Below are 447,354 nucleotides of genomic sequence, written 5' to 3'. Positions count from 1 at the left end.
CGGCTGCGGCGGTGTCGGGGACGCCGCGATCGCCGGCGCGAAGCTGGCCGGCGCGACCACGATCATCGCCGTGGACATCGACGACCGGAAGCTGGAGTGGGCGCGGACGTTCGGCGCCACCCACACCGTCAACAGCAAGGGCACCGACGCGGTCGAGGCGATCAAGGCCGCCACCGGCGGCTTCGGGGTGGACGTCGCGATCGACGCGGTCGGCCACCCGGCGGTGTTCGAGCAGGCCTTCTACGCCCGCGACCTGGCCGGCCGCGTCGTCCTGGTCGGCGTCCCGACCCCGGACATGACCATCACCCTGCCGCTGATCGAGGTCTTCGGCCGCGGCGGGGCGGTCAAGTCGAGCTGGTACGGCGACTGCCTGCCCAGCCGCGACTTCCCGATGCTGGTCGACCTCTACCGGCAGGGCCGCTTCCCGCTGGAGGACTTCGTCACCGAGACCATCGGCCTGGACGACGTCGAGGAGGCCTTCGACAACCTGCGCCGCGGCGAGGTGCTGCGCTCGGTCGTGGTGCTGGACAAGTGAGCGGCCTCGTGGGCTCACCGGTGGGAATGACGGGGCCACCACCCCCCGCCGACGGGCCGCCGACGCGGCGCGGCGCCCGGACCGCGCTCGAGCGGGCGCTGCGAGCGGCCAGCTACGAGGTCCTGCCGCTGCGGGGCGCCGAGGAGTCGGTCGTCGAACACGTCCCCCGGACCGTGCCGCTCACCGTGACGGTGACCGAGGCCAAGGGTCTGGTCCCCACCCTCGAGCTGGCGGAGCGGCTGGCCGGTCACGGGTTCACCGCGACGCCCCACCTGGCCGCCCGGCTGGTCCGGGACGCGGCCCAGCTGGCCGACGTCGTAGCCCGCCTGCGCGCCGCCGGGGTGTCCGGCGTCTTCGTCGTCGGGGGCGACGCCACCGAGCCCACCGGGACGTTCCCCGACGCGCTGAGCCTGCTCGAGGCACTGGAGACCACGGGCCACCACTTCGAGACCGTGGGGATCGGCGGCTATCCCGAGGGGCACGGGCACATCGACCCGGAGCTCATCGAACGCGCACTCGAGCGGAAGGCCCCGCACGCGACGCACGTGATCACGCAGCTGTGCTTCTCCGCCGCGACGACGGCGGCCTGGGCACGACAGGTCAGGCAGCGGGGCGTCGACCTGCCGATCCGGGTGGGTCTCCCCGGGGCGGTGACGCGGCAGAAGCTCGTGCGGCTCTCGGCAGGGCTCGGGCTCGGCCAGTCGGCCCGGTTCCTGGCGAAGCAGCAGAGCGTGTTCTGGCGCTTCTTCCTGCCCCACGGCTACCGGCCCGACTGTCTCGTCGAGGGCCTCGCGCCCACCCTCGGCCGGCCGGAGCCCGACCTCCAGGGCTTCCACTTCTTCACGTTCAACGAGGTGGCGCGGACGGAGGCGTGGCGGCAGGAGTGGCTGGCCCGGCTGTCCGACGCGGGCACCGGGTAGCGGGGGTGCAGCGAGCGGCGGAAGGACGGCCGGACGACCGGGGGGACGGCATGGGCGGGGCCGATCTGCAGTACGGGGGCGTCACGCTCCTCACCTCGGCGGAGGGCGGGCGCTACCCGGCCGCCAACTCGTTGCTCGTCAGCGGGACGGAGGGCACCGTCCTGGTCGACCCGTCCATCGAGGTCGGCCGGCGCGGTGGACTGCCCGCCGACGTCGGGCTGGTCGCCGTCACCCATGCCCACGAGGACCACGTCGCGGGGCTGCACGTGTCCCCGGAGGTGCCGGTCGTCGCCCACCCGGCGGAGGTCGCCGCCGTCCGCGACCCCGGGAGGCTCCTCGCGGGGTTCGGCATGACGGCTGCCGAAGCGGACCTCTTCCGCCGGCAGCTGCACGAGACCTTCGGCCTGACCGGTCACGAGCGGGTGGGCACCGTCGACGACGGCGCGGTGCTCGACCTCGGGCGGCGGTCCGTGACGGTGGTCCACCTGCCCGGACACACCGCCGGCCACTGCGGCCTGCTGGTCGAGCCCGACGGGTTCCTGTTCGTCGGGGACATCGACCTGACGTCCTTCGGCCCCTACTACGGCGACCTCTCCAGCAGCCTCGACGACCTCCTCACGTCGATGGGACGACTCCGCGACGTGGAGGCCCGCTGGTACGGCACCTCGCACCAGGTCGGCGTGCTCGACGACCGGCAGGCGTTCCTCGCTGCCCTGGACCGCTTCGCCGCGGTCGTCGACCGCCGGGACGAGACGCTGCTGGAGCTGCTGCGACAGCCACGGACGCTCGCCGACGTCGTCGCCCACCGGCTGGTGTACCGGCCGCACGTCCGGTTGCCGTTCGTCGAGGCCGTCGAACGCAGGACCGCTCTGCTGCACCTCGAACGACTCGCGCGCCACGGCCTGGTCGTCCCCGCCGACGGCGGTTACGTCGCCGTGTGACCGGCCCTGCCCGGATCACGCCCGCACGGCCACGGGGCAGGGAGGACGTCATCCTCCCTGCCCCGTCCCGGATCGGCCCCTGCGGTGTCCCGCCGCGAGCCTGCGAGCGGGCGGGGGAAGGGTGCCCCCTTCAGTCCGACAGGCGCTGGGTCAGCCAGTGGTGGAACTCGCCGATGTGGTGCTCGGACGGGACGAGGACACCGCCGTTCGCGTAGGCCCGGGACGACATGGCCGGCTGGGTCCGCTCGCAGGCCTCGAAGTCCTGCTCGTTGACCCGGTGGAACAGCTCCACCGACCGGGACACGTCCTTGCCGGACTCCACCACCTCGCGGGTGTACAGCCAGTCGCACTCCACGATCGTCCGGTCGACCGACACCGGGAACATGCGGTGGAAGATGACGTGGTCGGGCACCAGGTTGACGAACACCGTCGGCCGGACGGTGATGGCGTAGTAGCGGCGGTCGTGGTCCTCGTCGACGCCGGGGAGCTTGTCGAAGCCCTCGCTGCCGTCGACGGTGAAACCCTGGACGTCCTCACCGAACTCCGCGCCGTGCCCGACGAAGAACTGCGCGGCGTAGCCGTCGGCGAACTCCGGGAGCACCTCGGTCAGCTCGGGGTGGATCGTCGCGCAGTGGTAGCACTCCATGAAGTTCTCGATGATGAGCTTCCAGTTGGCCTTCACGTCGTAGGTGATGCGGCGGCCCACCGTGAGCGAGTCCAGCTCGTAGTGGTCGATGGAGTCCAGGCTCCCGAGGCGGTCGGCGATGGCGCCCATGACGTCGTCCTCGAAGGACGGGGGCTGATCGGCCAGGGAGACCCAGGCGTACCCGAGCCACTCCCGCAGGTGCACCGGCACCAGGCCGTACTGCACGCGGTCGATGTCGGGCATCTTGGTCAGGTTCGGCGCCGCGACCAGCTTGCCCGAGAGGTCGTAGGTCCAGGCGTGGTACGGGCACTGGAAGGCCCGCTTAACCTCACCGGAGTCCTCGGTGCAGATCTGCGCGCCGCGGTGCCGGCAGATGTTGAGGAAGGCCCGCAGCTGCCCGTCGCGGCCGCGGACGACCAGCACGCTCTCCCGGCCGACCTGGACCTTCCGGAACTTCCCGGGCGTCGGCAGGTCCGCCGACCGCACCGCGCAGAACCACATGGTCTCGAAGACCCGGGTCTGCTCGAGGGCGAAGATGGCCGGGTCTGTGTAGTACTGGCCCGGCAGCGTGGAGATGAGGCTCGCGGGCAGGTCGGTGGTGGTCATACGGCACCTCGGGGGTTCCATCCGGCGCTGGGGAGGGACACGCCAGGAGTCGGGCAACGCGGCTCTGTGTCGACCACGGTCGTCGTCCGCCAACCGGCTCAGGACGACCGAGGTGTTGCACATTACACAGCGCGTCGCGTCCTGCGCAACAGTCCGCCGACACAGCAGTACCTCTGAAGCGCGAGGTCGCGGACCGACGCGGGGACCGGTGCAGCCGCAGGGGCACCTGGGAGCCCGAGGTGCGGACCCGTGGGACACGGCGAGGCCAGCGCCGGGCGCGATCACCGGCAGGACGCCCGCCGGGTCGGCGAGCCAGCAGGGTCAGCCGAAGAAGCCCAACCGCCGGCTCATCTCCTCGGCGGCCGCCACCACCTGCCGGGCGAGCCTCGGGAAGTCCTCCGCCCCCATGCGGAACGACGGCCCCGAGACGCTGAGCGCCGCCACCACGTCCCCGTCGGCGCCACGGACGGGCGCGGCGACGGCGCTGAGCCCCACCTCGTACTCCTCGGCGGTGGCACCCCAACCCTGCTCGAGGATCAGGTCGAGGTGCTGCTGCAGCACCTCGGGATCGGTGATCGTCGCGGCGGTGAAGCGCGGCAGGTCGTGGGAGAGCACGCCCTTGCGGACGGCGTCGGGCGCGTGCGCCAGGAGCACCTTGCCGCTCGAGGTGGCGTGCAGGGGGGTGCTCTGCCCCACCCAGTTGTGCGTGCTGAGCGCCGCCGGTCCGCGGGCCTGGCTCACGTTCACCGCACGGTCGCTGTCGAGGATGGCGATGTTCACCGTCTCCTCGAGATCGGCGGCCAGCGCCTCGCAGACCCGGCGCCCCTCCCGGGCGATGTCCAGCTGCGCGGCGGCGGCACCGGCCAGGCGCACGACGCCGAAGCCCAGCCGGTACTTGCCCCGTTCGGCCAGCTGCTCGACGAAGCCCCGGCTCTCCAGCACGGCGACCAGCCGGAAGGCCGTGGACTTGTGCACCCCCAGCTCGGCGGCCACCTCCGTGACGCCGGCCTCCCCGTGCGCCGCGAGGATTTCGAGGACGCTCAGCGCCCGGTCCACGGACTGGACCGCAGCGACCGAGCTCCGCTCCCCGTTCCCACCCTGCGGCCCACTCATGACCTCAGCGTAGGTGGCCGACCGCGCGGGCCGGGCCGTCGCTCTTGACGCCACCACGGCACCCCGTCATGCTTGTTGCGCCATCGGCACATCGTTGCGGAGGACGCAACGCCAGTCAGCCAGGAGCGCCCATGATCCCGGTCTGCCCCACGACCGCGCTGCCGCCCGGCGAGGCGACCCGAGTCGAGGCCGACGAGCCCATCGCGGTCTTCAACGTCGACGGTGAGTTCTACGCGATCGACGACACGTGCACCCACCAGGACGCCTCGCTGGCCGACGGCTGGCTCGACGGGTGCGCGGTGGAGTGCCCCCTGCACGCCTCGTGCTTCGACCTGCGGACCGGCAAGGTCTCCGGCCCGCCGGCCAAGACGCCGGTCCGCACGCACCGGGTCGTCGTCCAGGACGGCATGGTCTACGTGCAGCCGGGGACCACCGCGGACGGCGTCGCGTGAGCTCCACGATCGCCGTGGTCGGGGCCTCCCTGGCCGGCCTCTCCGCTGCGCGCGCGCTCCGCGACCAGTCCTACGACGGCCGCATCGTCGTCATCGGCGACGAGGTGCACGCCCCCTACGACCGCCCGCCGCTGTCCAAGGACTTCCTGGCCGGCACGGCCTCGCTGGAGGACATCGCCCTGGGCGCGCCCGACGACGAGGACCTCGGCCTCGAGTGGCGGTTGCAGACCACCGCGGTCGGGCTGGACCACCTCAGCCGCTCGGTGCAGCTGGACGACGGCAGCGAGGTCCGGGCCGACGGCGTCGTCCTGGCCACGGGCGCCCGGGCCCGGCGCCTCCCCGGCAGCGAGGGGCTCGGCGGCGTGCACGTGCTGCGGTCCCTGGACGACGCGATCGCGCTGCGGGAGGACCTGGCCGCCGCCGGACGCCTCGTGGTGGTCGGCGCCGGCTTCATCGGGGCGGAGGTCGCCGCCACGGCCCGCAAGCTGGGGCTGGAGGTCACCGTCGTGGAGACGCAGCCCATCCCGCTCGCCGGCCCGCTGGGTGCCGACATGGGCGCGGTCTGCGCGGGGTTGCACGGCGACCACGGCACCCGGTTGCTGACCGGGACCGGGGTCGCCCGGCTCGTCGGCACCGGCAGGGTCGAGGCCGTCGAGCTCACCGACGGCACGCGGCTGCCCGCCGACGTGGTGGTCGTGGGCATCGGCGCCACGCCCAACATCGAGTGGCTGGCCCACTCCGGCGTGGCCCTCGGCAACGGCGTCCTCACCGACGCGCGCGGCGCCACCAACATCCCCGGCGTGGTCGCGGTCGGCGACTGCGCCGCGGCGTGGTCGGCCGCTGCCGAGCGGCACGTCCGCATCGAGCACTGGACCAACGCGCTCGAGCAGCCGGCCACCGCGGTCGCCACCCTCCTGGGCGCCGGGGGTCCGGCGCCGACGCCCGTGCCCTACTTCTGGTCCGACCAGTACGGGGCCCGCATCCAGTTCGCGGGGTCGCGCCGCGAGGGCGACGTCGCCCGCGTGGTCGAGGGCAGCTGCGCCGACCGCAGCTTCCTGGTGGTCTACGAGCGCGACGAACGGCCCGTCGCCGTCCTCGGCATGAACCAGCCCCGGCTGTTCACCCGCTGGCGCCGCCAGCTGCGCGCGGCCGTGCCGACCGCGTCCTGACCGCCGACCGGCCCCGACCGCCGCGACAGGACCGCCCGGCGGTCGGGTCGCCCGTCCTCGGACCGCCGTCGCACCGCTGACTGCGGTCCACGCATCCGCCCGCCCGGCCCACCGGGTCAGCGAGCCCTGCCCGCCGCAGCCGGACGTGCGCGGCCAGGGCTCGCGGCGGTGGTCCACCGACACCGGTCGCCCCCGCGCAGTGGGCCGCTCCCCCGCCCCCCGGCCACGGGCGCGCAGCCCGGCCCCCGGCCTCGGTGGCCCCAGCGCGAGCGCCCGCGGCCGGGCCGTCCGGCGTCCGGGGGTGCGGCCGGCGCACCTGGGTGCACGGGCCGGTCTGGCGGCACACCCCTCGGGGCGGCCGACCGCACCGACCCCCGATGTCGCCCACCGCGCGGCGCCGCGACCGGGCAGCGCCGGCCGCACCGGGCCCGGTGGGCGCACCGCCCACACGGCGGAGCCTCCCGGCGCCGGAGCGGCAGGCCGAAGCTCCGGTGCCGGGAGGCTCTTCCCCGCCGGCCGGCCCCCTGCACGTCCCGCCGGGAGCCTCGCGAGCGGGGGTCCGCTCAGTCGCGCGGGTCCAGCGGGCGGCCGATGACCTCCGCCCTCGGCTGGGTCTGCGGAGGGCGGCCGGCGGTCCCCTCCGGCACCACGAAGTTGCCGTTGGGGCTGACCGACGGCTGGACACCCGCCTCCGGGGCCGGCCGCTCCGGCGCGGCCGCGGAGTCCCGTGCCGCCGGGCTCGGCGTCTTCTCCACGACGAGGACGAAGTCGTCGCCGTGGCGGCTGATGCCGTCGACGACGGCCTGCTCGATCGCCAGGTTGGCGTAGTTGCCGCGCAGGACGATCGGGTCGCGGCGCAGGTCCTTGACGAGGCTGACGGCCATCGCCGCCATGACCAGCGCGAACGGCAGCGCCGCGATGATCGTCAGGTTCTGCAGCCCCGTGAGGGCGGCGCCGTCCTCGCCGAGGAGCAGCATGATCGCGGCGACGGAGCCCATCACCACACCCCAGAAGACGACGACCGAGCGGCTCGGCTCCAGGGTGCCGCGCTGCGAGAGCGAGCCCATGACGATCGAGGCCGCGTCCGCACCGGACACGAAGAAGATCGCCACGAGGACCATGACGAGCACGGTCGCGGCGGTGGCCAGGGGGTACTGCCCCAGGACGGCGAACAGCTGCCCCTCCGTGGTGCCCTGGCCGGCGACGTCGACGCCGTCGCGCTGGGCGGCGATCCCGGCGCCGCCGAAGATGGCGAACCACAGCAGACTGACCAGGCTGGGCACCAGAAGCACGCCCGTGACGAACTGGCGGATGGTGCGGCCGCGGCTGATCCGGGCGATGAACAGACCGACGAACGGCGTCCAGCTGATCCACCAGGCCCAGTAGAAGACCGTCCAGCCGCGCAGCCAGGTGGCCATCGGGTCACCGCCGGTGGCCTCCGTGCGCGCGGCCATGTCGCCGAGGTCGGAGAAGTAGCTGCCGAGCGCGTCGGGGATCAGGTTGAGGATGAAGATCGTCGGGCCGACGAGGAAGACGAACACCGCGAGGACCAGGGCCAGGACCATGTTGGTGTTGGACAGCCACTGGATCCCGCGCTCGATGCCGGAGACGGCCGAGGCGACGAAGGCCGCGGTGAGCACCGCGATGATCCCGACCAGCAAGCCGTTGCCCAGGTCCCCGGCCCAGCCGAGGATCTCCACCCCGCTGCCGATCTGCAGGGCGCCGAGGCCGAGGGAGGCCGCCGACCCGAACAGCGTCGCGAAGATGGCCAGGACGTCGATGACCCGGCCGATCGGGCCCTCAGCCCGCCGCCGGCCGAGCAGCGGGACGAAGGCGGAGCTGATCAGCTGGCGGCGTCCCCGGCGGAAGGTGCCGTAGGCGATCGCCAGCCCGACGACGGCGTACATCGCCCACGGGTGCAGCGTCCAGTGGAACAGCGTGGTCGCCATCGCCGTCTCGATCGCCTGCGACGTCTCGGGCTCGGCCGTGAGCGGCGGCGGCGCGACGTAGTGCGAGAGCGGCTCGGCGACCCCGAAGAACATCAGCCCGATGCCCATGCCGGCACTGAACATCATCGCGATCCAGGAGATGGTGCGGAACTCCGGCCGCTCGTCGTCCCGTCCCAGCGGGATCCGGCCGTACTTGCCGGCCGCCAGCCAGATCACGAAGATCACGAACGCCGACGCCAGCAGCACGAACAGCCAGCCCAGGTTCCCGGTGACCCAGCCGAGGACCGAACCGCTCACGGTTCCCAGACCCGTGGGGGTGGCGAAGCCCCAGACCACGAAGCCCAGTGCCATGACGGCGGCGACGGCGAACAGGACCCGGTCCACGGCCCAGTGCCGGTCCGCGACGCAGGGTGGCGGCTCGGCGATGGCGGGGTGGGTCCCCGTTGCGCACACGTCCGCGGCATCGACGGTGGAGCGCTCCTCCCCCGCTCCGACGGCGCCACCGGAAGGCGGGGGAGCAGCTCCACCCACCTCTGACTGGCTCAGGTGGCCCGAGGGCGAGGTTGGCCGACTACGCGGTTGCTCCATGACACTCCCTAATAGTGTTGCGTCATCCGAGACCGACTTCGCATGAGGGAACCAGAGGGCCTGTCGCGGGACAAGAGTCCAACGGGATTCTCTGCACGGTCCCACGACGACACGACTCCGTGTCACAGAGGTGACGACGTAGCCGGCCGGTCACGACCAGCGCCGAGCACCTCAGGGCCGACGACTTCCGGGGGACCGTGGTCGTCACCGCCGGCACGGACGCCGAGGCGCTGGTCGCCGCCACCACCCCAGGCTGCAGCCCTTCCTCCTGCGGGAGGCCAGCCGGCCTGGCCGCCACGGTCCTGCGCGGCAGCCGGGGAGGACCGGCAGAGGGTCCAGGACGGCGACCGGGTCCCCTCGCGGCGTTCACGCCGCAGGAGCGTGCGACTCCCCGCCCACCGACCACAGCGAGAGCACGCACCGCGGCCGGCCGACCGGGCGCGTGGAGGGAGGAGGATCTGCCCGCCCCAGTCGGGGGGACGCTGACTTCACCGAGGAGCCCGGGGTCGCGGTGCGCCGGCCCCCGCTCGATCTCGCTCCACGCGCTGCCGCGCGTCCGGCGCCGGGCGGCCATCGATGGAGGAGTCCACGGGGACACGCGCCGGTGGTGGAGTCGGCTGCATCGCAGAGCGGTCACTGCGCCCGTTCGGCGCAGAGCCGCGGGACACGTTGCCGACCGGCCCCGTCAGGACCCGCAGCAGCTCGCCAGCAGCAGCGCTCGACCCGTCCTCGGACAGCAGCGGCCGGACCCTCGTGAGGGCAGTCACCGCTGACCTCAGCTCGGACACCGACCCGAGCGGCCCGATGTGCGCGACGTTCGTGGCGACCATCCTGAGGACCGGGGTCAGCGCCTCCAGTTCTCCAGGAGTGCAACCCACGAGCACGGTGTCGGGGATGCCACCGGAGAGGCCCGTGAACCACGCCTCCACGGTCCTGAGGCCCAGCACAGCCAGTCGCTCGGCGGCCGAGAGGATGAACGTGGCGTCGGTGGCAGAGGCAGAGACGACGAAGCCGCCGTCGCGCAGGGTCTCACCGACTCCACCGAGGTCGAACAGCACCTCCTCCAGGGCGGTCTCGTCGGGCACGTGCACGAAGACCACATCGGCCAGCTCGGCCGCGTCCGCCGGGATCCGCGCTGGTGTCGCTCCCGTCAGGGCCATCGTCGCGACCGTCCCGCGATCAGGGTCGTGCGCAGTGACCTCGAGTCCCTGATCGAGCAACCGGCGGGCGACGGTACCGCCCACAGGGTCCAGACCGATGACGCCAACACTGCTGACGAGCACCATGCCCCCTCTTCCGTCCGCGGCGGGAGGCTTCGGGGTCCGTGCCGCTGGCCTCCAACGCTGTCACAGTGCTGAGCGGATCCGCGGCGGCCTGATACGGGCGGCGGGAGACGTTGAGCTCGACCAGAACGCGCGGATCGACCGCCCGTCGATCACCGCCTCGGCGCACCGACTCGGTACGGCCGGACACGGTTGGGCGGCGGGCGTGGGCGTGGGATACGAGACCTCGGGGCCATCCGTGGGGTGTCAGCACGCACGCCCTCGTCCGGGGTCGCCTGCTCACATCAGACGGCAGGCAGGGCGCGGTGCTCGGGTGTCATGGGTGGCCTGACCGCGCGGCGAGGACCGACAGCCGCCACCGTGTCGTGGTAGCGGCCTCCGGTGTCTTGCTGACGTCGGTATCACCCGGCCGTTCCCGGACCTCGTCCGCGGGCACAGCGCGAGGGTGTGGCCCACGACGCGGGAGATAAGGCAAAAACAACGCAAAAGGTCGGTGAAACCGCGTCCGGAGGGAGCCGGCACAGGGAGGATGCGGCGATCCGGAGATGGACGGAACGGAGACCGCGGCATCTGTCCCACGTCTTGCCGCGACTGGAGCACTTGTCACCGGTCCGGTCGAGCACAGACCGAGGGACTGCGTCGCCCCCCACCCGACAGGCGGTCCTGATGGCGCACGCGCACACGGAGTCCACCGGCACGGCCTCGGCCACGACCGCTTCGGCGCCCGTGAGGAACCGGTTCCTCGGCGTCGACGTCACTCGTGGGATCGCCCTGCTCGCGATGCTCGCGACGAACGTGTGGGAGGTGATCGGAGACGACGGCAGGCTGACGTTGACCGGTATGACGGTGACCGGTCGAGCCGCGACGCTGTTCGTGATGGTGGCGGGTATCAGCCTGGCCTTCATCTCGGGGGGCCGCCGCCCCGTGCAGGGAACGGCCCGGCGAGCCGCCCGGGCGAACATCGCCGTCCGCGCGGTCCTGATCGGTGTCCTCGGCCTCGCCCTCGGCTACGTCTCCCCTGAGATGGTCGGGATGATCCTGACCTTCTACGGCATGTTCTTCCTGCTGGCCATCCCGCTGATCGGCCTGCGGCCGCGGATGCTGGTCGGCATCGCTGCTGCCCTGGTCGTGGCGAGCCCGCTGGTCCTGATGGCAGCCCACAACCTGGGCCTGGAGGACGAGTTCGACCCGCTGCCGACGCTGACCTCGCCGTTCACCGACCCGGTCGACCTGCTTCTCCTGGTGCTCGTCACCGGCGTCTTCCCGGCGGTCACCTACATGGCCTACATCTGCGTGGGGCTGGCCATCGGGCGGCTGGACCTCTCCTCGACCAGGATCGCCGTCCGGCTGCTCGTCGGCGGACTCGCGTTGGCGGTCGCCGCGTGGTTCCTCTCCTGGCTACTCGTCTTCCGCCTCGGGGGCCTGCCGGCCCTGCTGGCCGCCTCGGAGCCGGGGACGACTGCGACCGAGGTCGTCTGGGACGGGGACCTGGTGCACTCGTGGTGGTGGCTGGCGCAGCGGGTACACCACTCCGGCACGCCGCTGGACATGCTCGGCACCCTCGGCTCGGCGGTCGCCGTGCTCGGCGCCGTGCTCCTGCTGTGCAGGCTGCGGATTGCTCAGCGCCTGCTGCGGCCGGTGGCCCTGGCCGGCTCCATGACCCTCACCGTCTACGCCACCCACGCGGTCGTCCTGGCCTTCGTCTCGACCGACGACCTCCTCGCGCTCTGGCTGGGGCTCGTGATCGGCGCACTGCTCTTCGCCGTCCTGTGGAACCGGTGGATGGGTCAGGGACCGCTGGAGCGGCTGGTGGCCATCCCGGCCGACCGCGCGCGCCGCGCCGTGCTGGCCCGCGATCCGGCGCGGCGCGAACCCCGCCGTGACCCGCAGCCGTCTGAGCCAGGGACGTGACACCGCCCGCATCCGGCCCACGCCGGTGGAACCGGACCGCCGCCGCGCACGTGCTTCCGGACGACGACCGGAGGCCTGGCAGCGGCGGTGGCAGCCACGTCGAGGCTCGTTGGCCCGGCTCGCAGGGCGGTTGACGATGGACGCCCCGGCCAGACGGGCTCGTTCCGGGACTCGAACCAATAGACCTGCGGTTTGATCTTGGCGTGGTTGGTCGTTGTTGATCCGCGTTGCACGTGCAGGCCAAGCAGCCAGCGCGACATTGCCATCATGACTAAAGCGGGCCGTCCTCGAGAGGCCGCGGCACCGCCAGCCCCAACCCCCGCGGTCATCCGCCGAGCTCCGCAGTGCCGTACGCCCGAGCCCTTCCCTGTGACTCCTCACTGCCGGGCATCTACGCGACGGAAGTCACTCACTGACCGGCGTCCCGGCAGCGCTCGTGAGGCTAACCAGGCCCGTGTCCACAGCCCATCCGAGGTCTCACCCAGCGCCGCCGCGCACCCGAGATCACGGGTTCCTTGCGACTCGGGCGAATATTGGTTCCGGCCTGGAAGCGTCCACGAGCCGCTGAGCTGGAGCTTTGCTCCCCCGATTGGACTCGAACCAATAACCCTGCGATTAACAGTCGCATGCTCTGCCAATTGAGCTACGGGGGATCGGCGGGCGTGCCCGCGCGCAGGGACGAGGCTACCCCACGCCGTCGAGGGCGCTGCAGGCGGCTCGCCGCGTCGCGCGGCACACGCTCCCACGGTTACCGTGCTCACTCCTGCTCCTGCGTCTCACCTGGAGGTTCGCCATGGCGAAGCTGTCCTTCCTCGTCGGCTTCGGTGCCGGCTACGTCCTCGGCGCGAAGGCGGGTACGGAGCGTTACGAGCAGATCCGCCGCGCCTGGGAGCAGGCCAAGGACAACCCGCAGCTGCAGGGCCTGGCCGGCATGGCGCAGGCCCGCGCCGACGGCGTGCTCAACTCGGCCAAGGCCCGGGTCGGTCTCGGCAGCTCCGGGGACCGCTCGACGACGTCCGGTGCGGGCTCCGTCCCTCGTGCCCGATCCGCCTCCGGCACCACCACCCCGGCGTCGAACACCCCGCTGCCGCCGCCGGACACCTCCGGCGGGGTCTGAACCCCGCGGCGGTCGCAGCAGGCCCCCTGCAGGGCCCCACCGCGAGCCTGCGAGTGGTGGGGGGCAGGGGGTCCTTCTTCAGCTCGGCTGGTCGGCCGCGACCGCCTCGGCCAGCTTCTGCCGCGCGGCCTCCCGTGCGGCGGGGTCGGCGCGGTCGGCATCGTCGTCGAAGACGACGGTCCACTCGCGTCCGGACTGACCGGGCAGCCGCCGGGCGACCAGGAGCGCTCCTCCCCCACCGGGCAGCGGCGCGCGCCGGCTGGCGACGACGGTCTGGTCCACCCGCCGGCGGACGACGGGCGGCAGGCCTCCCGCGTCGGCCAGCGCGTGCCGCTCCACCGGCAACCGCGCCTGCACCCCGGGTTCCACCTCGGTCAGCGGGGTCACCTCGAACCGGCCCCCACCGTCCCCGGTCGCCGTCCACCGCGCGGTGCCGACCTCGTGCCAGGACAGCACGCCGACCTCACCCGCCTGCGGCAGCGGCAGGTCCGCAGGCACCCGGCGCAGTCCGCGGGAGGTCGCGACCAGCCAGCCCTCGTCGCGCACGAGGGTGCCCCAGGCCAGCACCCGCTCGTCGGGGTCGGCCGAGGCGAGCACCACGGCGCGCACGAGCTCCGGCGGCCGGGTGAACCGCCGCCGCACCCGGTCGACCAGGGTCACTCGCCCAGCCCGCCCATCGCCCGCTTGCGCAGCGAGATCGCCTGCTGCTCGAGCGCCATCAGGTGGCCGAACGCCTTCATGTACTCGTCGCCGGCCTCGACGGGGTTCATCCGCTGCAGCCGCCCCTTGAGCGCGGCCACCTGGCGGACGGTGTGCATTTCCTCCAGCCGGGCCAGCACCGCGTTGACGTACCCGGCGTCGGCCTCGCCGACCGAGCGCACCGGCTCGACGGCCAGCGCGGTCAGCAGCGCCGTCGCGCTCGCCCGGGTGCAGTGCGCGGCCACCTCGTCGAGCCAGGCCGGGCCGGTGACCCGGGTGGCGGCCGCCCCCCCGGCCGCGGCGACGGCGGCGGCCACGGCCGCGTAGTCGGGGTCGGTGTAGGCCTCGACCGGGATCGCGTCGAACGACGGCCCGGCGAGCTCCGGGCTCTGCAGCGCCGCCTTGAGCGCCTCCCGCTCGACCTCGACGGCGACGTCGTCCGGGCTCTTCTGCGGCGTCCGCGGCCGGCCGCGCTGCGGCGGCCCACCGGTGTCCCCGGTGGTGCGGCGGACCCGCTCGAGCACCTCGGACTCGTCGGTGTTGCCGATCATCCCGGCCAGCTGGCGGGCGTAGGCGGGGCGGAGCGCGTGATCCTTGATCTGCGCAACCAGCGGCGCGGTCTTCTCAAGCGCGGCCACCCGGCCCTCGACGGTGTCCAGGTCGTAGCCGGCCAGCGTGGTCTTGAGGACGAACGCGATCAGCGGCGTCCGGCGGCCCACCAGGTCGCGGACGGCGGCGTCGCCGTGCGCCTGCCGCAGCTCGCAGGGGTCGCGTCCGTCGGGCTCGACGGCGACGAAGGTCTGCCCGACGAAGCGCTGGTCCTCGGCGAAGGTCTTCATCGCCGCGGCCTGCCCCGCGGCGTCGCCGTCGAAGGTGTAGATGACCTCGCCGCGGAACTCGTCCTGGTCCATGAGCAGCCGGCGCAGCACGCCGATGTGCTCCGGGCCGAACGCGGTGCCGCAGGAGGCCACGGCGGTGGTGACCCCCGCCAGGTGGCAGGCCATGACGTCGGTGTAGCCCTCGACGACGACGGCCTGGTGACGGCGGGCGATGTCCCGCTTGGCCCGGTCGATGCCGTAGAGCACGCTGCTCTTCTTGTAGAGCGGCGTCTCCGGGGTGTTGAGGTACTTCGGGCCGGGGTCGTCGTCCATCAGCTTGCGCGCGCCGAAGCCGATGACGTCCCCGGTGATGTCGCGGATCGGCCAGACCAGCCGGCGGTGGAAGCGGTCGATGAGCGTGCCGCGGCTGGACTCCTTGGCCAGGCCCGCGGTCACCAGCTCCTGCTGGGTGAAGCCGTTGCCGCGCAGGTGGCGGGTCAGCCCGTCCCAGCCGCCGGGGGCGAAGCCGCAGCCGAAGTCCAGCGCCACCTGCCGGTCGAAGCCGCGGTCGGCCAGGAACTGCCGGGCCGGTGCGGCCTCCGGGCTGCCCAGCTGCTCGGCGTAGAAGGCCGCCGCCGCGGTGTTGGCCGCGACCAGCCGGGCCCGCTGCCCGGCCTGCGAGCGGTCCGGGGCGCCGGTGGGGCGGCCGCCGTCGTCCTCGTAGTGCAGCTCGACGTTGGCGCGCCCGGCCAGCAGCTCGACCGCCTCGGTGAACGACAGGTGGTCGATCTGCTGGATGAAGGAGATGACGTCTCCGCCGACCCCGCAGCCGAAACAGTGGAAGAGGTTCCTCGACGGGGTGACGTGGAAGGACGGCGACTTCTCGTCGTGGAAGGGGCACAGCCCCTTGAGGCTGCCGCCACCCGCCCGCTTCAGCTGCAGGTGGTCCCCGACGATCTCGTCGATCTTCGACCGCTCGCGGACCAGTGCGATGTCGGCGGCGCGGATGCGTCCCTTCCCGGCCATCAGCTGCCTCCCGCCGCGGCTGCGCCGCCGGCGACCGCGGCCATCGTCGCCGCCTCGTCGCGGCGGCTCATGACCAGCGCCAGCCAGAGCAGGTAGACCTGGTGGTCCAACGGCAGCGACTCGTCCGCGGTCAGGGTGGGCCGGGGCGACCAGCCGCCGGTCGTCCCGGTCTCGGCGACCACCCGCTCGCCGGACCGGTAGCGGTGGCCGCCCTTCCACCGCGAGACCACCTCGGCCTGCACGGGCGTCCCCTCCAGGTCGGCCTCCCAGGTACCCCTCCAGAAGGAGGTCTGGCGGGCGCGCAGCCGCGCCGTCCCCTCGGGGTCGGCCGCCCACCGGCCGGTGAGCTCGCGCTTGGCCTTGGCGAGTACCCACTCGCGGTTCCCGACGACGGCCGTGGCCGCCTCCTTCCAGCTCGACGCCTGCAGCGTGGCGACGACGACGTCGTCGCGCAGCACGGGCAGGACGCGCTTCTCGGTGCCGGCCGTGCCGGCCTTGCCCAGTACGAGCACGGGCTCCTCCGTTCAGCCGATCCCGGGCGCGCCGGCCACGCTCTCGCCGGTCGCCCGGTAGAGCAGGTAGGCGGCCGTCTCGCGGAGGATGTAGCGGAACTGCGTGGCGCGCGTCTGCACCGCCGGGCCCTGCCGGGTCGGCGAGCTGTCGGCGGTGATGCCGGCGTCCTCGGCCATCCGCTCGGCGCGCATCGCGTGCCACGGGTCGGTGACCAGCACGGCCGAGGACCAGCCACGCTCGTCGAACGCGGCCCCCACGGCCCGCATGCTCTCCAGCGTGTCCACGCCCTCCTCGACCGCCAGCAGCGCGTCCTCGGACATCCCGGCCTCGGCCAGGTAGGCACGGCCGGACTCCGCCTCGGTGAACTGGTCGCCGTCGGCCTTGCCGCCGACGGTCACGACCACCGGCGCGACGCCCTGCTCGTACAGCGCGAGGGCGTGCTCCAGGCGCGCCTCGAAGATCGACGACGGGACGCCGTTGTACTGCGCCGACCCGAGCACCACGATCGCGTCGGAGGCCGGCTGCGCGTCCTGCCGCGCCGTCCACCAGATCGCCGTCGCGGTGGAGACGACGAGCAGGACGACGGCGAGCACCAGGGCGCCGACCACCCGGCCCACCAGGCTCCCCGCGCGCACGCCCACGCGTCATGGGTACCACGCGGGGCCCTCGGTTCCGAGCCGGTGCGACGGGTGTGCCGGGCCACCCCCGCGAGCCGGCCCCGGTGCAGGGGCCCTCCGCCTGAGCCTGCGGGAGAAAGGGCCTCCCCGCCCCCCACCGCTCGCGGGCTCGCGGCGGGCCCCTGCGGGGAGGCCGGAGCTGGGGCCCTCTCTCAGGAGGCCGAGCGGTCCGCTCCCAGCGCGGCACGGCCGGCCTCGAGCCGGGCCACCGGCACGCGGAACGGCGAGCAGGACACGTAGTCCAGCCCCACCTCGTGGAAGAAGTGCACCGAGTCCGGGTCGCCGCCGTGCTCGCCGCAGACGCCGAGCTTGAGCTCCGGCCGCGCCGAGCGGCCCTCCTGGACCGCGACCTCCACCAGCCGCCCGACGCCGGGCCGGTCCAGCGACTCGAACGGCGAGACGCCGAAGATGCCCTTGTCCAGGTAGGCGTGGAAGAACGCGGCCTCGACGTCGTCCCGGGAGAAGCCCCAGGTCATCTGGGTGAGGTCGTTGGTGCCGAAGGAGAAGAACTCGGCCGACGAGGCGATCTCGGCGGCGGTGAGCGCGGCGCGGGGCACCTCGATCATCGTGCCGATGAGCACGTCGAGCTCGACGCCGCACTCCTGGAACACCGCCGCGAGCACCTGCTCGGACTCCTCGCGGATGGCCTCCAGCTCCTGCACCGCCCCGACCAGCGGGATCATGATCTCCGGCCGCGGGTCGCCGCCGGCCCGCTTGCGCTCGCAGGCTGCCTCGGCGATGGCCCGTACCTGCATCGCGAACAGGCCCTGGACCACCAGCCCGAGCCGCACACCGCGCAGCCCGAGCATCGGGTTCTGCTCGTGCAGCCGGCGGACGGCCGCCAGCAGCCGCAGGTTGGCCTCGTCCGGGTGCCCCTGCGCCTCGGCCACGGCCACCCGCACCGAGAGGTCGGTGAGGTCGGGCAGGAACTCGTGCAGCGGCGGGTCGAGCAGCCGCACGGTGACCGGCAGCCCGTCCATCGCCTCGAAGATCTCCAGGAAGTCCTGCCTCTGCAGCGGGGCGAGGGCGTCGAGGGCGGCCTGCTTGCCCTCGTCGTCCTCGGCCAGGATCAGCTTCTCGACCAGCTGCCGCCGGTCGCCGAGGAACATGTGCTCGGTGCGGCACAGCCCGATCCCCCGGGCGCCGAAGCGCCGGGCGCGGGCGGTGTCCTCGGGGGTGTCGGCGTTGGTGCGCACGTCCAGCCGCCGCACCTCGTCGGCGTGGGTGAGGATGCGGTGCACGCTGCGCACCAGGTCGTCGGCCTCCGCGGAGTCCGGGTCGATCTCGCCCTCGAAGTAGCGGACGACGGCCGGCGCCTCGACCGGCACCTCGCCCAGCCACACCGCGCCGGTGGAGCCGTCGATGGAGATGACGTCGCCCTCCTCGACGACCGTCCCGCCGGGGGCGGTGAAGCGGCGGTTCTTCGTGTCCACCTGCAGCTCCTCGGCGCCGCAGACGCAGGTCTTGCCCATCCCCCGGGCGACGACGGCCGCGTGCGAGGTCTTGCCGCCGCGGCTGGTCAGGACGCCCTCGGCGGCGATCATCCCGGAGAGGTCGTCGGGGTTGGTCTCCCGCCGCACCAGGACCACCTCCTCGCCCCGGTCGGCCCATTGGACGGCGGTCTCCGAGGAGAACACCGCCTTGCCGACGGCGGCGCCGGGCGAGGCGTTCATCCCCTGGGTCAGCTGGGTGGCGTCCCCGCCGGAGACGAACCGCGGGAACATCAGCTGGGCCAGCTGGTCGCCGGTGACCCGCCGGACGGCCTCGTCCATGTCGATGAGGCCCTCGTCGACCAGCTGGGTGGCGATCCGGAAGGCCGCGCCCGCCGTCCGCTTGCCGACCCGGGTCTGCAGCATCCAGAGCTTGTTGCGCTCGACGGTGAACTCGATGTCGCACAGGTCGCGGTAGTGCGACTCGAGGGTGCTCATGATCGACAGCAGCTCGCGGTAGGCGCCCTCGTCGATCCGCTCCAGCTCGGGCAGCGGCACGGTGTTGCGGATGCCGGCGACGACGTCCTCGCCCTGGGCGTTCTGCAGGTAGTCGCCGTACACGCCCTGCTCGCCGCTGCCCGGGTCGCGGGTGAAGGCGACGCCGGTGCCGGAGTCCATGCCGAGGTTGCCGAAGACCATGGCGACGACGTTGACCGCGGTGCCGGCGTCACAGGGGATGCGCTCGCGGCGGCGGTAGAGGATCGCCCGACCGGAGTTCCACGAGTCGAAGACGGCGTTGATGGCCAGGTCCAGCTGCTCGCGCGGGTCCTGCGGGAAGTCGCGGCCGCACTGCTCGCGGACGATCGCCTTGAACCGGCCGACGACGTCCTCGAGGTGCCCGGCGTCGAGGTCCAGGTCGGACTCGGTGCCCTGCTCCTGCTTGGCCTCGTCGAGGGCGTGCTCGAACAGCTCGCCGTCGAGGTCGAGGACGGTCTTGCCGAACATCTGGATCAACCGGCGGTAGGAGTCCCACGCGAAGCGCTCGCTGCCGGACTGGGTGGCCAGCCCGCGGACCGACTCGTCGTTGAGGCCCACGTTGAGGACCGTCTCCATCATCCCGGGCATCGACGCGGCGGCGCCGGAGCGCACGGACACCAGCAGCGGGTCCGAGGGGTCGCCGAGCGTCTTGCCCATCGCCTTCTCCAGCGCCGTCAGGTGCTCGGTCACCTGGTCGCCGAGGTCCGGCGGGGTGCTGCCGTGCTCGAGGTAGTACCGGCACGCGTCGGTGGTGATGGTGAACCCCGGCGGCACCGGCAGCCCCAGGTTGGTCATCTCGGCCAGGTTGGCGCCCTTGCCGCCCAGCAGGTCCTTCTGGTCCTTGTTGCCCTCGCTGAAGTCGTAGACCCAGGTGGCCGTCCCGGTACCACTGCCCACCGTGCACCTCCGCGCTCGTCCGCCGGCTGCCCTCACCTGCCGGGGACGGCGCCCCGGGGTCCCCCGTCCGCCGCCCCGGCGAGCACGGCCCCGGAGTGCGGTCGCAGGTAGACGTCTCATACGTCCGCCCGGGGCCAGACAGTGATCGTGGCCCACGGGGCGAGGACGCGCCAGCCTCCGGACGGCGACCTCCGCAACGGCCCGGGTGCCACCCCGAGCTCGCAGGAGGGAGGAGGACGGGGTCCTGTCTCAGCCGGCCGACGTGCCGCAGACGCGGGCGCCCTGCTCGCTGACGACGGTGAGGGTGGAGGTGCTGCCGTCGCTCCAGGCCACCTCGACGCGCTGCACCGGTGCGCCGTCCGCCTCGTCGGCGATGGTGCTCCTGATCTCCCCGGTGCCGCCGGGGGTGTACTCGGTGGACAGCGCCCCGGGCACCACCCGGGCCCGCTCCTCGGCGCAGAGCAGGCCGTGGGCGGTCTCGACGTCGTCCTGGGCCAGCGCGGCGAGGAAGACGCCGGTGACCTCGCGGGCCTGCTCCTCCGGGCTGCCCTTCACCAGCGGCAGGCCGACGGCCATGCCGATGGCGACGGCGACGGTCCCGCCGATGACCGCGAGGATCAGGGCGCGCGCCGGGCGCGGGGTGCCGGTGTGCAGCGGAGCCGGGTCGTCGTCGTAGAGGTAGGGGCCGTCCGTCATGGCGCTCACCCGCCGCTCACGAGCAGTTCGGCCCCGGCCGGCGGCCGGGGGTCGTCGCGGTCGGCCAGCCAGCCCTCGGGCAGCGCCACGGGCCGCGGCGGGCTGGTCCGCCCGCGCGGCCCGCCGAGCACCGCTTCCGGGTAGGGCTGGTCGGGGATGCCGGCCAGCAGCTCGGCCAGCTCGTCGAGGGCGCTCACCATCGCCAGCGCGCGGCGGACGTCGGAGCCCACGGAGAACCCCTTGAGGTACCAGGCGACGTGCTTGCGGAAGTCGGTGCAGCCGTGCCGCTCGCCCTGCCCCTCGCTCAGCAGCGCGGCGTGCCGGTGCATGACCGCGGCCACCTCCCGCAGCGTCGGCAGGGCGCGGCGGGTCTCGCCGGCGAAGGCGGCGGCGAGGTCGCCGAACAGCCACGGCCGGCCCAGGCAGCCCCGCCCGATCACGACACCGGCGCAACCGGTCTCGGCGACCATCCGCAGCGCGTCGTCGGCCTCCCAGACGTCGCCGTTGCCCAGCACCGGGATGTCGACGGCCTCGACCAGCCGGGCGATGGGCGCCCAGTCGGCGGTGCCGCTGTAGAGCTGGTCGGCGGTGCGCCCGTGCAGGGTGATCGCCGCGGCGCCCTCGTCCTGCGCGATCCGGCCGGCGTCGAGGTACGTGACGTGGTCGGCGTCGATGCCGATGCGGGTCTTCACGGTGACCGGGACGTCCCTGGCCGCGCGCACCGCGGCCCGCACGATGTCGCGGAACAGCACCCGCCGCCACGGCAGCGCCGAGCCGCCGCCCTTGCGGGTCACCTTGGGCACCGGGCAGCCGAAGTTCAGGTCGACGTGCGCGGGGCGGGTGCCGGCGACGCCCTCGTCGACGAGCATCTCCACCGCCCGGCCGACCGTGGCCGGGTCGACGCCGTAGAGCTGGACCGAGAAGGCGTCCTCCTCGTCGGGCGTCGCGCGGACCATCTGCAGCGTCTTCTCGTTGCGCTCGACCAGCGCCCGCGTGGTGATCATCTCGCAGACGTAGAGGCCGGCCCCGAACTCGCGGCACAGCGTGCGGAAGGCCGGGTTGGTGATGCCGGCCATCGGCGCGAGCACCACGGCGGGCTCGACGGTCAGCGCGCCCAGGCGCAGCGGAGCGGGGCCGGTCACGGGGGACGACGGCCGCTCGAGGACGCTGCTGCTCACGGTCCCAGGGTAGGTGGCGAGGTGGGTCACCCGGCCGTGAGAGGGGAGGCGCCCGGTGCGGTGGACCGACTGGGACCACAACGCCTGGTACCACCGGCTGCTCCTCGCCCAGGTCCCGCGGGACGCCACCCGGGTGCTGGACGTCGGTTGTGGCGCCGGGGCGCTGGCCCGCCGGCTCGCCTCCCGGGCCGGCTCGGTCGACGCGGTCGACCGCTCCCCCGCGATGATCGCCGCGGCCGGGGAGGCGGCTCCGCCGAACGTGGTGCTGCGCCGCGCCGACCTGCGGACCGTGGACCTGCCCGCCGGGCAGTACGACGCGGTGGTGAGCTCCGCGGTGCTCCACCACCTGCCGCTGTCCGACGTCCTGCCCCGGATGGCCCGCTGGGTGCGGCCGGGAGGTGTCCTGGCCGCGGTCGCCCTCCCCCGCGTCGACCTGCCGCGCGAGCTGGGGGTGGAGCTGGCGGCCGCGGCGGCGCACTCGACGCTGGGCGTGGCCCTCGCGGCACTGCGGCCGCCCACCGGGGCGGAGCTGTTCCGGCCGGAGGCCACGCACGCCGCGATGCCGGTGGCCGAGCCCGACCGCACCGTCCGGGAGGTCTGCGCCGAGGCCGGCCGCCTGCTACCCGGCGCCCACGTGCGGCGGCTGCTGTTCTGGCGGTACCTGCTCGTCTGGCGCCGACCCGCCGCCGGGTGAGCGGTTGCCGCCGTCCCGGTCGGCGTGTCCGGCCGTGTCGACGACCGCGACCGCCCGGTCGACGCCGAGCCCACGGCGGCCGTGGCGACGTCAGGCCGCCGGCTCCACCAGCCGCAGGTCCGTGTGCTGTGCCAGCACCGTGAAGTCCCGGTCCCGGTGGAGCACGGGCACGTCGTGCCGCAGTGCGACCGCGGCGATGAGGCAGTCGTTGAGCGACCGGGGTGTCTCACCTGCTCGCCGGCACGCCCGGTGGAGGGCGGCCGCCTGCTCGGCGTCCACGGGCGACTCCTGGTGGAGCAGTTCCGCGCCTGCGAGGAAGCGACGCAGGCGTGCTGCGCGCTCCTCGTCGGTGGTACCGGCGAGCACCTCGAGCAGCACGACGTCCGTGGTTGCCGCTCGCCGTTCGTCGATGAGCTGTTCCAGCAGGTCGACCTCGGGGCCACCGGTGTCCCGGAGGAAGGCGGTCCACACGCAGGAGTCGATGAGGACGGTCACCCCTCGCCCCACCGAGCGGCGACCTCAGCGCCCTCACGGCTCCGGATGCCCTCCAGGTCCGCGCCCCAGCCACTGCCCCGCATGGAGTGCATCTCGCGCGGCGTCATCGGTACGACGGACACCTGGTGGAGAGCGGAGTCGACGGCGTCCTTCTTCGTCGCCGACCCGTAGCGGCGCATGACACCGGCGATGAGGTCGTCGATGTCGATGTTCGGGTTCAGCAGACGGGCAGGCGGGTCTTGAGGTAGGTCTCGACCTGGTCCAGCCCGACGCGCTCCTGGCTCATCGAGTCGCGCTCGCGGACGGTGACCGCATGGTCCTCGAGGGTGTCGAAGTCGACGGTGAGGCAGAACGGCGTCCCGATCTCGTCCTGCCGCCGGTACCGGCGGCCGATCGCGCCGGCGTCGTCGAAGTCGACGTTCCAGTTCTGCCGGAGCTGCGCCGCCAGGTCCCGCGCCCTGGGCGACAGGTCGGCGTTGCGCGACAGCGGCAGGACGGCGGCCTTGACCGGCGCCAGCCGCGGGTCCAGCCGCAGCACGGTGCGGGTGTCGACGCCGCCCTTGGCGTTGGGCGCCTCGTCCTCGGTGTAGGCCTCGATGAGGAAGGCCATCAGCGAGCGGGTGAGGCCGGCGGCCGGCTCGATGACGTACGGCGTCCAGCGGGTGTTGCTGGCCTGGTCGAAGTAGGTGAGGTCGGCGCCGGAGTGCTCCGAGTGGGTCTTCAGGTCGAAGTCGGTGCGGTTGGCGATGCCCTCGAGCTCCCCCCACTCCGAGCCCTGGAAGCCGAAGCGGTACTCGATGTCGACGGTGCGCGTCGAGTAGTGGGAGAGCTTCTCCTTCGGGTGCTCGTAGTGCCGCAGGTTCGCCGGGTCGATGCCGAGGTCGGTGTACCAGCGGGTGCGCTCGTCGATCCAGTACTGGTGCCACTGCTCGTCGGTGCCGGGCTCGACGAAGAACTCCATCTCCATCTGCTCGAACTCGCGCGTGCGGAAGACGAAGTTGCCGGGAGTGATCTCGTTGCGGAAGGACTTGCCGATCTGGCCGATGCCGAACGGCGGCTTCTTCCGCGCCGCGCCCATGACGTTGGCGAAGTTGACGAAGATGCCCTGCGCGGTCTCCGGGCGCAGGTAGTGCAGGCCGGACTCGTCCTCGACCGGGCCGAGGTGCGTCTTCAGCATCATGTTGAAGTCGCGCGGCTCGGTCCACGCACCCTTCGTGCCGCAGTTGGGGCAGCTGATGTCGGCCAGCCCGTTCTCCGGGGCCCGGCCCTTCCTGGCCTCGAACTCCTCCTCCAGGTGGTCGGCCCGGAAGCGCTTGTGGCAGTTCTGGCACTCGGTCAGCGGGTCGGTGAAGACGCCGACGTGGCCCGAGGCGACCCACACCTGGCGCGGCAGGATCACCGAGGAGTCCAGGCCGACGATGTCGTCACGGCCCTGGACGACGGTGCGCCACCACTGCCGCTTGATGTTCTCCTTGAGCTCGGTGCCCAGGGGCCCGTAGTCCCAGGCGGAGCGGGTGCCGCCGTAGATCTCGCCGGACGGGAAGACGAACCCCCGTCGCTTGCAGAGGTTCACCACCTTGTCCAGGCGTGCGGGGTCGTGCTTGGCGGTGCTGTCGCTCACGGCGAGGGGCTCCATCCGGCTGGCGGTCGGTGGGTTGACCCGTCCACGGTAGTTGCCGCTGCCGGTCCGTTCCCCCGCCGCCCGGCCGGAGGTCCCGGCGCGAGCTGCCCGCGCCGTCCTGCGGTGGGCACCTCTGCCACGGTGCGGGGCGGCGGGGGAGGTCAGCGGGGGACCGTGCCGCCGACCCACCCGACGAGGTCGCCGTCCACCCGCAGCTGCGCGTCGAGGAAGCGGACGCCCTCGATCGTCGCGCCGCGCCAGAGCATGACCAGCAGGACCGCGCCGAGCACGACGAGCGCGAGCACGACGGCGAGGATCCACGGCCAGGTGCGCCAGCGCCGTCGGGGTCTCGGCCCGACGGTGGTCCCGGCCGGCGGCGGACCGCCGAGTTCCAGCGTGCGGTCCGGATCTCCCCGCGACGGGCGGTCGAGGTGCACGGTGGGGTCGTCCTGGCGGACCGGGGGCGTCGTCAGCTCGCCCCGCGCCAGCTGGTCCCGCACGGCCCGACCGGGCACCGGAGGGGGGCCGACCTGCACGGTGGGGTCGGCCGACATCGGGGGTGTCGCATCGTCCCGCCTGGGCTCGCTCATCGCGCGTCCTCCGTGCTCGACACCTGCTGTCCCAGCCCAGGGGATGCCCACAGGGGGCGTGATCACCCCTGGAGGGCCTGCTCCCCCGGCACGTAGGCGCCCGGCTCGTCGAGGGCGTACAGCCACACCGGCGCGCCGGCGAGCTTCACCTCCGCGGCCGACAGCGCCCGGCGGTAGGCGCCGACGCCGTCCCACCGGGTGACCAGCGCCCACAGGCCTGCGTCGTCGGTGCAGCGGCCGAGCTCGCCGTCCCGGTAGCCGGGGCGGGCGGCGAGCGCGCCGAGCAGGACGTCGGCGGCGGCGGCGAAGCCGGCCGCGTCGGTCTCGGGCACCCGCAGCCGGGTCACCACGAACACGATCGTCCTCCTCTCGGTGCGGGCCTTCCCGGGTCGTACCCCGAGCCTGCGACGGATCTCCTCAGGCGCTGCCGAAGCGGCGCTGCCGCGAGGCGTACTCCTCGCACGCGGCCCACAGGTGCCGGCGGTCGAAGTCCGGCCAGAGCGTGTCGAGGAAGACGAGCTCGGCGTACGCCGACTGCCACAGCAGGAAGTTGCTGGTGCGGTTCTCCCCGGAACTGCGCACGAACAGGTCGACGTCGGGCATGTCGGGCTCGTCGAGGAAGCGGGCGACGGTGCCCTCGTCGACCTTGGCCGGGTCGAGCCGGCCCGCCGCGACCTCGCGGGCGATGGCCGCGGCGGCGTCGGCGATCTCGGCCCGGCCGCCGTAGTTGACGCACATGGTCAGCGTCAGGACGTCGTTGTCCTTCGTGAGCTCCTCGGCGACCTCGAGCTCCTTGATGACGCTGCGCCACAGCCGCGGACGACGGCCGGCCCAGCGCACCCGCACCCCCAGGTCGTGCATCTCGTCACGGCGGCGGCGGATGACGTCGCGGTTGAACCCCATGAGGAAGCGGACCTCGTCGGGGCTGCGCCGCCAGTTCTCGGTGGAGAACGCGTAGGCGCTGATCGCCGTGACCCCCAGCTCGATCGCGCCCTCGACGCAGTCGAACAGCGAGGACTCCCCCGCTTCGTGCCCGGCGGTGCGCGGCAGTCCGCGCTGCTCGGCCCAGCGGCCGTTGCCGTCCATCACGATCGCGACGTGGCCGGGCACCTTGTCCGGCGGCAGCTGCGGTGGGCGGGCCCCCGACGGGTGCGGGTTCGGGGCCTTCACCTCACGCCTCACTCAGCAGACCTGCCTGCCGGCGTGGCGCCGTCGGTTCGGACCGGTCGACCAGCGGCAGCGAGCGCAGCCCGCGCTCCAGGTGCCACTGCAGCAGCGCGGCGACCAGCCCGCTGCCCTCGCGGCGGTTGGTGCCCTGGCTGGCCTCGGCTGCGGCCCAGTCACCGGTGAGCAGCGCGTCGAGCAGCTCGATGGTGGCCGGGTTCGGCATCGCCGAGCCGGTCGGGCGGCAGGGCGGGCAGACCATGCCGCCGGCGGGCACCGAGAAGTGCCGGTGCGGCCCCTCCTCGCCGCATCGGGCGCAGCCGCCGAGCGCCGGCTCCCACCCGGCGACCGACATCGCGCGCAGCAGGAAGGCGTCGAGCACCAGGCCGGCCGGGTGGGTGCGCTCGGACAGCGCCCGCAGCGCCCCGACGACGAGGAGGAACAGCCGCAGCGAGGGCTCCTTCTCCTCGGCGGTGAGCCGGTCGGCGGTCTCCAGCACCGCGGTGCCGGCGGTGTAGGCCGGGTAGTCGGCCACGATCGACTGGCCGTAGGCGCGGATCGACTCCGCCTGGCTCACGATGTCGAGGTTGCGGCCGGTGTAGAACTGCAGGTCGACGTGGCTGAAGGGCTCCAGCCGGGCGCCGAACTTGCTCTTGGTGCGGCGGACGCCCTTGGCCACCGCGCGCACCTTGCCGTGCCGGCGGGTGAGCACCGTGACGATGCGGTCGGCCTCGCCCAGCTTCTGGGTGCGCAGGACGATGCCCTCGTCCCGGTAGAGGGACTTCGGTGTGGTGCTCATCAGTAGCCGAGCCTGTTCAGCTTCTTCGGGTCGTCCTGCCACTCGCCGAGGACCGTGACGTGCAGGTCCAGGTGCACCCGGGCGCCGAGCAGCGCCTCGATGCCCGGCCGGGCCTCGCTGCCGATCGCCTTGATGACCTGCCCGCCCTTGCCCAGCAGCATCGGCTTCTGGCTGGGGCGCTCGCAGTGCAGCAGGGCGTGGACCTCGACCAGCTCGCCGCCGTCCCGCTTGGGGTCGGGACGCCGGGTCATCTCCTCGATCGTGACGGCCAGGGAGTGGGGCACCTCCTGGAACACCTTCTCCAGGGCGGCCTCGCGGACCAGCTCGGCGATCTGCCGCTCGACGTCCTCGTCGGTGGTCTGCTCCTCGGGGTAGAGCGGCGGGCCCTCCGGCAGCAGGCCGACCAGCAGGTCCTCCAGCAGCTCGACCTGGTCGCCCCGGACCGCGCTGACCGGCACGACCTCGGCGGCCTCGACCAGCTGGCTGGCGGCCAGCAGCTGCTCGGCGACCTGCTTCTTCGACGCGGCGTCGGTCTTGGTCACCACGACGACGACGGGCGCCTTCACCTCGCGCAGCTGGCGGGCGATGAACCGGTCCCCGGTGCCGACGGGCTGGTCGGCCGGCACGCAGAGGACGACGACGTCGACCTCGGACAGGGTGTCGCGGACGACGTCGTTGAGCCGGCGGCCGAGCAGGCTCCGGGGCTTGTGCAGACCGGGGGTGTCGACGAGCACGAGCTGACCGCCCGGCCGGTGGACGACGCCCCGGATGGCGTGCCGCGTGGTCTGCGGGCGGTTGCTGACGATGCCGACCTTCTCGCCGACCAGCGCGTTGGTCAGCGTGGTCTTGCCGGCGTTGGGGCGGCCCACCAGACAGGCGAAACCGCTGCGGTACGGCGGCTGGTCCGGTGGGGTCACGCCGCCCATCCTCCCACCCGGGGACGACACCTCCGCGCCGCCCGTGCCGTGTGGGACGGCTGCGAGGATCGGTCCCGTGGCGGGACGGAGACGGCGTGAGGCGGACCGGTCGACGGCCGTGCGGGCGGAGCACGAACGCCGGCGGCACCTGGTGCAGGTCGGGGCGTACCGCTTCTCCCCGGCCCGTGGGGCACGGCGCTCGGCCACGGTGACACCCGCGCCGCTGCGCTACTGGCAGTACGACCCGGCGCGGCCGTGGCTGGTGGTCACGGTGCTGGCGGTCGTCGCGGCCTGGCTCGGCACCGCCGCCTGGATCGGTGGACCGTCGACCGTCGCCGGGGAGGCCCCGGTCGCCGTCCTCGCCGGGCTGGCGGTCCTCGCCCTGTCGACGACCCGGCTGACCGTCTCGGACGCCGGGGTCTCCTCCGACGCGGCCGGCCTGCTCGGGGCGTCGTCCCGGCACGTGCTCGGCACCAGCCAGGTGCTGGCGGTGCGCCGCGGCACCCCGCCGGCGGACTGGCCGGAGGTTGCTCGGCACGGGGGCTGGTGGCCGGGGCGGGCGCCGGTCGCCGTCCGGCACCTGTCGGACGACGGCGCGACGGAGCGGGCGTTCACCACGCGCGTCCGGAACCCGGAGGCGTTCGCCGCGGCCCTCGGGCGGCCGCTGGACTGAGCCCGCTCCCCGGCGGGATCGCCGATCCCGCCGCCGGCCGCTGCAGGATCCCGCCGCGAGCCGGCCAGTGGCGGGGGCAGGGGGTCCTTCTTCAGACGGTGGTGCGGACGGCCCCGTCCGGGCCGGCGAGGACCACCGGCGCGGACGGCGTCAGGTCGTGGACGGCGGCCAGCCCGGCCTCCTCGACGGCATCGGCGGCCGAGACGACGGCCGCGGCCTCCAGGCCCTCGACCCCACTGGAGACGGCGGCGGCGACGGCCGCCTGCAGCGCGGAGAGCTGCAGCGAGGGCAGGGTCACCGTGGCGGCGAGGTAGGTGCGGCCGTCGGTGTCGCGGACCGCCGCACCCTCCGGAGCGCCGGTGCGGCCACGCGCGGAGCGGGCCAGGGTGACGAGCTTGGCGTCCTCGGGCTGCAGGTCACTCACGGGCGGTCACCCTTCCACGGCGCCGGCGGGCTCCTCGACACGGGTGGCGCCGGAGGCCGTGGCCCCCGAGGCGGTCGCGCCCTGCGCCTGCGGCTCCTCACCGTCGGCGGGCTCGGGCTCCTCGGGCACCCGGCAGACCAGGAGGGTGTCGATCCGGTTCCGCCGTCCGCCGGTGCTCTCGGCGACCAGCCGCAGCCCGGCGACCTCGGCCTGCGAGCCCTCGATCGGCACCACGCCGAGCTCGCGGGCCAGCAGGCCGCCGACGGTCTCGACGTCGTCGTCCTCCGGCAGCTCCACGTCGAAGAGCTCGGCGAGGTCCTCGACCGGCAGCCGGGCGGTGATCCGCACCGAGCCGTCGGACAGCTCCTCGACCGGCGGCCGCTGGAAGCGGTCGTGCTCGTCGGCGATCTCGCCGACGATCTCCTCGAGGATGTCCTCGATCGTCACCAGCCCCGCGAAGCCGCCGTACTCGTCGACGACGATCGCGATGTGGATGCGCTGGGCCTGCATGTCCCGCAGCAGCTCGTCGACCGGCTTGGACTCCGGCACGAACGTCGGCGGGCGCATCAGCTCCTCGACCCGCACGTCGTTGCGGACGTCCTGGCCGCCCTGGGTCCGGCGGATGAGGTCCTTGAGGTAGATGACCCCGACGACGTCGTCGACGTTCTCGCCGATGACGGGGATGCGGCTGAAGCCGCTGCGCAGCGCGAGCGCCAGCGCCTGCCGGAGGGACTTGTTCCGCTCGATCCAGACCACGTCGGTGCGCGGCACCATGACCTCGCGGGCGATGGTGTCGCCCAGCTCGAACACCGAGTGGATCATGTTGCGCTCACCGGACTCGACGACGCCGCGCTCCTCGGCCATGTCCACCAGCTCGCGCAGCTCGACCTCGGAGGAGAACGGCCCGTCGCGGAAGCCGCGCCCGGGGGTGATCGCGTTGCCGACCAGGATCAGCAGCGTCGCGATCGGCCCCAGCACCCGACCCAGCAGGCGGACGACGCCGGCGCCGGCCAGCGCGGTGCCGTAGGCGTGCTGGCGGCCCAGCGTGCGCGGCCCGACGCCGACCAGCACGTAGCTGACGACGGTCATCACCCCGGCCGCGACCAGCACCGCCTGCCAGCCCCCGCCCCAGATCCGGTAGAGGATGACCGCGACCAGGGTGGCGGCGACCATCTCGCAGGCGATCCGCAGCAGGAGCAGCAGCGCCACGTGCCGGGCCCGCTCGGCGACGACGTCGGAGAGCACGCCGGCCCGCTTGACGCCGTCCCGCCGCATCTCGTCGACGCGCGCCTTGGACACCCGCTGCAGCGCGGCGTCCATCGCGCCGAACAGGCCGGCGAGCGGGATCAGGCAGACGGCGATCACCAGCAGGGTGATCTCGCCGGAGGTCATCGGGGGACCGGCCCCCGGTCGACGGCCTCACCGGTCATCGGCGCCCGCGGGGCGGCGCGCCAGCCGTCGAGCAGCTTGGACTGCAGGCCGAACATCTCCTTCTCCTCGTCGGGCTCCATGTGGTCGTAGCCCAGGAGGTGCAGCACGCCGTGCGTGGCCAGCAGGATCAGCTCGTCGTCCATCGTGTGCCCGGCCGCGCGGGCCTGGCGGATGGCGACCGAGGGGCACAGGACGACGTCCCCGAGCAGGGCCGGGCCCGGGTCGGGCTCGTCGGGACGGCCGGTGTCCAGCTCGTCCATCGGGAAGGCGAGGACGTCGGTCGGCCCCTTCTCGCCCATCCAGCGCTCGTGCAGCGTGCTCATGTAGTCCGCGTCGACGCAGAGCACCGACAGCTCGGCCATCGGGTTGACGCCCATCTCGGCCAGCACGTACGTGCAGATGGCGGCGAGGGAGGACTCGTCGACGGCGATCTCGGACTCGTTGGCGACCTCGACGGGCACGGCGCTCAGCTCCCCTGGCGGCGCGGCCGGGAGGGCCGGGCCGGCGGCGGGGCGGCCGCCGGCCGGCCCTGGTTGTGCGCGGAGTCCCAGCGCTCGTAGGCGTCGACGATGTCCCCGACCAGCCGGTGGCGGACGACGTCGGCGCTGGTCAGGTTGGAGAAGTGCACGTCCTCGATGCCGTCGAGGATCTCCCGCACGATCCGCAGCCCGCTCTGCGCGCCACCGGGCAGGTCGACCTGGGTGACGTCGCCGGTGACCACGATCTTGGAGCCGAAGCCGAGCCGGGTCAGGAACATCTTCATCTGCTCGGCGGTGGTGTTCTGCGCCTCGTCGAGGATGACGAACGCGTCGTTGAGCGTGCGCCCGCGCATGTAGGCCAGCGGCGCCACCTCGATGGTCCCCGACTGCATCAGTCGGGGGATGGACTCCGGGTCGACCATGTCGTGCAGCGCGTCGTACAGCGGGCGCAGGTACGGGTCGATCTTCTCGCTCAGCGTGCCGGGCAGGTAGCCGAGCCGCTCGCCGGCCTCGACGGCCGGGCGGGTGAGGATGATCCGGTTGACCTGCTTGGTCTGCAGCGCCTGCACGGCCTTGGCCATCGCCAGGTAGGTCTTGCCGGTGCCGGCCGGGCCGATGCCGAAGACGATGGTGTGCGTGTCGATGGCGTCGACGTAGCGCTTCTGGTTCAGCGTCTTGGGCCGGATCGTGCGCCCGCGGCGACTGATGATGTCCAGGCTCAGGACGTCGGCCGGCCGCTCCGAGCCGCCGGCGCGCAGCATCCCGATGACGCGGCGCACCGAGTCCGGGCGCAGCGCCTGGCCGGTGCCCAGCAGTGCGATCAGCTCGTCGAACACCGCGACGGCGAAGGCGTTGTCGGCCGGCTGGCCGGTCACCGCGATCTCGTTGCCGCGCACGTGGACGTCGGTGTCGACCTCGTTCTCCACGAGGCGCAACAGCTCGTCGCCGGAGCCGAGCAGGGCGACCATCGACACGGAGTCGGGGACGGTGATCGTGGTCCGGACGGCGGTGGGGGCGGAGTCCCCCAGACCGGTCCCGGACTGGGCGGGCGTGCCGAGGTGGCCGTCCGCCGCTGCAGCCTGTGCCGAGGCCTCACGCGAGGTGGGCGCTCCGGGCACGGGGACGTTCGAGGAGGAGTCGGGCAAGAACCCTCGACCCTGCCTTCCTGCGAGAGGAGGTGCGGACCCGTCGAGTCTACCCGCGCCCGGGGACGCGGAACCGCCGCCGCGACCGTCGCTCACCGACCCGAGTAGGAGGCCTTGCCGGGTCCGTCGGCGAGGAAGGACGCCACCGCGCCGCGCAGGTCCGCGGTGGCGAACAGCGGGCCGGAGACGTCGGGCACCAGGTCGTCGGCGGCCCGCGCGCCCTGCCGGACGGCGGTGGTGACCAGCTGCTTGGTGGCCGCGTGCGCCACTGTCGGGCCGGCCGCGACCCGGTGGGCGTAGGCGCGGGCGGCCTCGGCGAAGCCGTCGTCGGGGAGGACCCGGTTGACCACGTTCCACCGCTCCAGCACGGCGGCCGGGTAGCGCTCGCCGGTGAAGACGAGCTCCTTGGCCCGCGCGGGACCGGCCCGCTCGGCCAGCCGCTGCGGCCCGCCCATCGAGGGGGTCAGCCCGACGACGATCTCGACCAGCCCGAACGACGCCTTCTCGGCTGCCAGCAGGACGTCGCAGGCCAGCGCCAGCTCGAACGCCGCCGTGAGGGTCAGCCCGTGGGCGGCGAAGACGGTGGGCACCGGGAGGTCCTCGAACGTCTGCGCCACCCGCAGCAGCCGCCGCCACAGCTCGGCGCCCCGCTCGGCGGGCTCGGGACCCTCGGCGACGTCGCGGAACACCGTGACGTCGACGCCGCCGGAGACGACCCGGCCCCGCGCCTCGACCAGCACCGCCCGCGCCCGCTCGGGGTCGGCCGGGTCGGTGAGCCGGACGAGCTCGTCGGCGACCGCCTCGACCGCGTCGAACACCGGGACGTCGAAGAGGTTCAGCGGCGGGGAGTCCAGGACGACGACGGCGACGTCGTCGTCCCGTTCGATGCGCACGGGCGCCGGATCGCCGGTCGGGGTGTCGGTCATGCCCGGCAGCCTGGCAGACGACGGGTGCGGGTACGCGGAGCCGCATGACCGACCGCTCCCCCTACACCCTCACGTCGGCCGCCGTGACCACGACCGCGGTCGTCGGCGGCATCGGCACGGCTGCCGGCACCCGCTGGTACCGCGAGCTGGACAAGCCGCCGTGGCAGCCGCCGGGGTGGGCGTTCGGCCCGGCGTGGACGGTGCTCTACGTCCTGCTCGCCGTCGCGGGCGGCCGGGCGCTCACCGCCGGCGGCGAGGGGGCGCGGCGCCGTTACCTGCGGGCCTACCTCGCCAACCTGACGCTCAACGCCGGCTGGACCTGGCTGTTCTTCCGCGCCCGGCGGCCGGCGCTCGCGACTGCCGAGGCGGTGCTGCTGGCGGCGTCGACCGCCGACCTCGCGCGCCGGTCCTGGGTGCTGGACCGCCGGGCCGGGGCCGCGCTGGTGCCCTACCTGGCGTGGACGGCGTTCGCGGCCTCCCTGACCGCGGCGATCGCCCGCCGCAACCCGCGCTGACCGTGCGGTCGGTCAGCCGGGCGGCCAGCGCAGGTCGCGCCCGCCGAGGACGTGCAGGTGCAGGTGGTGCACGGTCTGCCCGGCCGCGGGTCCGGTGTTGGTGACGACGCGGTAGCCCGGCTCGACGCCGTCCTCGGTGGCCAGACCCTCCTGGACGGCCACCTCACCGGCCGCTCGGACGACCGCGCCCAGCAGCCCGGGGTCGGCCTGCGCCAGCGCGACCACCGTCGGGTGGTGCTCCTTGGGCACGACCAGGACGTGGGTGGGGGCCTGCGGGTTGATGTCCCGGAACGCCAGCGTCCGGTCGGTCTCGTGCACGACGTCGGCCGGGATCTCGCCCGCGACCATGCGGCAGAACAGGCAGTCCGTCACGGAACGACCCTATAAGGGCCTCCTCGCCCCCCACGGCTCGCACGCTCGCCACGGGCCCCTGCCAGGGGGCCGACGGCACTCCGGCGGAACGCATGTCGTCGGAGTGGGTCAGGATGGCGGGCACCCGTCGCTCACCTCCCGGAGGTCTCCCGTGACCGTCCCCTCCCCCCGCGCCCGGACGTAGTGGGCGCCCGCCGCGTCGCCCGGTCGGGTGGCCCCGAAGCCCAGTCCCTGCTCCCCCCGCTCTCCCGCCGCGCCCTGCTGGCCGGTGCCGGTGTCGCCCTCGCGGCCGCGGTGACCGGCTGCGGCGGCCCCGCCGCCCCGACCTCCCCCGGCCCGCTGCGCGTCGGCGCCATCCCCGACCAGGACCCCGAGGTCCTGCAGCGCCTCTACGGGGCCGTCGCCGACGCCCTCTCCGGAGCGCTCGACGTCGAGGTCGAGTACACGCCGGTCACCGACTACGCCGCGGCCGTCTCCCTCTTCCGCACCGGCGACCTCGACCTCGTCTGGTTCGGCGGGCTCACCGGCGTCCAGGCCCGGCTGCAGACCCCGGGCGCCGAGCCGGTCGCCCAGCGCGACATCGACCAGGCGTTCACCTCGGTGTTCGTGGTCAACGCGGCCACCGGGCTCGCGCCGTCCGACGACCTGACCGCGCTCGCCCTACTGCGCTTCACCTACGGCAGCGAGACCTCGACGTCGGGCCGGCTGATGCCCGCGTGGTTCCTGCGCGAGGCCGGCGTCGACCCGCAGGGCTTCCCCGGCGGGCCCGGCTTCTCCGGCTCGCACGACGCCACGCTGGCGCTGGTCGCCTCCGGCAGCTACCAGGCCGGGGTGCTCAACGCCCAGGTCTGGCGGTCGCGCACCGAGGGGGGCGCGGTCGACCCGGCGGTCGTGCGCTACGCCGAGACCCCGCCGTACTCCGACTACCACTGGCTGCTCGGCCCGCGGGCCGCCGAGCGGACCGGCGTCCCCGACCTCCGCGACCGGCTGCTGGACTTCTTCTCCGGCCTGCCCGCCGGGTCCCCGGTGCTGGAGCTCTTCGGTGCGGGGGCCTTCGTCCCCGTGCAGGCCTCCGACCACGACCGGATCGAGGAGATCGGCCGCGACCTGGGGCTGGTCAGCTGACCGCCGTCCTGCGGCTGGACGGCGTCACGGTCCGGTACGGCGGGACGACGGCGCTGGCCGGGGTCGACCTGGCGGTCGGCCCCGGCGAGCGGGTCGCCCTCGTCGGCGCCTCCGGAGCCGGCAAGTCCACGCTGCTCGCAGTGGCGAACGGATCGGTGCCGCCCACCGCCGGGACGGTGCGGGTGCTCGGCGCCGACCCGGCCGCGCTGTCCGGGCGGGAGCGCCGCCGGCTGCGGGCGCGGGTCGGCACCGTGCACCAGGCGCTGGAGCTGGTCGGCCGGCTGCGCGTGGTGCACGACGTCAACGCCGGGCGGCTGGCGCAGTGGTCGGCGGCCCGGGCGGCCTGGTCGCTGGTGCGCCCGCAGGGCCTGCCCGAGGTGCTCGCGGCGCTGGAGCGGGTGGGCCTGGCCGACCGCGCGTTCGAGCGCACCGAGCGGCTCTCGGGCGGTCAGCGGCAGCGGGTGGCGATCGCCCGCCTGCTGGTGCAGGAGCCGGACCTCGTGCTGGCCGACGAGCCGGCGTCCGCGCTGGACCCGGTGCTCGCCGACCGGGTGCTGGCGCTGCTCGGCGAGCCGGCCCTGGCCCGCGGCGGCGCGCTGGTGACGGCGCTGCACGACCCCGGGCTGGTGCGGCGGCACTGCGGCCGGGTGGTGGGGCTGGCCGAGGGCCGGGTCGTGCTCGACCGCCCCGTGGCCGCGCTGTCGGCGTCCGACCTGGCGGAGTTCTACGGAGCGGCGATGTGACCGAGGCCGCGAGGTCACGCGATGGCAGGGCACCGGGCGGCACGGCGCTGGCGAGCGCCGGCGAGGCGGCGTCGTGACGGCGGTGCTCGACCGCGCGGCGGCCCCGCCGGTGCTGCGGCGGGACCGGCGCCGCTGGGCCTGGGGCGTGGGCGCGGCGGCGGTGCTGCTCTGGTCGCTGGCCGGCGCGGGTCTGTTCAGCGGTGACGTGGTGAACCCGGGCGGGACGGCGCAGTTCGGCCGCTTCGCCTCCGCCGCCCTCTCACCGGCGCTGGACGCGCAGTTCCTCGGCGTCCTGGCGCGGTCGGCGCTGGTCACCGTCGCCTACGCCGCGGCCGGCACCGCGCTGGCGCTCCTGCTCGGCGCCGCCGGCGCCGCGCTCGTCTCGCGCACCACCTGGGGACGACGCCGGGCCGGCTGGCTGGCCGCCCGGGGTGTGCTCGCCGTCCCGCGGGGGCTGCACGAGGCGGTGTGGGGGCTGCTGCTGGTCAACGTGCTCGGCCTGGACCCGTGGGTGGGCGTGCTGGCCATCGGACTGCCCTACGGTGCCGTGACCGCCAAGGTCTTCGCCGACCTGGTCGACGAGGTGCCCCGCGGGGCGTACCGGGCACTGCGGGCGGCGGGAGCCGGGCGCCCGGCCGCGGCGCTCTACGGGCTGCTGCCCCCGGCCGCGGGCGGGCTGCTGTCCTACGCGCTCTACCGGCTGGAGTGCGCGGTCCGCTCGGCCGTCGTCCTCGGGATGGTCGGCGCCGGCGGGCTGGGCTACCAGCTGGCGCTGTCGTTCGCGTCGCTGCGCTGGGAGCAGGTGTGGAGCGCGGTCTACGCCCTGTCGCTGCTCTGCCTGGTCGCCGACGTGGCGGGGCGGGCGGTGCGCCGGCGACTGGCCGCGCCTCCGCCGTCCTCCCGCCGCGACCCGGTGCTGACCGCGACCGTTGCCGGCACCGTCGTCCTGGTCGGGTGGTCGTGCTGGTACCTCGCGCTGTCGCCGGCGTCGCTGGTCTCGGAGCGCACCGCCGCGCAGCTGGCGCACGTGTGGGGTGCGGCCTGGCCGCCGGCGACCGACGGCGACCTGCTGCGCACGATCGGCGTGCTGGCCGTGGACACGGTGCAGATGTCGGTGGTCGCGATCGCCGTCGCGCTGCTGGGCGCGGTGCTGCTGGCCGGTCCGGCGGCACGGCCGGCCGGGCGGTCGTCCTCCGGACGGCGGGTCGTGGGGGCGCTGGTGCGCGGCGGGCTGCTCCTGCTGCGCGCCGTACCGCCCCCGGTGTGGGCCCTGGTGCTGCTCTTCGTGCTGATGCCCGGGGTGCTGCCGGGCGCGCTGGCGCTGGGCGTCTACACGCTGGGGGTGCTGGGCCGGCTGGCCGCGGAGGCCACCGAGGAGCTCGACCCGCGGCCGCGGGCGGCGCTCACCGCGCTGGGCGCCCGGCCGGTGGGCGCATGGCTGTACGGGGTGCTGCCGTTGGCGGCCGGGCCGGTGCTGGCCTACGCGCTGTACCGGTGGGAGGTCGCGATCCGCGACACCGTGCTGGTCGGGCTGCTGGGCGCCGGCGGTCTCGGTGCGCTGCTGGCCTCGGAGCTGGCGACCTTCGACTGGGCCGCGGCGACGACGGTGCTCGCAGCGGTCGTCGTCCTGACCTGGCTGGTCGACCTGGTCAGCGACCGCGCCCGCGCCGCCCTGCGCTGAGCACCGTCACGCCGGGGGCCGGACGGGGTCCAGGAGTGCGTCCAGGTGCCGGGCGACCAGCGCCTCCGCCCGTTCCGGCGGCACCCGGCCGGGCTCGACGGCGGCCGCGCCGGCCAGCCCGTCGAGCAGTGCCAGCAGCACCGTCGCCTCGTCCCGGACCGACTGCTCCGCCAGGTCGGGACGCGCGGCGGCGACCAGCTGCGCGAGCAGGTCCTCGACCTGCTGCCACTCCCGCCGGTGCACCTCGGCGGTCGGCTCGTGGACGGCGGCGCGCGCCATGCGCACCAGCCAGATGACGCTCGCCGGCCGGCGCTCCTCCCCGGTGCTCACCAGCTCGTCGGCGACCGCGCGCAGCCACTCGGCGGGCCCGGCTCCGGGCGCGATGCGCCGCTCCAGTCGCTGCTGGAACTGCTGGGAGACCCGGTCCATCGCCGCGGTCAGCAGGGCGTCCTTGGTCGCGAAGTGGTGCTGCACCGCCCCGATCGACACGCCGGCCGCCGTGGCGACCCGCCGGATGCTGATGCCCTCGTACCCCTCGGCCACCAGCAGGTCGAGCACGCAGTCGAGGAGGCGGTCGGAGGGCCCGGTCACGCCCGGCATGCTCGCATCCTGGACGACCATACGGTCGTATGGCTACCCTCCTCCACCATGTCCCTGAGTGCGGCACGGCGCACGACCCCCCAGCCCGCTGCGGCGCCGTCCGAGCGCATCGCGTCGCTCGACGTGCTGCGCGGTGTGGCCATCCTCGGCACGCTCGCCACCAACATCTGGATCTTCACCGACCCGGGTGGGTTCCTCGGGTACCTCGCCGAGGACACCGCGTCGACCACCCCGGCCGGGTGGGCCGGGGTGGAGGCGGTGCTGCAGCAGCTGTCCCAGGGCAAGTTCCTGGGGCTGCTCTCGCTGGTGTTCGGCATCGGGCTGGAGATCCAGCGGCGGTCGGCCCTGCGGGCGGGACGGCGGTGGCCCGGGCGGTACCCGGTCCGGGCGGCCCTGCTGTTCCTCGACGGCGTCGTGCACTACCTGCTGGTCGTGGAGTTCGACGTCCTCATGGGGTACGCCGTCACCGGAGCGGTGGTGGCCTACGTCCTCGCCACGAGCGAGCGCGCCCAGCGCACCTGGATGGTCGCGGCCGCGGCCGTGCACGTGCTGCTGCTCGGCCTGGTCACGGCCGCGCTGACCGCCGTCCCGGCGCAGCCGGCTCCCGGGGTGGTCGAGCCGAACCCCTACGCCGACGGGTCGTGGTGGGACCTCGTGCTGCTGCGGGTGGACGACGCCCTGCTGTTCCGCTTCGAGCCGGTGTTCATCCAGGCCTCGTCGGTGGCCCTGTTCCTCCTGGGCGCCTGGCTGCTGCGGGCCGGCGTGCTCGGTCCGGACGGGGTCGGGCTGCGCCGCCGGCTGCTCGTCGTCGGTGCCCTGGCGCTGCCGGTGGACCTCGCGCTCGGCGTGTTCGGCGGCACGGCCGGGCTCGTCCTCGCCCGGTACGGCACCGCCCCGCTGGTCGCCCTCGGCCTGCTGGCCCTCGTGGTCGAGGTGGTCGGCCGCCGCGAGCGGCTCGGCGCGGGAGGACGGCGACTGGCCGAGGTGGGGCGGACGGCGCTGAGCAGCTACGTGCTGCAGAACGTCGTGGCGTCGGCACTCTGCTACGGCTGGGGTCTCGGCCTGGCCGCGCGGCTGGACCCGGCCGTCCGGGTGCCGGCGACCGTCGCGCTGTACGCGCTGGTCGCCGCGGTGGTCGTGGTCTCCGCGCACCTGTGGCTGCGCCGTTCCAGCCGCGGTCCGGTGGAGTGGCTCTGGCACGCCTCGTACCGGGCGCTGACGCGCGACCGCTGATCGCCGTCCCCACCCGCGGCCGCCGTCCGCACCGCGGGACGGCGAGCGCGGGGTGAGGACGGCGTCGTCCCGCAGGGTGAGGTCGGCGGCGTCCTGGCTCACCGTCGCGGGTCCTGGCTCAGCACCAGGGGTGGGCCAGGCCCCCGGTGATCAGTTCAGCTGGTCACCGCCGGAGCGGTGTCACGCCCAGCGGGTGCGGACCGAGAGCGCGGCGAGGGCGGCGGCGCCGGCGGTCGAGGTGCGCAGCACCTCCGGGCCGAGCCGCACCGGGCGGGCGCCGGCGGCGTTCAGCGCGACCACCTCGCCGTCGCTGAGCCCGCCCTCCGGGCCCACGACCACCGCGACCGAGCCGGACGTCGGCAGCTCGACGCGGGTCAGCGGGTGCCGGGCCTGCTCGTGCAGGACCAGGGCCACGTCGACGTCGGCGAGTGCGCCGCACACCTGGCGGGTGGTCAGCACGTCGGTGACCTCGGGCACGCGGGGACGGCGGGACTGCTTGCTGGCCGCCCGGGCCGCGGCGCGCCACTTCGCGACGCCCTTGGCCGCACGGTCCTCCCGCCAGCGGGTCACGCAGCGCGAGGCCGCCCACGGCACGATCCGGTCGACGCCGAGCTCCGTGGCGAGCTCCACCGCCAGCGGACCGCGCTCGCCCTTGGGCAGCGCCTGCACCAGCACCAGCTCCAGCGCCGGCGGCGGCACCTCGTGCCGGGCGGAGACCTGCACCCGCAGACCCTGCGGCCCGGCGGCGGTGACCTCGCCCTCGGCGACGGTGCCGCGGCCGTCGCCGACGCGCACCCGCTCGCCGGGGGTCAGCCGGAGCACGTCGACGGCGTGCCGGCCCTCGGCACCGTCGACCAGCAGGTCGGCGGTGTCGGGCAGCTCGTCGAGCAGGAACAGCGGTGCGCCGTCGAGCTCGGGCAGCCGGTCGTCGGTGGGGACGGCGCTCATGCGCCCTCCTCGCCGGCGCTGGTCGGCCGTGCTGCCCCGCGCGTCGGTGAGCTCACTTGAACAGCCGGGAGAAGAGCCCGCCGTGACCGTCGGCACCGGCGGCGGCCGGACGGTCCTCGCCGCGCAGCGCGGCCAGCTCGCGCAGCAGCTTCTCCTGCTCGGCGTCCAGGCGGGTCGGCGTCTCGACCTCGACGTGCACCATGAGGTTGCCGCGGCCGGTGGCGCGCAGCCGCGGGGCGCCCTTGGCGCGCAGGGTGAGCACGCTGCCGGACTGGGTGCCCGGCCGGATGTCGACCTCCTCCTGCCCGTCGAGGGTGTCGAGGGTCAGGGTGGTGCCCAGCGCGGCGGCGGTCATCGGCAGGGTGACCCGGCAGTGCAGGTCCTCGCCGTCCCGGGTGAAGACGTCGTGCGGCCGCTCGGCGATCTCCACGTACAGGTCGCCGGCGGGCCCGCCGCCGGGACCGACCTCGCCGTGACCGGTCAGCCGGATCCGCATGCCGTCCTCGACGCCGGCCGGCACCTTGACCGGGATGGTGCGCCGGGCCCGCACCCGCCCGTCGCCGCCGCACTTCGGGCACGGCTCGGGGATGACCTGGCCGGTGCCGGCGCAGGTCGGGCAGGGGCGGGTGGCCACGACCTGACCGAGGAAGGAGCGCTGCACGCTCTGCACCTCACCGCGGCCCGAGCAGGTGACGCAGGTGGTCGGGTGGGTGCCGGGCGCGGTGCCCGCACCGGTGCACGCGTCGCACAGCACGGCGGTGTCGACGGTGATGTCCTTGGTCGTGCCGAACACCGTCTCGTCGAGGTCGAGGTCGAGCCGGATGAGGGCGTCACCGCCGGCGCGGACCCGGCTGCGCGGGCCGCGCGTGGTGGCGCCACCGCCGAAGAAGGCGTCCATGATGTCGCCGAGCCCGCCGAAGCCGGCCCCGCCGCCGAACCCGCCGGCGCCGGCGGCCGAGCCGCTGTCGAACGGGTCGCCGCCGAGGTCGACGATGCGCCGCTTCTCCGGGTCGGTCAGCGCCTGGTACGCGCGGCTGACCTCCTGGAAGCGCTCCTTGGCCCCGGGGTCGGGGTTGACGTCCGGGTGCAGGTCCCGGGCCAGCCGGCGGTAGGCCTTCTTGATCTCGTTGTCGGAGGCTCCGCGGGCCAGGCCCAGCACGCCGTAGTAGTCGGTTGCCATCGAGAAGTCTCTTACCTCAGCTCTCGGCCAGGATCTGGCCGACGTAGCGGGCCACGGCACGCACCGCGGCCATGTTGGTCGGGTAGTCCATGCGGGTCGGGCCGACGATGCCCAGCCCACCGAGGGCGTGGTCCCCCGAGCCGTACCCCACGGAGACGACCGACGCACCGGAGAGCGCCTCGTGGGCGTTCTCCTCGCCGATCCGCACGAGGACGGTGCCCCCGGTGTCCACCTCGCTGATCAACCGCAGGACGACGACCTGTTCTTCCAGCGCCTCCAGCAGCGGGCGCAGGCTGCCGGGGAAGTCGACGGCGACCCGCGCGAGGTTCGCCGTCCCCCCGATGACCAGGCGGTCCTCGCCCGGCTCCACCAGCGTCTCCACGAGGGCGGCGCTCACGGCGGCGACCAGCCGGCGCAGGTGCGGCGGCGCGGTCTCTAGGAGGTCGGGCACCAGGCCCGCGGCGTCGGCGAGCTTGGCACCGGCGAAGGTCTGGTTGAGCAGCGCGCGCAGGTCGGCGACGTCGTCGTGGTCGACGTCGACCGGGCAGTCCACCAGCCGCTGCTCGACCCGCCCGGTGTCGGTGATGAGCACCAGCAGCAGCCGGGCGGTGGCCACCTGCACCAGCTCGAGGTGGCGGACGGCGCTGCGCGAGAGGGTCGGGTACTGGACGACGGCGACCTGGTGGGTCAGCTGGGCCAGCAGCCGCACGGTCCGGCTGAGGATGTCGTGCAGGTCGAGCGCACCGTCGAGGAACCGCTCGATCGCCCGCTTCTCCGCCACCGACAGCGGCTTGACCGCCGAGAGCCGGTCGACGAAGAGCCGGTAGCCCTTGTCGGTGGGCACCCGGCCGGCGCTGGTGTGCGGCTGGGTGATGTAGCCCTGCTCCTCGAGCACGGCCATGTCGTTGCGGATGGTGGCCGGCGAGACGCCGAGGTCGTGCCGCTCGGCGAGGGCCTTGCTGCCCACCGGGTCGTTGGTCGAGACGTAGTCCTGGACGATGGCCCGCAGGACCTGCAGGCGGCGCTCGTCGTGCGCCACGGTGACACCTCCCCGTACCGGTCGACGCGTCGGGCGGCACCCCTCCCGGAGCCCCGGCGCCCGGACGGCGAGGTCGCGGACGCTGGCACTCGCGCGGACAGAGTGCCAGTGCAGCATACGTCGGTCCGGCGGTGCCGTCGCGGCTCTCACGGGGGCGTACGGCATCGTCCGGAGGGGGCGGCCGATAGGCTGGACGGCGGTCCAGTGCCCACCGGGCGGCGCAGAGCGGAGGTCGGTCCCCTGATCTTCAAGGCGGTCCGGAACGGCCGGCCCTATCCCGACCACGGGCTGGCGACGCGGGACTGGGCGATGATCCCGCCGCGCCAGATCCGGCTGGACACCCTCACCACCACCAAGCGCGAACTGGCCCTGGACACCCTGCTCGCCGACGACTCCACCTTCTACGGCGACCTGTTCCCGCACGCCGTCCAGTGGAAGGGCGAGCTCTACCTCGAGGACGGCCTGCACCGCGCGCTGCGGGCCGCGCTGCAGCAGCGCACCGTGATCCACGTGCGGGTGCTCGACCTCGACGCGCTGATCCCCGCCGAACAGGCGGGCCCCACGACCGCGGCGATCGCCGTGCAGCGACCGGTACCACACCCGCAGCAGTAGAAGGACCCCGTCCTCCTCACCGCTCGCAGGCTCGCGGCGAGCCTCTGGACGGGGCCGTCGAGAACGGGGGTCCTCCTGCTACAGCCAGCCCTTGTCGGCCGCCACCCGGGCGGCCTCGACGCGGGTGCGCGCGCCGGTCTTGCCGATCGCCGAGGACAGGTAGTTGCGCACCGTCCCCTCGGAGAGGAACAGCCGGCGGGCGATGTCGGCGACGGTCGCCCCGTCGGCGGCCTCCCGCAGCACGTCGGCCTCGCGGGTCGACAGCGGTGTGGCGCCGATGGCCAGCGCCGCGGCCGCGAGGTCCCGGTCGATGACCCGCTCGCCGGCGACGACGGCGCGGATGGCCTTCGCGAGCTCGGCGACGGGGGCGTCCTTCACCAGGAACCCCGCCGCGCCGACCTCCATGGCGCGGCGCAGGAAGCCCGGCCGGCCGAACGTGGTCAGGACGACGGCGCGCACGCCCGGCAGCTCGGCGGCCAGCTCCCGCGCCGCGTCGATGCCGTCCTGACCGGGCATCTCGATGTCGAGCAGCGCGACGTCGGGCGTGTGCTCCCGGGCGGCGGCGAGCACCTCGTCCCCGCGGCCGACCTCGGCGACGACGGTGATGTCCGCCTCCAGCTCCAGCAGCGCCCGCAGCGCGCCGCGCACCATCGACTGGTCCTCGGCGACGAGCACGCGGATCACCGGGCCGCCCCGGCGGGCACCGGCGCCAGGGGCAGGACGGCGCGCAGCTCGTAGCCGCCGTCCCGGCCGGCGCCGCCGGTGAGCGCCCCGCCCAGCGCCCCCACCCGCTCGGCCAGACCGGTCAGGCCGGAGCCGGGCTCGGTGTCGTCGGCCGGGCCGCGACCGTCGTCGGCGACGGTGAGCACCGCCTCGGTGCCGTCCTCGGTGAGCGTGACGGTCACCGAGCGCGCGCCGCTGTGCCGCAGCACGTTCGTCGTCGCCTCGCGGACCACCCAGCCCAGCGCCGCGTCGACCGGGCCGGGCAGCGCCGGGACCCGGGTGGGCAGCCGGACGGCGATCCCGGCGCCGGACAGCGCCGAGCGTGCCTCGGCCAGCGCCTGGGCGCAGCTGACCTGGCGGTAGCCGCTGACCGCGTCGCGGACCTCGGCCAGCGCGCGACGGGCGGCGGCCTCGACGTCGGCCATCTCGGCCCGCGCCCGCGCCGGGTCGGCCTCGGCCAGCCGGCCGGCCAGCTCGCTCTTCAGCGCGATGAGCGACAGGCTGTGCCCGAGCAGGTCGTGCAGGTCGCGGGCGAACCGCAGCCGCTCCTCGGCGACGGCGTTGCGGGCGAGCTCCTCGCGGGCCTCGGCGAGCTCCGCGTTGACCGAGACCAGGTGCCGGGTGCCGCGCAGCGCGAACGCGGTGAGCAGGCACAGCACCGGCAGGATCAGCAGGCTGCGTTCGCCGTCGAGGACGAGCACCGCCGCGCACACGGCCGCCGCCGCGACGACGGCCGGCCACACCCACCGGGTCGGCAGCGCCGCCGCCAACGCGGCCGACACGTAGATCAGCAGCCCGGCCCACGACGGCCCCAGCCAGACGGCCAGCGCCACGCCGAGCGCGGCCACGACGGCCAGCCGGCCCAGCAGGGACCCGGTCCGGCAGCTGCCGCCGAAGGCCCGCCGGAAGACGTCGAGGTAGACGACGGTGAAGACCAGCAGGCCGGCGCCGGCGACCAGCCGGACCGCGACCGGCCGGTCGGTGCTGACCAGGTCGGCCACCGGGAAGAACTGGAACAGCAGCCAGGGCAGCGCCCAGCCGACGCGGTACCAGCGGGGGCGGGGGTCCACGGCGCCCGACCGTAGCCCGCTCAACCCGCGACGGCGGTCAACGGACGACGCCGCGCCACGAGGACCGCCAGTGCGGCGAACACCGCGGTGAACCCGACCAGCGCCCCGACGGCGAGCACCGGCGGCAGCTCCCCGGCGGCAGCGGCGCGCCCGGTCTCGGCGTACCAGTACGACGGCAGGCCGTGCGCCATCGCGCGCAGACCGCCGGGGAAGAGTTCGACCGGCACCCACAGTCCGCCGAGCGCGGCCAGGACGGTCCCGACGATGCCGATCGCGCCGCCGGCGGCCTTCTCCTCCAGCGCCCAGCCGAGCAGCAGGCCGAGCGCGACGAACACCGCCGACCCGAGCCACAGGACGCCGATCAGGCCGGCCCACTGGCCGGGCGCGAGGTGCACGCCGTTGAGGAACCGGCCGGTGAGCGCGACGACCACCAGCGGCGGCAGGGTCAGCAGCATCCCGACGGCGACGTCGACGGCCACCACCGACGTCTGCGGGACCGGGGTGACCCGCAGCTGGCGCAGCCAGCCCGACGCCCGGTCGAAGGAGAGCCGGACGGTCGCGCCGAGGGCCGCCCCGACCGCGCCGTAGGCCATCATCGAGACCATCGTGGCCGCGGCCCGCTCGGGGCCGGCACCGCCCGCCGTCCCGGCGAAGACCCGGGTGAAGAAGACGGTGAACAGCGCCGGCAGCAGCACGGTGAAGAACAGGAACTGCCGGTTGCGGGCCACCCGGCGCAGCTGGAAGACGAACAGCGGGCTCACCGCCCGCCTCCGACCAGTGCCAGGACGGCGTCCTCGAGGCTGGCGCCGCGGACCTCGAGGTCGTCGAGTGGGACGCCGTCGGCGAGCAGGCCGCGCAGGGTGGCCTCGACGTCGGCGGTGGCGAGCGCGACCGTGCCGCCCAGCCGGCTGGCGCCGGTGACGCCGGGCACGCGGTCGAAGGTCACCCCGTCGGGGGCGGAGAAGCGGACGGTGCGCCCCGCGACGGCCGACCGGAGCCCTGCGGACGGCCCGTCGGCGACGACCCGGCCGCCGGCCATCACCACGACCCGGTCGGCGACGGCGTCGGCCTCCTCGAGGTGGTGGGTGGCGAAGACGACGGTGGTGCCGCGGGCGGCCAGGTCGCGCATCGTGGTCCAGAAGGCGCGGCGGCCCTCGACGTCCATGGCCGAGGTCGGCTCGTCGAGCAGCAGCAACGGCGGCTGACCGGCCAGCGCCAGGGCCAGCAGGACCCGCTGCCGCTGCCCGCCCGACAGGGCGTCGACGTCACGGCCGAGCAGCCCGCCGATGCCGGCGGTGGCGACCAGGTCGCCCAGCGGCCAGGGGTCGGCGTAGCTGCGCCGGACCAGGTGCAGCACCTCGCCGACGCGTGCCTCACCGGGCAGGCCGCCGTGCTGCAGCATCGCGCCGACGCAACCGGCGCGGACGGCGTCGGCCGGGGCCCGGCCCAGCACGCGGACGCTGCCGGCCGCCGGGCGGAGCAGGCCGAGGACCGCGCTGACGGTGGTGGACTTGCCCGCTCCGTTGGGGCCGAGCAGCGCGACGGTCTCACCCCTGCCGATGCGCAGGTCGAGGTCGTCGACGGCGAGCACGTCGCCGTGCCGGACGGTCAGGCCGGTGGTGTCGAGGGCGTCGAGGGGCACGCCACGAGCCTGCTGCCCGACGCGGTGTCCGCAGTAGTGCGGGACGTCGCGATCTCCGTCTGACATCCGTCATCGTCGCGGACGGGGTCCTCCGTCAATCGGTCAGGTCCCGGACCAGTGCGTCGGCGAGCAGCCGCCCGCGGTCGGTGAGGACGGCGCGGCCGGCGGCGTGCGCCCCCGGCTCGAGCAGCCCCCGGCCGACGGCGTCGGCGGCGCGGGTGCGGCCGGCCTCGGACAGCGCGGTCAGCGGCAGCCCCTCGCGCAGCCGCAGGCCGAGCATCACGGTCTCCAGCGCCCGGTCGTCGTCGTCCAGCAGCTCGGTGTCCTGCACCGGGCTCTCCCCCCGCAGCAGCCGGCCGGCGTACGCGGCGGGGTGCTTGACGTTCCACCAGCGCAGCCCGCCGACGTGGCTGTGCGCGCCCGGCCCGACGCCCCACCAGTTGGCGTTGGCCCAGTACAGCTCGTTGTGCCGGCAGCGGGCCGCCTCTCCGCGGGCCCAGTTGGAGACCTCGTACCAGTCGAAGCCGGCGGCGCGCAGGGTGGCGTCGGCCTGCTCGTAGCGGTCGGCGAGGACGTCGTCATCGGGCACGGGCAGCTCGCCGCGGTCGATGCGGCGGGCCAGCCGGGTGCCCTCCTCGACGATGAGGGCGTAGGCGCTGACGTGGTCGACCGGAGCGGCGAGGACGGCGTCGAGCGAGGCGGCCCAGTCGGCGTCGGTCTCCCCCGGCGTCCCGTAGATCAGGTCGAGGTTGACGTGCTCGAAGCCGGCCGCGCGGGCCTCGTGCGCCGCCTCGACGGCGCGGCCGGGGGTGTGCCGCCGGTCGAGGACGGCGAGCACGTGCTCGGCGGCGGACTGCATGCCCAGGCTGATCCGGGTGAAGCCGGCGGCGCGCAGCCGGGCGAGGCTCTCCGGCGTCACCGTCTCGGGGTTGGCCTCGGTGGTGACCTCGACGTCGGAGGCGACGGGGAACAGCCGGCGCACCTCCGCGAGGACGGCGGCCAGGTCGTCGGCCGCCAGCAGCGTGGGCGTGCCGCCACCCACGAAGACGGTGGAGACCGTCGGCAGGTCCGAGCCCAGGGTCTGGGCGGCCTGCCGGAGCTCGGCGATCGCGGTGCCGGCGTACTCGGCGCGGCTGGCGCCGGGCCCCAGCTCGTCGGCGGTGTAGGTGTTGAAGTCGCAGTAGCCGCAGCGGGTCGCGCAGAAGGGCACGTGCACGTAGAGCCCGAAGGGCGTGCGGGCCAGTCCCTCGCGGGCGCTGTCGGAGAGCTGCAGGGTCCGTGGCGGGGCCTCGAGCAGCGGCAGGACGGTGTTCATCTGATCCCAGTGTGCCGCTCTCGGCAGATCGCCGGGCGTGAGCGACGACACCGTGCTGCAGCTCTCGGCGTCCCGAGGGTGGCGACCTCCCGCGGCGCGGCCGGTGAACTGCTGGAGCTCCCGGCCCTCCTCGCCGGCGAGGAGGGCCGGGAGGGGACTGCGGCCCGGAGACACACCGGACCCACCAGGTCCTCGCGGCGGATCGGCGTCCCCGGACGCTCGTGCTCTGCCCACCGTGGTGGGCAGAGCACGAGCACCCCGGACCTCAGAGCACGTAGCCCGCGATCATCTGCCCGAGACCGCGGATGTCGGCGTTGCCCCTGAACTCCAGCCGCACCTTGCCCAGCCCGCTGAACCACAGGTCGAGCTCGGCGTCGACGTCGAACGTGCCGGCGGTCTCGATCGAGAAGGCCTGCACCTTGCTGTAGGGCAGCGAGGTGAAGTCCTTCTTCCGCCCGGTCATGCCCTGGACGTTGACGGCGATCAGCCGCTTGTCGGTGAAGACGACGAAGTCGCGCACCGCCTTGAAGCAGGCGACGACCTGCTCGCCCGGGACGAGCAGCGGCGCGACCTCGGGGCCGAGCTCCTGCGGGGAGGCGGGGTTGAGCTTGAAGACGGAACCGTTGCTGAAGTCGATCACCGCATCACCGTAGGTCGCCGAGCGAACACTCTCGGCGTTCGCCGGGTGTGTCCTTGCCCCGGCCCACCGGCAGGAGGACCCTCCGGGCATGACCGAGCCCGACGAGCGCGAGCGGTTCCGCCACCTCCCCGAGCCCGTGCGGCTCGAGGACACGGTCGAGGGCGTCGACACCTCCCCTGTCCCCGCTGCGGACGCCAGCGACGAGCGCGAGGTGCTCCTGCGCCAGGCCGGCGGCTGACGCGGCTCTAGACCTCAGACCAGACGCCGAGTTCGTTGCCGCTCGTGTCCCGGAAGTGGAACCGCCGTCCACCGGGGAAGTCGTAGGGACCGTTGACCAGCCTGCCACCGGCGGACGTCACCGAGGCGAGGGTCTGGTCGAGATCGGCGGAGTAGAGCAGGACCAGGGGTCCGCCCGGGCGCACCTCCGTGCCGAGCGCGAGGCCCCCGACCTCCGGTCCGGACCCGTCGCGGATCCCGGCGTACTGCGCCCCGTAGTCGTTGAACTCCCAGCCGAAGGCGTCGGCGTAGAACCGCTTCGCCTCCGCGAGGTCGGTGACGGTGAGCTCGACGTGGTCGATGGCGTGGTGACGGTGCTCAGGAGGTTCGGCCATGCCCGTCATCGTGCCCGGGGTGACGGCGGCGACGGGCTGGTTCGGTGCAGAGTCCGAGGGCCCCCGCAGGAGGCGGGTTCAGCGCAGCCGGCGGGTGTTGTCGGGCAGCCGCTCGGTGACACCGCGGGCGTCCAGCCACTCCATCAGCGGAACGGCGACCCGCCGGCTGGTCCCCCACGCCGCGCGGGCCTGGCTCAGCGTGAACGGCGTGGGGACGCCGGTCAGCCGGGCCCGCGCCTGCTCGGCCACCCCGGGCGCGAGGTAGACGCCGTCGGCGATCTTCACCAGCTGCCCGTCGCGGGCGGCGGCGGCCAGCTCCCGCGGCCCCAGCCCGGCCGCGCGCAGCTCCTCGGCGTCCGGCGCGGCGAACGGGTCGGCGGCCAGCCGGGCACGGATGCCGTCGACGGCCTGCTGCACCTGCGCGGGCAGGCCCGCCGTCGCGACGACCACGCGCCCGTCCCGCAGGGCCAGCGGCGGGCGGACGACGGCCGGCACCAGCTCGTCGTCGGGCAGCTCCAGGGCCCGCCGGGCGACGGCCACCGGCGGGCCGGCCTCCAGCGGGCGCAGCGTCCGGTAGCGGGCGACGATCCCCGGCAGGGCCGCGGCCAGCTCCTCGACCAGGCCCGGCGCCAGCAGCCAGGGCCCGACGGCCGTCGCGTGCTCGGGCACCGGCCAGCCCATCGCGGCGAAGTCCGCGGCCCGGACGAACCGGCGACGGGCCAGCTCGGCGGCGGCCCCGGCCGGGCCGGCGGGCTGGGCGGCCAGCTCCTCGGCGCGACGGCGGGCCGCACCGCGGCGGCGCAGCTCCGGCGGGTCGACGTCCCGCACATCGGCGCCCAGCACCCGGCGGGCGCCGGGGTCGCGCAGCAGCAGCCGGTCGCCGACCCGCAGCGGCAGCGGCGTGGTCAGCCGCAGCCGCACCGCCGCCCCCTCCAGCGGGCGCAGCCGCGCGCCGACCGCGGCCGAGCCGACGTGCACGACCACCTCGGCGGGCAGCCGGTCCTCCGGCGCGCGGACCAGGGTGGCGTCGAGCTCGGTGGTCGAGCGGAACGCCCCCGGCGTGAGCAGCGCGTCGCCGCGGGACAGCTCCTCGACGGAGGTGCCGCGCAGGTTCAGCGCCACCCGCGCGGTGGCCTCGGCCCGCTCGACCGGCCGCCCCAGGGAGTGCACGCCGCGGACGCCGACCTCGCGGTCGCCGAGCTGCAGCCGGTCCCCGGTGGCGACGCGGCCGGCGGCGAGGGTGCCGGTGACCACCGTGCCGGCGCCCTTGACCGGGAAGGCGCGGTCGATCCACAGCCGCACCGGCGCCTCGCGATCCGGTGCCGGCAGCCCGGCGAGCAGCGACTCCAGCGCGGCGACGACGTCCGGCACGCCCGCGCCGGTGGCGGCGCTGACCGCCACCCCGGGCACCTCGCCCATCGACGTCGCGGCCAGCCGCTCGCGCACGTCGGCGAGCACCGGGCCGGGGTCGGCGAGGTCGGCCTTGGAGACGGCGAGCAGCGCGTGCCGCACCCCGAGCGCGTCGAGGACGGCGACGTGCTCGGCGGTCTGCGCCGACCAGCCGTCGTCCGCCGCGACCACGACCAGCGCGGCGGGCACCGAGCCGACGCCGGCGAGCATGTTGCCGACGAAGCGCTCGTGGCCGGGCACGTCGACGACCGCGAGCCGGCGCCCGGAGGGCAGCGTCGTCCAGGCGAAGCCGAGGTCGATGGTCAGGCCGCGGCGGCGCTCCTCCTCCCACCGGTCGGGCTCCATGCCGGTGAGCGCGCGGACCAGCGTGGACTTGCCGTGGTCGACGTGGCCGGCCGTCGCGATGACGTCCATGCCGGGAGCGGTCACGTCCACCGGCGGGCCACCTCCAGCACCGCGGCGGCCAGCGCCTCGTCGTCCGCCGGCGGCAGGCTGCGCAGGTCGAGCAGGGTCCGGTCGCCGGCCAGGTACCCCACGACGGGTGGCGAGCCGGCGCGCAGCGGCACCGCGAACCCCGCGGGCAGCGAGACGGCGGCGCTGGGCAGCGGCTGCTCCGGCGCCCCTCCCCCGCCGACGCGGGCCTGCGAGTCGACCGCGACCGCATCGAGCCCGGAGGCGGCGAGCCGGGCGGCCAGCGCGGCGGCGCGGCGGCGCAGGCCGTCGAGGTCGGCGGCGAGCATCCGCTGCACCGGCGGCTGCGGACCGCGCAGCGTGGCCTCGAGAGCGGCGAGCGTCGTCTTGTCCACGCGGAACGCGCGGTACAGCGGGTGCCGCCGCAGCCGCTGCACCAGGTCGGCGCGGCCGAGCACCAGCCCGGCCTGCGGTCCGCCCAGCAGCTTGTCGCCGCTGGCCAGCACCAGGTCCGCGCCGTCGGCGAGGGTGGTCTGCAGGTCCGGCTCGTCGGGCAGCACCGGGTGCGGGCGCAGCAGCCCGGAGCCGACGTCGGCCACCAGCGGGACGCCGCTGCCGGCCAGCCCCGCGGCGAGCTCGGCCACCGGCACCGCCCGGGTGAATCCGCGGACGACGAAGTTCGACGGGTGCACCTTGAGCACCGCGCCCGTGCCGGGACCCAGCACCCGCCGGTAGTCCTCGAGCGCGACGCGGTTGGTCGTCCCCACCTCGCGCAGTCGCGCGCCGGTGGCCTCCAGCAGCTCGGGGATGCGGAAGCCGTCGCCGATCTCGACCAGTTCGCCGCGCGCGATGACCAGCTCCCCGCCGAGTGCGGTGGCCACCAGCGCCAGCGCCGCCGCGCAGTTGTTGACCACGAGCGCGGCCTCCGCGGCCGGGACCGCGTCGACCAGCGCGGCCAGCGCCGCCTCCCCCCGCGGACCGCGCCGGCCGGTGGTCAGGTCGAGCTCGACGTCGGTGGTGCCGCTGGCGGCGACGACCGCCTCCACCGCGGCCGGCGACAGCGGCGCGCGGCCCAGGTTGGTGTGCACGAGGACCCCGGTCGCGTTGAGCACCGGGCGCAGGCTGCCCGCCGTGGTCGGCAGCGCGGTCAGGACGGCGGGCACGGCGTCGGCGGGGGCGAGCGCACCGGTGCGGACCCGCTGTTGGACGTCCTGGACCGCGGCCTTGACCAGGTCGCGGCCCAGCCGGTCGGCGGCGGCGGCCAGCTGCGGGTCGGCCAGCAGCGTGTCGGTGCGCGGCACCTGCCGCCGCGGGTCGTCGCTCATCGCTGTCGCAGCGTAAGCGCCGACCCGCGGACGGGTGGGGTCGGCGGAGGCGGACGGGAATCGAACCCGCCTGACCGAGATGCTCGGCCACGTCGGCTTTAGAGGCCGCGGGGGCCACCAGACACCCTGACGCCTCCGCCGGGGAGCCTACGGTGACCTGGTGGCAATTGCTCAGGAGGCGCCGCCCGCCCGCACCCGGCTCACCCAGTACGCGCACGGCGGTGGCTGCGCCTGCAAGATCCCGCCCGGCGAGCTGGAGTCCGTGGTGGCCGGCCTGACCGCCGCCGGTCCGGTCGACCCGGCCGCGGAACTGGTCATCGGCCTGGACGACGGCGACGACGCGGCCGTCGTCCGGATCGCGGGTGGGCAGAGCATCGTGCTCACCACCGACTTCTTCACCCCCGTCGTCGACGACGCCCGCACCTTCGGCCGGATCGCGGCGACCAACGCGCTCTCCGACGTCTACGCGATGGGCGGCACGCCCGTCGTCGCGGTGAACCTGCTCGGCTGGCCGCGCGACGTGCTGCCCGCCGAGCTCGCCGCCGAGGTGCTGCGGGGCGGCCTGGAGGCCGCGCAGGAGGCCGGCTGCCACGTCGGCGGCGGGCACTCCATCGACGACCCCGAGCCCAAGTACGGGATGGCGGTGACCGGCGTCGTCGACATCGACCGGGTGATCACCAATGCCGCGGCGGTCGCCGGGACGCCGCTGTCGCTGACCAAGCCGCTGGGCATCGGCGTGCTGAACAACCGGATGAAGGCCACCGGCGAGGTGTCGGAGGAGGCGGTGGCCGCGATGACGACGCTGAACCGCGCCGCCGGCCGGGCCGCGGTGGCCGCCGGGATCCGCGCCGGCACCGACGTCACCGGCTTCGGCCTGCTCGGCCACCTCTACAAGATGGCCCGGGCCAGCGGGGTCACCGCGGTGGTCGACGCCGCCGCCGTCCCCTACCTGACCGGGGCGCGGGAGGCGCTGGCCGCGGGCTTCGTCTCCGGCGGCACCCGGCGCAACCTCGACTGGGTGCGTCCGCACAGCGACCTGTCCGCCGTCGCCGAGGACGAGGCGCTGCTGCTGGCCGACGCGCAGACCTCCGGCGGGCTGCTGCTCGGCGGCGAGGTGCCGGGCGCCCCGGTGATCGGCGAGTTCGTCCCGCGCGGGGAGCACGTCGTCGTCGTCCGCTGACGGCCTCGGGCGCACCGCAGCGAGCGCCAGCGAGCGAGGAGCGGATCGAGGCGCGGAGGCGGACACGTGCCGTCGTCCGCTGACAGCCTCGGGAGCACCGCGACCGCCCACCCGGCCGACGCAGCCCTCCGAGCCGACCGCTCACTCCCGGTGGGCAGTGGTCAGCCAGGCGGCGGCGCCCAGCAGTACGCCGTCCGGTGTCGCGTGCTCGGTCAGGGCGGCCCGCAGCTCGTCGAGCGCGGCCCGCCGGACGTCGTCGTCGAGCCCGCCGAGGAGCCCCCGGGTCATGCCCAGCCCGGAGACGAAGTCGAACGCGTCCTCGGCGTCGGCTCCCAGCCGGACCACCCCCGGCACGTCGGCGACGGAGACCGACCCGAACCCCGCGGCGGCCAGGACCCGGCGGACGTGGTCGGGGTCGGCCAGGCCGAACGGCCCGGGGGCGTCGTCCGGCGGGTCGGGCAGCGGGCGGCCGGCCGCGAGGGTCCGGCGGAGCACGAGCAGCCACTCGTTGCGGGCCAGCGGCTGCCACGACAGCACCGCCAGCCGCCCGCCGGGACGCAGGGCCCGCGCCACGTTGCCGAAGGCCACCACCGGGTCGCCGAAGAACATGGCCCCGAACCGGCTGACGGCGACGTCGAACGCCGCCGGCTCGAAGGGGTGCACCTGGGCGTCACCCTGGACGAACGTCGTGTTGGCCAGCCCGGCGGCCGCGCTGCGCCGGCGGGCCTCGGCCAGCAGCGGTCCCGACACGTCGATCCCGGTCACGTGCCCGTCGGGTGCCGCGCGCGCGGCCGCGCGGGTCGAGACGCCCGCGCCGCAGCCGACGTCGAGCACCCGGTCGGCCGCGCCGATCCCAGCGGCCCCCAGCAGCGCCGGGTCGAACGCCGCCGAGGCCGCGTCGAAGCGGTCGGCCCGCGCCGCCCAGTCCTCCCCCTCCGCGCCGTTCCAGGCGCCGGCCATCTCGGCGTTGCGGGCGTCGACGAGCGGGGGCTGCGGTGGCATCGGCACGGTCATCGCCGTCTCCCGTCGGCGGGGCCTGGACCTCGGATGGTCCCGGACGGCGACGGGTCTGCCCACCCCTGCGGACGCGGGCTGACGTCGCCCCTCATGGGGTCCTCCGTTAGCGTCCGACCATGCTCGCTGCCTTCGTCTCGACGCCCGCCCCGAAGGACCCGCTCTCCGTCCTGGAGGTCGGTGAGCGCCCGGAGCCGGAGGCGCCCGACGGCTGGACGACGGTGCAGGTCAAGGCCGTCTCGCTGAACCACCACGACCTGTTCAGCCTGCGCGGGGTCGGGCTGCCGCAGGAGCGGATGCCGATGATCCTGGGCACCGACGCCGCCGGGCTCGACGAGGACGGCAACGAGGTCGTCGTCCACGGCGTCGTCGCGACCCCCGACTGGGTCGGGGACGAGACGCTCGACCCCAAGCGCACGCTGTTCTCGGAGCTCCACCAGGGCACGATGGCCGAGCGGGTCGCCGTCCCCCGGCGCAACGTGCTGCCCAAGCCGGCCGAGCTCTCCTTCGCCGAGGCCGCGTGCCTGCCCACCGCCTGGCTGACCGCCTACCGGATGCTCTTCGTGAAGTCCGGGCTGCGGCCGGGCCAGACGGTGCTCGTGCAGGGCGCCAGCGGCGGCGTCGCCACCGCGGTGATCGCGCTCGGCAAGGCCGCCGGCTTCCGCGTGTGGGTGACCGGCCGCAGCGAGGAGAAGCGGCAGGCCGCCCTGGACCTCGGTGCGGACCAGGCGTTCGAGACCGGTGCCCGGCTGCCCGAGCGGGTGGACGGCGTGATGGAGACCGTGGGCGAGGCGACCTGGAGCCACAGCGTCAAGTCGCTCAAGCCCGGCGGCGTCATCGTCATCTCCGGCGCGACCACCGGCCCCAACCCCGGCGCCGAGCTGAACCGGGTCTTCTTCACCCAGCTGTCGGTCATCGGCTCGACGATGGGCACCCGCGAGGAGCTCGAGGCGCTCATGCGGATGTGCACCGCCACCGGCGTCCGCCCGGTCATCGACGTCGAGCTGCCGCTGCAGCAGGCGCGGGAGGGCTTCGAGCGCATGCTCGAGGGCCGGACGGCGGGGAAGATCGTCTTCACGCTGCCGTGAGCCCGGTCGACCGGGTGGTCGCCGCGCTCCGCGAGGCCGGGGTGGACGCCGAGGTGCGCCGCTTCGACCAGCCGGTGCCGACGGCGGCGGCCGCCGCGGAGGCGCTCGGCTGCGCGGTGGGCGCGATCGCCAACAGCCTGGTCTTCGACGCCGACGGCGCACCGCTGCTGGTGCTGGCCAGTGGCGCCCACCGGGTGGACACGCGCAAGGTGGCGGCGCTGGTCGGCGCGCAGCGGGTGCGACGGGCCACGCCGGACCTCGTCCTCGCCGCGACCGGCCAGGAGGTGGGCGGGGTGGCGCCCACCGGCCACCCCGCTCCGCTGCGCGCGCTGGTCGACGTCGACCTCGCCCGGCACCCGCTCCTCTGGGCGGGCGGCGGCGACCACCACACGATGGTCGCGCTCACCTACGCCGACCTGCTGCGGCTGACCGGCGGCGACGAGGCGGCCGTGGCCTGAACCCCCGAGGAGGGGTGGACGATGATCGCCCGCACCTGGCGCGGCTGGGTCCGCACCGAGGACCGCGACGCCTACGTTGGCTACGTCCGCGACACCGGCATCGCGCAGTACCGCGCCACCCCCGGCAACCTCGAGGCCCACCTGCTCACCCGGGACCTCGACGACGGCCGCACCGAGGTCGTCACGCTCAGCTTCTGGACCTCGCTCGACGCCGTCCGCGCCTTCGCCGGGGACGACGTCTCGACGGCCGTCTTCTACCCCGAGGACGACCGCTGGCTGGTCGACCGCGAGCGCACGGTCACTCACCACCTCGTGCACTGACGTGACGGGTCGGCCGGCGGCGGACGCCTGACAGGTGGCGGCCGGTCGAGTGGGCAGTTGCGGTCGCCCATGACGGCGCGTCGGCACGTGTCGGCGACTGCTGCTGCCCACCCGGCGCTCACGTCAACGACGGTTGACACCACGGGCTGCGTCAACCACAGTTGACGTCATGGCCGACACAGCACAGGTGGCCTCCGCCGCCAGCAGCCGCGACCCTGCGGTCGGGCTGAGGGCGGTCCGCGCACTGCGGACCCTGGTCGAGCGGCTGGAGGCCCTGCAGGTGGAGAACGCCCGGGACCAGGGTTGGACCTGGGAGCAGATCGCCCACCTGCTGGGCGTCACCCGGCAGGCGGTGCACAAGAAGCACGCAGGCGGCCGCGGGCCGCTCCGGCGGAGGGACTGACCGTGTTCGAACGCTTCACGACCGGTGCTCGCGATGTCGTCGTCCTGGCGCAGGAGGAGGCCCGCGCCCTCCGGCACGGCCACATCGGCACCGAGCACCTGCTGCTCGCGCAGCTGCGGCTGGACACCCCGACGACGGCCGTCCTGCGCCGGCACGGACTGGACCACGACGAGGTGGCCGAGGCGGTCGCCGCCCACCTCGGGGGTGCGGACCTGGACGCCGAGGCGCTGCGGACCCTGGGGATCGACCTGGACGCCGTCCGGGACGTCGCCGAGGCCACCTTCGGACCGGGCGCGCTCGACGCCCCGCGCCGCGGCCGGCAGCCGAGGAGCCCCGCGCACCTCCCCTTCAGCTCCCGCGCGAAGAAGGTGCTCGAGCTGTCGCTGCGCGAGGCGCTGGCCATGCGCGCGAGGACCATCGCCGACGGGCACATCGTGCTCGGCCTGCTCCGCGAGGGGCAGGGACTGGCGGCCAAGGTGCTGCACGACCGCGGGGTCGACCTAACCGCTCTGCGCCAGGACCTCGAGCTCCTGCTGGACTCCTGAGTGCGCGGCCGCCCGGCTCCGCGGTCAGCCGGCCGACGGGGCCGGGTACCCCCGGCGCAGAGACCGGACGGCGACGACGAGGACCACGTCGCCGACCGCGAGCCCCGCGCCGGCGGGCGCGAGCATCGCCCAGCCGGTCCCCCTGCCCGAGACCACGCCCCACAGCACCTTGCCGGCGGCCATCGCGTTCAGCACGACCAGCCCCCACCCCGGGGACCGGCGCCAGAAGGCGAGGCAGAACGCGGCCAGGCTCAGCGGCGAGAGGACCGTCAGCAGCACCTTGCGGCCGGTCCACTCCCCGGTCAGCCACTCCTGCTCGAACCGGAGGAACTTGGCCACGCGGGGGTCCACGCGGGCGGGGGCCGGGAACCAGGCCATGCTCGTCGCCAGGCCGACCAGGGTGACCGCGATGCCCGCGGGACTGCGCTCGTGGGCCGACCACGCCAGCGGCAGGGGGAACAGCGGGCGCACGTACCAGCTCAGGACGTTGTGGTGCCGGGCCCAGGCCCAGGCGGCCAGCGCCTGCAGCCGGATCGCCGCGCTCACCGCGAGCGCCCCGTCGGCGAGGCGGACCCCGGATGCGGGACGTCGGCACCCACGCCGGCGAGGACCCGCCTCAGGTACCGGAGGAGGACCTCCTCCGAGGCCGGCTGGGCGCGCAGGCCGACGTAGCCGTCCGGGCGGACCAGGTACAGCGCCTCGGCGGTCGCGCCGTAGCGCCGGTGCGTCCCGCCCTCCGGGTCGAGCAGCACCCGCCGCCCGACCAGCTCCGCAGGCAGCCGACGTCCCCACACCACCACCCACGGGCGGACGTCGGCGCCGGACAGCCGCTCGACGCCGTCGGCGATCGTGGCGAGCGAGGCGTAGCCGTCGTCGGTACGGGCCTCGCCGTCGAAGAGCAGGAGGGTGGCGTGCGGACCGCGGAAGGCGTCGGACAACCGCGTGGACCGCCCGGTGGCCGCGTCCTCGAGGACGCCGTCGGGAGCCCGGTCACCCGCCCGGACACCCCGGGCGAAGCGGAGACGGTCCACCGCGTCGGCGCGCTCGTCGTCGTGGCCGGGGCTCCACCGGGTGGCGGTCAGCGGAGTGCCGTGCTCCTCCACCAGTGAGCTCTCCCGGTAGTGCAGGTCCAGCTCGCTGACGCCCCCGAGGATGGCCCGCTGCACGGCCGGGAGCCGCAGCGCGGGGGTCAGGACGTGCTCGCGCAGGAAGGTGGTCACCGGGTCGGCGCCGAAGACCGCGCGGTACCCGAGGTCGCTGCCGCTGAGGACGGCCGCCGCGATCGGCCGGCGCTCCTCCTCGTAGGTGTCGAGGAGGCGGTCCGGTGCGCGGCCGCGGACCACCAGCGCCAGCTTCCAGCCGAGGTTGTACGCGTCCTGGATGCCGGTGTTCATCCCCTGGCCGCCGACCGGGCTGTGCAGGTGCGCGGCGTCGCCGGCCACGAACACCCGGCCCACCCGGTAGCGGTCGACCAGCCGCACGTTGCTGTGCCAGGTGGACAGCCAGGTCGGGGCGGACAGGCGGACGTCGGGCAGTCCGCTGCGCTCGGTGAACAGCCGCTGCAGCAGCTCCAGCGACCCGGGCTCCTGGGTCCCGGCGGGCAGGCTGGCCTGCACCTGCCACGCGCGCAGACCGCGGAACGGGCTGGCCGCGAGGTACTCACCTCCGTCGAACCACACGTACCCGCTGTCGGCCGGCTCCAGCCCGTCGACCTCCACGTCGCCGAACAGGAAGCGCTCCTCGCGCGACTCCCCCTGCAGCGCCAGCCCCAGCAGGTCCCGCACCCGGCTGTGGCCGCCGTCGCAGCCCACCACCCAGCCGGCGCGGATCGTCGCCACGGCGCCGTCCGGGGACGTCGCGACGGAGGCGAGGACGCCGTCCCCGTCCTGCTCCAGCCCCACCAGCTCGCGGCCCCACTCGACCGCCCCGCCCAGTTCCACCAGCCGCTCGCGCAGCACCTGCTCGGTGCGCCACTGCGGGATGAGCACGAGGTTCGGGTGCGGGGTGTCGGGCAGCGGGTCGCGCCCGGGCAGGCGCAGGTCGAGGAGCAGCTCCCGCTGGACGTACCAGCGCACCCGCAGGTCGCGGGACCAGCCGGCCTCGAGCACCCGGTCGACGACGCCCAGGTCGTCGAGGACCTCGAGGGTGCGGGGCTGCACGCCCTTGCCGCGCGACTTGAGCTCCGGCTGCGGCAGCCGCTCGACCACCCGGACGGTCAGGCCGCGGCGGCGCAGGTCGCAGGCGAGGGTGAGACCGGTCGGGCCGGCGCCCACGACGAGGACGTCGACGTCCGGGGACCCGCGCCGCTGCACCGGGACGCCGTGCGGGGACCCTGCTCGTGTCATCGGTACCTCCGGGAGTCAGCCGTCCGCTGCCCCCGATGGTGGAACGGAGCACGCGGCATCGGGAAGGACCGCCGGACCGCTTCCCGCGCCGATCCGTGCCGGTACCGGACACCCGGACGGCGCACGCGGTGGACCGGTCGCGGGAGGCGCCGCGGCCCGCTCCCGCGCCTCCCGGTGGCACGGTTGCGGCCCATGGAGATCCTGTTCGTCGCCAGCGTCAGCGTCATCGCACGCGACCCGGAGCGGAGCCGACGGCTGTACGTGGACGTCCTCGGGTTGCCGCTCGAGCGCCTCGCCGGTGAGTACTTCGCCAGCGAGCGGATCGACGGCAGCAGGCACTTCGGGGTCTGGCCGCTCGCCGAGGCCGCGGAGGCCTGCTTCGGTGCGCCCGACTGGCCGGCCGACCGTCCGGTGCCGCAGGTCAGCATCGAGTTCGAGCTCGCCGACGCTGCTGCGGTCGCTGACGGCGCGGCGGAACTGGAGGCGGCCGGCCACCGGCTCCTGCACGGGGCGCGGACCGAGCCGTGGGGCCAGACGGTGGCCCGGCTGCAGACGGTGGAGGGTCTGGTCGTCGGCTTGTCCTACGCCCCCTGGCTCCACTGAGTCCGGGCCGCCGGGCCGGTCAGGCCGGAGCGGCGAGCCGCTCGATCCGGGCCGCGACCTTCGACCGGTCCTTGAGCGGGAGGTGCTGGAGGGCGGGGGTAATCTCCGGCAGCCGGCGCCGCTGGGTCGTCGTCGCGCGGAACAGCAGACCCACGGTGACCCCGTGGCCGGGTCGGGAGACCACCTCGACGGCGTCACCCGCGCCGACGTCCCCGGTCTCGAGCACCCGCAGGTAGGCGCCGCTGGCACCGCGGGCGGTGAACCGCTTGACCAGCTGCGGCACGTCCCAGAAGCGCTCGAAGTTGGCGCACGGGATCCGGCAGGCGGTCACCTCGAACAGCGTCGTCCCGATCCGCCAGCGCTCGCCCAGCACCGCGCCGGTGAGGTCCAGGCCCGTCGTCCGCAGGTTCTCGCCGAACCGGCCGGGTGGCAGCTCCCGGCCCAGCTCGGCGGCCCACCAGTCGGCGTCCTCCTGGGCGTAGGCGTAGACCGCCTGGCCCTCGCCGCCGTGGTACTTCCGGTTGACCTGGACGTCGCCGTCCAGGCCGAGCTCGGAGACGGCGACGCGCCCGGCGACCGGCCGCTTGTCGATGCCGCTGCGGTTCGGACGACGGCCGGGCAGCGGGAGCAGGTCGGAGCCGGAGACGCACACCGCGTCGAGGCGGCCGCGGATCACTTCTTGGAGGCGGTGGACTCGTTGGTGGACAGCGCGGCCACGAAGGCCTCCTGGGGGACCTCGACGCGGCCGACCATCTTCATCCGCTTCTTGCCCTCCTTCTGCTTCTCCAGCAGCTTCCGCTTGCGGGTGATGTCACCGCCGTAGCACTTGGCGAGGACGTCCTTGCGGATGGCGCGGACCGTCTCCCGGGCGATGACCCGGGAGCCGACGGCGGCCTGGATCGGCACCTCGAACTGCTGCCGCGGGATGAGCTCGCGCAGCTTGCCGGCCATCATCACGCCGTAGCTGTAGGCCTTGTCCTTGTGCACGATCGCGCTGAACGCGTCGACGGCCTCGCCCTGCAGCAGGATGTCCACCTTCACCAGCGACGACTCCTGCTCGCCGGCCTCCGAGTAGTCGAGGGAGGCGTAGCCGCGGGTCCGCGACTTCAGCGCGTCGAAGAAGTCGAAGATGATCTCACCGAGGGGCAGCGTGTAGCGCAGCTCGACCCGGGACTCGCTCAGGTAGTCCATCCCGCCGAGCTGCCCCCGCCGGCCCTGGCAGAGCTCCATTATCGCGCCGGTGTAGTCGCTGGGTGCGATGACGGTGGCGTTGACGACCGGCTCGAAGACCTTGTCGATCTTGCCTTCGGGCCAGTCGCTGGGGTTGGTCACGGTGATCTCGCTGCCGTCCTCCATGACCACCCGGTAGACGACGTTCGGCGCGGTGGAGATGAGGCTGATGCCGGCCTCGCGCTCCAGCCGCTCGCGGACGATCTCCAGGTGCAGCAGGCCGAGGAAGCCGACGCGGAACCCGAAGCCCAGCGCGGCCGAGGTCTCCGGCTCGTAGGTCAGCGCGGCGTCGTTGAGCAGCAGCTTGTCCAGCGCCTCGCGCAGCAGCGGGTACTCGCTGCCGTCGATCGGGTACAGGCCGGAGTAGACCATCGGCTTGGGGTCGCTGTAGCCGCCGATCGGCTCGGCGGCCGGCTTGTGCTGCAGCGTGACGGTGTCGCCGACGCGGGACTGGCGGACGTCCTTCACGCCGGTGATGAAGTAGCCGACCTCGCCGACGCCGAGGCCGTCGACCGGCTTGGGCTCGGGTGAGATGACGCCGATCTCGAGCAGCTCGTGGACGGCGCCGGTCGACATCATCTTGATGCGCTCGCGGCTGGAGATGCGACCGTCGACGACCCGCACGTAGGTGATGACGCCGCGGTAGATGTCGTAGACGCTGTCGAAGATCATCGCCCGGGCCGGGGCCTCGGCGTCGCCGACCGGCGCCGGGATCTGCGCGACGATCTGGTCGAGCAGCTCCGGCACGCCCTCCCCGGTCTTGCCGCTGACCCGCAGGACGTCGGAGGGGTCGCAACCGATGATGTGCGCGATCTCGGCGGCGTACTTCTCCGGCTGCGCGGCCGGCAGGTCGATCTTGTTGAGGACCGGGATGATCGTGAGGTCGTTCTCCAGCGCCAGGTAGAGGTTGGCCAGCGTCTGGGCCTCGATCCCCTGGGCGGCGTCGACGAGCAGCACCGCGCCCTCGCAGGCGGCCAGCGACCGGGACACCTCGTAGGTGAAGTCGACGTGCCCCGGGGTGTCGATCATGTCGAGGACGTACTCGGTGTCCCCGACCTTCCACGGCAGGCGCACGTTCTGCGCCTTGATGGTGATGCCGCGCTCGCGCTCGATGTCCATGCGGTCGAGGTACTGGGCACGCATCTGCCGCGCCTCGATGATCCCGGTGACCTCGAGCATCCGGTCGGCCAGCGTCGACTTGCCGTGGTCGATGTGGGCGATGATGCAGAAGTTCCGGATGCGGGCCGGGTCGGTGGAGGCGGGAGTCGTCACAGTGCTCCCATCGTCCCACGGCACCCGGGCCGGTGAGGCGATTGCCTGGGAAGCGGTGCTCGCCGACAGTGCTGCCATGACCCCTGCGGGCAGCCCCCCGCCTGCCGTACCCGGAACTGCCCGCACCGCTGCGCACGGACGTCGAGGCGGCGCTCGGCTCGCCCGTCGCCACCGTGACCGGCTGCACCGGGGGCTTCTCCCCCGGGACGGCGGCCGTGCTGACCTGCGCCGACGGGACGCGGGCCGACGTCTGCGGCGCGGGTCGTGCCGGTCCTCACCGACCTACCCGGGTCGGCACCCCGTGCCCGGTCCCGGGCCGGCCGACCCTCCCCGATCGGCTCGCCGACGGGCCGGCCGCGTGGCGGGCGCTGGCCGACCAGCCGCCGGCGGACCTCGACCCCTGGGAGCGCCGGCACCTGGACCGGCTGGCCGACGTGCCCGACCGGTTGACGGCTCGGGCGGGCTGTCCGGGGAGACGCTGGTGCACGTGGACGTGCGCGCCGACGACCTGCTGGTCACCGCGGACGGCGCCGTGTCCGTCATCGACTGGCCCGGGGCGGCCCGCGGCGCGGCCTGGGTGGACACCGTGCTGTTCGCCGTCGACCCCGCCGTGCACGGAGGCGTCGACCCGGAGCTGCTGGTGGCGGACTCCCCGGTCGTGTCAGGAGCCGATCCCGCGGACGTGACCGACCTGCTGCTCGCGCTGACCGGGACGGAGGCGCAGGCGGTGCGGCTGCCACCGCCGCCCGGGCTGCCGACCGTGCGGGACCTCCAGCGCCGGTTCCACGATGCCGCGCTGGCCTGGGCGCGGCGGCGGGTGGACGGCGGCCTCGCCCGGCCGCTGTGACCTGCGCGGCCGGACCGACCGCGGGTTGGAGCCGCGCTGTCGACGCTGGTATCTTGGCAGACCGGTCCGCTGACGCACGCCGTCCGGACGCACTGTCCAGAAGTACTCCCTCCCGAGAGACACCCGAGGCTCACGCGTGGCGAACATCAAGTCCCAGCTCAAGCGGATCAAGACCAACGAGAAGGCGCGTCAGCGCAACGTTGCCGTCAAGTCCGCCCTGAAGACGGCCGTCCGCCGCTTCCGCACCGCTGCCGACTCCGGGGACGCCGCCGCCGCGACGACCGCGCTGCAGACCGCCAGCAAGGCGCTGGACAAGGCCGCCAGCAAGGGCGTCATCCACAAGAACCAGGCCGCGAACCGCAAGTCGGGCATGGCCAAGCGGCTGGCCGACCTCTCCAGCTGACCCCCGGCCGCGTTCCCGCGGCCGTTCGACGAGCCCCTCCCCCCGCGGGACGGGGGCTCGTCGCGTTCCGGGGGTCGCCCGCGTCCGCCGCGGTCAGCTGCGCACGCCGCGTCCGGTCTCCCGCCGGATGGCGACGATCCGGCGGATGGCGCTCTCGAGTGCGTAGTCGGCGCTGGCCGCGGCGCCCTTGACGTCGGCGTTGAGCTCGGCGGCCACGCCGATGGCCTGCTGCAGCCCCTCGATGCTCCAGCCCCGCGCCTGCGACTGCGCCCGCTTGACCTTCCACGGCGGCATCTTCAGCGTGCGGGCCAGGTCGCCGGGGTTGGAGCTGCGGACCGAGGAGATGCGGGCCGCGGTCCGCACCCCGTCGGCGATCGCGTCGGCGATGAGCACGTGCGCGACGCCGCGCTGCAACGCCCAGCGCAGCATCTCCAACGAGCCCTGCCGGTCGCCGACGAGCACCCGCTCGGCGACGGTGAAGCCGGTGACCTCGGCCTGCCCGCGGTGGAACCGGGCGACGGCATCGGCGTCGACGGCGCCGCCGAAGTCCGAGACCAGCTGCGTGGCCGCCGAGGACAGCTGCCGCAGGTCCGCCCCGATCGCCTCGACCAGGGCCGACGCCGCGTCGGGGGTGATCCGGCCACCCGCCGAGCGGACCTCGTTGCGCACGAAGGCGATCCGGTCGCCCACCGAGCTGACCTTCGGGCAGTCGTCGACGGCCGCCCCGGCGGCGGTGAAGGCCTTGACCAGCGCCTCGTTGCGCTTTCCGCCGGAGTGGACGACCACGAGGGTCAGGTCGGGGTCTGGGTCCTTGGCGTAGCCGGCGAGCGCGTCGGCGAGCGCGCCGGCGGCCTCGTGCACCCCGGTGACGACGACCAGCCGGTGTGTGCCGAACAGCGAGGGGGCGAGGACGTCGGCGAGCTGGCCGACGGGCAGCCCCTGCGCCGGCAGCTCGTGCAGCTCGGCGTCGGGGTGGCGCTCGAGCACGGCGGCGCGTACGGCGGACACGGCGCGGGAGCGCAGCAGCTCCTCCTCGCCGACCACGGCGCGCAGGCGGGAGGTCGGTGCGGGGGGTGCTGCGGACACCTCGGCATGGTGTCACGCGGGGCCGACGCTCCCGCCGTCCCGCGCGGACGACCGCCGGCCCGCCGACCGCCCCCCCCCCCCCCCCCCCCCCCCCCCCCCCCCCCCCCCCCGGTGTGCCGGACCGGCCGGCCGCGGACACGGCCTCCTCACGACCGCGGGCGGCGACGCCCCAGGCCCCGGCGTCCCCGGCCACCGCCAGGTCGCCCTCCCGGTCGGTGCGGTGCACCCGCACCCCCTCCTGCGCCAGCCAGGACAGCACCCGTGCCGTCGGGTGCCCGTAGGTGTTGTCCGCGCCGACGGACACCAGCGCCACCCGCGCCCCGGTGGCGGCGAAGAAGCCCCGGTCGGCGTCGGCGCTGCCGTGGTGCGGCACCTTGAGCACGTCGGCCCGCAGGTCGACCCCACGGGCGACGATGCGCGCCTCCGCCGTGCCGCTCAGGTCGCCGGTGAGCAGGACGCGGACCCCGTGCTGGGTCACGCGGACCACCAGGGACAGGTCGTTGGCCGGCACCACGGCCGTGGCGACCTCCGGCGGCGGGGCGAGCACCTCGATCGTCGCCGTCCCCACCGTGCGGCGGTCCCCCGGGACGAGGACCTCCCGCTCGGCGCCCGCACGGCCCACCGCGGCGTCCAGGCGGCCGGCCCGGTCCTCGGCGGGCGAGAGCGTGCCGGTGGCGACCACGCCGACCTCCCTGCCGGACAGCGCCCCGGCCAGGCCGCCGACGTGGTCGGCGTCGAGGTGGGTGAGCAACACCAGCGGCAGCGCGTCGATCCCGAGCCGGTCCAGGCAGCGGTCGACCGGACCGACGTCGGGCCCGGCGTCCACGAGCAGCCCCTCCCCCGGCGCGGTCGGCACCACCAGGGCGTCGCCCTGGCCCACGTCGCAGGCGACGAGGACGGTCCGCTCGGGCGGCCAGCCGCGGGTCACCTGTCGCAGCGGACAGCCCAGCACCACGACGCCGACGAGCGCCGCGAGCGCCAGCGGCCGCGCGCGGGGGAAGCGCCACAGCAGCCAGCCGACCGCCAGGATCAGCACGGTCAGCAGCACCGCGCCCCGGATGCCGGCCGGCCAGCCGGTGGCGCCGTCGGGCAGCGCCGCCGCGCGCTGCGCGACGAGGACCAGCCACCGCACCGGCCACCCCGCCAGCCAGACCAGCGCCTCGCCGACCGGGGGTACGACCGGGTGCGCGAGCGCGGCCAGCAGCCCCAGCACGGTGGCCGGGGCGACGGCCGGCGCGGCGAGCAGGTTCGCCGGCAGCGACACCGGGCTCACCAGACCGGACAGCCCGGCCACCAGCGGCGCGGTGGCCAGCCCGGCGGCCGCGGCGACCGCGACCGCGTCGGCCAGCGGCAGCGGCCAGCCGCGGTCGCGCAGACGCCGGGACCAGCCCGGTGCCAGCAGCACGATGGCCGCCGTGGCCGCGACGGACAGCGCGAAGCCGGCGTCCCGCGCGAGGCCGGGGTCCAGGAGCAGCAGCACGACGACGGCCGCACCCAGTGCCGGCAGGGCCGCGCGGGACCGGCCGGTCGCCAGCGCCAGCAGCGTCACCGCGCCCATGGCCGCCGCGCGGACCACGCTCGCGCTGGGCCGGGCGAGCACCACGAACACGGCCAGCGCGGCCACCGCGACCAGCGCCTGCACCCGCCGGTCGACCGCCCGCCGGCGCAGCGGTGCGAGCACCCCGGCCAGCACGATCGCCACGTTCGCCCCGGACACGGCCGTCAGGTGGGCGAGCCCCGCCCGCCGGAAGTCCTCGACGAGCACCGGGTCCATCGACCGCGTGTCCCCCACCACCAGGCCGGGCAGCAGCCCACCTGCCTGCGGCCCCAGCACGTCGACGGCGGACTCGCGCAGTTGCTCCCGCAGACCCCCGGCGAGCTGCTGCGCCCACGGCGGCTCACCCACCGGCGTCGGGGGCGCCCGCGCCGACAGCCGGGCCACCAGCCCCTCGTCCGCGGCGGCCGGGGAGACCGCGGCCCGGACGCGCACGGCCTGGCCCGGCAGCAGGCCGAGCCACTCGTCGGCCGAGCCGAACAGGACCACGGCGTCGTCCAGCCGGGTGCGCGTCTCCCCATCGTGCAGCGCGGTGACCGTGGCCTCGACGACGACGCGCGGCGGGCCTACTCCGCGGACCGCCGCCGGGTCGCCGTCCAGCTCCAGGTCGAGGTCGACGGTCCGTCGTCCCTCGGCGGCCCCGGCCAGGGGCGAGGCCTGGCGCGCGGCCTCCCGGACCGCCGCCGTGGTGGCGGTGACCGCCAGGGCCGCGAGCACACCCAGCAGCACGACCGCGGCCGGTGACCGGCTGCGCCGGGACACCCAGAGCGCGGCGAGGACGGCGGCCGGTACCGCGCCGGACAGCACCGGGACCGGCAGCAGCGGCGCCAGCAGGGTGGCGCCCCAGACCGTCGCCGCCACGGGCGCGAGCCGCAGATCCACCCACGACCAGCGCTCCGGCGCCGCCCTCACACGGTCACCAGCTCGGCGAGCTCGGCGTAGGTGGTCGGGCCGATCCCGGGGACGTCGTCGAGCTGCTCCACGCTGCGGAAGGGCCCGCTGCGCTCGCGGTGCTCCACGATCCGCTGGGCGAGGACCGGCCCGATCCCCGGCAGCGCGTCGAGGTCGGCAGCCGTGGCCGCGTTGAGGTCCACCCGGCCAGCACCCGACGGAGCGTCCGTTCCGCCGACGGTTCCGCCGGCCGCCGCCGCGCCGGGCACCCCGACCGCCACCTGCTGGCCGTCGGAGACGACGGCGGCGAGGTTGACCGAGGCGGAGTCGGCGTCGGGCAGCAGCCCGCCGGCGGCCGTCACCGCGTCGGCGACCCGGGCCCCCTCGGGCAGCGTGACCAGCCCGGGCCGGGCCACCGACCCCACGACCGAGACGACGACCGTGGCCGCGGGGTCCGCCGTGACCCCCGCCGGCGGCGTCGCGGCGGTGCTCTCCGCGGCCGGGAACGCGGCGGGGGCCGGTTCGACCGGCGCGGGCTCCACCTGCGGGCGGCCGGACCACGTGCTCGCGACCACCAGGAGCGCCGCGAGCAGCCCGACGACCCACAGCGACCACGCGGCGCGGCGCCCGGGGGCCACCCGGACGGCACTGCCGGCAACACGGTGCCGCCCGATGCCGGCGGGCAGCCCGTCGTCGGCCGCCGCGGCGGCGACCTCCTCCGCTCCGGCGTCGGGCGCCTCGTCGTCGGCGTCGAACGCCTCGTAGTCGGGGACCCAGCCCGGTGGACGGCGCTCGTCCAGCAGGACCCGCAGCCGTTGCCGGATCAGGTCGGCGTCGTCGCTGCGACGGGAGGAGAGGCGCACCGGCGCGACGCTAGGGAGCCGCGACCCCCGCCGGGCGGGCCGCCGCAGGACTGTGGACAGCCCCCGCCGCTGTGGACACCGAGGACATCGAGCGGCCGAGCGGCGGTGGGTTCCACAGCAGCCGACTACGCGAAGACGTCGCCCAGCGGTGGTACGCCCGGCATCGCCAGCCCGGCCAGCAGGCCCAGCACGGTGGCCGGGGCAGGTGGCCCGCGGTGTATCAGCGGTGCGGCAGCGTGCCTCCTCAAGACACGTCCTCCGTGGCGATCGGAGCCCTGTGGCTCCGGGATCGGACCACGAGAGCCGTTGACAGAGAGATCGCGCCCGGACAGTTCGTCACAGCGGAGGGCCGGATGAGCAGGGTCTTCAACCCGCCCCCGAACTGGCCGACACCGCCCGAGGGTTGGCTGCCGCCACATGGCTGGATCCCGGACCCGAGCTGGGGACCAGCGCCTGAGGGGTGGAGGCTCTACGTCGACGGAGCAAGTCGCACGGAACCAGACGAGGGTGCGACGGACCGGCCCACAGGCGCTTCGACCGGTCGGCGCAGGAGGTGGGAAGTCGCCACGAACTGGATCTCGGCGTCGACGGCGGTGGCGGCCCTCGTCCTGTCGGTGGCGAACTACGCACAGTTGAACAGCGAAGCCGATGTGCACCTGACCATGCCGAAGGTGCTGCGGATATCGGCTCCCGGCGGCGACGGCGTCCAGGATGTGTATCTACAACCAACATTCACCGCGACGAAGCGAACGGAACGCCCCGCCGTCCTCCTGGACATGACCGTACTGGTCGAACCCCAGGAAGGCGGCGAGGACATGCCACATCTCCCGTGGCACGAGGTCGTCGACCTGACCCAACCCGAGGCCGAGTTCTCGACGGCCTTCATCACGCGAGTCTCGGACCCTGTGCCGATCCTGGTGTTCGGGTCCGAGCCGGTCACACCGATGGCCTGGTTCCTCCCGACCGAACCCATTCCGGCACTGACGGTGGGGAAGTTGCAGGTGACCCTCCTGGTGGAATGGCAGAACAAGCCTGACATGGTTCGAGACTTCTGCATCGACATCTCGCAGGAGGCGGTGGACGAGTTTGCGGACCCGGAGCAGCCCAACGTCCATCGCTTCATCAAGTACCCGACGTCTGAATGCTATTTCTTCTTCGCCTAGTTATGGCGATGGCTGACCCCAGCTGACCGAGCTGCTGAGCCCGTCCCGGCGAACCCACTCAGGGGCCGCTTGGAGCCTGCATGCGTCGCCTTCGGGGCGCAGGTGTTGCCGGTCGGCGGTACTAGCTGCGCCGGTTCGGGTCGATCCGCAGGCCGCTGAGGCGCTCCCACAGCGTGCTCTGCGCGATCGCCTCGGCCCGCTCCTCGGCCGTCATGACCCGTAGCGGCGCGTACGTGCGCACCAGCTCATCGAGGACCCGGCGCTCCTCGGCCGCGTTGCGCATGTCCTGCCGGTCGGCGTCGGTGAACCATCGGACAGCCACGCCGGAGAGGCTCCCCGGGCCGGGAGCTGCGTGCAACACACGGGCAGCCGACGCCGGGTGGCCTCCGGCCACGACCGACCGTCCGCCGTCGGGGGCTGCGGACCGACGGCGGACGGTGAGGCATCTCCTCCACCGGACGCAGTCCCTCACCGCCCATGGCTGCCGGGGGCTGGACCGAGAGGCGCTACCGGTCCTCCGCCTGCTGCGGGCGGTCCTGCGCAGGCGCCGTCGCGGCGGGGGCCACGACGAGACCCACGGCGCCCGGGCCGACGTGGGCGCCGATCGCCGCACCGAGCTCGCTGACGTAGAGCTCCCGCAGACCCGGCACCCGCTCCTGGAGGTCGGCGGCCAGCCGTTCGGCCCGCTCCGGTGCGGCCAGGTGGTGCACGGCCACCATGACCGGCTGCCCGGCCGCGGCCTCCACCCCGCGCTGGACCAGGCGGACGAGGGCCCGGGCCGTCGTGCGCACCTTCTCCAGCGGCACCACCCGGCCGTCGGCGACGTGCAGGACCGGCTTGACCGACAGTGCGGTGCCGATCATCGAGGCGGCGTGCCCGATGCGGCCGCCCCGGCGCAGGTGCTCGAGGGTGTCCACGACGAACAGCGTCCGGGTGGCGGCAGCGGTGTCCCGGGCGGCCGCGGCCACGGTCGTCGTGCTCTCCCCGCGCGCTGCCGCCCGCGCCGCGGCGAGCACGGCGAACCCGTTGCCCATCGCCGCGGAGCGCGAGTCGACGACCGTCACGATGTGCTCGCCGACCTGGGCGGCGGCCAGGCGGGCGGCGTCCACCGTGCCGGACAGCTCCGCGGACAGGTGCACCGAGACGATGCGGTCGGCCCCGGCGTCCAGCCGCCGGCGGTAGGCGGCGACGAAGTCGCCGGGGGTCGGCCGGGAGGTCGAGACCCGCTGCCCGCGGGTGCCGAGCGCCCGGGCGACGTCCGCCGGTCCGATGTCGTCTCCCTCGCGGCCGGAGTGCCCGGCCAGGACAACGTAGAGCGGGACGACCTCGACCCCGTACTGCTCCAGCAGGCGGGCGGGCAGGTACGCCGAGGAGTCGGTGACCACGGCGACGGGCATCCGGCGAGGCTAACCCGCGCCCTCCCGTGGCCGAGCGGCCACGGCGGGGATCACAGTGCGTCGGCGTCCTGCGTGGGGCCCGGTGCGCCCTCCTCGGGGCTGGCGCCGGCGTCCGGGCGACCCGTGCCCGGCTGTGGCGGGGGGACCGGGCCGTCGGGCAGCTCGGGTGCGGAGGTGTTGTGCCGCAGCAGCCGCCACCGGCCGCTCTGCTCGACCAGCTCGCTCCACGCGCAGTTCGCCAGCGGGCCGAAGACGCGGCGGTGCTCGGGGCCCAGTCCGAGCAGGGCCTCGATCAGGCGTGCGGAGGTCCCGCCGTGGGTCACGACCACGGCCGCCGGCGCCTCGGGGAGGTCGCGCAGCGCGGCCAGCGCGCGCGCGGGCACGTCGGCGGAGTCCTCCCCACCGCGCCCGGTGATGGGCCGGCCGGCCAGCCAGTCGGCGTACTGCTCGGGATGGCGCTCGGCGACCTCCTGCCGGGTGAGCCCCTCCCACGAGCCCATGTGGACCTCGCGCAGGCGGGGGTCCAGCCGCAGCGGCACAGCGAGCACGTCGGTGAGCGCGACGGCGGTCTCGGCGGCCCGCCCGAGGTCGCTGGAGACGACGAGGGTGCCCTCGGGCAGCGGCGCGGCCAGGTGCGGGGCGGCCCGCCGCGCCTGGCGGCGGCCCACTTCGTCCAGCGGCGGGTCCAGCTGGCCCTGGAAGCGCCCCGCGGCGTTCCACTCGGTGCGCCCGTGCCGCCAGAGGACCAGCCGCGGGATCGGCAGTGCCGGGACGTCGCTCACCTGCCCGTCGCCTCCGGGGCGGCCGGGTCCTCCTCCGGCGGTCCGCCGTCCGCCGAGGTCTCGCCCACCGGGGCGTCGTCCGCGGGCTCGGGCCGCAGGGGCGTCGGGTCGGCGCTGGCCGGGTCGACGTCGTCGGCCGACAGCGTCGCGGTGCTCGCGGGAGCCGTCCCGTCGGACCGGCCCCCCTCGGGCTGCGTGCCGTCGGACGGTGCCGCGCTGTCGACGAAGGGGATCGTCGGGCAGTCCTTCCACAGCCGCTCCAGCGCGTAGTACGCGCGCTCCTCGGCGTGCTGCACGTGGACGACGACGTCGACGAAGTCGAGCAGCACCCAGCGCGCCTCGGCCACGCCCTCCCGGCGCACCGGCTTGACGCCGTGCCGGCGGAGGCGCTCTTCGACCTCGTCGACGATGGCCTGCACCTGGCGCTCGTTGGGCGCCGAGGCGAGCACGAAGGCGTCGGTGATGGCCAGCCGCTCGCTGACGTCGACGATCGCGACGTTGGTCGCCAGCTTGTCCGCGGCGGCCTGGGCGGCCAGCAGTGCGGTCTCCCGCGCCTCGGTCGAGGCGGTCATCGGGGTACCTCCTGGAGCTCGGTGGTCGGTGGTTCGGGAGGCGGGCCCTCGGTCCGGGGAGTCGTCGCCGGCGGGCGGTCGCAGGTCGGGCGGTCCCCGGAGGGCCCGGCACCGGTTCCACCCTCGCGGGCGGGGCTGCGGGCCGCGTCGGGCGTGCGGTACAGCCCGCGCTTCTCGATGTACTGCACGACGCCGTCGGGCACGAGGTACCAGACCGGCATCCCCCGGCCCACGCGGGCGCGGCAGTCGCTGGAGCTGATCGCCAGCGCCGGCACCTCGACCAGGCTCACCGTCCCCTCCGGCAGGTGGGAGGCCCCCAGGTCGAAGCCGGGGCGGGTGACGCCGATGAAGTGCGCCAGGGCGAAGCAGGCGTCGCTGTCCCTCCAGCTGAGGATCTGCGAGAGCGCGTCCGCGCCGGTGATGAAGAACAGCTGGTCGTCGGGCCGCTGCCGCTGCAGGTCGCTGAGCGTGTCGATCGTGTACGTGGGGCCGCCACGGTCGACGTCCACTCGGCTCACGGAGAACCGCGGGTTGGAGGCGGTGGCGATGACGGTCATGAGGTAGCGGTCCTCCGCCGGTGCCACCTCGCGGTCGCTCTTCTGCCACGGCTGGCCGGTGGGCACGAAGACCACCTCGTCCAGGCCGAACAGGACCGCCACCTCGCTCGCGGCCACGAGGTGCCCGTGGTGGACGGGGTCGAACGTCCCGCCCATCACCCCGACCCGCCGACCTGCCACCGAACGAGACTATCCGGAGCTCGCCGAGCCCCGTGGCCCTCCTGCAGGAGCCCGCCGCGAGCCTGCGAGTGGTGGGGAGCAGGAGGGTCCTCCTTCAGAGCGTGGTGATGAAGTCCGCGAGCTGGGCGGCGTTGCGGCACTCCACCATGTCGACGACCTCGCCGTAGCGGTCGGCGGCGGAGTCCCCGCTGCCCCACAGCCGGCGGGGCTCGGGGTTGAGCCAGTGCGCCGTGCGGGAGCGGCGGACGAGGTCGGCCAGCACCGGCAGCCCCGGCGGGCGGTAGTTGGTGCGCCCGTCGCCGAGCACGAGCAGCGACGTCTTCGGCCCCACCGCCGAGGCCCAGCGGTCGGCGAAGACCTCGAACGCCGTCCCGTAGTCGCTGTGCCCGTCGAACCCGACGACGTCGGCTTCCCGGCCGATCCGGGCGACCGCGTCGGCGACGTCGGCGCCGGGACGGAAGAAGCGGGTCACCTCGTCGGTGGAGTCCACGAAGGCGAAGGCCCGCACGCCGGAGAAGTGCTCGCGCAGCGCCTGGGTCAGCATCAGCGTGAAGTGGCTGAACCCGGCCACCGAGCCGCTGACGTCGCAGAGCACCACCAGCTCCGGCTTGTGCACCTTGCGCGGCCGGTGGTGGGTCACCACCGGCACGCCGCCGGTGCCCAGCGACGCCCGGACGGTCCTGCGGAAGTCCAGCCGGCCCTCCCGGCCCAGCCTCCGCCGCGCCGAGAGCCGGACGGCCAGCCGCCGGGCCAGCGGGGCCACGGTCCGGCGCAGTTCGGCGAGGTCGGCGGCCTGGGCGCGCAGGAAGTCGACCTGGTCGGCCAGCGGGCGGACGGCGTTCTTCGCGACCCTGTCCCGGCCGCGCTCGGCCGCCGTCCGCCGCCGGACCTCGGCCTCCACCGCGGCCCGGAAGGCGGCCAGCCGCTCGCGCACCGTCTGCCGGGCCACCTGCTCGGCCAGCCCGCCGCGCCCGGCATCCCCGAGCAGGCCGGCCAGCAGCTGGGCGACCAGGGTGTCCGGCGAGAGCGCCCGCATCACCCGGTAGCTGAAGAAGGACTGGCCCGACGGCGACGGCGCCGTCCGGCCCAGCAGGTCGACCGCCTCGCGCGCGAAGCGGCGCAGCGCCTCCTCGTCGCCGTCGAGCAGCAGCCGGCGCAGCTCCTCGCGCATGAGCTGCGCCAGGTCGGTGCCGTCCGGCAGGTCGAGGGTCGGCTCGCCGGGCTCCCCCGGCTCGCCGTCGTCCGGGTCACCGGCCGAGGCGAGCGCCGGCCGGTCGGACAGCGGCCACCACAGGTCGAACAGCACGTCGTAGGCCGGCCGCTGCGCCGCCCGCTGGAGCAGCACCGCCGCCAGCCCGTGCCGCAGCTGCTCGCGGTCGAGCAGGTCGACCACGGTGAGGATCTCGGCGGCGTCGACGGCCTGGCTGATGCCGACCGGGATGCCGGCGTCCCGCACCGCGCGGACGAAGCCGTCGAGGTGCTCGGCGAGCCCGCCGGACCTGGCAGCCGGAGCCGCCATCAGTTCAGCCGCAGCTCGGCCGCGGCCCGGTCCTGGTCGCTGGCGTGCTTGAGCACCACTCCCAGGGTCGAGCGCACGGCGTCCTCGTCGAGGGTGTCCAGGCCCAGCTCGAGCAGCGTCTGCGCCCAGTCGAGGGTCTCGGAGATCGACGGCGACTTCTTCAGCTCCAGCGCGCGCAGCGCCCGCACGGTGCGCACCAGCTGCTCGGCCAGGCCGGGCGCGAGGTCGGGCACGCGGGAGAGCACGATCTCGCGCTCCCGCTCGGCCGACGGGTAGTCCAGCGCCAGGTACAGGCAGCGCCGCTTCAGCGCCTCGGACAGCTCGCGGGTGGCGTTGGAGGTCAGCACCACCATCGGCCGGCGCACCGCGGTGACCGTGCCCAGCTCGGGGATCGTCACCTGGAAGTCGGACAGGACCTCCAGCAGTAGACCCTCGACCTCGACGTCGGCCTTGTCCGTCTCGTCGATCAGCAGCACGGTCGGCTCGCTGCGCCGGATCGCGGTCAGCAGCGGCCGGGAGAGCAGGAACTCCTCGCCGAAGATGTCGTCGTGGACGATGCCCCAGTCGGCGCCGTCGGTGCCCTGCGCCGCCTGGATGCGCAGCAGCTGCTTCTTGTAGTTCCACTCGTACAGCGCCCGCGCCTCGTCGAGGCCCTCGTAGCACTGCAGCCGGATCAGCTCCGAGCCGGTGGCCGCCGCCAGCGCCTTGGCCAGCTCGGTCTTGCCCGTGCCCGCCGGTCCCTCGACCAGCAGCGGCTTGCCCAGCCGGTCGGCGAGGAACACCGTGGTGGAGATCCGGGCGTCGGGCAGGTAGCCGACCGCCGCCAGCCGCTTGCCGACGTCGGAGACCGAGGAGAACTGCGGGGACTGCGACGGCGGGCGGGGCATGCGGCTCCTCGGTCGGGTGGCGGGGTGGGCCGGATGTGGAGCTCAGCGGGTGTGGCCGCTGCCGGTGACGACGTAGGTGGTGGAGGTCAGCTCCGGCAGCCCCAGCGGACCGCGGGCGTGCAGCTTCTGCGTGGAGATGCCGATCTCGGCGCCGAACCCGAACTCCCCGCCGTCGGTGAACCGGGTCGAGGCGTTGACCAGGACGGCGGCGGCGTCCACGCCGGCGGTGAAGTCGGCGACGGCGCGCGCGGAGTCGGCGACGATCGCCTCGGAGTGCCCGCTCCCCCACCGCTCGATGTGGTCCAGCGCCTGCGGCAGGTCGTCGACCACGCGCACCGCCATGTCCATCGACAGGTACTCGGTGGCCCAGTCCTCGTCGGTCGCGGGGACGACGGCGTCGTGGGCCGCCCGGGCTGCGTCGTCCCCGTGCAACGTCACGCCGGCGTCGGCCAGCGCGGTCAGCAGGCGGGGCAGGAAGGCCACGTCGCGGTGCACCAGCAGCGTCTCGGCGGCGTTGCAGACGCTGACCCGGTGGGTCTTGGCGTTGAGCACGATGGCCTCGGCGGTCGCGGGGTCGGCCGAGGCGTCGACGTAGACGTGGCAGTTGCCCTCGCCGGTCTCGATGACCGGCACGCGCGCCTCGCGCACCACGCGCTGGATCAGCGAGGCCCCGCCGCGCGGGATCACCACGTCGACCAGGCCGCGGGCGTTCAGCAGCTCGCCCACGGACGCGCGGTCGGCCGGCAGCAGCTCGACCGAGCCGGCCGGCAGCCCGGTTTTCTGCGCCGCCTCGGTGAGGACGGCGACCAGCGCCGTGTTGGTCCGGAACGCCGACGCCGAGCCGCGCAGCAGTGCCGCGTTGCCGCTCTTGAGGCACAGGCCCGCGGCGTCGACGGTCACGTTGGGCCGGGCCTCGTAGACGATGCCGACCACGCCGAGGGGCACCCGGACCTGGCGCAGCTGCAGCCCGTTGGGCAGCGTCGACCCGCGGACGACGTCGCCGACCGGGTCGGGCAGCGCGACCAGCTGGCGCAGTGCGTCGGCCACCCCGGCGATCCGGCCGGGATCCAGCCGCAGCCGGTCGAGGACCGAGGCCGGGGTGCCGTCGGCCGCGGCCGCCTCGACGTCGGCGGCGTTGGCGGCGAGCACCTCGTCGGCCCGCTCGACCAGCGCATCGGCCATGGCGCGGAGCGCGGCGTCCTTGGTGTCGGTGGGCAGGGTGCGCAGCACCCGGGCAGCGGCGCGGGCGCGCAGCGCCGCGGCCCCGATCAGCGGCAGGCCGGAGACGTCGGACACGCCCGAGAGCGTACGCGGGCGCCCGCGGTCCTCCGGCTCCCTCGGCTCGGGACCGCCGTGCGAGAATGATTCTCATGAACACCTGGACGACGCGTGCCGTGACCGCCGCGACCGCCTCGGCCGCCGCCCTCGCGCTGGCCGGGTGCGGCGGCTCCGACGACGCCGCCGCGGGCGGCTCCGGTGACGGGCTGACCGTCGTCGCGGGCTTCTACCCGCTGGAGTGGGCGGCGCAGCGCGTCGGTGGCGACCGGGTGGACGTCTCCTCGCTCACCCCGCCCGGCGCCGAGGCCCACGACCTGGAGCTCGCCCCGCAGGACGTCGCGGCGGTCGCCGGGGCCGACCTGCTCGTGTACCTGCAGGGCTTCCAGCCGGCCCTCGACGAGGTCGCCGCGACCGAGGCCGCCGACACCGCCTGGGACGCCGGCCCGGCCGCCGACCTCATCCCGACCGCCAAGGGGCACGGCCACGAGGGCGAGTCCGCCGAGGAGCACGCCGCGCACGCGGAGGAGGGCGCCGAGGACGGCGAGGCGCTCGACCCGCACTTCTGGCTGGACCCGGTGCGCCTGGCATCCGTCGGGGACGCGCTGGCCGAGCGGCTGGCCGAGGCCGACCCCGACGGCGCGGCCGGCTACGAGCAGGACGCCGCCGCGCTGCGCGCGGACCTCGAGGCGCTGGACGCCGAGATCCAGGCCGGCCTGGCCGGCTGCGCGGTGGACACCCTGGTCACCGGCCACGAGGCGTTCGGCTACCTCGCCGACCGCTACGGTCTCGAGGTGGTCGGCATCAGCGGGCTCAGCCCCTCCCAGGAGCCGGACCCCGCGCAGCTCGCGGAGATCACCGCCCTCGTCCGGGAGCGCGGGGTGACCACCGTCTACACCGAGACCCTCGTCGACCCCGCCGTCGCCGAGACCGTCGCGACCGAGGCCGGGGTGCGGACCGCCGTCCTCGACCCGATCGAGGGGCTGACCGACGAGTCGGCCGGCAGCGACTACCTCGAGGTCATGCGGGCCAACCTGGCCACGCTGCAGGAGGGCCAGTCCTGCCCATGAGCGCCATCCGGCTGCGGGACGCCCGCATCGGCTACGGCGACGTCACCGTCGTCCAGGGCGTTGACCTGACCGTGGCCGACGGCGAGGCGGTCGCCGTCCTGGGCTCCAACGGCTCGGGCAAGACCACGCTGGCCCGCGGCCTGCTCGGCCTGGCCACGGTGCTGGGCGGTGAGGTGGAGGTCCTCGGCGCCCCGGTCGGGCGCCCGCGCGAGCGCGGCCGGATCGGCTACGTGCCGCAGCGGCACACGGTGAGCGGCGCGGTCCCGGCGACCGTGCGCGAGGTGGTCGGGGTCGGCCGGCTGGCCCGGCTGGGCCCGTTCGGCCGGCTGCGCCCGGCCGACCGCGCCGCGGTGCGGAGCGCCGTCGCCGCCGTCGGGCTGGCCGACCGGCTCGGCGACCCGGTCGCCTCGCTGTCCGGAGGACAGCAGCGCCGGGTGCTGGTGGCCCGCGCACTGGCCGCCGAGCCGGAGCTGCTGGTCATGGACGAGCCGACCGCCGGGGTGGACGCCGCCAGCCAGGACGCGCTCGCCGCCGTCCTGGCCGACGTGTCGGCCACCGGGACCACGCTGCTCGTCGTCACGCACGAGACGGCCGCGCTGGCCGGCGTCCTCACCCGAGCGGTCGTCGTCGACCACGGCCGGATCGCCTACGACGGGCCACTGGCCGAGGCCGGGGTCGAGGCCACGACCGACGGGCACCACCACCCCGAGGGCACCGGGCTGGCGCCCTCGCGCGGGTACCGCCTGGACCAGCCCCGGGTGACCACGGACGGAGGGCGCTGACGTGGAGGTCCTCGAGTACGGGTTCATGCAGCGGGCGCTGCTGGCCTCGCTCATGGTCGGCCTGGTGGCCCCGGCGGTCGGCGTCTTCCTCGTGCAGCGCCGGCTCTCGCTCCTCGGTGACGGCCTCGGGCACGTGGCCCTCACCGGTGTCGCGATCGGCGTCCTCACCTCCACCGCCCCGGTCGGGACGGCGCTGGTGGCCGCCGTGCTCGGCGCGGTGCTCATCGAGCTGGTCCGCGCCCGCGGCCGCACCAGTGGCGACGTCGCCCTCGCCGTCCTCTTCTACGGCGGCATCGCCGGCGGCGTGGTGCTGCTGAGCCTCGCCCCGCAGGGGCAGGCCACCAACCTCGAGGCGTACCTGTTCGGCGCGATCACCACCACGACCACCGCGGACGTCGCGGTCTTCGGCGTCATCACCGTCGTGGTGCTCGGTGTCGTGTGGCTGCTCGGGCAGCGGTTGTACGCGGTGAGCGACGACGAGGAGTACGCCCGCGCGGTGGGCCTGCCGGTCCTGGCGCTGAACACGGTGCTCGCGGCCCTGGTGGCGGCGACCGTCGTCCTCTCCATGCGGGTCGTCGGCCTGCTCCTGATCAGCGCGCTGATGATCGTGCCCAGCGCGGTGGCCCAGCAGCTGGCCCGCAGCTTCCGCCAGACGCTGTACCTGGCCTGCGGGATCGGGCTGGTGACCAGCGTCGCCGGCACGACCGCGTCCTACTACACCGGCACGCCGTCCGGCGGCACCATCGTGCTGCTGGCCATCGCCCTGTTCCTGCTGGCCACGGGGTCGGTCGCGGTGCGCGAGGCGACCGCCCGCCGCCGGCACCGGCGCCGCGCCGAGGTGCACGCCGCCCACCCGCACGAGCACGGTGCGGGCTGCGGGCACCCCGCGGTCCTGCACGGCGACCACGTCGACTACGACCACGACGGGCACCTGCACGCCCCGCACCGCACCGGCGCGGGCGTGCACTACGACGAGCACGGCCAGCACGCGGCGCCGCCCGCGGGGACGGGAGGGCGGGCATGACGGAGGCTCCCCGCCGCCAGACCCGGCAGCGCAGCGCCGTCCTGGCCCTGCTTGACGACCAGGACGGCTTCCGCACCGCCCAGGACCTGCACGCGCTGCTGCGCGAGCGCGGGGACGCCGTCGGCCTCGCGACGGTCTACCGGGCGCTGCAGGCCCTGGTGGACGACGGCCTGGTCGACGTGCTGCGGACCGAGGGCGAGGCCGCCTACCGGCGCTGCTCGCCGGTGCACCACCACCACCTGGTGTGCCGCTCCTGCGGGCGCACCGTCGAGGTCGCCGACCCACCCGTCGAGAGGTGGGCCGCCCGCGTAGCCGCCCAGCACGGCTTCGCCGACGTGCAGCACCAGCTCGAGGTCTTCGGCACCTGCGCGGCCTGCGCCACCCACTGAGCGGTCCGGTCACCACACGGTGTGGATGGCGGGAACTCGACGAGCGCGGCGTCGCTCGTGACGACGGGGAGGACTCCAGCACCGCCTGCGCGACGATCACCCGGTCGTGGGTGTCGCGCGGGAGCGCGATCACTCCCACCGAGCCAGTTTGTCGTCCGGCAGGGCTCGGAGAAGGCCTCGGGGACGGAGCCCGCCACGAAGCCGACGGGGCGGGGTGCGGGCTCGTCGACCGGTACGAGGCGCACCACCGGCCGGCCGCCCCGCGCGATGACGACCTCCTCGCCGCGCTCGGCGGCCGCGAGCAGCGGCGCGGCTCAGCGGTAGGGGTCGGTGATCTCCCGCAGCCGCTCGAGGGCGGCGCGCAGCTGCGCGGTGACCTCCTCGCCGAGGTGCGCCGTCCACTCGGCCTCCACCTCCGCCTCGACCCGGCGGGCCAGCGCCACGACGGCCTGGCCACGCCCGGCGATCTGCACCAGCCGCGCCCGCCCGTCGGTCGGGTCGGGGACCCGCCGCACGTAGCCGGCCCGCTCCAGCTGGTCGACGAGGTGGTTCGCGGTCTGCTTGGTCACCAGGGCCTGCGCGGCCAGGTCGGTGAGCCGGGTGCCGCCTGGGCCGATCCGTGCGGCGATGCGCCCCTGCGCGATGGTGAGGTCGTCGAAGCCCTCGGCCGCCAGCGTCGCGAGCAGCCGGGCCTCCATCGCCCGGTGCGGGTAGAAGCACAGGAGGGCCAGGTTCTGGCGGCCCTGACCTCCGTGGTCCCGGGGGTCCCCGTCCTGCCGGACCTCGTCACAAACGCTCACGGTCCCCCTTGACGATGGTCAGACCACCTGACTAAATGGTACGAACATCGTACCAACCCGGTGGAGGGGTCGTGGACCTCGACGACGTGTGGCGCAGCATCGACTCCGAGCGGCTGAGCCTGGCCGACCTGCTCGACGACCTCTCTCCCGGCGAGTGGGAGACCCCATCCCTCTGCTCCGGCTGGCTGGTGCGGGACGTCGCGGCCCACCTGACCCAGGCGCACATGGGGTACCGGGACGCGCTCGTCGGCGCCGTCCGGGCGCGCGGCAGCTTCGACCGGATGATCCGGGACGCGGCGCTGCGCAGCGGCCCCCTGCCCCCGCAGGAGTGCAGCCGGCGGATCCGGGCGATGGCCGGCTCCCGGCGGCGGGCGCCCATGGTCAGCCCGCTCGAGCCGCTCATCGACGTCCTCGTGCACGGTCAGGACATCGCCGTCCCGCTGGGCAGACAGCGGCCGGTTCCCCCGGTCCCCGCGGCCGTGGCAGCGCAGCGGGTCTGGGACATGGGTTTCCCGTTCCGGGCGCGGAAGCGGCTGGCCGGCCTGCGGCTGCGGGCCACCGACGGCGACCTCGTGCTGGGCGAGGGCGCGCCGGTCGAGGGCGCGACCGGTGACCTCCTCCTCCTGGTCACCGGCCGCACCGCCACGGTGCACCGGCTCTCCGGCGAGGGCGTGCAACGGCTGCCGGCGGCGCACGGCCACCGGCGGGACGCGAGGAGGACGACATGACCCTGGGCGTGGTGACCGACGTGTCCGCACCCCTGGAGACCTACGACGCCGTCCACGCGGCGGTGCTGGAGCGGAGCGGCACGGCCGTCGACGGCCTGCTGCTGCACCTCGCCCGATCCACCACAGACGGGTTCCAGGTGATCGAGGTATGGGAGTCGCGCGAGGACTACGAGCGCGGCAACCAGGAGGTGGTCGGACCGGTGTTCGCCGAGGTGCTGCGGGGACGGGCAGCGCCCTCCGTGGTGATCACCGAGTTCGAGGTCCGCGGCCTGGTGGCCCCGGCGGGCGCGGTGGTGACGTGAGGGAACGGCCGCCCGCCAGCGGCCCGCGCGGAGCCGGCGGCGGGCGAAGGAGCCCCTCGTTCAGTTGAGGGCGCGGGTGCCGGCCGGCAGCGTGCCGCCGCGCACCACCCCGACCGTGGCGTCCTGCAGCGCGGTCAGCGCGACCCGCTGCGTGAACGGCCCGGTGGAGACGCGGGCCACGCCGAGCTCCTGCATCTCGCGGGCGGGCAGCGAGGCGCCGGGCACGCTGATCAGCGTCAGCCGGTTGCGGCCCAGGCCCTCGACGACCGCGGCGATCTCGTCGCGGTCGACCAGGCGTGGCACGAAGACGACCGGCGCACCGGCCTCCAGGTAGGCGCGGCCGCGGCGGATCGCCTCGGCGACGAGCTCTCCGCGGTCGGCGCCCTCGGGAGCGCGGACGAAGGTGTCGGTGCGGGCGTTGAGCACGAAGTCGATCCCGGCGTCCCGGCCGGCGCGCAGCACCGCCTCGACGGCGGCGACGGCCTCGTCGAGCGGCCGCATCTGGTCCTCGAGGTTGCCGCCGACGACGCCGAGCCCGATGGCGCGGCGCGCGGTCTCCCCGGGGTCCCCGTAGCCGGCCTCCATGTCCATGCTCACCGGCAGGTCCACGGCGGCGGCGATCCGGCCGACCATGTCCAGGTGCAGGTCGAGCGGGATGTTCTCGCCGTCCTCGTAGCCGAAGGTCGCGGCGATCCCGTGACTGGCGGTGGCCAGGGCGCGGACCCCCTCGGTGCCCGCCACCACCCGGGCGGAGACGACGTCCCACACGTTGGCGAGGACCAGGATCTCCGGGGCGGTGTGCAGGTCGAGCAGGGTGCGGGCGCGGCTGGCGAGGTCGGTCACGCCGGCCACGCTACGGCCGGGTCAGCCGGCGTGTCGCGCGAGCCGGTGCCGCAGCCCGCCGCGGACGGCCGGCCACTCGGCGTCGGTGGTGGAGAAGACGACGGTGTCCCGCAGTGACCCGCCCGGCATCCGCCCGTGGTTGCGCAGCACACCGTCCTGCTTGGCGCCCAGCCGGGCGATCGCCGCCCGGGACTGCCGGTTGTGCCAGTGCGTGCGGAACTCCACCGCCAGGCAGCCGACGGTCTCGAACGCGTGGGTGAGCAGCAGCAGCTTGCTCTCGGCGTTGACCCCGGTGCGCTGCGCGGAGGCGGCCGTCCAGGTGTAGCCGACCTCCAGCCGCGGGACGGCGAGGTCGGCGTGGCAGTAGGTCGTCGCCCCGACCACCGCGCCGTCGGCGTTCCGGCGGACGACGAACGGCAGCATCTCCCCCGCCTCCTGCCGGGTCAGCCGCGCCTCGACGCCCGCCGCCATCCCCGCCGGCGTGGGCACCGACGTGTACCAGAGCTCCCACAGCCGGCCGTCGGACACGGCGACCGCGAGCTCGTCGGTGTGCCCGCGGTCCAGCGGCTCGAGGGTCACCACGTCGCCGGTCAGGGTCACCGGCGCGAAGTCCGCCACGTCAGCCCCGGTCCCGGAGCGCCCGCAGCGCGGCCTTGCGCGCCTCCCCGGTGAGCCGGTCGAGGAAGACCTTGCCGTCGAGGTGGTCGACCTCGTGCTGCAGCGCCCGGGCCATCAGGCCGGTGCCCTCCAGCCGCAGCGGCTCGCCGTGCACGTCGAAGCCCTCCACCACGGCGTGCACCGCCCGGACCGTGGGCGCCCACAGGCCGGGGATGGACAGGCAGCCCTCGTCGCCGTCCTGGGTCTCCTCGGAGAGCTCCACGAGCCGCGGGTTGACCACGGAACCGATGCGCCCGTCGACGTTGTAGGAGAAGGCGCGCAGTCCCACGCCGATCTGCGGTGCGGCGACGCCGGCCCGGCCGGGGTCGGCGACGGTGTCCTCGAGGTCGCGGACCAGCGCGGCCAGCCCCCTGTCGAAGCTGCGCACCTCGTCGGCGGGGGTGCGGAGGACCGGGTCACCGAGCTCGCGGATGGGACGGATCGTCACGGTCGGCAGTCTCCCAGTGCGGGTACCGGCAGGCCGACGGCGGGAGGTCGCCATGACACCACGCGCGGAGCCGCTCCGGCTCCCCACCGGGTACGGCACCCCCAGCACCACCCTCGACTGGGCCGCGGTCCGCTCGCGGCTCGCGGCGGCGCGGCAGTACTGGGTGGTCACCTGCCGGGCCGACGGCCGGCCGCACGTCGTCCCCGTGGACGGGCTGTGGCTCGACGACGTCTGGTACTACGGCGGCGGGGACGACGCGGTGCACGTCCGCACCGCACGCGACCGCCCCCAGGTGGCCGTGCACCTGCCGGACCCCCAGCAGGCCGTCGTCGTCGAGGGCCGCGTGCGACCGGCCCGCCCGGACCCGGCACTGGCCCGCCGGCTGGCCGAGGAGTCCCGCGCGAAGTACCCCGAGTACGGCTCCGGCGCCGAAGCGGCCACCTTCGCGGGGGCGCTGGCACTGGACCCCGTCCGCGTGCTGGCGTGGACGTCCTACCCCGCGGACGCGACCAGGTTCGTCTTCGCGACCTGAGGGAGGATCCCCTGCCCCCCGCCGCTCGCAGGCTCGCGGCGGGGCCAGGCAGGGGGCCGGTCACCCCGGTGGCGGGCGTCGGTCGCGGTCCGCAGACCAGCCGGCCAGCACCGAGGCCCGGCACCGGGCGGGCTCGTCCCCCGCTGCGAGGAACGCCGCGACCGCCAACTCGGGGCCGTGCAGCGCCAGCGCCTCCGCGGGCAGCACGCCGGTCACGACGAGCATCGCCAACCCGTGCCCCGCGGCCCAGCACCGCGTGGCCACCGCGAGCGGGTCGGACGTCCCGGCGAAGCGGCCGGCCTGGCAGGCCCGGTCCGCGGCCTCGACGAGCAGGGCGAAGGCGTCGTCGGCGACCGCCGGGTCCTCGAGGTCGGCCGCCGCGTCGAACATCGCCCGGTACAGGAACGGGTCGGCCCGGGCGCTGTCGAGGTAGGCGGCGCCCAGCGCGGCGAGGTCCCGCACCGGGTCGTCGGTGCGGGGCACCGTGGCGAGGCGCCGGCCGAGCCGGACGAAGCCCTCGGAGCGCACGGCCCGCCACAGCCCGGGCATGCCCCCGAAGTGCGTGTAGAGCGCCGTCGTCGACGTCCCTACCCGGTCGGCGAGCGACCGGGCGGTCACCGGTTCGCGACGGGCGAGCAGTTCGGCGGCCGTCTCGAGGAGTGCGAGGCGGACGGCGGGATCCGCGGCGCGAGGCATGTTGCCAAGCATAGCGGAACGGTGTTACATAACACTGTCACGTCATCGACCCCGGAGGAGTCCCCGTGCCGATCCAGCTGTCCAACCCGCCCGGCATCCCCGCCCCGGAGTTCTACCGCCAGGTGGCCGTGGCCACGGGCTCGCGCACCGTCTACCTGGCCGGCCAGGTCGCCCGGACGGCGGACGGGGAGCCGGTGGGTGCCGGCGACCTCGCCGCACAGGTGGAGCAGGCCTACCTCAACGTGGCCACCGCCCTCGCCGCGGTGGGTGGGGGCTTCGACGACGTCGCCAAGCTCACCCTGTACGTCGTGGACTGGTCACCGGAGAAGCTGGCCGCCCTGGGCGCAGGGGTGGGCCGCGCCGCCGAGCGTCTCGGCCTCGACCTCACCAAGCCGGTGACGCTGCTGCCGGTGACCGCGCTCGGCGAGCCGGACCTGCTCGTCGAGGTGGACGCCGTCGCCGTCCTCCCCTGACAGAGGACCCCCGCCTCCCGACCTCGGCCCCGGCCCCGGCCCCGGCCCCGGCCGGAGGCTCGCCCCGAGCCCTGACGGCCCGCTTGCAGGGCCCCGCCGCGAGCCTGCGAGCGGCGGGGGCAAGGGGGTCCTTCGAGAGGAGGCCGGGGTCCTCCGTCAGCCCAGGGACGGGCGGCGGACGAGCACCATCTCGTCGCGGTGCACGATCTCGCGCTGGTACTCCGGGTCCAGCTCGCTGGTCTTGCGGCCCAGCAGCGGTGGCAGCTCCCGGGCGTCGTAGGCGACCAGGCCGCGGGCCACCACGACGCCGTCGGGGCCGACCAGCTCCACCGGGTCGTCGGCGAGGAACTCCCCCGCCACGTCGGTGATGCCGGCCGGCAGCAGCGAGGCGCCACGCTCGCGCAGCGCCCGGACCGCGCCCTCGTCGAGGTGCAGCCGGCCGCGCGGCCGGGTGGCGAAGCGCAACCAGAACTGGCGGGCACGGGGCCGGGGACCCATGACGGCGAAGCGGGTGCCCACCTGCTCCCCGGCCAGCGCGGCCGCGGCCTGCGCGGTCGAGGTCACGACGACGGGGACGCCGGCGTGCGCGGCGATCAGCGCGGCCTCGACCTTGGTGGCCATCCCCCCGGTGCCCACGCCGTTGCGGCGGGCGGTGCCGAGGGTGACCTGACCGAGGTCCCCGGGGTCGCGCACGGTGTCGATCAGCTGCGCCGGGCCCTGCCGCGGGTCGCCGTCGTAGACGCCGTCGACGTCGCTGAGGAGCAGCAGCGCGTCCGCCCGGGCGACGTGCGCCACCAGCGCGGCCAGCCGGTCGTTGTCGCCGAACCGGATCTCCTCGGTGGCCACCGTGTCGTTCTCGTTGACGATCGGCAGCACACCGAGGGTCAGCAGCCGCTCTAGGGTGCGCTGGGCGTTGCGGTAGTGGCTGCGCCGGGTCAGGTCGTCGGCGGTCAGCAGCACCTGGCCGACGGTGACGTCGTGCCGGGCGAAGGCGTCGGCGTAGGTCTGCACCAGCCGCAGCTGCCCCACGCTGGCCGCGGCCTGGGCGGTGGCGAGGTCCCGCGGCCGGCCCACGACCCCCAGCGGGGCCAGGCCGGCGGCGATCGCCCCGGAGGAGACGAGGACGACCTCGCGGCCCTGCCCGTGCACCGCGCCGAGGACGTCGACCAGGGCGGTCAGCCGCTGCTCGTCCAGCCCGCCGGGCAGGCTGGTCAGCGACGACGAGCCGACCTTCACCACGACCCGGCGCGCCCCGGCGACCTCCGCGCGCAGGTTCACGCGTCGTCCTCGGGCAGGTCGTCGTCGGTCCAGGTCTCGGTGAGCTCGTAGGGCACCCGGCGGGCCCGCTTGGCGGCCAGCCGCTCCTCGGCGCGCACCCGGTGCGGCGCGTCGATGCGGGAGTCGGTGCCCCGACCGCCGAGGCCGGCGGTCTCCTCGACGCTCAGCGTGCCGGCCGGCAGCGTCGGCACGAAGTCGAAGGCGACGTCGCCGATGACGATGGTGTCGCCCTCCTGCGCGCCGGCCTCCTGCAGGGCGTCCTCGACGCCGAGCCGGTTGAGCCGGTCGGCGAGGAAGCCCACGGCCTCGTCGTTGGTGAAGTCGGTCTGGCGCACCCAGCGCTCGGGCTTGGTCCCGCGCACGAGGAAGGTGCCCGCGTCCTCCGGGTCGCGCTCGACGGCGAAGCCGCTGTCGTCGACCGCGCGCGGGGTGAGGGTGACCCGTACCGGCTCGGGCTCGGGCAGCGCGGCGCGGTACTCCTCCACCGCCTGTGCCAGCGCGAAGCCGAGCTCGCGCAGCCCCTCGCCGGTCGCGGCGCTGACCGGGAACACCTGCAGGCCGCGCTGCTCCAGCGGCTCGCGGACCAGGTCGACCAGCTCGCGCCCGTCGGGCACGTCGATCTTGTTGAGGACGGCGACCCGCAGCCGGTCGACGAGGTCCTCCCGGTACTGCGCCAGCTCGTGCTGCAGCGCCTCGATGTCGCTCTCCGGGTCGCGGCCGGGCTCCATCGTGGCCATGTCGACGACGTGCACCAGGACGGCGCAGCGCTCGATGTGGCGGAGGAACTCCAGCCCCAGTCCGCGGCCCTCGGATGCGCCGGGGATGAGCCCGGGGACGTCGGCCATCGTGAAGACGGTGTCGCCGGCGCGGACGACGCCGAGGTTCGGCACCAGCGTGGTGAACGGGTAGTCGGCGATCTTCGGCCGCGCCGCGGACATGGCCGCGATCAGCGAGGACTTGCCCGCCGACGGGAAGCCGACCAGGCCGACGTCGGCGATGCTCTTGAGCTCGATGACGGCGTCGAAGGCCTCGCCGGGCTCCCCGAGCAGCGCGAAGCCCGGCGCCTTGCGGCGAGCGTTGGCCAGCGCGGCGTTGCCCAGGCCGCCCTTGCCGCCGTGCGCCAGGACGACCCGGGTGCCGGTGCCGACGAGGTCGGCGATCACCCGGCCGTCGGGGGTGCTGACCACGGTGCCGGCGGGGACGCGCAGCACGCGGTCCTCGCCGCGGGCGCCGTGGCGGTTGCTGCCCTCGCCGGGGCGGCCGTTGCCGGCCTTCTGGTGCGGGCGGTGGTGGAAGTCCAGCAGCGTGTGCACGCTGGGGTCCACCTCGAGGACGACGTCCCCGCCGTTGCCGCCGTTGCCCCCGTCGGGGCCGCCGAGCGGCTTGAACTTCTCGCGGTGGATCGAGGCGACGCCGTGCCCGCCGTTGCCGGCGGCGACGTGGACGACCACGCGGTCGACGAAAGCGGCCATGTGTCAGCTATCCCGAGACGCCACGAGCGCACGGGCCGAGGCCCGTGCGCTCGTGAAGCGGATCGTTCGAGTGCTCAGGCTTCGACCGCGGAGATGGAGACGGTCTTGCGTCCCCGCCGCGTACCGAAGGTGACCGCGCCGGGCTGCAGCGCGAACAGCGTGTCGTCGCCGCCGCGGCCGACGCCCAGGCCCGGGTGGAAGTGGGTCCCGCGCTGGCGGACGATGATCTCGCCGGCCTTCACGACCTGGCCCCCGAAGCGCTTGACGCCGAGGCGCTGCGCGTTCGAGTCGCGGCCGTTGCGGGAGGACGAGGCGCCCTTCTTGTGTGCCATGTCGTCGTCAGCCCTTCGTGATGTCGCGGACCACGACGTCGGTGAGGGGCTGACGGTGCCCCTGCCGCTTGTGGTAACCGGTCTTGTTCTTGAACTTGTGGATGCGGATCTTCGGGCCCTTGCCGTGGCCGACGATCTCGCCGGTCACGGTCACGCCCGCCAGCGTCTCCGCGTCGCTGGTGACGGTGTCGCCGTCGACCAGGAGCAGGGCCGGGAGGGTGACGGTGTCGCCCGCCTCACCCACGAGACGGTTGACCGTGAACCGGTCGCCCACGGCCACCTTGTGCTGCCGGCCACCGGCCTTCACGACTGCGTACACCACTGAACTCCTCGATCGCGTCTGTCATGTCCTGCGTGCGCCCGGACGTCGGGCGCCGGGTGCTGGACGGGTTGCCCGCCTCCCAGGCGGCACCGTGCGGTGCGCGGCACCGGGGCGGTGCAACCCGACCAGCGTACCCGAGCGGCGGACAGCCGGTCGAACCGGGGAAGGCCCCCCTGCCCTCCCCCGGCGCGGCCCCGTCCCTCAGGACGCCGGCGGTCCGGCCGGGCGGCTGGCGGCCCGGCGGCGGCGCGGGCGGGTGACCGGCGCGGCGGTCCCGCTGCCGTCGTCGGCCACCGGCGGCTGGGTCTCCCCCGCCGCCCCCTCGACCGACGGCGTGCCGACGGGCGCCGGCTCCGTGGGGGGCTCGGCGTCCACGGGGCCGGGGTCGTCCGGGCCGGCGCCGGCGGGCACGGCCTCGTCGTCGGGCCCCGCGGCGCCCACGGCCCGGTCCACCGGCTCGGCGAGAGACGGCTCGGCGAGCGCCTGCACCGCGGGGGCCGGTCCCGGAGCGGGCGCCGCGGGAGCCGGCTCCTGAGCGGGCTCGGCAACGGGCTCGGGCGCCTGCTCCGGGGTCACCGCGTCGGGCTGGTCGGGCTCGACGTCCGCGACCTCGGGGCCGGACGCGTCGGCGTCCTCGGCGGCCGCGGCGAGCACCGCGGCGTCCTCGGCCGCGCGCTCCTCCCCGGACTGGCTGCGGTTGCGGCGGCCGCGGTTGCGCCGGCTCCCGCCGGAGCGCTGGTTGTCGCCCTCGCCGTCCGCACCGTCCGGGACCGGTGCCTCAGCACCGACCGCGGCGGCCTCGGCCGGCTCGGCGTCCTTGCCGCCGGCGTCCCTCGCGCCGTTGTCCTTCGCGCCGTTGTCCTTGCCGCGCTGCTGGTCGCGACGGCCGGTGCCGCCGTTGCCGCCCCCGGCGTTCCCGCCGCCGCGGCGCTTCTCGTCGACCGGGTCGACGTGCACGACCACGCCCCGGCCGCGGCAGTGCTCGCACGGCTCGGAGAAGACCTCGAGCAGCCCCTGGCCGACCCGCTTGCGGGTCATCTGCACCAGGCCCAGCGAGGTGACCTCGGCGACCTGGTGCTTGGTGCGGTCGCGACCCAGGCACTCGGTCAGCCGCCGCAGCACCAGGTCGCGGTTGCTCTCGAGCACCATGTCGATGAAGTCGATGACGATGATGCCGCCGATGTCGCGCAACCGGAGCTGGCGGACGATCTCCTCGGCCGCCTCCATGTTGTTGCGCGTGACCGTCTGCTCGAGGTTGCCGCCGGAACCGGTGAACTTGCCGGTGTTGACGTCGACCACGGTCATCGCCTCGGTGCGGTCGATGACCAGCGAGCCGCCCGAGGGCAGCCACACCTTGCGGTCCAGCGCCTTGGCCAGCTGCTCGTCGATGCGCAGGTCGCGGAAGACGTCACCCTCGCCGGTGTGCCGGGCCAGCCGGCCGACCAGCTCCGGGGAGACGTGCGCGACGTAGGCCTCCACGGTGTCCCAGGCGTCGTCGCCCTGGACGACGAGCTCCTTGAAGTCCTCGTTGAAGACGTCGCGGATGACCCGGATGGCCAGGTCCGGCTCCCCGTAGAGCAGCGACGGCGCGTTGGAGGAGGACTCCGCCTTCTTCTGGATGACGTCCCACTGCGCCTGCAGCCGGTTGACGTCGCGGGTCAGCTCCTCCTCCGAGGCGCCCTCGGCGGCGGTGCGGATGATGACGCCGGCGTCCTCGGGGACGATCTTCTTGAGGACGTCCTTGAGCCGCTGGCGCTCGGTGTCGGGCAGCTTGCGGCTGATGCCGGTCATCGAGCCGCCGGGCACGTAGACCAGGAACCGGCCGGGCAGGTTGACCTGCTGGGTGAGCCGGGCGCCCTTGTGGCCGATGGGGTCCTTGGTGACCTGCACCAGCACCTTGTCGCCGGACTTCAGCGCCTGCTCGATGGAGCGCTGCTTGCCGGACAGCCCGGCGGCGTCCCAGTTGACCTCACCGGCGTACAGGACGGCGTTGCGCCCCTTGCCGATGTCGATGAACGCCGCCTCCATGCTGGGCAGCACGTTCTGCACCCGGCCGAGGTAGACGTTGCCGGCGAAGGACGTCGCCTGCGCCTGGGTGACGTAGTGCTCGACGAGGACGTCGTCCTCGAGGACGGCGATCTGCGTCCGCTCGCCCCGCTGGCGGATGACCATCTTGCGGTCCACCGCCTCGCGGCGTGCGAGGAACTCGGCCTCGGTGAGGATCGGCGCCCGGCGGCGGCCGTTGTCCCGGCCGTCGCGGCGGCGCTGGCGCTTGGCCTCCAGCCGCGTGGAGCCGGCGACGCCCTTGACGTCCTCGTCGCTGGTGGTGCGCCCGTTGCGGCCGGCCCGCTCGGGGCGGTCGTCGTCGCTCTCGACGACGGCCTCGCCGCCCTCCCCGCTGCTTCCGCGGCGCCGCCGACGGCGCCGGCGGCGGGTGCTGGAGCCGGCCTCGCCCTCGTCGTCCCCGGCGGTGTCCTCACCGCTGTCGGCGTCGGTGTCGCCCTCGGTGTCCTCGTCGGCGCCCTGCTCGTCGCCGGGGTCCTCGTCGGAGTCGTCGTCGGTGTCGGCGGCGTCCTCGCCGCTGCGCCCACGCCCGCGGCCGCGCCGGCCCCGGCGGCGCCGCCGGCTGGCCGAGGACCCGTTGTCGTCGGTGTCGTCGGCGCCGGCGTCGTCCTCGGCCTCGGCGGCCTGGTCCTCGTCGGCGTCGGTGTCGTCGTCCTCGGCCACCGCGGGCGTCTCGTCGGCGCCGCCGGAGCGCCGCCGCGAGCGGCTGCGCCGCGAGCGCGGCGCCGGGGTCTCCTCCTCGGCGTCCTCGGCCGGCTCCGCCTCGGCCTCCTCGACCGGAGGCGACTCGGCGAGCGGACGGCGGCTGCGCCGGCGCGGCAGGGGCGGGACGTCGGTCTCGGCGGGCGCCACGAAGCTCACGAACGCCGGGATGGTCGGGGCCGCGGGCGGCACCGGCGGGTGGTCGCCGGGATCGGCCGCGCCGGCCGGGCGGGTGGCCCGCCGGCGGGGACGGGCGATGACCGCGGTCGGCTCCGGGGAGCTGAACTGGGCGCCGAAGCGGGAGACCGGGGGCTCCTCGGGGTCGGCCGCGGGCTCGGGAGCGGGCTCGGGAGCCGCCTCCGCGGCCGCGGTGTCCTCCGCGGCGGCCTGCTCGCCGGCGTCGTCGTCCTCGCCGGCCTCGGCGGCCTGCAGCTCGGCCTCCGCCGCGGGGGTCTCGCCCCCCTGCGGCAGCAGAGCCGGGTCGAGGCCCTCGTCGGCCGTGTGGGTGCTGTCCTGTGTCTGGTCGGCCACGGGTGGCTCGCCTCCTGTGTGGTGCTCCCGGGCGCCGATCGCAGGGACTGGCGGCCGCGCAGGAGCACGGGGTTGGGCGGGTCGGGCCCCCGCGCCGGGTGCGGCGGCAGGCTCGGCTCGCGAAGTCTGTGGGCCGGTGTCCGGGCGAGGAGTTGCCGCGGCCGGGCGCCGGTGGTGCAGGTCTCAGGTGGTGCTCGGTGCGTCACGTCTGGCAGCCGTGCCGCGCGACGGCGTGGAGCCCCCGGGCCCACCGGTCAGACCGCCGCGGGCTCCCCCTGGCAGCGGGTGCCTGCGACGCGGTCCGGGCCGAGCGGGTCGGCCACGGTCCCGGTGTCGTCGAGCCGGCCCTGCGCCTCACGCACGGCCCGTGGGGGCGACGGCGGGCGCAGGTCGGCGACGGCAGCCAGGGCGGCCAACACGTCGTCGGGTCGAACGGCGGGCGTCACCTGCCGGACGACCATGTGCAGTATGGCACAACCCGCCTCCTCGGCCGCCGACGCACCGGCCACGGCCGCCCGCGCGTCGACGTCCCGGAGGCCGTTCTTGGTGCGCTTCTCGACCGTGACCACGTCGGCGGCCAGGAACGCCTCGACGGCCGGCGCCAGCTCGGCCAGCGGCACACCCGGCAGCTCCACCCGCCAGGTCGCGGCGTCGATCCGGTCGGCCAGCGACCCGCTGCCCTCGGCGGCCTCCACGCACTCGAGGACGTCGATGCCCGGGGGCAGCGAGGCGTCCAGCGCGGCCCGCACCTGCTCGGGGTCGCACCGCTGCGCCAGGCCGATCTCCAGGTACTCGGCCTCGCTGGCCGCCCCGGTGGGTGCCGCCCCGACGTAGGAGATCTTCGGGTGCGGCGTGAAGCCGGCGGAGAAGGCCATGGGCACCCGCGCGCGGCGCAGCGCCCGCTCCAGGGCGCGGGCGAGGTCCCGGTGCGAGGCGAAGCGCAGCGGGCCGCGCTTGGCGTAGCGCAGCCGCAGCTTCTGCACGGTGGGCGGCGGGGGCGGTCCCTCGGGCTGGCGGGCCACTAGCGGCCGACGACCGTGAGCGGGAGCAGGGTGCGCCCGGTCGGCCCGATCTGGATCTCGGTGCCGTTGGTCGGGCAGACGCCGCAGTCGTAGCAGGGGGTCCACCGGCAGTCGGCGACCTCCTCCTCGCTGAGCGCGTCCTGCCAGTCGTCCCAGAGCCACTCCTTGTCGAGCCCGGAGTCCAGGTGGTCCCAGGGCAGGACCTCGTCCTGGCCGCGCTCGCGGGTGGTGTACCAGTCGAGGTCGACGCCGAGGGGCGCCAGCTCCTCGGCGGCCGCGGCGGTCCAGCGCTCGTAGGAGAAGTGCTCGCTCCAGCCGTCGAACCGGCCGCCCTCGCGCCACACCCGCTCGATCACCCGGCCGACCCGGCGGTCGCCCCGGGAGAGCAGGCCCTCGACCACCCCGGGCTCGCCGTCGTGGTAGCGCAGGCCGATCGAGCGGCCGATGCGGCGGTCGGCGTTGATGGCCTGCCGCAGGAGCCGCAGCCGGGAGTCGATCGTCTCGGCACTGGCCTGCCCGGCCCACTGGAAGGGGGTGTGCGGCTTGGGCACGAAGCCACCGATGGAGACGGTGCAGCGGATGTCCTTGCGGCCGCTGGCCTCCCGGCCGGCGCGGATGACCTCGACCGCGAGCTCGGCGATCTCCAGCACGTCCTCGTCGGTCTCGGTCGGCAGACCGCACATGAAGTACAGCTTCACCTGCTGCCAGCCGTTGGCGTACGCCGTGGTGACCGTGCGGACGAGGTCCTCCTTGGACACCGTCTTGTTGATCACCCGGCGGATCCGCTCGCTGCCCCCCTCCGGCGCGAAGGTCAGGCCGGATCGGCGCCCGTTGCGGGACAGCTCGTTGGCCAGGGTGACGTTGAAGGCGTCCACCCGGGTGCTCGGCAGGGAGAGCCCGGTGTTGGTGCCCTCGTAGCGGTCGGCGAGCTGCTTGGCGACCTGGCCGATCTCGGAGTGGTCGGCGCTGGACAGCGACAGCAGCCCGACCTCCTCGTAGCCGGTCGCCCGCAGCCCCTGGTCGACCATCGAGCCGATGCCGGTGATGGTCCGCTCCCGCACCGGCCGGGTGATCATCCCGGCCTGGCAGAACCGGCAGCCGCGGGTGCAGCCGCGGAAGATCTCCACGCTCATCCGCTCGTGCACGCTCTCGGCCAGCGGGACCAGCGGCGTCTTGGGGTAGGGCCACTCGTCGAGGTCCATGACCGTGCGCTTGCCGACCCGCGCGGGGACGTCGTCCCGGGTGCGCGTGACGGCCGCGATGGCGCCGTCGGAGCCGTAGGAGACCGAGTAGAACCGCGGCACGTAGACGCCGTCGACGCGGGCCAGGCGGGCCAGCAGCTCGACCCGGCCGCCGGGGCGGCCCTGCTGCTTCCACGCCGCCACCACGTCGGTGACGTCGCCGACGGCCTGCTCGCCGTCGCCGAGGACGGCGCAGTCGACGAAGTCGGCGATCGGCTCGGGGTTGAACGCGGCGTGCCCGCCGGCCACCACGACCGGGTGCGTCTCGTCGCGGTCGGCCGCGTGCAGCGGCACGCCGGCGAGGTCGAGGGCCTCGAGCAGGTTGGTGTACCCGAGCTCGGTGGCGAAACTGACGCCGAGCAGGTCGAAGTCGGCGACCGCGCGGTGCGAGTCGACGGTGAACTGGCCGACGCCGTGCTCGCGCATCAGGGCGGCGAGGTCCGGCCAGACGGCGTAGGTGCGCTCGGCGAGGGCGTCGGGCCGCTCGTTGAGCACCTCGTACAGGATCATCAGGCCCTGGTTGGGCAGCCCGACCTCGTAGGCGTCGGGGTACATCAGCGCCCAGTGGACGGCGACGTCGTCCCACGGCTTGACCTGCGCGTTCAGCTCGCCGCCGACGTACTGGATCGGCTTCTGCACCTGCGCGAGGAGCGGTTCGAGACGGGGGTACAGCGATTCACCGTTCATGACCCGTCCAGGGTAGACGGCGCCCGCAGCCGCGAGATCGGCACGGGCGCCCCTTCACCGGGTCCCGCCGCGAGCGTGCGTGGGGGCGAGGAGTCATTCCTCAGGCGACCCGTACGTAGGACAGGTCGAAGTCGGTCTGCCAGTCCTGGCCGGGAGGTTTGATCTCCCAGCGGCCGCGGATCGTCCCACCGTCGTCGGCGAACTCGCCGGTGTACCGCTGCGCGAACTCCAGCGGGCTGAAGTCGGCCTCCTCCCGGCGCAGGGTCCAGAGCCGCCCGTCGAAGGTCATCGCGTACAGCCGCACGACCCCGCGGGAGTCGAAGTAGTGCTGGAGGTACCCCTCGGCCGCGGCCGCGACGACGCACAGGCCGTCCGGCGCCTCCGGGACGTCGACCTCCGAGCGCTCCACGAGGAAGCGGCCGCCGAGCGCCCACTCGAACACCGCCCGGGCCCGCACCCCGTCCGGTGGGGCCAGCGACGTCTCGAGCCGCCACTCCCCCACGAACGGCTCGAGCAGGGCCATGCGGTCACCATCGTCGGTCATGCCGTGCAGACCGGGCGGGCGCGGCCGACTCATCGGCCGCACCGCGGGCGCAGGGCGGCCCCGTTGCAGGATCCCGCCACGAGCGTGCGAGTGGCGGCGGCGACGGGGTCCTCCTACAGCTTCGGGAAGAACAGCGCGATCTCCCGGGCGGCGGACTCGTCGGAGTCCGAGCCGTGGACGATGTTGTTCTGCACCTCGAGGCCGAAGTCGCCGCGGATGGTGCCGGGGGCGGCCTTGACCGGGTCGGTGGCGCCGGCCAGGGCGCGGAACGCCTCGACCGCCCGCGGGCCCTCGACGACGAGCACGAGCAGCGGGCCGCCGGTGATGAACTCGACCAGCGGACCGAAGAACGGCTTCTCGCGGTGCTCGCCGTAGTGCTCCTCGGCGACCTCGCGGGTCAGGGTGCGCAGCTCGGCGGCGACCAGGCGCAGACCCTTGGCCTCCAGGCGGGAGATCACCTCGCCGACCAGGCCACGGGCGACGCCGTCGGGCTTGACGAGGACCAGGGTGCGTTCTGCGGTGGCTTCGGACACGAGCGCGGAGCCTACGCGGCGCCCGCGCCGGCGTCGTCGTCCGAACGGGGGCCCGGCTCCCCGAACGGCGAGCCCAGCAGCTCCTTGCGGACCTGCAGCAGGTACAGCCAGATCAGCACGAACACCCCGCCGACGAACCACATCACGCTGTTGATCAGACCGGTCAGCAGCAGCGGCACCTGCAGCGCGGTGGCCAGCACCAGGCCCTGGGGACGGCGCTGCACCCCGCTGGCCAGCACGAGGACGACGGCCAGCGCCAGCAGCAGCGCCAGCCGGACACCGCCAAGGCCCTCCTCGGTCTGCGCGATGCCGCGCGGCACGAACAGGACGGCGATGCCCTCGAGCACCAGCACGCCGGCCGCGGCCCCGCGCAGCGCCCGGGCCGCCCGCACCGGGTCCGGCGCCGTCACGGCGTGGTCCCGCCCATCAGCGTGCGGGCCTCCCCCGCGGTGACCACGCTGCCGGTGACCAGCACGCCGGAGCCGCCCAGCGCGTCGTCCGGCCCGGCCTCGGCCAGCTCGATCGCCTCCGTGAGCGCCTCGGGCAGCCGCGGGGAGACGCTGACCCGGTCGGCACCGAAGACGTCGACGGCCAGCGCGCCGAGCTCGTCGGCCGGCATCGCGCGCGGCGAGCCGTTCTGGGTGACCACCAGCTCGGCGCAGACCTCCTCGAGCGCGGTGAGCATCCCGGCGACGTCCTTGCCGTGGACCACGCCCACCACGCCGACCAGCCGGGTGAAGTCGAAGGACTCCCGGATCGCGTCGACGGTCGCGGCCATGCCCGCGGGGTTGTGCGCGGCGTCGACCAGCACCGTCGGGCTGGTGCGCACCCGCTCGAGCCGGCCGGGCGAGCGGACGGCGGCGAACGCGGCGCGCACGGTCTCCTGGTCGATCGTCCCGGTGGCCGCCCCGGCGCCGAGGAAGGCCTCGACGGCGGCCAGCGCCGTCGCGGCGTTCTGCGCCTGGTGCGCGCCGAAGAGCGGGAGGAAGACGTCCTCGTACTCCCCACCGAGGCCCTGCAGGCGCAGCTGCTGCCCGCCGACGGCGACCCGCCGGTCCAGGACTCCGAACTCGGTGCCCTCGCGGGCGACCACGGCCTCCACCTCGACCGCGCGGCGGACCAGCGCGTCCAGCGCCGCGGGCTGCTGGCGGGCCAGCACGGCCACCGCGTCGGGCTTGATGACCCCGGCCTTCTCCCCGGCGATCGTGCCGACGTCGGGCCCCAGGTACTCGGCGTGGTCCAGCGCGACGGGGGTGACGACGGCGACGCGAGCGTCGACGACGTTGGTGGCGTCCCAGGTGCCGCCCATGCCGACCTCGACGACCGCGACGTCGACCGGCGCCTCGGCGAAGGTCGCATAGGCCATGCCGACCATCACCTCGAAGAAGCTCATCGGGTGCTCGCCGGCGGCGTCGACCATCTGCACGTAGGGCGCGATGTCGTCGTAGGTCTCGACGAACCGCTCGGCGCTCACCGGCTCGCCGTCCAGCACGATGCGCTCGCGCACCGACTGCAGGTGCGGGCTGGTGAAGCGGCCCACCCGCAGGCCGAAGCCCCGCAGCAGCTCGTCGACCATCCGCGCCGTCGTCGTCTTGCCGTTGGTGCCGGCCACGTGGACGACGGGGTAGGCGCGGTGCGGGGAACCGAGCAGGTCGACCAGGGCGGAGATGCGGGCCAGCGAGGGCTGCAGCCGGGTCTCCGGCCAGCGGGCCAGCAGCGCCTCCTCGACGCGGGCGAGATCGGCGTGCCGGGTGCTGCTCATCCTCTCCAGGATGCCAGCCGCGCGGTTCCTAGACTCAGGGACATGGTCACCGACACCCGCACCCCGGACACCGCCGCGCCGGGAGCGTCGGTCGGCGTACCGGACAAGCCGTCGCTCGACGGGCTCGAGGACAAGTGGACCGGCCGCTGGGCCGAGGACGACACCTACGCCTTCGACCGCGCGGCCGCTCTCGCGGCGCCCCGGGAGCAGACCTGGTCGATCGACACCCCGCCGCCGACGGCCAGCGGCTCGCTGCACGTCGGGCACGTGTTCAGCTACACGCACACCGACATCGTCGCCCGCTACCAGCGGATGCGCGGCAAGCACGTCTACTACCCGATGGGCTGGGACGACAACGGCCTGCCCACCGAGCGCCGCGTGCAGAACTACTACGGCGTGCGCTGCGACCCCTCGCTCCCCTACGACGAGGGCTTCGCGCCCCCGGCCAAGCCGGGCAAGGACCAGCAGCCGGTCTCGCGGCGCAACTTCGTCGAGCTGTGCATGCGGCTGACCGAGGAGGACGAGCGGGCCTTCGAGCAGCTGTGGCGCCGGGTCGGGCTGTCGGTGGACTGGAACAACGTCTACCGGACGATCTCGGAGGCCTCCCGCGCCACCGCGCAGCGCGCGTTCCTGCACAACCTCGCACGCGGCGAGGCCTACGCGCAGGAGGCGCCGACCCTCTGGGACGTCACCTTCCGGACGGCGGTCGCCCAGGCCGAGCTCGAGGACCGCGAGCGCCCCGGCGCCTACCACCGGATCTCCTTCTCCGGTCCCGCCGGCCCGGTGTTCATCGAGACCACCCGGCCCGAGCTGCTGCCCGCCTGCGTCGCGCTGGTCGCCCACCCCGACGACGAGCGCTACCGGCCGCTGTTCGGCCAGACCGTGCGGACGCCGGTCTTCGACGTCGAGGTGCCCGTGGTGGCGCACCGCCTGGCGGAGCCGGACAAGGGCTCGGGCATCGCGATGATCTGCACCTTCGGCGACCTCAACGACGTCACCTGGTGGCGCGAGCTGCAGCTGCCGACCCGCGCGATCGTCGGCTGGGACGGCCGGCTGCTGCCCGAGGCGCCGCCCGGGGTGCCCGCCGGGACGTACGCCGAGCTGGCCGGCAAGACGGTGTTCAGCGCGCAGCAGCGGATGGTGGAGCTGCTGCAGGAGTCCGGCGACCTGGACGGCGAGCCGCGGACGATCACCCACCCGGTGAAGTTCTACGAGAAGGGCGAGCGCCCGCTGGAGATCGTCACCACGCGGCAGTGGTACATCCGCAACGGTGGCCGGGACGCCGCCCTGCGCGAGGCGCTGGTCGCGCGGGGCCGGGAGATCCAGTGGGTGCCCGAGCACATGCGGTACCGCTACGAGAACTGGGTCGAGGGCCTCAACGGCGACTGGCTGATCAGCCGGCAGCGGTTCTTCGGTGTCCCGTTCCCGGTCTGGTACCGGCTCGACTCCTCCGGTGACCCGGACTACTCCTCGCCGATCCTCGCGCCCGAGGAGGCGCTGCCGGTCGACCCGTCGTCCGACGTCCCGCCGGGCTTCTCCGAGGACCAGCGCGGCGTGCCCGGCGGCTTCATCGCCGACCCCGACGTCATGGACACCTGGGCGACGTCGTCGCTGTCGCCGCAGGTGGCGTCGGGCTGGGACACCGACCCGGAGCTGTTCGCGCACGTCTTCCCGATGGACCAGCGCCCGCAGGCCCACGACATCATCCGGACCTGGCTGTTCTCCACCGTCGTCCGCTCGCACTTCGAGCACGGCACCGTGCCGTGGACGCACGCGACGATCTCCGGCTTCGTCGTCGACCCCGACCGCAAGAAGATGTCGAAGTCGAAGGGCAACGTCGTCACGCCGATCGACGTGCTGGAGCGCTACGGCACCGACGCGGTGCGCTGGCGGGCCGCCGGCGCCCGGCCGGGGGCGGACTCCCCCTTCGACGAGGCGCAGATGAAGGTGGGCCGCCGACTCGCCATCAAGATCCTCAACGTCGGCAAGTTCGTGCTCGGCCTGGGCGCCTCGGCGGCGGCGTCCCCGGACCAGGTGACCGAGCCGGTCGACCGGGGCCTGCTGGCCGGGCTGGCGGGTGTCGTCGACGAGGCGACCGCGGCGATGGAGGCCCACAACTACACCCGGGCGCTCGAGGTGTCCGAGGCGTTCTTCTGGTCGTTCTGCGACGACTACGTGGAGCTGGTGAAGTCCCGCGCCTACGGGTCGGGGCCGGCCGCCGAGTCCGCCCGGGCCGCGCTGGCGCTGGCGCTGTCGGTGCAGCTGCGGCTGTTCGCGCCGGTGCTGCCGTTCGTCACCGAGGAGGTCTGGTCCTGGTGGCAGTCCGGCTCGGTGCACCGCGCGCCGTGGCCGGCCGCCTCCGAGCTGCCCGACGGCGGGGACCCCGCGGTGGTCTCGGTGGTGGCGGCCGCGCTGGCCGGGGTCCGCAAGGCCAAGTCCGACGCCAAGGTGTCGATGCGGGCCGACGTCGAGTCCGCGACGGTGACTGCGCCGGCCGAGCAGGTGGCGCTGGTGGAGGCCGCACGCAGCGACCTGGCCGAGGCCGGCCGGATCGCCGCGCTGACCGTGGTCCCCGGCGAGGGTCCGCTCGCCGTGGACGTCGTCCTCGCGCCACCCGCGGAGGCCTGACCCCTCCCCCCGGCGTCGGCGTGCGCTGATCGGCAGGTCTGGGCCTGAGACCTGCCGATCAGCGCACACGGCTGCCCGCGAAGAGCCGCATCCGGGCCTCCCGCACAGCGAGGATCTCGCGACGGCAGGCATCCGGAGACCGCGTCATGCGGGCGTAGCCGAATCGGAGTGTCTGCCACCCGACCGTCGCGAGCAGGGCGTCCCGGGCGATGTCCGCCTCCCGTTGAGTGCGCGACCCGTGCCAGGCAGCGCCGTCCATCCCCACGGCCAGCAGGACGTCGTCGTACGCGGCATCCAGGACGAAGGTCCGGCCGGCGACCGCCACCCGGCGCTGCTGGACGAACGGCGGCATCCCCGGGGCGCGCAGGACCTGCAGGCAGCCCCAGATCTCCAGCTCGCTGCGACAGCCGTCGGCCAGCAGCCTCCCCAGCCGGGTCAGCTCCGCCCGGCCGGCGAGTCGCGGTCGACGCTGCAGCTCGAACAGGAGGTCCCACGGTGCGCAGAGCCGCTCCCACACCGCGGTGATGGCAGCCGCCCGGACCAGCGTGCGGTCGAGCCCCGCCGGCCGCGGCCACGCGTCGACGACGGACCGCTCGGCGGACGTGACCGCCAGCCCGTCGACCCGTCGCCGCTCGCCGTGGACACCGGGCGCGCGGTGCACCACCACGCCGGTCGAGCCACGGGCACTCATCGAGGTGTCGACCGAGACGTGCACGGGCCCGGCGGGGTGCGTCACGAGGCCCCAGAGCGCCAACGCGGTGACGTGGCTGGCGACCGCCGCGCGTCCCTCCAGTGCGGCGGCGAGGCGGGTGCGCCACTGCTGCGCCGCGGACGGCAGGGCCAGGACGCCGGGCCGCAACCGGACCAGCTTGCCGGCGGCGACCCAGGAGCCCACCGTGCGCGGACTCACCCGGGCGGAGAGCTCCTCGCTGGTCACCCAGCCCTGCGGGCCCACAACCGCCGACACGTCGAACGCCATGCCCGGAGGCTGGGGCGCCATGGGTCCGCCCGGGACGGCGCCGGGAGATCTGTGGACATCAGCAGCCGACGGTGTGCGCTGACCGGCAGGTGTTCGGCCCCCACCTGCCGATCCGCGCACGCGACCCCGGGAACGGCGACGGCCCGCCTCCCCGGTGGGAGACGGGCCGTCGGGCGGCCCCGTTCAGGGCACCGCCCCGAGCTTGCGAGGGGTGGGGAGGACGGGGTCCTCTTTCAGGCCGACTTCTCGCGCGGGGCACGGCTCGGCTTGCGCGGCACGATCGTCGGGTTGACGTGCTCGAGCACGACCTCCTTGGTGATCACCACGGAGGCGACGTCGTCCCGGCTGGGGACGTCGTACATCACCGACTGCAGGACCTCCTCCATGATCGCGCGGAGCCCACGGGCGCCGGTGCCGCGGAGGATGGCCTGGTCCGCGATCGCCTCGAGGGCGTCGTCGGTGAGCTCGAGCTCCACCCCGTCGAGCTCGAACAGCCGCCGGTACTGGCGCACCAGGGCGTTCTTCGGCTCGGTCAGGATGTTCATCAGCGCGTCGCGGTCCAGCTTCTCCACGCTGGTGATGACCGGGAGCCGGCCGATGAACTCGGGGATCATCCCGAACTTCAGCAGGTCCTCGGGCATGACCTCGGCGAAGGCGTTGGCCTCCTCGATCTCCTTCTTGCCGCGGACCTCGGCGCCGAAACCGATCCCCTGCTTGCCGGCCCGCTGCTCGATGATCTTCTCCAGCCCGGCGAAGGCGCCGCCCACGATGAACAGCACGTTCGTCGTGTCGATCTGGATGAACTCCTGGTGCGGGTGCTTGCGGCCACCCTGCGGGGGCACCGACGCCGTCGTCCCCTCGAGGATCTTCAGCAGCGCCTGCTGCACGCCCTCGCCGGAGACGTCGCGGGTGATCGACGGGTTCTCGCTCTTGCGGGCGATCTTGTCGACCTCGTCGATGTAGATGATGCCCGTCTCGGCCCGCTTGACGTCGTAGTCGGCGGCCTGGATCAGCTTGAGCAGGATGTTCTCGACGTCCTCACCGACGTAGCCGGCCTCGGTGAGGGCGGTGGCGTCGGCGATGGCGAACGGGACGTTGAGCATCCGGGCCAGCGTCTGGGCGAGGTGGGTCTTGCCGCAGCCGGTCGGGCCCATCAGCAGGATGTTGGACTTGGCCAGCTCGACCGAGTCGTCGCGGCTGCCGGCACCGCCGGCCTGCACCCGCTTGTAGTGGTTGTAGACCGCGACCGAGAGCGCACGCTTGGCCTTGTCCTGGCCGATGACGTACTGCTCGAGGAAGTCGTGGATCTCCTTGGGCTTCGGCAGCTCGTCGAACTTCAGGTCCGACGACTCCGAGAGCTCTTCCTCGATGATCTCGTTGCAGAGGTCGATGCACTCGTCGCAGATGTAGACCCCGGGGCCAGCGATGAGCTTCTTGACCTGCTTCTGGCTCTTCCCGCAGAACGAGCACTTGAGCAGGTCACCGCTCTCACCGATTCGTGCCACCTGCTGACCTCCACCTCGGGGGGAATTCCAGGCTCCTGGTGTCTCAGGGGCCCGCCTGTTGATGGTGCTGATGTCCCGTGCTCGGCCCCGCTCCGGCGAGGCTCTCCTCCCGGCACGTCAGTCCGGGGATCGGGTGCTCGCCGACCGTACCTGCTGGCCCCGACCCCGGAGGGCGATGACTCGCCCGGCCGGGGCGGCGCCGTGACCACATGCGTCCCGCGTCCCCCGACGGTACGGGTCGAGCGCCCGACACGCGCGCACTCGACCCGTCCCGGTTGCGGAGATCAGGCCGGGAGGGCGTTGAGCTTCCGGCTCTGGATCACCGCGTCGACGATCCCGTACTCCTTGGCCTCCTCGGCCGTGAGGATCTTGTCGCGGTCGATGTCGGCCCGGACCTGCTCGGCGGTGCGACCGGTGTGCCGCGCGAGGATCTGCTCCATCTGGCTGCGCACCCGCTCGATCTCCGCGGCGTGGATCTCCAGGTCCGAGACCTGACCGCCGGCCTCACCGGAGGGCTGGTGGATCAGCACGCGCGAGTACGGCAGCGCGAGGCGCTTGCCGGGGGTGCCGGCCGCGAGCAGGACGGCGGCGGCCGAGGCGGCCTGGCCCATGCAGACGGTCTGGATGTCGGGCCGGACGAACATCATCGTGTCGTAGATGGCCATCAGCGAGGTGAAGGAGCCACCGGGCGAGTTGATGTAGATCGTGATGTCGCGGTCGGGGTCGCTGGACTCCAGCGTGATCAGCTGGGCCATCACGTCGTTGGCCGACGCGTCGTCGATCTGCACCCCGAGGAAGATGATCCGCTCCTCGAAGAGCTTGTTGTACGGGTTGGACTCCTTCATGCCATAGCTCGTGCGCTCCACGAAGGAGGGCAGGATGTAACGGCTGGAGGGCATCTCGAAGCTCATGTCAGTTCCTCCGAACCGTCAGTTGTCGGTGACCGGGTTGGCCTGGTCGGTCATGGCGGCACGGCTGACGACGTGGTCGACGAAGCCGTACTCCAGGGCCTCCTGCGCGGTGAACCACCGGTCGCGGTCGGAGTCCCGCTCGATCTGCTCGATCGGCTGGCCGGTGTGGAAGGACTGCAGCTCGTTGAGCTCGCGCTTCGTGCGCCGGAACAGGTCGGCCTGGATCGCGATGTCGGCCGCGGTGCCGCCGACGCCGGCCGAGGGCTGGTGCATCATGATCCGCGCGTGCGGCAGGGCGTAGCGCTTGCCCTTGGAGCCGGCGGTCAGCAGGAACTGGCCCATCGAGGCGGCCAGGCCCATGCCGTAGGTGGCCACGTCGCAGTCGATGAACTGCATCGTGTCGTAGATGGCCATGCCGGCGCTGACCGAGCCGCCGGGCGAGTTGATGTACAGGTGGATGTCGCGCTTGGGGTCCTCGGCCGACAGCAGCAGCATCTGCGCGGCCAGCTGGTTGGCGATGACGTCGTCGACCTGGGTGCCCAGGAAGATGATGCGCTCGCGCAGCAGGCGCTCGTAGACGGAGTCGCCGAGGTTCATCCCCCCGGCGGCGCCACGCAGGAGCGGCGCGCTCGCCTGGTTCGGGTTGGTGCTCACGGGTGCGGTGACCTCCGTTGGACTGTCGTGCAGTCGGTCTCGCTGGGCGGGGCTGGTGGTGCGGGCCGGGCACCGCCGCGGTGCGGTGTGCCCGGTGCGGATCTGGGTCTGCGTCGACCCTAACGCGCGTGCAGGAGGGGGCAGTCCCGACTCGGGGGGTGTTCGCCGTCGGCGCAGCGGCCGGCCGCTCCGTACCCTGCCGGGACGAGCGACACCCTCCCGGGACGAGCGACGCCGCCCCTCCCCGGAGCCCGGGGTGGGACGGCGTCGGTCGTGCGCGGCCCACCCCGAGCGTGCCGGGAGTGGGAGGACGGGCCCCTGCAGGGGCCCGCCCCGCGAGCCTGCGGGTGGCGGGGGCAGGGGGTCCTTGCTCAGCCCTTGGTGACGTCCTCGGCGTCCTCGGTCGCGCCCTCGGTCGCCTCGACGGCCACCGCGGTCGCGACCTCCGCGTCGGGGGCCTCCTCGGCGTCGGCGTCCTCGGCACCGGTGTCGGCATCCTCAGCATCGGCGTCCTCGGCGTCGGTCCCGGCGGACGGGGCCTGCACCGTCCTCGGCCGCAGCGCCTCGAGGTCGACCACGTTGCCCGAGGCGTCGGTGATCGTCGTCTGCTCCAGGAGCTGGGCGAGGGTCTTGGTGCGGCGGACGTCGGCGACGAACTCGGCGATGTTGCCGCCCTGCTGCAGCTGCTGGGCGTACTGCTCCGGGCTCATCCGGTTGCGCTGCGCCTGCGCCATGATCTGCGCCGAGAGGTCCTCGTTGTCGACGGTGACCTCGCGGGCGTCGGCGACGGCGTCCAGGATGAACTGGGTGCGCACGGCCTCCTCGATGTTCTTGCGCTGGTCGGCGTCGTAGGCCTCCTGGCTCTCGACACCGGTCATCTGCAGGAAGCTGTCCCAGTCCATGCCGGCCTGCTGCAGCTCGTTCTGCATCGCCTGGTTGCGGAACTCGATCTCGCGCTCGACGAGGTTCTCGGGGATCGGCACCTCGACGGTCTCGAGCAGGTGCTCGACCAGCTTGTCGCGGGCCTGCGCGCCCTGCTGCAGCACCTTGGTGCGGGCCAGCCGGGTGCGGACGTCCTCGCGCAGCTCCTCCAGGGTGTCGAACTCGCTGGCGGTGGAGGCGAACTCGTCGTCCAGCTCCGGCAGCTCCTTGGTCTTCACCGAGCGGACGGTGACGGTGACGTCGGCCGTCTCGCCGGCGTTCGGCCCCTGCAGCAGCGCGGTCCGGAAGGTGGTCGACTCGTCGGCGGACAGCCCGCGGACGGCGTCGTCGAGGCCCTCCATGAGGTTGCCGGAGCCGACCTCGTAGGACATGCCGGTGGTCGAGCCGTCCTCGAGGACCTCGTCGCCGAGCTTGGCCTCCAGGTCGATGGAGACGAAGTCGCCGTCCTGGGCGGCGCGGTCGACGCCGGTGAGCATGCCGAAGCGCTCGCGCATGACCGAGATCTGCTGGTCGATCTCCTCGTCGGTGACCTCGACGTCGTCGACGGTGACCGCGAGCTCGTCCAGCGTCGGCAGCTCGACCTTGGGGGCGACGTCGACCTCGGCGGTGAAGGCGAGGGTGTCGTTGTCGTCGAGGCGGGTCACCTCGATGTCCGGCTGGCCCAGGACGCGCACCTGGTTCTCCCGGACGACCTCGGAGTAGACCTCCGGGATGGCGTGCTGGACGACCTGCTCGAGGACGAGCGGCCGGCCGACGCGCTGGTCGAGCACGCGGTTGGGCACCTTGCCGGGGCGGAAGCCGGGCACGCGCACCTGCTTACCGAGCTCCTTGTAGACCTCACCGAAGGCGTGGTCCAGGTCCCCCCAGGGCACCTCGATCGCCATCCGGACCCGCGTGGGGCCCAGTTCCTCGATGGTGCTCTTCACAGCAGCAGTGCCTCTCGATCGACAGACGGGGACGGGCGCCGGACGACGCCGGGTCGACCCCCGAGTCTAGAGACGCCGCGGAGGTGCCGGTCCGGCGGACCGGGAGGACGGAGACGGTCGGGGTGACAGGATTTGAACCTGCGGCCCCCCGCTCCCAAAGCGGGTGCGCTACCAAGCTGCGCCACACCCCGTGGCGGGTCGAGTCTAGGTCGGCTGCTGCCAGGCCCAGCAGGGGCACGGCCGGCCACCCGCTCCGACGGATACGCCGGCGCGCTCGACCCCGCCGCACTACCGACCGGGGCTCCCCGATCCGTCGGACGCTCCCCAGGACTCGACCGGCACGTCTATGGGGCCGGGCTGGAACAGGACGGTGAGCCGCCCTCGTTCGTCGGCGCGCACCTGTGCCCGGACGCCGTACACCCTGGCGATGAGCTCGGCGGTGAGCACCTCACCCGGCGGCCCACCGGCCACCGCCCTCCCCCGCGTCAGGACGATGACCTCGTCGCAGAACATGGCGGCGAGGTTCAGGTCGTGCAGCGCGACGACGCTGGTGACGGGGAGCCGCGACACCAGGGACAGCAGTTCCAGCTGGTGGCGGATGTCGAGGTGGTTGGTCGGCTCGTCCAGCAGGAGTTCGCGGGGCTCCTGCGCGAGCGCCCGGGCGATGTGGGCTCGCTGGCGTTCACCACCGGACAGGGTGTGCCAGAGCCGGTCGGCCTTGTCGGTCAACCCGGTGTGCTCCAGGGCTGCGGCGACGGCCACCTCGTCGCGGAGCGCGGCCGCGCCGAGGAACCCGCGGTGCGGGATCCGGCCCAGCCGCACGACGTCCCGGACGCGGATGTCGGTGTCGGTGTGGGCGTGCTGGCTGACCACCGCGACGGCGCGCGCGACGTCGCGGCGGGAGAGGCTGCCGAGCTCGGCGCCGTCGAGGGTGACCACACCGGAGCTGGGCCTGGCGGCGCCGTTGAGCAACCGCAGCAGGGAGGACTTGCCCGAGCCGTTGGGTCCCAGCAGGCCGATCGTCGTGCCGGGGGTGGGGCGCAGCGTCACCCCGTCCACGACGAGCGCCTCCCCGCGCCGCCACGCGACGTCTCGCGCCTCGAGGGTCACGGCACCCGCTTCCTGCGGAGCAGGATCAGCACGAAGGCCGGCACCCCGACGAGCGCCGTCCCCACGCCGACGGGCAGCGGCGTGGGCTGGAAGGCCACCCGCGAGACGGCGTCGACCCACACCATGAAGACCGCACCGATGAGGGCCGTGGCCGGGACCAGGCGGGCGTGCCGGGGGCCGAAGAGGAACCGCGCGGCGTGCGGGAGCACCAACCCGACGAAGCCGACGGCGCCGGCGACGCTCACCAGCGTCGCGGTGATGACGGCGGTCAGCACGAGCAGGACCGTCCGCAACCGGGCCACGGCGATCCCGAGGGAGGCGGCGACCTCGTCGCCGAAGGAGAAGGCGTCGAGCGCGTGGGCGTAGCCCAGGCACAGCGCGGTGCCGCCCAGCACGACGACGGCGCACAGCGCGACGTCGTCCCAGCGGACGCCCTCCAGCGAGCCGAGCAGCCAGAACATCACGCCGCGCGTCTCGTCGGAGTCGGCGAAGGCGAAGATCGCGAAGGAGGTCAGCGCGGAGAACAGCTGCGTGCCGGCCACGCCGGCGAGGATGACCCGGTCGGTGCCTCCCCCGGACAGGCGGGCCAGCAGGATCACCAGACCGAACGCGAGGACCGCCCCGACGAAGGCACCCCCGGACAGGCCGAGCGCGGTCCCGCCGAGACCGAAGACGCCGATCACCACGGCGCCGGTCGACGCACCCGAGGAGATCCCCAGCACGAAGGGGTCGGCCAGCGGGTTGAGCAGGAGGGACTGCAGCACCGCACCGCAGATCCCCAGACCGGCGCCGACCGCGGCCGCGGTGAGTGCCCGGGGCAGCCGCTCCTCCCACACGATGGCGTCCTCCACCGCGCGGACCGGGATGTCGGCGAGCCCGACGTGGTTGAGCAGCACGTCCCGCACGTTCACCAGCGAGACGTCCGCCGGCCCGAGGGTGATCGCGGCCGCGACCGAGAACGCGACCGCGGCGACCCCTGCGGTGGCGAGCAGCAGACCCAGCAGCCCGCGACGGCGCGCGGCCGAGGACACCGACCCGGCCCCGCCCGGCAGGGCGACGGCGGGTCCTGCGCTCAGGACGTCCCCCCGAGCTGCGCCAGACCGGCCGCGATCTTCTCCAGCCCGTCGACGAAGCGGATCGACGGGTTCATCTCCGCCCCGTGCAGCGCGATGTAGCTCTCGTCGCGGACGGCCTGCAGGGTGCTGGTCAGTGGATCCGACGCCAGGAACGCCTCCTTGTCCTCCAGCAGGTCACCGGGGAACCTGTTGCGCTGCAGGTCGCCGAGGACGAGGACCTCGGGGTCGCGTTCCACGACGGTCTCCCAGCCGACGGCCGACCAGTCCTCGTCGAGGTCCGCGAACACGTTGCGCGCGCCCACCGTGGTGGCGAGCAGGTCGGCCGAGCCGAGGCCGCCCGCCACGTACGGGCTCTTGGTGTCGGCGAACCAGAACGCCATCGTGACGTCGCTCTGCTCGATCCGGGCGGTCGCGGCGTCGGCGCGCTCCTGCAGCTCCGTGATGAGCGCCTCGCCCCGCGAGGGGACGTCGAAGATGGAGGCGAGCTCCCGGATCTCCCGGTAGAGCGAGTCGACCTCCAGGGGGACGGTGCGCGTGCCGCCGCCGTTGATGCTCACGCCGTCCTCGCAGTCGGTCGGCGACAGGTAGGAGGCGATCCCCGTCTCGTCGAAGCGGGCGCGCTCGGCCACGCCGCCCTGGTCGAAGTGCCGCCCGAAGGAGGCGGTGACGAGGTCGGGGTCGGCACCGAGCACCCCCTCGTAGCTCGGGGCGTTGTCCGCCAGCCGCGGCACGGCCTCGTTGGCCTCGGCGAGCTCCGGCAGGACGGGGTCGGTCCAGGAGGCGGAGCCGACGACCCGGTCGCCGAGGTCGAGGGAGAGGAGGATCTCCGTCGACCCCTGGTCGAGCGAGACGACCCGCTCCGGGACGGCATCGAAGGTCAGCTCCTGGCCGCAGTTGTCGACCACGAGGGGGTACTCGGTGACGCCCTCACCCCCGCCGGTCGCGCTGTCCTCCGCCACCGGTTCGGAGGCGCCGCACGCGGTCAGGGCGCACGCGGCGACGACGGCGGTGGCACCCCGGCGAGCGCGGCGGATGGACGTTCTCATGCTGGTCGGTTCCCCTGTCAGTGGTCCGGCCGCGCGGCGCCGACCGGGCGGACCGCCCGCCGGGAGGACACGCCGGGCACCGGAGGTCCATGATGAGCTTTGGCTAACCTAACCGACGGGCGCACGATGACGTGCACCGGTTCCGCGCCCGGTGCCGACGTCTCCGATCCAGAGCCCCGCCGCCCAGCCTCAGCTGCCGGTGGAGCCGGGTGCCCGCTCGGCGGCCAGTGCCCGCGGCCCGCCGCCGGGAGCGTCCCCGGCGCCGGCCGGGACAGCGGGGACGAGCCCGGTCCGATCCGTTCCCCGGTGCCGGTCGACGCGCCGGGCGAGGAACCACAGCCCCGCCGCCGACACTGCCGGGAACACGGCGAGGACGACCCAGGGCACTGCAGCTCCGGGCTGCGCCGTGCCTGCGCGGTCGAGCAGTGCGCCGACGCCGGTGCTGCCCACGAGGACGGCCAGCCCGCCGGCTGAGGCCAGGAAGCCGAAGTGGGCACCCAGCCGGCGCTCCCCGGCCAACCGGGGCACGAGGTCCTGCGCCACGGGGACGGCGACCATCTGGCCGGTGTGCAGCAGCACCACCATGCCGACGGCCGGCGCCAGTGCCCACGGCCCGGGGGGCGGCTGGAGCGGCGCGCTGACGGCGACGAGCAGGAAGGACGCCGCCATGAGCAGGAAGCCGACCGGCAGTGCCCGTCGCGCTCCGGCGCGGCGGGCACGGTGGGTCACCCGCATCTGGGAGAGGAGGACCACCACCGCCGCGAGCACGAACAGCCAGCCCAGCGCCTGCTGGCTCCCGGTGGCCCGGGTCAGCTCGACGGGAAGGGCGAGGTAGAGCTGGTTGTAGCTGAGCAGGCTGGTGCTGTAGCAGGCGGTGAAGGCCAGGAAGGTGCGGTTGCGCAGCACCTGTCCCCAGCCGGCCAGCACCGGTTCGTCGCCGCTCCCCTCGGTGCGCAGGTCCCGCGGCAGGTACCGGGCGTGCGCCGCGAGGACGACGGCGAAGACGCCGGCGGCGACCACGCACGTCAGGGCGAAGGGCACGGCCAGCAGCACCGCACCCAGGACGGGGCCGGTCACCGAGCCGAGCTTGCTGGCGATGGCGTCGAGCCCGAAGACCTCCGCACGGGTGGCCACCCCGGCTGCCTCCAGCTGCCGCCCCTGATCGGCGAGCGCCGACTCCACCGCAGGTGAGAAGAGGGCGGCGGCGAACCCGACGAGCACCGCGCCGAGCAGGACACCGGGCAGGGAGGACGCCGCGGCCAGCACGAGGAAGCCGGTGATCCGGATGGTGCAGCCCAGCAGCACCACCGGCTTGACGCCGAAGCGGTCGGCGAGCCCGCCGCCGAGGAAGAACAGCCCCTGCTGGCTGAAGGTCCGCACACCGAGCACCAGGCCGACGACACCGCCGGCGAGGGCGAGGTCCTCGGTGAGGTGGACGGCGAGGAAGGGGACCACCAGGTAGAAGCCGACGTTGAAGGCCAGCTGGGAGAGCAGCAGCAGCCGGGGGACGGCCGGCAGCCGGCGGAACAGCACCAGCGGTGCCCAGCTCACGACAGCACCAGCCACAGGACGGCGACGACCAGGGCCGAGGCCGGCTCGGCGCGCACAGCGCCCAACCGCCGGGCGGCGGTGCGGATGGCCACGCGGGCGTCCTCTCGATCGGCGTCGCACGTCGGTGCCCCACGCGGCCCGTTCAACGGGGGTGCAACCAGGGAGTCAGCGCTGCACCCAACCGGCACTATCGCAAACTGCTCGCAAGAGGTCGCAGCGGGCTGGACGGCGCGCGGTCGCCGGACGGGGCAGCAGGGCCGTCTCCTGCGTGTGCTCGACCGCGCAGGCCGGAACTGCCCCCGGTCAAGACCGGTCACCCGGCTCGCGCTGGGCTCGCAGCGGTCGGGAACGTGGCCCCCAGGCGGCCCGCTACCCGGGTTCCTCGGAGGGCTCGCCGTCACACCTGCGGACCGCCGTCGCGCTCCCGCGCGACCCGGCGATCACGGTCGCTGTACCCTCATCTCGGACCAAGAGGCCCGGCCGATCTCGGTCTGCCGGGTCACTGGCGGGGAGGAAAGAAATCTTCCCCACCGTCCTGCGGGTGTAGCTCAATGGTAGAGCCCCAGCCTTCCAAGCTGGCCATGCCGGTTCGATCCCGGTCACCCGCTCCACGTACTGACCAGCTCATATGCCCGTCTGCACAGGTCAACGACGCTTTGACGTCGCTTTCGTGCCTCAACGGTGCTGACCCCTGTTGACCGCTGACCACCGGCTTTGGCCGGTGCTTAAGGCACGGATAAGGCACGAAGCTGCCGCCTGCGCCGCTGTGCCCTCGGGCCGACGGCTGTCTCTCGCCCGTCTCACGGAGATGGGCCCGGCCCCGACGGGCGGGCCCTGCAGCCGTGCGAGTGCAAGTGCGTGCTGCTGGGTTGCTGCTGGGCAGCGTCTCGGGGTTGATGCCCAGCTGCTTGCCGATCCGGGCCAGCGCGCCGGCGCGGGTGGCCGGATCACGCCGGCCGTCGACCGCCATCCGGGTGGCCCGGTCCCGCACACAGCTCGTCGGGGTACTTCTTCCGTGCCGCCATGACTCTCATCCCCAGTGGATTGAGCGCCTCCATCAGACCCGGGACGGTTCAGACACCGGCAGCTAGGCGTCCCAGCTTTCGGCGGCAAGCGGTGCAGCGTTGAGCTCGTCTCGACGCGCCCGCCAATCGGGCATGAAGCCGTCCATGAGGCTCGTGAAGCGCTCGCCGTGGTTGCGCTCGATGAGGTGCGTCATCTCGTGCACCACGATGTACTCCAACGCCCGCGGGTGCTTCTTGGCGAGCTCGACGTTGAACCAGAGGTAACCACTTTCCCGGTTGCACGAGCCCCACTTGGTCTTCATGCGGCGCACGCTCCAGCGGCCGACCTGCCGCCCCACGACGGGCTCCCACCGCGAGATGAGCTCGGGGATGCGCTGTCGCAGCTCGTGCCGCTGCCAGCTCTCGAGCAGCTTGCGACGCACCTCCGTCTCCGTGCCGGGCGGAACATACAGCAGCAGGCGGTCCCGGCCGTCCAGCTCGACGTGCCCGCGCCCGGGGCGCTCGATGACCCGCAGCCGGCGGCGCAAGCCCCAGACGTAGTGGGACTCCCCCGAATCCATCTCGCGCACGGACTGCCGGTCGGCCGACGCCAACTGCTCGCGCTGCCGCTTGATCCACGGGAGGCGCTGCACCACCGCCAGGCGGACGTCGGCCTCGCCGAGCCGGCTCGGCGCCGCCACGCGCACTCGACCGAGGGGCGGGTACACGCCGATGTGCAGATGCTTAATGTCCTTATAGATGACGTCGACGTCGATGCCGCGGACGGTGAGGTAGGCCTTAGCGGTACTCATGCCGGGCCTTCACCAGGTCGAACAGCTCATCGAGCCGGTCGAAGTCGGCAGGCAGCACGCCCCGCAGGGCGGTCTTGACCTTGCGCTCCTTGATCGAGCTGCCGACCCACGAGTCCGGCTTTGTGTTGCGTACGACAGTGTCAACCTCGACGGCGAAGGTGTCGTTCGGGTGGAAGAAGTCGACGAGCGCCTTCTGGGCGCCGTCGGTAGCCCAGGCTGGGTACGCGGTGTCCGACGCCTGCGTGCCGACTTGCTTGGCGGTCTCGAGCAGCTTCTTGAGGTACGCCTCGTAGTCGAGGGCGCCCTGCCGCCGCTCCTCGATGATGGCGTTGAGCAGCGCTGACATCGTGTCGTAGTACTTCGGGTTCAGCGCCCGCTCGTCGATGATCACCTTGCGGATGTTGTTGGCGATCGTCTCGGCGACAGCGGCCGGGTCCTTCTTGATGCCGGCGGGCAGCTTGTCGACAGCGCCGGCGCCGAGCTTGACGATGAGCTGGATGAGGCCGGTGTCCTCGAAGTCGGCGACGGTCTGCGAGGCGCCAGCCTGGATGTAGGTGTCCAGCAGGAAGCGCATGCCGGCCTCGTACTGCTTGAAGTCGACGTCCTCGCCGGCACCGAGCTTGACCTCGTCGCGCACCGCCGCGTAGTGGGCGATCTCCGCCTTGATGGCGGCCGTCTCTGCCAGCGTGTAGCCGGCGGCCTCCATCTCGTTGGCCAGGTTGGCGAAAGCCCGGGTAACGCCGGAGACGGCCTTGTACAACTCGACGCGCTTCGGCTCGTTGGCCCTGAGCTGCTCGGCGTTGCCAGGCTCGGTGGCGCAGAAGTAGCGCTGGTACTCGAGCGTGTTCTTGGGCGGCGCCACCGGCTCGCAGAGGGCGCGGATGCGCTCGAGGGCCTCGTCGAGCTCCTCGCGGCCCTTGGCGACGCGGTCGGTCAGCAGGCCCTCGATGTCCTCCTTCTCGTAGCCGTCGAGCGCACCGCTCGTGTAGTCCGTGATGGCCGCCTCGAGCGAGTTGAAGAGGTCCTGGTAGTCGACGACGTAGCCGTAGTCCTTGTCGTCACCGTCGAGCCGGTTGACGCGGCAGATGGCCTGGAACAGGCCGTGGTCGCGCATCTTTTTGTCGATGTACAAGTAGGTGGCGCTCGGCGCGTCGAAGCCGGTCAGCAGCTTGTCGACGACGATGAGCAGCCGCATCTGGCCCGGGTGCTTTATGAAGCGCGCCTTGACCTCCTGCTCGAACTGCTCGACCTTCGTCATGGCGAGGTTTTCAGGCTCCCCGAAATGGTCGGCCAGCATCCGGCGGTACGTCTCGTACTGGCGGATCTTCTCGGTCTTGCCCTCGCCCGAGTCTTCCTGGGCGATGTCTGAAGCGTTCGGCTGGTAGCTCGTGACGATGGCGCACTTGCCCCTAAAGCCGGCGCTGCTGAACAGCTCGTAGAACTTGCAGGCCTGGTAGATGCTGGCGCCGACCAGGATGGCGTTGCCCCGCCGGTCCATCAGCCGGGGCTTGGTCTCCATGTCGAGCAGGATGTCGTTGACGATCTGCTTGGCGCGGGGCTCAGACGAGACGACCCGCTGCATGGTGCCCCAGCGCCGCTTGAGCTCGGCTTTCGATAGGTCGGTCATGCCCTTGGTCTTGACGTCGAACCACTTGTCGACCGCCGCGGGCGACGTCAGGAACTGGTCGATGTTGCGGGCCTCGTAGCGCAAGTCGAGCACGACGCCGTCGTCGACGGCCTCGTCGAACTTGTAGGTATGGATGAAGGACCCGAACGTCTCGATGCTCGTGGCCTTGTCCTGCTTGAGCAGGGGCGTGCCGGTGAAGCCGATGAACATGGCGCCTGGCAGCAGCTGCTTCATGGCGGCGTGCATCTTGCCGGACTGTGTGCGGTGCGCCTCGTCGACGAAGACGAACAGGTTGCCCTTGGCGCGGAAGTCCTTCGGAAGCTTGGCGTTGAGCTCGGCGATGAAGTCACGCTGTGCCTCGCCGCGGGCCGCCTCGTCGTCCGAGCCGCGGAACTTGTGCACGAGCGAGCAGATGAGCCACTCGCTCGACTTGTTGAGGGTGTCGATCAAGTCAGCGCCACTACTCGTGCGGTAGATCTCTTCGTTGACACCGCCAAAGACGCCCTCGATCTGCTCGTCGAGTTCGGTGCGGTCTGTGATGAGCAAGACCCGGGCGTCCGACTGGTGCTCGCGGATCCACCGCGCCAGCCACACCATGGTCAGCGACTTCCCGGAGCCCTGCGTGTGCCAAATCATGCCGCCCTCGCGCTTGGCAATGCGGGCCTGCGCGGCCTTGACCCCGAAGTACTGATTCGGACGACAGGTCTTCTTGACGCCAGCGTCGAAGACAATGAAGTCGTGGATGACCTCGAGCAGCCGGTTCTTGGTGCACAGCTGCACGAGCGCCTCGTCGAGCCGGCCCTCGACGCCGGCACATTCCGTCTCAAGCTCTGCTCGCATCGCTGGGTTGATGTCGGCGATGAGCCGCCAGTTCAGCCAGTACTTCTCTGGCGTATCGATGACGGCGTAGGCCAGGCCCTCGACGTCGTTGCCAGCGAGGGCCAGCTGGACGGTCGAGAAGAACGGCTGGATGAACTCGGGCTTCTGGTTGCCGAGCGTCTGACGGATTCCTTCCGCGACGGTCACCCGTGACCGCTTCAGCTCGAGCGTGACGAGCGCCAGGCCGTTGACGTACAGCACGACGTCCGGCCGCTTGGTGTGCTGGCCCAGGACCGTCACCTCCTCAACGACGACGAAGTGGTTGGCCTGCGGGTTAGCCCATTCGATGAGCCAGACGGTCTCGTACTGCTCCCCCGCTCCCCGCTTGACCTTGACGCCGTAGCGCATGAGGTCGTAGACGGCGCGGTTGGCCTCGTAGAGGTCGCGGCCTCCGCCAATGGCAGCCGCCTTCTTGAGGTCGTCGACCGCCTTAGTGATGAGCGTGTCGTCGTAGCCGCGGGCCCGCAGATTCTGCTTTAGCAGTCCGACCTCAATGTTCGAGGTGCCCGTGCGGCTTTCCCAGTTGCCGAGGTAGTCGTAGCCGAGCTGGTCGTTGAAAAGCTGGATGACGCGATCCTGCGTCTTGCGCTCGATCTGACCGACATCACTCATCGCCAACCTCCTGCTGCATCGCCTCCTCAACTCCCTCCGTTTCCCACTGCCCATAGGTTCGGCGCATACCTTGCACGAGCCACTCACTCCGGCCGTTGGCGCTGCGCCCCGCGACGATCGCAGCTGCGGCGCTCGGGCTGGCGAACACGTGGTTGCGGGTGAAGCGCATCCCCGAGCCATCGGGCAGCGGCACGAGCGTGCCGTCTTGCTCCAGCTTGCCCCGCAGGCCCGTGTAGCTGTGTCCGACGACGCCGGTCCACCTGAGCCGCGCGCCCGACCCTTCGAGCACGGTGAACTCGCCATCGACTTCTTGCGCGGTCGCAATAATGCCCGACCTCTTCAGTGTCATCTCGAATACCGGCGACTTCGTCCGACTGGTTGTCGGCTCCGGGGTCGGTGCGACCGACGTCGTCCTCGGCGATCGGAAGATGTTCACCCCGAGCACCGGCAGCACGATCTTGGCCTGCTCGATGAAATACTCCATGTCCGATACGTCAGCTTCGGGCAGGACGATCGGCGGCGGGCTCGTGGCGTTGGTGAGCCGCGCACGGCTGGCCTGCAGGGCGATCGTGATGAACCGGCTCTCCAGGTAGCGGGCGTGTGCTTTCGTCAGGTTGGCGTCCTTGCTCGTCAGGACGATGGCTCGATCCCAGAAGTCCTTGCCGTTCTGGTCCTCCGAGCGAGCGTGCTGGTACAGGCGCTTACCCACGTCGTCGCCCTCGCCGATGTACGCCACCTGCCCGCCGAGGCTGTCTGGGTCCTCGCCGAGCAGGAGGTAGATGCCGGTCCGGATGGCCTCGGGGCGCTTCAAAAGCGCCGCGAGGTCTGACCGCGGCGCCGCCACGACGTGCCCGGTCCAGTTCATGATCTCCGCCGTCAGCAACCCGCCGGGCGTGCCGTCAGCCTGGAACAGGCGCACAGACTTGCCGTCACTCACCCGCAGCCTCCACAGGCAGCCGCGTGCGGCCGGTTAGGAGCTGCTGCATCATGCCGGTCTTGATCTCGCGGGCCTTGATTAGGCGGTCTGCCAGCATGTCGAGTTCGAGGTCCGCATCTCGGATGACTGCGCCGATGGCGGCCTGTTCATCGAGACCTGGCCGCAGCAGCGGAATAGCTGCGACCTTACTTGCACTGATCTCGAGGAAGGTGCTGCCGGCCGCGCGCAACTCAAGCTCTGATCTATTTTGCTGCGTCCAATAATAAAGGAACCAGGTTGAGCGCTGGTCTTTCGGGGCCATCGAGGTGAAGCCCTGATTTGTCGTCACCGGTACGGCGGCGACAGCACAGTTGCCGATGCTTGCGCGTGAAGTCACCAGGACTGTCCCAACGGGCAACAAAGACGCAGCAGAATGCGCAAGACCATCAGGCGTGATCGTTCGCTCCGAGAGAGACACAAGCCCCGAACCGCCTGCACGGATTTCCGCAGGAGTGAACCATGGGATCTCACCTCCCCAGAACGAGCTGACACGGGTTGACGGAGTTCCGCCACCCATGACACGTGCTAGCGATCCGACTGAGGAATCAACCCACTCCTCCGAGAAGCCCGGAAGCCGCGTGCGGCCGGTCAGGAGTTGCTGCATCATGCCCTGCTTGATCTTTTGCTTTTTTGCGATGAGACGTCGAAGGGTCGAAGTTAGGTCGTCGGCATCGGCGAGCGCTTCGGCAACGCGGCGCTGCTCGTCGAGATCCTTGGGCACCCAGAGCGGTATCGCGCGCAGTTGACCGCCATTGAGCGACGGGAGAGCCGTGGTGGCTACAAGGCTCGACATCTTGAACGCGCTAAGCAGGTAGTGCGCAAATCGCACATCCAGCCTGCTGCGATCGACGACAAACGCTGCCATGTTATTGTCGATGCAACTCGCCTGAGGCAGTATTCGCTTACGCTCCAAGAATACCGCCGCGCCCACTTTTGCAAATACGATCGCATGCTTTGGGACGAGAACTGCCCCAATTACTTTGCGCTGCGACTCGCTGATGTAGTTATTCGCTCGTGCAATGAAGAGCTCATTACCCGGACTGTTCATGTCGGAGACCTTGAAGAAGGGTAGTTTCCCTGATTTGCCGCCCTGGAAGCGTGTCGGGAAACCGCTCCCACCCCTAAAAATGCCTACATCGCCAGCCGTGACGAATTCATCACGGATCGTCATGAGTTAACCCCCATCGCGGCGAGATGGGCTGCTACCTTGCCTTCGAGCGTTTCGAGTTCTTCGTTGAGGTCCTCGACGGTTGCCGCATATCGTTCGCCGAGTTCTTGAATCCGTGCGACCAGATCGAGCGTCAGGGCATCGACTTCACCAGCGACGCGGCGCACAACGACAGCCCCCCACTTGTCGTCTAGCACGAGCGTTTTGATGTGGTCCTCGGTAAGGTCGCCGTACTTCTTCAGCGTGGCGAGGTCGAGCTGGGCCTGCGCCTCCTTGACGGCCTTCTTCGCGGCAGCTTCCGCGTCGTAAAGCCCAAGAACATGCTCAAGTGCATCAATCTCGTCCGGGTCGGATTTCTCGCGCTTAGCGATACGGAGGCGTGCCGCGGCGAGTGCCCTGGAGACTCTGTCCTCGTCCATGGCGTCAGCCAGCAGCCCGTCCTCGACGGCGTGCTCCTCGATGTACTCCTCGAGCGCGCGGCTCTTCTCCTCGGCTATCGCAGTGAGCTCGTCAAGCTGGACCTGCTCCTCAGCGAAATAGCGCGTCGCGATCAGGGCGGGCGGGATGAGGTCCATCTTGTACTTGGTGGCGCTGCGGCCTGACCCGACCACCAGATCAGGCGTCTCCGAAAGCTTGCGCTCCTTGTCCTCGATGGTCTTGCGCGGCTTCGCCGCATCGACCCAGCCGTCGTTCATGATCAGGTAGACGTCGTCGTGCATGGTGTCGTGCCAGTAGGACATGAGCTGCTCATAGATGTCGTACTCGTCGAGCAGCGGCAATGGCTTGAAGCGCGCGAGTAGGTCGTCGCCGATGGCGGCGATTAGGTCACCGGGTTTCGTGTCGGCAGTGATGCCGGCCAGCCGCTCGCGGTGGGCGGCCAACCACTCGGCGCCAAGGTGGCGGGCTTCGTCCGCAAATCTTTGGAACGCTGGTGTATCCAGGACGACCTGCTGGACTTTTTCGACGTCAATCGTCAGGTCGCTGTAGCCAGGCCGGTTGGGAGCGAAGAGCTGCCCGCGCAGCAGCGGGAATGCCTCCCAGTAGCCACCAAGGAGTTCGAGGTCCCGGTTCGGGATGCCGCCGTGTAGGTGGGCGTGGAGGTCCTGGAGGTCCTCGGGCTTTGATGAGTCGATATAACGCGGAATGTTGAGGTTGTAGTCGTTCTTGGGATCGGCGATCTCCGCCAGCGGCACCATGCGTGCGTAGCGCTCGACTTCGACCTGGCGCGTGAAGACGTCGACGATCTTGTGAATGTCCTGGGAGCGCAGCCGATTCTTTGGCCCGTCCTTCACAAAGCCCTTGGAGGCGTCGATCATGAACACACCAGCCCGGCCAGTGGCGTTCTCCTTATCGAGCACGACGATGCAGGCCGGGATGCCCGTGCCGTAAAACAGATTGGCCGGCAGTCCGATGACGCCCTGGATGAAGCCGCGCGTCAGCAGATTACGGCGGATCGTGGCCTCGGCGCCTCCGCGGAACAGGACGCCGTGCGGCAGGATAATGGCCGCCTTGCCTGCGCTCTTCAGTGACGTCAGCACGTGGAGCAGGAAGGCGTAGTCGCCGTTCTTGGCGGGCGGGCGGCCGTACTCGAAGCGGTTGTAGGTCTGCTCGAGCCCGTTCATCCAGGCCTTGTCAGAGAACGGCGGGTTGGCCACGGCGAAGTTGAAGGTGCGCAGCCGGTCGTTAGTCGTAAATTGCGGGTCGGCGATGGTGTTGCCCTTGCGGATATCTGCGTCAGCGTTGCCGTGCAGCACCATATTCATGACGGCCAGGGCCCACGTGCCGTTGTCCTTTTCCTGACCATAGATGGTGATGCCGCGCGGCGACTCGGCCGCGACCTTCAGTAGCAGCGATCCCGAGCCGCAAGTCGGGTCGTAGACCGTCTGGTCCTGCCTGGTGCCCGGTCCGATGCCGACCACCTTGGCGAGCACCCGCGACACCTCGGCCGGCGTGTAGAACTGGCCCTTGCTCTTGCCGGACTCCGTGGCGAAGTGCCGCATGAGGTACTCGTAGGCGTCACCGAGCAGGTCATCGCCCTCGGCGCGCGAACCACGGAAGTCTAAGTCGTTGAAGATGGTGACCAGCTTGCTGAGCCGGTCCTGCATGTCCTTGCCCTTGCCGAGCTTCTCCTCGTCGTTGAAGTCAGCCAGGTCAATGACGTTGCGCAGGGTCTCGTTGGCCTCGGCGAGCTTGGTGATCACCTTGTTGAGGCGCTCACCAATGTCCTTCTGACCCTTGGCGGCCAGCATCGCGTCGAAGGAAGCCTCCGGCGGCACGTCTACAAGGGTGTTCGGGTCAACCTTCGCCTTGTCCGAGACGTACTTCACGAACAACAGCGTCAGGATGTAATCCTTGTACTGCGAGGCGTCCATACCGCCGCGCAGTTCGTCGCAGCTCTTCCAGAGCGATCTGTACAGGTCGGACTTCTTTAGGACCACAGGAACTCCCCGGAGCGATGGTGCCATTGTTCGTGACAGTTGGTGCGCTTTCCTAATATTAGCCCAATAGTCCGACAGTATCCGGGTAGCGCTCCGGATCGGCGCGCCTCCGCAGCGGCGCCAGCTCGACCGGCCACCAGCGTCAGGCGACTCCCGCCGAGGCGGCGGGCGACGCCGTGAGTCAGCCCCATCGCCGCAGCGTGGGGACAGTGGCACGTCATCGCGCAGCCAGGAGCGGCTGCATACGCAGCAGCGCGGTCCACCCTTCAGCCGCTTCTACAGACAGCATGAGCTGGGGCGAGCTCCTCGAGCGCTGCTTCACGTGCCGAGCGATGGTGCGGCCACCCGGGCCGGTGGCCACCCAAGTGAACGAGCATCTCGGCTCGAGCTCGGTCTCCACGTGCTCGGTCGGGGTATCCGGGGCTACTCCACCCGGACCCGAGACCAGGCGGGCGAGCGGCCCGTCGTCCAGGCGTCGCTCTGACATCACCGTCCGCGACCTCTCCGGCCACCGCTCGGCCTCGCGCACCACCTTCCAGACCCGCTCCGCCGAGGTCTCGACGTCAATCGTGGTGGGCCGCTCCACCGGGCCATCCTGCACCTCATCGCTCCTGGGAGCATGAGCAAGATCAAGTGCCACACAGACCCGTGAATAGGTGAGCTGCAGGCGCGCGTCAGCGCGGGGCGGGCGGAGCCCGTCCCCAGTTCTCCTTCAGGCGGTCAGGCGGCCGGGTCGAGGACCACGGTGTGGCCGAGCCGCTCAAGTTGGGCGACCAGCCGGCGGGCGTGGGCCTCGTCGTTGCGGCGGGCCAGCCAGTCCGCTCCAAGGTCGGTCGACGAGTTCATCGAGGCTGGACGTGTCGCAAGCGAGGGATAGCCCAGCTCGCGGTGCGCGGACAGGGTCCTGAGAGCAGGCCCCGTCGAGGCCGGGGCCCGCCTCTCTACTTCCGTCGCACACACGTCCCCCTGAGGAAGTCAAGCCCTCCGCCGAGATCGGTGGACGGCGACGAGTCGATCAACGCTGCCGCCATCGACCCTGCCGGCAGCGGCGCAACCTCAGGTCCACAGGAGGACACGGGAGGTCTTCATGGGTCGGCGGGGCTGGGGCACGGTCCGCAGGCTGCCATCTGGGCGCTACCAAGCCCGCTACTAGGACGGCTCAGGCCGGCAGGTCTCGGCACCGCACACGTTCGCGACCAAGGCCGACGGCGATCGATGGCTCGCCAAGGCGCAGACCGAGATGGACTCGGGCCGCTGGATCGACCCGAAGGCGGGCAAGGAGACGCTCCGGGTCTACGCCGAGCGCTGGGTGGAGACCCGCCTCGTCGGAGGCCGGCCGCTGGCCCCCCGCACGGCGGAGCTCTACCGGGCACAGCTCAAGAACCACATCCTCCCAGCCTTGGGCTCAACCCCACTGCGCCAGCTCGAGGCGTCCGCCGTCCGGGCCTGGTATGGCAAGCTCAGCGGCCCGAGCGGGCCGGGCCAGGTCACGGCGGCCAAGTGCTACCGGCTGCTGCGTGCCATCTGCACCACGGCCGTGGACGACAACCTCATCGCCCGGAATCCGTGCTCCATCCGTGGGGCGGGGCAGGAACGTCCCAGCGAGCGACCGATGTTCACGCTCGCCCAGGTCCAGGCGCTGGTCGATGCCGTCGAGGATCGCTGGCGAGCACTGATCCTCCTGGCCGCCTGGACGGGCCTCCGCCTCGGTGAGCTGTCGGCGCTGCGCCGGGAGCACCTCGACCTGGAGACAGGCATCGTGAACGTGAGGAGCGCCGTCGTCGACGTGATCGGACAGAAGCGTTCCTACGGTCCGCCGAAGTCGGCCGCCGGCCGCCGGACCGTGGCGATCCCACCGCACATCATCGGCGACCTGGAGCACCACCTCGCGGTGTACGCCCAGTCCGGTCCGCAGGGACTGGTCTTCGTGGGGCCGAAGGGCGGACCGATCCGGCGCAACAACTTCTCCTCACGCGTGTGGGCTCCAGCAGCGGAGGCGGCCGGACTCCCGGCCGGCTCTCACCTGCACGACCTCCGCGGCTGGGGCGCCACCATCGCCGCCCGGCATGGAGCCACCACGAAGGAGCTGATGCACCGGCTCGGGCACGCCTCCCCCGCCGCGGCGCTGCGCTACCAGCGCGCCGAGCAAGATCGAGATGCCGCTCTGGCTGCTGCCATGAGTGCTGCCCTGGGGCAGCCCAATCACACGGAGTCGACCTGACCCGAGGCGAGGCCGGGCAATTCAAGTCGCGGTTCAACTGACTGCCAAGTCCTGTCCCGATGACCGTCGCGCACACCGCGCCGTGAACCCGGCGACCGCTCCGACTTCACACCTGGCGGAAGGTCGGCAGCGCCCATCAAGCCACACCGCGCTTCTGTCCGGCCTCAGCGCTTGCGGTCCTGACAACGCGATACAACATCTCGCACCCGCCGTCTTGATGGACCTCGCCCTGAAGGAGTAGCTACGGCCACCAACGGCGAGCCCGGACTACTTCGTCGGCCAGAGCAAGAGCAAGATTAGCCCCGCCCACCGATGCGAGCACCTCGACAGCCGCGCCTAGGTCACCAAGGCGTTCACCGCGGTTGGACTCGCCGAGCAGATCAACAAGCCTTCTCCACTGCTCGCCCGGCTCCACGCGAGCTAGGTGCGGTGATAATGCCCTCAACATCTCCCGTCGAGCGTTAGAATCGTTGGTGGCCAATACAACGGTGAAGGCCTCGCCAAGAAGTGAACGCGCAGATTCGTTGCTGAATACATCGGAGTTGGTCAAGCAGGCGAGTAAGGCGGGCCGCCTCATAGTGTCCGTAGTCTTGCCGCACTCATCGAGCACTGCGGCGGCCACGGCTTTCGACCCACTAGCGAACCTCGAGAGGGCCATGAAGGACATAAACCGAGAGTGGCCAGAAAGCGACGTTGCGGCCCTAAGCGCGACTCGAGCCGCTCGGCAGCTCTGGTCGCTCTCAAGAAAGGGACATAACTCAGCCAGGATGGAGACCCGTCGCATCGGGTGCGGAACTACCATTATTGAATCAAGCAGGTCTTCGCATATCTTCGTGACGCCCTGCGCCTGGTCGCTTACGAGAAGGGCTACCTTCATCTGCAAGGCCAGGGACACATCCGCCTCGGCCTCCAGGACTCGCCTGGCCTCCTCCATTAGGGCGGGGAAGTTTGCCAGAACGGGCACCGCTGCGATCAAGGCTTCTGACCGAAGATTACTGCCAGCCGGAGTGTGAGTTGGCAACTCAAGCACAGCCCTAAAAGCCAGCTCCACCAGTGAAGGAGAGTGCGCTATGGACCCTAATGTGCGAATGAGCGCCGTTCCGCGCTGACGAGCGCCTCGAAAGCCCACCGCCAGCTCCAGCGTGCGTTGTGCAAGATCTGGGGTATCGGCGAGATATGGGGCCACCGCGGAAATCAGCTCCAGGCGTCCATGGTGGCGGAACGGAGACGTCTCCTCATAGCGCGGTGCGAAATTGAGAATGAACTCTATTACCTGCTTTCGGACTTGATTAGGGACGTGGGGGACAAAGCCGCAGAGGGCAAACGGTCGGGGGTCCGGACCTGTTCTCACCCCACTAGGGAGCGCGCACAGGAAGGCCAGCGCCTCGGTGAGGGTCTTTTCATCACACCGCGCGATTGCTGGCGCGAGAGCCATCGCCGCGTCAACAAAGCCGAAGCCTATGTCATAACCATCTTGGGTTGCATGTAGAGCTTCAAGCAACTCCGGTGCAAGCTTTCCCGGTGTGCTGACTTCTGCGATTTTAGCCATCCCGTATGCGTATCCAAATATCGCCTGTTCCCGACGAGCCTCCGCCACTGCCTTCGTCAAAGCATCGTCTTTGTGCGGCTCAGGTAAATGCTGTCCCAGCGCCGTTAGGACGTCGGCGCGGAGCCCCCCGGAGGGCAAAGAGGTACACCAGTACTCCACCCTCGAGACGTTCGATGGATCGGCTGCGACAACCGCAAGCCCTGCAAATGCTCTTGAGGCGGCGTGATCGTCACCGATTTGTGACAGGTCGCTCAGTGCCATTCGAAGCAAAGCGGCACGACGAGGTGCCGGGATGTGTCTACTGACTCCTGAGATGGCATCGGCTCGGTCTGTTGGGTCCGGAATTGACTGGGCCGTCTCTATACATCGCTCGATGAAGCCTGACTGAGCCGACATTGAACCTGCCAAGGCCGTCACCGCACTCGCACACGAGGATCCACCTAGTGGGTCTTGGGGCTCAAGCAGCGCCAATGCACACTCGAGCAGGGATGCTTCCTCGCCGATGTGAGGAGCGAGCTCCTTCAGAGCCAGGTGATGGTTCATCCGTTGCCCGCGCAATTGCGCTACCAAGTCGAGAGCCTCGCGGAGCACCGCGAGGCGCCGCTCGGGTGCCAGAATTGGAGCAACTTTGGCGATCACTTTGAGTCGGTCGAATGCGGACGGACCATCGCCTCCCAGATCCTTTGCGATGACAAGTGCCCGATTTACGGCGCTTTCCCGTGCACTGCCGACTAGTAGGGGAGCTACCGAGCCAAGCGCCGCACATTTCGTAGTCGGGTCACTGATTGATTCCACAAGCACGAGCAACTTGTGGAGGAGAGTGCCTTGGTTCGAGAGACGTGTGCATATGTGGTCAATCGCGGTTCTCAGGTAGAATCCCTCGTCCATCTCCGCGGCTAGAGCTATCGAGGCTGAGAGGAGATGGCGTTCGCGGGCGGGCGCGGCGATACAAAATGCGAGTCGATTTTGGATCTCCTCCAGGCGGGCCTCGTCGAGTCGACTCTCATCTCGCTGACGTACTAGTTCCGCTTCCTCATCAGGATCATGCCAGTACCCCTCCAGCATCAAGGGAGGTGGCTCCGTAGGCAGAGCCCGCAGTTTGTTTTCAGCAGTGGACACGAGGTCGGGAAACGGACACAGGAAGGGTGCCAGTTTTTGCAGTGTCTCGCTGCGCACCCGGCTGCCTGCCGAGAGGGTTAGGTGCTCGAGGAGTTCCTCAATCAGCGGGCGTTTAGACGCATGAGGGAGTAGTGGGAGAAGACCAAGGATTGCCGTGGCTAGGGTTCTCTCATCGGCCGTTGAACGGGCAAGATCAAGAGCCTCTTGAGCAGAGCTTGCTTGTCCCTCTTTGTCGTCATAGCCCGCTACGATGCAGAGCGCCCTTACGCGGTCTTGTGGGTTCGTGATGCCGTGTACGTGTCCGTAAGCTGTTTGCAGATTCCAGACGCGGGCGTCCAAGAGAGAATCAAGCAATGCGGGCTTGATTCGGGCGATCGCGGCGCGGACGCTGGCTTGGATTAGGGCATAGCGCAGGTCAAGCGTGCGCCCACAATCTGAATGAGGCTCGGTATTACGAACTCGCTTGCGGGCCCGAAGAATGTCGAGCCGATATCCGTTTAGCTCGCTGGCTGCCGCCCTGGCCTCGAACCAAGCATTGCGACCACCATAGTCAAAGATCAACAAGCGGTGCAGGTCGTCGTCCTGGCTCGATTCGAGCATGTGGGTGACAAGATGACGGCGTTCGTAAGCAGAAATCGTCGCGAGCGGTGAAAATTGGATAGTAGGAAGAGTCCCTTCGTCCATCTCACTCTCCATTCGAGCCCACGACAACGGCTGCCACACGAACCCTCGTGACAGATGCGCAGCCCGCCTCCCGAGCCTTGGTCCGTCGAATCAAGAAGCAGTAGCGCTTGGTAAGGTGACCGAGCAAGTTTACGGTAAGGGCCCGTACATAATTTATGTGCTTCTCCGCTACGGACGAGGCGCCGTAGATGAGTTCTCGGCTCAACATGGCCTGCCTCGTTAGATCCGCGGCCGACAGATCGGTCTGGTCTAAAAAGCCGGCCGACTGCGCGACGGCCGGCGGGTGCGGGACGGCGGCGGAACCACCGGCGAGCCAGAACAGGAGCTCGCCGCTCGTCGCTTGGCTCTTGGACTTCTCGGGCTGGAAATCCTGCAGCTGCCGGCCAGCCGCGAGGTGGCTGGCCAAGTGATGACGTTCATGGCCGGACAGCCGCGCCATCGGGTTGTACTCGTCGGCGTCGCGGCGGGTGTCGGTGGCGAGCAGGGTCCCGTCCGCAGTCGTCACCGGGCCAGGCTATTCCGGATACGGGACTGCCGGTCGCCATCGTCCGCCGGAAAGCCGACCCGCCACACGCCGCCGGGGGCATTGCCGAGTCGCTGGCGGGACGGGAACACTAGGTGGGTGGCGGGGAAGCCGTTGTACGACATGGTGGTACTTCTTCCTGGCATCACAGGCAGCGTTCTGCGCAAGGACGGCAACGACGTCTGGGCGATCTCGGGGCAGGCCGCGTGGCGGTGGCTGCGCACCCTGGGCGGCTCGTTGCAGCAGCTGCGCGTGCAGGACGGCGATCCGGGTGGCTTCGTCGCGACCAGTCTGATGCCGGACGCTCACATCGTGCCCGGTCTCGTCAAGATCGACGGCTACACGGCGACCGCCCGGATGATCACCGACACGTTCGACGTCGTCCGAGGTTCGATCGACGAGCCCGCGCCGGCGAACCTGCTCGAGGTGCCCTACGACTGGCGGCTGGACAACCGAGTCAACGGCCGGCGGCTCGCCGCCCTGGTCACCGACCGGCTGCGCCGCTGGCGCGAGCACAGCCACAACCCAGACGCCCAAGTGATCTTCGTGGCGCACAGCATGGGCGGCCTGGTCGCGCGGTACTACCTCGAGGTGCTCGAGGGCTGGAGGGACTGCCGGGCGCTGATCACCTTTGGCACCCCCTACCGCGGCTCCCTGAACGCGCTTGGCTTCCTCGCCAACGGCTACAAGCGCGGACCAGCCGACCTCACCGAGGTGATGCGCTCGTTCCCCTCGGTCCACCAACTGCTGCCGATCTACCCGGCGCTGCGCGTCGGCGACGAATACCTGCGGGTGGCCGAGACCACCGTGCCCGGGGTCGACCCGGTGCTGGCCCGCGACGCCCTGGCCTTTCATCGCGAGATCGAGGCCAAGGTCACCGAGCACCGGCAAGACCCCGACTACCGCGACCACGGCTACGTGCTCCTGCCGGTAGTCGGCACCCGCCAGCCGACGATGCAATCGGCTGTGCTGGCCGCTGGCCGCGTGACCGTCGGCCCGGAGGTCCCGGCCCAGGTCGATCCGCTGCTCGCAGACGGGGACGGAACCGTGCCCCGCGCCTCTGCCATTCCGATCGAGTTGTCGGACGCCTACCGCGACAGTTTCGCGCCGGAGCGGCACGGCTCGCTGCAGCGCAACCGAGCCATCCTCGACGACATCCGCGGACGGCTGGAGCAGATGCAGGTCCGTGGCCTGCGCGCACTCCGCGGGCCAGGGGAGAGTCCGGCCGCCGCCGAGCGGCCAGCGATCGGGCTCGATCTCGAGGACATGTACCTGGCCGACGAACCGGTGACGGTGCGCGCCCGCCCGGTCAACGTCGACCGGTCGCCGGGACCCCTGCGAGCGCGCATCGAGCCGGTCGACGCGCCGGTGGCCGGCCCGCTGCCGGCCACCGAGTTCACCGAGACCGACGACGGCTGGGCGGTCACCCTGGGGAGCCTGCCACCGGGGCTGTACCGCGTCGAGGTGCGTACCGCAAAGGCCGGCCCCCTGGCGCCGCCGCCGGTGCACGACCTGTTCGAAGTCGCTGAGGAGGACTGATGGGGCTCACCTGGCCGCAATGGTCCCGAGTGGACCACCCCGGACTGGCCCGGTTCGTCACCCCGCAGGCGAGCCACTGGCTGGAGTCACCGATCAGCCGCTTCGACGTGGCCGACCGGCCGGACCGGCCGCGGATTATCGCCGAGGCCATCTACGCGCTGCTGGCACGGCATCACATCCGCTATGCCCTCGAGCAGTACCACCCGGCGCAGGCGCTGCAGACGATCCGTACCCCGGCGGAGATCCTCAACGCGCCCCGCGAGGGCACCTGCCTGGACCTGGCCGGGCTGTTTTGCGGGCTGTCTCTGGCCAACGAACTGTTGCCGATCCTCATCGTGATCGACGGCCACGCGCTCGCCGCGGTCTCGCTCACCCACGGCCTACGCGACTGGAACGGCTACCGCCCCGGCCGCGAGCTGTTCACCACCGGCCCGCTCACCGACGGCCAAGCGCTGCGTGACCTGATCGACGAGGAGTCCTTCCTGGCGGTGGAGTGCACTGGCTTCGCCCACAGCGAGCGGCTGGCGGAGATGCCCGGCGACCTACCGGAGGCCCAGCACCGCGCCGGCGGCCTGCTCACCTTCGACCGGGCCGTGCAGGCCGGCCGGGAGCAACTCGACCGCGCCGACCGGCCGTTCCAATTCGCCATCGACGTGGCCCTCGCCCACTACGGCTGGCGGGTCGAGCCGTACGCCCTGGAGCCGCTGCCCGGCGCCTGGATGACCGACATCTTCCGGCTACTCACCGAGGCACCCGCACCGCTGGCCTCGCACCTGAAGGTGCTCGACTTCGAGCGGCTGGTGGCGGAGCGGACCCGCAACTTCGTCGGCCGTGACTTCATCTTTCGCGCCATCGACGAACGGCTGACCGACGCCGAGTTCCCGTCGGGCTACATCCTGATCCGCGGTGAACCCGGCATCGGCAAGACGGCGCTGCTGAGCCAACTGGTGCGCACCCGCGGCTACGTGCACCACTTCAACATCGCGCCGCAGAACATCCGCTCCACCCGCACATTCCTGGAGAACATCTGCGCCCAGCTGATCGTCCGCTACCAGCTGGATCACCCGACCCTGCCGCCGGAGGCAGCCGAGGACAGCGCCTTCCTAAGCCAGCTGCTGTCCGAAGCCGCCCAGAAGAGCGGCGACGAGCCGGTGGTCGTCGTGGTGGACGCGCTCGACGAGGCCGAGGACGCGGGCCTGTCCGCGGACGCGAACCGGCTCTTCCTGCCCCCCGTCCTGCCGCCGGGTGTGATCGTCGTGGCGACCTCGCGGGAACAGATGGACTACCGCCTCAACGTCGACCGCCGACACGACATTTACCTGCGCGACGACGACCCGCAGAACCTCGACGACGTCGGCAGCTACATTCGCGCCTACCTTCAGGCGCATCCGGACCAGATGACCACACGCGTCGCCGCGTGGAAGCTCGACCTCGACCGGTTTGTCGACCTGCTCACCGACAGGAGCCAGGGCAACTTCATGTACCTGGTGCACGTCCTCGACGACATCCGCACCGGCCGGCTGTCACCGGACACCATCGACAGCATCCAGGACCTGCCCCGCGGGCTACGCGCCTACTACGAAAGGCACTGGAGAGCCATGCGCGCCCAGGATCCGGAGCGGTTCGAACGCTTCTACGAGCCGGTCCTGCGCATCCTGGCTACAGTGCGCGAGCCGGTCACTGTCTCCGCGGTCGAGGAATGGACGCAGCTCGAGCCTGCCCGGATACGGGAGGTGATCCGGGAATGGCGTCCCTACCTCAACGAGCAACGCGCCGCGGAAAACGAATTGCGCTATCGCGTGTACCACGCGAGCTTCCAGGACTTCCTCGCCGAGGAGGGAGTCGGGCTCAAGCCATACCACCAGCGGATCGCGATGGCCGCACTCGCCAAGATCCCTGGATTTCTCGACAGCTAGAGCCGTCGCATGACGATGTACGGCGCGCTGTCCAACTACGAGGTCACGCATCTCCTCCATCACCTTCCTCAAACCGGGGACACTAAGCTCCTCGGGCGCATCCTGACCGACCTCTCCTTCTTCGCCGAGACGCTGCGGCGCAACGCCCTGCGGGCCGCCCTGGCAGACGCCACGAAAAGCGCCGACACGGTCGCCGACCCGGCGACCGCTCAGGCCCTGCTTCGCTTCCTGCGATCCGAGTCGGACCTGCTGTCGATCTATCCCGAGCTGCTTTGGCAACAGGCCGCCAACCGGCCGTCCGGATCGGTGGTCGAGCGGCTTGCCGGCCGGCCTCACGGTCCGTGGCTGCAGTGGCTGAATAAACCTCGTGCCGAGAACGCTCGGGCCTTGGTGATCCGGCCGCCACAGGACGGCGGAGAGCGGCTGCCATGGATACGGGACTGTGCCTGGCTCGGTAGCGACCGGGTGATGGCGGTGTCCGACCGCGGGCGCACGACGGTGTGGGATGTGGTGACCGGGCAACTGGCCGGGGAGTTGCCCGCCCGTACGCCCCCGGAGGAACGGATCGCCCGGTCACCCGACGGCACCCGCGTGGTCGAACTCGGCAGGGTGCCGGAGATCCGCGACGCGGCAACCGGCGCGGTCCTGGGCCAGCTCGGGGTCGCCTCGATGGTGAGGGAAGGTGTGGTAAGCCGATGGGTGGTCGAGGTCGGACACCGCCAAGCTGTGCGAGCGGCCGCGTGGTCCCCGAACGGACGCTGGATCGCCACCGGCTCGGGCAGCCACTACATCGGCCTACGCGACGACGACTTCTCGGTGCGGATCTGGGACGCCGACGACCAGCACCAGATGCACGTCCTGGAGGCACACGGCGACGCCATCACCGCCCTGGCGTTCTCACCGGACAGCACGCTACTTGCCTCCTGCTCGGGCAGCGTCAACGTGCACGGCCCGGACAACACGATCCGCATCTGGGAGGTGGCCTCCGGCGAACTGCGCAGCACGCTGCGCGGGCACGTGAGCGAGGTGGTTCACTGCGCCTGGTCGCCCGACGGCAACGCCCTCGCCTCCTGCGGCAAGGACGGCGCGCTCATCGTGTGGCGCACACCCGGCCAGGAGGAGCTGCCCGACGGGACTCTGAGTGCGGTGTCGCCGGACGGTCGCTTTGCCGCCCTGCTCGACGACACCACCGTCACCGTCGTCGACGTGGCGACCTCGGCTCGGGTCCATGAATTGTCCGGGCACAGCGACCGCGTCACCTGCGCGGCCTTCTCCCCGGACGGGAGCAGGTTGGCGACCGGGGCGGCAGACCGCACCGTACGGCTCTGGCATGCCTCCGGTGCATCGCTGGGCGAACTGGGCCGCCACGAGGATCACGGCGAATCGCACAACTACGTCGGGCAACGTCAGGTGTGGGGCGCGGTCACCGGCGTGGCCTGGTCACCCGACGGCACCCTGCTGGCCTCGAGCGGCAGCGATCGACTGGTGCTGGTGTGGGATCCGGTGTCCGGGCAGCAGGTACGGCGCCTGCAAGGACACATTGGGCCGGTGGGCGCCTGCGCCTGGTATGGAAACGATCACCTCCTCTCGGCCGGTAGCTCCTACGAGCACATCCAGGACCACTCGATCCGGCTGTGGAGCGTCCCGCTGGGCGCGGAACTCGGCTTCGTGCAACCGGACGACCCGATCGCTGCCCCACTGGGCCCGGCGCTGACGGCGTCGCACGATCATCCGATCCCGCTGGGGTCACCGGACGGCGCCCGTACCGCCTTGCCGATCGGCAGGTCCCTCGCGGAGCGCACCATTCGGATCACCCGGGCACAGGTCACGCAGGAGATCACGGTCGAGGGCAACGCCGGATCGGCCGTACTGGCCTGGCTGCCCGACGGCCGCCACTTGGCTGCGGCCACCAACATGATCACCGTGATCGACACGGATGCGATGCGATGCGTTCTGATGATCCCCGCGCCCGCCGCAGTGACCAGTCTGACCGCCACTCGCGACGGTCGGTTGATCACCGTCGATGCCACCCGACGCTGGTCGGTGTTCGCTGTTAAAGGCCTACCAGACGCCGTCGTCCCGCCGACCTCCGCCGTCGCTCAACCGGCCCTGCCCGCCGACCAGCCACTCGATCCGACGAGCGCTACGGCCTGGCTGCGCATCGTCCTGGGCCTGGCCATCAACGACCTGCCATGGGCGCTGCAGGAATCGGCCGCCGCGCGGGTGGTCGCACTAGACACCGGCTCGGGGCCGACGTTCGGCGCCCGGCTTGACGACCCGTACGAGGAGGACGCGGGCAGGCTGAACGCGGCAATATGGGAACACATGGCGCTGCTCACCGCCTCCGACCCGCAGACCTCGGCACGCTGCCGGCGCACCGCCCGCACCCGTCCTGATCGCCTGCCACGCCGACGGTGATCCACGGGACAGGTCGACAGCGTCATGGAGGCCAACCGCGATCCTCGATCACTTGGCGAGGTTTGCGTCGAGCTGCTGCTTGGCGCGACCCTCTTGGCGAACTCGATACCGAACCTCTGCGCGCTCCGAATCGTCAACGCTGACGGTCGCGGTGCGGTCACCGGTAGCCGGAACGGCGCAACGGCTGGATTCGGGCAGGCCTCGTCGGTCAAAGGGATTGGCGGTGACGCCGGAGATAACACCAGGTCCGCCAACGACCGCGCCCCCGAGGCTCCTCATCGTCGGTCATACGTCGCTCTGCGTACGCTCAGCAGCCCTGGCCCATCGTTCCCGTGACGGATCAGCCCGTGAACCTTACGCGCCTCACCGACTACGAGCTGCGACACCTGGTCACCCACCTGGTCACGCTCGGGCGGCAACCGCTCGCCGCCACCGTCCTCACGCGCCTCGACGTGCTCGTCGATCATGTGGTGCGGATCGGGATCGACCCGCTGCTGGCCGACTTCGCCGCCGTCGACGGAGTCGACGGCCGACTGTCGCGGACGGCCGACGCCCTGCGCGACGCCGCTCATGTCCTCCGCGACGATCCTGGACAACTGCCCGCCCAGCTCGTGGCCCGTCTCCACGCCGCCGAAGTGCATCCCGATCTGGCCGACCAGCTGTCAGCGTTCGACGCCTTGGCGTGGCTTTGTCCGCTGGAGGCCGGCGCACTGGCTGCACCTCCGGCGCTGGTGCAGACGATCGCCACTCGGGGACTGTTCGTCGACGCAGTGGGGCTTAGCCCGGACGGTCGCGTGCTTTCGGGCGACCGCGCCGGGACTGTCACCGCTTGGGATGCGGCATCAGGAGTCGTCGTCGGCTCGGCCCTGACCCTTCCGGCATCGATCACCGGTGTCGGCTCGCTCGGCGACGGCACCGCGGTCGCGAGTGCGGACGACGGCACCGTCATACGGTGGGACGAACGCCGCGGTCTCATCCTGGGACGCACCAGAGTTCCGCCGGCGTCCGCGTTCCTGCAGCCGACCGGTCACGACACGGCCTTCGTCGGTCACGTCGACGGCCGCGTCACTGCCCTCAACGCAATCACGCTCTCTATCCGGTGGGTGGCTGCGGTGTCCGACGACGCGATCCACGCCCTCGCCCTCGCGCCCGACGGATCCCTGCTCTGCGGCTCCCGGTCCGGAGCGGTGCGGATCGTCGACGCCGCGAACGGCGTCCGGCGCCAGGAACTCGTCCCGATACCAACGCGACTCCACGCCGTGGCAGCCCTGCCCGACGGAACAGTCGTCGCCGGCGGCAAGGACGGGATGCTGTACCTCTTCCCCGAGGAACACGGCCGTGGTGCGAAGCCGCTGCGCGGGCATCACAACCAGATCCGGGCCATCGCGGTGACGGGGCGCCCGCACGAGGTCGTCACCGCGTCCTATGACGGGACCGTGCTCGTGTGGGATCTCCGCGATCGTGTTCCGAGACTGCTCGGTCGTCACCCCAACTGGGTGCTCGCGCTGGCCACCGCGCCATGGAGCAGTACCTGCGCCGCGGGCTCGGCCGACGGGACCATCCGGCTCTGGCGGACCGACCGGGCAGCGGGCGAGCCGAAGCCGACCGCGCGCGGGGTACGCGCCGTCGCGGCAGCGGGCGACGGTGCACGGGTCGCTGCAGTGGGTCCGGACCGCACGCTACGCCTATTCGACCCCGTAGCCGGACGGACGTCGGCCCGACGACGTCTGCCCGGACGGGACCTCGTCCAGGTCGCGATCACGCCGGACGGCCGCGCAGTGATCGCCACCTCGTACGACGGGTCTGTCTGGCGACTTTCCACCAACGATGCCGCTTCGCCGCTCCGCCTTGGCCGACATACCCGCGGCGCCGATACGCTCGCTCTCACCCCGGACGGCCGGTTCGCCGTCACCGCCGGCCGCGACGCCACACTGCGGATCTGGGGTCTCGAAGGCGGGGACGGGACGGCCGTAATCGAGGACGAGGAGCCGTTCGTCAAGGTCGCCGTCTCCGGGGACGGCACACTTCTCGCCGCGGCCGACTGGAGCGACCGGATCTCGCTGTACGCCCGGCGCAGCGGGCGGCTGCTGCGCCGGCTCGGTGAGCACCGACAGACGGTGTCCGCGTTAACCTTTACTCCGCGAGGGCAGCGAATTCTCTCCGGTTCGTGGGACGGCGCGGTGACCCTGTGGGAGCCGGCCGGGACGAAGTGGTCGATCGAGCACGACAAGTGGGTCACCCACGTTAGCGTCCTGCCGACCGGGCGGACGGCGGTCGCCGGATATGCCGACGGAACGTTGCGCCTGCTCGAGCTGCGCCGCGGCCGGGTCGTTGCCGAGCTCCTCGGACACACGGGTTTCGTCACCGCCATCGCTGTCACGGGCGGTGATCTGATCGCCTCGGCGGCGAGCGACCGCACCATTCGCATGTGGTCGGTTCTGCGGCGGCAGCAGCTCTGCGCCTTCGCGGTAGCCGACGGTGTTGAATGCCTAACCTTCGCCCTCGACGGCCGCACGATCGTGGCCGGCGACCGGGTCGGCCATCTCGCCGCCTACCGTCTTGTGGCACGCCGGTGACCGCCGGCGGCGACGGGGCGTCGGCCGCTTGACGCCGACTCCGGCCACGCCTTGAGATTTCCGGTTGAGCACCTCACGGGCGCCGGGCGCCCGGACGACATCTACCGGATGCTCGCGTGGGGGACGTCCGACGGCCTCAACGCATGACTGGAGGCCAAGAATCACCCATGCGGTGATCTGTCCGCCTTCGGCCTCCGACTCCGCCGCTTGACTGGAAATCCGCTGTTCGTGTCGAAGTCGACGCCGTAACACGACCCGGCGCTGGGTCCGGTGCTCAGGACCGTGTCCGTCCGGCGTCGAGGCGCAGCGCTGCCGTCCCCTGGTTCATCTGAACGAGCCCGTAGTGTTCCCCCGACGCATGGCCGCGCCCAACGTCACGGTGAACGTTCGCTTCAAGGCCACGACGCTCTCCCGGCTCCACTGAAGCCTTCAAGATCTGAGCCATCAGACACCCCCGAGGCCTCGCCCAAATCGTGCACGCGGAGCGCGACCGGGTGATCTACAGCATCGTCCGCCTGCGCGAGGCGTTGTCCTGCACCCGGCCCTTCGACGTCCCCGGCGGCCTGGCCGACTCGCGGGTCCCCAACTTCCCGGCTCTTCGATGTTGGCCGGGCGGATGATCCGCGTGCCTGAACGGGGGCGGCCCGTGACTCCTTGATCTCTGTCGTGCCTTGAGCATCGAGAGAAGAGCCACGGGCCTGCATACATCAACCACGAGGGCAGACGCCGTTCACTCATCTGGAGCGACCCACCGGGGGTGGCCGCGCCGGGTCAGGGCCACCACCGCACCACGTCGAGGATCGCGGCCGCCAGGGCGGCGGCGAACCCCTCGCCGCCCAGTGTCGCCAGCACCGGCGCGGTCGCGGCCAGGTCGCCGAGCACTTCCGCGCGGCGACGGTCGGGGCTCCGCGTGCGGACCGCCTCCCACACCGGCTCGGCCAGCGCCGTGGCGTGGCGGGCCAGTGCCGGCGCGCAGGCGGCCAGCGCGGGATGGCGGTGGCTGGGGTCGCCGATCGACTGTGCGACCGCCGCCAGGCCGAGTGCCACGTCGCCGTCGAGCGTGGCGGGGTCCGCGTCGACGCACCGAGTGACGGCGAACTCGCGGTCGTGGTCGGCGGCCACGGCCCGGGCCGCGTCGAGCATGATGTGCCGAGCCGGGCCGCGCCGGTCGGGTGGAAGGTAGGGGTCGACCGTACTGAGCACCCAGCCCCGCATTGAGAGATCCAGGTCGCCGACGTCGCGCCACAGACCGTCGAGGACGGCCCGGCGCTCGGAATCCGGCAGAACCGTGGCGAGCCGGGCGACAGCCAGGAAGCGCTTCAGCGGGTTGCCGATGGTGGCCGCCGCCGCGACGCCGTCGCGGTGCAGGTCGGGCGGGACGACCGCGAGCAGGGTCGACAGGATCTCGTCGCGGTTCCAGTCCGCGGGCAGGGCGGTCGTGGCCTCAAAGGCCCGTTGGTACCACGAGGTGAGGTCCGGCTCGCTGAGGCCCGGCACGAGAGCGACCATCGCCTCCGCCCTCCAGGCCGGCGGGGCGGTCGCCGCGGCCCGCGTCAGCGCCCGCCGGCGCACGTCCCCGGCCAGTCGCGGGGCGAGGTCACGCAGGCCGCGGCGGGCGTCCTCCCGGGCGTCCTCCGGCGCGTCGATCAGCACCTCGACCGCCGGCCCGAGGAGCCGCGCCGGCAGCCGGGCGGCGAGCGCCGCCGTCACCCCGACCAGATGCGCCTCGTCACCAGATGCCGCCGCGTCGCGGTAGGTGCGCTCGAGCACCGCGTCGCTCATCCCCACCGCCAGGTGTTGCACGACGAACATCGCCGACCGCGGGTCGGGCAGCGCCAGCGCGCGCGCGACCGCCTCGCGCATCAACGGATCAGGCAGGCGCGGGGCGAGAGCCTCGAGCGCCGACGGCTGCCTGATGTCGCCGTGGATGTCCCACAGGTGGCGGCTCGTCTCGGCGAGCGTGTCGTCGCTCAGCGGCAGCCCGGACCGGGCGTGGGCATAGGCCCGCCAGCCGCGGTCGGGCAACGACCCGATCTCCGCGGCGATTTTCGCCCGTGTCGCCTCGTCGACGTGCGGCGCCAGGTCGGCCAGGGCTGTCGCGCGCAGCGACGCGTCCCGGATCCGGACGACCTCGGCCAGCACGTCGACGGCCGACACCCGCTGACCGTCCTTCACCAACGACGGCAGCAGGTACGCGCGGGCGTGCTCATCCTCACCGGCGCCGACCAACCGCAGGACGTCGTTGTCGAGCGAGCTGGCGCTGTCAGGCGGAAGCAGCGCGCTCAGCGCGGTCAGCGCAACGGCCTGCGGGTACACGTCGCCGACGTACTCGGCCGCGGTGATCAGGCGGGCGAGCCCGATGACGGGGCACCGGTCGGCCAGCGCCGCCAGGACGGCCGCCCGTTCACCCCACGACGGTGACAGGGTCGTGGCGAACTGCCCGGGTCCGGCTATGTGGTCGGGCATCCAGCGGCTGCGGTCGGCATCGGTGGGAAGGCGACGCGTGGTCGCGGCCAACGCCTCGCAGACGTCGCCCGGTGCCGCGGCCGCCACGGTCACCAACACCCGGCGCCGCGTCCCCTCGTCCTCGTCAGGATTCGCCGAACCGGCGACCGTCCCGGCGTCGGCGACCGCCATCGTCCACAATGGACGGTTCAGGGACTCGGGTAGCCAGCGGGCAAGCCGCCCCAGCGTGATGGCACGTCGGCCGGGGTCGGTGATGGTCAGCGCGTATCGGATCACGTCCTCGACCAGCGCGGCGGGAGGCGACACGTTCGCGGCGACGGCGTGCGGCAGCAGCGCGGTCAATGCGGCGACGCGCTCGTCGGGATCCTCGAAGCTCGCGGTCGATCCCAACAGGTCCACGACGACTGGTGCGGGCAGCACGGGTGTGAGCATCGCGGCACGGAGGATGTCGACGCTGGCCGGCGAAGGACCGGCCGATGCCTGGTCGGCGAAGGAGTCGACGAAGTCCCGACCCCGCGTCCCGCGCGGAAGGTGTGGCCAGAGCGCCGTCTGCACCCTGTACCTCAGCAGGTCCGTGTTGAAGTGGTGCGCGGCGGCCTCGGCCTCCACCGTCAACTCGGGCGGCAGGAACGGCGCCAGCGCCTCCAGTTCCTCGGCGCGACGGTTCTCGTCGGTGATCGCGTACGCCGCGGCCAGCGCGGCACGGAGCAGATCGTCGCGCTCGTCGGCGGCCGCGAGCGGGACGACCGCGCGGAGCCCACGGGCCGACGCGGCCGGCGCCCGCAATCGCCGCGCCGCCCCGATCAGCAGGGCCCCATACGGCGCAGGGACGTACGGGGCCACCTCGTCGAGCACCGCGGCGGCGAAGTCCTCGTCGTCGGCTCCCTCGACGATGATGCGGGTCAGGTCGGTAAACACCTGCTCCCGCATCGGTTCATGGATGCGGGCGGCCAGGATCGCTCGGGTCCGAAGGCCGACCAGCGACGTTGCCGCCCCGGCGGCGGTGACGAACGCCCGGTTGCGCTCGTCCGTCGACAGGTGCGCCTCGATCCCGGCGACAGCGGCGACGACCTCGGGATCGTCGGGGCGCTCCTCGGCGAGCGCGAGCAGCGCCGCCACCTGCTCCCGCTGAGCGTCGCCGCTTAGGTGCGGCACCAGCGACGACAGCGTCCAGGACCGCGTCACCGGATCCTCGATCGCATGCACAACCGGCAGTGCACACTGCAGCAGCGACGGGCTGATCGGAGCGGCCAGACGTGCCAACACCCTGATGCGCCAGCCGTCCACACCGCACCACAGGGCGTCGAGCAGTTCGCGGCCGTCCAGTGACGCGGCCACCGGCCGAGAGGCGAACGCCCGCGCTTGTTCGTCGATATCCGGCGTCTGGGCCAGCACCGCTGCCACGAACGGGTCGGGCATCCGGTCGATGAGCGCGGCCAGCACCGGCGCGACCGTGTCCGGGGAGGCGATGCCTTCGGCCAGCGCCCAGGCCTCCGGCACCTCGTCGGGCGACAGCGCCGGCGCGAGCGCAATGAGGTCGGTCGCCCGCCAGTGCTCGTCAGTGACCGCGCCCACGAGGTCGAGCGTTTCCGCCAGCAGAGCCGCCCGCCGGTCGTCGTCGAGCGCCCGGAGCACGGCCGCGGCCGCACGGGTCCGGTGGAGGTGGTGCGCTACCGCCCGCACGGTGGCGACCGCCTCCTCGGCGAGCGCGTCGAAGCCCGGCACGCCGGCTCGTAGCACCGCGGCGAGCGCCTCCGCGCGGGACGGGGCCTCCGGCACTCGCCGCGCGTACGCCAGTGCCTGTGCGGACGGCCAGACTCCGCCGTCGACTGCGGCCGACAGCAACCCAGGCGCGATGTTGTCGGCGGAACTGTTGACCGTCGCCGTGACGAGCGTGTACCGGTGGAACGTGACTAGAGCGGTTGCCGGCGCCCCGGCCGCGAGTTGGCGGTGGATTTCCCGCTCGGCCACGGCACTGGCGAGCCGGATGTCGTCGAGGTACGCGGCCAACTCTCCGGTGGACTCCCGCGCCACATACCAGGCGTTGACCGGCGTGCCGTCGGGCGTCTGGTCGCTGAGCCACAGCAAGCGGTGCAGCTCCTCGACCAGGCCGGAGCCGACGAGGTGCGACACGAGGTGGTTCCGCTCGTACCCGTTGAGCGCCACCAGGCTGGTGCCGGCATGAGCCACCGAGCCAGTATCGGGGCATGCCGCAGCTACATGGGGCCCTTGCCGCGTGAGCACCTGCTGCCATCCGGATGACCTGGACGGCTTGCCGCGCGTACGCCAGCGGACCGGAGCGACCTGGTGGAAGTCGACAGGTGGGAACGCGAAGGCAGCTACACCCCGAACATCGATTTGACACGCAACGAGGTGTCCACCTGACGGGGTCACTCCAACACCTCGAACCACGCGTTGGTGGGGGTCCCGCCCGCTTCGGTGGCGAGCACGCGAGGCAGAAACCCGGTCCGCTGGGTCGAGATGAGGTGACCGCACGGTCTCCAGCCTCGGAGTGGGTGCGCCACGCGAGCGGATTGCGCACTCGGATCCGGGTCCGGGAGTCCACGGAGCGTTCCACCGTCACGGCCACCACTTCGTGGAGTCACGTACCGCGACGACCAGACCAGCCGCGACCGAAGGGGAAAACGACGACGCGAGCCCCTCGATCGTGCCGAGCAGGATCCCCCGGCTGAGTAGCTTCCGTCGCGCATAAGAGGACGAGAAGGCCAGGTCCTCAAGGTCGGCATCCAGCGCTGCCTGTTGAATGCCCATCCGCGCTGGCGCCGGTAGCGAAGCGAACTGCCGGGCGACGGGGAGCAGGTGCTCGGCACTTCCGCCGAGCGACTGCACCGCTTCCCGCAGCAGTGGAGCCGCGTCGTCGTCGGAGAGCTGGGTGGCAATTGCGGCGAGGGCGCGACCACGGCTGCGCGGCATCTCGATCCTGAACGCGACCTGCGTCGCCTCGTGCGCGAGCGCCCCGGCCAGTCGCGGAGCCAGCGCCTCCATGGCCCTAGCGTCGAACTCACCCCCGATGCCGACCAGACGCTGATCGATGAAGGCCAAGGCTCCGGGCACGAGATCGGCCGGCAGGTGTGCGGCGAGCGCGCACAATGACCGGACAGCGTGATCGGTGTGCGTGAGCGCCCGGGGAAGATCGCCGAAGACCCGTCGTACGAGTTCCTCGGGCAGGATCGGCGCGAAGCCGGCGAGTTCGAGGCTGAGCTCCCACGGCTCCGGCCGTGCTCGTCGGTACCCGGGGCTCCGGTAGTGCTCGACGGCGTCGAGCGCTTCCGCCAGGAGCAGGTCCCGCTCCTCCGGCAGGGCGTACGGAACGACACGTTGCAGGGCGTGCACCCGAGTGTCCGGCTCCGAGGCGCGAAGCGCCTCGAACCGCTCCAGCACCAGCCGGCGGCGTTCGGGGACGGGCAACCGCTGGGTACACGCGGCCACGGCGAACGCCGCCGCGTACTCATTGGGCGAACGCCGAGCCATGGTCGCCACGCGCCGGGCCAGATCCGGGGTGATGTCCGAGCCGAGCCCGATCACCACTTCGGCGGCCTCGAGCCCGCTGGTGATTTGTGTACACGCGGCGACGGCGTCCCGCTGAATGCGCGGGCGAAGGGCGGCGGGACCACATCGGGCGAGCGCGACCAAGGCCCTCGCCCGGTAGGCGTGTTCATTGACCGTCGACACTCGTCGGAGTGCCTCGGCGTGCCGGTGGTGGGGCAGATAGGGCGCTACGCCCTCGGCGACCACGGCGGCCGCCCATTCGTAGCGTGAGGCCGGGTCAAACAAGTGGACAAGCTCGTCGAACGGCAGGTCTGGCATGGCCGGCGCGAGGGCGGCAATCAGCCAGGGGTGCACGAGGTCGTACTGGTGCATGTTGCGAGTGATCTCGACAACCGTCATCGCCGCCGCATCCCTCGCGTCCCCGTCCATGGTGCGGGCGAGTGCGGCGAGAGTTCTGGCTTGCGCCTTTGCGTCGTCGATCCGGGTGAGGAGGTCAGCCGCGTCTGACAACGCGCCCGGGGGGAGCACCTCCGCCGCGCGTTGCGCAGTCTTGGGATCCCACAGGTCCCGCCCGGTGGAGACCGCCTCGGCGGTCAGTGCGTGTTCGCCGCGGCGGTAGCCCGCGATGGCGAGTATCAGTGGCAGTTCGTCTTCGCCGTGCTCGCGCGCCGCGTCAACCACTGCGTCGAGCAGGTCGACGACGACGACTTCGGCTAGCGAACGCAGGCAGCCGGGAAGCCGGCTCCGGGCGTCCGCCCGCATCGAGGTGAGGGTCAGCACCGCATCCAAAACTTGTTGCTGAAGCTCTGTGCTCGCGGCCGGCGCCGCGACGAGCTTCGTAAGCTTCTGCAGAGCGAACGCTCTGGGCTCACCGCCACGGTGCAGCGCCGCGTCGAGCGCGCGACGCAGGATCGCCCCGCGCTCCGGTACGGGAATCAGCGGGGCCAGAGTGAGCAACGGCGTCGTCCGCCAGCCCGGCATGGACATGTGGTCGAGGTCGGCGAGCGCGTCTGCGATCACCCTGTCCCGCTTGTCGCCGGTCAGCCGGCCGGCCAACGCGGCGAGCGGCTCCGCCCGCCGACCCGCGTCCAGGCACTCCGCGATCGCCACCGCCTCGGCGACCACCCCCGGTCGCAAGGTCCGGGCCATCCCTGCCAACCGCTCGCCGGGCCGGAGCGGAGGATTGTCGCGGGTCGCCTCGCGCAGCTCTGCACGCTGCACATCGGTGACCCGCTTCTCGGCGGCGGGGCCGAGATCGTCGTGGTATGCGGCAAGGCACATGAGTGGGGCCGGATCAGCCGCGCCGGTCGCGGCCGCGATCGCCTCGGCCAGCAGGTCATCCGTCAGGTACGCGGCCATGCGTTCGATCGCCTTGGGTCGCTCCGCTTCCTGATGTTTCAACGTCACCCAGGCCTCCCGGAGGAGGTCACCCAACTCGTCCATCACGACGCTTCGCGCGATGTTCAGACGTTCGAGCGTCGCCAGTGATGAGACGAACGCCGACGCATCGCCCGCGGAGATCAGCGCCAGCAACTCCTTCAGAAGCCCGGGCCTCCCCCCGCCATCTGCGTACGGGACGAGGGCGGCGATGGCCTCTGGGGTCGCCGCCTGGCGGGCGTCGGCGAGCGCGCGTGCGAACGTCCAGATGCCCTCCCGTACCAGGGCGGCCCGAAGCGCCGACGGCATACTGTCCGCGAGGCCGCGGATCGACGCGGCAACGAGCGCATAGCGGCCGCTCCGAACGAGGCCGACCTCGGTTCCGTCGGGCCGGACGGACGCGACGACAAGCTGTATATCCGCGGCGAACCCACCCACGTCCCCCTGCCGCATCCGCGCCTCGTGCCAGGCGTTCTTGTCCTTCACCTCAAGACGCAACAGGCCGTCCACCTCGTCACGTCGGCCGGCCTGGAGCAGGTGAAAGATCAGGTTCCGCAGGTCGTAGCCGTGCAATCCACCCAACGGGTCGTGGACGTCGTGCATGGCGTGACCTCCCGCGAGGGTGAAGCGTCATGCTGTCCAGGTCCAGACCTGAACTACAACCAGTGGCGGCCCTTGATCGGCATGACCGCAACGGCGCAGCGAACGGGGCTTGATCACCGCGATGTGGCCGGCGGCCACCAGCGCCTCGCCGATGCCGTAGGCCGAATCGCCGGGGGCTCCACCGGTCCGTCCGCCATGGGATCGTCGGCTAGCAACCCGATTCCGATGCTGGCGTCGCTGTTGGCCGGCCCGCGGCGGCGGTGAGCCGGGTTCGGTGATCAGCCAGGTGTCCGGTTCGCCAACCACGTGCGCGCTGAACCCGTCATCGCCGCGCCGACGGTTCTGTGCGCGCGCCGCGCCTCGGAATCGAACCCCGTGCTGACCCGGTCGGGGTGACCGTGCGGGCTATCTTCCACCGGCCGTCGCTGCCGGCGGCCGGCTCCACATCCTGCCCGGCGACCAGGGCCAGCAGCGCCACCACCTCGGCCGCCGGCGGCCCCAGCTGCTGCTCGAGCAGGTGCCCAAGCACCCGAAAGGCGTCGCCGACCAGCGCGGCCACCACCGCCGCGCGGGCGGCCGGGTCGTCCCAGGCGATCGCCGGCTTGCCCGGATCGTCGTAGTCGTGCCCGCTGCAGTGCGCCGCGATCGCCTCGGCGGCGCCGGAGTATGCCGGCGGGGAAGCTTCGACAGATTCGGGGAGGAAGGCGCTAATGCGCTCATCCAATCACTGGAATCATGCACGTTCGGGCCGCACCCCACACCCATCACGGTCGATGCCCCTGCCTTTGCGCGCCGCGGTGTTGTCCTGTGCAGGACCAATGGGCGGGGCACCAGATGTCGACGAGCAGGGGGTGCTGCGGCCTGCCATGTCGTCGGATCAACGTGAACGAAGCGCGTAGGTCAGGGCCACCAGAGGCGGACGTCCAGAACGGCGTCGGCGACGGCCCGGACCGCCGCGGAGCCACCGAGCCGCGCGACGAACCGACACGGCCATTCCAGGTTGTTAAGCAGGACGCCGCGGGACCGCGCGCCGAGTCCCGGCACCGCGTCCGACCACACCGCGTGCAGCTGCTTGGCGGGGGCCGTCGCGACGAACTCGGCGACCTGACTGCTCATGCTGCTGGATCCCTGGCCGTTGATCGCGGTGCGTGCCGCCGCCTGCAGCACGACCACTCGCTGATCCGGAGGCAGCTGGTCGACGACAGGCAACAGGTCCGTGTTCGGACCGAGCTCGATAAGCGCTGCTAGAGCCGTCGCACGGTCCGCCGACGACAGCGGCCTGTGCAGCAGCGGGATCAGGGCGCGGGCTCGCCAGAGCGGCGTCTGAATGGCCACGGCCGCCGCCACCGCCTCGGACGGAGGGAGGTGCTGCACGAGAGAGCTGAGCGCGCGATCACGGAAAAACCCGTCAGCGATCTTTGTCGCAACCGTGATCACGGCATCCAGCCGGGCCCTGTCGAGGTGACCCGCGAGCCCGGTCAAGAAGTCGATGTCGTGGCCGCCCGCCCGGTCCACCGGGAACGACGAGACCTGCGCGAACAGGAAGTCGACGATCCGCCTCCGCAGGTCGTCGTCGCGCGTGAACTGGATGCCCGCGAAGTGTGCAGACGCCCAGTCTCGCAACGTCCGGAGCCCAGCGGCGACGCCGAAGTATCCGGTCTCAAGGCTGACGACGTCCGGTGCGTTCCTCGCGAATTCGCTCAATGCCGACGATCGCTCGTACATGTCCCGGATCCCGCCGATGATCTCCAGGGTCAGCGGCCACTGGTCCGGGCCGAGATGTGCGTAGACCGCGCGCAGGGCAGTTCCAGGGTGGTACTCGTCCCGGATGTACTGCAGGGGGCGGAGCAGCGGGGCGAGTCGCTCGATCATGGGGCGTTGCTCGTCCTGGATGGCCTTGATCCGGCCGAGCACATCGGCGGCGGCGGCCACTCGCTCGCCCTCCGGCAGGAAGCCCACCAGTGACGCGATGCCGTCCGCCTTGGCCGCGGGTGTCCAGTCGCTCGCCCGCACCGCCGCCACCAGCGCATGTGCTGCGTCCGGGTCCCGCCTGCCCGAGGTGAACACCGCCACCGCGGCACGGAGGCGCTCCTGGAGGTCGTCCAGGGTGAGCGCGATCGCCACGGCGTGGCGCAGGAGTGCGTCCCGCCGGCCTGGGTCGGGGTGGGCCGCGGCGCGGCTTCGCAGCGCGGTGACGTGCACGGCAATGTCACCGACTGCGGCAACGGCGGCGAGACGAGCGTCGTCAGTGGCCTGCTCGGCCAGCGCGCGCAGCGCGGACGACCGGCGGTCGCCGTGCGTCATCCGGCCTGCGGCCGTCACGGCCGAGGCGAACTCCCCCAGCGAGAGCTGTCCCGCCATCGTCGTCCAGTAGCTCGACGAGATTGCATCGGACTGGGCCGGCATCAGGTCGAGCAGTCGCTGCACAAGCGAGGTCCGGGCCTCCGGCTCGAGCTGTGCGGCCAGTTTCAGCAGCGCACTGATGACCGCTTTGTCATCGTCGATGCGCTGCACGCGGCCGAGCAGGTGCAGCAGGGCGGAGGGAGCCAGCCGTGGCGCCAGTGCACTGACCACGCGGCCCCACTCCGGGCCATCGCCCAGCCGGTCCGTGTCCGTGACCAGCTCGGCCGCCGCCTCGTCGGGGAGCAGGGGCAGCAGCAGCCGGAACAGGTACGACCGTGCGCTGCCGTCGTCCACAAGCCGGCACGCCGCGAGCGTCTCGGCGAGCAACGCACTCTGCTGCGGCTCGGGTACCGCCGGAGCCAGCGCCAGCAGCATCCTGGCCCGGGTGGGAGGGTACGACTCGGCGCGCCCCCGCTGCACCGCGTCATCGAGCAGCTCTCGACGCGACGCCGGGTCGAGGTGGGTGGCGACCGCGACGTCCAGCTCGGCCCGGACGTCGGCCTGCCAGATCGGGTCGGCGGCCTGGCGAGCCTCGGCCAGCAGCGCAGGTTGCCGGTCGGCGCACGCCGCCAGTAGCAGCCCGCGCAGCACCGGTTCGGCCTCGGCGCGGGCCGCCTCGACGACGGAGCGGAACAGCGGCTCGCCGAACCGGGTGATAAGCGGGCAGAAGCTACGCACCCCGAAGGTCCACGGGTCGGGCCGGCCGCCGGTCAGGGATTCGCCCGGCCGGACCGGCCCAGTGAGGGTGAGCGGCAGCACGGTCAGCTGGAATTCGACCTCAGGCCACAGCTCGTCGGGGACGGCCTGCAGGAAGGTGGCCGTGTTCTCGTCGATCTCGACCTGGCCGATGTCGCGCAGCACGGCCAGGCCCTCGCGCACCACGTCGGCCCGCAGCGGTGACGGGGCCCGGAACGCGATTTGACCCAGGGCGCGCAGCCGCCAGTCCGGTCGCGCTCGAATCGCCCGGGCAGCGTTCAGCGCGGCGTGCAGGCATCTGAGCCGCTGCTGGTCGGTGGTGTGCTCGGCGAGCCTGGCGAACGCCTCGGCGCGCAGCGGGGCGAAAGGTTGCTGGTCGGCGTAGCGCATGGCCTGCGTGATCGGCCAGTGCCCGACACGGACGAGGGCAGCCAGCAGGGTCGGCGGGAGCACACGCGAGATGCTGTTGATGGAGGACACCACGAGCGCGTAACGCAGCTCGTCGGCCATGGCGGTGGCGGGCATGTTCCGTTGCAGGGCGGTGGTCGTCGCGGTCGCGGCGACGTCGCGCGCGATGGCCACGTCGTCGAGGTAGCCGCCGATGCCCTCGCGCCCCTCCTTCTCGGCGTACCAGCCGTTCGCGCCGTCGGCAGTGCTCATCCGGAGGAGGCGGTGCAGGGCCCGGTCGTCGCCGACCGCGCGTAGGTGCTCGACGAGGTGAGCGAGCTCGTAGTCGTCGAGGGCGGCGAACGGGTTTGTGGTCGTCATCGGGCTACAGGACCCCGGGGATCTTGGCCGACGCCGTCCGGGCGACCTGCTCGTGGCAATGGCGCAGGCTCTCCTGCGCGTCGAGGAACTCCGCGGAGCTCCGGTGAGAGATGCGGTAGCGATGGTTGCGCTCGTCCAACAACTCGCGCCATTCCCTGACGACGGCCAGGACCGCCTCGAGATTCAGCCAGGTCCAGGTCGCGAGCTGGTCGCCCGACACCGGCTCGCGGCTGATGGCGAGGAAACACGCAGCAGGTCGCTGGACGGTCGCAAAGTGCTCCGAGTCGGCGTTTCTCATGTCGCGCCGGTGGCACTGGTAGTAGCTGGTCAGCCAGCGGGGAGGCGTGTCGATCTTCCCCGGGGTCCGGCGCCAGCCGTCCCCGCGCGATGTCGGGGAAGACGTGCACCAGGTACAGGATGTTGCCCTCGGACAGCTCAACGATGTTGTCCACGAACGACTCCCGGTCCACCCGCCACTCCGCAAGACGCGACGTCATGGCGTCGGCGTTCCGGTCGACGAAGTCGCCGACGTAGCGGGCGACGTCCGCCCGGTTGGCCGGGCCGTCCTCGCGGATCCAGGTCGGCTCCTGGTCGTCAACGTCGAGCCAGTAGTCGGCCTGCTCCCGGGTGATGAGGACGAAGAACACGCCGGGCGGCAGTGCCTGCGGGAGATAGAGGCGGTTGGCGGCGGCGTTCGCCAGGAGGGATCACCGTTCGTCGAAGTTCTCGTCACCGTCACGCGGTCGCCCACGACCGCACCTTTGCCTCCGGTGATCGTCACGTTGTACTTACCGACCCGCGCGCCCTCGGGGTTGACGCGCTCGAACGGCTCACGGGCCACGCGCAAGAGTTCTTGGTCGGCCTCAGCGTCCGTGGCCGCGAGGCGCTCCTTCAACGCGGTCGTGTCGGCCTCCGGCGCCCACTCGACCTCCTCGAGCACGGCCTCACCCGCCGGACCACCCGTCAACCGCCGCCGCGGGAGCGCCTTGGGCGCCTTGTAGCCGTCCTTGATCGCACCACCCGCCGTCTCCTGGAGTGCGGCCGTCGCACCGGCAGTCAACACGGCCACGATTAACGAGACCGGTTCCATGGGTCCTTGTAGCCAGCGCGGGCAGCGTCGTCAAGGCCGGCTTCGCGCCTCGACACTGTTGACAGTAGATCTCACTGCAGCCGAACAGCGATCGATCCGCGGCGGTATCTCGGCGCCCGTCCCGGAGCTCTACCCTGCGGAGAGCAGAACCGAGAAGCGGTGACGGACATGGAACTCATCGTGATCCTGCTGGTCCTCATCATGTTTGTGGGCGCCGTCGCGGCCATCGCCGGACTCAAGACGTCCCCGCCGGCTTCGCGCTCGCAGCCGCCGCTGTCTGTTCCGAGCGCCTCCGACGAGGCGCGTCGCGAGGAGTCGGCGCGCCATGCGGAAGAGTCCCGACGAGCGGATGAAGCCCGTCGGGCGGAGGAGGCCCGCCGCGCCCGACGCGAAGCCGAGGCCGTATACGCCGAGGTCGTGGCCCTGGAGGCCGCGGCCCACGCACTGCCCGGCGGGTCGCCCGCAGCGCCAGTGCTCACCGCCGGCCTGCGGCTGCTGACCCAGGACGAGGCCACCCGGCGGGCGGAGGTGTGCCTCGACGACCCGATCCCCGAGGTCGCCCGGGACGGTGCGGCGCCGGGTGGCGACGTGGAGCCGGTGAAGTCCTTCGTCGAGACCCTTCAGCGACGATCCGTGGCGGTGGCCGGCATCGAGCAGCTGGCACTTCGCGGCTTCGCCGTTGCCGCGGGCTCGACCACCGACGATGTGGCGAGCCTGGCGGTGATGGCCGCGCTGCCGGCCTCGCTGGACGCGGTGCAGGACGCCGTGCTAGCCCGACTAGGCGATCCCGCGTTCGCGGTCGACGTCGCCGGCGCGCTCGACGCGACGGTCGAGCACGCGCTGGGCAACATCGTCCCCGGCATCGGTGCTGCGGGGCTCCCCCACCTCGGGCTGCTCGGGGAGGTCGGGAAGGCGCTGACGACGACCGGGCTGCGCGGCATGCCCGTCGCCGTCGCCAAGTGGGGCGGGAAGGAGATCCTGCACGGGCTGAAGGAGCTCGGCGAGCAGGTGGGCCACTCCGAGCAGGTCGCCGAGCAACTGGGCCTGCTCGTCCAGCACGGTAGCGCCGTCGCCGAGGCGATCCCTGACCTGCCGGGCCTCGACGGTCCGCTCGGCCCCCTTCCGGTCATCACCGTCGCCCTCTCCGGGATGAGAGAGGTGCGGCTGCTCAACAAGAAGAAGACCACGGCCGCCAGCGCGGCGCGCAATTTCTCGCTGGACGTTGGCGGCGTCGGAGGCGGCGGAGCGATTGGCGCCGCCACCGGTGCCGTCATCGGCAGCGCCGTGCCCGTCGTCGGCACCGCCGTCGGAGCCCTCATCGGTGGCATCGGAGGCGCCATGGGCGGACGGAAGGCCAGCAATGCCGTGAAGACGGGGCCGTTGCGGCGGGCCGAAGCCGCCCTCGCGCAAGTTCAGGACGCCCACCCGGGGCGGATGCGCGACGCCGCGGACCGACTGGTGGGCGCGGTCACGGTGGACGCAGCGACCGCCCGGAACGCAGGCACCGTTGCGCCGGCGCCACGGCTCGCCGGGCACCGGCGGGCGCTCGACGGGGCCACCGCCGAGTTCCGTGCGGCCACCGACGCTCACGTCCGCGAGATAGACGCCATCCTCGCCCGGGCACAGCGCGCGGTCTCCGCCGGGCTCATCGCGGCACCGTCGTCGACCCGCACCGTGGCAGCCCTGGCCGCCACCCGCGCCGCCCTTGCGCGAACGGCGGGTGCCGCACCGCTGCCTGCTTTGTGCGCCCTCGCCCACGCCGCCCCGCCGGTCTGCCCCCAGGGACGGCTCGGAGCGGAGTACCGTGCCGCCGCGTCCCGGACCACCGAGCACCTCGACCGGATCGGCGCGGCCCACGCGGCCGCCGTCCGCGGGTGGAGCACCCAGGCGATCTCCCGATTCACCACGACGTTCGAGCGCCTGGCCACTGCGGTCCAGAAGGATGTGGCCGTCTATCGGGACGAGGCGACGACGGCGCTTACCGAGCTCGACGCGGCGACCGCGACGGTGCGCACCGAGGCCGGCAAGCTCGGGATTACTACCGGAGCCGTGTAGTCGATGGGCATTCACGGACTCCTTAAGAACACTGCACAATGCTCGGATCAAGGATGAAGACGGGTCCTTCGGAGTTGGGTCGGATGGGTCGAGCTGACGGTCGGGCCGGTGCCGGCGGCCCGATGTGATCGTGGTCCAGGGCGACACCACGACCGCCATGTGCGCGGCGCTATCTGCATTCTATGCACGCGTGCCGGTTGCTTATGTGGAGGCGGGCCTGCGGTCTGGTCGGCCCGACGACCCGTTCCCCGAGGAGCTGAACCGGCGTATCATTTCCCAGATCGCATTCTGGCACTTTTCACCGACTCCGGTCGCGGCGGCCAATCTGCACACCGAGGGAATTCCCGCGACCCGTATCGAGGTGACCGGCAATACAGTAGTCGACAGCCTGCACTGGATCCTGAATCAGCGACGGGGAACGGATCGGTTCCGCTCCACCGTCGAAAAGTGCTCGTCACCCTCCACCGCCGCGAGAACCAGGGCGACCCGATGCGCTGCCTAGCGAGGGCTGCAGCCCAACTTGCCCAGCGAGGGGATATCGAGATCATCCTGCCGGTACATCAGAATCCAGCAGTTGCTGAGGCGTTGGTTCCTGAGCTCTGCAGAGTGGACGGTGTCCAGCTCACCGGGCCGCTGGACTACGCCGATTTTGTTGCCACCCTGTCTGCTTCGGATCTGGTCCTGACCGATTCCGGCGGCGTGCAGGAGGAGGCCGCGGTGCTGGAAAAGCCGGTGTTGGCGCTTCGCCGCACGACGGAGCGACCAGTAGCGATCGAGCGTGGTGCCGCCGAGCTGGTCGGTACCGACGCTCGTCAGGTCTACGACCGTGGCCGTGGACCTGCTCACCGGACGAAAGTATCCACTCTCAAGCGCGCCGCCCGATTTGTTCGGCCGAGGAGATGCCGCGGTGCGAATCGTCAGGCGGCTCACTCATGAGCTCGAATCTGGGTACAGTAGGCGCGCATCGACGCCGGCAACGCGCCGGGTCTGGCCCCCGACGAACGGCCCGGCTGGTCGCCGGAGCGGAAGAACCGCGAGCTGCGCCGGGCCAACGAGATCCTCCGGAGCGCGTCGGCCTTCTTTACGTCGCGGAGCTCGACGAGGCGCTGCGCGCGCTGGTGGCGCGCTATCGGTCGGCCGAAGTCGAGGCGAGCTACACGGCCTACGCCGAACACCCCCTCAACGAACCGGACGAGTGGGGTGCCTTGGCGTCGCTCAGTGAAGCCGCCGGACGGTCGCGACTACGCCGCCCGCGCGCGGTGAGGTCTCGGCAGATCTGCGGAGACCTCGCCGTCGCGGTCGACTGCACAGACTGACGCTGTCTCGGTAGAGGAACCCCCGGAGATATCGCTGGACAGTGCCATCCAGTCAGCCACCGTCCCGCATGACCGGTCCGATGAGCCGTCCCGGACGGAGAGGACAAGAGGAACTCGGTCCTCCGGGCCGGAGTGGCAGCAATGGCGCCGCGAACTGCAGTACTCGACTGGCCGCTGGCCGCTGGCCGCTGGCCGCTGGCCGGCGACAGCGAGAGGCCGCTCCTCCGGCCGGCCATTCGGCGCTGAGGCATACGAAAGGCACGGCAGCCACCTGACTTGCCGTTGACCAGCGAGTATGGCGCTCGGAGTCCCAAGCCTTCCAAGCTGGCCATGCCGGTTCGATCCCGGTCACCCGCTCCACGCATAACCGCAGGTCGATAGGCTTGTCAGCCCTTCTCGAGTAGGTCTGGAGAGCCCTCCAATGGGCCGGTTCCAGGCCCCTGGAGACCTCTCTTTTCCGCCCCATCAGTCATGGATCGGTCACGCCGGACAGGCCCATACGGCCAGGTCGCAGCCTCGTTCGCCCGCCTCGGGGCCTGCCCGTGACCACAACTGGTCACGCGGTGAGCTCGAGCCCGTGCCGAGCGGCGATCCGCCAGGCGATCTCCTCTACCGGACCGTGAGGCGCTCGGCTGTGGAACGGCTGTCGATGACGATGGCGAGGACTTCCACGCGGCCCGCCAGGCCCCGCTGCGAGTGTCCAGGCCCTCACGCCGACCGAGTCCTGGCCGTCGACCACGCTGGGCACTCCACGGTGTCGGCGTCAACCAGGTGATTGCCTACAGCTCGTAGCGCCGCCAGCTGCCGTCCGCGTCGCGGAAGAACCGCACCTGCCGGTAGCGGTGCTCGTCGACCCCGAGTCGGCGCACGAGCACGTCGTCGGGTTGCCGATCAGGCCGGCGGCGGCGCTGACCAGGGCCTGGACCAGCCACCACGACGTCCGACACGGCGATCACCTTCGTCGTCAAGGATGGGCGAATCACCCGCATGTACGCGGTCCGCAACCCCCACACGAGCTCGACCGGCTCGACGAGGTGGCGGAGCTCCAGCGGTGACCGACCCGCGCGGCGTGGATGCGCTACAGCCCCCGGCGGTGCAGCAGGTACCCGAGGGCCGCAACGGCCGGCACGAGGGTCGCGGGAACCAGGTTGAGCGGCACGCCGGCCACCCGCGGCAGGTGCCCGGGCTGGTCCTCGACCGCGGTGCCGGGCGTGGCCAGCGCGCCGAAGAACGGCGCCCACGCGACCGCCGGCAGCAGCGCAGCGGTCTTGGCCGCCAGCTCCTGCTCGGCGGTGGAGGACGCCGGTCGCCACAGCAGCCACAGCGCGAGCAGTTGGGCGCCGGCGACCGTGCCCCAGCCGGCGGCGCCGTGGAATCGGGCGTGCGGGGGCCAGTTCGGGTTGAACACATGGGTGGCGTTCAGGTCCGCGCGCGCCGTGCCCAGGATCGTGCCGACTGCGGCGCCGGTCAGCACCAGCCGACTCGTTCTCATCGCTCCTCCTCGCTCCGCGTCGCCACCGCCGGGCGGGGGCGGCGGGCGCGGCCTTCGGTGTTGCCGTCATCGTGGCCCGCCCGGGCGGGTGACGACGCGGGCCGGCTGCTGATGCCGCGCCCCGCCGAAGCGCGACGGCCTGCTGCACCAGCGTCGGCTCGGCCGGACCGGGACACCAGGGGGGCCGACCCGCACGGAGATGCGGACAGGTGGAACGCTCACACCTCCTCGAGGAGACGGTGAGCCGGCGTCGGCGCGCCGGTGGACGTGGCGGCGTGACCAGTCAGCGTCAACTGGTTCATTCGACGGCTCCTTCTGCATCGACTGGGCACTCGGCGGCTCTACCAGAGGTCACGGCTCTTGCATGGTGACCGCGGCACGCCACGCCATGCTGGTAACCGGGTCCTCGGCGCATCGCCTCCGCCAGGCGCTCCCTCGTCCCACATGCGCGGGGGCGGACGTAGAGCCGGACCCTTCAGTCGCTGGGCACCCTGAAGTTCCTCAACGTCGCCGCGCCCGGCCCGACGGCGGCGAAGGACACGGCGACGTCGAACACCGCCACACCCCCGGCCGGGAACCCGGACTCGACGCCACGTCGCGCCACCGGATCGCTCCGACCGTCGTCGAGGACGCCCGCCAGCTCACCGATCGAGGGGTTGTGCCCGACGACGGCCACCGACCGCACGTCCTCCGGGGTCTCCCGGATCGCCGCGAGCAGCGCATCGACGGTGTTGTCACCGATCCGCGCGTCGCTGATCGGCTGCACTCTTGGTGACACGGCGGCGCCGGCCTGTTCCCAGGTCTGTACCGCGCGGCGGGCAGGGGACACGAGCACCCGGTCAGGCACCAGACCGGCGTGCTCCAGCCAGGCGCCGAGCGCCGCGGCCTGCTGCGCGCCTTCGGCAGTCAGTGGCCGCTCCAGGTCGACCGGGCCGCCGGCGGCCCTGGCATGGCGAATCAGCAGGAGTTGACGCGGCCGCACCGGTCGAGTCTGGCACCCATCCGCGCGTTGCTCAGCCGGTGCATGGGGCCGCCCGTTCAGAGCCTCGGCCCCAGTGCGCGGTCGCCGCTGCCGCCTCCGGAGCTCGAAGCACCTTCCAAGCTGGCCATGCGGGTTCGATCCCGTCAGCCGCTCCGAGGGTGCTGCAGGTCAAGCAGCCCGTCATGCCTTCGGAGACGGGCTGGAGGACCCTTGGCACTGCGAGCCGGCGACGTCGTCGGCTACAAGATCACGGACTCCTCGCTCGTCTTCATCGAGGGGTACACGGAGTGCCGGAGCCCCCGGTGCAGCCCGCCCGCCTCATACATGCCAAGGAGACCCGAGGTGGGCATGGGCACCGCTAGGACGAACCACCGGACATATTGCTCCCGCTGTCGTCTCCCGGCGACCGCTCGCGGACTTCCTTGAGCGCGTTGAGCGCAGAGACCACCGCTGCAGCTGCCATGGAGATGACAACCAAGAAGGCGCCGATGAGCACCCACCGTTCCACGTCCAACTCGAAGCCAGACGCCGACAAACTGACGGCCGTAACGACCAGCACGAGTGCGACGACAGCACCGACGACCAGGGGCCAGAGGATGGTCGACTTCATGGTGCATCTTACAACATCGTCAAAAACATCCGCGAGAACGGCAATCCGCAGCAGAGGCCAACCGATGTGTAGAAATATGACCTGCCTTCGGACCTTGCGGGGCAAGGCCGGCATGACGACCAATGCGAACTACCCACTGTTTGACCGCTTCACCTGGTGCATCCTCCCCGGGAACGGCCACCGAACCTGACGCGAGCAGGCGCACAACTTCGATTACCGAGACCGGCCCAGACCTGGAGCTCGTCGGGCTGCACTCGCGCCCACGCGCTTCCTGCAGCACGGTCTCAGGTGGTGCAACTACGAGCGTCACCGGGAGAACGCCAAGGACTGGAAGCGAAGACCGCGGCAGCCGAGCGACTTCGCATGGACTCCGATGCACAGCGCATGGTGCACATGAGCAGTCATTCAGTGAATCACCAGCGGTTGCAGCAACACACTGAGCTTCCTCACCAGTATCCGCCGTTCACGGACGGACAGGAGAGGCATCTCCGCAGTTCGGCGCCGCGAGTCCGCCGAGCGCCTCTGGCGGGAGCCTGTTTCCGGAGGCCGCACTGGAAGTCCCCGACAACTGGCTGCAGGCTTGGTAAGCGGCGTCGATCGCAGCCCTCGACGGTCACGGATTCCTGGAGAGGAACCTCAGCGACGCCAACCGCGCCCTTCAAGTGGGTGTGGACTCCTGATGAGAAGGCTCATCGGGCGCTGCCGGCGCCGGGCAACACCGCCGGCCACGGTGGACGGCCGGAGGAGCACCCGCGCCGCCGCATGCTGGATGCCATCTTCCCCTGGTCCGCGGCGGGCTGGCCTGGCGGCAGCTACCCGCGGAGCTCCCACCCACCAGGACCGTCGATGGGCTGTCCTGCCGTTGGGCGGCTGCCGGCGCGTGCGCCCGCGTCCATGACGTGCTGCGCGACCGGGCCCGCATCCGGGCCGGACGGCACTCGACGGGGACACCTCGTGACGGGTCCGCGGACAGTCGTCCAGATGCTCGGCGTGTCACCACCGGCTGATCCCCGGAGCGCGTGAACGATGGCCCCGCGACCGCTTCGTCCACGAGCAGCCGGCCGCGCTGATGCTGGCGGTCGCGGCCGACGTGCGGATGCCGTTCGAGCCCGGTCGGACTCGACATCCGCACACGATGCCAAGCGGAAGGGCTCGGCCACATGAGCGGGTTGTCTCGGCGGGAGTTCCTGGAGTATGCGTCGGTAGCAGTGCTGGGGATCGGGCTGGGTCGTGGCTTGACCGAGTACGACTCTGCTGCTGGGAGCGGTGACCGGACCGGGCGGCTCATCGGCGACGGGTCGACCGCCGACACCGGTCCCCAGCCGCACCAGCCAGTGCCCCAGCGGCTCGAGCCAGGACAGACGCCGCCGCAGTTCGTCGTCTTCTCCTGGGACGGAGCCGCCAACCTGGAGACCGGGCTGTTCCCGCGGTTCCGCTCGCTGGCGGCCGAGTACGGCGCGGCGATGACCTTCTTCCTCAGCGGCATCTACGCCCTGCCGGACGAGCAACGGATGCAGTACGCCCCGCCACGGCATCCGGTGGGCGCCTCGGACATCACCTTCCTGTCCACCGCCGAGGTCGTCGCCACCATGAGCGAGGTCCGCGCCGCCTGGCTGGACGGCCACGAGATCGGCACCCACTTCAACGGGCACTTCTGCGGGGACAACGGGGTCTCGCTGTGGACGCCGGCCGACTGGGCCGACGAGATCGCCCAGGCCAAGCGGTTCGTGCAGACCTGGAAGACCACCACCGGGCTGACCGGCCGACCCGACGTGGCGCCGCTCCCCTTCGACTACGAGCGCGAGCTCATCGGCGGCCGCACCCCCTGCCTGCAGGGCCAGGAGCAGCTCCTGCCCACCGCCGCTGCGCTGGGCTGGAAGTACGATGCCAGCTCACCCGGTGGAGTGCAGATCTGGCCCGACCGGCGATTGGGCCTGTGGGACTTCCCGCTGCAGGCTGTGCCGTTCCCCGACGCCCCCGCCGGTAAGGCCCGCCACGCCCTGGCCATGGACTACAACATCATGTACAAGCAGACCAACGGCGATACGGACGACGACCCGGGCATGTACCCGACCTGGCGAGCCCAGGCCCGCGACGCCTTCCTCGCGGGCTTCGAACGCGCCTACACCACCAACCGGGCGCCGCTGTTCATCGGCAACCACTTCGAGCAGTGGAACGGCGGCATCTACATGGACGCCGTCGAGGAGGCCCTGCGCCAGATGGCCGAACAGCCTGACGTGCGGCTGGTGTCCTTCCGCCAACTCGTCGCCTGGCTGGAGGTCCAGGACCCGACCACGCTCGCCCGGCTGAGGACGCTCTCCCCGGGGCAACCACCTCCCGACGGATGGCCCATCTTCCTGGCGTCCTGATCATGGCCGTGGTGTCCGTCAGGGCCCACCATGCCGCGTGGAGGTCCTTGCGGGCGGGGCCACGGAAGGGTCCGGTTCCGGGCCTGGTACCGGGGGGCACAGACGTCGACGTTCTACCTCGATCGGGGCGACAGCGCGGACCGGCCGTGGCTCATCGACGGCCTCACCGCTCAGTGGGAGACCGGCAGCACCACCCCGGACACTGCAGCGGGCTGACCTGACCCCACGGCGAACCGGCTGTACGGCACGCGCAACCCCGGGGCGAGGTGGGCAGGAGTCGGCGCCGAGCGTGTACGGACTCCCGCTCCTGACACGCCCGGGGTGCGCGTTGCAGCAACGACCAGCGCCTGCTCCCCTCCCCTGATCCCGGGCCGCTGGCCGGTGCGCGGCCCGGTCCACCGAGCATCACTCCCGAGCGGGCGGGCGCCGGGCGTCGGCCGCCAGTGCCTCGGCGAGCCCGACGGCCTGCGCCAGCACCTGCTTGACCGGCCGGCCTAGCTCGGCGGCGGCCCGGGCGACGTCCTCCCACTCGGGCATGGCGTTGAGCACCGAGCCGTCGCCCGCCCACCCGAGCTTGACGGCGACCGGGTGCCCGTCGACGTCGACGGTGCCGAACGTGCGCCGGACGGCGTGCCGGACGACCGACGTCTCGCGGACGCCGAGGGTCGTGGTCTCGCGCAGCAGGACGTCCCGGACCCGGGCCACCTCGGCCGGACCGGCGAGCGCCGCCACGACGTGCGCCGGTCGGCCCTTCTTCATCAGCACGGGGGTCAGCCAGGCGTCGAGGGCGCCCGCGTCGAGCAGGGCGGTGAGGACCAGCGGCCAGGCGCGCGGGTCCAGGTCGTCGACGTTGGCCTCGAGCACCACCGCCGTCGTCGTGTCCAGCCCCCCGGGAAAGGCGTCGTCGGCCTCGCCCACGACCAGGCGCACCACGTTGGGCCGGCCGGCGGGGTCCCGGGTGCCGGCGCCGGTGCCGGTGGCCGTCGGGCGCAGCGCCGGCAGCGGACCGAACCCGTCCGCCAGCGTGGTGGCGAGCGCGACCCCGGTCGGCGTGGCCAGTTCGACCTCGTCCGGGCCGCCTCGCCCGGGCGCCGCCGCCGCCTCCAGCAGGGCCAGCACGGCCGGTCCGGGGACCGGGATCGTCCCGTGCGCCGTCCGCGCCGTCCCGCCGCCGAGGGCGATGGGCGACGCCACCACCCGGTCCAGGTGCAGCGCGGCCATCCCGGCGCAGACCCCGACGACGTCGGCCACCGCGTCCAGCGCGCCCACCTCGTGGAAGTGCACGTCCTCCTCGGCCACGCCGTGCACCGCCGCCTCCGCCCGCGCGAGCGCGCCGAACACCTCGACCGCCGAGGAGCGCAGCGGCTCGGGGAGCCGCGCGAGCAGCCGGCGGACGTCGGACCAGCGGCGCGCGGGCTGGCCTTCCTCCGGGGCCTCCACCACCACCCGGACCGCCCGCAGCCCGCCGCGCCGCACGTCCTCGGCGCGCAGCGTGATGGGCAGCTGCAGGGGCTCCAGCGCGGCGGCGATGTCGGTGAGCGGCACGCCTGCGTCCACCACGGCGCCCAGCAGCATGTCGCCCGCCACGCCGTTGCCGAGGTCCAGCCACCCGACCGGGGTCACCGCGGCTCTCCGACGCCGGAGCCGCCGGCGTGGATGCTGCGCGCGACCCGCGCGGCGAACACCCCGGCACCGAACCCGTTGTCGATGTTGCAGACGACCACGCCCGCGGCGCAGGAGTTCAGCATCCCCAGCAGCGCGGACAGACCGCCGAAGCTGGCCCCGTAGCCGACGCTGGTCGGCACCGCGACCACCGGTGTGCCGACCAGCCCGCCGATCACGCTGGGCAGCGCGCCCTCCATCCCGGCCACCACGACCACGATGTCGGCGTCCTGGAGCACCGGCCGGGCGTCGAGCACGCGGTGCAGTCCGGCGACCCCCACGTCGACCACCCGGACGACGTCGGCGCCGAACACCCGCACCGTCGTCGCGGCCTCGGTCGCCACCGCCGCGTCCGACGTCCCGGCCGAGACGACCGCGACCAGTCCCCGGGCCGGCGGCAGGTCCCCGACGACCACCGTCGTCGCCTCCACCCGGGCGTCGGGCCACCGCGACCGCACCGCCGCCACTGTCGCCGGGTCCGCCCGCGTGACGAGCGCGGGCCGGTGCGGAGCCGCCGCGCGGAGCGTCCCGACGATGGCGACGACCTCCTCCGGCGTCTTCCCGGCGGCGTAGACGACCTCCGGGTCCCCGGTCCGGGACAGCCGGTCGGTGTCCACCCGCGCGAACCCGAGGTCGACGTACCCCGGGTCGCGTTCCTCGCCGTCCACAGCGGCATCCTGCACGGCAGCGGCCGGCTGCCCGCAGCGGGGCCACGCGGGCGGTCCGCTGCCGGTACGGCACGCGACGGCGCCGGGACCCGCGGTCCCGGTTAGGGTCCGAGCACGCGCCAGCGACCGGACGGGTGATCCACATGAGGGTGCAACTGGCCTACGGCGAGCAGGGCCTGACCGTCGACCTGCCGGACGACCGGACGACGGTCGTCGAGCCCCGCTACGTGCCCGGCGCGGAGGACCCGGCCGCGGTCCTGCGGTCGGCCCTGCGTCAACCGGTGGCCGGGCCGCCGCTGCGCGAGATCGTGCGACCGGGGCAGAAGGTGGCCATCTCGGTCTGCGACGGCACCCGCGCCCAGCCGCGGGACCTCATGGTCCCCGCCGTGCTCGAGGAGCTCGACGGGATCGTCTCCCTGGACGACGTGGTGATCCTCGTGGCCACGGGCACGCACCGCGGCAACACCGAGGCCGAGCTGCGCAGCATGCTCGGCGACGACGTCGTCGACCGGGTCCACGTCCTCAACCACGACGCGCGCGACCAGGACTCCCTGGTCTGGATGGGCACCCACGGCAACGGCGTGCCGGTCTGGCTCGACCGCCACTGGGTCGACGCCGACGTGCGGATCACCACGGGGTTCGTCGAGCCGCATTTCTTCGCAGGCTTCAGCGGGGGCCCCAAGCTCGCCGTCCCGGGGCTGGCCGGCCTGGAGACCGTGCTGACCCTGCACGACGCCGAGCGCATCGGCTCACCGCAGGCCGTGTGGGGCGTCTGCGAGGGCAACCCCGTCCACGACGACATCCGCGCGGTCGTCGCGGCGGTCGGTGGGGTGCACTTCGGCTTCGACGTCACCCTCAACCGGGACCAACAGGTGGTGGGCGCGTTCGCCGGGGAGCTCTTCGCCATGCACGCCGCCGCCCGCGAGGCCGCGCGGGAGCTGGCGATGGCCCCGGTGCCGGAGCCCTTCGACGTGGTGGTCACGACCAACTCCGGCTTCCCCCTCGACCAGAACCTCTACCAGGCCGTGAAGGGCATCTCCGCGGCGGCCACGGTGGTCAAGGACGGCGGCGCGATCGTCTGCGCGGCCGAGTGCCGGGACGGGTTCCCCAACCACGGCTCCTACCGCGAGGTGCTCGAGTCCGCGCAGTCCCCCCAGGCCTTGCTCGACCTGATCGAGAACCGGCCGAAGACCGTGCCCGACCAGTGGCAGGTGCAGGTGCAGGCCAAGATCCAGAGCCGGGTGCGGGTCATCATGCACACCTCCTACCTCTCCGACCACGCCCTCGAGGCGGCCCACCTGGAGCAGACCCACGACATCGGGGCCACGGTCCGGGAGCTGCTCGACGCGGCCGGGCCCGACGCCCGGGTGTGCGTCCTGCCCGAGGGGCCGCAGACCATCCCGTACGTGAGCTCCGAGCTCCTCGCCGACATCAGCTGAGGCGCAGCACGTGTCCCTGACGTCACTGCAGCCGGAGGACCGCCGGGCGGTCGACGGCCTCCGGGAGGGGCTGACCGGCACGGCGCGGCTGGGCGTCGCGTTCTCCGGCGGTGTCGACTCCTCGGTGCTGCTCGCCCTCGCCGCCGAGGCCCTCGGCCCCGACCGGGTGCTCGCCCTCCTCGGCGTCTCCCCCAGCCTCGCGTCCGACGAGCGGGAGGCCGCGCACCGGGTCGCCGCGCACGTCGGGGTGCCCGTGGTGGAGGTGCCCACCTTCGAGGGCGACCGGCCCGACTACCGGCGCAACGGCCCGGACCGTTGCTTCCACTGCAAGGACGAGCTGTTCGAGCGGATCTCCCAGGACGTCGTGTCCCGGTACGGCCTGACCGCGGTCGCCTACGGGGAGAACGCCGACGACGCCCGGCGACCGGATCGCCCCGGGTCCCGCGCGGCCACGGCGCACGCCGTGCTGCGCCCGCTGGCCGACGCCGGCCTGGACAAGGCCGCGGTGCGCCGGATCGCCCGCGCGCTCGACCTGCCCTGCGCGGACAAGCCCGCGGCACCCTGCCTGGCCTCGCGGATCCCGCACCACAGCGAGGTCTCACCCGAGAAGCTCGCCCAGGTGGAGCAGGCCGAGGCCGGGCTGCGGCGGCTCGGCCTCCGGGACCTGCGGGTCCGCCACCACGGGGACGTCGCCCGCCTCGAGGTCGCGGTCGAGGACCTGCCGGCGCTCGTCGCGGACCCGCTGCGCGAGCAGGCGATCCGGGTGGTGCGCGCGGCCGGCTTCCGGTTCCTCGCCGTGGACCTGGCCGGCATCCAGTCCGGCGCCTTCACCCTGCCGCTGGTGGGCGTCCGCGAGGGGTGACCCGGCGCTGGTGGCCCTACCGGTCCCGCCGCGGCCCCGCCCGGGCCGGCCCCGTCCAGAGGCTCGCCGCGAGCCTGCGAGCGGTGAGGGGGACGGGGTCCTCCCAGGGGTCCTCTCTCAGGCCGGCGGCTCGACGGGCAGGCCGAGCCGGCGGAACAGGTCGTTGTCGAGGTCGAGGAAGCTGGAGATGTGCGCGACGCGGCCGGCGCGCACCTCGAGCACGTGCAGCGCCCACGGCTCGTGCCCGCCGCCGGCGCGGGGGCGGTACTGCGCCAACGCCGGCGCCCCGTTGGCGGTCGTCGGCAGCACCCGGGAGCCGCGGCACTTCGCGCCGGGGCCGAGCATCCAGGTGCCGATGTCGGCCCGGCCGCGCAGCCACATCTCGAGCGGCGGCATGTGCTGGGTCGCGTCCTCGTGCAGCAGCGACACCAGACCCTCGACGTCGTAGCGCTCGAACGCGTCGACGTAGCGCTCGAGCAGGGCCCGGTGGACGTCGTCCAGCGGCTCGGTCTCGGCCTCGCCGCCGACCGCGGCCATCGTGGCGCGGGCCCGCTGCAGGGCGCTGTTGACCGAGGCGACGGTGGTGTCGAGCAGCCCCGCCACCTCCTCGGCCCGCCAGCGCAGCACCTCGCGCAGCAGCAGCACGGCCCGCTGGCGCGGCGGCAGGTGCTGCAGCGCGGAGACGAAGGCCAGCCGGATCGACTCCCGCTGCACGGCCTGCTCGGCGGGGTCGGCGTCCTCGGCGACGACCATCCGGTCGAGCACCGGCTCCACCCACGCCGTCGCCGGGCGGCGGGCGGCCAGCGAGGCCTCGACCGGCTGCCACGGCGAGCCGGAGAGGTCCATGGGCAGCGCCCGCCGCTGCCGGCCGGAGAGCTGGTCGAGGCAGACGTTCGTCGCGATCCGGTACAGCCACGACCGCAGCGCCGACCGACCCTCGAAGTCCCCCAGGCCCCGCCAGGCGCGGACCATCGTCTCCTGCACGGCGTCGTCGGCGTCGAACGCCGACCCCAGCATCCGGTAGCAGTAGCCGGTCAGCTCCCGCCGGTGCTCGAGCAGCCGCGGGTCCAGTTCGTCGGTCAGCACGGTCGTCATGGGTCCTCCTCCGGCGTGGGCCGCGACAGCTCACCACAGGACACCGACGGAACGGCAGGTCCCGTCACCCGGCCGGCTACTGGTAGCTGATGAGGTCCGGGCGCGGCTCGACGGCGACGGTCTGCTCCGGCGTGAGCATCGGGACGTCCTCGTCGTAGAAGTTCTTCCAGCCCCAGGCGACCTCGTCCGGCTCGGTCTGCCGCAGCGTCCGCCACGTGTCCTGCTTGGCCGGCTGCGACCCCTGACCGTCGACGTGCACCATGAGCGCCAGCTCGTCGCGGGAGGTGTCCAGCTGCTCGCGGCCCGGGACCATCCGCACCTGGAACTGGTGCAGGATCATCAGCTTCTGCGGCAGGTCGTTCTCGCGGGTCAGGTCGGCCAGCCAGGTCACCACCCGGTTGACCTCGTCGATGCCGACCTGGCCGATCTGCTGCAGGTGGACCTGGTCCGGGCGCAGCCGCCACTCCGGGTCCAGCGCCAGCCCGACGTGCGGGAGCTCCAGCAGCGAGCGGTACTGCTCGGCCTGGGTCAGGAAGTCGGTCCGCCCCGGCTGCAGGTCCAGGACGACGTAGAGCCCCGCCTCCCCGGCCGCCTCGACCCACGGGCGCACGTCCTCGACGGGCAGCTCGGTGGAGTAGTTGCCGTCCGGGCCGGCCACCGACGAGGCCACGGTCACGATGATCTCGAAGGCGGGGACGACGGTCGCGTCCTGCACCAGCGGCTCGTAGTCGGCAGCGTGGGCCTGCGCCCGCTCGACGGAGGCCGGCAGGTCCTGCTCGCCGAGGACGCCGAGTGCCCCACCGCCCGGGCTGCCGTAGAGGGCGACGAGGAAGTGCCCCGGGAAGAGCAGCTGACCCCCGCCGGGCAGCTGCTCCCCGGCGGCCGCCGTCTCGAGCTTCCAGTCCAGCCCCTCCTCCGCGGCGAACCCGGAGCCCAGCGCCACGACCGTCTCCGGCTGCTGCTCGGCCATGAGCTCGACCAGCTCCGCCGACCCGCGCGGGTCGGTGCCGCCGCCGGTCAGCTGCACCCGTGCCCCGGCCGCCCGGGCGGTGGCCACGCCGGCCAGCGCCTCCGGGGCGCCGGTGGTCACGACGACGGTGCCGTCGAGCGGCTCGGCGCGCTCGACCGCGGGCAGCTCGCCGTCCCCGGCCTCGCCGCCGGCCGGCGCGGCGCCGGCGGGCTGCAGGGCTGCCGGCTGCTCGGGGTCGAGCTCGGCGACCGCGCCGGCCGCCCCGTCGGCCTCCACCTGCTGCGCCTCGCCCAGCTCCAGCCCGGTGACCTCGGCGACGGCCTCGGGGGTGGCCGGCACCGCGACCACCTCGGGGCCGCCCTCGCCGTCGGCGCCGCCCTCGGCCGCTCCGACGGCGAGCACCGTCGTCGTCCCCAGGCGCTCCAGCTCGGTGGTGAGCGCGTCGGCCGGTCCGCCCCCGGCCGGCTCGAGCAGCAGCGGGACGCCGAGGCCGGTGGCGGCCGAGGCGCCGAGCAGCGTGCCGGCGGCGTCGCCGTCGCGGGCCACGACGACGACGTCCGCGCCGTCGAACAGGGCCCGGCTGGCGGAGGCGGCGGAGGCGACCGGGTCCTCGTCGGCGACGAGGGTGAGGCGGGCGTCGGGCGCGGAGGTCGTGACGCCGGCGTCCTCGGCCTCCTCGCCGGAGGCCGCCCCGCAGCCGCTGACGAGCAGCGCCGCGGTCAGGGCGATCGGCACCGTCGGAGAGCGCACTGCTCCCTCCCCCCGCCGGGCGCACGGTCGCGCAGGAGCACGACGGCATCGGCCGCGCCCGGCTCCCGGCGACCCTAGCGACGCAACGGCCCTGGACAGCGGCCCACCCGGCTCGGGAGCATCGCAGACCGCGACGCCGGACGCGCGCTGCCCGGCCGGCCGGACCCTGGAGGACAGCCAAAGTGCGACCGGACGCTGCCGGCGACCCCGAGGTCCGCATCCTCGTCAACACCAACGTGTCCATGTCCCGGCACAAGGCCGCTGCGCAGGCCGTTCACGCCGCACTGGCCGCCTTCGGCATCCCGCACGGACGGGTCGTCGTGCTCGGCGGGCGGCCGGACGAGGTCGCCGCGATGGACGTCGTCGTCCGGGACGCCGGGCGCACCGAGGTGGCGCCCGGGACCCTGACCGCAGGAGCCGCGCTGGTCCGCCGCGCTGGTCCGCCGCCCCGGGACGACGGCTCCGGGACCGATGACGGGTCGCACGAGGTCAGCAGCTCCCGGTAGACAGCTCCGGTGACCGACTTCGCCGACCGGCTGCGCCCCGCCACGCCCGAGGAGTGGCCGGTGTTCAGCCGGGCCCTGTTCACCGCGTTCGCCGAGGAGCCGCCGGCGTCCTTCGTCGACGCCGTCCCCGCGCACGCCGAGCTGGACCGCTCGCTGGGGCTGTGGGAAGGCGACCGGGTCGTCGCGACGGCCGGCGTCTACAGCCGGGAGCTCACCGTGCCCGGCGGCGTCGTCCCCTGTGCGGCCGTGACCTGGGTGAGCGTCGCACCCAGCCACCGCCGCCGCGGCGTGCTGACCGCCCTGATGCGCCGGCAGCTCACCGAGCTGCACGAGCAGGGGCGCGAGCCGGTGGCGGCGCTGTGGGCCTCGGAGTCCTCGATCTACGGCCGCTTCGGCTACGCGCCGGCCACCTGGCGGGGCAACCTCTCCGGCGACGTCGCCCGGCTGGCGCTGCGACCGGACGTCGACCTCGGCGAAGGGCGGGTGGAGCAGGTCGGCGTCGAGGAGTACCGGTCGGCCGCCGTGGGCCTGCACGACCGGGTGCGCCGGGTCGTGCCCGGCAACCTCGACCGTGACTCCCGGTGGTGGGACCGCGGCCTGCGCGACGAGCCCGCGGAGCGTCAGGGCGCCTCCGAGCGGCGGTTCCTGCGGCACGTCGAGCCCGACGGGACGGCGACCGGCTACGCCGCCTACCGGGTCCGCTCGGCGTGGACCGACGACGGCCAGCCCGACGGCACGGTCGTCGTCGAGGAGGTGCGCAGCCTGACCACGCCGGCCTACGCGGCACTGTGGCGGTTCCTGCTGTCGCTGGACCTCGTCCGCACGGTGCGGGCCCCGACCGCCTCGCCGGACGACCCGCTGCGGCACCTGCTGGCCGAACCGCGGGCGCTGCGCTCGCAGCCGTACGACGCGCTGTGGGTGCGGCTGGTCGACGTCGGCCGCGCGCTGGCCGCCCGCCGCTACCCGGCGCCGGTCAACCTCGTCCTCGAGGTGCGCGACCGGTTCTGCCCGTGGAACGACGGCCGCTGGTCGCTGGTCGGCCACCCGGCCGGCGCCTTCTGCTCGCAGACCGACGCCGACCCCGACCTGGTGCTGGACGTCGAGGCCCTGGCGGCGGCCCACCTCGGCGGGGTGTCGCTGGCGACGCTGCAGGCGGCCGGCCGGGTCACCGAGGTGAGCCCGGGCGCGGTCACCCAGGCCGGGACGGCGTTCCGCTGGCCGGTCACGCCCTGGTGCCCGGACGAGTTCTGACCCGCGCACCCGGCGGCCGACGGACCGGGCTCAGGGCCCTGCGCGAGCGCGACGGTCGAGCAGGAGGCCCAGGTGGGGCAGGAGGGCCCGCCGGACCACCGGGTCGCGGCCCCACCGGAGCAGCTCGCCCGCGAGTAGGCCCCGGCCCGGCCCGGGTCAGGGGTCAGCGGCTCGGCTACCGGGGGTCGTCGCGGGTGGGCAGTCCGCCGGCCGGGCGGTGCCGGTCGCGCTCGTAGTCGCTGACCAGCCCGATCCGGCGGACGTGCCGCTCCTCGCCGCTGAACGGCGTCGCGAGGAAGTGCAGCACCAGCTCGGTGGCCTCCTCGACGCTGTGCTGCCGGGCGCCGATCGAGACGACGTTGGCGTCGTTGTGCTGGCGGGCGAGTTCCGCCGTCTCCCGGTTCCAGACGAGTGCGGCGCGCACCCCGGGCACCTTGTTGGCCGCGATCTGCTCCCCGTTGCCCGAGCCGCCGATGACCACGCCGAGGCTGCCGGGCGCGGTGACCGTCCGCTCGCCGACCTCGAAGCAGAACGGCGGGTAGTCGTCCTCGGCGTCGTACTCGAACGCCCCGCAGTCGACCGGCTCGTGGCCGGCGTCGGTCAGCGCCTGCTTGAGGTGGTCCTTGAACTCCAGGCCCGCGTGGTCGGTCCCGACGAAGACGCGCATGGCGGGGAGTCTGTCAGGCTGCCCGGGTGGCGGTGCTGGGTGTCGACGGCTGGCGCGGCCGGTGGGTCGGGGCCCTGCTCGCGGGGCGTTCGGTCCGCCTGCTGGACCTGGCCGACGTCCCGGCCGTCCTCGCCGTCCCGGACGTCGACGTGGTCGGCATCGACATGCCGATCGGGCTGTCGGACGACGGCGTGCGGGCGTGCGACGTGGAGGCGCGGCGGCGGCTGGGCCGGGCGGGCAGCTCGGTCTTCCCCACCCCGGTCCGGGCGGTGCTCGCCACCGACGACTACGCCGAGGCCCGGGCGCTCTCCCGGGCGGCGACCGATCCCCCGCGTGCGCCGTCCGCGCAGTCGTTCCAGCTGGTGAAGGCCATCCGGTCGCTGGACGACGCCCTCGGGGACCCACCGGCCGACCACGTCGTGGAGGTGCACCCCGAGCTGGCCTTCCGGGCACTCGACCCCGGGCTCGGGGACGCCAAGGTCACCGCGCGCGGGATGGCGCGTCGGCTGGCCGCCCTCCGCACGGTCATGGACGTCGACGCGGCCCTGCTCGACGCCCCGCCGCGGGTGGCGGCCGTGGACTCGCTCGACGCCTGCGCCGCCGCCTGGTCGGCCCGACGGGTCGCCGACGGGACCGCCGAGTGCGTCGGGGACGGCACGACCGACGCCCGCGGCCGGCCGATGCGCATCTGCTGGTAGAGGCTCACCGAGGTCACCGCCCGGGTGCAGGTGCGACGGCAGGCGCCGCTCGACCCGACTGCGGGGCGGTCCTGACCCCCCGTCGTGATCATCGGCGAGTGGTGGTGCGACACGCCGACGTGGGGGGCCACCCGCCGATGGTCACGGCCCGGGGTGGACGGTGGCGGGTCCTTCCTCAGGTGAGCCGGCGGACCACCGGCAGCGGCAGCACCCGGAGCAGCCCGGCGATCGGGCGCCACGGCCACTCGGGCACGTAGGCGCGCACCGGCTCCCGCTCGATCGCGGCGGTGAGCGCGTCCACGCCGGTGTCGACGTCGACGGTGAACGGCCCGCGGCGGCCCACGTTGATGTCCGTGGCGATGTAGCCGGGAAGCACCGTGGTGACGCGGACGGGGGTGCCGAGCAGGTCGGAGCGGATCCCCTCGGCGAGAGCGTTCAGCGCTGCCTTGCTGGCGCCGTACGCCGTCCGGCTGCCGCGCATGCCCCGGACGGAGGCGACCGACGAGACCAGCACGAGGTGCCCGGAGCCCTGGGCCCTGAAGAGCTCGACCGCCGCCTCGCACTGCGCGTGGGTGCCGAGCACGTTGGTGGCCAGGACGGCCCGGTTGGTGGCCGCCGCACCGGTGCCGATGGAGCCCCCGTTGCCGATGCCGGCGTTGGCGATCACGCGGTCCAGGCCGCCGAGCCGTTCGGCCAGCGCCGGCACGACCGTGGCGACCGAGTCGGCGTCGTCGGCGTCCATCGCCGCCACCTCGACCCGGATGCCGGGGTGGGCGGCGAGCAGTTCGCGCTGCAGCGCCTCGAGGCGGTCGAACCGGCGGGCGACGAGCGCCAGGTCGCGGCCCATCGCGGCGAAGCGGCGGGCCATGCCCTCGCCGAGGCCGGAGCTGGCACCGGAGATCAGGATGCGCTGGCGGACGGGGTGCGGCACCCGTCGAGGATGGCGCACCCCGGCCCCGCCGCTGAGGCCGGGCCGCCATCGCGGCCGGCGTCGCCGTGCAACCGAGCGCCGGCCGTCACGCGGGGACGCCGGGGCCCGGAGTGCCGTTCAGCGGAGGTCCTCGACCAGCCCGATGACGATGCCGTCGGGGCCGCGGACGTAGCAGTACCGGTAGACGTCCCCGTACTGCGCCACCCCACCCACGAGTTCGGCGCCGAGGGGGCGCAGGCGGCCGAGGACGTGGTCGACGGCGTCGACGGAGAACGTGAGGCGAGGGATGCCCGGGGTGTTCATCGGCGCCCTCGGCGCAGTGCCGGTGGCGACCGGCGTGTGGAACGTCGACAGCTCGACCCGGCCGTGGCCGTCCGGGGTCCGCACGACGGCGAGGTCCGCGCGGACCCCGTCCAGCCCGAGGAGCCGGTCCACCCACTCCCCCTCGACCGCTGCCTCGCCCTCCACTTCCAGGCCCAGTTCGACGAAGAACGCGACCGCAGCCGCGAGGTCCTCGACCACGACGCCGACGTGATCCATCCGGTGGACCGCCATGCCGCGACCGTAGGGGACCGAGGGTCCGACCGGGGTCAGGACGTCGCTGACCGGTCGGGGGACGTCCTCGACCGGAGCGAGGACGTCCCCCGACCGTCGACCGTGCTCCACGGTCGGCCGCCGGCACCACCGGCCGGCCCGGGGACGGCGTCCGGGTGCCCCACTGCAGGGCCCGCCGTTGGCCCCGTCCCGAGGCTCGCGCCGAGCTTGCGAGGCGTGAGGAGGACGGGGTCCTCCTTCAGCGGCGGGTGATCTCCAGCGCGTCGGCCGGGACGGAGTCCATGTCGGGGCCGGAGAGCCGGGTCCGCTTGAGCTCCCAGAAGTCGGGGAGGTTGGCCAGCAGGACGGCGCCGTCGAAGGCCTTCCCGGCGTCCTCACCGGTGGGCACCTTGCTGATGACCGGGCCGAAGAAGGCCACGCCGTCGATGTGCATGACGGGCGTGCCGACGTCGTCCCCGACCGGGTCCATGCCCGCGTGGTGGCTCTTCTCCAGGGCCTCGTCGTACTCGGTGGAGGTGGCGGCCTCGGCCAGCGACGCCGGCAGACCGACCCGCTCCAGCGCGGGGGCGATCAGCTCGTCGAGCTCGACGCCCTCGTGGTGGCGCAGCGTGCCCATGGCCGTGTAGAGGTCGCCGAGGACCTCGTCGCCGTGCTGCTGCGCCGCGGCGATCGCCACCCGCACCGGGCCGATCGCCTTCACCATCATCTCCTGGTAGTCCTCCGGCAGGTCGCGCCCGCGGTTGAGCACCGCCAGGGACATGACGTGCCAGTGCAGGTCGATGTCGCGGACCTTCGCCGCCTCCAGGACCCAGCGGCTGGTCAGCCACGCCCACGGGCACAGCGGGTCGAACCAGAAGTCCACGCGGGCATGCGTGGGGGCGCTCTGCACTGCCTCGGTCATGCGTTCCGCTCCTCGTGTCGTCACTGCCCGGCGACACCGCACCGGGGACGTCTCTGCCGGGTGCCAAGCCGGCCCGCACGGCGGTTGTTCCGACGCTCCCCCTGGTGGGGAGGGCGTCCGGTCCGGGCCGTCGGCGTGTCGGGGTGCCGTGGGAAGCTCCCCTGCGTGGCCGTACCCAACCTGACCCGCGATGACGCCGCCGCCCGCGCCCGACTGCTCGCGGTGGACAGCTACGACGTCTCCTTCGACCTCACCGACGGCGCCGGGCACGCCGGCGAGCACACCTTCGGGTCGACGACCACGGTGCGGTTCACCTGCCGTGAGCCCGGCGCGGACACCTTCATCGACCTGGTCGCCGAGACCGTCCGCTCGGCCACGCTCAACGGCAAGCCGCTCGACGTCGCGGCCTACACCGAGGAGGGCGGCCTGCCGCTGCCCGACCTGGCCGCCGACAACACCCTGGTCGTCGAGGCCGACTGCCGGTACTCCAACTCCGGCGAGGGGCTGCACCGCTTCGTCGACCCCGAGGACGGGCAGGTCTACCTCTACACGCACTTCGAGCCGGCCGAGGCCAAGCGGGTGTTCGCCTGCTTCGACCAGCCCGACCTCAAGGCCACCTACACGGTGCACGTCACCGCGCCGTTCGACTGGCAGGTCGTCTCCAACACCGGCGAGCGCACCATCGACGCCGGCCCGGGGGGCTCGCAGCTGGTGCACTTCGCGCCGACGAAGCGGCTGTCGACCTACCTGCTCGCCCTGGTCGCCGGCCCCTACGCCCGGGTGACCGACTCCCACGAGGGCATCCCGCTGGGGCTGTACTGCCGCGCCTCGCTGGCCCAGCACCTCGACCCCGAGGAGCTGTTCCGGGTCACCAAGCAGGGCTTCGACTTCTACCACCGGGTCTTCGACTACCCCTACCCGTTCGACAAGTACGACCAGCTCTTCGTGCCGGAGTTCAACGCCGGGGCGATGGAGAACGCCGGCGCGGTGACCTTCCTGGAGGACTACGTCTTCCGCTCCAAGGCCACCCGGGCCCGCTACGAGCGGCGCGCCGAGACGATCCTGCACGAGCTGGCGCACATGTGGTTCGGCGACCTGGTGACCATGCGCTGGTGGGACGACCTGTGGCTCAACGAGTCCTTCGCCACCTACATCTCCACGCTGTGCCAGGCCAAGGCCACCGAGTACACGACCGCCTGGACGACGTTCGCCAACACCGAGAAGGCCTGGGCCTACGCGCAGGACCAGCTGCCCTCGACCCACCCGATCGCCGCCGACATGGTCGACGTCGCCGCGGTCGAGGTGAACTTCGACGGCATCACCTACGCCAAGGGCGCCTCGGTGCTCAAGCAGCTGGTGGCCTACGTCGGCCGCGACGAGTTCCTGGCCGGCATCCGCCAGTACTTCCGCACGCACGCCTACGGCAACACCACGCTGGCCGACCTGCTCGACCCGCTGTCGGAGGCCACCGGCCGCGACCTGTCGGAGTGGTCGCGCCAGTGGCTGCAGACCAGCCAGGTCAACACACTGCGGCCGGTCCTCGAGGTCTCCGACGACGGCCGCTACCGCAGCCTCGCCATCGCGCAGAGCGCCGTCCCCGAGCACCCGGTGCTGCGCCGGCACCGGCTGGCGGTCGGGCTCTACGACAAGGGCCCCGACGGGCTGACCCGGCGCACCCGGGTCGAGCTGGACGTCGAGGGCGAGCTGACCGAGGTCGCCGAGCTGGCCGGGCACCCCGCGGCCGACCTGGTGCTGGTCAACGACGACGACCTGACCTACGCCAAGCTGCGCCTGGACGAGCGGTCGCTGGCCACGCTGCAGGAGGCCATCGGCACCATCCCCGACCCGCTGCCGCGCGCGCTGTGCTGGTCGGCGGCGTGGGACATGACCCGGGACGCCGAGCTGCCGGCCCGCGACTGGGTGGCGCTGGTGCTGGCCGGGGTGGACGCCGAGACCGAGATCAGCGTCGTCCAGTCGCTGCTGGCCCGGGTGCAGTCGGCGCTGGCCAACTACGCCGACCCGCGCTGGGCCGACACCGGCTGGCGGGCGCTGGCCGACAAGGCGCTGGCGGCGCTGGAGTCCGCCGAGCCGGGTAGCGACACCCAGCTGCAGTGGTCGCGGACCTTCGCCGGCGCTGCCCGCACCCAGGAGCACGCCGCCGTGCTGCGCGGCCTGCTCGACGGCTCGCGCGTGGTCGAGGGGCTGCCGGTCGACGCCGACGCCCGCTGGGCCTTCCTGCACGGGCTGGTCGCCATCGGCGCGGCCGGGGACGAGGAGATCGCCGCCGAGGAGGCGCGCGACGCCACCGCCACCGGCGTCCGGCGGGCCGCGACCGCGCGGGCCCTGCGGCCCACGGTGGAGGCGAAGGAGGAGACCTGGACCCGGGCCTTCACCGACGACACCATCCCCAACGCGGTGCACGAGGCGATGCTGCAGGGCTTCTGGCACCCCGCCCAGCGGGCGCTCACGGCCGGCTACGTCGAGCGGTACTTCGCCGACATCCGCCCGCTGTGGGACCGCCGTCCCGGTGAGATCGCGAAGAACGCGGTGCAGTACCTGTTCCCGCCGGTGGTCGAGCTGCGCACGGTCCAGGCCGCCGACGCCTGGCTGACCGGGGACGACCACCCCGCGCCGCTGCGCCGCCTGATCGCCGAGGGCCGGGACGGGATCGCGCGGTCGCTGCGGGCCCGGGAGCGCGACGCCGCCGAGAGCGACGGCTGAGGGCAGCCCCGGCGGTGGCCCGCCGCTGAACGGGAGAGGCCCAGGACCCGGTGGGTCCTGGGCCTCTCCCCGCCGGCCGCTCAGCGGCGCCCTGCAGGGTCCCGCCGCGAGCTCGCGAGTGGCGGGGGCAGGGGGTCTAGTGGGTGCGCAGCCCCCGCGGGTGACCCGCCTGGTCCGACAGCTGGCGCAGGCCGTTGACGATGCCGCCCACCAGGTCGCCGGATGCGAAGGCGTTGGTCATCGACAGCACGGCCAGCGCGCAGGCGCGGTCGGGCAGCCGGCGCGCCGCCGCGGCGCCGGTGACGACCTCGACGACGCGCTGCCCGGGCGAGACGGCGAGCAGCACCGACTCGGGCAGGTCGCGCCCGGAGCGCTCGAAGAGCTCCTCGGCCCGGGCGCGGGTCTGGGAGCCGAGGTCACCGATGTACAGCGTGAAGCGCAGCCCGGTCTCCCGGGAGGACATGGTCAGCGCCTCGTCGAGGCGGAGCAGCTCCTGGTAGCTGAAGATCGTGTCGGGGGCCTCGGCCTCGTCGGCGCGCGTCGGCATGGTGCCAGCGGACGTCGCCGTGTCGTGCGACGTGGTCTGCAGGACGCGGGTCACTTCCGGCCTCCGTGGGGGTTCTCGGGGGTGCTGGGGTGGACGGTCACGGCGTCACCAGGTGCCGCGGGCGCCGCCGAAGGGGCGGGCGGCCGCCGCGGCCGACGGCCCGGCCGCGAGGGCGCGCGCGCTGGTGGCGCCGTGCGAGTCGCCCCCGCCGTGCGCGCCGGACTGACCGGGAGCACCCGGGCCGTGCTGCTCCGGGTACATGGACGAGCCCAACGCGGTGGTCCCGTCGCCGGGGACGCCGGCGGGGCCGTGCGCCTCGGTGGGGCCGTGGCCGCCACCACCGACCGGGTGCGGCTCGTACCAGACCGGCTCGTGCTCCCAGGGCTGCCCGGGCTTGTAGCGCATCTTCTTCGGCCGCCCGGGCACGAGGGTGAGCAGGGCCAGGACGGCCACCAGGGCCAGCGGGGCCACCGCGTAGACGAGGATGGTCTCGACGACGGTCACGCCCTCCAACCTACCGGCAGGACCCGCCGCTCTCCTGGTCAGTCCCAGGCCGGCGGGTGCCGGTGTCGCCAGGGGCGGGCGGTCTCCAGCTGGGCGGCCAGCGCGACCAGCGTGACCTCGTCGGCCGGGCGCCCGACGAGCATCGTCCCGACCGGCAGCCCGCCGGGCGTCCAGTACAGCGGCACGCTCACCGCCGGGTGGCCCGTCACGTTGAAGACCGCGGTGAAGGCGGCGTACCGCTCCTGCCGCTCGAAGTCCGCCGCGCCGTCCCCGTCGGCGTCGAACCAGCCCAGCGGCCGCGGCGTCATCGTGGTGACCGGCGCGAGCAGCACGTCGTAGCCGGCGGTGGCGGTGGTGAAGCGGCGGGCGAACAGCCGCAGCGCGGTGAGCGCCTCCATCGCCTCCCGTGCCGACAGCGCCAGGCCGCGCGCCCGCAGCTCCCGGGTGAGCGGCCGCAGCTCGCCCTCGCGCTCCGGCGGCACCGGCAGCAGCGTCCCCGACAGGCTCCACACCTGCTCGAAGGCGGCCAAGACGTCGGCGCCGAGCAGCCCGGGCGGCACGTCCTCGACCTCGTGACCGAGCTCCTCGAGCAGCCGGGCGGCGTCGTCGAACGCCGTCTGCACCTCCGGCTCCAGGCCGGCGTCGGCCATGGGCGACTCCAGGTACCGGCCGATCCGCAGCCGGCCCGGCGGGCGGTCGGCCGCGCCGAGGAAGGTCTCCCCCGGCGGCAGCGGCGGCGCCCAGGCCGGGTCGCCGATCACCGGCCCCGCCATCGCGTCGAGCAGTGCCGCCGCGTCGCGGACGGTGCGCGCGAGCGGACCGTTGGTGCCCAGCCCCGTGACGTCGCTGCCGAAGGGCGCGTTGCTCACCCGGCCGCGGGTGGGCTTGAGGCCCACCAGCCCGTTGACGCTGGCCGGGATGCGGATCGACCCGCCGCCGTCGCTGCCCTGGGCGATCGGCAGCATCCCGGCGGCGACCGCGACCGCTGCTCCCCCGCTGGAGCCGCCGGCCAGCCGGGTCGGGTCCCACGGGCAGCGGGCCGGGCCGACCAGCTCGTTGTCGGTGTAGCAGGGGAAGCCGAACTCAGGTGTGTTCGTCTTCCCGACGCTGATCGTCCCCGCGTCGGCCAGCCGGGTGACCACCGCGTCGTCGACGGTCGGCACGTTGTCGGCGAGGACGGTGCTGCCGAACGTCGTCCGGACGCCGGCGGTGTTGTTGAGGTCCTTGATCGCCGTCGGCACGCCGTGCAGCGGGGGCAGCTCACCGCCCGAGCGGACCCGGCGCTCGGCGCGGCGGGCCGCGGCCAGGGCCCGCTCGGGGGTCACGGTGAGGAAGGCGCCGAGCCCCGGGTCGAGGCTCTCGACCCGGCGCAGCGCGTGCTCGACCAGCTCGACCGGGCTGACCTCCCCCGCCCGGACGGCGGCGGCCTGCTCCAGCGCGGTCAGGTCGTGCAGCTGCGTCCCCGGGGTCACGGCTGGCGACCGTAACCGGGTAGACAGCTCGGTGTGGACCTGACCCGGGCCGCCGCCGAGGCCCTCGACGCCGCCGACCCGCTGGCCGCCTTCCGCGCGCGGTTCGCCGGCGCGGGGGACGACGGGCTGCTCTACCTGGACGGCAACTCGTTGGGCCGGATGCCGGTGGAGACGCCGGCCGCGCTCGCGCGGGTGGTCGAGGAGGAGTGGGCGCGGGGCCTGGTGCGCTCCTGGTCGTCGTGGATCGGCGCGGCCACCCGGGTCGGCGACCTGCTCGCCGAGGGCGTGCTCGGCGCCCGGCCCGGCGAGGTCCTGGTGGCCGACTCGACGACGGTCGACCTCTACAAGCTGCTGGTGGCCGCCGCCGACGCCCGTCCCGGCCGCGACGTGCTGGTCTGCTCCGCCGATGACTTCCCCACCGACCGCTACGTCGTCGCCGGGGTCGCGCAGGCCCGCGGGATGACGGTGCGCGAGGTGCCGGCCGACGTCGACGAGGGGCTGGACCCGGCGGTGCTGGCCACGGCGCTGGACGAGCGGGTCGCCGTCGTCGTCCTGTCGGCGGTCGCCTACCGGTCCGGCGCGCTCGCCGACGTCGCCGCCGTCACGGCGACGGCGCGGGAGGCCGGGGCGCTGGTGCTGTGGGACCTCTCGCACGCCGCCGGCGCGGTGCCGGTCGACCTCGCGGCGAACGGCGCGGACCTCGCCGTCGGGTGCACCTACAAGTACCTGAACGGCGGGCCGGGAGCGCCGGCCTTCCTCTACGTGCGCCGCGAGCTGCAGGCGCAGCTGCGGCAGCCGATCTGGGGCTGGTTCGGCCAGCGCGACCAGTTCGCCATGGGCCCGGCCTACGACCCGGCGCCGGGGATCGAGCGCTTCGCCGTCGGGACGCCGCCGGTGCTCGCCACGGTGGCGGTGGAGGTCGGCGCCCGGCTGGTGGCCGAGGCCGGGGTGGACCGGCTGGCGGTCAAGGGCCGGGCACTCGGCGAGCTCGTCGTCGCCCTCGCCGATGCGTGGCTGGCACCGCACGGCGTGGTGGTGGCCTCGCCCCGCGACCCGGCGCGCCGCGGCGCGCACGTGACCCTCGCCCACCCCGACGCCTGGCGGCTCACCCAGGCGCTGGTCGACCGCGGCGTGGTCCCCGACTTCCGGACCCCCGACCGGGTGCGCCTCGGCCCCGCGCCGCTCTACACCCGCTTCGTCGACGTCTGGGACGCGATGGACTGCTTCCGCGAGGTGCTGGCGAGCGGGGCGCACGAGGGGTACCCGACCGAGCGAGCCCGCGTCACCTGACGAACGGCCCTCGTGCAGGGACCCCCGTGGCCCCGTCCAGAGGCTGGCTGCAGGCCCCGTCCAGGGGCTCGTCCCGAGCCTGCGAGGGATGACGAGGACGGGGTCCTTCCACGGCGAGGAGGACGGGGTCCTCCTTCAGCCCGGGTCGGGGACGCCGATCGGGTTGTGGTCCGGCCAGGTCCCCGCGGCGACGACGGCCCGGCGGACCGGCGCCAGGAGGTCGGCCAGCCGGTCGCAGCGCACGTCGCCGAGCGCCCGCCACGGGCCCAGCGCCAGCCGGTCGGTGTCGGCCTCGACCGCGGCGACGATCGCGGCGCCCTCCGCGGTGAGCTCCTCGCCGGCCAGCCAGCCGCGGGCGGCCAGCTCGTCGGCTGCGGCGTCCCACGCGACGTCGTCCCACCCGCGGGCGCGCACCAGCCACTCCCGGGCCGTCCGGCCGGCCGCGGCGGCCAGCAGGTGCGCGCCGACCCCGGAGATGCCCCGCTGGAGCAGGGCGGCGTTGTGCCCGTCGCCGCGGTGCTCGCGCAGCGTGGTGAGCGACTGCCAGGCCGCCAGGTGCGGCTCCGGGGGCACCGGCAGCCCGGCGTTGGCCGCGGCCAGCGGGCGACCGGGGGCGTCCACGGCCGCGGCGGCGACCGCGAGGAGCGCGGCGGTCTCCGCCGCGGCGGCCGAGCCGGGCCACTCCTCCCCCAGCACGCGGCGCACGGCGGCATCCACCCCGGCCAGCCGCGCGTCGAGCGCCGCGGCCGGGGTGGCCAGGTCCCACACCGCGGGCACGCGGCGGGCCACGAACGCCGGCGCGAAGTTGTAGAAGGTCGCCGTCACGACCTCGGCCCCGACCGGGCCCAGCGGCGCGGCGCGCAGCGCGAAGTAGGTGCTCCAGAACCCGCGCAGCCCGGTCGCCTCGGCCGCCGACCGGCACTCCTCGGCGAAGTAGGTCAGCGCGTGGTACGGCTCCCCCAGCGCCCACAGCCGCCGGGCCGTCGCGGGGGAGGTCATGGGCCGACCCGCACTCCTGCGCCGTCACTCCCGCTCGTGCGCTGGTGCACGACCGCAGGAGCGGGCGAATCCGCGCAGGAGTGGGCCGGGGGCCGTCGCGCCGTCGCGGGGGAGGTCACGCCGACACGCTCTCCGGCATGCCCAGCCACTCGCGCCAGCGCGGGTCGACGGTGCGCGCGCCGAGCAGCCGCCAGGCCGCGCCGCTGGGGGTCCGCGGCGGGTGCGGCAGCTTCCAGCCGAGCTCGGCCAGCGACCGGTCGGCCTTGGTGTGGTTGCACCGCCGGCAGGCCGCGACGACGTTGTCCCAGGTGTGCGTGCCCCCGCGGCTGCGCGGGACGACGTGGTCGATGCTCGTGGCCGAGCTCCCGCAGTAGACGCAGGTCGAGGCGTCGCGGTGGAACACCGCCCGCCGGGAGAGCGGCACCTGCGCCGGGTAGGGCACGCGGACGTAGCGGGTCAGGCGCACCACCACCGGAACGGGCAGGACCACCGTCTCGGCGTGCACCTCCTCCGGCGCGCTGTGCACCGAGACCGCCTTGTCGGCGAGCACGAGCACGATGGCGCGGCGGCTGGAGACGACGCACAGCGGCTCGTAGGTGGCGTTGAGCAGCAGCGTCGCGGCGGCGGTGGACCGCGCCGGGACGGGTGTCATCGGAAGGGAGTGGTGGTCGCGCCGCGGACCTGGATGGCCTGCGGACGACCCGGACGCGGTACGCGGCACGGGGCACCTCCGGCGCCCGGGGCCGCGCGCCGGGTGCAGTGCGACCCGTGGGCGCCCCCATTCTGACCTGCGAACCCGCTCCTTCGCTCCCGGGATGCCTCCGGCGGGCTCCGGGAGCCCCTCCGGCCGTCACTACCGTGGGCCGGGTGCGCTACCCCGAGGCCCCCCGGCTCGACCTGGTCGAGCACCTGCACGGACACGCCGTCGCCGACCCCTACCGCTGGCTGGAGGACCCCGCCGACCCGCGGACGGCGTCCTGGACCACGGCTCAGGACGAGCTGACCGCGGAGGCGGTGGCCGCCCTGCCGCTGCGCGACCGCTTCGCCGCGCGGCTGGCCGAGCTGGTCCACGCCGGCGCCGTCGGCGTCCCGGTGTGGCGCGCCGGCCGGGCCTTCTCCACCCGGCGCGACCCCGGCCAGGAGCACGCCGTGCTGCGGGTGCGCGAGGCCGACGGCACCGAGCGGGTGCTCGTCGACCCGATGGCGGTCGACCCCGCGGGCACCACCACGCTGGACGCCTGGTCGCCGTCCTGGGAGGGCGACCGGCTGGCCTACCAGCTCTCCACCGGCGGGGACGAGGAGTCGCGGCTGTACGTGCTCGACGTGGCCACCGGCGAGCAGCTGGACGGGCCGATCGACCGCTGCCGCTACTCCCCCGTGGCCTGGCTGCCCGGCGGCGAGGAGCTCTTCTACGTCCGCCGCCTGGCGCCGGAGCTGGTGCCGGACGGCGAGGAGCAGTTCCACCGGCGGGTCTGGCGCCACCGGGTGGGGGCCGACCCCGACGGCGACGTGCTCGTGCACGGCGAGGGCAGCGACCCGGCGACCTACTTCGGGGCCCGCACCAGCCGCGACGGCCGCTGGCTCGTCGTCTCCGCCTCGGTGGGCACCGCGCCGCGCGACGACGTCTGGCTGGCCGACCTCGCCGTGGCACCTGGAGGCGGGCCGGCGCCCCTGCGGGAGCTGCAGGTCGGCGTCGACGCGCAGACCGCGGCGTGGGTCGCCCGCGACGGCCGGCTGTGGCTGATGAGCGACCGCGGCACCCCGCGCTGGCGGCTCGCCGTCGCCGACCCGGCCGACCCGGCCACCTGGGCGCCGGAGGCCTGGCGCGACGTCGTCCCGCAGTCCGACGACGGCGTGCTCACCGACGTGGCCCTCGTCGACGGCCCGGACGGCGGCCTGCAGGTGCTCGCCGTCCACTCGGTGGACGCCACCGACCGCCTGTCGGTCTGGGCCGCCGACGGTTCCGGCCGGCAGGCCGAGGTGACCGCCCTGCGCGCCGGCAGCGTGTCCGGGGTCAGCGCGCCACCGGAGGGCGGGAGCACCGCGTGGGTCGGCTTCACCGACCACTCGACCCCGCCGTCGGTGCTGCGCTGGGACGCCGCCGAGCCCGCGCGGCTGGAGACCTGGGAGCAGGCGCCGGTCGCCGGGGACGTGCCGGCGGTCCGGGTCGTCGAGACGCACGCCACCTCCGCCGACGGGACGCCGGTGCACCTCTTCGTGGTCTCGCAGGCGGGGGCACCGGACCGGCCGCGCCCGACCGTGCTGTACGGGTACGGCGGCTTCAACGTCGCCCTGACCCCGGGGTACTCGGCGCAGGCGCTGGCCTGGGTCGAGGCCGGCGGCGTGTGGGCGGTGGCCAACCTGCGCGGCGGTTCGGAGCACGGCGAGGAGTGGCACCGCGCCGGCATGCGGGAGCACAAGCGGAACGTCTTCGACGACTTCGCCGCCGCCGGGGAGCACCTGGTCGCCGAGGGGTGGACGACGCACCCGCAGCTGGCGGTGATGGGCGGCTCCAACGGCGGCCTGCTGGTCGGCGCGACGCTCACCCAGCGCCCCGGCCTCGCCGCCGCCGTCGTCTGCAGCGCGCCGCTGCTGGACATGGTCCGCTACGAGCGCTTCGGCCTGGGCCGCACCTGGAACGACGAGTACGGCACCGCAGAGGACCCCACCGAGCTGGGCTGGCTGCTGGGCTACTCGCCGTACCACCGGGTGGTGGAGGGCACGGCCTACCCGGCGGTGCTGTTCACCACCTTCGAGTCCGACACCCGGGTCGACCCGCTGCACGCGCGCAAGCTGGCCGCGGCGCTGCAGCACGCCACCTCGTCCGACGCCCCGGTGCTGCTGCGGCGGGAGACCTCGGTGGGCCACGGCGCCCGGGCGGTCAGCCGGACCGTCGGCCTGGCCGCCGACCAGCTGGCCTTCCTCGCCGCGCACACCGGCCTGAGCGGCTGACCCCGGGTCCGTGTGCCGCGCCACGCGGCATGCACCTGGGGTTGCCTTCCCGCACCTGAGAGTATCGGCGTGATGACTGCTTCACCGTCCGTGATCGCCGCCGCAGACGGCGGCACCGGCTCCATGCCCGACTGCGCCGACTACTGGCTCTGCCAGCAGGTCTACGACTGGTCGGGGACCGACTGGCTGGCGGAGAACGCCGAGACGCTGATCGCCACGCCGGCGCGGATCCTGCTGATCGTCGTCGTCGCCGTCCTGGTGCGGTACCTGGCGCACCGGGCGATCCGCCGGCTGACCGACCACACCACCGGCAGCCCGGTGCCCTCGATCCTGCGGGCCCGCCGGCTGCGCGCCGCCGCCGTGGGGGACGGCGCGGAGCAGGTCGCCGCCCGGCGCACCCAGCGGGCCGAGGCCATCGGGTCGGTGCTGCGCAGCTGCGCCTCGATCGTGGTGCTGGGCATCGCGGTGGTGCTGGTGCTCGGCGAGCTCGGCATCAACCTGGCGCCGATCCTGGCCAGCGCCGGGGTGGTCGGCGTCGCCCTGGGCTTCGGCGCGCAGAACCTGGTCAAGGACTTCATCGCCGGGATCGGGATCATCCTCGAGGACCAGTACGGCGTCGGTGACGTCGTCGACCTCGGCGAGGCCAGCGGCACGGTGGAGGCGGTCGGCCTGCGGATCACCCGGGTGCGCGACGTCAACGGCGTGGTCTGGTACGCCCGCAACGGCGAGATCCTGCGGGTCGGCAACAAGAGCCAGGGCTACGCCCAGGTGGTCATCGACATGCCGGTCGCCCACGACACCGACCTCGAGCGCTGCCGGGCAGTGATGCAGGAGGTGGCCGACGCGCTGTACGCCGAGGACGAGTGGGTCGGGGTGCTGCTGTCCGAGCCGGAGTCCCTCGGCGTCGAGCAGATCACCTCCGAGGGCGTGTTCATGCGCCTGCAGGTCCGCACCACCAACGCCGACCAGTGGCGGGTCGGCCGCGAGCTGCGCATGCGGCTCAAGGAGCGGTTCGTCGCCGAGGGCATCCGCACGCCGCTGCCGCTGCTGTCCGCGGCCGGCGCTCCTGCGGGGGCCCGCTGAGCGGCAGCGCGCCGGCCGGCGGGGACCCGGCCGGCGCAGCCCCGCGCCCGGCGACCTTCCGCGGGCTGTTCGCCGTGCGCGAGTTCCAGCCGCTCCTCGGCACCTACCTGCTGTCGACGATCGGTGACGAGCTGGCCCGCGTCGCGCTGACCGTGCTGGTCTACCAGCGCACCGACTCGCCGCTGCTGTCGGCGGTGACCTTCGCGATCAGCTACCTGCCGTGGCTGCTGGGCGGGCCGCTGCTGTCCACCCTCGCCGACCGGTTCCCGCGGCACCGGGTGCTCATCGCCAGCGACACCGCTCGCGCCCTGCTGGTGGCCCTCATGGCGGTCCCCGGGACGCCGCTGCCGGTGCTGCTGGGCCTGCTGTTCGTCGTAGCAGTGTGTGGGCCGCCGTTCGAGTCCGCCCGGTCGGCGCTCATGGCCGACGTCCTCGACGGCGACCGGTACGCACTGGCGACGTCCCTGACCAACGTCGGCTCCCAGGTGGCCCAGGTCCTCGGGTTCGTGCTGGGCGGCACGCTGGTCGCCGTGCTCGACCCGTCGGCGGCGCTGCTGCTCGACGCGGCCACCTTCGCCGTCTCCGCCGTCTGGCTGTGGGCCCGGCTGCAGCGCCGCCCGGCCCCGGACGACGGCGGCGAGGCCGAGGGCCCCCGCTCGATGTGGCGGGACGCCGCCGAGGGGCTGCGGCTGATCGGCCGGACGCCCAGGCTGCGCGCGATCATCGCCGTCACCTGGGTGGGCACCCTCTTCGCCAACGCCCCGGAGGGCATCGCCGCACCGCTGGTCGAGCAGCTCGGCCAGGGCGCGACGCAGATCGGCGTCCTGCTCGCGGCCAACCCCGCCGGGGTCACCGTGGGCGGGCTGCTCGTCGCCCGCGCGCTCACCCAGCAGCGCCGTGAGCAGCTGGTGCCGCACCTCGTCGTCCTGTCGCTGGTCCCGATCCTGCTGGCCGGGCTGGTCACCGCGTGGGGGGCTCCGGGCCAGGGCGCCTACGCGGCCGTCGTCGCGTTGATGTTCGTCGCCGGGCTGGGAGCGGCCTGGACGATCCCGCTCAACGTCGCCTTCGTGCAGGCCGTGCCGCCGGCCTACCGGGGCCGCGCCTTCGGGGTCGCGGTCAGCGGGCTGTACGGCGTGCAGGGCATCGGCGTGCTCGCCGCCGGCGCCGCGGCCGAGGGGGTCGCGCCCGGCGGCGTGGTGGCCCTGGCCGGTGGGGTGGGGCTGCTGGCCGTCCTCCCGCCGCTCGTGGGCTACGTGCGTACCCAGGGTCACGTGGCAGCCGCCCCGCACGCTGCGGGACCATCGAGGACATGAGCCGATCCCTGCCGTCGGCACGGACCTTCTACGAGGAGGTCGGCGGCGCGCCCACCTTCTCCCGGCTCGTGGCCCGCTTCTACGCCGGAGTACGCGCCGACCCGGTGCTCGCCCCGCTGTACCCGCAGGACGACTGGGAGGGCGCCGAGACCAGGCTGCGCACCTTCTTGGAGCAGTACTGGGGCGGCCCGACCACCTACTCCGACGCGCGCGGTCACCCCCGGCTGCGCATGCGCCACGCGCCCTTCGCCATCGGCCCCGCCGAGCGCGACGCGTGGTTGCGCCACATGCGCGACGCCGTCGACTCCCTGGAGCTGACCCCCGAGCAGGACGCGACCCTGTGGGGGTACATGGAGATGGCCGCGTACAGCATGCAGAACCGCTGACGGACCCCGTCCTCCCTCCTCGTCGCGGGCTCGGGACGTCGGGTCCCTGCGGGGCTCCCACACCCTGCGGGGTGCGGCCCCGACAGGCGCCGTCCCCCGCGGTGGGTAGCATCCAGGTGGTGACACAGCGTCGCGGGGGACGCTGACGGCTCGGTCCCCGACCCCGGGGTCGAGATCCTGCTCGGGGGAGGCCGGCCCGCCCATGGCGCTGCTGCAGGTCGAGGGCCTGAGGAAGTCCTTCGGAGCCCGGCGCGTCCTGCGGGACGTCTCCTTCAGCGTCGCCGAGGGGGAGATCGTCGGGCTCGCCGGCAGCAACGGCGCGGGCAAGTCGACCCTCGGGGACGTCCTGGCCGGCATCACCGCGGCCGACGCCGGCCGGATGACGCTGCAGGGCCACCCCTACGCGCCGCTGTCGGCGGACGACGCCCGGCACCTCGGCGTCGGCGTGGTCGAGCAGCTCGTCGAGATCGACCCCGGGCTCACCATCGCGCAGGCGGTCTTCCGCGGCACACCGCAGGCCGGGCGCCCGCAGGCGGAGCTGCGCGAGCGGGCGCGGGCGCTGCTCGCCGAGGTCACCCTCGACGTCGACCCCGACACCCTCGTCGGGGAGCTGCCGCACTTCGTGCACGGCCTGGTGGAGATCGCACGGGTGCTCGCCGAGGACACCCGGCTCGTCGTGCTCGACGAGGTGTCGGCCGCGCTGCTGCCCGTGGAGGTCACCCGGCTGCACGGCGTCGCCGGCCGGTTGAGCCGGCAGGGCCGCGGCGTCCTCTACATCAGCCACCGGCTGCCCGAGATGCTCGCGCTGGTCGACCGCGTGCTCGTGCTGCGCGACGGCGTGATCGCCCTGGACAGCCCGGCGGAGGACCTGGACCCGGTCCGGCTGGCCGCGGAGACCGTGGGTGAGCCGATATCGCTGCCCGCACCGCGGGTGGCCTCAGCCCCCGCGCGCTCCGGGCGGGACGACGTCCCGGCGCGCGCCCCGACCCGGCCGGCCCCCGCCCAGGGGGACGTGGCCCTGCGGGTCCGCAACCTGCGGGTGCCCGGCCGGGTGCAGGGGGTCGACCTGCTGCTGCGCCAGGGCGAGGTGGTCGGGCTGACCGGGCACCGCTCCTCCGGCGTCCAGGAGATCGCCGGCGCCCTGACCGGGGAGCTGCCGGCGCTCAGCGACGAGCTCGTGCTGCACGGCGAGCGGCGGTCGCTGGACTCGTCGGCGGACGGGGCGGCGCTGCGGCTGCCCGCCTACCGCCCCGACGAGGACGCCTACGGGGTCGACCCCGGCGAGACCATCGCCCGGACGCTGACCCGGGAGCCGTGGGGCGCGCTCACCGACGTCCGCAGCGAGATCGCCTCCCTGCGCGGTGTGATCAAGACCGTGCACCGGCTCGACGTCAAGACGCTGAGCATCCGCACCGTCGTGGGCGCCCTGTCCGGCGGCGACCGGCACAAGCTCGCGCTGGCCCGCTGGATGGCCTCGGCACAGGACGTCGTCGTGCTCCACGAGCCCACCCGCGGCCTGGACGTCCGGGCCCGCCAGCAGGTGCGCCAGCTGCTCGACGAGGCCACGGCGGACGGGACGTCGGTCGTCGTGGTGTCGGTGGACCCCGAGGAGCTGGCCGAGTGCTGCGACCGCGTCGGCATCGTGGCCGGCGGCCGCGTCGCCCGGTGGATCGACACCCGCGAGCTCGCCGTCGACGCCGTGCGGGCGCGGATCGTCGAGGCCGCCACCGCGGCCTGACGAGGACCCTCCTGCCCCCCACCTGGTGACGTACTGGAACGGCCCCCTTGCAGGGGCCCGCGCCGAGCGTCAGCGAGGAGTGGGGGGCAAGGGGGTCCTCGTTCAGACGCTCACGGTGGCCGCGACGGCCCGGAGCTTATGGCGGGCCAGCGCCAGGTTCGCGGTGACGCGGTTGAGCACGAGGTAGATGAACAGGCCCGCGTTGCCCTGGCCCTTGAGCACGTTGATCAGGTGGTACTGGTTCTGCAGCGTGATGAGGACGTCCTCGATCTCGTCCTTCAGCTCGAGGTCCTGGATGGTGCGCAGCTTCGCGCGGATGACGTTCGAGTTCCCGGCGGCCGCGACGTTGAGGTCGAACCCGGGGGTGCCGCCGGCCGCGAGGGCCATGCCGCTGTCGATGTCGACGATCGCGGCGCCGTTGGCGCCCTCGATCGCAAGCAGGTCGGCGATGACGTTGTCGAGCTGTGCCACGGATGGGACTCCTGTCCTCTCGAGGGGAAGACGCAGCGGGGTGCTGCGGTCCGGGTCGGGAGGTGACCCGGACCGACCGGACGGACCGGACGCCTGGCGGTGCGTGGTGTCCCCGGGCGGCGGCGGTGCCGCCCCGGCGCGCGTCGCACCGGCCGGAGCGCGGTGCGCAGCCGTCCCGTCGACGGCGGGAGGCACAGGTGGCGGCATCGTCCGCGCGGGCCGGTCACCCGTGTCGGGCTCCCGGTCCGGGTGCTGCGGACGCTCCGCGGGGAGCTCGTGGGCCGCGGGGCGTCCCCACGACCACAGCGACGCCCACCACCCGGTTGCCATGCCTCTGGTTCCGCCTTCGCCGAGGGGCTCAGGAACCCCAGACAACACGTCCCCGGCAGGCCCGGCAAACCGGCGGGCGTCTCTGCAGGTGAGCGGGCAGACACCGACCGCAAGCAATTCCCCGGTGGCCGGTGACCGCTCACCCACCCGGGCCGCTCGGCCGCTCGCCGTCCTCCGGTACCTTCCGCCGGGAGCCGCGCGGGCGTTCCGCGCACCCCGGGAGGAGCGCGTCGTGAAGACCAGGGACCTCGCCTACATCGCGCTGTTCGCCGCGATCGTGGCCGTGCTCGGCCAGCTCCCGGCGGTCCCGGTACCGGGCATCCCGGTGCCGATCACCGCGCAGACGCTCGGCGTGATGCTGGCCGGGTCGGTGCTGGGCGCCAAGCGCGGCGGGCTGGCACTGCTGCTCTTCCTGGCCGTGGTGGCGATGGGCGCCCCCCTGCTGGCCAGCGGCAGTGGTGGTCTGGGCGTCTTCGTCGGTCCGACCGCCGGGTACCTGTACAGCTGGCCGGTCGCCGCCTTCGTCATCGGCTGGCTCACCGAGCGGTTCTGGCGACGGTTGAACCTGGCCTGGGCGCTGGTGGCCAACCTGCTCGGGGGGATCGTGGTCATCTACGCCATCGGCATCCCGTTCACCAGCCTCTACGCCGACGTCCCGCTGTCGGTCTCGGCCACGGGCTCGCTGGCCTTCATCCCCGGTGACGTGGTCAAGGCGGTCGCCGCCTCCGTGGTCGCCGTGGCGGTGCGCCGGGCCTACCCGGTCATCGAGCTGCCGGGCCGGCGCGCGACCGCGGGCTGAGACCGGGTGGTCGCTGCCATGCACTGGGGACGGCGCGGCGCCGCCGCAGCGGACGCGCCGCCCCTCCCCCGGACCGCCGTCGAGCTGCGCGACGTGACCCACGCCTACGGCGAGCGGACCGTGCTCTCCGACGTCACGCTGACCCTGACCGAGTCGCGGATCGGGGTCATCGGGGCCAACGGGTCGGGTAAGAGCACCTTCGCCCGGCTGCTCAACGGGCTGGTGGTGCCCACCGCCGGCACCGTGCTCGTCGACGGGCTGGACACCCGCACGCAGGTGCGCGAGGTCCGTCGGCAGGTCGGGTTCGTCTTCCAGGACCCGGACGCGCAGATCGTGCACCCCACCGTGGCCGAGGACGTCGCCTTCGGGCCGACCAACCAGGGCCGCCCGGCCGACGAGATCGCCCGCCGGGTCGACGAGGTGCTGGACCGGTACGGCCTCGACGGGCACCGGGACCACCCCGCCCACCTGCTCTCCGGCGGGCAGAAGCAGCTGCTCGCGATCGCCGGCGTGCTGGTCATGGAGCCGCAGCGGGTGGTCTTCGACGAGCCGACGACGCTGCTGGACCTGGTGAACACGCGCCGCGTCGCGGAGGTCATCGAGGGGCTGCGGCAGGACGTCGTCGTGGTGACCCACCACCTGGACCTGCTGGCCCGTTTCGACCGGGTGCTGGTGTTCGAGGACGGGCGGCTGGCCGCCGACGGGTCGCCCGCCGAGGCGGTGCCCTGGTACGTGGCCCGGAACGCCTGATGCTGTCGCTGTACGCACCGGGCACCAGCCCCGTGCACCGCACGCGGGCCGGGCTCAAGCTGGCCGCTCTGGCGGCGCTCGGCACGGGCCTGTTCGCCCTCCCCCGGATCGAGGTGGTCGCGGCCGCACTGGTGGGCGTGCTCGTCGCCGGCCTGGTGGTCGCCCGACTGCCCGCGAGGGCGCTGTGGGCGCAGGTGCGGCCGGTGTGGCTGCTGCTGGCGGCGCTGTTCGGCGTCCACCTGCTGGTGACCGACGCGCTCACCGGCACGGTGACGGTGCTGCGACTGCTCACCCTGGTGCTGGCCGCCGCCGTGGTCACCGCGACCACCCGGGTGACCGCGCTGGTGGCCGTGGTCGAGTGGCTGCTGCGGCCGCTCGAGGTGGTCGGCGTGCGGCCGGCCCGGGTGGGGCTGATGGTCGCGATGACGCTGCGGTTCATCCCGGTGGTGGCCGAGCGGGCCGCGCGGATCCGCGAGGCGCAGGCGGCCCGCGGAGCGTCGGGGATGCGGCTGGGTCTGCTGGTGCCGTTGCTGATCCAGGTCCTGCAGCTGGCGTCCACGCTCGGCGAGGCGCTGGACGCGCGGGGCGCGGACGACGTGCCGGCGCGCCGGCCGAGGAGGGCGTGATGGACGGCGGCGTGCTGACCGAGATCTGGCTGACGTCCGAGGCGGCCGCGCCGATGCGGCGGGTGCCCGCGGCGCAGCTGCTGGCCGGGCGGGGGCTGGAGGGCGACCGCTACGCGCTGGGCGGCGGGACGTGGGCGCAGTACCCCGACCTGGAGAAGCAGCTGACGCTGGTCGACGTCGCGGACGTCGCCGCCGTCGCCGCGGACGCCGGCGTGCCGCTGACCCCGGGGGACACCCGCCGGAACCTGGTGACCGCCGGCATCGACCTGCCGTCGCTGGTCGGCCGCTGGTTCGCCGTCGGGGACGCGCTGCTGTTCGGGGCCAAGCGCTGTCCGCCGTGCACGCACCTGGAGCGGCTGACCGGCGCCCGGCTGGTGAAGGCGATGGTGCACCGCGGCGGCATCAACGCGGCGGTCTTCGCCCCGGCCCGGATCGCGGAGGGTGCGGTGGTGCGGCCGGTGTCCGAGGAGGAGGCGGCGCGGCGGGGCGCCCCCACCGGTGCCGACCGCCCGGTGCCGCGGATCGTCAACGGCTGACGGACGCCGGGGAACCGGGCGGTTCCCAGGTCCGTGGAACAGGTGTGGACGCTCTCCGCACGCTGCTGAACCTGGTGTGGCTGGTCCTGCAGGGCTGGCTGCTCGCGCTCGCCTACGTCCTGGCCGGGGTGATCGCCTGCCTGCTGGTCGTCACCATCCCCTTCGGGATCGTCGCCTTCCGCCTGGCCGGCTTCGTCGTCTGGCCCTTCGGCCGGACGACGGTGCGCGCCCCCGGTGCCGGGGTCGCCTCGGCCGTGGGCAACCTCGTGTGGTTCCTCGTGGCCGGGTGGTGGCTGGCGCTCATCCACGTCGTGGCGGGCATCGGCTTCTGCCTGACGGTCATCGGCATCCCGTTCGGCATCGCCTCCTTCAAGCTGGCCGCGGTGGGCCTGTTCCCGCTGGGCAAGCGGGTGGTGGAGACCGCTCCGCCGCGGAACTGGGTGCACGCCGGCAGCGGCGTGGTGCACGGCGCGCCGGTCCGCTGAGCCGACCGGGCGCGATGGTCCTGGCCCGGTGCGCCCGAGGAGGAGGACACTGTGCCGCCCAGGACCCCCCTCGAGGAGGTCTCCATGGAGACCCAGCTGACCGAGATCGCCCCTGACGTCTACCGGCTGTCGACCTACGTCAGCGACGCGGACATCCTGTTCAACCAGTTCCTCGTCACGGCCGACGAGCCCCTGCTGTTCCACACCGGTCCCCGGGCCCTGTTCCCCCTGGTGTCAGCGGCGGTCGAGCGCGTCGTCCCCGTGTCGAGCCTGCGTTGGATCACGTTCGGCCACGTCGAGGCTGACGAGTGCGGCGCGATGAACCTGTGGCTGGCGGCCGCACCGCGGGCCGAGGTGGCGCACGGAGCCCTGGGGTGCGCGGTGTCCGTCGCCGACCTGGCGGACCGGCCGCCCCGTCCGCTCCAGGACGGCGAGGTGATCGACCTCGGCGGGCGCCGGATCCGGCGCATCGAGACGCCGCACGTCCCGCACGGTTGGGACGCCGGGCTCGTCTACGAGGAGACGACGGGCACGCTCCTGTGCGGTGACCTGTTCACCGCCGTGGGCGCCGGCCCGGCGATCACCGAACAGGAGATCACCGGCCCGGCGCTGGCGGCCGAGGACCTGTTCGGGGCGACCTGTCTGACCCCGGCGACGGGGCCGACCATCCGGGCGCTGGCCGAGCTGCAGCCGACGACCCTGGGACTGATGCACGGCCCCGCGTTCACGGGGGACTGCGCGCAGGCGTTGGCCGATCTCGGCGACGCCTACGACCAGCGGTTGGCCGTCGAGGGGGCGCGCCTGCACGGTCCGGTTGCTCCGCGCGGCTCGTGAGGCGCGGGCTCAGTCCGCGCGCTGGTCGTCGGCGTAGCGGGCGAGGAAGGACTTCTCGGCCGGGGTGAGCCGCCGGGGCCGGTCGATGGCGAAGTCGAAGGGCACCAGCAGGGTGCTGCCGGTGACCGCCCGCCGTCCGTGGTCGAACAGCTCGTAGTGGCAGGTGAAGGCGGCGGCCCGGATGCCGGAGACCCAGATCTGCACGTCGAGCGGGTCCCGGGAGTAGACCACCGGCAGCCTGTACTGGACGTCGTGGGCCGCCACGACGGTCCCCCGCCGCAGGCCGGTCTGCTCCTCCAACGAGGCCCGGTCGAAGAAGAGGTCGACGCGGGCCATCTCGAAGTACGTCAGGAAGACGACGTTGTTCACGTGGCCGTAGGCGTCCATGTCCGACCAGCGCATGGGGACCTGCACGGTGTGCCTCACGGCCGACACCCTGCCGCATGCGTCCGGCCGGCCCCGGGACCACCCCGCGGACCACGACAGCCGGCCGGAGCGGGTGCTCCGATCGGCCGTCGTGACGCTCTGGGACGGCCCCGCTGCAGGGACCCGCGCCGAGCCTGCGAGGCGTGGGTGGCAGCGGGGCCCTTGCTCAGTCGCGGGCGAGCTTCCGGTAGGTCGCCCGGTGCGGCCGGGCCGCCTCGGGGCCGAGCCGCTCGACCTTGTTCTTCTCGTAGTCGGCGAAGTTGCCCTCGAACCAGAACCACCGGGACTCGCCCTCGTAGGCGAGGATGTGCGTCGCCACGCGGTCGAGGAACCAGCGGTCGTGGCTGACCACGACGGCGCAGCCCGGGAACTCCAGCAGCGCGGACTCCAGGCTGGTCAGCGTCTCGACGTCCAGGTCGTTGGTCGGCTCGTCGAGCAGCAGCAGGTTGCCGCCCTGCTTGAGGGTCAGGGCGAGGTTGAGGCGGTTGCGCTCACCGCCGGACAGCACGCCGGCCGGCTTCTGCTGGTCCGGGCCCTTGAAGCCGAACGCGGCGACGTAGGCCCGCGAGGGCATCTCGACGTTGCCGACCTTGATGTGGTCGAGGCCGTCGGAGACGACGTCCCACAGCGTCTTCTTGGGGTCGATGCCGGCGCGGTTCTGCTCGACGTAGGAGACCTTGACCGTCTCACCGACCTTGATCTCGCCGTCGTCCGGCTTCTCCTCGCCGACCAGCATCTTGAACAGCGTGGTCTTGCCGGCACCGTTGGGGCCGACGACGCCGACGATGCCGTTGCGGGGCAGCGTGAAGGACAGGTCGTCGATCAGCACGCGGTCGCCGAAGCCCTTGGTGAGGTCGCTGGTCTCGACGACCACGTTGCCCAGCCGCGGGCCGGGCGGGATCTGGATCTCCTCGAAGTCCAGCTTGCGGTACTTCTCGGCCTCGGCAGCCATCTCCTCGTAGCGCTGCAGACGGGCCTTGCTCTTGGCCTGGCGGGCCTTGGCGCCCGACCGCACCCACTCGAGCTCCTCGGCCAGCCGCTTCTGCCGCTTGGCGTCCTTGGCGCCCTCGACCTTGAGGCGGGCGGCCTTGGTCTCCAGGTAGGTGGAGTAGTTGCCCTCGTAGGGGTAGGCCCGGCCGCGGTCGAGCTCGAGGATCCACTGGGCGACGTTGTCGAGGAAGTAGCGGTCGTGGGTGACGGCCACGACGGTGCCGGCGTACTTCTCCAGGTGCTGCTCCAGCCAGGCGACGCTCTCCGCGTCGAGGTGGTTGGTGGGCTCGTCGAGCAGCAGCAGGTCCGGCGCCTCGAGCAGCAGCTTGCACAGCGCGACGCGGCGGCGCTCACCACCGGACAGCACCGTGACGTCGGCGTCGCCGGGCGGGCAGCGCAGCGCGTCCATGGCCTGCTCGATGCGCGCGTCGAGCTCCCAGCCGTCGGCGTTCTCGATGACCTCCATGAGCTCGCCCTGCTCGGCCAGCAGCGTGTCGAAGTCGGCGTCGGGCTCCCCCATCGCAGCGCTGACCTCCTCGAAGCGGGTCAGCGCGTCGCGAAGCGGCTTGACGGCCTCCTCCACGTTGCCGCGGACGTCGAGCTCCTCGTTGAGCGGCGGCTCCTGCAGCAGGATGCCCACCGAGGCACCCGGCGCCAGCATGACGTCGCCGTTGGAGGGCTGCTGCATGCCGGCCATGATCTGGAGGACGGTCGACTTGCCGGCGCCGTTCGGGCCGACGACGCCGATCTTGGCGCCAGGCAGGAACGACAGGGTGACGTCGTCCAGGATCACCTTGTCGCCGTGCGCCTTGCGCGCACGCACCATCGTGTAGATGTACTGAGCCACTGGGCTTCGAGGCCTTCCGTCGGTTCGCGAGTGGCGGGCGGGCCGGCAGACTGCCGGCCCGCCCCCGTGCGTTCTCCCCTCCGATCCTCCCAGCCCGGGCGCTCAGCCGTGCGCGGGCTCCGTGGCGAGGTCGGCGGTGTCCACCGAGTGCAACGTCCCGGGACCGTCCTCGTAGTCCCGGCCGCGGACCAGTTCCTCGTTCCCCGGGTGCGACGGCACGGGCTCGGCGGGGCGGGCCGACCGGCTCCGCTTGAACACCGCGATGCCGCGGGCCAGGTTGTGGCCGACGGCGGCGGCGCGGATGCGCGGCGTGCTGCGCCTCCCGTTCTCGCCCTCCCAGCTGTGCGTGGTCAGGGTGCCCTGGACGATGACCGGATCGCCCTTGCTGACGCTGCCGGAGACGTTGCCGGACAGGTCGTTCCAGCACTCGACGTCGACCCAGAAGGTGCCGGCGTCGACGAACTCCTGGGACTGGGGGTCGAACCGGCGCGCGGTGGAGGCCAGGCGGAAGTTGGTGACCGCGCCGTTCTGCAGGCTGACGCGGCGGGGCGAGTCGACGACGTTGCCGACGACGGTGACGTGGGTGTCGTTCACGGTGCTCCTCAGGGGCTGCCCGCCTGGTCCGGCGGGACCGGCGCGGTGCCGGTGCACCGAGGACCCTGGGACCCGGCCGCACCGGGTGGGACCACCCGGCACGATCTGTGGACGGGGTCGGCGGCTGTGGACGGGCAGACGGTGATCGTCCGCACCTGTCGCTCGACTGCCGCGCATGACGACGCCCGTCCCCGCATGCCGCCCCACCCCCTCCAACCGGGGTGCGATGATCGGAGCCCGAGCGCCCGTAGCTCAGCGGATAGAGCAGGTGCCTTCTAAGCACTTGGTCGCAGGTTCGATCCCTGCCGGGCGCGCCCACCCGACGCCGGTCGTCGGTCGAGCAACCGGCCGACCGTTGCCCACCGATCGCGATGGCGGCCGCTGGACGCGGCGACCGGCGGGTCGAGGGCCGGGCACCCTCGGTCCTGCCCCGGGCCATCCGGGCCGCCCCACCGGTCGCGGCGTCCCGTGACCGGTGTCACCGGTCGGAACGCCGACCGCCGTCGCCTCGTTGACCTGAGGGGAGCGCCTGCCGCCCCGACCACCTCCGGCGAAGAGAGACATGAGCAGCTGTCACAGACCCCAGGCCGCGTACCCCCAGCTCGGTGAGGGGGTGCGTGGCCGGTGACCGAAGTGCTCTCACTCCTGCTCGGTGTGCTGGTCGTCCTGGCGATCACCGCGGTCACCGGGTACTTCGTGGCCCAGGAGTTCGCCTACATGGCGGTCGACCGCTCGAGCCTGAACGCCCGCGCCGAGGCCGGTGACGCCGCGGCCCAGCGCGCCCTGGGCGTCACCCGCCGGACCTCCTTCATGCTCTCGGGCGCGCAACTGGGCATCACCGTGACCGGTCTGCTGGTCGGCTACGTCGCCGAGCCGCTGATCGGTGAGTCCCTGGGCGCGCTGCTCGGTGGCGTCGGCATCCCCACCGCGGTCGGCGTCGGCATCGGCGCGGTGCTGGCGCTGCTGTTCTCCACCGTCGTGCAGATGCTGTTCGGCGAGCTGTTCCCCAAGAACCTCGCCATCGCCCGCCCGGAGCCGGTCGCCCGCTGGCTGGCCGCCTCCACCATCGTCTACCTCACGGTGTTCGGCTGGCTGATCCGGGTGTTCGACCAGGCGTCGAACCTGCTGCTGCGAGCACTGAGGATCGAGCCGGTGCACGACCTCGAGCACGCCGCGACCGCCCGCGACCTCGAGCACATCGTCGAGGAGTCCCGGGAGAGCGGCGACCTGCCGGCGGAGCTGTCGATGCTCGTCGACCGGATCCTGGACTTCCCCGACCGCGACGTCGGGCACGCGATGATCCCCCGTCCCCGGGTCGGCACCGTCGGCGACACCGACACCCTCGGCCACCTGCGCGAGCTGATGGCGTCCGGGCACTCCCGCTACCCGGTGCTCGACACCGAGGCCGGCGACGTCGTCGGCGTGGTGCACCTGGCCGACCTGCTGACCACTCCGGAGCCCGACACCGCCCCGGTGACCGCCATCGCCCGCGAGTGCCTGGCCGTCACCACGTTCACCCCGCTGCCCGACGCGCTGCGCCAGCTCGCCGACACCCACAACCAGATGGCCTGCGTCATCGACGAGTACGGCGGGTTCGCCGGCGTCATCACGCTGGAGGACCTCGCCGAGGAGCTGGTCGGCGAGATCACCGACGAGCACGACGCCGAGCACCCGGAGTACGTGCCGATCGAGGGCGACGGCGTGTGGGAGATGCCCGGCGACGTGCACGTCGACGAGGTCGAGCGCGCCCTGGGTGTCGACCTGCCGCGCGGGCACTACGAGACGATCGCCGGCCTGGTCATCGCCGCCGCCGGCACCCTGCCCGGACCCAGCACGCGCCTGACCGTGGAGCTGCCACCGGACCCCGGCGACCTGGTGCACGCCGACGACCCCGCCCCGCGGCACCTGCACGTCGCGGTGCTCGCTGTCGAGCGCCACGTCCCCTCCCGGGTGCGCCTGGAGCTCCCCGACCGCGTGCGGACCGGGGTCACCGCCGACGGCACCGCCGGTGCCGGCCGCGCGGCCGTCGCCGCCGAGGAGGACTCCCGATGAGCGACGACCCGTGGGTGGTCATCACCGCGACCGTGGTCATCGTCGCCCTGTCTGCGTTCTTCGTCGCGGTGGAGTTCGCCGCGCTGGCCGCCAAGCGGCACCGGCTGGAGGAGGTCGCGTCCACCAGCCGTTCGGCCCGGGCCGCGCTGCGCAACTCCTCGGAGCTCACGCTGCTGCTGGCCGGCTCGCAGCTGGGGATCACCGCGGCGACCCTGGCCCTGGGGGCGATCAGCAAGCCGGCGGTGCACCACTGGCTCACCCCGTTGTTCGAGACCTGGGGCCTGCCGCTGGTCGCTGCCGACGTCGCCGGCTTCGTCCTCGCTCTGCTGATCGTGACCTTCCTCCACCTCGTGGTCGGCGAGATGGCGCCGAAGTCGTGGGCGATCGCCCACCCGGAGCGCTCGGCCACGCTGCTGGCAGCACCGATGCGGGTCTTCATGGCGCTGTTCCGGCCGCTGCTGCGGGTCCTGAACGCCGCGGCCAACCGCCTCGTCCGCACGGTCGGCGTCCAGCCCTCCGACGAGCTCGCCGTCGGCCACAGCCCCGACACGCTCCGCCACCTGGTGGAGCACTCGGCCAACGTCGGCGCGCTGGACGCAGGCTTCTCGGCGCAGATCTCCGGCGCCCTCGAACTGGAGCGTCTCACCGTCCGGGAACTGGTCGGGCCCACCTCCCGGCCGACCGGCGTGCGCTCGGGCGCGACGGTCGGCGAGGTCCGGGAGGTCACCCGGGCCTCGGGGCACCTGCGGATCCTGCTGGGCGTGTCCGCCGGGGAGGAGATCACCGGCGTGGTCCACGTCCGCGACACCCTCACCGCGCCCGAGTCGGCGCCGGCGGCGCCGTTCGCCCGGCCGGTGTTCACGCTCGAGGCCGACAGCACCGTGCACGCCGCGCTCAAGGCGATGCGGGAGACCCGCAACCACCTCGCCGTCGTCACCGACGCCGGCGCGGTCATCGGCGTCATCACGCTCTCGGACGTGCTGCGCCGGCTGTTCCCGCAGCCGGCCACCACGCCCGCCGGCTCGGCGGCCTGAACGGTGGGGCGGCCGGGTCCCACCCGGGCCCGGCCGCCCTGCCGTCACGTGCGGCGTCCAGGCGTCAGCGCACCGAGCCGGGTGTCCGCAGCGGCTGCGGCATGCCGGCAGGAGCCGCCGGGTAGCAGCGCCGGCATGAGCGCCGAGGACAAGATCAGCAACAAGATCGACGAGCTGGCGGGCAAGGGCAAGGAGGTCGCCGGTCGGGCCACCGGCAACCCCGACCTGGAGGCCGAGGGCAAGGCCGAGCAGGCCAAGAGCAACCTCAAGCAGGCCGGCGAGAAGGTCAAGGACGTCTTCAAGTAGTCGGGGCGCCCACCTCGCCACCGTCGGGTGGCGTCAACCCGGCGGTGTCGCCGATGAGGGGTGTGCCACCTAGCGGTTGCCGCCGATCCGGCGGGCGCAGGGTGCGGGTCAGCGGCCGCGCTGCTCCGGGTGCACCCAGCCGATGGCCGGGGCGACGTGGCGGGCGATCGTCTGCAGCAGCCGGGCGTTGTACTCGACGCCGAGCATGTTGGGCACGGTGAGCAGCAGGGTGTCGGCCTCGCGGACGGCGGCGTCCTTGGCCAGCTCCTCGGCGAGCTGGTCGGGCGCGCCGACGTAGTTCTTGCCGAAACGGGCCCGCACGCCCTCGAGCAGGCCGACCTGGTCCTCGCCCGAGCGCTCGCCGAAGTACTGCCGGTCCAGATCGCTGGTGACGGGCAGGACGCTGCGGCTCACCGACACCCGCGGCGTCCGCTGCCAGCCGGCCTCGGCCCAGGCGGCGCGGTAGCGCGCGATCTGGTCGGCCTGCAGCTCGTCGAAGGGCACGCCGGTGTCCTCGCTGAGCAGGGTGGAGCTCATCAGGTTCAGTCCCTGGCGGGCGGCCCACTCCCCCGTCGCCCGGGTGCCGGCCCCCCACCAGATGCGCTCGGCCAGGCCCGGCGACTGCGGCTGGACCGCCAGCTTGCCCGGCATGCCGCCGGTCATCCGCGGATCGGCGTCCACCAGGCGCTCGCCCCGGATCGCGGCCAGGAACAGCGCGGTCTTCTGCCGGGCGAGGTCGGCGTCCGTCGAGCCCTCCGGCGGCACGTACCCGAAGGCCTCCGAGCCGCGCAGCGCCGTCTCGGGGGACCCCCGGCTCACCCCGAGCTGCAGCCGCCCGTCGCCGAGCAGGTCGGTCGCCGCGGCCTCCTCGGCCATGTACAGCGGGTTCTCGTAGCGCATGTCGATGACGCCGGTGCCCACCTCGATGCGGCGGGTCCGCGCGACCACGGCGGCCAGCAGCGGAAACGGCGAGGCCAACTGCCGGGCGAAGTGGTGCACCCGCACGTAGGCACCGTCGAGCCCGACCTCCTCGGCCGCCACGGCCAGCTCCACGCTCTGCACGAGCGCGTCCCGCCCGGTCCGCACCTGCGAGCCCGGGATCGGCTGCCAGTGCCCGAAGGACAGGAACCCGATCCGCTTCTCCATCACCCTCACCTCTCGTCGCTCTGCTGCGGTCGAGCACCGGGAGCCCCGCTCGTGTTCCCGACGCCGGCCGGCACCACCCCGGGCGGGCCCGGTCGCACCCCACCCGTCACTCACGCCCCACCGTGCTCAAGGTGTCACGATCTGTGACGAGTCGACCACGACTCTCCGTCCACGAGGTCCCGGGCTGGACGGGTCCGGTCCCGCAGGCTGTCCGGGTGAACCTGAGCGCCCACGACGTGTCGCGTCCCCCGGAGGGGACCGCCGGCGCCGCCGCCGGCTCGAGGCTCCGCGCGATCGACACCCTGCTGGCCGACCGAGGACAGCTCTTCCGCGCCCTGTTCGTCGCCGCGCCGATCCCCAAGGCCCTCGTCGACCTCGACGGCCACCTGCTCGTCGTCAACGACGCCCTGTGCACCATGACCGGCCGCACGCCCGAGGACATGGTCGGCCGGCACGTCGACCTGCTCGCCCACCCCGACGAGGCCCCGGTGCCCGACCGCGGCGACGGCCCGCTGGACCCGTGGCTGCGGGTGGACGGCGAACGGCGACTGCGCCGGGCCGACGGCAGCGAGCTGTGGGCCACCCAGTCGCACGAGGTCGTCCACACCAACACGGGGACGCCGCAGTTCGTCGTCCTCTCGCTGGTCGACGTGACCGACCGCCGCCGCGCGGAGGAGGACCTGGTCCGGCGGGCCTTCACCGACCCGCTGACCGGGCTGCCCAACCGGCGGGCCCTCAACGACCGGCTCAACCACGCCCTCGCGCTGTCCCGCCGCCGCGGGTTGCAGGTCGGGCTGGTGCACCTCAACCTCGACCGGTTCCAGGCGGTCAACGACGTCCTCGGCAACGAGGCCGGCGACCAGCTGCTCATCCAGGTCGCCGACCGGCTGCGCTGGAGCACGCGGGTGGAGGACACCGCCGTGCGACTGGGCGGCGACGAGTTCCTCATCCTCGCCGAGGACGTGGAGGACCTCGACGGCCTGCGCACCATGGCCGACCGGCTGCTCGGCGTGCTCGACGACCCGTTCCTCATCGGCAAGCGCGAGATCGTGCTGTCGGCCAGCGTGGGCCTGACCCTGGGGTCCGACGTTGCCCCCGACGACCTGCTGCGCCAGGCGCACGCCGCGCTCACCCGGGCCAAGGCCGACGGCAGCCGCGCCCGCATCGAGGTGCACGACGGCGGGTTGTCCGACAGCGAGGTCGACCAGCTGCAGCTGGAGGCCGACCTGCGCAACGCCCTGGAGTCCGACGAGCTGCGGCTCTTCTACCAGCCGATCGTGTCGCTGCACGACGAGACGCTGCTCGGCTACGAGGCGCTCATCCGCTGGCAGCACCCCACCCGAGGGCTGCTGCCGCCGGGGGCCTTCCTCACCGCCGCGGAGGACAACCGGCTCACCTCCCGGCTGGGCGTCTGGGTGCTCCGCCAGGCCTGCTTCGACGCCGCCGGCTGGCCGGCCGGCCTGCGGGTGCACGTCAACATCTCCGCGCGCCACCTCGCCGAGCCCGGCTTCGCCGAGCTGGTCACCGACGCGCTGGCCGAGTCCGGCCTGCCGCCGGAGCGGCTGGAGCTGGAGATCACCGAGTCGACCGCGCTGTTCGCCGCCGACGCCACGCTGCAGGCGGTCTCGGAGGTGACGGACGCCGGTGTCACCCTCGCCCTCGACGACTTCGGCACCGGCTACTCGGCGATCACCGCGCTGCACCGGCTGCCCATCCACACGGTGAAGATCGACCGCTCGTTCGTCGCCGACGTGGTCACCGAGCCCTCGACCGCGGCGCTCGTGCAGGGCCTGGTGCAGCTGGGCCTGGGCATGGGCCTGCAGGTCATCGCCGAGGGCATCGAGGACCTCGACCAGGCCGACTGGCTGCGCGAGCACGGCTGCGAGATGGCCCAGGGCTACGCCTTCGGCCGGCCGGCCCCGCTGCCCACGACCATCCCGAGCACCGGGGACGTCGACCTGACCGGCACCCTGCCGCCCGGCGAGGTCACCGTGCAGGACGTGCTCGACGGCGAGGCCGTGGTCGCCTCCGGGCTGCCGCCGGTGCCCCCGCCCCAGCCGCCGGCGACCCGGGCGATGACGGTCGACGAGCTGATCTCGGAGGGCCTGCCCACCGAGGACCGCCGGCTGGAGCAGGAGTAGCTCAGGCGCGCGGCAGCGCCAGCGGCACCGGCCGCTTGGCTGCGCGGCCGTCCCCCGAGGACCGGCCGCGCAGCCGCCGGCCGATCCACGGCGCGACGAACCCGCGCACCCACGCCGCCTCCTCGGCCAGCGCCGCCCGCAGTGCGCGGGGCGGCTGCGGGGGCAGCGGGGTGCGCCAGTCGTCGTCCACCCGCAGGCCCAGCGCGGTCGCCGCGGCCAGCGCCGTCCGCCGGTGGCCCTCGGCGGTGAGGTGGATGCGGTCGCCGTCCCACATCCGCCAGTCCTGCACCCACCGGGCGCCCCACTGGTCGAGGACGACGGCGCCGTGCCGGGCCGCGATCGACCACAGCGAGGCGTTGAACACCGCGACCCGGCCGCGGGTGCGCCGCAGGATCGGCGTCTGCCGCGGGTCGACGCCGGTCGCCAGCAGCACGTCGGCGCCGGCGGACCGGAAGCGGACGACGGCGTCCTCCAGGTCGGCGGCGAGCCGGTCGGGGTCGGCGCCCGGGCGGAGCAGGTCGTTGCCGGCGGCGACCAGGCTGACCAGGTCTGGCCCGGCGGCCAGCGCGACCGGCACCTGCTCGTCGAGCACCTGGGCGAGCAGCCGGCCGCGGATGGCCAGGTTGGCGTACTCCACGTCGCCGTCGGCCGCGGCCGCCAGGTGCTCGGCCAGCCGGTCGGCCCAGCCGCGGTACTCCCCCGGCCGCTGCGGATCGGCGTCGGCCAGCCCCTCGGTGAACGAGTCGCCGAGGGCGACGTAGCGGCGCCAGGTGGTGCGGGAGGGTCCGAGCTGCACGCCCCCACTCCAGCACGGTGACCGGGCACACAGCCGCCGGCCCCGTCCCGGGCACCGCCCTCAGCCGGTGAGGGGGTGGGAGGACGGGGTCCTGCTGCAGGATGGCCGCGTGCGGACGACGGGCAGCAGGGAGGTCTACCGCAACCCGTGGATCCGGGTGCGGGAGGACGCGGTGGAGCGCGCCGACGGCAGCGTCGGGGTCTACGGCGTGGTGGAGAAGCCGCACTTCGCGCTCGTGCTGCCGTACGAGCGCGAGGGCTTCTGGCTGGTCGAGCAGTTCCGCCACCCGGTCGGCCGGCGGGCCTGGGAGTTCCCCCAGGGCACCTGGACGACGGGCTCGGACGGCTCCGCCGAGGAGCTGGCCCGCGCGGAGCTCGCCGAGGAGACCGGCCTGCGCGCCGGCTCGCTGCGCCACCTCGGGCACCTGGACCTCGCGCCCGGGCTGTCCACGCAGGAGTTCGACGTCTGGCTGGCCACCGACCTGGCGCAGGGGCCGACCGCGCGGGAGGCTACCGAGGCCGACATGCGCTCGGCGTTCGTGAGCGAGGCCGAGCTGCGGTCCATGGTCCGCGACGGCCGGTTCACCGACGGGCCGAGCCTCGCCGCCTACGGCCTGCTGCTGCTCGACCGCGAGTGAGGGAGGACCCCCTGCTCCCCGCGACTCGTGAGCTCGTGGCAGGACCCCGCAGAGCACGGCCGGGTAGGACGGCCGCGACGTCGACCTCCCGAGGTGTCGATGCGACGGCGGACGTCGTCGGGCAGCAGCTCGACCAGCTCGTGCCGGAGCACCGGCAGGTCGACCAGCGAGAGCTCGACCCGGCTGCGGGCGGCGGCGCGGGCGTCGGTCAGGGCTGCAGCACCGGTCCGGTGCGGGCCGTCGACCTCGGGCGGGTCGAGTCCACGGCGTCCGTGCTCTCGGGTCACCGGGATGTGGTCGACTGGCCGCCATGCCGGTCGACCCCGCCACGTTCGCCGAGGCGCTCCGCCAGTACGCCGCCGGGGTGTGCCTGCTGACCGTCCGCGACGACATGGACGACGTCGGCACCACCGTCACCTCGGTGATGAGCGTGTCCGCGCAGCCGCCGCTGGTCGCCGTGGGGCTGACGGCGGGCGGCTACCCGGCCGAGGTGCTGGAGGAGGTGGGCCGGTGCGCGCTGACCGTCCTCGCTGCCGAGCACGCCATCGTGGCCAGCCGGTTCTCCTCGGCCGGGCGGCCCAGCGCCCGTCACCTGCTCGAGTCGGTGCCGTGGCGGCGGGCGGAGGACAGCGCGGCGATCGTGCTCGCGGGAGGGCTGGCGGCGCTGGACTGCAGGCTGGAGCGGCTGGTCGGGGCCGGCGACCACGTGCTGGCGCTGCTGGAGGTCACCGGCGTCCCGGTGCTGGCGCGCGGCGGCGCCCCGCTCGTGCGGCTGCGCGGCCGCTACGTGGACGAGACCGGCTCGCTGGCCGGTCGCGCCTGAGAGACCCCCGCCGTGGAAGGACCCTGCAGGGGCCACGGGCAGGCATCCTCGGCGGGTGTCACATTCCCCGTCCGGGCGGTGCTGTAGGGACATGGACCTCGTTCGACGGGCGCGACCCGAGGCCGTCCTGGCCCTCCCGGGCGCGGTGCAGCGGAGCGCGGGCGTGCGGATCGGGGGGACGGACGGCGTGGCGGTCCCCCGGTCCGCGGCCTCCGGGGCCGTGCGTGCCGACCTCGACGAGGTGTTCCGTCGGGAGTACCCCCGGGTCGTCGGCGTGGCCGCCCGGGTGCTCGGGTCCCGGGACTCCGCCGAGGACGTCGCGCAGGACGTGTTCCTGTCCTTCGGCCGTTCCTCGGTGCCGGCCGGCGAGGCCCGCGGGTGGCTCTCGGTCGCCGCGGCCCACACCGCGCTGAACCTGCTCCGCTCGGGTCGCCGTCGCGCCTCCCGCGAGAAGAGCGCCGCCGCGGCGGACGACGTCGTCGCGCCCGACGTGGCCGACGCGGTCGTGACCCTCGAGGAACGCCGCCGGGTCCGGGCCGCGCTGGCCCGGCTGCCCCGGAGGCAGGCCGTGGCCCTCGTGCTCCGGCACAGCGGCCTGAGCTACGCCGACGTCGCGGCGGCGCTCGATCTGTCCCCCGGCAGCGTCGGCACCACGGTGCGGCGCGCCGAATCCGCCCTGCGCGAGGAGCTGAACCGTCATGCGTCATCCGACTGAGGGCGTGCTGCGCCGACTCGTCGACGAGCCGGCCGGGGTCTCCGACGCCGACCGGCAGCACGTCGCCGACTGCCCTGTCTGCCTCACCGGCCTGGCCGCCGCGCGCGAGGACGCCATGGTGGTCGGGGCCGCGCTGCACACCGACGGCGCCGCGGACGTCGACCCGGCGGCCGCCTGGCAGCGGCTGTCCACGGCGCTGCCCGCCCGGGCCGCGGCACCCACGGCACCCCGGCGGCGGAGCGGGCTGCTGCGCCGTCCGGCCGCCGCGGCGCTCGCCTTCGCCGTCGTCCTGAGTGGCGCCGGTGTCGCGGCGGCGAACGACTGGCTGCCGATCTTCCGCACCGAGCAGGTCGCCCCGCTCGAGGTGAGCCCCGACGACCTCGTGGCGCTGCCCGACCTGACCGCCTACGGCGACGTCGAGCTCACCGGGGACGGCGGTCCGCACTCCGTGCCCGACGCTGCGGCCGCCCGCGACGAGACCGGCCTGGAGGTCCCCGAGGTGGCCGACCTGCCCCGGGGCGTGGACGGCGAGCCGGTGTACCAAGTGGTCGGCGAGCTGAGCGGCGTCTTCACCTTCTCCGCCGAGAAGGCCGCGGCGGCGTCCGGGGAGCCCCTGCCGCCCCTGCCCGCGGGCCTCGACGGCAGCCAGGTGCGGCTCACCGCGGGTCCGGGCGTCGCGGCGGTCTGGTCGCAGACGTCCGGGATGCCCACGCTGGTCGTCGGCCGCGCGGTGGCGCCCTCGGCGTCCTCGTCCGGCGTCCCGTTCGAGACCGTGCGGGACTTCCTGCTCTCGCTGCCGGGCCTGCCCGAGGACGTGGCGGCCCAGCTGCGCACCTACACCGCCGACGGCTCCACCCTGCCCGTCCCCGTGCCGGCCGACCTGGTGGAGACCTCGCAGGCGGAGGTCGACGACCTGCCCGCCACCGTGCTGGAGTCACGCGACCAGGCGCTGGCCGCCGTGGTCTGGGTCGACGACGGCGTGGTCACCCTGGTCGGCGGCGCGCTGGGCACCGACGAGGTGCTCGGCATCGCCGAGGACCTGGGGTGAACACGGCCGACGCACCCGCGGTCGCGGCTCCAGGCGACGCCGCCGTCCGGGCCGCGGCGCAGCTGGTCCGCGACCTGCCCCCGACCCCGGCCCTGTGGTGCGACGGCCTGCGGAAGCGCTACGGACGGCGCACGGCCGTGGACGGCGTCTCGCTGTCCGTGGGCTGCGGGGAGGTGGTGGGCCTGCTCGGGCCGAACGGGGCCGGCAAGACCACCGTCATCAAGATGCTGCTGGGGCTGGTCCGTCCCGACGCGGGTGAGGTGATGGTGCTCGGCCGGCCCGGCGCCGACCCGTCGGCCCGCGCCCGGGTGGGCTACCTGCCCGAGCTGTTCCGCTACCAGCCCTGGCTGACCGCGGCCGAGGTGCTGCGGCTGCACGTCCGGCTGGCCGGCGCCGACGTCCCGCCGGACGAGCAGCACGGCTGCCTGGAGCTGGTCGGGCTGGGTGCCCGCGCCGCGGACCGCGTCGGGGGCTTCTCCAAGGGCATGCAGCAGCGGCTCGGGCTGGCCGTGGCGCTGGTGGCCCGCCCCGAGCTCGTGGTGCTCGACGAGCCGACCAGCGCCCTGGACCCGCTCGGCCGGGCCGACGTGCGCGACGTGGTGCTGTCGCTCCGGGAGCGCGGCGTGGCGGTCGTGCTGAACTCCCACCTCATCGGCGAGGTGGAGCGGGTGTGCGACCGGGTGGTCGTGCTGGACCGCGGTCGGGTCGCCGCCTCCGGCACACTCGCCGAGCTGCTCGGTCAGCGCGAGGTCCGGCTCCACCTGACCGGCGTGGGCCCCGCGGCCGAGGCGCGGCTGGCCGCCGCCGGGCCGGTCGAGCGCGAGGGCGAGTGGTCCACCGTCGCGCTGCCGGCCGACGACGACGGGACTGCGGTCCCCTGCCTGGTGCGCGACCTGGTGGGGCTCGGCGTGCTGGTCCACGCGGTGGAGCCGGCGCGGATCAGCCTGGAGGAGCGGTTGCTCGGCATCCTGCGGGCCGGGTCCGGGGACGGCCGGCCGTGACCGCCCGCACGGTGCTCACGATCGCCGCGCTCACCCTGCGCGAGGCCTCGCGGCGGCGGGTGCTGTGGGCGCTGGTCGCCCTCACGGCCGCGCTGCTGGTGCTCAGCGGCTGGGGCTTCGCCCGGCTGGCCTCCGTCGAGACCGAGTTCGGGGCGATGACCAGCGGCCAGGCGCGGCTCGTGGCGTCCCAGCTGCTCAACCTGGTCATGTTCGGGATGAGCCTGATCGCGGCCCTGGGGACAGCGTTCCTGGCGGGGCCGACGCTGTCCGGCGAGGTGGAGAGCGGCATCTCCCTCGCCATGCTGGCCCGGCCGGTCCGGCGCTCGACCGTGCTGCTCGGCAAGTGGCTGGGGCTGGTGGTCTTCGGCAGCGGGTTCGTCGTCCTCGCCGGTCTGGCCCAGTGCCTCGTCGTCGAGCTGACCGTCGGCTACTGGCCTCCCGACATCGTCGGCGCACTGGTGCTGCTGGCCGGGCAGACCACCGTCCTGCTGACGCTGGGCCTGCTGCTGTCGACCGTCGTGTCCCCGATGGCCTCCGGCGTGGTCGCCGTCGGGCTGTTCGGCGCGACCTGGATCGCCGGCGTGGTCGGCGGCATCGGGCAGGCGCTGGGCAACGACGACGTGGCCCGGGTCGGCACGGTGTCGCGGGTGCTGCTGCCCACCGACGGGCTCTGGCGCGGGGCCATGCACTCCCTGCAGGACCCCTCCGCGCTCGCCCAGTTCGGCGTGGAGCTCGAGGGGTTCCCCTTCCTCAGCGAGGCCCCGCTCACCCTGGCGTACCTGGCGTGGACGGTGGTCTGGGTGGCGATGGTGTGGGGACTGGCCGCACTGGCCTTCTCCCGCCGCGACCTGTGAGGGGCCTCCGTCCCGGATCCCCTCGCGGGCTCGGGGCGGGCGCGGCGCACCCCTGACCCCGGTTCGCGTCCCGCCCGCCCGCCTGCCTGCCTGCCCGCCTGCCCGCCTGCCCGCCTGCCCGCCTGCCCGGCGATGATCATGGAGTTGCGGTGGCGACACACCGGGTGGACTGGACGTGTCGCCACCGCGGCTCCGTGATCGCCGGGAGGCGCGGCCGCGGCTGGGGGGCGAGGGGGTCCGTCAACTAGCGTCGGGGCCGATGAGCGAGCCGCTGAACCCGTCGGAGTCCGCCGTCCGCCGTGCCCTCACCCGCGCCGAGCGGGGGGTGACCCTGGACGCCGTCGAGGCCGAGACGCTGCTGCACGCCCGGGGGCTGGGCGAGGGCGAGCCGCTGGACCGGCTGCTGACCGCGGCCGGGCGGGTCCGCGATGCGGGCCTCGCCTCCGCCGGGCGGCCGGGAGTGGTGACCTACAGCCGCAAGGTGTTCATCCCGCTCACCCACCTGTGCCGCGACCGCTGCCACTACTGCACGTTCGTCACCACGCCCGGGGAGCTGCGCGCACAGGGCAAGGCACCGTTCCTCTCCCCCGACGAGGTGCTCGAGGTGGCCCGGGCCGGCGCCGCGCTGGGCTGCAAGGAGGCGCTGTTCACCCTCGGCGACCGCCCGGAGGACCGCTGGCCGGTCGCCGCCGAGTGGCTGGAGGCCCACGGCTTCGACTCCACGCCGGCCTACCTGCGCGCCATGGCGATCCGGGTGCTGGAGGAGACCGGGCTGCTCCCCCACCTCAACCCCGGCGTCCTGTCGTGGGAGGAGATCCAGCGGCTCAAGCCCGTCTCGGCCTCGATGGGGATGATGCTCGAGACGACCGCCACCCGGCTCTGGTCGGAGAAGGGCGGCCCGCACTTCGGCAGCCCCGACAAGGAGCCCGCCGTCCGGCTGCGGGTGCTGGAGGACGCCGGCCGCTCCGCCGTCCCCTTCACCACCGGCGTGCTGCTCGGCATCGGCGAGGACTACGCCGAGCGGGTGGACGCCGTCCTGCAGATCCGGGGCGCCGCACAGCGGCACGGGCACGTGCAGGAGGTCATCGTCCAGAACTTCCGCGCCAAGCCGCGGACCGCGATGGCCGCGCACGACGACCTCGGGCTGCAGGAGTACGTCGCCGCGGTCGCCGTCACCCGGCTGCTGCTCGGCCCCAGGGCGCGGGTGCAGGCGCCGCCGAACCTGTCCGACTCCACCGAGCTCGGCCTGCTGCTGCGGGCCGGCGTCGACGACTGGGGCGGCGTCTCGCCGCTCACCCCCGACCACGTCAACCCCGAGCGGCCGTGGCCCAACAGCGACAAGCTGGCCGCGCTCAGCGCCGAGGCCGGGTTCGAGCTGCGCGAGCGGCTGGCCGCCCAGCCGCCCTACGTGCTCTCCCCCGAGCCGTGGCTGGACCCGCGGGTGCGCCCGCACGTCGCCGCCCTGGCCGGCCCCGACGGGCTGGCCGTGGAGGGGCGCCTGCCGGTCGGGCTGCCGTGGCAGGAGCCCGACGAGGCGTGGACGTCGTCCGGGCGGACCGACCTGCACGTCGAGGTCGACACCACCGGGCGCACCGGCGACCGGCGCGGCGACTTCGACGCCGTCTACGGCGACTGGGCCGAGCTGCGCTCCCGCACCGAGAGCGCCCGCGACGGGCGCTCGACCGCGCTCGCCGCCGGCGCCCCGGCGGTGCACGCCGCCCTGCGGCACGCCGAGACCGACCCCGCGGGGCTGTCGGACGCCGGGTACCTGGCGCTGCTCGGCGCGGACGGCCCGGACCTCGACGCGCTGTGCGCGCTGGCCGACGCCGTCCGCCGGGACGTCAACGGCGACGACGTCACCTACGTCGTCAACCGGAACATCAACTTCACCAACGTCTGCTACACCGGCTGCCGCTTCTGCGCCTTCGCCCAGCGGCGCACCGACGCCGACGCCTACACGCTGTCCCTCGAGGAGGTCGGGACGCGCGTGGACCGGGCGTGGGCCGCGGGGGCCACCGAGATCTGCATGCAGGGCGGCATCCACCCCGACCTGCCCGGCACCGCCTACCTCGACCTCGCCCGCGAGGTGAAGCGCCGGCAGCCCGGCATCCACCTGCACGCCTTCTCGCCCATGGAGATCGTCAACGGCGCGGCGCGCACCGGGCTGTCGTTCCAGGAGTTCCTCCTCGCCGCGAAGGAGGCGGGCCTCGACTCCGTCCCCGGCACGGCGGCGGAGATCCTCGACGACGACGTCCGCTGGGTGCTCACCAAGGGCAAGCTGCCGACCGCCACCTGGCTGGAGATCATCACCACCGCGCACCGGGTGGGGCTCCCGACGACGTCGACGATGATGTACGGCCACGTCGACACCCCCGCCCACTGGGTGGCGCACCTGCGCACGCTGGCGCGGGTGCAGGACGGGACCGGCGGCTTCACCGAGTTCGTGCTGCTGCCCTTCGTGCACCACAGCTCGCCGATCTACCTGGCCGGTGTGGCCCGCCCCGGGCCGACGGTGCGGGAGAACCGGGCCGTGCACGCCGTCGCCCGGCTGCTGCTGCACGGGCGGATCCCGAACATCCAGACGTCGTGGGTGAAGCTCGGTGACGTCGGCACGCAGGCGGTGCTGCAGGGCGGGGCCAACGACCTCGGCGGCACGTTGATGGAGGAGACGATCAGCCGGATGGCCGGCAGCGAGAACGGCTCGCTGAAGACCATCGCCGAGCTGGAGTCGACGGCCGCCGCGATCGGCCGCCCGGCCCGGCAGCGGACGACGGAGTACGGCACCCCCTCGGCGGAGCGCATCGCCACCGCCCGCTCCGAGGAGGGCCGCCGCGCCCTCGACCTCAAGCTGCTCTGAGGTCCCGCCGAACGCCCGGCGCGGCAGCCCCCGGGGTCCGGCGGACCGGACGGCGCGAGGGGCGCAGCCGGGCCCGCCGCCGGCGGCCGGCACCACGGGGCGTCCACCCCCGGGACGGCGACACCGGGTGCCTCATCCGGCAAACACCCTGGGCAGAGCTATCTTCATGCGCGGCCGGTCCACGGCTCCGTCGTCCAGCAGGACTGCACGCGGCCACACACCCGGTGCGCAAGTCGAGCACGAGCCAACGGAGGAGCAGACGATGAGGTCCATCTCTCGGGCGCGGACGACGTCCACCGCCGCCCTGGTCATCCTGGGCGCGGTGGCACTGACCGGGTGCAGCGACGGTGACACCACCGCGGGCAGCGGTGGCGGTGGCGGCGGAGGTGGCGGCGGCGAGGTCGAGCGGGTCGGGCTGATGCTCCAGGACATCTCCAACCCGTTCTTCGCCTCGATGCAGGACAGCATGGAGCAGGCTGCCGAGGAGCAGGGCTTCACCCTCAACGTGCAGGACGGGCGCCAGGACCTCGCGGCGCAGAACGACCAGATCGACGCCTTCATCCAGCAGGGGATGGACCTCATCCTGCTCAACGCCGTCGACAGCTCCGGGATCGCCTCCGCGGTCGTCCGGGCCCAGGCCGCGGGCATCCCGGTCGTCGCCGTGGACGTGGACGCGGAGGGCGCGGACGCCGCGGTCACCACCGACAACGTGGAGGCCGGCCGGCAGTCCTGCCAGGCGCTGGTGGACGCCCTCGGGGGCCAGGGGAACATCTTCATGGTCGAGGGCACCCCGACGACGGCTCCGCAGGACCGGGTGAAGGGCTGCGAGGAGGTCCTCGCCGCCAACCCCGGTGTCACGGTGGTGGCTCGGCAGGCCGGCGAGAACGACCGGGCCAGCGGACTGGCCCTGACCACCGACATGCTCACGGCGAACCAGGACGTCCAGGGGATCTTCGCCATCAACGACCCGGAGGCGCTCGGCGCCGACCTGGCCGTCGCGCAGGCCGGGCGCAGCGGCATCACCATCGTCGGGGTCGACGGTTCGCCCGAGGCCGTGAAGGCCCTGCAGGACCCGAACTCGAACTTCGTCGCCAGCGCCGCGCAGGACCCGGGCGGCATGGCGCTCGAGGCCCTCGAGGTCGGCAAGGGGATCGTCGCCGGCAACCCCCCGGCCGAGCGCGTGACCCTGCTGGAGCCGACGCTCGTCACCAAGGACAACGTGAGCTCGTACGAAGGCTGGTGACGGCCGGACCGGCTGGTGGGAGGAACCGTCGTGAGTGGGACACCAGCTCCGCTGCTCGAGGTGGAGGGGATCAGCAAGCGCTTCGGCGCGACCCTCGCTCTGTCGAACGTGAGCTTCGACGTCCGGGCGGGCGAGGTGCACGCCCTCATGGGCGAGAACGGCGCCGGGAAGTCGACGCTGATGAAGATCATCTCGGGCAACTACCAGCCGGACACCGGCTCCGTCAGGATCGACAGCTCCCCGGTGGCCCTGGCCTCGCCTCGCGACGCCATGGCCGCCGGGGTGGCGATCATCCACCAGGAGCTGAACACCATCCCGGAGATGACGGTGGCCGAGAACCTGGCCACCGGCAACGAGCCGGTCCGGTTCGGGATGCTGGACCGGCGGAAGATGGTCGAGCAGGCCCGGGAGAAGCTGGCCCGGGTCGGCGCGGACATCGATCCGAACCGCCCGATCGGCCGGCTCAGCGTCGGGATGCAGCAGATGGTCGAGATCGCCCGCGCCGTGGCGGAGAACGCCAAGCTGCTGGTGCTGGACGAGCCGACGGCCGCACTGTCCCGCACCGAGAGCGAGCAGCTGTTCGCCCTCATCCGGGCGATGCGCTCGCGCGGCATGGGGCTGGTCTACATCAGCCACCGGATGGAGGAGGTCTGGGAGCTCGCCGACCGGGTCACCGTGTTCCGGGACGGCCAGCTGATCGGCACCCGCGACATGCGGGCGACCGGTCCGGACCGCGTCCAGCCCGGGGACATCGTGCGGATGATGGTGGGCCGCGACATCGACGACCTCTACGTGCGCACCCCGCACCCGGCCGGGGACGTCCGGCTGTCGGTGCGCGAGCTGACCGGCCCCGGCGGGATCGGCCCGGTCTCGTTCGACGTCCGCAGCGGCCAGGTGGTCGGGATGGTGGGCCTGATCGGCGCCGGGCGCACCGAGGTGGCGCGCCTAATCTACGGCGCCGACCGCCGGACGGGCGGCACGGTCACCCTGGACGGCCGGCCGTTGCAGGTCCGCAACCCCATCGACGGCATCCGGGCCGGGGTGGGCCTGCTCCCCGAGAGCCGGAAGGACCAGGCGCTGTTCCTCGACCTGACGGTCAAGGACAACGTCGGCATCTCCACGCTGGCGGACTACAGCAGCGTCGGTGTGGTCCGCGGCGGACCGTTGGTCAAGGCGGTCCGCACCGTGATGGACCAACTCAAGGTGCGCTCCAACGCGCTGGGGCTCGAGTCGCGCGCACTGTCCGGCGGGAACCAGCAGAAGCTCGTCCTGGGGCGGCTGCTGCTCCAGCGACCCAAGTTGATGATCTTGGACGAACCCACGCGGGGCGTCGACATCGGGGCGAAGAGCGAGATCTACCGCCTGGTCAACGAGATCGCCCGGACCGGCACCGCGGTGCTGGTGATCTCCTCGGACCTGCCGGAGGCCCTGGGGATCAGCGACCAGCTGCTGGTCATGCGCGGCGGGCGGATCGCGGCGTCGCTCGATGCCCGCGAGGCGACCGAGGAGGCAGTCATGCAACACGCCACCGGCGTCTACTCCGACGACGCCACTCCGAACGAGGACGCTGGGATCCCCCGATGAACCCGAACACCGTCACGACGCCGGACAACCCCATCCCGGACACCCGGGTCGAGCCCGGGACGGCCGGCCGCGGGGCGGCCATCGCCTACTGGTGGGACCGGGTCGGCATCTTCGCCGTCCTGCTGCTCCTCATCGCCCTCATGGCGGTGCTGGCCCCGAACTTCCTCTCGGTGGACAACGCCATCAACGTGGCCCGGTCGGTCTCGATCAACGCCATCCTGGCCGCCGGGCTCACCGTGGTGATCCTGACGGCCGGCATCGACCTGTCGGTCGGATCGATCCTCGCCGTGGCCGGCGTGGGCAGCGTGCTGCTCGCGGTCGACGGGGTGCCCACACCCCTGGCCCTGCTCGGCGGCATCCTCATCGGTGCGCTGTGCGGAGCCCTCAACGGCGTGTTCGTCGCCTGGCTGGCCCTGCCTGCCTTCATCGTGACCCTCGGCTCCATGACCTACCTGCGGGGCCTGGCCTACTCGTTGCTCGACGGCCAGCCGCTGGTGGCCAGCGACCTCGGGTTCCGCGGGATCGGCAACGGCAGCGTCGCCGGCATCCCGCAGCCGGTGGTCGTGATGATCGTCGTCTACGCCATCTTCTGGTTCCTGCTGGAGCGCACGCGGTTCGGCCGCCACGTCTACGCGGTGGGCGGGAACATGGAGGCGGCGCGTCTGGCGGGCATCAACGTCAAGCGGGTGCTCCTGTACACCTACATGCTCGCCGGTGCCGCAGCCGGGGTGGCCGGCCTCATCTTCTCCGCCCGGGTGCTGTCCGCCCAACCGACCGCCGGTGAGGGCTACGAACTCGACGCGATCGCGGCGGTGGTGCTCGGCGGCACCTCGCTGGCCGGTGGCCGTGGCCGGATCTTCGGCACCCTGGTCGGCGCGGTCATCATCGGGGTGCTGTCCAACGGGCTGATCCTGCTCGACGTGCCGTTCTTCTACCAGCTCGTCATCAAGGGCGTCGTGATCATCATCGCGATCGCGCTCGACAGCCTCAAGCGGTTCTCCCGCGCCAGCGGTTGACGTCCGGCCGGCGGGCGTCCTCGCCCGCCGGCCGGACGAACCGACGACGCCCGTCCCGATCCGCCGATCGGGGCGGGCGTCCTCGGTCGTGGGCGGGTGGCGAGGTCGCACACCTGCGCACGCCGGCGCGGGTACAGGACGAGACGGCCGCTCGACCGACTCCGTGCTGCTCCCCGTGGTGCACGGTCCGAGCTGTCACCCCCGGCGAGATCGGCGGTCTCGCACGCCCCGGGCGGTGCAGCCGTGCGAGATCGCCGATCTCGCCGGGTCAGCCTCGGGTGCGCCACCACGGTGGCAGCGTCCAGGCCGCACCCAGCCACGCGTCCAGGTCGGGCTCCAGCGGCGAGAGCCCGGCGCCGGGGTACGGGGTGAGCTCGCCGAACCACAGCTCGCCGTCCACCTCGTAGCAGTCGACGCGGAGCATGTCGAAACCGTCGGCGAGGGCCGTGGCGGCCTTGAGCAGGTCCTCCAGGCGCTCGGGCGGGTCGGCGTCCGGACCGGGCCGGTAGCCGATCGTCCAGGGCAGCGGCTCCCACTCCGGGGAGTAGAGCCGGGTGCCGTGGTCGTCGTCCCGGCCGGTGTGCAGCTCGACCAGCCGGGGCTCGCCATCGACGACCACCACCTTGAGGTCGGCCGGCACCACGCCCGGGACGCCGATGAACTCCTCCACCAGCAGGCACGGCCGCGCCCGCCGGTAGGCCCACTCCTCGCTCTTGCGCCAGTACCGCTCCGCCACCCAGCCGGCCGTGCGCCGGCGCAGGTCGGCGACGTCGGCGGGCCCGCGGCCGAACAGCCGCCGGATGCACGAGTGGTTGGGCTTGAGCACCCAGTGGTCCGGCAGGTCGACGTCCGCCAGCTCGTCGACGCCGCTGCCGGCCCAGAGGGTCTGGGGGACGCGCACCAGGCCCGGCGCCAACCGCCGGGCGTGGTCCTTCATCGCCAGCTTGTCGCAGGTGGGCGCGAGCAGGTCCCGCCGGTCGAGGGTGATCCGCCAGTTCAGCTTCTCGGTGAAGGTCCGTGGCCGCAGGAGCGGCGGGAGGTGCCCGGTGGCCTGTCGGTAGAGCAGGGTCCGGCGCACCGGCGCGGGCAGGACGCCGGGCAGCGGGGAGCGCACCGCCCGACCCCATCAGCGATCCGGCGACCCGGCAACGCGGGACGCCGGCCGCCTGCCCCGCTCGCCGGCGGGTACCGCCTGCCGGAGGGGTGGGTACCGCCTGCCGGAGGAGGACGGCGATGCGGACGGCGGCGGGAGGGTGGACCGTGGCTGCGGTCGTCGGCGGGCTGACCGCCTGCACCTCGACCGTGGCGGGCACCGCCTCCCCCGGCGGGCCGCCCGACCTCGAGGCCGCCCTGTCGGTGCAGCTCCCCGGTCCCCGGCCGGTCGACCCGCCCCCGCCACCCGCGCAGCTCTGCACGACCGCACCGGGTACGCGGCCACCGCGCCTGGACCCCGCGCTCGGGGACCCGGTGACCAGCGGCCACGCCTCCGAGGGGATGACCCTGCACGCCTACGCCTGGGCCACGTCGGCGCCGATGGTGGCGGAGGCGATCCTCGACCAGGCGGAGATGGAGGCACCGGACTGCGCATCGGCGCCGCCGTCGGTGGCCGCCGGCCCGGGAGCCGGGAGCACCCGGTCGGTGGACAGCTGGTCGGGGTCGGGGTGGAACGGCGTGACCATCCGCACCGTGGTCTCCGGACCCGACCCGGCCGTGGCCGAGACCCGCCTGGTGCGCGCCGAGGAGGTGGTCGTGCTCGTCGTCGCAGCAGGGGACGAGCCGGACCTCCGGCGGGTCGACGACTTCCTGGCCGCGGTCGCCGACCGCCTGGGCTGAGTCCTCCTGTCAGCGGCTCCCTCTACGGTGACCGCCATGCCGCAGCAGGTGATCCCCTTCCTCATGTTCCAGGGCGACGCGGGGCCGGCGCTCGACCTCTACACGTCGCTGTTCGACGACGCGCGCGTCCACGACCTCACCCGGTGGGGGGCCGGCGGTCCCGGCGCGGAGGGCACGGTGCAGAGCGCCACCTTCTCCATCGCAGGCCAGGAGTTCCGCTGCTTCGACAGCCCCCCGGTCCACGACTTCACCTTCACGCCGTCCTTCTCGATCTGGGTCGAGACGGCGTCGGAGGAGGAGCTCGAGCGGCTGTTCGGGGGCCTGTCCGAGGGCGGCACCGTCCTGATGGAGCCCGGCGACCACGGCTTCAGCCGCCGGTTCGGCTGGGTCAACGACCGCTTCGGCGTCTCCTGGCAGCTCAACCTGACCTAGTGCTGCAAGGGACCGGCCCCGCCTGCACGCCCGGTAGCGCACTGCGGACCTCCTCGCGATGGCCGCGCGCGAGCCGGCCCGCGGAGCGGGAACGGCGGCGACCGACCGTGGCCGACCGCCGCCCGACGCGGGCAGAGTACGAGGCGCGGGCGCCGGACCACTCGGTCACCCGAGGGCGCCCTGACGAGGGCACGCGCAGGGAACCCGGTCCCCGACGAGATGGAGGAGGTGCCTCGTGTCGGACCACGCCCCCGGTCGGCCGAACGAGCTCGAGGTCGACCCGCAGGTGGCCCTCGGAGCCGATGAGGGGGGTCCCGAACCCGTCTCTGCACCCATCGACGACCCGGAGCACCCGGACTACGTCGAGCCGGCGTCGCATACGGTACCCGCACCCGAAGACGCCGGCCGGTGACCATCCAGATCGGCGGCTACCAGGGCGCACGCAGCTGCACCGGCGGTCCCACGCCGGGCGCACGGAACCTGATGTCCTGGTGGCTCGGCGCCTACGGGAACCGGGGCGCGACGAACCTCGGCATCTACAACTGTCGTCCGGTGAGCGGCGGAGCCGTCCTCAGCCTCCATGCCGAGGGGCGTGCCGCCGACCTGGGGACCCCCGTCGGGAACCCCTGGTCCTGGGGGGTGATGGACACCTTCCGGCTCAACTCCCAGGAGCTCGGTCTCCAGTGCGTCATCCACGACCGGCGCATCTGGTCGTCGATCGCGCCGGACTGGCGCCCGTACTCCGGGTCCTCGCCGCACACCGACCACGGCCACGTCGAGCTGATGTGGTGGGCCGCGAACGGCGGGCTGACCGTGGACCGGCTCAACGAGGTCATGCGGGGCGGCACGCCTCCGCCCCCACCCCCGCCCGCGCTGCCGGTGCTGCGGCTGGGCAGCACCGGGGATGCGGTGCGCAGGCTCCAGGAGACGCTGAACCGCTGGTACCCGAGCCTCCCGCCCCTGGCCGTCGACGGCGACTTCGGCCCGATGACGGACGCCCGGGTGCGGTACTTCCAGGGGCGCGCCGGACTGGTCGCCGACGGGGTCGTCGGGCCTGCCACCTGGCGGGCCCTGGGGTTCTAGCAGCGCCACGACACGTGCTCGTGTCGCACTACCAGGCCGTTGCAGCACCAAACCGTCCGCGCATGCAGCGGCGGCACCGGGTAGGACGGGACGGTGCGAGCCATCGTCTACACCGAGAACGGCGACCCCGACGTCCTGCAGCTCATCGAGCGCCCCACCCCGGAGCCCGGCCCGGGTGAGGTGCGGGTGCGGCTGGCCTTCTCCGGCGTCAACCCGACCGACTGGAAGTCCCGGCGCAACAACCCGCCCGGCTCCGACGGCCAGGTACCCGACCAGGACGGTTCCGGCACCGTCGACGCCGTCGGCGAGGGGGTGGACCCCGTGCTGGTCGGCGAGCGGGTGTGGGTCTGGGAGGCGGCCTGGCAGCGCCCGCACGGGACGGCGGCCGAGTACACCGTCGTCCCGGCGCGGCAGGTCGTCCTGCTCGGCGCCGGACCGTCCTTCGAGCTCGGCGCGGCGCTGGGCATCCCGTTCCTCACCGCGCACCGCTGCCTGACGGTCGCCGAGTCGCTGCCCGACCGGCTCGGGCCCGGGGCGCTGACCGGCTCCACCGTCCTCGTGCAGGGCGGGGCCGGCGCGGTCGGCAACGCCGCCATCCAGCTGGCCCGGTGGGCCGACGCCACCGTCATCGCCACGGTCAGCAGCCCGCAGAAGGCGCAGCTGGCCGCGGCGGCCGGGGCCTCGCACGTCGTCCACTACCGGGAGCAGGACGTCGTCGCCGAGGTCCGTAAGGTCGCCCCGAAGGGCGTGGACGCGATCGTCGAGGTCTCCGCCGCCACCAACGCCGCCGTCGACGCGCAGCTGATCGGCCTGCACGGGGCGGTGGCGATGTACGCCGACGACGGCGGCGCGGAGGTCACCGTGCCGGTCCGCGCGCAGATGGGCCCCAACGCGCGCTGGCAGTTCGTCCTCGTCTACACCGAGCCGGAGCGGGCCAAGGCGATCGGCGTGGAGGACGTCAACGCCGCCGTGCTGGACGGCGCGGTGCGGGTCGGTGCGGACGCCGGCCTGCCGCTGCACGTCTTCCCGCTGGCCGAGACCGCGCAGGCGCACCGTGCGGTGGAGGACGGCGCCGTCGGCAAGGTGCTGGTCGACGTGACGGCCTGAGGGAGGAGCTTCCTGCAGGGCCGCCGGGGACGGAGCCTGCTGGCAGGATTGTTCGGTGCCCCGCGTCTTCGTCGCCCCGGACAAGTTCAAGGGATCGCTGACCGCCACGGAGGTGGCCGCGGCAGTGGCACGCGGCTTCACCGCCGGGCGCCCGGACGTGGAGGTGAGCTGCCTGCCCGTCGCCGACGGCGGTGACGGCACCCTCGCCGCCGCCCTGGCCGCCGGGTTCGAGGCGGTCCCGGTGACCGCGACCGGGCCGACCGGTGAGCCGGTGGAGACCGCGTTCGCCCGGCTCGGGGACGTCGCCGTCGTGGAGATGGCCGACGTCTCGGGCCTGGCCCGGCTGCCCGGTGGCCGGCGCGCTGCCCGCACCGCCACCAGCCGCGGCACCGGCGAGGTGGTCGCCGCGGCGCTGGCCGCCGGCGCCCGCCGGGTCGTCCTGGGCATCGGCGGCAGCGCCACCACCGACGGCGGCGCAGGGCTGCTGCAGGCCCTCGGCGCCGAGCTCCTCGACGCGGACGGCGCACCCATCGGGCCCGGCGGCGCGGGGCTGGAGCAGTTGGCCCGGGTCGACGTCAGCGGGGTGGCCGCTGCCCTGGGCGGCGCCGAGGTCGTCGTCGCCTCCGACGTGGACAACCCGCTGACCGGCCCCTCGGGCGCCGCCGCGGTCTACGGCCCGCAGAAGGGAGCCGACCCGGACGACGTCGCGTACCTCGACCGCTGCCTGACCCGGCTGGCCGACGCCGTCGCCGACGCCACCGGGCGGGACCTGCGCGACGAACCAGGGGCGGGCGCCGCCGGTGGGGTCGGGTTCGCCGCCCTCGCCGTCCTCGGGGCGCAGCTGCGGCCGGGCATCGACCTGCTGCTGGACCTGCTCGGCTTCGAGCGGCTGGTGGCCGGCGCCGACCTCGTCGTGGTGGGCGAGGGGTCGCTGGACGAGCAGAGCCTGCGCGGCAAGGCCCCGGTCGGCGTGGCCCGGCGGGCCCGCGCGGCCGGCGTCCCCGAGGTGATCGCCGTCTGCGGGCGCCGCGACCTGGACGACGCGGCGCTGCGGGAGGCCGGCATCGACGCCGCCGCCGCGCTCACCGACATCGAGCCGGACCCCGACCGCTGCATGACCGAGGCCGGCCCGCTGCTGGAGCGGCTGGCCCGCCGGATCGCCGCCGAGCACCTGCCGACCCCGACCTGAGGAGGCGTGTGGGCGGGCCGCGGGTTCACCAGGAGGCGAAGACGCGCGCGGGACCGCCCGACCCCTCCTCGAACGGGATGAGGCCGACCACGATCGTCGCGCCCGTGGCCGGGATGCGGTCGAGGTGGGCGAGGTTCTCCAGCCCGTAGCGGTCGGCGCCGGTGAGCAGGAGATGGGTGTCGAAGGTCGTGGACACGCCCGGGTCGATGCTGAGCGTGTCGACGCCGAGGCTGCGGATGCGCCGGCGCTCCAGCAACCACTCGCAGGTGTCCGCACCGAAGCCGGGGAAGTGCAGCGCCCCCGCCGCGTCCGCGCCGCGGTAGGCCTCCGGATCGCCGATCCTGGCGCCCCAGCCGGAGTCCATGAGGACGGCGGCGCCGTCCGGGATCCGGCCGTGGCGCTGCTCGTGCGCGCGGACGTCGTCGATCGTCACGACGGTGTCGGGCTCGTCCGCCGCGCGCGTGCTGATGTCGATGACGACGGCGGGGGTGACGAGCTCGTCGATCCGCAGCTCGGGCGCGAGGCGACCACCCGCCGTGAAGTGTCCCGGCGCGTCGACGTGCGTGCCGGTGTGCTCGAAGACGCGCCACTCCTGCAGGTAGTAGCCGTTCTGCTCGATCGTCACGGCGGTGCGGCGCGACGGCGCCTCGCTGGGCACGAACATCGGCAGGCTCGTGGTCAGCGGGTGCGTGAGGTCGGCGAGGCCACGTCGGCCCCAGCTCGGGGCCGGCGGGGTCCGGTCCTCGGCCCGAGCGGTACCGGTCAGCGCAGCGGTCACGGCTGCGGCCGCCCCGCCCACCAGCGCTGCCCGCCGGGAGAAGCCGGCCCCGGTCCCGTCGCGGTGCTGCTGCGCCACCCTGCCGGTGTGCTCCGTGCACATGTGCGCTCCGTCGTCCCCGTGGAATCGGGCCGCCCTGGGCTCGGGCGCCCGCGCACCATAGCCCTGGGACCGGCCGCCGGACCGCACGTCGCCGCGCGGTGCCGCCCGCCGAGCGCTCCCCGCCCGACCCGGCGGGATCGCCGAGCCCGGCCCCCTGCAGGTGGGAGAACCCCGTCCTCCTACGAGGCGTGGGGGAGGGTGGTCCTCCCTCAGCCGACGCCGAGGTCGCGGGCGATGAGCATCCGCTGCACCTCGCTGGTGCCCTCGCCGATCTCCAGGATCTTCGCGTCGCGGTAGAAGCGGCCCACCGGGAACTCGTTCATGAAGCCGTAGCCGCCGTGCACCTGGGTGGCGTAGCGGGCGTTGTCCATCGCCACCTCCGAGCTGTACAGCTTGGCGATCGAGGCCTCCCGCCCGTACGGCTCGCCGCGCAGCATCTTCTCGGCGGCCCGGTAGTAGGCCAGCCGCGCGGTGGAGGCGCGGACCTCCATGTCGGCGATCATGAACTGGATCGCCTGGTTGCGGCCGATCGGCTGACCGAACGCCTCCCGCTGCGCCGCGTACTTCACCGACTCGTCGACGCAGCCCTGGGCCAGCCCGACGGCGAGCGCGGAGATCGCGATCCGGCCCTCGCCGAGGATGGAGAGGAACTGCGCGTAGCCGCGGCCGCGCTCCCCCACCAGGTTCTCCGCGGGCACCCGGCAGTCGCTGAAGGACAGCTCGCGGGTGTCCGAGGCGTTCCAGCCGACCTTCGAGTACCGCTTGCCGACGCTGAAGCCCGGCGTCCCGGACGGGATCGCGATCGCCGAGATCTCCTTGCCGCCGTCGGGACGGGTGCCGGTGACCGCGGTGACGGTGACCAGCTCGGTCAGGTCGGTCCCGGAGTTGGTGATGAACGCCTTGGACCCGTTGACCACCCAGGAGCCGTCCTCCAGGCGCGCGGTGGTGCGGGTGGCCCCGGCGTCCGAGCCGCCGCCGGGCTCGGTCAGCCCGAACGCAGCCAGCGCCTCGCCGCTGCACAGCCGCGGCAGCCACTGCTGCTTCTGCTCCTCGGTGCCGAACCGGTAGATCGGCATGGCGCCCAGCGAGACGCCGGCCTCCAGGGTGATCGCCACCGACGAGTCGACCCGCGCCAGCTCCTCGAGCGCCACGCACAGGGTGAAGTAGGTGCCACCCGAGCCGCCGTACTCCTCGGGGAAGGGCAGGCCGAACAGGCCGAGCTCGCCCATCTGCCGCACGATCGCGGTGGGGAACTCGTCGGCCTCGTAGAACGCGCCGATCTGCGGGGCGATCACGTCCTGCGCGAACTCGCGCACGACCTTGCGCAGGGCCTCGGTCTCCTCGTCGAGCCGGTAGTCCAGCATCACGTCTCCTGCTCAGGGGAGGTGGCCGGTGGGGTCACCACGGCCACCCGCTCGTCGAGCCGGACCTGTTGGCCGGCCGTCACGCCGAGCTCGGTGACCGTCCCCGCGAGGGGTGCGGTCAGCACGTGCTCCATCTTCATCGCCTCGACCACCAGCAGCGGTGCGCCGGCCTCGACCCGGTCGCCGACCGCCGCCTGGACCAGCGTCACCGTCCCCGGCATGGGTGCGGTGACCGCGCCGTCGCCGGCCGCGCCCTCGACCGTCGAGTGCAGCCGCTCGTGCTCGCGCAGCGCGACGACCCGGCCGTCGGCGGCCAGCCACACCTGCCCACCGGAGTGGACGACGGCGTAGCGGGAGGTCACCCCGTCGAGGGTCACCGCCAGCTGGTCGCCGTCCCTCGTCGCCGCGGCGGCCACCGGGTCGGTGTACCCGATCTGCACCTCGGCGGCGGACGCGCGGCCGCGCACCCGCACGGTGACCTGCTCGCCGCCGGCGGCCTGCAGCCGGCGCACCGTCCAGGCCGGCTCGCCCAGCCGCCAGCCGTCGGGGACGTCCCAGCGGTCGACCACCGGCCCGGCCGGCTCGGCCTCCAGCTGCAGGGCCAGCGCGGCGGCCGCGTACACCGCCGGGGGCACCGGCTCGGCAGCGGTGAGCGCCTCGCCGCGGCGCTCGATGAGGCCGGTGTCCAGCCGCCCGGCGACGACGTCGGGGTCGGTGAGCAGCGCCCGCAGGAACGCGGTGTTGGTCGGCACCCCGAGGACGGCGGTGTGCCCGAGCGCGCCGACCAGCCGGGCCCGGGCGGTGTCCCGGTCGGGGCCCCAGGCGACGACCTTGGCCAGCATCGGGTCGTAGTCGGTGCCGACGACCGAGCCCACGGCCAGCGAGCTGTCGAGGCGCACGCCCGGTCCGGCCGGCTCGCGCAGGCCCAGCACGGTGCCGGTCTGCGGCAGGAAGCCGCGGGCCGGGTCCTCGGCGTAGAGGCGGGCCTCGATGGCGTGCCCGTCGAGCACGACGTCGTCCTGGGCCAGCGGCAGCCGCTCCCCGGCGGCGACCCGCACCTGGAGCTCGACCAGGTCCAGCCCGGTGACCATCTCGGTGACCGGGTGCTCCACCTGCAGCCGGGTGTTCATCTCCAGGAAGAAGAAGTCGGTCGGCCGCTCGGCGTCGACGATGAACTCCACCGTGCCCGCGCCGGTGTAGCCCACCGCGCGGGCGGCCTCGACGGCGGCGGTGCCCATCGCGGTGCGGGTGGCGGGGTCCAGCAGCGGGGACGGCGCCTCCTCGACCACCTTCTGGTGCCGGCGCTGCAGGCTGCACTCCCGCTCGCCGAGGTGCACGACTGTGCCGTGGGCGTCGCCGAGCACCTGCACCTCGACGTGCCGCGCCGACCCGACGTAGCGCTCGACCAGCAGGGTGTCGTCGCCGAAGGAGCCGCGGGCCTCCCGCCGGGCGGCCGCGATGGCGTCGCGCAACTCCGCCTCCGCGCGCACCACCCGCATGCCCTTGCCGCCGCCACCGGCGCTGGGCTTGAGCAGCACCGGGAAGCCCACCTCGACCGCGGCCGCCGCGACCTCGTCGTCCGACATGCCCGGCTCGGTCCGCCCGGGGACGACGGGGACGCCGGCGGCCACCACGGTCTGCTTGGCGCGGATCTTGTCGCCCATCGCCTCGATCGCGGCGACCGGCGGGCCGATGAAGACGATCCCGGCCTTCTCGCACGCCCGGGCGAACTCGACGTTCTCGGACAGGAAGCCGTAGCCGGGGTGGACCGCCTGCGCCCCGGTGCGGGCGGCGGCGTCGAGCACCCGCTCGACGGACAGGTAGCTGTCGACGGCGGGCGCGGGGCCGATCGGGACGGCGACGTCGGCCTCGCGGACGTGCCGCGCCCCGGTGTCGGCCGCGCTGTACACGGCGACCGAGCGGATGCCCATCGCGCGCAGCGTGCGGATGACCCGGACGGCGATCTCGCCGCGGTTGGCGACCAGGACGGTGTCGAACACGGCTCAGCACCCCCCGCGGGAGGTGCGGTCAGGCAGCCTTCCGGGTGCTCTTCGCGAGCACCTTCTCCGCCTTGTCGAGCTTGACCAGGCGGCGCTTCTTGACCGTGTAGCCCGGTGGCAGCGTCCCCTCGGCGAGGGCCCGCAGGGGGCACCGCTTGCAGCGCGGCTTGTCCTGGCAGCACTTCTTCTTGGGCATGCGCCCGGACTTCCCCACGGGGCGAGGTTAGCCTCGCCTTCCTGACCGGTCCACCGGCACCGAGCTGCCACCGGATAGCGTGCGGCAACCGCCACCGCACACGTCCGGGAGTCCCGATGGCCGCCCCTGCCTTCGTCGAGCTGCTCAACGCGCAGATCGGCAACGAGTTCGCCGCGCACCAGCAGTACGTGGCGTGCGCCGTCTACTTCGACGAGCTGACCATGCCCCGGACCGCCCAGCTGTTCTTCGACCAGGCGCTCGAGGAGCGCGAGCACGCCATGATGATGGTCCAGTACCTGCTGGACTCCAACGCGCCGGTCCGCATCCCGGGCGTCCCCGCCCCGGTCAACGAGTTCACCGACGTCGTCGCCCCCGTGGAGCTCGCTCTGGAGCAGGAGAAGCGGGTCACCGAGCAGATCAACGCGCTCATCGGTGTCGCCCGGCGGGAGAACGACTTCGCCTCCGACCAGTTCATGCAGTGGTTCATCAAGGAGCAGATCGAGGAGGTCAGCAAGATGAGCGACCTGCTCACCATCGTGAAGCGCTCCACCCACGACCTCGAGACGATCGAGGACTACGTGCTCCGGGAGGTCACCGCCGAGGCTGCCGACCCGACCGCGCCACCGGTCGCGGGGGCCTGAACCGGCGGCGGTCCGCCGCTCACATCCGGAAGACGCCATAGCCGACCTCCTCGAGGGGCGCGTTCGCGCAGGCGGACAGGGCCAGGCCGAGCACGGTGCGGGTCCGGGCGGGGTCGATGACGCCGTCGTCCCAGAGCCGGGCGGTGGCGTAGTAGGGGTGGCCCTGGGTCTCGTACTGGTCGCGGATCGGCTTCTTGAACGCCTCCTCCTCCTCGGTCGGCCACTCCTCCCCGCGGGCCTCCAGGCCGTCGCGGCGGACCTGGGCCAGCACCGACGCCGCCTGCTCGCCGCCCATGACCGAGATGCGCGCGTTGGGCCAGGTGAAGAGGAACCGGGGCGAGTAGGCCCGGCCGCACATCGAGTAGTTGCCGGCGCCGAACGAACCGCCGATCACGACGGTCAACTTGGGCACCCGGGCGCAGGCCACGGCGGTGACCATCTTCGCGCCGTGCTTGGCGATCCCCCCGGCCTCGTAGTCGCGGCCGACCATGAACCCGGAGATGTTCTGCAGGAACAGCAGCGGGATCGACCGGCGGTCGCACAGCTCGATGAAGTGCGCGCCCTTGAGCGCGGACTCGGCGAACAGCACGCCGTTGTTGGCGACGATGCCGACCGGGTGGCCGTGCAGCCGGGCGAAGCCGGTGACCAGCGTCTGGCCGTAGAGCGGCTTGAACTCGGCGAACCGGCTGCCGTCGACCAGCCGGGCGATGACCTCGCGGACGTCGTAGGGCGTGCGCGGGTCGGGCGGCACCACGTCGTAGAGCGACTCCGCCGGGTGCAGCGGTTCCTCGACCGGTTCGACGTCCCACGGCCGGGGCGCACGGGGGCCGAGGGTGCCGACGACCTGGCGGACCAGCTGCAGCGCGTGCGCGTCGTCCTCGGCCAGGTGGTCGGTGACCCCGCTGACCCGGCTGTGCAGGTCGCCGCCGCCGAGCTCCTCGGCGGTGACCACCTCGCCGGTCGCGGCCTTCACCAGCGGCGGACCGCCGAGGAAGATCGTGCCCTGCTCGCGGACGATGACCGCCTCGTCGCTCATCGCCGGGACGTAGGCGCCCCCGGCGGTGCACGAGCCGAGGACGGCGGCGACCTGCGCGATCCCCGCCCGCGACATCGTGGCCTGGTTGTAGAAGATGCGGCCGAAGTGCTCGCGGTCGGGGAAGACCTCGTCCTGCATCGGCAGGAAGGCGCCGCCGGAGTCGACCAGGTAGACGCAGGGCAGCCGGTTGTGCAGCGCCACCTCCTGGGCGCGCAGGTGCTTCTTGACCGTCATCGGGTAGTAGGTGCCGCCCTTGACGGTGGCGTCGTTGGCGACGACGACCACCTCGCGGCCGGCCACCCGCCCGATGCCGGTGATGATCCCCGCGGCCGGCGCCTCGCCGCCGTACATGCCGTGCGCGGCCAGCGGCGAGAGCTCCAGGAACGGGCTGCCCGGGTCGAGCAGCGCGTCGACCCGCTCGCGCGGCAGCAGCTTGCCCCGCGCGGTGTGCCGCTCGCGCGCCCGCTCCCCGCCGCCGAGCGCCACCCGGCGCAGCTGCTCGGTCAGGTCGGCGACGAGCCCGGCGTGCGCCTCGGCGTTGCGCGCGGCGGCCGCGCCGTCGGTCGTCGGCCTGCCGGCAAGCACGGGGGCGTCCACGGGCGGGATGTTAACGAGGGTTCACGCACCGGGTCAACGAGCGTTAACATCCCCGCCGTGACGGACGCCAACACCGCGCTGCACGCGGACGCGTCCCGCCCGTCGCGCCGCGAGCAGATCCTGCAGGCCGCCGCGCAGCTGTTCGCCGAGCGCGGCTCGCGCGCGGTGGGGGTGGACGACGTCGGGGCGGCCGTCGGGGTGACCGGGCCGGCGATCTACCGGCACTTCGCCAGCAAGGACGCGATGCTCGCCGAGATGCTGCTGCGCATCAGCGAGCGGCTGCTCGAGGGCGGCACCGCACGGGTGGCCGCCGCCGGCGACGACCCGATGGCGCAGCTGCGCACGCTGATCGCCTTCCAGGTCGACTTCGCGCTGGACAACCCCGCGCTGATCACCGTGCACGACCGCGACCTCGGCTCGCTGGCCGACGAGGACGCCGCGCAGGTGCGCCGGCTGCAGCGCCGCTACGTCGAGGTGTGGGTCGACGTCCTGGGGCGGGTGCACCCGGCCTCGGACGCCGCGACCAGCAGGGCCCGGGCGCACGCCGTCTTCGGGCTGGTCAACTCCACCCCGCACAGCGCCGGCCGGCTGCCCCGCCGGCGGACGGCGGCGCTGCTGGCCGCGATGGCCGAGGCCGCTGCGACCGCTTGAGGCCCCCGGGCAGGGCCTCAGCCGGCGGCGGGCTCCGGCACGGGCAGCACCAGCGCGGTCGAGGCGACGGCGTCGAGGTCGGCGGTCGAACCGGTCGAACCGGGCCCGGCCCAGGCGGTCTCGACGATCGTCACGGTGCTGCCGGAGACGACGCTTGCGTACTCCGCGCCGGACAGCTTCGCGGGACCGCCGGGGTAGCGGACGCCCTCGCGCAGCAGGTCGCTGACGTTGCCGCTGCCGTTCCGGTCGGCCAGAGCACGCAGCGCCAGGGCGCCGCTCTGCTCACCCATGTCGGCCGCCGACACCGAGACGACGACCGGCCGGCCGCCGACGTCGGTCGAGTACAACGCGCGCGCCAGGCCCGAGCAGTCGGTGGCGGTGAAGAAGTCGGCCACCGCGCCGTAGGCGTTGCCGACGCAGGTGGGGTCGCTCTGCACCCGCTGCGCGACGAAGGTGCGGCCGTCCACCGTCTCGATCTGCCCGGGCTGCGGTCCGCCGGGGGCCTCGGCGGGCGCTCCGGCCTGCCCGGCGGCGGACGGGGACGCATCGGCACTCGCCTCGTCGTCCCCACCGAACAGCGCGGTCACGCCCACCCCGAGGAGGACGACGAGCAGCAGGGCGGCCGCGACGAGCACCGCGGTGCGCCGCGGCGAGCGCTGCCGCCGGCGCGGCCCGACCAGGGGGACGCCGGCGGCCCGGGCACCGGCCGCGGGCGGCGCGGCCGGGGCCTCGACGCGGGTCGGCGGCACAGCGGGCTGGGCGGCGATCGGCTCGGCGGCGATCGGCTCGGCGGCGATCGGCTCGGCGGCGATCGGCTCGGCGGCGGCGAACAGCCCGCCGATGCCACCGCTCTCGTCCTCGCGCACGCCGGCGGTGGGCCCGACCAGGGTATCCAGCGGCCGGGCCGGCGCGGCGAAGGCGAGGTCCTGGGCGCGCGTGTGGGCCGGGGCCGCCGCGCGGGCGGCCTCCTCGTCGGCGCGGATCGCGGCGGCGGCCACGGCCGCGGCTGCCGCCGGGTCGGCCAGCGGACGCAGCGGTTCGGGGACGGCGGCGTGCGGCGCCGGGTGGTGCGCCGCCGGCACCGGGGACGCTCCCCCGGCCTCGGTCTCCGCCACCGCCGCGGCCATCGCGGCCGGGGCGAGCAGCTCGGGTGTGCGCAGCACGTAGGGCGAGTAGGGGAAGCCCTCGCCGTTGAGCTCCTGGGTGGTCGGCACCCGGCCGTCGAGCTCGAGGGCCTCCAGGGCGGCACGCACGTCGGCCGTCGTCCACAGGCGCGGGTTGGCGACACCGGTGTAGCGGGCCGAGCGGGCGATGCCCAGCAGCAGCGAGCGCGGCTCGAGCAGGGCGACCTGGTCACCCTCACCCAGGTCGCCGTCGGTGGGGACCAGGCCGGAGAGGTCGCCGACCAGCACGGTGAGCCGGGCGATCCGGCCGGGCTCCAGGCCGGCGCGGCGCAGCCGCACGGCGGTGTCCATGCCGGCGCGCATCAGCCCGTCCAGCGGCGTGGACCCACCGCCGGAGAGCTGCAGCACCTCGCCCGGGCGGCCGGCCTCGGGGCCGACGGTCCACGACCCCTCGGGCAGCGCGGTGACCACGCCACGCTGCCGGGGCACCTCGGCGATGCGGACGACGGCGAGCCCCTCGGGCACGAAGAGCACCGCGTCGGAGATCCGGCGGCCCACCGGTCCGTCGAGGACGGGCAGAGAGGCGACGACCGCACCCCGGACCGCGCCGCCGGTGTCCCAGCGGGCCAGCTCGGCGAAGAGCGCACGCTCCCCCGCCGTCTGCAGCGGCCGGGGGGTCAGGGCCAGCACGTCGGTCCTCCGGAGCGGGGAGCAGGGGCGGTGGGAACGGCACGGAGGGCGTGGCGTGCCGGGTCGGAGCGGTCAGCGGGAGAGGCTGGCGCCGACGCTACGGCATGTGACGGGCCGGTCCGGGACGCTCAGCGGGTCGGCGCGCCGCCCGCCACCGGGACGGGGGGCCGCTCCCCGTGCTCCTCGAGGGGCGCGCACCAGGTGGTCAGCGAGCGGCTGCGGGCGACGACGTCGAGGCCCGCCCAGAGCAGCGTGAACCCCGCACCGGTGAGCAGCACCACCTCCGGTTCCCAGTTCCACGGGGGCAGGGCACCGACCGCGGCGAGCAGCGCGCCGGCCAGGTAGGTGACCGCGGCCACCAGGGGTCCGGCCAGCCAGCCGGGCAACCGGCGGGAGACGGCCAGGTCGACGGCGACCGCGCCCGCGAGCAGCGCCAGCGGCAGCACCGACGGCGGGAAGCCGATCGCGACCAGTCCCAGCCACACGGCGGCGCGGTAGGCCAGGTAGACGGCGGCGACGGTGGTGGCGGCCCAGCGCAGGCCGGTGACCCGCCGGGCGACGAGGAGGGAGAGCAGCCCGGCGCACAGCAGCCAGGCCGGGTGCACCCAGGACGGCACCGGGAGCATGAACGTCGTCGGCGTCTGGCCCTGGGCGGCGGCGAAGTCCAGCAGCTGCTGCTCGGCCGTCGTCCGCCCGGCCTCGTAGGCGCGCAGCGAGAGGACGCCGTACTCCTGGTGCTGGTTCGGGAAGACGGCGTTCTCGACGAGAAACAGCCACAGCCCCAGGGCGACGGCGTCCCGCACGCGGCCCGGCGCGGCGTACAGCCACCAGCCGCGGATCACCCCGGCCAGCATGACCGCCGTCCCGAGGTACAGCAGCGCGTGACTGGGGCTCCAGCTGGTGATGTCCAGCCCGTTGATGCGGTGGTTGACGATGTCGACCGGGACGGCGACGAGGAAGACCGCGGTGCCTCCCTGCACGAGCCGCAGCGCACGGCGATCGACGCCGTAGCCGGTGTAGCTGGAGAAGAGGACCAGCGCGACGACCAGGACGGTGCCGGCGGAGTTGAGCAGGTGCGGCGGGGCGAGGTCGTCGCGCAGCCACATGAAGTGCCAGGAGACGTCCCACGACGAGCCGAGCATCTTCAGCAGGAAGGCGCCCAGCCAGGCCGTGTAGATCCAGCGCAGCTCCTGCTGGGTCGTCGGGCGGCCGGGGCGGCCCGGCGTGACGTAGGCGGGCCACAACCACCGGAGGGTCGTGACCGGATGACGGAACGCGGTCCTCACCGAGCCGGGAGCCGGCGGGGCCGCTCGGTCGGCGACGGGAGCGGCGTGGGGCACGGCGGTACTCCTGGACTCGAGGCGGTGCGGCGGAGCCTAGCGGCGCGCAGGGCACGATCCCGGCTCCCCGAGGGGTACGGGAGTGGCGGGTTCCGTATCACCCGCCGTGCGGGCGGCCGCCCGGGGCGCGACGTAGGGTCGGCACCCGTGGCGGACAGTGCGGGACACCTGGTCTGGATCGACTGCGAGATGACCGGGCTGGACCTCACCCGGGACCAGCTCATCGAGGTCGCGGTGCTGGTCACCGACTCCGACCTCAACGTCCTCGACCCCGGCCTGGACCTGGTCATCTCCGCCGACGACGCCGCGCTCGAGGGCATGGTCGAGGTCGTCACCGAGATGCACGCCAAGTCCGGTCTCACCGAGGCGGTGCGGGCCTCGACGCTCACCGTCGCCGAGGCCGAGCAGCAGCTGCTGGCCTACGTGAAGCGGTTCGTGCCCGAGCGGCGGACGGCGCCGCTGTGCGGCAACTCGATCGGCACCGACCGCGGCTTCCTCGCCCGCGACATGCCCGAGCTCGACGACCACCTGCACTACCGGATGATCGACGTCTCCTCGATCAAGGAGCTGGCCCGCCGCTGGTTCCCCCGGGTGTACTTCGCCCAGCCGCAGAAGGGGCTGGCCCACCGCGCGCTGGCCGACATCATCGAGTCGGTGCGCGAGCTCGCCTACTACCGGCAGACGCTGTTCGTCGACGGCCCCGGGCCCTCGACCTCCCAGGCGCAGGCTGCCGCGTCGCGGGTCGCGGCGTCCTTCGCGGGGCTGTTCGCGGCCGAGGACAGCGGCACCCCCGGACAGGTACCCCCGGCCGCGTCGGACGCCTGAGGGTCTCCGGTATCGTGGTGCCGGTTCACCGGACGACCCGCTGCCGAGCGGCCGTCCGGGAGACGTGGTGGGTGTAGCTCAGCTGGTAGAGCACCAGGTTGTGATCCTGGGTGTCGCGGGTTCGAGCCCCGTCACTCACCCCACGCGGTGGAGGCCCTGGTCAGTTCCCTGACCAGGGCCTCCCTGCGTTCGGGCACCGCCGACGGTCACGAGGACCCAGCGACCGCTGGAGCTGGGGACCGGCCCGACGGTCGCCTCTCGGCGAGTGGTCGCACGCAGCGACAGGCGGGTGGAGCCCGGGGGCACGTCCCGGACCGGCACCGGGTCTCGACGCCGCGCGGCGCGGCGCATCCCCATCCGGCGGCCGCCTCGAGGACGCAGCCATCGAGCACATCGCGGGCGAGGTGGCCGAGCAGCGGGCGCCGCGGGGCGAACCGCAGCACGGTGGTGCCGTGGGCGGCGGCGAAGTCCTCCGGGTCCGTAGGGTGCTCCTGGACGGTGACCTGGTCCGCGCCAGGTGACTCCTCCCAGCGGCCCACCGCCGCTCCCCCGACCCGACCTCCGGGCGGCGGGGTCGCCGAGCAGGTCAGTCGTCGCCCCAGTCGTGGCCTCGGTCGTCGTCCCAGTGGGGATGCCGGTGCTCGTACCAGCCGCCGTCACCGCCCCCGCCGCCACCGCTGTCGGACAGCGCCACCCCGCTGAGGGCGCCGACGAGAACGAGGAAGAGGGCGGTGACGAGGAGCACGACCACCATCCGCGCCGCCCTCAGACGGCCGGTGGCGGCGCTGGTCAGGGAGGTCCGCAGCTGCTCGACCGCGAGCGTCCCGAGCGACCGCCAGCCCGGCGCCGTGTGCTCGGGCGGCGCCGGCGGGAGGTCCGCGGTCAGCGGGTCGAGGTCGGTCAGGTGGACGGCGGCGAACGCGTCGGCCATCCGCTCGCTGCCCTCGTCCGGCGTGAGCAGGCCGCGGGCCACCGCGTCCTGCAGGTGCTCGACGGTGGCCAGCCGGTCGGCGTCTGACGCGCGCATCCGCGGTGCGGACGTGGCCGTGCTGTCCAGGTCGATCAGGGGTGGCATGGTCGTCCTCCCGGGGTGCGACGGCGGAGAGGGCCACAGCCTGCACCCGCGCCCAGGCCACCGGGCGGGTTCCGGCGCGTGCGGGGCCGCAACGACACCAGGCCCGCGCGATGGGTGCCCCGTGTAGGGGCCTCGTGTCGTTCCGTGCCCACTGGTGCCTGGAGGGGTTGCGGAGTGGACACCGGCGGCGCCTGTCCCGGGAACAGCGCGGTGGGCCCGTCGAGCCGGTCCACGACGTGGACCGACCCGCGCCCCGCAGGTGGGCCCGCCCGGCTCACGCCGAGTCGACCACCGGCCGGATGTCGCCGTCGTCCAGCGTGCCGGTCACCACGGCCTCCGCGACGGTCATCAGCTGTGCACCGCTGCGCCTTGCGTGGGTGCGCATGCGGGTGAACGCCTCCCCCACGCCGATCCCGGCCTGGGCCGACAGCACGCCCTTGGCCTGCTCGATCACGATCCGGCTGTGCAGCGCGGTCTGCAGCTGTTCGGCCAGGACGACCTGGTCACGCAGAGCACGCTCGTGCAGCAAGCCGATGGTGGCGATGTCAGCCATGCCCCGGGCGACGGCCAGGTGCTCGTCGGTGAGCGCTCGTCCTTCGACGGAGAACAGGTTCAGCGCGCCCAGCACCTGCCGGCGCAGGCGCAGCGGCAGGGCGTGGCTGTAGGCGTATCCGGATCCCAGCGCCGCCTCGGTGAACACCGGCCACCGGCTCCTGGAGGCGGTCAGGTCGATGTTCGCGATGGCCTCGCCGGTGGCGAAGCAGTCCAGGCAGGGTCCCTCCGCCCTCTGCAGCTCGAACAGTTCGAGCAGTCGGGCGGACTCGTCGGTGTAGGCGACCACCTGGAGGTGGCCGCGCTGGTCGTCGAGCATCAGCCCGGCGGCGTCGGTGTCGACCAGTTCGACACAGCGCTCGGTGAGGGTCTGCAGGAAGTCGATGACGTCGAACTCCTCGACCAGGGTGTCGGCGAGCTCGACGAAGACCTCCGCGAGGCGTTGTTCCCGCACCCTCACTCCCTCCCACCCCGGTCGACCGGGTCCCATCCTGCGTCCGCCACCACGCTCTCGTGTCAGCCGGTCCCGTCATCTTTCCGGAACGACACCGTCCCCGTGAGGACGTCGCGCGCCAGGTTGCCGAGGGCCCGCTGGTCGGCGAACGCCCGCGCACGGAGCAGGACGAGGGCCTCGGCCAGTCCCACCGCAGCCTGCACGGAGACCACGCCGGTCGCCTGGTGCACCTCGGCCCGGTCGTCGAGGACCGGGACCGGCGACAGCACCGGGTACCCGGCTTGCGCGTTCAGCAGGACCGGCGTCGCTGCGTCGGCGAACGACAGGGCCTCGGTGAGGTCGTCGGCCGACAGCGGGCCGGCCCGGTCCCGGTAGAGGTCGAGCACGCCGACCCGGAGCGGGAAGGCGAAGAGGGCGCGGACGCCGGCCTCCAGTGCTCCTCCGGCGAAGGCGGGCCAGCGCAGCGGCGCGGTCAGGGCGAGGTCCGGCTGCAGCACGGGGCGGCCGGTCTGCGAGGCGTCCACGCACGGGCCTTCCCCCAAGGTGAACTGGAGCTCCTCCAGCTCCATCGCCGCGCCGTCGGTCGCGGCGATGATCCCCGCCGGCCCCTCGTCGGTCATCAGCGCCATGCCCACCCCGCTCACCGGCAGGGAACGGACGCACGCGGCGGTCAGGCTGGCCGGCAGACCGCTGCTGTCGGGCGACTCGGCCCAGGCTGCGCGCAGGATCTCGGCCACCCGTCTCGACGCCACGCCCACCCCTCTGCCTGCACCGGTGCTCGGCCGGCCTGGCGATCAGCATCTCCCTCTCGGGGGCGGCCGGTGAGGTCCGGGCACCCCCCGCCCGGGCTGCCCGCCGACGTCGGAGCCCTCCGGTCAGTCGGTCCCCCTCCGACGGTTGCGCAGGACCACTGTCGTGCCCCGTGACCCGACGGTGAGCGTGGCGTCGGCCAGGACGCCCATCACCTGCAGGCCGCGGCCGCGGTCGCCCGGGGCGGTGGGTGCCCGCCAGCGACCGCGGTCCTGGATGACGATGCGCGCCCGGTGCTCACCGACCTCCGTGAGGACGTCGAAGAAGGGTGGGGTGGGGAGGCGGGCGTGCTCGACGGCGTTGGCGGCGGCCTCGGATGCGGCCAGGAGCAGGTCGTCGAGCTCGTCCTCGGGCAGTCCGGTCATGTCGAGGAGGGGCTGCAGCTCCAGCCGCATCCCCCTGATCGACGTGGGGACCGATGGCCAGCGCCACTGTCGGCGGTGCCACCACGGCGGTTCGGGGGAGGACATCGACACCGGTGGCCAGGGCCCGGAGGGGGTCACCGGGTAGGCGGGGAGGCTGTACTCCTCGGGGTGGACGTCGAGCCCCGGACGGACGGGGAGGACGTCGACCCCGGAGCGACCGAGGAACGAGCCCGGTGACGCGGCGCCCGTCCGCCGGTGGCCGTTGGTGGCCACCACAGGCGTGCCAGGACCGGCAGGCGCCGGCGACCAGGCCGCGGCGGTGGCCCGGTCGGTGTGGCGGGGTGGCACCACCGGGGCGCCGTCGTCCAGGTGGGCGTAGTACCGGAGGAGTTCCTCCCCCGGCTGCCGGTCGAGGCGGTCGGCTGACCCGTCGGTGCGCGGAGCGCCGCAGACGTCGGCCGCTGCGTAGGGCACCTGGAGGCAGTCGCCCAGCTGGTGCGCCCGGGCGAGCGGGACGGAGACCTGGATCCCGTCGCACAGCTGACACTCGACGGTCACCCACGTCGGCTGACTCGTCTGCGCACCCAGGAGCACGTGCACGATGCGGCCCACCGGGTGGCCCGCGGGATCGACGACCTGTCCTCCGTGGCGCAGGAGGGCGCGGATCTGCTGCCGGGTGATCACGGCGTCCTCACGCCGGGCGCTGCTCCGCCGCGACCGTCGGCGTGGCGGACGTCGGGCAGCCGCGGGGCGTCCGGGTGCCCGCGCGGTGGCCGCCGGCTGCCACCCTCCCGTGGCGGCGACGAACGGCCCCGGTACCCGGGGACCGCAGGACCCGACTCGCCGCTGGCAGGCGTGACGTCGAGTGAGGCGCGCACGGAGTTCTCCCCAGGAAACCGGTGAGGTCGCCGGGTCCGGGGCCACCCATGAGCGGCTGAGCCGCTCCCAGCCACCGACCCTACGCGCCGGGGCCCCCTCCCGACGGCCGAAGTCACGGTGGGTGGGCCCGGAGGCCCGAACCGCCGTCGCCCAGTACCGCGCCCCCGACCCCGGGTGCATCGGGAGGGACGTGGACACCGACGTCCGCGCCCGGACCGGCCCGATGCCGGTCGTCCGCGCCGTCCTGCCCACGACGTCGGAACAGGACAGGGCTAGCGTGCCCCCATGCCGTTGATCTTCCACTGGGGTGGCCCGCGGCACGGCGAGATCGACGAGGTGGCCGCCGAGATGCTGACGTCCTCGGTGCTGGTCTACGACGGGCCCCGCTGGTTCGGGGTCTACCAGCGTTTCGAGCCCGTGGAGGTGCGGAGCACGCCACAGGGACCGGCCGAGGTGTGGGTCGTCCGCGAGTAGCCGCCGACGGACCCCGCCGGTTCCAGGCAGGGGTGCGCACCGGCAGTGGCTGACCGGGTCCGCCGACGCCGTCGGGCCCCGCCGCGTGCGGTCACGAACGCGCTCCGGTCCCCGGACGGCGACAGTCGAGTCCGATCCGGTCCCGCCCCCGGTGGTGCGCCCCTGTGACGGCAGCGACGGCTGGGGCGGGTGCAGCCGACACGCGCCCCGCGGGTGCTGGCCCGGCCCGGCTCGTCGTGGCGACCCTGGGGCCATGACTCTCGCCTACTCCTACGGGACCGCTCACGCCGTCGTGATGGTCGGCTCGGTGGGCACCGCGGAGGGCCTCGTCCCGCGGCAGATCGGCCCGGCGCACGCGACCATCGGCAAGGTGAACGGCCGCAGCCGCAAGGCGCTGTGCGGGGCCTACGTCGCGGTGGACGAGCAGACCGTGTGGCCGCCGGAGGACTACGACAGCTCGCAGCTGTGCGCGGAGTGCACCACCCTGGCCGCGCTCTGACTCACCCGCCGGCCACCGACGGCAGCACCTGGACGACGGCGCCGTCGGGCACCGGCGTGCCCAGCCCGCCGGCGTACCGGACGTCCTCGCCGTCCACGTATACGTTGACGAAGCGTCGCACCGCGCCGGCCTCGTCGCGGATCCGGCGGGCCAGCCGCGGGTGGACGACGGCAAGCGTGTCGAGCAGGTCGGCGAGCGCGCCCCCGCCCGGGGCGACCTCCAGGTGCCGGGTGCCGCCGGCCAGGTCGGCGAGGACACCGGGCAGCACCACCTCGACCCTCATCCCGGGATCCGGGCGGCGCGGACGACGAGCACGTCAGGCAGGTGGTCGGCGACGAGGCTGAAGGTGTCGCCCTCGTCGGCGCTGGCGTAGACGCAGCCGTCGCGGGTGCCGACGTAGAGCCCGGTCGGGTCGCCTTCGTCGGCGCAGAACCCGTCCCGCATGACCGCCGCCCAGAACCGGTCGGGCAGACCTGACCCCAGTCCGGTCCAACTCCCGCCCGCGTCGCGGGTGCGGTGCACGCGCAGCCGGCCCTCCGGCGGCACGCGCTGCATGTCCGCCACCAGCGGGACCACCCACGCCGTCCCGGGGGCGGACGGCGAGGCGACGACCGGGAAGCCGAAGTCGGCGGGCAGGCCCTCGGCGATCGACGTCCACGACCCGCCGGCGTCGTCGGTGCGGAAGACGCCGAAGTGGTTCTGCGCGTACATCCGGTCCGGGCCGGCCGCGTCGACGGCGACCTTGTGCACGCACTGGCCGTACTCGGGCGCGGGCTCGGGCAGGAAGACGGCGCTGATGCCGGCGTTGCGCGGCTCCCACGTCGAGGCGCCGTCCTCGCTGACGTAGACGCCGCCGGTGCTCATCGCGACGGTCACCCGGTCCGAGGCGGGGTCGGGCAGCACCGTGTGCACCGCCCCTCCCCCGCCGCCGGGCTCCCAGGTCGGCCGGTGCGGGTGGTCCCACAGGCCGCGGACGAGCTCGAAGCTGCAGCCGCCGTCAGTGCTGCGCCACAGCGAGTGCGGCTCGCAGCCGGCCCACACGACGCCGGGCCGGTCGGCGCTGTCGGGGCGCAGCTGCCAGACCCGGGCGAGGGCCGCGCCGGTGTCCTCGGGGAAGCGGATGGCGCCGGCCTCGGTCTCCTGCCAGCTCGCGCCGAGGTCGTCGGACCGCATGACCGTCGGACCCCAGTGCCCGTACTGGACGCCGGCCAGCACGCGCGGGCCGGGGCCGCGGGTGTCGATCGAGACAGCCGCGACCTCCTGGGCGAGCAGGTGCGGTTCACCCAGGGTCCAGGTGCGGCGGTCGTCGTCGCTGCGGGCCAGCCACAGGCCCTTGCGCGTGCCGATGGCGAGCAGGTCGGTCATGGCGCCCCTCCGGTCGTTCGGCGGGGCGCGGCACGCCCCTCGGGGGTCAGACCCCCGAGGGGCATAGAACTCAGCGGCGGGTGGCGCCACCGGTCGGCTGGTCCGGGTCGGTGGCCTGCTGGTACGTCTGCGTCCGGTCGTCGGCGCCTTGCGGCGCGCGGCCGTCGGAGTGCCGGCCGTGCTGGTCGGCCAGACCCGGCGCCAGCTTCTCGGCCTTGGCGCGCAGCTGCTCGGCCGCCGAGGCGTGCTCACCCGCCCGGGCCGCGCGCTCCTGCGCCTCCTGCTCGGCCAGCCGGGTGCGCTCCTCGACCTCGGCACGCTCCCGCCGGGCGCGGGCCGCCTGCTCCTCGGCGGCGGCCTGCTCCTTCTCGGCCTGCGCCCTGCGCAACTCGGCCTCGCGCAGGTGGTCGCGGGCCTGCTCCCGCTTGCGGGCCCCGTTGATGCGGTTGCGCTTGGCCATCGTCAGGGCGAGCACGGCCAGCAACGCCACCACGACCACGACGATCAGCACGATCACCCAGGTGTCCACGGCACTCTCCTCGACTCGGGGACCGGGTGATCGTTCCCCGGGCGTGGCGCGGGGAAACGCTCAGGTGAGCGCGCTACCGGCCTGCCACTCCTCCCAGGGGACGGTCCAGTCGTAGACGTCCGACCGCAGCGTCCCGGCGTCGGAGCCGCGGATCTCCACGACGTCGCCGGGCTGCGAGAACTGGAAGAACCAGCGGGCGTTCTCGGTCGAGAGGTTGATGCAGCCGTGGGAGACGTTCTCCCGGCCCTGCTGTGCCACCGACCACGGCGCGGCGTGCACGAACTCGCCGCTGTCGGAGATGCGGACGGCGTACTCGACCGGCGTGCGGTAGCCGTCGGGGCTGTCGACCGGGACGCCGTACGTGCTGGAGTCCATCACGCGGTGGCGGTTCATCTCGGTGACCACGTGGGCGCCGTTGTAGCTGGGGTTGTCCGGGCTGCCGGCGCTGATCGGGAAGGTCTGCACCAGCTGGTCGCCGTCGTAGACCTCCATCTGGTGGGTGTCCGCGTCGGCGATGGACACGTGCCGCTCACCGATGGAGAAGGAGACCGTGCGGTCGGTCTTGCCCCAGACGCCGTTGCCCAGGTCCACGCCGTAGAGGTCGGCGTCGAGGGTCACGTCGGTGTTCTCCGGCCAGTACTCCGACGGGCGGAAGTGCACCTCGGTGTCGCTGAACCAGTTCCAGACGCCGTCGGTCGGGGTCGAGCTGGTCACCTCCAGCTGCCGCTCGACGGCGGCCCTGTCGGTGACCGGCCGCTCGAAGTAGACGCGGATGGGCATGCCGACGCCGACGGTCTGTCCGTCGAGCGGGCCGATGGACGGTGTCAGCTGCCTCTGCGGGGTGACCGTGGTGAAGGTCGTCGCGGCCTCGGCGGGCCCGGTGCCCTCGCCCTCGGCGGTCGCGGTCAGCGTGTAGCTGGTGCCGTACGCGAGCGGGGTCTCCGGCGTCCAGACGTCGACGGCCGGGTCCTCGGCGGAGTCGGCCACCGAGCCGGGCACCTCGGCACCGGCGCCGTCGACGACGCTCACGTCGGCGAGCTCGCCGTCGGTGACGGAGATCTCGAGCGGGACGGTGGGTGAGACATCGGTCGCACCGTCGGCCGGCGACACCTCGACCGCGACCGGGGACGGGGGCGGGGGCGGGGCCGCGGTCGTCGTCGGCGCCGCCGCCGTCCCGCCGCCGCCACTGCCCTGGCAGCCGGCCAGCAGGGCCAACGCCGTCGCCGTGACCAGCGCAGACGTCCTTCTCATCGCGTTTCCCTCCGCGTCCCACGCAGCCGTCACCCCGGACGACTCGTTGCACCAGCCCGCCAGTGTCCACGTCGGAGCCCGACGAGGGACACGGCCGCTGGGCACCGGACCACCTCGCCGGCGGGCAGGAGGGCGCTGGTATCGTTCTCCCCTGTCGCCCGGCGCAGCCGGACGACACGCGCCATTAGCTCAATTGGCAGAGCAGCTGACTCTTAATCAGCGGGTTCGGGGTTCGAGTCCCTGATGGCGCACCTCCCTCACTTCCATCCCCGTTCTGACCTGCGATTACAGGCTCGATGGGGGCCGCCACCGGGTAACGAGCGCCGCGCCAGGCCATGGAAAACCCATGGAAAACTCCGCTCACGCAGCAGCGCACCTCGAGACCGTGCGGACGCGCGACCCGTGCGGACCCGCGCTCCTGCAACCGCTTCACGAGCTGGACAGTGGCCACCCTCTGCCGCTCCCCGCCCGCACCAGGGTGCCGGCTGCCTTGGTCGCCGGAAGGGCGCTTCGCGTCCCTGCGGGATGGGCCTTCGGCCCACCCTTCCCCCGACCTGCTGCAGCCGGCGTTGCAGCGGTTGTGGAGAGCAGGCGGGGAGTCTGGGCGAGCACACAACCATCGAGATCTCGACGCCTGGTGGGCGTGACGCCTACCCGACGAGGGCGCCGCCCACCACACATTCGGGCACGCCCATCGGCCCGGATGCCTTCGCCGGTGCCGCCGCAGGCGTGCCCCGAGTGGGCCACCTCAGGCTGACTGGGTGGAGTCACCAGATGGTCTGGACCAGGCCGAGCTCGGTGATCATCCGGTCGCGGGTGACCAGAGGCAGATCTAGCGCCATCGCGGTTGCGCCGATGAAGCGGTCCCACGGATCGCCGAGCGCGCCGCGAGGGATCCGCTGGAACGCGGCTGCGACCTCCAGGGTCACCGGCGCGGCCTCCAGTGGAGAGCTGGGGTCGTAGAGTAGTCGGACAAACTCGTCCAGTTGATCATCGGTGAAGTCTGGCGCGTGCGGATGACGTAGCAGATATCGACCACCGAGGCGACGGAGACGACGACGCCTTCGGTTGCCGCTGCCTCCTCGAGGGCGTCGAGCGCCGCGGACGAGAGTCGTCGGTCCGGGTCGTCGAGGAGATACCAGATCAGCGCGTGAGTGTCGGCGACGACCCTCACCGGGGCGGCAGGTCCCAGGCGCCGCCGTCACTGAAGCGCGCAGCCGACTCCTGGGCGGCGGCGGAGCTGGCTGCCTCGAAGTCCTCCCAGCTCGGCGCTGATCCGGAAGCGTTCGCGAGAGCGCCGCGGAGAGAGCGCCGGCGCACCGTCGACGCCGCGGTCGTCACGGGCACGACGTCGAGGTGCGTCCCCGGCTTGACTCCCCAGCGAGCCAGCTGCGCTGCGTCGATGACACCCGAGCCGTCAGCGCCGACGACGAGGTCCAGCGCCTCGAGATGCTGTTCAGCCGACAACATGATCACAGGCAACTGCTGCAGGCCCTCATGCAGTCGTCGCCGATGCGGCTGTTCCAGGCACTGGAGGAGGAGTGGAAATCTTCGGCAGGTCGTGGAGTGAGCGAGCGCGGTCGAAGAGCAACTCGGGAAGGCGAGACCTCGCGTCGGACCCGCGTCAACAGGCTCACGCGTGGACCTCGTGAACGTCGTCGATGGGGTTGATCTCCCCGCTGTCAGCTGCCGGGGAAGGGCGGCCTGCCTGGCGTCGGTCGCCCCAACTGGCCGTCAGGCGCAGGGCATCGGCCGACGGGGAGCCGGGCTCGGCGGAGTAGACGACGACGGAGAGCTCGTGGTCCTCGGGCGCGGGGAAGATCTCGAAGGAGAGGGCCAACTCGCCGACGAGCGGATGCCGGAAGCGCTTGTGGCCGTGCGGCTCGTGCCGGACGTCGTGCGAGGCCCACAGCCGGCGGAAGTCCTCGCTCTTCACCGACAGCTCACCGACCACCGCCGAGAGGCGCGGGTCGTCGAGGTGGCGGCCAGCGTTCATCCGCAGCCAGGCAACGACCTCGGCGGCCATCCGCTCCAGTCGGCAAACAGCTCACGGTGCGTGGCGAGACGGGTGGGGGGAAGCAGCCGACGTGGAAACCGGCACACGCCCATAGCGGCCCAGTATGGGGCGCCACCTCGCCTTCGGTCCCCGGGGCGTAGATCCGGATCCATCGAGTCGAACCTCTAGGGCACATTCGGTCAGACCCGGATCGAGGCCGGCCCGACGTCCCCGACGATCGGTTACGCCTCGCTCTCCCGGTGGCAACGGACGGCGAGGAGGGCGATGTCGTCGTCGGCGCGGCCGAGGACGATGCGCTCGAGCAGCCGGTCACACAGTTCGTTGACGCCGACCCCGGCCAGCTCGCCGAGCACGTCGGTGAGCCGGGCGAGCCCGGTGTCGATGTCCAGCCGGCCATGTTCGACCAGCCCGTCGGTGATCAAGAGCACCGTGTCGCCGGGCTGCAGGATCACCTCGTGGTCGCTGCGGACGACCGGCTCACCGGCGCCGAGGAGGCGCTCCGGTCGACTGTCGAGCAACTCGACGGCGCCGTTGGGGTGCAGCAGCAGCGGCGGCAGGTGCCCGGCCGAGGACCAGCGCAGCGTGCGCAGCCCGGCGCGGGCCTGCTGCACCGGTTGCTCGATGCGGGCGACCAGGGCGGTGGCCAGTGTGCCGAAGCACAGACCGGTGAGCACCCGGTCGACCCGGGTCAGGGTCTGCGCGGGGCTGTCGGGACGGTCGTAGGCGAGCGTGCGGACCGTGCTGCGCAGCTGACTCATCGCGGCTGCCGCCTCGACCGAGTGGCCGGCGACGTCCCCGACGACGAGCAGGGTCGCGCCGTCGGGCTGGGCGAATGCGTCGTAGAAGTCCCCCCCGACCAGCGCGTGCGCGCTGGCCGGGCGGTAGCGCACGGCGATCTGGAGGTGGTCCGGCTGCGGCGGCGGGGTGAGCAGGCTGCGTTGCAGGGTCTCGGCAACCTTTTGCTGCCGGCCGTAGAGCCGGGCGTTGTCCAGCGCCAGCGCGCCGCGGCGGGCCACCTCGACGGCGGTGGCGATCTCCATCTCGGTGTGCGGCGGCCGCGCGCCCGCGTTCATCAGCGCCAGCACGCCGAAGGTCTCCCCGCGGGCCCGCAGCGGCACGATCAGGCAGCTGGTCGCGTCCAGCCGCCGCCAGGCCGCCCGCAGCTCCTCGGTCGGCAGCGACGGTGCGACCCGCTCCTGGTCGATGGTGGTGATCTGCACCGGCTCACCGGTGAGCAGCGCATCGACCATGGCAGCGTCGTCGCCGGTGCCGCGCAGGCGCCCGGTGATGTAGGTGTCCACGTCGGCGCGGCGGGCCGGATCCCTGTGCGCCCAAGCCTCCTCGCCGGGTCCCCCGTCCTCGCCGAGGAGCGCGACGATCGCCCAGTCGGCCAGCCGCCGCACCGCCAGCTCGGCCAGCTGGCCGGCCGACTCGCCTCGGTCCAGGGTGGTGATCAGGGCCTCGGACACCTCGGCGAGGAAGCGCAGCCGGTCGTGGTCGGCGTCCTCGCTGACCGGCCCGTCGGCCGCTTCACCGGGGCCCTCCGTGGGCAGGTTGGCGGCCTCGCGGAAGCAGACCTGCAGCAGGTCGTCGACGATCTCGGCGGTCGCCGACAGCCACCGCCCGGCGGGGGCGTAGAAGCCGCGCCAGGTCACCGGCGTGCCCACGGTCCGGGCGTGCAGCAGGAAGCTGTGGAACACACTGCCGGCGACCTCGGGCAGCGCGATCCACAGGCTGCCGCCGGCCAGCTCGGCGGTGCGGGCGCCCAGCAGCCGCGCGGCGGCCGGATTGGTGTAGCGGATGGTCCAGTCACCGTCGAAGACGGCCACGCCCTCGGGGAGCCGGCCCACAGCCGCCGCGAGCCACGCCTGCGGCAGCCGGTCTGCGGTGGGCTGACTCACCACTGCTCCATCTCGATGCTGGGCGGGGCCCCACGGCAGAGGACGAACCCGGAGAGTACGCCCGTGAGCCGCGGCCACGGGCGATCCTGCAGTCCAGCACGCACACGTGGTCTCCCGCTCCCGGGGTCGGGACGCCGGCGTGCGCCGGTGCAGCACTGTGCGTCGGCGAGCGCTACCGGCACCGTTCCGAGACGATGGCGGTCCCGGCGGACGCCGATGACAGACGGGGAGGGCCCGATGCGCTGGGCCGTGGTGGAGGATCCGGGAGGCGCACGGTGAGCGAGGCGCTGTGGGCGCAGCGACCCCGGCCGACGCCGGGCCCGGACGCGACCGCCGTGGGGCGGTGGGAGCCCACGACCCCCGCCGAACTGACGGCCCACCGGCGACAGCTGTCCGCCGCGCTGCAGGACGCCACCGGGGCCACCGGCGCCGACGAGGTCGCGGTGGCGCGGTTGCTGCTGGCCTTCGAAGAGCTGGCGTCCAACGCGCTCCGGCACGGGCGCGGCCCGGTGTGGGTGGCCGTGACCGCCGGTCGCTACGCGTGGCTGCTCGAGGTCAGCGACGCCGCGGCCGACCGGCCGCCGACACCCGCGGTGGGCCGCGACGCCGCGGAGGGTGGCCTCGGCCTGTACCTAGTCGCCCGCATGGCCGCCGCGCACGGCTGGGACGCCCATGGTGAGCAGAAGATTGTGTGGTGCCGCATTGACTACAGCCCCGACCAGCCCGCGCCAGAGGCGCCGGTGCCGCGCGCCCGCGGGGAAGGCGCTGCCCACCGGCACGCTCGCTGACCGCCGCTTCCCGGCACACCTCCTCGCCCTCGGTGCGGATGAACCGGTCGTGGAGGCGTAGACCGCGGGCTCCGTGCAGCGTCCGGACGGAACACCTCAGCTGCCGGTCGCGCCCCGGCGACAGGCGTGTGACGTCGGGCCGAGTGGAACAGTGATGCGAGTCGCGCGGCATGCGAGTGCCGGGCCCCCACTGGTGGGCGCGAAAGGGTTACCGGTGTGGGGAGGGGGCAGACGTGTGGGCACGGTCGTCGTCGCTGCTGGCAGCACTGACGGCCCAGGTCCGGCGGTCAAGCAGTGGCCGCCGGACCGCCTCGTCAGACATCGTCGGACTGCGGCCGGTGAAGCCTCACGCCGGACCCGCGCTGGGCGGCTCGGATCCGGCCGGGGGCGCCCGCCCCTGGTCGCCGATGAGGCCGTCGATGAGTCGGCTGAGCCGCTCGTCGTCGGCGTGGTCGGGCGGGGGCCGCGACAGCGGGATGTGGTAGGCGCGGTAGCTGTCCTCGAGGGCCTCGTTGAGGGTCTGGGCGAGGACGTCCTGCTGGAAGGTCTCCAACGGCACCAGTCCCTGCAGGTAGCCGTCGAGGTCGAAGGCGTCGCAGGTGCCACCGAGGGCCACGTAGCGCAGCCACAGGTCCTGCACGGTCAGCTCTGCGCGGACCCGGGCGGCGTCCATGCGTCGCTGGCGCTCGTCGCTGGTCATGGTCGAGGTCGGTCAGGCGCCAGCGGCGCGGGTGTTGCGGGCGGTCACTTCGGCCACGAGGGCACGGGCCACGTCCTGCACGGGGCGGTCGGCCTGCCGCGCGGCGGCCGCGAGGGTGGCAAACGCCTCCTGCTCGCTTGCCGCGCCCTGGGCCAGCAGCACACCGGTGGCCCGGGCGACGGCGTCCCGGCTGGCCAGCGCCTCGGTCAGCTGCCGGCCGAGCCGACGGGCCTCCTGCAGGCTCTGCGAGTTAGCCAACAGGATCGCGGCCTGCCCGGCGAGCAGCCGCATGACGTGCTCATCCTGGGCCCCGTAGTTCTGCGGCCGCTCGCAGTAGACCTTCATCGCGCCGATCGACTCCTCACCCACCAGCAGCGGTGCGCTCACCACCGAGCGCACGCCCAGCCGACCGGCCGCCTCGTTCCACCGCGGCCAGCGGCCGTCGGTGGCGGTGTCGTCGATCCGCACCACCTCCCGGGTGCGCCAGGCGGTCAGGCAGGGCCCCTCGTCGAGCTCGTACTGCAGAGCGTCGGCCTCCTCGGTGGCGGCGTTGGACGCGGCGCGGGAGCGTTTGCCGTGCTCGTCGACGACGGTGACCGCAGCGCCCAGCGTGCCGGCGGTGGCGGTCGCAGCCAGCGCGGTGACCAGCTCCAGGGCGGTGTCGACGGTCTCTCGGGACAGCACCAACCCAGCCATCTGGCTCAGTGCCATGCCCAGGTCCACCGACGGGGTCGGAGTCAGGCGCTCGGTGGGCCCGGGTGTCGGGGTGTCGGCGGTGGGGTCGGTCATCCGTGGTCCCCTCCAGCGGGGGTCGCGCTCGTCGGGGCGGCCGGTGGCGCTAGTCGCCGTCGGCCGGTGGTGTGCCGGCAGCCTGGCCTCAGCTGCCGCGGGGCGGCGTTGGTCGGCGGGTCGGGGGTGTAATGGTCAGCTCGCCGGTGAGCACCAGGTCCTCGGCGACGTCGCGCACCTTGCGGTTGGTGTGCATCGAGGCCTCGGTCAGCAGCCGGAAGGCCTGGTCGGCGGTCAACTTGTGCCGCTCGATCAGGATGCCCTTGGCCTGTTCGATGACCGACCGGAACTCCATCGCCTTCTGCAGGTTCTCCGCGAGGTCACGCGCGTCCTGCAGGGCGTCCATGTTGGTCAGTGCAGCCCCGGCGTAGGCGGCGAACTGGACCAGCGCGGACCGGTCGTCGTCGGTGAACGCCCGCGCCGTGCGCGCGTAGACGTTCAGCGCCGCGGTCAGCTGCGCCGCGGGCACCGGCGCGGCGAGCGCGCTGAACGCGCCGCCGTCGAGGAAGAGCGGTACGTACTCCGGCCACCGGTTCTCGGTACGCGCGTCGGTGATCTCGGTGAACAGGCCACCGACCGCGGCCTCCAGGCAGGGGCCATAGCCCCGCTCGTACTGGGTCTCGTCGAGCTCCTCGGCCAGCTGGCCGGTGAAGGCCGCGGTGGTCGGCTGCTCGCCGCGTACCAAGGTGATCGACACCTCCACACCTGCCGGCATCGCCTGCGCGACCAGGTCGACGATGCGCTGCAGCACGGACGGCGAGGTGAGCTCGGCCAGCAGCAGTCGGCCGAGTTCGTCCAACGCCGCCCGCGCGCGCGGGCTCGAGCGGTCAACGGGGCCGGTCACGCACCTGGTCCCCTCACCTCGTCCTGGGCCAGGCCGCGGGGGCCCGCGCCGCCCGGCACCGACGGAGAGCGCGCCCGTAGTTGGGGTGGCAGGCCGTCGCCGTGCGCCGCCGGTCACTCCGTTGTCACGCACGCCCAGTGGGCGATGTGCACGGTACCCGACATTGAGGGTGAGAACGAGAGACGTGCTCCCCTGGCGGCCGGTGCTCGGCTGCGTCACGATGGTCCTGCCCCTTCTGTGCAAGAGGCAGCCTCCGCCCGAGCGTGTCGACCGTGGACGAGGGATCACCATCCCCGCTGACCGGTCACGGCGCACCGCTCGCACGTCACCGGAGGACTTCATCGTGGCAATCGACCCCGGCCTGGCACGCCGCAACGCCGTCCTCGGCGGTCTGGACGAGGACGCTCTGGCGCCCCTACTGCCCGACCTGTCGGAGACTCCGCTGCCCGCCGGGCAGGTGCTGCACGAGCCCGGGCAAGCCGTCAACAACGTTTACTTGCCGCTGCTCGGGGTGGTGTCCGTCCTCGCCGACCTGGGCGAGGACCAGGTGGTAGAGACCGCCACCATCGGTCGGGAGGGCATGGTGGGCATCTCCGTCTACCTCGGCGCCGACGCCCCCACCGAACGCTCCCTGGTGCAGGTCCCCGGCCGGGCGCTGAGCATGACCGCCGAAGACTTCCGCGAGCACATCGCCGACGTCGACGGCCCCCTTGCGACCATGCTCCGCCGCTCCGCGCAGGCGCTGTTCACTCACGTCTCCCGCAACGCCGCCTGCAACCGCGTCCACACCGCCCGCCAGCGCGCCGCCCGATGGCTGCTCACGACCGCCGACCGGATGGACAGCCCCCGCTTCGAGCTCACCCAGCACTTCCTCGCCCAGATGCTGGCCGTGCGCCGCACCTCGGTCAGCGAGGTCGCCCAGTCGCTGGCCGAGGACGGCTGCATCACCTACACCCGCGGCCTGATCACCATCATCGACCGGCCGCGCCTGCAGTCCCACGCCTGCACCTGCTACGAGGCGATCCGTCGGGCCACAGACGCCGCGCTCGCGGCACGTTAGCCCCCGACCGCGGGGCTGCACTCGCCCCGGGCCGCGGGGGCAGGGGCGGGGACCAAACGCGGCCGTGCGACCGCTGCCGGGATCACGTGCGCCCGCTGTAACAGCAGCCCGACCCCTGGCGTGATCGTCCGGGCCGGTGTCTGCTCATGGTCGTGAAGGCGGCGGCGAGCGAGGAGCAGCTGCACGCCGGCTTCACCGATCGGGACGAGGGCCGGCCCGCAGCCGAGAGCGTGGGCGAACGGCTGCTGGGGGCCCTGCTCGACCGGGTGCACCTGATCGCACCCCGGCTGGTCGGCCAGCTCATTGGCCAGGAGGCGCGGATCGCCGGGGCCACCGACGTCAGCATCCACCTGCAGGACCTCGCGCAGCTGACACTGCGGCCGCTGACCGGGCCTGGGCTGGTCGGCGATCCACTTCCCATCGCCGGCAGCCTGGCCGGGCAGGCGTTCAGCGCCGAGGAGTCGGTCGAGGAGCCGCTCCCCGACGGTTCGGTCCGGCTGCACCTGCCGCTGCTGGACGGGTCCAACCGGGTCGGGGTGCTCGGCCTGACGCTCCCCCGGTTGACCGACTACGACCGGCAGCTCGCCCAGCGGCTGGCCGGCCTGGTGGCGGACATGATCGTGACCAACGACGAGTACACCGACGCGTTCACCCGGGTGCGCACCGCCCGGCCGCTGAACCTGTCGGCGCACATGCAGTGGCGAACCCTGCCGCCGCTGTCGATGAGCACCCCCGTCGTCGACCTGGCGGGGGTCCTGGAGCCGGCCTACGAGGTCGGGGGCGACAGCTTCGACTACGCCTTCAACGAGCACGTGCTGCACGTGGCGGTGTTCGACGCGATGGGCCACGGCCTGGAGGCCGCGACGATGGCCACGGTCATCATCGCCGCCTACCGGCACGGGCGGCTGGCCGAGCTCCCGTTGACCGAGCTGTACCCGGCGATGGACCAGGCGGTCGCCACGTCGTTCCCGGGCCGGTTCGCGACCGCCCAGCTGGGTCGGCTGGACACCGAGACCGGCGTGCTCAGCTGGGTCAACGCCGGGCACCCGCCCGCGCTGTGGGTGCGCGGCAGCCGGGTGATCGGTGAGCTCACCGGTCCGATCAGCCGACCGATCGGCTTCGGCGCCGGCACCCCAGTCGTCCAGACCGCGCAGCTGGAGCCCGGGGACCGGGTGCTGTTCTTCACCGACGGGGTCGTCGAGGAGCGGCTGCTCGGCGGCGAACAGTTCGGCGAGGACCGGCTGCGCGACCTGATCGAGCAGACGACCGCGGCCGACCTGACCTGTGCCGAATCCGTGCGGCGGCTCTCGCACGCACTGATGGCCGCGCGCTTCGACCGGACCAGTGACGACGCCTCGCTGCTGCTCCTGGAGTGGAAGCGCCCGCCACGGGAGGACGAACTCGACCGCGACATCCCCGAGGCAACCCCCACCGGCTGATGCTCAGCAGGCGGGGGCGCAACCCCTCGTCCTCGAGGTCGCCCCCGGACGCGCCCGGCGCCATCGCCGCCACCACGCCCTGCGGGCCTCCGCCGGCCTGCGCAGCAAGCGCCGGCTGCCCGCCGTCGCCGGCGGCTACCCCCCGCCCTCGTCCTCCTCACCCTGACGTGTGTCCACCGGCATGGGCATCGGCGTCGCCTACGGCATCTGGGCCGCCAGCGGCATCGCGCTCACCGCCGTCCTTGCTCGGCTCATGTGGCGCGATCCGCTCCCCAGTACCACGACCGCCGGCATCATCATCGTCGCCACCGGCGTCCTGCTCATCGAACTCGGCGCACACTGAGCCCACCGACCACGTGGCAAGGAACGACTGAGAACCTGACATCTGGCACCGGTCGGCGAGGTGTCCCAAAGGCAGTTTCAGGGACACCGCGAGGGGCGGCGTGGGGCGCTCATCCACCCGGCCGAATGCGCCCCTTGCTCTCCTCCACCACGGCACGCGGCTTCACACTCCCGGGGACTCCAGACGGCGTCGGAGACAGCAGTGCTTCATCGACCTGGCGGGCAACGCCAGCGTCATGGAGATCATCCATTTCCAGGTGGGACGCTGCGCGACGACTCGGTTCATGTCACCAACGCCGCCCGTGCCGACACGGACAACGTTTGGGGTCCAGCCCATCGAAGCCGGCTGCATCGTCCGCCTCATGTTCGAGGTGGACCTTTCCGCCGGACGAGGTCTTCGGCCCGACGGTGAGACAGGATGGCGGCACTGGGCGGCTAACTACTTGGAACGACTCCGACGGATCCTGGATGACGAGGCCGAAAGCCCGTCGTTCCGCGCCTGACAGTGACGTCGCGCGTCCGCTCGACGAACGGCTGGTGACAACGTCCGCGCGGTCTCATAGCCGCTACGCCGGCGTTCCGCACGGGATGCCTGTTCGGTGACGTCGGCCGCGCCTCCGTCCTGTCCCTGAGGGCGGCTTCAGGGATACGGCCCCAGGATGGGGCTCGGTGGTTCAGATGCGCGGGATCTCGCCGGTCTCGACGAGGTTCCGGGCCACGTCCCGCAGCTTGACGTTGCTCTGCTGAGACAGCCGGCTCAGCACCCCGAACGCCTGATCCGCAGTGATCTTCAGGCGCTCCATCAGAATGCCCTCGGCCTGGCCGATGACGGTGCGGGTGACCAGCCCGCTGCGCAGATTCGCCTCGGTCTGCGCGCTCTCCAGCGCGATGGCGGCGTGGGCGGCGAGCGCCACGGCCTCGGCCCGAGTGTCGGGGTCGAAGGAGCGCGGCCGCGGTGAGTACAGGTTCAGCGACCCCAGGCTGACGACGGCTTCGGGGTCGGTGAACAGCTGCAGCGACAGGCTGCTGCGGATGCCGGTCTCGGCGACGACCCGGCGGCCCCAGTCCCCGTAGCGCGGCTCGGTGGTCAGGTCGTCGATGTAGAAGGTGTCCTGGTCCCAGACCGCGTCCAGGCACGGCCCCTGCCCGAGTTCGTACTGCAGCTGGTCGGTCCACAGGGCCCGGTCGTCGGTGTACACCGGGGTCTCCACCTGCCGGCGATGGAGCACCAGCGAGACGCTGGCGTACAGCTCGCCGTCCAGGGTGGCCGCGGCGTCGGCGACGGTCCGCTTCAGGGTGGCCTGCACGTCCGGCTCGTGGAGCAGCGCGCGGGCGATCGCGGCGAGCCGCTCGTTGAAGCTGTCCTCGGTCACGGCACTCCCTCTCATGCCGGGATTTTCAGCCGCCCCAGCGCCAGCCGCACTTGCAACCGTCCAGCCGCGCAGGGACGGCTTAAGCGATATGGCAGAGGCGGCCCCGCCGCCCACGCTCTTGGAACGGCAGGGCCTAACCGCAAACAGCCCCGCGGATGCCGCTGCGGCTGCGAGTCAGTTTCCGGGGCCCCCGGACCTGCGGCGACTCGGCGGCAACCGCAGGCCCCGAAGGTGTCCCGTAGTCGGCCGCTATGGGCGACTCGCAACACGGCTAGACCACCGACGACCAGCAGCCCTGTCCCGTGAGACGAAGGAACCCCGGTGGTGACCCCCGCGCGGCCAAGCAGGTGCCTCGCCGGCGTCCCGCAAGGGATCGGCCACTGGGACACCTTCGCGGGCGTGAGCCTGGACGCTGGGGCGGCAGTCAGTGGAGTGCCCCCGCAATTTCCCAAGCGACGGCCGCGAAGCCGGGCGTCTGATGCTCGTGCCCCCACAGTGCGTCATCGACAGCGCGCACCAAGCACCACTGCCCAGCCCGTTCCCGGTCCAGGTCTGCTTGGTCGGCGATCGCGTGCAGGCGCCGGCGGCATGCCTGTGCCGCATCACCGGTGGCGGCGAGCTCGTCCCAGCGGTTTCGCAGCAGCGGAATCAGGTCGAACTCCCCATCGCCGACCAGCGGCTTGGGGTCAATCGCCGCCCACTCCTTCCGTTCAGCAGCTGCGCCGGATGTCGGGTGGACGAATGGGCGGGCCAACACGTTGCCGTAGTGGTAGTCCCCGTGCAGCAGACGCGCTGTGCCTGGCCCGGAGGCCAGCTCGGCGCAGGCGGCGACCGCGTGCCCGACCAGCTCTCGGCGCCCGGGGCGGCCCAACGTCTCCCACTCTCGAGGCAGTGCTGTCTGCCAGCGGCGGGCGATGTCCGCGACTTTGACCAGACCGACGGGAGGCGGGACGTGTAGCTGACGCAGCAAAGTCGCGGCCAGCCGGACGGCGTTGTCCTCATCGACGTGCTCCAAAGACCGATAGGGGTTCAAGCGCTCTAGCAGGAGCGCGCCGTCCTCGGGTGCGGATTTCAGCAGGGTCACCGCTGCGGCGCCGCCCCACTGGGTCAGAGCGGAGGCTTCTCCCCTGGTGTCCTCATCGACCCAGGACACTTTCAGCACCGCCGCCTGCCCGTCGGCGCGGCGCACTGGCACCACCAGTGCCACGTACCCATGCAACAACGAACCGTCGACCTTCAGCTCCCACCTGGTGAGCAACCGATCAACCAAGGCGGGCAACCCCGAAACCCACTGCGCCCCGGCCGCTCCCTCCCGCGCGCGTGTGGCTGCGGCAAACATCTCGGGCACGGTCAGCACAGGAGCAGTCTCACCGACCGAGGCGCCGCTTCCGGCGCACGCATGCCTCTGCCACCAACCTCCTCGGCGTCATCCCCCAGGGATCGGAGACCAGTACGGCATCAGCGCGCGACGCAGCCGGTGGCGATGCCTGCAAGCGGATCCCTGGGTGGGCACGGATTCCCATCGACAAGATGCAGGATGGGTGGAGCCCGGCCTCCGGTGCGCGACCGCCCGCAGGCGCGCGGTGCGCCTCGAACTGCTCGGCCAGCGGCTGCGCTCCTGCCGCTCCCTCGTCCATCGATCACATCCTCTCGTCGACGCCCGTCACTGCAGTGACGGCGCCGACCACGGCGAGGTTCGCGCCGTCCAGCAATCGGGCACCGGTGTCCCGCAGGGATCCCTTGGGAGGGGGCACGTCGGTCGGGGACCGGCTGGCTGCACCCGATCAGGGCGACGGTCGGTTTGTGGGAGCGGCGGAGGAACTGGGGCTACGTCGCCGAGTGGGCGTGACAGGACTCACTGCCAGCAATGCGCTTGCAACAGTTAGCACTCGGGGTTCTGGGGGCACAGTGAAGACATGGCCAACAACAACAAGATTGTTAACCAGCTTCGCGCCCTTGTGCTGCTCACCAAGACCGAGGAGCAGGTTGCGCGCACCCGCATCTCGCAGGCCCGGACCGACGCCGTCCGCCGCGAGCTCACGCAGAACGCCGACAACGCCGCGGCGCGCACCATCGAGATCACCGAGGCGCTCCGTTCTCTCGGCGGTGTCCCGGACGTCGTCACCCCGGCCCTCGGCCGGCTCTCCGCGACGCTGAAGGCCACCTTCGAGCAGGCGGCTCCCGTCGAGGAGGCGCTGCTGAGCGACCTGTCGCTGGAGCACCAGCTGCTCGACCGGGCCACCTACGTCAAGGTCCTCGCCGAGCAGGCCGAGGAGACCCAGGTGCGCCGGCTGGCCGCGAAGCTCATCGGCGCCCACCAGGCGACCGTCGAGTGGCTGACCGTCGTGCTCGCCGAGGAGGCCCTCGGTGGCCCCGCCGCGCTCGTTGCGACCCCCGTCCAGAAGGTCGCCGGCGGTGTGGCCCGCGCGGTCAACGCCCCGGTCCGCTTTTGGACAAGCACGGTCAACAACGCCGTGGACACCGTCAAGCATGCCGGTGAGGAGACCTCCGACCGGGTCTCCGCCGTCACCGACCGCGCCGCGCAGCTCACCGACGCCGTCCGCGAGACGCTCACCGCCGGCCGCAGCGCCTCGCTGCGTCGCGCCGAGCAGATCGCCCGCCGTGAGGGCAACAAGGACGCCGCCAAGGCCGCCCGGTCCGCCCGCGAGGAGCTCGGTGATGTCTCCGCTGACGAGCTGCCGATCAAGAACTTCGACCAGCTCTCGGTCGGCGACGCCGTGGAGGCCATCAAGGGCCTCAAGGAGTCGCACGACATCCGCGTGATCACTCGCTACGAGGAGACCCACAAGAGCCGGGCGAACGTGGTCAGCGCCGCGCAGACCCAGCTCGCCTCGCTCGCCAAGGAGGCCGTGGGCGTCGACGCCTGATCCCGCAGGACACTCGGAGGGTCCACGCCCCGCTCGTCGGGGTGTGGACCCTCCGTGCGTCGCGGGCCCGTTCGGTAGGGCCGTGCCCGGTTACGGCCTCGTTGCAGACGTCACCGGTGCGGGGCCGAGGCCCTGGAAGCGGAGGTCTCGCTTCCCACTGCCACCACCCGCTTGACTTGCTCAGTCGCCGCGACAACGGCAACACCGCCCCCAACACGATCAGTGACGACGACGAGAACGGCTGCGCATCGTTCCGCGACACCTCGCTTAACACCTACGAGGCGCTCGAGCTACTCGCCCTGGGCGACAGGTGGTCGTCCGGAAGGCGCACGAAAGCTAGTTGATCGGCATCCGCGCGGCCCTGCGCGGCGGCGAGAGCTGGGAGCAGATCGCCGAGGCCCTCGGCGTCCCCGCGGACTTCGCGAGGAAATGCTCCAACGAGGCCATTGCTGAGCGACTGGACGCCGACGCCGCAGCCGCAGCCTGCGACTTGGCCGGCGTGCCCGTCCGCTGACCGTCCCTGCCGTCCCGACTCGCGGGCCCGGAGCACCGCCTCGACGCGGTCCCGGGCCTGCAGCTTGAACCGGCGCTTGGTATCGCAAGAGGAACCCGCTACGGCGACATTCGGACGAGCCGGCATTAGTCGCCGGGTCCCGTAGGGCATCCCTTGAGGTGTCGACTCGTCCACCTGCTCGGGTGGTCGGCGTCTTGACGGCACGCCGGGAACGTTCGTGGTGATCACCGTCCCCGGGTAGCGGCCGCGGCCGTCGCCGGTGACCGACGCACCGGAGCGCCGGCATCGGCCTGCCTGTGGAGGTGCGCCATGCCGGCGCTGCTGATCGGCTACGCCCGGGTGTCCACCGACGCCCAAGACCTCACCGCCCAACGCGACGGGCTGCTTGCCCTCGGCGTCGGGCCAAGTCGGATCTACGTCGACCACGGGCTGACCGGTACCAACCGCGAGCGCCCCGGGCTGCGCGAGGCGCTGGCCGCCTGCCGGGAGGGGCGACACCCTGGTGGTGACCAAGCTGGACCGGCTGGCGCGCTCCCTGCCCGACGCCCGTGCCATCGCCGAGGAGCTCACCCGCCGTCAGGTCCGGCTGAGCCTGGGCGGGTCGGTGTACGACCCGCACGACCCGGTCGGCCGGCTGCTGTTCAACGTGCTTGCCATGGTCGCCGAGTTCGAGGCCGACCTGATTCGGCTGCGCACCCGAGAAGGTATGCGCGTGGCGAAGGCCAAGGGCAAGCTGCGCGGCAAGCAGCCCAAGCTCAACCCCCGCCAAGAGGCCCACCTCGTCAACCTCTTCCGGCAGGGCGAGCACAGCACCGCCGAGCTGGCCGACCTGTTCGGCGTCGCACGCTCCACGGTCTACCGCGCCCTGGAACGCGACCGCGACCGCGGCCACCCGAGCGGTCACACCGTTCCGGTCCTCAGCGCGAACACAACCGGTTGAGCTCTGCAGCTGGCGAGAGTCGGGTTGTCCCGCAAGCAGGACCGCTGCGGGACAAGCCGACATCCCATCGCGAGCCTGACCGCCGGTTGCCGGAAGGGGCTCCCCTGACGGGACAACCTTCTCGCCCTGCCGCCCAGGGTTCCTCGGTAGCCGCCGGAGTCCTCGACGACCGCGTAAGGCGGGCGCAGAACTGCTCGGCCTGCCACCCACATACCGCCGTCGCGCGGTGGGGTCTGCAGTCGGGCGACGAGTGGCGCCCGAGGAGGCAGGCTGGCGGAGAGCAACCGAGCGATGACCCGCTCATGCCGCGGCGCCTGCGGATCGAGGGACGACAGTCGCCGCGTGACCCGGGTGAGCACGTCCTCGATCCGCTCGCCAACGGCTTCGGGCCGCCCGAACCGAGGACTGATGTGGGCCTCGAGGGGACGCAGCAACCGGTCGGGTCGGCGATCACCTGTCCGCCGCGGAAGCTCGACGCGAAGAAGTAGGTACGGGCCACGACGTCGACCTCGGACGGAACGTCGCGCGGCATGGCGGTCACCGCCAGCAGCACTCCTGCATGCTGGAGCTTGCCCCGCTTGGCGACAGGCCTGCGGGCGTCAGTGACCACGGTGACTTCGACGTCTGAGGTGTCGGGCGAGTCCGCATCCTCAGCCGACGACGTCACCGACCCGGCGAAGAAGGCCCCGAGAAGGGGACTCACCAACGCGGACGTCCGCCAACTCTTGTCGGTAAGTGCCCACGCCAGCACACTGGTAAGTGTACCAACCAGGAGGGCGAGCGTGTCGGAGAAGCGGGAGGCGATCGTGGCGGCAGCGCTCGACGTCATCCAGGAAGAAGGTCTCAGTGGCTTCACCCAGCCGCGGGTCGCCCACCGCGCCGGGCTGCGGCAGAGCCACCTCACCTACTACTTCCCCACGCGGGCGGACTTGCTGCTCGCCGTCGCCGAGGAGGCTGTGCGCCGGCGCATCGAGGTTCTCCGCGCGGCGGTGTCGGCCGAGGACCCTGCTGCGAAGGTCGCCGGGCTCGTCGAGGTGCTTGTCGACCCCCGCCAGACGCGGATCCTGACGGCTCTCACGCAGAGCGCCGACGCCGACCCGGCCGTGCGCCGCGCCTTCGTCGCGTTGGGCGCCGGTATCGCCCCGCTCGGCGCCGGGCTGCTCGAGTCCTTCGGCTTGGAACCCACCGAGGCCTCACTCGCCCTGTTGCAGGCGACCTCCACCGGCATCGCCGTGCTCGCCCTGGCCACCGGCGGCGAGGCGTTCCGCGACCGCGCTGAGCAGGTCCTCACCCAGCTGCTCACCGAGCCGCTCAACGAGCAGCAGCGCACCAGAACCGGCATCACCCACCGCAGCACCGACGCACGGGAGGCACCGGCATGACCCCGCACATCCCCTTGGAAGGTTCGACCGCCGGCCGGCAGTATGCCGGCTGGCAGCCGCGCGCCGTCGCGATGGACGGGCTCGGCGACCGTGTGCTGGCCGACCAGCGCATCCCGGTCGCCGGTGGCGCCGAGTTGCACGCCGACGTCTATACCCCGCGCGCGCCGGGCCGTTACCCGGCCGTCGTGTCCTTCGGCGGCTACGCCACGGAGACGCACACGGCGGGCATCCCGACGGGGTCGAACGAGATCGGCTCGCCGCCGGTGTTCACCGACCGCGGCTACTGCCCCGTCGTCGTCGAGCGCCGAGGAATGGGCCGCTCCACCGGCGAGCAGGTGATGTTTTTCGACCCGCAGGACATCGACGACCACGAGGCGGTCATCGCCTGGGCGGGTGAGCAGCCGTGGTGCAACGGGGAGGTCGTGCTCTTCGGCACCTCCTACTACGCCGTGTCCCAGCTCAGCGTCGCCGCGCGCAAGCCACCGGCGCTCAAGGCGTTGTTCTGCAACGAGGTCTCGACCGACCTGTGGCGGCACATGATGCACTTTGCCGGCGTGCCCGCCTGGTTCTTCGCCGCCATTTGGATGGGCGCGAACTACACCCAGCAGAACTACGACCAGCGCCTGTCACCAGGCCGTCGTGCACTCCTCAGCCAGGTCACCAACGGGCCGCTGCACCCGCTCCTGGAGCGGCTGGTCCACCACCGGGTGTCCGGGATGTTCGAGTCCTTCGAGTCCGCCACGCCCGTGGAGTTCATGCGCCGCATCTACGCGCGCTGGATGTTCGACGAGAAGACGCGCGCGCAAGCGACGATCCCCGAGGGCCCGACCGCCACGCTCGGCGACGTCGAGGTGCCCTTCACGGTCGTGCAGAACCTTGGGTACTTCAACCTCCACCAGTTCGGCTGCTACGACCTGGTCGCTAACGCGGCGACGCCCGCCGACTCCCGGTGGCTCATCCTCGCCCCGCCGGCATACGACCTGCCGGTCTACTCGTGGCAGGGCGAGGCGCTGGCTTTCTTCGACCATCTTCTGCGCGGCACCGACAACGGCTATGCCGAGCAACCGCGCGTGCGCTACTGGATCGAGGGCGCCGAGCGCTTCGAGACCGCCGACGCCTTCCCACCCGCCGGCGGCGACGTCCGGCGTCTGCACCTCGGGTCCCCCGACGAGGACGCCACGACCCACCGGCTGAGCCGGGAGGCGACGGCTGAGGGCTCCGGGTCCTGGGTCGCCGTCCCCCTGGGGCTCCCGCTGCTCGGGGGCATGGACGACGTGGCCGACCAGACACTCGCCTTCGACCTGCCGGTCGAGCAGGACACCCAGCTCGCGGGCCCGGTCACCGCACGGCTCACCTACAGCTGCAACGAGATCGACTCGTACGTCGTCGCCCGACTGTCCCGGCTCGATGCAGCGGGGGAGCGTCACCAGCTCTCGCTCGGCGCGATCCGTCCGGTGTCCCGCACGGAGGAAGAGGAACGCAGCACGCCGCTCGAGATCGCCATCGACGCCGGGCGCCGGGAGCCACTCGTCCCAGACAAACCGGTCGTCCTCCGCTTCAGCCTGACCCCGGGGCCGACGCTGCTGCGCCGCGGTGACACCCTGCGGCTCGAGCTCGCCAGCCGGATCGACCTGCTCCGCATGGACCCGAGCGAGGGCTATGCGCAGTTCGACATGCCGGTGCCGCCGTACCCGTGCCGCAACACCGTGCACTTCGGGGGGAGCAGCTGGATCGAGGTCACGGAGGTGCCCGTCCCGACCACTTGACCAGGTGACCGGCGGACGGCCGCGCCTCTGCACCAGCCTAAGGTTCAGTAGCTGAGAGTGGTGCCGACTCGACCGGGCGCCCCCAGGTGGCACTGGAAGAGTCCGTGCCACTCGTTCGCCGCTCCACCGCCGTCACGGACCATGGCCGAGCTGCCCTACTCGCAGATATGCACCATCCACAACGACACGGTCGATCCCGTAACCGTGTCCACGAAGGGACGGTTGCTGCGGTCGTTTCGACCGCGCGGCGGCCACCGCCCGTCTAGCCGCCGCTAATCCGGGGTCTCCTTCCCGTTGTTACTGGTGAAGCTGGGGCGTATGGCGGGGCGCTGGCGCGGCCGGCCGCACCGCCAAACGCGGTGGGTGGGCGGACTCGGCGATGGGGTTGTGGGTGATCGGCGCGACCGTCCCGGCCGCGACACCGGCCGCTCGCCGGGACGGCCAGGCCGGTGCGGACGGTGCTGGACGCGCTGCGCCCCTAGAGCAGCCGCGGGACGCAGGCGAACTTCTTCAGCTTGGGCACCACCTGACGAGTACGAGCGCAGCTGGCCCGCCGTCGTGGGCACGCGACTGGCGGCCCTGCTCCGATCGACGATCGGTAACCGGACACAGCGGACTCTCCGGTCGCGCGGGGTGCCCGTACGACCTCCCGACACGCGCAGGGACCGGCTCCGGATGGCCGAGCGTGCGCCTCCCGGACCCGCACCGGCCGTCGGTCCCCTACTCTCCGCACGACCGCCGTGACACGGCTCACGGTCGCGCGGCGGACCCACCAGTCCCTGGAGGTCCCGTGCGACCCTCCCTCCCCCGGCCGCTCGGCCGGGCACTCCTCTCCCTCGGTCTCGGTGCCGCCCTCGTGGCCGGCGGCGGGTCGGCCCTCGCCGCACCGGGAACCCCTGCCGGCGGTGAGCCCCCGCTCGTCGTGGACACCGAGGACGGCGCCGTGCGGGGCGCCCTGGCGGAGGGCTCCCGCCTCTTCCAGGGCATCCCGTACGCCGCTCCGCCGGTCGGTGACCTCCGGTTCCGGCCGCCGGCGCCGGTCGAGCCGTGGGACGGCGTCCGCGACGCGACCGAGCCGGGCAGCGCCTGCCCCCAGCTGCAGGACGAGTTCAACCCGATCGCGTCGACGGACGAGGACTGCCTGTCCCTGAACGTCACGACACCGGCCGGCCTGGAGGGCCGGCGCGGGGAGCTGCCCGTCATGGTGTGGATCCACGGTGGCGCGTGGCTCACCGGCGCCGGCTCGCTGTACGACGCGGGCACGCTCGCCGAGGACGGCGACGTGGTCGTCGTGACCGTCAACTACCGGCTCGGTCCACTGGGCTTCCTGGCGCAGCGGGACCTGTCCGCGCAGAACGGCGACGTCGCCTCCGGCAGCGCCGCACTGCTCGACCAGCAGACCGCCCTGCGCTGGGTGGAGCGCAACATCGCCGCCTTCGGCGGTGATTCGGACACCGTGACGGTGTTCGGCGAGTCCGCCGGCGGCTCCTCCGTCTGCGTCCAGCTCGCCTCACCGAGCGCGCGGGGGCTGTTCGACCGCGCGATCGCGCAGAGCTACAGCTGCACCGAGCGCTACGACGACCTGGCCACCGCCGAGGCCACGGGCGACCGGGTCGCCGCCGCGGTCGGCTGCGCCGGGGGGATCGACGTGGCCGCCTGCCTGCGGGACGCCGACGTCGAGGCGCTGCTCCGCGCCTGGCCCGGCGGCGCCTTCGTCGTCGGCGGTTCGGCCCTGCCGGTCCAGCCGGCGGACGCCATCGCCGCGGGCGAGCACGCGCGGGTGCCGGTGGTGCACGGCAACACCCGCGACGAGACCACGCTGTTCACCCCGCTTGAGCCCCTCGTCTCGACCGGCGCCCCGCCGTCCGCGACCCTCACCGCGGAGGAGTACCAGGCGGAGCTGGCCGCGCGCCACGGCGACCGGTCGGGTGAGGTCCTCGCCCGCTACCCGGCCGACGCCTACCCCTCGCCGCTGCGGGCCCTGGCCGCGGTGGACAGCGATGCCGGGAACGCCCTAGCGACCTGCGCGCACGTCGACGCCCACGAGGCCCTGTCGTCGGCCCGGGGGCCGACGCGGGTGTACGCCTACCAGTTCCGCGACCGGACGGCGCCTCCGCTGGTCGACTTCCCGTTCCCGGGCTACCCGGAGGACGCCCAGCACGGCACCGAGCTGCCGTACCTGTTCCCGGGCCTGTTCGGCGCGCCGCTGACGGCGGAGCAGCAGGAGCTGTCGGCGACGATGCTCCGCTACTGGACCACCTTCGCCGCGACCGGCGACCCCAACGGGCCCGACGTCCCCCGGTGGCACCGCTACCGCGACAGCGGGGACGTGCAGGGCCTCGATCTCGCCTCCGCCGGCGGTGTCGGACCGGTGGACGTCGCCGCCGAGTCGCACTGCGCCTTCTGGACCTCGCTGGCGCAGACCTGACCCGGGTCGGGCCCGGCGCCCGCACGCCCCCCTGGGCCCGACCCCTCCCCGCTGCCTAGCTACTTCGCCCTGAAGAACTCGCCGGGCCGATGAGGTAATCGATCTTGCTCGGCCCGGAAGGTGTCCGGTCTGGGATGGGCCTGCGGCCCACCCTTCCCCCGGCCCGCTGCAGCCGGATGGAGGTTGCGAGGAGCGGCCAGGATCGTGTGGATGGGCGTTGGAGGGCCTACGTCTGCGCGGGACGGGGTGTGTTGGGCTCCCGCTCATCGGCCGACCACGGCGGCTGTGTCGTTGGGCGGTGGAGGGCTACGCCAGCGATTATCACGCGCCACCGAGGACCTCCAGCGCCGCGGGTCTCTGGGTCAAGACCATGATGCCGATGACGGTCTCCGTGGCAGGGAGCTAGGAGGTGGTGGTTCGGCGCCTTGAAGTCTGCCCCATCTACCGACTCATCAAAAGCTGCGGATCGCGATCGCGATTTAGATCGAACGGACCTACCACCGGCGGCGCCGGCAAGACGCCTCCTAGGAGAACTTAGCGAGCACTGCCCTCTTGGCCTCAGCAAACTCGGCATCGTCCAGCAGACCCTGCTGCTTGAGCTCTGCGAGCTTGCCCAACTCGCTGGCCAGATTACCGCCGCCGTCGGAAGGCGTCGGTGATTCGACCATGACCTGAACCTGTTTCGAGGCGCTGACCAGACGGCGAAGTTCGTTGATGTGTCCCTGAGCGTTCTTGTAGCCGTCCTTGGCCAGCGGTAGCGTGTTCGACAGCGCTTCCGCCTGGTTGGCGTCCTTGTTCCGACTGGCGCTGATGCCGCGCCAGCGGTCCTTGTTGGCCGTTCCGTTGTAGCTGGCGGTGAGGATCTCGAGGACGCCCAACAGCAGGCCGGCGTTGTACTCGATGCCGGTGATCTGCGAGTAGTGGAAGGTCGCTTGGCGTGAGCCGCCGAAGGAACCGGCAAGGGCGCTCGTCATCAAGCCAGCCTTGATGATCATGCAACGGTCGGTGAAAGCAGCCAGCACTCCCGTGCCGTCGTCCCCGGTGATGAGGAAGAGCGGGACCTCGTCCTCGTAGGCCGCCGCCCGGAGAACTCTCCACGTGGCTCTGTTGACCCGGTTTCTGGTGGCGGACCCGGCTATGGGGACGGCATCCCAGGCTGCCTCATTGGCATCGCTCGCTGCTCGAGCGGCGTCGAGACCTGCGTCGACCCTGGCGTCAGGGGCGCCGGAGGCGAGCCGGCTGATGGCATCGACTGCGCGCGAGGCCTCGGCCTTGCCGACCGAGAAGGAGATCGCTTCGCCCTCGCGCGTCCTGATTGCGACCTTGCGTCCATCGGCCTCGGCCGACTCAATCTGCCCGGCTCTGGCCTCGAATTTTGCGCCGTCCGCCCACTTGAGGCTGGAGAAGGCGACAACGCGAGCATTGGTGACGACAAGCACGTCAGTCATCGGGCGCATCGACGCCCCCTTCATGACCAGGACCGGATCCTCGCCTGTCACCAGATGGGCGCCTATCTGAGGCAGGAGCCTAGTCAGCTCCTTGTCCTTGGTGTTTGTGTCAACCACGGTCATGCCTCCAGTTCACCGGGTCGGCGAGCCCCGACCCTCAAGAGGCCTGCACCGTAACCAGGCGAGCGGCGCAGGTGCTGACACCACCCGGATGCTCACCCGATCCGGTGTCCCATCGCTCAGCGTCGCACCGGCGGGGTCAGTCAACATGCGCGATCGGTCTTGCGCCTCTTCGAGGCCCTACATGGTCGGGACGCCGCCGACACGCCGCCGCTCGCGTAGCTCCTCCAGTTGCCCCGAGAACCCCGCGGCATGTCCCTGCACGGCAGGCTTGGACCGCGTTCCTAGCCCCTCCAAGGTGGTGAACAGCAGATCGACGGCCCTGGCCGCCTCAACTGCGGTGAACTCAGCGTCCTCGACCGCGATGTTCATCCCGTCGTAGGGGACGGAGGGCCGCTGCTCCGCGACGAAGTGCACTACTCCGTTGCGGCGATTGATCAGCGGCTTCCACTGGTCGCCCAACTGTTGCCCCTCACCGCCACGGATGCACCGCTTGAGGACCTCGCGGGTGCGCCACGCCGCGTCCTTCTTCTGCTTGGCCCACCTGGCACGGGCCTGCGGGTCAACGATCTTGTCGACCTGGGTGAGCTGTCGAGTGATCGCTTCCATGGCGAAGACCGACCCGGTTACGGCAACTAGCCCGTCTTCCATCTCGTAGCGCCAGTGCGGGTACCAGCTCCCGCCTGCCAGACGCACCTGCCGAGCTGCCTCGGACCGGCGCAATGCCTCGACCGCCACCCCTGCCCACACGATCCACCAGGTGGTGCTACGGGCAATCACCATCGACAGCCCAGTGGTACTGGGATTCCTCTGCACCCCGAACCCCCCTGGCGGCCCATCTACCATGCGTCATCCTCGCCGACGCTGCACGGGCACAGCTGTGGCGGCAGCCAAGCGGGAAGAGCTCACTGTTCCGGTAGCCGAACCCGCTACGGCGACCGTTCAAGAGGGACGGGGAAGCCAGCCGACGGGGTCTCGCAGGGGATCGATGACCAGCACAGGATCAAGCAACACCGAGTGGGACAAGTCTCGGGTCGACATTCCGGCGCCGGCGACACTCGGCCGGCTGCGTTCGCGATCGGTGGCGGGCGGTCGCTCACTGGCCGGTGGAAGGCGTCACCGCGACGCCCGCCTGCTGCGCATCCGCCGTGTCGGCAGCGGCGGGCAGCAGCAGCGTGAACACCGGTGGTGCCGCGCAGGAGAGGGTCAGCCGACCCTGTTCGGCCTCGGCCAGGCGGCGGGCCAGGGCCAGGCCGATGCCGTGCCCGTCGCGCCGGTCGGCCCGCCGGGTGAACAGCGTGCCGTCGGGGTCCTGCACGCCCGGTCCCTGGTCGGCAACGTCCACCGCCACCGCGCCGGAGGCCTCCCGCACGGCGAGGGTGACGGTGCCCCGGCCATGCGTGGTGGCATTGTCGACCAGTACCCGGAGCACCTGGCGGACCGCCGCGGTCGACGCCCGGGCCTCCGGAGCGCCCGGATCGATCTGCACCCGCAGGTCGCGGCCGTGCAGCGCCAGCCGCGCGCCCCACTCCGTCGACAGCTCGCCGATCAGCGCGCCCAGGTCCACCGGGCCGGCCGAGGCGGCCTGCCCGGCGCGGGCCAGGGCCAGCAGCTCGTCGATGATTGCCTCCAGGCGGTCGGCGTCGAGCAGGCTCGTGGCGATCGCCGCTCCGGTCTCGGGGTCGGTCCGCTCGGCCGCCGCCTCCAGCCGCAGCCGCAGCCCCGCCAGCGGGGTCCGCAGCTGGTGGGAGACATCGGCGGAGAACGCCCGCTCGCCGGCGAGCAGGTCGTCCAGGCGCGCGGCGGTGGCGTCGAGCGCGGCGCCGACCGCGTCGATCTCCTCGATCCCACCCCGGCGGGTGCGGACGGTGAAGTCGCCGTCCCCCAGCCGGCGGGCGCTCTCCTCCAGGTCCTCAAGCGGGCGGGCCAGCCGGCGCGCCTGCCGCCGCCCCACCAGCCAGGCGACGGTCACCGCCGCCGCGGCCAGCCCGGCCATCGCGGCCCAGATGACGGTGACGTCGCGCAGGACGGTGCTGGGCGTGGTGACGGCCACGGCACCGATCACCTCGTCGGAGTGGGCGATGGGGACGGCGGCCACTAGGAGGTCGCCGACGGTGCCGGTCTCCGCGTCGCCGTCGAGGGCGTCGGATATCACGTCGGCGGGGGCGTCCGGTCCGGATCCGGCGATCCGGTCGCCGCCCCCGCCGTAGACGATCACGCGGTGCTCTTCCCCGACGACGTCCTCGACGTCCTCAAGGTCGATGGGGGCGCCGTCGCGCACGTCGCCGGCCACGCTGAGCGCGACGTCCCGGGCGTGGCCCACCAGGTGCACCCGCTCGTGCTGCATTAGGTACTCGAACGCCCCCACGCCCAGCGGCACGGCGAACAGGACCGTGGCGACGACGGCCGCCAGCACGGCCACGCCGATGATGCGAGTGCGCATGAGGCCTCGCCTCCGTTCCGCAGCCGCCGACCGGCGCGGTTCCCGGCGGCGGCCAGGATGCCGGGCCGCGACGGCGCTGTCACCGCCCCCAGACGTGACGTCACATCCCGGGAACACCCTCGCAGGCCGTGCTGACCAGGCGAATGCCCGCGAATGGTTAGCCAGCAAAGCGTCTGGAGTGGCTCAGTCTCTCAAGAGTTCAGCCTGACAGGGGGAGTGTCCGGTAGGGGATCGTCTATCGAGGCACTCCGAAGCAACCGAAGGGTCTCACCACGTGACCCCGCAGATCGAGAAGGTGCCACCTCAACCCCGCAATCTGGGAAGGACTAGTTGGCATGCCTGAAGAAGAAGGTGACCGCGAAGCGGTGGATCAGGTCCGCGGTGCCGTCCGGGGTCCGGCGGCGGACGGGGCCCTTCCGCTCCCGCCCGCGGCAGTCACCAGCGATTTGCTCGCCGTGGGCGAGGCCACCCACGGCAGCAGCGAATTCTTCCGGACCCGCGCGGCCTTCGTTCGCCAGATGGTCGAAGACCACGGCACCCGCCTGGTCGCGCTCGAGGCGAGCGCTGCGGCGACCGTGGCCCTGGATCGGGTGGTCGGTCGCGGATCGACCGAGGCCCAGATTGTGGACGTCCTCGGTGGCCTGGGCTACTGGACCTGGAACGTGCGGGAGATGCTGGAGCTCCTGGCCTGGATCGCGTCGTGGAACGCACGCCACCGGGGACCCGACACGGTCAGGGTCGTCGGCGTCGACCCCAACGGGGCCGGCTCGGCGCTGGTGCGTCTGCGTAGCGCGCCCTTCGGCGACCGGGACGCCGTTGCAGCGCTCGACCGCCTCGACCCGCTCGCCGAACGCGACGGAAGGCTCTTAGTAGAAGACCGAGACCTGCTCGGGGTGGTCGAGGCCGCGACCGGCTTCCAGCAGGCGCTGCTCGCCCACGAGCACGGCGCCGGCAGCGCAGGCGCCGCCTCCCGTGACGAACCCGTGCGGGCGGCCCTCCTCGACTGCTGCATCCTCCTCGCCGGGCTGGAGCAGGAGGCGGACGCGCGGCGGCGCGGGCTTCACCCCGGAGCTCGGGAAGGCCTTCGGGACCAGCGCATGGCTGACCTGCTCACCCTCCACCGGGCCGCGGACGGGCGAGGCTCGGGCCCGGTGCTGCTGCTCGCCCACAACGTGCACATCTCGCGAGAGCTCCCGGGTGACGCCCGGTACCGTCCGCTCGGCGCTGTTCTCGCGGACGAGCTCGGCGATCGCTACTACGCGCTGGCGCAGTTCTTCGGACGAGGGGAGTTCCTCGCCAAGAGCGCCATCGCCTCGTCCCTGCAACGCCGCCCGCGCCGGCGCCGCGTGACGCTGATGGCGGGCCTGCCGCTGGTCGAGCACGTGCTCGACCAGATCGACGGCACCGCGTACGTCCTGGACCTCCGTGGGGACGCGGGCCCAGCCGCGCAGGTGCTGTCCGAGCACAGCGCCATGCGGGCGTTCGGCGCCCAGGTCGTCCCCGTCGTCTACCGGACGTCGATGACCCACATCGACCCGGGACGCGCCTACGACGGCATCGTCTACCACCGGGAGATCGGGTCGTCGACGCTGCTTCCGCGGCCTCCTCGTGGTGCGGCATGGTGCCGACGGGAGCGAGCGACTTCCTGGAAGGAATGCGCGCGATGAAGTACTCCAACTCGATCGAGGTGGCCCTGCCGCGGGAGAAGGTGGCCCAGCTGCTCGCCGACCCGGCACACATACCGAAGTGGCTGCGGGGCCTGGTGCTGCACGAGCCGGTGAACGGGATACACGGGCAGCTCGGTACCAAGTCGCGGGTCGTGATGCAGTCGGGGCAGCGGAAGATCGAGTTGACAGAAACAATCACGCGCCGGGATCCGGCAGACCTGCACGGGATCCCGAAAGAGAGCGTCGTTTACTTCGACCGCGAGATTGTCGGCGCGGGCATGTGGAGCGTTCAGCGCGATCGGCTGACCGAAGCCAGCCCGGACACGACGCTTTGGGAGAGCGAGAGCGAATACCGGTTCAGCAGCCTGCTGATGCGGCTGGTGGGGCTTCTGATGCCCGGCTCCTTCTACAAGCAGTCGCAACAGCACATGCAGGATTTCAAGGCTTTCGCCGAACAGGGGAAGGATGTCCGCGAAGGGAGGAACTGATCTGCCGCAGATAGCAACGAGAATCTCCGACGGCGATCGGCCGCTGCTTGGAGCGCCCGGTCACGGGAACTTGCGGCGTGATCATCATCGGACACTTGCGTTCCCACATTCGGGTTCCTGGTGAGCGATTCCTCTACGGTGGCGCCCGCGTAGTCCGGAGACGGTGACGCCCGCAAGCGTTCACTGCAGGAGGGCGACTGAGTCCGCGGGTGGCTCTCGGCTGCTTCCCCCAAGCCGTCTCGTTAGTTGCGAGCAGCGCTGGCTGGCTCGGCGCCCGCAGCGAAGCGAATGCCTGCCGACGCCTTCAAAATCAGCTCCAAGCACCCGTGAGCGGCCACAGGGACTGCTGCAGCGCCGCCGACACTTGCCGGGTCAGTCCGCCGCTACACGAAGCGTCGGCGTGGACCCAACCGACGGAAGCTCCGCCGGGCCGCTGTTTGACCTCGACGGAACTCGTTCGACACATGCCCAGCACTCCGTGCGCCGTAACCGGACGCGCAACTTGAGCGCGCACAACCGAGTATTCGAAGCCTGGAAGGACGTCTGCAATTGCTGCGCTGCCGCTCACGGAGGCGTCCCGCAGGAGGAACCTCAACCGGGAACATCGCCGGACGAAGCACGTGCCCCCGGTCGCCGTCCCGCAAGACCCGCCCGGTGAGCCGTCTCGCACGGGGAGGACAACCGGGACACCTTCTTGGCCGACAGAGCCGAGTCGCCCGCTGGCCGCTCGACGCCTACGCCACCGTGTCGCAGGAGGCCGCTGCGTGACCGCAAACCGGTGCACCGCGAAGCCCAACGTCATCAGCATGGGTAGGCGGGAAACCCGGCTTACTGCATGCAATCGGCAACCACCATGAGCGACCAACGAAATGACACCCACGACAACTCTCACCCTATAACGCCCAACCGCTACCGCTAACCCTCAAGCCTTTACTGAAGAACGGCACGCATGCTACCAATAGCGGTAGTACGGGCCCCGCTTCGCGGGACCCATCGCCGTTTCTGGGGTGACCTGTTGGCCATTGTTGGGTGGCGTTGAGAATGCACGGTGGAATGAAGGTGTACGCCGGGGCGCCAGCGGCGGCACGCCACTACGTGGAAGCTGGCTGGGGCCGGGCCGATGACTACTACCTGACCGAGGGCACCGGGCTCGCCCGCCGCTACACCGCCGACGGTCGGGTGCAGGAGCTGGCGCCGCTGGCCGGGGACGGCTACGAGGCGTGGGTGGCCGGTCTCGACCCGGACGACGGGATGGCGCGGGGGCGGCTGCGCACCGACGACCGGGCGGTGCGGTTCGTCGAGGTGGTGGTCAACGGGCCGAAGTCTTGGTCGCTGGCCGCCGCCCTGCACCCGGACATCGCGACGGCCTACGACGCCGCCCAGGACCGCGCCGCGACCCAGGTCATCGGCTGGCTCTCGCAGCACGCCACCACCCGGGTCGGGCCCCGGGGCGGGCAGCTGCAGGTGCTGGTCGAGCGCCTGGAGGCGGTGACGGTGCGGCACTACACCTCCCGGGCCGGGGATCCGCACCGGCATCTGCACCTGCAGATCAATGCTCGGGTGTTCGCCGCCGGCCGGTGGCGGGGGCTGCACACCCTCGGGGTGCGGGACTTCCTCGCCGCGGTCAACGGCATCGGGCACGCCGCGGTCGCCTGCGACCCGCAGTTCCGGGCCGCGTTGGCCGCGCACGGCTACACCGTGGACGGAACCGGCGACGTACCGGAGCTCGCTGCCTACGCTGCCGCGTTCAGCGCCCGGGCGGCGCAGATCGGCCGCAATGTGGACCGCTACGAGCGGGAGTGGACGGCCACGCATCCTGGCCAGATCCCGGGGCCGGGACTACGGCGGGCCTGGGACGCCCGGGCTTGGGCCGAGGGCCGCCCGGACAAGGTCACCCCACAACCGGGCACCGACCTCACCGCCCGGTGGGTGGCCGAGCTGGCCACCCTGGGCTACCGCGACCCCGGGCACTCGGTCGACCTGGCCCCCACCCCGATCGGGACGCTGGACCGTGACGTGGCCGTGGAGCGCGTGCTGTCCCGGCTGGCGGCCGCCCGGTCGGCGTGGAACGCCGCCGATGTCCGCGGGGAGGTCGAGCAGCTGCTCGCCGCCGCGCGCATCGTCGTCAACGCCGGCGTGCGGACCGAGCTGGCCGAGGACCTCAGCGCCCGTGCCATGGCCCGGTGCGTGCCGCTGCTGGACCAGGACCGGGCCGGCGTTCCGGAGCACATCCGGGCGTGGACCTCCCAGACGGTGCTCGATGTCGAGGCCGACCTGAGCGACCGGTTGGCCGCCCGCAGTGCCCCGGCACGAGCCGACCAGCGGCGAGAGCACGAGCCGGAGCTGCCCGCTGCCGTGCGCGGGCAGTTGGATGCCGGGCAGGCGGCGGCGGTCACCGCGCTGACCGGCGACCGGCCCCTGATCGTCGTCGAGGGCGCGGCGGGTGCGGGCAAGACCACCACACTGGCCGCCACCCGCGCGCTGCTGCACGCGCGCGGGAGCGGGTTGGTGGTCGTCACCCCGACGTTGAAGGCGGCCAAGGTCGCCGCCGCCGAGGTCGGCACCGCCACCGGGTCCGCGGCGTGGCTGACCTTCCAGCACGGCTGGCGCTGGACGGACGACGGCGTCTGGACCCGGCTGGCCGCCGGCGACACCGACCCGCGCACCGGAGCCGTCTACACCGGCCCGGAGCCAGGGGCGGGCCTCAGCTCCGGGGATCTGCTCGTGGTCGACGAGGCCGGCATGCTCGACCAGGACACCGCCCGCGCCCTGCTGACCCTCGCCGATGAACACCGCGTGCACGTGGCGCTGCTCGGCGACCGGCACCAGCTGACCGCGGTCGGCCGCGGCGGCGTGCTGGACCTGGCCGCCGGGCAAGTCGACCCGGCAGCCCACCTGGTGCTCGACAGGGTCCACCGCTTCACCTCCACCGACCAAGACGGCCGCGTGAGCCCGGACACCGTGTACGCCGAGCTGACCTTGACCATGCGAACCGGCGCCGATCCGGGCGCGGTGTTCGACGCCCTCATGGCCCGCGGCCGGATCCGCCTGCACCCTGACCCGGCAGCACTGCACGAGGCGCTGGCCATGCTCGTCGTCGCACATAACCGCGACGGCGAGCGGGTGGCCGTGGTGGTCGATACCCGCGAGCAGGCCGCCCAACTGGGTGCGGCCATCCGCGAGCGGCTGGTCGCCGACGGACGCGTCGACGACACCCGGGTCGCGGTCACCGCCAGCGGACAGCGGATCGGCGCCGGGGACCGGATCGCCACCCGCCGCAACGACAGCGACCTCGGGGTGGCCAACCGTGACACCTGGACCGTCACCGCCGTGCATAGCGAAGGAAGGCTGGCCGTCCTCCCGGCCGATGTCACCCCACGAGAGGCTGTCCCTGCCGGTGTCACGCCGGCGAGGGCGGGGAAGCGGGTACTGCCCGCCGGCTACGTCACCTCGAACGTGGAGCTGGCCTACGCCTCCACCGCGCATGGCGCGCAGGGTGACACCGTTCCCGCCGCGCACCTCGTGGTGGGTGAGCACACCGGGGCGGCGTCGGCCTATGTCGGGATGACCCGCGGCCGCACCGCCAACACCGCCCACCTGATCGCCACTGACTTCGCCGACGCACGCGAGCAGTGGATCGCCGCCTTCGGCCGGGACCGCGCCGACCTCGGGCCCGGCCATGCCGCGCAGCTCGCCGCCGCCGAGGCCGCCCGCTACGCCGCACCTCGCCCGGTGGAGCAGATGCTGGCCGAGCTGCAGCAGGCGTGGACGGTCGAGCAGCGCTGCCTCGAGCGGCTGGCCGTCCTGGAACCGTGGTGCGACGTGCTGCGCCGGGCCGTGGCGCTGGAGACTTCTCACGCTGGCGAGCTGGCCCGACTGGACGCCGAGCATCGGCAGGCGAGTCTGGCCGCCCAGCACGCGGTCCAGCGGGTCGAGGCCGCCGGTGCTGCCCTCGCGGAGGACGCCGACCGGATCCGGGAAGGCCTGCTCGCTACCTGGGACGACCAGCGCAGCAACGCCCGCACCGCAGCCAAGGTGGTGCTCGACGGGCCCGGCTGGTGGGGGCTCAAGCGCGCCCCCGTCGCCCGGGCCGGTGCGCAGCTGTCCGGCTGGGCCGACCGGTGGCGCCCGCAGCTGCCCGGACTGCCCACCGACTCGGAGCAGCTCGCGCGGGTGGCCGACCGGGGCGACGACCGGCCGGCGCTGTGGCGGGCGTTCAACGCCATCGCCCGCGGGGCTGCCGAACAGCAGCATCCCGAGCACGCCGGGCTGCATGCCGCCGCCGAGGCCGCCCGCCGGGCCGGCGAGCAGGCCCAGGCCGCCCTTGCCGAGGCGCAGCGCCGGCGCGCGGAACGGCTCGATCCGCTCGGGCCGCTGGCCTGGGCACCCGATCTCGCAGGGCGGCTGACCGCCCTCGAGCGCTCCGTCGCCACCACCCGGCATGAGCTGGCCGGTGCCCGGGCCCGCATCGCCGACCTGCAGGCCGAGCCGGCCCTGCTGGGCCAGCCGCGCGACCGGCTCACCGCAGCCCGCGACGCCTGGCGCGCGCACTACGACGCCGACCGTCACCAGCGCCGAGCCGCCACGCCAGGGCAGGGCGCCTTCCCGGCGGGTGTCCCGCGGCCCGAGTCCGAGCGCTACGGGCCACGGACGGCACGGGATGTCACCCCGAGCCTCGGGCGGTGAGCCGGACTCGTCATCACCAGGGCCGCTGTCGACCACATGAGCGGGACTGCAGGAGAACTGGAGGACAACTGAAGAACCCTCCGACCTCCGGCGGGTCACCGTCGCAGCCAGCCTTCCCGACGCCGTAATCCGGCGCCGATCCCGGGCGCAAGGCGAAGACCCCAGGCGCTCCCACCCCCGGGACCGGACGCTGCGGGGAGGGACAGGAGAAGAACAGGAGGTCGACAGAAGAAGTTGGTTGTGGGCTGTCAGCAACGGCCACGAAACGGCGCCTTCTAGGGGTGGACAGCCGCCCCGACCCGTCGAGCCTCGGAGACGACCATGACCGACCACACCCCCGGCCCCGCTCACACCGCCGAGCCCACGCCCCAGCTGCTCACCATCGCCGAAGCCGCCCTACGGCTGCGCACCCCCGTCGCCACGCTGCGGTACTGGCGGCACTCGGGCACCGGCCCGCACAGCTTCCGGCTCGGCCGCCGCGTCGTCTACCGCCGCGACGACCTCCAATCCTGGATCGACGCCTGCCGCCACCATGGCGCATCTACCGGGACGTGATGCCCGGCGTGCAATCGCCCATGTACGAGCGACCCGTTCAGCCCAATTGCTCGAGGACCTGCGCTGCTCCGGTGGCCCGCCTCCTGCGGCCGTAGTAGACGTCCTGCGTGACGGACGGCTTGGCATGCCCGAGCTGGTCGGCCGCGCTCCTGGCCGACAGCCCTGCCTCGTCCATGAGCGTGGCGACGGTCTTGCGGAAGGCGTGGGAGGTGACGTCCGGCATCCCCATCGCGTGAAAGGCCTCGCGAAGAGCCCGGCGGGTGTTGTTCGGGTCGCGCAGCTTGCGGCTGCGCGGCGCGGGGAAGACCGGTCCTCGCGACGGCCCGCGCCGCCGCAGGAGCGCGACACACCAGCTCGGGAGCTCCAGCACCCGCTCCCCCGCCATCGACTTCGGCCGGCTGACGACCAGGCCCTGACCCTTGACCCGCAGCACCGTCCCCGTGACCGTGACGGTGCCGGCATCGAGGTCCATGTCCGGCCAGCTGACTGCACAGGCCTCGCCGATGCGGAGACCGGTGGCGACCATGAACGCCACGAGGTCCGGCAGGTCCCGCTCGCGAGCCGTCGCGTCCTCGCTCAGCCATGCCCGCACCGACCTGACCTCGTCCGCGGTCAGCGCCCGCGGCGCCCGCCGGGTCTGGCTGGGGATGCGCGCCACATCCCGGCAGGGGTTGGCCTTCAGGGCGTCATGGCGGCAGGCCAGGCCGCACATGCCGCTGATCACCGACTTGGTCATCTTCGCAAGCGCCGGACCGTGCGACGCCCGCACGGCCGCCAGGTGACGATCGAGCAAGCCGACGCTGAGCTCACGCACCCGCACGCTGCCCAGTGCCGGGAGAACCTGCCGATCGAGCCGGTCACGGTAGGCCTGCATCGTCGACGGGCTCTTGCCCTCGAGCTGGCTGAACCACTTCGCCGCGAGGTCGGCGACCTTGGTGTCGGGGGTGATCTCGTAGCCCGTTCCCGGACGTCCCCGATCTCGCAGCGCCACGGCGAGGGCCCGCTCCGCCGCCCCCTTGGTCTTGGCCTGCCGCTGCACCTGGCGGGTGGCCCCGTCCCAGTCCCGGTACAGACACACCGCCCGGTACCCGGCCGGATCCGGGTAGACGCGGACCCGGCCGTGGGTGCCGAGCTCCAGATGGGGTCTGGCCACGATGCCCCCGCTCGGAGTCGTGATCGCGCCGGGGCGGCACCGTCCGGCGAGGCCACACTTTACTCGCCGGGGCCATGCTTTACTCATCGTTTACTCGCCAGGATCGGCCAGCTCCGACCAACAAGCCCCAACCCTAAGAACCGACGAACATGGCTTCTGAGCTGCAGGTCTTCGGTGACTGTCATCAATAGCCATCAGTGATCAACTTACACGACCCTTAATCAGCGGGTTCGGGGTTCGAGTCCCTGATGGCGCACCCACTCCCCCTCCTGACCTGCGACGTCAGGCTCGATGGACACGCCCGCCCCCGGTCCGGACCTCACCACCGGGTCCGGTCCGACGGGACAGGTCGAGGCAGGAGCACGGAGACCCGACGCGCCACCGCAGCCGCAGCACTGCTCCGACTCGGGCGCGGCAGCCGCTCGCTCCTCAGTCGTCCGCGGCACGACCATCGCCGGGAAGCGGCACGGCGTCGTGCGGCGGGGAGGCAGGCACGGCGCCGAGCCCCAGGTGGTCGGCGTCGTTGAACGAGACCAGCGTCCACTCCGGCTCGCCGGTGGGGGTGACCCGGTGCCGCCAGTGGGTCAGGCTGGTGTTCAGCGGCGCGCAGTCCACTCGGTTCCCGCTCGCCCCCAGGCCGAACGCCAGCGCGAACGACGCCTCCACGACCCCCGCGTGGCACACCGCGACCACCGTCTCGTCCCGGTGCCGTGCCACGAGACGGGACAGCGCGCCGCACGCGCGGGCCAGGAACGTCGCCCAGCTCTCGCCGCCCGGGGAGAACACCCGGTAGGGGTCCCACGTCCCCGGCGTCTCCTCGCCGGCGCGGTACCTCGCCCGCCACTGCTCCACGGTCAGCCCGTCCGCCTCCCCAGGACGCAGCTCGTGCAGCCCGTCGTCCCGCAGCACCGGCAGGCCGAGCCCGCGCGCGACGTACTCGGCGGTCTGCAGCGCCCGCGGAAGGGTGCTGGAGACGAGTCGGTCGGCGTCCACCCGTCGGTCCGACAGCCGCTCCTGCAGCAGGCGGGCCTGCTCCCTCCCCCGCGGCGTCAGGCCCGCGTCCCCACGCATGCCGCCGATCACCGGCTCGACGTTGGCCACGGCCTCGCCGTGCCGCACCAGGAACAGCTCCGTCGCCACCAGGTCCTCCCTCACGAACTGCCGCGGCCGCCGCGACAGCGTGTCGCACGGTCCGGTGCACCCCTGCGGCGGGTGGCGCAGAACGCGGCTCGGGGCCTCGCACGAGGGTCGCGGCTGCCACCTCCGTGCCCGGAGCGGTCGATCGGCCGTCCGACGCCCTCGTGCGCCGACGTGCTCGAGGGACTGTCCATGCCCTACGGTGCAGCGCCAGCCTGTTCGCCGAGCGGCCCGGGAGTGTGGGATGCCCGCTGACCTGGAGGAACGGGGGCCGTCCCCCGTCGGCTTCCCCGCGTGCCCGGCGTGCGTGTACCGGACGTCGGGCACCCCGGCGATCTGCTTCCCGTGTGCCACCGCCGGTAGCCCGGTGGTCAGCGCACCGACGTGCGCTCTGTGCGGTCAGCCACTGGAGGGGGCATCCCCCTGCCCGAACACGGTGTGCACCCTCGACGACCCGTTCTTCACCCGCGTCCACACCGTCTGCGACAGACCGGAGGAGATGTGGGACGCGATCATGAGCTACAAGTACGGCGAGGACCGCTCGTGGGCTGACGTCCTCGGGCGGATCCTCGTCGGGTTCCTCGACGACCATCGAGAGGACTTCGAGCGCTACGACGTCATCACGACCGGCGCCATCTACGTCGGGCCACGCGCACAGCGGCTGTGGGACTACCTCTCGCTGGTCCTCGACGCGGCCGCGCACGAGGGGCCCCACTGGCCCTTCGCCCCCGGGCTCATCGCCAAGTCCGGACCGACGGGCCGGTTCCTCGGCATCAGCCCGCAAGCGCGTCAGCAGATCGCCGAGGGCGAACTGCGGGCCGCCCTGTCCGTCCCGGCGCCGGCCCGCATCGCCGGCCGGCGGGTCCTGGTCTTCGACGACGTCTACTCCGAGGGCTTCTCCCTGAGGGAGATGGCCCGCGTCCTCCTGGCGGCCGGCGCCACCGAGGTGGCCGGCCTCGTGCTGACCCGCCGCAAGGGCGGCTGACACCGCGCTGCGGCCGAGCGCCGGTGCTCGTCCCGCTGGGGTGGCGCCTGTCCGGCGTCGAGGTCCGCAACGGCTCCGGCGCGTTCTGGCTGGACTCCGACCGGGACGGCGTCCGGGCCATCGAGGCGGTCGCTGCTGTCGGTCGCCCTCGTCGTCGCCGTCCTCGCGTGGTTCCTGCCGCAGTCCACCAGCCTGTCCGACGTCTGGGCCTCGGTCCGGGGCATGACGGTCGTGGAGGTCGTCGTCCTCCTGCTGTCCTCGGCCTGCTGGTGGCCCTGCCCGGGTCGAGGCGGCCCACGACCGGGCCCGCCCGCCCGGCAGCCCGATCGAGACCTCGGCCGCGGCGTTCCCGTCGGACACGCCGTCGCCGGTGCCGTGACCGCCGTCGGTCTGGTGCTGGTCCTCGCCCGGCCGGGACCGAGCCGATGGCGGTGGGAGGTGCGGGCGGTGGTGTTCGCCGGCCTGATGGCGCTCGCGCGGGTCCACCTGCGGGCGCACTGGGCAGCGACACCGTCACCGGGGCCCTGCTCGGCGCAGGCCTGGCACTGGGGTGGCCGGCCCTGCTCATGGCGCTCCGCAGCCGGGTCGGCTCTCCGACGCCCCCGGCCCCGTGAGCGCCGGGACCGTCTCCGCGCTGCCCGAGCGGCTCCCGGCCGGCCCGCGCGGACGGCAGGATGGCGCCGTCCGCCGGCCGGCGAGCGGGAGGAGGCCCGACCCGTGTCCCTCGTGGGCCACGCCGTCCCGGCCCCGCTGCGCCCGTTCGTCGCGGCGGCGCACGGCTACCGCGCGCCGGCCCTGCCGACGGGCCTGCACCGCGGGCTGCCGTCCCGCCACCTCACGCTGGTCGTGGAACTGGCGGCACCACTGCGGGTCAGCGGACCGGGTTCCGCGGTCGCGGCGCACGCGGTGGTCGGCGGCCTGCACACCCGGGCGGCGCTGATCGACGCCACCCGTCCCCAGGACGGCGTCCAGTACGCCCTCACCCCGCTGGCCGCGAGCGCCCTCCTCGGGCTGCCCGCCGCCGAGCTCGCCGAGCGCACCGTCGACCTGGTCGACGTCCTCGGCCGGGCGGCGGACCGGGTCGTCGACGACCTGGCGGCCGCCGACGGCTGGGCGGAGCGGTTCGCCCGGCTCGACGCCGCACTGCTCGACCGGCTCTGCGGCGACCTCGCGCCCGTACCGCCCGAGGTCCGCGAGGCCTGGCGGCTGGTGCACGGCAGCGCCGGCCGCTGCCGGGTCGAGGACCTGGCCGCGCACGTCGGGTGGAGCCGGCGGCACCTGAGCGAGCGGTTCCGGCTGGCCACCGGGCTGACACCCAAGCAGGCAGCCCGGATCGCCCGGTTCGAGGCGACCCGCCGGCTGCTGCTCGACCCGCGTCGTCCGCCGCTGGCCGAGGTCGCCGCCCGGTGCGGCTACGCCGACCAGCCGCACCTGGCCCGGGAGTGGCGGGCCCTCGCCGGGTGCAGCGTGGGGACCTGGCTGCGCGAGGAGCTCCCGTTCGTCCAAGACAGCGCCCCGGCCGAGGCGGCACCCTCTCCGGCATGACTTCTCAGACCACCACCCCCGCGCCCACCGTCTGGCCGAGCGTCGGCTTCACCGACGTCGACGCCGGGATCCGCTTCCTCACCGAGGGGCTCGGCTTCACCGTCACCGCCTGTCACCGCGACGAGGACGGCACCGTCGTGCACGCCGAGGCCCGCTGGCCGGACGGCGGCGGCGTCATGTTCGGCAGCCGCGGCAAGCCCGGCGACTGGGGCGCCCTCGGACCGCAGGGCGTCTACGTCGTCGCGGCGGAGCCGGCCACCGTCGACGCCGCCTGGGAGCGCGTCCGGGGCACCGCCGAGGTCGAGGTCCTGCAGGAACTGCACGACACCGACTACGGCTCCCACGAGTTCGGCGTCCGCGACCCCGACGGCAACCTCTGGACGATGGGCACCTACCGCGGCGCCTGACCCGGCGGCGGCGAGGCCCGGACCACCAGCCAGACCAGAGCGGCCTGCCACAGGACGAAGCCGGCGAGCGCGGCGAGCCAGCCGGCCGGGGCGATGCCGACGAGCACCGGGCGCGGGACCACCGCCACCGAGCACAGCGCCAGGACGCCGCTCAGCCACACGACCAGGGCGGTCCAGCGGTACCGCGGCGCCGTGCTGGGGCGGACGGTGATGCCCAGGGCCGACAGGTCCTCGGGCGGGTGCCGGCGCAGCATCCGCCGCCGCGACCGGTAGACCAGCACGCCGGGGTACCGCTCGGCCAGCACCCGCTCGCACCGGCGACGACGGCGCGGGGAGATACTGGCCCGGCGGGGCAGGGTGACGGCCTGGACGCGCGCCGCGGCGGCGCGGAAGCCGGACTCGCCGAGGACGATCCGGCCGCGGGCGGCGACCACCGCGGTCACGTCCCCCCAGCCGGTCCCCAGGCCGGTGGAGCTGGGGTGGTACCAGCCGTAGAGGCCGCAGCCGCACCCGCGCGCGGGCGGCGAGTGCCCGTCGTCGACCGCGCAGCGGGCCTGCTCGACCGGCCAGCTCCAGGGGCCCGCGGCGACGTGCACCGGCGGGCGCAGGCCGTCCTCGGCCAGGCGGAAGCGGCGGTAGCCCCGCAGCTCCCCCGCGACCAGGGCGGGCGGGTCCGCGGCGGGGTCGACCGGCAGGGTCACGCCGGTGCGGGCACCGGTGCAGGCGGTGCCGGTTCGGGCGCCGGGCTCGGCGCGGCCGGCGCCGGGTCGGCGACGGGCTCGAACTCGATCTCCCGGCGCTCGGGGCCGATGTCGCCGGCCACGCAGGGCCGGGCTGCCGGGACGGTCCGGGGTGTCGGCGGTGCGCTCGGCGTGTGCATCTGCGGCTCCTCGCCCGTGCCACGGGGCCCCGGGCCGGTCGCCGGCGCGGCGCCCGGGACGCGCTCGCCGAGCCGGCCCGCTGACACTGCAGTGAAGCACCCGCCGGCCCGCCGGGTAAGGCCTCCCTCGCCGGGTGGGGGCGGGCGTCCGGCAGCTCCGGACCGAGCGCGTCGTGGCCCGGCCCGCCACGGGACGTCGGGACACGCGGGGCGGACCGTGCCCACCGCAGGGCCTCCTTGACCGCCCGTGAGGGTCTGCCCCAGGGTCGCCGCCAGTCGAGCCACGAGGGTGGAGGCCGTCATGGTCGCAGCAACCGGTCCCGCTCCTCGCCCGCGGTGGCGCCGCGCGCTCACGGCGGGGCTCGCCGCCGGCGTCCTGGTCCTCGCTTCCCTGGGCGGCACGGCCTGGGCGGAGCCGGCGGTGGACGTGGGCGCCGGCGTCCGCTGCGACAGCGGCGTCGTCGCGCGGCTCGACGAGGTGGTCACCGCGACGCTGGAGCGGACGGGCGTCCCGGGGGTGATCGTCGGGGTGTCGGGGCCGGACTGCCGGTACGAGGCGGCCTTCGGGGTCGCCGACAAGGCCACCGGGGAGCCCATGCGCACGGACTTCCACAGCCGCATCGGCAGCGAGACCAAGACCTTCACGGTCACCGCACTGCTCCAGCTCGTCGACGACGGCGCGGTGGGCCTGGACGACCCGATCGGCGAGTACGTGGCGGGGGTGCCGGAGGGCGACCGGATCACGCTGCGCCAGCTCGCGCGGATGCAGAGCGGCCTGTTCAACTACAGTGCCGACGAGGACTTCCTCCAGGCGCTCGTGAGCGACCCGTACCGGAGCTTCACCCCGCAGGAACTGCTGGGCTACTCCTTCGCCCACCCGCTGGACTTCCCGCCGGGTGAGGGCTGGGAGTACAGCAACACCAACACGATCCTGCTCGGACTGGTCGTCGAGGAGGTCAGCGGGCAGCCCCTGCACGAGTACCTCGACGAGCACGTGTTCGAACCGCTCGCCCTCGACGACACGGCCTTCCCGACCGACAACTCCTTCCCCGAGCCGCACGCCGAGGGCTACACGGTCTACGACGGGACCGAGATCGTCGCCACCGACTTCAACCCCTCCTGGGGGTGGGCGGCCGGGGCGATGACCTCGACCCTGGACGACCTGCACACGTGGGCGCACGCGCTGGCCACCGGCACCCTGCTCGAGCCGGGGACGCAGGCCCAGCGCCTGGAGACGGCCGCACCCCCGGGAGGTGCCCCCGGGGTCGGCTACGGACTGGGTCTCTTCGTCGTCTCGGGCTGGATCGGGCACAACGGCTCGCTGCCCGGGTACCAGAGCCTCACCGTGTACCTGCCGGAGCAGGAGACCAGCCTGGTGGTGCTGCTGAACTCCGACGCGCCACCGCTCAGCGGGGACGTGGCCCAGTCGTCGTCGGCGTTCGGCACCGCGATCACCGAGGTCGTCAGCCCCGGCCACGTCTTCTGGCTCTGACCCCTGGAGCCCGGCTGATCCCCGGAGCCGCTGCGTCAGGACGGCGTCGGCGCGGTCGGCCGGGTCCCCTCGCTCGCCGGGGGTGCGCCGCTGAGCTTGCGCCACAGCCAGCTCGACGGCACCCGGCGGCCGGTCACCACGTACTCGCGGACCGCGTCGACGACGAGGGTGACCTCCAGCGCCCGGCGGGCGGCCGGCCAGCCGGCGAGGAGCAGCTCGTCCCCGGGTGCCAGGACGAAGTCGGGGTCCGGCGCCAGCGTGGCGTCCTCGCCGCGCAGCAGGAGGAGCGGGACCGCGTGCAGGCACTCGTCGCGGTCCTCCGGGTTGCGCATCAGGTCACGCAGCCGCGCTTCCCCGGCGGCCAGCCAGGGCGTCAGCGCCGGGGCCTCCCGGTCGGTGAGCCGCACCTTCCACAGCGCCTGGAGGTGCTGCCCGCACAGGTCGGTGAGCCGGTCGACCAGGTCCGCGGCCCAGTCGTCCCCGAGCGCCGGCATCGCCCGGAGGAAGCGCCACAGCAGCGGTGTCGACAGCTGCGCGTACACCTCGTGCGCGACCTCCTCGGTCGGGACGAGGAGCGCGTCGAGCTCCATCGCGGCGAACAGCGGCGCGCTCGACGGCCGGTTCTGACGGGCGGCGACGAACAGCGTGGGGTTGGTCCGGCGGGCGGTCTCCACCAGCGAGAGGTTGGTGATGTCGTTGTCGGTCCCGGCGACGAAGCCCACGGCCTCTTCGAGCCCCACCGCCGCCAGCACGGCGGGCTCGTAGCCGCCGGCCACGACGACGTCGTCCTCGTCGTCGTGCGGGCTCGGGTCGATGACGGTCACGTCGATGCCCTCGGCGCGCAGGTCCCCGGTCAGCTCACGGCCGAGCCGGCCGTAGCCGCACACCACCCAACGACCGCCGCGCGGCGGTGAGGCCCGCCGCGGCAGGGCGGCCCCCGGACCGCTCTCCAGCCAGGTCAGCAGCTGGTAGGACGCCGGTGCCCGCAGCGCCAGCTGCACGTGGTCGCCGAACAGGTCGAAGGGGTTGACCACGCTGGGCGAGCCGAAGACCCGCATCCGGTCGGCCATGACGCGCGTGGTCGCGCGGGCGATGACCGGGACGTCGGGGCGTAGCAGCGCGGTGGTCATGACGACGGCGAGGTTGGCCTCGTCGTCGTCGGTGAGCGCCACGACCGCCTCGCAGCACGGGTGGTCCAGGCCCGCGACCCCGAGGTGCCCGGGGTCCCGGGCGTCGGCGGCCAGACCCGGGACGTCTCCGTGGTACGACTCGAGCTCCAGCCCGTCGATCCGCTCGTCGTTCCGGTCCAGGACGACGACCCGGCGGCCCAGCGCGTCCATCGAGTGCCCGAGCAGCTCGCCGGCACGGCCGTAGCCGGCGATGAGCACGAACGGCTCGGACAGCCGGGCCACCTTGCGGGTGAAGCGCTGCAGCGCGAGCGCCGAGCGGAACGCCCGGTCCTGCAGCAGGCCGAGCAGCGAGCCGATCGCGTAGGCCCAGCCGACCACCGTGAGGTAGATCGAGATGGTCACCCACATCCGCTGGTTGTAGGTGAACGGGTACGGGATCTCCCCGAAGCCGATCGTGGTCGCCGTGTAGCTCATGACGTAGATGGCGTCGAAGAAGCCCATGTCCCAGGGCCGGCCCTCGGCGTCCTGACCGGGGATGAGGGTCAGGCCCAGCACGCTGATCCCGAAGATGGCGATGAGGACGATGAGCGGCGCCCGCATCCGCCGCAGGATCAGGAAGATCGTCTCGGAGGCCCGGTTGGCCGATGCGGCGGCCGCCAGGAGCCGGGCGCGACGGGCCCGCCGCTCCTCGTCCTCGCGCTGGCGGTGGCGCGCCCAGAACGTCAGCAGCGGATTGCCCACGACGGCCTCCGGCTCACCCGCGGTGGAAGGACACGGTCTCGATCACCAGCAGCACGACGGAGACGATGTTGGCCATCAGCGCGCCACCGGACAGCGACACGACGCTCGCCGTCCACCCCTCGGTCATGCCCGCTGACGAGACGTACTCGGCGTAGCCGTACAACAGCGCGGCCCCGACCAGCTGGAGGCTGGCCACGAGGCTGGTCGCCAGGTGGATCGCACCGATCTGGGTGCGGTCGCCGAACTTCAGCACGGTCGCGATGAGGTTGACGACCACCGCGGCGAACAGCTCGAAGGGGTTGTGCAGCTCGGCCCGGTCGATGTCACCGATGAAGAACCCGAAGTTCAGCGTGGCGGCGAGCAGGACGAAGAACCCGAAGACGACCTTCTCCAGGTTCACGCGGTCTCCCTCCGACGCCGGTGCGGCGAGGAGGTGAGCATCCCCGTCCCGGCCCTGGAGCGCTACCGGCGGCGGAGCAGCGGCAGCACCACCCGGTCGACCAGCTCGGTGACGACGGCGCCGTCGAGCGGGCGCCCGGTGACCAGCCAGCGCAGCCCGAGCACCGCGGGACCGACCTCCGGCGCGACCGACTCCCCCGCGCCCGGGGGGACCTCGCCGCGCTCGACCGCCCGGGCCAGCACGGCCTCCCAGACCGCGTCCCAGTCGGCCAGCGGCAGGCGACGGCAGCCCTCCTGCAGCACCGGATCGTCGACGACGGCGCCGAACAGGCTGCGCAGCGCCCGCCCGGAGGGGCCGCCGAAGAGCTCCACGACCTCGCTCAGGAGGGTGACCAGGTCGCCGCGCAGGCCCCCGGTGTCCGGGACCTCCAGCACCGGGGCGCCCACGACGTCCACCACGCTGAGCAGCAGCTCGGCCTTGCTCGACCAGCGCCGGTAGATCGTCGCCTTGCCGACCCCGGCCGCCAGGGCGACGGCGTCCATGGTCAGGCCGGCGTAACCGTTGCGGCCGAGCACCTCCAGCACCGCCGCCGCGATCGCCGCGTCGCGGGACGGGTCCAACCGCCGTCCGCCCGCCCGGGTGCGGGTGGGGTGGACCGTCCGGACCATCTCGTCACACTGCGTCACCGAGCGAACGTAACCCGTGTTCCGAGACGGTGCAGGACGGAGGCGCCGCCGGCGCGGGAGTCACGAGCGCTGCACGCCCGGACGACGCGGCGGGGCCGGCCGCGGTTCCCCGCGACCGGCCCCGTCCTCCCCCTGCACCGGCGCTCCCGTCCCCCACGGTCGCGCCGGTCCTCAGGCAGCCGGTGCTGCCGATCCCCCTCGGCGTCCCCGGCCGACCGTCGCACCGTTCCCCCCGGTGCCCCGGTCGTCCCCCTCCGGCCGGCGCCGCCGTCCCCCACGGCGGTGCCGGTCGTCGTGCCCGGCGGCGTCGTCCCCCCCGACGCCGCCGGTCGAACCGGCCGGCGGCTCCGTCCCCCCGTGCGATGGAGACGCCGGCTGTCCACCAGGCCCCGCAGGGCCGGCTCATCGCGCGACGCCGTCGCGCCGGGTGCCCGGGCGGTTCCGGTCTCTCCTCCCCGCCGTCCGTCTCAGGCACGGGGAGGACTCTGCTGGCCCATCCGCAGCGCACCCGCCGGGGAACCGCAAGGAACCCGCAAGATGCGGCAATCCGGTTGCCGCCGTCCCTACCGTCGACTCGTGGAGCTGGAGCGGGTCCTCCGCGAGGACGACGGCGAACTGGTCGGGCACCTCGGCGTCGACCGGCGCGGCGGCGCCGACGTGTGGGTGGCGCACGCCGTCTTCGGCTCCGCCCTGCGCGCCTTCCCGGACCGGGCGGAGGCGGCGGCGTTCCTGCGGCGGTCCGGTCTGCCGCTGCTGGCCGAGCGCTGGTGGTACCGGCCGGCGGACGACGCGGAGTGGCGGCCCACCGTCCTCGTGGAGGCCCGCCCCGGCGCGGTCACCGTCCGGTTCGGCTCCGACCCGTACGACACCGTCGTGCTCACCGGGGAGGCGCTCGGCCGGCTGACCCTCACCCCCACCGGGTAGCCCGCGGAAGGCCGGACGCCGCGCCGCGGTTGTCCGGACGTGAGCAGGGACGTCGAGGTCGTCGTCATCGGCGCCGGGCAGGCCGGGCTGAGCGCCGCGCACCACCTGGCGCGGCAGGGGTTCGCGCCCGGCACGGGTTTCGCCGTCCTCGACGGCGAGACCCGTGCCGGCGGCGCGTGGCAGCACCGCTGGCCGTCGCTGACGCTGGCCCGCACCCACCACGTGCACGACCTGCCCGGCCTGCCGTTCCCGGCCGCGGGGGACGACGTCCCCGCGGCAGCGGCGGTCCCCGCCTACTTCGCCGACTACGAGCGGCACTTCGAGCTGCCGGTGCACCGCCCGGTCCGGGTGCGCGCGGTCCGGCGGACCCGCGACGGCCGGTTCCGCGTCGAGACCTCGGACGGTGACTGGACCGCCGCTGCCGTCGTCAACGCCACCGGCACCTGGACCCGGCCGTTCGTGCCCCGCTACCCCGGGCAGGAGCTCTTCCGGGGCCGCCAGCTGACCCCGGTCGACTACCGGGGTGCCGCGGAGTTCGCCGGGCAGTCGGTGGTCGTGGTGGGCGGCGGCGCCTCGGCGGTGCAGTTGCTCGGGGAGGTCTCCGAGGTCGCCGACACGACCTGGGTGACCCGGCGCCCGCCGGTCTGGCGCGAGGAGCCGTTCGGACCGGACGAGGGTCGCGCGGCGGTGGCGCTGGTGGAGGACGCCGTCCGCGAGGGCCGGTCCCCGGGCAGCGTGGTCGGCGTCACCGGGCTGGTCGTCACCCCCTGGGTGCGGGACGCGCGCGCCCGTGGCGTCCTCGACCGGCTGCCGGTGTTCGACCGCCTCACCCCCGACGGCGTCGCGTGGGACGACGGCCGGTCCGTCCGCGCCGACGCCGTCCTGTGGGCCACCGGCTTCCGTGCGGCGCTGGGCCACCTGGCGCCGCTGGGCCTGCGCGGGCCGGGCGGCGGCATCCGGATGGAGGGCACGCACGTGGCCGGGGAACCGCGGGTGCACCTGGTCGGCTACGGCCCCTCGGCGAGCACGGTGGGCGCCAACCGGGCCGGCCGCGAGGCCGCGGTGGCGCTGCGCCGGCTGCTGCACCCGGACACGGCGCTGCCCCGTTCGGCTGCCTGATGAAGGTCCCCTCCAGGGTCCCCTCGCACGCTCGGTGACGCCCTGGAGGAGGCCGCTCGGGGGTCGATCAGGGTCGGTCCAGGGGGTTCCCGGATACCTGCGGGCGCCGGCGGCCGCGAGCCTCGACGCCATGACCTCCTCGACCCCGCCGGACCCGGTGATCGCATGATCACCGCGCACCGGCTCACCAAGACCTACGGCGATCGCACCGCCGTCGACGGCGTCAGCTTCACCGTCGAGCCCGGCCGGGTGACCGGCTTCCTCGGGCCCAACGGCGCGGGGAAGTCCACGACGATGCGGATGGTGCTCGGGCTGGACCGGCCCACCTCGGGCAGCGTCACCGTCAACGGCCGCCGCTACGCCGACCACCCCGCCCCGCTGCGCGAGGTGGGTGCGCTGCTCGAGGCCCGCGCCCTGCACCCGGGCCGCTCGGCGCGCGACCACCTGCGCTGGCTGGCGGCCAGCAACGGCATCCCGCGGGCCCGCGTCGACGAGGTGCTCGACCTGGTCGGGATCACCGCGGTCGCCGACCAGCGGGTCGGCCGGTTCTCCCTCGGCATGGGCCAGCGGCTGGGCATCGCGGCCGCGCTGATCGGCGACCCGCCGGTCGTCGTCCTCGACGAGCCGGTCAACGGGCTGGACCCCGAGGGCATCCGCTGGGTGCGCACCCTGGCCCGGGACCTCGCCACCGAGGGCCGCACCGTGTTCGTCTCCAGCCACCTGATGTCGGAGATGGCGCTGACCGCCGACCACCTCGTGGTCATCGGCCGCGGACGGGTGCTGGCCGACTGCCCCACCGCGGAGTTCGTCGCCCAGCACGCCGCCTCCCACGTGCGGGTCCGCAGCCCGCAGCACGACGAGGTGGCCACCCTGCTGCGCCACCAGGGCCTGGACGTCGCCGCGCACGGCGGGGAGCTGCGCGTGCGCGGCCTGGACCCGGCCGGCGTGGGTGAACTGGTCGGCCGGTCCGGCCTGCTGCTGCACGAGCTGACCCTGGTGCGCTCCTCCCTCGAGGACGCCTTCATGACGCTGACCGCCGACAGCGTCGAGTACGCGGGAGCCTCCCGATGAGCGCCGTGGGCACGCACGCCTGGACCCGCGTCGAGGCCCCGGCGGCGCCCGGCCCCGGCGCGACGCTGCGGGCCGAGTGGGTCAAGTTCTGGACCGTCCGCTCGACCCCCTGGTCGCTCGCGGCGATGTTCCTCTTGGGCGCCGGCCTCACCACCCTGGTGTGCGCGCTCAGCGCCGAGGCCCTGGCCCGCGGGGACGTCGGCGAGCCGGTCGGCGCCTTCGCCACCTGGGGCGTGGTCTTCGCGCAGGTCACCGCCGTCGTCCTGGGGGCCCTGGTGGTCACCGGCGAGTACGGCACCGGGATGATCCGCGCGACGCTGGCGGCCACCCCGCGGCGGGGTGCGGTGCTCGCGGCGAAGGCCGCGGTGCTCGCCTCCACGCTGTTCGTCGCCGGCACGCTGACCGCGCTGGCCGGCTACCTCGGCGGCAACTGGTTCCTCGACCGCGAGGGCATCGGCCTGGCACTGACCGACGACGGGGTGCTGCGGTCGATGGTGGGCAGCGGCCTGTACATGGCCGGGCTCGGGCTGTTCGCCGCCGCCGTCGGCCTGCTGGTCCGGCACACCGCGGCCGCGCTGGCGATCGTGCTGGGCCTGGTCTTCGTCGTCGGCAACCTGGTGATGGTGCTGCCCGGCGCCTGGGGCGAGTGGGCGACCAAGCTGATGCCGGGCAACGCCGGGTCGGCCGTCGCGACGCCGGAGTCGTTCAACCCGCTGCTGCTGGACCCCTGGGTGGGCTTCGCGGTGTTCGTCGCCGAGGTCGCCGTCGTCCTGGCGGTCGCCGCTGCGGTGTTCACCCGCCGCGACGCGTGACGCCCGAGACCGCTGTCGATCATGGGGTCGTTGCAGGCGACACGGTCGGACACGCTGTCGCGGTCGGCAACGACCCCATGATCGACGCGGGGGCGCCGGGGACCGCCAGCACCCGGACGACGACAATGGCCCGGGTGACCGCACCCGACCCGCAGGAGACCGGCCGACGGACGGCCGACGAACTGGTCCGCCGACTGTCCGCCGACGACGGCGCCGGGGTGGACGAACTGCTCGCCGGCCTCACCGAGGTCCGCAACCTGGTGTTCGTCGGTGCCGGCCTGACCGCGATCGCGCGCACCCACGGCCGGCAGCTCCCCCCCGCCCAGCGCGCGCAGGCCAGCACCCGGCAGCTGAACCTGGGGCAGCTGCGCGATGCGCACCGCGGCGATCCCGAGGGGCTGCGCACCTGGCTGCGCCGGTCGGCCGAGGAGATCCTCTTCCTCCGCGCGCTGCGCGAGGCCGCCGCGCGCGTCGCGGGCTGACGGTCAGCGGAGCGGCTCGACCCACGGAGCCCGCCAGGCGGGCGGCTCGACGGGCTGCGCGTAGTAGCGGGTGTCGCGCACGATCCGCCCGTCGTCGTCGAACTCCAGGACGAGCGCGACGTGCCAGACGTCGCCGCCGTAGTCGTTGACGCCCTCGAGCACCCACACCCGGCCGGCGCCGACCACGCGGCGCACGGTCAACTGCGGCGGGGTCGGGAACGCCTCCTGCATCGCCCGCATCGCCTCCCGTCCGCGGATGCGCTCGCCGGACTGCGGCATCTCCATCACGTAGTCCGGGTGCCGGACCCGGTACTCCTCCTCGGCCGACAGCCCGGTCCCCGACGTGAGGCCGAGCACCCGGTCGAGTCCCGCGCGCATGGCGACCGGGTCGTCGTCGGCCACCGCCCGGCGGAAGAGGTCGAGGACCTCGGACTCGCTCATCGCTGACGTCTACACCCGGCCGGCCGGCGTGGGCAGGGGCCGGCGACCCGGGTCAGGCCGGCCGCGTCGCTGCCCGCGCCAGCGGCAGGGCGAGCAGCAGCACCCCGGAGACCAGCACGTAGGTCCACGGCAGGCCGACCCCCGCCGCCACCAGCCCGAGCACCAGGGCGCCGACGGCGGTCCCGGCGTCGAACGAGGCGTTCCACATCGCGCTGGCGGCGGTGGCCCCGCCCTCGCCGGCGCGGGCGAAGGCGGTCAGCAGCGTCAGGTTCTGCACCGCTCCGTAGCCCGCGCCGAAGACGGCGGCACCGGCGAGGACCCAGCCGGCACCGGCGCCCAGCCCGAGCGCGACGGCGGCGAGCCCGGCCGCCGAGGCGAGCAGGGCCAGCGGCAGCAGCAGCCGGGTGCCCGTCCGGTCGGCGAGCACGCCGGCCCGCCAGCGGCCGGCCGCCGCGGTGATCCCGAAGACCAGCAGCGCCGCCGTCGCCAGGACGCCGTCGGGCCGCTCGATCGGCAGGAAGGTCACCAGCCCTCCGCCGGCGAGGGTGACCACGAGCAGCACCGCCGAGGGCGGCAGCGCGGCCCGCACCGCGGCGCGGGAGGACGACGTCCCGGCCGGCCGCTCGGTGCGCGCCCCGCGGACCACGCCGGGCACCAGCGGCAGCGCCAGCACCGGCGAGGCGGCGAGCCAGGCCAGCCAGGTGACCTGACCGCCGAGCACGAGGGCGACCCCGGCGGGGACGGCGACCAGGTTGGGCACCGCGATCGCCAGCCCGTAGACGCCGATCGACTCGCCGCGCCGCGCGGCCGGGGCGATCCGCGCGGCCAGCGTCGCCCCCAGCACCGTGAGCACCGCGAACCCGGCGCCGCGGACCGCGGAGACCGCCGAGAGCCACAGCAGCCCGCCGTCGACCGCGTAGAGCGGCGCCGGGCCGCCGAGGGCCACGAGCCCCGCGGCGAGCACCGGCCCCGCACCGAACCGGGCGGTCGCCGCCGGCACTGCCGACTGCCCGGCGACGGTGACGACGAGGAAGACGGCGGTCACCACACCGGCCGTGTCGACCGCCGCGCCTCGGGCGACCGCGAGGGTGGGGAGCGAGGCCAGGGTCAGGCTGAAGCTGGTGAAGCCGAGCACCGTCGCGCCGACGAGCGCCCGCATCGCCGGCAGCCGCCACAGCGACGTCCGCCCCTCCGTCGTCCCCCGGGCCACACCGCTCCCCTCGTCCGGGCACCGTCGCCCGGCCGACCAGCATGACCGGCCCGGCGTGCCGGCGCGGCAGCGGGTGCGCGGGGGGCTGCGCGCCCGTCGACGTCCGTGCACCATCCGGGGATGGCCGCACCCCAGCCCGTCCAGCCGGTGGACCGTCCCCGTCCGGTCTTCAGCCGCCTGTACGCGCGGATCAGCGAGGGGATGGACGCCGAGGGCCTCGCCGCGCTGCGCACCGAGCTGCTGGCGCCGCTGTCCGGGTCGGTGGTCGAGGTCGGCTGCGGCAACGGCCGCAACTTCGCGCGCTACCCGGCCGTGGTGACCCGGGTGACCGCGGTCGAGCCCGAACCGCACCTCCGGGCCCTGGCGACCCGGGCGGCCGTGGCGGCACCCGTGCCGGTCACCGTGGTCCCGGGGACGGCCGAGGCGCTGCCGGTGCCCGACCCGCCGCCGACGCCGTCGTGCTGTGCCTGGTGCTGTGCTCGCTGCCCGACCGGGAGCGGGCGCTCGCCGAGGTCACCCGCGTGCTGCGCTCCGGGGGGACGCTGGCCTTCCTCGAGCACGGCCTCGGCCCGACCCGGCGGGTGCGCGCGGTCCAGCGCCTCGCCGACGCGACGCTGTGGCCGCTGCTGGCCGGGGGCTGCCACACCGCCGTCGACCCGGTGGGCCTGGTCGAGGGGGCGGGGTTCGAGGTCACGGCGCTGCGCCGGCTGCGGTTCCCCGACTCGCGCGTCACCCTCCCGGCCACACCGCACGTGCTCGGTCTCGCCCGCCGGCCCGGTTGACCGCCGAGGAGGGGACGCGTGCCGCTGCTGACCGTGGGCCACGGGCCCGAGGACCGCACCCGCCTCGGCGCCCGGCTGACCGGGGCGGGGGTCGGGCTGGTCGTCGACGTCCGCCGGTTCCCGGGCAGCCGCAGCAACCCCGACGTCCGGCGGGACGCCCTCGCCGACTGGCTGCCCGCGGCCGGCGTCGGCTACCGGTGGGACGGGCGGCTGGGCGGGCGGCGCCGGCTGCCCGCGGACGCACCCGTCGCCGACGGCTGGTGGACCGTCGCCCAGTTCGCCGCCTACGCCGAGCACACCCGGACGCCGGAGTTCGCCGCCGCGCTGGACGAGGTCCTGGCCGAGGCGGCGACGGCGACCGTGGCGGTGATGTGCAGCGAGAGCGTGTGGTGGCGCTGCCACCGGCGGCTCGTCGCGGACGTCGCCGTCCGCGGCCGCGGCGTGCCGGTGCACCACCTCATGCCCGACGGCCGGCTCGCCGGGCACCGCCCGTCGGAGGGAGCGGTGCCCGGCGCCGACGGCACCGTCTCCTGGCCCGCGAGATCTGCACACTCGCGGCCTTCGAACGCGTGAAGGCCGCGAGTGTGCAGATCTCGCGGAGGGGTGTCCTCACCCCATGTGCGGATAGCGGTGGTCGGTCGGCGGCACGAACGTCTCCTTGATCGACCGGGTGCTCGTCCAGCGCTGCAGGTTCTGCGCCGCGCCGGCCTTGTCGTTGGTGCCCGAGGCCCGCCCGCCGCCGAAGGGCTGCTGGCCGACGACGGCGCCGGTGGGCTTGTCGTTGACGTAGAAGTTGCCCGCCGCGAACCGCAGGAAGTGCTGCGCGTGCGCGATGGCGGCGCGGTCCTCGGCGATCACGGCCCCGGTCAGCGCGTAGGGCGCCGCCGACTCCATCTGGGTGAGCACGGTGTCGTAGTCGGCGTCGTCGTAGACGTGCACCGCCAGGATCGGGCCGAAGTACTCGGTGGTGAAGACCTCGTGCTCGGGGTCGGTGCCCTCGATGACCGTCGGGCGGACGAAGAAGCCCTCGCTGTCGTCGGCCTGCCCGCCAGCCACGATCGACAGCGCCGGGTCGTCGTCGACCCGGTCGAGGACGCCGGACAGCTTCGAGAACGACTTGCGGTCGATCACCGCGCCCATGAAGTTGGAGAAGTCGGTGACGTCGCCCATCGGCAGCGACTCGGTGACCCCGACCAGGTCGTCGCGCAGCCGCGCCCACACCGACCGCGGGACGTACGCCCGCGAGGCCGCCGAGCACTTCTGCCCCTGGAACTCGAATGCGCCGCGCACGAGCGCCGTCCGCAGCACGTCGACGTCGGCCGAGGAGTGCGCGACGACGAAGTCCTTGCCGCCGGTCTCGCCGACGATGCGCGGGTAGCCGCGGTAGGAGGCGATGTTCTCCCCCACGCGCCGCCACAGCATCTGGAACACCGCCGTCGAGCCGGTGAAGTGGATGCCGGCGAGGTCCCGGTCGGCCAGCGCCACGTCGGAGACGGCGGCCCCGTCGCCGGTGACCATCGAGATGACGCCCGGCGGCAACCCGGCCTCCTCCAGCAGCCGCATGACGAAGTGGGCGGCGAACTGCTGGGTGGGCGCGGGCTTCCACACGACGGTGTTGCCCATGAGCGCCGGCGCGGTGGGCAGGTTGCCGGCGATCGCGGTGAAGTTGAACGGCGTGACCGCGTAGACGAACCCCTCGAGCGGCCGGTGGTCGCTGCGGTTCCACACGCCGGGCGAGGACACCGGCTGCGCGGACACGACCTCGCGGGCGAAGTGCACGTTCCAGCGCCAGAAGTCGATCAGCTCGCAGGCCGAGTCGATCTCGGCCTGGTGGGCGGTCTTCGACTGGCCGAGCATCGTCGCGGCGTTGAGCGTCTGCCGCCACGGCCCGGACAGCAGCTCGGCGGCACGCAGGAACACCGCGGCCCGGTCGTCGAACGACAGGTCGCGCCAGGCCGGCGCGGCCGCCTTGGCGCAGCGCACGGCCTCCTCGGCGTCGGCGTGCGTGGCGTGCGCGGCGGTGCCGAGGACGGCGGCGTGCCGGTGCGGCTGGACGACGTCGAAGCGCTCGCCCCCGCCCATCCGCTGCTCGTCGCCGATCGTCATGGTCAGCTCGAGCGGGTCGCCGGCCAGCTCGGTGAGCCGCTGCTGCAGCGCGGCGCGCTCCGGGGTGCCGGCGGCGTAGCTGAGCACCGGCTCGTTGCGCGGCGGGGGGACGTTGGTGACGGCGTCCATGGGACTTCCCTTCAGTTGGTGCTGACGAGGGAGCGCAGGAAGAAGCGCAGGTTCGCGGGACGCTCGGCCAGCCGGCGCACGAAGTAGCCGTACCAGTCGACGCCGTAGGGCACGTAGGCGCGCACGCAGACGCCCTCGGCGGCCAGCCGGCGCTGCTCGTCGGTCCGGATGCCGTGGAGCATCTGCACCTCCCAGGAGTCCGGGGTCCGGCCCTCGTGGTCGGCCAGCCGCTGGGCCAGCGAGACCAGCCGCGGGTCGTGGCTGCCGACCATCGGGTGGCCGGGTCCGCGCATGAGGACGCCGAGGCAGCGGGCGTAGGCGGCGTCGACGTCGGCGCGGGACTGCCACGCGACCGACGGCGGCTCGTCGTAGGCGCCCTTGACCAGCCGCACCCGCGACCCGGGGACGGCGAGCGCGGCGGCGTCGTCCTCGGTGCGGTGCAGCGCGGCCTGCAGCACCGCCCCGGTGCCCGGGTGGTCGCGGCGCAGCTCGGCGAGGACGGCGAGGGTGGAGTCGACGGTGGCCGACTCCTCCATGTCCAGGGTGACCGTGGTGCCGATCGCCGACGCCGCCTCCGCCACCGGCCGGACCAGCTCCAGGGCCAGGTCGGTGCCGCCACCGGGCAGTGCCTGGCCGAACGCCGAGAGCTTCACCGACACCTCGGCGGCGCGGCCCAGCTGCAGCGGCGCCAGCCCCTCGAGCAGCGCGAGGTAGGCGTCGCGGGAGCGCACCGCCTCGGCGCGGTCGGTCACGCCCTCGCCGAGGTGGTCGAGGGTCACCGCGATGCCCTCACCGCACAGCTGCCGGACGACGGCCAGCGCCCCGTCGAGGGTCTCGCCGGCGACGAACCGGTCGACCACCCGCCGGGTGACCGGAGTGCCGATGACCAGCCGGCGCAGCTCCGGGCGCCGCGAGGCACCGAGCAGCAGGGCCTTCTGGGAGAACACGCGCCACCTCCGCCACCGGGGACCTGCCTCCACCGACGCTAGGCAGCCGGAGCCCCCCGGGCCAGCGACAGACGTACGGTGTCCGCCGTCGGCGTGTCATACACCTGTACAGGAGGACGGCGGCGTGCGCGACGAGCTGCAGGAGCTGGTGGACCGGGTGGCGGGCCTGCTCGGCGCCCCGGCGACCCTGGAGGACGCCGACTTCACCCTGCTGGCCTTCTGCGCCCACCCGGTCGACGGCGCCGACACCCCGGTGATGGACGCCGTGCGCACCCGCTCGATCCTCGGCCGGGGCTCGACGCCGGCCACCCGGCGCTGGTTCGAGGACTTCGGCATCGCGGTCGCCGAGGGGCCGCTGCGCACGCCGGGCGACCCGGACGCCGGGATCCTCACCCGCCTGGTGCTGCCGGTCCGGCACGCCGGGCGCACCCACGGCTACCTGTGGCTGCTCGACGGCGGGCGCACCGACCCCGCGGCCGCCGACGACCCCGCGCTGGCCGGCGCGGTGGAGCTGGCCGCCGAGGCCGGGCGGCTGCTGGCCGAGCGGGAGGTGGGCGCCGGCGACCTGGCCCGCCCGCTGGCCACCGCGCTCACCGGCTCCCCCGCCGCACGGGTCCAGGCGGTCCGGACGCTCGCCGCGGCCTGGGGTGAGCGGACCCCGGTGGTGCTCGTGGCGCTGCGACCGGGCGGGGCGGGGCTGCCCTCGCCGTGGCGCGCGCCGGCTGCGGGTGCGGTCAGCGCCGTGCTGCCCGGGGAACGGCTGGTCGCCGTCGCCGTCGCACTGCCCGGGCAGGCGGACCTGCGGCCGGCCGCCGCGGTGACCGCCGCCGCGCTGGCCGGCCTGCCGCCCGGCAGCACCGCGGGCCTGTCGGCGGTCGGCACCGGGGCCGAGGAGCCGGCCGGGCGGTGGGAGCAGGCGCGCACCGCGGCGCGGGTCGCCGCCGCCGTCCCGCGGTTCTCCCCCGTGGCGCACTGGGACGAGCTCGGCGGCTGGCGGCTGGCCGCCGCGCTGCCCGGCCCCGACCCCGTCGTCCGGCCCCTGCTGGCCGACCCGGTCCTCACCGCGACCGCCGAGACCTGGCTGGACGCCGGGTGCAGCGCGGCGCGGGCGTCCGCGGCCCTGCACGTGCACCGCCAGACGCTGTACTACCGGCTCGCGCGGATCGCGGAGCTGACCGGCCTGGACGTGGCCGACGGCGACGCGCGGCTGCTGCTGCACGCCTCGCTGCGCCGTGCCCGGCTCCCCTGACCCGGCGGGTCTCACCTAGTCTCGGCACCGGTATGGGTGCTGGAGGAGAGCCGTCGCCTCGACACGGGGCGGACACCGACGTCCTCGCCCGACTGCGCACGGCCACGGCCGTCGAGCACGAGCAGGTGGAGTACACCCTCGGGCTGATGGACCCGCAGCTGGGCCGCGACCGGCTGGTCGCCGTCCTCACCCGGCTGCACACCTTCTGGACCGCCGCCGAGGCCGGCCTAAACGCCTGGGCCCGCCGCTCCCCGGGCGACGCCGGGACCGTCGCCTGGTCGCGGCGACGCCGCGCCCACCTGTTCGCCGAGGACCTGCGCGCCCTGGGCGCCGAGCCGGACGCCGGAGCACGACCCGAGCTGCCCGCCGTCGAGGACACCGACCAGGCCCTGGGCCGCCTGTACGTCCTGGAGGGCTCCACGCTCGGCGGCACGTTCATAGCCCGCCACCTCGCCACCCTGCCCGCCCTCGGACCCGACGTGCGGCTGGGCGCCTTCTCCCCCTACGGCGCCGAGACCGGTGCCATGTGGCACGCCTACCGCCGGGTGACCCGGGAGCGGGTCGCCGCCGGCGGCGACGCCGACCGGGTGGTCGCGGCCGCGCGGGCCACCTTCACCGCGCTGGCCGCCTGGTGCACGCCGGTCGGGGCGCCCGCATGACCGACTCCGAGACCGACCTGCTGCCGCCGGGGACGCCGGTCGACCTGTCCAACTGCGAGCGGGAGCCGATCCACGTCCCCGGCAGCATCCAGCCGCGCGGGGTCCTGCTGGCGGTGAGCGAGCCCGACCTCGTCGTCGTGCAGGTGTCGGAGAACCTCGCCGACCTGGTCGGCGTCGACCCCTCCGACGCCCTGGGCCGGCGGCTGCCCGAGGTCCTCGGGGTGGCCGCGGCCGACGCGGTGGCCCGGTCGGCCAGCGCCTTCGGCGACCTGCGCGAGCGCAACCCGGTGGAGACCACCCTCGACGTCGAGGGCAGTCCGGTGCCGGTCGACGCGCTGCTGCACCGCGCCGCCGTCGGCCCGGACGACGGCGTCAGCCCGCCGACGGCGCTGCTCGTCGTCGAGCTCGAGCCGGCGCACGGCCCCCGCCCGTTCTCGTTCCCCAACACCTACCAGGCGGTGCGCGGCACGGTCGGCGAGCTGAACCGCGCGACCTCGCTGCAGGAGCTCTACGACATCACCGCGCAGGCGGTCCGCGAGCTGACCGGCTTCGACCGCGTGATGGTCTACCGCTACGACGCCGACTACAACGGCGAGGTCGTGGCCGAGGCGAGGACCGAGGAGCTCAACTCCTTCCTCGGCCTGCACTACCCGGCCTCCGACATCCCGGCCCAGGCGCGGGCGCTGTACGAGAAGAACTGGATCCGGCTGATCTCCGACGTCGGCTACCGGCCGGTGCCGCTGCGCCCGGCGCTCGTGCCCGCCACCGGGGCGCCGCTGGACATGACCTTCTCCACGCTGCGCAGCGTCTCGCCGGTCCACGTCGAGTACCTGCAGAACATGGGCGTGCGCGCCTCCATGTCGGTCTCGCTGCTGCGCGACGACCGGCTGTGGGGCCTCATCGCCTGCCACCACTACTCCGGTCCGCACGCCCCGCCCTACGCCACCCGGGCGGCCGCGGAGTTCCTCGGCTCCACGCTCTCGCTGCGCCTGGTCGACCGCGCCGAGGAGGACGAGGTGCACCGCGCGCTGCAGGTGCGCTCCACGCTGGCCTGGTTGACCACCGCGACCCTCGACGAGGACCGTCCGCTGGCCGACACGCTGCTCGGCTCCCCCAACCTGCTCGACCTGCTGCCGGCCGACGGCGTCGTGGTGCACCTGCAGGGCCACCGCGGCAGCCGCGGCACGCCGCTGCCCGAGGGCACCGCCGAGGCGATCGCGGCCTGGGCCGCCGCCCGCCACGAGGACGTCGTCGCCACCGACTCGCTGCCCCGGCACGCCCCGGAGCTACGGGTGTCGTGCGAGGTGGCCTGCGGGGTCCTGGTGCTGCCGCTGCCCGAGGGCCAGTACGTGCTGTGGCACCGCGCCGAGGCCATGCGCACGGTCGACTGGGGCGGCGACCCGCACAACAAGGCGATCGCCGAGCGCGAGGGCGACACCGTGCGGCTGAGCCCGCGCAAGAGCTTCGAGCGGTGGCGCGAGACCGTCCGCGACCGCTCCGCGCCGTGGACGGCGCAGGAGCTGGCCGAGGTGGGCGAGCTGCGCACCCACCTGCTCGAGGCGCTGTACGCGCGCAGCCGCAGCATCGTCCGCGCCGCGGAGACGCTGCAGCGCTCGATGCTCACCGCGCCGCCGGAGTCATCCCGTCTGCAGGTCGCGGTGCGGTACGTGCCGGCCGCGCGCGAGGCCCAGGTCGGCGGCGACTGGTACGACGTCTTCGAGCAGCCCGACGGGTCGACCGTCGTCGTCATCGGCGACGTCGTCGGCCACGACACCGCGGCCGCCGCCGACATGGCCCAGCTGCGCGGGCTGCTGCGCGGCATCGCCTACGACAGCGCGGACGGCCCGGCCACCGTCCTGCGCCGGCTGGACTCCGCCGTCTCGGGCCTCGGGCCGCACGCCATGGCCACGGTCCTCGTCGGCCGGCTGACGCCGGACCCGGGGACCGGCGGTGCCCGGCTGCGCTGGTCCAGCGCCGGGCACCTGCCGCCGCTGCTCGTCGAACCGGGGGACGGCGTGCTGACCCTGACCACGCCCCGCGCCGAGCTGCTGCTGGGCGTGGACCCGGCCGCGCGGCGCACCGAGTCCGAGGCGCTGCTCGAGCCGGGCTCGACGCTGCTGCTCTACACCGACGGCCTCGTCGAGCGGCGCGACCAGGTCTTCGACGTCGGCGTGGAGCGGCTGGCCGGCGAGCTGGTCGCCGTCCGGGACCGCCCGCTCGAGGCGGCCTCCGACGAGCTGATCGGCCGGATGCTCCGCGACGGCGCGGAGGACGACGTGGCGCTGGTCGCCGTCCGGCTGCGCGGCTGAGGACGGACCCCGTCCCCTCACCGTTCGCAGGCTCACGTCGAGCGCCTGGACGGGGCCGGGTCCGACAGCTGCGGGGACCGGGGCCGCCAGCTCGGGGCCGGCCGCCTCGGCGGTGAACCGAGTCGCACGGCGAGCGCGGCCAGGGCCCGACCCGCACGTGGAGCCAGTCGCCTGCCGCGCTGAGCACGCTGCTGGCGCGACTTCCGCTGGTAGCGCAACCGATCCCCGGCACGCTGCCCCAGACCTACCGTCGACGCATGCACCCACCGATCACGGGCACGGCCGCCGGCGTGCCGTTCACCGCGTTGCCGCCGGGCGACGAGGGCCCCGCGCCGCTGATCGTCACCTGGCACATGCTGGACCCGCCGAGGTCGGACGCCGCGTTCGCTGCCGCGTTGCCGATGGACGACCTGCCCGCGTGGCGGGTGCACCTCGGCATGCCGATGTGCGGTGCGCGCATGGTCGACGGCAGCACGGACGCCATCGTGGAGCTGTTCAGCGAAGACCCCCTGATGTCCTTCCTGCACCCGTTCGTCCGACAGGCGACCGAGGAGTTCCCGGCCGCGCTTGCGTCGATCCGTGCGCAGCTGCCGGTCGGGGACGGCCCGATCGGTGTGCTCGGCGGCTCGCTGGGTGGTGCCGTCGCGCTGCGGATCCTCGCCGACACCGAGATCCCGGTCTTCGCCGGGGCCGTCGTGAACGGCGCCATCCGGATGCGGTCCGTCGTCGACCTGTTCCCCGGCGACTACCCGTACGACGCCGAGTCCGAGGAAGCCGTGGACAGCCTGGACTTCGTCGCCAAGGCGGGCGTCATCGCTGGTCGCGCGCCGCTGCTGGTGGTCAGCGGCGAGCTGGACCACCCGGCGCTGCGGGTCGACGCGTTGAGCCTCGTCGACGCATTGGGGGAGGGTTCCGAACTGCTGTCGATCCCCGGGTTGGCGCATCCGCTCGCCGACGAGCCCGGCATCGAGCCGGCGCCACAGCTGCCGTTGGCCCGCGAGGTGGACGCCGGCCTGACCACCTGGTTCCGGCGCCACCTCGCGGATGCGCGCTAGCTGGAACAGCTGGACGCTCGAACAGGCACCCGACGAGGAACGGCCTACGGCACAGTCGGGGCAGCTCCAGACGGCGGCTCAGGTGTGGCGTCGAGGATGCGCTGGACGACGGCAACGACGACGGTGTCGGCATCTGGGCCGGTGAGGCCCTGGAGGACCTCCCTGTAGTGGTTGCGGGCGGCCCGTCCGGGGCGTCCGCAGAGAGGAGCAGCGGACGTGCGCGCGTTGACCTACTACGTGGGGATGAGCCTGGACGGGTACATCGCCGCCCCCGACGGCTCTGCCGACTTCTTCCCCGTCACCCGAGCGGTGCTCGACTTCATCGCTGCCGAGTACCCCGAGACGCTCCCCAGCCACGTGCGCGCCCACCTGGGCGTCACCGCGCCGGGCAGCCGGTTCGACACCGTGGTGATGGGCCGGGCCACCTACGCCCCGGCCCTGCAGGCGGGGATCACCAGCCCGTACGCGCACCTGCGCCAGTACGTGGCCTCCACCACCCTGCCCGCCGGCTCCGATCCGCAGGTGACGGTGGTCCCCGACCCCCTCGGCCTGGTCCGCCGGCTGAAGCAGGAGGACGGCGCCGGCATCTGGCTGGCCGGCGGAGGAAGGCTGGCCGGAGCACTGCTCGACGAGATCGACGAACTGGTCATCAAGCGCTACCCCGTGGTGGTCGGCGCCGGCATCCCGGCCATCGCCGCCGACCATGCCACCGCGCTGCCCTTCGAGATCACCGACGAGCGGACCCTGGTCGGCGGCGGCACGGTCACCACACACACCCGCGCGAGGGCATGACCGCGGCCCGCCGGCCACGCGCAGACCCTGGTCTGGTCGGCTCACCGAGCTCGGGCGGGCGCGCCAACGGTCAGCGGCTCCGCCCGCCGCCTGGCTCCGGGGTCGTTCGCACCGAGCTGCTGCCTCCCGCTGCGGACACCACGCGTCCTGCGCCGTCGTGTGACGGGGGCGGCAGCACGACGGCGGCAGCAGGAGGCCGGATGGCGCCGTGACACACGCCGTCCGGCCCCCTGGCGCCACCCGGGCCCGGCCCGCGCTCAGCCGAGGGAGTTGATGAGCTCCCGGCATGCGCTCTCGCAGCGCCGGCAGGCCTCGGCGCAGATGCGGCAGTGCTCGTGCATCTCGGCGTGGCCCGCGCACTCGTCACCGCAGGCCTTGCAGGCCGCGGCGCAGGCCTCGAGGACAGCGCGGGTCAGGTTGGCGTCGTAACCGGTGTGCCGGGACAGCAGCCGGCCGGTGGTGTCGCAGACGTCGGCGCAGTCGAGGTTGCTGCGGATGCACGTCCGCAGCTGGTCGACCATCTCCTCACTCAGGCAGGCGTCGGCGCACGCCGTGCAGGACTGAGCGCACTCGAAGCAAGCCTCGATGCAGGCGACGAGCTTCTGCCTGTCGATGCCGCCGAGGTCGGCCGGGTAGGTCTCGAGCATCTGGCTGGCAACGCTCACGGGTCGGTCCTCCAGTCGTCGACGACACCGAGCCCGCTACCCACCCACGCCGCACGGCACCCGTGCGCGGCCTCCCCGGTCGGTCGCCGGGGAGCCCCGCCTCAGGCCTCGCCCTCCCCCGGCGGGGAGCTGAACCGGGCGCTGAGCCCGTCCCCCTGGTCGCCGCCCTCTCCCGGCAGCGGCGCCTCGTCCTCGGCCGCGCGCACGACGGCGTCGTCGGCGAGGTCGTCCTCCCGGTCGCCCGGAGCGTCCCGCTCGAGTTCCTCGAGCACCCGCCGCTCGTCGTCGGTCAGGTCGGCAGGCCCGAGGTGCTCCCCCGGCTCACCGGCGTCCGACCCGCTGGCCATGGCCGAGTCGGGGATGGGGTCGTCCGGGCTGGTCATCGTCGTCTCCTCGGGACGGGTGCCGGTCAGCGCCGGAGGTCCGGCTGCGCCCCGGTCACCGTGGGAAGTTGGGTTCCAGGCGGGGCACGATCTGCATCTCCGGCACGAAGGCCGCCGGGTGCAGCGTCACCAGGTGGCGCACCATCTCCGCGACCGCCGACGGCGGCATCATCAGGTGGGCGGGGATGCCCCACTGCTCCATCATCGGCGTGTCCATCGCCGCGGGGATCACCGCCTGCACGCGGCACGGGAAGGGCCGCTCGACGCCGTCCGCACCGCGCACCGCCTTCTCGCGCAGCTCCCGCTGGATGCACCTGGTGGCGTTGAGGAACCCGGCCTTGGAGCCGTTGTAGGCGATCGCGCCGCTGCCGGAGGTGATCGCCGACAGGCTCACGATGTGCACCACGTCGGCGGTGCGGCCCTCCGGCAGGTGCTGCACCCGCTTCACGAACTCGCTGGTCAGGAAGACCGGTCCCTCGCAGTTGACCGCCTGCACCCGCTGGTAGTCCGCGAGGTCGATGTCGGTGATGTAGCCGGGCCGGTCGATGCCCGCGACGTTGGCCAGGACGTCGAAGGCGTCGCCGTGCGCGTCGAAGAGCTGCTGCACCACCGCGCGGCGGCTCGCGTCGTCGGTCACGTCGAGCGCGACGACCTCCGCCGACCCGCCCGCGTCGGCCACCAGCTTCGACGTCGCCTCACTGCCGGCCGGGTCGATGTCGGCGATCGCCACGTGCGCACCGGCCTCGGCCAGGGCCACGCAGGTGGCCCGGCCCAGTCCGCTCGCGCCGCCCGTGACGAGGGCCACCCGTCCCTGCAACGCCCTGCTGTCGGCCATCCGCTGCTCCGTCCGTCGATCGGGGTGCTCCCGACCAGCCTGGTGGATGCCGCCGTCCGTCGCAGGTCGGACGATCACGTGGTCGCTGCCCTCCCGGACGCCGTCCGGACCCCGCCCATGCCCGTGCTCCACACGTCGGCGAGCGTCACCGTCTGCAGCCCGCGCTCGGCGATCAGCTCCAGCAGCTCGCCGTAGACGGTCGTGATCGTCGGCTGGTTGACGTGGCCCACGATCACCGCCTGCGCGGTGAACCACTCGCGTGCGGCGGCCATCAGCTCGGCCGGGGTGAGCAGCCGGTTGTCCTCCAGCGTGCCGTTCCACATGACGATCGTCGGGTGCCCGAGGTCGGCGCTGATCCGGTCGACCCGGTCGTCGTGCGATCCGAAGGGCGGGCGCATGAACGGCGTCCGGACGCCGAAGGTGCTCTCGATCCAGTCCCGGTTGCGGCCGATCTCCTCGGCGATCCCGTCCTCGGAGAGGGTGGTCAGGTCCGGGTGCGACCAGGTGTGGTTGCCCAGCGCGACCTTCCCGGAGTCGACGAGCGGCTGCAGCCGGTCGGCGTTCTCCTCCCAGGAGGAGTAGCGGCCGTTGGGGAAGAGGGTCAGCCGGACGCCGGAGTCCTCGACGAAGCGGCAGACCGACCCGACGACCTCCGAGCTGGTGCCGTCGTCGAGGGTCAGGGCCAGCGAGGTGCCCTCACCGGGCAGCCGGTCGACCACGCCCGTCGGCGCCTGCAGCACGGCGGGCAGCGCGGGCACGCTCGCCGGCTCGGCCGCCGCGGCGGTGCTCATCGACGCCCGCGTGGGGTCGACGAGGCCGACCGTGCCGCGACCCACGGCCGTGCCGGCCAGCCCGGCGGCGAGGAAGAGGAGGAACCGTCGGCGCTCCATGCGGCGGACGCTAGGGAGGGACACCGACCCGCCCGCGCAGCGACACGAGCCCCCCGAGTGGCCGGTACCGTCCGCGCCCCGACGGTCACCAGCCGTGCTCGACGTCACGCGGTGCACGCCGCATCCGCCGTCCGCGTCCGGTCCGCCCCCGGCCCCGCCGGGCTAGCGTCGCCCGCATGGACGTCGCGTGGGACGACTCGCGGCGGGCGTTCGCCGACGCCGCGCGGTGGTTCGTCCGGACGGCCGCGCTCGTCGGCGACGGCTGGTCCCGGCCCGCCCTCGGCGAGTGGGACGTCCGCGCCCTCGTGGGGCACACGAGCCGCTCGCTCCTGACGGTCGAGGCCTACCTCGCCCGCCCCGCCGCGATCGTCGAGGTCGGCTCCGCGCGCGACTACTTCCGCGCGACGAGGGCGGCCGCCGCCGACCCCGCCGTCGCGGCGCGCGGCCGGGACGCCGGGGCCGCCCTGGGGAGTGACCCGGCAGCCGCCGTGGCGGAGATCGCCGGGCGCGTGCTCCCGCTCGTCGAGGCCCGGGACGGCGCGGAGCTCCTGACGACGATCGCGGGCGGCATGCGGCTGGCGGACTACCTGCCCACGCGCACGTTCGAGCTGGCGGTCCACACCGCGGACCTCGCCACGGCGCTGGGGGCGCCCCTGGACGTCCCGGCGACGGCCGCGTCGCAGGCACTGCGGCTGGTCGCCGACCTCGCCGTCTCCGAGGGCGTCGCCGGCCCGCTCCTCCTCGCCCTCACCGGCCGGACGGGCCTCCCCGCGGGCTTCTCGGTGCTCTGACGCGGAGGGACGCTCAGCCGACCGGGACCAGCCCCGCCTCCTCGATGAGGCGGGCCTGCTCGCGGCACCACGGCGACCACGCGTCGCCGCCCTCGGACTCCTGGCGCTCGCGGAAGGTCGCCCAGTCCAGCAGCTCCCACTCGCCGACCTCGTCCGGGTCCGGCGCCGGGGTGCCGGCGAAGCCGCCGAGGTAGACCGGGCAGATCTCGTTCTCCACGACGCCGCGGAACTCCGCGCGGTACCGGTAGCCGGGCAGCGCCGGGCGCAGCCGGTCGACCTGCAGGCCCAGCTCGAAGGCGGCGCGGCGGGCGATCGCCGTGGCGTCGTCCTCCCCGGGGCCGGGGTGGCCGCAGACGGTGTTGGTCCACATGCCCGGGAAGGTCTGCTTTCCCTCCGCGCGGCGGGTGACCAGCAGCCGGCCGGCCTCGTCGAACAGGTACGCCGAGAAGGCCCGGTGCAGCGGCGTCTCGCCGTGGTGCACCAGGGGCTTGGGCATCGCGCCGATCGCCGTCCCCTCGTCGTCGAGCAGGACGATGAGCTCCTCCGAGGCCGTCACCCGTCCATTGTCGTCCTGCCGGGCCACCACCGGCGATCCCACCCGGCCGGCACCGCCCTCACGGCGCGCGGCGGGGACGCGACCACCGGGACCGACTGGCGGCGCACCGGAGCACCAGGCACCGTGCCGGGGTGGACAGCTTCACGCGCGACGGTCTGGTCTTCGACGTCCGGGACGGCGGCCCGGCCGGCGGTGAACCGGTCGTCCTGCTGCACGGCTTCCCGCAGGACGCCGCCTCCTTCACCGCCGTCGCCGACCGGCTGCACGGCACCGGGCTGCGCACCCTGGCCGCCGACCAGCGGGGCTACTCCCCCGGTGCCCGGCCGTCGGGGCGCGCGGCCTACGGGCTGCGGGAGCTGACCGCCGACGTGCTGGCGATGCTCGACGCAGCCGAGCTGGGCAGCGCGCACGTCGTCGGGCACGACTGGGGCGGCATCGTGGGGTGGGCGCTGGCGGCCTGGCACCCCGAGCGGGTGCGCACGCTGACCGCCGTGTCGGTGCCGCACCCGGCGGCGATGGCCAGGGCCTTCGTCACCAGCGACCAGGCGCTGCGCTCGTGGTACATGGGGCTGTTCCAGCTGCCGCTGCTGCCCGAGCGGCTGCTGCTGGCCGGGAACGGCGCGGCGCTGCGCCGGATGCTGCTGACCAGCGGCCTGTCGCCCGAGCTCTCCGAGCACTACGTGCGGCGGATGCAGGAACCGGGCGCGCTCAGCGCCGCCCTGGCCTGGTACCGCGCACTGCCCCTGGACGCCCGGGACCCGGTCGGCACGGTGCGCGTGCCGACGCTGCACGTATGGAGCACCCGCGACGTCGCCCTCGGCCGCACCGCGACCGAGCAGAGCCGGCGGTTCGTCGACGCCCCCTACCGGCTCGAGGTGCTCGAGGGCCTCCCCCACTTCATCCCCGAGCTGGCGCCCGACCGGGTCGCCGAGCTGGTCACCGAGCACGTGCGCGCGCACGGCTGACGGCTGCCGGTCGGCCCCGCCGCCGCATGGAGTGCGCCTCCCCCGGGCACACCCGGGACCCGTCCGCAGCCGACCCCCGGGAGGCACCCCGTGACGACCACCCGCACCCGACGCTGGCGCCTCGCCGCCGCCGGTGTCGCCGTCGCCGTGACCTCGTTCACCACCGCCGCGTGCGGCTCCGACGTCGTGGACGACGGCGTCGAGCAGGAGGTCGAGGACGCCGGCAACGAGGTCGAGGAGGAGGTCGAGGACACCGACCAGGACGGCGACGGCTGACCTCGCGCCCCGTCCCGCCCGCGCTCTGCTGCGGGCGGGACGGGCGCCGGCTCAGACCGCGGCCGGCGCGCGCGAGCCCCGGGCGCCGAGCGTCCGGTAGACCGCCGTCTCGAGGTCGTAGTAGCCCTGGACCAAGACGGCGTCGGCGAACGGGAAGACCTGCGTGCCCCAGAAGCCGGCGATCCCGTTGTGCCGGTCGATCCAGTAGAAGAGGTTGGCCAGGCCGGCCCAGGCCAGCGAACCGGCCGGCCGCCCCGTCGGGGCGTCGTCGTCGTTGACCATGAACGTCAGCGCCCACGACTTCGACAACCCGGGGAAGAACTCCGCGTCGTTGGAGAGCGCCGGGTCGACCCCGGGCAGGCCCTTGACCTTCAGCTCGCCGAGCCCGTTGCGTTCGGCCATCGAGACGGTGGACGGCTGCAGAACCTGCCCGCCGGGACCCGCTCCGTCGTTCAGCCACATGCGCAGGAACTTCGCGTAGTCCACCGCGGTGGAGTAGAGCCCGTGGCCGCCCATGTGCACCTCGGGGTCGGACGGCAGCTCGAAGTCGTGCAGCGGCGTGAGCGATCCGTCGTCCGCACGCTGGTGGATGCGCGCCAGGCGGCTGCGCGTGTCCGGGGTCAGCGTGAACGAGGTGTCGGACATCCCGAGCGGCGCCAGCACCTGCTCGGTCATGACCTCGCCGAGCCTGCGTCCGGTGATCCCCTCCACGACCAGCCCGGCCCAGTCGATGCTGGAGCCGTACTCCCACTGCTCACCCGGGTCGAACAGGAGCGGCGTCCGCAGGGACGCGCGGCTGGCGGTGACGACGCTGGGCTGCCCGTGGTCGGTGGCCAGCCGGTTGTAGTCCTCGTTGAAGAAGTCGTAGGCGAAGCCGGCCGTGTGCAGCAGCAGCATCCGGGTGGTGACGTCCCGCCGCGGCGGACGCAGCCGGGGGCTTCCGTCCTCGGCGAACCCCTCGAGGACCTGCACCTCGCCCAGCTCGGGCACGTACTCCCTGGCCGGGGCGTCGAGGTCCAGGCGCCCCTCCTCGACCAGCTGCAGGCAGACGGTGCCGGTGACCGCCTTCGTCGTCGAGAAGACCGCGCAGACCGTGTCGGGGGTCATCTCCTCCCCGCTCCCCAGGACCCGCTCGCCCGCCGCGCCCGTGTAGACGTCGCGCTCGCGGTCGGTGACGACGGCGACCACGCCGGGCACCCGGGGGCTGCCGGTGGTCACTCGCCGGAGCACGTCGTCCAGCGCCTGCTGCATGTCGGTCATCGCGGCCTCCCTCGGGGTCGGCGGCGCCGTCGCCGCCGTTGCCTGCGGCGAACCCAGGGTCGGCGGCCTCGTGCCTCCACTCCCCGACCGGCCAGTTCTCCCACCGGCCCGGGCACCGGCCGCGTGACCGCCATCCCGACGGGGTACGGCGGCGGCCGATGAGCACCGACGCGACCACCACCTCGGCGACCCGCGCGCAGCGGCTGGACCGGCTGCCGTTCACCCGCGAGCACGGCCGGCTCGTGGTGGGCTCCGGCCTGGGCTGGGCACTGGACGCGATGGACGTCGGCCTCATCTCCTTCGTGATGGCCGCGCTCGCCGTCCAGTGGTCGCTGACCCCGACCGAGCTGTCCTGGATCGGCTCCATCGGCTTCGTCGGGATGGCGCTGGGCGCCACGCTCGGCGGGCTGCTGGCCGACCGCATCGGCCGGCGGCAGGTCTTCGCGCTCACCCTGCTCGTCTTCGGCGTGGCCACCGGTGCCGCCGCGCTGGCGTGGTCGGTGGCCTCGCTGCTGGTGTTCCGCTTCCTCATCGGGCTGGGCCTGGGCGCCGAGCTGCCGGTCGCCTCGACGCTGGTCAGCGAGTACGCCCCGGCCCGGGTGCGCGGCCGCGTGGTCGTGGCGCTGGAGGCGTTCTGGGCGGTCGGCTGGCTGCTGGCGGCGCTGATCGGCTACCTCGTCGTCCCCGGCAGCGACGACGGCTGGCGGTGGGCGCTGGCGCTGGGCGCCGTCCCCGCGCTGTACGCGGTGGTCGTGCGCCGGGGGCTGCCGGAGTCGGTGCGCTTCCTGGAACTGCGCGGCCGGACCGACGAGGCCGAGGCCGCGGTGCGCCGGTTCGAGTCGGCGGCCGGGGTCGCCCCGGTGCCGTCGGCCCCGGCGCGGCCGACGCCGGCACCGCGACCCGGCGCGCTGTGGGCGGCGGGCTCCCGCCGGCGGACGGCAGCGCTGTGGGCGGTCTGGTTCGGCATCAACTTCGCCTACTACGGCGCCTTCATCTGGCTGCCGACGCTGCTGGTCGCCTCCGGCTTCTCGCTGGTGCGCTCGTTCGGCTTCACGCTGCTCATCACGCTCGCCCAGCTGCCCGGCTACGCCGCCGCGGCCCTGCTCATCGAGCGGTGGGGCCGCCGGCCGACGCTGGTGGTGTTCCTGCTCGGCTCCGCCGCCGGCGCCGGGCTGTTCGCACTGGCCGACGGCGACACCGCGGTCCTGGTCACCGGCATGGTGCTGTCGTTCTTCAACCTGGGCGCCTGGGGCGCGGTCTACGCCGTGACGCCGGAGGTCTACCCGACCGCACTGCGGGCCACCGGCGCCGGCGCCGCCGCCGGCTTCGGGCGCCTCGCCTCGATCGCCGCCCCGCTGTGCGTGCCCCCGCTGCTCACCGCCGGCGGCAACGGCCTGGTGTTCGGCACCTTCGCCGCCTTCTTCGTGGTCGCGGCGCTGGCCGCCTGCCTGCTGCCGGAGCGCCGCGGCGAGTCGCTGGAGGCACCCGTCCACTGACACCCGCGTGCCGCATCCCGCCGTGATCACCGGCGGGTGGCAGCAGCCGGCGGCGTGTCACCCAGCCACCCGCCGATGATCACGACGGGCTCCCGGACGCGTGGCCCCTGCGGAGGAGGCTGCTGCACGGAAGGTGGCCGCCGGGGCGCTGCTGCTCGTCGCGCCGGTGTCCCTGCGGCCGCACCCCGGCACTCGAGACCGCAGACGCCGGATACACCGGCCGCGGCGGGGGTAGCGGCGGGACATGGTTGAACCCACCCGCGACCGCCTGCAGGGCCTCAAGGTCGCCGTCACCGGCGCCAGTGGCAACGTGGGGACGGCACTGCTGCGCCGGCTCACCGCACCCGGCAGCGGCGTCGCGGAGGTCCGGGGGCTGGCCCGGCGGCAGCCGCCGTCCCTCGCTCCCTACGACGGCGTCCGGTGGCACCTGGCCGACCTCGGCGAGACCCGCAGCGAGCACGAGCTCACCCGCTTCCTCGACGGCGTCGACGCCGTCGTCCACGCGGCCTGGGCGATCCAGCCGGGCCGGCAGCCGGAGCAGCTGCACCGCGTCAACGTCGAGGGCACCCGCCGGCTGGCGCGCGCGGCCGCGGCCGCGGGCGTGGGCCACGTCGTGCACCTGTCCTCCCTCGGCGCCTACGCCGCCGGCGGCGGGGACCGGGAGGTCGCCGAGGACTGGCCGGTCACCGGCATCCCGAGTTCCCAGTACAGCCGCGACAAGTCCCAGGCCGAGCTGGTGGTCCGCGAACTGCTCGGCTCCCGGGAGGGGACGACGCTGACCGTGGTGCGCCCGACGCTGGTGCTGCAGCCGGAGGCCAGCAGCGAGATCGGCCGCTACTTCCTCGGGCCGCTGCTGTTCGGCGCCGCCCGGCTGCTGCCCGTCCAGGTGGCCAGGGTGCTGCCGCTCCCCCTGCCGTCGCTGCGGGTGCAGGTCATCCACGCCGACGACGTCGCCGACGCCTTGGTGGCGATGCTCGACCGCCGGGCCGGGGGGCCGTTCAACCTGGCCGCCGGGCCGACGTTCGACGCCGACGGCCTGGCCCGCGCCCTCGGCTCGGTGCGGGTGCCGGTCCCGGCGATCGTCCTGCGGACGGCGCTGTCGGCCGCGTTCCACGCCCACCTCGTGCCGACCGAGCCCGGCTGGCTCGACCTGGGCACCCAGGCGCCGGCGCTGGACAGCAGCCGCGCCCGCCGGCTGCTGGACTGGGTGCCGGCCCACAGCGGCGACGACGTGCTGCGCCAGTTCGTCGCCGCGCTCGGCCGCGGCGAGGGTGCACCCGGCCCGCTGCTGAGCCCGGCCGGCGGCGGGCCCCAGCGCGACCCCGCCGGCGACCCGGCCAACGTCCCGGGACCCCGGGCGACCTGAGGCCGTGCCGACGGTCCTCTCGGCGTGCCGCGGCGGCGGGACGCCGAGGGGGCCGGACGCCGGTGGCGCACGGTCGGTGGAGGTCGGCCCGCCCCCGGGGCAGGGGGTCCTCCCTCAGCCTCGCGGCATGCCGGCGTCCCGCAGCAGGCCGCCGCCGATGATCACCCGCTGCACCTCGCTGGTGCCCTCGTAGAGCCGGTAGAGCCGGGCGTCGCGGTAGAAGCGCTCGACCGGCGTCGTCCGCAGGTAACCCAGGCCGCCGTGCACCTGCACCGCGCGGTCGACGGCCCGGCCGACCATCTCGGTGCAGAAGAGCTTGGCCGAGGACGGGCCGATCGAGGTGTCCTCGCCGGTGTCGTAGCGGGCGGCGACGTCGCGGACCATCGCCCGGCCGGCCAGCAACTCGGCGTGCGTGTCGGCGATCTGCGCCTGCACCAGCTGGAACCGCCCCACCGGGGCGCCGCCCTGCTTCGCGGTCGCGGCGTAGGCCACCGACTCGTCCAGCACCCGCTGCGCCATCCCGACGCAGAGCGCGGCGATGTGCAGCCGGCCGCGGGAGAGCACGGTCAACGCCTTGGCGTAGCCGCGGCCCTCCTCGCCGATGAGCGCGCCGGCGGTCACGCGGGCGTCGTCGAGGAACACCTCGGCGGTCCAGGCGCCGGCCTGGCCCATCTTCTTGTCACGCGGACCCACGGTGACCCCGGGCGCCTTCGCGTCGACGACGAAGCTGGAGATCCCGCGCCCGCCCTTCTCGGCCGGGTCGCTGCGGGCGAAGACGACGAACAGGTCGGCGATCGGCGCGTTGGTGATGTAGCGCTTGGCCCCGTTGAGCACCCAGCCGTCGCCGTCCCGCCGGGCGGTGGTGCGCAGCCCCGCCGGGTCCGAGCCCGCCTCGGCCTCGGTCAGCGCGAAGGAGCCGATCAGCTCGCCGGACGCCAGCCGCGGCAGGTACGCCTCCTTCTGCTCGTCGCTGCCGAACTTCGCGATCACCTGGCCGGCGATGCCGTTGTTGGTGCCGAACAGCGAGCGGAACGCCGGGGTGGTGTAGCCGAACTCGAAGGCCAGCTCGACGTCCTCGGCCATGGTGACGCCGAGGCCGCCGTGCTCCTCGGGCAGCGCGTAGCCGAACAGGCCCATCTCGGCGGCCCGTCCGCGCAACTCGTCGGGGATGCGGTCCTCGTCCTCGATGCGTTCTTCGAGCGGGACGACCACCTCCCGCACCAGCTGCCGGACGGCGTCCCTGACCTGGCGGAAGTCCTCGGCGTCCACGCCGACATGGTGCCGCGCGTCCCGGCCGGCCGCCGCGGCGGGTTCCGGAGGCGCACACCGCGCTGCGCAACCGCGCGAGCACCGTTTGTCGTCACCGGCGTTGCGGCGCTAGCGTCGGGACGCCGCCCGAAACCGCTGGCGGTGCAGCACACCCCTGCCGAGGTACCCGTGCCGCACCTGCAGACCACCGTCGTCCACGCTCCCGACCAGGTCGTCGTCCGGCTGTCCGGCGACGTCGACGTGGTGGCCGCTGACCGGCTCACCAGGACCCTCCTGGAGGCCGCGGTCGGCGGGCGCGGAGCGGTGGTCGTGGACGTCGCCGGTGCCTGCTTCCGCGACTGCTCGGGCCTGCAGGTGCTGGCCGAGTTCAGCGACACGCTGGTCCCGGCCGGCCGTCGCTGCCGCATCGTGGGCGCCCCCGCGGCGACCCGCCGCCTCGTCCGCTCGACCGGGCTCGGGGAGCGGCTGGAGCTCGACGGCCCCGTGGACACCGCGGACCCCCGTCCCACCGTCCCGCTGCCCCCGCCCCGTGGCCCGTCGCCGGCGCGGCGCGCGGCCCTGCCGTACCAGGTGCGGCCCGGCCGGCGCGCCGAGGAGCGGCCGGGTCGACGCCGGCTGCGGCCCGGGTCGCTGCGCCGCTGGCGCTGAAGGACCCCGTCCTCCTCGAGAAGGACCCCGCTCTCCTCACCCCTCGCGAGCTCGGGGGGAGCCTCTGAGCGGGGCCACTTGGCTCGTGGCGAGCCTCTGGACGGGGCCGGCGGGAATCCTGCAGGGGGCCGGGGCCCTCGAACGGGGTTCGCCTGCTCAGGCGAGTGCGTCCAGCCGGGCCATGTCCTCGTCAGAGAGGCGCACCTGCGCCGCACCCAGGTTCTCCGCCAGGTGCTCGACGGACTTGGTGCCCGGGATCGGCAGGACGACCGGCGACGTGTGCAGCAGCCAGGCCAGCGCCACCTGGGACGGCGTGGCGTCCAGCTCGCGGGCGATGTCGGCGACCGGGCTGTCCGACGCGGCCAGGTCACCGGTCGCGATCGGGAACCACGGGATGAAGCCGATGCCGTGCTCGGTGGCGTGGTCGAGGACGTCCTGCGACTGGCGGTTGGTCAGGTTGTAGAGGTTCTGGACGCTGACGACGTCGACGATCGAGCGGGCCTCCTCGAGCTCGGCCACCGAGACCTCCGAGACGCCGATGTGGCGGACCTTGCCCTCCTCCTGCAGCTCCCTGAAGGCCCCGAGCTGGTCGGCCAGCGGCACGTCGGCGTCGATGCGGTGCAGCTGGATGAGGTCGATGCGCTCCAACCGCAGGGTGCGCAGCGACAGCTCCACCTGCTGCTTGAGGTAGGCCGGGCGGCCGACCGGCGTCCAGATGCCCGGACCCTGCCGGGTCAGGCCGGCCTTGGTCGCGATGACCAGGCCCTCCGGGTAGGGGTGCAGCGCCTCGGCGATGATCCGCTCGCTGACCACCGGGCCGTAGGAGTCGGCGGTGTCGATGAAGTCGACGCCCTGCTCGACCGCGGCACGGACGACGCGGCGGGCGTTCTCCGGGTCGGCCGGCTCGCCCCACACGCCGGGGCCGGGCAGCTGCATGGCGCCGTAGCCGAGGCGGTGGACGGGCAGGTCCCCGCCGATCGAGAAGGTGTCACCGGGCGCGACCGTGGTCATGCTGCCTCCGCAGGGTCTGCCCGCGGCCGGGTGCCACGGGATCCGTCGTGCGCGGCAGCACCCGCACCGGGCGTTGCTCTTCCAGGATGTGACCGCCGACACACAGCTAGGAGGGCCCCATGGGCGAGATCGTGGTGCTGCGGCACGGGCAGACCGAGTGGAGCCTCAGCGGCCAGCACACCAGCGTCACCGACCTGCCGCTGCTGCCCGAGGGCGAGGAGCAGGCCCGCCGGCTGCGCGGTGAGTTCGGGGACCGCAGCTTCGCGGCCGTGTGGGTGAGCCCCCGGCTGCGGGCGCGGCGGACCGCCGAGCTGGCCGGGCTCACCCCGACCGCCACCGACGAGGACCTCGTGGAGATCGACTACGGCGGCTACGAGGGGCGGACGACGGCGGAGATCAGCGAGGAGATGGGCCGGACCTGGTCGGTGTGGGTCGACGGCACCATCCCCGGGGCGACACCGGGCGAGACCCTGCAGGACGTCGGCGCGCGGGTGGACCGGGTGCTCGACCGCGCCCGGCCGCTGCTGGAGGACGGCGACGTGGTGCTGGTCGCCCACGGGCACGTGCTGCGCGTCCTCACCGCCCGCTGGCTGCGGCTCGAGCCCACGGCCGGGGCCCTGTTCGCGCTACCGGCCGGCTCCTACGGCGTCCTCGGGCACGAGCACGCCCGGCCGGCGCTCACCGGCTGGGGCCTGCACTGACCCGCGCGACCGGCGGCGGGGCGGGGCGGCCGAACAGCCAGCCCTGACCCAGGTCGGCGCCGAGCCGGGTCACCTCGTCGGCGGTCCGTTCGGTCTCCACGCCCTCGGCCACCACCTGGGCGCCCAGGGTGTGCGCGAGCTCGACGACCGAGCGGACCATGGTGCGTGCGCCCTCGTCGGGCAGCGCCTGCACCAGCGCCCGGCCCAGCTTGACGACGTCCGGGCGGACGGTGGCCATCAGCGAGCGGCTCGACCAGCCTGCCGCGACGTCGTCCAGCGCCACCCGCCAGCCGAGCGAGCGGTGGTGCTCGAGCACCGAGAGCAGGTGCCCGCGGTCCTTGACGGCGGACACCTCGCCCACCTCGACGACCAGCCGGGACGGCTCGATGCCGGCGTCCTGCAGCGCCTGCCGGGTGCCGGCCAGGCTCACCTCCGGCCGGTGCACCGACGCCGGGTCGGAGTTGACGAACAGGTCGGCATCGCCGAGCCAGGGGGCCGCGCCCGTGATCGCCGACTCGCGGCCGATGCGGTCCAGCCGCGGCAGCCAGCCGGCCGACTCGGCGACGAAGAAGAGGTCCTCGCCGCCCACCTCGCGGCCGTCGACCGTCCCGCGCAGCAGCGCCTCCTGCGCGACGACGGAGCGGTCGTCGAGCCGGACGATCGGCTGGTACACCGACCACAGCTCGGCCTCGGCCAGCAGGCCGATCTCCGCGGTGACCCCGCGGCGAGCCAGCTCCACGGCCAGCGTGGGCGCGGTGAGCAGCCGCGCGGTCAGGGCCGGTCCCCCCTCCGGCGGGTCGGTGGCCACCCGGAGGTCCTCGGCCTCGGCCGTCGTCAGCTCGCGGGCGAGCCGGCGGAACAGCCGGTCGACGCCGCGGCCGCCGTCCTCGTCGTCGACGTCGAGCAGGTCCGGCGCGGTGGAGACCGTCAGCCCCGTTGCCCGCGCCGTGCGGGCGACCTCGGAGAGCAGGTGCGCGTCGGAGGTCGCCAGGAGGACGCGGGTGGCACGCGCGGGGAGGTGCCAGTACTCCCGGCGCCGGAGTCGTCCGTCGGTGCTCACCACTGCACGAGGATGACCGAGGCGCGCAACCGGACCGGACAGGCGCGCGGTCGCGGATCGTAGTGCAGAGGCACTAAATGCGGCGACATCCGGCCCCGAACCCGTCGTGGTCGCTCACTTGAGTGTCTAAGGTCGGGCCATGATCGTTGTGCAGGAGTCCCCATCGGTGCGGACGTCGCGCGGCGGGCGCCCCCGGGACCCGAGCCGGGACGGCGTGATCCGGGCGGCCATCATGCGGCTCCTGGCCGACGTCGGGTACGGCGCGCTGACCATGGACGCGGTGGCGGCCGAGGCCGGCGTCGGGAAGGCGACCATCTACCGCCGCTGGCGCACCAAGCAGGACCTCGTGGCCGACACCATCACCGAGCTGAACGGCACCACGGTCACCCCGGCAGACACCGGGTCGCTCGAGACCGACCTCCGGGCGTTGCTCCACGCCATCGTCGACGTGATCAACGGGCCCATCGGTGCAGCGACGCAGGCGCTGCTGTCCACGGTCCCGCACCATCCCGTGCTGGGCGAGGCCTTCGGCGACGGCCCGGTCGGGGTGTGGTGCCGCGCGTTCGAGCAGGTCTTCGCCCGCGCCGAGGCCCGCGGGGAGCTGCGCCCGGGCCTGGCCGGCACCGTGACCGCCGAGGCCCTCATGGCTCCGCTGGTCCAGCGCTGGCTGATCACCGGCCACCCCGTCACCCGGGACTACGCCGACGAGGTGCTGGCCGACGTCGCGCTGCCACTGCTGCGGGCGACCTGCGGGCCGACCGCCTGAGGTTCACCAGCCCCGGGTGCCCGGCTCGCCCTTGAACGGGCCGACCACCTCGTCGGTGATCCAGCCGCCGTAGAAGTCCCCGGCCTGCGCCCGCACGGTCTCGCCGTCGACGAGCGCACGGTCCACCCGGCTCGGGTAGAAGGCGACCGCGCCGCGCAGGGACGCGTAGCGCTCCACCGGGTCCTCGTAGGACCAGCCCACGGAGGGGAAGCGCCGCCCCTCGACGACGGCGTCCCAGTAGGTGGCCGCGCCCTTCCACTCGCACCACGAGCTGCCCGACGCGCGTTGCAGGACACCCTCGGCGACGTCCTCGCGCGGCACGTAGTAGACCGGCGGGTGGCTGGTCTCGCAGACGCGGACGGCGCGGTCGGTGCTGGCCACGACGCGGCCGCCGAGCTCGACGACGACCCGCCGCCCGGTCACCTCGGCCGAGGGCGGGCGGGGGTAGTCCCAGACCGACTCCTGACCCGGGCGGACCGGGTCGGGGCGCGGGTGCCGCACGTCAGTCGTTGCGGTGCCGGACCTTCTGGACCAGGACGAGGGTCATGAGCAGGCCCACCGCGCCGACCGCGGCCATGCCGGCCGGCGTCTGCAGGAACTGCTGGACGACGGCCTGGCCCTGCGCCTTCAGTCGCTGCGGGCTGCTCCGGTAGACCAGCTGGTCCAGGGTCGCCGCGAGCGACTCCCGGGCGGCGTCGATCTCCAGCTGGATCTGTCGAGGGTCGCGAGGCACGGGCGACAGCCTGCCAGACACCGCCGGAGAGGGCGCGTCCGTCGGACTGGGGCCACCCGCACGGGCGGCTCCTCATACCCTGTGTCCACGCGGGAGTGGTGTAACGGCAGCCACGCCAGACTTAGGATCTGGTGCCTCCGGGCGTGCGGGTTCGACTCCCGCCTCCCGCACTCGGGTCAGCCCAGCGCGACGTGCAGCTCCAGCGCGGTGGACGGCCGGGTGGGGTCGTCGTCGTCCACCACGGCCAGCAGCCGCACGTCGTCGTCCTGGACGGCGCGCAGGGCCAGCCCCTCGACCTTCGGCACGCGCCCGTCCACCTCCGGCACCGTGGCGGCGTCCAGCACGGTGTCGCCATCGACCAGCACCAGCGCGGCGGCGACCACGGGCCCGTCGTCGACGGCGTTGGGGGTGTCCTCGGCGGCGGCGCTGAGCAGCAGCCGACCGTCGGGCAGGGCGATCGCATCGGTCACCGCCAGCCCCACGCCGGCGACCTCGCCCAGGTCGTAGCCGCGCGGCTGCTCGACCGGTACCGACGCGGGGTCCGTCCGGCCGAGGACGGCATCGACCAGACCGGCGAGCGGGACGTCCACGCTGCCCGGGCGCACGCCGGCGGCCAGGTTGCCGCGGTTGAACCACCGCACCGTGTCACCGCGCCGTGCGGCGCCCTCGAGGTTGAGCTGGTCCGCGGTGAGCCCGAGGCACTGCACGACGGCGGCGTGCAGCGGCGCGAGCTCCCCCGCCTGCACGACCGGCTGCCCGTCGTCCAGGCGCACCAGCACGCCGCACGTGCGCCGGTCCGTGGACCCGGAGCCGAGGAGCAGGACGGCCGGCTCCCCGTCGACCTCCGCCGGGCAGGCCACCTCGAGGTCGGGCTTGAGGCGCTTGGTGCCCGCCGCCTCGCTGAACCGGTCGTGTCCCTCCACGGACGGCAGCAGGCGCACCGCGGTGGTCCCGCCGGCCCGCCACCACGCGGCGGACGTCGAGTCGTCCGAGGCCACCAGCCAGCCGTCGCCGAGCGGTGCGACGGCCGAGGCCGCGGTGACCGGCGTCCCGTCGTCGAAGCGCAGCGCACGGACGTCCCCCACCGAGATCCGCATGCCGCCACTCTGCCCGCGCACCCGGCGGCCCGCCCGGGCGCGCTCCGGCCGACTCGTCCTGGCCCACCGCGCCGCTCGCGGAGCGGGTCGAAGGGCTCGTGAGCGAATTCACGGGAGCGGACCTCGGAGCGGCATCCGCGCAGGCCAGCGGCTTGCTGAGCGTGCGCGCGGCCGGACGGGGAGCAACAGGACCCGTAGCCTGGTGGCACCGGCCCGTCGCGCAGTGCTGCCCGACCCGCCGTCTCCCCCGCACGTCCACGACCCCGTCGGAGCTCATGACCTCCCCACGCCCCGAGACCACCGACCGAACCGAGCAGATCGAGGACAAGGAGAAGCCCCAGGGCGCCCAGCTGAGCGCCACCCAGGTGGCTGCCGGCGCCCTCGCCGCAGTGTCTTCCGCCGTGGTGGCCTCCTTCTTCGGCCTCGCCGGCACCCTGATCGGGGCCGCGCTGGCCAGCGTGATCAGCACCGTCAGCGCCGCCCTGTACAGCAACTCGCTGCAGAAGACGAACGAGAAGCTGCGGCGAGCGCGCGGCCAGCTCACCGCACGCCAGCCGGCGGTCGAGGAGGCCGAGGTCGCCCCGGCCGCTCCGGCGACCCGGGTGCTGCCCGCCCACCTCGACCCGCGCCGCGCCCCGGCCCGGCGGTCCAGGCCGCGTTGGACGCGGGTGGCCGTCTACGCCGCCGCCGTGTTCGTGATGGCGATGGGCATCGTGACCGGGATCGAGCTGGTCGGGCAGAAGCCGGTGTCCGCCCTCGTCGGCGGCACGGAGACGTCCAGGACGACGACGCTCGGCGAGATCACCACCGCGTCGTCGTCCTCCGAGCAGCAGGACGACGACGACTCGACGCCGTCGTCCCCCACGACGACCGCGCCGGCCACCGGGACCAGCGCCCCGGCTCCCGACTCGGACACCGGCACCGACGAGGGGTCGACGTCGGAGGACGAGGGGTCCGACAGCGAGCGGTCCTCGTCGGCGACGCCGACGCGGAGCCCGGCGGCCGACCCGACCACCGGCAGCGAGCGGTCGGACTCCTCGGGGGGCTCGTCGCAGCGGAGTTCCTCGCAGGACTCGGCGGAGGACGACTCCGCTCCCGCCGCCGGGGCCGAGCCGACCCCCTGACGCGACGCGTGGACGCCCGCGGTTCCGAGCACCGGGACCGCGGGCGTCCGTGCGTCCTGGCGCGGGGACGGCGACCGGTCGCGCCGACCCCGTCCCGTCAGGACCGGCCGAGCAGCTCCGCGACCAGGGGCACCAGAGCGGCGAAGGCCTGACCGCGGTGGCTGACCGCGTCCTTCTCGGCCGCGCTGAGCTCGGCCGCGGTCCGCTCCAGCCCGTCGGGCAGGAACACCGGGTCGTAGCCGAAGCCGTTGGAACCCCGACCCTCCCGGACCACCCGGCCGCGCCACGACCGCTCGAGCACCCGCTCGGCGCCCTCCGGTGTGACGACCGCGGCCGCGCAGACGAACGCCGCGCCGCGCCGCTCGTCGGGCACGTCGGCCAGCTGCCCGAGCAGCAGCGCGGTGTTGGCGGGGTCGTCCCCGTGCCGGCCCGACCAGCGGGCGGACAGGACGCCGGGCATCCCGTTGAGCGCGTCGACGGTCAGCCCGGAGTCGTCCGCGACCGCCGGCAGCCCGGTGTACCGGACCGCCTCCCGGGCCTTGAGCAGCGCGTTCTCCGCGAAGGTCGCGCCGGTCTCCGGGGCCTCCGGGTAGTCCGGGACGTCGCGCAGGCCGACGACGGCGACCCCGGGGACCGCGCTCTCGAGCAGCCGCCGCAGCTCGGCGAGCTTGCCGGGGTTGCGGGTGGCCAGCAGCAACCGGTCGCTCATCGGGTACCGGCCTGCTGCAGGGCCTCGGCCTGGATGCGGCTCAGCTCGGCGCAGCCGCCGACCGCCAGGTCGAGCAGCGCGTCGAGCGCAGCGCGGTCGAAGACGCCGTTCTCCGCGGTGCCCTGGACCTCGACGAAGCTGCCGTCGCCGGTGCAGACGACGTTCATGTCGGTGCCGGCGCGGACGTCCTCCTCGTAGGCGAGGTCCAGCCGTGGCTGCCCGTCGACGACGCCCACGCTGACCGCGGCCACCGACTGCAGGACCGCCCTGGGCCGGGCCAGCTTGCGGCGCTCCCCCAGCCACCCCACGGCGTCGGCCAGCGCGACGTAGGCGCCGGTGATCGCCGCGGTCCGGGTGCCGCCGTCGGCCTGCAGGACGTCGCAGTCGATGGCGATGCTGTTCTCGCCGAGCGCACCGAGGTCGATCGCGGCCCGCAGCGACCGGCCGATGAGCCGGCTGATCTCGTGCGTGCGCCCGCCGATGCGGCCCTTCACCGACTCGCGGTCGCCGCGGGTGTGCGTCGCTCGCGGCAGCATCGCGTACTCGGCGGTCACCCAGCCCAGGCCCGAGCCCTTGCGCCAGCGCGGCACCCCCTCGGTGACGCTGGCCGCGCAGAGCACCCGGGTGCGGCCGAACTCGACCAGCACCGAGCCCTCGGCGTGGTCGAGCCAGTTGCGGGTGATCGTCACCGGGCGGAGCTGGTCGGCCGCCCGGCCGTCGGGACGGGGCTTCGCCGGGGTCGTGGTCACGTCCGCCGACAGTAGTGCGGGCCTCCGCGTGCCCCCCGGTCCGGCTGGGCAGGATCCCCGGCATGCGATCTGAGCTGCGGACGGTCCGGACCGGCGGCGTGCCCACGGTGGTCGACCTCACCGACGAGTGCGCCGAGTTCGTCCGCGACGAGGCGGACGGGCTGCTGCACGTCTTCGTGCCGCACGCGACGGCGGGGGTCGCCGTCATCGAGACCGGCTCCGGCAGCGACGACGACCTGCTCGCCCAGCTCGACGTCCTCCTGCCCAGGGACGAGCGCTGGCGGCACCGGCACGGCAGCGCCGGGCACGGCCGCGACCACGTGCTGCCGGCGTTCGTCCCACCGCACGCGAGCGTCCCGGTGCTGGAGGGCCGCATGCAGCTGGGCACCTGGCAGCGCATCTGCCTGGTCGACACCAACACCGACAACCCACAGCGGCACGTCCGGCTGTCCTTCCTCGCCGGCTGACCGACGACCCCTGCCCCACCCCACCGCGGCGCCGTCCGGCGGCTCGCGGCGAGCGTGCGAGCCCGCGAGCGGTGCGGCGGACGGACTCCCGCCTGCGCCGGGGCCGCTCGTCCACCCCCTGCCCCGTGGTCGGCCGGGCACGGCAGGATGACGGGCGTGACCGATACCGACGTCGCTCCCGTCCGCCTGGCCCCCGGGGACCCCGCGCCGGAGTTCACGCTGCCCGACGCCGACGGCAACCCGGTGTCGCTCGCCGACCACCGCGGTCGCCGGGTGGTCGTCTACTGCTACCCGGCGGCCATGACCCCGGGCTGCACCACCCAGGCCGTCGACTTCACCGCCGCCGCCGGCGACCTCGCCGAGGCGGGGCTCGACATCATCGGCATCTCCCCCGACCCGCCGGAGAAGCTGCTGCGCTTCCGCGAGCAGGAGGGCCTGCAGATCACCCTGCTGTCCGACCCGGACAAGCAGGTGCTCGCCGCCTACGGCGCCTACGGCCCCAAGAAGCTGTACGGCAAGGAGGTCGTCGGGGTGATCCGGTCGACCTTCGTCGTCGACGCCGAGGGCCGCATCGAGAAGGCCTCGTACAACGTCAAGGCCACCGGGCACGTGGCCAAGCTGCGGCGCGAGCTCGGCCTGGGCTGAGCACGGGCCGTCCTGCCCGTCTCACTCACGGGCTCGCGGCGGGGCCGGCAGGACGAGCCTCCCCGCACGTCACGAGTCAGGTCCGCCACGTGCCGGGACGCTCGTCAGTCCCCCGTCTCCGCCCGCCGGGCCCGGGCACGCCGGCGGCCCTCGTGCATCGCCTGGACGCGGGCGACCGGGATGGTGTGGCCCTCCGCGACCAGGTCGGCGGGGAGCTCCTGCGCAACGGGCAGCAGCGCCCGCCACGGGTCGCCGTCGCCCAGCCGCTCCGGCGCCGTCCGGACGGTGACGTCCCCGGGTCGCACCGCCGGCAGGTCCTCCCACGCCACCGGCGCGGACACCGGCAGACCCGGCCGGATGCGCGGGCTGTAGGCGGCCACGATCGTCGAGGAGCCCGACCGGGTGGAGTCGAGGAACACCCGGCCGTGCCGGTCCTCGCGGATGTAGGCGGTGGTGGCCAGGTCCGGGTCGAGCGCGGCGGCGCGGGCGGCCAGGGCGCGGGTCGCGGCGGCGGCGTCCTCGGGCGGCACCCCCCGCACCGGGACGACGACGTGCACGCCCTTGGACCCGCTGGTCTTCACCGCCCCCGTGAGCCCCGCGTCGGCGAGCGCCCGCCGCACCAGCTGCGCGGCCTGCACCACCACGCCGAAGTCGGCTCCCTCCGGCGGGTCCAGGTCGAGGACGATGCCCGTCGGCTCGTCGTGGCCGGCGAGGGAGAAGGGGACGTGGAACTCCACGGCCCGCTGGTTGGCCAGCCACAGCAGGGTGCGGCGGTCGTCGCAGAGCACCTGGTGCACCTCGCGGTGCGCGCCGGACGACCACACCGGGACGGTGCGCACCCACTCCGGCGCGCCCTTGGCGACGCTGCGCTGCATGAACGGTTCCTGGCCCGGCCGCACGCGCTTCACCGACAGCGGCCGACCGGCCAGCTGCGGCACCAGGCGGTCGGCGAACGCGTCCAGGTGGTCGACCAGGTCCCCCTTGGTGACCTCCAGCCCGTCACCCAGCGGGGCGTCGAGGCTGGTCAGCCGGACGCCGTCCCGTTCGTCGTCGACCACCGGCCCACCGTGCCCGGCCGCCCGCGGCCGGGCAACCGGGGGCGCTGCTCAGACGTCGTAGGTCGCGCCCGGCTCGACCAGCTCCGCCGTGGGGAAGACGGCGCGCGCCGACGCCAGCTGCGCCGTCCGGTCGACCCAGGCCGGGACGTGGGTGAGCAGCAGCCGGCCGACGCCGGCCGCGACGGCGTGCTCGCCGGCCTCGCGGCCGGTGAGGTGCAGGCCCGGCGGCAGGCCGGGGACGTCGGGGTGCGCGGCCTCGGCCAGCAGGACGTCCGCGCCGCGGGCGAGCTCCACGACGGCGGCGCTGGCACCGGTGTCGCCGGTGTAGACCAGCGACCGGCCGCCGGCGGTCAGCCGGACGGCGTGGCACTCGACCGGGTGGGCGGTGCGCACCGTCCGCACCTGGAAGGGACCGAGGTCGAACGGGCTGCCCTCCAGGACGGTGAACTCGAAGACGTCCTCGAGCGGGGCGCCGTCCCCGTAGTAGGCCGACGCGAGCCGCCGGCCGGCGCCGGGCGGGGCGTAGAGGGGCACCGGCCGGCTCCGCGATCGCCCCGAGTACCGGTGCCAGACGATGAACGGGGCGACGTCGAGGCAGTGGTCGGCGTGCAGGTGCGACAGGTAGAGGGCGTCGACCGTGGCCGGGTCGGCGAGGGACTGCAGGGTGCCGAACGCGCCGTTGCCCAGGTCGAGCAGCACCCGGAAGCCGTCGTGCTCCACCAGGTAGCAGGACGCCGGGGACGTCGGCCCCGGACCGCTGCCCGAGCAGCCGACCACCGTCAGCCTCATGCTCCGCTCCCCGCTCGCTCCTCACCGGCGGCGGTCAGGCTAGCCGGGGCAGGTCGGGAGACCGTCGTCACGCCTGGAGCAGGACCCGGCTCAGGCCCACAGCTGGCCCTCCAGCGCGGACGTCGCCTCCTCCAGCGTGCCCGCGTAGGCACCGGTGGACAGGTACTTCCAGCCGCCGTCGCAGACGATGAAGACGATGTCGGCCTTGCGGCCGGCGGCGACCTCCTTGTCGGCGATGCCCAGCGCCGCGTGCAGGATCGCGCCGGTCGAGATGCCGGCGAAGATGCCCTCCTGCTCGACCAGCTGTCGGGTGCGGCGGACGGCGTCCTGCGGCCCGACGCTGAACCGGGAGTCCAGCAGCTCCGGGTCGTAGAGCTCGGGGACGAACCCCTCGTCGATGTTGCGCAGCCCGTAGACCAGCTCGCCGTAGCGCGGCTCGGCCGCGATGACCCGCACCTCGGGCTTCTTCTCGCGCAGGTAGCGGGAGACGCCCATGAGCGTGCCGGTCGTGCCCAGCCCCGCGACGAAGTGGGTGATCGAGGGGAGGTCGGCGAGGATCTCCGGGCCGGTGCCGGTGTAGTGCGCCTCGGCGTTGGCCGGGTTGCCGTACTGGTAGAGCATCACCCAGTCGTCGTGCTCGGCGGCCAGTCCCTTGGCGACGGCCACGGCCTGGTTGGAGCCGCCGGCCGCCGGCGAGCTGATGATCTGCGCGCCGTACATCTCCAGCAGCTGGCGGCGCTCGATCGAGGTGTTCTCCGGCATCACGCAGATCAGCCGGTAGCCCCGCTGCCGGGCCACCATCGCCAGCGAGATCCCGGTGTTCCCGCTGGTCGGCTCGAGGATGGTGTCGCCCGGCTTGAGCTTCCCCTCCTTCTCCGCCGCCTCGATCATCGAGATGGCGGCCCGGTCCTTGATCGACCCGGTGGGGTTGTGGTCCTCGAGCTTCGCCCACAGCCGGACGTCGGGGGACGGCGACAGGCTCGGCAACCCCACCAGCGGGGTGTTGCCGAGCGAGTCGACCAGGGAGGCGAAACGGGCCATGGGGAGGGCTCTTCCGGGGAGGCGGACGGGTGCTGCAGGAGCGGCGGGCGCTCAGCAGCCGCCGGCGACCGCCGGGAGGATCGTGACGGAGTCGCCGTCCTTGACCTGGGTGTCCAGCGCACCGGTGAAGCGCACGTCCTCGTCGTTGACGTAGACGTTGACGAAGCGGTGCAGCTTGCCCTCCTCGGTGACGAGGCGGTTCTTCAGGCCCGGGTGCTTGGCGTCGAGGTCGTCGACGAGCGCGGCCAGGGTGTCCCCGCTGCCCTCGACGGTCTTGCTGCCGCCGGTGTGGGTGCGCAGGATGGTCGGGATCCGGACCTCGATGGCCATGGCGTGCTGTTCTCCTCAGGGCTGGGGCTGCTGTGCGAGCGCGCAGCGGACGTTCGTCTGGACGGGGAACGCCCGCTCGACGTGGGGCATTCCTGGGGGCGGCCGCCGACGGCCCTCCTGCAGGGTCCCGCCGCGAGCTCGCGAGCGGCGGGGAGCAGGAGGGTCCTCGTTCAGTCGTAGACGACGGTGGTCGGCGAGTGACCGAACAGGTAGGACTCGACGACCTCGACGTCCTCCTCGGTGACCGTGCCGTCGACGATCCGGAAGCTGCGGAACTCGACCTCGTCGCCGGCCAGGCCGGTCTGCCTCCCGTGGGAGCGGGTGGAGACCAGGACGTAGTGGGCGTTCGGCTCCGAGGCGTAGCTGATGTCGGTGCGCGAGGGGTACGCCTCGGTGGCGGTGTGCGAGTGGTAGACGACCACCGGCTCCTCGTCCCGGTCGTCCATGTCCCGGTACAGCCGCAGTAGGTCGCCGGAGTCGAACTCGTAGAACGTGGGCGACCGCGCGGCGTTCAGCATCGGGATGAAGCGCTCGGGGCGGTCGCTGCCCTCGGGGCCGGCGACGACGCCACAGGCCTCGTCCGGGTGGTCCTCCCGGGCGTGGGCCACGATGGCGTCGTAGGTCGCGCGGTCGATGCGCAGCACGGGAGCCAGTCTAGGCGGCCCCCGACGGCCCCCTGCAGGGTCCTGCCCCGAGCTGTCCTGGGGTGAGGCCAGGGGTCCTCGCTCGGATACGGTGCCCGTTCGTGGTCCTCGAGCTGCTCATGGTCGCCGGTGTGCTGCTGCTCGCGATGCCCGCACTGGTGCGCGGCGCCCGGGGTCTGCGTCGCCGCAGCAGGTACTACGGCCGTGCCGTCGGCGCCGACCGGGTGGCGCTCGTGCTGGTCGTCGGCATCCAGCTGCTCACCCTGCTGCTGGTCGCGGTGCTCTCGCTCGTCGTCCTGGTGTGCGCGGTCGGCGCGATCGTGCGCGACCTGGAGATGCCCGGTCTGGTCTCGGTGTTCTTCCTGCTCGACCTGCTGCTCGCGGCGCTGGTCGTGCTCACCTTCGGCCGGCCCGCCCGGCGGCGAGTGCGTCGACGAGCGACCCCTGCAGCCCGGTGAGCCAGTAGTAGACGGCCAGCTGCTGGCCCTCCTCGCTGGCGAGGTCCTCCGGCGGCTCGGTGTCCTCCCGGATGTCCAGCCGGGTGCCCAACGCCAGCCGCAGGTCGTTGCTGGTGCGCAGCCAGGCGCTCGCCTCCTCGGCGTCGAGGCGGACGCTCCCGCCGTCCAGGGGCAGGCCGGCGCGGACGGTGGCCAGGTCATCGGCCTTGCCCGCCCGCAGCGAGGACTCGGTCAGCTCGCGGTAGTCGGCGGCCACCTCCGGATCGCTGCGGTGACCGGCGGGCAGCAGCCGGTCGAGCACCGGGTCGCCGGCGACGTCCTCGGCGTCGGCGGTGAGCAGCTGCTCGAGCTGGTCGAGCAGCAGCGCGAGGATGCGGGCCTCGGCCGGCTCGAGCCGGGCCAGCAGCTCGTGCCCCCTGCGGCGGAACGGCCTCATGCGTCGCGCTGGTAGCTGGCCCACAGCCCGTAGGCGTGCAGCCGGCTGGTGTCGTGCTCCATGCGCTCCCGCGGCCCGGAGCTCACGATGGCCTTCCCCTCCTCGTGCACCTGCAGCATCAGCGTGGTCGCCGTCGGCTCGTCGTAGCCGAACAGCTCCTGCAACACGTAGGTCACGTAGGTCATGAGGTTGACCGGGTCGTTCCAGACGATGGTGACCCAGGGCCGGTCGAGGTCACCGTGCTCCTCGACGGTCTCCTCCGGCGTCCGTGTCGGCGCGAGTGGTCCGGCCACGGCTCCACTGTAGGAGACCGTCCCGGGCGGTGGCCCCCGGCGGCCCCGCCTAGGCTCCGGGACCATGCCGACGGGTCCCGCCCTGCTCACCGACCGGTACGAGCTGACCATGGTCGCCGCGGCCCTGGCCGACGGCACCGCCGACCGCGACTGCGTGTTCGAGGTCTTCGCCCGGCGGCTCCCGCACGGCCGCCGCTACGGCGTGCTCGCCGGCACCGGCCGGCTGCTGGAGGCGCTCCCCGACTTCCGGTTCACCGACGAGGACCTCGCCGCGCTGCGCGAGCAGGGGCTCACCGACTCCCGGTTGCTGGACTGGCTGGCCTCGTTCCGCTTCAGCGGGGACGTCGACGGCTACGCCGAGGGCGAGCTGTTCTTCCCCGGCTCCCCCGTCCTCACCGTCCGCGCGCCCTTCGCCGAGGGGGTGCTGCTGGAGACGCTGGTGCTCTCGGTGCTCAACCACGACAGCGCGATCGCCTCGGCCGCCGCCCGCATGGTGGCCGCGGCCTGCGAGCGCCCCTGCATCGAGATGGGCTCCCGCCGCACGCACGAGGACGCCGCGGTCGCCGCCGCCCGGGCCGCCCACCTGGTGGGCTTCGCCGCCACCTCCAACCTCGAGGCCGGCCACCGCTACGGGGTGCCGACGACCGGCACCAGCGCGCACGCCTTCACGCTGCTGCACGACGACGAGGCCGCCGCCTTCCGCGCCCAGGTCGCCGCCCTCGGGGTCGGCACCACGCTGCTGGTCGACACCTACGACGTCGACCAGGGCATCCGGACGGCGGTCGAGGTCGCCGGCCCGGAGCTCGGCGCCATCCGGCTGGACTCCGGCGACCTGCCCACGCTGGCCGCCCACGCCCGCGAGCTGCTCGACTCCCTCGGTGCGACGGGCACGCGCATCATCGTCACCAGCGACCTCGACGAGTTCGCCATCGCCGGGCTGATGGCCGCCCCGGTCGACGGCTACGGCGTCGGCACCTCGCTGGTCACCGGCTCCGGGGCGCCGACCGCGGGGATGGTCTACAAGCTCGTCGAGCGCGACGGCGTCCCGGTGGCCAAGCGCTCCGAGGGCAAGAACTCGGTGGGTGGGCGCAAGTCCGCCGTCCGCCGGCACGACGCCTCCGGGACGGCGACCGCCGAGGTGGTCACCAGCGAGCCGGTCCTGCCGCGGGACGGCGACCGGTCGCTGCTCGTCGAGCTGGTCCGGGGCGGCGAGCTGTGCGCGCCGGCCACTCCACGGGAGGCGCTGGCCGCCGCCCGCGCCCACCACGAACGGGCGCGGGGGGCGATGCCGGCCGAGGCGTTCGCGCTGTCCCGCGGGGACTGCGCCATCGAGACACTGACGGCCTGAGGAGGACGAGATGACCCGCGCCCTGGTGGTCGTGGACGTGCAGAACGACTTCTGCGAGGGCGGCAGTCTCGCCGTCGCCGGTGGCGCGGACGTCGCCGCCGCGATCAGCGGGCACGTCCGCGCGCACGCCGCCGAGTACGCGCACGTGGTGGCCACCCGCGACCACCACGTCGACCCCGGTGGCCACTTCGCCGAGCAACCGGACTTCGTCGAGACGTGGCCGGCGCACTGCGTCGTCGGCACGGACGGCGTCGAGCTGCACCCTCGACTGGAACGGGAGCCCATCGAGGCGGTGTTCGACAAGGGCGAGCACGCCGCCGCCTACTCCGGCTTCGAGGGGGTGTCGGACGGCGTGCCCCTCGCCGACTGGCTGCGCGCGCACGGGGTCGACGCCGTCGACGTCGTCGGCATCGCCACCGACCACTGCGTGCGAGCGACCGCGCTGGACGCCGTCGCCGAGGGGTTCGCGACGCGGGTGCTGCTGCCGCTCACCGCCGGCGTCAGCGAGGCCACCACCGACGCCGCGCTGGAGCAGCTGCGCACGGCTGGCGTGCGCCTGGAGGAGCAAATCCCCGAGGGCTGACCGTTCCGGGCGATGCGCAGGCGGACGCTGGAAGGTTCTGCGCGCCCTGCCAGCCGCCTATCCTCCCGCCGTCGGGGAGAGGGACGGTGGGGGCGGTTCCGCGACCACTGACAACCCCCGCGCGGTGGGGTCTGCACGCCTGGGGGAAGCGATGAGCCGGCTCGGGTTCCTGGTGGGGACGATCACGCAGGCCCTGAGCGGCTTCAACGGGGAGTCCACCGCCCGGCGGGCGTTGGAGCTGGCAGCGAGCCACGCTGCTCTGAACGACGCCGCGCTCCGCGAGGCCTGTCACCGGCTGGTCCACGCGCCGAAGGCCGCGGTGCCCACCGAGGAGGACGCCGGTCGCTACCGGCTGATCGGTCAGCGGCTGGACGAGCGCGACGCCGAGGCCCTGGCGTTGGCCTGCGCTGCCTTCCGCCGTTTTCCTCCGCAGGGGACCCCACGCGGCACGTCGCTTTACGAAGAGCAGGTCCAGTGCGCGGCCCACCTCATGCGCGGCTCGCTCGTGCAGATGGACACCGGAGAAGGGAAGACGTTTGCGCTGATGGTGGCGGCACTAGCCCTGCTTCGCCGGCACGACCGGGTCTACGTGGTGACGGCCAACCCGTACCTGGCCATCCGGGACGCCGCCAAGACGGCCCCGTACTGGACCGCGCTCGGCATCTCCGTCGGCGCCGCCCTGCCGAAGGGGTATGAGGCCCGCGGTTGGCGGACCTGGGATGCGCGCGTCGTCTACACCACGGCGAACTCCCTCGTCTTCCGAAAGCTCGATGACGACCTGGTGCCGGGAACCGACCAGCGCTCGCTGCGGGCCGCCGCCGTACTGGTGGACGAGGTCGACGCCATCCTCCTCGACGCCGAGTCGGACACGTACCGGATCACTCGGGCCGTGTCCGCGCGGACCAAGAACTGGCGTCTGGCCGCCTCCCTGGCACGAGAACTGGGCGACCGGCACGTCGAGCGTGCAAGAGATCCCAACATCAAGCGCGTGTACCTGACCGCCGCTGGTCAGCAGCACGTGCGCGACGTGTCCGGGACCCTTCTCGACGAAGCCCAGCACCTGGGGCTCTACCGCGACATCGAACTCGCCTACGCCGGCCTGTTCGAGGCTGTCGAGGGCAGGGACTACGAGATCATCAACCACCGGGTCGTCCCCTTGGACCCGCAGAGCGGCTGGCGCCGCCCGGAGGTGACCCCGGACTGGGTGGCGCCTCTCGCGAGCGCCCGCGGCCTGATGGTTCCGCCACACTTGCAGGCGATCCACGTCACCTCAGGCCTGGACACGCTCCTGGGATTCGACCACTTCGCCGGGACGTCCGGCACGGTCGTCGACGAGGCCGTCGAGTACCTGCTACTAGCCCAGTTGCCGCTGGCGATCATCCGCCCGCGGCACAAGCGACGTCACGGTCGCCGTCCGGATCTCTACTTCCCGTCACTGGCTGACGCGGAGGAGCACATCGAGCAGGTGGCCGCCCGCGAGGCCCCCCTCCGGCCGCTGCTCGTGGTCGCCTCGGCCAAACCCACGGTGTACCAGCTCTGCAGCCGGTTGCGGGAGACCCTGCCCGAAGACGTGGACGTCCGACTGGCGCTGGGCGAGTCGGCCGCGCAGGAGAGGCAGTTCGAGGATGCCGGACGGCCCGCCGTAGTGCTGGTCTCCACCCGACAGGCCGGCCGGGGCGTGGACATCCCGCTCGACGAACGAGCCCGGGAGAACGGTGGCAGCCTGCTCATCCTGCTCGGTCACAGCAGCGAGCCCCGCCACGACCGGCAACTGCTCGGCCGAGTCGGTCGGCGGGGCAACCCTTACACCGCATACTTCTGCAATCACCCCGACGACGACCTGGTCAGCCTGATCCCCCTCGGGGCCAGAGTCGGCCGGGCCTGGCCTCGCCGCGGCGTCGAGTCCCGGACCATGGACCGTGGCCTGCACTCCCTCCAGCGGTCACTCCGCCAGCTCAAACTGCAACGCTTCGCCGGCAACGTCACGGCGAAGCGGGCCGACGGTGACGTCTACCGCATGCTGGAGGGCTGGCGACGAGCCGCGCAGGAGCACACCGACGGTTCCCTGTTCGGCAGGCCCTTCCTGGAGCACATCGCGACCACCTTCATCGCCTATCACCTACCCAGCCTCGGCACCGAGACGGTCACCCAGCCGGAGGCCGCGCGCATCGCGGCCCAGGTGGGCGGCGCCCTCGGCCTCGATGGTCCGGCCGACGAACTGCACGTGCGCGTGCTCGGCCAGGCGGGGGAGGCCGCGAAGCAGATCATCACGACCCACCTCGTCGATCGGCTGGATGAGGCGATGCGCGAGAACGTGCGGCGCACCGAAGAGCTCACGGCACAGCACCACGCCGCAGCGGCGGCTGCGTGGGGGCTGCAGGTCCTAGCCGTACTCCGCGCGCGGGTCGACCGGCTGTCCGGTGCCGCGCCGGCACCGGCCCACGTGTGCCTCCCTCCGGGATGGGCCCGAGCCGGCACCCCCGGTCCGCGGTTCTCCTGGGCGGATGCGCGGGAATGGGTACGGGAAGGGCTAGCGCAGCGACTGGGCGCCCCGGTGCGAGTTCCGGACACCGCCCAGGTCGCCCCGTCCGCCGAGAACCCGGACGAGACGACGCAGATACTCCAGGAACTGCGGGGCCTAGTCGTCCGCACCGTCCGGCTGCCCGTCACGCCCGGCGCCCCGGCCGCGGCGGACCTGGAGGCGCTGTCGGAGGGGCTGAGCCGGGCCGTGGGACGCTTCCAGGAGCGGGTTGCCGCTGTGCCGCTGGCGGATGCCGCCGCGCGGAAGACGCGTGGCCGCGACCCGGTGTCCATCGTCTCAGAGACGCTCACCGAGACCTCGGACGCGGTGAACGACGGACTCCAACGGCTCCGCTTTCAGGTCACCCAGCGCCAGCTCAGCGCATTGCGTCATCAGAGCGCCTACTGCGCCGGGACCGAAGACCTCCTGAAGGTCCACGAGTCGAATCTCGTGAAGCAGCTCGTCGTGAACTTGCGGAAGGGGGCTGATCCGGCGGTGCTCGACGCGCTCTTCACCGCCCGGGATGCCAGCGTGTACGTACCGCCCTCCATTGGAGAGGTCACCGACTTCGCTCGCCGCTTCACCCCGCCGGCGACGGCGGATGACGATCTGGACCACCGACCGTCCGGCGAACGGGACACCCTGGTCCGGTATTTCCTCGACTCCCTGGCCAACACGGGGGACGCGCGCCGCGGGCCGCGGCCTGAGGAGGTCGCTCCCGCGCTCAACGCGCTGCTCGACGCCACGCCGCTCGCCGCCATGTCCACCCCCGAGGGAGTGGCTGAAGCCATGGACCGGTGGCGGAAGGACCCCGTCCGTCTCCGTCCGATGCCCTGGCGCCGGCGCAAGGTGGACCGGACGGTTCGGGACTTTCTGGACTTTCTCAACGCGCAAGGGGTGGTCGCCCGACGCCCGAAGGGAGTCCGCACCCGGTCGCAGGTCATGTGGCGGCGGGCGACGGCCCGGCTGGGTGCGCCCCGGCTAGCCGCCGGGGTCCTCACCGTCACCGCCGCTGTCGCCGTCGGGCTCTTCCTCGCCATGGCCCACGTCGGCGGGCCGGTGTCGTCGACCGGCTGGGGACGCTTGCTCGACCTGTCACTGTCCGGCGGCATGCTGGGGGCCGCTTCCGTCCTCGGCCCCGCCCTCGTCGCCACTCTCGGTGCCACCTTCGTCGGATGGCTGCCGCGCGGCTACGGGGATGTGGTGGGCAACTCGCCGGCCGAGCGAATACTGGCTCTGCTCGCGGCGATCACCGTCTCGATCTGGCTTGCGAACGCGGCCGAACCCACGCGCGGCTGGGCGCGGGACGCGGTCGTGGTTGCCGTCCTCCTGGCCGCTGCCGTTGTCGTCCGGAACTTGGTGTGGACGGCTCAGAACGTCGGTCGCGTCCACGTCCCGGCCGCCCTCATCGGCGTCTTCGTCCTCGGCGTGGCCCTGCCCGCGCTTGGCCGCCAGCACGGGACCGCGGTCATCGTCCCGGCGCTCCTCGGCGTCGCCGTCATCCTCTCCCGGGGCCTGTTCCGGCTGCGGCTGCCGGTCAGTTCCATGCAGTGGACCGAGGACGGAGGGGACGCCGGCCACGCCGTCCCCTCGATGGTCCCGTTACCCGTACCCGAAAGGTGGCCGGCCCACTGTTACGCACTCCTCGCCGCTCTGGCGACGGGGGCGGTCCTGCGCGGGCGGCTGGATGCCCTCGGGGAGAGCCTGGTGACAGGGGCCGTGTACCTCGTCGTGTACTCGCTGTGGGCCCGACGCCTGGCGGTGACGGCCACCGCACCGGGGCGGTGGACCTCGCGGCTGCGCGGCGCCAATCAGGCCTACCGGCCCACCGCAGGACGGCCGACGTTAGAGAGCGGCCTGGCGTCACTGCGCCGATTGCTCGTGGCGCGGGAGGTTGCCACGGCCTCACTGATCGTCGTCTGCGCGGTTCTGGTCGGCTCGGTCGGCAGCCTGTTCGGCGGGCCGGACGTGAACCTCGGCCTATTGGCGGCGGGCCTAGGAATCATCGGCGCCGAGCTGATAAGCGCGGCCGTGTTGAGCCTGTCGCAGGTTGTGGGTTCCGAGCGTCCGGCCGGCGGCGGCGACACGGAGACGCTCTCGGGGAGCATGGTCGGCGACGTCCAGGAGGTGCTGACGCGCTTCGGCAAGCGGGTCAGTCTGCTGGTCGTGGCCTTCCTCGTACTCCGCGGTATCGCCGACCTCATCGACGTGTGGGAGGTGGCGGCCGGGTTGTGGCGATGGGTGGAGGACGTGCTCGCGCAGCCCTGAGCCGAACGGGCGGGGACCGGCTCAGGGGACCGCGTCGAGGACCTCGTCACGGGTGAAGCCGAGCACCTGCAGCACCGCGTCGAGGTAGGGCTGGTTGAGCGCCGTGTCCGCCTGCTCCCGCACGTAGGGCTTGGCGTTGAAGGCGATGCCCAGCCCGGCGGCGTTGAGCATGTCCAGGTCGTTGGCGCCGTCGCCGACGGCCACGGTCTGGTCCAGCGGGATGCCGTACCGGTCGGCGAAGCGGGCGAGGGCGCGGGCCTTGCCGGCGCGGTCGACGATCTCCCCCACCAGGCCCCCGGTGAGCCGCCCGTCGGCGACCTCGAGGGTGTTGGCAGCGGCGAAGTCCAGGCCGAGCTCCTCGGCCAGCGGATCGGTGATCTGGGTGAAGCCGCCGCTGACGATGCCGCAGCGGAACCCGAGCCGCTTGAGGGTGCGGATGAGCGTGCGCGCGCCGGGTGTGAGCACGAGTGCCCCGCGGACCTCGTCGAGCACCTCGACCGGCAGCCCCTCCAGCGCGGCGACGCGGGCCCGCAGCGACTGGGCGAAGTCCAGCTCCCCGTTCATCGCGGCGGCGGTGATCCGGGCGACCTCGGCGGCCCGCCCGGCGCGGGCGGCGAGCTCGTCGATGACCTCGCCGCGGACGAGGGTGGAGTCGACGTCGAGCACGATGAGCCGCTTGCTGCGGCGGGCCAGGCCGACCTGCTCGACGGCGATGTCGGCGTTGCTGGTCGAGGCGACCGAGGCCAGCGCGGTGCGCAGCTCGGTGGCCTCGGCGCCGGAGACGGTCAGCTCGAAGCTGGTCACCGGGTAGTCCGAGAGACGGCGGATGGCCTCGATGTTGCCGCCGATGCCGGCGATGGCCGAGGCGGCCCCGGCGACGGCTTCGGGTGACACCGGGCGGCCGAGCAGGATGACGTGGTGCGGACGGCCGTCGGGGGCGGCGTCCAGCCCGGCGTCGGCGGCCGACTCCACCTGCACCTGCACCCCGGTCGCCTCCGCGACGTCGGCGGCCAGTCGTTCGAGCGCGGCGAGGAAGTGCTCCTCCGCCACCGGCCCACCCTCGGCCGGCAGTGCCCCGACGACCACGCCGAGCACCAGCTGACCGTGGACGACGACCTGCTCGACGTCGACCACCTCGACCGGCGGGAGCCCTCCGCCGGGCCCGGCCAGGGCGGCGAACAGCCGCGCGGTGACCCCCGGCCGGTCGCCTCCGGAGACGGTGAGCAGCGCCCGCGGGGCGGACGCAGTGTTCGGCGACGTGCGGAGAGCGGGGTCGAGCGGCACGGCGGTCATCCTCCCGCACCGGCGGCCGCTGCCCTGTCACCGGTCCGGGGCGAGGCTGGCCCCTCGGACGCGGCGACGCCCCGCCGGCCGGAGCCGACGGGGCGTCGCAGGTGAGGTACGGGAACGGCCACCCTCCAGGGTCCCGCTGGCCCCCTGCAGGGTCCCGCCGCGAGCGTGCGAGTGGCGGGGAGCAGGGGGTCCTCTCTCGAGGGGTGGGGAGGACGGGGTCCTCTCTCAGGTGGGGTCGGGGTCGTTCGGCCCCTGCCGGCGACCGCCAGTACCACCGAGCTCGCTGACGCCGGCGTAGGGCTCGTGTCGCTTGCCGGCGTGCGCCTCGCGCTGCAGGCGCTCGATCAGGTGCGGGTAGTGCGCCTCGAAGGCCGGCCGCTCGGAGCGGATCTTCGGGATCTCGGTGAAGTTGTGCCGCGGCGGCGGGGACGACGTCGCCCACTCCAGCGAGTTCCCGTGACCCCAGGGGTCGTCCCGCAGCGCCAGCCGACCGTGGTTCCACGACTTGTACACGTTGTAGAAGAACGGGATCGTCGAGGCGCCGAGGATGAACGAGAAGACCGTCGAGACGGTGTTCAGCGTGGTGAAGCCATCGCTGGCCAGGTAGTTGGCGTAGCGACGCGGCATGCCCTCACCGCCGAGCCAGTGCTGCACCAGGAACGTGCCGTGGAAGCCGATGAAGGTCAGCCAGAAGTGCAGCTTGCCGAGGCGCTCGTCCATCATCCGGCCGCACATCTTGGGGAACCAGAAGTAGACGCCGGCGTAGGCGGCGAACACCACGGTCCCGAAGACCACGTAGTGGAAGTGCGCGACGACGAAGTAGCTGTCGTTGACGTGCCAGTCCAGCGGCGGCGAGGCCAGCAGCACGCCGGTCAGACCACCGAGCAGGAAGGTGACCAGGAAGCCGATCGACCACAGCATCGGCGTCTCGAAGGTCAGCTGACCCCGCCACATGGTGCCGATCCAGTTGAAGAACTTGATCCCGGTCGGCACGGCGATCAGGTAGGTCAGGAACGCGAAGAACGGCAGCAGCACCGCGCCGGTGGCGTACATGTGGTGCGCCCACACCGTCAGCGACAGGGCGCCGATGGCGATGGTCGCGAAGACCATGCCCTTGTAGCCGAACAGCGGCTTGCGGCTGAACACCGGGATGACCTCGGTGATGATGCCGAAGAACGGCAGCGCGATGATGTAGACCTCGGGGTGCCCGAAGAACCAGAACAGGTGCTGCCACAGCATCGGCCCCCCGTTCTCCTCCGAGTAGATCAGGGAACCCAGCTGCCGGTCGGCCAGGAGGCCGAACAGGGCCGCGGTGAGGATCGGGAACGCGAAGAGCACCAGCAGGCTGGTGACCAGGGTGTTCCAGGTGAAGATCGGCATCCGGAACAGCGTCATGCCCGGCGCCCGCAGGCAGGCGATGGTGGTGATGAAGTTGACCGCACCGAGGATCGTGCCCAGACCGGACACCGCCAGACCGGCGATCCACAGGTCGGCGCCGGCCCCCGGGCTGTGAGTCCCCAGGGACAGCGGCGTGTAGGCGTACCAGCCGAAGTCGGCCGCGCCGCCCGGGGTGAGGAAGCCCGACACCGCGATCGTGCTGCCGAAGAGGAACAGCCAGTAGGAGAACGAGTTCAGCCGCGGGAACGCCACGTCGGGCGCGCCGATCTGCAGCGGCATGATCAGGTTCGAGAAGGCGAAGAACAGCGGCGTCGCGAAGAACAGCAGCATCACCGTGCCGTGCATGGTGACCAGCTGGTTGTACTGCTCCGGCGACAGGAACTGCAGCCCGGGCCGGGCCAGCTCCCCACGCATGAGCATCGCCATCAGGCCGCCGATGACGAACCAGGCGAAGGAGGTGGCCAGGTACATCAGGCCGATGGTCTTGTGGTCGGTGGTCCGCAGCAGGTTCGAGAGCCGCGAGCCCTTCTCCGCCTGGTGAACCGGGCTCGGCCGGCTCACGATCGGCGCCGGTGCGATCGTCACGGCCGCAGCTTAGACGGTTGCTGCGACGGGCTTCCTGCCGACGCCGGGGGCGCGCCGGTCCCCGCGGCGCCGGCGCCTGGAGACCGTTGCCGAATCGTGACCTGCCGGGCCCCCGGTCAGCCGGCCCGGGTCCAGGTCGTGACGTCGACCGACACGGTGACCGGCGTCCGCTCGGGCAGCCCGGCGGCTGCCGCGGCCAGGCCCGCCGCGCTCAGGTGGCGGGCGTGCGGGCCCATGCCGACCAGGGTCGCGACCGCCGCCCGGTCCAGCTCCAGCCGCTCGCGGTACCCGGTCGCGGCTCCCGGGCGCAGGTGCGGCTCGAGGGTCGCCGACAGCCGACGGGCCTTGTCGGGGTCGACCCGCAGCAACCCGAGCGGGCCGACGAGCTCGGTGAGGTGGTCGGCGGCCGGGGTGACGACCACCAGCCGCCCCTCCGGACGCAGCACGCGCGCGATCTCCGGCCCGTTGCGGGGGGCGAAGACGACCACCACGCGGTCGACGGCGGCATCGCGCACCGGCAACCGGGCCCAGGCGTCGCCGACCACGGCCAGGGCCCGCGGGTGCGCGCCGGCGGCGCGGCGGGCGGCGTACCGGGAGGAGTCGAGGACCACCCCGACCGCACCGGGCAGCCGGTCGAGGACACCGGCCAGGTGCTGCCCGGTGCCCCCGCCGAGGTCGAGCAGCGCGCCGGGCGGACCGTCGTCCCCGGCGGTGACGGCGTCCGCCAGCGCACGGGTCACGCCGGCGTAGTGGCCGGCGGCGAGGAAGGCGACCCGGTCGGCGACCATCGCCGCGGAGTCCCCGGACGGCGGCACGTGCCCGGGCGGCAGCAGCGTGACGTGCCCCTGCCGCGCCCGGTCGAAGGAGTGCCCGGCCGGGCAGACCAGCCCGGCGTCGTCGGCCCGCACGGCCAGGGGCGCGTCGCAGACCGGGCAGGCGAGCAGCTCGACCGCCCCGGCGGGCCAGGGACGGCGCCTCACCGGCTCGGCGCGGGGTCGGCCGCCCGCGCGGCCCCGCGGGACGACGCCTCGACCGCCCGCCCGGGGACGACGCCGACGGCCAGGGCCGCCGCCACGGCGCCGGCTGCGAACGCCGCCGGGTAGCCGGGACCGCCCTCCACGAGGAGCGCGGCCAGCGGCACCGTCACGGCGGCCGAGAGGTTCTGCACGGTGTTGTGGGCACCCAGCGCCCGACCGGCCCAGGCGCTGCCGGCCTGCTCGGCGACCGAGGTGAACGCGATGCCGTTCGGGCTCACCGTGACGACCGCCGCGAGGACGACGGCCGCGGCGACGGCCGCCGGCTCGAGGACGTCCGGGGTCAGGACCGCCGCGACGGCCAGGACGCCGACGACCACGGCCACTGCGACGGCGACCAGCCGCATCGGCCCCACCCGGCTGCCCGCCCGGTCCGACCACGCGCCCGCCCCGAGCCGCGCAGCCGCTCCGCCGAGCTGGGCGACGGCCAGCAGCGTGCCGGCCCCGCCCGCGGACCAGCCGGCCTCACGCACCAGGAAGTCGAAGCTGAAGGCCGCGACCACGAACTGCGGGACGACGAGCAGCGTGCTGGCCGCGTGCACGCGCCACAGCACCGGCGAGCGGTAGGGCGAGGACGGCCGCGGCACGCCCGGGGTCCTCGCCGGCCGCGGCGGGTCGCGCACCAGCACCCCGATGAGGACGGCGGCGACCGCGCAGCCGGCGGCGAGCGCCGCGAACGCCGTCGCGGGTCCGTCCGCGGCCAGCCGCGGCAGGGTGAGGGCCGCGACCCCGACGCCGATCGGCTGACCCGCCTGGCGGATCCCCATGGCCAGCCCCCGCTGCGAGGCGGGGAACCAGCCCAGCACCAGCCGCCCACTGGCCGCGTGCACCGACGCGCTGCCGGCCCCGGCCAGCAGCAGCCACAGCCCCGTGGCCACCGGGGTGCCGGCCAGCGCGGCGCCGGTCATGGCAGTCGCGGCGGTGCCGAGCCCGGCGCTGAGCACCAGACGCTCGCCGTAGCGGTCGGCCGCGGCGCCCCAGGCCAGCAGGCTGAGCACCAGGCCGGCCGTCGGTGCGCTCACCAGCAGGCCGATCGCCGCCAGCGAGAGCCCCTCGGCACGCAGGGCGACGGTGAGAAACGGCAGCCCGTTCTGGATCGCGCACGCGGCGACCAGTCCGACCAGGCTGACCCCGAGGTGGCGCCAGCGGGCGTCGGCCTGCGCTCCGGAGGGCGCCGCCGTCACCTCTGGACCGGGTGGAAGGTCAGGTCGCGCAGCACGCCGTCGTCGGCCACCGCGGTGACGAAGGTGCCGTGCGGCTGCCGGCGCCGGTCGGTGGGCGAGCCGGGGTTGACCAGCCGCAGGCCGGTGTCGGCGGTGGTGTCCCAGGGGATGTGGCTGTGGCCGAACACCAGCAGGTCGGTGTCGGGGAAGCGGGCGGCACAGCGGGCCTCGCGGCCCTTCTTGTCCCCCGTCTCGTGGACGACGGCCAGCCGGATGCCCTCGATCTCGGCGCGGGCGACCTCCGGCAACCGCTGGCGCAGCGGCCCGTGGTCGTTGTTGCCGTGGACGGCGACCAGCCGGCGGGCGCGCTCCTCGAAGCGGTCGAGCAGCGCGACGTCCACCCAGTCGCCGGCGTGCACGACGACGTCCGCGGCGTCGATCGCGGCCCACAGCGCACGAGGCAGGTCACGTGCACGCCTGGGGACGTGCGTGTCCGCGGTGAACACGAGGGTGACCGGCACGTGGTCATGGTCGCAAACGGCCACCTCCCCGTGCCGGCCGTGGCCCGTCCCCCCGGCCCCCTCGCGCACCACCCCTGGCGACCCGCGTCCACCCGCGCGTCCGGCGCCGGCAACTGCGGCGACGAGCCGTACCGGCAGCGCCGGCCCTCGCCGGTGATCAGCTGATCACCGCGACTCCGGGCTCACGACCAGTGGTGAGCTGGGAGCCACAGAGGCGAGCCGGGACGCGGCCGGGACACGGGCAGCCGGGAACGGCCGTGTCGTCCGGTGGGACGACGGTGTCACCTGCTCCGGGCGGCCATCGCGCGGAGACGCTCGTTGTAGGCCGTCAGCTCGGCGTCCTCGGTGCGGTCCGCGACGCGGTCGAGCCGGCGGGCCTTCCGCTGCTCGGAGCCCATCCAGGCGAACAGCACCAGCGCGATCACGAAGACCGTCGGGATCTCACCGAAGGACCAGGCGATGCTCCCGGCGGTCTTCTGGTCGGCCAGCGGGTCGATCCCCCAGCCGGCCGGGGGGCTGGCGAAGGTCTCCACGACCAGCGAGCCGGCCATCAGGATCGCGACGCCGAAGAAGGCGTGGAACGGCATCGGGAGCAGCAGCTCGATCATCCGGCCGCCGTGGCCGGCCGTCCGGGGCCACGGGTCCTGGGCCAGGATCGGGCCGAAGAACAGCAGTCCGGTCACCGTGAAGTGGGCCAGCATGAACTGGTGCCCGAACGGGTTGCCCATCAGCACGTCGAAGACGGGCGTGAAGTAGACGGCGTAGAGGCTGGCCAGGAACAGCGGCAGCGTGAACGCCGGGTGCGACAGCACCCGGGCGACCCGGCTGTGCAGCGCGTCGAGCAGCAGCGCCCGCGGGACGCCGGCCAACCGCTTTCCGCGCGGCAGCGTCCGCAGCGCCAGGGTGACCGGGGCGCCGAGCAGCAGCAGGATGGGCACCACCATCGACAGCACCATGTGCTGGGCCATGTGGAGGCTGAACAGCACCATGCTGTAGCCGTTGAGCCAGGTGCCGGTCACCGCGAACAGCGAGAGGCAGCCCGCGATCCAGGACGTCGTCCGCCACCACGGCCAGGCCACGCCCGTGCGGCGCAGCACCACGACGGCTCCGAGGTAGCCGACGACGCCGACCAGGCTCAGGACCGCCAACCACGACCAGCCGTCGAGGTGGGGCAGGAACACCCGGCCCCAGGTCGGCGGCTCCGCGGGCACCCACATGCCCGAGTGATGACCGTGGTCCACCGCTGCCTCCTGCCCTGCCGTGCGCCTGCGTCCCACTGTCCCACTCACGGGGGACCGGGCGGCCCCGTCCAGAGGCTCGCCGCGGGCCAAGTGGCCCCGCTCAGAGGCTCACCCCGAGCTTGCGAGGGGTGAGGAGAGCGGGGTCCTTCTCGAGGAGGACGGGGTCCTCCTACGAGTGGTGAGGGGGCAGAGGAGTCCTCACTCGTGGACCGGCGCCTCGTGGCCCGCGTGCGTCTCGGCCTCCAGCTGGAAGGTGCAGTGCTCGACGTCGAAGTGGTCGCCGAGGCAGGCGCACAGCGCGTCCAGCACCCGTCCGCCGTGGCCGTCGGCCAGCGCCTCGTCGCTGACGACGACGTGCGCGGAGAGCACCGGCAGGCCGGAGGTGATCGTCCAGGCGTGCAGGTCGTGGACGCCGACGACGCCGTCCACCCCGAGGACGTGCGCCCGCACCCGGTCCAGGTCCACCCCGCGCGGCGCGGCCTCCAGCAGCACGTCGACCGCCTCGCGCAACAGCGACCACGCCCGCGGCAGCACCAGTGCCGCGATGAGCAGCGAGGCGACGGTGTCGGCCGGCGTCCAGCCGGTGGTGGCGACGACGACGGCGGAGACGAGGACGGCGACCGACCCCAGCGCGTCGCCGAGCACCTCGAGGTGCGCGCCCCGGACGGCGAGGGACCGCGACCGGCCGGCGTGCAGCAGCGCCAGGCCGGCGAGGTTGACCGCCAGACCGACCGCCGCCACGGCGAGCACCACACCCGCGTCGATCCGCGGCGGGTCCCCGATCCGGCGGACCGCCTCGACCACGACGTACCCGGCCACCACGACCAGCAGCAGGCCGTTGGCGACGGCGGCGAGGATCTCCGCGCGCTGCCAGCCGAAGGTGCGCCGCCCGCGGGCGGGCCGCTGGGCCAGGGACACCGCCCCGAGCGCCAGGCCGATGCCGAGGGCGTCGGTGGCCATGTGCCCCGCGTCGGCGAGTAGTGCCAGCGACCCGGAGGCGAGCGCACCGGCGACCTCGGCCGCCATCACCGCGACGGTGAGCCCCAGGACGACGGCCAGCCGGCGGCGGTACCCGGCCGATGCGGTCGCCGACGGGTGCGGGTGGGCGTGACCGGGCCCCATCAGCACCGCTCCGCCGTCGCGTCCTGCACGGTCCCAGTGTCCCGCACCGGATGACCACCTCCAGCGGCCTGCCGGCCCCGTCCCGGGTCCGGCCCCCTGCAGGGTCCCGCCGCCAGCCTGCGAGCGGTGGGGGCAGGGGTCCTTGCTCAGATCTGGACGCCGCGCTCCCGCAGGTACGGCACCGGGTCGACCTTCTGGCCGCCGAGACCGCCGAGGCGCACCTCGAAGTGCAGGTGCGGGCCGGTCGACTGGCCGCGGTTGCCGAGCAGCGCGATGGTGTCGCCGGCCCGCACGACCTGACCGGCCGACACGAGGATCTCGTCCATGTGGCCGTAGGCGGTGACGTCGCCGTTGCCGTGCTGGACGAAGACCGCCAGGCCGTAGCCGCTGGCCGGGCCGGCCTCGAGCACGACGCCGTCCATCGCGGCCTTCTCCGGGGTGCGCATCGGCGCGGCGAGGTCGATGCCGGCGTGCGCCCTGCCCCACCGGGCGCCGAAGCCGCTGGTCAGCCGCGCACCGTCGACGGGCAGCACCGCGTCGGGGCGGGCGGCCTCGGCGATGGCCTCGGCGGCCAGCCGGTCGGCCTCGGCCTGCGCCTGCGCGGCGGCGGCCTGCTCGGCCTCCCGCGCGGCGCGGCTGGCGGTCAGCTCGCCGAGCCGGGCGGCGGCGTCGGGCTCGGGCATCGCGGCCGGCGACCCGACGTCCAGGCCCAGCTCCTCGGCGACGCTGACCGACGAGCTCTCGACGACGTCGGTCTCCTCGGCAACGGCGCGGTCGCCGGCGGCGAGCAGGCCCATGCCGCTGGCTCCGACGAGCGCCGCGGCCAGGTAGGCGGCCGGCCGGCGGGTGGGCAGCGGGATGCCGCGGCTGCGGCGGCGGCGGCTCCGTCGTCCACCGGTCACGGCCGGGGACGGGGAGGGCGGGGTGACGCCCTCGATCCCGGCGCGGGCGGTGGCCTCGGCCTGCCAGGTGAGGTCGGCGAGGTCAGCGATCTCGGTGAGCCGCGGCTCCTCGGGGGTGGTGCCCGACGGTCGCGCATCCCCCGTGCGCTGCGTCGGGACGGTGTGCGGGGCCGCCTCGTTCTCGTCGACGGGACGGTCGTGATGGAGCTGGCTCATGCACCTGACTTCCGGAGGGGACAAGGTCGTCGTGCGGCGTCCAGGGGAAGCGGACGGGAGCCATGTAAACACGTCGTGACCATTTCGTGACCTTTGTCCAGGGGAATAGGGCCCCGATCGGTGACTGGGATCACGGACGCGCACGGTTGACCGTCGACAGTGCGTCGATCACGTCTGACCGGTCGTGGTCGACACGCCGCAGCGGAGCGCATCGAGGCGCGATGGACGTCACGTCGGGGCACAAGGCCCTTGTCCGAGACCGTCGACGTCGATCCGAGGAGCCCTCCCCGATGCGCGCAGTGACCTGGCACGGCCGAGCCGACGTCCGGGTGGACACCGTCCCCGACCCCACGATCCAGGAGCCCACGGACGTCGTCGTGGAGGTCACCTCGAGCGGGATCTGCGGGTCCGACCTCCACCTGATCGAGGTCATGGCGCCGTTCATGTCGGTCGGCGATGTGATGGGCCACGAGCCGATGGGCATCGTCCGCGAGGTCGGCTCGCAGGTCACCGCGGTCAAGCCCGGCGACCGGGTCGTCGTCCCCTTCAACATCTCCTGCGGCACCTGCTGGATGTGCTCGCAGGGCCTGCAGTCCCAGTGCGAGACGACGCAGAACCGTGAGCAGGGCTTCGGTGCCTCGCTGTTCGGCTACACCAAGCTCTACGGCCAGGTGCCCGGCGGGCAGGCGGAGTACCTGCGTATGCCCTTCGGTAACACGCTGCCGATCAAGGTCCCCGAGGGCCCGGCCGACGATCGGTTCGTCTACCTCTCCGACGTCCTGCCGACCGCGTGGCAGGCGGTCCAGTACGCGGCCGTCCCGCCCGGCGGCACACTGCTCGTCCTCGGCCTCGGCCCGATCGGTGACATGTGCACCCGCATCGCCCACCACCTGGGCATCGAGAACGTGTACGCGTCCGACGTCGTCCCGGAGCGGCTGGCCCGGGCCACCGCGCGTGGCACGCACGTCATCCGCTCGACGGACGAGGACGACGTCGTGCAGCAGATCCAGGACGCGACCGCCGGCCGCGGCGCCGACGCGGTCATCGACGCGGTGGGCATGGAGGCGCACGGCTCCCCCCTGGCGAGCATCGCCCAGAAGGCCACCGCGGTGGTCCCCGACGCGATCATGGAGAAGGTCATGCAGGTGGTTGGCGTCGACCGGCTGGCCGCCTTCAACACCGCCATCGACGCGGTGCGGCGCGGCGGGACCATCTCGCTGTCCGGCGTCTACGGCGGCGCGACCGACCCGGTGCCGCTCATGCGGATGTTCGACAAGCAGATCCAGCTGCGCATGGGCCAGGCCAACGTGTGGCGCTGGGTGCCCGACATCCTGCCGATCCTCACCGAGGGCGACCCGCTGGGCGTCGACGACTTCGCCACCCACCACGTGCCGCTCGAGCAGGCGCCGCAGGCCTACGCGGACTTCCGCGAGAAGAAGGACGGCGCGGTCAAGGTGCTGCTCACCCCCTGACCCGCTCCGTGTGAGCGGACCCACGCGGCGTCCCGGGCATGCCGGCCCGGGACGCCGCCTTGCCCCTCGCAGAGGATCTCCCCGGAGGACCCCGCCGGACGACGCAGTCCGCCCCACCTCGTCCGCGCCGCCGTCCCTGAAGCCGCCCCGTGCCCCGCGCCCTGCTCGCCCTCGCCATCGGCGCCTTCGGCATCGGCACCACCGAGTTCGTCGTCATGGGCATGCTGCCCGAGATCGCCGACGGCCTCGGCGTCTCCGTGCCCTCGGTCGGCCTGCTCATCTCCGCCTATGCCGTCGGCGTGGTTGTGGGAGCGCCCACCCTCACCGCGCTCGGCGTGCGCTTCCCGCCGCGGCGGACCCTCGTCGCCCTCATGGTGCTGTTCGTCGTCGGCAACGCGCTGTCGGCGGTGGCGCCCACGTACGAGACGCTCGCCGCCGCCCGGGTGCTCACCGCGCTGGCGCACGGCTCCTTCTTCGGCGTCGGCGCGGTGGCCGCCCGCCGGCTGGTCGCGCCCGAGCGGGCCACCAGCGCGATCTCGCTGATGATCACCGGGCTGACCGTGGCCAACGTCGTCGGCGTCCCCCTGGGCACGTTCGTCGCGCAGCAGACCAGCTGGCGGCTGGTGCTCGCCGCGATCGCCGTCATCGGCCTGGTCACGATCGCCGGGCTGATGGCCTGGCTGCCGCGCGAGCTGGGCGAGCCCGCCGACCTGCGCACCGAGCTGGCCGCCTTCCGCCGCGGCCAGGTGTGGCTGGTGCTCGGCCTGACGATGGTCGGCTTCTCCGCGCTGTTCGCCGTCTACAGCTACGTCAGCCCGATCCTCACCGAGCTGGGCGGCATCCCGGTGGAGTGGGTGACGCCGGTGCTGGCGCTCTTCGGCGCCGGCACCACCGTGGGCACCCTCGTCGGCGGCCGGCTGGGCGACCGCTACGGCTTCTCCTTCGTCGCGGTCGGCCTGCTGGGCACCGCCGTCGTCCTGGCTGCGTTCGCCCTGGGAGCCCGCACCCCGGTCGCCGCGGTGGTGCTGCTGGTGCTGTTCGGCACCCTGGCCTTCGGCCTCGGCCCGGTGGTGCAGAACGGCGTCATCGAGGCCGCGCGGGTGCCCGGCGGCAGCCTCGTCTCAGCCGCCAACCAGGGCGCGTTCAACGTGGCCAACGCCCTCGGGGCCGCCCTCGGCGCGGCGGTTCTGTCGGGAGGCCTGGGCTACACCGCGCCGATCTGGGTGGGCGCGGTGCTGGCCCTCGTCGGCGCCGGGATCGCCGTCGTCGTGCGGGCGGCCGACCGGCGGGAGCAGGTCCGGCCCCCCGCCGGACCGGAGGCCGTCCCCGCGGAGTGCCGCACCGCCGCCTGAACCGGCCGCCCACCCCCAGCTGATCGGGGGGGGGGTGGTGCAGGCGACACGGTCGGACACGCCGGCGGCGTCTGCGGGAACGCCGTGGTCGACGCGGCGCCCGGCGGAGCGGCGGCTGCCGGGGCGGACCGGACCGGCTGCTCAGTCGGCGCTGTCGCCGGCCAGCGCGCAGGCGGCCGCTACGTCGTCCTCGTCGAAGCCGATCGCTCCGACGGTGCCGCGCTGGGCGGCCTGCCCGTCGATCCACCGGCGGTGCGCCTCCCAGGCCGACTGGCGGGTGGTCCCGAGCGCCTGCCCGATGTCGGCCCACGAGGCTCCGGCACCGCGCGCCGTGCGGACCGTCAGCTGCCGCCCCCGGCCGGCCTTGCGGGTGACCACCTCGCTGAGGGCCAGCAGCTCCAGCGCCTCGGCCCGGCCCAGCGGGCGGGGGCCGGCCGGATCGTCGGGGTCGGCCAGGGAGTCGCGGGTCCGCAGCTCCTCGTAGCGCCGGACGGCGGTGGAGAGGGTGTGCTCCCGGTCCAGGACGTCGATGTCGACCATGGCCCCAGCGTCCGTCAGGACACCCTGACAGTCAAGCCGCCCTGACGGTCGAGACGCTCCCTGGCCGGCCCGGGGACCTGCGAGGGGTGGGCAGGAGGGCCCCCGGCTCAGCGCGGTCGCCGGACCCGGGTCTCGTCGAACACCGGCTCGGCCGACTCGTACAACCGGCCGTCGGTGCCGAAGACCAGGAACCGGTCGAACGAGCGGGCGAACCAGCGGTCGTGGGTGACCGCGAGCACGGTCCCGTCGAACGCGGCGAGTGCTTCCTCCAGCGACTCCGCCGACAGCACGTCGAGGTTGTCGGTCGGCTCGTCGAGCAGCAGCAGCGTGGCGCCGGACAGCTCCAGCAGCAGCACCTGGAGGCGTGCCTGCTGCCCGCCCGAGAGCGTGCCGAACGGCTGGTCGCCGGCCTCGGCGAGGCCGTACCGGCGCAGCGCCGCCATGGCCCGGCCGCGGTCCACGCCCGGTCGACCGGGCTCGCCGTGCCACAGCAGGTCGACCGGACTGCGGTCGAGCCACTCGGGGTGCGCGTGGGTCTGCGCGAAGAAGCCGGGGACGACGCGGGCACCGAGCCGCCACGAGCTGGTGTGCGCGACGTCCTGGCCGGCCAGCAACCGCAGGAAGTGCGACTTGCCCGCCCCGTTGGCCCCGAGGACGGCGACCCGGTCGCCGTACCAGACCTCCAGGTCGAACGGCCGCATCAGGCCGCTGAGCTCCAGCTGCTCGGCCATGACCGCGCGCACCCCGGTGCGCCCGCCGCGCAGTCGCATGGTGACCCGCTGCTCCGGTGGGCGGTCCGGCGGTGGCCCCTCGGCCTCGAACCTCGCCAGCCGGGTCTGCGCGGCCCGGTACCGGGAGGCCATGTCCGGTGAGTTGGCCGCCTGCTGCTGCAGCGTGCGCACCAGCTCGACCAGCCGCGCGCGCTCCTCGTCCCAGCGCCGGCGCAGCTCGGCCATCCGCTCGTGCCGCGCCGTCCGCGCCTGTGCGTAACCCGCGAACCCACCGCCGTGCACCCACGCCGTCCCGCCCTCGACGGTGACCACCCGGTCGGCGACGCGGGCCAGCAGCTCCCGGTCGTGGCTGACGAACAGCACCGTCTTGCGGGTCTCCAGCAGCCGCTCCTCCAGCCAGCGCTTGCCGGGGACGTCGAGGTAGTTGTCCGGCTCGTCGAGCAGCAGCACCTGGTCCGGGCCGCGCAGCAGCGCCTCCAGCGCCAGCCGTTTCTGCTCCCCGCCGGAGAGGGTGGACAGCTCGCGGTACTTGCAGCGGTCGTACGGGACGCCGAGCGCCGCGACCGTCACCGCGTCCCAGGTGACCTCGGCCTCGTAGCCACCGGCGTCGCCCCACTGCGCGAGGGCGTCGGCGTAGGCCAGCTGCGCGGCGTCGGCGTCGGTCTCCATGAGGGTCAGCTCGGCGGCCTCGACCGCCTCCCAGGCGGCCCGCACGGCCGGTGGAGCGAGGTGGACGAGGAACCGTTGGACGGTCGTGTCGTCCCGCACCGAGCCGATGAACTGGCGCATCACCCCCAGCCCGCCGCTGCGGGCCACGGCGCCGTCCTCGGGGACCAGGTCGCCGGCGACGATCCGCAGCAGCGTCGTCTTCCCGGCACCGTTCTCCCCCACCAGCGCGGCGCGGGCGCCCTCACCGACCCGGAAGGAGACCCCGTCGAGCAGCACCCGCCCGTCCGGGAGGGTGTGCCGCACCCCGATCACGTCGATGGAGCCCACCCGGACATCCTCCGGGTCGCGGCAACCGGTTTCGCCCGGAGCGGCTCCGGCGGGCCCGCGACGAGGACCCCGGAGGCTGCGGGGGCAGGGGTCCTCCGTCAGCCGACGGACTGCAGGCGCTCCCGGGCCAGCCGCTCGACCAGCTCGGGCAGCGCCGTGGCCGGTACCCCGCTGAGGTCCTGACGGCAGGTGCGGACGACGGTGCCGATGACCTGGGGACGCAGCCGCGCCCGGAACTCGTCGGCGAGTCGGGCCACGGCCTGGTCGACGGCGGGGTCTTCGGTCAGCGTCATGCGGGGGCGCCTCCGTGCGCGCGAGGTGTGTGGAGCAGTGGGCGCTCTCGGCGCCGGCGACCAACGGTGACCGCTGCCGGGCGCACGCACCAGGGACCTAGGTCATCTAGGCAACCCGTGGTTGCGTATCCCGTCCGGACGGCACCAGGGTGAGCATGGGTACGACGCGAGGAGGCGCGGGTGCCGTTCCAGGACCGCAGGGACGCGGGCCGGCAGCTGGGGCGCCGGATGGCGTCGTTCGCCGGCCGGGGCGTCGTGGTGCTCGGCCTGCCGCGCGGTGGGGTGCCGGTGGCCGCGGAGGTGGCCCGCGCGGTGGGCGCCCCGCTCGACGTGGTCCTGGTCCGCAAGCTCGGCCTGCCGCAGCGCCCGGAGCTGGCGATGGGCGCGGTCGGCGAGGACGGCGTGGTCGTCGTCAACGACGACGTCGTCCGGGCCGCCCGGGTCGAGGAGACGACGTTCGCCGACGTCGAGCGGCGCGAGCGCGCCGAGCTGAACCGGCGGGCGCGGCAGCTGCGCGGCGACCGCGCCCGGCTCCCGCTGGAGGGCCGGACGGCGGTGGTGGTGGACGACGGCATCGCGACAGGCGCCACCGCCCGGGCCGCCTGCGCGGTCGCCCGGTCGCACGGGGCCGCCCGGGTGGTGCTGGCCGTCCCGGTCGGCTCACCCCGGGCCCTGCAGGAGATCGCGGCGGAGGTCGACGAGGTGGTGTGCCTGGAGAGCCCGCAGCGCTTCACCGCCGTCGGGCAGGCGTACGCCGACTTCCGGCCGACCGAGGAGGAGGAGGTCCTGGCGCTGCTGCACCGTCCGCCCCCGGCACCGCCGGGCGACGCCCCCACCCCGCGGGACGACGACGTGGTCGCCGACGCCGGTCCGGACGGCCTGCCCGGCCACCTGACCGTCCCCGAGCACGCCGGTGGGCTGGTCGTGTTCGCCCACGGCTCCGGCAGCGGCCGGCACAGCCTCCGCAACCGAGCCGTCGCCGAGGTGCTGGTGCGCGCGGGGATGGCCACGCTGCTGGTGGACCTGCTGACCCCCGCCGAGGAGGCCGCCCGCGGCCCGGTGTTCGACGTGGCGCTGCTGGCCGGCCGGCTGACCGCGGTCGCCCGCTGGGCGGGTGCGGAGCCGGCCTGCGCGGGCCTGCCGCTGGGGTACTTCGGTGCCAGCACCGGCGCCGCGGCGGCGCTGGTGGCGGCGGCCCGGGACGACACCGTGCGGGCGGTGGTCTCCCGCGGCGGCCGGCCCGACCTCGCCGGCCCGGCGCTGGCCGAGGTCCGGGCGCCCACGCTGCTGGTCGTGGGCGGCCACGACCAGCAGGTGCTCGAGCTGAACCGGGAGGCGCAGGCCCGGCTGCGGTGCGCGAGCCGGCTGGCCGTCGTCCCGGGGGCCTCGCACCTGTTCGAGGAGCCGGGGACGCTCCGTGCCGCCGCCGAGCTGGCCCGCGACTGGTTCGCCACCCACCTCGTCCCGGTGGCTCCCGCGGAGCAGCCGGCCCGGCGGCGGGCCGATCAGCCCGAGGAGTAGGCGTTCGCGCCGGCCCGCGTCGCGGCGACGGCGTCCTGCAGCAGCGCGGTCAGCTCGGCCCGGTCGACCCGGTCGAGCGAGGCGAACCGGATGCAGCTCTTCCCGCAGGACACCCGGCCCAGCCGGTCGGCGCGGGACTCGGCCAGGTAGGCGCCGTCGACGACGGCGCACACGTACAGCGACAGGTGGCGCTTCTGCGCCGCCAGGGCGATCAGCGGCCACGTCGTCGTCTCCCGGGCCGACCGCGGCCGGTAGGGCATCAGCCCGTAGCCGAGCACCCGGCCGGAGCCGGCCGGCACCAGCTGCCGGTCGATGCCGGGCGCGGCGGCCGTGACGAGCGCGTCGGCGGCCCGCAGCTCAGCCTCCCGTGGGCCGGCAGCGGCGAACCAGTCCTCGATCTCGGCGTCCACGGTTCCCGCCTCCTCAGCCGAGCGCGATCGAGAGCACCGTCGCCGCCGCGGTCAGCAGCAGCGCCAGCACCACGACCGTGGCCACCAGGCGCCGACGCCGTTCCGCATCGGGGCCGCCGGCTCCACCCATCCCCATCACGGGCCGCACGCTACCGCCGGTGGACGGACCCCATCCTCGTCACCGCCCGCCCGCCCGCGGCGAGCCTCCGGAGGGCGCCGACCCGGGTACGGGCACGGGGCGGCGGCCCAGCAGCAGGGTGTCCAGCGCGGTGCCGGCCGGGGTCTGCCGGCGCACCTGCTCCAGCCGGTCGACGTCGAGCAGCTCGGCCACCGGGGCCAGCCGGGGGACGCTGTGCAGGATGGCCGCGTCCTGCGGGCCGCCGACCCCGTGCGCGACGTTGTCGGCGTCGTGGCCGAGGACGAGCAGCCGCCCGCCCGGCCGCAGCCAGCCCACCGTTCGGCGCAGCAGCGCCGTCGTCTCGGCCTCCGGCAGGTGCAGGTAGGCGACCAGCACGAGGTCCAGCGAGTCCGGCGCGGCGGTCCAGGCGAGGACGTCGGCGGTCACCCAGGTGACGCGGTCGGCACCGGGCCGCCCGCGCCCCCGGGCCAGCCCGGCCGCGGAGAAGTCCACCGCGGTGACGACCCAGCCGCGCCCGGCCAGCCACAGCGCGTGCCGCCCCTCCCCCGCGGCCAGGTCGACCGCGGTGCCCGGCGGCAGGTCGGCGAGCAGCTCGGCGACCAGCGCGTTCGGCTCGGCCGACCACTGCTGCTGCGCGGCGTAGCGCGCATCCCAGTCCGCTGCCTCCACGGGGGTGGTCTCTCAGTGCAGGACCAGCCCACCGGACACGTTCAGCGCGTCCCCGGTCAGGTAGTCGGAGTCGCTGGAGGCGAGGAAGAGCGCGGCGCGGGCCACGTCGCGCGGCTCGCCCACACGACCCAGCGGGGACCGCGCCGACCAGCCGGCCGCCTCCCGGCGGTCGTGACCGCCGACCCCGCCCTCCCCCACCACGAGGCCCGGGCAGAGACAGTTGACCGTGATGCCGTGCGGGCCGAGCTCCTCCGCCGCGGCCCGGGTGAGCGCGGTGACGGCGGACGTCGCCGCCGCGTGGTGCGCCTGCCCGCCACCGGCCGTGCACCCGGCCCCGGCCACGTTCACGATCTTGCCCACGCAGTCGTCCCCGGGCCCGCGCAGCGCGATCATGGACCAGGCCGCGGCCTGCGTGGTCACCAGCATGGTGCGGGCGGGAGAGGTGACGGTGTCGCCGAGGTCCGCCGGCTCGAGTTCGAGCAGCGGCGCGAAGCGGGCGGTGCCGGCGTCGTTGACGAGGACGTCGATCCCGCCGAGCCAGGCGATCGCCTTCTCCATCGCCTCCCGGGTGGCCGCGGCGTCGGTCAGGTCGACGCCGTACGCCCGGCCGTGGACCTCCGCCGCCAGCCGGGCGGCCTCCTCCGCGGCGGGGTCGAGGACGGCGACCCGGGCGGCCTCGGCGGCGAAGGCGCGCACGATCGCCGCCCCGATGCCGCGGGCGCCGCCGGTCACCACGACCCGGCGTCCGGAGAGTCGGTTCACGACGCGTCCCCGGCGACCGCACCGGGGCGGGCCGTGTCGGGGGTGGGCAGAGGAGCCAGGAGAGGAGTGGCCATGAGGCGGAGCTGTCTTCCATCAGGGGATGCGGTCCGCGGCGCGCGGTACCCCCAGGAGGCGCCCTCACACCGGACCGGCGACATCGTCGTACCCCGCTGGCAGGCTCCGGCCATGACGACGGCCCGCGACCTCGCGCTGCTCCGGCTGGTGGCCCAGCGGGTCGCCGGCCCACCGCCGGCCACCGCGACCAAGGCGGTCCGCCTGCTGACCTGCGTGCAGGGGCAGGACCTGCCGGGCGCGCTGACGTCAGTGGCGCTGCGGACGGCAGAGCGCACGCGGGCCGGTGTGGAGGCGGCGCTGGACGGCGGGGAGGTGGTCCGCTCCTGGCCGATGCGGGGCACGCTGCACCTGCTGCCCGCCGAGGACCTGTCCTGGATGCTCGACCTGCTGGGGCCGCGGGTGCTGGCCGGCGCCGCCCAGCGGCGGGCGGCGCTCGGGCTGACCGAGGCGGAGGCCGAGCGGGCGCGCGAGCTGGTCACCGCGGCGCTCACCGGCGGCCGGCGGTGCGGGCGCAAGGAGCTGCTCGCCGTGGTGGCCGACGGCGGGGTGGCCGTCACCGGGCAGCGCGGCTACCACCTGCTCTGGTACCTGGCGCAGACCGGCACCCTCTGCATGGGGCCGATGGCCGGCGGCGAGCAGGCGTTCGTGCTGCTCGACGAGTGGGTGACCGCGCCGCGGCGGCTCGACCGCGACACCGGCCTGGCCGAGCTGGCGCTGCGCTACTTCCGCGGTCACGGGCCTGCCACCGTCGCCGACCTCGCGCGGTGGGCCGGACTGCCGCTCACCGACGTCCGGGCCGGGGTGGCCGCCGTCCGCGACCGGCTCGCCGCCGTCGAGGTCGACGGCCGCGAGCACCTGCTGGCGCCCGAGACCCCCGACCTGCTCGCCGAGCACCGCGCCGACGCGGCCGGGCTGTTCCTGCTGCCCGGGTTCGACGAGTTCGTCCTCGGCTACGCCGACCGCAGCTGCGCCGTCCCGCCCGAGTTCGCCGACCGCATCGTGCCCGGCGGCAACGGCGTCTTCCGGCCGACCGTCGTCCACCGCGGGCGGGTGCTGGGCACCTGGGCCTGGCAGGGCCGCGGTGCCAGGCGCTCGGTCACCGCGACGCCGTTCACCACGTTCCCCGACGAGGTCGCCGCCGCGATCCCCGCGGCGGCGGCCGCCCTGCCGTGAGGCGTCGGTACTCGCGCACCACGAGCACGGTGATCGCCAGGTCGAGCGCCGCGGCAGCCCAGAGCACCGACGACCCGGTCCGTGCCGCCCGGTACGCCTCGTAGCCGATGAAGACGGCGAGGACGCAGATCGCCACCGGGTACGCGGGCCGCAGCTCGCGCAGCAGGGCCACGACCAGACCCAGCTTCACCAGGCCGTGGAGGGTCAGGTAGACGACGGCGAACGTGTGGTCGCCACCGCCCAGCGCCGCCTCCCCGGCCGTGACGCGCTCGGCCAGGGCGCCGCGCGGGCTGCCCAGCAGGTGGTGCGCGACCACCCGACGGGTCAGCTCCCCGAGCTCTCGTGGGCCCACCAGCGCCAGAGCGACGCCCGCGAGCAGCTCGACCGCGCCGTCGAGTCCCTTGAGGAGCAGGGCGGCGCGCAACAGCCGGTCGGTGGTCGTGCCCGGCATCGTCCTCGGCGGGGGCGACAGCGTCCAGGCCCCGCCCCGGCCGCGCGGCGCCCTCCCGCGGCGGCTCCCCGACGCGGCCGACGGACCGGCTCAGCTCGCCGGCTGCTGCGCGAACCGCTCCAGGTCGTCGAGCACCAGCCCGGCGCCCAGCGGCCCGATCGCCAGGAACCAGCGGTCGTCGTCCACCTCGAAGGCCCGCCCCTCCTGCACCGCGGACAGCCCCTGCCACAGCCCGCCGGAGGTGACCTGCCCGGCGGCGGTCCGGCCCTCGTCGCCGTAGGAGGCGGAGAAGAGGAGGTCGCCGTCAGCCCGGTCGATCTGCTCGGGGCTCACCTCGACGAAGGTCTCGGCGGTGCGCTGGACCTCGGGGCGGGCGAAGCCGACGTCGCCGAGGACGTCGCCGATGAACGAGCCCTCGCCGTAGAGGCGGACCGCCGAGCCGTCGAGGAAGCGCACCACGCTGACCTCGGTGGCCGCGGGGTCGCCGTACAGGGCGCCCACCTCGGCGGCCCGCTCCTCGTGGTCGGCCAGCAGCTGCTCGGCCTCGTCGGGAAGGCCCAGCGCCTCCCCGGCCAGCCGCAGGTTGTCCTCCCACGTCTCCCCGATCGCCTCGGCGAAGACGGTCGGCGCGATCGCCGACAGCTGGTCGTAGATCTCGGCGTGGCGCACGGAGTTGGACAGGATCAGGTCCGGGTCCAGTGCCGCGATCTCCTCGAGGGCCGGCTCGGCGATCGTGCCCACGTTCGCGATCCGGGCCGGGTCGACCCTGGCGTCCTCGATGTAGGCCGGCAGCTCGTCGCTGACCCCGGTGCGCACCGCGCCGACCGGGGTGACGCCCAGCGCCAGCACGGCGTCGAGCTCACCGGTGTCGAGGACGACGACCCGCTCCGGGGTGCCGGTGACCTCCGTGGTGCCCGCAGCGTGCTCCACGGTGCGGACCGCGGCGGCCGCGGTGGACGGCGCTGCGGCCGTCGTCCCCTCGTCCGCCGAGCCGCAGCCGGCCAGCACCAGCCCCGACGCCACCGCCAGTGTTCCCCACGTCGTCCGCACCGCCGCCTCCTCGCGTCGCCGGCACCTCCGGCACGGGAGAACTTAGGACAGCCTCTCCTAAGCCGGGTTCACCGGGTCGGCCCGCTCGACGACGAACACCGGGATCTCCCGGTCGGTGCGCTGCTGGTACCGCTCGTACTCGGGATAGACCGCAACGGCCCGCTCCCACCACTGCCGCTTCTCCTCGCCGGTCACCTCGCGGGCCACGCCGTCCCACGGCTCGGGCCCGTCCTGCACGGTGACCTGGTCGGGGTGCGCGCGGAGGTTGGCCACCCACGCCGGGTCCTTGGGGGCGCCGCCCTGCGAGCCCACCATGGCGTAGGCACCCTCGTGCTCGACCCTCATCAGGCCGTTCTTCCGCACCTTCCCAGTCCTCGCACCGCGGGTCCAGAAGACGGCGATCGGGATCCCGGTGTCGCGCAGCGTGTTGGCCTCCCGGCCCCCGGTCGCCTCGTAGCGCTCGACCTGCTCGCGCACCCAGGCCTCGGGGCTCGGCTCGTACTCACCTTCCAGCGGCATGTCCCGACCGTAGGTCGGCTACCGGCGCCCGGCCAGGGCGTGCCTGACGGACCCATGCCGATGGGAGGGACGGCCAGGGGGATGCTCAGCAAGGCCGAGAGGCCGTCGGATACCGGGGTTCGTGTCCGACGGCCTCTCGAACGCAGCGGAGCGCCGCCTGGGCGGCGCCACCGAGGCTGGAGGTTCGTCAGACGCGCCCTACGGAGCGGTGAAGTCGACGGTGTGCGGCACGAAGAAGCTGAGGTTGTCGGTGACCAGGCCGTCGCTCTCCCGGATGCCCAGACCGGCCGGCTCGCCGTCGACCACCCAGGCCCCCAGCACCGGGTGGTGCGGACCGTCGACGCCGGAGAAGTCGGGCAGCGGTGCGAACTCCTGCACGATCCAGCCCTCGGTGCCGTACCGGCCGGGCATCTCCACCGCGACCTGCCCGTCGCGGACGATCTGCACGTTGGCGCCCTCCCGGCCCCACAGCGGCTTGCGCACGAACGTCTGCCAGGACGAGGGCATCTCGTCGGCGAAGTAGGCCGGCAGCAGCAGCGGGGAGAGCGCCGCGTCGCTGCCGAAGAGCTGCCACAGCACCGGCAGCAGCGCCTTGGTGCTCCACAGCATCTTGTAGGCCGGCTCCACCCAGGTGGTCCCGCCCGGGCGGGCGGCGTCGGCGAGGACGGCGGGGCCGAACTCGTCCTCGATCAGCCACTCCCACGGGTAGAGCTTGAAGACGACGTCGAGGTGGCGGCCCTGCTGGTCGTAGAAGCGGCCGTCCCCGTCGTCGAGCGCGATGTCCTCCACGACCAGCTCGATCGCCTCGTAGCCGGCCTGCACGACGGTGTCCATCAGGTACGCCACGGTCATCCGGTCCTCGCCGGAGCGCTCCTCCGACGTCCAGGCCAGGTGCACCCGCGGGCGGACGCCGGTGCGCCGCTCCCAGCGCAGCAGGTTGCGCTGCCAGGCGGCGACGAGCTTGTCGTGCAGGGCGTTCCACTGGTCGGCGCCCTGACCGGTGAACAGGTGCCAGTTCCACTGGGTCACGGCGGACTCGACCAGGCCGGTCGGGGTGTCGGCGTTGAACTCCAGCAGCTTCGGCGGGCCCTGCCCGTCGTAGCGCAGGTCGAAGCGGCCGTAGACGCTCGGCGGCTCGGTCTCCCAGGTGCGGCGGATCTCCGGTCGGGCGATCGGCGGGATGCCCATCCGGTCGAACAGGTCGTGCTCGACGACGTGGTCACCGGCGGCCACGCACATCTCGAACAGCTGCGCGACCCAGCCCCCCAGCTGCTCCACCTCGGCCATCGTGAAGTCGTAGAACGGCCCCTCGCGCCAGTAGCTGCGCACCTCGCCGCCGGGCAGGTCCGTGCGGTTGTAGACCAGGCCCTGGGCCTCGATCTCGGCCTCCCAGCCCGGGCGGACCACCCCCGCCTCGACGCGCCTCACTCCCCAGTCCTCTCCTCGCCCGGGTTTGGCGGCCCCGTCCCGGGTCCCGCCCTGAGCCTGCGAAGGGTGGGGAGGACGGGGTCCTTCATCAACTCCCCGCGCCGACGCCGGAGCCGGTGCCGGAGCGGCCGCCCACGCCGGAGCCGATGCCGCCGGTGACCCGGGTGCCCCCGGTGACCTTGCCGGTCGAGGGCAGCCCGGCGCGCTGGCGGGCCGCCGTGTCGGTGGGGTTGATGCGCGTGCCCCCGCGGGGGAGGACGGTGCCGACCGGCAGGCCCGGGCGGAAGCCGCCGAGGTACAGGAAGAAGAACCCCGCGCCGGGGCCGCGGTAGCCGTCGTCGCAGTAGTCGTCGTCGACGATCTCGCCGTCCTCGTTCGTGCAGTAGGCGACCTGCTCCTGCTCCTCCTCGTCCGTGCCGCAGGCGGCGAGGAAGCCGGTGGCCGCGGTCGCCAGCACCGTCGTCGTCAGGGCGCTGCGGACGCGGTTGGAGACCGCCATGTGCTCTCCCGGTGTCTCAGGGGTGTCCGCCGACCCTAGATCGATCCGGTCCGGCGGTGGCCATCGCCGCACCCGGGTGCCGGATCCGGGCCGGAGTCGTACGGTTCGGCCTCCGAGGTCCGTTCCCTCGCGGAGGCGCTGATGTCCGACCGCCAACCCCCCGAGATGGCCCAGGTCGCCAGTGAGACCGGGGCCAAGAAGGTCCACCGGACCTGGGACCGCGTGCTGGTCAGCGCCTTCCTCGCCGGGGCCTACATCTCCTTCGGCGCGCTCGTCGCGATCACGGTCTCCTCCGGCCTGGACCCCGCCACCTGGGGCACGCTGCCGACGCTGTTCATGGGTGCCGCGTTCACCCTGGGCCTGGTCCTGGTGCTCATCGCCGGGTCCGACCTGGCCACCGGCAACATGATGCTGGTGCCGCTCGGCGCGATGCAGGGCCGGATCAGCATGGGCGACGTCGCCAAGAACCTCACCCTCGTCCTGGTGGGCAACCTCATCGGCGCCCTGTTCGTGGCCTACTTCCTCGCGGTGCAGACCGGGGTCATCGGGGCGCCGGGGGCCTCGGGGAGCGCCGCGCTCACCCACGACCGGCTGGCCTCGATCGCCGAGGCCAAGGGGCTGCACGAGTCGCCGTGGCAGGTCTTCCTGCGCGGCGTGGGCTGCAACTGGCTGGTCTGCCTGGCGGTGTGGATGTCGCTGGCCGCCCAGTCCGTGTCGGGCAAGGTCCTGGCGATCTTCTTCCCGATCATGGCGTTCGTGGCGATGGGCTTCGACCACGTCGTCGCCAACATGTTCTTCCTGCCCGCCGCCATCTTCGCCGGCGTCCCGGACCTCGGTTGGGACGACGTGCTGCTCAACTGGCTGATGGCCGGGGTGGGCAACCTCGTCGGCGCGGTCGTCTTCGTCTCGACGTCCTACTGGTACCTGTTCCTGCGCGACCAGCCGTCCGAGCAGCCCAGCCGGACGTCGACCGGCGGGGAGGCCGCCGAGCGCGCATGACCCGCCTCCGCCGGGGGAACCGCCGCTGCGGATGGCACCGTCTCGGCGTGCCAGGCGACCAGCAGCACGGCGACCGGGAGGGTGCCCACCGATGAGGTACAGCGAGGGAGCAGACCTCGATCCGTCGGGCGTGCAGGACCGCCGGGGTGGCGGCGGTCTCGGGGGCGGGCGTGGCCTCGCCGTCGGCGGTGGTGGGCTGGGCCTGGTCGGCGTCCTCGTGCTGGTGCTGTTCCAGGTCCTGGGCGGCGGTGGTGGGGACGGCGGGACCGGCGCGGCGCTGGGCCAGTTGAGCGGGCTCGGCCAGGGGGAGACAGCCGACAACAGGCAACTCGAGCAGCAGTGCCGGACCGGGACCGACGCCAACGAGTCGCTCGACTGCGCCGTCGTGGCCGACATCGAGTCGATCCAGGACTACTGGTCCGGCGTGCTCGGCGCGGACTACCGGCCGACCGACACCGTGTTCTTCGCCGGCTCGGTGCAGACCGACTGCGGCGGCGCCACCAGCGGCTCGGGGCCGTTCTACTGCCCGGGCGACCAGCAGGTGTACATCGACCTGTCCTTCTTCGACACGCTGCAGCAGCAGTTCGGTGCGCAGGGCGGGCTGTTCGTCAACGCCTACGTCATCGCCCACGAGTACGGCCACCACGTGCAGAACGTGCTCGGGATCAACCAGCAGGTCACCCCGGGCGAGACCGGGCCGACCAGCGGCACCGTGCGCCTGGAGCTGCAGGCCGACTGCTTCGCCGGCACGTGGGCCAACCACGCCGAGACCGTGCCCGACGAGTCCGGCGAGCCGCTGATCGCCGAGATCACCCAGGACGACATCGACCGCGCCCTGGACGCCGCGGCCCGCATCGGCGACGACTTCATCCAGGAGAACCTGGGCGGCGGCACCGTCGACCAGGACGCCTTCACCCACGGTTCCTCCGAGCAGCGCCAGCGCTGGTTCACCACCGGCTACGAGACCGGCGACCCCGCGCAGTGCGACACCTTCGCCACCGACGACCTGTAGGAGGACCCGCCCGCCGACCACGGTGACCAGCTGGGACCACCGTCGCGGGTCCTGGCTCACCACCGGCTCGAGCCCGGATCCGCGACGACCGGCTCACCTGGTCACCGGGCCGTGGGCCGGCTCAGACCACCGACCGGACGGCCTCCTCGTCGGCCTCCACCGCGGCGCTCCACTCCGCCTTCTCGGCGCGCCAGCGCTCGTCGTCGCGGCCCAGCCGCCAGTAGCCGGACGCCGAGAGCTGCTCGCGGGGCACCGAGCGCTCCACCCGCAGGAAGCGGCGCAGCTCGCGCACGAAGCCGGCCTCGCCGTGCACGAAGGCGTGCAGCGAGCCGTCGGGCAGCGCGGCCCCGCGGACGGCGGCGACGAGGGCCTCCCCCGGCAGCCCGGCGCGGTGCACCCAGGTCAGCTCCACGCCCGGCGCCGGCGGCAGCGGCTGCTCCTCGGCGGCGTCGGCGACCTCGACGAACACCCGCGCCACCGCTCCCGCGGGCAGCCGCTCGAGCGAGGCGGCGATCGCCGGCAGGGCCGTCTCGTCGCCGGCCAGCAGGTGCCAGTCGACGTCCCCGCTGGGCGCGTAGGCGCCCCCGGGGCCGAGCAGCTGCACCAGGTCGCCGGGCCGGACGGCCTGGGCCCAGGGCCCGGCCAGCCCCTCGTCCCCGTGCACGACGACGTCGAGGACGAGCTCGCCGGCGTCGGGGTCCCAGCCGCGCACCGTGTAGGTGCGCAGGCACGGCCACCACTCGCGCGGGTGCTCGGCCTGCACGGCGTCCACGTCGAACGGCGCGGAGTACGGGGCACCGGCGGGCGGGAGGACCAGCTTGACGTAGGCGTCGGCGAAGGTGGGGGCGAAGCCGGCCAGACCGTCCCCGCCGAGCACCACGCGGACCAGGTGAGGGGTCGGGCGCGACGTCCGCAGCACGGTGGCCAGCCGGGGCGTGCGCGGGCGGCGCGGGGCCTTGTCGGCCATGGCGGGGCTCCCTCGGGTCGGGCGCTGACAGGTAAGGCTCACCTTAGTCCGCGTTCCCGGAGAGGCGGGCCACCGCAGGGAACGAGGGTCACACCGCCACCCGCCAGGGGTACCGGGAGGGCTCCACCGGCCCCCTGCCGCCCCGACCACGGCGCCCCGTATCGCCGTCCCCGCACGCCTCGTGCCGACGGCCGTCGACACGCCATGTGTGGGTGATCGTTTGTCGGGTACCGCCTCGCCCGACCACGACGTATGCCGAGGAGGAACGATGACTCACTCCATCGACGCCCCGTTCCCGCCGCCGCCCTCCACCGGCACGGGCGCGACCAGCGCGACCAGCGGAACCACCGCGACGACCACCACGACCACCACCTCGACGGGCTCCCCGTCGACCACCGACGTGGCGAAGGACGAGGCCCGCAACGTGGGCCAGACCGCCGCCCAGGCCGGCAGCCAGGTCGCCTCGACCGCCGCCGACCAGGCCAGGGAGGTCGCCCACGAGACCCAGCGGCAGGCCCAGGACCTGCTGCACCAGGGCCGCCAGCAGCTGCGCCAGCAGACGGTGGCCCAGCAGCACAAGGCCGCGACCGGCCTGAGCTCGCTGGCCCAGGAGCTGCGCGGCCTGGCCGACGGCAGCAGCCAGGGCGCTCCCGGCCCGGCGCGCGACCTGCTCCAGCAGGCGTCGGGCTACGTCGAGCAGTTCGCCGACCGGCTGCAGAGCCGCGAGCCGGCCGACCTGCTGGACGACGTCCGCGCCTTCGCCCGTCGGCGGCCCGGCGCCTTCCTGCTCGGCGCCGCGCTCGCTGGTGTCCTCGCCGGCCGGCTCACCAGCGGCGTGAAGGCCGCGCACTCCGACGGCTCGTCGTCCACGGGCTCGCAGCAGCAGTACCGGACCGACTACACGCAGACCAACTACGTCGACCCGGCGCCGGCCTACTCCGGCTACGCCGAGACGACCTCCTACGAGACGACCACCGGGTACAGCGGCACGGCAGCGACCGGCAGCCCGGTCCCGCCGCCGCCGTACGGCACCACTCCGCCCGCGGGCGCCGCGGTCCCGCCGACCACCCCGGCCGGCTGGGACGACCCGACCCGCCGTCCTGGTCAGGGGGTCTGAACCCGATGAGCTCTCCCTACTCCGGCGCGACGCCGGTCGGTTCGACGCCGGGCCAGGACCCCTACGGCCAGGGCAACTACGCCGTCGGCCCGGACGAGTCCTACGGCGCCCACAGCGGGACCCTGGGCACGCCGACGACGAGCGAGGGCCGGCCCGACGTGGAGGGCACCTCGGTCGGGCAGCTGTTCGGTGAGCTGGCCAAGGACCTCTCCACGCTCATGCGGCAGGAGGTGGCCCTCGCCAAGGCCGAGGTCCAGGCCGAGGCGAAGAAGGCGGGCAAGGGCGCGGGCATGATGGCCGTCGCCGGTCTCGCCGGGTTCCTGACGGTGCTCTTCCTGTCCAACGCCCTGTGGTGGGCGCTGGAGAACGTGATGGACGCCGGACTGGCCGCGCTCATCGTCGCGGTCCTGTGGGGCGTCATCGGCGCGGTCGCCTTCTCCATGGGCAAGAAGAAGCTGCAGCAGGTGAACCCCAAGCCCGAGCGCACGGTGGACACGCTGTCCGACGTCCCCAGCGCCCTGAAGCCCAACTGACCCGCGGCCCCGCGCCCCTCAGACATCAGGAGGACCTGAGATGACCACCAGCAACGACCCCGAGGCGATCCGCCGGCAGATCGAGCAGACCCAGCGTGAGCTGAGCTACGACGTCGACGCCCTCAACGAGAAGGTGAACCCCTCCCGCGTGATGGACCGCCGGGTCAGCGCGGCCAAGGGCCGCGTCTCCCGCGTCAGGGACCGGGTCATGGGCAGCGCCCAGGAGACCCGGTCCGCGGCCCAGTACCGCACGCAGAACGCCGCGGGCACGGTGCAGGACAAGGCGCAGGGCGCTGCCGAGTCCGTGCAGGGTGCCGCGCAGCAGGCCGCGCACGCGGTGCAGCAGGCCCCGGACACCATCGTCCGGCAGGCCCAGGGCAACCCGCTGGCGGCGGGCCTCATCGCCTTCGGTGTCGGCTGGCTGGTTTCCAGCCTGCTGCCGGCCTCGGAGCGGGAGCGCCAGCTGGCCGAGCAGGCCGAGTCCGCGGTGCGCGAGCACAAGGACACGCTGCTGCAGCCGGCCAAGGAGGCCGCGCAGGAGATCCGCGAGGAGCTCCAGCCCGCCGCCCAGCAGGCGGTCCAGGAGGTCAAGTCCACTGCGCAGGACGCCGCCCAGACCGTCAAGCAGGAGGGCCAGTCCGCCGCGCAGGACGTCCAGGGCCAGGCCCAGCAGTCCCGTCAGACGGTGCAGAGCCAGTCGGGCAGCTGAACGAGGGCCCCGTCCCGGGTCCCACTCCCCGCAGCTCGGGGTAGGACCCGGGACGGGGCCGCGGCCCGACCTCAGCAGGGGGCCGCTGCACTCCTCCGCCGCGCCCCGCCGGGTCCTCCCGGCGGGGCGCGCGTGCGTCCGCGGCCGGTTCCCCTGTTGGGGTGAGACCGCGCCGGGCGGGCTGGAGCGCGGTCCGGGGGGCGCCGACGTCGTCCGGGACGACACCGCCCGAGCGAGGGAGCCCGACCCGTGCCGACCGCAGCGCCGCGCGTCCTGGTCGCCGACGACGAGGACGACATCCGGGCACGGGTGGGACCGGCCGTCCGCCGGGCCGGCTGCGAGCCGGCCGCCGTAGCGACCCCGTGACCGCTCTCGAGCCCGCGCCGGCCGAGGAGCTGACCCGGCTGCGCGCGGAGAACGCCGCGCTGCGCGCCCGGGTGCAGCACCGGGACGACGAACTGGAGGTCGCCACGCGCATGCTGCAGGCGCGGGCGCAGACGATGACCAGCGTCATCGACGCGGTCACCGAGCAGTCGATCATCGGCACCGACGTCGACGGCGTCGTCCGCGTCTGGAACCCCGGCGCCGAGCGGATGCTGGGGCTGCCCCGCGCCGACGTCGTCCGCGCCCGGTCGATCACCGAGTTTCACCTGCCCGAGGAGCTCGCGGAGGCCGGTGGCGGACTCGCCGCGCTGGTCGGCACCGCGCAGGAGCAGGGCAGCGACGTCCGGGACTGGACCTACGTCGCCGCGGACGGCACCGAGCTCACCGTCTCGGTCGCCGTGACCCCGCGCACCGACGACCGCGGCGTGCACGCCGGCTGGAACTTCGTCGGCACCGACATGACCGAGGCGCGGGCGACCGAGCGGATGAAGGACCAGTTCGTGAGCCTGGTCAGCCACGAGCTGCGCACCCCGCTGACCTCCATCCTGGGCTACCTGGAGCTGCTCCTCGACGACCCGGGGCTGACCGACGAGCAGCGGCAGTACCTGGGCACGGTCGAGCGCAACGCCCAGCGGCTGCTCCGGCTGGTCGGCGACCTGCTGTTCACCGCGCAGGTGGACGCCGGCCGGTTCAGCCTCCAGCCGGAGGACGTGGACCTGGCCGCCGTCGTCCGCGCCGCCGAGGAGACGGTGCGGGTGGTCGCGGGCGCGACCGGCGTCGAGGTCTCGGTCGACGTGCCCGACGGCGGCCTGCTGGTGCACGGCGACGCCGTCCGGCTCGGGCAGGCCTGCGACAACCTGGTCGCCAACGCGGTCAAGTTCACCCCGGCCGGCGGCCGCGTCACCCTGGCACTGCAGGCGGCCTGGCGCACGCCGGACGGCGGGGTCGAGGCCCCGCAGGACGGCGCCGTGCCCGTGGCCCGGCTGTCGGTCAGCGACACCGGCATCGGGATCCCCGCCGGCGAGCAGTCGCAGCTGTTCGCCCGCTTCTTCCGCGCCTCGACCGCCCGGCGGCACGCGGTGCCCGGCGTCGGGCTGGGCCTGGCCATCACCCGGGCCATCGCGGCCGCGCACGACGGCACCCTCGAGGTCAGCAGCGTCGAGGGCCGGGGCACCACGTTCACCCTCACCCTCCCCCGCTGACCGGCCCCCGCGTCGCAGGACCCCGTCCTCCTCACCGCTCGCGAGCTCGCGGTGAGCCTCGGGACGGGACCCGGCGGGAGCCTGCGAGCGATGGGCGCGGGGATCCTCCGTCTTGCGCGCTTCTTGCGGTCGGCGGGCGGGGAGGCTGCGGTTGGGCGGCCAAGGTCGTCCCTGTCGTCGGGTCACCCGATCCCGGCGCAGGGCTGCCCACCACCCGGCGGCCGGCCGACGAGGAGGACGAGTCGTGAGCGCTCTGCGGAACGCCCTCGTCGTCGGCGCCGACGCAGCCGGCCGCGCGCCGCTCGCCGGCCTGCTGCGGGTGGCCGGGTGGGAGGTGTGGGAGGCGGCCGGAACCCGCGACGCCCTCAGCCTGGCCCACCGCCTGCACCCGGACCTGGTCGTCACCGACCTGGACGGTCCGGCCGGCGACGTCCCCGCCCTGCTGCGCCGCCTGCGGCTGGTCGGCTGCCGCGCCCACCTGCTCGCCGTGACGGCGGACGCCGACCCGCAGGCCCGGGCTGCCGCGCTCGAGGCCGGCGCCGTCGCCTGCCTGCCCAAGCCCGTCGGCGTCGGCCTGCTGCTGGACCTCCTCGGCCGCCGCGCACCCGGGCCGCAGGCGCCCGGCGCTGCCGAGCCGCCCGCCGGGGTCGACGACGTCGACACCGAGCTCACGGACCGCTTACAGCGGTGCTACGCCGCCGCGCTGCCCGACCGGCTCACCGCCATCGCCGACGGCGCTCGCACCGGGGACGCCGTGTCCCTCGCCCGGGACTCGGCCACGCTCGCCGGTACCAGCGCCCAGCTCGGTCACCCGGAGATCGCCGCGGTCTGCCGGGCCATCGCGCGGGAAGCCCGGCGCGGGGGCCTCGCCCACGAGCTGGTGGTGGAGCTGCGCACCGTCGCCGGCTGCTGACGGACGACCGCGGCCCCGTCCCCGGGGCCGCCCCGAGCCTGTGAGGGGGGAGGACGGGTCCTCGGTCAGGCCACCAGGCGGTAGCCGACACCGCGCACGGTGCGGATCGACGGGGACGAGAGCCCCGCGGCCTGCAGCTTGCGGCGCAGGTTGGACATGTGCGCCTCGACCAGGCGGACGCTGCCCTCCCAGTCGGTCTGCCAGACCTCGCGCAGCAGCGTCTCCCGCTGCAGCACCCGACCCGGCCGCGAGGCCAGTGCGGCGAGCAGGTCGAACTCGGTGCGGGTGAGGTCGACGACGGCGCCGTCCACCCGCACCTCGCGGCTGTCCTCGTCCACCTCGAGCTCGGCGAGCCGGAGCACCGCCTCCTCGACCGGAGCGGGCTGCGGGGCCGGGATGCGCGGGCGGCGCAGCAGTGCCTGCACCCGCGCGACCAGCTCGCGCGGCGAGAACGGCTTGGCCATGTAGCCGTCGGCGCCGACGGCCAGCCCGATGAGCAGGTCGACCTCCTCGGCGCGCGCGGTGAGCATGAGGACGTAGCACTCGCTCCCGGCCCGGATCTGCCGGCACACCTCGGTGCCGTCGGCGTCCGGGAGGCCGAGGTCGAGGACGACGACGTCGGGCGCGGAACGACGGACCTCGGCCAGCGCCTCGGCGCCCGACGCGACCGCCCGGACGTCCATCCCCGCCCGGCGCAGGACCGTGCAGACCAGTTCCCTGATCTCCTCGGTGTCCTCGACGACGAGCACGGACTGCTCGGACACGACGTCCCCTCCTCCTGCACGGCGACCGACGCCGACCCGGAGGCGGGCGTCACCTGACCGGGTGATCGGCGGTGGCCCGAGCCGTCTTGAGCGCGGGGTGCCGCCCTCACCCGGACGGAGGAGCAGGTCAGCCGCGGTCCGCGTCGGCGGGACGGCGCAACTCGACCGCGACGGACGCGAACGGCGCCGTCGCGCCCCGGTGCACCGCGACGACGGCCAGACCGCGGTCGCCGGCCAGCCGGGCGACGGTCGCGACGACGTCGCCCTCGGCCCCCGGCGTCATCACCGAGGAGGCCACCACCACCCGGCCCGCCGGCGCGAGGACCCGCGAGACGACGTCCCAGGTCACCTCCTGAGCCGGGTCGCAGAGGGCCCGCACGTTGAACGACACGACGACGTCGAAGGGGTGCGGGCCGAGGTCGGCCTCGTGCAGGGCTGCCGCCTGCAACCGGACCCGGCGGGCCTCGACCGCCGCGCGGTTGCGTCGGCCGGCCGCGGTGACCATGGTCGGTGAGCGGTCGACGCCGACCACCTCGCCCGCCCGCTCGGCGAGCAGGGCCACGAGGACGCCGTGGCCGCAGCCCACCTCCAACACCCGCTCGCCGGGTCGCGGCGCCACCACACCGGCGGCCCAGCCGAGTCGCGCCGAGGCACCCACGCCGCCCACGGTAGGTCCCTCACCCCGACGGGTCGGGTGCCCGAGGACCCGCGCTCAACCACGGGAGCCACCACGTCGAAGGAACCGGCACCTCACTCCCGAGGGAGCCCCCGGGGCCCGCTGCCCCGCTCAGCAGGAGGACCGCCATGATCGGTCTGACCCGACGCACCGGCGAGCGCTGCCGCCTGGACCCGGACCACATCGAACGGGTCGAGGGCGGGTACGACACCGTCGTCATCACGACCGACGGCAGCTCCTACTGCGTCCGCGAGACCGTCGACCAGGTCATCGGACGGATCGTCGAGGACCGCGCCGGCGTGATCGCGGCCTGCTACGTGCTCGACCGCGGTGAGGACGCCGACCCGCAGGGCCTCGGCGGCTCGGGGACCCAGCCGCAGGCGCACGCGCCGGCGCCCGTGGTGCCCATCCGGCTGCCCTGACCGCACCGGACGTCGCCTCACCCGGAGGGAGGGGCGCACCCGTCCCGGGTCAACACCGGCCGGCAGCGGCCGATGCACTCCCCCGGAGGACACCGGACCAGCGAGGAGACGTCGTTGAAGATCGCCGCTCGAGGGCTGCCTGCCACGGACGTGCAGGTGTACAGCGAGGTCGCCCAGCTGCTCGACCGCCGGGCGGCGCTGAAGCACCCGCCGTTCAGCCTCACCGTGTCCGACCCGGTGGCGCTCGGCATCGCGCGGCTGTTCCGCAGCACGTCGCTGTCCGGCGAGGTGCTGGACCGCTTCGCCGCCGGCGGGAGCGTCGACAGCGACGAGCTGGTCGAGGCCGCGCGCTTCGAGCAGGGCTACGCCTCCGCCGAGGGCTACGCCGCCCTGCGCTGCCTCGTGCTGTGGGTCCACAACCGGACGCACCGCACCGAGCAGCGGTCGTCGCGCGCGGGCTGACCCGCCCGGGGCGCCCGCGTCAGCGCTCGCGCACCAGCGCCTCGTCGCGATCGGCGGCGGGGTCCCGGCGAGCCCAGTGGCCGGCCAGCAGCGACCCGGACACGTTGTGCCAGACCGAGAAGACGGCCGCCGGCAGCGCGGCCGCGGGGCTGAAGTGCACCGTGGCGAGGCCCGCGGCCAACCCCGAGTTCTGCATGCCGACCTCGATGCTGATGGCCCGCCGGGCCGAGACGTCCATGCCGCAGGCACGCGCGATGGCGTACCCGAGGGCCAGGCCGAGACCGTTGTGCAGCACGACCGCGAGGACGACCACGAAGCCCACCGAGGTGATCGTGTCCGCGCTGCCGGCGACGACGACCACCACGACGGCGGCGATCCCGACGACGGAGACCAGCGGCAGCGCCGGGAGGACGCGCTCGACCAGCCGGGGGACGACGAGGCGCAGGACCAGCCCGAGCAGGACCGGCACGAGGACGATCTGCACGATCGAGGTGAACAGGCCCCCGGCGTCGACCGGCAGGTACTCCCCCGCCAGCCACAGGACCAGCAGCGGCGTGAGGAGCGGGGCCAGCAGGGTCGACACCGAGGTCATCGCGACGGAGAGGGCCGTGTCCCCCTTGGCCAGGTAGACCATGACGTTGGACGCCGTCCCGCCCGGAGCGGCCCCGACGAGGACGACGCCGGCGGCGATCGCCGGGGGCAGGCTCAACACCTGGGTCAGCAGCCAGGCCACCCCGGGCATGACCACGTACTGCGCGGCCACGCCGAGCAGCAGCGCCCACGGCCGCCGCGCCACGATCGCGAAGTCCGACCCGCGCAGGGTCATCCCCATGCCGAGCATGACCACCATCAGGAAGTACGGGACCAGCGCGCTCCCCGAGGCGAAGGTGTCCGGCGTCGCCAGCGCGGTGCCGCCGGCCACCACGACGATGAGGGCGAACCAGCGCCCGACGAACGCGCCCAGGGCGGCGATGCTGTCCACGGGGGTCCACTGTCACAGCGGGTTGCGGGAGCGACAACCACAGTGTCGGTACTGGTATGGGCACCACCACCCGGGAGTCGTCGGTGCCGACGGCGAAGATGCGGGCATGGTGGCCTTCTTCCTCCCGCGGGCGAGCGACGACGAGCAGGCGGAGCGGCTCTACGAGGCCCTCGCGGAGTTCGCCGGGTGCGAGCCCGCTCCCCCGGGACGGCGCGTCCAGGCGATCGCCTTCCTCCAGGACGGCGCCCGATGGGTCGCCGAGGTCGGTGCGGAGCTGCGCGGGCAGCGGACGACGCAGCAGCTGCGCCGCGGGGAGGTCGTCGAGCGCACCGAGACGCTGGCGTCGTCCACGCGGGTGCTGGCCGTCTACCCGGGCCCGCCGTTCGTCGTCGTGACCGACGCCCAGCCGATCACCGGCACGCCGTCGGAGTGGGCCAACCCGTTCTCCGCGGACCCGGACCGGGTCACCTGGTTCGACCCCTCCTGACCCCGCACCGCCGGGCGAGGGGACACCGGTGCGGGCCTGCGGGAGCCACCGGGACCCGGCGGTACCGTGAGCGACAGGAAGCAACGCCGGTTCGAGAAGACGGACCGGACGACCCAGCTCACCGGGAGAAGCCCCGGTCCGGAGGTCTCGCAGTGCAGTCTGCGACCAGGTCCTTCTCACCCCCGCCACCGCGGTCCCCGGAACTCCCCGGGCTGCCTGATGCGGCGCCGTCCCCGTGGCTGGTCTCCGCCGCCCGGGCGTGGCACGCCGAGCCCGACGAGGACGCCGTCGCCCGGTCGGTGGCCCGGTCGGTGGCGGTCCTGCTGCCTGCAGGTGTCTCGGTGACCGTCACCCGCCTCGGTCCCGGCCGCCGTCCCCTGCCGGCTCCGGACCCGACCGGGCCCCGGGCCTGGCTCGACACCGTGCAGCTGACCGCCGGCGAGGGCCCGCTGCCGGAGGCGCTGGCCGGCCGGACCACCGCCGGCGACGACCTGCGCACCGCCCCGTGGCCGCGGTTCAGGGACGCCGCGCGCGACCACGGCGTCCGGTCGGCGGTGTGCCTGCCGCTGGATACCGGCACCGCCGTCCTCGGCGCCCTGTCGGTCTACGCGCCGGAGCCGGCCGACTGGTCCGGCGCGGGCAGGCGGCTGCTCGAGCCGGTGGCCGCGCACGCCGCGCTGGCCCTGGCCGCCGTGCAGCGCGCCGTCCACCTCAACCGCGGGCTCGAGAGCCGCGACGTCATCGGGCAGGCCAAGGGGGTGCTCATGGAGCGCCACCGGATCACCGCCGACGCCGCCTTCGACATCCTCGCCCGGGCCTCGCAGGAGACCCACCGCAGGCTGCGCGACGTGGCCGAACTGGTGACCGAGACCGGCGAGACGCCGCAGCCGCGCGGTGGCTCGGGTACCGCCCGATGACGGCGGCGGAGGCCACCACTCGAGGACAGCACGGCTGGGTGGTGCTGGACAGCGAGCTGGCCCACGAGGAGGTCGTCGGGGACTTCGTCCTGGACGGGCTGCAGCAGGGGGACTGCGTCCTGCTGGCCGGGATGGGCGCCCCCGACGAGAACGTGCGACGACGCCTGCAGCGGGCGGGGGTCGAGCTGGGCGCCTGCCCCGACCGCGGCCGGGCCGCCCTGCGCGCCGTCCCTCCCGACCCGGCCGCGCTCGTGGCGTCGGTGGACTCGGCCCTGGACGACGGCTTCCCCGGCGTCCGGTTCAGCGGGGCGATCACCGAGCCCGGGGCCGGTCCGTTCGAGCCGGTCGTCGACGAGCTGGCACGGACCCGTCCCCTGACCGTGCTGTGCCCCTACCTCTCCTCGCTGCTCGGGTCCCAGCGGGAGGCCGCGCTCGACTCCCTGCACGACGAGCGGGTGCACGCGCCCGCCGCCTACGACGACGACTCGTTCCGGCTGAGCCGACGCGGCGAGGCGCTGCGGCTGACCGGTGAGCTGGACGGCAGCAACACCGAGGCCCTCCGGGCGGTGCTGGCTGCCACCGCAGGTCAGGACGGCGGCTCACGCGTGTGGGACGTGAGCGACCTGCACGTCCTCGACGTCTCCGCCGCCGACGCCCTGGTGGCCGCTGCCGGTCCACCGCCGGGGCTGACCGTCCGCGGCGCCACCCCGCTGCTCGGCCGGCTGCTCACCGCCGTCGCGGCCGACTCCCCGGACGCCGAGGTCCGGATCCGGGCGACGCCGCACCCCGAGGGACCGGTGTCATGAGCGGCGGTGGCGCCGCCGCCCCGGTGCACCGGTCCGTCTCCCCCACCGGTCCGGACGAGGCCGCCGACCTGGTGGAGCCGAGGGGACTCGAACCCCCGCCCCCCGCACTGCCAGGCCGTCGTGATCCCGTTCGTAGAGGTCCACAGCCGTTCCGAGTGCCGCTCCAGCAGCAGACACGGACTGCCGTGCACTGCGACGCCCGACCCGGGATGCGCTCGATCGCAGCCACGCCTGCGACGACCGACGGGCGGTCGATCAGCTGACCGCCGGACGGGGTCACAGCCTGTACAGCGGCGGGTTCGGCAGCACCACCCGTCCGAAGGTGGACGCGCTGACCCCGGCCAGGCACGCGTACCAGGCGACGGCAGCGGTCACGAGGCCCAGATAGCCGCCGAACGTGGTCAGGCCCTCGTTGTGCGCCACGTCCCCGGCCCCCAGCACGAAGAACGTCGCAGCAAGGAGGGTGAAGAGCAGGGCCAGCACCGCGGTGGTACGCAGGGAGGCGACCCACATGACCACCGTGAAGATGCCCCAGCTGATGAGGTACCAGCCGACGACGGTCGCCCGGTCATCGGCGTCCGGGATGTCGGCCGCGTAGAAGGTGACGAACGCCCAGAACGACAGCCAGAAGGCGCCGTAGGAGCTGAAAGCGGTCGCCCCGAAGACGTTGCCCTTCCGGAACTCCCACATGCCGGCGAGCACCTGGATCGCGCCCCCGTAGGCGAGTGCGACGCCGAAGACGATCGGCTCGCCGGCCGCCGGCAACAGTCCTGCGTTGAACAGGCTCAGCAGGAACGTCGTCAGCGCGAAGCAGCCGAGACCCAGGGGCGCAGGGTCGGCGATCATCCGCACGTTCTCCGAGGCGAGCTCCCTCGCCATGGCCACTCGGCCGGCCGTCGGGTCGCTCAGGTCGGCGAGGAACTCACTGCCCCCTCGTGCGGTCCTCGTATCGGTGTCGGGTGCTGCGTTGACTGCCACTGCCGGACCCCCTCCTGATCGATGCCGGGAGCGGCACAGCCGGCACGTGCGCCGCGAGCGGCTCCGGCACAGCTGACGAGACGTCCGTGGTCTGCGATCCACGACCTCCGCGGGGCCCATCGAGGTCGAGGCCGTCTCGTGGCACCGCCGATCCAGCGCGGTGATCACTCCCACCCCCGGCCGGTGGCGGGCAGTCCCGGTCGTCGGGCTGCGTCTGGTTGCTCCACCTGGCTCTGGGTGGCCGTTCACATCGACTGCGCCCTCCCCGCACAACAGTGATCGGGGTCACATCGAGGCGTCAAGGCAGCTCCGGCGTGTCAGGCGGCGACGGCACCGGTGATCGCGACGTGCAGCGCGTCCCGGTTGAGCGTGTGGTCGGAGGTGTCACCGCCCACTGACGCCGCCGGTTCCAGCCAGTCCGCGAGGGCGAGCTGCCCGGCCTCGCAGGTGCAGGAGGCCGGCAGCAGTCGACGCTGGATCCCGGCGGCCGGGCAGAACGGTGTGGTGCGCTGTCCCCGCTCGAACACGTCGGTGTACCGGCGAGTGGCGAAGACGACGTCGGCCAACGCATGAGCGGCGGCGGCGACGTCGGCGACCGACGTCGGAGCAGGTACCCGGGCCTCCAGGGGCACCCGTGCCGTCGATGGACGTCGCGCGTCGTCGACGGTGGACGGACGTCGTGCCGACTGCTGCAGACCGGTGGCGGACTCCGTGGTGGCCCGGCGGACGACCACGCCCCGCAGCCACGACCGGCGAACGGAATGACGGCCGGCCGGCGACCGCACCTGCATGCTTGGACGATGCCGGCGGAGCGCAACGACGGAACGGGCACCGGCGACGAGGCCACGGATCCCGCACCCGCATCACGGCGGGGCGCCGTCCACCGCTTGATGAGCCGCACGTTGGGCAACGCCTGGAACGACGACATCTTCACCGAGTCGGCGGCCGCGGCGTTCTGGCAGACGCTCTCGCTGCCGCCGCTGCTCCTCGGACTCTTCGGCATCCTCGGCTACGTCGGCGGCGCATTCGGGCCCGACACCATCGCCGCGGTGCAGCAGTGGATCATCGACCTCACCGCCGGGGTGTTCAGCCGCAACGCCCTCGAAGAGATCATCGCCCCGACCGTCGAGGACATCCTCAGCACCGCCCGTGCGGAGGTCATCTCGATCGGGTTCGTCCTCTCGTTCTGGTCGGGCTCGTCGGCGATGGCCTCGTTCGTCGACGCCATCACCCGCGCCTACGACCAGTACGAGGTGCGCAACCTCGTCTGGCAACGACTCCTGTCGATGATCATGTACCTCGTCGGCCTCGTCACCGGGATCGTCGCCCTGCCGCTCCTCGCGCTCGGGCCGGAGCGGGTCCTGCCCCTGCTGCCCGACTCCTGGCAACGGGGCGTGGGCACGGCCTTCGACACGGTCTACTACCCGGTGCTCGGCCTCGTGCTGCTGCTGGCGCTCACGACGCTGTACCGGGTGGCGCTGCCGCTCAAGCCGCCGTGGTACCGCGGGCTGCCGGGAGCTCTGCTCGCCGCGGTGGTCTTCCTCGTCGGGTCGACCGGACTGCGGCTCTACCTCGACTGGTTGACCGGTAGCGGCTACACGTACGGCGCGCTGGCCGCACCCATCGCGTTCCTGCTGGCCACCTTCTTCATCGCGCTGGCGATCATCCTGGGGGCACAGCTGAACGCCGCCATCCAGGCGCTGTGGCCGGTGCCGCTGCGTGACCGCCGCGGCCGGCTCGAGAAATCCGGGCCCGGGACGCCGGAGCTGCGCCGGACCGTGCGCGACGACCCCGAGGCCGCCGCCGCGGTGCTCGAGCAACTCGCCTACACCGTGGAGCGTCCCGCGTCGTCGGCGCGCCAGGACTGAGCGGGAGCGTGGCGCGGACGAGTAGATCGCGCCGGGGCGAGCAGCCTCGGCGGGTCGGCAGGCGTAGCGTGACGGTGGCGGTCCCCCCTGGCACCCCGCTCCGATGCCGTGCTGGATCCGACGTTTCCTCTACCCGCCACATCACGGCGGAGTCAGGCGGCTGTCATGACCCGCCCTGCACAGGCACGCACACTGGCCGCCGCCGACAGCAGATCCCCGGCCGAGCGGATGCAGGAACTCGCTGACAGCGCACCCCAGCCGCTGGACCGAGCGGACTGCGCCGCCTGTCCGCACCCGGTGGCCCGTCACGACTCGCTGGGACCCCGGTTCCGCCACGCCACCCTCAAGGCCGCCATCGCCCGAGGCTGCATCTGCCGACCCTCCTGAGCCGGCGGTCCCGATGTGCTATCGGTGGTGGCGCCGGCTCGGTAGCGCCGACCGTCCAGCAGATCGGTCCGGCCCGGCCGCCACTGCTGCCTCGTCCAGTGCCCGGACGTCCGCAGTCGTCCCTGACCGGGCGTTTCCTCCAGGTTCTGCCCGTACGCGCGGCCATCCGCTCTTGGTGCCTCCCGGCCGGGACCCGCCCCCTCCCTCGACAGGCTCTCCTCGTCGCCCCGGAGTTCGGGCCCTCAGGAACTCACTGACGCCACCCCATCGCGCTCGGGTCGCTCTCCTCGCCGAGTGACCACCACGCGAGCTGTCCCGTCGCCAGGGTCACGTGACCGAACTCGCTCTGGCCCGGCAACCGCGCCATGAGCGTCACGGATCGGTTGCTCGCCCGAGCCGTCACGAGCTCCTCGGCGCAACTCGTCAGATCGACGGAGTGGTCCAGTTTCCACACGAGGTCCGTCCCGGCCATCCTCAGCACCTTCGCCATGTCCTCCAGCACATCACTCGCGGATCCGGATGAGCCACCGGACCGGCGCGGCGATGCCGGCCCTCACCCCGGAAGAGGAACGGGACTACCTGCGCCGCCAGGTGCTCACCTCCCGGAACGTCCGCGGCGGGCGCTTCGTCGACCTGCTCCTGGGCGGTCTGAACTACCAGGTGGAGCACACCTCTTCCCGAGCATGCCGAGGCCCAACCTGCGGCGCGCCCAGCGACTGGTAGCGGCCTTCTGCGCGGAAGAAGGGCGTGCGCTACGTCGGGAACGGTCTGGTGGACTCGTACCGGCAGGTACTCCAGCACCTCCACGACATCCCGCAGCCGGCCACGAGCCCGACGTCTTCCCCTGGCTGAACCGAACCTCGCAGCGGCCCTCTGAGCCGCGCGGAGCTGCAGGACCTCCGGCACGTCCACAGTTTCGGGCCCATCGCCCCCGGGCGCGACGTCGACACGCTCCAGCGGTCCTCGGGCACGCCGACCCGACGACGATGCTGAGCAGCCACGGCCGCGTCCGGCCACCGCGGAGGACGGGACGAGGAGCGCCTCCGAGCGGCTGCGTGCGGACAGCCGCGGACTCGAGCACCTCCACGCCCTCCGACCAGCGCAGGTGCTCACAGTCAGACGGTGCAGCGGCACGAGGAGCGTCTCTTCGGCCGCCGTCAGGCGACAACGGAAAGGGACGCTGACCAGCGCCTTGGTTGCTGAGTGGAGCCGGGTGCAGTTGGCCGGGATCGGGCAGGTTGCGGACTGTCTGCGGACTGGCATGCACGCGGTCGGGCGCGTCGGCGACCTGCCGCACTGGGAAGACGTTGCAGGAGCAGGTCAGCCCGGCCTCGATCAGGGGCCTGGTAGGTGGCGGTGGCCGCCGACCGCATCCGATCGTCGACATCGGCGGCTTCCACTGCCTGAAGCACCTCGAGCAGGGCGGACTGGTTCAGGGCCGATGGCAACGGACACCTGCAGCCACGTGGTGCCCGCACTCGGCCGCGGCGGGGCGGACCGCAGGGCAAGCGCGCTGCGGGATCGACCTGCACCGCATCCGTGCCGGTGGCCACCACGATGGCACCACGAACGACTCAGGCCGTTCTCCGGATCGAGAACGGCCTGAGTCGTCGGGGTGGAGCTGAGGGGACTCGAACCCCTGACCCCCACACTGCCAGTGTGGTGCGCTACCAGCTGCGCCACAGCCCCGTGCCCGGTGCGTCGTGTCCGAGCCGTGGACGACTCTACAGGGCCCCGGCCGCCCTCCGGTGCAGGGGGTCGGGTCGCCGTGTCAGACCTCGACGCCGCGGGCGGCCAGCCACGGGACGGGGTCGATCCGCTTGCCGTTCATGCCGCCCTCGTGCACCTCGAAGTGCAGGTGGGGGCCGGTGGACTGGCCACGGTTGCCCAGCAGCGCGATCGTCTCGCCGGCCTCCACGTACTGGCCGGGCTCGACGAGGATCGAGTCCATGTGGCCGTAGACGGTCACGTCGCCGTTCTCGTGGAGGACGTAGACGGCCAGCCCGAAGCCGCTGGCCGAGCCGGCCCGCAGGACGACGCCGTCCATGGCCGCGTACTCGGGCGTCCGCATGGGGGCCGCCAGGTCGATGCCGTAGTGGAAGGTGCCCCATCGGCCTCCGTAGCCGCTGGTGAACCGGGCGCCGTCCACCGGCAGCACCGCCTTGGGCCGAGCGGCCTCCCGCGCCGCCTCGGCGGCGGCCGCTTCCGCGGCGGCGCGCTCGGCGCGTGACGCGGCGACCTCCGCCAGCCGGGCCTCGGCCTCCGCGACGCTGATCGAGGCCATGGGCAGCGTCTCGACGTCGTCCCCCGCGGTGGCCAGTTCCATCTGGGCGGCGAGCACCGAGGTCTGCCCGGTCGGGGTGTCGGAGGCGTTCGAGACGCCGGTGACCCCGGCGACGAGCCCGCCCACGACCAGGGCCGTCAGCAGCAGCGGACCGCGGCGCGGGCCCGAGGCCGACCGCTGGGCACGCGAGGGAGCGGGGACCCGGGGGTCCCCGGAGCGCTGAGCGCGACGCCGACCGGCCATGCACCTACCCGTTCGTGGGGGAGAACGCCCGTTGCCGGGCTCGAGGGCTCGCCGCCGATCCAAACACTCTGTGATGGATCCGTGACCCGGTGCACGGCGCGTCCTGGAAGACACGCCGTGCGTGATGTCCCCCACGTCCCCGACGTCACAAGGGGCGTGACGGCGATCCTGTTTGGAAGGGGTTCCCTCCGGCTACGTTCGCGCCCCGGCGTGAAAAAAACCGCGCCGCGACGCCCAGCGCCCATCGCGGCTCACGCCACCGAAGGACGGCCCCGGACTGGCCGGACCTCGTTGCCACGTGTAGTCATGATCATCACCGCACCGCGCGCGGCCCCCGACGAGACCGGGGCCGCTCGAGGACCGCCGCGAGGGGGACGTCGCCGAACGACCTGCACGAGGGAGGACCGACGCCGCATGACCACGGCAGAGCCCATCACGGGACCCCAGGCGCCGGCCCGCACGCTGGCTACGGCCATGCTCCTCCCGACGGACCCCGGGCCGGAGGCGCTGCGGGTCCGCCCGCTGACCCAGGCGACGCTGTACAGCCACGGCGCCCGGATCGCCGTCCCCAGCTACGACCGCGGTGCGCTCACCCCGGCCGTCGTCCACCTCAGCGTGGGCGGCTTCTCCCGTGCCCACCAGCTCATCTACTTCGACGAGCTCGCCGAGCGGCGCATCTCCACCGGGTGGGGCGTCGTCGGCGTCGGCCTGCGGCAGCGGCACCTGCAGGACGCCCTCGCCCCGCAGGACCACCTCTACACCGTCGTCGAGCGCAGCCCCGACGGCGAGCGCGCCCGCGTGGTCGGCGTGATGGTCGACTACCTCTACGCCCCCGATGCCCCCGCGGCCGTCCTCGACCGGCTGAGCGACCCGCGCACCCGCCTGGTCACCCTGACCATCACCCCGGGCGGCTACCTGCTCGACCCGCAGACCCGCGCGTTCACCGCCGACCACCCCGACGTCCACCGCGACCTGGCCGAGCCGCACGCCCCGGCCACCGTCTTCGGCTACCTGTTGGAGGCCCTCGACCGGCGTCGGCAGGCGGGCCTGGCGCCGTTCACCGTCGTCTCCTGCGACAACCTGCACCGCAACGGCGAGGCCACCCGGGCCTCCGTCGTCGGCCTCGCCCGGCTGCGCGACGAGGTGCTCGCCCGCTGGATCACCGACCGGGTGGCCTTCCCCAGCAGCATGGTCGACCGGATCACCCCGCAGACCCCGCCCGAGGAGCGCGCCGCCCTCGCCGCCCGCTACGGCGTCGACGACCGCTGGCCGGTCGTCACCGAGCCGTTCTCGCAGTGGTTCGTCGAGGACACCTTCAGCAACGGCCGCCCGCCGCTGGACCAGGTCGGGGTCCGCTTCGTCCCGGACGTCGGCGACTACGAGCTGATGAAGACCCGCTTGCTCAACGCGAGCCACTCGGCAATGGGCCACCTGGGCTCCCTGGCCGGGTACGACCGCATGGACGAGCTGATGGGCGACCCGGTGTTCGCCACGTACGTCGAGCGGCTCATGGACGACGAGGTCACCCCGCTGCTCCCCCAGCCCGACGGCGTCGACCTGACGGACTACAAGCGCACCCTGCTGCAGCGCTTCGCCAACCCGGCCATCGCCGACCGGCTGTCCCGGCTGTGCCGGCGGGGCTCGGCCAAGCTGCCCCAGCACCTGCTGCCCTCGCTGCGCCAGTCGCTGGTCGAGGGCCGGCCGGCTCCCCTGCTGCTCCTCGCCGTCGCCGGCTGGTGCCGCTACCTGCGCGGCACGGACGACGACGGCCGCCCGCTGCCGCTGGAGGACCCGCGCGCCGACGAGCTCCACGCCCTGGCGCTGGCCGGCGGCGGCGACCCGCGGCCGCTGCTCGACGTCCGCGCGGTCTTCGGCGACCTCGGCGACGACCCGGTCGTCGTCGCCGCGCTGACCGGCGCGATCGAGACCATCGACCGGCTGGGCGCCCGCGCGGCGGTCGCCGCCGCCCTCGGCGTCCCGGCCCTCCCCCCGTCCCGATGACCAGGAGCCCCATGACCACATCCCCCTCCGGAGGCACGGCCCCGGTGCCCGCCCTCCCCGAGCCGCTCGTCGCACGGCTCGAGGTCCTCCTCTGCGACGCCGACGGCAACCTGTTCCCCTCCGAGGAACCGGCCTTCGTCGCCTCCGCCGACGTGACCAACCGCCTCCTCGCCGACCTCGGCGTGGACCGCCGGTTCACCCCGGAGGAGCTGCGGCTGGCCACCACGGGCATGAACTTCCGGACGACGTCGCGCCGGCTGGCGGCCGAGGCCGGGCACCCGGACCTCGACGTCGAGCAGTGGGTGGCGGAGGAGAAACGGGCCGTGACCGCGCACCTGGGCGCGACCCTCGCCCCGCACGAGCCGACGACGGCCGCGCTCACCGCCCTGTCGGCGTACCTGCGGCCGGCCGCCGTGAGCTCCAGCGCGCTGACCCGGCTGGCCGCCTGCTTCACCGCCACCGGCCTGGACGAGCTCATCCCGCCCGCCGTGCGCTTCAGCGCCGAGGACTCGCTGCCGGTGCCCACCAGCAAGCCTGACCCGGCCGTCTACCTGCACGCCTGCGAGCAGCTGGGCATCGCCCCCGAGGCCGGGCTGGCGGTCGAGGACTCCGTTCCCGGCGCCCTGTCCGCGGTGCGGGCGGGCTGCCCGACCGTCGGCAATCTGCTCTTCGTCCCGGAGGCCGAACGCGCCGAGCGCTCAGCGGCGCTGTTCGACGCGGGGGTGCTCACCGTGGTCGACTCCTGGCGGCAGCTGGCCGACCTGCTGCTCCCGGTGCTCACCCGCCGGGCCGCCGGCGACCTGATCCCTACCGGAGGAGATGGGTGAACATCGTCTACGTGGCCTTCCGCGGCCACTTCTCCGACAGCCCCCGCGCGCTCTACGAAGGCCTGCTGCAGCGCGGCGTCGAGGCGACCCACACCTGGCTCTCGGCTCCGCACACCCAGGCGACCTTCCCCGACGACGTCGCCACGGTGACCTTCGGCAGCCCGGAGTCGATCGCGGCGCTGGAGGGGGCGGACCTGGTCGTCTCGAACGACCACATCCCGCTGGACTGGGAGAAGAAGCCCGGCGCCCGCTACCTGCAGACCTGGCACGGCACCCCGCTCAAGCGGATCCACAACGACGTCCGCTGGGCGCCGGAGGGCCGGCTGGCCTACCTGGAGCACGACATCGCGAAGTGGGACCTGCTGCTGTCGCCGAACGCGGCCAGCACCCCCCGGCTGCGCAACGCCTTCGGCTACCGCGGGGAGATCCACGAGACCGGCTACCCGCGCAACGACCTGCTCAGCAGCCCCCAGCGGGACGCCGTCCGGGCCGCCGTCCGCGCCGACCTCGGCATCCCCGACGACCAGACCGTCGTCCTCTACACGCCCACCTGGCGCGACGACCTGGTGTTCAAGAAGACCGGGCCGCAGGACTTCGAGTTCCCCGTCGACCTCGAGGACTTCACCGCCCGGCTCGGGAAGGACCACGTGCTGCTGCTCCGGCTGCACAACATGGTCATGGACCGGCTGGAGGTCGTGGCCGGCTCTCCGGTGCACGACGTCTGCAGCCACCCAGACATCCGGGACCTGTACCTGGCCGCCGACGCCATGGTCACCGACTACTCCTCGACGATGTTCGACTTCGCCATCACCGGCCGGCCGATGCTGTTCCTTACCTACGACTTGGCCTACTTCCGCGACGAGCTGCGTGGGTTCTACTTCGACCTGGAGGACGTCGCCCCCGGGCCGATGCTGTCCACCAGCACGGAGCTGATCGACGCCATCGCCGACCTCGACGGGGTGCGGGAGCGCTACGCCACCCGCTACGCCGAGTTCCGGCAGACCTTCTGCCACCTGGAGGACGGGCACGCCACCGAGCGCGTCCTCGACCTGCTCTTCCCGCCGGCACCGGCCGGTGGGACCACCACCCGAGGAGGGGACGACCGTGCTCGCTGACCGCGCCACCACCGCCGAACTGACCGGGCCGGCCCCTGCCGCCCCGGCCCTGGACGTACCCGTCCAGGTCGTCATCCTGGCCGCCGGGATGGGCACCCGGCTGGGCCGGCCCTGGCCCAAGCCGCTGACCCCGCTGCACGACGGGCGCAGCATCCTGCAGCGCCAGCTCGACGGACTGCGCTCGGTGCTCGGCCCCACGGTCGACATCACCGTGGTCGTCGGGTTCGAGGCCGAGCGGGTCATGCGGGCGGTCCCGGACGTGCGCTTCGCCTACAACCCCGACTACCGGGTCACCAACACCTCCCAGAGCCTGCTGCGCGCCCTGCGGACCACCCGCGACGGCGGCGTGCTGTGGCTCAACGGCGACGTCGTCTTCGACCCGGCGGTGATCGAGACCGCCCTGCCGGCGCTGCGGGCCGACGAGAGCTTCGTCTGCGTCGACACCTCCACCGTCGCCGACGAGGAGGTCAAGTACACCGTCGACGCCGAGGGCTGGATCCAGGAGCTGTCCAAGACCGTGGTCGGGGGCCTCGGCGAGGCGGTCGGCATCAACCACGTCTGCGCCGCCGACAAGCCGGTGCTGATCGAGCACCTGGCGACCTGCGCGGAGCAGGACTACTTCGAGCGCGGCATCGAGACCGCGATCGCCTCGGCGGGGCTGCGCGTCCGTCCGCTGGACATCTCGCAGCACGCGGCCGTCGAGGTGGACTTCGAGGCCGACCTGGAGCGGGCGAACGCGATGTTCGCCGAGCGCAGCCACCTGCAGCCGGTCACCGGCGACCCGGCGTAGCACCCGGGCCGGCCGGCGAGTCCCACCTGCGCAGCAGGAACCCGTCGGCCGGCCGGTCCGGCCTCTCACGGAAGCGGCGGGTGGCGACCAGTCCGCCCACGACGCAGCCGGCGCCGAGCGCCACGAGCACCGCGACGGCCGCACGGGCCAGCAGCACCGGCCCCTCGGCCAGCACGTTCGCCGTCCACAGCACGTCGACGTCGGGCAGCCCCTGCACGAGCAGCAGCCACCCGAGGACGACGGCCAGCAGTGCGGTCAGCCCACCACGGCCCCGCACCGCGGCGACCAGTCCGGCGACCGCGACGGCGAGGGCGAGCAGCCCGGGCAGCAGCGCCGAGACGAGCGCGCCCGCGTGCGAGGACACGCTCGCCGCGGGCTCCGGCGTGGTCGCCGCGTGGTACGCCGCGGCACTCCCGCCGACCAGCAGCAGCGCCCCCAGCAGCCGAGGGCCCGGCGCGACCAGCGCCGCGGCGACCGGGGCCAGCGCCAGGACGACGTAGACCGGCCAGACCGCCCAGGCCGGGGGCGGCGGGCGCCAGGTCAGCTCCCCGCGCACCTGCACCTCGGTGCCGCCGTGGGCCAGCGGCACCACCCACGCAGACACCAGGTGCTCGCGGGTCGGGTCGGCGGCCACCGCGGGCGGCAGCACGCCCTCGCTCATCCAGTGCGTCCGGTGGTCGTGCCAGACGTAGCCCGGCTCGGTCGAGACCTGGACCCACTCCGGCTCGGCGTCGGGGTCGGCGTGCGGCGGCAGCATCGTGCGGCCGAACCGGTCGAGGTTGATGTAGGTGGCCGGGCTGTTCGCGTTGCGCCACACGCCGTCCGGGCCGATGCGCAGGTACGGCTCGTCGGAGTAGCCGGGCACCTCCACGTCGGTCGCGGTCGGGTTGACCACCTCGAACTCGTCGCCGAAGGACAGCACCCGCACCGCGACCCCGGGCAGCGCCGGCTCGACCGCGAGCACGCGCGCGTCGAAGTCGCTGCCGGCCGCCCCGCCGCCGACATGCGCCTGCGCAGGACCGGCGAGCAGCAGGCCGGCCAGGGCCCCGAGGACGACGACCAGCAGGCGGGCCGCCGCGCGGCTCACGCCCCGGCCACCAGGCCGAGGTCCCCCGCGATGTCGCGGCTGGTGTTGCCCGCGTCGAAGGCCACGTGGGCGAGGTCGTCGGCGCCGTACAGCAGCAGCAGCGAGGAGTGCAGCCGGCCGTTGTCCTCGGCCTGCGGCACCCCGGCGGCCAGCTGCGCCTGGTCGATCGCGGCCTGGTCGCCGGTCAGCCCGACGAAGCGGGTGGGCAGGTCGGCGTCGAAGCGGCCGAGGTACTCGGCGAGCACCTCGGGGGTGTCGAACGCCGGGTCGGTGGTGACGAAGACCACCTGCACCTGCTCGGCCAGCGCCGGGTCGACCCCGCGCAGCGCGACGGCGACGTCGGCCATCGTGGCCGGGCAGACGTCGGGGCAGTTGGTGAAGCCGAAGAACAGCAGCGTCGGCTTGCCGCCGGTCTCCGCGGCGAAGTCGTAGGGCTGCCCGCCGGGGCCGCTGAGGGTGAACGACGGCCGCTGGTACGGGTCGGGCAGGTCCAGCCCGGCGTAGCGGTCCTCGGGCCCCTCGACCTGCGCGACGGCGCCGTGGCCGTCGTGGCCCCCGGCGGCGGTGTCCTCGTCGGCGGCGCCGCCACCGCAGCCGGCCAGCACGAGCCCGGCCGAGACGGTCAGGACGGCCAGCCGGCTGCGGGGGAACAGACTCACGAGGACACGGTACGACGGCCCGCGCGCCATCCCAGGACGACGCCGGCCACACCGGTCAGCAGCGCGAGGATGGCCGTGAAGAGCGCCAGCGCGCCGGGGCCCGCGTCGCCGTGGCCGGTGCTGGTCGCCCCCGCCGTGTCGGTCGCCGTGGTCGTGGGAGTCGTGGCGCCGGCGGGAGCGGTCAGCGTCAGCACCGGCGCGGGCCGCTCGGGCTCGGCCTGGCCCGCGACGGTCGGCTCGATCCACGCCGCCTCGGTGCCGTCGCTGTAGCTCTGCACCGCCGGGAAGGACAGCTGGTCGCTGTCGGGGAACGGCCCGCCGGACAGCGCGAACTCCTGGAACTCGCCGGGCCGGATGCCGCCGCCGTCGACCGCGCGGAACTCGACGACCGACACGTAGGTGGTGACCTGCTCGCCGTGGCTCTCCAGCGGCGTCTGCAGGTCCGCGCTGGTCGTGGTGACCGTCCAGCCGGGCACCGGCTGCACCCGGAGCGAGGCCATCGCGGACTCCTCCGGGATCGAGATGCGCAGCGCCACGGTGCTGGCGGTGTCGCTCTCGTTGGGCACGCGGAAGGTCAGCTTGCCGAAGCCGCCGGCGGTGGCGTCGGCCGAGGAGACGCTGACGTGCGCCGACGCGACGCCCGCTCCGGCGAGCGCGGTGGCCAGCGCCGCGAGCAGGGCGACGGCGACGACGCCGAGCCGCGCGAGCGGTCGGGGCAGGGATGAGGACACGGTTCTCCTGTGGGATCGGGTGGAGCGGGTGGTCGGACGGGGTCAGCGCACCGGGAAGGTGGTGCTGGCGGTGCCGGCGGTGAACTCGTCGAGCCGGACCGTGACGGCGAGGGTCCAGGTCCCGGCGCCGGGGATCGCCATGCCGTCCCCGACGTAGTGGCCGGGTCCGGCGGGCTCCAGGGCGACGTCGATCGGGCCGATCTGCTGCGCCGGCTCGGTGAGCGTCACCCGGATGTCGACGGGCTGGGTGAACTGGCCCTGCCCGTCGAGCAGGTAGACGTGCAAGGTGTTCGGGCCGGCGGCGGCCGGGTCCACCGACACCTGCACGCTGCCGTCCTCCCCCGCCGCGGTCTGCACCGGCAGCGTCACGTCCACCGGCTGGGCGACCTCCGCGCGCGCCGGCGGGGTACCGACGAGCACGGCCGACAGCGCGAGGACGACGAGCCCGACGGCGAGCTCGACCAGCACCGAGCGGCGCAGCGCGGGCCGCTCGGCCGCTGCCGCGGCGGCCTGCACCTCGGCGCGGGCCCCGGCGGCCGAGGTGACCGCCGGCTCCGGCTCGGTCGCGGCGAACGCGTGCGCGGTGACCCGGCGGCGCGGCGCGGGCCGCGACCGCCGGACGCCGAGGTGCTGCTGCACCCACACCCGGGAGACACCGGCCGCGGCCAGCAGCAGGAGGACCAGGGCCAGCTTGGTCAGCAGCACCCAGCCGTAGGTCGTCGTCACCAGGGCGGCCGGTGAGCCGACCTCGCGCACCGACTGGACGACGCCGGTGACCACGAGCGCGGTGACCGAGCCGGCGGCCAGCCGGGAGAATGGCGGGAGGGCCCGGGCCAGGTCGTCCGCGGGGGCCTCCTCGCGCAGGACCCCGCCGAGCAGCCCGGCGAGCCCGCCCAGCCAGACGACCATCGCGGCGACGTGCACCGCGGCCGCGGCCACCGCCAGGGCCGGGAGCGGCCCGGCGACCGGGTGACCGACGGCGGCGACCGTGCCGACGAGGGCGGCGGCGAGGGCGCCCCCGACGACTGCGTCGGGGACCGACGGGCTCCCCCGCCGCCACACCGACCGCAGCACGACCGCCAGCGCGGCCACGAGGACGATCCGCAGCAGGTGGGCGACCCCGTTGGCCGAGTCGGCGGTGGCGGCCAGCAGCGCCGGGTCGGCGACCGAGCCCAGCCCGCTGCCGGCGGCGTAGGGCCCCTGCAGCAGGAAGGACAGCGCGGCGCCCGCGGCCACGGCGGCCAGCCCGCCGGTGACCATGCGGCGCAGCCGCGCGGAGGCCCAGCCCGCGGGCCAGGCGACCAGCAGCAGCACCGGCACACCGATCGCGAGCGACAGCCCGGCGAAGCCCAGCCAGCGGGCCGCCGGCAGCGCCGCTCCGACCACGGGGTCGGTGTCGCCCGCGCCCGCGGCGGCGTCTGTGGGCACGAGCTCGCCGTCGCCCACGACGAAGGAGAAGGCGCCGGAGATGGGGTGCGAGTCGGCCGAGACCACCCGGTAGGTGACGAGGTAGCCGTCGTCGGGCAGGTCGCTGCGCAGCGGGACGAGGACGCGGTCGCCCTCGACCGTCGCCGACCCGGTGTCGACCCGCTCCCCCGAGGCGTCGAGCACGCGGGTGTAGCCGGCGCCGAGCGAGACGCCCTCGGTGAAGGTCAGTGTGACCTGGGCGGGCGCCTCCTCGAGCCGGGCACCCTCGCCTGGGTCGGTCGACACCAGCTCGGCGTGCGCGGCGGCGGGCGGCGCGGCCGCCACCCCGGCCCCGAGCCACAGGCCGAGCAAGGCCAGCAGGAGCAGCAGCGCCCCGGGGGCGGGCCGGCTCATGCCGGCACCCGCTCACGGCGCACCGCGGGCAGGGCGGAGCGGCGCCGGCGTCCCCGCCAGGCGACGCTGCCCACCAGCGCGACCCCGGCGAGCAGCACCAGGTGGGCGGCAGCCCGGTCGGCGGCCACGTGCCCGGCCCGCAGGTCGGCGACGGTCAGGACGGCCAGCAGCACGGCGACCGTGCCGAGGAAGGGCAGCGCCCCCGCGGCCAGCCGGGGGCCGGCGGCCACGGCGAGGAAGGCGGCGGCGATGCCGAGGTTCCAGGCACCGCTCTCGTGGGCCATGTGCACCGGCGCGCTCATGGCGCCGGTCCCGGCGACGAGCGACGGCCAGGCGAGCGCCGCCTGTGCGACGCCGACGGCGAGCAGGGCCAGCCGCAGCGCGGCGGTGGCCAGCCGGGCGCGGGCGGCCGCCGCCGTGCCGGGCAGCTCGCGCGGCAGCGCGGCCAGGACCGTCGCCGTGAGATCCGGCACAGCAGGCGCGGGGGCCAGCCGGGCGCGGCGGGTGACCAGCTCGGCCTGCCGGACCCATGCCGCGCAGCCGGGACACGCGGCGAGGTGCGCGTCCAGCTCGCCGGGGGGCAGGCCGGGCGACTCGCCGTCGAGCCGGGCGGAGACCGCCTCGCGGTACGGGGTGCACTGCATGATGGGGTGGTCGTCCGCCAGGGCCGGTTGGTTCCCCTCGTTTCGGGTGACGCCCCGAGGGCGGTCGAGCGGGGAGGATGGGACACGTGGACGACCTGGAGCGGCTGGCGGCTGCCGCCGTCGACGGCGACCCCCTCGCCGCGGCGGCCCTGGTGCGTGCCACCCAGTCCGACGTCTGGCGGCTGTGCGCGGCCCTCGGGGACCGGCAGTCCGCCGACGACCTGACGCAGGAGACCTACCTGCGCGCGTTCGGGTCCCTGCACCGCTTCGAGGGCCGCTCCTCGCTGCGCACCTGGCTGCTGTCGATCGCCCGGCGGGTGTGCGCCGACGCCGTCCGGTCCCGCCGGCGCCGCCGGCTCACCCTCGTGCGGGAGGACGCCGACCTCGAGGCCCTCGGCGCCGGGGACGACGCGGACCGGGTGGGCGAGGGTGCCGCGGTCGCCGACCTGCTGGCCCGGCTCTCCCCCGACCGCCGCGAGGCCTTCGTGCTCACCCAGCTGCTGGGGCTGCCCTACGCGGAGGCCGCCGAGGTCGCCGGCTGCCCGGTGGGCACCATCCGGTCGCGGGTGGCGCGCGCCCGGGCCGACCTGGTCGAGACCCTGGGCGACGAGGCGGTCCACGCGCACGCCTGACCCCGCCGTCCCACGCTCCGGGACGTGCTTTGGGCATTAATGCATCGACCTGGTAGACATTGCACCCGTGGCGGCGACGACGGTGCTCCTCGTGGGGCGGATCCACGTCGACCTGCTCCGCGTCTGCACCGCCCGCTGTCCGGGCTGCTGACCCCCGCGCTCCGCGCACCCCTCGCTCCTCCCCCGCGCTGCACCGCGCCTGCCCGCGCGCCCGCGGACCTCCCGGATCCGGAGACCAGCCCGTGAAGACCCTCGTCCTCCTCGCCCTCGTGGGCCTCGGTGCGCAACTCGTGGACGGCAGCCTCGGCATGGCCTACGGCGTGACGTCGACCACGCTGCTGCTCGCCATCGGCACCAACCCGGCCGCCGCGTCGGCCACCGTGCACTTCGCCGAGATCGGCACCAGCCTGATGTCCGGCCTCGCGCACTGGAAGTTCGGCAACGTCGACTGGAAGGTCGTCGCCAAGGTCGGCGTCCCCGGTGCGGTCGGCGCCTTCATCGGTGCGAACGTGCTCTCCAGCCTCTCGACCGAGGTCGCCGCCCCGGTCATGTCGCTGATCCTGGTGTCGCTCGGCGTCTACCTGCTCGTGCGCTTCACCCTCCGGGGGATCGACCGGCGGCACCTGGGCAAGCCGGTCCGCAAGCGCTTCCTCGGTCCGCTCGGCCTCGTGGCCGGCTTCGTCGACGCGACCGGCGGCGGCGGCTGGGGCCCGGTGGGCACCCCGGCCCTGCTGGCCAGCGGGCGGATGGAACCGCGCAAGGTCATCGGCTCGATCGACACCTCCGAGTTCCTGATCGCCGTGGCCGCGAGCCTCGGCTTCCTCGTCGCGCTGGGCTCCCAGGGCGTCGACGCCACCTGGGCGCTCGGGCTGCTCGCCGGTGGGCTCGTCGCCGCGCCGCTCGCCGCGTGGCTCGTGCGGCACGTCCCGCCGCGGATGCTCGGCTCGCTGGTCGGCGGCATGATCGTGCTGACCAACACCCGCACCCTGCTGCGCAGCGACTGGATCGACGCCTCCGACCCCGTCCGCTACGCGGTCTACGCGGTGATCTACGCGATCTGGGCCGCGGCCGTCGTCCACTCCTTCCGCGAGTACCGCAAGGACCGCGCGCTGGAGTCCGCCGACGCCCTGGCCGCCGAGGCGGCGCGGACGCACGACGAGATCGAGCTCCCGGCCGACGGCGCGGACGCCGCCGACCTGCGGCGCGACGTCACGGCGGGCCGGCCCATCGACCCGCGCGACTGACAAAGGACCCCCTGCCCCCCACCGCTCGCGAGCTCGCGGCGGGGCCCTGCAGGGGGCCGTGCCAGTACGTCACCAGGCTCGCGGCAGGGCCCTGCAGGGGGCCGTGCCAGTACGTCACCAGGCTCGCGGCAGGGCCCTGCAGGGGGCCGTGCCAGTACGTCACCAGGCTCGCGGCGGGGCCCGGCAGGGGGGGCGCAGCTCGACGCACGAGGGGCCCCGTCCGGCCGGTGCTGGGCGGGGCCCCTCGCTGTCCTGGCCCACCGTCGAGGGTCCTGACCCACGTCCGGTGCCGAGCCAGGAGCCCTCGGGACCAGCTCACCTGGTCACCGCCCCGCCAGCAGCGCGGACTCGAGGTCAGCGGGCAGTCCGGGATGCGACAGGCCGTGCGGCGGCGGCGGCAACTCCTCGACGCCCTGCAGCCAGGCCCAGGTGTCGGCCACGGTCCGCTCCAGCGGCCGGCTGGGCAGCCCGAGCTCGCGCGCCCGCGTCGTGTCGACGTCCCAGGCGGTGCGGGCCACCTCGGCCGGCAGCCACAGCGGCAGGTGCGCCCACGGCTCGACCCCGGCCGCGAGCAGGTCGGCCTCCGGCACCGGTGCCCACTCCGCGTCGCCACCCGTGGCCTCCCGGCAGAGGTCGAGCAGGCCACCGAGGGTGGTCATGCCGGTCGGGCCGGTGGCGTTCACCGCGCCGGAGACGCCCTGCTCGGCCATCGCCACCAGCCACCCGGCGAGGTCGCGGACGTCGACGGCGGCGATCGGCTGGTCCCACCCCTCGGCCGGGACGACGACGCGCCCGCCGCGTGCCACCCGCCGCAGCCACCAGCCGAGCCGGTCCACCCGGTCGTCCGGACCGGCGATCAGCCCCGCCCGCGCGGTGAGGAAGCGGCCCGGCACCGCAGCCCCGATCTCACGCTCGGCGTACGCCTTGACCGGCCCGTACTCGTCGTCGTCGGTCTCCCAGGTCGGCTCGCCGTCCTCGGGGCCGATCGGGCCCGGCGGCCAGTTCGCGTAGGCGTTGAGGCTGCTGACGAAGGCGTACCCGCGGACGCCGCTCAGCACGGCGGCGGCGTTGCGGGCGGCCGCGCGGGTCTGGCAGGAGGTGTCCACGACGGTCTCGGGCAGCCAGCCCTCGAGCGCGGCCGGCAGCGCGGCGGGGTCGTCCCGGTCGCCGTGCAGCGCCCGCACGCCGGCCGGCGGCGCCCCGGAGACGCCCCGGGTGAAGGTCGCCACCTCGTGGCCGCGGTCGAGGGCCGCCCCCACCACGTGCCGGCCGAGGAAGTGGGTGCCGCCGAGCACGAGCAGTCTCATGCCCGCCACCACAGCCCAGCCGCCCCCCGCCGTCCAGCCGGTTCACTCCCGGCGCAGCAGGCTCCGTCCAGCGGCTCGTCCCGAGCCTGCGAGGGATGAGGGGACGGGATCCTCCCACGGTGACAGACCGGAACGGCCACCCCTCCAGGGCCCCGCGCCGAGCCTGCGAGGCGTGGGGAGAAGGGTGGTCCTTCGTCAGACCGCCCGGTCGTAGGGCGAACCGGCCGGGACCTGCGGCAGCGGGGTGGAGCGGGCGGCGGCCAGCACCATCTGCGGCGAGCGCGGCAGGCCGCGGCGGGTGCACAGCCGCAGCGCCCGGGCGCCGGTGATGACGTCGGTCTCCGGGGGGACGACGAGCAGATCGGCGCGCCGCATGCCGCCGGCCCAGGTCAGGCAGACCACACCGTCGTCCATGCTGCGGAAGCCGCCGGTGCGCACCACCCGCCCGCCGACGACGACCTTGCGCGGCGCCGGGGACCAGGCGTCGAGGGGGTAGGTGAAGCGCTCGATGCGCAGGCCCCGCTTGTTCAACGCGGCGACCAGCTCCGGCAGCTCGACGGCGAGGTCGCGGCTGCGCGGGAACCAGGCCCCGTCGAAGGCCTGCTCGCCGGACCCCGCGTCGCTGCGCAGGCTCACCCGGACGTCGATCCCGCCGCGGTGCCCCTCGGCCGCCAGCGTGTGCCGGGTGGTCCTCATCAGCGTCGCCCCCTCGTCGATCCCCGGGCCCGCCTACACGGCCCCGAGGAGAACCTAGGCAGCCGAGGGGGCTGGTCCCGGTGAGCGTGTCGTGGGCGGGTCGGCGTTCCTCGGCCCGCCGTCACCCCGGGTCATGGATCGGTGACGGCGCCCCCGCGGACCTGCGCGTCCACGGGGGCGCCGGGGACCTCAGGAGGTCAGCTCGAACACCGTCGTGCTGTCGTACACCTCGCCCGGGCGCAGCACCGTCGAGGGGAACTCCGGCTGGTTCGGCGAGTCCGGGGCGTGCTGGGTCTCCAGCGCCAGCCCGTCGCCCTGCCGGTAGACCCCGCCGCCGGTGCCCACGAGCGTGCCGTCGAGGAAGTTGCCCGAGTAGAACTGGATGCCCGGCTCCGTCGTGGAGATGGTCAGCGTCCGGCCGCTGTCCGGGTCGTGCAGCACGGCCGCCTCCTCCAGGGCGTCCCCGCTGTCCGAGCCCTCCCGCGCGCCGTCGTCCTCGCGGTCGAGCGCCCAGTTGTGGTCGTAGCCCTGCCCGTAGAGCAGCTGCTGGTCGGCCACGCGGATGCGCGCGCCGATCGGCGTGGGCTCGCGGAAGTCGAACGGCGTGCCCTCCACCGGGGCGACCTCGCCGGTCGGGATGAGCGTCTCGTCGACCGGCGTGTAGCCGCTGGCGTTGAGCTGCAGCTCGTGGTCGTAGATGTCCCCGGAGCCCTCGCCGGCCAGGTTCCAGTAGGTGTGCTGGGTCAGGTTGACGACGGTCGGGGCGTCGGTCGTGGCCTGGTAGTGCACGGTCAGCCGCGACTCGGCGTCCAGCCGGTAGGTGACCGTCGTGGTCAGCGTGCCGGGGAAGCCCTGGTCACCGTCCTCGCTGACCAGCTCCAGCTGCAGGGCGGCCACCTCGTCGTCGCTGACGTCGGTGGCGGTCCAGACCCGCTCGGAGAAGCCTCCGGGCCCGCCGTGCAGCGTGTTGGGACCGTCGTTGAGCGGCAGCTGGTACGTCTGCCCGTCCAGGGTGAAGCGACCCCCGGCGATGCGGTTGCCGTAACGGCCGATGAGCGACCCGAAGTACGGGTCACCCTCGGTGTAGTAGCCCTCGAGGTCCGGGTGGCCCAGGACGACGTTCTCGACCTCGCCGTCGGCGTCGGGCACCTCCAGGGTGTGGATGACGCCGCCGAAGGTCAGCACGCGCATCGTCGTGTCGCCGTTGCTGAGGGTCCAGCGCTCGACCGCGGTGCCGTCGGGAGTGGCACCGAAGGGCTCCACGCTCGTGCTCGGACCACTGCCGGCGCCACCGGCGTCCCTGTCCCGGTCGTCGGTCGCCCCCGCCGGTGCGGCGAGGCCACCGGTCAGCAGACCGGCGCCGAGGACGGCGACCAGCGAGCGGCGGCGCCGGCGCGATGGCCGGGCGGAGCGAGGGGGCGCAGCGGGCTGCGGGTGTCCGGGCATGGGTACTCCGGGTGTCCGTGGCGGGCCACCGGCGTCGTCGCTCGGCGGCAGGACCGCTGCCGAGCCCGCCCCTGGGACGGCGTGCGCTCGACTCCCCCGTGGTGCGGCCCCAGAACGCCGCCAGACGCTAGGGAGGCCCGGGAAGCGGTGTCAACCGACCCGCGCGCCCCGCGACCACGCGGAGAGGCCCCGTCCGACGCGCGGACGGGGCCTCTGATCAGCGACTCGGCTGCAGGTGATCACCGCGGGCCCCGTCCCGAGGCTCGCCCCGAACCCGCGAGGGGGTGAGGAGGACGGGGCCCTCTCGAGGCGGCGGGGTCTTCCGTCAGGCCTTGGGCTTGCGGTTCTTGGCCTTGCCGCGCTCGTTCTGGTCGAGGATCACCTTGCGCACCCGGACGGCGGCCGGCGTGACCTCGACGCACTCGTCCTCGGCGCAGAACTCCAGCGCCTGCTCCAGGTTGAGGATCCGCGGCGGGACCAGCCGCTCGAGCTCCTCCGCGGTCGAGGACCGCATGTTGGTGAGCTTCTTCTCCTTGGTGATGTTGACGTCCATGTCGTCGGGGCGGGAGTTCTCGCCGACGATCATGCCCTCGTACACCTCGGTGCCGGGGGCGACCATCATCGAGCCGCGCTCCTGCAGCGAGAACATCGCGTAGGAGGTCGCCACGCCCTGCCGGTCGGCGACCAGCGAGCCGGTGGGCCGGGCGCGCATGTCGCCCAGCCACGGCTCGTAGCCCTCGAGGTTGTGGTTGAGGACGCCGGTGCCGCGGGTCTCGGTGAGGAACTCGGTGCGGAACCCGATCAGGCCGCGGGACGGGACGATGTACTCCATCCGCGCCCAGCCGGTGTCGTGGTGGACGAGGTTCTCCATGCGCCCGCGCCGGGTGGCCAGCGCCTGGGTCAGCGTGCCGACGTACTCGCCGGGGGTGTCGATGGTGACCCGCTCGACGGGCTCGTGCAGCTTGCCGTCGATCTCCTTGGTGACCACCTGCGGGCGGCCGACGGTCAGCTCGAACTCCTCGCGGCGCAGCTGCTCGACGAGGATGGCCAGTGCCAGCTCGCCGCGGCCCTGCATCTCCCAGGTGTCGGGGCGCTCGGTGGGCAGCATCCGCACCGAGACGTTGCCGACCAGCTCCTGGTCGAGGCGGTTCTTGATCAGCCGCGCGGTGAGCTTCTTGCCCGAGCGACCGGACAGCGGCGCGGTGTTGATCCCGATGGTGATCGAGATCGACGGCTCGTCGACGGTGAGCGGCGGCAGCGGGCGCGGGTCGTTCGGGTCGGCGAGGGTGTCGCCGATCATGATGTCCTCGATGCCGGCGATGGCGACCAGGTCGCCGGGGCCGGCGCTCTCGGCCGGGGTCCGGGTGAGGCCCTCGGTCACCAGCAGCTCGGTGATCTTGACGCGCTGGATGGTGCCGTCGGTCTTGCACCAGGCGACCTGCTGGCCGTTCTTCATCGTGCCGGAGTGGATGCGCAGCAGCGCCAGCCGGCCGAGGTAGGGCGAGGCGTCGAGGTTGGTGACCTGCGCGCGCAGCGGCTCCTCGGCGTCGTAGGTCGGCGCCGGGATGGTGTCCAGCAGCGTCTTGACCAGCGGGCCGAGGTCGGGGCTGTCGGGGCTGGTGCCGTCGGCGGGCCGGGTGAGCGAGGCCTGCCCGGTCTTGCCGTTGCTGTAGACGATCGGGAACTCGAGGGCCTCGGGGTCCATGCCGTTGTCCTCGAGCAGCTCCATGAACAGCTCGTAGGTCTCGTCGACGACCTCGGCGATGCGGGCGTCGGACCGGTCGGTCTTGTTGACCACGAGGATGACCGGCATCCCCTTGCCCAGCGCCTTGCGCAGCACGAAGCGGGTCTGCGGCAGCGGGCCCTCGGAGGCGTCCACGAGCAGGACGACGCCGTCCACCATCGACAGCCCGCGCTCGACCTCGCCGCCGAAGTCGGCGTGGCCGGGGGTGTCGACGATGTTGACGACGACGGGGTTGCCGTTCTCGTCGGCCAGGTGGATGGCGGTGTTCTTGGCGAGGATGGTGATGCCGCGCTCACGCTCGAGGTCCATCGAGTCCATGACGCGGTCCTGCGTGGAGTCGTTGTCCGTCCCCTCGCCCTTGGCGCGGCCGAGCGCGCCGGCCTGGCGGAGGAGGGCGTCGACCAGGGTGGTCTTGCCGTGGTCGACGTGGGCGATGATCGCCACGTTGCGCAGGTCGTCGCGGGTGGGCATGCGGGAGGGCACCTCGGGAGAGTTCAGGGGGTCGGCGCGTCCGTCTCTGTTGCGGAGCGCCCAGACACCAGGGTCAACAGCCGCCGGCCCGGCGACCTTCCCATGCTAGTGGAAGACTCCCTGCCCCCTCCGCTCGCGAGCCCGCGGCGGGACCCTGCAGGGAGCCGAGCTCGCGCCAGCCGGTCAGCGCGTGAGCTCACCCGCCCGCGGACGGTCGGCCACCGTGTAGGTGACCCCGGCGGCGACGAGGGTCACCAGGCCGACGGCCAGCCAGGACGCCATCCCCACGCCGAGCGCCAGCACGTGCGCGAGCACGAAGGCGCCGACGTAGAGCGCACCCAGGCCCAGGGCGGCCGCCCAGCCGCGGCGCGCCACCCACAGCCAGGCCGCGCCGAGCCCGCCGAGGGCGAAGACCGCGCCGCCGAGGGCGCGGATCCCGGTGCCCTGCGCGACGCCGAAGCCGGCCGCCAGGCCGACGGCCACGAGGAGGGCGGAGGGGATGCGGGTGCGCGTGCGGGTCAGGGTCGAGCTCGTCATGCCCCCCAGTGTCCCCGGCCCGGCAGGGCCGCACCCGGTGCGGGGCTACGCGGCCGGACGGATGAAGCCGAGCCGTCGGCCGAGCACCGGGCCGACGACCGGCCAGGCCGATGCCCGCAGCGACGCGTCCCGCACGGCCATCCGCCACCGCTCCTCGGGCGCGAACCAGGACGCCGTGCGGGCGCCCGCGTCGGCGAGCCGAGCCACGACGGGCCCGAGCCGGTCGCGGGCCCGGTCCAGCGCGGCGGGGACGTCGGCGGGCGCCGACACCGTCGCCAGCTCCTCGGCCACCGCCGCACCGCCGGCGAGCGCGAGCGACGCCCCCTGGCCGGCGAGCAGGGAGACGCACCAGCACGCGTCGCCGAGCAGCGCGACCCGGCCGCGGTGCCACACCCGTGAGCGGACCTGCACGGTCCGGTCGGTGTAGCGGTCCACGGCCGACGGGAAGGTCGTGAGCAGCTCCGGGACGAGCCAGCCGAGGTCGCCGAAGCGGCGGTGCAGCGTCGCGGGGAGGTCGGCACCGGGCTCACCCCCGCCGTCGGGCGACCGGTGCACGAAGAACGCGGCGGTGCGCCTCTCGTCCACGGGATAGACGGCCACCATGCGTCCGGGTGCCGTGAGCGTGACGAAGTCCTCGCGACGCACCCCCGGCAGGCTGCGGTCCACGATCCAGGTCCACACGGCGTGACCGAGGTCGCGGGTGCTCCACTCGTCCGGCTCCAGCACGCCGTCGCGCACCCGCGAGTGGATCCCGTCGGCGCCGAGGACGACGTCCCACTCCTCCTCGGCACCGTCGGCGTAGCGCACGACGACCGGGTCCCCGGCCGCCGCGGCCGGGCGCACGCCGGTCACCTTGCGCCCGTGGGACAGCTGGACGCCGGCGTCGCGCGCCGCGGCGTACAGCTCGGCCTCCAGGTCGCCGCGCAGGAAGTTGTGGTGCCGCCCACCGAACAGGCGGCGGCGCAGAGCCGGGTAGCCGACGGCGACCCGCGAGCGACCGGACCCGTCGACGAACACCAGGCGCTCGATCGGGGCGTGGATGCGCTCCAGCGCCGGTCGCAGCCCCAGCCGGTCGGCGGCGTCGATGCCGGGACCGAAGAAGTCGATCATGTAGCCGCCACCCCGGGGCCCGGGCGCAGCCTCCACCAGGGTCGGGGACCCGCCGAGCTGGCGCAGCCGCAGAGCAGCCGACAGCCCGGCGATGCCGGCTCCGACGACGAGGACCCGCACGGCCACGCCCCCTCTCCCGCCGCGCGGAACGCGGGACCGACCGCCGCGCCGCACGGGTGTGAACTGGCAGACGCCGGGGACGGCAGCAGGGTTCCCGCGATCCGCCCGGTGCGCGGAGGCGGCGAGGGCCCCGGACGCGACTCGGCGTCCGGGGCCCTCCCGCACGGCCCCGCCCAGGGGCTCACCCCGAGCGTTCGGGGGGTGAGGAGGGTGGGGTCCTCCTTCAGGCGGTGCGGAGCACGGCCTCGATCTCGAGCTCGACGGTGATCTTGTCGCCGACGACGACGCCGCCGCCGTCCATCGGCATGTCGATGTCCACGCCGAACTCCTTGCGGGAGATCTCGGTCCGGGCGCTGAAGCCGGCGCGGGTGCCGCCGTAGGCGTCGGGGCCGAAGCCGTTGACCTCGAGGGCCAGCTCGACGGGCTTGGTGATGCCCTTGATGGTCAGGTCGCCGACGACGGTCCAGTCGGCACCGTCGGCCCGGACCTCGGTCGAGCGGAAGGTCATCACGGTGTGGTTGCCCACGTCGAAGAAGTCGGCGGAGCGGATGTGCGCGTCGCGCTGCTCCTGGCGGGTGTCGATCGAGTCCATGTCGATCGTGGCGGTCACGGTGGACTGCTCCGGGTTCTCGGCGGTGACGACCTCGCCGGAGAACTCGCGGAAGTAGCCGCGGACCTTGCTGACCATCATGTGCCGGACGGAGAAGCCGACCGTCGAGTGGCTGGCGTCGATGTCCCAGGTGCCGACGACGTACCCGGGGATCTGGATGGCGGTGGTCATGGGAGCCTCCAAGTGGTTGAGCGTTGGACCATCGTGCTGAGCAGAACAGTAGTTGAAGACTCATCTATTCCGCCAGTACCCTGAGGGCATGACCGCCGACGTGTCGCGCGCTCCCCGGGACCCCGGCTCCGACGCCGAGGGGACCCGCTGGCTCGACGCCGGGGAGCAGCAGGCCTGGCGGGCCTGGCTCTACAGCGCCCAGCTGCTGCTCGACCGGCTCGACCGGGAGCTCACGCACGCCACCGGCATCTCGCATGCCTACTACGAGATCCTGGTCGCCCTGTCGGAGACCGAGGGCCGGAGGATGCGGATGAGCGAGCTCGCCGACCGCTGCCTGTCCTCGCGCAGCCGGCTCTCGCACGCCGTCTCCCGGCTGGAGGAGCGGGGCTGGGTGCGCCGGCAGGTCTGTCCGGACGACGGCCGCGGCCAGCTCGCCGTCCTCACCGACGACGGGTTCGCAGCCCTCGAGGCGGCCGCGCCGGTGCACGTCGAGGGCGTGCGCACCCACCTGTTCGACCAGCTCTCCCCCCAGCAGGTCGCGGCGATGCGCGACCTCGGCGAGACGCTGCTGCGCCACCTCGGCACCCGCTGATGGAGGACCCCGTCCTCCCCACCCTTCGCAGGCTCGGGGCGGGGCCCGGGACGGGGCCACAGCGGGTCCCCTCGGGTCAGGAGACGTCGTCGGGCGGAGCCGGCCAGCGGGGGACGCCGGCCACCGTGCCGTCCCCGACCGGTGCGCCGAACCGCGGCGGCCGCCGCTCGAGGAACGAGGCCACGCCCTCGGCGGCGTCCGGACCGGCGCCGAGCTCGACGAGGGCCCGGGACTCGGCGCGGTGGGCGTCCCAGGGCGAGGACGCCCCCAGCATCGACCACAGCAGCTGACGGGCGGCTCCGACCGCGACCTCCGAGGTGTTGTCGGCGATCTCGCGGGCCAGGCCGAGCGCGGTCGGCAGCAGCTCGTCGTCCGGCACCACCCGGGACACCAGCCGACCGCGCAGCGCCTCGGCGGCGTCGAACACCCGGCCGGTGGCCACCCACTCCATCGCCTGGCTGATGCCGACGACCCGCGGCAGGAACCACGACGACGCGGCCTCCGGCACGATGCCGCGGCGGGTGAAGACGAAGCCGAACCGGGCCGACGCGGCCGCGATCCGGACGTCCATCGGCAACGTCATCGTGGCGCCGATGCCGACCGCGGGCCCGTTGACGGCGGCGAGAACGGGTTTGCGCAGCCGGGCGAAGGGGAGCGAGGCGATGCCGCCCCAGTCCCGGGGGACGCCGTCCACCGTGCCGCGCGGCACCGGGTCGGGGCGCGCGCCGCGGTCGCGGAAGGTGTCCTCGCCGCCACCGAGGTCGGCACCGGCGCAGAAGGCCCGGCCGGCGCCGGTCACGAGCACCACCCGGACGTCGTCGTCGGCGTCGGCGGCCTCGGCGGCCGCGGCGAGCTCCGCGGCCATGACCGGTGTGAAGGCGTTGAGCCGCTCGGGCCGGTGCAGGGTGATCGTGGCGACGCCGTCGGCCACCGCGTAGCGCAGCTGGGTCGCGGTCACCCGAGCGCACCGGCGACGGCGAGCCGGGCGACGGCGTCGAGGTGCTCGGCGGCGTCGCCGAGCAGCAGCCGGTCGACCTTGGCCCGCCGCCAGTACAGGTGCGCGTCGTGCTCCCAGGTGAAGCCGATCCCGCCGTGCACCTGGATGCAGGTCTCGGCGGCACGTTCGAGCACCTCGGCCGCGAGCGCCTTGGCGGCGGAGGCGGCCAGCGGGAGCTCGTCCGGCGCGGCGTCGGCGGCCCAGGCGGCCCACCACACCAGGGAGCGCAGCTGGTCCACGCCGACCCACGCGTCGACCAGCATGTGCTTGACCGCCTGGTAGGAGCCGATCCGCCGGCCGAACGCCTCCCGCTGCTGCGCGTACCCGACGGCCATCCGCACCGCGGCGTCGGCGGCCCCGAGGTCCTCCGCGGCGAGCACCACGGTGGCGACCTGCTGGGCGCGGGCCCACAGCTGCGCGGCGTCGTCGGCCAGCACCCGCCGCGAGGTCAGCCGCACCGAGGCCAGCCCACGGGTGGCGTCCAGCGGCCGGCCCGGGGTGGCCCCGCCCTCGCCGAGGACGAGGGCGCCGTCGTCCAGGCCGAGGAACAGCGTCGCGCCGGCCGCGTCCATCGACGGCGACGACCCGGTGACCGGGCCGTCGAGCACCGCGAACGCCGCCGAGCCGTCGGCCAGCCGCGCGGCCAGGTCGGGGGCCTCGGCCAGCAGCACCGCGGCGCGGGCGGCGGTCGCCAGCGACGGGCCGGCCAGCACGGCTCCGCCCTGCTCGGCGACGACGGCGAGGTCGAGCAGCGACCCGCCCGCCCCGCCGGCCGACTCGGGGACGGTGATGCCGAGGAAGCCGATGTCGGCCAGCGCCTTGCGGCCCGGCGCGACGTCGCCGCCCTCGAGCGCGGCACGGGCGGCGGACGGGGAGGCCGATCCGCGATAGAAGTCGCGCGCGCCGGCGGCGGCGTCGCGCTGGTCGGGGCCGAGGTCGAAGTTCACCGGGCACCGCCGGAGAAGGGGGCGGTCTTGTCGGCGCGGGGCTCCGGTGGGAGCCCGAGCACCCGCTCGCCCAGGATGTTGCGCAGCACCTGGTCGGTGCCCCCGGCGATGGCCAGGCCGGGGAGGAAGCCCTGGCTGCGCTGCCAGGTCTCGTCGCCCTCGGCGGTTGCGGCGTACACGGCGTCGTCCCCGAGCAGCCGGACGCCGGCGTCGGCGACCAGCTTCGCCGCGGCGGTGCCGGCCAGCTTGCCCGCGCTCGCCTCCGCCCCGGGCACCCCGCCCCGGCCGAGCTCGGAGAAGCGGCGGTAGCCGGTGTACCGGGTCGCGAGGGAGGCGACGACCGCCCGGCCGAGCGCCTGCCGGGCGAGCACCTGCCGGTCGTGGTCCAGCTGCGGCAGCCGCTGCCGGGCGTGCGCGACGAGCGCCTCGACCGGGATGCCGAGGTCGCTGCCGGCCCCGCCGATGGCCACCCGCTCGTTCATCAGCGTGGTCAGCGCGACCCGCCAGCCCTCGCCGGGTTCCCCCAGCCGCTCGCCGTCGGGGATCCGGACGTCGTCGAAGAACACCTCGTTGAACCCGGCCGAGCCGATCATCTGCCGCAGCGGCCGCACGGTCACCCCGGGGGCGTGCATGTCGACGACGAACATCGTCAGGCCGGCGTGCTTGGGCTTCCCCGGGTCGGTACGGGTGAGCAGGATGCCCCGGTCGGCGACGTGCGCCAGCGTCGTCCAGACCTTCTGGCCGTTGACGACCCAGTCGTCGCCGTCCCGGACGGCGGTGGTGCGCAGCGCGGCGAGGTCGGAGCCGGACGCCGGCTCGCTGAACAGCTGGCACCAGACGTCGTCGGCACGCAGCAGGCGGGTGAGGTACCGCTGCCGCTGGTCGTCGCTGCCGTGGGCGATGACCGTGGGCCCGCACATGCCTAGGCCGATGTGGTTGATCAGGGTCGGGACCCGGGCGCGGGCCAGCTCCTGCTGCACGATCGCCTGCTGCACCAGCGTGCCGCCCTGCCCGCCGTGCTCGCGGGGCCAGGTCACGCCCACCAGGCCGGTCTCGTACAGCACCCGCTGCGTGCGGCGCAGCTCGGCCTCGGCGGTGGCGGCGTCCACCGCCTCCTCCCCCGCGCTCACGTGCAGCAGCTCGGCGGCGTGCTGCTCGAGGGCCCGCCGGACGCCGGCCCGGTACTCGGCTTCCTCGGGGGTGTCGTCGAAGTCCACGAGCGGCGCCTCCCTCGTCGAGCGGTCGGCCGCAGCGTGACAGCGGTCACCCTCGGTGGTCAACGACGACCGGCTGTTGACCGCCTCCGCAGCCCCGGCCAGCATGACCCGCGTTCCACCCGGCGGTCAGGAGGCCCCGTGAGCGCAGAGATCCCCCGGCTGCAGGGCCGCGGCATGACGAGCAGCGACCAGCTGGCGCGGTGGGCCCGCCGGGCGCCGGACGCCGTCGCGCTGCGGTTCGAGGGCACCGGGCGCAGCTACGCCGAGCTCGACGAGCGGGTGACCCGGCTGGCCCGCGCACTGGCCGGTCGCGGGGTGGGCACGGGCGACCGCGTCGCCGTCCTCGGCCTCAACGGGCTGGAGGTGTGGGAGGCCTACCTCGCCGGGGTGCGCCTGGGCGCGGTCGTCGTCCCGGTCAACTTCCGGCTGGTCGCCGACGAGGTCGGCTACGTGCTGACCGACAGCGGCGCGGTGGCCCTCGTGGTCGACACCGCGCTCGCCGAGGTCGCGGCCAGGGCTCGCCGGCAGGCGCCCGGAGTGCGCACCGTGCTCACCATCGGCGGGGACTACGAGGAGGCGCTGGCCGCCGCGGGCGCCGAGCCGCTGGACGTCGAGGTGGACGAGGGCGCCGCCGCCTTCATCATGTACACCTCGGGCACCACCGGCCGGCCCAAGGGCGCCGTGCTGACCCACCGGAACCTGCTCGTGCACGTCTTCAGCCAGGTCACCCACCTCGGCGTGGACCCCGACGACCGGGTCGCCGTCCCCGGCGCGCCGCTGTTCCACATCGCCGGGCTGGCCGGGGGCCTGCCGCCGCTGCTGCTCGGCGGCACCCACGTGATCCTGCGCTCCGGGGGCTTCGACCCGGTGGCCACGCTGGACCTCATCGAGCGTGAGCGGGTCACGAGCATCTTCCTGGTGCCGGCGATGTGGGCGGCCGTGGTCGCCGTCCCCGACATCGCCTCGCGCGACCTGTCCTCGCTGCGACGCATCTCCTGGGGCGCGGCGCCGGCCTCGACGACCCTGCTGCGGACGATGATCGACACCTTCCCCCAGGCCGAGGTGGTCAGCGCCTTCGGGCAGACCGAGTGCAGCCCGGTCACCTGCTTCCTGCGCGGCGAGGACTCGGTGCGCAAGATCGGCTCGATCGGGACGCCGATGCTCAACGTCGAGGTCCGCGTGGTGGACGACGCGATGGACGACGTCCCGCCGGGCGAGGTGGGCGAGATCGTCTACCGCAGCCCGATGGTCATGACGGGGTACTGGGGGAAGCCGGAGGCCACCGCGGAGGCCTTCGCCGGCGGCTGGTTCCACTCCGGCGACCTGGTGCGGCAGGACGAGGACGGGTACCTCTACGTCGTCGACCGCAAGAAGGACATGATCATCACCGGCGGCGAGAACGTGTACTGCGCCGAGGTCGAGGACGTGCTGGCGGGGCACCCGAAGGTCGGCGAGGTCGCGCTGATCGGCGTCCCGGACGCCCGCTACGGGGAGGCGCCGCTGGCCGTCGTCGCCCCGCGGGACCCGGCCGACCCACCGACGCCGGCGGAGCTGACCGCGTGGTGCCGCGAGCGGCTGGCGTCCTACAAGAACCCGCGGGAGTACTCGGTGGTCCCCGCACTGCCGCGCAACCCCAGCGGCAAGGTGCTCAAGACCCGGCTGCGGGAGGAGCACTCAGCCGGGTCGCTGGTCGCCGAACCGGTCGTCTAGCGACCCCTCCTCGGCCACCCCGGGCCTGCGAGGGGCCGGCCCGGGAGGGGTTCCGTCAACAGCCGTCGGGGCCGCAGACCTCGCCGCCGGTGATCACCGGGATGAGCGGCGTGCGCTCGGCCCAGGCCCGCTCGAGCACCTGCAGCAGCGCGTCGGCCGGCTGGGCGCCGTTGACGCCGTACTTCCGGTCGACGACGAAGAACGGCACGCCGCTGATGCCCAGCGCCTGCGCCTCGGCCTCGTCGGCCCGGACCGCGCCGGCGTGGCGCTGGTCCTCCAGCGCCGCGCGCACCTCGTCGGCGTCCAGCCCCGCCTCGGCGGCGAGCCGGACGAGGGTCTCGCGGTCGCCGACCGCCTCGCCCTCGCTGAAGTAGGCGGTCAGCAGCCGTTCCTCGACCGCGTCCTGCACCCCGCGCTCGCCCACCAGGTGGATCACCTGGTGGGCGTCGAAGGTGTTGGCCCGCACCGCCCGGTCGAACCGGAAGTCCAGCCCCTCGGCGGCGGCCTGCTGGGTCATGGAGTCGGTCATCTGCTGGGCGCTGGGGACCGACGTGCCGTACTTCCTCGCCAGCCGCTCGGCGTACTCGGTCGGTGAGACGGGGTCGCCCGCGGCGGCCGAGGGCGCGCCCGGGTCGAGCTCGAAGGACTTCCACTCCACCTCGACGGCGTCCCGGTGCGCGAACCGCTCCAGGGCGGCCTCGAAGCGGCGCTTGCCGATGTGGCACCAGGGACAGACGACGTCGGACCAGATCTCCACCTTCACGCCCGGCCGAACGTCCCTGGCGCCACCCGGCATTCCGAGCGGTTCAGTTCTCGAACAGGTCCCGGGAGACCACGCCGGTGTCGGGGTTGTCGGTGAACAACCCGTCGATGCCGGTCTGCCAGAACACCAGCTGCTCGTCGATCGCCCGGCCGTAGTCGCCCGGCTCCTCGCCGGGATCGCGCAGCTCGGCCGGGAGGAACTCGTTCTCGTTGCGGAAGGTGTACGGGTGCACGAGCAGGTCCGCGGCGTGCGCGTCGGCCACGAAGGACGTCGGCTCGCCGAGGGTGCCGTCGGCCTCCCGCGGGATGACCTGGGCCTTCTCCGGGCCCACACCGTCGGCGTACTCCCCGATCGCCGCCAGCCCCTCGGCCGTGGACAGGTCGGCGTAGGTGCGCGGGTCACCGGCGGCCACCAGGTCGGCCGGTGCGCCGGTCGCCGACAGCAGCTGCACCAGCGGGACGTCGACGACGCCGTCGAGCTGGCGCAGGTTGGCGGTCTCGAACGACTGCAGGAACACCGGGTCGCCCTCGCCGTCGAGCCCGGCCTCGTCGAGGTCGGTGACCAGCGGCTCCTCGAGCGAGAGCCCGATGGAGTCGAAGTAGGTGGGGTGCTTGGTCTCGATGTAGACGCCGACCTCGCGGCGCAGCTCCCGGGACAGCTCCTCGCGCAGCTCGAGCACCTCGTCGAGGGTGGGCACCTGGTAGAGGCCGTCGTAGAGGGTGTTCTCCTCACGGACGTCGGGCAGCCGCTCCACCGCGCGCAGCGTGCGCAGCTCGGCCAGCGTGAAGTCCTCGGTGAACCAGCCGGTCAGCTCGGTGCCGTCGATCACCTTGGTGGTGCGCCGGTCGGCGAACTCGGGCCGGTCGGCGACGTCCGTCGTCCCGGAGATCTCGTTCTCGTGGCGGGTGACCAGCACGCCGTCGGAGGTGCTGACGACGTCGGGCTCGACGTAGTCCGCGCCCATGCGGGCGGCCAGCTCGTAGGAGGCCAGGGTGTGCTCGGGCCGGTAGCCCGAGGCGCCGCGGTGCCCGATGACGAGCAGTTCGCCGACCCCGTCCCCGGCCTCCTGCTCCGGCGGCACGGCCGTGGCCGGCCCGGTCAGCAGCAGCGGGACGGCGAGGACGGACGCGGTGAGCAGCGCGGTCTGGCGGTGCGCACGTGACATGGGTTCTCCCCCGGGCTCGGACGGCGACCCTCGCCGTCGGCCCGGACGATCCCAGCCCGGCGACGTGGCCGCGACGTGAGCGCTCCCGCGAACACGGGGTGAACCCCGGCCCGGCGTCCCCTGGGGAGCCCGGCTCAGCCCTTCCAGACCTCGGCGACCTCCGCGGCCACGCCGGCGGCCTGCGCCCGGCCCGCGCGTGCGGAACCCGCGCGGGCAGCGGGGTCGAGCACGTTGCGGCCGATCGCGCGGCGGGCGGCCTCGTCCGGGGACACGACCGCGACCCGCGCCACCATCCCGGTGACCTGCGCGTCGACGCTGGCCAGCGGACCGACACCGCGCGGGACGGGCGCGAGGACGACGACCCGGTCGCACCCCTCGGCGAGGTCGGCGTTGGCCGCGGAGCGCATGCCGCCGTCGACGTAGCGGCGGCCGTCGATGCTCACCGGCGGGTACACGCCGGGGACGGCACAGCTGGCCGCGACCGCGTGCACCAGCGGGACGCCGGAGGTGCGGTCGAGGACGCGGAACTCCCCGGTCCCCGCGTCGACGGTGGTGACGCGCAGGTCGCGGTCGGGCCACTCGCGGCTGACGAGGCGGGAGCCGATGACGTCGAGCCGCTCCTGCTCGGTCGGGGTCAGCCCGGCCTGCTCGGCGGCCAGCGCCAGCGCCCCGACCCGCCGGCGGAACCCGGCGTCGTCCCCGCGGCTGCGCAGCACCGCCCAGGCGTAGCGGGCCAGCGCGGCACGGGTCATCCGGGCTGCCCGCTCGCCGGTGGGCGGCTCGAGCTGGCGGGCGAACAGCGCCTCGAGGTCGGCGCCGCTGGTGACCTGCGCGCCGACCACCGAACCGGCCGAGGTGCCCACCACGAGGTCGGCGCCGGTGAGGTCGACGCCGGCCTCGGCCAGGCCGGCGAGCACGCCGACCTCCCACGCGATGCCGGTGATGCCGCCGCCGCCGAGGACGAGGGCCGTGCGCTGGCCGTTCATGCCGCCATCCTCACCCACCGTCCGACCTCGACACGGGTAGTGACGTGCGCCACGCTGTGGGTCTCCGGAGAGGGGACGACCCGCATGACGGACGCGCAGGACGCACCCACCCCGACCGCGCACAGCTGGCCGCCCGGCCTGCCGCGGTCGCTGGACTTCCCCGCGGTCCCGGTGGGCTCGATCCTGCGGGCCGCCGTGCGTCGCTGGGGCGACCGGACGGCGTTCGTCGACCACGACGTCCCGCTGACCTACACCGAACTCGGCGCCCGGGCGCACGCCGTCGCCAACTGGCTGGCCGACGCCGGGGTGGGGCGCGGCGACGTCGTGGCGGTGCACCTCCCGAACTGCCGCCAGTACCCGGCGGTCTACTACGGGGTGCTGCTCGCCGGGGCGACCTTCTCCCCCACCAACCCGCTGCTCCCGGCCGCCGACCTCGCCGCGCAGCTCACCGACGCCGGCGCCCGCGTGCTGGTCACCTGGGACCAGGTGCTGCCGTTCGCGCGGCCGGCCCTGGCGGCCACGCCCGTGCGGACCGTGGTGGTCACCGGGGAGGCGCACACCCTCGACCTCCGCGCCCGGCTGGAGCTGGAGGCCGGGGAGGTCGACCTCGCCGACCTGCTCGCCGGCGACCCCACCGACCGGCACCTCGACGCCGCCGTCGACCCGGCGGCCGACCTCGCGCACCTGGCCTACACCGGCGGCACCACCGGGGTCAGCAAGGGTGTCGAGCTGCCGCACCGCGCGGTCGTCACCAACGTGCTGCAGTCGGCCTGCTGGTCGTCGGGGTCGCTGCCCGAGCTGGACGAGGCCGGCGACGTGACCCTGCGGCAGGTGCTCGGGCGGGACGAGTACCCGACGGCCCTGGGTGAGGCACGGCTGGTCAACCTCACGCCGTGGTTCCACGCGATGGGCGCGATCGGCTACCTCAACGGCATGGTCATGGCCGGGACGATGACGGTCGTCCACCGGCGCTTCGACCCGGTGCGCTACGTCGAGGACGCCGTCCGGCACCGGGTCACCCTCATCGGCGGGGCTGCCCCGGTCTTCGTCGCCCTGCTGCAGGTACCGGGCATCGAGGACGCCGGCCTGGGCTCACACGTCCGCAGCGTCTCCAGCGGCGCGGCGCCGCTGCCGGTCCCGCTCATCGGACGGCTGCAGGCGTTGCTGCCCGACGCCGTCATCGGCGAGGGGTACGGGCTGACCGAGGTCACCATGCAGGCCACCGGCAACCCGGTGCACCGCTCGGGCACGCGCAAGCCCGGCAGCGTGGGCGTGCCGGTCTTCGACACCGAGATCAGCATCCAGCCGCTCGGCGGTGGGGCGCCGCTGCCGGCCGGCGAGCGCGGCGAGGTGTGCATCCGCGGGCCGCAGGTGATGCGCGGCTACGCGCACCGGCCGGAGGCGACCGCCGAGGCGATCGATCCCGAGGGCTGGTTCCACACCGGTGACGTCGGCGTCCTCGACGAGGACGGCTACCTGGCGATCGTCGACCGCACCAAGGACATGCTGCTCCACAAGGGCTACAACGTCTTCCCGCGCGAGCTGGAGGAGGTGCTGTTCGGCGTCCCCGGGGTCGCCGGGGCGGCCGTGGTCGGCCGGCCGGACGAGGAGGCCGGGGAGCTGCCGGTGGCCTACGTGGTCCGCAGGGCCGACGACGCCGGGGCCGCGCTGACGGCCGAGTCGGTCATGGCGGCGGTCAACGGACGGGTGACGCCGTACAAGCGGCTGCGCGACGTCGTCTTCATCGACGCGATCCCGGTGTCGGCCGCGGGCAAGGTGCTCAAGCGGGAGCTCGCCGCGCGGGAGCGGGCCGCCGTTCCCGGGAGCTGAGCCCACCTCCCCCGGCACCGCACCCGTCCGCTCACCCGGACGGGTGCGGCGTGCACGCGCGCCGCCGGGCGGCTCACTATCGTCCCGCGGGTGGACGGCGATCCGGGAGACATGAGCGAGCACTCCGGTGTGCGGATCGCGCACGAGGAGCTCTCCCCGTTCCGCCAGGTCTGGCGCCGGGTGGTGATCGCGGCGCTGGTCCTGGCCTTCACCGTGTTCATCGTCTGGCTCGACCGCGACTCCTACCGGGACGGCGACCAGGTGGGCATCGGCCTGGTCGACGCCATCTACTACTCGACGGTCACGCTCTCGACGACCGGGTACGGCGACATCACGCCCGTCACCGAGGGCGCCCGCATCGTCAACATCCTGGTCATCACGCCGCTGCGCATCCTGTTCCTGATCGTCCTCATCGGAACCACCCTCGAGGCGCTGACCGCGCGCACCCGCGAGGAGTTCCGCATCCGTCGTTGGAGGTCCCGCGTGCGCCAGCACGTCATCGTGTGCGGCTACGGCACCAAGGGCCGCAGCGCCATCCGCTCCCTGCAGTCCAGCGGCACCCCGCTGGAGCAGATCGTCGTCGTCGACCCCGAGCCGCGGGCCATCGACGAGGCCAACTCGGTGGGGTTGCACGGGATCATCGGCGACGCGAGCCGCACCGACGTCCTCCGCCGGGCGCACGTCGAGCGCGCCCGCGCGGTCATCGTCGCCGCCAACCGGGACGACGCGTCGGTGCTGATCACGCTGACGGTCCGGCAGCTCAACCCCAGCGTGCCGATCACCACCTCCGTGCGGGAGGAGGAGAACGCCCAGCTGCTGCGCCAGTCGGGCGCCGACACCGTCATCACCACGTCGGCCACCGCGGGCCGGTTGCTGGGTCTGTCCACCGACGCGCCGCGCGTCGTGGCCACCGTGGAGGACCTCGTCACCGGCGGCCAGGGCCTCGACCTGCACCAGCGGCGGGTCACGGCCGGCGAGGTCGGCCTGGGTCCGCGGCAGCTGCGCGACGTCGTGCTGTCGGTGACCCGCGGCGGGCGCACGCTGCGCTTCGACGACCCGCTGATCGGCACGCTGGAGACCGAGGACGTGCTCGTCGTCGTCCGGTCGCACCCGCCGGGCGGGCACGTCGCCGCGGCGTACTGACCGGACGGCGCCGGGTGCGCCCAGCGGGCGCCGACCGACGGTGCGTCAGTCCGGGCGCGACGGGCAGCCGCAACGCGTGGGCGGCCTCCGCCCGAGCGGGACGGCGGCCGGCGCCGAGCCAGGCCGCGGTCGGCCGCTGCCACCGCAGTCCGACCAGGACACCGAGCGGCAGCGCGACGGCGAGGTGGGCCAGCGCGGTCAGCACGATGACGGCGCGCCCACCGGCGGGGTCGTGCACACCGGCGGACAGGCCGAGCAGCAGCAGCAGTGCGACGGTGCCGACGCCGACGAGGCCGGCGAGGACGACCAGCACCACGAGCACCGGCACCGCGCGCCGCCCGGTCGGCGCCCACTCGAGCGCCGCGTCGAGACGACGGGCAGCGGCGGGGACGTCCGTCACGGACCGGGTGCGGGGGCCGGGACGTCGCGCACGGCTCCCATGGTCACCGAGGCGCACGCCGCTCCCCGCAGCGGGGCGTCAGACGAGGACGGCCTCCAGGGCGTCGGCCTGCTGCACCAGGTCCGACGCGGTGGTCAGCCAGCCGGCCACCAGCAGCAGCGGCCACGGCTGCTCGTCGTCCAGCGAGGCCGTCGTCGCGACCAGCGAGGCCTGGGCCACGGCCCTGCACGCCATGTTCCGCATGACGAGCTCCTTCCATCGGTTGCCTGGACGGTCGGCACCGACGGACCCGGGATCCAGCCGTGCAACACAGACGTCACCCCGACGGGGTGGACGGCGCACCGCCGCGGGCCACCTGCGCGGCTCGAGGGCTGTGGAGCCGTTCCCCCGACAGCCGTCCACAATGGTCGGCGGGCGTGGACGGCGACGGGCTGCCCGCCGGGAGGAGCGTGGACGTGGCGGGCACGGGGACGGCGGCCGACGGCGACGACGCCGCGCGGGCGGTGCTCGCCCTGTCGGTGGACGCCGCCGGGATCGGGACGTTCGAGGTGGACGTCGCCACCGGCAGGCTCACCTGGAACCGCCGGATGTTCGAGCTGCTCGGTGTGGCACCCGAGGGCTTCAGCGGCGAGCTGGCCGAGGCCTACCGGCACATCCACCCCGACGACGTGCCCCGGGTGGCCGCCGACGTGGAGGCCGCGCTGGCAGGCGCCGGCGAGTACACCACCGGGTACCGCGTGCCGCTCCCCGACGGCAGCACGCGGCACCTGTCCGCGCGCGGGCAGATGATCACCGATGCGGCCGGCAACCCGCTCCGCCTGGTGGGCGCGACCCACGACGTGACGGCCGAGCGGGAGAGCAGCGAGCGCATCCGTGCCGCGCTGGAGTCCCTCGCCATCGGCTACCTCGCCACGGGCGCCGACTGGCGCGTCAGCTACGTCAACGCCCGGGCCGAGCGCCTCACCGGCCGCTCCCGCGACGAACTGCTCGGCCGCAGCCTGTGGGAGGCCTTCCCCGCGACCGTCGGGACCGTCTTCGAGGAGCGCTACCGGCAGGCGGTGCGCAGCGGCGAGGCGGTCACCTTCGAGGCCCACTACCCCGGGGAGCCCGATGTCTGGGTGGAGGTGCGGGCGGTGCCGGAGAACGGCGGGCTCGGCCTCTACTTCCTGGACATCACCGACCGACGCCGGGCGCAGGAGGTGGCGGCGGAGGCAGCCCGGCGCAGCGCGCTGCTCGCGGCGGTCACCGAGCAGCTGACCGGGACGATGGACGCCGAGCGGGCGGTCGCCTACTTGGCGCAGCTGGTCGTCCCGGCGCTGGCCGACTGGTGCATCGTCACCCTCGTCGACGACGAGGGGCCGGCCGGTGGCCGGCGGAACCTGCGCGACATCGGCTGGTGGCACGCCGACGAGGCGGTGCGGGCGACCCTCGACGCCTATGCGGAGCGGCGCATCCCGGCCCTCACCGAGGACTCCTTCCTGCTCCGGGCGCTGGTCACCGGCCGGAGCGCCACCGTCCACTCGGGAGCCACCGCGGCCGTCCAGCGCGTGCTGGTCCCCGGTGAGGCGCGCGACCTAGTCGCCGAGCTCGCCCCGGAGTCGATGGTCGTGCTGCCGCTGCGCGGGCGGGGCCGGACCGTCGGCCTGCTCAGCCTGTTCAACGGCTCCAACCGCGCGTCGATGACCGCTGCCGAGCGGGACACCGCCACGGACGTGGCCGGACGCGCCGGCCTGGCCCTCGACAACTCGCGGCTGTACCGCCAGCAGCGTGACCTGGCCGCCGGCCTGCAGCGGTCGCTGCTGACCAGGCCCGTGCAGCCGGACCACGTGCAGATCGTGGTCCGCTACACCCCCGCGGCGGAGGCCGCCGACGTCGGCGGCGACTGGTACGACGCCTTCATGCAGCCGGACGGGGCCACGGTGCTCGTCATCGGCGACGTCATCGGCCACGACACCGAGGCCGCCGCGGCCATGGGGCAGGCCCGGACGGTGCTGCGCAGCCTCGCCGCCGTCGACCACGAGGGCCCGGCCGAGGTCCTGCGCCGGACCGACGAGGTGCTGGAGACCCTGCGGACGGGGATCATCGCCACCGCGCTGGCGGGGCGGCTCGAGCAGGACGAGGACCTCCAGGAGCGCGGACTGACCCGCCTGCGGTGGTCCAGCGCCGGGCACCCGCCGGCCGCGGTCGTCGCCCCCGACGGCGGCGTGCGGCTCCTCGCCGGGGAGAAGGCGGACCTGCTGCTGGGGGTGGTACCGGACACCGCGCGGCAGGAGCACGAGGTCGTGCTCGCGTACGGCACGACGGTCCTGCTCTACACCGATGGGCTGATCGAGGCGCGCGACCAGCCCATCGAGGAGGGCCTGCAGCGGCTGCAGGTGACGCTGACCGACCTCGCCGCCGACGACCTGTCGCTCGACGACCTGGTCGACCGGCTGCTGGAGCGCATGCTGCCGCCGCAGCCGGAGGACGACGTGGCGCTGGTCGCCGTCCGGTTGCACGACCAGCGCGGGCCGCGGCCGGACCGAACCGCACGCCGCCCGGTTTCCCGGACACCTGATCCGCCGCCACACTCCTGGTGCACCGGACCCCCCGGATTGGCGGGCGCGGAGCACGGCCGGCCGGGAGAGACTCGATCGGGCCAGCAGCGGTGCGTACGGGTCGGGTCATGGGGGACGGTGCCATGTCGGAGGAGTCCGGAACGGGTGTCCGGGGGCGTTCCCGGCGGCGGTCGCGCTCCTCGCTGGTCCCGGCGCCCTCCAGGGGACACGGACCGGTCCTGTGGCGCGGCGCGGCCGTGGTGATCGCCACCGCCACCCTGATGGCGTCCTCGCCGGTGGGCGCCGGGAGCACCGCGCAGGAGCCGTCGCCGGTCGCGTCCCAGGCGTCGTCCCACCCGGCCGGCAGACCTGCCTCACCGACCTCCACCTCCCCGACCTCCGCCTCCTCGACGTCCGCCGCTCCTCCGTCCGCGGTCCCCGGGACGACCGCGTCACCGGCGTCGAGCGCGGCGGCTGCCGCCTCCGGTCTGGCGGCCGGCGGGATCCCGTCGGTCGCCAAGGCGGCCTACGACTCCGCCGCCGCGGCGGCGCCGGCCGGCTGTGGCATCTCCTGGTCGCTGGTCGCCGCCATCGGCCGGGTCGAGTCCGACCACGGCCGCTTCGCCGGGGCGGTGCTGCAGACCGACGGCCGGTCGGCGCCCCGGATCATCGGGATCCAGCTGAACGGGAACGGCACTGCGGTCATCCGCGACACCGACGGCGGGCGCCTCGACGGCGATCCGGCGTACGACCGCGCCGTCGGTCCGATGCAGTTCATCCCGTCCACCTGGGCGCGCTATGCCAGCGACGGGGACGGCGACAGCAGCAGCGACCCCTTCGACATCCACGACGCGGCTCGGGCCACGGCCCGGTACCTGTGCGCCGCTGGTGGGGACCTCACCGCCGTGGCCGGGCAGCGCCGCGCCGTCTTGGCGTACAACCACTCCGACGCCTACGTGGCGACGGTCCTGACCCTCGCCGCCCGGTACGCCGGGACGCCGCCACCCACCGTGCCGACCGACGCGGTGCCCCCGCCGTCGGAGCCGCCGGCGAACCCGGGGCCGCCGCCCGCCGTGCCGCCGGCCTCCAGCCCGCCACCGCCCGCCGCGCCGTCGTCCTCCTCGCCGTCGACGGCCTCGGGGTCGCCGTCCTCGTCGGTCACCACGCCGCCGTCGACCACGCCGCCGTCGACCACGCCGCCGCCGACGACCCCACCGGTCACGACGCCGCCGGTCACCACACCGCCGTCGACCACACCGCCGCTCACCACACCCCCGACCACGACGCCGCCGGTCACCACACCCCCGACGACGACCCCGCCGGTCACCACACCACCCGTGACCACACCGCCGTCCACGACCCCGCCCTCGACGACGCCACCGGTCACGACTCCGCCGACCACGACGCCGCCCACCACGACGCCACCGGTCACCACTCCCCCGACCACGACGCCGCCGTCGACGACCCCACCGGTCACCACTCCCCCCACCACGACGACCTCGCCTGTCGCGACGCCCGGGTGCACCACCCCGGCGGTCGCGGGACTCGGCACGGTCGACATCCGCGACGGCTCGGCGGACCCCGTCACGCGGGCCGCCGTCGGAGCCCGGGTGGTGGAGGCAGGGGGCACGGTCGGCGTCGTCACCGCGACGCAGGACGCGACCTCGGCCGTCCTGTACCCCGACGGCCAGGACGCGGTGGCGACGGCGCTCGCCGACGCGCTGGGCCTGACCGGCGCCGCGCAGGTGGGTGACGTCGACCGGATCACCGTGGTCATCGGGACCGGGGACGCCGCCCGTCTGGACTGCGCCGCCTGACGGCGTGCCCGGCGGCGTCCGCCCTCACGCGGAGGGCTCGGCACCGACGGCGACGAGCAGCCGGCCTGTACGCGAGGGTCAGGCGCGAGTGACGGCGGCGATCACCAGGGCGCCGCGCTTGGTCACCTGCACCGGGGGCCGGAGCTCCTCGGCCGCCCGCGCGGCGGCGTCCGGCGGCGCCTGCCGGCCGAGGAGGTAGTCGCGGACCGCTGCGGCGTCGGGCAGGGTCACCAGCGGCGCGTCCCACCGGTGGACCGCCACGCAGCCGAAGACCTCGCCCACCAGGGACGGCGCCTCCTCGGCGTCGAACGACGTCCCCGGACGCCGCCAGAACCGCGCGAACTCCGGCGAGTCGTCCCTGGCGATCGCCGAAGCCAGCAGCGTTCCGCCCGACCGCAGCACCCGCCGGGCCTCCCGGAGCGCGAGGCGCGGATCGGCCAGGTGGTACAGCACGTTGAGCGCCGTCACCGCGTCGAACGAGGCGTCGACGAAGGGCAGCCGCGCCGCGTCGGCGCGGACCGCGGGCGCCGGGTGCGCGCACACCATCGCGGCCGCCGCATCGAGCCCCACCACCAGGGGCCCGGCGAGCAGCTCCGACCGCAGCGGGCCGTCGGCGCACCCGACGTCCAGGATCCGCCGAGCCCCCAGCGAGACCAGCCGGGTCGCGACCTCGGCGTACAGGCTCGCCGTCGAGTGGGCTCGGGCGACCGCCGTGCCCAGCCGGTAGCGCTCCGGCGCCGAGTCGTAGTCGAAGACCACGCTCCCCACGGGACCAGCCTGGCACCGATCGACCGGGTCGACGCCGACGACTCCGGGCCCCCGACGGAGTCATACAGGTGGGACCGGATGCGACCGGTCCTCACCAGCACGAGAGGAGCACGACCATGACGACCACCTACCGGAGCGGGCACACCCGGGACGGCGCCCTCGTCCAGAACACCCGCGACGTCGTGCTGCTCGTCGCCCGGGCCGGCCTCGGCGTGCTCATGGTGGCGCACGCCAAGGTCGAGTACGACTTCGGCGGCAGCCTCGCCGGGGTCGGGCGGCTCTTCGCAGAGGCCGGCGTCCCCCTGGGCACCCTCACCGGGCCGGCCAACGTCCTGTTCGAGCTCGTCGGCGGCATCGCGATGGTCCTCGGCGTCGCGGTCCCGGTCGTCGGCGTCCTGATGGCCCTGAACATGGTCGGCGCCTGGGTGTTCGTGCACACCAGCGGGCTGTTCGCCATGGACCACAACGGCCCCGAACTCGTCATCGCGCTCGGCCTGCTCAGCCTCGTCCTCGCCGTGACCGGGTCGGGCCGCCTCGGGCTCGACCACCTGCTCGTCCGCCGCCGCACGCCGCGGACGGCCGGGACGCGGTAGGGACGGCGCTCGCCGACGCGCCGGGCGCGCGGCCGCGGACGTCTGCCGTCGTGGCTGACGTGCACACGGATCGCCGCGAGTTCGCACACGCCGCGATGACGAGACCCGTGTGGAGCCCGTGGAGAAGCCCCCGACCCGAACGTGAGACGGGGGCTTCCACGGGAGGCGACGTCAGACGAGGAGGTTCTCGATGATGGCCGCGGTGACCTCCTCCGTGCTGGCGCTGCCGCCGACGTCGCGGGTGCGGACGCCCTTGCCCGAGGTCACCTCGATGGCGTGCTGGACGGCCTTGGCCTCGTCGTGCAGGCCGAAGTGCTCGAGCATCAGCGCCGCGCTGCCGATGGCGCCGACGGGGTTGCAGATCCCCTGGCCGGCGATGTCGGGCGCGGAGCCGTGGACCGGCTCGAACATGGACGGGAACCGCCGCTCCGGGTTGACGTTGGCGCTCGCCGCGAGGCCGAGGCTGCCGGCGAGGGCGCTGCCGAGGTCGGAGAGGATGTCGGCGTTGAGGTTGGACGCGACCACGACGGAGAGGTCCTCGGGCCGGAGGACGAACTTCGCGGCCATGGCGTCGACCAGGACGCTCTCGGTCTCCACGTCGGGGTACTCGGCGGCAACCCGCCGGAAGACGTCGTCCCACAGCACCATGCCGTACTGCTGGGCGTTGCTCTTGGTGACGCTGGAGACCTTCTTGCGGGGGCGGGTGCGGGCCAGGTCGAAGGCGAACCGGATGATCCGCTCGCAGCCGACCTCGGTGAACACCGCGGACTGGACGGCCACCTCACCGCGGTCACCACGGCCGGCGAAGTTGCGGCCGCCGAACCCCGCGTACTCGCCCTCGGAGTTCTCGCGGACGACGACCCAGCTCAGGTCGGTGTCGTCCGCCTTGCGGAGCGGGCTCTGGATGCCGGGGAGGAACTCGACGGGGCGGACGTTGGCCCACTGGTCGAAGCTCTGGCAGATCTTCAGGCGCAGACCCCACAGGCTGACGTGGTCGGGGACGGTCGGCCAGCCGACGGCGCCGAAGTAGATGGCGTCGAAGTCCTCGAGCTGGGCGAGACCGTCCTCGTCCATCATCCGGCCGTGCTGGGCGTAGTAGTCCGAGCCCCAGGGGAACTCCTGCCACGCGAAGGCGAAGCGGCCGTTCGAGGCGTCGGCGAGGGCGTCGAGGACGGTGCGGCCGGCCGCGACGACCTCGACGCCGACTCCGTCGGCGGGGATGGCGGCGATGCGGAACGTGCGTTGGGCGGTCATGACGGTCTCCGTGGGGGACGACTGCTGGGGTCGTCACCGAGTGAACGGCGTCACGTCCTCCGGCGTCCAAGACGCATCGTCGATCGGCTTCATAGACCGGGCCTATGGTTCCCCGGGCCTCGCCGCCGTCCCTGGGTCGGACACGTAGCGCTCGACGCAGGCCACGAAGGCCTGGGCGGCCGGCGTCAGCGTGCCCGTCCGGGAGATGAGGGCGATCCGCAGCAGGACGGCGGGCTCGATCCGCCGGACGCGCGCGCCCGACCGCCGCGCCAGGGGCATCCAGGACGACGGCAGTACCGCGTGCCCGACGCCGGCCAGCACCATCGGCAGGATCGACGTCCGGTGCTCGACCTCGACGACGATGTGCGCGTCGACGCCGCTGGCCAGGATGTCGTCCACCAGGCTCCGCACGAGGCTGCCCTGCCTGCTCACGATGAGCCGTGCGCCGGCCAGGGCCTCACGGGTCACCGTGCGCCCGGTGGGTCCGTCCACCGGCCCGTGGTCTCCGGGCTCCTCCTCGGGCGGGGAGATCAGGACGAGGGGCTGCTCCTCGATGGGCAGGACCCGCAGCCCTCCGGTGTGCGGCGGTGACGCCGCGCCGAGCAACCCCAGCTCGGCCCGGCCGGCCTTGACCGCTTGGACCACCTCGTCGGGGGTGAACGCCGCGTCGGCCGTGACCGTCATCGCCGGATGGGCCGCGGTGAAGTCGCGGACCAGGGTCGACAGCGGTTCCATGCCGGGGCTGGGCATCGCCACGAGCTCGACCCGGCCGCGCTGGAGCCCGCGGGCGGACCGGGCCGCGGCGCGGGCTGCCTCCAGGTCGCGGACCACCTGGCGGGCGGGCTCGATCAACTGGGCTCCGGCGTCGCTGAGCACGATGCCGCGGCCCACCCGGTGGAACAGCGGCACGCCGAGCTCCCGCTCGAGCGTCCCGATCGCCTGCGACAGCGAGGGCTGCGCGATGTGCAACTGCTCCGCGGCGCGGCCGAAGTTCATGGCCTCGACGACGGCGAGGAAGTAGGTCAGCTGCCGGACGTCCACCGCGCCACCTCCCGCGGACCGATAGGCCCAGCCTACCGGCGACGTAGCAAACGCGTCTTGGACGCGTGTGGCCGAGGTCACCCACCGTGGCGGACACCAGTCCACCTGCTCCGGCAGACAACGCATCCGAGGTGCCTCCGATGGACCTGACCCACGCACACACACCACCGGTCGAGAAGAAGCGCTGGTACCGGCAGCTGTACTTCTGCGTCCTCGTCGCCATCGTGCTCGGCGTCGTCGTGGGCGCCCTGTGGCCGGCCGTCGGGATCGCGATGGAGCCCATCGGCACGGCATTCGTCGGGCTGATGAAGATGCTGATCGGCCCCATCGTGTTCCTCACGATCGTCGGCGGCATCGCCAGCGTCGCCGACCTGAGGAAGGTCGGGCTGACCGGGATCAAGGCGCTGACCTACTTCCAGATCGGGACCATCCTGGCGATGGTCTTCGGACTGGTCGCCATCAACCTCTTCCGCCTGGGCGACGGCGTGAACGCCGACGTGAGCACGCTGCAACCGACCGAGGACGTCGGCTCGCTCGTGGAGGCGGGGCAGGAGCAGCACTGGTGGGACTTCCTGCTGCGCGTGCTGCCGGAGAGCGCCGTCGCCCCCTTCGTCGAGGGCGAGATCCTGCAGATCATCTTCATGGCCGTGGTCTTCGGCGTGGCGCTCAACGCCGTCGGCGCGGTCGGCGCACCGGTGCTCTCGGGGGTCCAGCGGCTGACCGCGGTCGTCTTCAAGGTGCTCGCCTTCATCATGAAGGCCGCCCCGCTCGGCGCGTTCGGGGCGATGGCCTACGCCATCGGCGAGTACGGCCTGGAGACGCTGACCAGCCTCGGTTCCCTGATCGCGCTGTTCTACGTGACCTCGGCGCTGTTCGTGTTCGTCGTGCTGGGGGCGGTGATGGCCTACCTGCGGCTGAACATCTTCCACCTGCTGCGCTACCTGCGGGAGGAGCTCCTGCTGATCCTCGGCACCTCCACCGCCGAGCCGGCCCTGCCCGGCCTGATGAAGAAGATGGAGCACGCCGGCGTGGAGAAGTCCACCGTCGGACTCGTGGTGCCGACCGGCTACTCCTTCAACCTCGACGGCGCCGCCATCTACCTGTCCCTGGCCGCGCTCTACATCGCCCAGGCCACCAACACCGACCTGTCGATCACCGAGCAGCTGGGCCTGCTGGCCGTCATGCTGCTGACCTCGAAGGGTGCGGCCGGCGTCGCCGGTGGCGGCTTCATCGCCCTGACCGCGACCCTGTCCACCGTCGGCACCATCCCGGCTGCGGGCATCATGCTCGTCTTCGGCATCGACAAGTTCATGTCGGAGTGCCGCGCGATCGTGAACTTCTGCGGCAACGCCGTCGCCACCCTGTTCATCGCCGCCTGGGACAAGACGCTGGACCGGGACCGGGCCCGCCGCGTCCTGCGCGGTGACGACGTCCCGCCGCTGCACGAGATCGACGAGGTGCCCGACGAGACCTCCGGCACCCCCCGGCAGGCCGAGCCGCACCCGGTTCCCGGCACCGTCGGTGTCGCCGCGGCGGCGAGGGCCTGACATGCGCGTCCTCGTCGCTCCCGACAAGTTCAAGGGCTCCCTCACCGCCCTCGAGGTGGCGACGGCCATCGCGCAGGGCCTGGCGGCGACCGGTGTCGCCTCCACGCTCCTCCCCCTGGCCGACGGCGGTGACGGCAGCGTGGCCGCCGCCCTGCACGCCGGCTCTGCTCCCCATCCGGTCACCGTGCGCGGTGCCGACGGTCGCCGGCACGACACCGAGTTCGCGTTCGACGGCACGACCGCGGTCGTCGAGGTCGCCAGCACCTGCGGAGTGAGCACGCTCCCCCCTGGCGAACTGGCCCCGATGACGTCGTCCAGCTACGGACTCGGGCAGGCGGTCCTCGCGGCCCTGGACGCGGGAGCCCGACGCATCGTCCTGTGCCTCGGCGGCAGCGCCAGCACCGACGGCGGCGCGGGACTGCTCGCCGCCCTCGGCGTCCGGTTCCGGGACGGCGCAGGGCGCGACGTCGAACCGACGGGTGGGACGCTGGCGCGGATCGCCGAGCTCGACGTGTCGGGCCTGCGGGACCTGACCGGCACCGAGCTGACCGTGGCCACGGACGTGGACAACCCGCTCCTCGGAGCAGCCGGTGCCGCCACCGTGTTCGGGCCGCAGAAGGGCGCAGTCCCCGTGCAGATCGCCGAGCTCGACGCCGGCCTGTCCCACCTGGCCGGTCTCCTGGAGCGACACCGCCGGGCGGGGGGACACCGCAGCACGACTCCGCTGGCCGACGAGCCGGGTACCGGGGCCGCGGGCGGGCTGGGATTCGCCTGCCGGTGGCTCGGTGCCTCCCGTGTAGCGGGAGCTGAGTTCTTCCTCGATCTCCTCGGCTTCGACGCCGCGGTGTCCCACTGCGCGGCCGTGGTCACCGGCGAGGGACGCATGGACGGGCAGACCCTGGCCGGGAAGCTGCCCGCCGTCGTGGCGGCACGATCGGCGCCGCGCAGGGTCCACGCCGTCGTCGGGCAGTCGCTGCTGACGGAGGATGAGCGAGTGCGACTCGGACTGGACGAGGTCGTCGCACTGGGCGAGCTGACCGACGAGGACCCGAGCCGGGACCCCGACCTCTCCAAACGTCTCGTCGCGGTCGCCGGTGCACTCATCGGCCGACAGGTCCGCGCCCTGACCGTGGCCGGACGATCGGGCGCTGACCGCCGGGAGGACGATCCAGCGGGTCGACCCCCTCGCGGCAGAGCTCGTGAGCGGGAGCAACAGCAGCCGGTGAGCGCCCGGCCGACGGCTGCGCAGCACTGACCGGACCGCCACGAGCGAAGGCCGGTGGCCACCGCTGTCCGCGGCGGCCACCGGCCTCTCGCCAGCACGGGGCCGGCTCTTCGCCGAGACCCGAGGTAGGTGGAGGTGGCGGGAATCGAACCCGCGTCCTACGACGCATCACCAGGGCTTCTCCGAGCGCAGTCCGCTCCGTCTCTGCTCGACCCCACCGATCTCACGAACGAGTCGGTGTGACGGGCCCAGTCGCTGTTTGGTGTCCCGCGCGCGCCCGCGACCGGCACGCACGGTCAGTCATCTAGCTGATGCCAGGATCCGGGCCGATGACGAACCCGGGCTGACAGAGTCGCCTCGCTGCTTAGGCAGCGAGGGCGAACTCGCGCTGACTGGAGTCGGCGCTTGTGTTGTTTCCGACGCGTGGTTAACGAGCTCATCGTCGGCTTCCTCGGCTCGCTTCCCCTGGTCATCCGACCGCAGTCGAGACCATTCACCCCCTGTGCAGTTGTGCAGACAGCCTAACGGCACCCGCCGACGGGTTGTTCCCGCGCCACCCCGGACCCTCGATCATCGGCGTCCGGCTGCTGCCGACAGCGCGTCCGGCAGCCAGACGCCGATGATCACGACGGGGATCGGCCGTCCTCAGATCCAGCCGCGGCGCTTGAAGACGGCGTACAGCGCCAGGCTCACCCCGGCCATCAGCACCAGCGCGAACGGGTAGCCCAGCTGCCACGACAGCTCCGGCATGGCCTCGAAGTTCATCCCGTACACGGTCCCGACCAGCGTCGGCGCGAACAGGATGGCCGCCCAGGCGGAGATCTTCTTGACCTCCTCGCCCTGCGCGATCGAGGCCTCGGTGAGCTCGCGGATCTCCTCGTTCTGCCGCTGCGCGACGAGGGTCGAGTTCACGGTGAGGATGTCGCGCAGCTGCAGCCGGAACCCCTCGACCCGCTCGATGACCTGGACGATGTGGTCGGCGACGTCCCGCAGGTAGCTGCGCAGCTCCTCGTCGACGCCGTACTTGTCGAACCCCGCGGTGATCGCGGCGAGGATGCCGGTCAGCGGCCGGGCGGCGCGCTGGAACTCCAGCACCTCCTGCGACAGCTCGTAGATGCGCCGGGAGACGCCGGGGTCGCCGCGGAAGACCTCGGTCTCGATCTGCTCGATGTCGTTGGCCAGGCCCGCGACCACCGGCGAGTACCCGTCGACGACGGCGTCGAGGATCGCGTAGAGCACCGCCTCGCTGCCCTTCTCCAGCAGCGCCGGCTCGCTCTCCAGCCGGCGCCGCACCCGGGAGAGGTCCGGGGACTCGCTGTGCCGCACGGTGATGGCGAAGTTCCGGCCGAGGAACAGGTGCAGCTCGCCGAACTCGACCTCCTCGGTCGCGTCGAGGTAGCGCGCGGCCTTGAGGACGACGAACAGCGTGCTGCCGTAGCGCTCGAACTTCGGCCGCTGGTGGGCCTTGATCGCGTCCTCGACCGCCAGCTCGGGCAGGTCGTACTGCTCGGCCAGCTCACCGAGCTCGGCGGCCTCGGGCCGGTAGAGGCCCAGCCACACCAGGCGCTCGGGGTCCTCGACCAGCCACTCGTGGCTCTCGGCGCCGCTGTCCGGGGTCGCCACGCGTCGTCCCGACGAGTAGACGGCGTTGTCGACGATGAGCGCGGGGCGGTCCGGCGCCGCGGGGGCCGGGGTGGCAGCCGGTGGGGGCGCGAGCGTCAGCTCGGGCCGCGGACGGCGGGTCAGGGTGGACAGGGCGGTGAGGGACGCACGACGGCGGTCGACCACGGCGGACTCCCGGGAGACGCTGGAGCGGGTGGACTCGTGGGGGGTCCGCCACTCCCCGCGCGAGCGCGTCAAGCGGTGCGGCCCCCGGTGCCGGTACTGGGCGGTTCACTGGGCACGCGCGCAGCACCTCCCGTCGTCCGTGGGCCGGCCCGCTCCCCGGGCCGTCGTCCATCGTGACACGCGCTGTCCACCCAGCTGCCCCGGCCGGGTGGACGGCGCCGGGCGGGCGGTGCTCAGACGTCCAGGACGAGGCCGATCAGGACCGGCAGCATCACCACGATGAGGAGCGCGCCGAGGACGTCGAAGGAGATGCCCGACCGGATCATCTTGGTGATCGGCACGACGCCGGAGCCGTAGACGATCGCGTTCTGCGGCGTCGACACCGGCAGCATGAACCCGAAGGACGCCGCGAAGGTCGCCGCCAGCGCGGGCACGAACGGGTTGATCCCCGCCGCCACGGCCACCGGGATGATGATCGGCACCACGACGGCCGCCGAGGCGGTGTTGCTCGTCGTCTCGGAGATGATGATCGCGAGGATCACCGCGAAGATCGTGATCGCGAACGTGCTGGTCAGGCCGAGCAGGTCGGCCGAGCCGTTGCCGATGGTCTCGGCCAGGCCGGTGTCGGCCAGCAGCGAGCCGAAGATGATGCCGGTGCCGAACAGCAGGATCGTGCCCCAGTCGATCTTCGCGGCGTCCGACCAGTTCAGGGTGAACTCGCGCCGCTTCCAGTCGGTGGGCAGCAGGAACAGCAGCGAGGCCCCGAGGACGGCGACGATGCCCTCGTTGACCCGGTCGCCAACCGTCTCGTAGAGCGCCGAGTCGGTGCCGGCGGTCAGCGCGATGATGCCGGGGAAGATCCACAGCGCCACGGTGACACCGAAGGCGACCAGCGTGTTCTTCTCCGCCCGCGTGACGGGGCCGAGTTCGGCGCGCTCGGACTGCACGTACTCGTGGACGCCCTCGATGCGCTTGATCTCCGGCCGGTTGAGCAGCAGCAGGACGCCGGCCAGCGCCACGAACATCAGCGCGCAGATCGGCAGCGCCATCAGCATCCAGCTGAGGAACCCGATCCGCTCCCCCGTCGCCTCCTCGATCAGGCCGCGGCCGATCAGGTTCGGCGGGGTCCCCACCGGGGTGATCAGCCCGCCGACGCTGGCCCCGTAGGCCAGCATCAGCATCAGCGCGACGCCCACCCGCAGCCGCAGCGGGTCGAAGTCCGGCGCGACCAGCTCCTTGTCCTGCAGCAGCTTGGCGATCACCGAGAGGATGCCGATCGCGGTGGGCAGCAGCATCGCGACCGTGGCGGTGTTGGAGACGAACGCCGACAGCAGGCAGGTGATCAGCCCGAACGCGATGATGACGCGCGCGGTCGAGCCGCCGACCCACTTCAGCGACAGGATCGTCATCGCGAAGCGCCGGGCGACGCCGTGCTTGAGCATCGCGGCGGCCAGGATGAAGGCGCCGATGAAGGTGAACACCGTCGTCGAGCCGAACGGGGCCACCGCGTCGTCGGCGGGTACCACCCCGAGGACGACGATGGCGCCGACGCCGATCAGGCCGCCGATCGGGATGGGCACCGGCTCGGTGATCCACAGGACGATGACGCCGAGCAGGATCGCCGCCAGCAGCTGCTGCTGGTTCGGCAGGTCCAGCGGCAGGAGGGCGAAGACGATCGTCACGATCGGGGCGAGGAAGAGCCCGACCGTGCGGCGTCCCTTCTCGAAGCGCTCCTCCGCCGGGCTGAGCTGCTGCTCGCCCAGGCTGCGGTAGGTGGCCGAGCCGCGGAACGCGGCGTCGACGTCGGTCCGCCGTCCGGACCCCTGCTCCCGTTCGGTCGCGGTCATGACGCCCTCCTCTGGACTGTGACGCCGACCATAGGGAGGGCAGGGGCTATCCGGCGACCTCTCCCTCCGGCGGCGGGACCGCGAGCGCGACGAGGAAGCGCGACACCATCGCGTAGCCGCCGACCAGCACGGCCAGCTCCACGACCTGCCGGTCGTCGAGGTGCGCCCGGACGCCGGCGAACACCTCGTCCGGGACGGCGACGTCCCGCGTCGAGGCGTCGGTGAAGGCGAGGACGGCGGCCTGCACCGGCGTCCACACCGGCTCGGCCGAGGCCTCCGGACGGCGCAGCGCCCCTAGCTGCGGCTCGGCCAGCCCGGCGCGGCGGGCGATCGGCTCGTGTGAGACCCACTCGAAGTCGGCGTCGTTCAGCACGGCCACCCGCAGCACCACCAGCTCGCGCAGGTCGGCGGGCAGCGTCGTCGCCCCGCGCAGCGCGCCGAGCAGGGCGTTCCAGCCCTCGGCGACCGGCGGGCTGTGCAGCAGCAGGCGGTCCAGCGCGGACAGCTGCCCGCCGCGGCGCACGCGCAGCAGCTCCGCCGTCGGCCCCTCCTCGGCCGCCTCCGGGACGCGGGGCCCGCTCACCGGGCGGAGAAGACGTCGGCCGGGTACGCGCCGTTCGCCACCAGCCGGCTCGACAGCGCGCGGCCCAGCTCGACGACCCGGGCGGTCCGCTCCGCACCCAGGTGCGCCCAGGGCGCCGCGGAGAGCTCGTCGGTGCCGGCCTCGACCTCGGCGCGCAGCCGGCGGCCCTCGTCGGTCAGCCCGCCATCGGTGAGCAGGCCCCGTGCGGCGAGCCGCTCGGAGGCCGCGGCCCACTCCTCCTCGCTCCACCCCCGGGTCGCCCGGGCGGCGGCCTCGGTGAAGCCGCGGCCGGTCCAGGTGTGCGTGACCAGCGCCTCCACACCGGACATCCCCGACCGCAGCAGGCAGGCGACGTGCCCGTCGCCGCGGTGCTCGCGCAGCAGCGTGGCCCCGTGCCACAGCGACAGCACCGGCTCGTCGGGCCACGGCTGGTCGGCGTGCGCCGCGTAGAGCGGGCGGCCCTCCGGGGTGAGCACGGTGCAGGCCTCGCGCAGCAGGCCGGCCAGCTCGGCCACCTCCGGCGCGGCCGCGGCCTCCGGCCCGCCGAGCAGCCGGGTCAGCGAGGCGCGGGCCCCGTCCAGCCGGGCGGCGAGGACCTGCTCCGGAGCGGCGAGGGTCCACGCGCGCGGCACGTGCCGGGTGACCAGCGCGGGGGCGAAGTTGGAGAAGGTGGCGACGACGGTGCCGGGCCCGACGGCGCCCATGGCGGCCGCCCGGCCGGCGAAGTAGCACATCCGGCCGGGGCGCAGCCCGACCGCGGTGAGGTACTCGTCCTGCTCGGGCGAGAAGTAGACGTGGTTGTGCAGCGGCTCCACGGCGCGGTGCGCGCGGGCGGTGTCCGGGGCGGGCTGATCGGCGCTGACCATGCGCCGGACCCTAGGAGGACCCCCCTGCCCCCACCACTCCGGGAGGACCCCGTCCTCCTCACCGTGGAAGGACCCCGTCCTCCCCACCCTTCGCAGGCTCAGGGCGGGACCCGGGACGGGGCCGCAGCGAGCCTCTGGACGGGGCCTAGCCGGGACGGGGCCGGTCCGGCGGCCCCAGGGTGCGCAGCCAGCGGCGCTGCCAGGGCGTCTCCACCGCACGCGGGGAGTACCGCTCGCGGATCCACCGGACGGCGTCGTCGGCCGGCACCCCGTCGAGGACGGCGAGCGCGGCCAGCGCGGTGCCGGTGCGTCCGACGCCGCCGCGGCAGGCCACCTCCACCCGCTCCCCCGCCCGGGCCCGGTCGAGCGCCTCGGTCAGGGCGGCGAGGACGTCGTCGGGGTCCGACGGCACCCCGAAGTCGGGCCAGCGCACCCGGCGCGCCGGCCACGGCGGCAGCGGGCCGCTGCCGAGGACCACCGCCCGGTCGGCCGGGGACGCCGGAGCGCCCAGCCGGCGGCCGCGGACCCGGACGCCGCCGGGCAGCTCGACCAGCCCGGTGTCGTCGGCCCAGCTCATGGCGCGGGCGGCAGGGTGCAGGCCCACTGGACGCGGGTGCGGACCGGCGTGAAGCCCAGCCGCCGGTACAGGCCGAACGCCCCGGTGGGGTTCTCGGTGTCGACCTGCAGGCCCGCGGTGGCGCAGCCGTCGGCGGCAGCGGCCCGCAGGGCCGCGACGATCGCGGCCGACGCGATGCCGCGCCCCCGGGCGGGACGGAGGACCCCGAGCTGCCCCAGGTGGACCTGCGGGACGCCGGTGGCGCGGGTGTCGGCCTCGTAGACGTAGCTGAGCACGTAGCCGGCCACGACCCCGTCGACGAGGGCGAGCACCGACAGGTCGGGCCGGAAGGCGCGCGATCCGGTGAACCAGGCCCGCCACGTGGCGGCGTCGCGCTCGCCCGAGCCGTGGTGGTCGGTGAATGCCGCGTTGTGCGCCCGCCGCACCTCGTCGTCCCGGTCCCAGGCGAAGGGCAGCAGCTGGAGGCCGGGAACCGCGGGGACCTCCGGCAGCCCGGTCAGCGGCCGCTCGACGTCGGCGTACCAGCGCTCGGCCGCGAACCCGGCCCGGCGCACCAGCGGCTCCAGCGACCCCATCCCCGGGTACACCGAGACCGTCAGCCGGCCGGGCAGCTCGGGGTGGTCGCGGCGGTGGAGCTCCGCGCCGCGGCGCAGCTGCCAGTCCAGCAGCGCCGACCCGATGCCGCGCCCGCGCCAGGCCGGGTGCACCCGCCCCTCCAGCACGACCCGGTGGTCCTCCCGGGCGCCGCTGATCGACAGCACCACAGCGACCCCGACCAGCGCCCCGTCGCCGGCGCACACCGCCCGGCCGTCGCGGGAGAGGTCGACCAGGTCCTCGACCCACCACTCGGCGAGGTCGTCGGCGTCGAGGTGCTCGCCGGTGTCGTCGAGCGGCTCGGCGGCGGCGAACAGCTCCGCCACGGCAGGGAGGTCGTCCGCGGTGAGCGGGCGGGCGGTGAGGCCGGCGGGCAACGGGGGCACGCCGCGCAGCGTAGGGACGGCGGCGGGGGCGGTCGACCGGGTTCCGCGGCGTCCCTTGCGGGCCGGTGCGGCCGGGCGTCAGCATCGGCGCACGCCGCCGAGAGGAGGGCTCCCGTGCCCCGCTTCCTCGTCATCGCCCGGTACGAGGCCCAGGGCGCGCGGGCGGTGATGGCCGCCGGCGGGTCGGCTCGCCGCAGCGCCTTCGCGCACGCCGTCCTCGACCTGGAGGGGCGGCTGGAGAGCTTCGACTTCGCCCTCGGCGACGCCGACGTCTACGCGGTCGTCGAGCTGCCCGACAGCGCGGCCGCCGCGGCGCTGTCGCTCACCATCAGCGGCCGGGGCGTCGCGACGGTCCGCACCGTCGTCCTGCTGACGCCGGAGGAGGTGGACCGGGCCGCCCAGCTGCACCCGGACTACGCGCCCGGCCCCGGCTGAGGTGGCTCCCGGCTCCGCGGCGGGACCACCGCGAGCCGGCTCCTCCCACCGCGGACACCTGCCCGGCTCGCGCGCGGCAGGCGTCCGCGTCGTCACCGGACCTCCCGGAGAGGAGGTGGTCCACCTCCGGCGCACACCGGGCCGGGAACGGGGTCCCAGTGGCGAGGTGCCCGACGCGGCCCTCAGGACGCCAGTGAGAACAGCCGCGCGCCGTTGTGCCAGAGGACCGCGCGCAGCCACTCCTCCCCCAGGTCGAGGCGGTGCAGCGCGGCCAGCTGGTGGGCGTACGGGTACGGGATGGAGGGGAAGTCGCTGCCGAGCAGCACCTTGTCCCGCAGCGCGGCCAGCCTCGGCCGGAGGGCGGGGTCGAAGGGCATCAGCCGCTCGGTGAAGTCCGTGGCGAACATCGTGGTGTCCAGGTGCACCCGCTCGTACCGCTCGGCCAGGTCGAGGAAGGCCGCGTACTCGGGCATGCCGAGGTGGGCGATGACCAGCTGCAGCCGCGGGTACCGCTCGAGCAGGCCGGTCATCGGCGCCGGGCCGGTGTGCTCGCCGCGCAGCGGGCCGGAGCCGCAGTGGATCACCACGGGGGTGCCGGTCTCCTCCAGCCGCGCCCACACCGGGTCGAGCAGCGGGTCGCGCGGGTCGAAGGCGCCCACCTGGACGTGCACCTTGAACACCCGCACGCCGCGGTCGAGCGCCGTCCCGACGTAGGACACCGCCCCCGGCTCCGGGTGGAACGTCGCCGACCGCAGCACCTGCGGGTGCGCGGCGGCGAACGCGTGCGACCAGTCGTTGAGCCAGGCGGCCATGCCGGCCTTGTGCGGGTAGGGCAGCGTCGGGAACGCCCGGACGCCGAGCCGGTCGAGCACCGCCAGCCGCTCGTCGTCCGGCAGCGGGTACTGCACCGGCCAGGCGGCGCCGTAGTGTGTCCGGGCCTGCGTGAAGTACTCCCAGACCTTGGCCTGCACCCGCTCGGGCAGGAAGTGCACGTGCACGTCGACCAGGCCCGGCAGGCCCAGCTCGCGCCAGTACCGGGGGACGTCGGCGTCGTCGACCGGCGGAGGAGTCACCGGAGGGTGACCACGACCTTGCCGCGCACGTGCCCGCCCGCGACCAGCTCCTGCGCCTCGGCCGTCTGCTCCAGCGGGAACGCCCGGGCGACCGGCACCCGCAACTGGCCGGCGTCGGCCATCCGGCCGAGCTCCTCCAGGTGCTCGTGCTCGGGGCGGACGAAGACGTAGCGGCCGCCCATCTCGTTGACCACCGGGTCCACGACGGAGGTGATGCGGGCGCGGTCGCGGACCTGCTTCGGCGCGTCGGTCAGGGTGTCCCCGCCGACGAGGTCGAGGACGGCGTCGACCGGTTCGGACAGCTGCGCGCTGATCGGCCCGGCCGAGTAGTCGAGCACCTCGGCCGCCCCGGCGTCGCGGAGGAAGCCGTGGTTGCGCGGGCTGGCCGTGCCGATGACGTGCGCACCCAGCGCGACGGCGATCTGGACGGCGCAGAAGCCGACTCCGCCGGCGGCGCGGTGCACCAGCACCCGCTCGCCCTCGTGCACGTCGAGCGCCTCGGTCAGCGACTGGTAGGCGGTGAGCCCCGCCAGCGGCAGCCCGGCCGCCTCGGCGAAGGACAGCGACTCCGGCTTGTGCGCCAGGCAGCGCTGCGGCGCGGGCACCAGCTCGGCCGTCGTCCCCCACTGGACGTCGTCCCGGCGGACGTAGCCGAACACCTCGTCCCCGGCGGCGAACGCGGTGACCGCCGGGCCCGCGGCCTCGACGACGCCGGCGACGTCCCAGCCCGGGACGATCGGCAGGTGGTGCGGGTACGCGCCGGTCAGCCCGCCGGATCGGATCAGCACGTCGACCGGGTTGACGCCGGCGGCGTGCACGCGCACCAGCACGGTGTCGGGGCCGACCGGCGGGTCGGGCAGGTCGTCGCGCAGGGTCAGGACCTCGGGCCCGCCGTACCCGTCGAAGGCCACCCCCCGCACTACCGCCGCCCCTTCACGTACCGGCCGAAGGCCTTCTGGATCTCCCGGCGGGAGTCGCGCTCGGCGAGGTCCTGCCGCTTGTCGTAGGACTTCTTGCCCTTGGCGAGGGCCAGGGTCGCCTTGACCTTGCCGTCCTTGAAGTACAGGTCGAGCGGGACGAGGGTCAGGCCGCCCTCCTTGGTCTTCCCGATCAGCTTGTCGATCTCGGCGCGGTGCATGAGCACCTTCCGCTTCCGCCGCGGGGCGTGGTTGGTCCAGGTGCCCTCGGCGTACTCGGGGATGTGCACGTGCTGCAGCCAGACCTCGCCCCCGTCCACGGTGGCGAAGCCGTCGACGAGCGAGGCACGACCGGCACGCAGGCTCTTGACCTCGGTGCCGGTGAGCACCAGGCCCACCTCGTAGGTGTCGAGGATCGAGTAGTCGTGCCGCGCCTTCTTGTTCTGGGCGATGAGCTTCCGCCCCTCTTCACGCGGCATGTCCCCAGGCTACCGGCCGCCCCACCAGGCCACGGCCCCGTCCAGAGGCTCGCCGCGAGCCTGCGAGCGGTGAGGAGGACGGGGTCCTTTCTCAGATGCGCACGTACAGCCGCAGGGTCACGTATGCGGCGACGCCGGCCAGCCCGACGCCGGCGGCGGCGATCACCGGGCTGATGAAGGCGATCGCGCCCCAGTCGACCGGCGGGATGATCCCCGCCCGGATCGGCCCGGCGAGCGTCTTGTCCACGAACAGGACCTTGGTGACCACCAGCCCGCCGATCGCCAGCAGGGCACCGATCAGCCCGGCCAGCGCGGCCTCGAGGATGAACGGCAGCTGCGTGTACCACCGCGAGGCGCCGACCAGCCGCATGATGTTGGTCTCGTTGCGCCGGTTGAAGGCCGCCAGCTGGATCGTGTTGGAGATCAGCAGCAACGCGGCCAACGCCTGGACGACGGCGACGGCGATCGTCGCGTTCCGCGCGCCGTTGAGCAGGCTGAACAGCCGGTCGAGGAAGTCCCCCTCGTCGCGCACCTGGTCGACGCCGTTCTGCCCGTTCGGGAACTCGGCGGCGATGACCTCGTAGCGCTCGGGGTTCACCAGCTCGACGCGGAAGCTCTCGGGCAGCGCGTCGGCCGGGGTGTTCTGCACGAGCTCCGGCTGCTGGCTGAACTGCTGCTGGAAGCGGGCGTAGGCCTCGTCCTTGGACTCGTAGATGTGGTTGGCCACCTCGGGCGAGCCCGCCAGCTGCTGCTCGATGGCCGAGCGCTGCTCGTCGGTGACGTCGTCGGCCAGGAAGATGGAGACCTGCACCTTGTCGTAGTAGATCTCCTTCATGTCGGAGATCATCCCGGCGATCAGCAGGCCGGTGCCCATGAGGCCGAGCGAGATGGCCGTGGTCAGGATCATCGCGACCGTCATGGTCAGGTTGCGACGCAGCCCGGTGGCCACCTCGGAGAGCACGAAGTTGACGCGCATTGGTTCCCTGTCGTGAGGTCAGGCAGGTGGAGGGCGGGGATGCCGCGTCAGCGGCTGATCCGGCGCAACCGGGTCAGCGGCCGACCCCGTAGACACCGCGCGACTGGTCGCGGGTGAGGGCTCCCCCGTTGAGCTCGATCACGCGACGACGCATCGAGTCGACGATGTGGTAGTCGTGCGTCGCCATCACGACCGTCGTCCCGGTGCGGTTGATCCGCTCCAGCAGCAGCATGATGCCCTCGCTGGTCTCCGGGTCGAGGTTGCCGGTGGGCTCGTCGGCCAGCAGCACCAGCGGCCGGTTGACGAACGCGCGGGCGATGGCGACGCGCTGCTGCTCACCACCCGACAGCTCGCTGGGCAGCCGCTGGGCCTTGCCCTCGAGGCCCACCATCTCCAGCACCTCGGGGACGACGCGCTTGATGGTCCGCTGCGGCTTGTTGATGACCTCCAGCGCGAAGGCCACGTTCTGGGCGACGGTGCGGTTGCGCAGCAGGCGGAAGTCCTGGAAGACGCAGCCGATGGTGCGGCGGAGCTTGGGCACCTGCCACTTGCTCATCGTGTTCAGCGTCTTGCCGTTCACGATGACGTTCCCCTTGGTGGGGTCGTCCTCCTTGAGGAGCAGCCGCAGGAAGGTCGACTTGCCCGAGCCCGATGAGCCGATCAGGAAGACGAACTCGCCCTTGTCGATCTCCGTCGACACGTCATCGAGGGCCGGCCGGGAGCTGGCCGGGTAGAGCTTGGTGACGTGTTGCAGTTCGATCACGAGGGGCCACGGTACCTCTCGAACCCGGGAGACTGGAGTGTCACGCGCGGTCGGCCGCCGTCCCGTCCCGACGGAGCGTGAGCAGCTCCGCCGGGGGCCCGGGACGCCCGTCACCCAGCGTGGCCCATCCGGCGTCCGGCCGTGCGTCGGGTGTGACGAACGGGACGTCTGATCCCGCCGGCCCGCCGTCAGCTCGGAGGCCCTCAGCTGGCGGGGACCGACTCCTGCTGACGGCGCCACCGGATGCCGGCCTCGATGAACGGGTCGATGTCCCCGTCGAGGACGGCGGAGGTGTTCCCGGTCTCCTGCTCGGTGCGCAGGTCCTTGACCATCTGGTACGGGTGCAGGACGTAGGAGCGCATCTGGTTGCCCCAGCTGCTGCCCTCACCGCGCAGCGCGTCCATCTCGGCCCGCTGCTCCTCCTGCCGCCGGGCCAGCAGCCGCGCCTGCAGGACGCGCATCGCGGCCGCCCGGTTCTGGATCTGGCTCTTCTCGTTCTGGCAGGAGACGACGATGCCGGTGGGCAGGTGGGTGATCCGGACGGCGGAGTCGGTGGTGTTCACGCTCTGCCCGCCGGGACCGCTGGACCGGAAGACGTCGATCCGGATCTCGTTCTCCGGGATGTCGACGTGGTCGGTCTGCTCGACGACCGGCAGCACCTCGACGCCGGCGAAGGACGTCTGGCGGCGGCCCTGGTTGTCGAACGGCGAGATGCGCACCAGCCGGTGGGTGCCCTGCTCGACGGAGAGGGTGCCGTAGGCGTAGGGCTGCTTGACGGCGAAGGTCGCCGACTTGATGCCGGCCTCCTCCGCGTAGCTGACGTCGTACAGCTCGATCGGGTACCGGTGCCGCTCGGCCCAGCGCAGGTACATCCGCATGAGCATCTCGGCGAAGTCGGCGGCGTCGACGCCACCGGCCTCGGAGCGGATGGTCACCAGCGCCTCGCGGGAGTCGTACTCACCGGAGAGCAGGGTGCGCACCTCCAGCTCGTCGATCGCCTGGCGCAGGCTCGCCAGCTCCCGCTCGGCCTCGGCCGCGGTCGCCTCGTCGCTCTCCTCGACGGCCATCTCGTGCAGCAGGCCGACGTCGTCCAGCCGGCTGCGCAGCTCCTCCACCCGGCGCAGGTCGCCCTGCAGGTAGGACAGCTTGGAGGTCAGCGCCTGCGCGGCCTCGACGTCGTTCCAGAGGTCGGGCGCGGAGGCCTGCTGCTCGAGCTCGGCCACCTCGCGGCGCAGCCGGTCGACGTCGAGGACGGCCTCGATGGACCTCAGGGTCGTGTCGAGCTCGTCCAGGACGACGGAGAAGTCAGCGGCCACATCGACCCAGGGTAGTGCGCTCCCGGCGGGGGTAGGCAGCCACGGCATGAGCGAGCCTCGTCGACCACGTCCCCGCGACGACCACGACGGTGGTCCCGTCGACTACTCCCGCGGTTTGCCCGACCACCACGACCCGACGGCCGGCATCGGCGGCGCCGCGCCGGCGCGGTCGGCGCTGACGCTGCGGCTGGTGCTGGCCGCCTTCGGCCTGGTCTTCTGCCTCGTCGCCGGCCTGCTCTGGCTGGCCGCCGACCTCCCGGTCTGGGCCGCGGTGGTGCTGTTCGTCCTGGCCGCGGCGGTCGCCGTCGACCTGGTCGTCGTGGCCCGCCGCAAGGCGCGCGGCGAGCCGGGCTGAAGGAGGACCTCCGAGCCCTCCACCAAGGAAGGACTTCGTCCTCCCCACCCCTCGCACGCTCGGGGCGGTGCCCTGGACGGGGCCCGCGGCGGGCCTCTGCGGGGAGGCCGGCCACGGGACGCGCGCGTCCTCTCAGAACAGGGCGGTGGCCGGCTGGCCGGCGTACCCGGCGAGCCAGCCGGTCAGGTCCTCGGCGGGCATCGGCCGGGCGAGGTGGAAGCCCTGCGCGAAGGTGCAGCCCAGCTCGGTGGCGAGCTCCAGCTGCTCCGCGGTCTCCACGCCCCCGGCGTGGGTGCGCACACCGCAGGCCCCGGCCAGCGCCACCACGGCGGCGATCGCCGCGGCTGCCTGGCTGCGCCGCCCCTCGGGGAAGGCGACCAGGCTGCGGTCGATCTTGAGCAGGCCGGTGGGCATGGCGACCAGCTGGCCCAGCGATGAGAAGCCGCTGCCGAAGTCGTCGATCGAGACCTCCACGCCGGACCGGCGGAGCTCGGCGAACTGCGCGGCGGCGCGCTCGACGTCCTCGGCCACCGACCGCTCGGCCATCTCGACGACGAGCTGCTCGGGCGGCAGGCCGGAGTCGGCCAGCGCCTCCTGGACGTCGGCGACGAGCGTGCCGGCGGCGACGTGGTTCGCGCTGATGTTCACCGCGGTCACCAGGTTCAGGCCGGCCGCCGCCCACGCCGCGGTCTGCCGGGTCGCGGTGTGCAGCACCCAGCGGGCGATCACCCCCATGAGGTCGTGCTGGACGGCGATCGGCAGGAAGTCGGCCGGCGCGAGGAGGCCGCGCCGGGGGTGCTGCCAGCGGATGAGCGCCTCGACGCCGGTGCACCGTCCCGAGGGCAGGTGCACCACCGGCTGGTAGTGCAGCAGCAGCTGGCCGTCCTCCACCGCGTCGCGCAGCTCCGAGGCGACGGTGGCCCGGTGCTGGGCCGCGGCGCGCAGGTCGGCGGTGAACAGCCGGACGCGGTTGCGGCCGGCCGCCTTGGCCGCGTACATGGCCAGGTCGGCGTCGCGGACCAGGTCGGTGGAGCGGACGCGGGTGGGGCCGGAGGCAGCGGTGGCGATCCCGATGCTGGCCCCCAGGCGCACCAGCCGGCCGCCGAGCTCGAAGGGGCGGTCGATGCCGGCGCGGCAGCGGTCGGCGAGGGCCTCGGCACCGGTGGTGTCGCAGTCGCGGCAGAGGACGACGAACTCGTCGCCGCCGAGCCGGCCGACGGTGTCACCCGCCCGCGTCGAGCCGGTCAACCGCGCGGCGACCTGGCGGAGCAGGTCGTCGCCGACGTCGTGGCCGAGGGAGTCGTTGACGTCCTTGAAGCCGTCGATGTCGAGGAAGAGCACCGACACCGGGCCGCGGTCGTGCCGCTGCAGCTCGGTGTCGATGAGCTCGTGCAGGTGGGCGCGGTTGGGCAGCTCGGTGAGGGTGTCGTGGCGGGCCCGCCAGTCCGAGGCGCGCTCGGCGGCCACCCGGGAGGTGACGTCGGTGTGGGTGACCACGACCTGGCCGGCCTGGTCGACCCGGGAGGCCTGCAGGTGGATCCAGCGCGTGCCGGTGGGCAGCTCCAGGGCGTAGTCGGCCTGCACCGAGGAGCGCACGCCGCGGGAGAGCTCCCGCAGCTGGTCGACCAGCGTGGAGGTGCTGTCGTCGCCGTTGAGCCGGCAGGCCATGGCGAAGTAGTCGCCGTCCACCCCGAAGCGCATCCGGTCGTCACCGAGGACGTCGGCGGCCTTCTCCCACGCGGTGTTGGCCAGCAGCACCGTGCCGCCCGCGTCGATCAGCAGGGTGGGCGAGGGCAGCGCGTCGAGCACGGCCTCGACCACGACGGCGGGCTGCGCGGGGCCGTCGACCCGGCGGCGCACGTCCAGCGGCAGGTCGTGCTCTGCCGGTCCTCGTCCCACGCGCACTCCTGCCAGATCCGAGCGGTCCTCGTCGGTCTCGGTCGATACGGTGCCCACGTCGACGGCGCTCATGCTCCGCCCCCTCCCTGCGGCTCCCGCGTCTCCCGGACCACCCACCGCAGGTACTCGGGGTTGCCCCCCACCAGCGGGAGGGCGATCACGCAGGGCACGTCGTACGGATGGAGCTCCGCGGTGCGGGCGACGACCTCCGGGACCAGCGACCGGCGGGTGTGCAGCGCGACGCGCGCCTCGGCTTCGTCGTGCACGACACCCTCCCAGCGGTAGACCGACCGGATCGCGGCGAGCTGGTGGCCGCACGCCACCAGTCTCTCCTCCACCAGTCTCCGTGTGTACCCGCCCAACCACTCCGCGTCACTTCCGGTGACGACGATCTCGCACACGTCCTCCTCCACGGGGCCATCCTCCAGGGGTGGAGTGACAGCTTCGCGGGGTAGAGCGGGACGATGAGCGACGAGATGACCATCACGGTCGACGGCGAGGAGTACCTGGTCCGCCCCGAGGGCGACACCCTGAAGGTGGGCCGCGAGGTCGGCGGCGAGACGACCTGGCTCGAGGACGTCGACCTCGCCACCCTGCCCGAGGCCGCTCGCGGCGCCCTGGATCGCGGCGACTCCTCCGACCAGTCCCTGGTCCTCGCCCTCCGCGGCGTGGTGGCGGCGGAGGTGCAGCGCGGCGGCTGAGCGGCCCGGGAGCAGGCGCGCCTACGGTTCGGGCGTGCCTCCTCCCGACCGGCTGCCGGCCGACCTGGTCCTGGAAGGCGGTGGGGTCAAGGGCGTCGCGCTGGTCGGCGCCGCCGTCGAACTGCTGCGCCGGTACCGGTTCGAGCGGGTGGCGGGCTCCTCCGCCGGCGCCGTGCTCGCCGCGTTCCTCGCCACCGGGCTCGACGCCGACGGCGTGCTGGAGCGGGCGTCGCGGCTGGAGTACGACCGCGTGCCCGACTCCTGGGCGCCGGTTCCCGTGGTGGCCCCGGCGGTCGGGCTGCTCGTCCGGTCCGGGCTGCACCCCGGGCGCTACATCACCGAGTGGGTGCGCCGCGAGCTCGCCGACCTGGGCGTGCACACCTTCGGCGACCTGCGCCGCGACGACCCCGGCGACGACCCGGCCCTGGCGCCGTGGCAGCGCTACCGCCTCGTGGTGACGGCGACCGACGTCTCCCGCGGCCGGCTGCTGCGGCTGCCCTGGGACTACCGCGACTTCGGCCTGGACCCCGACGCCCAGCCGGTCGCCGACGCCGTCCGCGCGTCGCTGGCCATCCCCTACTTCTTCTCGCCGCAGACGCTGCGCGACCCCCGCACCGGCCGCCGCTCGACGCTGGTGGACGGCGGGGTGCTGTCGAACTTCCCGGTGGAGACCTTCGACCGCACCGACGCCGCGGCCCCGCGCTGGCCGACGTTCGGCATCGGCGTCGGCGACACCCTCTCGGACGAGGACGTGTCGGTCTTCCCCCACGGCCGGCTGCTGCCGGGGCCGCTGGGGCTGCTGGACTCACTGGTGGCGACGACGGTCACCGCCCGCGACCGCAGCTACCTGGCCCAGCCGTGCGTGCGCCGGCGGGCCATCTCGATCGACACGAGCGGCACCGGCCTCACCGAGTTCGACGTCGACGAGGCCGAGCGATCACGGCTGGTCGCAGCCGGCACCGCGGCGGCGCGGGACTTCCTCGCCGGCTGGAGCTGGGAGGGCTACCTCCGCGAGTGCCGCGGCGCCGGCTGACTCTCCGCAGGCGGTGCCGGTCAGCGTCGACGCAGCAGGGCGGCGCGAGGCCCGGCCGGTCAGGGCGCTACGAGCGCGTCCGCCTCAGCTCGACGGTGGCCACGTCCTCGAATCACGTACGCCCGCGGTCGTTCGTCGACCCCACCGGCCCGGCGCGTGCAGCGGGTCCCGTTCCGGGAGATCCGAGCAGCCGGCGGAGAGGAGGCGGTGGCCCGGCTGCGCCCGCAGCCCGGCGGTCGCGTGCGGATACCGCAGCGCCGTCGTCGCCGTGGACACCGTGGCGGCGTCGTCCCGGGTGTCACGTCGCCCGCCGGAGGATCTCGTGCTCCCAGGGGCTCGGCGTGGAACTCCACACCAGCGACGCGGCGTGCTCACGGCCGTCGGGCAGGGTCACCCGGACCAGCCCCTGGTGCAGGTCTTCGGCCGGCCCGTGGCCGGCGGGCTTGGCGCACCGGACCTCTCGCCCGACCGACACGAGGGCGATCGCGGTGCACCGCGCGGTGCTCACCCCGGCCCCCGTGAGCTCGACCCGACCGGAGCGGCGACCGAGTGCCGGTGGAGGTCGTCCCGGGTGGACCGGTCGAGGGTGGCGGCGAGGTCGCCGGTCACCACGAGCGACGAGGCGGTCTCCCGGCTCGTCGTCCGCCGGCTCCCGGCACGGCTCGGTGTTCTGGACGCCACGGCCGCATCCTGGAGCCCCGGTCACCCCCGGTCACCGGGTTCGGCCACAGGGACACCCGGACAGGGGATGCGCCTCCCTCCGTCCGGGTCGCCGCACGGCGCCGAAGCGCCCCGCGATGGCACGCGCATGAGGCACGACGACAGGGGTATTCGACCGCCGCCCGCTCAGGTACCAAAGGCCCTGGAGCGCCTCGGAGTGCGCGGGTGAGCACCGCGTCCTCCGGTGGCGAGACGAACGGGTCGGCAATGGGCGAGACGAGCCTTGGGGGAATGCCATGAGACTGCTGCGAGCCGGTGTCGTCGCTGTTGTCGGAGCCGCAGCCGTGCTGCTCGCTCCAGGAATCGCCGGGGGCAGCACCGGAACGACCGAGCAGAGCTGTGAGCGGATCTGGTTCTGGTGGATCCCCTTCCCGTGCCAGCCGGAGTCGTCGTGACGGCACCGGCCGCAGCCGTCACGGGATGAGGACGGCCGGCACGGGAGCCACCGTCATCCCGTGACCATCACCCAGCCGGCACGTTGACCGCTCGGGATCCTCCCCGCACGGGCGGCTGGGCAGTACCGGTCAGCGACCCCGTGGACGACGGCCTGCCGGGTTCTCACGGTCGTGTCCGCGGGCTCGTCGGGCCAGCGAGACGATGCCGATGCGTGCCGCGGACGACCGGAGCACTCCGAGCTGGCGTCGGCGGGCGGCGAGTCAGCCCGGCGGACCAGCTCCCGCGCCTCGCTGTCGACGACTTGGTGAGCCGTTGCCGGCGTCGTCCCTGGATCACCGGTGCTGCAGGGCCGGCAGTGCGCGAGGAACATCGGCAACCGGTGCGGTCAGGGGTCGACGTAGCGGTCGCGTTCGACGACGAACTGGCCGGTGGCGGTGTTGGCGTCGACGAACTCCGGCAGCAGCGGGATCCGCACCGTCACCGTCACGCAGACGGAGAACTCCTCCCCACGGGTCAGCGTCGGTGCGTACCCGCCCGCGGCGTCGCAACCGGCACCGGCGGGGGCGTAGGCGACGCGGACGTCGGTGGCCGCCACCGACTGGTCGGCCACCGCCAGCCGGGCCGCGGCCTGCGCGCGGGCCGTGCCGGTGACCGGGTCCGGCGCGGTGCCCATCGCCCGCCCGGCCTCCCGCGCCGCCGCCGTCGAGGCGAACACCCCGCGCTGCACCGCGGAGAACCCGGCCACGATGTAGATCAGCGGCACGAACACCACGATCGCGATGAACGTGAACTCCACCAGCGCCGACCCGCGCTGCCCGGCGACCATGCCCAACCGCGACCGCAACCAGCTCACCGGGCCTCCTCCACCGCCCGGCCGGTGACCTCGACCGGCAAAAGCGAGCCCAGCCCGGCCAGCAGCGTGGGCACCGCGCCCGAGCAGCGGACCACCACCATCGTCAGCCCACTGGGATCGGTCTCCAGCGCCGAGCGGCACACCAGCCCGTCGGCGGTCTGCGGCGAGGTCGCCCGCGCCACCACGGCCACCGTGCGGTCGGCGCCGGCCGAGGAGGGCACGTCGGCGTTGGCCGCGTACCGGGCGCCCTCCTGCGCGCTGGCGGTCACCACGTTGCGCACGTGCACGTAGACCGCGACCTGCAGCACCGCCAGCAGCAGCACCACGACCAGCACCGACACGAAGACGAACTCGACCACCGCCGCACCCCGCTCGCAGGTGACCCGATGGAACGGCCTCGCCGCAGGGTCCCGCCGCGAGCGTGCGAGTGGTGGGGGGCGGCGAGGTCCTTCTACTTCATCCACCGGTCGTGACGGACGCCAGGGCGTTGGTGACCGCGGCGACGATCGCCTCGCGGAACGGGATGAGGATGGCCAGCACCAGCGCCGCCGTCATCACCGTGATCATCACCCAGCCGGGCACGTCCCCCTGCTCGGGATCGTCCCCGCGCAGGCGGTCGGCCAGTGCGGCCAGCGCCGCCAGGACCCCCGTGAACGTCGGCATGCTGCGTCCTCCCTGTCGTGTCCGCCGGCTCATCGGGCCAGCGAGACGATGCTGATCAAGCCGGGGTAGAGCGCGAACAGGACGGTCACCGGCAGCACCAGGAAGACGACCGGAACCATCATCGCGATCTCCTTGCGGCCGCCGGCCTCGAGCAGCCGGCGCTTGCCGGCCTCGCGCACGTCCGCGGCCTGCGCGCGCAGCACCTCGGCCAGCGGCGTGCCGCGCTCCAGGGCCACGAGCAGCCCGTCGACGAACCGGGCCAGCGGGTCCAGCGAGGTGCGGTCGGCGACCTGCTGCAGCGCGTCGGCCAGCGGCACCCCAGCGCGGGCCCGGCCCAGGGCCGCACCCAGCTCGCCGGCGAGCTCACCACCGGACAGCCGGGTCACCCGGGCGATCGCCGCGGTCGGGCTCTCCCCCGCCGTCACCGCCAGCGCCAGCAGCTCGGCCACCACGGGGAACTCCGCGAGCAGCAGCTCCTCGCGCCACTGCACCTGCTGGGTCAGCCACCAGTCCCGCCCGAGCACGCCACCGACCAGCCCGGCCACGCACAGCAGCGCCACCGACAGCACGTTGACGTCCCCGGCCAGCAGTGAACCAACCGTCGCCAGCAGCGCCGCGCCCAGCAGCCCGAGGCCACCCCACACCACCTGCTCGACGCGGAAGTCCTCCACGCCGGCGTCGCTGCCCAGCGCGTCGAGCCGGCGCCGCACCGCCGTGCGGCCGCCGAGCACCCGGTCGACGAAGCGGGCGCCGTCGGCGACCACCGGCCCGAACAGCCGCCGGACGGCAGTGAGCAGCCCGGTCTCGGTGGCGGTGCCGAGCAGCCGGGACGGCGGCGGGGTGTCGTGCACGTAGGGCGCCAGCCGGTCGACCAGGCGCACCGACCGGAACGGCGGCGCGAAGGTGACCACGAGCAGCACGCCGGCCGCCGCGGCCAGACCGAGCAACATCCCGGCGAGCGTCGCGTTCACTGCAGCACCCGCACGTCCTGCGGAAGCCGGCCGATCCGCAGCATCAGCCGGTAGGAGGCCAGGCAGACCGCCGCGCCGCCGAGCAGGATCGCCGTCCCCAGCTGGGAGTCGTAGGCCTTCAGCGTCGCGGACTGGGTGGCCAGCAGGAGCAGCACCACCCACGGCGCGGCGACGGCCAGCCGCGCGGCCTGCACCACCCAGCCCTGCCGGGTCTCCAGCTCCGCGCGGGCGCGGGCGTCCTCGCGCAGGAACGAGGAGAGGGTCCGCAGCACCCGGCCCAGGTCGCTGCCGCCGACCTCGCGGGCCACCCGCAGCGTCTCGACGATCCGGTCCCCGACCGGGTCGGCCAGGTCGTCCTTGAGCCGGTCGAGACCGGTCCCGAAACGCCCGCTGGAGCGGTACTCCGCGGCGAACCGGGCGAACGGCGGCCGCAGCACCTCCGGCCCGCGGGTCGACAGCGCCGACAGCGCCTCGGGCAGCGACAGCCCGGCCCGGACGGCAGAGGCGAGGTTGTCCACGACCTCCGGCCACACCTCGCGCAGGTCCGCCCGTCGCTTGACCGCCAGCCGGCGCACCTGCACGACGGGCAACGCCGCGGCGAAGGCGCCGAACAACAGGCTGACGGTGACCGTGCCGGTGGTGAGCAGGACGACGACCGCGACGAGCATGCCCAGCCCCACCTGCAGCGCGGTCAGCTGAGCGGCGTTGATGCCGGTGAGGCCGGCCGCGGCCAGGTTCTGCTGCCGCCGCGACGGCGTGCGGGAGCGGTCCCGGCGCTGCGGGGCGCGCGGGCCGCTGCGCCAGACCAGCAGCAGGCCGACGCCGAGCAGCAACCCGAGCAGGGCGCCGGTCACGCGGCCGCCTCGCCGGCGCCCGTCAGCCCCGTGCCCGACGGTGCTCGGTCCATGCGTGACCTCGCGAGCTCGGTCACGACCCCCACCGGGCGTCGTCGAGCAGGGCGGGGAGGTCGAAGCCGGAGGCGGCGAAGCGCTCGGGGTGCGGCGGGTAGCCGGAGCTGCGGACCAGCCGGCCGTCGCGGGTGCTGAAGACGTCGGCGAGCTCGATGACGCCGTCCTCGGCGCGGCCCGGGACGGCGACGATCTCGCGCACCCGGCGGCGTCCGTCCGGGTCGCTGCCGACGTGCACGACCAGGTCGACACTGGCGGCCACCGTGGGGACGACGAAGGCGTGGCCGATGTTCTCGCCGGCCAGCAGCGGCAAGGTGCACATCTTCGTGATCGCCTCGCGGGCGCTGTTGGCGTGCAACGTGCACATGCCCGGCAGCCCGGAGTTCAGCGCGATGAGCAGGTCGAGGCACTCCTCCTGCCGCACCTCGCCGACCACGATGCGGGAGGGGCGCATCCGCAGCGCCTCCTTGACCAGGCGGCGCAGCGGGATCTCCCCGGCGCCCTCGAGGTTGGGCTGGCGGGTCTGCATCGCGACGACGTCGGGGAGCGGCACGCGCAGCTCGAAGACCTCCTCGCAGGTGATGACCCGCTCGCGCGCCGGGATCGCGGCGCACAGGCAGTTCAGCAACGTGAAATGTGCGGGGCGGCGTGAGTTACGTGGCGTGGTCAGGTAGATCGGTGCCCCGATCTAGCCTGGCGCGGTGCCCGTCGCCCCCCGATTCGCCCTCGGCTTCTTCAAGAACTACCTCGCCCTGCTGGACGACATCGACTCCGACAGCCCGTCACGAGACCCGGAGCTGATTGCTGCCGACATCATGCGGGCGCAGCCAACCCTTCGGCGGGTCTTGCAGGACTGCGGGGAGTGGCTGCGAGCCACCGGCAAGACACCGGGCGGCCGCGTCGAGCACCGCGAGGCCATCCTGCGCGCCCAGGGGGTACTCCGCGACCGTGACGCGGTGGAGCGAGCGTTCGCCCCGGCAGGACCACAGTTCCCCGCCAGCGGCTTCCATTCGTGGGTCTGGGAGACGGCTGCACCCCTGTGGACCACGAAGCACTACCGGCAGGCCGTGGCCGCCGCAGCCGGGAACCTCAGCCTCAAGGTGCAGAGCAAGCTAGACCGCTGGGACGTGGCCGACCACGCCCTGATGACGGAGGCGCTGAGCGAGAAGCCGCCCGCGCCCGGCAAGCCCCGTCTGCGAGTCCCGGCTACACCGGGGCGGCCATTCGAGGAGGCGCTGCAGGGCGGGACGCTCTTCTTCGCCAGAGGGGTCTTCTCGCTACTACGGAATCCGGCGACCCACAACGTGACGGAGGAGTGGGAAGAGCAGCGGGCGCTGGAGGCGCTGGCGGCCCTCAGCGTCCTGGCACGCGTGCTGGACGCGGCAACCGTGGAGGCGGCTGACTAACAGTGCGTCCGGAGACTGTCAGCTAGACATAGGAGCCGCTTCTTGCCCAGTTGGGCCCACGGCACGGAAGCGGCCTCAGACATGCGTCAAGCCCCCCTCCCGATGCGGGAGAGGGGCTCGACGGAGGGGCTTGGTCAGCCCTGGAGGCCAGCGACCTGCTTGGCCAGACCCGACTTGCGGTTGGCGGCCTGGTTCTTGTGGATGACGCCCTTGCTGGCGGCCTTGTCCAGCTGCTTGGCAGCGGCCTGGAAGGCGGTGGCTGCAGCGGCGGCGTCGCCGGACTCGGCGGCGGTGCGCACGCGCCGGACGGCCGTCTTCAACGCGGACCGGACGGCCACGTTGCGCTGACGCGCCCTCTCGTTGGTCTTGATCCGCTTCATCTGGGACTTGATGTTCGCCACGCGTGCGCCTCGGTGTCTCGCTGGAAGGAGTCTGACAATGCGTCCGGACACGCGGGTTCGACAGCCTGCGATCATGGACTGGTCCATGAAGATATCAGCGTCGGCCGACTGGTTCTGAAGGCGTCATCACAGTGAGTGGGCGAAACCTCCTCGGGCCGCTACTCCGGATCCGCCCCTGCCCTAGCGTCACGCCGTGCCATACCCGCCACGTCCCCAGCTGCGGGCGCTGCCCGAGCTCGCCGGCTCGGCGAAGCCGCGACCCGACGGAGCTGTGCAGGCCCGAGTCGAGCGCTTCATCCTCGACGGCTATGCAAGTGGAGGTTCCCTGCGTGAGCTGGCCGAGCTGACTGACCGTTCTTCTCAGCCGTCCGCAACATCCTCGACAGGAACGGGGTCACGCAACGACGGACTGGAGCCACGACGATGCAGCCGGGCACCGGCCAGTCGCCGCCGCCGTCGGGTTCCTCACCGCAGCCCTGTCCGATGAGGCACGCCGAGGCGGCGCAAGACTAGATGAGCGCACCGAGGGCGTCTGGCGTTTCTAGGGCCTCTGGTGTTGCGCTCCCTTCGCCTGGCAGGCCCGTCGGCGCGACGGTCGTAGCCTCCAGAAACCTCCGGCGCAGGTCGTCCGGGATGCGCCCGCGGTCAGGAACCTCAATCCCCTGCCGTATCGCCCACGCGCGGATGGTTGCAGGACGGGCGGGCCGCTCGACCGGTGGTCGGCCACGGGTGCTCTGGACGGGCTGCAGCGCGCTCTCATCGCTCATCAGTCGCTTATTGGAGGCGTCAACCTGGTCGCCATCGATTTCAAAGCCTACATACGACATGCCAAGACGGCGGGCTGCTACCCCAGTGGTGCCGGACCCACTGAACGGATCGAACGCGATCACGTCCTCGCCTGTGGTCCCGTACGCCTCAAGGCAACGCTTGGGCAACTCCAGTGGGAAGCGGGAGTAGTGCGCCAAGCCGTCGATCTTCTCGTTTGGGAATTCCCATACCGAACCCACAGGCGGTGACGTGCGGAACGAGTGTCGCTCATCCCGGGCGAAGAGGTAGATGGACTCATGCTGGCGGTGTGGACGGCGGCAGCGCCCCTCCGGCATAGGATTGCGCTTCTTCCAGATGACTTCGCCGCGTGACAGCCAACCGTCATCCTGCATGCCCAAGACCAGGCGGTAGGGCAAGCCCAGCATGTTGCCGTACGTGAGCCAAGGCGTCTCCTTCTCGATGAAGGCCCGACGCTTATGGCGTGGCTTGACGTAGGCGGAGTTGTCCGGGTTCAGGCCCGCAGCGTCTGGTCCAAGCGTGCTGTAGGTCCTATCCGCCTCCCGCCAGTTGACCGGGGTGTTGAAGGCGTCGCCGATGTTGATCCACAGCAAGCCACTGGGCTTCACCTTCGTTAGTAGGCTGCCGAAGAGCTCCCGCAGCCCTTCGACGTACTCGCGGGGATCCTCCTCCACGCCGGTCCCCTCAGACATGCGCTGACCCCAGTAGGGCGGCGATGTCACCACCACGTCCAGGGACTCGTCCGGGAGGTCCAAGATCAGCTTGCGGCTGTCGCCCTTGGTCACCCGGTTGAGGGGAAACGGCCCCAGTGACGATTGCCCCATCCCGATTGACCCCCTGTAAGCGCTCGGCTGCGACGGCAACACGCTAGGCAAGTCGTCCGCCTGCTGACGTGAGGACACGCTACGGGCCCGCTGTGACACTCCAGAGTTGAGACAGCCTGGTCCCGAGTCCAGCCTCAAGTTACCGTCGGCTACCGTGCACCCCGGTATGCGTAAGCTCTTCGCCCAGCTCAGGCAGCTCCGCGAGGATGCCGGCCTGTCGTACGCGGAGGCCGAGGAACTACTCGTGGTCGGGCCTGGCTGGGTCCGCAGGCTTGAGGCGGGCGAGATCGAGCCGAGCCTGAACACCCTGGCCGCCGTTGTAAGCGCGTACGGCAGCGACCTACCCACGCTGTTCGAGGGCTTCGAGCTGGGTGACGACAACATCACCATTGACCGCCACCTGTCAGCCGTGGAGGTCGGCAGCAACCTCCACCTGACGTTCCCGATGGGAGCGCATCGCGCCGAGGTGGTCTTTGAAGACGCCAGCGTGGAGGACCTGAACGACGTCGTCCGCGCGCTCCGCGATGAACTGGCTGTCGGCCGCAAGCGGGAGGCCGTGGTCGCCTGCTTCTTGGAAGCGGTCCGACGATGGCCTCACATCAACCCCTCCGACATCTGGTACTTCCTGGTGAGCCACGCTTACCAGGACAATTTCAACCACCCCGCGAGCCAGGACGGACGAGACTGGGGACAGTCCTGGCGTCGTGCTGGCGGGTGGGGACTTGAAGCCGTGCTTCTGCAGCACTACAACCCGTACCTGCGGACCATCGGCATGCATCTGGAAATGCCTGAACCGGATCGCAAGCGCGACCTCCTGAGCCAGATGGGAGTCGTCGACGTAGCCGGCTCGGATAAGGCTGATGTGATCGCGGTCGGTCATCTGCGCAACCGCCACGAGGCCTTCGGTGTGATTCACGTCAAGGCAAGTTTCGCTGAGCGGAGGACTGACGACGTCCCCCTCAGCCAGCAACTCATCGCCCGAGGCTACGCATCTCCGCTCGTCACCATGGACTGCAAGGCGACACCGAGCCCTAACCCGCTCAACCGTGGCGAGCTCGGACCCGCACAGGGCGGTGACGAAAGGGTGAGTGCGAAGCGTCTGGATATCGAACGCGACCGCAAGTTCGATGCCTGCTTCAGCTACAACACAAATACGATTTCCACCCCGGAAGGGCAGCGGGCCTCGGCTCGTATCCACGTCTGCGACTTCAGCGACCCAGACGACGTGTTCTCCGCCTACCTGCTGCGCAAGTGGAGGGATCGCCAAGGGCTGACCTGACCTGGAAGGCTGCGCAGCATGAAGGCCGATGACGCGGTCGCCGCACTCGTCGCTCGATGCCGTCCCCTGCTGGGGGACCTGCGGCAGCTGGCCACCCCGCCGACGTACCCGGACAGCTTGGCCCTCTGCGTCATCGAAGCGGTTCAGTCCCCCGGGATCTCGCACTCGGTCGTTGAAGCCGTCGTCGGCCGCTACCGCGCGTACCGCGCGACCTCGGGCGGCAACGCTGACACGGACGGAGCCGTGGAACTGCTGGCAAGCTTCAGGGACTTGGGCACAGAGGGGTGGATGAAGCAGATCGGCACCCGCAACAGGACGCCTCCGCGGCCGGGGGCCCCCTTCAAAGCCGAGGTCATCGAGCGGGCGGCCAGCGTCCTGGTTGAGCTGGGTGCCGCCAGCACCGCCGAGGTACGGGTCGCTGCCGAGGATCCAGCCAAGCTAGCCGAGTTACATGCAGGCTGGTCTGCGGTGGTTGGCCGTGGCACGGGGGCGACCTGGCACTACTTACTGATTCTGGCTGGGGTCCCAGGTGTGAAGCCGGATCGCCTGATCGCCAGGTTTGTATCAGATGCCACTGGAGTGCCAAGCCGCCTATTGGAGACTGCAGCGGCCGGACGCTTGTTGGAGCTTGCAGCGACGGAGTTGGGCGTGTCCTCGGCGATTCTCGACTTCCACGTATGGGATTGGCAGAGGCGACTCCGCTAGTTCACGGCATCGGTTCCCGCACAACTGCTGTGAGACCCAGGCGGCGGCGGGGTGCGTAGTTGAACCACAGAGGCAAGTGCACATCTGTGTCTAGCGGGGCGTGGGGTCGCGGCGGCCGGGCACGAGGACTATGAGGTGACCCGGTCGCCGCGAGTCATCGGGCGGCGGTGTCCCGCGCGGTCAGCCCCAGACGTTGCGGCGGGTGGGGCCGATGCCGCCGTGGTCGCAGGACACCGCCCGGTCCCGGGCCAGCGCGCCGCGCGCCTCGTCGTCGGTCATGCCCGCGTACCTCTCCCGCAGGGCATAGGCCGCAGCCGTGGTCTCGGCGGCGGCCATCGCCGGGCGCACCGGCGCGGGCACGTCCAGCAGCGCCTTCGGGTCGATGCCGGACGCGGTGAACGGCGGCGGCTCCCAGGCCGGCTCGGGCTTCGGTGCGGGGAAGGCCGCCCGGTGCGCGACGGCACGCTGGTGGTCCTGCACGGCGGCGGCGGTCAGCACGTCGGACGGGGTGATCGCACCGCCGGTGCCGGTGCCCTTCACCCGGGACAGGAAGACACCACGCGTGTTGGCCAGCGTCCGCACGTCCGGGTCAGAGACACCCACCCGCGTGTTCGCGGAGACGACGGCGGGGTCGACGGCCAGACGGCCCCCGGTGGTCAGCGACCGGGACTCGGTGGGCACCCCAGCCAGGTGGGACGTGCCCGCCCGGTAGTCCCGCCGCGCGGCTACCGCACGCACGTCGTCCTCGGTGATCTGACAGCCGGGGCCGCTGCCCGCGACGCCGGCGAGGCTGATGCCCAGCGCGGAGGCCAGCCGCGTGGCTGCCGCCGTGGGTGCGGGGCGGGCGATGCGGCCGGTCACCGGACGGCCCCACTCGCGATTGCACGGGCGTAGGCCAGCCGCAGGTCGATGTCGCGCTCGGCGGCGCGCCGTTCAGCCTCCTCAGACCGCTGGCGGGCAGCGGCCAGGTCGGCGGCTACGTCCTGCGGGGTCCGCAGGTGTAGCCCGGCGCGGCGGTGCGCATCCACGAACAACGGCTCGATAGCCCGCTGTGCCCGCAGCTCGGGGCTGTCAATGTCGTCCTGGGGCCGCGCCAGGGCAGCGGCTTCGTCGACCGTGGGGATCGTCCTCATGCTGCGGTGCTCCTCTCGCGGGCCGCGCGCTCCACATCGGCCCGGTCCAACTCCCAGGACCCGCCCCGCTTCTGTGCGGCGAGCCGTCCGGCGGCGGCCAGCTTCCGCACCATGCGGACGCTGACCCCCAGCAGACGCGCGGCCGTCTCAACATCCACCCGCTCCGCCGCCTCCCACGATGGCGAGGGGTCCGCCTCCGGTAGTGCCGCAGTACCGGTCGCGGCACTCGCGGCGGCCTGGTGGTCCGCTAAGGCGCGCTCGAGGTCCACCATCAGGCGGAGCACCCGGGGCGGCACCGCCTGACCCTGGCCGCGCATGCGTCGCTCGACTGCCTGCAAGGCCCGCAGGACGTCGAGGATCGACTGGCGGGACGACAGCAGGACCGCGCCGGGCATGGTCACCGCGTAGGTGTCGGCGGCGGCCACGGTGGGCCATCGGCGGTCCGGGTCGGTCAGCGTCACCGGGTCACCCCAGGACGCACCGACAGCCCGCCGTCGCAGCCCGAGCCGGCCCGAAGGTCACAGCCGGTCATCGGGGGCCTCGATTCGTCCCTCCGGACGACTGGGGGGTAATGAGGGACTCAGCGGCGGGAGTGCCGACCCACCCCGATCCCAATTTTCGGGGGGGCTGCCTGCGGCGCTGGTGTGCGCGGTCACTGCGGCCCGAGCCAGTCGCGGGTCCACCAGGGCGGCGCGGGGATGCCCAGGGACTCGTTCAGGGACCAGGGGCCGTCGGTGCCGTTGCCTCGGCGTGCGCGGTCTTCGTGGCTGACCTCGCCTGTGCGGCCGTAGCGGGTGCCGTCACCTCGGGACCTGTTGCACGTGGCCAGCAGTAGGCGGTCCGCACGCATGCCTCCCTGCGAGCGTGCGAGTGTGTGGTCGGCTTCGAGTGGAAGTCCGTCAGCGTTCAGCGCGGCGTCGCGGTACATCGGAAGCGCGTGGCCTGCGCGTCGGCACAGACACGACGGTCCGCATGCGTCTTCGGCCAGACACGGGCACGGCGTTCCGTCGATGTGCCGAGCGATCAGCCGCTTCCGGTTGCGTACGTGCTCGTATCCGAGGCCGCGTTCGGTTCGTGTCTGCATCGCGCTGGCGCTGCGTCGTTTGCTCGACGGTGGGTTTTTGCTCACGTGTCTGCCTGCCCTTGTGTGTGCGTGCCTGTGCCCGCGCTGCTGCGGGAGTGCGGGGCTGGAGCGGGCTGGCGCTGGTCCTGCGGGGTTGGCAGAGCAGAGCGCGGGGGTCCCGTGGGCGCGCGGCCCTGGGCCGCGTGGGCGTGTGCGGAGCCGCTACCACGTCGTCCCCGACGTCGGCCCATCGCGGTGTCTCTGGTGTGAGCGGCCCAAGCGCCCCGACGTCTGACGACAGCGGGCCACTTGGGGCGTTCGCCTAGGTCGGCGCGGGGAGGCACGCGGGAGGGGACGCCGGGGGTGGACGTCATCGCCGGCTCCCTACCGGGTTTCTCCAGGCGTCCAGTTCCAGCGCCGCCGGTGGTCATCGCGCGGTCTCCATCGAGGGCGAGGTGGCGCGGTCGTCCACGGGCCGCAGGTGCCGGACGGGCGCGGTGTGGCGGTCAGCCAGCCCCAGCTCGGCCAGCAGCTCGGCGCGCAGGTCCTCGCGGATCTCGTCCTTCAGGCGGTTGATCTCGGCGTTGGCGCGGGCCAGATCGGTCAGGTTCACGGTGTCGTTCTCCTCGGTGGTGGGGGTGGCGCTGGTGGTGGCCCGCTGGTGCGGGACGTGCACGGGCAGACCGCTGGCGGCGAGCATGGGGTTTGCCGGGTGGGTGCACAGGCTGTGATCGCCCCGGCCGTGCAGCCGGTGTCGGCGCTGCCGCTCGCGGTCCTGCTGGCGCTTCCGGTCGGCGGCGTCGGCGTCTGTCACGCTCGCTGTCACGCTCGTGTCACGCCGATTCAGGGGCACATAGCTCTGTGCGCGAGGGGCACATAGCCCTGTCTTCGGGGGTGTACGTGCCCCTGCGAGCGTGGCGGGCGACGGCAGGCGGTACAGGGCGGCTCGCCGCCGTCGGACGTCCCCGGCGCGCTCGCGGGTCAGCAGCCCCTCCCCATCCGACTTCGCGAGCGCGTGGCGCACGGCCTTCTGCGTCAGGCCGGTGCGGGCCACAAGCTCGTGGAGCGGGAGCGCCGGGCGGGTCGTGCCGTGCTGCTCGGCCAGGTCGCAGGCGGCGGCGAGGACGGCCCGCTGGCTGGCCGCGATGTCGACATCGGCGTCGGCCACGAACTCGCGGACGCCGGCGATGCGGACGGCCACCTCGGCGTCGGTGGGCAGCGGGTGCGCCTTCACGAACTTCTCGGCGTTGTCCCAGACCTTGCCGAGGAGCTGGCGGTAGGCGCGGGTGCTGCGCTCCTTGCGGCCACCGGCCCGCCGCGCTTGTCGACCGAGGCTGCTGGCGGCCTCATCGAGGAAGCTGGTCCACCGGGCGAAGTCGTACCCGGCCTGCATGGCGCTGATGGCGGTGCTGTTGAGGGCCTTCCAGACGCGCCGGTCGTACTCGGCCCCGTAGTCGTCGGCCACGTCAGCGCCGTCGCGGATCAGGTCGACGTACGTCCCGCCCAGCGCCCGCTCGCGGCCGGTCACCGCTCCGCGCCTCGGTCCCGCAGGGTTTGCCGGAGGACGGCCTCGGCCACGCGCCGTGGCACCCCGGCGGCCTCCGCTGCTGCGGTCAGCGCCGCGATGACGGCCACCCGGTCGGCTCCGTCCTCGACCGCCGCGCGGCCGTCGTAGGCGGCCGAGCACAGTCGGTCGAGCGGCAGGCGGTCACGGCCGTCGATGACGTAGGCGACGAGCGCGGCCAGCCGCCCGGAACTGTCAGCCCCGGCCGTATCGTCGGACGTCGAGGCGGTCAGCTTGGCGGCGGCGGTCTCCCTGGTATCGGCCCGGTCTTCCGTCGAGAGCGGAGGCCGGGCCGCGCCGTTCCAGGTCACGTCTGCTCACCCCCGCCCGGCTGGCGCAGGACGACGACGCGGCCGTCCGCGTGCTGGTGCAGAAGTTGGCGAGCGAGCAGGCCGTTGACGGCGGCGTCGACGTCTTCTCGGGGTAGACACACGCACGCGGCCACCCGGGCCAGGTCCAGCCGCGCGCCGCTGCGGGCGCGCCCCACGTCCCGCAGGTGACCGAGCACGAGGCGCTCGGCGGCGGATAGGCCCACGGTCGAGGGCAGCTGACTCGTGCGGCCGCTCACCGGGTGCCCCCGGCAGGGTCGTGCAGCAGTGCGGCCAGCTCTCGGCGCTGGGGGTCGGTCAGAGGCGGAGCGGCATCGACGGTCTCCCGGATGGCCTTGGCGAGGCGCTCGGCGCGCAGCCTGCGCCGGGCGTCCAGCAGCTCGGGGTCATCGGAGGCTCGGTCACGAGACAGCGCGGCGACACGGGCGCGGTGATGTGTCCAGGACACGGGGGGTACTCCCAGGGCAGGCGAGATCGCCTCCCCACCAAGGAGCTGAGATCGCAGACGTGCTGCCCCTGCGCCGAGCTCACCGCGCTAGCGGCTACCTAGACAGGCTAGCTGCCAGGTATGACAGCTCCACGTGCGTGAACCCGGCCGCGCGCAACTTCCGTGCGACTTCCCGGCCGTTCAGCGTCTCCCAGGACACCGCCACGTCCAGATGGCAGGCAGGGCACCTGAACCGGTTCTTCGTGCCACCGTCCGGCCGCATCTCGCGCATAGCCCCCCGGCCGGGTCCCACTGTCGCGCCCGCGTGCAGGGTCAGTGCCTCTACGTCCTCGGCGGTCAGCCGCCCGCCGGACTCGGGCGCGAAGTCCTCCGGCCCGATGGACGGCCGCAGGTCCTCCTCGCGGTGACCGAGGGTCCCGATCAGCACCCTGCGATGGCCTCGGCTGCACACCACCTTGACCACGTCGCTCACGCCTTCCACGTCCTCTCCACGCACTCGGGGTCGAAGTCCCGCGCCCCCTGGCGGGTGCGGTGCAGCCGGATGTCGAGGAGCAGGGCCACCACGGCGCGGCGGCGGGACAGCGGCAGCCGCTCCCACAGATCGCGGACCTTCGGGTTGCCCGCCAGCCCGGCCAGCAGCGGCGCACTGTCCACGGTCCGCAGTCGCTTCTCGACCTCCGCGAGCTGGGGGCGCAACCGGGCGGTGATGCGCTCGAGCTGGCGGCCGTCGATGGCCCCGTCCGCGTACTGGTCGGCGGCGTCGTCCAGCCGCCCCCGCAGCTCCTCGGCCTCGGCCAGCGCCGCCCGCTGGTCCGGGGTGTCGCCGGTGGTGAAAAGGTCCACGGCGTCCGGCCGGGCCAGCCGCTCCACCACGATGCCGTTGATCAGGTCGTCCAGGTCAGCCTGCTTGCGCATCACGCAGCGCCGCTCTGAGCAGCCGTAAGAGTCCACGCCACGGTTGCGGGCCATGCGCAGCGTCGCGCCGCAGACGCCGCAGCGGGCGATGCCCGAGAGCAGGTGCTTGGCGGCCGTGCCGGTCCCCGTCTTCCGCGTCGGGTCGGTCAGGGCGGCCCGTAGCTGCTCCCACCGTCCCCGGTCCAGGATCGCCTCCCACGCGCCGTCCCCCACGGCCTCGCCTCGATGGACGCGCAGCCCGGCGTTCCGCTCTCGCAGCACCAGCGCCCGCACCATCCCCTTGGCCCACGGCTTGCCGGTCGGCGACGGCACCCCGTCCTCGTTGAGGTGGGCGGTCACCGCCCGCAGGGACTCCCCGGACAGCAGGGCGTCAGCGATGCGGCGGACCACGGCGGCCTCGGCGGGCACGACGACCTCGCGCACGGTGCCCTCCGGCGCGTACTCCCGGGTCCACCCGTAGGCCCGGCGGCCGTGGGACCGCCCGGCGGTGGCGTTCTGCTCCAAGGCCCGCCTCACCCTCTCGCTCTTGTGCTCGGACTCGTGCCGCGCCACCGCGCCCAGCATGCGGGCGTGCAGCCGCCCGTTCGCGGTGGACAGGTCCCACTCCCCCGCCTGCACGGTGTGGACGGCCACCCCGGCCCCCTCGACCGCGCCGATGAACGTCTCCAGCTCGGCGGGGCTGCGGTGCAGCCGGTCCGGGTCCCACGCGACCACCACATCGACCTCGCCGGCCTCGACCGCGCTCATGAGGGCGGCGTACTGCGGCCGGGGCTTGCCGCTGTAGGCGCTGATGTCGTTGTCGGTGTAGGTGCCAACCACCTGCCAGCCGTTGCGGCCAGCGAGTTCGTGGCAGTCCTGACGCTGGCGCTCGACGCCCAAGGCAAGGCCGCGCGGATCTGAGGAGATGCGGCAGTAGACGACGGCGCGGGGGGCGTCAGCGGTGCGGGCGGTGCGACGGCTGCGAGCGTTTGCCCTGGTCAGCGAGGTGGTCACGCCTCCACGCTACGCCCAACCTCTGTCAGTTCGTACAGTTCAGCAGGGTGGTCTTGCCGGCCTGGGTGCCGCCGGCGACCAGCACGTTGAGCCCGGAGACGACGGCGGCCTCGAGGAACCGCGCCGCCTGCGGGGTGAGCGTGCCCAGCGCGACCAGCTCGTCCAGCGAGTGCGCCTGCAGCACGAACTTGCGGATGTTGACCGCCATGTGCCGGCGGGTGATGTCCGGGATGACCACGTGCAGCCGCGACCCATCGGGCATCGTCGCGTCGACGAACGGCGTGGACATGTCGATCCGCCGCCCCGAGGTGCGCAGCATCCGCTCCACCAGGTCGGCCAGCTCACCCGGCGCCAGGATCGTCGTCGTCAGCTCACTGCGCCCCCGCCGGGCCACGAACACCCGGCCCGGCTCGTTGACCCAGATCTCCTCGACCTCCGGGTCGTCCAGCCACCGCTGCAGCGGACCGAACCCGGCCACCCGGTCCAGCACGTCGCGGACCACCGCGTCGGGGTCGCCGATCGGCGGCAGCGCCGAGGTCAGCGACCGCTCGGAGTAGTCGGCCACCACGTCACGCACCAGCAGCCGGACCGGCCCGGGATCGGTGAACGGGTCCAGCCCACGCCGGCGGATCAGCTCCCGCACCTCGCCGTCGACGACCTCCAGCGCACTGGTCGGCACGGCACCCCCGTCGTCACGCTCGGTCAGGACGACGACGGACAGTAGGCGGGCGAGCCGGTCCGCGAGCCGGCGTCGCCAAGATCTGTGGACGGCCGACGCCCAGCCCCACCCGGTCGGGTGTCAC

At 73.8% G+C, this 447,354-nt stretch carries 433 protein-coding genes, 9 tRNA genes, 1 other RNA gene and 6 pseudogenes; 183 read left to right on the top strand and 266 right to left on the bottom strand.

The features are described 5' to 3' along the window. The 3 genes from BMW27_RS12040 to BMW27_RS12030 form a co-directional block, all read left to right on the top strand. On the top strand, window positions 1-535 hold a 535-nt coding region (locus BMW27_RS12040; protein WP_139206889.1), incomplete at its 5' end, for a zinc-binding dehydrogenase. Further along, on the top strand, window positions 532-1,455 hold the full coding sequence (locus BMW27_RS12035) for a methylenetetrahydrofolate reductase (RefSeq protein ID WP_245743504.1): 924 nt from the start codon (window positions 532-534) through the stop codon (window positions 1,453-1,455). The genes BMW27_RS12040 and BMW27_RS12035, both read left to right, overlap by 4 nt. 50 nt (window positions 1,456-1,505) lie before the next feature. Further along, window positions 1,506-2,396: an MBL fold metallo-hydrolase gene (locus BMW27_RS12030; protein ID WP_091444206.1), complete on the top strand. Its 891-nt coding sequence runs from the start codon at window positions 1,506-1,508 to the stop codon at window positions 2,394-2,396. A gap of 130 nt (window positions 2,397-2,526) precedes the next feature. Here the strand turns inward: BMW27_RS12030 and BMW27_RS12025 are convergent, their stop codons facing one another. Then, on the bottom strand, window positions 2,527-3,648 hold the full coding sequence (locus BMW27_RS12025; RefSeq protein ID WP_091444203.1) for an aromatic ring-hydroxylating oxygenase subunit alpha: 1,122 nt from the start codon (window positions 3,646-3,648) through the stop codon (window positions 2,527-2,529). 321 nt (window positions 3,649-3,969) lie between these two features. Beyond that, the gene (locus tag BMW27_RS12020) at window positions 3,970-4,761 is read right to left on the bottom strand and encodes an IclR family transcriptional regulator (RefSeq protein ID WP_091444198.1); all 792 of its coding nucleotides are present in this window, start codon (window positions 4,759-4,761) and stop codon (window positions 3,970-3,972) included. A gap of 131 nt (window positions 4,762-4,892) precedes the next feature. On the opposite strand from BMW27_RS12020, the gene BMW27_RS12015 reads away from it, so the two are divergent. Together BMW27_RS12015 and BMW27_RS12010 are read left to right on the top strand one after the other, a co-directional pair. After that, on the top strand, window positions 4,893-5,213 hold the full coding sequence (locus BMW27_RS12015) for a bifunctional 3-phenylpropionate/cinnamic acid dioxygenase ferredoxin subunit (protein WP_091444194.1): 321 nt from the start codon (window positions 4,893-4,895) through the stop codon (window positions 5,211-5,213). Next, window positions 5,210-6,382: an NAD(P)/FAD-dependent oxidoreductase gene (locus BMW27_RS12010; RefSeq protein ID WP_091444190.1), complete on the top strand. Its 1,173-nt coding sequence runs from the start codon at window positions 5,210-5,212 to the stop codon at window positions 6,380-6,382. Before BMW27_RS12015 ends, BMW27_RS12010 begins: the two co-directional genes overlap by 4 nt. Before the next feature lie 563 nt (window positions 6,383-6,945). Here the strand turns inward: BMW27_RS12010 and BMW27_RS12000 are convergent. Further along, window positions 6,946-8,784 carry a BCCT family transporter gene (locus BMW27_RS12000; protein ID WP_245743503.1) on the bottom strand — a complete coding sequence of 613 codons (1,839 nt, stop codon included), beginning with the start codon at window positions 8,782-8,784 and terminating at the stop codon, window positions 6,946-6,948. A 623-nt stretch (window positions 8,785-9,407) separates the two neighbouring features. Next, on the bottom strand, window positions 9,408-10,205 hold the full coding sequence (locus tag BMW27_RS11995; protein ID WP_091444181.1) for an NAD(P)-binding domain-containing protein: 798 nt from the start codon (window positions 10,203-10,205) through the stop codon (window positions 9,408-9,410). A gap of 723 nt (window positions 10,206-10,928) precedes the next feature. Here BMW27_RS11995 and BMW27_RS11990 point away from each other — a divergent pair. Beyond that, a complete protein-coding gene (locus BMW27_RS11990) occupies window positions 10,929-12,113 on the top strand; it encodes a heparan-alpha-glucosaminide N-acetyltransferase domain-containing protein (protein ID WP_175486486.1) in 1,185 nt (394 codons plus the stop codon). A gap of 580 nt (window positions 12,114-12,693) precedes the next feature. Here the strand turns inward: BMW27_RS11990 and BMW27_RS11985 are convergent. Further along, window positions 12,694-12,766 (bottom strand) — tRNA-Asn (locus tag BMW27_RS11985). Window positions 12,767-12,906: 140 nt separating this feature from the next. Between BMW27_RS11985 and BMW27_RS22920 the strand changes: the two genes are divergently transcribed. Then, complete coding sequence (locus BMW27_RS22920; RefSeq protein WP_091444174.1) at window positions 12,907-13,230, top strand: hypothetical protein; 324 nt, start codon at window positions 12,907-12,909, stop codon at window positions 13,228-13,230. A 78-nt stretch (window positions 13,231-13,308) separates the two neighbouring features. On the opposite strand, the gene BMW27_RS11975 is transcribed toward BMW27_RS22920, so the two are convergent. The 7 genes from BMW27_RS11975 to dusB form a co-directional block, all read right to left on the bottom strand. Then, the gene (locus BMW27_RS11975) at window positions 13,309-13,890 is read right to left on the bottom strand and encodes a hypothetical protein (protein ID WP_091444170.1); all 582 of its coding nucleotides are present in this window, start codon (window positions 13,888-13,890) and stop codon (window positions 13,309-13,311) included. Beyond that, window positions 13,887-15,773, bottom strand: a complete 1,887-nt coding sequence (dnaG, locus tag BMW27_RS11970; protein ID WP_091444168.1) for a DNA primase — start codon at window positions 15,771-15,773, stop codon at window positions 13,887-13,889. The genes BMW27_RS11975 and dnaG overlap by 4 nt, the downstream gene beginning before the upstream one ends. After that, a complete protein-coding gene (locus tag BMW27_RS11965) occupies window positions 15,773-16,285 on the bottom strand; it encodes a hypothetical protein (protein WP_091444163.1) in 513 nt (170 codons plus the stop codon). Before BMW27_RS11965 ends, dnaG begins: the two co-directional genes overlap by 1 nt. 12 nt (window positions 16,286-16,297) lie before the next feature. Continuing rightward, window positions 16,298-16,927 (bottom strand): YdcF family protein, encoded by a 630-nt coding sequence (locus tag BMW27_RS11960; protein ID WP_245743502.1) that lies wholly within the window; start codon window positions 16,925-16,927, stop codon window positions 16,298-16,300. A 188-nt stretch (window positions 16,928-17,115) separates the two neighbouring features. Beyond that, window positions 17,116-19,827 (bottom strand): pyruvate, phosphate dikinase, encoded by a 2,712-nt coding sequence (gene ppdK, locus BMW27_RS11955; protein ID WP_091444160.1) that lies wholly within the window; start codon window positions 19,825-19,827, stop codon window positions 17,116-17,118. A 249-nt stretch (window positions 19,828-20,076) separates the two neighbouring features. Further along, window positions 20,077-20,523: a hypothetical protein gene (locus BMW27_RS11950; protein ID WP_091444358.1), complete on the bottom strand. Its 447-nt coding sequence runs from the start codon at window positions 20,521-20,523 to the stop codon at window positions 20,077-20,079. A gap of 5 nt (window positions 20,524-20,528) precedes the next feature. Further along, window positions 20,529-21,701 (bottom strand): tRNA dihydrouridine synthase DusB, encoded by a 1,173-nt coding sequence (dusB, locus tag BMW27_RS11945; RefSeq protein WP_217638134.1) that lies wholly within the window; start codon window positions 21,699-21,701, stop codon window positions 20,529-20,531. 55 nt (window positions 21,702-21,756) lie between these two features. Between dusB and BMW27_RS11940 the strand changes: the two genes are divergently transcribed. Continuing rightward, window positions 21,757-22,395: a class I SAM-dependent methyltransferase gene (locus BMW27_RS11940; RefSeq protein WP_091444157.1), complete on the top strand. Its 639-nt coding sequence runs from the start codon at window positions 21,757-21,759 to the stop codon at window positions 22,393-22,395. A gap of 90 nt (window positions 22,396-22,485) precedes the next feature. Here the strand turns inward: BMW27_RS11940 and vapC are convergent, their stop codons facing one another. The 7 genes from vapC to era all read right to left on the bottom strand — a co-directional run bounded on the left by vapC (window position 22,486) and on the right by era (window position 27,990). Then, window positions 22,486-22,890, bottom strand: coding sequence for a type II toxin-antitoxin system VapC family toxin (gene vapC / locus BMW27_RS11935; RefSeq protein WP_091444155.1), 405 nt, complete (start codon window positions 22,888-22,890; stop codon window positions 22,486-22,488). A gap of 217 nt (window positions 22,891-23,107) precedes the next feature. Further along, window positions 23,108-24,511, bottom strand: a complete 1,404-nt coding sequence (locus BMW27_RS11925) for a glycine--tRNA ligase (RefSeq protein WP_281244755.1) — start codon at window positions 24,509-24,511, stop codon at window positions 23,108-23,110. 161 nt (window positions 24,512-24,672) lie between these two features. Then, window positions 24,673-25,101 (bottom strand): hypothetical protein, encoded by a 429-nt coding sequence (locus BMW27_RS11920; RefSeq protein WP_139206888.1) that lies wholly within the window; start codon window positions 25,099-25,101, stop codon window positions 24,673-24,675. Window positions 25,102-25,163: 62 nt separating this feature from the next. Then, on the bottom strand, window positions 25,164-25,457 hold the full coding sequence (locus tag BMW27_RS11915; protein ID WP_091444143.1) for an antibiotic biosynthesis monooxygenase family protein: 294 nt from the start codon (window positions 25,455-25,457) through the stop codon (window positions 25,164-25,166). A 61-nt stretch (window positions 25,458-25,518) separates the two neighbouring features. Then, window positions 25,519-26,271 (bottom strand): isoprenyl transferase, encoded by a 753-nt coding sequence (locus BMW27_RS11910; protein ID WP_245743500.1) that lies wholly within the window; start codon window positions 26,269-26,271, stop codon window positions 25,519-25,521. A 1-nt stretch (window position 26,272) separates the two neighbouring features. Further along, complete coding sequence (recO, locus tag BMW27_RS11905; protein WP_091444140.1) at window positions 26,273-27,064, bottom strand: DNA repair protein RecO; 792 nt, start codon at window positions 27,062-27,064, stop codon at window positions 26,273-26,275. Beyond that, window positions 27,064-27,990 carry a GTPase Era gene (gene era, locus BMW27_RS11900; RefSeq protein WP_091444139.1) on the bottom strand — a complete coding sequence of 309 codons (927 nt, stop codon included), beginning with the start codon at window positions 27,988-27,990 and terminating at the stop codon, window positions 27,064-27,066. The genes recO and era overlap by 1 nt, the downstream gene beginning before the upstream one ends. 67 nt (window positions 27,991-28,057) lie before the next feature. Between era and BMW27_RS11895 the strand changes: the two genes are divergently transcribed. Continuing rightward, window positions 28,058-28,654, top strand: a complete 597-nt coding sequence (locus BMW27_RS11895; RefSeq protein WP_139206887.1) for a hypothetical protein — start codon at window positions 28,058-28,060, stop codon at window positions 28,652-28,654. A 91-nt stretch (window positions 28,655-28,745) separates the two neighbouring features. Here BMW27_RS11895 and BMW27_RS11890 read toward each other — a convergent pair whose 3' ends face one another. The 5 genes from BMW27_RS11890 to BMW27_RS11870 all read right to left on the bottom strand — a co-directional run bounded on the left by BMW27_RS11890 (window position 28,746) and on the right by BMW27_RS11870 (window position 33,059). Continuing rightward, on the bottom strand, window positions 28,746-29,078 hold the full coding sequence (locus BMW27_RS11890; protein WP_091444124.1) for a cytidine deaminase: 333 nt from the start codon (window positions 29,076-29,078) through the stop codon (window positions 28,746-28,748). Window positions 29,079-29,084: 6 nt separating this feature from the next. Continuing rightward, window positions 29,085-30,470, bottom strand: coding sequence for a hemolysin family protein (locus tag BMW27_RS11885; RefSeq protein WP_091444119.1), 1,386 nt, complete (start codon window positions 30,468-30,470; stop codon window positions 29,085-29,087). Continuing rightward, window positions 30,467-30,970, bottom strand: a complete 504-nt coding sequence (ybeY, locus tag BMW27_RS11880; protein WP_012947815.1) for an rRNA maturation RNase YbeY — start codon at window positions 30,968-30,970, stop codon at window positions 30,467-30,469. Before ybeY ends, BMW27_RS11885 begins: the two co-directional genes overlap by 4 nt. A 5-nt stretch (window positions 30,971-30,975) precedes the next feature. Next, the gene (locus tag BMW27_RS11875; RefSeq protein ID WP_091444351.1) at window positions 30,976-31,956 is read right to left on the bottom strand and encodes a PhoH family protein; all 981 of its coding nucleotides are present in this window, start codon (window positions 31,954-31,956) and stop codon (window positions 30,976-30,978) included. A gap of 269 nt (window positions 31,957-32,225) precedes the next feature. Beyond that, window positions 32,226-33,059 carry an enoyl-CoA hydratase/isomerase family protein gene (locus BMW27_RS11870; protein WP_091444117.1) on the bottom strand — a complete coding sequence of 278 codons (834 nt, stop codon included), beginning with the start codon at window positions 33,057-33,059 and terminating at the stop codon, window positions 32,226-32,228. 44 nt (window positions 33,060-33,103) lie between these two features. Between BMW27_RS11870 and BMW27_RS11865 the strand changes: the two genes are divergently transcribed. Then, window positions 33,104-33,574: a TspO/MBR family protein gene (locus BMW27_RS11865; RefSeq protein WP_091444115.1), complete on the top strand. Its 471-nt coding sequence runs from the start codon at window positions 33,104-33,106 to the stop codon at window positions 33,572-33,574. 12 nt (window positions 33,575-33,586) lie between these two features. Here the strand turns inward: BMW27_RS11865 and BMW27_RS11860 are convergent, their stop codons facing one another. Continuing rightward, window positions 33,587-33,946 carry a histidine triad nucleotide-binding protein gene (locus BMW27_RS11860; RefSeq protein ID WP_217638133.1) on the bottom strand — a complete coding sequence of 120 codons (360 nt, stop codon included), beginning with the start codon at window positions 33,944-33,946 and terminating at the stop codon, window positions 33,587-33,589. Between the two features lie 183 nt (window positions 33,947-34,129). Here BMW27_RS11860 and BMW27_RS11855 point away from each other — a divergent pair, with 183 nt between their 5' ends. The 3 genes from BMW27_RS11855 (at window position 34,130) to BMW27_RS11845 (ending at window position 37,495) form a co-directional block, all read left to right on the top strand. After that, a complete protein-coding gene (locus BMW27_RS11855) occupies window positions 34,130-35,071 on the top strand; it encodes a putative selenate ABC transporter substrate-binding protein (protein WP_091444113.1) in 942 nt (313 codons plus the stop codon). Then, window positions 35,068-35,814, top strand: a complete 747-nt coding sequence (locus BMW27_RS11850) for a phosphonate ABC transporter ATP-binding protein (RefSeq protein WP_091444345.1) — start codon at window positions 35,068-35,070, stop codon at window positions 35,812-35,814. Before BMW27_RS11855 ends, BMW27_RS11850 begins: the two co-directional genes overlap by 4 nt. 73 nt (window positions 35,815-35,887) lie before the next feature. Then, window positions 35,888-37,495: a PhnE/PtxC family ABC transporter permease gene (locus BMW27_RS11845; protein ID WP_091444109.1), complete on the top strand. Its 1,608-nt coding sequence runs from the start codon at window positions 35,888-35,890 to the stop codon at window positions 37,493-37,495. Between the two features lie 6 nt (window positions 37,496-37,501). On the opposite strand, the gene BMW27_RS11840 is transcribed toward BMW27_RS11845, so the two are convergent. Beyond that, window positions 37,502-38,086, bottom strand: a complete 585-nt coding sequence (locus BMW27_RS11840; RefSeq protein WP_217638132.1) for a TetR/AcrR family transcriptional regulator — start codon at window positions 38,084-38,086, stop codon at window positions 37,502-37,504. Between the two features lie 57 nt (window positions 38,087-38,143). Between BMW27_RS11840 and BMW27_RS11835 the strand changes: the two genes are divergently transcribed. Beyond that, window positions 38,144-39,328: a DUF418 domain-containing protein gene (locus tag BMW27_RS11835; RefSeq protein WP_091444108.1), complete on the top strand. Its 1,185-nt coding sequence runs from the start codon at window positions 38,144-38,146 to the stop codon at window positions 39,326-39,328. A gap of 180 nt (window positions 39,329-39,508) precedes the next feature. Here BMW27_RS11835 and BMW27_RS11830 read toward each other — a convergent pair whose 3' ends face one another. Genes BMW27_RS11830 through hrcA form a run of 3 tightly spaced genes read right to left on the bottom strand, consistent with a single transcriptional unit; the run spans window position 39,509 to window position 42,495 of the window. Then, window positions 39,509-40,276, bottom strand: coding sequence for a 16S rRNA (uracil(1498)-N(3))-methyltransferase (locus tag BMW27_RS11830; RefSeq protein ID WP_091444106.1), 768 nt, complete (start codon window positions 40,274-40,276; stop codon window positions 39,509-39,511). Between the two features lie 52 nt (window positions 40,277-40,328). Then, on the bottom strand, window positions 40,329-41,456 hold the full coding sequence (gene dnaJ, locus BMW27_RS11825; RefSeq protein ID WP_091444103.1) for a molecular chaperone DnaJ: 1,128 nt from the start codon (window positions 41,454-41,456) through the stop codon (window positions 40,329-40,331). A gap of 16 nt (window positions 41,457-41,472) precedes the next feature. Then, window positions 41,473-42,495 carry a heat-inducible transcriptional repressor HrcA gene (hrcA, locus tag BMW27_RS11820; RefSeq protein ID WP_091444100.1) on the bottom strand — a complete coding sequence of 341 codons (1,023 nt, stop codon included), beginning with the start codon at window positions 42,493-42,495 and terminating at the stop codon, window positions 41,473-41,475. Between the two features lie 204 nt (window positions 42,496-42,699). Between hrcA and BMW27_RS11815 the strand changes: the two genes are divergently transcribed. Next, window positions 42,700-43,107, top strand: coding sequence for a type II toxin-antitoxin system VapB family antitoxin (locus BMW27_RS11815; protein WP_091444095.1), 408 nt, complete (start codon window positions 42,700-42,702; stop codon window positions 43,105-43,107). A gap of 78 nt (window positions 43,108-43,185) precedes the next feature. Here BMW27_RS11815 and BMW27_RS11810 read toward each other — a convergent pair whose 3' ends face one another. The 6 genes from BMW27_RS11810 to BMW27_RS11785 all read right to left on the bottom strand — a co-directional run bounded on the left by BMW27_RS11810 (window position 43,186) and on the right by BMW27_RS11785 (window position 48,497). Continuing rightward, window positions 43,186-43,791, bottom strand: a complete 606-nt coding sequence (locus tag BMW27_RS11810; RefSeq protein WP_012947797.1) for a response regulator transcription factor — start codon at window positions 43,789-43,791, stop codon at window positions 43,186-43,188. Further along, entirely contained in the window at window positions 43,788-44,900 is a 1,113-nt protein-coding gene (locus tag BMW27_RS11805; RefSeq protein ID WP_091444091.1) for a sensor histidine kinase, read from the bottom strand. Before BMW27_RS11805 ends, BMW27_RS11810 begins: the two co-directional genes overlap by 4 nt. A 20-nt stretch (window positions 44,901-44,920) precedes the next feature. Next, window positions 44,921-45,661, bottom strand: coding sequence for an ABC transporter permease (locus tag BMW27_RS11800; RefSeq protein ID WP_091444087.1), 741 nt, complete (start codon window positions 45,659-45,661; stop codon window positions 44,921-44,923). Beyond that, complete coding sequence (locus BMW27_RS11795) at window positions 45,658-46,542, bottom strand: ABC transporter ATP-binding protein (RefSeq protein WP_091444084.1); 885 nt, start codon at window positions 46,540-46,542, stop codon at window positions 45,658-45,660. The genes BMW27_RS11800 and BMW27_RS11795 overlap by 4 nt, the downstream gene beginning before the upstream one ends. Window positions 46,543-46,636: 94 nt before the next feature. Further along, a complete protein-coding gene (hemW, locus tag BMW27_RS11790) occupies window positions 46,637-47,857 on the bottom strand; it encodes a radical SAM family heme chaperone HemW (protein WP_091444081.1) in 1,221 nt (406 codons plus the stop codon). Window positions 47,858-48,122: 265 nt separating this feature from the next. Then, window positions 48,123-48,497: a PH domain-containing protein gene (locus BMW27_RS11785; RefSeq protein ID WP_091444079.1), complete on the bottom strand. Its 375-nt coding sequence runs from the start codon at window positions 48,495-48,497 to the stop codon at window positions 48,123-48,125. Between the two features lie 88 nt (window positions 48,498-48,585). Between BMW27_RS11785 and BMW27_RS23390 the strand changes: the two genes are divergently transcribed. Further along, window positions 48,586-48,735 carry a hypothetical protein gene (locus BMW27_RS23390; protein WP_175486484.1) on the top strand — a complete coding sequence of 50 codons (150 nt, stop codon included), beginning with the start codon at window positions 48,586-48,588 and terminating at the stop codon, window positions 48,733-48,735. A gap of 7 nt (window positions 48,736-48,742) precedes the next feature. Here BMW27_RS23390 and BMW27_RS11780 read toward each other — a convergent pair whose 3' ends face one another. From BMW27_RS11780 to BMW27_RS23385, 4 genes are all read right to left on the bottom strand, one after another. Further along, window positions 48,743-49,108: a VOC family protein gene (locus BMW27_RS11780; protein WP_091444077.1), complete on the bottom strand. Its 366-nt coding sequence runs from the start codon at window positions 49,106-49,108 to the stop codon at window positions 48,743-48,745. Between the two features lie 78 nt (window positions 49,109-49,186). Then, entirely contained in the window at window positions 49,187-50,953 is a 1,767-nt protein-coding gene (gene selB / locus BMW27_RS11775; RefSeq protein ID WP_245743498.1) for a selenocysteine-specific translation elongation factor, read from the bottom strand. Continuing rightward, on the bottom strand, window positions 50,944-52,254 hold the full coding sequence (selA, locus tag BMW27_RS11770; RefSeq protein ID WP_091444073.1) for an L-seryl-tRNA(Sec) selenium transferase: 1,311 nt from the start codon (window positions 52,252-52,254) through the stop codon (window positions 50,944-50,946). Before selA ends, selB begins: the two co-directional genes overlap by 10 nt. Window positions 52,255-52,298: 44 nt before the next feature. Further along, window positions 52,299-52,391 (bottom strand) — tRNA-OTHER (locus BMW27_RS23385). Between the two features lie 23 nt (window positions 52,392-52,414). On the opposite strand from BMW27_RS23385, the gene selD reads away from it, so the two are divergent. Then, window positions 52,415-53,434: a selenide, water dikinase SelD gene (selD, locus tag BMW27_RS11765; RefSeq protein ID WP_091444071.1), complete on the top strand. Its 1,020-nt coding sequence runs from the start codon at window positions 52,415-52,417 to the stop codon at window positions 53,432-53,434. A 141-nt stretch (window positions 53,435-53,575) separates the two neighbouring features. On the opposite strand, the gene BMW27_RS11760 is transcribed toward selD, so the two are convergent. After that, window positions 53,576-54,448, bottom strand: a complete 873-nt coding sequence (locus tag BMW27_RS11760; RefSeq protein WP_217638131.1) for a class I SAM-dependent methyltransferase — start codon at window positions 54,446-54,448, stop codon at window positions 53,576-53,578. A 119-nt stretch (window positions 54,449-54,567) separates the two neighbouring features. Between BMW27_RS11760 and BMW27_RS11755 the strand changes: the two genes are divergently transcribed. The 5 genes from BMW27_RS11755 to BMW27_RS11735 all read left to right on the top strand — a co-directional run bounded on the left by BMW27_RS11755 (window position 54,568) and on the right by BMW27_RS11735 (window position 57,263). Next, complete coding sequence (locus tag BMW27_RS11755; RefSeq protein WP_091444068.1) at window positions 54,568-55,536, top strand: zinc-binding dehydrogenase; 969 nt, start codon at window positions 54,568-54,570, stop codon at window positions 55,534-55,536. Then, window positions 55,533-55,994, top strand: coding sequence for a YbaK/EbsC family protein (locus BMW27_RS11750; protein WP_091444064.1), 462 nt, complete (start codon window positions 55,533-55,535; stop codon window positions 55,992-55,994). The genes BMW27_RS11755 and BMW27_RS11750 overlap by 4 nt, the downstream gene beginning before the upstream one ends. A 21-nt stretch (window positions 55,995-56,015) precedes the next feature. Further along, window positions 56,016-56,315 carry an antibiotic biosynthesis monooxygenase gene (locus BMW27_RS11745; protein ID WP_091444062.1) on the top strand — a complete coding sequence of 100 codons (300 nt, stop codon included), beginning with the start codon at window positions 56,016-56,018 and terminating at the stop codon, window positions 56,313-56,315. A gap of 169 nt (window positions 56,316-56,484) precedes the next feature. Continuing rightward, window positions 56,485-56,718: an RNA polymerase subunit sigma-70 gene (locus tag BMW27_RS11740; RefSeq protein ID WP_091444059.1), complete on the top strand. Its 234-nt coding sequence runs from the start codon at window positions 56,485-56,487 to the stop codon at window positions 56,716-56,718. A gap of 2 nt (window positions 56,719-56,720) precedes the next feature. Next, on the top strand, window positions 56,721-57,263 hold the full coding sequence (locus BMW27_RS11735; protein ID WP_091444057.1) for a Clp protease N-terminal domain-containing protein: 543 nt from the start codon (window positions 56,721-56,723) through the stop codon (window positions 57,261-57,263). Between the two features lie 24 nt (window positions 57,264-57,287). Here the strand turns inward: BMW27_RS11735 and BMW27_RS11730 are convergent, their stop codons facing one another. Both BMW27_RS11730 and BMW27_RS11725 read right to left on the bottom strand, forming a co-directional pair. Next, window positions 57,288-57,809, bottom strand: coding sequence for a hypothetical protein (locus BMW27_RS11730; RefSeq protein WP_091444053.1), 522 nt, complete (start codon window positions 57,807-57,809; stop codon window positions 57,288-57,290). Continuing rightward, window positions 57,806-59,608, bottom strand: a complete 1,803-nt coding sequence (locus BMW27_RS11725; RefSeq protein WP_091444051.1) for an FAD-dependent monooxygenase — start codon at window positions 59,606-59,608, stop codon at window positions 57,806-57,808. Before BMW27_RS11725 ends, BMW27_RS11730 begins: the two co-directional genes overlap by 4 nt. A 192-nt stretch (window positions 59,609-59,800) precedes the next feature. Here BMW27_RS11725 and BMW27_RS11720 point away from each other — a divergent pair, with 192 nt between their 5' ends. Beyond that, the gene (locus BMW27_RS11720; RefSeq protein ID WP_091444048.1) at window positions 59,801-60,211 is read left to right on the top strand and encodes a VOC family protein; all 411 of its coding nucleotides are present in this window, start codon (window positions 59,801-59,803) and stop codon (window positions 60,209-60,211) included. A gap of 19 nt (window positions 60,212-60,230) precedes the next feature. On the opposite strand, the gene BMW27_RS11715 is transcribed toward BMW27_RS11720, so the two are convergent. After that, complete coding sequence (locus BMW27_RS11715; RefSeq protein WP_091444047.1) at window positions 60,231-60,887, bottom strand: MOSC domain-containing protein; 657 nt, start codon at window positions 60,885-60,887, stop codon at window positions 60,231-60,233. After that, window positions 60,884-62,713, bottom strand: a complete 1,830-nt coding sequence (gene lepA / locus BMW27_RS11710; protein ID WP_091444044.1) for a translation elongation factor 4 — start codon at window positions 62,711-62,713, stop codon at window positions 60,884-60,886. The genes BMW27_RS11715 and lepA overlap by 4 nt, the downstream gene beginning before the upstream one ends. A gap of 481 nt (window positions 62,714-63,194) precedes the next feature. On the opposite strand from lepA, the gene BMW27_RS23380 reads away from it, so the two are divergent. Together BMW27_RS23380 and rpsT (BMW27_RS11700) are read left to right on the top strand one after the other, a co-directional pair. After that, a complete protein-coding gene (locus tag BMW27_RS23380; RefSeq protein WP_091444040.1) occupies window positions 63,195-63,560 on the top strand; it encodes a hypothetical protein in 366 nt (121 codons plus the stop codon). A 136-nt stretch (window positions 63,561-63,696) separates the two neighbouring features. Next, window positions 63,697-63,963: a 30S ribosomal protein S20 gene (gene rpsT, locus BMW27_RS11700; protein WP_012947772.1), complete on the top strand. Its 267-nt coding sequence runs from the start codon at window positions 63,697-63,699 to the stop codon at window positions 63,961-63,963. 93 nt (window positions 63,964-64,056) lie between these two features. Here the strand turns inward: rpsT (BMW27_RS11700) and holA are convergent, their stop codons facing one another. Both holA and BMW27_RS24030 read right to left on the bottom strand, forming a co-directional pair. Beyond that, entirely contained in the window at window positions 64,057-65,049 is a 993-nt protein-coding gene (gene holA, locus BMW27_RS24035) for a DNA polymerase III subunit delta (protein WP_245743496.1), read from the bottom strand. A 355-nt stretch (window positions 65,050-65,404) separates the two neighbouring features. Next, a pseudogene (locus BMW27_RS24030) lies at window positions 65,405-66,823 on the bottom strand (ComEC/Rec2 family competence protein); the annotation flags it as partial. Between BMW27_RS24030 and BMW27_RS24025 the strand changes: the two are divergent. Further along, window positions 66,776-67,348 (top strand): hypothetical protein, encoded by a 573-nt coding sequence (locus tag BMW27_RS24025; protein WP_245743495.1) that lies wholly within the window; start codon window positions 66,776-66,778, stop codon window positions 67,346-67,348. The pseudogene BMW27_RS24030 and the gene BMW27_RS24025 sit on opposite strands and share 48 nt — an antisense overlap. Window positions 67,349-67,512: 164 nt before the next feature. Here the strand turns inward: BMW27_RS24025 and BMW27_RS11690 are convergent, their stop codons facing one another. Continuing rightward, window positions 67,513-68,358, bottom strand: a complete 846-nt coding sequence (locus BMW27_RS11690; protein ID WP_091444036.1) for a helix-hairpin-helix domain-containing protein — start codon at window positions 68,356-68,358, stop codon at window positions 67,513-67,515. Window positions 68,359-68,483: 125 nt separating this feature from the next. Beyond that, complete coding sequence (locus BMW27_RS24350) at window positions 68,484-68,606, bottom strand: hypothetical protein (protein ID WP_281244754.1); 123 nt, start codon at window positions 68,604-68,606, stop codon at window positions 68,484-68,486. Between the two features lie 345 nt (window positions 68,607-68,951). On the opposite strand from BMW27_RS24350, the gene BMW27_RS11685 reads away from it, so the two are divergent. Continuing rightward, entirely contained in the window at window positions 68,952-69,521 is a 570-nt protein-coding gene (locus BMW27_RS11685; protein ID WP_175486483.1) for a hypothetical protein, read from the top strand. Between the two features lie 121 nt (window positions 69,522-69,642). Here BMW27_RS11685 and BMW27_RS11680 read toward each other — a convergent pair whose 3' ends face one another. The 8 genes from BMW27_RS11680 to BMW27_RS11645 all read right to left on the bottom strand — a co-directional run bounded on the left by BMW27_RS11680 (window position 69,643) and on the right by BMW27_RS11645 (window position 76,711). Then, the gene (locus BMW27_RS11680; protein WP_091444027.1) at window positions 69,643-69,843 is read right to left on the bottom strand and encodes a hypothetical protein; all 201 of its coding nucleotides are present in this window, start codon (window positions 69,841-69,843) and stop codon (window positions 69,643-69,645) included. Window positions 69,844-70,027: 184 nt separating this feature from the next. Further along, window positions 70,028-70,918 carry a DegV family protein gene (locus BMW27_RS11675; protein WP_091444024.1) on the bottom strand — a complete coding sequence of 297 codons (891 nt, stop codon included), beginning with the start codon at window positions 70,916-70,918 and terminating at the stop codon, window positions 70,028-70,030. Between the two features lie 50 nt (window positions 70,919-70,968). Next, entirely contained in the window at window positions 70,969-71,700 is a 732-nt protein-coding gene (locus tag BMW27_RS11670) for a histidine phosphatase family protein (protein WP_091444021.1), read from the bottom strand. Continuing rightward, a complete protein-coding gene (rsfS, locus tag BMW27_RS11665) occupies window positions 71,697-72,272 on the bottom strand; it encodes a ribosome silencing factor (protein ID WP_091444019.1) in 576 nt (191 codons plus the stop codon). The genes BMW27_RS11670 and rsfS overlap by 4 nt, the downstream gene beginning before the upstream one ends. Then, window positions 72,269-73,009, bottom strand: a complete 741-nt coding sequence (gene nadD / locus BMW27_RS11660) for a nicotinate-nucleotide adenylyltransferase (protein ID WP_245743493.1) — start codon at window positions 73,007-73,009, stop codon at window positions 72,269-72,271. The genes rsfS and nadD overlap by 4 nt, the downstream gene beginning before the upstream one ends. Before the next feature lie 94 nt (window positions 73,010-73,103). Beyond that, window positions 73,104-74,528 (bottom strand): vWA domain-containing protein, encoded by a 1,425-nt coding sequence (locus BMW27_RS11655; RefSeq protein WP_091444014.1) that lies wholly within the window; start codon window positions 74,526-74,528, stop codon window positions 73,104-73,106. Next, window positions 74,528-75,415: an AAA family ATPase gene (locus tag BMW27_RS11650; RefSeq protein WP_091444011.1), complete on the bottom strand. Its 888-nt coding sequence runs from the start codon at window positions 75,413-75,415 to the stop codon at window positions 74,528-74,530. Before BMW27_RS11650 ends, BMW27_RS11655 begins: the two co-directional genes overlap by 1 nt. 42 nt (window positions 75,416-75,457) lie before the next feature. Beyond that, window positions 75,458-76,711, bottom strand: a complete 1,254-nt coding sequence (locus BMW27_RS11645; RefSeq protein ID WP_217638130.1) for a glutamate-5-semialdehyde dehydrogenase — start codon at window positions 76,709-76,711, stop codon at window positions 75,458-75,460. 74 nt (window positions 76,712-76,785) lie between these two features. Between BMW27_RS11645 and BMW27_RS11640 the strand changes: the two genes are divergently transcribed. The 4 genes from BMW27_RS11640 to BMW27_RS11625 are packed head-to-tail and all read left to right on the top strand — an operon-like array spanning window position 76,786 to window position 79,955. Beyond that, complete coding sequence (locus tag BMW27_RS11640; RefSeq protein ID WP_091444009.1) at window positions 76,786-77,760, top strand: metal ABC transporter substrate-binding protein; 975 nt, start codon at window positions 76,786-76,788, stop codon at window positions 77,758-77,760. After that, the gene (locus BMW27_RS11635) at window positions 77,757-78,542 is read left to right on the top strand and encodes a metal ABC transporter ATP-binding protein (RefSeq protein WP_091444007.1); all 786 of its coding nucleotides are present in this window, start codon (window positions 77,757-77,759) and stop codon (window positions 78,540-78,542) included. Before BMW27_RS11640 ends, BMW27_RS11635 begins: the two co-directional genes overlap by 4 nt. 1 nt (window position 78,543) lies before the next feature. Continuing rightward, complete coding sequence (locus BMW27_RS11630; RefSeq protein WP_091444004.1) at window positions 78,544-79,566, top strand: metal ABC transporter permease; 1,023 nt, start codon at window positions 78,544-78,546, stop codon at window positions 79,564-79,566. After that, the gene (locus tag BMW27_RS11625; protein WP_091444002.1) at window positions 79,563-79,955 is read left to right on the top strand and encodes a Fur family transcriptional regulator; all 393 of its coding nucleotides are present in this window, start codon (window positions 79,563-79,565) and stop codon (window positions 79,953-79,955) included. The genes BMW27_RS11630 and BMW27_RS11625 overlap by 4 nt, the downstream gene beginning before the upstream one ends. A 314-nt stretch (window positions 79,956-80,269) precedes the next feature. Here the strand turns inward: BMW27_RS11625 and BMW27_RS11615 are convergent, their stop codons facing one another. Next, window positions 80,270-80,755 (bottom strand): MarR family winged helix-turn-helix transcriptional regulator, encoded by a 486-nt coding sequence (locus tag BMW27_RS11615; protein ID WP_245743491.1) that lies wholly within the window; start codon window positions 80,753-80,755, stop codon window positions 80,270-80,272. Between the two features lie 71 nt (window positions 80,756-80,826). Between BMW27_RS11615 and BMW27_RS11610 the strand changes: the two genes are divergently transcribed. Further along, complete coding sequence (locus BMW27_RS11610) at window positions 80,827-81,483, top strand: maleylpyruvate isomerase family mycothiol-dependent enzyme (RefSeq protein ID WP_091443996.1); 657 nt, start codon at window positions 80,827-80,829, stop codon at window positions 81,481-81,483. Continuing rightward, entirely contained in the window at window positions 81,480-81,785 is a 306-nt protein-coding gene (locus BMW27_RS11605) for a hypothetical protein (RefSeq protein ID WP_091443992.1), read from the top strand. Before BMW27_RS11610 ends, BMW27_RS11605 begins: the two co-directional genes overlap by 4 nt. Window positions 81,786-81,845: 60 nt before the next feature. Here the strand turns inward: BMW27_RS11605 and BMW27_RS11600 are convergent, their stop codons facing one another. Genes BMW27_RS11600 through BMW27_RS11590 form a run of 3 tightly spaced genes read right to left on the bottom strand, consistent with a single transcriptional unit; the run spans window position 81,846 to window position 83,733 of the window. After that, window positions 81,846-82,628 carry an isocitrate lyase/PEP mutase family protein gene (locus BMW27_RS11600; RefSeq protein WP_091444322.1) on the bottom strand — a complete coding sequence of 261 codons (783 nt, stop codon included), beginning with the start codon at window positions 82,626-82,628 and terminating at the stop codon, window positions 81,846-81,848. 21 nt (window positions 82,629-82,649) lie between these two features. Beyond that, window positions 82,650-83,246 (bottom strand): GNAT family N-acetyltransferase, encoded by a 597-nt coding sequence (locus BMW27_RS11595; RefSeq protein WP_091443989.1) that lies wholly within the window; start codon window positions 83,244-83,246, stop codon window positions 82,650-82,652. A 1-nt stretch (window position 83,247) separates the two neighbouring features. Beyond that, window positions 83,248-83,733, bottom strand: coding sequence for a peptide deformylase (locus BMW27_RS11590; RefSeq protein WP_091443986.1), 486 nt, complete (start codon window positions 83,731-83,733; stop codon window positions 83,248-83,250). A gap of 52 nt (window positions 83,734-83,785) precedes the next feature. Here BMW27_RS11590 and BMW27_RS11585 point away from each other — a divergent pair, with 52 nt between their 5' ends. Then, complete coding sequence (locus BMW27_RS11585; protein ID WP_175486482.1) at window positions 83,786-84,265, top strand: pyridoxamine 5'-phosphate oxidase family protein; 480 nt, start codon at window positions 83,786-83,788, stop codon at window positions 84,263-84,265. Between the two features lie 60 nt (window positions 84,266-84,325). Here the strand turns inward: BMW27_RS11585 and BMW27_RS11580 are convergent, their stop codons facing one another. Then, window positions 84,326-84,961, bottom strand: coding sequence for a TetR/AcrR family transcriptional regulator (locus tag BMW27_RS11580; protein WP_091444315.1), 636 nt, complete (start codon window positions 84,959-84,961; stop codon window positions 84,326-84,328). Between the two features lie 65 nt (window positions 84,962-85,026). Between BMW27_RS11580 and BMW27_RS11575 the strand changes: the two genes are divergently transcribed. After that, window positions 85,027-85,434, top strand: coding sequence for a RidA family protein (locus BMW27_RS11575; protein WP_091443982.1), 408 nt, complete (start codon window positions 85,027-85,029; stop codon window positions 85,432-85,434). Window positions 85,435-85,590: 156 nt separating this feature from the next. On the opposite strand, the gene proB is transcribed toward BMW27_RS11575, so the two are convergent. From proB to folC, 11 genes are all read right to left on the bottom strand, one after another. After that, window positions 85,591-86,712 carry a glutamate 5-kinase gene (gene proB / locus BMW27_RS11570; protein ID WP_217638129.1) on the bottom strand — a complete coding sequence of 374 codons (1,122 nt, stop codon included), beginning with the start codon at window positions 86,710-86,712 and terminating at the stop codon, window positions 85,591-85,593. Further along, complete coding sequence (obgE, locus tag BMW27_RS11565; RefSeq protein WP_091443978.1) at window positions 86,709-88,184, bottom strand: GTPase ObgE; 1,476 nt, start codon at window positions 88,182-88,184, stop codon at window positions 86,709-86,711. The genes proB and obgE overlap by 4 nt, the downstream gene beginning before the upstream one ends. Window positions 88,185-88,258: 74 nt before the next feature. Further along, window positions 88,259-88,516: a 50S ribosomal protein L27 gene (rpmA, locus tag BMW27_RS11560; protein ID WP_012947748.1), complete on the bottom strand. Its 258-nt coding sequence runs from the start codon at window positions 88,514-88,516 to the stop codon at window positions 88,259-88,261. A gap of 7 nt (window positions 88,517-88,523) precedes the next feature. Next, window positions 88,524-88,835, bottom strand: a complete 312-nt coding sequence (gene rplU / locus BMW27_RS11555) for a 50S ribosomal protein L21 (protein WP_072911969.1) — start codon at window positions 88,833-88,835, stop codon at window positions 88,524-88,526. 204 nt (window positions 88,836-89,039) lie between these two features. Further along, window positions 89,040-92,135 carry an Rne/Rng family ribonuclease gene (locus BMW27_RS24345; protein ID WP_091443974.1) on the bottom strand — a complete coding sequence of 1,032 codons (3,096 nt, stop codon included), beginning with the start codon at window positions 92,133-92,135 and terminating at the stop codon, window positions 89,040-89,042. A gap of 254 nt (window positions 92,136-92,389) precedes the next feature. Then, complete coding sequence (locus tag BMW27_RS11545; RefSeq protein ID WP_091443971.1) at window positions 92,390-93,157, bottom strand: TIGR03936 family radical SAM-associated protein; 768 nt, start codon at window positions 93,155-93,157, stop codon at window positions 92,390-92,392. Further along, window positions 93,157-95,085, bottom strand: coding sequence for a TIGR03960 family B12-binding radical SAM protein (locus tag BMW27_RS11540; RefSeq protein WP_091443968.1), 1,929 nt, complete (start codon window positions 95,083-95,085; stop codon window positions 93,157-93,159). The genes BMW27_RS11545 and BMW27_RS11540 overlap by 1 nt, the downstream gene beginning before the upstream one ends. Before the next feature lie 100 nt (window positions 95,086-95,185). Continuing rightward, the gene (locus tag BMW27_RS11535; protein WP_217638128.1) at window positions 95,186-95,629 is read right to left on the bottom strand and encodes a hypothetical protein; all 444 of its coding nucleotides are present in this window, start codon (window positions 95,627-95,629) and stop codon (window positions 95,186-95,188) included. Between the two features lie 113 nt (window positions 95,630-95,742). Further along, on the bottom strand, window positions 95,743-96,162 hold the full coding sequence (gene ndk / locus BMW27_RS11530; protein ID WP_091443967.1) for a nucleoside-diphosphate kinase: 420 nt from the start codon (window positions 96,160-96,162) through the stop codon (window positions 95,743-95,745). Between the two features lie 11 nt (window positions 96,163-96,173). Further along, on the bottom strand, window positions 96,174-96,572 hold the full coding sequence (locus BMW27_RS11525; RefSeq protein WP_091443964.1) for a DUF4233 domain-containing protein: 399 nt from the start codon (window positions 96,570-96,572) through the stop codon (window positions 96,174-96,176). Continuing rightward, window positions 96,569-97,924: a bifunctional tetrahydrofolate synthase/dihydrofolate synthase gene (folC, locus tag BMW27_RS11520; RefSeq protein WP_091443961.1), complete on the bottom strand. Its 1,356-nt coding sequence runs from the start codon at window positions 97,922-97,924 to the stop codon at window positions 96,569-96,571. The genes BMW27_RS11525 and folC overlap by 4 nt, the downstream gene beginning before the upstream one ends. A gap of 42 nt (window positions 97,925-97,966) precedes the next feature. Between folC and valS the strand changes: the two genes are divergently transcribed. Then, the gene (gene valS / locus BMW27_RS11515) at window positions 97,967-100,552 is read left to right on the top strand and encodes a valine--tRNA ligase (protein WP_091443957.1); all 2,586 of its coding nucleotides are present in this window, start codon (window positions 97,967-97,969) and stop codon (window positions 100,550-100,552) included. A gap of 58 nt (window positions 100,553-100,610) precedes the next feature. Here valS and BMW27_RS11510 read toward each other — a convergent pair whose 3' ends face one another. The 10 genes from BMW27_RS11510 to BMW27_RS11465 form a co-directional block, all read right to left on the bottom strand. Next, on the bottom strand, window positions 100,611-101,531 hold the full coding sequence (locus BMW27_RS11510; protein WP_091443954.1) for a DUF559 domain-containing protein: 921 nt from the start codon (window positions 101,529-101,531) through the stop codon (window positions 100,611-100,613). Window positions 101,532-101,764: 233 nt separating this feature from the next. Beyond that, entirely contained in the window at window positions 101,765-103,036 is a 1,272-nt protein-coding gene (clpX, locus tag BMW27_RS11505; protein WP_091443950.1) for an ATP-dependent Clp protease ATP-binding subunit ClpX, read from the bottom strand. Between the two features lie 284 nt (window positions 103,037-103,320). Continuing rightward, complete coding sequence (locus BMW27_RS11500; protein WP_091443947.1) at window positions 103,321-103,947, bottom strand: ATP-dependent Clp protease proteolytic subunit; 627 nt, start codon at window positions 103,945-103,947, stop codon at window positions 103,321-103,323. An 18-nt stretch (window positions 103,948-103,965) separates the two neighbouring features. Then, window positions 103,966-104,601 carry an ATP-dependent Clp protease proteolytic subunit gene (locus BMW27_RS11495; RefSeq protein WP_425431664.1) on the bottom strand — a complete coding sequence of 212 codons (636 nt, stop codon included), beginning with the start codon at window positions 104,599-104,601 and terminating at the stop codon, window positions 103,966-103,968. Window positions 104,602-104,972: 371 nt separating this feature from the next. After that, window positions 104,973-106,469, bottom strand: a complete 1,497-nt coding sequence (gene tig, locus BMW27_RS11490) for a trigger factor (RefSeq protein WP_091443944.1) — start codon at window positions 106,467-106,469, stop codon at window positions 104,973-104,975. Between the two features lie 117 nt (window positions 106,470-106,586). Beyond that, window positions 106,587-106,660, bottom strand: a tRNA-Pro gene (locus tag BMW27_RS11485). A gap of 97 nt (window positions 106,661-106,757) precedes the next feature. Beyond that, window positions 106,758-107,579 (bottom strand): ABC transporter ATP-binding protein, encoded by an 822-nt coding sequence (locus BMW27_RS11480; RefSeq protein WP_091443941.1) that lies wholly within the window; start codon window positions 107,577-107,579, stop codon window positions 106,758-106,760. Further along, on the bottom strand, window positions 107,576-108,610 hold the full coding sequence (locus BMW27_RS11475; protein ID WP_217638127.1) for a FecCD family ABC transporter permease: 1,035 nt from the start codon (window positions 108,608-108,610) through the stop codon (window positions 107,576-107,578). Before BMW27_RS11475 ends, BMW27_RS11480 begins: the two co-directional genes overlap by 4 nt. A 41-nt stretch (window positions 108,611-108,651) precedes the next feature. Further along, window positions 108,652-109,701 (bottom strand): ABC transporter substrate-binding protein, encoded by a 1,050-nt coding sequence (locus tag BMW27_RS11470; RefSeq protein ID WP_091443939.1) that lies wholly within the window; start codon window positions 109,699-109,701, stop codon window positions 108,652-108,654. 189 nt (window positions 109,702-109,890) lie between these two features. Continuing rightward, window positions 109,891-111,252, bottom strand: a complete 1,362-nt coding sequence (locus BMW27_RS11465; protein ID WP_091443937.1) for an MFS transporter — start codon at window positions 111,250-111,252, stop codon at window positions 109,891-109,893. Between the two features lie 537 nt (window positions 111,253-111,789). On the opposite strand from BMW27_RS11465, the gene BMW27_RS11460 reads away from it, so the two are divergent. Then, window positions 111,790-111,863: transfer RNA gene (locus BMW27_RS11460), tRNA-Gly, on the top strand. 476 nt (window positions 111,864-112,339) lie between these two features. Here the strand turns inward: BMW27_RS11460 and BMW27_RS11455 are convergent. From BMW27_RS11455 to BMW27_RS24340, 6 genes are all read right to left on the bottom strand, one after another. Further along, on the bottom strand, window positions 112,340-113,068 hold the full coding sequence (locus BMW27_RS11455) for a M48 family metallopeptidase (protein ID WP_091443933.1): 729 nt from the start codon (window positions 113,066-113,068) through the stop codon (window positions 112,340-112,342). Next, window positions 113,055-116,186, bottom strand: a complete 3,132-nt coding sequence (locus tag BMW27_RS11450; protein WP_091443931.1) for a type I restriction endonuclease subunit R — start codon at window positions 116,184-116,186, stop codon at window positions 113,055-113,057. The genes BMW27_RS11455 and BMW27_RS11450 overlap by 14 nt, the downstream gene beginning before the upstream one ends. Further along, window positions 116,179-117,123: a GIY-YIG nuclease family protein gene (locus BMW27_RS11445; protein WP_091443927.1), complete on the bottom strand. Its 945-nt coding sequence runs from the start codon at window positions 117,121-117,123 to the stop codon at window positions 116,179-116,181. Before BMW27_RS11445 ends, BMW27_RS11450 begins: the two co-directional genes overlap by 8 nt. Then, window positions 117,116-118,333, bottom strand: coding sequence for a restriction endonuclease subunit S (locus BMW27_RS11440; RefSeq protein WP_091443924.1), 1,218 nt, complete (start codon window positions 118,331-118,333; stop codon window positions 117,116-117,118). Before BMW27_RS11440 ends, BMW27_RS11445 begins: the two co-directional genes overlap by 8 nt. Beyond that, a complete protein-coding gene (locus BMW27_RS11435; RefSeq protein WP_217638126.1) occupies window positions 118,330-120,768 on the bottom strand; it encodes a type I restriction-modification system subunit M in 2,439 nt (812 codons plus the stop codon). Before BMW27_RS11435 ends, BMW27_RS11440 begins: the two co-directional genes overlap by 4 nt. Window positions 120,769-121,488: 720 nt before the next feature. Continuing rightward, window positions 121,489-121,614, bottom strand: a complete 126-nt coding sequence (locus tag BMW27_RS24340; protein WP_281244753.1) for a hypothetical protein — start codon at window positions 121,612-121,614, stop codon at window positions 121,489-121,491. A gap of 394 nt (window positions 121,615-122,008) precedes the next feature. Between BMW27_RS24340 and BMW27_RS24335 the strand changes: the two genes are divergently transcribed. Next, window positions 122,009-122,989, top strand: coding sequence for a site-specific integrase (locus tag BMW27_RS24335; protein WP_281244752.1), 981 nt, complete (start codon window positions 122,009-122,011; stop codon window positions 122,987-122,989). Window positions 122,990-123,230: 241 nt separating this feature from the next. On the opposite strand, the gene BMW27_RS22910 is transcribed toward BMW27_RS24335, so the two are convergent. Beyond that, on the bottom strand, window positions 123,231-126,257 hold the full coding sequence (locus tag BMW27_RS22910; protein WP_139206885.1) for a hypothetical protein: 3,027 nt from the start codon (window positions 126,255-126,257) through the stop codon (window positions 123,231-123,233). A gap of 85 nt (window positions 126,258-126,342) precedes the next feature. Continuing rightward, entirely contained in the window at window positions 126,343-126,846 is a 504-nt protein-coding gene (locus BMW27_RS11415; RefSeq protein ID WP_091443911.1) for a hypothetical protein, read from the bottom strand. A gap of 117 nt (window positions 126,847-126,963) precedes the next feature. On the opposite strand from BMW27_RS11415, the gene BMW27_RS11410 reads away from it, so the two are divergent. The 5 genes from BMW27_RS11410 (at window position 126,964) to BMW27_RS24330 (ending at window position 135,933) form a co-directional block, all read left to right on the top strand. Further along, the gene (locus BMW27_RS11410) at window positions 126,964-128,403 is read left to right on the top strand and encodes a lipase/acyltransferase domain-containing protein (protein ID WP_091443908.1); all 1,440 of its coding nucleotides are present in this window, start codon (window positions 126,964-126,966) and stop codon (window positions 128,401-128,403) included. Next, on the top strand, window positions 128,403-130,319 hold the full coding sequence (locus tag BMW27_RS11405) for an ATP-binding protein (protein ID WP_091443905.1): 1,917 nt from the start codon (window positions 128,403-128,405) through the stop codon (window positions 130,317-130,319). The genes BMW27_RS11410 and BMW27_RS11405 overlap by 1 nt, the downstream gene beginning before the upstream one ends. A 9-nt stretch (window positions 130,320-130,328) precedes the next feature. Further along, complete coding sequence (locus tag BMW27_RS11400) at window positions 130,329-132,737, top strand: WD40 repeat domain-containing protein (protein ID WP_091443902.1); 2,409 nt, start codon at window positions 130,329-130,331, stop codon at window positions 132,735-132,737. A 347-nt stretch (window positions 132,738-133,084) separates the two neighbouring features. Then, entirely contained in the window at window positions 133,085-135,313 is a 2,229-nt protein-coding gene (locus BMW27_RS11395) for a WD40 repeat domain-containing protein (protein ID WP_139206884.1), read from the top strand. A 494-nt stretch (window positions 135,314-135,807) separates the two neighbouring features. Next, on the top strand, window positions 135,808-135,933 hold the full coding sequence (locus BMW27_RS24330; protein ID WP_281244751.1) for a hypothetical protein: 126 nt from the start codon (window positions 135,808-135,810) through the stop codon (window positions 135,931-135,933). 151 nt (window positions 135,934-136,084) lie between these two features. On the opposite strand, the gene BMW27_RS11390 is transcribed toward BMW27_RS24330, so the two are convergent. From BMW27_RS11390 to BMW27_RS11370, 5 genes and pseudogenes are all read right to left on the bottom strand, one after another. Then, window positions 136,085-140,173, bottom strand: a complete 4,089-nt coding sequence (locus BMW27_RS11390) for a hypothetical protein (RefSeq protein ID WP_139206883.1) — start codon at window positions 140,171-140,173, stop codon at window positions 136,085-136,087. A gap of 186 nt (window positions 140,174-140,359) precedes the next feature. Beyond that, window positions 140,360-143,269 (bottom strand): hypothetical protein, encoded by a 2,910-nt coding sequence (locus tag BMW27_RS11385; protein ID WP_091443894.1) that lies wholly within the window; start codon window positions 143,267-143,269, stop codon window positions 140,360-140,362. A gap of 93 nt (window positions 143,270-143,362) precedes the next feature. Beyond that, a pseudogene (locus tag BMW27_RS11380) lies at window positions 143,363-143,933 on the bottom strand (IS5/IS1182 family transposase); the annotation flags it as partial. A 236-nt stretch (window positions 143,934-144,169) separates the two neighbouring features. Next, window positions 144,170-147,136, bottom strand: a complete 2,967-nt coding sequence (locus tag BMW27_RS11375; protein ID WP_091443890.1) for a hypothetical protein — start codon at window positions 147,134-147,136, stop codon at window positions 144,170-144,172. Between the two features lie 4 nt (window positions 147,137-147,140). Further along, the gene (locus BMW27_RS11370) at window positions 147,141-147,434 is read right to left on the bottom strand and encodes a hypothetical protein (RefSeq protein ID WP_091443887.1); all 294 of its coding nucleotides are present in this window, start codon (window positions 147,432-147,434) and stop codon (window positions 147,141-147,143) included. Between the two features lie 960 nt (window positions 147,435-148,394). Between BMW27_RS11370 and BMW27_RS11365 the strand changes: the two genes are divergently transcribed. The 4 genes from BMW27_RS11365 to BMW27_RS24325 all read left to right on the top strand — a co-directional run bounded on the left by BMW27_RS11365 (window position 148,395) and on the right by BMW27_RS24325 (window position 151,597). After that, the gene (locus BMW27_RS11365; protein WP_139206881.1) at window positions 148,395-150,281 is read left to right on the top strand and encodes a hypothetical protein; all 1,887 of its coding nucleotides are present in this window, start codon (window positions 148,395-148,397) and stop codon (window positions 150,279-150,281) included. Between the two features lie 124 nt (window positions 150,282-150,405). Next, window positions 150,406-150,783, top strand: coding sequence for a UDP-N-acetylglucosamine 2-epimerase (locus BMW27_RS24595; protein ID WP_425431661.1), 378 nt, complete (start codon window positions 150,406-150,408; stop codon window positions 150,781-150,783). After that, window positions 150,729-151,217, top strand: a complete 489-nt coding sequence (locus BMW27_RS24490; protein ID WP_217638124.1) for a UDP-N-acetylglucosamine 2-epimerase — start codon at window positions 150,729-150,731, stop codon at window positions 151,215-151,217. Before BMW27_RS24595 ends, BMW27_RS24490 begins: the two co-directional genes overlap by 55 nt. Then, a complete protein-coding gene (locus BMW27_RS24325; protein ID WP_281244749.1) occupies window positions 151,214-151,597 on the top strand; it encodes a hypothetical protein in 384 nt (127 codons plus the stop codon). Before BMW27_RS24490 ends, BMW27_RS24325 begins: the two co-directional genes overlap by 4 nt. A gap of 1,078 nt (window positions 151,598-152,675) precedes the next feature. On the opposite strand, the gene BMW27_RS11350 is transcribed toward BMW27_RS24325, so the two are convergent. The 3 genes from BMW27_RS11350 to BMW27_RS11340 form a co-directional block, all read right to left on the bottom strand. Further along, the gene (locus tag BMW27_RS11350) at window positions 152,676-153,089 is read right to left on the bottom strand and encodes a DUF6640 family protein (RefSeq protein ID WP_139206880.1); all 414 of its coding nucleotides are present in this window, start codon (window positions 153,087-153,089) and stop codon (window positions 152,676-152,678) included. 475 nt (window positions 153,090-153,564) lie between these two features. Beyond that, window positions 153,565-154,071: a SixA phosphatase family protein gene (locus BMW27_RS11345; RefSeq protein ID WP_175486480.1), complete on the bottom strand. Its 507-nt coding sequence runs from the start codon at window positions 154,069-154,071 to the stop codon at window positions 153,565-153,567. A 358-nt stretch (window positions 154,072-154,429) separates the two neighbouring features. Continuing rightward, complete coding sequence (locus BMW27_RS11340; RefSeq protein WP_091443877.1) at window positions 154,430-154,681, bottom strand: hypothetical protein; 252 nt, start codon at window positions 154,679-154,681, stop codon at window positions 154,430-154,432. A 1,235-nt stretch (window positions 154,682-155,916) separates the two neighbouring features. On the opposite strand from BMW27_RS11340, the gene BMW27_RS11330 reads away from it, so the two are divergent. Then, window positions 155,917-157,050, top strand: a complete 1,134-nt coding sequence (locus BMW27_RS11330; protein WP_245743489.1) for a polysaccharide deacetylase family protein — start codon at window positions 155,917-155,919, stop codon at window positions 157,048-157,050. A gap of 405 nt (window positions 157,051-157,455) precedes the next feature. Here the strand turns inward: BMW27_RS11330 and larC are convergent, their stop codons facing one another. Together larC and larB are read right to left on the bottom strand one after the other, a co-directional pair. Beyond that, window positions 157,456-158,673: a nickel pincer cofactor biosynthesis protein LarC gene (larC, locus tag BMW27_RS11325; RefSeq protein WP_091443873.1), complete on the bottom strand. Its 1,218-nt coding sequence runs from the start codon at window positions 158,671-158,673 to the stop codon at window positions 157,456-157,458. Further along, window positions 158,670-159,380, bottom strand: coding sequence for a nickel pincer cofactor biosynthesis protein LarB (larB, locus tag BMW27_RS11320; protein ID WP_091443871.1), 711 nt, complete (start codon window positions 159,378-159,380; stop codon window positions 158,670-158,672). The genes larC and larB overlap by 4 nt, the downstream gene beginning before the upstream one ends. Window positions 159,381-159,523: 143 nt before the next feature. Here larB and larA point away from each other — a divergent pair, with 143 nt between their 5' ends. Together larA and larE are read left to right on the top strand one after the other, a co-directional pair. Next, window positions 159,524-160,819 carry a nickel-dependent lactate racemase gene (gene larA / locus BMW27_RS11315; protein ID WP_091443868.1) on the top strand — a complete coding sequence of 432 codons (1,296 nt, stop codon included), beginning with the start codon at window positions 159,524-159,526 and terminating at the stop codon, window positions 160,817-160,819. Window positions 160,820-160,829: 10 nt separating this feature from the next. Further along, the gene (gene larE, locus BMW27_RS11310) at window positions 160,830-161,681 is read left to right on the top strand and encodes an ATP-dependent sacrificial sulfur transferase LarE (RefSeq protein WP_091443865.1); all 852 of its coding nucleotides are present in this window, start codon (window positions 160,830-160,832) and stop codon (window positions 161,679-161,681) included. Between the two features lie 117 nt (window positions 161,682-161,798). Here larE and BMW27_RS11305 read toward each other — a convergent pair whose 3' ends face one another. Both BMW27_RS11305 and BMW27_RS11300 read right to left on the bottom strand, forming a co-directional pair. Next, window positions 161,799-162,776, bottom strand: coding sequence for a sigma-70 family RNA polymerase sigma factor (locus BMW27_RS11305; RefSeq protein ID WP_175486479.1), 978 nt, complete (start codon window positions 162,774-162,776; stop codon window positions 161,799-161,801). A 76-nt stretch (window positions 162,777-162,852) separates the two neighbouring features. Continuing rightward, the gene (locus BMW27_RS11300) at window positions 162,853-164,496 is read right to left on the bottom strand and encodes a hypothetical protein (RefSeq protein WP_091443863.1); all 1,644 of its coding nucleotides are present in this window, start codon (window positions 164,494-164,496) and stop codon (window positions 162,853-162,855) included. A 182-nt stretch (window positions 164,497-164,678) separates the two neighbouring features. On the opposite strand from BMW27_RS11300, the gene BMW27_RS11295 reads away from it, so the two are divergent. Both BMW27_RS11295 and BMW27_RS11290 read left to right on the top strand, forming a co-directional pair. Beyond that, window positions 164,679-165,002, top strand: a complete 324-nt coding sequence (locus BMW27_RS11295; protein ID WP_217638123.1) for an aminoacyl-tRNA hydrolase — start codon at window positions 164,679-164,681, stop codon at window positions 165,000-165,002. 9 nt (window positions 165,003-165,011) lie between these two features. Beyond that, window positions 165,012-166,253, top strand: a complete 1,242-nt coding sequence (locus BMW27_RS11290) for a GNAT family N-acetyltransferase (RefSeq protein WP_091443861.1) — start codon at window positions 165,012-165,014, stop codon at window positions 166,251-166,253. A 175-nt stretch (window positions 166,254-166,428) separates the two neighbouring features. On the opposite strand, the gene BMW27_RS11285 is transcribed toward BMW27_RS11290, so the two are convergent. Further along, window positions 166,429-166,920 carry a ribose-5-phosphate isomerase gene (locus BMW27_RS11285; RefSeq protein WP_091443858.1) on the bottom strand — a complete coding sequence of 164 codons (492 nt, stop codon included), beginning with the start codon at window positions 166,918-166,920 and terminating at the stop codon, window positions 166,429-166,431. Between the two features lie 26 nt (window positions 166,921-166,946). Between BMW27_RS11285 and BMW27_RS11280 the strand changes: the two genes are divergently transcribed. Next, window positions 166,947-167,618, top strand: a complete 672-nt coding sequence (locus BMW27_RS11280; protein WP_091443855.1) for a DUF429 domain-containing protein — start codon at window positions 166,947-166,949, stop codon at window positions 167,616-167,618. 175 nt (window positions 167,619-167,793) lie between these two features. Here BMW27_RS11280 and BMW27_RS11275 read toward each other — a convergent pair whose 3' ends face one another. The 3 genes from BMW27_RS11275 to BMW27_RS11265 all read right to left on the bottom strand — a co-directional run bounded on the left by BMW27_RS11275 (window position 167,794) and on the right by BMW27_RS11265 (window position 170,005). After that, window positions 167,794-168,549 (bottom strand): SDR family oxidoreductase, encoded by a 756-nt coding sequence (locus BMW27_RS11275; protein WP_091443851.1) that lies wholly within the window; start codon window positions 168,547-168,549, stop codon window positions 167,794-167,796. A gap of 117 nt (window positions 168,550-168,666) precedes the next feature. Next, a complete protein-coding gene (locus tag BMW27_RS11270; protein WP_091444290.1) occupies window positions 168,667-169,104 on the bottom strand; it encodes a VOC family protein in 438 nt (145 codons plus the stop codon). 238 nt (window positions 169,105-169,342) lie between these two features. Continuing rightward, window positions 169,343-170,005, bottom strand: a complete 663-nt coding sequence (locus tag BMW27_RS11265) for a mycothiol-dependent nitroreductase Rv2466c family protein (protein WP_091443849.1) — start codon at window positions 170,003-170,005, stop codon at window positions 169,343-169,345. Window positions 170,006-170,170: 165 nt separating this feature from the next. On the opposite strand from BMW27_RS11265, the gene pepN reads away from it, so the two are divergent. After that, window positions 170,171-172,726, top strand: a complete 2,556-nt coding sequence (gene pepN, locus BMW27_RS11260; protein ID WP_091443846.1) for an aminopeptidase N — start codon at window positions 170,171-170,173, stop codon at window positions 172,724-172,726. A gap of 136 nt (window positions 172,727-172,862) precedes the next feature. Here pepN and BMW27_RS11255 read toward each other — a convergent pair whose 3' ends face one another. The 3 genes from BMW27_RS11255 to BMW27_RS11245 all read right to left on the bottom strand — a co-directional run bounded on the left by BMW27_RS11255 (window position 172,863) and on the right by BMW27_RS11245 (window position 175,249). Next, window positions 172,863-173,273, bottom strand: coding sequence for a DUF5130 family protein (locus tag BMW27_RS11255; RefSeq protein WP_245743487.1), 411 nt, complete (start codon window positions 173,271-173,273; stop codon window positions 172,863-172,865). 105 nt (window positions 173,274-173,378) lie between these two features. After that, window positions 173,379-173,777, bottom strand: a complete 399-nt coding sequence (gene ctaJ, locus BMW27_RS11250) for an aa3-type cytochrome oxidase subunit CtaJ (protein ID WP_091443839.1) — start codon at window positions 173,775-173,777, stop codon at window positions 173,379-173,381. A gap of 38 nt (window positions 173,778-173,815) precedes the next feature. After that, the gene (locus BMW27_RS11245) at window positions 173,816-175,249 is read right to left on the bottom strand and encodes an amidase (RefSeq protein ID WP_091443836.1); all 1,434 of its coding nucleotides are present in this window, start codon (window positions 175,247-175,249) and stop codon (window positions 173,816-173,818) included. Window positions 175,250-175,282: 33 nt separating this feature from the next. Here BMW27_RS11245 and kynU point away from each other — a divergent pair, with 33 nt between their 5' ends. After that, the gene (gene kynU / locus BMW27_RS11240; protein WP_091443832.1) at window positions 175,283-176,539 is read left to right on the top strand and encodes a kynureninase; all 1,257 of its coding nucleotides are present in this window, start codon (window positions 175,283-175,285) and stop codon (window positions 176,537-176,539) included. Between the two features lie 135 nt (window positions 176,540-176,674). On the opposite strand, the gene BMW27_RS11235 is transcribed toward kynU, so the two are convergent. Further along, complete coding sequence (locus tag BMW27_RS11235; RefSeq protein ID WP_091443828.1) at window positions 176,675-177,538, bottom strand: SCO6745 family protein; 864 nt, start codon at window positions 177,536-177,538, stop codon at window positions 176,675-176,677. Window positions 177,539-177,653: 115 nt separating this feature from the next. After that, complete coding sequence (locus tag BMW27_RS11230) at window positions 177,654-178,190, bottom strand: HNH endonuclease (protein ID WP_072911779.1); 537 nt, start codon at window positions 178,188-178,190, stop codon at window positions 177,654-177,656. A gap of 215 nt (window positions 178,191-178,405) precedes the next feature. On the opposite strand from BMW27_RS11230, the gene BMW27_RS11225 reads away from it, so the two are divergent. From BMW27_RS11225 to BMW27_RS11205, 5 genes are all read left to right on the top strand, one after another. Further along, window positions 178,406-180,490: a prolyl oligopeptidase family serine peptidase gene (locus tag BMW27_RS11225; RefSeq protein ID WP_091444287.1), complete on the top strand. Its 2,085-nt coding sequence runs from the start codon at window positions 178,406-178,408 to the stop codon at window positions 180,488-180,490. 72 nt (window positions 180,491-180,562) lie between these two features. Continuing rightward, window positions 180,563-181,573, top strand: coding sequence for a mechanosensitive ion channel family protein (locus tag BMW27_RS11220; protein WP_091444285.1), 1,011 nt, complete (start codon window positions 180,563-180,565; stop codon window positions 181,571-181,573). Window positions 181,574-181,647: 74 nt separating this feature from the next. Then, window positions 181,648-182,886 carry an MFS transporter gene (locus tag BMW27_RS11215; protein WP_245743485.1) on the top strand — a complete coding sequence of 413 codons (1,239 nt, stop codon included), beginning with the start codon at window positions 181,648-181,650 and terminating at the stop codon, window positions 182,884-182,886. Then, entirely contained in the window at window positions 182,883-183,272 is a 390-nt protein-coding gene (locus BMW27_RS11210) for a globin (protein ID WP_091443826.1), read from the top strand. Before BMW27_RS11215 ends, BMW27_RS11210 begins: the two co-directional genes overlap by 4 nt. A gap of 202 nt (window positions 183,273-183,474) precedes the next feature. Beyond that, window positions 183,475-185,010: an ATP-binding cassette domain-containing protein gene (locus tag BMW27_RS11205; RefSeq protein ID WP_091443823.1), complete on the top strand. Its 1,536-nt coding sequence runs from the start codon at window positions 183,475-183,477 to the stop codon at window positions 185,008-185,010. A gap of 102 nt (window positions 185,011-185,112) precedes the next feature. Here the strand turns inward: BMW27_RS11205 and BMW27_RS11200 are convergent, their stop codons facing one another. Then, complete coding sequence (locus BMW27_RS11200; protein ID WP_091443820.1) at window positions 185,113-185,481, bottom strand: hypothetical protein; 369 nt, start codon at window positions 185,479-185,481, stop codon at window positions 185,113-185,115. 562 nt (window positions 185,482-186,043) lie between these two features. Between BMW27_RS11200 and BMW27_RS11195 the strand changes: the two genes are divergently transcribed. From BMW27_RS11195 to BMW27_RS11170, 6 genes are all read left to right on the top strand, one after another. Continuing rightward, complete coding sequence (locus tag BMW27_RS11195; RefSeq protein ID WP_091443816.1) at window positions 186,044-186,610, top strand: biotin transporter BioY; 567 nt, start codon at window positions 186,044-186,046, stop codon at window positions 186,608-186,610. Between the two features lie 6 nt (window positions 186,611-186,616). Continuing rightward, a complete protein-coding gene (locus tag BMW27_RS11190) occupies window positions 186,617-187,360 on the top strand; it encodes an energy-coupling factor ABC transporter ATP-binding protein (protein WP_245743483.1) in 744 nt (247 codons plus the stop codon). After that, window positions 187,360-187,986, top strand: coding sequence for an energy-coupling factor transporter transmembrane component T (locus tag BMW27_RS11185; RefSeq protein WP_091443813.1), 627 nt, complete (start codon window positions 187,360-187,362; stop codon window positions 187,984-187,986). Before BMW27_RS11190 ends, BMW27_RS11185 begins: the two co-directional genes overlap by 1 nt. Further along, entirely contained in the window at window positions 187,986-188,522 is a 537-nt protein-coding gene (locus BMW27_RS11180) for an MOSC domain-containing protein (RefSeq protein WP_091443809.1), read from the top strand. The genes BMW27_RS11185 and BMW27_RS11180 overlap by 1 nt, the downstream gene beginning before the upstream one ends. A 44-nt stretch (window positions 188,523-188,566) precedes the next feature. After that, a complete protein-coding gene (locus tag BMW27_RS11175; protein ID WP_091443806.1) occupies window positions 188,567-189,007 on the top strand; it encodes a YccF domain-containing protein in 441 nt (146 codons plus the stop codon). 84 nt (window positions 189,008-189,091) lie between these two features. Then, complete coding sequence (locus BMW27_RS11170) at window positions 189,092-189,841, top strand: oxygen-binding di-iron domain-containing protein (RefSeq protein WP_091443803.1); 750 nt, start codon at window positions 189,092-189,094, stop codon at window positions 189,839-189,841. A gap of 9 nt (window positions 189,842-189,850) precedes the next feature. Here the strand turns inward: BMW27_RS11170 and BMW27_RS11165 are convergent, their stop codons facing one another. The 3 genes from BMW27_RS11165 to BMW27_RS11155 all read right to left on the bottom strand — a co-directional run bounded on the left by BMW27_RS11165 (window position 189,851) and on the right by BMW27_RS11155 (window position 192,698). After that, window positions 189,851-190,267: an acyl-CoA thioesterase gene (locus tag BMW27_RS11165; RefSeq protein WP_175486477.1), complete on the bottom strand. Its 417-nt coding sequence runs from the start codon at window positions 190,265-190,267 to the stop codon at window positions 189,851-189,853. A 166-nt stretch (window positions 190,268-190,433) separates the two neighbouring features. After that, window positions 190,434-192,104, bottom strand: coding sequence for an energy-dependent translational throttle protein EttA (gene ettA / locus BMW27_RS11160; RefSeq protein WP_091443801.1), 1,671 nt, complete (start codon window positions 192,102-192,104; stop codon window positions 190,434-190,436). A gap of 102 nt (window positions 192,105-192,206) precedes the next feature. Beyond that, window positions 192,207-192,698 (bottom strand): single-stranded DNA-binding protein, encoded by a 492-nt coding sequence (locus tag BMW27_RS11155; protein ID WP_091443797.1) that lies wholly within the window; start codon window positions 192,696-192,698, stop codon window positions 192,207-192,209. Window positions 192,699-192,939: 241 nt separating this feature from the next. Between BMW27_RS11155 and BMW27_RS11150 the strand changes: the two genes are divergently transcribed. The 4 genes from BMW27_RS11150 to BMW27_RS11135 all read left to right on the top strand — a co-directional run bounded on the left by BMW27_RS11150 (window position 192,940) and on the right by BMW27_RS11135 (window position 196,090). Continuing rightward, window positions 192,940-193,012: transfer RNA gene (locus BMW27_RS11150), tRNA-Arg, on the top strand. Window positions 193,013-193,322: 310 nt separating this feature from the next. After that, the gene (locus tag BMW27_RS11145; RefSeq protein WP_091443794.1) at window positions 193,323-194,750 is read left to right on the top strand and encodes a hemolysin family protein; all 1,428 of its coding nucleotides are present in this window, start codon (window positions 193,323-193,325) and stop codon (window positions 194,748-194,750) included. Beyond that, the gene (locus tag BMW27_RS11140) at window positions 194,747-195,784 is read left to right on the top strand and encodes a hemolysin family protein (RefSeq protein ID WP_091443791.1); all 1,038 of its coding nucleotides are present in this window, start codon (window positions 194,747-194,749) and stop codon (window positions 195,782-195,784) included. Before BMW27_RS11145 ends, BMW27_RS11140 begins: the two co-directional genes overlap by 4 nt. Window positions 195,785-195,919: 135 nt before the next feature. After that, window positions 195,920-196,090 carry a CsbD family protein gene (locus BMW27_RS11135; RefSeq protein WP_091443787.1) on the top strand — a complete coding sequence of 57 codons (171 nt, stop codon included), beginning with the start codon at window positions 195,920-195,922 and terminating at the stop codon, window positions 196,088-196,090. A gap of 108 nt (window positions 196,091-196,198) precedes the next feature. Here the strand turns inward: BMW27_RS11135 and BMW27_RS11130 are convergent, their stop codons facing one another. Then, window positions 196,199-197,236, bottom strand: coding sequence for an LLM class flavin-dependent oxidoreductase (locus BMW27_RS11130; RefSeq protein WP_175486476.1), 1,038 nt, complete (start codon window positions 197,234-197,236; stop codon window positions 196,199-196,201). Window positions 197,237-197,451: 215 nt separating this feature from the next. Between BMW27_RS11130 and BMW27_RS11125 the strand changes: the two genes are divergently transcribed. Continuing rightward, window positions 197,452-199,377, top strand: coding sequence for a putative bifunctional diguanylate cyclase/phosphodiesterase (locus tag BMW27_RS11125; RefSeq protein ID WP_091443782.1), 1,926 nt, complete (start codon window positions 197,452-197,454; stop codon window positions 199,375-199,377). 1 nt (window position 199,378) lies between these two features. On the opposite strand, the gene BMW27_RS11120 is transcribed toward BMW27_RS11125, so the two are convergent. After that, a complete protein-coding gene (locus tag BMW27_RS11120) occupies window positions 199,379-200,173 on the bottom strand; it encodes an SGNH/GDSL hydrolase family protein (RefSeq protein ID WP_091443778.1) in 795 nt (264 codons plus the stop codon). A 109-nt stretch (window positions 200,174-200,282) separates the two neighbouring features. Between BMW27_RS11120 and BMW27_RS11115 the strand changes: the two genes are divergently transcribed. From BMW27_RS11115 to BMW27_RS11065, 10 genes are all read left to right on the top strand, one after another. Further along, the gene (locus tag BMW27_RS11115; protein WP_091443776.1) at window positions 200,283-200,810 is read left to right on the top strand and encodes an NUDIX domain-containing protein; all 528 of its coding nucleotides are present in this window, start codon (window positions 200,283-200,285) and stop codon (window positions 200,808-200,810) included. A gap of 310 nt (window positions 200,811-201,120) precedes the next feature. Beyond that, the gene (locus BMW27_RS11105; RefSeq protein ID WP_091443770.1) at window positions 201,121-201,633 is read left to right on the top strand and encodes a flavin reductase family protein; all 513 of its coding nucleotides are present in this window, start codon (window positions 201,121-201,123) and stop codon (window positions 201,631-201,633) included. Window positions 201,634-201,724: 91 nt separating this feature from the next. Continuing rightward, window positions 201,725-202,348: a sigma-70 family RNA polymerase sigma factor gene (locus BMW27_RS11100; protein WP_245743481.1), complete on the top strand. Its 624-nt coding sequence runs from the start codon at window positions 201,725-201,727 to the stop codon at window positions 202,346-202,348. Beyond that, on the top strand, window positions 202,332-203,396 hold the full coding sequence (locus tag BMW27_RS11095) for a hypothetical protein (RefSeq protein ID WP_091443767.1): 1,065 nt from the start codon (window positions 202,332-202,334) through the stop codon (window positions 203,394-203,396). Before BMW27_RS11100 ends, BMW27_RS11095 begins: the two co-directional genes overlap by 17 nt. After that, a complete protein-coding gene (locus BMW27_RS11090; protein WP_217638122.1) occupies window positions 203,393-204,397 on the top strand; it encodes an ABC transporter ATP-binding protein in 1,005 nt (334 codons plus the stop codon). The genes BMW27_RS11095 and BMW27_RS11090 overlap by 4 nt, the downstream gene beginning before the upstream one ends. Beyond that, window positions 204,394-205,251: an ABC transporter permease subunit gene (locus tag BMW27_RS11085; protein WP_091443763.1), complete on the top strand. Its 858-nt coding sequence runs from the start codon at window positions 204,394-204,396 to the stop codon at window positions 205,249-205,251. The genes BMW27_RS11090 and BMW27_RS11085 overlap by 4 nt, the downstream gene beginning before the upstream one ends. Window positions 205,252-205,510: 259 nt before the next feature. After that, window positions 205,511-208,108 (top strand): bifunctional FO biosynthesis protein CofGH, encoded by a 2,598-nt coding sequence (locus tag BMW27_RS11080; protein ID WP_091443761.1) that lies wholly within the window; start codon window positions 205,511-205,513, stop codon window positions 208,106-208,108. A 262-nt stretch (window positions 208,109-208,370) separates the two neighbouring features. Next, window positions 208,371-209,351: an ABC transporter substrate-binding protein gene (locus BMW27_RS11075; protein ID WP_091443759.1), complete on the top strand. Its 981-nt coding sequence runs from the start codon at window positions 208,371-208,373 to the stop codon at window positions 209,349-209,351. 30 nt (window positions 209,352-209,381) lie between these two features. Further along, entirely contained in the window at window positions 209,382-210,935 is a 1,554-nt protein-coding gene (locus tag BMW27_RS11070) for a sugar ABC transporter ATP-binding protein (protein ID WP_091443757.1), read from the top strand. Beyond that, window positions 210,932-211,951, top strand: coding sequence for an ABC transporter permease subunit (locus tag BMW27_RS11065; RefSeq protein WP_091443754.1), 1,020 nt, complete (start codon window positions 210,932-210,934; stop codon window positions 211,949-211,951). Before BMW27_RS11070 ends, BMW27_RS11065 begins: the two co-directional genes overlap by 4 nt. A 268-nt stretch (window positions 211,952-212,219) precedes the next feature. On the opposite strand, the gene BMW27_RS11060 is transcribed toward BMW27_RS11065, so the two are convergent. Next, a complete protein-coding gene (locus tag BMW27_RS11060; RefSeq protein WP_091443751.1) occupies window positions 212,220-213,065 on the bottom strand; it encodes an ATP-grasp fold amidoligase family protein in 846 nt (281 codons plus the stop codon). A gap of 146 nt (window positions 213,066-213,211) precedes the next feature. Here BMW27_RS11060 and BMW27_RS11055 point away from each other — a divergent pair, with 146 nt between their 5' ends. The 5 genes from BMW27_RS11055 (at window position 213,212) to BMW27_RS11035 (ending at window position 217,595) form a co-directional block, all read left to right on the top strand. Next, entirely contained in the window at window positions 213,212-213,784 is a 573-nt protein-coding gene (locus BMW27_RS11055; RefSeq protein WP_139206879.1) for a hypothetical protein, read from the top strand. A gap of 36 nt (window positions 213,785-213,820) precedes the next feature. Continuing rightward, window positions 213,821-214,216 carry a VOC family protein gene (locus BMW27_RS11050; RefSeq protein ID WP_091444270.1) on the top strand — a complete coding sequence of 132 codons (396 nt, stop codon included), beginning with the start codon at window positions 213,821-213,823 and terminating at the stop codon, window positions 214,214-214,216. Between the two features lie 408 nt (window positions 214,217-214,624). Next, window positions 214,625-215,299, top strand: coding sequence for a peptidoglycan-binding domain-containing protein (locus tag BMW27_RS11045; protein WP_091443744.1), 675 nt, complete (start codon window positions 214,625-214,627; stop codon window positions 215,297-215,299). Between the two features lie 93 nt (window positions 215,300-215,392). Further along, complete coding sequence (locus BMW27_RS11040; RefSeq protein WP_091443741.1) at window positions 215,393-216,406, top strand: NADPH:quinone reductase; 1,014 nt, start codon at window positions 215,393-215,395, stop codon at window positions 216,404-216,406. Window positions 216,407-216,461: 55 nt separating this feature from the next. Beyond that, window positions 216,462-217,595, top strand: a complete 1,134-nt coding sequence (locus tag BMW27_RS11035) for a glycerate kinase (RefSeq protein ID WP_091443736.1) — start codon at window positions 216,462-216,464, stop codon at window positions 217,593-217,595. A gap of 25 nt (window positions 217,596-217,620) precedes the next feature. On the opposite strand, the gene BMW27_RS11030 is transcribed toward BMW27_RS11035, so the two are convergent. From BMW27_RS11030 to BMW27_RS11015, 4 genes are all read right to left on the bottom strand, one after another. Continuing rightward, window positions 217,621-218,475 carry a cyclase family protein gene (locus BMW27_RS11030; RefSeq protein WP_091443733.1) on the bottom strand — a complete coding sequence of 285 codons (855 nt, stop codon included), beginning with the start codon at window positions 218,473-218,475 and terminating at the stop codon, window positions 217,621-217,623. A gap of 209 nt (window positions 218,476-218,684) precedes the next feature. After that, window positions 218,685-219,839, bottom strand: coding sequence for an acyl-CoA dehydrogenase family protein (locus BMW27_RS11025; RefSeq protein ID WP_091443731.1), 1,155 nt, complete (start codon window positions 219,837-219,839; stop codon window positions 218,685-218,687). Next, window positions 219,839-221,839: an ATP-binding protein gene (locus BMW27_RS11020; RefSeq protein ID WP_091443729.1), complete on the bottom strand. Its 2,001-nt coding sequence runs from the start codon at window positions 221,837-221,839 to the stop codon at window positions 219,839-219,841. The genes BMW27_RS11025 and BMW27_RS11020 overlap by 1 nt, the downstream gene beginning before the upstream one ends. 28 nt (window positions 221,840-221,867) lie before the next feature. Continuing rightward, entirely contained in the window at window positions 221,868-222,053 is a 186-nt protein-coding gene (locus BMW27_RS11015; RefSeq protein ID WP_091443727.1) for a hypothetical protein, read from the bottom strand. Between the two features lie 98 nt (window positions 222,054-222,151). Between BMW27_RS11015 and BMW27_RS11010 the strand changes: the two genes are divergently transcribed. Beyond that, on the top strand, window positions 222,152-222,676 hold the full coding sequence (locus tag BMW27_RS11010) for a ferritin (protein WP_091443724.1): 525 nt from the start codon (window positions 222,152-222,154) through the stop codon (window positions 222,674-222,676). Between the two features lie 19 nt (window positions 222,677-222,695). Here the strand turns inward: BMW27_RS11010 and BMW27_RS11005 are convergent, their stop codons facing one another. Beyond that, a complete protein-coding gene (locus BMW27_RS11005) occupies window positions 222,696-224,309 on the bottom strand; it encodes a carboxyl transferase domain-containing protein (protein WP_091443721.1) in 1,614 nt (537 codons plus the stop codon). A 57-nt stretch (window positions 224,310-224,366) separates the two neighbouring features. Here BMW27_RS11005 and BMW27_RS11000 point away from each other — a divergent pair, with 57 nt between their 5' ends. After that, the gene (locus BMW27_RS11000) at window positions 224,367-224,960 is read left to right on the top strand and encodes an SACE_7040 family transcriptional regulator (protein ID WP_091443719.1); all 594 of its coding nucleotides are present in this window, start codon (window positions 224,367-224,369) and stop codon (window positions 224,958-224,960) included. Between the two features lie 17 nt (window positions 224,961-224,977). On the opposite strand, the gene BMW27_RS10995 is transcribed toward BMW27_RS11000, so the two are convergent. Both BMW27_RS10995 and BMW27_RS10990 read right to left on the bottom strand, forming a co-directional pair. Then, window positions 224,978-226,774: a hypothetical protein gene (locus tag BMW27_RS10995; protein WP_091443714.1), complete on the bottom strand. Its 1,797-nt coding sequence runs from the start codon at window positions 226,772-226,774 to the stop codon at window positions 224,978-224,980. A gap of 128 nt (window positions 226,775-226,902) precedes the next feature. Further along, window positions 226,903-228,018: a hypothetical protein gene (locus tag BMW27_RS10990; RefSeq protein ID WP_245743479.1), complete on the bottom strand. Its 1,116-nt coding sequence runs from the start codon at window positions 228,016-228,018 to the stop codon at window positions 226,903-226,905. 243 nt (window positions 228,019-228,261) lie between these two features. On the opposite strand from BMW27_RS10990, the gene orn reads away from it, so the two are divergent. Together orn and BMW27_RS10980 are read left to right on the top strand one after the other, a co-directional pair. Beyond that, on the top strand, window positions 228,262-228,939 hold the full coding sequence (gene orn / locus BMW27_RS10985; RefSeq protein WP_091443708.1) for an oligoribonuclease: 678 nt from the start codon (window positions 228,262-228,264) through the stop codon (window positions 228,937-228,939). A gap of 67 nt (window positions 228,940-229,006) precedes the next feature. Next, window positions 229,007-229,082: transfer RNA gene (locus BMW27_RS10980), tRNA-His, on the top strand. Between the two features lie 443 nt (window positions 229,083-229,525). Here the strand turns inward: BMW27_RS10980 and BMW27_RS10975 are convergent. From BMW27_RS10975 to BMW27_RS10960, 4 genes are all read right to left on the bottom strand, one after another. Continuing rightward, a complete protein-coding gene (locus BMW27_RS10975; RefSeq protein ID WP_217638121.1) occupies window positions 229,526-230,014 on the bottom strand; it encodes a DUF1707 SHOCT-like domain-containing protein in 489 nt (162 codons plus the stop codon). Window positions 230,015-230,288: 274 nt separating this feature from the next. Continuing rightward, complete coding sequence (locus tag BMW27_RS10970) at window positions 230,289-231,020, bottom strand: GAF and ANTAR domain-containing protein (RefSeq protein WP_217638120.1); 732 nt, start codon at window positions 231,018-231,020, stop codon at window positions 230,289-230,291. Window positions 231,021-231,082: 62 nt separating this feature from the next. Beyond that, entirely contained in the window at window positions 231,083-231,772 is a 690-nt protein-coding gene (locus BMW27_RS10965) for a GAF and ANTAR domain-containing protein (protein ID WP_139206878.1), read from the bottom strand. Between the two features lie 123 nt (window positions 231,773-231,895). Further along, window positions 231,896-232,879 carry an ATP-binding protein gene (locus tag BMW27_RS10960; RefSeq protein ID WP_175486475.1) on the bottom strand — a complete coding sequence of 328 codons (984 nt, stop codon included), beginning with the start codon at window positions 232,877-232,879 and terminating at the stop codon, window positions 231,896-231,898. Window positions 232,880-233,359: 480 nt separating this feature from the next. On the opposite strand from BMW27_RS10960, the gene BMW27_RS10955 reads away from it, so the two are divergent. Both BMW27_RS10955 and BMW27_RS10950 read left to right on the top strand, forming a co-directional pair. Next, window positions 233,360-233,548 carry a hypothetical protein gene (locus tag BMW27_RS10955; protein WP_091443695.1) on the top strand — a complete coding sequence of 63 codons (189 nt, stop codon included), beginning with the start codon at window positions 233,360-233,362 and terminating at the stop codon, window positions 233,546-233,548. 253 nt (window positions 233,549-233,801) lie between these two features. Beyond that, window positions 233,802-234,047, top strand: coding sequence for a hypothetical protein (locus BMW27_RS10950; RefSeq protein WP_091443693.1), 246 nt, complete (start codon window positions 233,802-233,804; stop codon window positions 234,045-234,047). Between the two features lies 1 nt (window position 234,048). Here the strand turns inward: BMW27_RS10950 and BMW27_RS10945 are convergent, their stop codons facing one another. The 4 genes from BMW27_RS10945 to BMW27_RS10930 all read right to left on the bottom strand — a co-directional run bounded on the left by BMW27_RS10945 (window position 234,049) and on the right by BMW27_RS10930 (window position 237,192). Continuing rightward, complete coding sequence (locus tag BMW27_RS10945; protein WP_091443691.1) at window positions 234,049-234,330, bottom strand: MoaD/ThiS family protein; 282 nt, start codon at window positions 234,328-234,330, stop codon at window positions 234,049-234,051. Beyond that, window positions 234,327-235,412 carry a WD40/YVTN/BNR-like repeat-containing protein gene (locus BMW27_RS10940; protein ID WP_091443687.1) on the bottom strand — a complete coding sequence of 362 codons (1,086 nt, stop codon included), beginning with the start codon at window positions 235,410-235,412 and terminating at the stop codon, window positions 234,327-234,329. The genes BMW27_RS10945 and BMW27_RS10940 overlap by 4 nt, the downstream gene beginning before the upstream one ends. Before the next feature lie 70 nt (window positions 235,413-235,482). Beyond that, a complete protein-coding gene (locus BMW27_RS10935) occupies window positions 235,483-235,941 on the bottom strand; it encodes a hypothetical protein (RefSeq protein WP_091443685.1) in 459 nt (152 codons plus the stop codon). 60 nt (window positions 235,942-236,001) lie between these two features. After that, entirely contained in the window at window positions 236,002-237,192 is a 1,191-nt protein-coding gene (locus tag BMW27_RS10930; protein ID WP_245743478.1) for a L,D-transpeptidase, read from the bottom strand. Between the two features lie 178 nt (window positions 237,193-237,370). Here BMW27_RS10930 and BMW27_RS10925 point away from each other — a divergent pair. After that, window positions 237,371-237,443, top strand: a tRNA-Lys gene (locus BMW27_RS10925). A gap of 516 nt (window positions 237,444-237,959) precedes the next feature. Here the strand turns inward: BMW27_RS10925 and BMW27_RS22900 are convergent. The 5 genes from BMW27_RS22900 to BMW27_RS10905 all read right to left on the bottom strand — a co-directional run bounded on the left by BMW27_RS22900 (window position 237,960) and on the right by BMW27_RS10905 (window position 241,110). Further along, on the bottom strand, window positions 237,960-238,121 hold the full coding sequence (locus BMW27_RS22900) for a PIN domain-containing protein (RefSeq protein WP_139206876.1): 162 nt from the start codon (window positions 238,119-238,121) through the stop codon (window positions 237,960-237,962). Beyond that, a complete protein-coding gene (locus tag BMW27_RS10920; RefSeq protein WP_091443681.1) occupies window positions 238,118-238,366 on the bottom strand; it encodes a hypothetical protein in 249 nt (82 codons plus the stop codon). Before BMW27_RS10920 ends, BMW27_RS22900 begins: the two co-directional genes overlap by 4 nt. Next, window positions 238,363-238,668: a hypothetical protein gene (locus tag BMW27_RS10915; RefSeq protein ID WP_091443679.1), complete on the bottom strand. Its 306-nt coding sequence runs from the start codon at window positions 238,666-238,668 to the stop codon at window positions 238,363-238,365. The genes BMW27_RS10920 and BMW27_RS10915 overlap by 4 nt, the downstream gene beginning before the upstream one ends. Before the next feature lie 157 nt (window positions 238,669-238,825). After that, window positions 238,826-239,218 carry an MmyB family transcriptional regulator gene (locus BMW27_RS10910; protein WP_091443677.1) on the bottom strand — a complete coding sequence of 131 codons (393 nt, stop codon included), beginning with the start codon at window positions 239,216-239,218 and terminating at the stop codon, window positions 238,826-238,828. Between the two features lie 212 nt (window positions 239,219-239,430). Next, window positions 239,431-241,110 carry a SpoIIE family protein phosphatase gene (locus BMW27_RS10905; protein ID WP_091443675.1) on the bottom strand — a complete coding sequence of 560 codons (1,680 nt, stop codon included), beginning with the start codon at window positions 241,108-241,110 and terminating at the stop codon, window positions 239,431-239,433. A gap of 275 nt (window positions 241,111-241,385) precedes the next feature. Between BMW27_RS10905 and BMW27_RS10900 the strand changes: the two genes are divergently transcribed. After that, entirely contained in the window at window positions 241,386-241,898 is a 513-nt protein-coding gene (locus BMW27_RS10900; RefSeq protein WP_245743477.1) for an ATP-binding protein, read from the top strand. 346 nt (window positions 241,899-242,244) lie between these two features. Here BMW27_RS10900 and BMW27_RS10895 read toward each other — a convergent pair whose 3' ends face one another. The 3 genes from BMW27_RS10895 to BMW27_RS10885 all read right to left on the bottom strand — a co-directional run bounded on the left by BMW27_RS10895 (window position 242,245) and on the right by BMW27_RS10885 (window position 244,231). Further along, a complete protein-coding gene (locus tag BMW27_RS10895; RefSeq protein ID WP_139206875.1) occupies window positions 242,245-242,598 on the bottom strand; it encodes a hypothetical protein in 354 nt (117 codons plus the stop codon). 12 nt (window positions 242,599-242,610) lie between these two features. Next, a complete protein-coding gene (locus BMW27_RS10890; protein WP_091443667.1) occupies window positions 242,611-243,387 on the bottom strand; it encodes a GAF domain-containing protein in 777 nt (258 codons plus the stop codon). Between the two features lie 88 nt (window positions 243,388-243,475). Beyond that, window positions 243,476-244,231, bottom strand: a complete 756-nt coding sequence (locus BMW27_RS10885) for a GAF and ANTAR domain-containing protein (RefSeq protein ID WP_245743476.1) — start codon at window positions 244,229-244,231, stop codon at window positions 243,476-243,478. Window positions 244,232-244,574: 343 nt separating this feature from the next. Between BMW27_RS10885 and BMW27_RS23375 the strand changes: the two genes are divergently transcribed. The 3 genes from BMW27_RS23375 (at window position 244,575) to BMW27_RS10870 (ending at window position 247,073) form a co-directional block, all read left to right on the top strand. Beyond that, a complete protein-coding gene (locus tag BMW27_RS23375) occupies window positions 244,575-245,291 on the top strand; it encodes a Crp/Fnr family transcriptional regulator (RefSeq protein ID WP_175486474.1) in 717 nt (238 codons plus the stop codon). Between the two features lie 146 nt (window positions 245,292-245,437). Continuing rightward, window positions 245,438-246,730 carry a PP2C family protein-serine/threonine phosphatase gene (locus tag BMW27_RS10875; RefSeq protein ID WP_091443662.1) on the top strand — a complete coding sequence of 431 codons (1,293 nt, stop codon included), beginning with the start codon at window positions 245,438-245,440 and terminating at the stop codon, window positions 246,728-246,730. Between the two features lie 169 nt (window positions 246,731-246,899). Further along, window positions 246,900-247,073 carry a DMT family transporter gene (locus BMW27_RS10870; RefSeq protein WP_217638119.1) on the top strand — a complete coding sequence of 58 codons (174 nt, stop codon included), beginning with the start codon at window positions 246,900-246,902 and terminating at the stop codon, window positions 247,071-247,073. A 673-nt stretch (window positions 247,074-247,746) separates the two neighbouring features. Here BMW27_RS10870 and BMW27_RS10865 read toward each other — a convergent pair. Both BMW27_RS10865 and BMW27_RS10860 read right to left on the bottom strand, forming a co-directional pair. Beyond that, the gene (locus tag BMW27_RS10865) at window positions 247,747-248,445 is read right to left on the bottom strand and encodes a GAF and ANTAR domain-containing protein (RefSeq protein WP_175486473.1); all 699 of its coding nucleotides are present in this window, start codon (window positions 248,443-248,445) and stop codon (window positions 247,747-247,749) included. A 424-nt stretch (window positions 248,446-248,869) separates the two neighbouring features. Beyond that, complete coding sequence (locus tag BMW27_RS10860; RefSeq protein ID WP_217638118.1) at window positions 248,870-249,802, bottom strand: aminoglycoside phosphotransferase family protein; 933 nt, start codon at window positions 249,800-249,802, stop codon at window positions 248,870-248,872. A 559-nt stretch (window positions 249,803-250,361) separates the two neighbouring features. On the opposite strand from BMW27_RS10860, the gene BMW27_RS10855 reads away from it, so the two are divergent. The 7 genes and pseudogenes from BMW27_RS10855 to BMW27_RS10830 all read left to right on the top strand — a co-directional run bounded on the left by BMW27_RS10855 (window position 250,362) and on the right by BMW27_RS10830 (window position 258,363). Then, window positions 250,362-251,333, top strand: a complete 972-nt coding sequence (locus BMW27_RS10855; RefSeq protein ID WP_091443657.1) for a hypothetical protein — start codon at window positions 250,362-250,364, stop codon at window positions 251,331-251,333. Between the two features lie 340 nt (window positions 251,334-251,673). After that, window positions 251,674-251,847, top strand: coding sequence for a hypothetical protein (locus BMW27_RS24000; protein ID WP_245743474.1), 174 nt, complete (start codon window positions 251,674-251,676; stop codon window positions 251,845-251,847). Window positions 251,848-252,156: 309 nt separating this feature from the next. Next, window positions 252,157-252,520, top strand: a pseudogene (locus BMW27_RS24590) (recombinase family protein); the annotation flags it as partial. After that, window positions 252,503-252,787 carry a helix-turn-helix domain-containing protein gene (locus BMW27_RS10845; protein ID WP_425431665.1) on the top strand — a complete coding sequence of 95 codons (285 nt, stop codon included), beginning with the start codon at window positions 252,503-252,505 and terminating at the stop codon, window positions 252,785-252,787. The pseudogene BMW27_RS24590 and the gene BMW27_RS10845, both read left to right, overlap by 18 nt. Before the next feature lie 782 nt (window positions 252,788-253,569). After that, window positions 253,570-254,169, top strand: coding sequence for a TetR/AcrR family transcriptional regulator (locus tag BMW27_RS23370; RefSeq protein WP_091443655.1), 600 nt, complete (start codon window positions 253,570-253,572; stop codon window positions 254,167-254,169). Continuing rightward, window positions 254,166-255,935 carry a CocE/NonD family hydrolase gene (locus tag BMW27_RS10835; RefSeq protein WP_091443652.1) on the top strand — a complete coding sequence of 590 codons (1,770 nt, stop codon included), beginning with the start codon at window positions 254,166-254,168 and terminating at the stop codon, window positions 255,933-255,935. The genes BMW27_RS23370 and BMW27_RS10835 overlap by 4 nt, the downstream gene beginning before the upstream one ends. 790 nt (window positions 255,936-256,725) lie before the next feature. After that, window positions 256,726-258,363 carry a carboxylesterase/lipase family protein gene (locus BMW27_RS10830; protein WP_175486472.1) on the top strand — a complete coding sequence of 546 codons (1,638 nt, stop codon included), beginning with the start codon at window positions 256,726-256,728 and terminating at the stop codon, window positions 258,361-258,363. 524 nt (window positions 258,364-258,887) lie between these two features. Here the strand turns inward: BMW27_RS10830 and BMW27_RS10825 are convergent. The 3 genes from BMW27_RS10825 to BMW27_RS10815 form a co-directional block, all read right to left on the bottom strand. Beyond that, the gene (locus BMW27_RS10825) at window positions 258,888-259,934 is read right to left on the bottom strand and encodes a hypothetical protein (RefSeq protein ID WP_091443648.1); all 1,047 of its coding nucleotides are present in this window, start codon (window positions 259,932-259,934) and stop codon (window positions 258,888-258,890) included. A 177-nt stretch (window positions 259,935-260,111) separates the two neighbouring features. Continuing rightward, a complete protein-coding gene (locus BMW27_RS10820) occupies window positions 260,112-260,714 on the bottom strand; it encodes a hypothetical protein (RefSeq protein WP_139206874.1) in 603 nt (200 codons plus the stop codon). Between the two features lie 313 nt (window positions 260,715-261,027). Beyond that, complete coding sequence (locus tag BMW27_RS10815; RefSeq protein WP_091443644.1) at window positions 261,028-262,374, bottom strand: sensor histidine kinase; 1,347 nt, start codon at window positions 262,372-262,374, stop codon at window positions 261,028-261,030. A 335-nt stretch (window positions 262,375-262,709) separates the two neighbouring features. On the opposite strand from BMW27_RS10815, the gene BMW27_RS10810 reads away from it, so the two are divergent. The 4 genes from BMW27_RS10810 (at window position 262,710) to BMW27_RS10795 (ending at window position 269,770) form a co-directional block, all read left to right on the top strand. After that, the gene (locus tag BMW27_RS10810) at window positions 262,710-264,041 is read left to right on the top strand and encodes an erythromycin esterase family protein (protein WP_091443642.1); all 1,332 of its coding nucleotides are present in this window, start codon (window positions 262,710-262,712) and stop codon (window positions 264,039-264,041) included. Further along, window positions 264,038-264,529: an SRPBCC family protein gene (locus BMW27_RS10805; protein WP_091444257.1), complete on the top strand. Its 492-nt coding sequence runs from the start codon at window positions 264,038-264,040 to the stop codon at window positions 264,527-264,529. The genes BMW27_RS10810 and BMW27_RS10805 overlap by 4 nt, the downstream gene beginning before the upstream one ends. Window positions 264,530-265,582: 1,053 nt before the next feature. Next, window positions 265,583-269,215: a MobF family relaxase gene (gene mobF, locus BMW27_RS10800; protein ID WP_091443641.1), complete on the top strand. Its 3,633-nt coding sequence runs from the start codon at window positions 265,583-265,585 to the stop codon at window positions 269,213-269,215. Between the two features lie 321 nt (window positions 269,216-269,536). Continuing rightward, window positions 269,537-269,770, top strand: a complete 234-nt coding sequence (locus BMW27_RS10795; RefSeq protein WP_091443639.1) for a helix-turn-helix transcriptional regulator — start codon at window positions 269,537-269,539, stop codon at window positions 269,768-269,770. A 37-nt stretch (window positions 269,771-269,807) separates the two neighbouring features. Here the strand turns inward: BMW27_RS10795 and BMW27_RS10790 are convergent, their stop codons facing one another. Both BMW27_RS10790 and BMW27_RS10785 read right to left on the bottom strand, forming a co-directional pair. Continuing rightward, on the bottom strand, window positions 269,808-270,923 hold the full coding sequence (locus BMW27_RS10790; protein ID WP_091443637.1) for a site-specific integrase: 1,116 nt from the start codon (window positions 270,921-270,923) through the stop codon (window positions 269,808-269,810). Window positions 270,924-271,352: 429 nt separating this feature from the next. Beyond that, the gene (locus BMW27_RS10785) at window positions 271,353-272,063 is read right to left on the bottom strand and encodes a histidine phosphatase family protein (protein ID WP_091443635.1); all 711 of its coding nucleotides are present in this window, start codon (window positions 272,061-272,063) and stop codon (window positions 271,353-271,355) included. A gap of 433 nt (window positions 272,064-272,496) precedes the next feature. Between BMW27_RS10785 and BMW27_RS10780 the strand changes: the two genes are divergently transcribed. The 3 genes from BMW27_RS10780 to BMW27_RS10770 all read left to right on the top strand — a co-directional run bounded on the left by BMW27_RS10780 (window position 272,497) and on the right by BMW27_RS10770 (window position 274,997). Continuing rightward, window positions 272,497-273,045, top strand: coding sequence for a ComF family protein (locus BMW27_RS10780; RefSeq protein ID WP_091443633.1), 549 nt, complete (start codon window positions 272,497-272,499; stop codon window positions 273,043-273,045). Between the two features lie 717 nt (window positions 273,046-273,762). Further along, window positions 273,763-274,590: an AraC family transcriptional regulator gene (locus BMW27_RS10775; protein ID WP_217638117.1), complete on the top strand. Its 828-nt coding sequence runs from the start codon at window positions 273,763-273,765 to the stop codon at window positions 274,588-274,590. Then, complete coding sequence (locus BMW27_RS10770; RefSeq protein ID WP_091443631.1) at window positions 274,587-274,997, top strand: VOC family protein; 411 nt, start codon at window positions 274,587-274,589, stop codon at window positions 274,995-274,997. Before BMW27_RS10775 ends, BMW27_RS10770 begins: the two co-directional genes overlap by 4 nt. Here BMW27_RS10770 and BMW27_RS10765 read toward each other — a convergent pair. Beyond that, window positions 274,982-275,698: a hypothetical protein gene (locus BMW27_RS10765; protein WP_091443629.1), complete on the bottom strand. Its 717-nt coding sequence runs from the start codon at window positions 275,696-275,698 to the stop codon at window positions 274,982-274,984. The genes BMW27_RS10770 and BMW27_RS10765 overlap by 16 nt on opposite strands. Beyond that, window positions 275,695-275,877 carry a hypothetical protein gene (locus BMW27_RS10760; protein WP_139206873.1) on the bottom strand — a complete coding sequence of 61 codons (183 nt, stop codon included), beginning with the start codon at window positions 275,875-275,877 and terminating at the stop codon, window positions 275,695-275,697. Before BMW27_RS10760 ends, BMW27_RS10765 begins: the two co-directional genes overlap by 4 nt. Before the next feature lie 301 nt (window positions 275,878-276,178). Here BMW27_RS10760 and BMW27_RS10755 point away from each other — a divergent pair, with 301 nt between their 5' ends. Next, window positions 276,179-277,369: a serine hydrolase domain-containing protein gene (locus BMW27_RS10755; RefSeq protein WP_091444252.1), complete on the top strand. Its 1,191-nt coding sequence runs from the start codon at window positions 276,179-276,181 to the stop codon at window positions 277,367-277,369. Between the two features lie 35 nt (window positions 277,370-277,404). On the opposite strand, the gene BMW27_RS10750 is transcribed toward BMW27_RS10755, so the two are convergent. From BMW27_RS10750 to BMW27_RS10740, 3 genes are all read right to left on the bottom strand, one after another. After that, window positions 277,405-279,240 (bottom strand): potassium channel family protein, encoded by a 1,836-nt coding sequence (locus tag BMW27_RS10750; protein WP_091443626.1) that lies wholly within the window; start codon window positions 279,238-279,240, stop codon window positions 277,405-277,407. A 13-nt stretch (window positions 279,241-279,253) separates the two neighbouring features. Next, window positions 279,254-279,640, bottom strand: a complete 387-nt coding sequence (locus BMW27_RS10745) for a DUF6394 family protein (protein ID WP_091443623.1) — start codon at window positions 279,638-279,640, stop codon at window positions 279,254-279,256. A 62-nt stretch (window positions 279,641-279,702) separates the two neighbouring features. Next, window positions 279,703-280,326 carry a TetR/AcrR family transcriptional regulator gene (locus BMW27_RS10740; protein ID WP_139206872.1) on the bottom strand — a complete coding sequence of 208 codons (624 nt, stop codon included), beginning with the start codon at window positions 280,324-280,326 and terminating at the stop codon, window positions 279,703-279,705. A 576-nt stretch (window positions 280,327-280,902) separates the two neighbouring features. On the opposite strand from BMW27_RS10740, the gene BMW27_RS10735 reads away from it, so the two are divergent. The 5 genes from BMW27_RS10735 (at window position 280,903) to BMW27_RS10715 (ending at window position 284,734) form a co-directional block, all read left to right on the top strand. Beyond that, the gene (locus BMW27_RS10735) at window positions 280,903-281,250 is read left to right on the top strand and encodes a hypothetical protein (RefSeq protein ID WP_091443619.1); all 348 of its coding nucleotides are present in this window, start codon (window positions 280,903-280,905) and stop codon (window positions 281,248-281,250) included. 39 nt (window positions 281,251-281,289) lie between these two features. After that, the gene (locus BMW27_RS10730) at window positions 281,290-282,369 is read left to right on the top strand and encodes an NAD(P)-binding domain-containing protein (protein ID WP_091443617.1); all 1,080 of its coding nucleotides are present in this window, start codon (window positions 281,290-281,292) and stop codon (window positions 282,367-282,369) included. A 165-nt stretch (window positions 282,370-282,534) separates the two neighbouring features. Next, the gene (locus BMW27_RS10725; RefSeq protein ID WP_091443614.1) at window positions 282,535-283,440 is read left to right on the top strand and encodes an ABC transporter ATP-binding protein; all 906 of its coding nucleotides are present in this window, start codon (window positions 282,535-282,537) and stop codon (window positions 283,438-283,440) included. Then, a complete protein-coding gene (locus BMW27_RS10720) occupies window positions 283,437-284,252 on the top strand; it encodes an ABC-2 transporter permease (RefSeq protein ID WP_091443610.1) in 816 nt (271 codons plus the stop codon). Before BMW27_RS10725 ends, BMW27_RS10720 begins: the two co-directional genes overlap by 4 nt. Window positions 284,253-284,386: 134 nt before the next feature. After that, window positions 284,387-284,734: a hypothetical protein gene (locus BMW27_RS10715; RefSeq protein WP_245743472.1), complete on the top strand. Its 348-nt coding sequence runs from the start codon at window positions 284,387-284,389 to the stop codon at window positions 284,732-284,734. A gap of 3 nt (window positions 284,735-284,737) precedes the next feature. Here the strand turns inward: BMW27_RS10715 and BMW27_RS10710 are convergent, their stop codons facing one another. Beyond that, window positions 284,738-285,175 carry a nuclear transport factor 2-like protein gene (locus tag BMW27_RS10710; RefSeq protein ID WP_091443606.1) on the bottom strand — a complete coding sequence of 146 codons (438 nt, stop codon included), beginning with the start codon at window positions 285,173-285,175 and terminating at the stop codon, window positions 284,738-284,740. A 52-nt stretch (window positions 285,176-285,227) separates the two neighbouring features. Next, window positions 285,228-286,385, bottom strand: coding sequence for an MFS transporter (locus BMW27_RS10705; protein ID WP_091443602.1), 1,158 nt, complete (start codon window positions 286,383-286,385; stop codon window positions 285,228-285,230). A gap of 120 nt (window positions 286,386-286,505) precedes the next feature. Between BMW27_RS10705 and BMW27_RS24585 the strand changes: the two are divergent. The 3 genes and pseudogenes from BMW27_RS24585 to BMW27_RS10695 all read left to right on the top strand — a co-directional run. Next, window positions 286,506-286,766: pseudogene (locus tag BMW27_RS24585) on the top strand (class I SAM-dependent methyltransferase); the annotation flags it as partial. A 77-nt stretch (window positions 286,767-286,843) separates the two neighbouring features. Then, entirely contained in the window at window positions 286,844-287,167 is a 324-nt protein-coding gene (locus BMW27_RS24320; RefSeq protein WP_217638116.1) for a class I SAM-dependent methyltransferase, read from the top strand. Window positions 287,168-287,185: 18 nt separating this feature from the next. Further along, window positions 287,186-287,740 carry a DUF488 domain-containing protein gene (locus BMW27_RS10695; protein ID WP_175486471.1) on the top strand — a complete coding sequence of 185 codons (555 nt, stop codon included), beginning with the start codon at window positions 287,186-287,188 and terminating at the stop codon, window positions 287,738-287,740. 36 nt (window positions 287,741-287,776) lie between these two features. Here BMW27_RS10695 and pruA read toward each other — a convergent pair whose 3' ends face one another. Next, window positions 287,777-289,402: an L-glutamate gamma-semialdehyde dehydrogenase gene (pruA, locus tag BMW27_RS10690; RefSeq protein WP_091443599.1), complete on the bottom strand. Its 1,626-nt coding sequence runs from the start codon at window positions 289,400-289,402 to the stop codon at window positions 287,777-287,779. A gap of 11 nt (window positions 289,403-289,413) precedes the next feature. Next, window positions 289,414-290,349 (bottom strand): proline dehydrogenase family protein, encoded by a 936-nt coding sequence (locus tag BMW27_RS10685; RefSeq protein WP_091443596.1) that lies wholly within the window; start codon window positions 290,347-290,349, stop codon window positions 289,414-289,416. 124 nt (window positions 290,350-290,473) lie between these two features. Here BMW27_RS10685 and BMW27_RS10680 point away from each other — a divergent pair, with 124 nt between their 5' ends. From BMW27_RS10680 to BMW27_RS10660, 5 genes are all read left to right on the top strand, one after another. After that, window positions 290,474-291,598, top strand: coding sequence for a helix-turn-helix domain-containing protein (locus BMW27_RS10680; protein WP_091443593.1), 1,125 nt, complete (start codon window positions 290,474-290,476; stop codon window positions 291,596-291,598). 32 nt (window positions 291,599-291,630) lie between these two features. Next, entirely contained in the window at window positions 291,631-292,257 is a 627-nt protein-coding gene (locus tag BMW27_RS10675; RefSeq protein ID WP_091443591.1) for a biliverdin-producing heme oxygenase, read from the top strand. After that, on the top strand, window positions 292,254-294,566 hold the full coding sequence (locus BMW27_RS10670) for a SpoIIE family protein phosphatase (protein WP_091444246.1): 2,313 nt from the start codon (window positions 292,254-292,256) through the stop codon (window positions 294,564-294,566). The genes BMW27_RS10675 and BMW27_RS10670 overlap by 4 nt, the downstream gene beginning before the upstream one ends. Window positions 294,567-294,823: 257 nt before the next feature. After that, on the top strand, window positions 294,824-295,621 hold the full coding sequence (locus BMW27_RS10665; protein WP_091443588.1) for an alpha/beta hydrolase family protein: 798 nt from the start codon (window positions 294,824-294,826) through the stop codon (window positions 295,619-295,621). A 216-nt stretch (window positions 295,622-295,837) separates the two neighbouring features. Next, window positions 295,838-296,413, top strand: a complete 576-nt coding sequence (locus BMW27_RS10660; protein WP_091443585.1) for a dihydrofolate reductase family protein — start codon at window positions 295,838-295,840, stop codon at window positions 296,411-296,413. A gap of 257 nt (window positions 296,414-296,670) precedes the next feature. On the opposite strand, the gene BMW27_RS10655 is transcribed toward BMW27_RS10660, so the two are convergent. The 4 genes from BMW27_RS10655 to BMW27_RS10640 form a co-directional block, all read right to left on the bottom strand. Next, the gene (locus BMW27_RS10655; RefSeq protein WP_091443583.1) at window positions 296,671-297,078 is read right to left on the bottom strand and encodes a four-helix bundle copper-binding protein; all 408 of its coding nucleotides are present in this window, start codon (window positions 297,076-297,078) and stop codon (window positions 296,671-296,673) included. 101 nt (window positions 297,079-297,179) lie between these two features. Then, complete coding sequence (locus BMW27_RS10650; protein WP_091443580.1) at window positions 297,180-297,461, bottom strand: hypothetical protein; 282 nt, start codon at window positions 297,459-297,461, stop codon at window positions 297,180-297,182. Window positions 297,462-297,516: 55 nt separating this feature from the next. After that, window positions 297,517-298,296: an SDR family NAD(P)-dependent oxidoreductase gene (locus BMW27_RS10645; RefSeq protein ID WP_091444243.1), complete on the bottom strand. Its 780-nt coding sequence runs from the start codon at window positions 298,294-298,296 to the stop codon at window positions 297,517-297,519. A gap of 74 nt (window positions 298,297-298,370) precedes the next feature. Beyond that, window positions 298,371-299,186: a polysaccharide deacetylase family protein gene (locus tag BMW27_RS10640; protein ID WP_091443576.1), complete on the bottom strand. Its 816-nt coding sequence runs from the start codon at window positions 299,184-299,186 to the stop codon at window positions 298,371-298,373. A gap of 176 nt (window positions 299,187-299,362) precedes the next feature. Here BMW27_RS10640 and BMW27_RS10635 point away from each other — a divergent pair, with 176 nt between their 5' ends. Continuing rightward, on the top strand, window positions 299,363-299,977 hold the full coding sequence (locus BMW27_RS10635; RefSeq protein ID WP_091443573.1) for a maleylpyruvate isomerase N-terminal domain-containing protein: 615 nt from the start codon (window positions 299,363-299,365) through the stop codon (window positions 299,975-299,977). A 13-nt stretch (window positions 299,978-299,990) separates the two neighbouring features. On the opposite strand, the gene idi is transcribed toward BMW27_RS10635, so the two are convergent. Beyond that, complete coding sequence (idi, locus tag BMW27_RS10630) at window positions 299,991-300,533, bottom strand: isopentenyl-diphosphate Delta-isomerase (protein WP_245743471.1); 543 nt, start codon at window positions 300,531-300,533, stop codon at window positions 299,991-299,993. 131 nt (window positions 300,534-300,664) lie between these two features. On the opposite strand from idi, the gene BMW27_RS10625 reads away from it, so the two are divergent. Beyond that, a complete protein-coding gene (locus BMW27_RS10625) occupies window positions 300,665-301,498 on the top strand; it encodes an alpha/beta fold hydrolase (protein WP_091443569.1) in 834 nt (277 codons plus the stop codon). Between the two features lie 90 nt (window positions 301,499-301,588). Continuing rightward, window positions 301,589-301,774, top strand: coding sequence for a hypothetical protein (locus BMW27_RS10620; protein WP_091443565.1), 186 nt, complete (start codon window positions 301,589-301,591; stop codon window positions 301,772-301,774). 51 nt (window positions 301,775-301,825) lie between these two features. On the opposite strand, the gene acmB is transcribed toward BMW27_RS10620, so the two are convergent. After that, window positions 301,826-303,034 carry a methyl acetate hydrolase AcmB gene (acmB, locus tag BMW27_RS10615; protein WP_091443561.1) on the bottom strand — a complete coding sequence of 403 codons (1,209 nt, stop codon included), beginning with the start codon at window positions 303,032-303,034 and terminating at the stop codon, window positions 301,826-301,828. Between the two features lie 158 nt (window positions 303,035-303,192). On the opposite strand from acmB, the gene BMW27_RS10610 reads away from it, so the two are divergent. Then, on the top strand, window positions 303,193-304,530 hold the full coding sequence (locus BMW27_RS10610) for an MFS transporter (protein WP_091443559.1): 1,338 nt from the start codon (window positions 303,193-303,195) through the stop codon (window positions 304,528-304,530). Window positions 304,531-304,774: 244 nt separating this feature from the next. Beyond that, window positions 304,775-305,896 (top strand): NAD-dependent epimerase/dehydratase family protein, encoded by a 1,122-nt coding sequence (locus tag BMW27_RS10605; RefSeq protein WP_091443555.1) that lies wholly within the window; start codon window positions 304,775-304,777, stop codon window positions 305,894-305,896. A gap of 114 nt (window positions 305,897-306,010) precedes the next feature. Here BMW27_RS10605 and BMW27_RS10600 read toward each other — a convergent pair whose 3' ends face one another. Then, window positions 306,011-307,165 carry an acyl-CoA dehydrogenase family protein gene (locus tag BMW27_RS10600; protein ID WP_091443552.1) on the bottom strand — a complete coding sequence of 385 codons (1,155 nt, stop codon included), beginning with the start codon at window positions 307,163-307,165 and terminating at the stop codon, window positions 306,011-306,013. A gap of 168 nt (window positions 307,166-307,333) precedes the next feature. On the opposite strand from BMW27_RS10600, the gene BMW27_RS10595 reads away from it, so the two are divergent. Next, a complete protein-coding gene (locus BMW27_RS10595; RefSeq protein WP_175486470.1) occupies window positions 307,334-307,813 on the top strand; it encodes an STAS domain-containing protein in 480 nt (159 codons plus the stop codon). A gap of 156 nt (window positions 307,814-307,969) precedes the next feature. Here the strand turns inward: BMW27_RS10595 and BMW27_RS10590 are convergent, their stop codons facing one another. Beyond that, the gene (locus tag BMW27_RS10590) at window positions 307,970-308,824 is read right to left on the bottom strand and encodes an aldo/keto reductase (protein ID WP_091443545.1); all 855 of its coding nucleotides are present in this window, start codon (window positions 308,822-308,824) and stop codon (window positions 307,970-307,972) included. 119 nt (window positions 308,825-308,943) lie between these two features. Between BMW27_RS10590 and BMW27_RS10585 the strand changes: the two genes are divergently transcribed. After that, complete coding sequence (locus tag BMW27_RS10585) at window positions 308,944-309,525, top strand: histidine phosphatase family protein (RefSeq protein ID WP_091443542.1); 582 nt, start codon at window positions 308,944-308,946, stop codon at window positions 309,523-309,525. Here BMW27_RS10585 and BMW27_RS10580 read toward each other — a convergent pair. Then, the gene (locus tag BMW27_RS10580; protein WP_091443540.1) at window positions 309,503-310,588 is read right to left on the bottom strand and encodes an EAL domain-containing protein; all 1,086 of its coding nucleotides are present in this window, start codon (window positions 310,586-310,588) and stop codon (window positions 309,503-309,505) included. The genes BMW27_RS10585 and BMW27_RS10580 overlap by 23 nt on opposite strands. A gap of 136 nt (window positions 310,589-310,724) precedes the next feature. Between BMW27_RS10580 and BMW27_RS10575 the strand changes: the two genes are divergently transcribed. Further along, window positions 310,725-311,351 carry a TetR/AcrR family transcriptional regulator gene (locus BMW27_RS10575; protein ID WP_245743469.1) on the top strand — a complete coding sequence of 209 codons (627 nt, stop codon included), beginning with the start codon at window positions 310,725-310,727 and terminating at the stop codon, window positions 311,349-311,351. 3 nt (window positions 311,352-311,354) lie between these two features. Here BMW27_RS10575 and BMW27_RS10570 read toward each other — a convergent pair whose 3' ends face one another. Both BMW27_RS10570 and BMW27_RS10565 read right to left on the bottom strand, forming a co-directional pair. Continuing rightward, complete coding sequence (locus BMW27_RS10570) at window positions 311,355-311,852, bottom strand: DUF427 domain-containing protein (protein ID WP_091443534.1); 498 nt, start codon at window positions 311,850-311,852, stop codon at window positions 311,355-311,357. 1 nt (window position 311,853) lies between these two features. Then, the gene (locus BMW27_RS10565) at window positions 311,854-312,084 is read right to left on the bottom strand and encodes a DUF3618 domain-containing protein (protein WP_091443530.1); all 231 of its coding nucleotides are present in this window, start codon (window positions 312,082-312,084) and stop codon (window positions 311,854-311,856) included. Between the two features lie 89 nt (window positions 312,085-312,173). Between BMW27_RS10565 and BMW27_RS10560 the strand changes: the two genes are divergently transcribed. After that, window positions 312,174-312,254: transfer RNA gene (locus BMW27_RS10560), tRNA-Leu, on the top strand. A 6-nt stretch (window positions 312,255-312,260) separates the two neighbouring features. On the opposite strand, the gene BMW27_RS10555 is transcribed toward BMW27_RS10560, so the two are convergent. Continuing rightward, the gene (locus tag BMW27_RS10555) at window positions 312,261-313,181 is read right to left on the bottom strand and encodes a DUF6910 family protein (RefSeq protein ID WP_091444239.1); all 921 of its coding nucleotides are present in this window, start codon (window positions 313,179-313,181) and stop codon (window positions 312,261-312,263) included. 275 nt (window positions 313,182-313,456) lie between these two features. On the opposite strand from BMW27_RS10555, the gene BMW27_RS10550 reads away from it, so the two are divergent. Next, entirely contained in the window at window positions 313,457-314,305 is an 849-nt protein-coding gene (locus tag BMW27_RS10550; RefSeq protein WP_091443527.1) for a hypothetical protein, read from the top strand. 97 nt (window positions 314,306-314,402) lie between these two features. Here the strand turns inward: BMW27_RS10550 and rdgB are convergent, their stop codons facing one another. Beyond that, complete coding sequence (rdgB, locus tag BMW27_RS10545; protein ID WP_091443524.1) at window positions 314,403-315,014, bottom strand: RdgB/HAM1 family non-canonical purine NTP pyrophosphatase; 612 nt, start codon at window positions 315,012-315,014, stop codon at window positions 314,403-314,405. After that, window positions 315,011-315,763: a ribonuclease PH gene (rph, locus tag BMW27_RS10540; protein ID WP_091443521.1), complete on the bottom strand. Its 753-nt coding sequence runs from the start codon at window positions 315,761-315,763 to the stop codon at window positions 315,011-315,013. Before rph ends, rdgB begins: the two co-directional genes overlap by 4 nt. Window positions 315,764-315,825: 62 nt before the next feature. Between rph and BMW27_RS10535 the strand changes: the two genes are divergently transcribed. Then, on the top strand, window positions 315,826-316,230 hold the full coding sequence (locus BMW27_RS10535) for a YjbQ family protein (RefSeq protein ID WP_175486469.1): 405 nt from the start codon (window positions 315,826-315,828) through the stop codon (window positions 316,228-316,230). A 156-nt stretch (window positions 316,231-316,386) separates the two neighbouring features. Next, window positions 316,387-316,875 carry a thioredoxin-dependent thiol peroxidase gene (bcp, locus tag BMW27_RS10530; protein WP_217638115.1) on the top strand — a complete coding sequence of 163 codons (489 nt, stop codon included), beginning with the start codon at window positions 316,387-316,389 and terminating at the stop codon, window positions 316,873-316,875. Window positions 316,876-316,979: 104 nt separating this feature from the next. On the opposite strand, the gene BMW27_RS10525 is transcribed toward bcp, so the two are convergent. From BMW27_RS10525 to BMW27_RS10505, 5 genes are all read right to left on the bottom strand, one after another. Next, window positions 316,980-317,933: a DNA polymerase domain-containing protein gene (locus BMW27_RS10525; protein WP_091443516.1), complete on the bottom strand. Its 954-nt coding sequence runs from the start codon at window positions 317,931-317,933 to the stop codon at window positions 316,980-316,982. A gap of 48 nt (window positions 317,934-317,981) precedes the next feature. After that, window positions 317,982-318,722: an MBL fold metallo-hydrolase gene (locus BMW27_RS10520; RefSeq protein WP_091443513.1), complete on the bottom strand. Its 741-nt coding sequence runs from the start codon at window positions 318,720-318,722 to the stop codon at window positions 317,982-317,984. 90 nt (window positions 318,723-318,812) lie between these two features. After that, a complete protein-coding gene (locus BMW27_RS10515) occupies window positions 318,813-319,763 on the bottom strand; it encodes a PLP-dependent cysteine synthase family protein (RefSeq protein ID WP_091443511.1) in 951 nt (316 codons plus the stop codon). 51 nt (window positions 319,764-319,814) lie between these two features. Next, on the bottom strand, window positions 319,815-320,093 hold the full coding sequence (locus BMW27_RS10510) for a ubiquitin-like small modifier protein 1 (protein WP_091443508.1): 279 nt from the start codon (window positions 320,091-320,093) through the stop codon (window positions 319,815-319,817). Between the two features lie 170 nt (window positions 320,094-320,263). Then, a complete protein-coding gene (locus BMW27_RS10505) occupies window positions 320,264-320,737 on the bottom strand; it encodes a M67 family metallopeptidase (protein ID WP_091443505.1) in 474 nt (157 codons plus the stop codon). Between the two features lie 101 nt (window positions 320,738-320,838). Here BMW27_RS10505 and BMW27_RS10500 point away from each other — a divergent pair, with 101 nt between their 5' ends. Continuing rightward, window positions 320,839-321,195, top strand: coding sequence for a hypothetical protein (locus BMW27_RS10500; RefSeq protein ID WP_091443503.1), 357 nt, complete (start codon window positions 320,839-320,841; stop codon window positions 321,193-321,195). Here BMW27_RS10500 and BMW27_RS10495 read toward each other — a convergent pair. After that, window positions 321,134-321,631, bottom strand: a complete 498-nt coding sequence (locus tag BMW27_RS10495) for a DUF2017 family protein (RefSeq protein WP_091443502.1) — start codon at window positions 321,629-321,631, stop codon at window positions 321,134-321,136. The two genes, BMW27_RS10500 and BMW27_RS10495, sit on opposite strands and share 62 nt — an antisense overlap. Then, window positions 321,628-321,924, bottom strand: coding sequence for an ATP-dependent Clp protease adapter ClpS (gene clpS, locus BMW27_RS10490; protein WP_012947530.1), 297 nt, complete (start codon window positions 321,922-321,924; stop codon window positions 321,628-321,630). The genes BMW27_RS10495 and clpS overlap by 4 nt, the downstream gene beginning before the upstream one ends. 64 nt (window positions 321,925-321,988) lie before the next feature. Between clpS and BMW27_RS10485 the strand changes: the two genes are divergently transcribed. From BMW27_RS10485 to BMW27_RS23365, 3 genes are all read left to right on the top strand, one after another. Continuing rightward, window positions 321,989-323,272: a nicotinate phosphoribosyltransferase gene (locus tag BMW27_RS10485; protein WP_091443499.1), complete on the top strand. Its 1,284-nt coding sequence runs from the start codon at window positions 321,989-321,991 to the stop codon at window positions 323,270-323,272. Window positions 323,273-323,282: 10 nt separating this feature from the next. Further along, a complete protein-coding gene (locus BMW27_RS10480) occupies window positions 323,283-323,855 on the top strand; it encodes an isochorismatase family protein (protein WP_091443497.1) in 573 nt (190 codons plus the stop codon). A gap of 151 nt (window positions 323,856-324,006) precedes the next feature. After that, window positions 324,007-328,644 (top strand): hypothetical protein, encoded by a 4,638-nt coding sequence (locus BMW27_RS23365; protein ID WP_091443496.1) that lies wholly within the window; start codon window positions 324,007-324,009, stop codon window positions 328,642-328,644. Window positions 328,645-328,665: 21 nt separating this feature from the next. Here the strand turns inward: BMW27_RS23365 and serB are convergent, their stop codons facing one another. From serB to BMW27_RS10435, 8 genes are all read right to left on the bottom strand, one after another. Then, on the bottom strand, window positions 328,666-329,928 hold the full coding sequence (gene serB / locus BMW27_RS10470) for a phosphoserine phosphatase SerB (RefSeq protein ID WP_217638114.1): 1,263 nt from the start codon (window positions 329,926-329,928) through the stop codon (window positions 328,666-328,668). A 234-nt stretch (window positions 329,929-330,162) separates the two neighbouring features. Then, window positions 330,163-331,920 (bottom strand): aa3-type cytochrome oxidase subunit I, encoded by a 1,758-nt coding sequence (ctaD, locus tag BMW27_RS10465; RefSeq protein WP_091443491.1) that lies wholly within the window; start codon window positions 331,918-331,920, stop codon window positions 330,163-330,165. A gap of 116 nt (window positions 331,921-332,036) precedes the next feature. Next, complete coding sequence (locus BMW27_RS10460) at window positions 332,037-332,900, bottom strand: putative RNA methyltransferase (protein ID WP_091443489.1); 864 nt, start codon at window positions 332,898-332,900, stop codon at window positions 332,037-332,039. Next, complete coding sequence (locus BMW27_RS10455) at window positions 332,897-334,138, bottom strand: MFS transporter (protein ID WP_091443486.1); 1,242 nt, start codon at window positions 334,136-334,138, stop codon at window positions 332,897-332,899. Before BMW27_RS10455 ends, BMW27_RS10460 begins: the two co-directional genes overlap by 4 nt. Continuing rightward, window positions 334,135-334,638 carry a metallophosphoesterase family protein gene (locus BMW27_RS10450; protein ID WP_091443483.1) on the bottom strand — a complete coding sequence of 168 codons (504 nt, stop codon included), beginning with the start codon at window positions 334,636-334,638 and terminating at the stop codon, window positions 334,135-334,137. Before BMW27_RS10450 ends, BMW27_RS10455 begins: the two co-directional genes overlap by 4 nt. A 281-nt stretch (window positions 334,639-334,919) precedes the next feature. Further along, window positions 334,920-335,879, bottom strand: a complete 960-nt coding sequence (locus BMW27_RS10445; RefSeq protein WP_091443482.1) for a cytochrome c oxidase assembly protein — start codon at window positions 335,877-335,879, stop codon at window positions 334,920-334,922. Window positions 335,880-336,077: 198 nt separating this feature from the next. Then, on the bottom strand, window positions 336,078-337,001 hold the full coding sequence (locus BMW27_RS10440; RefSeq protein ID WP_091444234.1) for a cation diffusion facilitator family transporter: 924 nt from the start codon (window positions 336,999-337,001) through the stop codon (window positions 336,078-336,080). 146 nt (window positions 337,002-337,147) lie between these two features. After that, complete coding sequence (locus BMW27_RS10435) at window positions 337,148-338,119, bottom strand: M23 family metallopeptidase (RefSeq protein ID WP_091443479.1); 972 nt, start codon at window positions 338,117-338,119, stop codon at window positions 337,148-337,150. A gap of 290 nt (window positions 338,120-338,409) precedes the next feature. Between BMW27_RS10435 and BMW27_RS10430 the strand changes: the two genes are divergently transcribed. Continuing rightward, on the top strand, window positions 338,410-339,591 hold the full coding sequence (locus tag BMW27_RS10430; protein WP_091443476.1) for an alcohol dehydrogenase catalytic domain-containing protein: 1,182 nt from the start codon (window positions 338,410-338,412) through the stop codon (window positions 339,589-339,591). A gap of 149 nt (window positions 339,592-339,740) precedes the next feature. After that, window positions 339,741-340,943: an MFS transporter gene (locus BMW27_RS10425; RefSeq protein ID WP_091443474.1), complete on the top strand. Its 1,203-nt coding sequence runs from the start codon at window positions 339,741-339,743 to the stop codon at window positions 340,941-340,943. Between the two features lie 141 nt (window positions 340,944-341,084). Here BMW27_RS10425 and BMW27_RS10420 read toward each other — a convergent pair whose 3' ends face one another. The 3 genes from BMW27_RS10420 to BMW27_RS10410 form a co-directional block, all read right to left on the bottom strand. Further along, window positions 341,085-341,483 (bottom strand): hypothetical protein, encoded by a 399-nt coding sequence (locus BMW27_RS10420; protein WP_091443471.1) that lies wholly within the window; start codon window positions 341,481-341,483, stop codon window positions 341,085-341,087. A 107-nt stretch (window positions 341,484-341,590) separates the two neighbouring features. Continuing rightward, window positions 341,591-343,210 (bottom strand): ABC-F family ATP-binding cassette domain-containing protein, encoded by a 1,620-nt coding sequence (locus BMW27_RS10415; protein ID WP_091443468.1) that lies wholly within the window; start codon window positions 343,208-343,210, stop codon window positions 341,591-341,593. Window positions 343,211-343,308: 98 nt separating this feature from the next. Continuing rightward, a complete protein-coding gene (locus BMW27_RS10410) occupies window positions 343,309-343,503 on the bottom strand; it encodes a three-helix bundle dimerization domain-containing protein (protein ID WP_012947513.1) in 195 nt (64 codons plus the stop codon). A 180-nt stretch (window positions 343,504-343,683) separates the two neighbouring features. Here BMW27_RS10410 and BMW27_RS24315 point away from each other — a divergent pair, with 180 nt between their 5' ends. Continuing rightward, a complete protein-coding gene (locus tag BMW27_RS24315) occupies window positions 343,684-345,024 on the top strand; it encodes a phosphoribosyltransferase family protein (protein WP_091443465.1) in 1,341 nt (446 codons plus the stop codon). Here BMW27_RS24315 and BMW27_RS10400 read toward each other — a convergent pair. Genes BMW27_RS10400 through BMW27_RS10390 form a run of 4 tightly spaced genes read right to left on the bottom strand, consistent with a single transcriptional unit; the run spans window position 345,009 to window position 347,004 of the window. Continuing rightward, entirely contained in the window at window positions 345,009-345,434 is a 426-nt protein-coding gene (locus BMW27_RS10400) for a DUF1801 domain-containing protein (RefSeq protein ID WP_091443462.1), read from the bottom strand. The two genes, BMW27_RS24315 and BMW27_RS10400, sit on opposite strands and share 16 nt — an antisense overlap. 13 nt (window positions 345,435-345,447) lie before the next feature. After that, window positions 345,448-345,570, bottom strand: coding sequence for a hypothetical protein (locus BMW27_RS24310; protein WP_281244748.1), 123 nt, complete (start codon window positions 345,568-345,570; stop codon window positions 345,448-345,450). A 42-nt stretch (window positions 345,571-345,612) separates the two neighbouring features. After that, complete coding sequence (locus BMW27_RS10395; protein WP_091443458.1) at window positions 345,613-346,242, bottom strand: class I SAM-dependent methyltransferase; 630 nt, start codon at window positions 346,240-346,242, stop codon at window positions 345,613-345,615. A gap of 12 nt (window positions 346,243-346,254) precedes the next feature. Then, window positions 346,255-347,004, bottom strand: coding sequence for an SDR family NAD(P)-dependent oxidoreductase (locus BMW27_RS10390; protein ID WP_091443455.1), 750 nt, complete (start codon window positions 347,002-347,004; stop codon window positions 346,255-346,257). A 186-nt stretch (window positions 347,005-347,190) separates the two neighbouring features. Here BMW27_RS10390 and BMW27_RS10385 point away from each other — a divergent pair, with 186 nt between their 5' ends. Further along, window positions 347,191-348,252 (top strand): winged helix DNA-binding domain-containing protein, encoded by a 1,062-nt coding sequence (locus BMW27_RS10385; RefSeq protein WP_091443452.1) that lies wholly within the window; start codon window positions 347,191-347,193, stop codon window positions 348,250-348,252. Here the strand turns inward: BMW27_RS10385 and BMW27_RS10380 are convergent. From BMW27_RS10380 to BMW27_RS10360, 5 genes are all read right to left on the bottom strand, one after another. After that, a complete protein-coding gene (locus tag BMW27_RS10380; RefSeq protein ID WP_091443451.1) occupies window positions 348,191-348,703 on the bottom strand; it encodes a DUF2127 domain-containing protein in 513 nt (170 codons plus the stop codon). The two genes, BMW27_RS10385 and BMW27_RS10380, sit on opposite strands and share 62 nt — an antisense overlap. 90 nt (window positions 348,704-348,793) lie before the next feature. Further along, window positions 348,794-349,753 carry an ABC transporter substrate-binding protein gene (locus BMW27_RS10375; RefSeq protein ID WP_091443448.1) on the bottom strand — a complete coding sequence of 320 codons (960 nt, stop codon included), beginning with the start codon at window positions 349,751-349,753 and terminating at the stop codon, window positions 348,794-348,796. 57 nt (window positions 349,754-349,810) lie between these two features. After that, complete coding sequence (locus BMW27_RS10370) at window positions 349,811-350,272, bottom strand: nitroreductase family deazaflavin-dependent oxidoreductase (protein ID WP_091443445.1); 462 nt, start codon at window positions 350,270-350,272, stop codon at window positions 349,811-349,813. A gap of 198 nt (window positions 350,273-350,470) precedes the next feature. Beyond that, window positions 350,471-351,700 (bottom strand): glutathionylspermidine synthase family protein, encoded by a 1,230-nt coding sequence (locus BMW27_RS10365; protein WP_245743468.1) that lies wholly within the window; start codon window positions 351,698-351,700, stop codon window positions 350,471-350,473. An 88-nt stretch (window positions 351,701-351,788) separates the two neighbouring features. Beyond that, a complete protein-coding gene (locus BMW27_RS10360; protein ID WP_012947503.1) occupies window positions 351,789-352,199 on the bottom strand; it encodes a hypothetical protein in 411 nt (136 codons plus the stop codon). Window positions 352,200-352,340: 141 nt separating this feature from the next. Here BMW27_RS10360 and BMW27_RS10355 point away from each other — a divergent pair, with 141 nt between their 5' ends. Next, a complete protein-coding gene (locus BMW27_RS10355) occupies window positions 352,341-353,198 on the top strand; it encodes a formate/nitrite transporter family protein (protein ID WP_091443442.1) in 858 nt (285 codons plus the stop codon). Window positions 353,199-353,289: 91 nt separating this feature from the next. Further along, a complete protein-coding gene (ypfJ, locus tag BMW27_RS10350) occupies window positions 353,290-354,210 on the top strand; it encodes a KPN_02809 family neutral zinc metallopeptidase (RefSeq protein ID WP_091443439.1) in 921 nt (306 codons plus the stop codon). 121 nt (window positions 354,211-354,331) lie between these two features. Here the strand turns inward: ypfJ and BMW27_RS10345 are convergent, their stop codons facing one another. Further along, complete coding sequence (locus BMW27_RS10345) at window positions 354,332-355,177, bottom strand: siderophore-interacting protein (RefSeq protein ID WP_091443436.1); 846 nt, start codon at window positions 355,175-355,177, stop codon at window positions 354,332-354,334. Between the two features lie 268 nt (window positions 355,178-355,445). Here BMW27_RS10345 and BMW27_RS10340 point away from each other — a divergent pair, with 268 nt between their 5' ends. The 5 genes from BMW27_RS10340 (at window position 355,446) to BMW27_RS10315 (ending at window position 360,035) form a co-directional block, all read left to right on the top strand. Then, window positions 355,446-356,294 (top strand): hypothetical protein, encoded by an 849-nt coding sequence (locus BMW27_RS10340; protein WP_091443433.1) that lies wholly within the window; start codon window positions 355,446-355,448, stop codon window positions 356,292-356,294. 5 nt (window positions 356,295-356,299) lie between these two features. After that, window positions 356,300-356,827, top strand: coding sequence for a phage holin family protein (locus BMW27_RS10335; protein ID WP_091443430.1), 528 nt, complete (start codon window positions 356,300-356,302; stop codon window positions 356,825-356,827). Window positions 356,828-356,867: 40 nt separating this feature from the next. Then, window positions 356,868-357,536, top strand: a complete 669-nt coding sequence (locus BMW27_RS10330) for a DUF3618 domain-containing protein (RefSeq protein WP_091443427.1) — start codon at window positions 356,868-356,870, stop codon at window positions 357,534-357,536. A 362-nt stretch (window positions 357,537-357,898) separates the two neighbouring features. After that, a complete protein-coding gene (locus BMW27_RS10320) occupies window positions 357,899-359,122 on the top strand; it encodes a sensor histidine kinase (protein ID WP_091443424.1) in 1,224 nt (407 codons plus the stop codon). Between the two features lie 244 nt (window positions 359,123-359,366). After that, window positions 359,367-360,035 (top strand): response regulator, encoded by a 669-nt coding sequence (locus BMW27_RS10315; protein WP_175486468.1) that lies wholly within the window; start codon window positions 359,367-359,369, stop codon window positions 360,033-360,035. Window positions 360,036-360,100: 65 nt separating this feature from the next. Here BMW27_RS10315 and BMW27_RS10310 read toward each other — a convergent pair whose 3' ends face one another. Continuing rightward, window positions 360,101-360,799, bottom strand: a complete 699-nt coding sequence (locus BMW27_RS10310) for a response regulator transcription factor (RefSeq protein ID WP_091443416.1) — start codon at window positions 360,797-360,799, stop codon at window positions 360,101-360,103. Window positions 360,800-360,926: 127 nt separating this feature from the next. After that, on the bottom strand, window positions 360,927-361,457 hold the full coding sequence (locus BMW27_RS10305; RefSeq protein ID WP_217638113.1) for a class I SAM-dependent methyltransferase: 531 nt from the start codon (window positions 361,455-361,457) through the stop codon (window positions 360,927-360,929). A 146-nt stretch (window positions 361,458-361,603) separates the two neighbouring features. Here BMW27_RS10305 and BMW27_RS10300 point away from each other — a divergent pair, with 146 nt between their 5' ends. Further along, on the top strand, window positions 361,604-361,897 hold the full coding sequence (locus BMW27_RS10300) for a flagellar FlbD family protein (RefSeq protein ID WP_091443409.1): 294 nt from the start codon (window positions 361,604-361,606) through the stop codon (window positions 361,895-361,897). Between the two features lie 114 nt (window positions 361,898-362,011). Further along, a complete protein-coding gene (locus BMW27_RS10295; protein ID WP_245743467.1) occupies window positions 362,012-362,359 on the top strand; it encodes a hypothetical protein in 348 nt (115 codons plus the stop codon). Window positions 362,360-362,378: 19 nt separating this feature from the next. Here the strand turns inward: BMW27_RS10295 and BMW27_RS10290 are convergent, their stop codons facing one another. After that, entirely contained in the window at window positions 362,379-363,341 is a 963-nt protein-coding gene (locus BMW27_RS10290; RefSeq protein ID WP_091443403.1) for a bile acid:sodium symporter family protein, read from the bottom strand. A gap of 106 nt (window positions 363,342-363,447) precedes the next feature. Here BMW27_RS10290 and BMW27_RS23360 point away from each other — a divergent pair, with 106 nt between their 5' ends. From BMW27_RS23360 to BMW27_RS10280, 3 genes are all read left to right on the top strand, one after another. Further along, a complete protein-coding gene (locus BMW27_RS23360; RefSeq protein ID WP_175486467.1) occupies window positions 363,448-363,828 on the top strand; it encodes a hypothetical protein in 381 nt (126 codons plus the stop codon). A 152-nt stretch (window positions 363,829-363,980) separates the two neighbouring features. Further along, window positions 363,981-364,745 carry a GAF and ANTAR domain-containing protein gene (locus BMW27_RS10285; RefSeq protein ID WP_175486466.1) on the top strand — a complete coding sequence of 255 codons (765 nt, stop codon included), beginning with the start codon at window positions 363,981-363,983 and terminating at the stop codon, window positions 364,743-364,745. Further along, the gene (locus BMW27_RS10280; RefSeq protein ID WP_139206871.1) at window positions 364,742-365,551 is read left to right on the top strand and encodes an MEDS domain-containing protein; all 810 of its coding nucleotides are present in this window, start codon (window positions 364,742-364,744) and stop codon (window positions 365,549-365,551) included. The genes BMW27_RS10285 and BMW27_RS10280 overlap by 4 nt, the downstream gene beginning before the upstream one ends. A 276-nt stretch (window positions 365,552-365,827) precedes the next feature. Here BMW27_RS10280 and BMW27_RS10275 read toward each other — a convergent pair whose 3' ends face one another. Both BMW27_RS10275 and BMW27_RS23355 read right to left on the bottom strand, forming a co-directional pair. Next, complete coding sequence (locus tag BMW27_RS10275; RefSeq protein WP_091443392.1) at window positions 365,828-366,430, bottom strand: acetate uptake transporter; 603 nt, start codon at window positions 366,428-366,430, stop codon at window positions 365,828-365,830. A gap of 416 nt (window positions 366,431-366,846) precedes the next feature. Beyond that, window positions 366,847-367,320 (bottom strand): hypothetical protein, encoded by a 474-nt coding sequence (locus BMW27_RS23355; RefSeq protein ID WP_175486465.1) that lies wholly within the window; start codon window positions 367,318-367,320, stop codon window positions 366,847-366,849. A gap of 99 nt (window positions 367,321-367,419) precedes the next feature. Between BMW27_RS23355 and BMW27_RS10265 the strand changes: the two genes are divergently transcribed. Together BMW27_RS10265 and BMW27_RS24580 are read left to right on the top strand one after the other, a co-directional pair. After that, entirely contained in the window at window positions 367,420-368,397 is a 978-nt protein-coding gene (locus tag BMW27_RS10265; RefSeq protein WP_245743466.1) for a YihY/virulence factor BrkB family protein, read from the top strand. Between the two features lie 165 nt (window positions 368,398-368,562). Next, the gene (locus tag BMW27_RS24580) at window positions 368,563-368,784 is read left to right on the top strand and encodes an RGCVC family protein (RefSeq protein WP_217638112.1); all 222 of its coding nucleotides are present in this window, start codon (window positions 368,563-368,565) and stop codon (window positions 368,782-368,784) included. A 250-nt stretch (window positions 368,785-369,034) separates the two neighbouring features. Here BMW27_RS24580 and BMW27_RS10260 read toward each other — a convergent pair whose 3' ends face one another. Further along, a complete protein-coding gene (locus BMW27_RS10260; RefSeq protein WP_139206870.1) occupies window positions 369,035-369,274 on the bottom strand; it encodes a hypothetical protein in 240 nt (79 codons plus the stop codon). A 29-nt stretch (window positions 369,275-369,303) separates the two neighbouring features. Here BMW27_RS10260 and BMW27_RS23685 point away from each other — a divergent pair, with 29 nt between their 5' ends. After that, window positions 369,304-369,507, top strand: a complete 204-nt coding sequence (locus BMW27_RS23685) for a fatty acid desaturase family protein (protein ID WP_217638111.1) — start codon at window positions 369,304-369,306, stop codon at window positions 369,505-369,507. A 574-nt stretch (window positions 369,508-370,081) separates the two neighbouring features. Here BMW27_RS23685 and BMW27_RS24575 read toward each other — a convergent pair. The 3 genes and pseudogenes from BMW27_RS24575 to BMW27_RS10240 all read right to left on the bottom strand — a co-directional run. After that, window positions 370,082-370,232 (bottom strand): annotated as a pseudogene (locus BMW27_RS24575) (IS256 family transposase); the annotation flags it as partial. Between the two features lie 168 nt (window positions 370,233-370,400). After that, window positions 370,401-370,473, bottom strand: a tRNA-Ala gene (locus BMW27_RS10245). Window positions 370,474-370,555: 82 nt separating this feature from the next. Continuing rightward, window positions 370,556-371,194: a M23 family metallopeptidase gene (locus BMW27_RS10240; protein WP_245743465.1), complete on the bottom strand. Its 639-nt coding sequence runs from the start codon at window positions 371,192-371,194 to the stop codon at window positions 370,556-370,558. Between the two features lie 591 nt (window positions 371,195-371,785). Here BMW27_RS10240 and BMW27_RS10235 point away from each other — a divergent pair. From BMW27_RS10235 to BMW27_RS10220, 4 genes are read left to right on the top strand one after another with little or no spacing between them, the layout of a single operon-like run. After that, complete coding sequence (locus BMW27_RS10235; RefSeq protein WP_245743464.1) at window positions 371,786-373,312, top strand: mannitol dehydrogenase family protein; 1,527 nt, start codon at window positions 371,786-371,788, stop codon at window positions 373,310-373,312. A gap of 11 nt (window positions 373,313-373,323) precedes the next feature. Beyond that, a complete protein-coding gene (locus BMW27_RS10230) occupies window positions 373,324-374,139 on the top strand; it encodes an HAD family hydrolase (protein WP_217638110.1) in 816 nt (271 codons plus the stop codon). After that, window positions 374,136-375,254 carry a CDP-glycerol glycerophosphotransferase family protein gene (locus BMW27_RS10225; protein WP_091443369.1) on the top strand — a complete coding sequence of 373 codons (1,119 nt, stop codon included), beginning with the start codon at window positions 374,136-374,138 and terminating at the stop codon, window positions 375,252-375,254. The genes BMW27_RS10230 and BMW27_RS10225 overlap by 4 nt, the downstream gene beginning before the upstream one ends. Beyond that, on the top strand, window positions 375,244-376,044 hold the full coding sequence (locus BMW27_RS10220; protein ID WP_091443366.1) for a phosphocholine cytidylyltransferase family protein: 801 nt from the start codon (window positions 375,244-375,246) through the stop codon (window positions 376,042-376,044). Before BMW27_RS10225 ends, BMW27_RS10220 begins: the two co-directional genes overlap by 11 nt. Here the strand turns inward: BMW27_RS10220 and BMW27_RS10215 are convergent. From BMW27_RS10215 to BMW27_RS10195, 5 genes are read right to left on the bottom strand one after another with little or no spacing between them, the layout of a single operon-like run. Continuing rightward, the gene (locus tag BMW27_RS10215; protein ID WP_091443362.1) at window positions 376,025-377,131 is read right to left on the bottom strand and encodes a hypothetical protein; all 1,107 of its coding nucleotides are present in this window, start codon (window positions 377,129-377,131) and stop codon (window positions 376,025-376,027) included. The genes BMW27_RS10220 and BMW27_RS10215 overlap by 20 nt on opposite strands. Further along, the gene (locus tag BMW27_RS10210; protein WP_091444229.1) at window positions 377,128-377,790 is read right to left on the bottom strand and encodes an SCO family protein; all 663 of its coding nucleotides are present in this window, start codon (window positions 377,788-377,790) and stop codon (window positions 377,128-377,130) included. Before BMW27_RS10210 ends, BMW27_RS10215 begins: the two co-directional genes overlap by 4 nt. Then, window positions 377,787-378,521, bottom strand: a complete 735-nt coding sequence (locus BMW27_RS10205; RefSeq protein ID WP_091443359.1) for a YcnI family protein — start codon at window positions 378,519-378,521, stop codon at window positions 377,787-377,789. The genes BMW27_RS10210 and BMW27_RS10205 overlap by 4 nt, the downstream gene beginning before the upstream one ends. A gap of 42 nt (window positions 378,522-378,563) precedes the next feature. Then, window positions 378,564-380,342, bottom strand: a complete 1,779-nt coding sequence (locus BMW27_RS10200; RefSeq protein WP_091443356.1) for a copper resistance CopC family protein — start codon at window positions 380,340-380,342, stop codon at window positions 378,564-378,566. Next, on the bottom strand, window positions 380,339-380,986 hold the full coding sequence (locus tag BMW27_RS10195; protein WP_091443353.1) for a zf-HC2 domain-containing protein: 648 nt from the start codon (window positions 380,984-380,986) through the stop codon (window positions 380,339-380,341). Before BMW27_RS10195 ends, BMW27_RS10200 begins: the two co-directional genes overlap by 4 nt. Window positions 380,987-381,072: 86 nt before the next feature. Here BMW27_RS10195 and BMW27_RS10190 point away from each other — a divergent pair, with 86 nt between their 5' ends. Then, complete coding sequence (locus BMW27_RS10190) at window positions 381,073-381,618, top strand: sigma-70 family RNA polymerase sigma factor (protein ID WP_091443351.1); 546 nt, start codon at window positions 381,073-381,075, stop codon at window positions 381,616-381,618. Between the two features lie 242 nt (window positions 381,619-381,860). Further along, a complete protein-coding gene (locus BMW27_RS10185) occupies window positions 381,861-382,862 on the top strand; it encodes a sulfite exporter TauE/SafE family protein (RefSeq protein WP_091443348.1) in 1,002 nt (333 codons plus the stop codon). 323 nt (window positions 382,863-383,185) lie between these two features. Here BMW27_RS10185 and BMW27_RS10180 read toward each other — a convergent pair whose 3' ends face one another. From BMW27_RS10180 to BMW27_RS10150, 7 genes are all read right to left on the bottom strand, one after another. Beyond that, a complete protein-coding gene (locus tag BMW27_RS10180) occupies window positions 383,186-384,169 on the bottom strand; it encodes an NAD-dependent epimerase/dehydratase family protein (protein ID WP_091443346.1) in 984 nt (327 codons plus the stop codon). 195 nt (window positions 384,170-384,364) lie between these two features. After that, window positions 384,365-384,865 carry a DUF5994 family protein gene (locus BMW27_RS10175; protein ID WP_091443343.1) on the bottom strand — a complete coding sequence of 167 codons (501 nt, stop codon included), beginning with the start codon at window positions 384,863-384,865 and terminating at the stop codon, window positions 384,365-384,367. Window positions 384,866-385,054: 189 nt separating this feature from the next. After that, the gene (locus tag BMW27_RS10170; RefSeq protein ID WP_091443340.1) at window positions 385,055-386,311 is read right to left on the bottom strand and encodes an aldose epimerase family protein; all 1,257 of its coding nucleotides are present in this window, start codon (window positions 386,309-386,311) and stop codon (window positions 385,055-385,057) included. 325 nt (window positions 386,312-386,636) lie between these two features. After that, window positions 386,637-388,526: a translational GTPase TypA gene (gene typA, locus BMW27_RS10165; protein WP_091443337.1), complete on the bottom strand. Its 1,890-nt coding sequence runs from the start codon at window positions 388,524-388,526 to the stop codon at window positions 386,637-386,639. 183 nt (window positions 388,527-388,709) lie between these two features. Then, complete coding sequence (locus BMW27_RS10160) at window positions 388,710-389,063, bottom strand: hypothetical protein (RefSeq protein WP_091443334.1); 354 nt, start codon at window positions 389,061-389,063, stop codon at window positions 388,710-388,712. Between the two features lie 45 nt (window positions 389,064-389,108). Next, window positions 389,109-390,299, bottom strand: coding sequence for an FAD-dependent monooxygenase (locus tag BMW27_RS10155; RefSeq protein ID WP_175486464.1), 1,191 nt, complete (start codon window positions 390,297-390,299; stop codon window positions 389,109-389,111). A gap of 217 nt (window positions 390,300-390,516) precedes the next feature. Then, the gene (locus BMW27_RS10150; protein ID WP_091443328.1) at window positions 390,517-391,074 is read right to left on the bottom strand and encodes a YceI family protein; all 558 of its coding nucleotides are present in this window, start codon (window positions 391,072-391,074) and stop codon (window positions 390,517-390,519) included. Between the two features lie 88 nt (window positions 391,075-391,162). Here BMW27_RS10150 and BMW27_RS10145 point away from each other — a divergent pair, with 88 nt between their 5' ends. After that, complete coding sequence (locus BMW27_RS10145; protein WP_091443325.1) at window positions 391,163-391,666, top strand: MarR family winged helix-turn-helix transcriptional regulator; 504 nt, start codon at window positions 391,163-391,165, stop codon at window positions 391,664-391,666. A 76-nt stretch (window positions 391,667-391,742) separates the two neighbouring features. Here BMW27_RS10145 and BMW27_RS10140 read toward each other — a convergent pair whose 3' ends face one another. From BMW27_RS10140 to BMW27_RS10130, 3 genes are read right to left on the bottom strand one after another with little or no spacing between them, the layout of a single operon-like run. Further along, window positions 391,743-392,624 carry an enoyl-CoA hydratase-related protein gene (locus BMW27_RS10140; protein ID WP_091443322.1) on the bottom strand — a complete coding sequence of 294 codons (882 nt, stop codon included), beginning with the start codon at window positions 392,622-392,624 and terminating at the stop codon, window positions 391,743-391,745. After that, window positions 392,621-393,610: an acyl-CoA dehydrogenase family protein gene (locus tag BMW27_RS10135; RefSeq protein ID WP_091443319.1), complete on the bottom strand. Its 990-nt coding sequence runs from the start codon at window positions 393,608-393,610 to the stop codon at window positions 392,621-392,623. The genes BMW27_RS10140 and BMW27_RS10135 overlap by 4 nt, the downstream gene beginning before the upstream one ends. Continuing rightward, window positions 393,607-394,932 (bottom strand): acyl-CoA dehydrogenase family protein, encoded by a 1,326-nt coding sequence (locus BMW27_RS10130; protein WP_245743463.1) that lies wholly within the window; start codon window positions 394,930-394,932, stop codon window positions 393,607-393,609. Before BMW27_RS10130 ends, BMW27_RS10135 begins: the two co-directional genes overlap by 4 nt. 33 nt (window positions 394,933-394,965) lie before the next feature. Here BMW27_RS10130 and BMW27_RS10125 point away from each other — a divergent pair, with 33 nt between their 5' ends. Then, entirely contained in the window at window positions 394,966-396,537 is a 1,572-nt protein-coding gene (locus BMW27_RS10125; RefSeq protein ID WP_217638108.1) for a long-chain-fatty-acid--CoA ligase, read from the top strand. Between the two features lie 55 nt (window positions 396,538-396,592). Here BMW27_RS10125 and BMW27_RS10120 read toward each other — a convergent pair whose 3' ends face one another. From BMW27_RS10120 to BMW27_RS10110, 3 genes are all read right to left on the bottom strand, one after another. Continuing rightward, the gene (locus BMW27_RS10120; RefSeq protein WP_091443316.1) at window positions 396,593-397,300 is read right to left on the bottom strand and encodes a DsbA family oxidoreductase; all 708 of its coding nucleotides are present in this window, start codon (window positions 397,298-397,300) and stop codon (window positions 396,593-396,595) included. 43 nt (window positions 397,301-397,343) lie between these two features. After that, window positions 397,344-398,465 (bottom strand): glycerophosphodiester phosphodiesterase, encoded by a 1,122-nt coding sequence (locus tag BMW27_RS10115; protein WP_091443313.1) that lies wholly within the window; start codon window positions 398,463-398,465, stop codon window positions 397,344-397,346. Between the two features lie 134 nt (window positions 398,466-398,599). Beyond that, a complete protein-coding gene (locus BMW27_RS10110; protein WP_091443310.1) occupies window positions 398,600-399,451 on the bottom strand; it encodes a patatin-like phospholipase family protein in 852 nt (283 codons plus the stop codon). 84 nt (window positions 399,452-399,535) lie between these two features. Between BMW27_RS10110 and BMW27_RS10105 the strand changes: the two genes are divergently transcribed. After that, on the top strand, window positions 399,536-401,281 hold the full coding sequence (locus BMW27_RS10105) for a class I adenylate-forming enzyme family protein (protein ID WP_091443306.1): 1,746 nt from the start codon (window positions 399,536-399,538) through the stop codon (window positions 401,279-401,281). Window positions 401,282-401,371: 90 nt separating this feature from the next. Further along, complete coding sequence (locus BMW27_RS10100; protein WP_245743462.1) at window positions 401,372-402,424, top strand: potassium channel family protein; 1,053 nt, start codon at window positions 401,372-401,374, stop codon at window positions 402,422-402,424. Window positions 402,425-402,902: 478 nt separating this feature from the next. On the opposite strand, the gene BMW27_RS23350 is transcribed toward BMW27_RS10100, so the two are convergent. After that, window positions 402,903-403,067 (bottom strand): hypothetical protein, encoded by a 165-nt coding sequence (locus BMW27_RS23350; protein WP_175486462.1) that lies wholly within the window; start codon window positions 403,065-403,067, stop codon window positions 402,903-402,905. Between the two features lie 212 nt (window positions 403,068-403,279). On the opposite strand from BMW27_RS23350, the gene BMW27_RS10095 reads away from it, so the two are divergent. Continuing rightward, window positions 403,280-405,625 carry a SpoIIE family protein phosphatase gene (locus BMW27_RS10095; RefSeq protein ID WP_245743461.1) on the top strand — a complete coding sequence of 782 codons (2,346 nt, stop codon included), beginning with the start codon at window positions 403,280-403,282 and terminating at the stop codon, window positions 405,623-405,625. 262 nt (window positions 405,626-405,887) lie between these two features. On the opposite strand, the gene BMW27_RS23980 is transcribed toward BMW27_RS10095, so the two are convergent. Continuing rightward, window positions 405,888-406,067: a hypothetical protein gene (locus BMW27_RS23980; RefSeq protein ID WP_245743510.1), complete on the bottom strand. Its 180-nt coding sequence runs from the start codon at window positions 406,065-406,067 to the stop codon at window positions 405,888-405,890. 61 nt (window positions 406,068-406,128) lie between these two features. Here BMW27_RS23980 and BMW27_RS24570 point away from each other — a divergent pair. Continuing rightward, window positions 406,129-406,239: pseudogene (locus BMW27_RS24570) on the top strand (lytic murein transglycosylase); the annotation flags it as partial. A 74-nt stretch (window positions 406,240-406,313) separates the two neighbouring features. Here the strand turns inward: BMW27_RS24570 and BMW27_RS23975 are convergent. Further along, window positions 406,314-406,913 carry a hypothetical protein gene (locus tag BMW27_RS23975; protein ID WP_245743509.1) on the bottom strand — a complete coding sequence of 200 codons (600 nt, stop codon included), beginning with the start codon at window positions 406,911-406,913 and terminating at the stop codon, window positions 406,314-406,316. A gap of 58 nt (window positions 406,914-406,971) precedes the next feature. On the opposite strand from BMW27_RS23975, the gene BMW27_RS23970 reads away from it, so the two are divergent. Then, the gene (locus BMW27_RS23970) at window positions 406,972-407,178 is read left to right on the top strand and encodes a hypothetical protein (protein WP_245743508.1); all 207 of its coding nucleotides are present in this window, start codon (window positions 406,972-406,974) and stop codon (window positions 407,176-407,178) included. Window positions 407,179-407,256: 78 nt separating this feature from the next. Here BMW27_RS23970 and BMW27_RS10085 read toward each other — a convergent pair whose 3' ends face one another. Then, the gene (locus BMW27_RS10085) at window positions 407,257-407,946 is read right to left on the bottom strand and encodes a class I SAM-dependent methyltransferase (protein ID WP_091443297.1); all 690 of its coding nucleotides are present in this window, start codon (window positions 407,944-407,946) and stop codon (window positions 407,257-407,259) included. A gap of 116 nt (window positions 407,947-408,062) precedes the next feature. On the opposite strand from BMW27_RS10085, the gene BMW27_RS10080 reads away from it, so the two are divergent. Then, entirely contained in the window at window positions 408,063-408,539 is a 477-nt protein-coding gene (locus BMW27_RS10080) for a DoxX family protein (protein ID WP_091443293.1), read from the top strand. 171 nt (window positions 408,540-408,710) lie between these two features. Here BMW27_RS10080 and BMW27_RS10075 read toward each other — a convergent pair whose 3' ends face one another. Together BMW27_RS10075 and BMW27_RS10070 are read right to left on the bottom strand one after the other, a co-directional pair. Beyond that, a complete protein-coding gene (locus tag BMW27_RS10075; RefSeq protein ID WP_091443290.1) occupies window positions 408,711-409,793 on the bottom strand; it encodes a tartrate dehydrogenase in 1,083 nt (360 codons plus the stop codon). 102 nt (window positions 409,794-409,895) lie between these two features. Beyond that, a complete protein-coding gene (locus BMW27_RS10070; RefSeq protein WP_091443286.1) occupies window positions 409,896-410,834 on the bottom strand; it encodes a LysR family transcriptional regulator in 939 nt (312 codons plus the stop codon). A 140-nt stretch (window positions 410,835-410,974) separates the two neighbouring features. On the opposite strand from BMW27_RS10070, the gene dctA reads away from it, so the two are divergent. Further along, a complete protein-coding gene (gene dctA, locus BMW27_RS10065) occupies window positions 410,975-412,381 on the top strand; it encodes a C4-dicarboxylate transporter DctA (protein ID WP_091443282.1) in 1,407 nt (468 codons plus the stop codon). A 1-nt stretch (window position 412,382) separates the two neighbouring features. Next, on the top strand, window positions 412,383-413,636 hold the full coding sequence (locus BMW27_RS10060; RefSeq protein WP_091443279.1) for a glycerate kinase: 1,254 nt from the start codon (window positions 412,383-412,385) through the stop codon (window positions 413,634-413,636). A gap of 97 nt (window positions 413,637-413,733) precedes the next feature. Here BMW27_RS10060 and ssrA read toward each other — a convergent pair. From ssrA to BMW27_RS10025, 7 genes are all read right to left on the bottom strand, one after another. Next, window positions 413,734-414,107, bottom strand: a transfer-messenger RNA (tmRNA) gene (ssrA, locus tag BMW27_RS10055). A gap of 144 nt (window positions 414,108-414,251) precedes the next feature. Beyond that, entirely contained in the window at window positions 414,252-415,394 is a 1,143-nt protein-coding gene (locus tag BMW27_RS10050; RefSeq protein ID WP_091443276.1) for a magnesium and cobalt transport protein CorA, read from the bottom strand. 233 nt (window positions 415,395-415,627) lie between these two features. Then, a complete protein-coding gene (locus BMW27_RS10045; RefSeq protein ID WP_091443272.1) occupies window positions 415,628-417,241 on the bottom strand; it encodes an SLC13 family permease in 1,614 nt (537 codons plus the stop codon). 46 nt (window positions 417,242-417,287) lie between these two features. Further along, a complete protein-coding gene (locus tag BMW27_RS10040; RefSeq protein WP_091443269.1) occupies window positions 417,288-417,824 on the bottom strand; it encodes a carboxymuconolactone decarboxylase family protein in 537 nt (178 codons plus the stop codon). Next, window positions 417,821-418,690, bottom strand: coding sequence for an SCO6745 family protein (locus tag BMW27_RS10035; RefSeq protein ID WP_091443266.1), 870 nt, complete (start codon window positions 418,688-418,690; stop codon window positions 417,821-417,823). Before BMW27_RS10035 ends, BMW27_RS10040 begins: the two co-directional genes overlap by 4 nt. Before the next feature lie 145 nt (window positions 418,691-418,835). After that, window positions 418,836-419,267, bottom strand: coding sequence for a protein-tyrosine phosphatase family protein (locus tag BMW27_RS10030; protein ID WP_091444217.1), 432 nt, complete (start codon window positions 419,265-419,267; stop codon window positions 418,836-418,838). Beyond that, on the bottom strand, window positions 419,264-420,247 hold the full coding sequence (locus BMW27_RS10025) for a GNAT family N-acetyltransferase (RefSeq protein ID WP_245743459.1): 984 nt from the start codon (window positions 420,245-420,247) through the stop codon (window positions 419,264-419,266). The genes BMW27_RS10030 and BMW27_RS10025 overlap by 4 nt, the downstream gene beginning before the upstream one ends. A gap of 114 nt (window positions 420,248-420,361) precedes the next feature. Here BMW27_RS10025 and BMW27_RS10020 point away from each other — a divergent pair, with 114 nt between their 5' ends. Then, window positions 420,362-420,682, top strand: coding sequence for a GYD domain-containing protein (locus BMW27_RS10020; RefSeq protein WP_091443259.1), 321 nt, complete (start codon window positions 420,362-420,364; stop codon window positions 420,680-420,682). A 182-nt stretch (window positions 420,683-420,864) separates the two neighbouring features. Here the strand turns inward: BMW27_RS10020 and BMW27_RS10015 are convergent, their stop codons facing one another. From BMW27_RS10015 to prfB, 6 genes are all read right to left on the bottom strand, one after another. Continuing rightward, window positions 420,865-421,755 carry an amidohydrolase family protein gene (locus BMW27_RS10015; RefSeq protein ID WP_091443255.1) on the bottom strand — a complete coding sequence of 297 codons (891 nt, stop codon included), beginning with the start codon at window positions 421,753-421,755 and terminating at the stop codon, window positions 420,865-420,867. Further along, the gene (locus BMW27_RS10010) at window positions 421,752-422,666 is read right to left on the bottom strand and encodes an NADP-dependent oxidoreductase (RefSeq protein ID WP_245743457.1); all 915 of its coding nucleotides are present in this window, start codon (window positions 422,664-422,666) and stop codon (window positions 421,752-421,754) included. Before BMW27_RS10010 ends, BMW27_RS10015 begins: the two co-directional genes overlap by 4 nt. Before the next feature lie 8 nt (window positions 422,667-422,674). Then, window positions 422,675-423,151, bottom strand: coding sequence for an SsrA-binding protein SmpB (gene smpB, locus BMW27_RS10005; protein ID WP_091443247.1), 477 nt, complete (start codon window positions 423,149-423,151; stop codon window positions 422,675-422,677). Window positions 423,152-423,242: 91 nt separating this feature from the next. After that, the gene (gene ftsX / locus BMW27_RS10000) at window positions 423,243-424,127 is read right to left on the bottom strand and encodes a permease-like cell division protein FtsX (RefSeq protein ID WP_072920675.1); all 885 of its coding nucleotides are present in this window, start codon (window positions 424,125-424,127) and stop codon (window positions 423,243-423,245) included. Between the two features lie 73 nt (window positions 424,128-424,200). Beyond that, the gene (gene ftsE / locus BMW27_RS09995) at window positions 424,201-424,890 is read right to left on the bottom strand and encodes a cell division ATP-binding protein FtsE (RefSeq protein WP_091443244.1); all 690 of its coding nucleotides are present in this window, start codon (window positions 424,888-424,890) and stop codon (window positions 424,201-424,203) included. Window positions 424,891-425,093: 203 nt separating this feature from the next. Beyond that, entirely contained in the window at window positions 425,094-426,206 is a 1,113-nt protein-coding gene (gene prfB / locus BMW27_RS09990; RefSeq protein ID WP_091443241.1) for a peptide chain release factor 2, read from the bottom strand. Window positions 426,207-426,252: 46 nt separating this feature from the next. Between prfB and BMW27_RS09985 the strand changes: the two genes are divergently transcribed. Further along, window positions 426,253-426,561: a DUF6343 family protein gene (locus BMW27_RS09985; protein WP_091443238.1), complete on the top strand. Its 309-nt coding sequence runs from the start codon at window positions 426,253-426,255 to the stop codon at window positions 426,559-426,561. Between the two features lie 132 nt (window positions 426,562-426,693). On the opposite strand, the gene BMW27_RS09980 is transcribed toward BMW27_RS09985, so the two are convergent. Then, entirely contained in the window at window positions 426,694-428,532 is a 1,839-nt protein-coding gene (locus tag BMW27_RS09980; RefSeq protein WP_091443235.1) for a putative bifunctional diguanylate cyclase/phosphodiesterase, read from the bottom strand. Next, window positions 428,529-428,873, bottom strand: a complete 345-nt coding sequence (cutA, locus tag BMW27_RS09975) for a divalent-cation tolerance protein CutA (protein ID WP_091443232.1) — start codon at window positions 428,871-428,873, stop codon at window positions 428,529-428,531. The genes BMW27_RS09980 and cutA overlap by 4 nt, the downstream gene beginning before the upstream one ends. Window positions 428,874-428,924: 51 nt before the next feature. Here cutA and BMW27_RS09970 point away from each other — a divergent pair, with 51 nt between their 5' ends. Both BMW27_RS09970 and BMW27_RS09965 read left to right on the top strand, forming a co-directional pair. Further along, window positions 428,925-429,161 (top strand): hypothetical protein, encoded by a 237-nt coding sequence (locus BMW27_RS09970; RefSeq protein ID WP_091443229.1) that lies wholly within the window; start codon window positions 428,925-428,927, stop codon window positions 429,159-429,161. A gap of 34 nt (window positions 429,162-429,195) precedes the next feature. Further along, on the top strand, window positions 429,196-430,194 hold the full coding sequence (locus tag BMW27_RS09965) for a patatin-like phospholipase family protein (protein ID WP_217638107.1): 999 nt from the start codon (window positions 429,196-429,198) through the stop codon (window positions 430,192-430,194). 298 nt (window positions 430,195-430,492) lie between these two features. Here the strand turns inward: BMW27_RS09965 and BMW27_RS09960 are convergent, their stop codons facing one another. The 7 genes from BMW27_RS09960 to BMW27_RS09930 form a co-directional block, all read right to left on the bottom strand. Then, a complete protein-coding gene (locus BMW27_RS09960) occupies window positions 430,493-430,702 on the bottom strand; it encodes a hypothetical protein (RefSeq protein ID WP_091443227.1) in 210 nt (69 codons plus the stop codon). Window positions 430,703-431,695: 993 nt separating this feature from the next. After that, window positions 431,696-432,163 (bottom strand): hypothetical protein, encoded by a 468-nt coding sequence (locus tag BMW27_RS09955; RefSeq protein WP_091443224.1) that lies wholly within the window; start codon window positions 432,161-432,163, stop codon window positions 431,696-431,698. Next, the gene (locus BMW27_RS09950) at window positions 432,160-432,522 is read right to left on the bottom strand and encodes a TadE/TadG family type IV pilus assembly protein (RefSeq protein ID WP_175486461.1); all 363 of its coding nucleotides are present in this window, start codon (window positions 432,520-432,522) and stop codon (window positions 432,160-432,162) included. The genes BMW27_RS09955 and BMW27_RS09950 overlap by 4 nt, the downstream gene beginning before the upstream one ends. A 97-nt stretch (window positions 432,523-432,619) precedes the next feature. Continuing rightward, window positions 432,620-432,826 (bottom strand): hypothetical protein, encoded by a 207-nt coding sequence (locus tag BMW27_RS09945; protein ID WP_091443217.1) that lies wholly within the window; start codon window positions 432,824-432,826, stop codon window positions 432,620-432,622. A gap of 29 nt (window positions 432,827-432,855) precedes the next feature. Beyond that, the gene (locus tag BMW27_RS09940; protein ID WP_245743455.1) at window positions 432,856-433,797 is read right to left on the bottom strand and encodes a type II secretion system F family protein; all 942 of its coding nucleotides are present in this window, start codon (window positions 433,795-433,797) and stop codon (window positions 432,856-432,858) included. Next, window positions 433,794-434,651, bottom strand: a complete 858-nt coding sequence (locus tag BMW27_RS09935; protein ID WP_091443213.1) for a type II secretion system F family protein — start codon at window positions 434,649-434,651, stop codon at window positions 433,794-433,796. The genes BMW27_RS09940 and BMW27_RS09935 overlap by 4 nt, the downstream gene beginning before the upstream one ends. A 73-nt stretch (window positions 434,652-434,724) precedes the next feature. Further along, window positions 434,725-435,333: a TadA family conjugal transfer-associated ATPase gene (locus BMW27_RS09930; protein WP_245743454.1), complete on the bottom strand. Its 609-nt coding sequence runs from the start codon at window positions 435,331-435,333 to the stop codon at window positions 434,725-434,727. A 73-nt stretch (window positions 435,334-435,406) separates the two neighbouring features. Here BMW27_RS09930 and BMW27_RS09925 point away from each other — a divergent pair, with 73 nt between their 5' ends. After that, window positions 435,407-436,111: a TIGR02391 family protein gene (locus BMW27_RS09925; RefSeq protein ID WP_091443211.1), complete on the top strand. Its 705-nt coding sequence runs from the start codon at window positions 435,407-435,409 to the stop codon at window positions 436,109-436,111. Window positions 436,112-436,245: 134 nt separating this feature from the next. Here BMW27_RS09925 and rpsT (BMW27_RS09920) read toward each other — a convergent pair whose 3' ends face one another. Further along, on the bottom strand, window positions 436,246-436,512 hold the full coding sequence (rpsT, locus tag BMW27_RS09920; RefSeq protein ID WP_091443208.1) for a 30S ribosomal protein S20: 267 nt from the start codon (window positions 436,510-436,512) through the stop codon (window positions 436,246-436,248). Window positions 436,513-437,021: 509 nt separating this feature from the next. After that, window positions 437,022-438,083 (bottom strand): DNA methyltransferase, encoded by a 1,062-nt coding sequence (locus BMW27_RS09910; protein WP_175486460.1) that lies wholly within the window; start codon window positions 438,081-438,083, stop codon window positions 437,022-437,024. 205 nt (window positions 438,084-438,288) lie between these two features. Here BMW27_RS09910 and BMW27_RS09905 point away from each other — a divergent pair, with 205 nt between their 5' ends. Beyond that, window positions 438,289-439,401, top strand: a complete 1,113-nt coding sequence (locus BMW27_RS09905) for a helix-turn-helix domain-containing protein (RefSeq protein WP_139206868.1) — start codon at window positions 438,289-438,291, stop codon at window positions 439,399-439,401. Between the two features lie 18 nt (window positions 439,402-439,419). Next, window positions 439,420-440,106 carry a hypothetical protein gene (locus BMW27_RS09900; RefSeq protein ID WP_091443201.1) on the top strand — a complete coding sequence of 229 codons (687 nt, stop codon included), beginning with the start codon at window positions 439,420-439,422 and terminating at the stop codon, window positions 440,104-440,106. 180 nt (window positions 440,107-440,286) lie between these two features. On the opposite strand, the gene BMW27_RS09895 is transcribed toward BMW27_RS09900, so the two are convergent. The 10 genes from BMW27_RS09895 to BMW27_RS09850 all read right to left on the bottom strand — a co-directional run bounded on the left by BMW27_RS09895 (window position 440,287) and on the right by BMW27_RS09850 (window position 447,230). After that, complete coding sequence (locus BMW27_RS09895; RefSeq protein WP_091443198.1) at window positions 440,287-440,967, bottom strand: E3 binding domain-containing protein; 681 nt, start codon at window positions 440,965-440,967, stop codon at window positions 440,287-440,289. Beyond that, entirely contained in the window at window positions 440,964-441,239 is a 276-nt protein-coding gene (locus tag BMW27_RS09890) for a hypothetical protein (RefSeq protein WP_091443196.1), read from the bottom strand. The genes BMW27_RS09895 and BMW27_RS09890 overlap by 4 nt, the downstream gene beginning before the upstream one ends. Beyond that, entirely contained in the window at window positions 441,236-441,700 is a 465-nt protein-coding gene (locus BMW27_RS09885; RefSeq protein ID WP_091443194.1) for a helix-turn-helix domain-containing protein, read from the bottom strand. Before BMW27_RS09885 ends, BMW27_RS09890 begins: the two co-directional genes overlap by 4 nt. A 1,029-nt stretch (window positions 441,701-442,729) precedes the next feature. Then, window positions 442,730-443,830 (bottom strand): hypothetical protein, encoded by a 1,101-nt coding sequence (locus BMW27_RS09880; RefSeq protein ID WP_091443192.1) that lies wholly within the window; start codon window positions 443,828-443,830, stop codon window positions 442,730-442,732. After that, window positions 443,827-444,177, bottom strand: a complete 351-nt coding sequence (locus BMW27_RS09875) for a hypothetical protein (protein ID WP_091443190.1) — start codon at window positions 444,175-444,177, stop codon at window positions 443,827-443,829. Before BMW27_RS09875 ends, BMW27_RS09880 begins: the two co-directional genes overlap by 4 nt. Beyond that, window positions 444,174-444,434: a hypothetical protein gene (locus tag BMW27_RS09870; protein ID WP_091443188.1), complete on the bottom strand. Its 261-nt coding sequence runs from the start codon at window positions 444,432-444,434 to the stop codon at window positions 444,174-444,176. The genes BMW27_RS09875 and BMW27_RS09870 overlap by 4 nt, the downstream gene beginning before the upstream one ends. After that, window positions 444,431-444,643: a hypothetical protein gene (locus BMW27_RS09865; protein WP_091443186.1), complete on the bottom strand. Its 213-nt coding sequence runs from the start codon at window positions 444,641-444,643 to the stop codon at window positions 444,431-444,433. Before BMW27_RS09865 ends, BMW27_RS09870 begins: the two co-directional genes overlap by 4 nt. Window positions 444,644-444,737: 94 nt before the next feature. After that, window positions 444,738-445,115: a hypothetical protein gene (locus tag BMW27_RS09860; protein ID WP_091443184.1), complete on the bottom strand. Its 378-nt coding sequence runs from the start codon at window positions 445,113-445,115 to the stop codon at window positions 444,738-444,740. Then, complete coding sequence (locus BMW27_RS09855) at window positions 445,112-446,551, bottom strand: recombinase family protein (protein WP_091443182.1); 1,440 nt, start codon at window positions 446,549-446,551, stop codon at window positions 445,112-445,114. The genes BMW27_RS09860 and BMW27_RS09855 overlap by 4 nt, the downstream gene beginning before the upstream one ends. Before the next feature lie 25 nt (window positions 446,552-446,576). After that, window positions 446,577-447,230, bottom strand: a complete 654-nt coding sequence (locus BMW27_RS09850) for an ATPase, T2SS/T4P/T4SS family (protein ID WP_245743452.1) — start codon at window positions 447,228-447,230, stop codon at window positions 446,577-446,579. Window positions 447,231-447,354 lie beyond the last annotated feature (124 nt).

Origin of the sequence: Geodermatophilus poikilotrophus, assembly GCF_900111455.1 — a bacterium.
Classification (GTDB): Bacteria; Actinomycetota; Actinomycetes; order Mycobacteriales; family Geodermatophilaceae; genus Geodermatophilus; species Geodermatophilus poikilotrophus.
Note: the sequence above shows the minus strand (reverse complement) of the source record. Positions and strands in the feature narration are given on the sequence as shown.

Coding starts and splice junctions, on each gene's coding strand:
- BMW27_RS10115 (WP_091443313.1), bottom strand. CDS start 398,465: ATGTCACGTGCGCACCGCCAGACCGCGCTGCTCACCGCGTCCGTCCTC.
- BMW27_RS11835 (WP_091444108.1), top strand. CDS start 38,144: ATGTCCCTGAGTGCGGCACGGCGCACGACCCCCCAGCCCGCTGCGGCG.
- BMW27_RS11780 (WP_091444077.1), bottom strand. CDS start 49,108: ATGGCCGAACCTCCTGAGCACCGTCACCACGCCATCGACCACGTCGAG.
- BMW27_RS10060 (WP_091443279.1), top strand. CDS start 412,383: ATGCGCGTCCTCGTCGCTCCCGACAAGTTCAAGGGCTCCCTCACCGCC.
- BMW27_RS11745 (WP_091444062.1), top strand. CDS start 56,016: ATGATCGCCCGCACCTGGCGCGGCTGGGTCCGCACCGAGGACCGCGAC.
- BMW27_RS11510 (WP_091443954.1), bottom strand. CDS start 101,531: ATGGCGTTCGACGTGTCGGCGGTTGTGGGCCCGCAGGGCTGGGTGACC.
- BMW27_RS11265 (WP_091443849.1), bottom strand. CDS start 170,005: ATGACCGAGGCAGTGCAGAGCGCCCCCACGCATGCCCGCGTGGACTTC.
- BMW27_RS10380 (WP_091443451.1), bottom strand. CDS start 348,703: ATGCCGGGCACGACCACCGACCGGCTGTTGCGCGCCGCCCTGCTCCTC.
- BMW27_RS09980 (WP_091443235.1), bottom strand. CDS start 428,532: ATGAGCGCCGTCGACGTGGGCACCGTATCGACCGAGACCGACGAGGAC.
- BMW27_RS11455 (WP_091443933.1), bottom strand. CDS start 113,068: ATGAGTACCGCTAAGGCCTACCTCACCGTCCGCGGCATCGACGTCGAC.
- BMW27_RS11625 (WP_091444002.1), top strand. CDS start 79,563: ATGACGGAGGCTCCCCGCCGCCAGACCCGGCAGCGCAGCGCCGTCCTG.
- BMW27_RS11440 (WP_091443924.1), bottom strand. CDS start 118,333: ATGACGATCCGTGATGAATTCGTCACGGCTGGCGATGTAGGCATTTTT.
- BMW27_RS11650 (WP_091444011.1), bottom strand. CDS start 75,415: ATGCCCCGCCCGCCGTCGCAGTCCCCGCAGTTCTCCTCGGTCTCCGAC.
- BMW27_RS11130 (WP_175486476.1), bottom strand. CDS start 197,236: ATGGAGAAGCGGATCGGGTTCCTGTCCTTCGGGCACTGGCAGCCGATC.
- BMW27_RS10610 (WP_091443559.1), top strand. CDS start 303,193: ATGAGCACCGACGCGACCACCACCTCGGCGACCCGCGCGCAGCGGCTG.
- BMW27_RS10495 (WP_091443502.1), bottom strand. CDS start 321,631: ATGAGGCCGTTCCGCCGCAGGGGGCACGAGCTGCTGGCCCGGCTCGAG.
- BMW27_RS11105 (WP_091443770.1), top strand. CDS start 201,121: ATGCCGGTCGACCCCGCCACGTTCGCCGAGGCGCTCCGCCAGTACGCC.
- BMW27_RS11285 (WP_091443858.1), bottom strand. CDS start 166,920: ATGCGCGTCTTCGTCGGGACCGACCACGCGGGCCTGGAGTTCAAGGAC.
- BMW27_RS10485 (WP_091443499.1), top strand. CDS start 321,989: ATGCCGACGGGTCCCGCCCTGCTCACCGACCGGTACGAGCTGACCATG.
- BMW27_RS10770 (WP_091443631.1), top strand. CDS start 274,587: ATGACTTCTCAGACCACCACCCCCGCGCCCACCGTCTGGCCGAGCGTC.
- BMW27_RS23365 (WP_091443496.1), top strand. CDS start 324,007: ATGAGCCGGCTCGGGTTCCTGGTGGGGACGATCACGCAGGCCCTGAGC.
- BMW27_RS11065 (WP_091443754.1), top strand. CDS start 210,932: ATGAACCCGAACACCGTCACGACGCCGGACAACCCCATCCCGGACACC.
- BMW27_RS10105 (WP_091443306.1), top strand. CDS start 399,536: ATGACGGACGCGCAGGACGCACCCACCCCGACCGCGCACAGCTGGCCG.
- BMW27_RS10340 (WP_091443433.1), top strand. CDS start 355,446: ATGACTCACTCCATCGACGCCCCGTTCCCGCCGCCGCCCTCCACCGGC.
- BMW27_RS24335 (WP_281244752.1), top strand. CDS start 122,009: ATGGACTCGGGCCGCTGGATCGACCCGAAGGCGGGCAAGGAGACGCTC.
- BMW27_RS11585 (WP_175486482.1), top strand. CDS start 83,786: ATGACACCACGCGCGGAGCCGCTCCGGCTCCCCACCGGGTACGGCACC.
- BMW27_RS11720 (WP_091444048.1), top strand. CDS start 59,801: ATGGAGATCCTGTTCGTCGCCAGCGTCAGCGTCATCGCACGCGACCCG.
- BMW27_RS10280 (WP_139206871.1), top strand. CDS start 364,742: ATGACGGCGGCGGAGGCCACCACTCGAGGACAGCACGGCTGGGTGGTG.
- BMW27_RS10755 (WP_091444252.1), top strand. CDS start 276,179: ATGGTCGCAGCAACCGGTCCCGCTCCTCGCCCGCGGTGGCGCCGCGCG.
- BMW27_RS10435 (WP_091443479.1), bottom strand. CDS start 338,119: ATGAGCCAGCTCCATCACGACCGTCCCGTCGACGAGAACGAGGCGGCC.
- BMW27_RS10410 (WP_012947513.1), bottom strand. CDS start 343,503: ATGACGCTGACCGAAGACCCCGCCGTCGACCAGGCCGTGGCCCGACTC.
- BMW27_RS11725 (WP_091444051.1), bottom strand. CDS start 59,608: ATGACACGAGCAGGGTCCCCGCACGGCGTCCCGGTGCAGCGGCGCGGG.
- typA (WP_091443337.1), bottom strand. CDS start 388,526: ATGCCCACCCGCGACGACCTGCGCAACGTGGCGATCATCGCCCACGTC.
- BMW27_RS10670 (WP_091444246.1), top strand. CDS start 292,254: ATGACCGACTCCGAGACCGACCTGCTGCCGCCGGGGACGCCGGTCGAC.
- rdgB (WP_091443524.1), bottom strand. CDS start 315,014: ATGAGCGACCGGTTGCTGCTGGCCACCCGCAACCCCGGCAAGCTCGCC.
- BMW27_RS10265 (WP_245743466.1), top strand. CDS start 367,420: ATGAGCCGCACGTTGGGCAACGCCTGGAACGACGACATCTTCACCGAG.
- BMW27_RS11830 (WP_091444106.1), bottom strand. CDS start 40,276: ATGAGCGCCGTCCCCACCGACGACCGGCTGCCCGAGCTCGACGGCGCA.
- BMW27_RS10430 (WP_091443476.1), top strand. CDS start 338,410: ATGCGCGCAGTGACCTGGCACGGCCGAGCCGACGTCCGGGTGGACACC.
- ftsX (WP_072920675.1), bottom strand. CDS start 424,127: ATGCGCGTCAACTTCGTGCTCTCCGAGGTGGCCACCGGGCTGCGTCGC.
- BMW27_RS09905 (WP_139206868.1), top strand. CDS start 438,289: ATGCGTAAGCTCTTCGCCCAGCTCAGGCAGCTCCGCGAGGATGCCGGC.
- BMW27_RS11995 (WP_091444181.1), bottom strand. CDS start 10,205: ATGGTGCTCGTCAGCAGTGTTGGCGTCATCGGTCTGGACCCTGTGGGC.
- BMW27_RS10835 (WP_091443652.1), top strand. CDS start 254,166: ATGACCCCGCACATCCCCTTGGAAGGTTCGACCGCCGGCCGGCAGTAT.
- BMW27_RS11030 (WP_091443733.1), bottom strand. CDS start 218,475: ATGTGCACGGAGCACACCGGCAGGGTGGCGCAGCAGCACCGCGACGGG.
- BMW27_RS11230 (WP_072911779.1), bottom strand. CDS start 178,190: ATGACACCCGTCCCGGCGCGGTCCACCGCCGCCGCGACGCTGCTGCTC.
- BMW27_RS23355 (WP_175486465.1), bottom strand. CDS start 367,320: ATGCAGGTGCGGTCGCCGGCCGGCCGTCATTCCGTTCGCCGGTCGTGG.
- BMW27_RS10355 (WP_091443442.1), top strand. CDS start 352,341: ATGTCCGACCGCCAACCCCCCGAGATGGCCCAGGTCGCCAGTGAGACC.
- BMW27_RS10230 (WP_217638110.1), top strand. CDS start 373,324: ATGACCACATCCCCCTCCGGAGGCACGGCCCCGGTGCCCGCCCTCCCC.
- BMW27_RS10535 (WP_175486469.1), top strand. CDS start 315,826: ATGCGATCTGAGCTGCGGACGGTCCGGACCGGCGGCGTGCCCACGGTG.
- dctA (WP_091443282.1), top strand. CDS start 410,975: ATGGACCTGACCCACGCACACACACCACCGGTCGAGAAGAAGCGCTGG.
- BMW27_RS12015 (WP_091444194.1), top strand. CDS start 4,893: ATGATCCCGGTCTGCCCCACGACCGCGCTGCCGCCCGGCGAGGCGACC.
- BMW27_RS11170 (WP_091443803.1), top strand. CDS start 189,092: ATGGAGACCCAGCTGACCGAGATCGCCCCTGACGTCTACCGGCTGTCG.
- BMW27_RS10825 (WP_091443648.1), bottom strand. CDS start 259,934: ATGACCGTGGTTGACACAAACACCAAGGACAAGGAGCTGACTAGGCTC.
- BMW27_RS10420 (WP_091443471.1), bottom strand. CDS start 341,483: ATGGTCGACATCGACGTCCTGGACCGGGAGCACACCCTCTCCACCGCC.
- pruA (WP_091443599.1), bottom strand. CDS start 289,402: ATGGACGCCGTCACCAACGTCCCCCCGCCGCGCAACGAGCCGGTGCTC.
- BMW27_RS23980 (WP_245743510.1), bottom strand. CDS start 406,067: ATGACCGCAGTGCCGTTCCCGTTCAGCTGGATCCCGATGATCCGGGGC.
- rpmA (WP_012947748.1), bottom strand. CDS start 88,516: ATGGCACACAAGAAGGGCGCCTCGTCCTCCCGCAACGGCCGCGACTCG.
- BMW27_RS11385 (WP_091443894.1), bottom strand. CDS start 143,269: ATGCACGACGTCCACGACCCGTTGGGTGGATTGCACGGCTACGACCTG.
- BMW27_RS11135 (WP_091443787.1), top strand. CDS start 195,920: ATGAGCGCCGAGGACAAGATCAGCAACAAGATCGACGAGCTGGCGGGC.
- BMW27_RS10345 (WP_091443436.1), bottom strand. CDS start 355,177: ATGGCCGACAAGGCCCCGCGCCGCCCGCGCACGCCCCGGCTGGCCACC.
- BMW27_RS10810 (WP_091443642.1), top strand. CDS start 262,710: ATGCCTGAAGAAGAAGGTGACCGCGAAGCGGTGGATCAGGTCCGCGGT.
- BMW27_RS10605 (WP_091443555.1), top strand. CDS start 304,775: ATGGTTGAACCCACCCGCGACCGCCTGCAGGGCCTCAAGGTCGCCGTC.
- BMW27_RS10275 (WP_091443392.1), bottom strand. CDS start 366,430: ATGGCGAGGGAGCTCGCCTCGGAGAACGTGCGGATGATCGCCGACCCT.
- BMW27_RS09945 (WP_091443217.1), bottom strand. CDS start 432,826: ATGCCGACGTTCACGGGGGTCCTGGCGGCGCTGGCCGCACTGGCCGAC.
- BMW27_RS09890 (WP_091443196.1), bottom strand. CDS start 441,239: ATGAGGACGATCCCCACGGTCGACGAAGCCGCTGCCCTGGCGCGGCCC.
- BMW27_RS10575 (WP_245743469.1), top strand. CDS start 310,725: ATGATCGTTGTGCAGGAGTCCCCATCGGTGCGGACGTCGCGCGGCGGG.
- BMW27_RS11920 (WP_139206888.1), bottom strand. CDS start 25,101: ATGAGCGAGCCCAGGCGGGACGATGCGACACCCCCGATGTCGGCCGAC.
- smpB (WP_091443247.1), bottom strand. CDS start 423,151: ATGCCGCGTGAAGAGGGGCGGAAGCTCATCGCCCAGAACAAGAAGGCG.
- BMW27_RS11080 (WP_091443761.1), top strand. CDS start 205,511: ATGAGCGAGCCGCTGAACCCGTCGGAGTCCGCCGTCCGCCGTGCCCTC.
- BMW27_RS11740 (WP_091444059.1), top strand. CDS start 56,485: ATGGCCGACACAGCACAGGTGGCCTCCGCCGCCAGCAGCCGCGACCCT.
- BMW27_RS22920 (WP_091444174.1), top strand. CDS start 12,907: ATGGCGAAGCTGTCCTTCCTCGTCGGCTTCGGTGCCGGCTACGTCCTC.
- BMW27_RS10370 (WP_091443445.1), bottom strand. CDS start 350,272: ATGCCGCTGGAAGGTGAGTACGAGCCGAGCCCCGAGGCCTGGGTGCGC.
- BMW27_RS10030 (WP_091444217.1), bottom strand. CDS start 419,267: ATGAGCTGGGCCGACGACACCGGGCTGGTCGAGCTGCCCGGCGGCGTC.
- BMW27_RS11140 (WP_091443791.1), top strand. CDS start 194,747: ATGAGCGACGACCCGTGGGTGGTCATCACCGCGACCGTGGTCATCGTC.
- BMW27_RS10845 (WP_425431665.1), top strand. CDS start 252,503: ATGGTCGCCGAGTTCGAGGCCGACCTGATTCGGCTGCGCACCCGAGAA.
- selA (WP_091444073.1), bottom strand. CDS start 52,254: ATGAGCGACGACCCGCGGCGGCAGGTGCCGCGCACCGACACGCTGCTG.
- BMW27_RS11340 (WP_091443877.1), bottom strand. CDS start 154,681: ATGAAGTCGACCATCCTCTGGCCCCTGGTCGTCGGTGCTGTCGTCGCA.
- BMW27_RS10520 (WP_091443513.1), bottom strand. CDS start 318,722: ATGAGGCTGACGGTGGTCGGCTGCTCGGGCAGCGGTCCGGGGCCGACG.
- BMW27_RS10635 (WP_091443573.1), top strand. CDS start 299,363: ATGGACGTCGCGTGGGACGACTCGCGGCGGGCGTTCGCCGACGCCGCG.
- BMW27_RS10555 (WP_091444239.1), bottom strand. CDS start 313,181: ATGCGGATCTCGGTGGGGGACGTCCGTGCGCTGCGCTTCGACGACGGG.
- BMW27_RS10665 (WP_091443588.1), top strand. CDS start 294,824: ATGCACCCACCGATCACGGGCACGGCCGCCGGCGTGCCGTTCACCGCG.
- BMW27_RS10235 (WP_245743464.1), top strand. CDS start 371,786: ATGCTCCTCCCGACGGACCCCGGGCCGGAGGCGCTGCGGGTCCGCCCG.
- BMW27_RS11870 (WP_091444117.1), bottom strand. CDS start 33,059: ATGACCGACACCCCGACCGGCGATCCGGCGCCCGTGCGCATCGAACGG.
- BMW27_RS10815 (WP_091443644.1), bottom strand. CDS start 262,374: ATGCGCACTCGCATCATCGGCGTGGCCGTGCTGGCGGCCGTCGTCGCC.
- BMW27_RS11875 (WP_091444351.1), bottom strand. CDS start 31,956: ATGGTCGCCCTGCTCGGCTCCGGCGACGAGCTGTTGCGCCTCGTGGAG.
- BMW27_RS11370 (WP_091443887.1), bottom strand. CDS start 147,434: ATGAGAAACGCCGACTCGGAGCACTTTGCGACCGTCCAGCGACCTGCT.
- BMW27_RS11405 (WP_091443905.1), top strand. CDS start 128,403: ATGGGGCTCACCTGGCCGCAATGGTCCCGAGTGGACCACCCCGGACTG.
- BMW27_RS11305 (WP_175486479.1), bottom strand. CDS start 162,776: ATGACGACCGTGCTGACCGACGAACTGGACCCGCGGCTGCTCGAGCAC.
- BMW27_RS11500 (WP_091443947.1), bottom strand. CDS start 103,947: ATGAGCTTCGAGATGCCCTCCAGCCGTTACATCCTGCCCTCCTTCGTG.
- BMW27_RS10385 (WP_091443452.1), top strand. CDS start 347,191: ATGACGACGGCCCGCGACCTCGCGCTGCTCCGGCTGGTGGCCCAGCGG.
- dnaJ (WP_091444103.1), bottom strand. CDS start 41,456: ATGGCAACCGACTACTACGGCGTGCTGGGCCTGGCCCGCGGAGCCTCC.
- BMW27_RS11640 (WP_091444009.1), top strand. CDS start 76,786: ATGAACACCTGGACGACGCGTGCCGTGACCGCCGCGACCGCCTCGGCC.
- BMW27_RS10550 (WP_091443527.1), top strand. CDS start 313,457: ATGACCTCCCCACGCCCCGAGACCACCGACCGAACCGAGCAGATCGAG.
- BMW27_RS10330 (WP_091443427.1), top strand. CDS start 356,868: ATGACCACCAGCAACGACCCCGAGGCGATCCGCCGGCAGATCGAGCAG.
- BMW27_RS10975 (WP_217638121.1), bottom strand. CDS start 230,014: ATGCCACCCCTGATCGACCTGGACAGCACGGCCACGTCCGCACCGCGG.
- BMW27_RS10910 (WP_091443677.1), bottom strand. CDS start 239,218: ATGGCCGCCGAGGTCGTTGCCTGGCTGCGGATGAACGCTGGCCGCCAC.
- BMW27_RS11535 (WP_217638128.1), bottom strand. CDS start 95,629: ATGACCGACGATGGTGACCGCATGGCCCTGCTCGAGCCGTTCGTGGGG.
- BMW27_RS10760 (WP_139206873.1), bottom strand. CDS start 275,877: ATGCACACGCCGAGCGCACCGCCGACACCCCGGACCGTCCCGGCAGCC.
- BMW27_RS10110 (WP_091443310.1), bottom strand. CDS start 399,451: ATGAACGGCCAGCGCACGGCCCTCGTCCTCGGCGGCGGCGGCATCACC.
- BMW27_RS11100 (WP_245743481.1), top strand. CDS start 201,725: ATGGACCTCGTTCGACGGGCGCGACCCGAGGCCGTCCTGGCCCTCCCG.
- BMW27_RS10360 (WP_012947503.1), bottom strand. CDS start 352,199: ATGGCGGTCTCCAACCGCGTCCGCAGCGCCCTGACGACGACGGTGCTG.
- BMW27_RS10645 (WP_091444243.1), bottom strand. CDS start 298,296: ATGGCCGACAGCAGGGCGTTGCAGGGACGGGTGGCCCTCGTCACGGGC.
- BMW27_RS23685 (WP_217638111.1), top strand. CDS start 369,304: ATGAGCCACCGGACCGGCGCGGCGATGCCGGCCCTCACCCCGGAAGAG.
- BMW27_RS09985 (WP_091443238.1), top strand. CDS start 426,253: ATGAGCGAGCCTCGTCGACCACGTCCCCGCGACGACCACGACGGTGGT.
- BMW27_RS12030 (WP_091444206.1), top strand. CDS start 1,506: ATGGGCGGGGCCGATCTGCAGTACGGGGGCGTCACGCTCCTCACCTCG.
- BMW27_RS11010 (WP_091443724.1), top strand. CDS start 222,152: ATGGCCGCCCCTGCCTTCGTCGAGCTGCTCAACGCGCAGATCGGCAAC.
- recO (WP_091444140.1), bottom strand. CDS start 27,064: ATGAGCACCACACCGAAGTCCCTCTACCGGGACGAGGGCATCGTCCTG.
- BMW27_RS09970 (WP_091443229.1), top strand. CDS start 428,925: ATGAGCGACGAGATGACCATCACGGTCGACGGCGAGGAGTACCTGGTC.
- BMW27_RS10820 (WP_139206874.1), bottom strand. CDS start 260,714: ATGGTGATTGCCCGTAGCACCACCTGGTGGATCGTGTGGGCAGGGGTG.
- BMW27_RS23360 (WP_175486467.1), top strand. CDS start 363,448: ATGGTGGCCTTCTTCCTCCCGCGGGCGAGCGACGACGAGCAGGCGGAG.
- BMW27_RS11375 (WP_091443890.1), bottom strand. CDS start 147,136: ATGACGACCACAAACCCGTTCGCCGCCCTCGACGACTACGAGCTCGCT.
- BMW27_RS10075 (WP_091443290.1), bottom strand. CDS start 409,793: ATGACCGCCCAACGCACGTTCCGCATCGCCGCCATCCCCGCCGACGGA.
- BMW27_RS11205 (WP_091443823.1), top strand. CDS start 183,475: ATGGCGCTGCTGCAGGTCGAGGGCCTGAGGAAGTCCTTCGGAGCCCGG.
- BMW27_RS10710 (WP_091443606.1), bottom strand. CDS start 285,175: ATGAGCGAGTCCGAGGTCCTCGACCTCTTCCGCCGGGCGGTGGCCGAC.
- BMW27_RS11450 (WP_091443931.1), bottom strand. CDS start 116,186: ATGAGTGATGTCGGTCAGATCGAGCGCAAGACGCAGGATCGCGTCATC.
- BMW27_RS12025 (WP_091444203.1), bottom strand. CDS start 3,648: ATGACCACCACCGACCTGCCCGCGAGCCTCATCTCCACGCTGCCGGGC.
- BMW27_RS10145 (WP_091443325.1), top strand. CDS start 391,163: ATGACCGCCGACGTGTCGCGCGCTCCCCGGGACCCCGGCTCCGACGCC.
- BMW27_RS11760 (WP_217638131.1), bottom strand. CDS start 54,448: ATGACCGTGCCGATGCCACCGCAGCCCCCGCTCGTCGACGCCCGCAAC.
- BMW27_RS24325 (WP_281244749.1), top strand. CDS start 151,214: ATGAGCTCGAATCTGGGTACAGTAGGCGCGCATCGACGCCGGCAACGC.
- BMW27_RS11185 (WP_091443813.1), top strand. CDS start 187,360: ATGCTGTCGCTGTACGCACCGGGCACCAGCCCCGTGCACCGCACGCGG.
- BMW27_RS10200 (WP_091443356.1), bottom strand. CDS start 380,342: ATGAGCCGGCCCGCCCCCGGGGCGCTGCTGCTCCTGCTGGCCTTGCTC.
- era (WP_091444139.1), bottom strand. CDS start 27,990: ATGGGCGGCGTGACCCCACCGGACCAGCCGCCGTACCGCAGCGGTTTC.
- BMW27_RS10950 (WP_091443693.1), top strand. CDS start 233,802: ATGACTCTCGCCTACTCCTACGGGACCGCTCACGCCGTCGTGATGGTC.
- BMW27_RS11075 (WP_091443759.1), top strand. CDS start 208,371: ATGAGGTCCATCTCTCGGGCGCGGACGACGTCCACCGCCGCCCTGGTC.
- valS (WP_091443957.1), top strand. CDS start 97,967: ATGGTCACCGACACCCGCACCCCGGACACCGCCGCGCCGGGAGCGTCG.
- BMW27_RS11580 (WP_091444315.1), bottom strand. CDS start 84,961: ATGCCTCGCGCCGCGGATCCCGCCGTCCGCCTCGCACTCCTCGAGACG.
- BMW27_RS10675 (WP_091443591.1), top strand. CDS start 291,631: ATGGGTGCTGGAGGAGAGCCGTCGCCTCGACACGGGGCGGACACCGAC.
- BMW27_RS22910 (WP_139206885.1), bottom strand. CDS start 126,257: ATGCTCGAATCGAGCCAGGACGACGACCTGCACCGCTTGTTGATCTTT.
- BMW27_RS10080 (WP_091443293.1), top strand. CDS start 408,063: ATGACGACCACCTACCGGAGCGGGCACACCCGGGACGGCGCCCTCGTC.
- BMW27_RS10480 (WP_091443497.1), top strand. CDS start 323,283: ATGACCCGCGCCCTGGTGGTCGTGGACGTGCAGAACGACTTCTGCGAG.
- BMW27_RS10195 (WP_091443353.1), bottom strand. CDS start 380,986: ATGCAGTGCACCCCGTACCGCGAGGCGGTCTCCGCCCGGCTCGACGGC.
- folC (WP_091443961.1), bottom strand. CDS start 97,924: ATGAGCAGCACCCGGCACGCCGATCTCGCCCGCGTCGAGGAGGCGCTG.
- BMW27_RS10510 (WP_091443508.1), bottom strand. CDS start 320,093: ATGGCCATCGAGGTCCGGATCCCGACCATCCTGCGCACCCACACCGGC.
- BMW27_RS10855 (WP_091443657.1), top strand. CDS start 250,362: ATGGCCAACAACAACAAGATTGTTAACCAGCTTCGCGCCCTTGTGCTG.
- BMW27_RS11470 (WP_091443939.1), bottom strand. CDS start 109,701: ATGAGAACGTCCATCCGCCGCGCTCGCCGGGGTGCCACCGCCGTCGTC.
- BMW27_RS11865 (WP_091444115.1), top strand. CDS start 33,104: ATGACCGACCGCTCCCCCTACACCCTCACGTCGGCCGCCGTGACCACG.
- BMW27_RS10895 (WP_139206875.1), bottom strand. CDS start 242,598: ATGACCAGCGACGAGCGCCAGCGACGCATGGACGCCGCCCGGGTCCGC.
- BMW27_RS10945 (WP_091443691.1), bottom strand. CDS start 234,330: ATGAGGGTCGAGGTGGTGCTGCCCGGTGTCCTCGCCGACCTGGCCGGC.
- BMW27_RS11365 (WP_139206881.1), top strand. CDS start 148,395: ATGGAACTCATCGTGATCCTGCTGGTCCTCATCATGTTTGTGGGCGCC.
- BMW27_RS11180 (WP_091443809.1), top strand. CDS start 187,986: ATGGACGGCGGCGTGCTGACCGAGATCTGGCTGACGTCCGAGGCGGCC.
- BMW27_RS24340 (WP_281244753.1), bottom strand. CDS start 121,614: ATGAACTCGTCGACCGACCTTGGAGCGGACTGGCTGGCCCGCCGCAAC.
- BMW27_RS11025 (WP_091443731.1), bottom strand. CDS start 219,839: ATGCTGGACTACCGGCTCGACGAGGAGACCGAGGCCCTGCGCAAGGTC.
- BMW27_RS10805 (WP_091444257.1), top strand. CDS start 264,038: ATGAAGTACTCCAACTCGATCGAGGTGGCCCTGCCGCGGGAGAAGGTG.
- BMW27_RS10335 (WP_091443430.1), top strand. CDS start 356,300: ATGAGCTCTCCCTACTCCGGCGCGACGCCGGTCGGTTCGACGCCGGGC.
- BMW27_RS10955 (WP_091443695.1), top strand. CDS start 233,360: ATGCCGTTGATCTTCCACTGGGGTGGCCCGCGGCACGGCGAGATCGAC.
- BMW27_RS11350 (WP_139206880.1), bottom strand. CDS start 153,089: ATGAGAACGAGTCGGCTGGTGCTGACCGGCGCCGCAGTCGGCACGATC.
- BMW27_RS10650 (WP_091443580.1), bottom strand. CDS start 297,461: ATGACCAGCCCGGACGACCCCATCCCCGACTCGGCCATGGCCAGCGGG.
- BMW27_RS10045 (WP_091443272.1), bottom strand. CDS start 417,241: ATGACCGCGACCGAACGGGAGCAGGGGTCCGGACGGCGGACCGACGTC.
- BMW27_RS11540 (WP_091443968.1), bottom strand. CDS start 95,085: ATGAACGGTGAATCGCTGTACCCCCGTCTCGAACCGCTCCTCGCGCAG.
- BMW27_RS23350 (WP_175486462.1), bottom strand. CDS start 403,067: ATGCGGAACATGGCGTGCAGGGCCGTGGCCCAGGCCTCGCTGGTCGCG.
- BMW27_RS10160 (WP_091443334.1), bottom strand. CDS start 389,063: ATGACGAGCTCGACCCTGACCCGCACGCGCACCCGCATCCCCTCCGCC.
- obgE (WP_091443978.1), bottom strand. CDS start 88,184: ATGGCCGCTTTCGTCGACCGCGTGGTCGTCCACGTCGCCGCCGGCAAC.
- hemW (WP_091444081.1), bottom strand. CDS start 47,857: ATGAACACCGTCCTGCCGCTGCTCGAGGCCCCGCCACGGACCCTGCAG.
- BMW27_RS11655 (WP_091444014.1), bottom strand. CDS start 74,528: ATGGCGGCTCCGGCTGCCAGGTCCGGCGGGCTCGCCGAGCACCTCGAC.
- BMW27_RS10180 (WP_091443346.1), bottom strand. CDS start 384,169: ATGAGACTGCTCGTGCTCGGCGGCACCCACTTCCTCGGCCGGCACGTG.
- BMW27_RS11400 (WP_091443902.1), top strand. CDS start 130,329: ATGACGATGTACGGCGCGCTGTCCAACTACGAGGTCACGCATCTCCTC.
- BMW27_RS10585 (WP_091443542.1), top strand. CDS start 308,944: ATGGGCGAGATCGTGGTGCTGCGGCACGGGCAGACCGAGTGGAGCCTC.
- ypfJ (WP_091443439.1), top strand. CDS start 353,290: ATGAGGTACAGCGAGGGAGCAGACCTCGATCCGTCGGGCGTGCAGGAC.
- BMW27_RS11950 (WP_091444358.1), bottom strand. CDS start 20,523: ATGACGGACGGCCCCTACCTCTACGACGACGACCCGGCTCCGCTGCAC.
- BMW27_RS24580 (WP_217638112.1), top strand. CDS start 368,563: ATGACCCGCCCTGCACAGGCACGCACACTGGCCGCCGCCGACAGCAGA.
- BMW27_RS11210 (WP_091443826.1), top strand. CDS start 182,883: ATGAGCCGATCCCTGCCGTCGGCACGGACCTTCTACGAGGAGGTCGGC.
- BMW27_RS11605 (WP_091443992.1), top strand. CDS start 81,480: ATGACCCTGGGCGTGGTGACCGACGTGTCCGCACCCCTGGAGACCTAC.
- BMW27_RS11635 (WP_091444007.1), top strand. CDS start 77,757: ATGAGCGCCATCCGGCTGCGGGACGCCCGCATCGGCTACGGCGACGTC.
- BMW27_RS11755 (WP_091444068.1), top strand. CDS start 54,568: ATGCTCGCTGCCTTCGTCTCGACGCCCGCCCCGAAGGACCCGCTCTCC.
- BMW27_RS10150 (WP_091443328.1), bottom strand. CDS start 391,074: ATGACCACCGCCATCCAGATCCCCGGGTACGTCGTCGGCACCTGGGAC.
- BMW27_RS10640 (WP_091443576.1), bottom strand. CDS start 299,186: ATGGAGCGCCGACGGTTCCTCCTCTTCCTCGCCGCCGGGCTGGCCGGC.
- BMW27_RS10515 (WP_091443511.1), bottom strand. CDS start 319,763: ATGGCCCGTTTCGCCTCCCTGGTCGACTCGCTCGGCAACACCCCGCTG.
- BMW27_RS10035 (WP_091443266.1), bottom strand. CDS start 418,690: ATGGTCAGCGCCGATCAGCCCGCCCCGGACACCGCCCGCGCGCACCGC.
- larA (WP_091443868.1), top strand. CDS start 159,524: ATGAGGGTGCAACTGGCCTACGGCGAGCAGGGCCTGACCGTCGACCTG.
- acmB (WP_091443561.1), bottom strand. CDS start 303,034: ATGACCGACATGCAGCAGGCGCTGGACGACGTGCTCCGGCGAGTGACC.
- BMW27_RS11220 (WP_091444285.1), top strand. CDS start 180,563: ATGACTGCTTCACCGTCCGTGATCGCCGCCGCAGACGGCGGCACCGGC.
- BMW27_RS10930 (WP_245743478.1), bottom strand. CDS start 237,192: ATGAGAAGGACGTCTGCGCTGGTCACGGCGACGGCGTTGGCCCTGCTG.
- BMW27_RS11095 (WP_091443767.1), top strand. CDS start 202,332: ATGCGTCATCCGACTGAGGGCGTGCTGCGCCGACTCGTCGACGAGCCG.
- BMW27_RS10260 (WP_139206870.1), bottom strand. CDS start 369,274: ATGGCGAAGGTGCTGAGGATGGCCGGGACGGACCTCGTGTGGAAACTG.
- BMW27_RS10170 (WP_091443340.1), bottom strand. CDS start 386,311: ATGCCCGGACACCCGCAGCCCGCTGCGCCCCCTCGCTCCGCCCGGCCA.
- rsfS (WP_091444019.1), bottom strand. CDS start 72,272: ATGACCGCCTCGACCGAGGCGCGGGAGACCGCACTGCTGGCCGCCCAG.
- BMW27_RS11885 (WP_091444119.1), bottom strand. CDS start 30,470: ATGACCTCCGGCGAGATCACCCTGCTGGTGATCGCCGTCTGCCTGATC.
- BMW27_RS12020 (WP_091444198.1), bottom strand. CDS start 4,761: ATGAGTGGGCCGCAGGGTGGGAACGGGGAGCGGAGCTCGGTCGCTGCG.
- BMW27_RS10130 (WP_245743463.1), bottom strand. CDS start 394,932: ATGCTGGCCGGGGCTGCGGAGGCGGTCAACAGCCGGTCGTCGTTGACC.
- BMW27_RS10875 (WP_091443662.1), top strand. CDS start 245,438: ATGGTCGTGAAGGCGGCGGCGAGCGAGGAGCAGCTGCACGCCGGCTTC.
- BMW27_RS10725 (WP_091443614.1), top strand. CDS start 282,535: ATGATCACCGCGCACCGGCTCACCAAGACCTACGGCGATCGCACCGCC.
- dnaG (WP_091444168.1), bottom strand. CDS start 15,773: ATGGCCGGGAAGGGACGCATCCGCGCCGCCGACATCGCACTGGTCCGC.
- BMW27_RS11675 (WP_091444024.1), bottom strand. CDS start 70,918: ATGCCCGTCGCCGTGGTCACCGACTCCTCGGCGTACCTGCCCGCCCGC.
- BMW27_RS10940 (WP_091443687.1), bottom strand. CDS start 235,412: ATGACCGACCTGCTCGCCATCGGCACGCGCAAGGGCCTGTGGCTGGCC.
- BMW27_RS11235 (WP_091443828.1), bottom strand. CDS start 177,538: ATGACCTCCCCCGCGACGGCCCGGCGGCTGTGGGCGCTGGGGGAGCCG.
- BMW27_RS10590 (WP_091443545.1), bottom strand. CDS start 308,824: ATGACCACGGTCGCGCCCGGTGACACCTTCTCGATCGGCGGGGACCTG.
- BMW27_RS24310 (WP_281244748.1), bottom strand. CDS start 345,570: ATGGGGATGGGTGGAGCCGGCGGCCCCGATGCGGAACGGCGTCGGCGC.
- BMW27_RS23390 (WP_175486484.1), top strand. CDS start 48,586: ATGACCGAGCCCGACGAGCGCGAGCGGTTCCGCCACCTCCCCGAGCCC.
- BMW27_RS10720 (WP_091443610.1), top strand. CDS start 283,437: ATGAGCGCCGTGGGCACGCACGCCTGGACCCGCGTCGAGGCCCCGGCG.
- BMW27_RS10300 (WP_091443409.1), top strand. CDS start 361,604: ATGATCGGTCTGACCCGACGCACCGGCGAGCGCTGCCGCCTGGACCCG.
- mobF (WP_091443641.1), top strand. CDS start 265,583: ATGAAGGTGTACGCCGGGGCGCCAGCGGCGGCACGCCACTACGTGGAA.
- BMW27_RS10795 (WP_091443639.1), top strand. CDS start 269,537: ATGACCGACCACACCCCCGGCCCCGCTCACACCGCCGAGCCCACGCCC.
- BMW27_RS11255 (WP_245743487.1), bottom strand. CDS start 173,273: ATGCCGACGCGCGCCGACGAGGCCGAGGCCCCCGACACGATCTTCAGC.
- BMW27_RS10440 (WP_091444234.1), bottom strand. CDS start 337,001: ATGGGGCCCGGTCACGCCCACCCGCACCCGTCGGCGACCGCATCGGCC.
- BMW27_RS10890 (WP_091443667.1), bottom strand. CDS start 243,387: ATGACCGACCCCACCGCCGACACCCCGACACCCGGGCCCACCGAGCGC.
- BMW27_RS09900 (WP_091443201.1), top strand. CDS start 439,420: ATGAAGGCCGATGACGCGGTCGCCGCACTCGTCGCTCGATGCCGTCCC.
- BMW27_RS11270 (WP_091444290.1), bottom strand. CDS start 169,104: ATGGCGGTCCACCGGATGGATCACGTCGGCGTCGTGGTCGAGGACCTC.
- BMW27_RS10175 (WP_091443343.1), bottom strand. CDS start 384,865: ATGAGGACCACCCGGCACACGCTGGCGGCCGAGGGGCACCGCGGCGGG.
- BMW27_RS11050 (WP_091444270.1), top strand. CDS start 213,821: ATGCCGCAGCAGGTGATCCCCTTCCTCATGTTCCAGGGCGACGCGGGG.